Origin of the sequence: Runella aurantiaca (assembly GCF_003339505.1) — a bacterium.
Taxonomy (GTDB): Bacteria; Bacteroidota; Bacteroidia; order Cytophagales; family Spirosomataceae; genus Runella; species Runella aurantiaca.
Map to the genome: position 1 here is coordinate 1 of NZ_QPIW01000004.1, position 324,894 is coordinate 324,894.

The 324,894-nt window shown below is 44.7% G+C and carries 253 protein-coding genes, 4 tRNA genes and 1 riboswitch; of the genes, 137 read left to right on the forward strand and 120 right to left on the reverse strand.

Annotation, left to right across the window (positions count from 1 at the left end; genetic code table 11):
• Window positions 1-92 precede the first annotated feature (92 nt).
• From DVG78_RS06930 to DVG78_RS06950, 5 genes are all read right to left on the reverse strand, one after another.
• Window positions 93-1,526, reverse strand: a complete 1,434-nt coding sequence (locus DVG78_RS06930; RefSeq protein ID WP_114460382.1) for a leucine-rich repeat domain-containing protein — start codon at window positions 1,524-1,526, stop codon at window positions 93-95.
• 40 nt (window positions 1,527-1,566) lie between these two features.
• Window positions 1,567-4,134: a GH116 family glycosyl-hydrolase gene (locus DVG78_RS06935; RefSeq protein WP_114460383.1), complete on the reverse strand. Its 2,568-nt coding sequence runs from the start codon at window positions 4,132-4,134 to the stop codon at window positions 1,567-1,569.
• Window positions 4,135-4,364: 230 nt separating this feature from the next.
• On the reverse strand, window positions 4,365-5,924 hold the full coding sequence (locus tag DVG78_RS06940) for a carbon-nitrogen hydrolase family protein (protein ID WP_114460384.1): 1,560 nt from the start codon (window positions 5,922-5,924) through the stop codon (window positions 4,365-4,367).
• Window positions 5,925-6,244: 320 nt separating this feature from the next.
• The gene (locus DVG78_RS06945; protein WP_229598156.1) at window positions 6,245-7,492 is read right to left on the reverse strand and encodes a DUF6786 family protein; all 1,248 of its coding nucleotides are present in this window, start codon (window positions 7,490-7,492) and stop codon (window positions 6,245-6,247) included.
• Window positions 7,493-7,624: 132 nt separating this feature from the next.
• Window positions 7,625-8,233, reverse strand: coding sequence for a c-type cytochrome (locus DVG78_RS06950; RefSeq protein ID WP_229598157.1), 609 nt, complete (start codon window positions 8,231-8,233; stop codon window positions 7,625-7,627).
• Between the two features lie 310 nt (window positions 8,234-8,543).
• On the opposite strand from DVG78_RS06950, the gene DVG78_RS06955 reads away from it, so the two are divergent.
• The 5 genes from DVG78_RS06955 to glgP all read left to right on the forward strand — a co-directional run bounded on the left by DVG78_RS06955 (window position 8,544) and on the right by glgP (window position 19,385).
• Complete coding sequence (locus tag DVG78_RS06955; protein ID WP_114460385.1) at window positions 8,544-10,577, forward strand: M13 family metallopeptidase; 2,034 nt, start codon at window positions 8,544-8,546, stop codon at window positions 10,575-10,577.
• 71 nt (window positions 10,578-10,648) lie between these two features.
• Window positions 10,649-11,698, forward strand: a complete 1,050-nt coding sequence (locus DVG78_RS06960; RefSeq protein ID WP_114460386.1) for a sialidase family protein — start codon at window positions 10,649-10,651, stop codon at window positions 11,696-11,698.
• Between the two features lie 240 nt (window positions 11,699-11,938).
• Complete coding sequence (locus tag DVG78_RS06965; RefSeq protein WP_114460387.1) at window positions 11,939-13,270, forward strand: glycoside hydrolase family 2 TIM barrel-domain containing protein; 1,332 nt, start codon at window positions 11,939-11,941, stop codon at window positions 13,268-13,270.
• Window positions 13,267-16,983, forward strand: coding sequence for a glycosyltransferase (locus DVG78_RS06970; RefSeq protein ID WP_114460388.1), 3,717 nt, complete (start codon window positions 13,267-13,269; stop codon window positions 16,981-16,983). The genes DVG78_RS06965 and DVG78_RS06970 overlap by 4 nt, the downstream gene beginning before the upstream one ends.
• 749 nt (window positions 16,984-17,732) lie before the next feature.
• Window positions 17,733-19,385, forward strand: a complete 1,653-nt coding sequence (glgP, locus tag DVG78_RS06975) for an alpha-glucan family phosphorylase (protein WP_114460389.1) — start codon at window positions 17,733-17,735, stop codon at window positions 19,383-19,385.
• A 68-nt stretch (window positions 19,386-19,453) separates the two neighbouring features.
• On the opposite strand, the gene DVG78_RS06980 is transcribed toward glgP, so the two are convergent.
• The 10 genes from DVG78_RS06980 to DVG78_RS07025 all read right to left on the reverse strand — a co-directional run bounded on the left by DVG78_RS06980 (window position 19,454) and on the right by DVG78_RS07025 (window position 29,458).
• Complete coding sequence (locus tag DVG78_RS06980) at window positions 19,454-19,894, reverse strand: GNAT family N-acetyltransferase (RefSeq protein WP_114460390.1); 441 nt, start codon at window positions 19,892-19,894, stop codon at window positions 19,454-19,456.
• A 36-nt stretch (window positions 19,895-19,930) separates the two neighbouring features.
• Entirely contained in the window at window positions 19,931-21,052 is a 1,122-nt protein-coding gene (locus tag DVG78_RS06985) for an ABC transporter permease (protein ID WP_114460391.1), read from the reverse strand.
• An 11-nt stretch (window positions 21,053-21,063) separates the two neighbouring features.
• Window positions 21,064-22,170, reverse strand: coding sequence for an ABC transporter permease (locus DVG78_RS06990; protein ID WP_114460392.1), 1,107 nt, complete (start codon window positions 22,168-22,170; stop codon window positions 21,064-21,066).
• 118 nt (window positions 22,171-22,288) lie between these two features.
• The gene (locus DVG78_RS06995; RefSeq protein WP_114460393.1) at window positions 22,289-23,029 is read right to left on the reverse strand and encodes an ABC transporter ATP-binding protein; all 741 of its coding nucleotides are present in this window, start codon (window positions 23,027-23,029) and stop codon (window positions 22,289-22,291) included.
• A 5-nt stretch (window positions 23,030-23,034) separates the two neighbouring features.
• Window positions 23,035-23,955, reverse strand: a complete 921-nt coding sequence (locus DVG78_RS07000; RefSeq protein WP_114460394.1) for an ABC transporter ATP-binding protein — start codon at window positions 23,953-23,955, stop codon at window positions 23,035-23,037.
• Window positions 23,956-23,960: 5 nt separating this feature from the next.
• A complete protein-coding gene (locus DVG78_RS07005; protein WP_114460395.1) occupies window positions 23,961-24,935 on the reverse strand; it encodes an HlyD family secretion protein in 975 nt (324 codons plus the stop codon).
• Between the two features lie 16 nt (window positions 24,936-24,951).
• Window positions 24,952-26,217 carry a TolC family protein gene (locus DVG78_RS07010; protein ID WP_114460396.1) on the reverse strand — a complete coding sequence of 422 codons (1,266 nt, stop codon included), beginning with the start codon at window positions 26,215-26,217 and terminating at the stop codon, window positions 24,952-24,954.
• A 43-nt stretch (window positions 26,218-26,260) separates the two neighbouring features.
• Window positions 26,261-26,863, reverse strand: coding sequence for a TetR/AcrR family transcriptional regulator (locus DVG78_RS07015; RefSeq protein ID WP_114460397.1), 603 nt, complete (start codon window positions 26,861-26,863; stop codon window positions 26,261-26,263).
• A 139-nt stretch (window positions 26,864-27,002) separates the two neighbouring features.
• On the reverse strand, window positions 27,003-28,766 hold the full coding sequence (locus tag DVG78_RS07020) for an ArnT family glycosyltransferase (protein WP_114460398.1): 1,764 nt from the start codon (window positions 28,764-28,766) through the stop codon (window positions 27,003-27,005).
• 62 nt (window positions 28,767-28,828) lie between these two features.
• Window positions 28,829-29,458: a phosphatase PAP2 family protein gene (locus DVG78_RS07025; protein ID WP_114460399.1), complete on the reverse strand. Its 630-nt coding sequence runs from the start codon at window positions 29,456-29,458 to the stop codon at window positions 28,829-28,831.
• 74 nt (window positions 29,459-29,532) lie between these two features.
• Between DVG78_RS07025 and DVG78_RS07030 the strand changes: the two genes are divergently transcribed.
• Window positions 29,533-30,363 (forward strand): hypothetical protein, encoded by an 831-nt coding sequence (locus DVG78_RS07030; protein WP_114460400.1) that lies wholly within the window; start codon window positions 29,533-29,535, stop codon window positions 30,361-30,363.
• 17 nt (window positions 30,364-30,380) lie between these two features.
• Here the strand turns inward: DVG78_RS07030 and DVG78_RS07035 are convergent, their stop codons facing one another.
• From DVG78_RS07035 to DVG78_RS07055, 5 genes are all read right to left on the reverse strand, one after another.
• Window positions 30,381-30,641 carry a Trm112 family protein gene (locus DVG78_RS07035; RefSeq protein ID WP_114460401.1) on the reverse strand — a complete coding sequence of 87 codons (261 nt, stop codon included), beginning with the start codon at window positions 30,639-30,641 and terminating at the stop codon, window positions 30,381-30,383.
• Entirely contained in the window at window positions 30,619-31,278 is a 660-nt protein-coding gene (locus tag DVG78_RS07040; protein WP_114460402.1) for a thiamine phosphate synthase, read from the reverse strand. Before DVG78_RS07040 ends, DVG78_RS07035 begins: the two co-directional genes overlap by 23 nt.
• Complete coding sequence (locus DVG78_RS07045) at window positions 31,275-32,336, reverse strand: AIR synthase family protein (RefSeq protein WP_114460403.1); 1,062 nt, start codon at window positions 32,334-32,336, stop codon at window positions 31,275-31,277. The genes DVG78_RS07040 and DVG78_RS07045 overlap by 4 nt, the downstream gene beginning before the upstream one ends.
• Before the next feature lie 65 nt (window positions 32,337-32,401).
• Window positions 32,402-33,100, reverse strand: a complete 699-nt coding sequence (locus tag DVG78_RS07050) for a class I SAM-dependent methyltransferase (RefSeq protein WP_114460615.1) — start codon at window positions 33,098-33,100, stop codon at window positions 32,402-32,404.
• A gap of 66 nt (window positions 33,101-33,166) precedes the next feature.
• A riboswitch (TPP riboswitch) is annotated at window positions 33,167-33,259 on the reverse strand.
• A 25-nt stretch (window positions 33,260-33,284) separates the two neighbouring features.
• Window positions 33,285-34,310, reverse strand: coding sequence for a WD40/YVTN/BNR-like repeat-containing protein (locus DVG78_RS07055; RefSeq protein WP_114460404.1), 1,026 nt, complete (start codon window positions 34,308-34,310; stop codon window positions 33,285-33,287).
• 117 nt (window positions 34,311-34,427) lie between these two features.
• On the opposite strand from DVG78_RS07055, the gene DVG78_RS07060 reads away from it, so the two are divergent.
• Complete coding sequence (locus tag DVG78_RS07060) at window positions 34,428-35,834, forward strand: S41 family peptidase (RefSeq protein WP_114460405.1); 1,407 nt, start codon at window positions 34,428-34,430, stop codon at window positions 35,832-35,834.
• Between the two features lie 100 nt (window positions 35,835-35,934).
• Here DVG78_RS07060 and DVG78_RS07065 read toward each other — a convergent pair whose 3' ends face one another.
• The 3 genes from DVG78_RS07065 to DVG78_RS07075 form a co-directional block, all read right to left on the reverse strand.
• The gene (locus tag DVG78_RS07065) at window positions 35,935-36,660 is read right to left on the reverse strand and encodes an ABC transporter ATP-binding protein (RefSeq protein WP_114460406.1); all 726 of its coding nucleotides are present in this window, start codon (window positions 36,658-36,660) and stop codon (window positions 35,935-35,937) included.
• Window positions 36,661-36,719: 59 nt separating this feature from the next.
• Complete coding sequence (locus DVG78_RS07070) at window positions 36,720-37,808, reverse strand: serine hydrolase (RefSeq protein WP_114460407.1); 1,089 nt, start codon at window positions 37,806-37,808, stop codon at window positions 36,720-36,722.
• A gap of 65 nt (window positions 37,809-37,873) precedes the next feature.
• The gene (locus DVG78_RS07075) at window positions 37,874-40,423 is read right to left on the reverse strand and encodes a tetratricopeptide repeat protein (RefSeq protein WP_114460408.1); all 2,550 of its coding nucleotides are present in this window, start codon (window positions 40,421-40,423) and stop codon (window positions 37,874-37,876) included.
• Window positions 40,424-40,804: 381 nt separating this feature from the next.
• Here DVG78_RS07075 and DVG78_RS07080 point away from each other — a divergent pair, with 381 nt between their 5' ends.
• Both DVG78_RS07080 and DVG78_RS07085 read left to right on the forward strand, forming a co-directional pair.
• Complete coding sequence (locus DVG78_RS07080; RefSeq protein WP_114460409.1) at window positions 40,805-41,830, forward strand: hypothetical protein; 1,026 nt, start codon at window positions 40,805-40,807, stop codon at window positions 41,828-41,830.
• A 9-nt stretch (window positions 41,831-41,839) separates the two neighbouring features.
• Window positions 41,840-42,298, forward strand: coding sequence for a TlpA family protein disulfide reductase (locus tag DVG78_RS07085; RefSeq protein ID WP_114460410.1), 459 nt, complete (start codon window positions 41,840-41,842; stop codon window positions 42,296-42,298).
• A gap of 10 nt (window positions 42,299-42,308) precedes the next feature.
• On the opposite strand, the gene DVG78_RS07090 is transcribed toward DVG78_RS07085, so the two are convergent.
• Window positions 42,309-46,901 carry a translocation/assembly module TamB domain-containing protein gene (locus tag DVG78_RS07090; protein ID WP_114460411.1) on the reverse strand — a complete coding sequence of 1,531 codons (4,593 nt, stop codon included), beginning with the start codon at window positions 46,899-46,901 and terminating at the stop codon, window positions 42,309-42,311.
• A gap of 94 nt (window positions 46,902-46,995) precedes the next feature.
• Here DVG78_RS07090 and tsaD point away from each other — a divergent pair, with 94 nt between their 5' ends.
• From tsaD to DVG78_RS07110, 3 genes are all read left to right on the forward strand, one after another.
• Window positions 46,996-47,997: a tRNA (adenosine(37)-N6)-threonylcarbamoyltransferase complex transferase subunit TsaD gene (gene tsaD / locus DVG78_RS07095; RefSeq protein WP_114460412.1), complete on the forward strand. Its 1,002-nt coding sequence runs from the start codon at window positions 46,996-46,998 to the stop codon at window positions 47,995-47,997.
• Window positions 47,998-48,716: 719 nt separating this feature from the next.
• Window positions 48,717-48,974, forward strand: coding sequence for a hypothetical protein (locus DVG78_RS07105; RefSeq protein ID WP_114460414.1), 258 nt, complete (start codon window positions 48,717-48,719; stop codon window positions 48,972-48,974).
• A 507-nt stretch (window positions 48,975-49,481) separates the two neighbouring features.
• Window positions 49,482-53,858, forward strand: coding sequence for a PAS domain S-box protein (locus DVG78_RS07110; RefSeq protein WP_114460415.1), 4,377 nt, complete (start codon window positions 49,482-49,484; stop codon window positions 53,856-53,858).
• Window positions 53,859-53,911: 53 nt separating this feature from the next.
• On the opposite strand, the gene DVG78_RS07115 is transcribed toward DVG78_RS07110, so the two are convergent.
• The 3 genes from DVG78_RS07115 to DVG78_RS07125 all read right to left on the reverse strand — a co-directional run bounded on the left by DVG78_RS07115 (window position 53,912) and on the right by DVG78_RS07125 (window position 56,939).
• Entirely contained in the window at window positions 53,912-55,279 is a 1,368-nt protein-coding gene (locus DVG78_RS07115; RefSeq protein ID WP_114460416.1) for a Gfo/Idh/MocA family protein, read from the reverse strand.
• A gap of 159 nt (window positions 55,280-55,438) precedes the next feature.
• Window positions 55,439-56,347 (reverse strand): SMP-30/gluconolactonase/LRE family protein, encoded by a 909-nt coding sequence (locus DVG78_RS07120; protein ID WP_114460417.1) that lies wholly within the window; start codon window positions 56,345-56,347, stop codon window positions 55,439-55,441.
• A gap of 91 nt (window positions 56,348-56,438) precedes the next feature.
• Window positions 56,439-56,939, reverse strand: a complete 501-nt coding sequence (locus tag DVG78_RS07125) for an ATP-binding protein (RefSeq protein WP_114460418.1) — start codon at window positions 56,937-56,939, stop codon at window positions 56,439-56,441.
• A 454-nt stretch (window positions 56,940-57,393) separates the two neighbouring features.
• Between DVG78_RS07125 and DVG78_RS07130 the strand changes: the two genes are divergently transcribed.
• The gene (locus DVG78_RS07130) at window positions 57,394-58,110 is read left to right on the forward strand and encodes a LytR/AlgR family response regulator transcription factor (protein WP_114460419.1); all 717 of its coding nucleotides are present in this window, start codon (window positions 57,394-57,396) and stop codon (window positions 58,108-58,110) included.
• 60 nt (window positions 58,111-58,170) lie between these two features.
• On the opposite strand, the gene DVG78_RS07135 is transcribed toward DVG78_RS07130, so the two are convergent.
• Complete coding sequence (locus DVG78_RS07135; RefSeq protein WP_114460420.1) at window positions 58,171-58,584, reverse strand: transposase family protein; 414 nt, start codon at window positions 58,582-58,584, stop codon at window positions 58,171-58,173.
• A 346-nt stretch (window positions 58,585-58,930) separates the two neighbouring features.
• Between DVG78_RS07135 and DVG78_RS07140 the strand changes: the two genes are divergently transcribed.
• The 4 genes from DVG78_RS07140 to DVG78_RS07155 all read left to right on the forward strand — a co-directional run bounded on the left by DVG78_RS07140 (window position 58,931) and on the right by DVG78_RS07155 (window position 63,284).
• The gene (locus DVG78_RS07140; protein WP_114460421.1) at window positions 58,931-60,778 is read left to right on the forward strand and encodes a tetratricopeptide repeat-containing sensor histidine kinase; all 1,848 of its coding nucleotides are present in this window, start codon (window positions 58,931-58,933) and stop codon (window positions 60,776-60,778) included.
• 183 nt (window positions 60,779-60,961) lie between these two features.
• Window positions 60,962-61,447 carry a hypothetical protein gene (locus DVG78_RS07145; RefSeq protein WP_114460422.1) on the forward strand — a complete coding sequence of 162 codons (486 nt, stop codon included), beginning with the start codon at window positions 60,962-60,964 and terminating at the stop codon, window positions 61,445-61,447.
• Window positions 61,448-61,634: 187 nt separating this feature from the next.
• Window positions 61,635-62,585, forward strand: a complete 951-nt coding sequence (locus tag DVG78_RS07150; RefSeq protein WP_114460616.1) for a threonine ammonia-lyase — start codon at window positions 61,635-61,637, stop codon at window positions 62,583-62,585.
• 108 nt (window positions 62,586-62,693) lie between these two features.
• Window positions 62,694-63,284 carry a MiaE family protein gene (locus tag DVG78_RS07155; RefSeq protein ID WP_114460423.1) on the forward strand — a complete coding sequence of 197 codons (591 nt, stop codon included), beginning with the start codon at window positions 62,694-62,696 and terminating at the stop codon, window positions 63,282-63,284.
• Between the two features lie 250 nt (window positions 63,285-63,534).
• Here the strand turns inward: DVG78_RS07155 and DVG78_RS07160 are convergent, their stop codons facing one another.
• The 9 genes from DVG78_RS07160 to DVG78_RS07195 form a co-directional block, all read right to left on the reverse strand.
• Window positions 63,535-64,182: an SCO family protein gene (locus DVG78_RS07160; protein WP_114460424.1), complete on the reverse strand. Its 648-nt coding sequence runs from the start codon at window positions 64,180-64,182 to the stop codon at window positions 63,535-63,537.
• Window positions 64,151-64,723: a toxin-antitoxin system YwqK family antitoxin gene (locus DVG78_RS07165; RefSeq protein ID WP_229598158.1), complete on the reverse strand. Its 573-nt coding sequence runs from the start codon at window positions 64,721-64,723 to the stop codon at window positions 64,151-64,153. Before DVG78_RS07165 ends, DVG78_RS07160 begins: the two co-directional genes overlap by 32 nt.
• Before the next feature lie 24 nt (window positions 64,724-64,747).
• Complete coding sequence (locus DVG78_RS07170) at window positions 64,748-65,521, reverse strand: YHYH protein (RefSeq protein ID WP_114460617.1); 774 nt, start codon at window positions 65,519-65,521, stop codon at window positions 64,748-64,750.
• A gap of 849 nt (window positions 65,522-66,370) precedes the next feature.
• Window positions 66,371-67,111 carry a DUF5131 family protein gene (locus DVG78_RS07175; protein WP_199563214.1) on the reverse strand — a complete coding sequence of 247 codons (741 nt, stop codon included), beginning with the start codon at window positions 67,109-67,111 and terminating at the stop codon, window positions 66,371-66,373.
• Between the two features lie 9 nt (window positions 67,112-67,120).
• The gene (locus DVG78_RS30200; RefSeq protein ID WP_199563215.1) at window positions 67,121-67,477 is read right to left on the reverse strand and encodes an MmcQ/YjbR family DNA-binding protein; all 357 of its coding nucleotides are present in this window, start codon (window positions 67,475-67,477) and stop codon (window positions 67,121-67,123) included.
• Between the two features lie 22 nt (window positions 67,478-67,499).
• On the reverse strand, window positions 67,500-68,933 hold the full coding sequence (locus tag DVG78_RS07180) for a carboxylesterase family protein (protein WP_114460426.1): 1,434 nt from the start codon (window positions 68,931-68,933) through the stop codon (window positions 67,500-67,502).
• A gap of 136 nt (window positions 68,934-69,069) precedes the next feature.
• A complete protein-coding gene (locus DVG78_RS07185) occupies window positions 69,070-69,984 on the reverse strand; it encodes a helix-turn-helix domain-containing protein (protein WP_114460427.1) in 915 nt (304 codons plus the stop codon).
• Window positions 69,985-70,041: 57 nt separating this feature from the next.
• A complete protein-coding gene (locus DVG78_RS07190) occupies window positions 70,042-71,055 on the reverse strand; it encodes an aldo/keto reductase (protein WP_114460618.1) in 1,014 nt (337 codons plus the stop codon).
• Window positions 71,056-71,425: 370 nt separating this feature from the next.
• A tRNA-Ser gene (locus tag DVG78_RS07195) sits at window positions 71,426-71,512 on the reverse strand.
• Window positions 71,513-71,737: 225 nt separating this feature from the next.
• On the opposite strand from DVG78_RS07195, the gene DVG78_RS07200 reads away from it, so the two are divergent.
• Together DVG78_RS07200 and DVG78_RS07205 are read left to right on the forward strand one after the other, a co-directional pair.
• Window positions 71,738-72,520: a sugar phosphate isomerase/epimerase family protein gene (locus tag DVG78_RS07200; RefSeq protein ID WP_229598160.1), complete on the forward strand. Its 783-nt coding sequence runs from the start codon at window positions 71,738-71,740 to the stop codon at window positions 72,518-72,520.
• Between the two features lie 41 nt (window positions 72,521-72,561).
• The gene (locus DVG78_RS07205) at window positions 72,562-74,109 is read left to right on the forward strand and encodes a sulfatase family protein (RefSeq protein WP_114460428.1); all 1,548 of its coding nucleotides are present in this window, start codon (window positions 72,562-72,564) and stop codon (window positions 74,107-74,109) included.
• A gap of 389 nt (window positions 74,110-74,498) precedes the next feature.
• On the opposite strand, the gene DVG78_RS07210 is transcribed toward DVG78_RS07205, so the two are convergent.
• The 3 genes from DVG78_RS07210 to DVG78_RS07220 are packed head-to-tail and all read right to left on the reverse strand — an operon-like array spanning window position 74,499 to window position 75,458.
• Complete coding sequence (locus tag DVG78_RS07210; protein ID WP_114460429.1) at window positions 74,499-74,834, reverse strand: type II toxin-antitoxin system RelE/ParE family toxin; 336 nt, start codon at window positions 74,832-74,834, stop codon at window positions 74,499-74,501.
• Window positions 74,827-75,036: a hypothetical protein gene (locus tag DVG78_RS07215; protein ID WP_114460430.1), complete on the reverse strand. Its 210-nt coding sequence runs from the start codon at window positions 75,034-75,036 to the stop codon at window positions 74,827-74,829. The genes DVG78_RS07210 and DVG78_RS07215 overlap by 8 nt, the downstream gene beginning before the upstream one ends.
• On the reverse strand, window positions 75,033-75,458 hold the full coding sequence (locus DVG78_RS07220) for a helix-turn-helix domain-containing protein (RefSeq protein ID WP_114460431.1): 426 nt from the start codon (window positions 75,456-75,458) through the stop codon (window positions 75,033-75,035). The genes DVG78_RS07215 and DVG78_RS07220 overlap by 4 nt, the downstream gene beginning before the upstream one ends.
• Before the next feature lie 114 nt (window positions 75,459-75,572).
• On the opposite strand from DVG78_RS07220, the gene DVG78_RS07225 reads away from it, so the two are divergent.
• The 5 genes from DVG78_RS07225 (at window position 75,573) to DVG78_RS07245 (ending at window position 79,902) form a co-directional block, all read left to right on the forward strand.
• Window positions 75,573-75,788, forward strand: coding sequence for a hypothetical protein (locus DVG78_RS07225; RefSeq protein ID WP_114460432.1), 216 nt, complete (start codon window positions 75,573-75,575; stop codon window positions 75,786-75,788).
• A 68-nt stretch (window positions 75,789-75,856) separates the two neighbouring features.
• A complete protein-coding gene (locus DVG78_RS07230; protein WP_114460433.1) occupies window positions 75,857-77,071 on the forward strand; it encodes a site-specific integrase in 1,215 nt (404 codons plus the stop codon).
• 29 nt (window positions 77,072-77,100) lie between these two features.
• Entirely contained in the window at window positions 77,101-77,295 is a 195-nt protein-coding gene (locus tag DVG78_RS07235) for a hypothetical protein (RefSeq protein ID WP_147277011.1), read from the forward strand.
• 91 nt (window positions 77,296-77,386) lie between these two features.
• On the forward strand, window positions 77,387-78,817 hold the full coding sequence (locus DVG78_RS07240) for a DNA primase family protein (protein ID WP_147277012.1): 1,431 nt from the start codon (window positions 77,387-77,389) through the stop codon (window positions 78,815-78,817).
• Window positions 78,818-79,092: 275 nt separating this feature from the next.
• Window positions 79,093-79,902 (forward strand): DUF8464 domain-containing protein, encoded by an 810-nt coding sequence (locus tag DVG78_RS07245; protein ID WP_158549984.1) that lies wholly within the window; start codon window positions 79,093-79,095, stop codon window positions 79,900-79,902.
• A gap of 498 nt (window positions 79,903-80,400) precedes the next feature.
• On the opposite strand, the gene DVG78_RS07250 is transcribed toward DVG78_RS07245, so the two are convergent.
• The 3 genes from DVG78_RS07250 to DVG78_RS07260 all read right to left on the reverse strand — a co-directional run bounded on the left by DVG78_RS07250 (window position 80,401) and on the right by DVG78_RS07260 (window position 82,896).
• Entirely contained in the window at window positions 80,401-81,447 is a 1,047-nt protein-coding gene (locus DVG78_RS07250; protein WP_114460437.1) for a DUF2971 domain-containing protein, read from the reverse strand.
• 400 nt (window positions 81,448-81,847) lie between these two features.
• On the reverse strand, window positions 81,848-82,414 hold the full coding sequence (locus DVG78_RS07255) for a hypothetical protein (protein ID WP_114460438.1): 567 nt from the start codon (window positions 82,412-82,414) through the stop codon (window positions 81,848-81,850).
• 410 nt (window positions 82,415-82,824) lie between these two features.
• Window positions 82,825-82,896, reverse strand: a tRNA-Glu gene (locus DVG78_RS07260).
• A 163-nt stretch (window positions 82,897-83,059) separates the two neighbouring features.
• Between DVG78_RS07260 and DVG78_RS07265 the strand changes: the two genes are divergently transcribed.
• The 6 genes from DVG78_RS07265 (at window position 83,060) to DVG78_RS07290 (ending at window position 89,964) form a co-directional block, all read left to right on the forward strand.
• The gene (locus DVG78_RS07265) at window positions 83,060-83,431 is read left to right on the forward strand and encodes a winged helix-turn-helix domain-containing protein (protein WP_114460439.1); all 372 of its coding nucleotides are present in this window, start codon (window positions 83,060-83,062) and stop codon (window positions 83,429-83,431) included.
• Window positions 83,432-83,481: 50 nt separating this feature from the next.
• Window positions 83,482-83,555: transfer RNA gene (locus DVG78_RS07270), tRNA-Pro, on the forward strand.
• A gap of 333 nt (window positions 83,556-83,888) precedes the next feature.
• Complete coding sequence (locus DVG78_RS07275) at window positions 83,889-85,541, forward strand: hypothetical protein (protein WP_114460440.1); 1,653 nt, start codon at window positions 83,889-83,891, stop codon at window positions 85,539-85,541.
• Window positions 85,542-85,598: 57 nt separating this feature from the next.
• Entirely contained in the window at window positions 85,599-87,011 is a 1,413-nt protein-coding gene (locus DVG78_RS07280; RefSeq protein WP_199563216.1) for a glycoside hydrolase family 140 protein, read from the forward strand.
• A gap of 128 nt (window positions 87,012-87,139) precedes the next feature.
• Window positions 87,140-88,630 (forward strand): vanadium-dependent haloperoxidase, encoded by a 1,491-nt coding sequence (locus DVG78_RS07285; protein WP_114460441.1) that lies wholly within the window; start codon window positions 87,140-87,142, stop codon window positions 88,628-88,630.
• Between the two features lie 125 nt (window positions 88,631-88,755).
• On the forward strand, window positions 88,756-89,964 hold the full coding sequence (locus DVG78_RS07290; RefSeq protein WP_114460442.1) for an ABC transporter permease: 1,209 nt from the start codon (window positions 88,756-88,758) through the stop codon (window positions 89,962-89,964).
• 1 nt (window position 89,965) lies between these two features.
• On the opposite strand, the gene DVG78_RS07295 is transcribed toward DVG78_RS07290, so the two are convergent.
• Window positions 89,966-90,874 (reverse strand): MBL fold metallo-hydrolase, encoded by a 909-nt coding sequence (locus DVG78_RS07295; protein WP_114460443.1) that lies wholly within the window; start codon window positions 90,872-90,874, stop codon window positions 89,966-89,968.
• A 113-nt stretch (window positions 90,875-90,987) separates the two neighbouring features.
• Between DVG78_RS07295 and ligA the strand changes: the two genes are divergently transcribed.
• From ligA to DVG78_RS07310, 3 genes are all read left to right on the forward strand, one after another.
• Window positions 90,988-93,093, forward strand: coding sequence for an NAD-dependent DNA ligase LigA (gene ligA / locus DVG78_RS07300; protein ID WP_114460444.1), 2,106 nt, complete (start codon window positions 90,988-90,990; stop codon window positions 93,091-93,093).
• Window positions 93,094-93,183: 90 nt separating this feature from the next.
• Complete coding sequence (gene pyrR / locus DVG78_RS07305) at window positions 93,184-93,717, forward strand: bifunctional pyr operon transcriptional regulator/uracil phosphoribosyltransferase PyrR (RefSeq protein ID WP_114460445.1); 534 nt, start codon at window positions 93,184-93,186, stop codon at window positions 93,715-93,717.
• A 116-nt stretch (window positions 93,718-93,833) separates the two neighbouring features.
• Entirely contained in the window at window positions 93,834-94,172 is a 339-nt protein-coding gene (locus DVG78_RS07310) for a nucleotide pyrophosphohydrolase (RefSeq protein ID WP_114460621.1), read from the forward strand.
• Between the two features lie 35 nt (window positions 94,173-94,207).
• On the opposite strand, the gene DVG78_RS07315 is transcribed toward DVG78_RS07310, so the two are convergent.
• Window positions 94,208-94,993 (reverse strand): hypothetical protein, encoded by a 786-nt coding sequence (locus tag DVG78_RS07315; protein WP_147277013.1) that lies wholly within the window; start codon window positions 94,991-94,993, stop codon window positions 94,208-94,210.
• A gap of 252 nt (window positions 94,994-95,245) precedes the next feature.
• Between DVG78_RS07315 and DVG78_RS07325 the strand changes: the two genes are divergently transcribed.
• Window positions 95,246-95,758, forward strand: a complete 513-nt coding sequence (locus DVG78_RS07325) for an NUDIX domain-containing protein (protein WP_114460448.1) — start codon at window positions 95,246-95,248, stop codon at window positions 95,756-95,758.
• 94 nt (window positions 95,759-95,852) lie between these two features.
• Here the strand turns inward: DVG78_RS07325 and DVG78_RS07330 are convergent, their stop codons facing one another.
• Together DVG78_RS07330 and DVG78_RS07335 are read right to left on the reverse strand one after the other, a co-directional pair.
• Window positions 95,853-98,411 (reverse strand): PspC domain-containing protein, encoded by a 2,559-nt coding sequence (locus tag DVG78_RS07330; protein ID WP_114460449.1) that lies wholly within the window; start codon window positions 98,409-98,411, stop codon window positions 95,853-95,855.
• Between the two features lie 50 nt (window positions 98,412-98,461).
• Window positions 98,462-98,830: a PadR family transcriptional regulator gene (locus DVG78_RS07335; protein ID WP_114070216.1), complete on the reverse strand. Its 369-nt coding sequence runs from the start codon at window positions 98,828-98,830 to the stop codon at window positions 98,462-98,464.
• A gap of 382 nt (window positions 98,831-99,212) precedes the next feature.
• On the opposite strand from DVG78_RS07335, the gene DVG78_RS07340 reads away from it, so the two are divergent.
• The 10 genes from DVG78_RS07340 to DVG78_RS07385 all read left to right on the forward strand — a co-directional run bounded on the left by DVG78_RS07340 (window position 99,213) and on the right by DVG78_RS07385 (window position 115,062).
• Window positions 99,213-99,782 carry a MarC family protein gene (locus DVG78_RS07340; RefSeq protein WP_114066626.1) on the forward strand — a complete coding sequence of 190 codons (570 nt, stop codon included), beginning with the start codon at window positions 99,213-99,215 and terminating at the stop codon, window positions 99,780-99,782.
• A 76-nt stretch (window positions 99,783-99,858) separates the two neighbouring features.
• Window positions 99,859-100,620, forward strand: coding sequence for a sulfite exporter TauE/SafE family protein (locus DVG78_RS07345; protein ID WP_229598161.1), 762 nt, complete (start codon window positions 99,859-99,861; stop codon window positions 100,618-100,620).
• Between the two features lie 167 nt (window positions 100,621-100,787).
• Window positions 100,788-101,483 (forward strand): NUDIX hydrolase, encoded by a 696-nt coding sequence (locus tag DVG78_RS07350; protein WP_114460450.1) that lies wholly within the window; start codon window positions 100,788-100,790, stop codon window positions 101,481-101,483.
• A 7-nt stretch (window positions 101,484-101,490) separates the two neighbouring features.
• Entirely contained in the window at window positions 101,491-103,137 is a 1,647-nt protein-coding gene (locus tag DVG78_RS07355) for a ribulokinase (protein WP_114460451.1), read from the forward strand.
• Window positions 103,121-104,605 carry an L-arabinose isomerase gene (gene araA / locus DVG78_RS07360; protein WP_114460452.1) on the forward strand — a complete coding sequence of 495 codons (1,485 nt, stop codon included), beginning with the start codon at window positions 103,121-103,123 and terminating at the stop codon, window positions 104,603-104,605. Before DVG78_RS07355 ends, araA begins: the two co-directional genes overlap by 17 nt.
• A gap of 42 nt (window positions 104,606-104,647) precedes the next feature.
• Window positions 104,648-106,195: an alpha-N-arabinofuranosidase gene (locus DVG78_RS07365; protein ID WP_114460453.1), complete on the forward strand. Its 1,548-nt coding sequence runs from the start codon at window positions 104,648-104,650 to the stop codon at window positions 106,193-106,195.
• Between the two features lie 12 nt (window positions 106,196-106,207).
• Window positions 106,208-106,906, forward strand: coding sequence for an L-ribulose-5-phosphate 4-epimerase (locus DVG78_RS07370; protein WP_114460454.1), 699 nt, complete (start codon window positions 106,208-106,210; stop codon window positions 106,904-106,906).
• Between the two features lie 156 nt (window positions 106,907-107,062).
• Window positions 107,063-108,718 (forward strand): sodium/sugar symporter, encoded by a 1,656-nt coding sequence (locus DVG78_RS07375; RefSeq protein ID WP_114460455.1) that lies wholly within the window; start codon window positions 107,063-107,065, stop codon window positions 108,716-108,718.
• 119 nt (window positions 108,719-108,837) lie between these two features.
• Window positions 108,838-109,593: an MBL fold metallo-hydrolase gene (locus DVG78_RS07380; protein ID WP_114460623.1), complete on the forward strand. Its 756-nt coding sequence runs from the start codon at window positions 108,838-108,840 to the stop codon at window positions 109,591-109,593.
• 507 nt (window positions 109,594-110,100) lie between these two features.
• A complete protein-coding gene (locus DVG78_RS07385) occupies window positions 110,101-115,062 on the forward strand; it encodes a 3-coathanger stack domain-containing protein (RefSeq protein ID WP_114460456.1) in 4,962 nt (1,653 codons plus the stop codon).
• A gap of 95 nt (window positions 115,063-115,157) precedes the next feature.
• Here DVG78_RS07385 and DVG78_RS07390 read toward each other — a convergent pair whose 3' ends face one another.
• Window positions 115,158-116,057, reverse strand: coding sequence for a polyphosphate kinase 2 family protein (locus tag DVG78_RS07390; protein WP_114460457.1), 900 nt, complete (start codon window positions 116,055-116,057; stop codon window positions 115,158-115,160).
• A 327-nt stretch (window positions 116,058-116,384) separates the two neighbouring features.
• Here DVG78_RS07390 and DVG78_RS07400 point away from each other — a divergent pair, with 327 nt between their 5' ends.
• The 11 genes from DVG78_RS07400 (at window position 116,385) to DVG78_RS07450 (ending at window position 130,793) form a co-directional block, all read left to right on the forward strand.
• The gene (locus DVG78_RS07400) at window positions 116,385-119,840 is read left to right on the forward strand and encodes a response regulator (protein WP_114460624.1); all 3,456 of its coding nucleotides are present in this window, start codon (window positions 116,385-116,387) and stop codon (window positions 119,838-119,840) included.
• 3 nt (window positions 119,841-119,843) lie between these two features.
• Complete coding sequence (locus tag DVG78_RS07405; RefSeq protein WP_114460459.1) at window positions 119,844-120,671, forward strand: CheR family methyltransferase; 828 nt, start codon at window positions 119,844-119,846, stop codon at window positions 120,669-120,671.
• Window positions 120,672-120,686: 15 nt separating this feature from the next.
• Window positions 120,687-121,262 carry a chemotaxis protein CheB gene (locus DVG78_RS07410; RefSeq protein WP_114460460.1) on the forward strand — a complete coding sequence of 192 codons (576 nt, stop codon included), beginning with the start codon at window positions 120,687-120,689 and terminating at the stop codon, window positions 121,260-121,262.
• Window positions 121,263-121,274: 12 nt separating this feature from the next.
• Window positions 121,275-122,378, forward strand: a complete 1,104-nt coding sequence (locus DVG78_RS07415) for a sensor histidine kinase (RefSeq protein ID WP_114460461.1) — start codon at window positions 121,275-121,277, stop codon at window positions 122,376-122,378.
• An 815-nt stretch (window positions 122,379-123,193) separates the two neighbouring features.
• On the forward strand, window positions 123,194-123,574 hold the full coding sequence (locus DVG78_RS07420; RefSeq protein ID WP_114460462.1) for a response regulator: 381 nt from the start codon (window positions 123,194-123,196) through the stop codon (window positions 123,572-123,574).
• A 69-nt stretch (window positions 123,575-123,643) separates the two neighbouring features.
• The gene (locus DVG78_RS30535; protein ID WP_114460463.1) at window positions 123,644-124,798 is read left to right on the forward strand and encodes a sugar transferase; all 1,155 of its coding nucleotides are present in this window, start codon (window positions 123,644-123,646) and stop codon (window positions 124,796-124,798) included.
• Window positions 124,795-125,739 carry a glycosyltransferase family 2 protein gene (locus DVG78_RS07430; RefSeq protein WP_114460464.1) on the forward strand — a complete coding sequence of 315 codons (945 nt, stop codon included), beginning with the start codon at window positions 124,795-124,797 and terminating at the stop codon, window positions 125,737-125,739. The genes DVG78_RS30535 and DVG78_RS07430 overlap by 4 nt, the downstream gene beginning before the upstream one ends.
• 15 nt (window positions 125,740-125,754) lie before the next feature.
• On the forward strand, window positions 125,755-126,966 hold the full coding sequence (locus DVG78_RS07435) for a glycosyltransferase family 2 protein (RefSeq protein WP_114460465.1): 1,212 nt from the start codon (window positions 125,755-125,757) through the stop codon (window positions 126,964-126,966).
• Between the two features lie 19 nt (window positions 126,967-126,985).
• The gene (locus tag DVG78_RS07440; RefSeq protein ID WP_114460466.1) at window positions 126,986-128,446 is read left to right on the forward strand and encodes an O-antigen ligase family protein; all 1,461 of its coding nucleotides are present in this window, start codon (window positions 126,986-126,988) and stop codon (window positions 128,444-128,446) included.
• Window positions 128,447-128,478: 32 nt separating this feature from the next.
• Window positions 128,479-129,051, forward strand: coding sequence for a gluconate 2-dehydrogenase subunit 3 family protein (locus DVG78_RS07445; RefSeq protein WP_114460467.1), 573 nt, complete (start codon window positions 128,479-128,481; stop codon window positions 129,049-129,051).
• Between the two features lie 32 nt (window positions 129,052-129,083).
• The gene (locus DVG78_RS07450; protein ID WP_114460468.1) at window positions 129,084-130,793 is read left to right on the forward strand and encodes a GMC oxidoreductase; all 1,710 of its coding nucleotides are present in this window, start codon (window positions 129,084-129,086) and stop codon (window positions 130,791-130,793) included.
• A 28-nt stretch (window positions 130,794-130,821) separates the two neighbouring features.
• Here DVG78_RS07450 and DVG78_RS07455 read toward each other — a convergent pair whose 3' ends face one another.
• Entirely contained in the window at window positions 130,822-131,454 is a 633-nt protein-coding gene (locus tag DVG78_RS07455) for an acyltransferase (RefSeq protein WP_114460469.1), read from the reverse strand.
• On the reverse strand, window positions 131,451-132,677 hold the full coding sequence (locus tag DVG78_RS07460; protein ID WP_114460470.1) for a glycosyltransferase: 1,227 nt from the start codon (window positions 132,675-132,677) through the stop codon (window positions 131,451-131,453). The genes DVG78_RS07455 and DVG78_RS07460 overlap by 4 nt, the downstream gene beginning before the upstream one ends.
• Before the next feature lie 609 nt (window positions 132,678-133,286).
• On the opposite strand from DVG78_RS07460, the gene DVG78_RS07465 reads away from it, so the two are divergent.
• The 7 genes from DVG78_RS07465 (at window position 133,287) to DVG78_RS07495 (ending at window position 141,387) form a co-directional block, all read left to right on the forward strand.
• Window positions 133,287-133,979, forward strand: coding sequence for a TolC family protein (locus DVG78_RS07465; RefSeq protein ID WP_158549985.1), 693 nt, complete (start codon window positions 133,287-133,289; stop codon window positions 133,977-133,979).
• Window positions 133,980-133,988: 9 nt separating this feature from the next.
• Window positions 133,989-136,196, forward strand: a complete 2,208-nt coding sequence (locus DVG78_RS07470) for a GumC family protein (protein ID WP_114460472.1) — start codon at window positions 133,989-133,991, stop codon at window positions 136,194-136,196.
• Window positions 136,197-136,223: 27 nt separating this feature from the next.
• Window positions 136,224-137,660: an MOP flippase family protein gene (locus DVG78_RS07475; RefSeq protein ID WP_114460473.1), complete on the forward strand. Its 1,437-nt coding sequence runs from the start codon at window positions 136,224-136,226 to the stop codon at window positions 137,658-137,660.
• 108 nt (window positions 137,661-137,768) lie between these two features.
• The gene (locus DVG78_RS07480) at window positions 137,769-138,674 is read left to right on the forward strand and encodes a glycosyltransferase family 2 protein (protein ID WP_114460474.1); all 906 of its coding nucleotides are present in this window, start codon (window positions 137,769-137,771) and stop codon (window positions 138,672-138,674) included.
• Between the two features lie 15 nt (window positions 138,675-138,689).
• Window positions 138,690-139,691: a T9SS type B sorting domain-containing protein gene (locus DVG78_RS07485; RefSeq protein ID WP_114460475.1), complete on the forward strand. Its 1,002-nt coding sequence runs from the start codon at window positions 138,690-138,692 to the stop codon at window positions 139,689-139,691.
• Between the two features lie 34 nt (window positions 139,692-139,725).
• Window positions 139,726-140,517, forward strand: coding sequence for a glycosyltransferase family 2 protein (locus DVG78_RS07490; protein ID WP_114460476.1), 792 nt, complete (start codon window positions 139,726-139,728; stop codon window positions 140,515-140,517).
• A gap of 84 nt (window positions 140,518-140,601) precedes the next feature.
• Window positions 140,602-141,387 carry a glycosyltransferase family 2 protein gene (locus DVG78_RS07495; RefSeq protein ID WP_114460477.1) on the forward strand — a complete coding sequence of 262 codons (786 nt, stop codon included), beginning with the start codon at window positions 140,602-140,604 and terminating at the stop codon, window positions 141,385-141,387.
• A 115-nt stretch (window positions 141,388-141,502) separates the two neighbouring features.
• Here DVG78_RS07495 and DVG78_RS07500 read toward each other — a convergent pair whose 3' ends face one another.
• The gene (locus DVG78_RS07500) at window positions 141,503-145,327 is read right to left on the reverse strand and encodes a carbohydrate-binding protein (RefSeq protein ID WP_114460478.1); all 3,825 of its coding nucleotides are present in this window, start codon (window positions 145,325-145,327) and stop codon (window positions 141,503-141,505) included.
• A 272-nt stretch (window positions 145,328-145,599) separates the two neighbouring features.
• On the opposite strand from DVG78_RS07500, the gene DVG78_RS07505 reads away from it, so the two are divergent.
• The 5 genes from DVG78_RS07505 (at window position 145,600) to DVG78_RS07525 (ending at window position 149,684) form a co-directional block, all read left to right on the forward strand.
• The gene (locus DVG78_RS07505; protein ID WP_114460479.1) at window positions 145,600-146,793 is read left to right on the forward strand and encodes a glycosyltransferase family 2 protein; all 1,194 of its coding nucleotides are present in this window, start codon (window positions 145,600-145,602) and stop codon (window positions 146,791-146,793) included.
• 141 nt (window positions 146,794-146,934) lie between these two features.
• On the forward strand, window positions 146,935-147,810 hold the full coding sequence (locus DVG78_RS07510) for a DMT family transporter (RefSeq protein WP_114460480.1): 876 nt from the start codon (window positions 146,935-146,937) through the stop codon (window positions 147,808-147,810).
• An 85-nt stretch (window positions 147,811-147,895) separates the two neighbouring features.
• On the forward strand, window positions 147,896-148,414 hold the full coding sequence (locus DVG78_RS07515; RefSeq protein WP_147277014.1) for a hypothetical protein: 519 nt from the start codon (window positions 147,896-147,898) through the stop codon (window positions 148,412-148,414).
• 54 nt (window positions 148,415-148,468) lie between these two features.
• Entirely contained in the window at window positions 148,469-148,828 is a 360-nt protein-coding gene (locus DVG78_RS07520) for a hypothetical protein (RefSeq protein WP_114460482.1), read from the forward strand.
• Between the two features lie 79 nt (window positions 148,829-148,907).
• Window positions 148,908-149,684 carry a glycosyltransferase family 25 protein gene (locus DVG78_RS07525; protein WP_114460483.1) on the forward strand — a complete coding sequence of 259 codons (777 nt, stop codon included), beginning with the start codon at window positions 148,908-148,910 and terminating at the stop codon, window positions 149,682-149,684.
• A gap of 99 nt (window positions 149,685-149,783) precedes the next feature.
• On the opposite strand, the gene DVG78_RS07530 is transcribed toward DVG78_RS07525, so the two are convergent.
• The gene (locus DVG78_RS07530; protein WP_114460484.1) at window positions 149,784-151,424 is read right to left on the reverse strand and encodes a M1 family metallopeptidase; all 1,641 of its coding nucleotides are present in this window, start codon (window positions 151,422-151,424) and stop codon (window positions 149,784-149,786) included.
• Window positions 151,425-151,684: 260 nt separating this feature from the next.
• The gene (gene secA, locus DVG78_RS07535; RefSeq protein WP_114460485.1) at window positions 151,685-155,041 is read right to left on the reverse strand and encodes a preprotein translocase subunit SecA; all 3,357 of its coding nucleotides are present in this window, start codon (window positions 155,039-155,041) and stop codon (window positions 151,685-151,687) included.
• Between the two features lie 415 nt (window positions 155,042-155,456).
• On the opposite strand from secA, the gene DVG78_RS07540 reads away from it, so the two are divergent.
• Window positions 155,457-156,182 (forward strand): 3-keto-disaccharide hydrolase, encoded by a 726-nt coding sequence (locus DVG78_RS07540; protein ID WP_114460486.1) that lies wholly within the window; start codon window positions 155,457-155,459, stop codon window positions 156,180-156,182.
• Here the strand turns inward: DVG78_RS07540 and DVG78_RS07545 are convergent.
• The 3 genes from DVG78_RS07545 to DVG78_RS07555 all read right to left on the reverse strand — a co-directional run bounded on the left by DVG78_RS07545 (window position 156,169) and on the right by DVG78_RS07555 (window position 159,570).
• Entirely contained in the window at window positions 156,169-156,720 is a 552-nt protein-coding gene (locus DVG78_RS07545; protein ID WP_114460487.1) for a DUF2911 domain-containing protein, read from the reverse strand. The two genes, DVG78_RS07540 and DVG78_RS07545, sit on opposite strands and share 14 nt — an antisense overlap.
• A gap of 124 nt (window positions 156,721-156,844) precedes the next feature.
• On the reverse strand, window positions 156,845-158,200 hold the full coding sequence (locus DVG78_RS07550; protein ID WP_114460488.1) for a M28 family peptidase: 1,356 nt from the start codon (window positions 158,198-158,200) through the stop codon (window positions 156,845-156,847).
• A gap of 32 nt (window positions 158,201-158,232) precedes the next feature.
• A complete protein-coding gene (locus tag DVG78_RS07555) occupies window positions 158,233-159,570 on the reverse strand; it encodes a DUF3472 domain-containing protein (RefSeq protein WP_229598162.1) in 1,338 nt (445 codons plus the stop codon).
• A 202-nt stretch (window positions 159,571-159,772) separates the two neighbouring features.
• Here DVG78_RS07555 and DVG78_RS07560 point away from each other — a divergent pair, with 202 nt between their 5' ends.
• The 3 genes from DVG78_RS07560 to DVG78_RS07570 all read left to right on the forward strand — a co-directional run bounded on the left by DVG78_RS07560 (window position 159,773) and on the right by DVG78_RS07570 (window position 161,731).
• Entirely contained in the window at window positions 159,773-160,777 is a 1,005-nt protein-coding gene (locus DVG78_RS07560) for an NAD(P)/FAD-dependent oxidoreductase (protein ID WP_114460490.1), read from the forward strand.
• A gap of 22 nt (window positions 160,778-160,799) precedes the next feature.
• Window positions 160,800-161,120 (forward strand): 2Fe-2S iron-sulfur cluster-binding protein, encoded by a 321-nt coding sequence (locus DVG78_RS07565; RefSeq protein ID WP_114460491.1) that lies wholly within the window; start codon window positions 160,800-160,802, stop codon window positions 161,118-161,120.
• Window positions 161,121-161,419: 299 nt separating this feature from the next.
• The gene (locus tag DVG78_RS07570) at window positions 161,420-161,731 is read left to right on the forward strand and encodes a hypothetical protein (RefSeq protein WP_199563217.1); all 312 of its coding nucleotides are present in this window, start codon (window positions 161,420-161,422) and stop codon (window positions 161,729-161,731) included.
• Window positions 161,732-161,829: 98 nt separating this feature from the next.
• Here the strand turns inward: DVG78_RS07570 and DVG78_RS07575 are convergent, their stop codons facing one another.
• Window positions 161,830-163,122, reverse strand: coding sequence for a thioredoxin family protein (locus tag DVG78_RS07575; protein ID WP_147277015.1), 1,293 nt, complete (start codon window positions 163,120-163,122; stop codon window positions 161,830-161,832).
• A 456-nt stretch (window positions 163,123-163,578) separates the two neighbouring features.
• On the opposite strand from DVG78_RS07575, the gene rsmH reads away from it, so the two are divergent.
• Genes rsmH through DVG78_RS07590 form a run of 3 tightly spaced genes read left to right on the forward strand, consistent with a single transcriptional unit; the run spans window position 163,579 to window position 167,155 of the window.
• Entirely contained in the window at window positions 163,579-164,481 is a 903-nt protein-coding gene (rsmH, locus tag DVG78_RS07580; protein ID WP_114460493.1) for a 16S rRNA (cytosine(1402)-N(4))-methyltransferase RsmH, read from the forward strand.
• A 46-nt stretch (window positions 164,482-164,527) separates the two neighbouring features.
• Entirely contained in the window at window positions 164,528-164,914 is a 387-nt protein-coding gene (locus DVG78_RS07585; protein ID WP_114460494.1) for an FtsL-like putative cell division protein, read from the forward strand.
• Between the two features lie 45 nt (window positions 164,915-164,959).
• Window positions 164,960-167,155, forward strand: a complete 2,196-nt coding sequence (locus DVG78_RS07590; protein WP_114460495.1) for a penicillin-binding transpeptidase domain-containing protein — start codon at window positions 164,960-164,962, stop codon at window positions 167,153-167,155.
• 58 nt (window positions 167,156-167,213) lie between these two features.
• Here DVG78_RS07590 and DVG78_RS07595 read toward each other — a convergent pair whose 3' ends face one another.
• The gene (locus tag DVG78_RS07595) at window positions 167,214-168,080 is read right to left on the reverse strand and encodes a sugar phosphate isomerase/epimerase family protein (protein ID WP_114460496.1); all 867 of its coding nucleotides are present in this window, start codon (window positions 168,078-168,080) and stop codon (window positions 167,214-167,216) included.
• A 200-nt stretch (window positions 168,081-168,280) separates the two neighbouring features.
• Here DVG78_RS07595 and DVG78_RS07600 point away from each other — a divergent pair, with 200 nt between their 5' ends.
• The gene (locus DVG78_RS07600) at window positions 168,281-169,015 is read left to right on the forward strand and encodes a head GIN domain-containing protein (protein WP_114460497.1); all 735 of its coding nucleotides are present in this window, start codon (window positions 168,281-168,283) and stop codon (window positions 169,013-169,015) included.
• A gap of 109 nt (window positions 169,016-169,124) precedes the next feature.
• Here DVG78_RS07600 and DVG78_RS07605 read toward each other — a convergent pair whose 3' ends face one another.
• The 4 genes from DVG78_RS07605 to DVG78_RS07620 form a co-directional block, all read right to left on the reverse strand.
• A complete protein-coding gene (locus DVG78_RS07605; protein ID WP_114066575.1) occupies window positions 169,125-169,886 on the reverse strand; it encodes a LytR/AlgR family response regulator transcription factor in 762 nt (253 codons plus the stop codon).
• Between the two features lie 14 nt (window positions 169,887-169,900).
• Window positions 169,901-170,539, reverse strand: a complete 639-nt coding sequence (locus DVG78_RS07610) for a sensor histidine kinase (RefSeq protein ID WP_114460498.1) — start codon at window positions 170,537-170,539, stop codon at window positions 169,901-169,903.
• 3 nt (window positions 170,540-170,542) lie between these two features.
• Window positions 170,543-170,959 (reverse strand): globin family protein, encoded by a 417-nt coding sequence (locus DVG78_RS07615; protein ID WP_114460499.1) that lies wholly within the window; start codon window positions 170,957-170,959, stop codon window positions 170,543-170,545.
• Between the two features lie 114 nt (window positions 170,960-171,073).
• On the reverse strand, window positions 171,074-174,274 hold the full coding sequence (locus tag DVG78_RS07620; protein WP_114460500.1) for a ligand-binding sensor domain-containing protein: 3,201 nt from the start codon (window positions 174,272-174,274) through the stop codon (window positions 171,074-171,076).
• 329 nt (window positions 174,275-174,603) lie between these two features.
• On the opposite strand from DVG78_RS07620, the gene DVG78_RS07630 reads away from it, so the two are divergent.
• The 4 genes from DVG78_RS07630 (at window position 174,604) to DVG78_RS07645 (ending at window position 176,711) form a co-directional block, all read left to right on the forward strand.
• Window positions 174,604-175,299, forward strand: a complete 696-nt coding sequence (locus DVG78_RS07630; protein WP_114460502.1) for a DUF3592 domain-containing protein — start codon at window positions 174,604-174,606, stop codon at window positions 175,297-175,299.
• Between the two features lie 103 nt (window positions 175,300-175,402).
• A complete protein-coding gene (locus tag DVG78_RS07635) occupies window positions 175,403-175,870 on the forward strand; it encodes a pyrophosphohydrolase domain-containing protein (protein WP_114460503.1) in 468 nt (155 codons plus the stop codon).
• 10 nt (window positions 175,871-175,880) lie between these two features.
• Complete coding sequence (locus DVG78_RS07640; protein WP_114460504.1) at window positions 175,881-176,402, forward strand: DinB family protein; 522 nt, start codon at window positions 175,881-175,883, stop codon at window positions 176,400-176,402.
• A gap of 147 nt (window positions 176,403-176,549) precedes the next feature.
• The gene (locus DVG78_RS07645) at window positions 176,550-176,711 is read left to right on the forward strand and encodes a DUF1328 domain-containing protein (RefSeq protein WP_114460505.1); all 162 of its coding nucleotides are present in this window, start codon (window positions 176,550-176,552) and stop codon (window positions 176,709-176,711) included.
• A gap of 69 nt (window positions 176,712-176,780) precedes the next feature.
• Here the strand turns inward: DVG78_RS07645 and DVG78_RS07650 are convergent, their stop codons facing one another.
• Complete coding sequence (locus DVG78_RS07650) at window positions 176,781-177,236, reverse strand: GNAT family N-acetyltransferase (protein WP_114460506.1); 456 nt, start codon at window positions 177,234-177,236, stop codon at window positions 176,781-176,783.
• A 144-nt stretch (window positions 177,237-177,380) separates the two neighbouring features.
• On the opposite strand from DVG78_RS07650, the gene DVG78_RS07655 reads away from it, so the two are divergent.
• Window positions 177,381-179,915, forward strand: coding sequence for a family 20 glycosylhydrolase (locus tag DVG78_RS07655; protein WP_114460507.1), 2,535 nt, complete (start codon window positions 177,381-177,383; stop codon window positions 179,913-179,915).
• 160 nt (window positions 179,916-180,075) lie between these two features.
• Here DVG78_RS07655 and DVG78_RS07660 read toward each other — a convergent pair whose 3' ends face one another.
• The gene (locus DVG78_RS07660; RefSeq protein ID WP_114460508.1) at window positions 180,076-181,422 is read right to left on the reverse strand and encodes an APC family permease; all 1,347 of its coding nucleotides are present in this window, start codon (window positions 181,420-181,422) and stop codon (window positions 180,076-180,078) included.
• Window positions 181,423-181,801: 379 nt separating this feature from the next.
• On the opposite strand from DVG78_RS07660, the gene DVG78_RS07665 reads away from it, so the two are divergent.
• Window positions 181,802-182,356, forward strand: coding sequence for a hypothetical protein (locus tag DVG78_RS07665; protein WP_114460509.1), 555 nt, complete (start codon window positions 181,802-181,804; stop codon window positions 182,354-182,356).
• A gap of 25 nt (window positions 182,357-182,381) precedes the next feature.
• On the forward strand, window positions 182,382-182,921 hold the full coding sequence (locus DVG78_RS07670; RefSeq protein ID WP_114460510.1) for a DinB family protein: 540 nt from the start codon (window positions 182,382-182,384) through the stop codon (window positions 182,919-182,921).
• Between the two features lie 16 nt (window positions 182,922-182,937).
• Here DVG78_RS07670 and lpxB read toward each other — a convergent pair whose 3' ends face one another.
• From lpxB to DVG78_RS07685, 3 genes are read right to left on the reverse strand one after another with little or no spacing between them, the layout of a single operon-like run.
• Window positions 182,938-184,056, reverse strand: a complete 1,119-nt coding sequence (gene lpxB / locus DVG78_RS07675) for a lipid-A-disaccharide synthase (protein WP_114460511.1) — start codon at window positions 184,054-184,056, stop codon at window positions 182,938-182,940.
• Window positions 184,053-185,786, reverse strand: a complete 1,734-nt coding sequence (locus DVG78_RS07680; protein ID WP_114460512.1) for a hypothetical protein — start codon at window positions 185,784-185,786, stop codon at window positions 184,053-184,055. Before DVG78_RS07680 ends, lpxB begins: the two co-directional genes overlap by 4 nt.
• Window positions 185,787-185,828: 42 nt before the next feature.
• Window positions 185,829-186,248, reverse strand: coding sequence for a 6-pyruvoyl trahydropterin synthase family protein (locus DVG78_RS07685; protein ID WP_114460513.1), 420 nt, complete (start codon window positions 186,246-186,248; stop codon window positions 185,829-185,831).
• A gap of 266 nt (window positions 186,249-186,514) precedes the next feature.
• Between DVG78_RS07685 and rfaD the strand changes: the two genes are divergently transcribed.
• Window positions 186,515-187,480 carry an ADP-glyceromanno-heptose 6-epimerase gene (rfaD, locus tag DVG78_RS07690; protein ID WP_114460514.1) on the forward strand — a complete coding sequence of 322 codons (966 nt, stop codon included), beginning with the start codon at window positions 186,515-186,517 and terminating at the stop codon, window positions 187,478-187,480.
• Here rfaD and DVG78_RS07695 read toward each other — a convergent pair.
• The 3 genes from DVG78_RS07695 to DVG78_RS07705 form a co-directional block, all read right to left on the reverse strand.
• Window positions 187,477-188,352: a MerR family transcriptional regulator gene (locus tag DVG78_RS07695; protein ID WP_114460515.1), complete on the reverse strand. Its 876-nt coding sequence runs from the start codon at window positions 188,350-188,352 to the stop codon at window positions 187,477-187,479. The two genes, rfaD and DVG78_RS07695, sit on opposite strands and share 4 nt — an antisense overlap.
• Before the next feature lie 174 nt (window positions 188,353-188,526).
• Complete coding sequence (locus tag DVG78_RS07700; protein WP_114460516.1) at window positions 188,527-189,198, reverse strand: carotenoid biosynthesis protein; 672 nt, start codon at window positions 189,196-189,198, stop codon at window positions 188,527-188,529.
• A gap of 177 nt (window positions 189,199-189,375) precedes the next feature.
• A tRNA-His gene (locus DVG78_RS07705) sits at window positions 189,376-189,452 on the reverse strand.
• A 136-nt stretch (window positions 189,453-189,588) separates the two neighbouring features.
• Between DVG78_RS07705 and DVG78_RS07710 the strand changes: the two genes are divergently transcribed.
• Window positions 189,589-190,035, forward strand: coding sequence for a GatB/YqeY domain-containing protein (locus DVG78_RS07710; protein WP_114460517.1), 447 nt, complete (start codon window positions 189,589-189,591; stop codon window positions 190,033-190,035).
• A gap of 8 nt (window positions 190,036-190,043) precedes the next feature.
• Window positions 190,044-190,571: a CvpA family protein gene (locus tag DVG78_RS07715; RefSeq protein ID WP_114066555.1), complete on the forward strand. Its 528-nt coding sequence runs from the start codon at window positions 190,044-190,046 to the stop codon at window positions 190,569-190,571.
• Between the two features lie 7 nt (window positions 190,572-190,578).
• Here the strand turns inward: DVG78_RS07715 and DVG78_RS07720 are convergent, their stop codons facing one another.
• From DVG78_RS07720 to DVG78_RS07730, 3 genes are all read right to left on the reverse strand, one after another.
• Window positions 190,579-191,367, reverse strand: coding sequence for a Rossmann-like and DUF2520 domain-containing protein (locus DVG78_RS07720; protein ID WP_114460518.1), 789 nt, complete (start codon window positions 191,365-191,367; stop codon window positions 190,579-190,581).
• A gap of 102 nt (window positions 191,368-191,469) precedes the next feature.
• Window positions 191,470-193,062 carry a hypothetical protein gene (locus DVG78_RS07725; protein ID WP_114460519.1) on the reverse strand — a complete coding sequence of 531 codons (1,593 nt, stop codon included), beginning with the start codon at window positions 193,060-193,062 and terminating at the stop codon, window positions 191,470-191,472.
• Window positions 193,063-193,133: 71 nt separating this feature from the next.
• Window positions 193,134-193,730: an RNA polymerase sigma factor gene (locus DVG78_RS07730; protein ID WP_114460520.1), complete on the reverse strand. Its 597-nt coding sequence runs from the start codon at window positions 193,728-193,730 to the stop codon at window positions 193,134-193,136.
• Window positions 193,731-193,933: 203 nt separating this feature from the next.
• Between DVG78_RS07730 and DVG78_RS07735 the strand changes: the two genes are divergently transcribed.
• From DVG78_RS07735 to DVG78_RS07750, 4 genes are all read left to right on the forward strand, one after another.
• Window positions 193,934-194,557, forward strand: coding sequence for a PepSY-like domain-containing protein (locus DVG78_RS07735; protein ID WP_114460521.1), 624 nt, complete (start codon window positions 193,934-193,936; stop codon window positions 194,555-194,557).
• A gap of 130 nt (window positions 194,558-194,687) precedes the next feature.
• Window positions 194,688-195,170 carry a hypothetical protein gene (locus DVG78_RS07740; RefSeq protein ID WP_114460522.1) on the forward strand — a complete coding sequence of 161 codons (483 nt, stop codon included), beginning with the start codon at window positions 194,688-194,690 and terminating at the stop codon, window positions 195,168-195,170.
• Between the two features lie 21 nt (window positions 195,171-195,191).
• Window positions 195,192-197,954 (forward strand): carboxypeptidase-like regulatory domain-containing protein, encoded by a 2,763-nt coding sequence (locus DVG78_RS07745; RefSeq protein WP_114460523.1) that lies wholly within the window; start codon window positions 195,192-195,194, stop codon window positions 197,952-197,954.
• Between the two features lie 41 nt (window positions 197,955-197,995).
• Window positions 197,996-198,862: a DUF4249 family protein gene (locus DVG78_RS07750; protein WP_114460524.1), complete on the forward strand. Its 867-nt coding sequence runs from the start codon at window positions 197,996-197,998 to the stop codon at window positions 198,860-198,862.
• A gap of 7 nt (window positions 198,863-198,869) precedes the next feature.
• Here DVG78_RS07750 and DVG78_RS07755 read toward each other — a convergent pair whose 3' ends face one another.
• From DVG78_RS07755 to DVG78_RS07770, 4 genes are all read right to left on the reverse strand, one after another.
• Entirely contained in the window at window positions 198,870-200,108 is a 1,239-nt protein-coding gene (locus DVG78_RS07755) for a voltage-gated chloride channel family protein (RefSeq protein WP_114460525.1), read from the reverse strand.
• A 191-nt stretch (window positions 200,109-200,299) separates the two neighbouring features.
• Window positions 200,300-202,696 carry a TonB-dependent receptor gene (locus DVG78_RS07760; protein ID WP_114460526.1) on the reverse strand — a complete coding sequence of 799 codons (2,397 nt, stop codon included), beginning with the start codon at window positions 202,694-202,696 and terminating at the stop codon, window positions 200,300-200,302.
• A 272-nt stretch (window positions 202,697-202,968) separates the two neighbouring features.
• Window positions 202,969-207,750, reverse strand: coding sequence for a beta strand repeat-containing protein (locus DVG78_RS07765; protein WP_114460527.1), 4,782 nt, complete (start codon window positions 207,748-207,750; stop codon window positions 202,969-202,971).
• Window positions 207,751-208,172: 422 nt separating this feature from the next.
• The gene (locus tag DVG78_RS07770) at window positions 208,173-208,649 is read right to left on the reverse strand and encodes a DUF456 domain-containing protein (RefSeq protein WP_114460528.1); all 477 of its coding nucleotides are present in this window, start codon (window positions 208,647-208,649) and stop codon (window positions 208,173-208,175) included.
• A 287-nt stretch (window positions 208,650-208,936) separates the two neighbouring features.
• Between DVG78_RS07770 and DVG78_RS07775 the strand changes: the two genes are divergently transcribed.
• Window positions 208,937-210,148, forward strand: coding sequence for a saccharopine dehydrogenase family protein (locus DVG78_RS07775; protein ID WP_114460529.1), 1,212 nt, complete (start codon window positions 208,937-208,939; stop codon window positions 210,146-210,148).
• Window positions 210,149-210,767: 619 nt separating this feature from the next.
• Entirely contained in the window at window positions 210,768-211,550 is a 783-nt protein-coding gene (locus DVG78_RS07785; RefSeq protein WP_114460531.1) for a LuxR C-terminal-related transcriptional regulator, read from the forward strand.
• Between the two features lie 189 nt (window positions 211,551-211,739).
• On the opposite strand, the gene DVG78_RS07790 is transcribed toward DVG78_RS07785, so the two are convergent.
• The gene (locus DVG78_RS07790; protein WP_114460532.1) at window positions 211,740-213,503 is read right to left on the reverse strand and encodes an ABC transporter ATP-binding protein; all 1,764 of its coding nucleotides are present in this window, start codon (window positions 213,501-213,503) and stop codon (window positions 211,740-211,742) included.
• Between the two features lie 108 nt (window positions 213,504-213,611).
• Between DVG78_RS07790 and DVG78_RS07795 the strand changes: the two genes are divergently transcribed.
• The 7 genes from DVG78_RS07795 (at window position 213,612) to porU2 (ending at window position 222,206) form a co-directional block, all read left to right on the forward strand.
• Window positions 213,612-215,660: an asparagine synthase-related protein gene (locus DVG78_RS07795; RefSeq protein ID WP_114460533.1), complete on the forward strand. Its 2,049-nt coding sequence runs from the start codon at window positions 213,612-213,614 to the stop codon at window positions 215,658-215,660.
• 4 nt (window positions 215,661-215,664) lie between these two features.
• Complete coding sequence (locus tag DVG78_RS30030) at window positions 215,665-215,802, forward strand: hypothetical protein (RefSeq protein ID WP_158549986.1); 138 nt, start codon at window positions 215,665-215,667, stop codon at window positions 215,800-215,802.
• 242 nt (window positions 215,803-216,044) lie between these two features.
• The gene (locus DVG78_RS07800) at window positions 216,045-216,935 is read left to right on the forward strand and encodes a hypothetical protein (protein ID WP_158549987.1); all 891 of its coding nucleotides are present in this window, start codon (window positions 216,045-216,047) and stop codon (window positions 216,933-216,935) included.
• 228 nt (window positions 216,936-217,163) lie between these two features.
• On the forward strand, window positions 217,164-217,445 hold the full coding sequence (locus DVG78_RS07805; RefSeq protein WP_114460535.1) for a PqqD family protein: 282 nt from the start codon (window positions 217,164-217,166) through the stop codon (window positions 217,443-217,445).
• The gene (locus DVG78_RS07810) at window positions 217,420-217,854 is read left to right on the forward strand and encodes a lasso peptide biosynthesis B2 protein (protein ID WP_114460536.1); all 435 of its coding nucleotides are present in this window, start codon (window positions 217,420-217,422) and stop codon (window positions 217,852-217,854) included. The genes DVG78_RS07805 and DVG78_RS07810 overlap by 26 nt, the downstream gene beginning before the upstream one ends.
• A 101-nt stretch (window positions 217,855-217,955) precedes the next feature.
• Entirely contained in the window at window positions 217,956-218,852 is an 897-nt protein-coding gene (locus DVG78_RS07815; RefSeq protein ID WP_114460537.1) for a phosphoenolpyruvate carboxykinase (ATP), read from the forward strand.
• A 117-nt stretch (window positions 218,853-218,969) separates the two neighbouring features.
• Window positions 218,970-222,206, forward strand: coding sequence for a putative type IX secretion system sortase PorU2 (gene porU2, locus DVG78_RS07820; RefSeq protein ID WP_114460538.1), 3,237 nt, complete (start codon window positions 218,970-218,972; stop codon window positions 222,204-222,206).
• Window positions 222,207-222,218: 12 nt separating this feature from the next.
• On the opposite strand, the gene DVG78_RS07825 is transcribed toward porU2, so the two are convergent.
• The 3 genes from DVG78_RS07825 to DVG78_RS07835 are packed head-to-tail and all read right to left on the reverse strand — an operon-like array spanning window position 222,219 to window position 224,254.
• Window positions 222,219-222,896 carry a hypothetical protein gene (locus DVG78_RS07825; protein WP_114460539.1) on the reverse strand — a complete coding sequence of 226 codons (678 nt, stop codon included), beginning with the start codon at window positions 222,894-222,896 and terminating at the stop codon, window positions 222,219-222,221.
• A 3-nt stretch (window positions 222,897-222,899) separates the two neighbouring features.
• Window positions 222,900-223,886, reverse strand: coding sequence for a GSCFA domain-containing protein (locus tag DVG78_RS07830; RefSeq protein WP_114460540.1), 987 nt, complete (start codon window positions 223,884-223,886; stop codon window positions 222,900-222,902).
• A gap of 35 nt (window positions 223,887-223,921) precedes the next feature.
• Window positions 223,922-224,254, reverse strand: coding sequence for a hypothetical protein (locus DVG78_RS07835; RefSeq protein WP_147277016.1), 333 nt, complete (start codon window positions 224,252-224,254; stop codon window positions 223,922-223,924).
• 170 nt (window positions 224,255-224,424) lie between these two features.
• On the opposite strand from DVG78_RS07835, the gene DVG78_RS07840 reads away from it, so the two are divergent.
• Entirely contained in the window at window positions 224,425-225,849 is a 1,425-nt protein-coding gene (locus DVG78_RS07840; protein WP_147277017.1) for a DUF5723 family protein, read from the forward strand.
• 26 nt (window positions 225,850-225,875) lie between these two features.
• Here the strand turns inward: DVG78_RS07840 and DVG78_RS07845 are convergent, their stop codons facing one another.
• The 8 genes from DVG78_RS07845 to DVG78_RS07880 form a co-directional block, all read right to left on the reverse strand.
• Window positions 225,876-226,214: a translation initiation factor gene (locus DVG78_RS07845; protein ID WP_114460543.1), complete on the reverse strand. Its 339-nt coding sequence runs from the start codon at window positions 226,212-226,214 to the stop codon at window positions 225,876-225,878.
• A gap of 87 nt (window positions 226,215-226,301) precedes the next feature.
• On the reverse strand, window positions 226,302-229,400 hold the full coding sequence (locus tag DVG78_RS07850; RefSeq protein ID WP_114460544.1) for a caspase family protein: 3,099 nt from the start codon (window positions 229,398-229,400) through the stop codon (window positions 226,302-226,304).
• Window positions 229,397-230,524 (reverse strand): hypothetical protein, encoded by a 1,128-nt coding sequence (locus DVG78_RS07855; protein ID WP_114460545.1) that lies wholly within the window; start codon window positions 230,522-230,524, stop codon window positions 229,397-229,399. The genes DVG78_RS07850 and DVG78_RS07855 overlap by 4 nt, the downstream gene beginning before the upstream one ends.
• Before the next feature lie 71 nt (window positions 230,525-230,595).
• The gene (locus DVG78_RS07860) at window positions 230,596-231,627 is read right to left on the reverse strand and encodes an AAA family ATPase (protein ID WP_114460546.1); all 1,032 of its coding nucleotides are present in this window, start codon (window positions 231,625-231,627) and stop codon (window positions 230,596-230,598) included.
• On the reverse strand, window positions 231,624-233,552 hold the full coding sequence (locus DVG78_RS07865; protein WP_114460547.1) for a CHAT domain-containing protein: 1,929 nt from the start codon (window positions 233,550-233,552) through the stop codon (window positions 231,624-231,626). The genes DVG78_RS07860 and DVG78_RS07865 overlap by 4 nt, the downstream gene beginning before the upstream one ends.
• Window positions 233,553-233,583: 31 nt before the next feature.
• Entirely contained in the window at window positions 233,584-237,435 is a 3,852-nt protein-coding gene (locus tag DVG78_RS07870; RefSeq protein ID WP_114460548.1) for a caspase family protein, read from the reverse strand.
• 31 nt (window positions 237,436-237,466) lie between these two features.
• On the reverse strand, window positions 237,467-240,340 hold the full coding sequence (locus DVG78_RS07875; protein WP_114460549.1) for an nSTAND1 domain-containing NTPase: 2,874 nt from the start codon (window positions 240,338-240,340) through the stop codon (window positions 237,467-237,469).
• Window positions 240,337-242,091 (reverse strand): hypothetical protein, encoded by a 1,755-nt coding sequence (locus DVG78_RS07880; RefSeq protein WP_114460550.1) that lies wholly within the window; start codon window positions 242,089-242,091, stop codon window positions 240,337-240,339. Before DVG78_RS07880 ends, DVG78_RS07875 begins: the two co-directional genes overlap by 4 nt.
• Window positions 242,092-242,301: 210 nt before the next feature.
• Here DVG78_RS07880 and DVG78_RS07885 point away from each other — a divergent pair, with 210 nt between their 5' ends.
• The 6 genes from DVG78_RS07885 (at window position 242,302) to DVG78_RS07910 (ending at window position 247,604) form a co-directional block, all read left to right on the forward strand.
• Entirely contained in the window at window positions 242,302-243,066 is a 765-nt protein-coding gene (locus DVG78_RS07885; protein WP_114460551.1) for a hypothetical protein, read from the forward strand.
• A 52-nt stretch (window positions 243,067-243,118) separates the two neighbouring features.
• Window positions 243,119-243,847 (forward strand): fatty acid desaturase, encoded by a 729-nt coding sequence (locus tag DVG78_RS07890; protein WP_114460552.1) that lies wholly within the window; start codon window positions 243,119-243,121, stop codon window positions 243,845-243,847.
• A 66-nt stretch (window positions 243,848-243,913) separates the two neighbouring features.
• On the forward strand, window positions 243,914-245,062 hold the full coding sequence (locus tag DVG78_RS07895) for a hypothetical protein (protein WP_147277018.1): 1,149 nt from the start codon (window positions 243,914-243,916) through the stop codon (window positions 245,060-245,062).
• A gap of 55 nt (window positions 245,063-245,117) precedes the next feature.
• On the forward strand, window positions 245,118-245,780 hold the full coding sequence (locus DVG78_RS07900) for a thiamine diphosphokinase (RefSeq protein ID WP_114460554.1): 663 nt from the start codon (window positions 245,118-245,120) through the stop codon (window positions 245,778-245,780).
• A 55-nt stretch (window positions 245,781-245,835) separates the two neighbouring features.
• Window positions 245,836-246,942, forward strand: a complete 1,107-nt coding sequence (locus DVG78_RS07905; RefSeq protein ID WP_114460555.1) for a mandelate racemase/muconate lactonizing enzyme family protein — start codon at window positions 245,836-245,838, stop codon at window positions 246,940-246,942.
• A 71-nt stretch (window positions 246,943-247,013) separates the two neighbouring features.
• Window positions 247,014-247,604: a hypothetical protein gene (locus DVG78_RS07910; protein WP_147277019.1), complete on the forward strand. Its 591-nt coding sequence runs from the start codon at window positions 247,014-247,016 to the stop codon at window positions 247,602-247,604.
• Window positions 247,605-247,654: 50 nt separating this feature from the next.
• On the opposite strand, the gene DVG78_RS07915 is transcribed toward DVG78_RS07910, so the two are convergent.
• Window positions 247,655-248,227: a DUF6962 family protein gene (locus tag DVG78_RS07915; RefSeq protein WP_114460557.1), complete on the reverse strand. Its 573-nt coding sequence runs from the start codon at window positions 248,225-248,227 to the stop codon at window positions 247,655-247,657.
• Between the two features lie 281 nt (window positions 248,228-248,508).
• Between DVG78_RS07915 and sucD the strand changes: the two genes are divergently transcribed.
• The 8 genes from sucD to porN all read left to right on the forward strand — a co-directional run bounded on the left by sucD (window position 248,509) and on the right by porN (window position 257,733).
• Window positions 248,509-249,384 carry a succinate--CoA ligase subunit alpha gene (sucD, locus tag DVG78_RS07920; RefSeq protein WP_114460558.1) on the forward strand — a complete coding sequence of 292 codons (876 nt, stop codon included), beginning with the start codon at window positions 248,509-248,511 and terminating at the stop codon, window positions 249,382-249,384.
• 94 nt (window positions 249,385-249,478) lie between these two features.
• The gene (locus DVG78_RS07925) at window positions 249,479-250,654 is read left to right on the forward strand and encodes a DUF4271 domain-containing protein (protein WP_114460559.1); all 1,176 of its coding nucleotides are present in this window, start codon (window positions 249,479-249,481) and stop codon (window positions 250,652-250,654) included.
• Window positions 250,655-250,685: 31 nt separating this feature from the next.
• Window positions 250,686-251,468 carry a uroporphyrinogen-III synthase gene (locus tag DVG78_RS07930; RefSeq protein ID WP_114460626.1) on the forward strand — a complete coding sequence of 261 codons (783 nt, stop codon included), beginning with the start codon at window positions 250,686-250,688 and terminating at the stop codon, window positions 251,466-251,468.
• 161 nt (window positions 251,469-251,629) lie between these two features.
• Complete coding sequence (locus DVG78_RS07935; protein ID WP_114460560.1) at window positions 251,630-252,601, forward strand: PorP/SprF family type IX secretion system membrane protein; 972 nt, start codon at window positions 251,630-251,632, stop codon at window positions 252,599-252,601.
• A gap of 260 nt (window positions 252,602-252,861) precedes the next feature.
• The gene (gene porK / locus DVG78_RS07940) at window positions 252,862-253,971 is read left to right on the forward strand and encodes a T9SS ring complex lipoprotein PorK/GldK (protein ID WP_114460561.1); all 1,110 of its coding nucleotides are present in this window, start codon (window positions 252,862-252,864) and stop codon (window positions 253,969-253,971) included.
• 108 nt (window positions 253,972-254,079) lie between these two features.
• Window positions 254,080-254,883, forward strand: coding sequence for a type IX secretion system motor protein PorL/GldL (gene porL, locus DVG78_RS07945; RefSeq protein WP_114460562.1), 804 nt, complete (start codon window positions 254,080-254,082; stop codon window positions 254,881-254,883).
• Between the two features lie 95 nt (window positions 254,884-254,978).
• Complete coding sequence (porM, locus tag DVG78_RS07950) at window positions 254,979-256,574, forward strand: type IX secretion system motor protein PorM/GldM (protein ID WP_114460563.1); 1,596 nt, start codon at window positions 254,979-254,981, stop codon at window positions 256,572-256,574.
• A 79-nt stretch (window positions 256,575-256,653) separates the two neighbouring features.
• Entirely contained in the window at window positions 256,654-257,733 is a 1,080-nt protein-coding gene (gene porN / locus DVG78_RS07955; protein ID WP_114460564.1) for a type IX secretion system ring subunit PorN/GldN, read from the forward strand.
• A gap of 61 nt (window positions 257,734-257,794) precedes the next feature.
• On the opposite strand, the gene DVG78_RS07960 is transcribed toward porN, so the two are convergent.
• A complete protein-coding gene (locus DVG78_RS07960; protein ID WP_114460565.1) occupies window positions 257,795-258,805 on the reverse strand; it encodes a glycosyltransferase family 2 protein in 1,011 nt (336 codons plus the stop codon).
• Between the two features lie 64 nt (window positions 258,806-258,869).
• On the opposite strand from DVG78_RS07960, the gene radC reads away from it, so the two are divergent.
• The 5 genes from radC (at window position 258,870) to DVG78_RS07985 (ending at window position 264,018) form a co-directional block, all read left to right on the forward strand.
• Entirely contained in the window at window positions 258,870-259,574 is a 705-nt protein-coding gene (gene radC / locus DVG78_RS07965; protein WP_114460627.1) for a RadC family protein, read from the forward strand.
• A 48-nt stretch (window positions 259,575-259,622) separates the two neighbouring features.
• Complete coding sequence (locus tag DVG78_RS07970) at window positions 259,623-260,948, forward strand: APC family permease (protein ID WP_114066501.1); 1,326 nt, start codon at window positions 259,623-259,625, stop codon at window positions 260,946-260,948.
• Window positions 260,949-260,952: 4 nt separating this feature from the next.
• Window positions 260,953-261,402 (forward strand): DUF1572 family protein, encoded by a 450-nt coding sequence (locus tag DVG78_RS07975; protein ID WP_114460628.1) that lies wholly within the window; start codon window positions 260,953-260,955, stop codon window positions 261,400-261,402.
• A 233-nt stretch (window positions 261,403-261,635) separates the two neighbouring features.
• On the forward strand, window positions 261,636-262,265 hold the full coding sequence (locus tag DVG78_RS07980; RefSeq protein ID WP_114460629.1) for a gluconate 2-dehydrogenase subunit 3 family protein: 630 nt from the start codon (window positions 261,636-261,638) through the stop codon (window positions 262,263-262,265).
• Window positions 262,266-262,302: 37 nt separating this feature from the next.
• Window positions 262,303-264,018 (forward strand): GMC oxidoreductase, encoded by a 1,716-nt coding sequence (locus DVG78_RS07985; RefSeq protein WP_114460566.1) that lies wholly within the window; start codon window positions 262,303-262,305, stop codon window positions 264,016-264,018.
• 77 nt (window positions 264,019-264,095) lie between these two features.
• Here DVG78_RS07985 and DVG78_RS07990 read toward each other — a convergent pair whose 3' ends face one another.
• Window positions 264,096-264,581, reverse strand: coding sequence for a hypothetical protein (locus tag DVG78_RS07990; RefSeq protein WP_114460567.1), 486 nt, complete (start codon window positions 264,579-264,581; stop codon window positions 264,096-264,098).
• A gap of 340 nt (window positions 264,582-264,921) precedes the next feature.
• Here DVG78_RS07990 and DVG78_RS07995 point away from each other — a divergent pair, with 340 nt between their 5' ends.
• Both DVG78_RS07995 and DVG78_RS08000 read left to right on the forward strand, forming a co-directional pair.
• Entirely contained in the window at window positions 264,922-265,818 is an 897-nt protein-coding gene (locus DVG78_RS07995) for a LysR substrate-binding domain-containing protein (protein WP_114460568.1), read from the forward strand.
• 81 nt (window positions 265,819-265,899) lie between these two features.
• On the forward strand, window positions 265,900-267,057 hold the full coding sequence (locus DVG78_RS08000) for a threonine synthase (RefSeq protein WP_114460569.1): 1,158 nt from the start codon (window positions 265,900-265,902) through the stop codon (window positions 267,055-267,057).
• 71 nt (window positions 267,058-267,128) lie between these two features.
• Here the strand turns inward: DVG78_RS08000 and DVG78_RS08005 are convergent, their stop codons facing one another.
• The 4 genes from DVG78_RS08005 to DVG78_RS08020 form a co-directional block, all read right to left on the reverse strand.
• Window positions 267,129-268,778 carry a serine hydrolase gene (locus DVG78_RS08005; protein ID WP_114460570.1) on the reverse strand — a complete coding sequence of 550 codons (1,650 nt, stop codon included), beginning with the start codon at window positions 268,776-268,778 and terminating at the stop codon, window positions 267,129-267,131.
• 43 nt (window positions 268,779-268,821) lie between these two features.
• Window positions 268,822-269,610: a hypothetical protein gene (locus DVG78_RS08010; protein WP_114460571.1), complete on the reverse strand. Its 789-nt coding sequence runs from the start codon at window positions 269,608-269,610 to the stop codon at window positions 268,822-268,824.
• Window positions 269,611-270,019: 409 nt separating this feature from the next.
• On the reverse strand, window positions 270,020-270,796 hold the full coding sequence (locus DVG78_RS08015; protein ID WP_114460572.1) for a LytR/AlgR family response regulator transcription factor: 777 nt from the start codon (window positions 270,794-270,796) through the stop codon (window positions 270,020-270,022).
• The gene (locus tag DVG78_RS08020) at window positions 270,793-271,911 is read right to left on the reverse strand and encodes a sensor histidine kinase (protein WP_114460573.1); all 1,119 of its coding nucleotides are present in this window, start codon (window positions 271,909-271,911) and stop codon (window positions 270,793-270,795) included. The genes DVG78_RS08015 and DVG78_RS08020 overlap by 4 nt, the downstream gene beginning before the upstream one ends.
• Window positions 271,912-272,588: 677 nt before the next feature.
• Here DVG78_RS08020 and DVG78_RS08025 point away from each other — a divergent pair.
• The 5 genes from DVG78_RS08025 to DVG78_RS08045 all read left to right on the forward strand — a co-directional run bounded on the left by DVG78_RS08025 (window position 272,589) and on the right by DVG78_RS08045 (window position 284,032).
• Window positions 272,589-275,837, forward strand: a complete 3,249-nt coding sequence (locus tag DVG78_RS08025; RefSeq protein WP_114460574.1) for a CotH kinase family protein — start codon at window positions 272,589-272,591, stop codon at window positions 275,835-275,837.
• 31 nt (window positions 275,838-275,868) lie between these two features.
• Window positions 275,869-279,063: a CotH kinase family protein gene (locus tag DVG78_RS08030; RefSeq protein WP_114460575.1), complete on the forward strand. Its 3,195-nt coding sequence runs from the start codon at window positions 275,869-275,871 to the stop codon at window positions 279,061-279,063.
• A gap of 724 nt (window positions 279,064-279,787) precedes the next feature.
• On the forward strand, window positions 279,788-282,991 hold the full coding sequence (locus DVG78_RS08035; protein ID WP_158549988.1) for a CotH kinase family protein: 3,204 nt from the start codon (window positions 279,788-279,790) through the stop codon (window positions 282,989-282,991).
• A gap of 76 nt (window positions 282,992-283,067) precedes the next feature.
• Window positions 283,068-283,778 (forward strand): 2OG-Fe(II) oxygenase, encoded by a 711-nt coding sequence (locus DVG78_RS08040; RefSeq protein ID WP_229598163.1) that lies wholly within the window; start codon window positions 283,068-283,070, stop codon window positions 283,776-283,778.
• Window positions 283,775-284,032 carry an Ada metal-binding domain-containing protein gene (locus DVG78_RS08045; RefSeq protein ID WP_114460577.1) on the forward strand — a complete coding sequence of 86 codons (258 nt, stop codon included), beginning with the start codon at window positions 283,775-283,777 and terminating at the stop codon, window positions 284,030-284,032. The genes DVG78_RS08040 and DVG78_RS08045 overlap by 4 nt, the downstream gene beginning before the upstream one ends.
• Before the next feature lie 59 nt (window positions 284,033-284,091).
• Here the strand turns inward: DVG78_RS08045 and DVG78_RS08050 are convergent, their stop codons facing one another.
• Complete coding sequence (locus tag DVG78_RS08050) at window positions 284,092-286,593, reverse strand: cation-translocating P-type ATPase (protein ID WP_114460631.1); 2,502 nt, start codon at window positions 286,591-286,593, stop codon at window positions 284,092-284,094.
• A gap of 122 nt (window positions 286,594-286,715) precedes the next feature.
• Between DVG78_RS08050 and DVG78_RS08055 the strand changes: the two genes are divergently transcribed.
• The 3 genes from DVG78_RS08055 (at window position 286,716) to DVG78_RS08065 (ending at window position 290,015) form a co-directional block, all read left to right on the forward strand.
• Window positions 286,716-288,902, forward strand: coding sequence for a penicillin acylase family protein (locus DVG78_RS08055; protein ID WP_114460578.1), 2,187 nt, complete (start codon window positions 286,716-286,718; stop codon window positions 288,900-288,902).
• A gap of 99 nt (window positions 288,903-289,001) precedes the next feature.
• On the forward strand, window positions 289,002-289,226 hold the full coding sequence (locus DVG78_RS08060) for a DUF3820 family protein (RefSeq protein WP_114460579.1): 225 nt from the start codon (window positions 289,002-289,004) through the stop codon (window positions 289,224-289,226).
• Between the two features lie 42 nt (window positions 289,227-289,268).
• On the forward strand, window positions 289,269-290,015 hold the full coding sequence (locus tag DVG78_RS08065; RefSeq protein WP_114460580.1) for a hypothetical protein: 747 nt from the start codon (window positions 289,269-289,271) through the stop codon (window positions 290,013-290,015).
• Window positions 290,016-290,032: 17 nt separating this feature from the next.
• Here DVG78_RS08065 and DVG78_RS08070 read toward each other — a convergent pair whose 3' ends face one another.
• On the reverse strand, window positions 290,033-291,088 hold the full coding sequence (locus DVG78_RS08070) for a saccharopine dehydrogenase family protein (protein ID WP_114460581.1): 1,056 nt from the start codon (window positions 291,086-291,088) through the stop codon (window positions 290,033-290,035).
• A 161-nt stretch (window positions 291,089-291,249) separates the two neighbouring features.
• Between DVG78_RS08070 and DVG78_RS08075 the strand changes: the two genes are divergently transcribed.
• Window positions 291,250-292,005, forward strand: a complete 756-nt coding sequence (locus DVG78_RS08075; protein ID WP_114460582.1) for a DUF6503 family protein — start codon at window positions 291,250-291,252, stop codon at window positions 292,003-292,005.
• Between the two features lie 3 nt (window positions 292,006-292,008).
• Here DVG78_RS08075 and DVG78_RS08080 read toward each other — a convergent pair whose 3' ends face one another.
• The 14 genes from DVG78_RS08080 to DVG78_RS08145 form a co-directional block, all read right to left on the reverse strand.
• Window positions 292,009-292,401, reverse strand: a complete 393-nt coding sequence (locus tag DVG78_RS08080; protein ID WP_158549989.1) for a rhodanese-like domain-containing protein — start codon at window positions 292,399-292,401, stop codon at window positions 292,009-292,011.
• An 8-nt stretch (window positions 292,402-292,409) separates the two neighbouring features.
• The gene (locus tag DVG78_RS08085) at window positions 292,410-292,976 is read right to left on the reverse strand and encodes a Tll0287-like domain-containing protein (RefSeq protein WP_114460584.1); all 567 of its coding nucleotides are present in this window, start codon (window positions 292,974-292,976) and stop codon (window positions 292,410-292,412) included.
• A 169-nt stretch (window positions 292,977-293,145) separates the two neighbouring features.
• A complete protein-coding gene (locus DVG78_RS08090) occupies window positions 293,146-293,604 on the reverse strand; it encodes a DinB family protein (RefSeq protein ID WP_114460585.1) in 459 nt (152 codons plus the stop codon).
• A 222-nt stretch (window positions 293,605-293,826) separates the two neighbouring features.
• Window positions 293,827-294,432: an arsenate-mycothiol transferase ArsC gene (locus tag DVG78_RS08095; protein WP_114460586.1), complete on the reverse strand. Its 606-nt coding sequence runs from the start codon at window positions 294,430-294,432 to the stop codon at window positions 293,827-293,829.
• A complete protein-coding gene (gene arsB, locus DVG78_RS08100) occupies window positions 294,429-295,463 on the reverse strand; it encodes an ACR3 family arsenite efflux transporter (protein WP_114460587.1) in 1,035 nt (344 codons plus the stop codon). Before arsB ends, DVG78_RS08095 begins: the two co-directional genes overlap by 4 nt.
• 66 nt (window positions 295,464-295,529) lie before the next feature.
• Complete coding sequence (locus DVG78_RS08105; RefSeq protein WP_114460588.1) at window positions 295,530-295,871, reverse strand: ArsR/SmtB family transcription factor; 342 nt, start codon at window positions 295,869-295,871, stop codon at window positions 295,530-295,532.
• Window positions 295,872-296,253: 382 nt separating this feature from the next.
• A complete protein-coding gene (locus DVG78_RS08110; RefSeq protein WP_147277020.1) occupies window positions 296,254-297,012 on the reverse strand; it encodes a hypothetical protein in 759 nt (252 codons plus the stop codon).
• Window positions 297,013-297,203: 191 nt separating this feature from the next.
• Window positions 297,204-297,407, reverse strand: coding sequence for a YgaP family membrane protein (locus DVG78_RS08115; RefSeq protein WP_114460590.1), 204 nt, complete (start codon window positions 297,405-297,407; stop codon window positions 297,204-297,206).
• 253 nt (window positions 297,408-297,660) lie between these two features.
• Complete coding sequence (gene trxA, locus DVG78_RS08120; RefSeq protein ID WP_229598164.1) at window positions 297,661-297,978, reverse strand: thioredoxin; 318 nt, start codon at window positions 297,976-297,978, stop codon at window positions 297,661-297,663.
• Window positions 297,979-298,015: 37 nt separating this feature from the next.
• On the reverse strand, window positions 298,016-298,246 hold the full coding sequence (locus DVG78_RS08125) for a hypothetical protein (protein ID WP_114460592.1): 231 nt from the start codon (window positions 298,244-298,246) through the stop codon (window positions 298,016-298,018).
• Window positions 298,230-298,469, reverse strand: coding sequence for a hypothetical protein (locus DVG78_RS08130; RefSeq protein WP_114460593.1), 240 nt, complete (start codon window positions 298,467-298,469; stop codon window positions 298,230-298,232). Before DVG78_RS08130 ends, DVG78_RS08125 begins: the two co-directional genes overlap by 17 nt.
• 49 nt (window positions 298,470-298,518) lie before the next feature.
• On the reverse strand, window positions 298,519-298,845 hold the full coding sequence (locus tag DVG78_RS08135) for a rhodanese-like domain-containing protein (RefSeq protein ID WP_114460594.1): 327 nt from the start codon (window positions 298,843-298,845) through the stop codon (window positions 298,519-298,521).
• 81 nt (window positions 298,846-298,926) lie between these two features.
• Entirely contained in the window at window positions 298,927-300,294 is a 1,368-nt protein-coding gene (locus DVG78_RS08140) for a sensor histidine kinase (protein WP_114460595.1), read from the reverse strand.
• Window positions 300,291-300,995 carry a response regulator transcription factor gene (locus tag DVG78_RS08145; RefSeq protein WP_114460596.1) on the reverse strand — a complete coding sequence of 235 codons (705 nt, stop codon included), beginning with the start codon at window positions 300,993-300,995 and terminating at the stop codon, window positions 300,291-300,293. The genes DVG78_RS08140 and DVG78_RS08145 overlap by 4 nt, the downstream gene beginning before the upstream one ends.
• 134 nt (window positions 300,996-301,129) lie before the next feature.
• On the opposite strand from DVG78_RS08145, the gene DVG78_RS08150 reads away from it, so the two are divergent.
• From DVG78_RS08150 to DVG78_RS08160, 3 genes are read left to right on the forward strand one after another with little or no spacing between them, the layout of a single operon-like run.
• Window positions 301,130-302,377 carry a TolC family protein gene (locus DVG78_RS08150; protein ID WP_114460597.1) on the forward strand — a complete coding sequence of 416 codons (1,248 nt, stop codon included), beginning with the start codon at window positions 301,130-301,132 and terminating at the stop codon, window positions 302,375-302,377.
• A 1-nt stretch (window position 302,378) separates the two neighbouring features.
• Window positions 302,379-303,467 (forward strand): efflux RND transporter periplasmic adaptor subunit, encoded by a 1,089-nt coding sequence (locus DVG78_RS08155; RefSeq protein ID WP_114460598.1) that lies wholly within the window; start codon window positions 302,379-302,381, stop codon window positions 303,465-303,467.
• A 58-nt stretch (window positions 303,468-303,525) separates the two neighbouring features.
• Window positions 303,526-306,639, forward strand: coding sequence for an efflux RND transporter permease subunit (locus tag DVG78_RS08160; protein WP_114460599.1), 3,114 nt, complete (start codon window positions 303,526-303,528; stop codon window positions 306,637-306,639).
• Window positions 306,640-306,721: 82 nt separating this feature from the next.
• Here the strand turns inward: DVG78_RS08160 and DVG78_RS08165 are convergent, their stop codons facing one another.
• From DVG78_RS08165 to DVG78_RS08195, 7 genes are all read right to left on the reverse strand, one after another.
• Window positions 306,722-308,422, reverse strand: a complete 1,701-nt coding sequence (locus tag DVG78_RS08165) for a tetratricopeptide repeat protein (RefSeq protein ID WP_114460600.1) — start codon at window positions 308,420-308,422, stop codon at window positions 306,722-306,724.
• Window positions 308,423-308,521: 99 nt separating this feature from the next.
• Window positions 308,522-309,442: a DUF8428 domain-containing protein gene (locus DVG78_RS08170; protein ID WP_114460601.1), complete on the reverse strand. Its 921-nt coding sequence runs from the start codon at window positions 309,440-309,442 to the stop codon at window positions 308,522-308,524.
• Between the two features lie 135 nt (window positions 309,443-309,577).
• Window positions 309,578-310,975 carry a sensor histidine kinase gene (locus DVG78_RS08175; RefSeq protein ID WP_114460602.1) on the reverse strand — a complete coding sequence of 466 codons (1,398 nt, stop codon included), beginning with the start codon at window positions 310,973-310,975 and terminating at the stop codon, window positions 309,578-309,580.
• Window positions 310,976-310,978: 3 nt separating this feature from the next.
• On the reverse strand, window positions 310,979-311,671 hold the full coding sequence (locus tag DVG78_RS08180; protein WP_114460603.1) for a response regulator transcription factor: 693 nt from the start codon (window positions 311,669-311,671) through the stop codon (window positions 310,979-310,981).
• A 4-nt stretch (window positions 311,672-311,675) separates the two neighbouring features.
• Entirely contained in the window at window positions 311,676-312,962 is a 1,287-nt protein-coding gene (locus DVG78_RS08185; protein WP_114460604.1) for a TIGR00341 family protein, read from the reverse strand.
• A 42-nt stretch (window positions 312,963-313,004) separates the two neighbouring features.
• The gene (locus tag DVG78_RS08190; RefSeq protein WP_114460605.1) at window positions 313,005-313,961 is read right to left on the reverse strand and encodes a universal stress protein; all 957 of its coding nucleotides are present in this window, start codon (window positions 313,959-313,961) and stop codon (window positions 313,005-313,007) included.
• A gap of 337 nt (window positions 313,962-314,298) precedes the next feature.
• Window positions 314,299-314,655 carry a hypothetical protein gene (locus DVG78_RS08195; protein ID WP_114460606.1) on the reverse strand — a complete coding sequence of 119 codons (357 nt, stop codon included), beginning with the start codon at window positions 314,653-314,655 and terminating at the stop codon, window positions 314,299-314,301.
• Window positions 314,656-315,819: 1,164 nt separating this feature from the next.
• On the opposite strand from DVG78_RS08195, the gene DVG78_RS08205 reads away from it, so the two are divergent.
• From DVG78_RS08205 to DVG78_RS08225, 5 genes are all read left to right on the forward strand, one after another.
• Entirely contained in the window at window positions 315,820-316,656 is an 837-nt protein-coding gene (locus tag DVG78_RS08205) for a helix-turn-helix domain-containing protein (RefSeq protein ID WP_114460607.1), read from the forward strand.
• 76 nt (window positions 316,657-316,732) lie between these two features.
• Window positions 316,733-317,338 carry a recombination mediator RecR gene (gene recR / locus DVG78_RS08210; protein WP_114460608.1) on the forward strand — a complete coding sequence of 202 codons (606 nt, stop codon included), beginning with the start codon at window positions 316,733-316,735 and terminating at the stop codon, window positions 317,336-317,338.
• Between the two features lie 159 nt (window positions 317,339-317,497).
• On the forward strand, window positions 317,498-317,875 hold the full coding sequence (locus tag DVG78_RS08215; protein WP_114460609.1) for a hypothetical protein: 378 nt from the start codon (window positions 317,498-317,500) through the stop codon (window positions 317,873-317,875).
• Between the two features lie 318 nt (window positions 317,876-318,193).
• Window positions 318,194-321,340: a SusC/RagA family TonB-linked outer membrane protein gene (locus tag DVG78_RS08220; RefSeq protein ID WP_114460610.1), complete on the forward strand. Its 3,147-nt coding sequence runs from the start codon at window positions 318,194-318,196 to the stop codon at window positions 321,338-321,340.
• Between the two features lie 38 nt (window positions 321,341-321,378).
• Window positions 321,379-323,076 (forward strand): RagB/SusD family nutrient uptake outer membrane protein, encoded by a 1,698-nt coding sequence (locus DVG78_RS08225; protein WP_114460611.1) that lies wholly within the window; start codon window positions 321,379-321,381, stop codon window positions 323,074-323,076.
• A 110-nt stretch (window positions 323,077-323,186) separates the two neighbouring features.
• On the opposite strand, the gene rsgA is transcribed toward DVG78_RS08225, so the two are convergent.
• A complete protein-coding gene (gene rsgA / locus DVG78_RS08230) occupies window positions 323,187-324,110 on the reverse strand; it encodes a ribosome small subunit-dependent GTPase A (protein WP_114460632.1) in 924 nt (307 codons plus the stop codon).
• Between the last annotated feature and the right edge of the window lie 784 nt (window positions 324,111-324,894).

Genomic DNA, 324,894 nt, shown 5'->3' on the forward strand with positions numbered 1-324,894 from the left:
AGTGGTGGCGAATTTACAATTTTGAGAGACCCCACTCAGCTCTCAAGGGCAAGACACCTCAGCAAATATGGTTAAACCAAGAGGAACTCTATTTAAAAATGGCTGCGGCCTAGGGAATGAGGACACCAATTGCTTGGGTAAGTTTCGCGAACGTGGTCTAAACTTGGAATAAAACCTTTTAAATATTTTCTCAATTGGGCAATGCCTTCATCATTTTCCTGCCCACAACATACACCAAATATCTGTCGAATATTAGGGTATTTATTACGTAAAGTACTGTCCAGTTCAGGAGTCAAGTCATAAGCTATATTTTGTTTACTATTTAAGTCAATATAGTTGTTATAAACGACCAGTACAGGTGAGCTATGACCATAGGATCGTACTATTTCTAAGAAATCTTCGGGGTTTTCGTCTTTACGTTTATCTAATACCAGAATATAAACAGTATTTTTTGAATAAAAAAATTGATGCAAGGCCTGTTGGATATGCTGCCCTCCGAAATCCCAAAAATTTATTTTGATAACTTTGTTATCTGCGGTTTTTACTCCTTCGTCCCAACATTCTTTTCTAATACCGTGAGTTTCGCTTTCTTTTGGATTGAATTGCTGCTTTGTAAGCCTTTTGTGGAGGCTGGTTTTTCCTACAGAGCCTCGCCCTATTAAGATTATTTTACACTCATTGAGCGGGCGTTTATCTTTGTTTTTCAGGTATGCTATTGTAAATTCTCTACCCTGATTCAGAACGTCAAAAGGTGGGGATTCAATAGTATTACCTTCTAAGTTAACCAAAGGCCGTTTACTTGCTAAATCTTGCTCTTTATCCCTGAATTTTTCATAGTGTAAATCTATTTCGAGTGGAATATTTTCAAAAAAGGTTAATGAGATCTTTTTAATTTGATTGAAACTCAAGTCTAAAAATTTTAAACTTTTAAGTTTGTCAATAAATTTTATATCGCTGATTTCATTATTACGGAGATATAAAAATTCTAATCTGGGAAAATTCTCTAATATACTTATATCTGAAATTAAATTCATTCCAAGTTCTAAAAATTGAAGCTTAGTAAGTTTCTTCAAAAATTGGATATCTTTTATTTCGTTAACCCGAAGATCTAAGGAATTTAAATTCGTAAGATTTTCTAAAAAACTCCCATCAGTTATTCGATTAAAGCAAAGTTCTAATGATTGTAAATTAGTAAGACTTTCTAAAGGAGTCCAGTCATTAATTTTCCATCTTTCCTTATTGTCTCCACCCATACGCAAAAGCTTCAGATTTCGAAGATTCTTTATTGCTGGAGGTATCTGAGTTATAATGTTATACTCATAATTATTTCTGAATTTTGACCAACCATCTACTTTTCTATCCCAATATTCATTACTTAAAATTAGCTCTTCCAGCCAAACACACTCAAAAAGCTCTTCAGGTAGTTCATTCAATCCACAATTTCCTAAATCCAACGAAGAAGCTTTTTTACCACGTTGATAGTTAGCTTTATTTTCGGCAATAAGGCGTAGGGCGAATTCAGACATATATATATTAAGATTAGAAGGCTAAATATACTACATTACTTTACCGCAAAAACTCCACCTTCTCCCCAACCTTCAAAACCGCATTCACGGCCAGTTCATGCACTTTTTTATTGCCAATCTGTACGGTTTGAACGGGTAATTGCCCGTGCAATACGGTGAGGGTGGTTTTCAATTGGGTGCCTTGTTTTTGCTTCGTGCAGGTGCCCCACGCGTAGCCGTTGGACCAGAAAAACGTACCGGGTTGGTCGTTGAAATGAAGGGTTTTTTCTACGCCGGAGTATTGGAAGCCACTCAGTGCCAGCGTGGAAGCCCAGCTGATCATGGCGCGGGCGTAGTGGTGGCCGCACTCGGCTTCGTCGAAGGGGCTGCGCTTGGCTCCGTCGTATCGGTAGCGGATGTTTTGGATGCATTGGAGGCCGTCGTCGGTCATGTTTTCGTAGAGCATACCGATGGCGGCGGTGTATTCAAAACCCGTCATCACTTCTGCAAAATACGGGAACGGCACCGTAGGGCGGCCTTTGGGCCAGCTTGCCATGAGCAGCGCGGGCTCGTCGGCCAGGGCGTAGGAGCGCATGTTGTTGAAATGCTCCGTCAGTGTGGCGCGGTAGTTGTATTTCAAAATGGATTTCAGCGAGGTCTGTACGTTTTGCGGTTTCACCAAATAACCCAAGCCGCACACGTGCGCCATGAATTGTCCCACCAATTGGTCCACCAAACAGCCCTTGGCCAACTGAAACGGCGGAAATTCACCCTGAATGTTGTTCCAACCCGACATCGTGCCCTTGGCAAACTTGCGTCCTACGGGCGACATCACCTGTTGCTCGTAATATTCGCCGTTGAACAAATGTTGGTCGGCCCACGTACTGCCACTCTGAAACAGGGTTTTGCATTGCTGCGCAAAAGCGGCATCGTGCATGGCTTCGGCCATTTTTTCGGAGGCTTTCAACGCCCCCAGATACCAAATTTGCATCTGCGGATTGGGTCCGAAATATTCCACGTCCATGGTGTTGTGCTGCGCCCCGTCCATGACGCCGTCGAGGTTGCCATCCCAGCCGTCGGGCACCCACGCAAAGGCCAGCGCACGTTTGATTTTAGGCCAGTTTTTTTGCAGAAAAGCGGTATTGCCCGACAGTTGCCAATCGCGGTAAAACTTCATGATGGTGCCCATTTGCCCATCGGCGGCGGCCATGCCATTGCCCGCGCCTTTGTTGAGCGGGAGTCCCACCCGAAACTGCATGATGCCCGAGGTGCTGTCGAGGGCGTAGTTAAACTCCACGTCGCGCATGGTTTGGGCCAAATCACCGAACAAAAAAGCCGTAGCCTGCTCGTAGTTCCAAACGTGCGTACACGAACCCGCGCAGGAACCTTCGCTGTCCATGACGCCCTCCCAACCAAACATGCGCCCGTCTTCGGTGCGGAACACGGTTTGGGAGCGTAAGGTGCTGAGATTGAACAGCGCCGCTTCTTTGACGGCTTCGGGATAATCACTTTTTAGGAAGCTGTTGACAAAAAGCAATGTCTCGTTTTCGAGTTGGGGCAATTGCGGCACTGCCTTTTCGGCTACGTCCCACGCGTCGGCGTAGCGGGTGGTGTAGTAGTTGCCCACGCGCTCTTTCGACCACGCAAAGCGGTTGGGGAAATGCCACGTGATAAAGAACGTAAACGACTCGGTTTGTTTGGGTTGAATGGTTTTCTTAACGGCCAACGACGCCATCGGGTCTTCATCGGCGACTTTGGTTTTTTCGGTCAATTTGCCGTCTTCCGTAAAATCGTCCCAAAAATCCAGCAACGCATTCTCCCAGGCGTTGGGCACGGAAGACGTGCGGTAACTGACATCGCCAACGGCATTGGTACTCAGCGCAATGGTGCCCCAAGCGGGGTCGGCTTTGTCCACGCCGTCGGAATACATAAAAATGCCTTGGCCTGTTTTTCCTTGCCGAAATTGATTTTTATTCTGCTTCGCGCCCGACGGATTAAACTCTCCTTTCCACGATTTTGAGCCTTTGGAGCCGTCTTTTCCCACAAAATTACGCATCGACCCCGCCACCGAAACCGTCAGCGGTTGATTGGAGGTATTAGTTACTTCATACGTTAACACCGCAATCGGAATCCCACTGCGCTCGGCATCGCCGGGAATGAGAGGATTGAAGGCTTTGATTTGAACCGTAACGGGTAGTTTCTCGTCCGACAAATTCACTTGACCGAACGGATACGCCGCGTCAAAACTCGCTTTGGCAAAACGCGGCAGCCCGTGATGGTCGACGGGACGCCCTTCCATGTGCTGGTATTCGTGCGTTTCGAGCGGGCCGATGAGGGCTTTGGCTTGGGCAGTTTCTGTTGGTTTTTTAACATAAATGGCGAAGAACGGTGCCATATTGCCCGGCAACGTCGTACTGAATCCTTTTCCCGGACGGTTCATAATCTCCCAATCCTGCAACTGCCCGCGTCCTCCCAATGATACCGTTCCCGTGCCGATGCCGCCGATGGGCATGGCGATGCGCGTGAGGTGCTGCTGGTCGTAATGCTTCAGCGTTGGCCACTTTTGCGGTTTCCAAGGGGTTTGGGCGAGGGCTTGAGTGGCGAAGAGGAGGAAAAGGAGTTTTTTCATGAGGTTGGGGAGGTTTAAGGCAGGCCGTCTTCAATAGATTTGTCACTCTGAAAGAGTCCAAGTATTTGAATTCTATTGTTTTTTAACAAATTTCATTACACTGAGTTACACAGAGCCCCCACAGAGGTTCACAGAGTCTCTTTTTCTCTGTGGTTCTTTTAAAAACGCTCTGTGGCACTCTGTGTAAGTTTATTTTGGAAGTGGCTTGCCTTATTCCATGTCAGAAGCCGTTACAGCGTGTCTTTAATTTCTTTTTTACGTATGATTGAATAAATATCCGTTCTGCGGTCTTTTAGATTTCGGACACTTCCAAACTGATTTAATTCCCGTAACATATCAATATCAACGTCGGCAATTAAAATCATTTCGGTATTTGGGGTAGCTTCCGCTTTTATTCCGTTGGTGGGAAACGAAAAATCGCAGGGGGTAAAAACCATGGATTGGGCATATTGAATATCCATGTTGTGCACTTTTGGCAAGTTTCCAACACTGCCGGCAATGGCCACGTAACATTCATTTTCAATGGCTCGGGCCTGCGCGCAGTTTCGCACCCTTGAATAGCCATTTTGGGTGTCGGTCAGGAAAGGGACAAATAAAATATTCATTCCATCATCGGCCAAAATGCGGCTTAACTCCGGAAACTCAACATCATAGCAGATAAGGATGCCTATTTTTCCGCAATCGGTATCAAAGGTTTGTATGGTGTTACCGCCTTGCATGCCCCATACTTTTGCTTCATCGGGGGTCACATGTAACTTTTCAAATCGTTCAATTCCACCGTCTCTTTTGCATAAATAACCCACATTATACAGACTGTTATCGACAACCTCTGGCATACTGCCCGTAATAATGTTGATGTTGTAGGAGATGGCAAGCTCAGAAAAACGATTAACAATGCGCTCCGTATATTCGGCTAACTTTCGGATGGCTTCCGGTTCGGAGAGATGATTATAATCAGACATCAACGGCGCATTGAAAAACTCAGGAAACAGGGCAAAATCAGACCTATAGCCTGATACCGCATCTACAAAGTATTCCACTTGCTGCATAAGTTCATCGAAGTTGCTGTACAATCTCATTTGCCATTGTATCAGGCCCAATCGGATTACTGACTTTTTAAAGGCCGCCTGATCCGAACTTTTCTCATAATACACATTATCCCACTCAAGCAGTACGGCATATTCATTGGAGTCTGTATCGCCTTCAAGATAGCCTTGCAGGATTCGGGCAGGGTGGAAGTCGTTCGACAATTGAAAATTCAAAACAGGGTCGTGAATTTCTTTGTTTCGTACCTTATCAATGTACTCTTTGGGGGAGATGGTATCGGAATATTGATGGTAATTGGGGATTCGGCCACCAAACACAATCCCTTTTAGGTTTAATTTCTCACAAAGCTCTTTTCGGTAATCATACAAACGCCTTCCCAGTCGCAGGCCCCGAAACTTGGGTTTGATAAATACATCAATTCCGTATAAAACATCTCCTGTATTGGTATGGGTTTTAAAAGTATAATTTCCCGTTATTGCTTTGTACGTATGTTTAGCGTCAACTTTTTCATAGTCCACAATAATTGATAATGCACACCCAGCCAGCTCATTATCGACTCTTATGCCCACTTGCCCCTCATGAAAAATGGTAATCAGTGTTTTGATATGATGTTCTTTCCAATACGCATTCGGCATACTGGAATAGGTCTCTATCATAATCTCTTTGATTTCTTGGTAGTCTTCTTGTGTAAGAAAAACCAATTCGATATTTTCAATTGATTTATTGTCTTTGTTTGCTTCCATGGTGAAATTTCTCTTCGTTTTGCTTGTCTTCCGTATTGTTTATACTGGGAGTTGGATTTGGTTTTAACTAGTTGATTTTAAGTGGTTTGTCTTGTTGATTTCCTTGGATGAACAAACTATGAATGCTTGATATTTTGCTCTGTTATTTGCTAAAATTGCGAACAATATACAGAAGAAACAAAGAAACAGCGGGGAAGTTTTCGTAAACAAAGGCTGAATCCCAACGTGAAAAAACGGTGGCGGCAACTTGGTGAGCTGCTGCCACAATAAATAAGTTGTTGGAAACAAAATAGGAGTGAATTTGAAGAAAATTACCCAATTTAATGCTTCGCGATTTCTTCCAGACTCACGCCCAACATTCTCCTTGCCACGGCATTTAGCGCCATTTTATCGCCTTCAAAGTGATAGGTGCGGCTGCGGTGGGTGAGCGTTTCGCCCTTTTTGAGGGCTTTGGCGGGGGAGGAGGATTCCAATTCATAAAATGGCCCCATTTGCGTGCCGTCTTCTACCGGGCCGTCATTGTAAGAATTGGCTGCGTCGCCTTTGAAGGGCTCTTTCTGGATTTCCCACATCGAGTTTACGTAGTCGCCTGTGGGGTCTAAATCATAGGTGATAATCGTTAAAACCCCTTTTTCGGAATCGTAGCTTCCCATGACGGGCTTGGCAATGCTCGGTGGTAGGCCAATCTTGCTGCGGTGTTTGCCGTCGGCTTTGAAGTATAACACGCTGTCTTCAACGATGAGGCGCTCGGCGGGGACTTTGCCAAAATAGCTGTCGTTGATTTTGCTTTTGTGGTCAGCGCCTCCCACAAATGGCACCACCACGGTGGTTTGGGGCGTAGGATTAAACATCCCCAAAATCCAAATGGAAAGCAGCCCAGTTTCTTTGTTCCAGTCGGGGCCTTGGTTGGTGATGGAATTGACAGTTTCGTAGGCCACTGTTTTTACGTCTTTGAGCGGAAAGTTAATGGTGGTTTCGATGGCTATTTTACTGAGCGCTTCCACGCTGCGGTCGATGACAACGTCGAATTTTGTGCCTGAGTAATTGATCAGCGAGGCAGCTTTGCGAAAAACCGCTTTGGTTTTATCGGAAGAAACCAAATCAAACGGCTCGGAATCAATGACGGTAGGAACCTGCCAATCGTCAAATACGAATTTTTTGCCCTGCTGAAAATAAATGGAGAACTGTCCGCCTTCGGGGCCAATCCAAAAGCGGTCTTCGCCGCCAAATGCGCTCATGTGCGGCGTGAATTTGCCCGATTCGAGGAGTTTATAATTCAACCAGCCGTAGCTGTTGCCAGAAGTGCCATTGGCCGTGGAGGTCATGACGCGCCCCTGCAACGCCCCCACCAAGGCTACTTGCGCAGAGTCATCGTCGGGAGCGGTGAGAACGAGGGTTTGTTGGTGTTTTTTTAAGAATTCGAGGTCGGTGCCGAAAGAGTTTGCAGTAGAAGACATGGTATCATTGTTGGAGGATGAACAGCTTGACATAAACGTCAATACTACCGAGGCTATTCCTAAAGTGACTACGGCGCGGGCCGAACAAATGGTTTTTGAAGCTAAAAACATAGCGGTTCAGGAGTATGGTTGATGTGCTCAAAAGTAGTGAAACCCAGCCAACATACTCATACCAAACGCATAACAAACAATAAGGCCAAAACAGGGGTGCTCTGGCCTTATTGGGGTGATGTTAGAAAATGACTATAATTTATCAGGCGTAATCGGGTCAGGGACTACGTTTTTGACGGGCTTTGTGCTTTTTAAATACGCAAAAATAGCGCGTAAATCTTGGTCCGTCATTTGGATATAATTAGGCCAAGGCATGGGCGGCAGCAAAGGGCGTGCGGTTTTGAGGCCCTTGTACTTGCCTTCGCGCATGGCCGTAAAAAATTGCTCTTCGGTCCATTTGCCAATGCCCGATTCGTCGGAACTGATGTTGCCCGAAAAAGATACCCCCCAAGGCCCGACGGCGGCGGTATTGGTCATGTTGAACAAAACCCACGATGACAATTCTCCCTTGTTTACTTTAGGAAGTTTCATGGAGGCCGGATGCCCGCCTAGCCAGTGATTTGGGTCGGGTTCGGGGCCTTGCTTACCCATGATTTTGGGCGTGTGGCAATCTCCGCAGCCCGCAATGGTGACAAGATACTCTCCTTTTTTGATGAGCGATTCGGTATTGTCGAGCGAAATTTGAGCCGTTTTTTTTGAGGGTGGGTTTTCGTTAGGATTAGTCAGGAATGTTTCTTTCAATGGTACGTTAAAAGCGGTGGCTGCGAACATACACAGCATCCCAGCAAGCATTGTTTTCATGGTTCTGATGGTTGTTAATGGAAATGATTATGACTGATTTTCGGGGACAAAACAATCCGAAATTGGCCCAGAAATCAATTCTACTGGCGGTGAATTGAGCGATTTTGGACATCAGTTGTAAAAAAACTCCGGTGAATGGCGGGCTATGCGCCATTGTTCAAAAACCAGTGCAAAAAACATACGGAATACTAAATTGGAGCTTAATTAGGCGCTTTTGAAGAAGGTAATAAGTAAATACTCCGTCTCTAATCCTCTTGTAAACAGTTTTGCTACAACTATTTTTTCGTTCACAAAAACAACTCAGCCTTTCATGAAATCCATTCCATCACTCGTTTATCTTGCGCTTTTCGGGGCCATTTTGGCCGCCTGCAAAACCGACAAAAAAGAATCGACCCGAACCACATTTTTTGACACAGCAGGCATGGACACCACTGTAAATCCAGCCGATGATTTTTTTAGTTATGCCTCGGGCAACTGGCTGAAAAACACCCAAATCCCCGCCGACCAAACGGGCTGGGGTTCTTTTTATACCCTCTACGAAGAAAACCTCAACAAACTTCACAGTATTTTGGAGGAAAGTCTCAAAACAACGCATCCGAAGGGGAGTTTGGAACAAAAAGTGAGTGATTATTACCGGTCTGGGATGGATACCGTCACCATCGAAAAGAAGGGAATCGAGCCAATTAAGGCTTATTTGGCCGAGATTGACCGTCTCAAAACGCCGCAAGAAATCATGGATTATACGGCCAAACTGGAGTCGCCGGGGGGCGTATGGGTGGGGTATTATGTGGCCGCCGACGAAAAAAATCCGGGCTACAATGCCTTGCAGCTTGCCCAAACGGCGCTTTCGTTGCCCGAAAAAGACTACTATTTTCGCACCGATGCCGAAACCAAAAAAATACGAGACGCCTATAAAAAATACATCGCAAAGCTGTTTACCCTTTCGGGCGTAGACTCGACGGCTGCGAAGAAAAAAGCCGAAACGATATTGGCCCTCGAAACCGAAATCGCCAAGTCGCACCGCAGTCCAGTGGAGTTGAGAAACCCCGAGCTGAATTATAACAAGTTTGCCATTAAAGACTTCTCCGCCTTGACACCCGGCATCGACTGGGCGCGGTTTGTGAAAACGATGGGTGCCCAAACGGATACCCTCATCGTGGGGCAGCCCGATTATTACAAGGCCCTGAGTGGATTGCTAAAAACGCAGCCGTTGGAGGTCTTGAAAGACCGAATGAAACTGTCGGTGCTGTCGGGAGCGGCGTCTTCGTTGACCAAAGCGTTTCGCGATACGCAATTTGAGTTTTACGGCAAAACCCTCAACGGACAGCAGGTGCCAAATGCCCGCTGGAAACAAATTACCAATGCCGTCGACGGAGGATTGGGCGATTTATTGGGGCAATTGTTTACGCAAAAATACTTCACCGCCGATGCCAAAGCGCGCATGAATGAGCTGGTCAACAACTTGCAGGATGTGTACCGCGACCGCATCAAACGCCTCGACTGGATGTCGGATTCGACCAAGACCGAAGCCGTGAAAAAATTGGATGCGTTTATCAAAAAAATTGGTTATCCCGACAAATGGAAAGATTATGCCGAAGTGGAAATTGTCAGCGATAACTATTTTGCCAACAAACGAGCGATTGCCATTTACGAAGGAAAACGCGATTTGGCGAAAGTTGGCAAACCCGTTGACAAAACCGAATGGGGCATGACGGCCCCCACCGTCAACGCGTATTATAACCCTACATTCAACGAAATTGTATTTCCAGCGGGGATTCTTCAGTTTCCGTTTTTTGACAATGCCGCCGACGATGCCATCAACTATGGAGCCATCGGTGCCGTGATTGGCCACGAAATGACGCACGGATTTGACGACCAGGGACGCCAATATAACTACATGGGAATGTTGAAAAACTGGTGGAAACCCGCCGACGGTGATAAATTTAAGCGCAAAGCGATGGTAGTGGTGAAGCAGTACAGCGGCTACAAAGTACTAGTCAACATGAGCGTAAATGGCGAGTTGACTTTGGGCGAAAACCTTGCCGATATTGGCGGGCTTTCGATTGCTTATGAGGCGTTTATGAAGACCAAACAGGCCCAAAGCGGCGAAAAAATCGACGGTTTTACGCCACAACAGCGCTTCTTCTTGGGGTTTGCGCAGGTATGGCGTATCAAAACCCGCGACGAAACCATGCGGATGCGCATCACCATGGACCCGCACTCGCCTGAGTTGTTTAGGGTAAACGGCCCGTTGGCGAATATGCCCGAATTTTATGAAGCGTTCAACGTAAAACCGACCAATAAACTGTACCGTCCAGATAGCTTGCGTGTGCGTATTTGGTAGTGATTAAAAAACCGCCCGTTGACGAAAAACGACGTCAGCGGGCGGTTGATGTGTCTTAAATAATAAACTCCATGTTCAAAAAATTAGTCTTTCTTTTCATCATTACGGCATCGTCGGCGCGCGCGCAACAGGCTTTATTTTCCACGAAAGGCATTCAGCCCGCGATGTGCGTAGGAGAGAATGAATCCATTGAAATGGTGTTTGGAAAAGGGAACGCTTTTTATTATTCTTTTTCAAAAGACAAAGGGGTTTCTTTTTCAACGCCTGAGCTAGTAGACAGCCTTCAGGGGCTGCATTTAGGCGTATCGAGGGGACCACAGATTGCGTCTTCGCGCCAATCGACGGTGATTACGGCCATTGACAAAGCGGGAAATGTCTATGCTTACGTGCGCAATCGTACTACTGGAAAATGGCAGAATCGCCTCATGGTCAATGATGTGCCCGAAATTGCCAAAGAAGGTTTTAATGCGCTGGCAAGTGATGGGAAAGGGACTTTTTGGGTGATTTGGCTTGATTTGAGAGACGACAAACAAAACAAGATTTTTGGGGCCTCCTCCAGCGACGGCGGCTTGACTTGGGGTAAAAATAAGCTCATTTATCGCTCCCCCGACGCCACGGTTTGTGAGTGTTGTCAGCCGTCCATTCTCATGCGCGACCAGCGCGTGTATGTTATGTTCCGAAACTGGATCAGTGGCGCGAGGGATATGTACGTCACCGCCTCGGAGGATGCTGGAAAAACCTTTTTGCCTGCCGTGAAAATGGGGGAAGGTACTTGGAAACTCAACGCTTGCCCGATGGATGGCGGCGGCATGAGTGTGGATGAAAAAGGGGGATTTATGTCCGTTTGGCGACGTGAAAATCAGCTTTTTACGTCAAAAATTGGGGGGGCAGAACAGCCTTTGGGCCAAGGCCGTAATGCTTCTGTTGCCACGAGCACGCAACACTCTTTTATCGTTTGGCACGATAAAGGGCAAGTTTGGCTCAGTTCATCTACGCAAACACAACCCCTGAATTTGGGAGCGGGGCGGTATCCGCGCGTGGTGATGCTCAATCCGCGCTTGGCTTTTTGCACCTGGGAAGACAAAGAAGCTATCAAAGGAATGATTTTGACGGGGGAATAAAATTGGATTGTCTTTTTGGTATGTATCTATTTTGACTTATTACTCTACAAGGTAAGTTATATGCCTGTAAATAGGTATTTTGTGATTGACCGCTTGATAACTTTTTTTGGCATTAATCTTCAAAATGGTATATCTTGTGTCTGTAAATAATTTTATAGGATATTTATTCTTTTAGCGCATCGTTTGTCCTTGTGTTTTTAAAGTTCGTATGTACTTACTCAACGTTATGATATATTTCCAATGGTTTTCCCGAAAAGAAACTACTTTTTTATTTTCAAACTTGGTTTTTTTGCGCTGATTATTTCTGTACTGAATGGGTGTAATGAAGCCGAAAATGGTAAGGGTCGACGAAAGGTGTATGTTGAAAAGAAAAACGGTAAGTATGCATTAATCAAAGACGGAAAGCCTTTTTTTATTAAGGGTGCTTCGGGGTATTCGTACTGCTCGGTTCTGAAAGAATCGGGCGGTAATACCCTGCGGACTTGGGATACTACCCACCTAGCCGTGATTCTGGACAGTGCGCTGGCCAATAACCTCAGCGTAATTGTGGGGCTATACCTGCCCAACTACCATGAAACTTCGTTTTTCAATAATCCAGTGCAAGCGGCCAAAATGCACAAAGATTATAGCGCCGTGGTGAAGCGATTTAAGCATCACCCAGCCCTGCTGATGTGGTCAATCGGGAATGAGGTCATTTTTCCGTACAATCCTTCTTACAACAATTTTTACAAGGTATATAATGGCTTGGTCGATATGATTCATCAGGATGACCCTGACCATCCGATTACGACTGTTCTTCTCAATTTTGATAAAAAATCGATTCTAAATCTGGTGGTTCGTTGCGACATCGATATCATCTCATTCAATATTTATAACCGAATAAACACCCTCCGCGATGATTTGGATTGGTTCAAATGGTTTTGGAGTGGCCCTTATTTACTGTCGGAGTGGGGTATCGATGGCCCTTGGGAAGGAACCAAACAAACCGCTTGGGGCGCGTATCTTGAACTTAATTCGACCGAAAAAGCAGCGCGATGTCTGACTCGCTACCAGCAATATATGCCCCTTGAAGATTCTCGTTTTTTTGGTTCGTGTCTGTTTTATTGGGGACATAAACAAGAAGGTACGCATACATGGTTTAGTCTTTTTGATGAGGCGGGCGCTCACTCCGAAACCGTGGGTACGATGAAATCCCTTTGGACTGGGAAAGCTTACAAACACGAATTTCCGACGGTCAAAACCATGGCGCTTAATTCAAAAAAGGCCAAAGATAATATTTTGCTGACGGCCAATGCTCCGTCTACGGCGGAGGTGCTGTTGGATTCGTTAGGAGGAGAAATTAAAACAATAAAGTGGCAATTGTTCAAAGAAGATTGGCTGCGAATAAACAATCAGGCCAATACCAAAAAGCTCACGCCGCTGTCGCAACTCAACAAAAACTCGACAGAGCTTAAAGTCACTTTTACAACTCCCGATGAGGAAGGGCCCTACCGGATTTTTGCTACCATTTATAACACTCAGGGAAATTTTGCGACTTGTAACATCCCTTTTTACGTAGTTAGTCCGCCATGAAAAATCAGTTGTTGATAAAACCACCCACCAAGCGGGAATTGCTCACCCTGAGGCTCATGATTCTTTTGGGGCTGGTGTCGATGGCGTTTTTTATGGCCAATTTGTTGGCGGAGTCCGTTCGGGGAAACGGGGCGCTGTACGCGATGTTGATGACGGCTTTCTTTTTTTCCTGTCTCACCATCCTTTACGAATGGTACCACTATTTTAGCATCACAATTCCGAAGGTTCCGCCTGTCAATAAGACCTATACCGTCGATATTTTCACCACCTTTTGTGCGGGAGAGCCTTATGAAATGATTGAGGAAACCCTGCGGGCGATTGTTGCCATAACCTATCCGCACACTACCTATCTGTGCGACGAAGCCGACGATCCTTACCTCAAACGTCTTTGTGCACAGTTGGGGGTACATCACGTTACCCGCCTAGAAAAAAAGAATGCCAAAGCGGGTAATATCAACAATGCTTTGCGCCAATCATCGGGGGAGCTTTGCGTTGTTTTGGACCCCGACCATGTACCCTCTCCCGATTTTCTGGACCCGATTGTGTCGCATTTTAATGATTCTGCCATTGGGTTTGTCCAGATTGTTCAGGCCTATAAAAACAGCGAAGAGAGCTTTATCGCCAAAGGTGCCGCGCAGCAGACCTACCAGTTTTATGGCCCGATGATGATGACCATGAACCACTATGGAACCGTGCTGGCCATTGGGGCCAATTGCACCTTCCGGCGCACGGCGCTCGAATCCATCGGGGGGCACGCCGCGGGCCTTGCCGAGGATATGCATACCGCCATGCAGCTCCACGCAAAAGGCTGGAAATCAGTCTATGTGCCTGCTGTGCTGGCCCGGGGGTTGGTGCCGTCTACCTTGTCGGCGTATTATAAACAACAACTAAAATGGTCTAGGGGGGTGTTTGATTTGTTGGTCACTGTCTACCCCAAGTTGTTTACGCAATTTACCCTGCGCCAGAAGATTCATTATGCACTGATTCCGCTTCATTACCTTTCGGGGATTATTTTCTTTCTCAATTTTTTGATTCCTATCCTTTCGCTCTGCTTTCATACCAGTCCGATGAAGATGGATATTACGGAGTTTGGTTTAATCGCCTTGCCTTTCCTGACCGTGGTCGTTCTTATCAGGCAATTCGTGCAATGGTGGGTAATGGAAGATACCGAGCGAGGGTTTCATGTGATAGGCGGGCTTTTGATGATTGGTACTTGGTGGGTGTTTATTCTGGGTTTTTTGTACACCCTATTTGGGGTAAAAGTACCCTACGTACCCACACCCAAGGATGGAAAAGAGGCAAACAATTGGCCCTTAAATATTCCTAATATCATCATTTTGTTGCTGTCCCTATTTTCCATTAGTTATGGATTGTATACCGATTGGAATCCCTACAACCTAACCATGTCGGTATTTGCGGGCCTGAACGCCGTGTTTATGGGTTTTACGGTTTTGATAAGCAGACAGCCCCAATTTCGAATCTTGGCCGTTCGGCATAAACGGCTGAACTCTGGGTTGCTGTTTCTTCGGGAAGTCAAGGGGCATTTCTGGATTATCAGGCGTCGTATCTACACCGTTGTCAGACGTACTCCGCTGTTGTTATCAATTCTTCTGACCTGTCCTATTATTTACATGGTTCACTTCCGACAGAAAGGACTGCCGCCGACGATTTATAAGGACCATCGGGTAAACTTTTTTTTGACCGGAATAGACGCGCGTTCGGTCAACACTATGGGCACAGCTTTTCCCTTGAGTGGAGAGAATAAAACCCATTTTGACATCCTCTCATTTCATGTTCGCTGGGCAAGTGGCTATTTGCCCACCCGTACTTTAGATTCTGTATACCGTAACGGCTCCTTGCCCATGATTACGTGGGTACTCCCTTCGCGCCTTTCTGACAATGCCAGCGTTTTTGAGCGAATCACAAACGGAAATGAGGATGCATATCTTTTGCAGTTCTGCCGTCAGTTTAAGGCGTTGAATCGCCCTGTCTTTATCTGTTTTGCTCCCGAAGTCGACAATCTGCCGAATCCCGCGCCAAACACCGCTGAGGCGTTTAGGGCCGCGTGGAAATACATGCACGATTTTTTTCGCAATCAGGGATTATACCGGGTGATTTGGGTGTGGAATCCAGGGACGCCTGAGTCAATCGACCACTATTTTCCGGGCGGTCAGTACGTGGATTGGATGGCCGTCAGTAGCCTAAACGAAGCCCGTGATTCTTTACCCATTAAAAAGCAGTATTGGGCTTTTCATAAACATCCCGTTTTTCAATCAGAACTTCCCGTAATGCTGGTAGAAAACGAAACTCAGTCGTTGTCCGGCAAAGAGGTTAAATCCATCCGTGCTTCATTTTCTGAAATTAAAGCTGTGGTCATTTCGGGCAGGACGGCGGGGCCATTTGGTAGACTCCGACGCATCAACGACCTAACCGATGCGTCGGGTAGGTTGGTGAGGAAACAAAATCGCTTTCAGAAAGCAAAGATTGAGCCTATTCCCAAGCTCCTGACATCGTACGGGACGGCACCCCAAAAGGTAGCGTCAACAACAATCCAAAGGGCCTTTTTTGTAGGAACTAAAGGCATCAATTATACCAAAGCCCAAGATTGGGTCAAGAGCCCCAATCCTTTCAGAATGAGTGAGTTGTTGGAGGATTTTTACGAAATGAAAACCCTCGGTATCAACACCGTAAAACACAGCGGTCCGGGCATCTACGACCGAAATATCATCAGGGCCGCCGAAGAAACGGGCATGAAGGTGAATTTTAGTTTTTGGATTGACGACCACCTCGATTTTGTGGAAGAAAAAAATAAATTGGAACAAGTCAGGGCGGATATTCTTGCGGTCGTCAGTTCGTACAAAGACAACAAAAATATCATTGGCTGGAACATCGGTAACGCCGTTTTTCAAGAGCTTCAGTTTCGGTATTTCAAACCTGATTTGATTATTCAGCGAGATGCCTACCTGTTTTTTGTTAAAAATCTGGTGCGCAATATCAAGCAGATTGACCCCTCACGCCCCGTTACGATTGATGTCACGTTGGCGGAGGATTTACCCAAAACGGTTCACCAAATGCACCGACTGATGCCCGAGGTGGATGCATTCGGCATTAAAGTGAAGGCCTCTCCAGCGGCTGATATGCGTTTGCTAAAAGAACTAAGCGTTCCGTATTTTTTTAGGAGTATAACTGTGGCCCAATATGCTGCGTTGGAACCCCAAAAAACGGGGGTATTTATTACCAATTGGCAAGACGTAGTTAATAGTGGATTGGTCAATTTTGACGGAATAAAAGATTTTCGACGACGACTAAAAATGCCTTTTATGCAGTTGCGCCACCTCTGGAAAGGCACCAAAGCCCCCGCACCGCCGCCGATGGTGTCAATTTTAAAGCCTGCATTGGCCACCATTCCCGCCACTAAGCTTACCTATCACGCCTTGGTGCACAAAGAATCTCAATGGTATTTGGCCGATTCAGTCCAGACAAACGTACAGTTTGAGTGGAAATTGGTTCAAATAGGTCGGTTTGAGCAGGCATTGTCCATGAAAGAACTCGGAAATGGACCTAAAATACAGGTCAAAATTCCCGAAAACCCTTCAATGTATCGACTTTATCTTTACGTCGTTGAGGGAACGACGGTTGTTGATATTGTCCAAACAACCTTAAATACCCCGTTGGTTGTCAATAAAAAACATCCAGTGGGGGAAAGGCTTTAGTGTAGTACTGTGGTTGTCTTTTTATTCAATGGTATAGCTAAAAAAATGTTATCAGTAGATTAAAAGAGAAGAATCCCTAAAATACCATTGATTGGTAAAATTGTACTCAAATAAAAAGCCGCAACTGGTTGATTTTCAACAAGTTGCGGCTTAGCGTGTGGGCCCAGCAGGGCTCGAACCTGCGACCACCTGATTCACTTTCCTTCGATTTCCCGAAGTAGTAGGACTATCTCACCACCCATTCCGAACAGAATTGGAATTAGGGTGAGGGGCGTTAATAGAAGCTTATCGGTTGGTTTCCTCACTTCTTAGTCTCTGCACCTTCCAAGTTACTCTTAAACCTTTCACTTGGCTTGGCTCAGGATTACCATCGGCGTTACCCGTTAAGGTTTCCCTGAATTAACCCCTTTCACGTCTGATAATTACTTATCAGTGGCACCGGCGACAATTATTAATGAACTGTCTTTGATGAGTCAGATGCTCTAACCAACTGAGCTATGGGCCCGAAATACCTCTCGGTATTTTGTGGGTGCAAAAGTATGATAATACGACTGTATTTGCAAAATTGGTCGGTGATTTTTATGTGACAAGCCCCCAAAAACGACTTCTTCGTAGACTATTACGCCAATGTGTGCGTTGAAAATTGAACAAATGTTGACGCTCACCCTAAGAAAATTGCCTTATTACCAGATGTAAATGGAAATTTCCTTAGTTTAGCACCTTCTTCAACCTATGCTTGCAACGTAATTATGGCTAAAAAACTTCCTTCAGCGTATGCCCATCCTTACGCGATAGACCCCCGTTTCAAAAAATCGGTTGCTTATTTTTCGATGGAATTTGCCATTGACCAAGCCCTCAAAACGTACTCAGGAGGGCTGGGATTTCTGGCGGGCTCGCACATGAAAAGCGCCCATGATTTGCGTCAGAATCTCATCGGTATCGGTATCTTGTGGAAACATGGGTACTATGACCAAGTGCGGGCCACCGACAACAGCATGGTGCCGCAGTTTCGGGAAAAAATGTATAGTTTCCTGAAAGACACTGGCGTACGATTTCAAATCACCATTGCTTACCAACCCGTTTGGGTAGCGGCTTATTTTTTGGACCCGAAGTTGTTTGGAACGGTCCCGATGTTTTTTTTAACGACCGACACCGACGGAAACGAGCCTTGGGCCCGCCAAATTTCCTATCATCTTTATGATTCGGATGCCGCCGTGAAAGTGATGCAATGTATGCTTTTGGGCATCGGTGGGGCCAAGTTTTTGGATGAAATCGGTTACGAACCCGATGTTTATCATCTCAACGAAGCCCACGCGGTATCGTCGGTATATTATTTGTACAAAAAGCTGGGCAAACGGGAGTCGGTCAAAAAAAGATTGGTCTTTACGACCCACACGCCCGAAGAAGCAGGCAACGAAAAACACGATATTCACTTTTTGGAGAGTTTAAGTTTTTTTGCGGGCGTTCCGCTGCACAGTGTTCGAAAGATAACGGGTATCGGTCCGCACGATACCGTTTTTAGTCATTCGTTGGCGGCGCTGCGGCTGAGTCATCAGGCCAATGCGGTTTCCAAATTGCACGGCGAAGTGTCGCGAAGAATGTGGAGCGTAGCGGGGGATATTTGTGAGATTACGCACGTGACCAATTCGCAACATAAAGCCTCTTGGGTAGACGCAGAACTCGAAAAAGCCCGCATTAAAAGCGATTTGGACGGGTTGGAAAACCGCAAAAAGGAACTCAAACGGGAGCTTTTCAAAACCGTTGCCGACCAGGTTGGTAAGTTGTTTGACCCCAATATTTTGACGGTCGTTTGGGCCCGACGTTTTGCCGCCTACAAGCGCCCCGAGCTCCTTACCCGCGACCGCGAGCGCTTTGACCGACTCATACGAAATAAAGATTTTCCGATTCAGTTTATCTGGGCGGGAAAGCCGTACCCAAAAGACGAAGGTGCCATTTATACCTTCAATCAACTGTTTTATCTGAGTCATTTATACCCAAATATGGCGGTGTTGACGGGCTACGAATTGGCGTTGTCGAAAGAGTTGAAACAAGGCTCTGATGTGTGGCTCAATACCCCGATTGTTCCGCGTGAGGCGTCGGGAACGAGCGGCATGACGGCGGCCATGAACGCTAGTCTGAATTTTTCAACCTACGACGGCTGGGTGTGTGAGTTTTCAAGGCACGGTGAGAATTCTTTCATTGTGCCCGTGGCGTCGGAATCGGCCCGCGACTGGGAAGACATGTCGAATATGTTGGATGTGTTGGAAAATGAAATATTGCCGCTTTATTACGAGCGTCCCAATGATTGGCAGGAAATGGTTTTGCGCAGCATGAACGAAGTTGGGGGCTTTTTCAACTCTGACCGCATGGCGGCGGAGTATTACGAGAAAGTGTATAAGTAAGTAAAACGGTGAATCACGCAAAGGCGCAGAGAAAAGGCATACAGTTTTCCTCTGCGCCTTTGCGTGATTTATAGATACAGGTCGCAATTGATTTCAGTGTCATCGACTTTTGCGCCCATTTTTTTGTAAAATTCGATGGCTTCTTTGTTCCAATTGGAAACTTGCCAGCGGACTTTTTTGCACTGTTCCGCGTTGGCGTAATCAATCAGTCTGTCAAGCAATTGAGTGCCGATTTGGTGGCCTCTGAATTCCTTTTTTACGTACAAATCATCCAGATACAGCGCCTTGCCCGACCATGAATAATAGGCCATGAAAAAAGAGGCAAAACCAATGAGTTGGGCATCTTCTTTCTCAACCACAAGACACTGAAAAAGGTCTTTGTTTTCCAGCATTTGGTCGAGGGTAATGGTTACTTTTTCGGGCGTTTTTTGAAACACCGCGAATTCCTGAATCAGTTGGAAAATAGCAGCAAAATCCTCTGGCGTTCCTTTGCGAATCACAATGTTCATGCGAGTTGTTAAATTGATTGTACAAAATAACGACTTTTACGCACTTCTTTTGCGATAATTCAAGACCGCCAATCCATTAAACAAAATGGCAAAACCGACCATGGCAAAAAAGTCAGGTAGCAGGTCGGAGAAAGTACTTCCTTTGATGTAAACAGCCCGAATGACTTTGATGAAGTACGCGGGCGGGTTAGCTTTGGTCAGCCACTGCGCCCAGTCGGGCATACTTTCGATGGGCGTGTACAGGCCTCCCAACAAAATGAACACCATCATGCAGAAAAAAGCGAAAAGGGTGGCCTGTTGTTGGGTATCGGCAAAGGTGCTGATGAGCAGGCCAATTCCCAAAACTCCCAATAAATACACCGCCGAAAAAGCATAAACGGTCAGGTACGAGCCTACGGGCAAGATACTGAATACGACAAATGCAATCAGCATTCCGAGCGTGATGGAAACCATGCCCAATACCCAAAATGGAATCAGTTTCCCCAAAATAAACTCGTGTTTTTTGAGGGGCGTTACGTTGATTTGCTCAATGGTGCCCACTTCTTTTTCGGCCACGATGTTGAGCGCCGTCAGAAAAGCGCCCACCATTGTGACCAGAATTGCCATGATGCCCGGAACCATAAACAGGTGATAATCAAAGTGCTGGTTGAACCAATTGGCCGAAGTGATTTCAATTTGCGGAATTTCGTTAAACTTTGGCAATAGCATCCATTCTTCCCGAATTTCACGGTTAAAATCCCCAATCATTTGGGAGGCGTAGGCCGTACCCAAGCCCGCCCGAACGCCATTGACGGCGTCGGCGGCCAAATACAATTGACCTTTGTTTAACTTGATCAGGTCGCGCTCAAAATGGGGAGGGATGGTTAAAATCAAATCGGTTTTGCCATCGCCTACGGTTTGGGTGGCCTGCGCGTAAGATTGGGTGTATTCGACCAACTGAAAATAGCCCGAAGCCGTCAGCTTTTGGACCAACTTCCGAGCGTAAGGAGAATGGTCTTGGTCGACTACGCTGATGGAAATCTGTTTGATTTCGTAGTCGGCGGCCAACGGAATGACGATGAGTTGAATAATGGGCATCAACAAAATCATCCGCAGGATGGTCGGATTTCGGAAAATTTGCCGAAACTCTTTTTGCAGTAAAAAGAAAAGATTGTTCATGATGATAGTGGTTATGCCAGCCGAATTTTGAATTTACGAATGGCGATGCCCAGAAAAAAGACGGTCATGCCGACCAAAATCAAGGTTTGTTTGAGGACGTACGAGAAGCCCAGGCCTTTGACCATGATGGCCCGCACGATGCTGTAATACCATTTAGTCGGCACGATGTTGCTCATAATTCGCAGCGGTAAGGGCATGTTTTCTATGGGAAACATAAAACCGCTGAACACCAACGCGGGCATTAGGAAACCCACCAACGACAAAAACATGGCTGTTTGTTGCGAATCAACCACGGACGAAACCAGCAACCCCAACGAGAGCGTAGTGAGAATAAACAGCAGGCTTTCGGCCAATAACAAAAACAAGCTGCCGCGAATGGGCATATCCAACAGAAAAACCGCCAAGAGCAGAATGATGACAACGTCGATAAAACACAGCACCATGTAAGGAATGGCCTTGCTCAACACCACCAATAGCGGTCGCATGGGCGATACCAACAGAATTTCCATGGTGCCCATTTCTTTTTCTTTGACAATCGAAACCGAGGTCATCATGGCACCCAACAGCATCAAAATCAGGGTCATTACGCCTGGAACGAAGTTGTACGAACTTTTTAGTTGAGGGTTGTACAGCATTCGGGTTTCGGTCTCGATGCTGTATGGCAGTTTTTTGTTATTGCTAAGTTCGTTCAGGTAATCCCGAAAAATACTTGACGCGTAGTTGATGACGATGTTGGACGTGTTGGGGTCGGAGGCATCGCCGACAAGGCGTACCTGTACGTGATTGCTGTGGAGTAAGTCCTGCTGAAAATGTTGAGGAAAAATAACTACTAAGCGTACTTGCCCTTTTCGAAAAACTTGTTCAATCTCGGCCTCCGAATGTAGTTTTTGGTGCACACTGAAGTACTGGCTTTGGTCGATTCGGTCAATCAGCAGACGCGACGCATCGTCTTGGGCGTAATCAAGGATGGCCACGTTGGAGTTTTTGACTTCGCTCGAAAGTGCAAAACCAAACAGAATCATCATTACGACGGGTAATCCAAACAAAATCACCAAACTACGTTTATCGCGCAGTACGTGCCGGAATTCTTTTTGGATGAAGGCAAAAAAGGTTTTCATGTTGTTACGTCAGGTTTATTTTTTGTCATGCATTTCTTTGTCATGCTGGCAGACCGTGCGTTATTGTTATTGCATTTAAACGCGGTTTTAGGTCTTTTCAGGACGACAAAGGGCTTCCCTAATCTCCTCTCTTCGCGCCGCGCGCCAATTGAAGAAATACCCCGTCCATATTGGTGGCATTGAACTGTTTTTTGAGTCCTGCGGGGGTGTCCAATGCCGCAATGGCCCCGTCTACCATGATAGAAACGCGGTCGCAGTATTCGGCTTCGTCCATGTAGTGCGTTGTGACAAACACCGTGATACCGTCGTGGGCGGCTTCGTAAATCATGTCCCAAAACTGCCGACGGGTAATCGGGTCTACACCGCCCGTGGGTTCGTCGAGAAAGACAATTTTGGGGCGGTGAAGGATGGCGACGGAAAAAGATATTTTTTGTTTCCAGCCCAATGGCAAGGCACCCACCAGTTTATCGGCTTCGTTGTGCAGGCCCAGACGGTCGATGAGCACGTTGGTTTTGTCTTTCAATTCTTGACGCGAAAGACCGTAAATACCGCCGAAAAACTGAATGTTTTCGCGCACGGTCAGGTTTTCGTACAAGGAAAACTTTTGGCTCATGTAGCCGATTTGCTTTTTGATTTCTTCGTTTTGGCGATACACATCAAAACCCGCAACGGTGGCCTGCCCTGAGGTAGGAGAGAGCAGCCCGCACAAAATACGCATAGCGGTGGTTTTGCCGGCACCGTTGGCCCCCAGAAATCCAAAAATTTCGCCTGGCTGTACATCAAATGTAATGGCATCAACAGCCACAAAATCGCCGAATTTGCGGGTAAGTTGGTGGGTATAAATGACCGGTTGCGGCATAGGTTTTATTGGTTTTCGAGCATGAGTTTGATGAAAACATCCTCAATAGTGGGTTCGATTTTCCTGACTGTAATGTCCGAATGGCCCGTTTGAGTAAGATAGTCGATGAGGTAATTTTTGCCGTTTTCTGGGGTACGGAGCGTTACGTGTTGCTCTTCGCCGAAGGCAAAAGAACTTTCGATTTCGGCGGGTTTTCGTAGGTCGTGCATTAGCTGGTAACGGTTGTCGGCATTGACGGCGTACAGGTTTTGGGTATGGCGTCCGATGATTTTAGTCAGCGTGTCCAATTCCAAAATCTTCCCTTTCTGAATCAGGGCGATGCGGTCACAGCGACTGGCTTCGTCCATGTAAGGGGTGGATACCACAATCGTGATGCCCCGGGTTTTGAGGCGGTCGAGCATGTCCCAAAATTCTTTGCGGGATACGGGGTCAACGCCCGTGGTGGGCTCATCCAAAAACAGCACTTTGGGCTCGTGGATGAGGGCGCAACAAAGCGCCAATTTCTGCTTCATCCCGCCCGAAAGTTTGCCCGCCAAGCGTTTTTTGAACGGCTCAATCTGTACGTAAATGTCTTCAATCAAATGGTAGTTTTTCTCGACCGTTGTGTTGAAAACGGTGGCAAAAAACTGGAGATTTTCTTCAATACTCAAATCTTGGTACAACGAAAACTTCCCAGGCATGTAGCCCACGATGCGCCGGATTTTCCACAAATCGTTGACTACGTCCAGCCCTGCCACTTGGGCGTGGCCGCCGTCGGGGAGGAGGAGGGTGGTTAAAATCCGAAAAAGGGAGGTTTTTCCCGCACCGTCGGGGCCGATGAGGCCAAACAACTCGCCTGATTTTACGTCAAAACTGACGTTGTCAAGGGCCAAGACGCTGCCTTTATCGTACGTTTTTTTGATATTTTCTACGTGGACTGTTGCCATTTTAGTTATAATTTAACTTCCCCGTACATGCCGATTTTGAGGTAGCCGTCGTTTTTGACCTTGATTTTGGTCGCATAAACCAAGTTGGCGCGCTCGTCTTTGGTCTGGATGGTCTTGGGCGTAAATTCGGCCTTACTTGCAATCCACGTCACGGTTCCGCTTACTTCTTTGTAGGCATCTTTTCCGTTGTCCACAAATACTTTTACGGGTTGGTTCAGTTTGATTTTGGCGAGTTGGTCGCCCGTGATGTAGGCCCTCAGCGTGAGCGTCGAAAGATTGGCGATTTTATACAAAGCTTTTCCCGTAGTGGTCATTTCGTCGGCGGTGGCGTATTTGACCAACACCGTGCCATCAATCGGATTGGTGATGCTGCAACGTTGGAGTTGGTCGTCCATCTGAGCAATGCGCTCTTCCAGTGGTTTGCGCTCGCTCAGCACGCCACGATTTTGAATTGAAACCTGTTGTTGCTGTGATTTAATCTGTTGATTCAGCACGCTTACCTGACTTTCGGTGGCTTCGATTTGCTTTTTCAAGACGTCAATTTGTCCCTCGACATCGTCCAACTGTTTGGCCGGAACGGCTTCGGCTTTGACGAGATTTTCAATGCGTTTGCGCTCACGTTCCAGAATCCTTAATTGCTCACGTTGGGTGGCAATCTGGCGTTGTTGCAACACAAGTTGCTCACGGATAATCTGCGTTTGCGGTGTAGCGTCGTTGGTTTTTTGGCCTAATGCATCAATGCTGGCTTCAACTTGGGCTTTTTGGAGCGAGAGGTTTTTACAATCAACGCTCCCGATGACTTGACCCGCTTTCAGCTCGGTGCCTTCTTCCACCTCAAATCGGAGGATTTTTCCGACTGATTCGGACGAAATAATCACTTCGTCGGCTTCAAAAACGCCGCTGGCGTCAAATTCTTGGTTGTTGCCATTGCAAGCGGCCAAACCAATGAGAAGAAAAAGAGAGAGGTAAGTGTGATTCATAATGATAAGATTGTTTTTAGTTTCCTGCCGTCAGGCGCAGGTTATTTTGGGCTTGTAGTAGTTGGACTTCGTGCAATATTTGATTTTGGCGGGCGGTATCTTCGTTGTTTACTTCGGTCAGATAGTCGCTGGCGGTGATGATACCGTTGTCGAGTTGTGATTCAGAGGCTTTGCGAATGGTGCTTCGAATGTCGATGAGTTTGCGGTCGCTTTCGACCAGTGCCTGTAAGCGCTCCACTTCCCGGCGCTGATTGGCTAACCTAACCTGCGTAGCGAGCAAAAAACTTTCGCGTTGCCGTTCTATGCGTTGTTGGTTGGCCCTCAACTGCCTAATTTCCATCCCCTGACTTTTGGTGTACCAATGCGTGAGCGGGATTTGGAGTTGTACGCCCCCGATAAAATAGGTTTGGAAGTTTGTTGCCAAAAAGTTAAGCCCGGGCCGGCCGTACCCACCCGTGGCAAATGCCGAAAGTTTGGGGGCGTTTTTGGCCTTGATTACTTGCTCGTTGACGGTCAAGGTTTGCTTTTGGGCGTCAAACAACCGCAGTTCGGGACGAACAATTTCTGAATTTTGCGTCTCCGCGCGTGTTTCTACAAGTTGCGTATTCGTATCAATCGTCGTACCCGTCAACAATGAAAGTCCTTCCAAGGCAGCAATGCGTCGTTTTTGGGTTTCCAACAATTGCTGCTCAATTTCTAGCAATCGGGCTTCTAACGACAAAATATTGGAACGAATCGCGATGCCGTTTTGGACTGAGGCTTGGGTTTTGGTGAGTTTGGCCCGCAATTCTTTTTGGAGAATTTCGAAATTATGGAGCTGCCGTTCGGCAAAAAGCGCCCCAAAAAACAGATTGCTGACCTGTTCGCGAATCTGATAGAGGTCTACCGCTACCTTTTGTTGTTCGGCTTGTTGATTGGCCAAAGCCACTGATTTTTGTTTTTGGATTACGCCGCCGTCCCAGATGGTTTGGGTCACGTCAAGCGTCAATTTATACTGGTCTTTGGGCGGGGGCGAAATTTCGAAATTGGGTAATTTTATGGGTAAACTCGTAACGTCCGACTGCCAAGTGGCTTGCCCGTTGAGACGGGATTGGGGTACATAGCTGCTGCTTAAAATATTGATTTGTAGCTCGGTAGCCTCTTGAATCAAGCGCGTTTGAGCCGCTAGTGGGCTGTGCATTTCGGCTTGTCGGTAGCAATCTTCCAACGACAGGGGCGTTTGCGCATGGCCGATGTGATTTAAAACCAACAAAAGGCCCATGTATAAAATAAAACTTCGCATAACCTGAAAGTTTAACTATTTGGTTAAAAATGGGGTAAAAAAATTAGGGGGTTAAAATCAATGTTACATAGCGTTTCAATTCCTGAATGCGCTCTTCCATCAACTTGTCAAAAGTGGCATTATCGGCCTTGAACATGTCGAGTAAAATGGGTTTTGCCAAAAATGGAAAAATACACATCCCCATCAATGACATGATAAACTGGGCGGGATTTAGCTCCCTCACATTCCCTTTTTTGAATTCAACATAATAGCTTTGGGCTACTTGTCGGCTCAGTTCAATCGGCAATTTTTTTATAAATGCCGATTTGTCTTTGTTATTCACGGTATTGAGCACAAACAAAGGCAGGTACGGATTTTTGAGCAGCAAGCCCATGTACCCTTCAATAAAAATGTGAATTTTATCAACAAAAGGGATGTCTTGACTAAACTTTTCGCCCATTTGCGGAAAAAAACTCTGGATTTTTGCGTCAAATACTTTCTCAAACAACTTGTCTTTGGAACGAAAATAATAATGCAAAAGCGCTTTATTGATGCCAGCCACATCGGCGATGTCCTGCATACGTGAGCCGTCGTAGCCGTCACGCATAAAGACTTCTTCTGCGGCTTTTAAGATTTTCTCTTCGGTGGATAGTTCTATTTGTACCATATTTAACTTATAAGTTTAACCAAATGGTTAAATATGCCACAAAAGAATTAATTACATTGCTGATTTCCAAATAAAAAGGAAAAATAAATTCTTGGAAACAAAAAAGGAAGGTCTTTTAAAGCCTTCCTTTTGAATGTTTTTATTTCTTCAACGATTCCGAAATCTTCTCATAATCAGGCTTTCGGCGGAAGAAAACAAAGCCATTTTCTTCTTTGAGCAGTTCCAGATTTGGGTGGTTACGGAATTGTTCGGCACGGTCGAGGCGCGAAATCAGAAACGTAGGTTTATCTACGGGGCCGTTGAGCAGCCAGTCTTCGTTGCTTGCTTCGAGGCGCACGCCGGTGGGCTTTTTGAAGTAAAAAAACTGCGCATAACTCTTAAATCCAATGGGCCAAACGTACACATCCTGACCTCGTTTGGACTGGTAGAAATCAATGACGGTTCGCTGGGTATAGCCTTCAATTTTTGGGACAACTACGGCACCGTAAACAAATAACAAAAGCGCGGTGGCAAAAAGTAATATTCTGATTGCCAATAGTTTGCGGTTTTTCCATAGAATGGTTGAAAACACAATCGTTCCGAAATACAGTACGCCAAACAGCCACTCATGCCCTGCCCACTCTACGGGAGCTTGTAAATTGGCCACCACAAATACATCATCTATGTAGGGAGTGACCGCCGCCGAATACATTCCAATGAGCGGTACGGCGCTGAGCACTAGCGACAAGATAAACCCAATGATGAGCAATAAAACGGTCATCCAACGCGGCCACGTAATTTCATTTTTTAGCCAACGGTACAACCACAAAGCCGCCAAAAACGACAGCGGGAAATAGGTCATGGAGCTATAATGCACGATTTTGGTCGTGACAATAGAAAACACAATCATCACCACCCAAAACAAGCAAAGCATCATCAATGTAAAGGAAGAAAGCTTTTCAGAAGTTGTCACCTCCTCCTGCGGAGCCTTGCCTAATTTTTGGAGCAGAGGAGTGAAAATTCGACTCACATACGGCAAGCCAAGCACCGAAATAGGGAAGCAACCAATCAAAACCACCACAAAATGATAATAAAACGGTTGGCCGTGGTCGGCTTCGGAGGTAGCGCCGAGGCGATATAAATACTCCAGAAAAGCCACAAACGTAGCCCAGCCGCTTTCCCAAATAATGGCCAACATCCAGCCCGCCGTAAGCACGCCCGCAGTAATGGCATAGATGAGGATGTTTTTGAGGGGAAAGAACCCATCCAACGGTTTCAAACCGTCAGACGGATGTAGGTCAGACGAGCGATGCTGAAAATAACGGATGAGCCAAAATGCGCCCAGGGTTAACGTGGGCACGCCCACGCCCACGGGGCCTTTGGTCCATACCGCCAACCCCGCAAAAATCCCCGCCAGGAAAAAGCGCAGGCTACTCGACTGGGTTTCTTTTTTCAAAGGAGCGATGAGGTACAGCACGCTCAAAAACATGAAATAGTTGAATAATGGGTCGATGATGCCCGACTTAAAATACAAATGCGGCGTGACTGAACCCAGATAAGCCAAGGCCCACAAAAAGCCAAATCGGGCGTCAATCAGGCGCTTGCCCACAAAATAAAAGGTCAATAAGGTAATGATTCCGACGACGGCATTGGGAAAACGGGCGGCAAATTCGTTGACCCCAAACACTTTCATCGACAATGCCTGTATCCAGATAAACAAAGGCGGTTTTTCCCAAAAGGGTTGATAATCAATCTGTACGCGCAAATAATTGCCCGTGGCCAACATTTCCCGCGCTGATTCGGCAAAGTTGATTTCGTCCCAGTCAAATAAATGGACGTTGCCTAAATAAGGAACAAAGAAAACAAAAGCCAGCAGGGCAACGACCCAGGGTTTTTCGATTGAGATGAAAGATTGGTTTTTCAATGGTTAGTGAGTTTATCAGCCAATAAAATGGATTTTATGCGTATTGTATTGATATTCAGTATCTAAAGCGTAGATGTTAGTCTGAATCGGTGACTGTTTAAAACCAAGGTATAGGCCGTCAGGGTTCCCAATAATGACCCGACGTACACATCAATCAGAAAGTGTTGCATCAAATACATTCTGGAAAAACCGATGGTCGCGGCGGTTATCAAACATAAAAATTTCAAAAATGGAGATTTAATCCAAATCGCAATCAAGGCAAATAATGCAAATGCCGAGGTCGTATGGCCCGACGGAAAGCTGTTCCAATGACTTAATTCAACCCCTTCAACGGTGTGTAGATGCTGCATCATCCCCGAAAAATATTCTGCGGGGCGTGGCTCTTTTGGAAATCCGAAATTCTTAATCAATTGCGCAATAATGCCCGAAATAGCGTAGGAAGCCAAAACCAGAATCCCTTTAGGGCGCGACCGATACAGCATGAGCAGTCCTGCGCCAATCACAAAAGCCCCGTCGCCCAAATGGGTAATGTATTTGAAAAAGACGTCGGCCCAAGGATGATAGAAATGATTGACTTCTAAACTAATAATACCCTGACGATAAAGGAGTTGGTAGCTGCCAAGCCCCAGCAGAAAGAGACCGTACGGAAGGATAAAAGCCCAATTGATGCGCAGTAATTTAAGCAGATTCATGGGGCAAAGATAGCCTGTCTGAAAATAAAATCCCCATTTTTACGTTGTGTATCCGCTTACAACTTTTAGTTACTATGAAAAAAATATTCCTCTTTAGTCTATTGAGCGCGTTTTTGATGACCATCAACGCTACCGCCCAGAAAATGCTTCAGGAAGTCATTGTAGACTACGTGGTTTTTCGCCCCAATAATATGGTAAACAAGGTTTTGGCCAAAAATAAGCCGATTAAAGTATCGCTCCCCAAAGGCACAAAAACGGCTTTTTACCGGGTTACGGTCTATCAGAACGACAAAGTAAATACCTCCGATACTTTCTATAAAAGCCTGCGCGTGACCAATCCCGATACGTTGTCAAAAGAAAAATTTGATTTTACGCCTTACCTCGCCGAGCCCAACGGTGAAGTGGGGGTAGAGGTGTATTTCTTTGCCGACAAAAGCGCCGCTGGCCGATTTGATTCTGGCAAGGAAGCGGAGGCTTGTCAGAAAATCGACAGCACTAAAAGCGCCGTGGGAGTGCTAAGTACAAGCTGCGCAGGAGAAGAATTATACGTAGGAATTAAGAAAAAAGGCAAAGGTCCATTGGTGACGGTAAAAGTAGAAATCGTGGCTTTGGCCGACGTGGCCGAAGACCCCATCAACGACCGATACCCGTTTTCTATTCAAAACGAATTGAGCGGTGAAGTCTCTTATGAAGTAAGCGGCGACCGCACCAATTGGCAGGCATTTTTTCTGCCATCCAAAAAGAAAGCGGAGTTTAAATTGGCTGATAACCAAGTGTATATGCGCGTGAGTACCCTCGACAAAACCAGCGAAGAATACAAAATAGATTCTGGCAAAAACTACCGTCTCTACTGGAACAAAGACACCAACAAGGTTGATTTGGGAGAGATTCCTGCTAAAAAGTAGGAATCTCCCGTTGAATTTTACTTCAATAATTTTTCTTTAAAACCCGCCCCCAGCTGCTTCGACCAACGTTGTAGAATGGGCTCTTCGAGCTGTTTTTCGCGGTATTCGTCGGGGTTCATGATGGGGATTCCGTACACGATTGGATAATACCGCCGGCAGGTTTCGCAGGTGAGTAGCCCTTCAATGATGTTTTGGTCGGTGTCTTGCTTAATAATCGTGAGTTGGAGATCTTGCTTGTCAAACGGACAGCAGAGTTTATGGACGAGGGTTGGTTTCATAGGATGACGTTGAAAAATGAGTGTTGAATTGTTGGGTGGTTTCAAACGGATTGACTGACTTCATGATGGCCGAAATAAGGGCCACGCCATTGATGCCGCAGTCTTGCAGCGTAGCAATATTTTCTAAAGAGATTCCTCCCGCGACGAAAATGGGCATTTTAGTCAGCTTTCTGGCTTTCTGTACGGTTTCTTTAGCAACAATTTCGCAGGAATCAGCCGAGGACGAGGGGAATAAGGAACAAAAAGAAACGTAATCAAATTGGTGGTCATTGGCCCAATGTACCGTGGTCAAATCGTTCCCACAGGTGATTCCCTTCAAAAATGGGCGACCGATGAGGGTGTCAATCTCCTCAATTTCGGCGCATGGGTGGTCAAAATGAACCCCGTCCAAAGCGGTTTCTTTTACTAATTCCCAGTGATTATTTATTAAAACGGGCACTTCGGCCGTGTGGGCTAATGCCGTAATTTCTTGGATAAAAACAATTTTGTTGGTTTCCTCGGGCCAGTGGTCCCAGATTTGCACCGTGCTGATGCCCGCGTTGAGGGCTTGCGCCAATCGAGGCAAGGTAAATTCACTTTCCCAACTCGGGTCAATGACCAAATACACCCCGCCCGTTATTTCGTTACGTTTTTTCATGTAAGTCCTTGGGTTAAAGCATTGAAAAAAGCCGCCCAGTACGGGTCGGTTGCGGGTGGAATGATGCGAGAATACCCTGATTGGGTGCTTTGTCGAATCCCTTTTTCGGAGGTCGTAAATTTGCCAACGCAGGTTGCTGGAACCCCTTCTTCTGTTAGTTTTTGAATCAATTGGGCCGTTTTTTCGGGCTTTACGGCCATAATCATTGCGCCAGCTCCTACCGAATAAGCGGGGTCAATGGCAAAAAAGTCGCACACAGTTTTAACAACGTGGCCGATGGGCAATGAATTGGTTATTACTTCTGCACCGCACTCAGAAGCCATGGCTATTTCGTAGATAGCACCTAAGATGCCGCCTTCGGTTACGTCGTGCATAGCCATCACGCTCGGCCCTTCATTTTCGTTGAACGCCGCTGCAATCAGCCCTTCTTTCAGGCTGCTTGTTTGATAAAACAGTTCCGAAGCTTCCCGAAAAACAGCCACACCACATTCATTTTTGACGGTGTTGGGAAAACTACGCGCCAAAATAGAGGTGGCAATCAACGCGGCTTGTTTGGTCACGATGATGTCGTTATCGGGTTGCGCCCATTGGCTGCACAGCATTTTGCCTTTTTCGGCCACGGCAATCATCGTGCCGCCGCCCGCAATGGTTGAGTTGATGCCTTCAAACCGTCCCGTATGTCCGCCCGTGATGGCGACGCCGATTTGCTGACAAAAGCCATGGACGTGTTGCCAATACGTCTGAAAATCAGTCTCTGATACCTCCGTAGGAAGGTTCAGGACAAACTGCGCGTATTGCGGCGCTACGCCCGTAGTGGCCATGTCGTTGGCCATCAAATGCACCGACAACCATGCCGATTCTTCCAACCCAAGGCTCGGAATATAAGAAAGTGGGTCGCTGGTGAGGGCCATTTCGTACCCGTTGGGCAATGTAATGAGGGAAATATCGGTGCCGAAATGCGGGCCAATTTTCACCTCTTTGCGGGGGGCACCGCAGTAAGGGAAAATATGATTTTTAAAGGCCTCGTCCGTTATTTTCCCCGTATTTTTTTCATTCATAAAATACGTTGATAGTAGACTTGGAAAGTTTTAGTCAGTCAAGCGTATACTTTCCAAGTCTCGGTTTACAGAAGTTTTACGTATAACCCAAAAAAATCGCCGTACGGCACACTCCACTGCTGCACTGGAAACCACTTCGGCAGGCCAGTACAAGTCCATTCAATGCTATATTCGCGACCTTTTAATGCTTCGTCAATGACCGAAATGAGGTGATTGGGGGTGTAGAAAGTAGCGGTAACGTAAAAAGGGTTTTTGCCGAATGCCTGCTGAATACGACGACGTGCTACCTTTGGCGAATTGCGGTTCATCATTCCAAACACAATGCCGTGTTTGCCCACCCGCGCCGCTTCGCGAATCACCCGAACAGGGTCGCGGTAGTACTCAAAAGTGGTAATAAACGCCACGGCGTCGAAGGTGTGGTCTTTGAAGGGCATGAAGTGAGAGTCGGCCATGACCAAATCTCCTTTGAACAAATGCACGGCTTGGGACAACATAAAAGGAGAAATGTCGCCGCCAGAGGCCTCAATGCCGATTTGGTTCCACCACCGGGTAAAGCGTGTAGTGCCGCAGCCAAATTCTAAGAGGGTGTTGATGCGGGAGTCCTTTTTGACGAGTTGTTCAATGACTTTCTTTTGCCACACTTCAGCCCGTTTGTAAGGGCCTTCGTACCATTGTTCGTAGGTATCGGTAAATTCCCGATTAAAAAACCACTCCTTGCGGTTTTGCCAGTTGGTCAGGTCTTTTTTGACGATTTCAAAGCTCATAGTTGTAACAAAAAAAAGCCACATCTCCCCCAAAAAGGGGAAATGTGGCTATGGATGATATGAATGTTTTCAGTGTGACGCATTTCCTACGCCGGTCCTAACCGGTTCAGGTTCACGGGTGTAATCTCAGCCTCAAATGAAGCACCCCGATGCAACTATTTATTTATGCCGTAAATCTAAAGGATTAATTTGACAATCGCACGATTTGCCCTTTAGAGCCGATGGCCCAACAGGTATTGCCAGCGCAGGTCAGGGTGTGGAGACCGTTGGAGGCTCCCGTGAGCGCTTGCCAGGTTTTTCCGTTGTCTTTGGACCAACCGCTTCCCGCGGGGCCGACGGCGACCAACGTGCCGTTTTTTAATTTATAAACCGCTTCTTTGAGTCCATCGGGTGTTGTTGGGGTGCTTTTTTGCCACGTTTTGCCACCATCGTTGGTTAAGATTACGTTCTCAAAAGCTTGTTTTTCGGCTTTATAATCACCACCCACGGCGATGCCGTTTTTGGCGTTCCAAAAATGCAACCCAAAGATTCCTGACGATGCATTGGCTTTCATAGGCGTATCGGTTACTTGCCAAGTAACGCCTCGGTCGGTGGAGCGAAAAACGCGAGCGCGGTCAGCGCCCCCAGTGCCAACCCAAACATTTTTGGTGCCTTGCATTACCATCGTCGAATTGCTGGCGGCAAAAGAAGCTTCGTTGGGTAAATTGGCTGGCAGAGTAGCAGGGGAGAGGCGCTCCCAAGTTTTGCCGCCGTCGGTGGTTTTAAGAAGGTATAGATGGCCGTCGATGGGGTCGCCGAAGATGAGGCCGTTCTTTTTGTCCCAAAAGGCAATTCCGTCCAGAAAAACGCCTTTTTGGTCGGTTTGCCAGACTTGTGCCCACGTTTTGCCCCCGTCGTCGGTGCGATAAATACGCGCTTGCCCTTCTTCGGCCAAGCCTGCACTGACGGCCACGGCGGTTTTTTCGTCAAGGCCCTTAATGCCCCTAAAATCCAGTTTTTCTGCGCCTAGTACCTGTAAAACAGCCCAATTTTCACCACCAGTGGTGGTGCGCAGAACTGTTCCTTTGCTACCGCCCGCCCAGATGGTTTTTTCGTTAATGACCGAAATGGCCCTGAAATGCGCTTCTGTATGGCTGATTTGCGGAACCCATTGGGCCACGAGGAGCGTGGGCAGAAAAAAAGTTAAAAAAATAATGGTTCGTAAAAACATTTGAGTGTACAATTTGTCGTAAATAGTAAATGAAATATCGTAAAGTTGGGCTTGTCAGGGATTTAAAATAAATTTGAGTTTATCACGTTTTTCTACGTCAAAACCTTCTCAACAAATATGCAGAAATTAATTTCAAAAACACTTCTTTTTGCCATCGTTGCGTCATTGGCGGGGATGAATGCGTGTAAGCAAACCGACGTAAAAGCAGGGGATGAGTTGGTGAACGAATTTATTTCGGTCAACATGGATTATTGGTACTACTGGAAGGACAAAATTCCAGCGGGTGCTTTGGAAAATAACACATTGGCTCCCGAAACATTTTTTAATTCGTTGCTTTATACGTTTGATAAGACGGCTCGTCCAGATGGCGACCGCTTTTCTCGTTTTTTAGAAAATGCGGAAGAAACGGAATCTTCGTTGTCGGGTGAAAGCAAAACGACGGGGGCGCGATTGGCGTTGTATAACAGCAACAATACCATTGCGGCTTTTGTGATGTACGTATTTCCGGGCTCGCCAGCGGCAAAGGCGGGTATCAAGCGCGGGGATATTTTCAGTAAGATAACGGTAGATGGCCAGCTTGCCACGGTGGACAATTATGGGCCACTCTTGGCAGAAGGGACGAATTATGTGTACACGTTGGGTCGTTATGAAAACAAAGCCTTTGTGTCTGGCGACCAGACCAAAACGGTGGTGGCGCAACCTTTGCAGGAAGACCCGATGCTGTTGGATACGGTTTATACAAAAGGAACCAAAAAGATTGGGTATTTGGTGTATAATCGCTTTTATTCCAAACCCAACAACAGTGAACAGCCTTTGTACGACCAAAAAATGGCGACCATTTTCGGTAAATTCAAGGCGGCAGGCATCAACGAATTCATCCTTGATTTGCGCTATAATGGGGGCGGGTACACTTCTACGGCCCGTACGTTGGGTAGTTTTATCGCCAAAGGCGTAACGGATAAAACGGTTTTTTCGCGTGATGAATACAATGCAACCGTGACGCCTGAACTGGAAAAGAAGCAAGGAAAAGACTTTAATGTGAACTACTTCCAACCCAAAACTGAGAACATCGGTGGAAATGTACAGCGCGTGTACGTATTGGTGAGTAGTCGTACCGCTTCGGCGAGTGAGTTGGTTATCAATGCCTTAAAACCTTTTATGGATGTGTTTATTATTGGCGATGTTACGGTTGGCAAGAATGTGGGTTCTATTCTTATCAAAGACCCTAAAAATCGGTTCCCTCAAGGAATGATGCCGATTGTGATTAAGGTTTTCAATTCGGCAGGGCAATCCGACTATACGGCGGGCTTTACCCCGAATGTGGTGATTAAAGAAGATTTTTCTCAGCCTTTATATGCGTTTGGGGATTTACGCGAGCCACTTTTGTCGGAAGCCTATTATCAAATTACGGGCAATCGCAGTGCTCGCCGAGGAGTTTCAGAAACCCCCGATAGCGACCGCCTCAGAATTGCGCCTTCGTTGATTGAAACGGAAATGATTGTCGATAAACCTTTTTTGAAGTGAGTTGAAGCGCTAAGAAATTGGGAAAAGTAAAGGGGGTAAGAAGTTGAGTCTAAATCTCATCACTTCTTATCCCCTTTATTATTAATATCTAAATGCCTTCTTAGCTTTCTAACCCCTGCGGTGTTAAAACGACTTTGGTGGGATTGGGATTGACCATGTCGGATTCCACCAAACCATCGCGGAGACGGATGATGCGGTGGGCGTATTTGGCGATGTCGTCTTCGTGCGTTACCACTACGATGGTGTTCCCTTTAGAATGTAGTTGGTCAAACAAATCCATGATTTCGTAGGAGGTGCGGCTGTCTAAGTTTCCTGTGGGTTCATCGGCCAGCAAAATACTGGGGTCGTTGACCAATGCTCGGGCAACGGCGACGCGTTGGCGCTGCCCACCGGAGAGTTCGTTGGGGCGGTGGCCGGCGCGGTTTTCTAGTCCCACGTTTTTGAGGGCAAACATGGCTTTTTCGGTGCGCTGCGCTTTGGTGTATCCTGCATAAATCAGGGGCAGGGCCACGTTTTCGAGCGAGGTCATGCGGGGCAGGAGATTAAAGGTTTGAAACACAAATCCAATCTCTTTGTTTCGCACTTCAGCCAATTCATTTTCGCTCATATCACTTACGTCCTTACGGTTCAGGATGTATTTGCCTGAGGTGGGCGTGTCTAAGCAGCCGATGATGTTCATCAGGGTAGATTTTCCGGAGCCTGAAGGCCCCATAAAGGCCACATATTCACCTTTGTTGACCGAAATCGTTACGTCTTTGAGGGCATCTATCACTTCGCTACCCATGATGTAGCGTTTGGCAATGTGGGAGGTTTCGATGATTTTCATGACTGAATGATTTTCGCTAAAATAAACGTCCGTGCGTATTAATGGATGATAAAGGCGTGTTAGTTAAGTTTTTTCAAAATAGACAGTATGTCTTTGTTGTTGGCGTCGTTGGTTAATATTCTTTGAATAAAAACCTGAAACTCAGCTTGCAAAAGGGTTTGTTCAAAAACTCCGAGGTTGTTGGTAAAAATAACCATCTCGGTTTTATTCCCTTGTTTATCGGTGGCATATAGAGCATAATTAAGCACAAATGCCGTAGAGCCGCCTTTGGCCCCAAAATGGACAAACTTCTTTTTGTTGTCAGGATTCAACCGCATGGGCCATTCCATCAATGTATCCAAAACTGTTTGGGCACTTTTGCTAAAATAAGCCCGATTGTTTATTTTTTTCATCAATCCTGCGTATTCCCGAACGGTTGAGCCAGGAAGGCGGTCTGACCAAATGCGCTGCACAGGAAGCGGAACATTGGCCATGTTGAACTTTGCTTTGACCGTAGTATCCACTTTAAGCAATTCAAAGTACTTGTTGGTGCGCTGGAGGTACAGCGACAGGGGCATTTTTTTTAGTCCCGTGGCGGAGTGCTCGTCCGAACACACGTACAACGCTGACACAAACGGATACAATGGTTGATGCTTACCGAGGCCTAGTTTTGGGAGGTTGGCATTGATATTGTTCAACCCCAATTTCCACATCAAAAACTCAGTATTGGCATTACTACTGAATTGCATCATGCCTTTGGCAACCTCCATCAACGACGCGGTATTGTTGTCCGTTGAATTTTTTGTTTTCAGACTCTCTAACCAAGCACGGTGCGCACCACCGTCTGTGTCAGGGATATAGAACCGCGCTACCTCACTTAACGGAACCCGTTCTGTAAGGTTAATTTTTCCTTCGGCAGACTGTTGAGCAAACTCAACAGCAACGATGGTCTTGGCTGTGCTGGCTAACGGCATCAGGGTGTCTGACCGATGCCCAACCAATAATGAGTCATTGCGTACCCAAAAGACCGCGCACTTTTTAGGGTTTTTAAGCAAAAATTCAGCTACAAAATCCTCTTCATAACGCAAGTATTTAAAATAAAAGTAAGCAAACACACAACTGAATAATACAGCTAAGATCCCTAAGCCAGTGGCCAGTACTTTCCACATAAAGAGTGGGTTATTTAAATTTGAAAGCGTTTATAGGGCAAAATGAATGGGTAAAAGTACAATTTTCATTGAAAACTTTCACGTTCTTTTTCGATGAGTGCGCTTTGGGACTGATAGATTTTCAGAAATGATTGATAATCGGTAAATGAGGTAAGCGCAAACAGGTCGCGAAGGCCTTCTTCGGCGAAATCTGTTAGGCGTAAATGTAGGCATTGAAGAATATACGTTTTTACCAATTCGGGAGAGTCACGCCGAAACCTGAGGGCATTTAAAATGAATTGATATGCGGTTTTGGGTTGGTTTCGTTGATTGAAAAAAATGGTGGCTTTTTGCAAAATCGGTAAGCTGAACGGGTGCTTTCGGAGGGCCGTCACAAAGTCGGCTTCGGTGGTTAAATTTTTTGTCAAATTGGCGGCGGTGGCCTCTTCGGTTCGTTCTCTCAACAACCAGAATTGAAGTGTTTGGCGGGCCAAAGCTACTTTTTTGGAGGTGTCTGCCACGGTTTGGGCGGCTAGGATGTCGAAAGCCGCAATTTTATCGCGATTGTATTCTGCATAGGCAGATGCTACCTGCAACTCATTGTAAAAATTGCCGTTGTTTCCCGTATTGATTAATTTTCGGAATAGATTAGCAAGGGTAGTATCTTGCTCGTATTGATTGGTGTTGTACAGGTACGCAAAATTATTGACGCTTAAGGCCGAATCGCTCGCGAGGGCGAGTTGCGTTTTTTCAACCTTTGTTTTTTCGCCCACCAATTGGGCCAACGCAATGCGGTTGGCTTCGTGCGAAAGTGACGTTTTGATGCTTTGCAAAAGGTTGGTTTCCCGAAAATCAGCTTTTGTAAGTCCAAGGGCGGCTAAAGCATTGGCAGAATCGGCGGCGGCCAAGGCTTTTCCCCAAAATGCCAACAGGTTTGTTTCGGCCACGGCGGTATTGACCGCGTGCTGTCGGGCCAGTTCAAAATAATAATAGGCCGAATCTGCAATGGCAGTACGGGTGTAGAGATAACCCAAATTATTGTGCAGTTCGCCGCTTTGCGTAAAAGTTTGCAGACCTTTTCGTAGGTTAAAAACAGCATCAAAAAACAGATTTTCGTTCAATAACGCCTGACTCAGGCCAGCGTATGCTTGTGGTGTGGGGTCTTTGTGTAACGCTTGTTGAAAGTACGCCCCCGCGCTGAGGCGGTCGCCCTGACGCAACGCCAGCGAAGCCAGCGAAAACCCAGACTTATGATTTTGAAAATCCAAATCAAGCGCCAGCTGATAGTATTGCTCTGCAAGCAGGTATTCTTGGGTAGCGGTGTGCAAATCTCCCAAGGCGTTGTAATGCCCCGCACGGGCTTGGTCAATGCTGTGAAAACGATTGAGCGAAATGAGTAGAACAATGCCCATCACGCCAATCAGCCAAACTTGCGACTGCATAATACGCATGGGCTTGTACATGACTTTATAGACGGCCTTGCTCTGTTTGAACAAAGGCCAAAAATTGAGGCCGATATAGCCCACAAACACCGTCCCCATCGCCAGTTGTGAATAAATAACGGCGTCTTCAAAAACCTCAATCAGCGGATTGTTGTCGGTAAACAACACAAATGCCATGACGCCCGTGGTGACTAATCCTAGCCCAGCATACAGCCAAACGGCCACTTCCCGGAAAGGTATGGCGGTTTCGGTTCGTTTGGCAAGGCTCCAAATGCCCAGCACCAAACTGACGCAATACAGCACAAAAGGACTAAGATAGAGGAAGTTGGTTTCGGTCTGCCGCGTGATTTTGAGGTACAGTAGCAAAACACTAAAAAGATATAAGCCCGTGATAAACAGAAAGTTGGGCAAGCTGCTCTTTCCGAATCCCGTGCGTGGATGCGTAACGATGTACACAAAACCAGCGATGATTTCGATAGACAACCATCCGATAAAAACAACGGCGATTATCAATAACGGTACTAAAGAATAAGAGGTAATCGTGAGGGCGGTAAACGGTGTTTTGGAAAAAAAAGAAAAGAATACCGCCAGCGAAATTGTCAGCGCCGTAAAGATAAATATCCGGCGCTCAATCGTAATGTCGTCGCGGAAGGCGTGTAGATAGTAGCTGACGCCGCCGAGCAAAACCGCCGTAATGCCGAAGCCCAGAGCTTTTTCAGAACCGAAAAGTTGCAGTACCTCTAAATGCAAACCCGCCAAAAGGCCGATAAAAGCCATCATTGCCCCAATGTACCACCGACGAGTAAGCACCGTAACGGCACTCAAAAGCAACACCACGCCCGCAAGTACGATGCCCCAATAACTCCAAACCAACCAAGCGGGGAGGTCGGTCTGAACGGGTACAAATTGTTCTTTTAACAAATAGGCTTTGCCGGGGAGGAGAATTTGTGATTTTGTTGCTTGCCCTTTTATTGCCGAACTATCCTGTGTTGTATTTTCGGAAAGCGTCAGGCTGTCTAGCGGTACGGGCACCTCGTCCAATTCGCTCAAAACCTCCCAGCGGACGGTGTTTTCAAGGCCTCTGTAATGAAAAAATAACAATGCCGTTAGGCCCAGAGCGAGCAGACCAAGCGAGGTAATGTATAAAAAACGTTGACTGGGATTCCAGTTTTTCCAAAAAATAAGTGACGACATCAAAAGTATGTAAACAGAAAAATGATGAACAGAAAAATATAAAACACAAAAGTTAGGAGAGAATATACTTTTACTGAAAAGCAATTGATGAATGGAATGTTGCTATTCAAATGTATTTCTGCCGCCCATTCAAAAACGCTTTTGGCCATAAGTTATTTTTTTCATACGTTGGAAATCAAAAAGCGTTAGTCGGCGCAAGGTATAAAAGGAAGTCCAATAGGTTTTTAGAATGTTGACATAATTTTGCCTAAAAGGTGACAGTATCTTGGACGATGCTTCCGTTGTTGTATTAAGCGCCAATAGACGTCGCCCTCCTAAGATTGATTTTAACTACTAAAATTCATATCTTTAGATAGATTTTCTTTGAAACAACCTCGCACCATGAAATATCTGTTTCTACTGCTTCCTTACTTAACATGTGTTACCTGCTTTGGAAAAATTTATTTAAAAACAACCGGTTTTAAGAGCGATACATTAAAACAAGAGGCCACCATTCGATTTGAAGTTAAAAATGTAGCATCTGAGTATGTTGTTTTATACTACAGTTTCAATTCTATTATTCCTATGAATGATACTTTGGTAATTAAAGGTGGGGTTTGTGAGAAAAAATACCATTTATCCAAACCAGTGTATATGGATGTGAGCGGTCGAGGGTTTTATGGTAGAATTTATTTGGCACCGAGTTTCCAATCGACTGTGATTATCGATGGGAATAACCGAGTAAATAGGATTGTATCGTTTAAATCTGGTGGCGATGGAGCCCTTGCTAATGATTATTTAAATGAGATGAAAACGATCAGTACTTTGCCGAGATTAGCTACAATAGGCAAAATGCTTACAGAACAGCAGTACCTTGAAATGGTTGAAAGGCATTATTCTATTTTGGATTCGGTTTATATAACGTACCATAATCGTTATGATTTACAGGCAAATAGGGATGTTATAATGCAATCTTTTTTTGATACAGAAAAAATGGATTTACGTTTCAGGAAAGGAGGGACACTACTTAATTTTATGGAGGCTCGACGATACAGGGGAAACAAAGCGGAAGCGTTTTTTGCTCAATACATTCAGCCGTTGAACCTCCAAAAAGAAGAAATTAACCTGTTATCTAATGCCAGTATTCTTTTCTTTAAATCGTATTTGCCAACTTATTTTATGGTGCGTGTGAGGGAATCAAGTGATAGTACCATTTACCAAAAAATAGGGCACTACGCCTATATTTTAGATTATGTCACTAAAAACTATCAGGGACAAAAAAGAGCGTATTGCATCGCAGAAAACCTGTATTTTTTAGCAGACCAAGCAAGAAGTTATCCAGCACATTTCCCTCCCATAGACTCTTTGATGAAAGCCTATGATTCGTATCTGACAGATGAATGGCGGGAACTTATATGGAAAACATAAAACGTAGTTATGGCCCCTAATGCCATTCTGTATGCGGAGAAAGGATTTGTCAACAATCATAAAATGGTAACGGCTAATAACCGTGAAATTGCTTTAAAAGAGAAACTGACTCCAATCACTGTTGTAGATTTGTGGGCAAGTTGGTGTGGCAACTGCATTGAAGCCTTTCCCTATTTAGATAAATTGGAAGAGCATTATGCGAACGAAAAAAAAGTCTCTTTTCTCAGGATTTCACTGGACGACAAAGGTGATAATTGGAAAAGGAGTGTAGAAAGATTGCGTTTTGAACGCGATGACACGTATTGGATTTCTGGTGGGATGAAATCGGATTTTGCTCGAAAATTTGATGTAAATTTTTTGCCAAGGTATATTGTTCTGAACCAAGAAGGTAAAATTTTGAACTTGTTTGCACCGCATATTGGGGAAACTCAAAAGTTTATATCGTTGATTGATAGCTACTTGAAATGAATAAGCGTACCTAATTCTTCAATTCCTCCAAATTACGGTAGGTTGTTAAGCGCCCAGAGTTGGTTTTGGGGGTAGGCGTTGGGGGCGGGGTAGATTCGGGGCGGGATGCTTTGGGACCGAATAATCTGAAATTGTTGAAACTACGCGTAAACAGATAACTCGCTCCGTACGAAATGGCATTGGGCCCGCTGGCAGTGATTTGGTTCTGGATGTTGCGGTTATACATTCGGAGGCGTTGGCTTCCGTCGTCGGTGAGCCAATATTCGAGGGTCCAGTCCAACAATAAACTCGTGGCATCGTATTGGTTTTGGCCGTACGAAAGTCGCCCATCGCGGGTGATGCGGAAACGGTCGTTCAGGAATCGGTACGAAAACCGTAATTGAAGATTATTGATGGCGTTGGGGTTGGCTTCGTTAAAATTGAGGTTTAGTCCCGAAACGCCCAGTTCCAAGTTTTCATTGATGGATGAGCCCCATTTGCTCAATTGGCTCGTGACCATCTCGCTGAGGCTGTTGGTCAGTCCCGAAGCCGATTGTAATAAAATGTTGTTTTGATCGGAAATCAACTGCCCAAAGAGCAACATACTACTCACCTGCTGCGACAGATACTGCTCATCGCGCTTGAGGCGCTCTTCTACGGCCGTGATTTGGTACGACAAAGTAGAAGGGTATTCTTTGAACTTCAAGCCATACGAAATCTGAGGAGAAAGCATTTTTTCATTTAACGAAATCATCACTTCTACGGGATAGCGTCGGGTATTGAGTTCATTGGAGGTGGAGGTGCCGCTTGTTTGAAACAGCGGTGAAAGTAGAGCACTAGAGGTATAGTTTGCTTTTACGTCGAGGGTGGCACCGTAGGGGTCACCTGTCCACGAAATGCGACTTCCTTTCTGAATCTGAAATTTCTTATTGATAACGTTTTGGAGGGTAAAGAGGTAGTCCCCGTTTTGAATTTCGTAAGCACCGCTCATGTTGAAATCGCCGCGCGTATCTATTTTGAGGTTAATCAATCCGCGTCCGTAGGCCTTGATGGCATCGCCCGTTTGGCGGTCAAACTGGATTTCGCAATACGCATCGGGCGTCATGTTTAACCGAAAATCCATTTTGATAATGCTTTCTTCGGCGGGGACAATCTTGTCTTTATTTGCGGTCTGTTTGTTAGCGGTATCGGGCAGCGAAGAGACAAATTGCACAAAATCCTCAGACGCGACCTCGGCGGCACCGTCGAGTGGAATGTAGATTTTTGTGCCCCGATTACTGGTCAAATCCGCGCTGATTTTGAAGTTGTTTATAGGGCCAAATATCTCCATTTTCCCTGTGGCGTAGGCACTGCCATAAAACAGTTCATTGTCTCGAATGGTGGTATTTAGGATTTTGAAATTACGCATATCAGCATCAAAACCAAGCGAGAACTTATTGAAACTATCGTGGTAGACGCCACCTCGCAACGTAGCGGTATTGCCTTCGGGGTCGGTCAGGCGTAAATTCCGGACGCGAATGTCGCTTTCACCAAAGTACACTTTGTCTTCAAATGAAAACACCGCTTTGAGGTAATCAAACGTAAGGCGGCCCTGCTTTACATCAACCGTTCCGTCCAGTACAGGCGCAGTGACAGGCCCTGTGATGGAAACGGTCCCCACGGCGCGTCCGCTCAAATCTGAGACTAAACCGCGTGCAAAAGGTTCAAGCAGTTGCAGGTTGGTTTCGCTGAAATTGGCTTTTAAGTCTAATTCGTTGTTGGCCTGATTAGGGGTGTAAGTGCCAGTAATAGAAAGTTCACGTTTGGCTTTTGAATCCAGATGAATATCAACGTGGAGGTGTTTGTCGATGGGGTCCCATTCGCCGTCGCCGGTGAGGTTGCCCATCAAAAAGTTATTGTAGGTCAGCTTCTGTACGTCAGCCTTGGTGTCAAAAATTAGCGTCCGGTACAAATCCCGCATCGTAACGCTCCCGTTGGCGGTACCTGCCAGATTGACGTTGATAAGGGGCGTCAGGGTAGTGAGTTCAAAATTACGGGTCTCAAACGAAAGTGTTTTGGTTGAGTCGGTCGAGATTTCGCCGTTCAGCGCTAGGAGTTGGTCTTTGCCGTTTGGTTTTAGATTAACGTTGCTCAACGTGACGTTTGCCCCCATGATGGTGATGAGATTATTGGGGTCAACGTTCCAGTCTTCTTCCAGCAAACGGAGTTTTGATTTTCTAAATTGTAAATAAAGATAATCGCCCACAAACCGAAGTTCGCCGTTGAGCGTAGCGCGGTTAGACATATTTTGCTGGCGCAGGCTGCTTCTGAAATTGATGTGGTCGGTTTCCCACGCGGCTTCAAGGGCCAGTTTTTCGGTGGGGGCAATGCCTACCAATTGTTGTTTCTCCGAATTGATAATGGCCGACGCCAACACCTCGGGACTGTTGGTAAATTTGGAAGTGTTGAGGTCAAGCTCTGAATTATAAAAGGAGTTATTGCCGATTTTGAGGGTATCAAACTGCCCCGTCATTGAAAAAATAGACGTGTTGTCAACGGTAAACACTCCCTCGGCCGTGGAGCCGTTGGATATGTAGCCTTCGGGATACAGAAAAGCCAGCAATTGATCCATTTTTTTTGCTCGGATGCGGTAGTCAATGCTGTACCGTTGCCAAAAAGGCTGCTTGCGCTTTTTATCCTCGTAATATTGAAGTCGCGCGCCTTCGTCGCCGAAGAAATACATTTGGTATTCATCAAACAACTGCGCCAAATCGGTGACGGCTTTGGTCGGTTGGAAAACGCCCTGCGCCTGAAAATTAAAAAATTCGGAAGAGATAAACAGACGACGGAGGCCATCGGTCAGGCGAGAATCAACCAGTAGCGTATCTACCACAATGTTTCGCTTTTTGAAAGTGGCGTAGCTGTTCAGAAATTTAGCCCGACCCACGATTTCATCCATCGTATTTCCTTCCAAATCTACGTTTAACTCGGTGTGAATCATCAGCGAGTCGCTCATGAATTTGAGCGCCCGAAGGTCAGCCCTCTGAATAAACCCCTCGGCGTGGTAGACGTATTTGGGTTTTGAGAAATCAAATGCTCCGTCTACATCCGCGATGAGGTTGGAGTCTTTGACGATGACCGAACCCTTGAAAAACTTATTTTGAAGCGTTCCGTTGAGAAACACGTTGCGGTAGTCGTAATTATTATAGCGGAAGCGTGGCAAGCGTCCGTTGAGGTTGAGAGAAGCGGTTTTGAGCGAGAAGCCTTTGCCGCTGATTTTGCCGTTGAGGTCTATCTCCGAAAATTCGTCGTCGTCGACTAGCTTGCCTAGGTCAAAATGGTGCGTGTTGATGTCAGCCGTATAGGTCGGGATTTTGGCGGCCAGATTCATTTCTAGTTCTTTCACCGTCACTTGTCCCAAGGCCGTTTTAAAATCACCGTTGAGCTTAAACTTGTCGTAGGTGCCGTTGTATTTTCCCGAAAAATCAACTACCCCAAATTTTTGGACCAGGTCATTAAACGATTTTTCGGGGTAATATTGGCGTAAATCGGCGGCGTCTACGCGGGTGTTTTTGAGGTTAAAGGCCATGACCGATGTTTCAAATTCCGTCACGCCCTTAAAGCCAATGTCGCCGCGCAACACGCTGTTTTTTCCAAACCGTAAGTTGGTTTCTGACAAACGGAAATTGTTGACCGTACCCACAAAATTGCCGTTGGCGTGCCAAGTTTCGTCGAGGGTAAAAAGATAATCGGCAAACCAGCCCAAATCTTCGGAGCGCACGCGGGTGCTGTCTAAGTGCGCCCGCATCAGGATTTTTTCGTTAAAATCGCCGAAAGCGGCGGGCGAATCGTAGTTGAAAGAAATATAGTTGCCAATCACCGAATTGCCGATGCGTGCGTACAACTGGGCCAATTCCAACTTGGTACGACAATACAACACTTTGCTATCCAACTCTTTGATGGTGAGGTTGGTGCGTTTGTCGAAGGTGCGTAAATTCTGGACTTTTAGGGCTATGGTGTCCCCCAAAACCAGAAAGTTCTTGGCTTCTCCGTTGATACTTTTGAGGGTAAAGTGGTTATAGTCAAAGGTTTTTCCATGCATTCGTTTTTCGCGCGGGTCGTCCCACCGAAAGGAGCCGTCGATGAGGTGAACCTGTTTGATGACAAACGGCACGTTTTGATCTTTTACGCCAGGGGCATTGGGGTTGGCGGTCAGTTCTTCAATGCGGGCAATGAATGCGTCGAGGTTTAATTCTCCCGTTTTAGGGTTTTTAACGAGCCATACCGAAGGTTTGTAAAGTGTGGCTTCGTCGAGGGTGGTGCCAAAAGTCTTCTTACCTTTGCTGAAAATAAGGGACCAAAAATCGTGATTAATATCAATGCGGGCTACATCAATCATCGGGCGACCGTTTCGGTCCAAAATGGTGACGTCTTCCAACGAAACGGCATCAAACCACTGGACGTTTACGCGGCCTACGGAGGTAGGGTGCTGGAGTTCTTTGGACAGCCATTTGGCCACGCGGTTGACTACCTCGGTTTGTATCGCTGGAAACTGGATGCCCAATATCACCACTTCTGTCAGCAGCATAACCGCGACAAGCAGGATAAAAATGGCATTGCCTATGTACCAGAGGAAACGTTTCATGGCCGCGCTGCGGATAGTCAGTTAAAAGCTTTTGATGAATAACCCATTCACACTTAACCCTTAACGGATAACAATTAACAAATATTCAAGCGAAATGACAACTATATTAGCCATAGAATCTTCGTGTGATGAAACCTCGGCGGCCGTAATTTCTAACGGTCAACTGCGCTCCAACATTGTAGCGACGCAGGTGATTCATCAAAAATACGGCGGAGTTGTGCCTGAATTAGCCTCCCGCGCGCATCAGCAGCACATCCTGCCAGTGGTCGAAAAAGCACTTGAAGATGCAAAAGTAAGCAAAAAAGACCTTAATGCCATCGCTTTTACGCGCGGTCCGGGGCTTTTGGGAGCATTATTGGTGGGTGCTTCCTTTGCCAAAGCCCTAGCTTTGGGGCTAAAAGTGCCGTTGATTGAAGTACACCACATGCAGGCGCACGTGCTGGCGCATTTCATTGAAGAGCCTTGCCCTGTCTTTCCTTTTTTGTGTTTGACCGTGAGCGGAGGACACACCCAAATTGTACTGGTACGTGATGCGCTCGACATGGAAATCATCGGCGAAACGCAAGACGATGCCGTGGGGGAGGCTTTTGACAAAACCGCAAAGCTGCTCAATTTGCCCTATCCGGGTGGGCCATTGGTAGATAAATACGCCCAACAGGGCAACCCGCTTGCGTTTCCGTTTCCTCTGTCTGAAATGCCGGGGCTCAATTTCTCTTTTAGCGGAATCAAGACCTCCATTTTGTATTTTTTGCAAGATAAAATGAAAAGTAACCCGCAATTTGTGGAAGAAAACATCGCCGATATTTGTGCGAGTGTGCAGCATACCTTAATCAAAATGCTGTTGCAAAAACTGCGCAAGGCCGCCAAACAAACGGGGATTTCGGAAATTGCCATTGCGGGCGGAGTTTCGGCCAATTCGGGCCTGCGAGCGGCATTGCTGGAAATGGGGGAGAAAGAGCATTGGAAGGTATACATCCCGCGTTTTGAGTACTGCACCGACAACGCCGCCATGATTGCCATGGCGGCCCACTTCAAATATATCAAAGGAGAATTTTCTGAACAAACCATCAGTCCAATGCCTAGGATGGCATTTTAACCCGTTTTGAAGGGGCGTTTTTTCGGAGATAAAACGCAATTTTAATGGGCCTTGGGCAAGAAAGCGAATTGTACAGCGTTACTACGGCAAGACTTGAGTTTACTTCTTGTCTATGTACAATTAGTTGAAAACCCCGCAGTTTATAATCACTGCGGGGTTTTTTGTGCACATTATTTTAGGCAAGCAGGGGATAAAACAAAGGCAAAGAAAAAGATTGACGTTTGGGTATATTATGCCTTTTTGCACTGGCATTTTTGGCTGTGGCACACTAGGCTTGCTTTTTATGACTTGACGATTAATATCCAAATTAGGCAACGTATATAGTGTAGGGTTAAGGGAGGTGTTTCTTAAAAAAAAGTGTTTCAGTATGGTATACAATGGGTAAAAATAAATGGCTTAAGTGGTTGTAAAATTAATGGGCATGGTATCGTAGAGACCACTTGTTATTTTTTGGCTTTTAAATTCTTGTGAATAAAATGCTTAAAAGTAGTAGACTGATAGTATTGTGGATAGTTAGGTACGGTGGAATAATAGAATTTTTGAAATGCAATTTTAGCTAAGCTTTTGATGTTCAATTTGTTTTCTTTTAAAGTTGCAAATTTTAATTTGGGTTGTTTAGTAAATTATTGCACAAAATGAATTAATTTTAGTTCATTAACTATGCCTTATTGTTGGTGCGTTACTTGTTAAGTAAAAATTTACTATTATCTCAACGTGTTATGAAAAAAGAATTTGTTTGCCTACCGATTACCGATTTATTAAAATACGGAAGTCATGCTATAAATCGTGGCAGCGTATCTGGTAAGGACGTTTGGGTGCTAAAAGATAACCAACAAAACCCCGTTGCGCACCAATACATCGAAGAAGGAAAACTCCCCTTTCAGAATGTATATTGCTTATTGGAAAAAGACGCCTTTGCGAGTCATAAAAGTCATAAATTATTGATAGAAGCGTTTCTAGCAGGCTGTTTGTTTTAGACTAATAAGGTAAAACCTAAGGAGGTGCTAAAAGACCTTAGTAAAAATAATCGGGTGTGTTTTTTCATTTTGGGAACGATTTTCGTCGCTCCAGTATAGCGTATTATCTGAATCATCGGCCTTGATTTAGCCGATTTAAAGACCTCTCTCGAAACAATATCTTTTTATCAGCAGGTGAATCATTCTTTGAGGATTTGCGGTATGGCTGTTACAGAGTTGATTATGGCAAATGTAGGTTTCAATAGGGTTTGTCTAACAAAATTTAGTTATTAACACGACATAAATATTTTCAGGAAACTTATGAGAAATATATCTTCTTGTCACTACTTTTGTCTAGCCACCTGCTATCACGAATTGAAATCAGTATATTTGAAAATGCGCCTTCCCATCATTCCTAGATTGGCTCTTTTTTAATTAAAATTATTTTAGAGAATAATGTCAATCAGTCCAGTTGTGCCCCCAACTTTCGATGATGAAATCTAACTTGCGAGAACTCAAAAACCATAAATGGAGAATTTACCAGTACCCTTAAACGAGATTGAACGATTAAAAGCACTCAAGAATTATCGAATCTTAGATACCCTGCCCGAAGCTGAATTTGACCGGCTCACCGAGTTGGCCTCTATGATATGCGGCACTTCGATATCGCTCGTTTCGTTGATTGATGAAGACCGGCAGTGGTTTAAGGCTAGGACGGGCCTTGGCGTAACCGAAACGGATAGAAGTCTAGCTTTTTGTCAGTATGCTATCATGGGTACTGAGATTTTCGAGGTGGAGGATGCAACACTCGATGAGCGTTTTAAAGATAATTCGTTGGTAACCTCTGACCCCAACATTCGTTTTTATGCAGGATATCCACTGACAGACCCCAATGGTTACGCTTTGGGGTCGCTTTGTGTAATTGATGATCACCCTGGAAAACTTACGGAGAAACAGCAACGTTCTCTGCAATTGTTGGCCGAGGTTGCGATTTCATTGATTGTGGAGCGAAGAAACCGGGAAGAACAGGCGCATTTTGAAAAACTATTTAACTCTTCAAACGACCTGATTTGCGTAGCTGGAACGGATGGCTATTTTAAACGAGTCAACCCCGCTTTTCATCAAGTGCTTGGTTGGGAGGATAGCTACCTGTTAGAAACGCCTTTTTTTGAATTTGTTCACCCCGAAGATGTAGAAACTGCACAAGCACAATTAGCTAAATTGATGCAAGGGCAAATGACGGGCAGTTTCAACTATCGCTTCAGAACCAAAGATGGGAGCTACAAACATTTGGAATGGGCCGCTACGCCCGAGCATTCTACTGGTAGTATTTTTGCCATCGCGCGAGACGTGTCGGCGGAAAAAGAAAAAGAACTGAAACTCAAACTTAGTGAAGACCGGTTCAGGGCATTTTTTGAGAATTCGCAGGGGTTGATGTGTACCCATGATCTAAAAGGTAATTTTATCTCGGTCAATGAAGCGGGTGCGGGTATTTTGGGCTATACAGTAGCCGAAATCCAAAGCATGAGCCTGTATGATATTGTGCCCAAAAATGCCAAAGAAGCGTTGACGCATTACCTGCAAACCATCGCAAAGGAGGGGAAATCCAATGGATTGATGCACACGCTTGACAAAAACGGCTCGCTGAGAATATGGATATTTAATAATATTTGTGAGAAAGGCTCAGACGGCGAGTATTATGTGATTGGCAACGCACTTGACATCACCAAAAGGCATCAGTTGGAAGTAGATTTGAAACAAACCAAAGAAATGCTCGAACAAACCAACCAAATAGCCCGAGTGGGTGGATGGGAGCTTGATTTGGTAAAGAATAAAGTGTTTTGGTCGGATGTTACCAAAGAAATTCATGAAGTAAGCCCTGATTTTGAGCCTGATATAACAATGGCAATCAACTTCTATAAAGAAGGAAAGAATCGGGCTAAAATTATGGAAGCTTTTACCAATGCGGTTGAAACAGGAGCTTCCTATGACCTTGAATTGCAGATCTTGACCGCAAATGGTAATGAGCGTTGGGTCAGGACTTTGGGGAATGCTGATTTTGAAAATGGAAAATGCCGACGGATATTCGGAACGTTTCAGGACATTGATGCTCAGAAAAAAGCCCTTGTCGAAACCAACCGTTCCCGAAAACTCCTCAACGATGTACTCCAGTCGGCGTTGCAGGTGGGTATTATTGCAACGGATGCCGATGGAATGATTACCCTTTTCAATAGCGGTGCCGAACGAATGCTAGGCTATAAGGCAGAAGAGCTTATTGGTAAGCAAGACCCGTCCATCATCCATGATTTGGAAGAAGTTCAGCGGCGTGGTGAACAGTTGAGCCTTGAGTACGGACAGACCATTGAAGGGTTTAGGGTGTTTGTCCACAAAGCTGAACTGGACGGCTCTGAGCAAAGAGAATGGACGTATGTCAAAAAAGATGGTGCGCGAATTCAGGTTTCTTTGGTCGTTCATCCTATCCGCGATAATGAGGGTATTGTCATTGGTTTTCTGGGCGTCGCTATTGACATCACCGACCGTAAAAAAACCGAACAAGACCTGTTTATCGAAAAAGCGCGACTACTTGCGTTTGTAGAGCACGCTCCGGCAGCGGTAGCCATGTTTGATAGAGATATTCGCTACATTGCCGTTAGCAACCGTTGGATGGAAGAGTATCAGCTAAACGATCGTAGTGTGCTCGGATTAAGTCACTACGAGGTTTTTTCAAATATATCACAAGAGTGGAAAGAGATCCACCGCCGCTGCCTTTTGGGTGCGGTAGAAAAGAATGATGAAGACCAATGGCGGCCCGAAGGATGGGACCACGACCAGTTTTTGCGTTGGGAGGTGCGGCCGTGGTATCAGTTTGACGGCTCGGTGGGTGGAATCATGATGTTTACCCAAGACATTACCGAGATATGCCTGCAACGGGAGGAATTGAAAAAAGCCAAATGGCAAGCCGAGCAGGGAAGCGTGGCTAAGTCGGAATTTTTGGCCAATATGAGCCATGAAATCCGGACGCCGCTTAATGGTGTCATTGGTTTTACCGATTTATTACTCAAAACGACGCTCAACGAAACCCAGCAACAGTATCTTTCAATTGTCAATCAATCAGCCAACTCGTTGTTGTCTATTATCAATGATATTCTTGATTTCTCAAAAATAGAGGCTGGAAAGCTGGAACTCGACATTGATAAATGCGACCTCTTCGAAATCGGTAGCCAAACGGCCGACATCATTACCTATCAGGCCCAAAGTAAAGGGTTGGAGATGTTGCTGAACATTTCGTTAGACCTTCCCCGCTTTATTTGGGTTGACGAAGTACGCTTAAAACAAGTACTGGTGAATCTACTGAGCAACGCCGTTAAATTTACCAAAGACGGAGAGGTTGAGCTGAAAATTGAACCCTTGACCGATGTAACCCAAGAGCAGGTAACGCTTCGTTTTGAGGTGCGCGATACGGGTATTGGGATTAAGCCTGAAAAACAAGAGAAAATATTTGAGGCTTTTTCGCAGGAAGATGCCTCTACCACTAAAAAATACGGCGGTACTGGATTGGGATTGGCCATTTCCAATAAATTGTTGGGATTGATGGGTAGCCAACTTCAGTTGATAAGCGCGCCTGGCCAAGGTTGTACATTTTATTTTGATTTAACCCTCAAAACGGAGCCTGGTGAATCTATCAACTGGGAAAATCTTGACTTGGTCAAAAATGTCCTCATTGTGGATGACAACGACAATAACCGGGTGATTTTGAGGCAAATGCTTTTGTTAAAACAAATCAATTCTGAAGAAGCCCAAAACGGTTTTGAGGCGCTTCAGATGCTGGCCCAAGGCAAAAGGTTTGATGTAATCATGATGGATTATCATATGCCTTATATGGATGGGCTGGAAACAATACGGAAGATAAGAAATAGTTTCAATAAACTTCCTGAGGAGCAGCCCGTGATTCTTTTACATAGCTCCTCCGACGACGGCACCATCATCAAAGGCTGTGAAGAACTGATGGTGAATCAGCGCTTGGTGAAACCCATCAAGATGCAGGATATGTACGATACCCTGTCGCGTTTACATCGAAAAACCGAAACGGCGCCCGTGCTGTCGATGATTGTTCCACTAACCGAGCCTGTACAAGAGAAAGAGGTAATTCGGGTCTTGATTGCCGAGGATAATCCCGTCAATATGCTGCTGGCAAAGACCATCATTCGGCGAGCCGCGCCCAATGCGGTGATTATTGAAGCCGTAAACGGAAATGAAGCGTTGAATTTCTGCCGAACTGATTTGCCCGATATTGTATTTATGGATGTTCAAATGCCCGAAATGAACGGCTACGAAGCCACGCAGAAAATCAGAGAGTTGCAGCAAGAAGCCCATATTCCCATTATTGCCGTGACGGCAGGAAATCTGAAAGGCGAAAAAGAGAAGTGTCTGGAGGCAGGGATGGATGATTTTGTGGCCAAACCTTTTGTTGAAGAAGCAATCATTGTTTTGTTTGAAAAATGGACTGGAGGAATCCACAAAAAAGGCAAAAAGGCAGGCGGAGGCTCTATAAAGGATACCAGCATTCATTTCAATGTTGAAACCATAAAGTCGTACGTGGGAGATGACAATGAAATACTGGACGAGTTTTTGGGTCTGACAATCAGTGAATTGGAGAAGTCATGCAATGCACTGCTTGAAGAAGCCGAGAAGAAAGACCTCGTTGGGCTCAAAAAAATCGGACATAAAATGTACGGAACTGCGGTAACGGCGGGGACGTTGGCATTGGCCGAGCTGGCTAGAGAAATAGAATTGCTGACCGAATTTAATCCTAAGGTGGTGGCGAGGTTGTTGCTCCAAACCCAAGACGAGGTTCTGCTGGTCAAACGACTGATTACGGATATTATGATTACGCATGAAGGGTGAGGCATGGCCCCACCCTTCATGCGTAACTCCAAAACTATGACTCGTCCGCTGGGCTAGACTTTGGCTGGGTCGGGGTGTTTGTACGGCTGACGATAAGGCCGAATCAGGAGGCTGTTGGCTTCCCGGTCACCCACGATTTCGCGTTTCTTGGGGTCATACACCACGGGGCGTCCAACTTTCATGGAAATGTTGGCCAAAATACAGCTTGCGGTAGAAATATGCCCTTCTTCAATGTCGGCTACTGGTCGGCCGCCGTTTTCGATGGCCGCTATAAAATCAAGCATGTGTAGGCGTGTAGCGGGAGCGGCGTTTAGCTCAATGCGCTCTTCGGTGTTGTCTTCTGGGTATTTTTCTTTTTCATATACCACATCTTTGTGGATTTTTTCGCCTTTGCCTTGCGGAATAAAATCATACGCCATGGTGCTTGCCCAGAGGGTACCTTTGTCACCATAAAGCGTAAACGACCACGGATAGGCTGGGTTGTTGGGCGTGCCCCAAGTGCGGTGTTGCCACACACAGTTGAGTTCGGGATATTCAAAGACCGCCGACTGCGTATCCGAGATATTGGATTTGCCTTCTTTTTGCACATAAATACCTCCTTGTGAGGATATTCTGGTAGGCCAACCTAGTTTTAACATCCAACGAACGGTGTCAAACATGTGGACGCACATATCGCCCGTAATGCCGTTGCCGTACTCGGTGAAGGTACGCCACCAACGGATGTGCGGCAGGCCGTCGTAAGGTCGCATGGGGGCGGGGCCAGTCCATGATTCATAATCCAAAAACGCGGGCACGGCTTCGGTGGGTGGATTACCGTTGTTGCGCATGTGAAAATAGCAGCACATTTCAACGTGCGATATTTTGCCCAAAAGGCCAGCATCTACAATGTTCTTTTTGGCATCAATGAGGTGAGGGGTGCTTTTGCGTTGCGTTCCTACTTGTACTACTTTGCCGTACTTGCGGGCGGCCGCCACCATGGCTTCCCCTTCCATTACGTCAACGCTAATGGGTTTTTGTACGTACACGTGCGCCCCTGCTTTCAGCGCGTCGATGGTTTGGAGGGCGTGCCAGTGGTCAGGAGTACCGATGAGGACAATGTCCAACTGATTTTCGGCCAGCATTTTCTTATAATCGCCATACAGCTTGGGTACTTTTCCTGATTTCTGACGTTGGCTCACGAGTTTTCCAGCGGCTTCTAGCATATTTTTATCCACGTCGCAGAGCGCAATGACATCGACGGAGGCAACCTGAATGAGTCGAAACAAATCGCTTTTGCCATACCAGCCCGTACCAATCAACGCTACGCGGTAGGTTTTTGCCAATTTTAGGTTCGTCATTCCTTTAGCATTGACTGCCGTAAGGGCCAAAGAAGCAGAGGTTCCGAGTAAGAAACGTCGACGGTTGATGTGAAAATTATCCATTAGAAATTAAAGGTTTTCGTGCGACAGCCGTCGCGGTTTAGTAGTATTACTCTTCTAAAAGTGGCTTCCGTGCGGCAAATACTTTTTTATCCGCCATGATTTTCACAGGTACTATTTTTTAGTGGATTCGTCAGGTTTTTTTGGACAAAAAACGAAAAGTTATTCAACCCCTTTTACCTGCATTTGGAGTGTGAAAACGGCCTTAGAAGCGGTAATAAACAATACATCACGGTTTTTGCCGCCAAAACAAACATTGGCCGTCCAGCCTGCTGGTACGGCAATGCTTTCTATTTTCTTTCCGGTGGGGTCATACACGGTCACGCCTTTGCCGGTGATGTAGAGGTTGCCACGATTGTCGAGGGTGATTCCGTCTGAGCCTTGAGATAAGTGCAATTGGCGATTGGAGAGGGTACCATCGTCGTTGATTTGGTATTTATAGGTTTTGCTCGCCCGTATGTCGGCTACGTAGAGGTACTTACCATCGGGCGTTCCGACGATTCCGTTGGGTTGCACCAGCGCATCGTCCACAATCACCGCTTCTTTTTTTCCTTTGGGCAAATAGTATACTTTTTGACCTTCAATTTCGGGTTTTTTACGGGTCCAGTAGTCGCGTTGATAGTATGGGTCGGTGAAGTATATGCCGCCTTTTGCGTCGAGCCATAAATCATTTGGGCCGTTGAATTTTAGCCCTTGATGGCCATCCAGCAGCACGGTGATTTTTCCTTTCGGGTTAATGGACCACAGCTGGTTGTTTGCGTCGGCACAGGAAAGAATGTTCCCTTTTTTGTCAATAAAAAGCCCATTGGAACGACCTGCTTTCTCCATAAACAGGGATAATTTTCCGTCGGTGCCGTATTTCCAGATTTTATCGTTGGGTTGGTCCGTAAAAAAAATGTTACCCTTTTTATCGACCGCTGGCCCTTCGGTAAAAGCGAACTGCTCCGAAACCAATTGAATTGTGGCACCTTCCGCCACCAATTTGGGGGAGTCGGTTGATTGGCTATGGGTGGATGAAAAAGGCATCAGTAAAACAGAAAACAGAATGAAAGATTTGTGACAATGGTTCATAGCATTGGGAGTTAAACAACGCAAGTATAAATGCTGTTTGTGCCCGTTTCTACTTCTTTCTTTAAATACTCTTCTGTAAGAAAAAAAGAAATTAATCAATGAAATCAGGCGGTAGTTGGTCGCGCAGTAAGGCGGCGAGTTGGGCCGCAGGCAGTTTATCGGCATCTAAACTCATCGAAACCGATAGTTCAGAAAGGGGTTTCCAGCGCTGGCCCACAGGTGCGGAAAGTATGGGGAAAGGTTGATACCCTTCGCGTAGACGTTGGGTGTCGCGTTGGTGGCAGGTGCGGGGAGATGCCAGCAGCGCCACCGTCAGAATATTGGTGCCTGGTGCCCGCCAAAGGCGGTCCAGCATCATGCTCAGTTGGGGCGATGTACCAGTGCTTTCGAGGATACAGTAGTCGGCTTTTAGGGCGGCCATCCAAAGTTGATTCCACGCGGTATTTTCTTCTTCGGGCGTGGTGGCCTTCAATTGTTGTCGAAAATCATCAATCGCCAGTACTTCATAAAACGGAAGGAGCCGTTTCAATTCCTGAATAAAAGTGCTTTTTCCCGCCGCAGGTGGCCCGATGAGGTTAATGATGTGTCGCATAGCCCAAAGGTACTTCCGATTTTACATACCAGCGAGCGCTTTTTTCAGAGGGCCTTCTTAGGAAATCAATATTATTCAAAAAGCAAAGTTGCCCAAATCAAAAATACATTTTTTGATTTGGGCAATAGAACATTCTCAAAAAATCTTGGTTAAATAAATAGTGCCCTGAAATGAATCTAGGACAACGATGAAATAATAAAAATGCTTAAAAAGAGTAGGGTAAAATGCTATAAAAAGGAGTAAGGTAAAGTTTGTTTTTTGCAGACGTTTGCTAGTTTTGTATATCCTTATCTGGTATTTTTTGATTATTAAAGGATATGCAAAGATACAACCAGAGGTGCGTTTGACAAAGCCCAAAAATAGAAAATGGATGAATGACTCCTTTTGGTATGTGAATCCTTAATAATGGTAAATGAAAAGCAAACGGTCTCGTATTTATTCGTTCTTGTAAGCAATGAAAATAAACACGTTAATTATTGATGACGACATCAATTGGCAAAAAATCTTGGGCAAATTTGTGCAGATGAATCCTCTTCTTGAACTGGTAGGGGTATGTGGTTCGGTGATGGAAGGCTATGCCAAAATGGCCGAAAAAGAAGTGGATTTATTGATTTGCGATATAGAAATGCCCGAAATGTCGGGGCTGGATTTTATAAAAAGTATCCGCTACGCGCCCTGTGTTATTTTTGTGACCGCCCACCGTGACTACGCCTTGGATTGCTACGATGTATCACCGATTGATTTTCTATTAAAGCCCCTTGACATGGATCGTTTTTTGCAAAGCATCGAAAAAGTGCGGCAGCGCTTGGCTGTTTTGCCCGAAACGGCCATGGTATCTCCTTATTTTTTCGTGCGGGAAAACCTAAATTATGAACAGATTGCTTACAACGACGTGCTCTATATGAAAGCGCAGGACAATTTTCTACAAATCGTGACCAAACAAAAAAACTACCTGCCGATTATTTCAATTACCAAAATGGAAGAACAACTCAAAGGTGAGGCATTTTTGAGGGTTCATCGTTCATATTTGGTCAATCGGAGTGCTATTCAGCGTATTACTAAAAATGATATTGTGCTTAGCTCTGGGGAATTCATACCCATCGGAGACCAATACCGTATGCAAATCAACCGTAAGCATATTGAAGGGTATTTGATCAGTCGGAGCAGTTAGAGCGAGCCGTGAGGGTTGAGAAAATGTCATTTCTTTCTTCCAAAAACAACTCTGCTTTTGTCATTTGTTTATTTTGTTAAAGAGGAGCTCCTTTTTGTATTTTGAGAGGGCTTGGGGATTTGTTTTAATGGTTTGAAACAGAACGGGGCGTAGGATTTTTATGTACTTGCTGACTTTGGGTTGGTCAATGCCGAAAAACTCGGCCAATTGAACTTGTCGCACATTACCGTTTACATACGCCAAAATAAAAAGAAGAGAGTCGCGGGTATCGGCAAAGATGGCATTTTCATGAACGAACGGACGGCGATTTCGGGGAGTACCTTCCAGCGTAAATTCATTAAAATAGTCATTCAGGCTGTTTTCAAAAAATGGGTGCAATGCTTCAAACGTGCGGCGGTTTAAACCAGTAAGACGGCGGAGCATCGACTCATTGTTTTGTAAGTGGTTATAACGCCATGGAGAAAGGTTGGGCATACAGATGAATCGTTTATTTTTAATGAAGTGTTGAGTGTAAAAACGGTTTTGGAAGTAAAAGCTTAGAGACCCCCAAGTATGTTATTTGATTGGTTAAGTATAGGTATTCGCTCAAGGACAAAAAGCCATATTTTTTGTTTAAAATTAGATATACCAAAACCTAATTTAAAATTCAAAACCTTGAAGTTGGCGAATGGGTTTATTTTGTATTTAAAAAGGCATAAATTGTACTTGAGATGGAAGGTGTTTGAGGGTTTAAGTCGAACAATTATCAAGTCATTGCCACAGGTTTTCGAGTACAATTCAAGGTTGGTATCATAAGGGCGCTTAATTTTTTAAAACGTTGATGAAAAGCAATTGTGTTTTTGTTGTGGTATGGAGTTTGTTTTATGGGGTTATCCAAGCGCAGGTTTCGATTCCAGCGCTCCGACAACAAGCCGCTGCCGCCCATGCCGATAGCAGTCGCAGTCGATTATTTTACGAATTGGGGCGGCACTATGGGGAGCAGAATCTTGACTCTGCTTTTTATTTTTTGAACCAATCACTCGCGTTGGCCCAACAGGGTAAAGATTTATATGCCACCGCGCGAGCTATGTACGGATTCGGGTTTAGTTATTTGTATTATCAACATGATGAGAATTTGGCCATGCAATGGCTAAAAAAGGCAGTGGCTGTTGCCCAAAATAACAGAGATTACGTGTATTTGGCCAAAAGCTATCAATTGCTAGGGGTCATTGCCATGCATCAGGGTATCGGAAACCCTCATGATTTTTTTGAAGAAGCAGTGGCCTACGCCCAAAAGTCGAAAGATTGGCGGACTATTATGGACACCTACGAGGTTATTTCTAATGCATACCAAAAGCAAGAAAAATACGAAGAGGCGGCCAAGTTTATATTAAAAGCCATGGACGTGTGCAAGGAGCACGACATCGACAGCTGGCTTTCGAGTGGTTTGGATTATTGTGATATGCTCGAAAAACAAAACAAACGGGCCGAAGCCCGGTCATTTGCCAAAATACTCTACATCTATAAGGATAAGCTGAAACAAACCAAAGGGTATTTTGTGTACATGAACGACCTTGGAAGGCTCGAAACTAAGCTCGAAAAATATACCCAAGCCGAGGCTGTTTTTGAGAAAGTATTGGCGTATGAAAAACAAAAATCAAAGGTAGATACCTTTCATTTATATTTCATTTTTCGGAGTTTAAAGGATTTGTACGCTGAGCAAAAGGCTTTTGAGAAGGCATTTCGGGTGGGCAATGAACTCACGGAAATTCAGTTGTGGTTGGCGCAGAAAAGACAGACCCGCGACAGTCAGCTCCAAATGACTCAACTGAAATCGGCCTATGATTTAGAAAAAAAAGAAAGAGAAATAACCCTTCTGGCCCAACAAAAACGCGAACAGCAGAGGGTGCTCATGGCGGCGGCGGTGGTGGCGGTACTGCTGATTAGTTTTGTGGTGGTTTTGCAACGAAACAACCAGCGCATCGAACGTCAAAAAACGGAGCTAACGGAACTCAACACCACAAAAGATAAACTTTTTGCCATTTTGTCGCATGATTTACGGTCGCCCGTAGCAGGACTCAAAAATTATCTGATGCTTACCGATTGGGGGGTATTGACGCAGGCAGAATTTGCGGATTCGACCAAAAACCTGACGGTTCAGCTCAATAATGTTCACACCATGCTCGATAATGTGTTGAATTGGTCTTTCTCTCAAATGCGGGGGATTCGCCCCAAGCTGGAAAATGTGGAGATTACCTCCATCATTGAGGAAGAGATTGAGTTGTTGCTACCAATGGCTCAAACCAAAAATATTCAAATCGTCAACGAGATTTCTGCAAACGTCCAAATAATGGTCGACCGAAACCACGCCGCCGTTATTTTCAGAAATTTGCTGCAAAATGCCCTCAAATTTACCCATTCTGGCGGTAAAATCAGTCTCAGTTATTCCAAACAAAAAGACATGCACAAGTTTATGATAGCAGATACGGGCGTGGGAATGTCGGAAGAGCGGCTTCAAAATTTGTTTCACCTCAACAAAACAACATCCCAAATAGGTACGGCCCGCGAACAGGGAACGGGCGTAGGGCTGGTTTTGGTCAAAGAACTCGTGGTGGCAAACCAAGGTAAATTATCGGTAACAAGTGAGCTGACTCAAGGAACAATGTTTACGCTTGAGTTTAGCCACTAACCTAGCGTTTATCGGTACTTCTTTTGCCGGTTCAGCTGCCCAAAATGACACTTCAGTCGGTTTTAAATTGGTCATACGCTTCCTCAGGGGCAATATTTGTGGTGTCAACGGGCCGTGTTTAGGCTTTGTTGATTATAGTTACAACCATTTTAAAAAATAAAAAAACAAAACGCTGTGAAACGAATGAACTCTTTTGTGGTGGCCACAATGGCCATCCTCCTGATGACTGTATCTGGGTGTAAAAAAAATGACATCGAAGTAGAGCCCGGAGCCAATGGATTGCCTTTTGTCGGCAAACGTCTTATACTTTCATCCTTCATCATGGATCCCGCCGTGGACTTTGACGGTGATGGTAAACTCGACCCTGATTTGATGTTTTTATTGCGTGATTGTGATAAAGACAACATCATTATTTTTGAAAAAGGGGGCATACTTGGGGGTGAAAGCGGCGCCAAGCGCTGCGACGACGATGACCCTGCAGGAGGAAATCCAAGTGCATGGACGTATGATGAACAAACCAAAATGCTCCGTATCGTAGATGGCGACGATAAAAATGACATCTCGGAGTGGAAAGTGGTGGAGGCTTCATCAAAATTGTTGAAAGTGGAGATTGAAGAAGAAGAGGATGGAGAACCCGTGAAAATAGTGATGACCTGGAAAGCGGCCTAGCGCCCGTTTGTAATTGGAGTGTAGGAAGTAGGCCGTGCCCTGCGAGGTGCCCAAACTGGATTTTAGTTCGGGCCCTTCTGGGGGCGCGGCTTACGTATGTTTGCTCAGGGGCGAGGATGGAAAAAAAATGAGTTGTTTTGTCGAAATTCGACATTTTGTACCATATTCGCTTCCAAAACTCAGCAAGATGATTCCAACTCTATCCATTATCACGGCGGCTCATGACCGCATTCGGCCCTACATTCATCATACGCCCACGCTGACCTGCCAAACGTTGAACCGTGTCAGTGGGGCTGATTTATATTTTAAGTGTGAAAATTTTCAAAAAATTGGGGCATTTAAAGCCCGGGGCGGGGTCAATGCCGTGTTGTCGCTGACACCCGAAGAACTTAAAAACGGAGTCACCACCCACTCTTCGGGCAACCACGCCCAGGCCATTGCCTACGCGGCGGGGTTGGTCGGGACCAAAGCCTACATTGTGATGCCCCGCACGGCGCCTCAGGTGAAAAAAGATGCCGTACGCGGCTACGGAGCCGAAGTGATTGAGTGTGAGCCTACGCTTGAAGCCCGCGAAAGCACCGTAGAGCGGGTCATTGCCGAGCACGGGGCTACTATGATTCATCCATTCAATGATTATCGGGTTATTGCTGGTCAAGCCACCGCTACCAAAGAGCTTATCGAAGACCACGGCCCTTTTGACGTGATTATGGCGCCCGTAGGCGGAGGAGGTTTGTTGAGCGGAACCGCACTAGCCGCGCATTATCTTGCGCCTAAAACCGAAATCATCGCTGGCGAGCCAGAGGGAGCGGCCGATGCCGTGCTTTCTTTTAAGACGGGAAACATCGAGAAAGCGCCTTACATTGATACCATTGCCGACGGCCTGCTGACGAATTTGGGCGATAAAACCTTGGAAATTATCCGGCTGCACGTCAGAGATATTTTGCTCGTAAGCGACCCCGAAATCATTGCCGCTATGCGCCTGATTTGGGAACGCATGAAAATAATCATCGAACCTTCTTGTGCGGTGCCTTTTGCGGCCTTGCTCCGCAACAAAGAGCGTTTTGAAGGCAAAAAAGTAGGCATCATCCTCACGGGTGGCAATGTCGACTTAGGTAAACTGCCCTTTGGTAGCAACTAACCTCTGTGGCTCTCTGTTTCTCTGTGGTTAATAAATAAACCACAGAGAAACAGAGAGCCACAGAGACCGAACACTGATAAATGTTGTATGATAACTGTTAACTGTTAAATGATAACCACGCTCGGACTCGAACTTCCCACCGACCCGCGTTGGGTCAATATTGCGGAAATGCAGCTGGAACAAATCTTGGTAGACCATGCGTACTGTGAGCAAAAAGCCGCGTCGGCCTGTATTTCGATGATTGTGCATTTTCCCGAAAAAGAAAAACTTGTTGAAGTGATGACGCCCGTGGTGGCCGAAGAATGGGCGCATTTTAGAATGGTGCTCAAAGAACTTCATAAACGCGGGTATAAACTCGGACGCGCCCGGAAAGACGAATACGTAAACCGATTGCAAGAAATTGTAAAGAAAAAAGGCGACCGCGACGAGGTATTTCTCGACCGCCTGCTGGTGTGTGCGCTGATTGAAGCCCGTAGCTGCGAGCGTTTTAAACTCCTTTCTCAGCACATAGCCGACGAAAGTTTGCGGACATTTTACCACGAGCTGATGGTCTCGGAAGCAGGACACTATCGCAATTTTATCGAACTCGCCGAAGAATACCTGCCCGCCGAAAAAGTACGTGCCCGTTGGAAAGAACTCCTCCTTGCCGAAGCCCACATCATGAAAACCCTAGACTTACGCGGCGACCGAATGCACTGAGAAAGGATTTTAGAGAATTATACCCCATAAAAAAGCACCCAAGTAGGACTCGGGTGCTTTCTGTTTTCTTAACCTAAACTACTATTTAATTTCTCTATGGCTGTCTATAGGAGATAAACAAATAGCTTCAAACTTAGTGCCAGTGGGGTAAGTTGTTGATTATCAGTAAAATGTAAAAGTGTTTTTGTCCGTATACGGACACTGGGGTATCGGTAGCGGACACGTGACGCGATATGTGCAAGCAGAGGTATTATTTTTCTTCGTTGAGGGTTTTTATATCCTCAATCAATTGTTGCATTTCTAGCGTTAAGGTGCCGTTGTAAATACCGCGTATTCGTTTGGTTTTATCGACCAAAACAAAATGCTCGGTGTGCAAAAATTCAGTACTGTCTTTACTGTAACCTATATCTTCCTCGGCAAAGTAGGATTGCCGAGCTAATTGATAAATACTGCCTTTTGTCCCCGTCAGGAAGTGCCAATTCTGATTTGTAATGTTGTTGGTAGTTTTGTACTTTTTCAGGATAAAGGGTTTGTCTATCCATGGCGTGACTGAGAATGATAAAAACACAAGGTCTTTGTCGTTTTTTAAGCTATCACTTACCGTTTTCATATTTTTTGTCATCGTAGGACAAATACTGCCGCAGGAAGTAAAAATAAAATTGGCCACGTGGATTTTATTTTCTATTTCTTTTTGGGAAATGAAAATGCTGTCTTGATTCAAAAATGAAAAATCATTTATTTGATGCGTGATTTTCTCATCAACTTCCGATTTGTTGTCCATAAACAGCGGCGTAAAATCGGGTTCGTTATAATACGGTAAGGCAATTGATTTTGTTTTTTTATCTGTACAGCTAAAAAACAAAAAGCTACTTAACAACAAAAATACTATCTGATACATTTTTGCAATTTTTGGTTCCTAATAAGCCATACCTACGCCCATTGATAATCACATAATTGGCCCGTATTTTTCCGTTGTCATACCATGATTTTTGAGTGCCTTCTTCCTGACCATTTTTGAAATGCGCCAAATGAATCAATTTATTGTCAAAAGTCCATTCTTTCAATTCGCCTTCGTAAGCGTCGTTTTGGGCGATAAATTCAAATTTTTTATTCCCATTTTCCCAATAAGCTACCTGCTTTCCGTGCTTTGCTCCTTGGCGATAGATACGCTCTTCCATGATTTGTTTTTTGGCGTACCATTTTTTACAAACCCCATGCAATAACCCATTCAGGTAGCCATTTATAAAGAGTGTATCTTGGGTATTGGGATAAAATTCATACAGAAAACCCGAGTACTTTTGTGCATTCAGATACACCACATCGTTTCTTGTTTGAATGCCTTCTGACGAACTTAAAACGTAGGTTTTTGGGACGGCAGATTCGAGCAGAGAGGCTTCTTTTGGGTTGTTTGATAAACAGGAACAAACCAAAAGAAGCATTGATAATAGACCGTAATTTCTCATTTATTGGCTAACCGTTCCGGGCGTTCCATAATAACCGTTTCCGTTCAGATAAGGTGCATCGGCGGTAAAATGGTAATGATAAATACCATTGGGGAAGTCGATGGTAGGGTGAGTATGGCCGTGATAAACGTCTAAACTGCTGCTAACAACCGTTGTGCCGTTTTCTTCCTGAGGGCCATACACCGGAAAGCCGTCCAACAAAAAGCCCATTAAGCCTGATTTGGTAGATTTTACGGTTGTTAAGTACAGAGGTTCAACGTGATAATGGTATTGGCTGGTGCCGGTTGGATGTCCGTGGTATTTATCAAAACTGGCAATCTCCGAAGTGAGGGGTTGGTTGTTGGGGCCCGCATATTGGTTGTACAATGCCACTCCGTTCAATGCTACCCCAATGGCTCCCAATGGCGTAGCGGCATGATTGGCGGCCACGGTGGGATTGACGGGGATTTTAAAGGTAAAGGTCTGCGTAGCAATGGTGTTGGGGTTTTTTACGAAGGTATTGCCGCCAAAAGTTGTTCCGGAGTAGGCTTCAAACAAAGCGTTTGTGGCGGGGTAATAGGTGCTTTTATGATCGGGCACGCCATTGGTTTTTATGGTAATGTAGGTGCCATCATTGGTAACACTGGTTGCCCCGTAAATTTTACTGTACACCGCAGGTACGGCAGCGGTGTTGGTGTTTGTGATGACGTCATCTTCTTTATTGCAACTGGTGATGCTTGCTGCAAATATTACGGCAAAAGCTAATTTGTTGATTCTCAATTTTTTTTGTGACATCATGATCGGAATTTAGGTTGTTTTTTTTAGACGCTAAAAATGCATTTTAGTTTAATCAAACGATGACGTGATTTTATGGACGCTCGTTGGAAATTAGCGCAAGAACTCAAATGAATTGTTATGTAATTATTTGAAAATAAGTGAATTAATTAATTGTAAAAGAGGATGTAATGGCCGCAATCATCTGTCGAAATGTTACTTTAAATGTATTTTTTGCGGATGTAATTAGCTCAGTAGGCAGTTCTCGAATGGATTTGCCCTTGTTGGAACCCACGGGATAAAGGTAGTGGAGGGGGCAATTTTCGCTCCGTTTTTTGCGCGACTCAAAAAGTATGTTTAGGTCACAAAATTTATAAAAAAAATTTAGCTGAGAAAAGATTAGGCCTGTTTGCACCAATCCTCTGGCATTTTTTTCGATGAAATTTGCTCATTTGTTTTCCCTGAGTGGGGGTGTTTGGGCCGCTTTTAGGTGATTATTTACAGTAGGTGTAATGTTGTATAAAAAAAGAAAAGCAACCGCAACTACGATTTTGTAAGCGTCAAGAAGGATAAAGTTCATTACGAACATTATGGAAAAGTGACGGAGATAGGACTATTTTATCGTAAAGAGTGCCTTTACTGCAAGGTGAACTTTGAAGCCCGTAGGGTAGATACTGCCTTTTGTTCTCACAATTGCCAAAAGGCTTATCGGCGTAGGGAGTTAAGAATTTAGAAGTCTTTATAAAGTTGAACGGCTTGGCGATGGGCGGGGATTTTAGCACCGAACTTCAATAGAAATACCAAAGTTCAATAGAATACCTTCAGCCCTGCCTGAAGCAAGCCCCTTATTAGCAGCTGGCTTTTCTATGTTCACGTTTGTTTTTTTGTTTTTGAATCAAAATTTATCCCCGCTTTTCGAGCCTGACTGGATTGAAGTTTTCGCTCAATTTTGTGGCTTTTTCCATCTTTTACAAACAAGGCTCCCGTTTGTTTAAAAAAGAAAGAAACATCGTTCTCAATGCAGGCATTTCTAATTTCCAACACCCAATCATAATTACAAACTCGGGCATTTTCGCCCGATTCTCCACCTACAATTACCGCATTAATCCAATCGCCTTTTAGCAATTCTGTTAGATTTATAGCACCCAAAAGTGGTTCGCAAATAATCGATTTATGTTTAAAAGGAAGCTCTTTAAAAACTGGAAGCCGTAGTTCTGCCTGTTTTTGGTTTTCTACCGAACACAAAATTTTTACATTATCATAACCCGAACCCCAATCTTCTGGCAAGCAACGCATTACTCGGTCAATTCGTTTTGTTGCCATTGTAAAGGTGAGGTCTATGCGATGTTTTATCATTTTCCACGCATCCTCACGCCAATCATCTGCTTCTTCTATAAAAAAATCGGAGGTAAAGCAAGTCCAAACGTTTTCTCCTGCGGGTATTTTGTAAGTTCCGTCTCGTTTTCTTTTTAAGGGTAAATTAAAATTCTGGGTTTTATACACCTTTTTGCTATCGATACCATACAACGCATCTCGCCGAAAAACATAACAGTTTTTGCAACCTTCGCTGATTTTGATGCAACCGTGCCATAAATTCCAGATAACCGACATCGCAATTTCTTAGTTTAATTTTTTTTTTGGTAAACTTGCTGCCACCAATTTATACGAGTTTTCAACCAAATCTTTTATCATTTCTTCGGAAATTTTGCCCTTTAATTCAACATTAATCCAGTGCTTCCAACTCAAATTAAAAGGTCTTTCAAAACCTTCTTGGTCGCTGAGCTCTTCAATCTTTTCAGGATCACATTTTAAGGTGCAATAATCAAATCTATCAATATCAAAGAAGCAAAACATTTTTTTGCCTACATAAAATACCAAGATAGCTCTCGAATTTTTGAAAAATCCAGCAAAAGGCATTCCTTCGTGTGTATCGGGAAAAGATAAACAGTATTTTTGTAAGGCTTCAATGTCCATCATTTTTTTTATTAATTGGTTTATTTTAAGGTCGTTCAATCCCTTCAAAAATTTTCAAAACATCCAGGGCGTGATTTGTTGGGTCATAAGGAGGATTTCCAATGCCTTTTACATTGAGTTCAGTTGTTACTGGTTTCCATAGTTGGTCGCGGTTGCCTGTTGCTAAATTAATAAGGGCATCACGAACAAAATTATCACGAACAATCTGCTCTTCGCTTGCGTTTGGGCTTTGCTGACCTACGATGCCGTACATTTCTGTTCCGTGAACGGCGGGAACTCCTTCTACTGGTCCAACACAGAGCAAATAAGATTTACCTCCAGCATTAGCGTGTGCAATAGCACCACGTGTTTGTGGTAGTGTAAACGAAAAATCGGTCAGCAACAAACCACGAATCTCAACTGGGGTACGTTCATCAACGTTGTACGAATCGATAATTTTTTTGACACGGCTGCGTGGAATTCGGTTGCGGTTGGCGAATTCCTTGACTAGGTTGTCGATGCTCCCAGGGTCAAAATTCTTGGTATTGTGAAGAACCCACCATCCCGTTTCGTAGGTGGTACTGCTAAAAAGAATATCGATGTCTTTATGTCGTCCAGACTCAAGGATTCGCATTGGATGGTCGATAAGAACTCCATTTGGTTGATTCCTGTCATCAATGGTAGCTACAGCATCATTGTCGATGCCGTGCATAGCTCCAGGATCTGTAAACAATAGCTTACTCATAGTCTCAACAAGGAGATTTGCATCTAAATGCAGTATTTGTTCAGGGTCGTCTTGAATGCCAAGTGCGGTAAGGACGGCCAAGGCTCTCTCTTCAGCACCCCAAGCAGGAACCTGTCGTGATGGCATACCAGAAAATGCTGCGATACGATGAAATAATCCATCGGCTGATGGTGCTGCAAGTAGAGCGAGTGCAGAGAAGGCACCAGCGCTGTGCCCAGTAATAGTAACATTATTAGGGTCTCCACCGAACTGGGAGATATTTTTTTGCACCCATTTGAGCGCCGTAATCATATCTTGCAGACAAAGGTTTGTAGCCTCCGAGAGTTTTCCTCCATATTGAGAGAGAGAAAGTGCTCCGAAAACGCCTAATCGATAGTTAATAGAAACTCCAATCACACGACCTGTAGCAGCGAGACCAGAAGCATTTGACACGGTCTGTGTGTTTGCTCCGTTTGTCCAGCCACCGCCAAAGATATAGACAACTACAGGCAAAGGTTTATTGTCGATGTTTTCAGGTGCCCAGATATTGAGGTTTAGGCAATCTTCACTTAAACCATTATCGGCTTCGAGCCAATCGGCATTACCAGATTGTAGCGGTGCAGCTCCTTTTTTGTCGTAAGGTAAATTTGGATTATACGGTAACAAAACAGGACTGCGAAAACGTTCTGAAGTGGCGTAAGGAATACCCAGCCAAGAGCGAACAGTTTGAGATGTGGTAGTTTTATTTATATTCATGATATTTTTTTTTGGGGTAACTTTATTCGCACCGTTTAATTCTATTGTTCAATGGGCTATCTGTTATTTTAATTTCACTTTATTTACGCTGTTTTGTTGGTGACTGCCCTTGTATATCCAATGTCTGTCACTGTGATCAGTTAAAAGAATGTCTAAACTCCAATGGTGTCTGGCTCATTTTGTTTTTAAACACTTTGCTGAATGATTGCGGATATTCAAAACCTAACTGATAAGCAATTTCGCTTACGGATAATTCTGTTGTTGCTAAAAGTTCTTTGGCTTTTTCCAGAAGCTGATTTTGAATATGTTGTTGCGTAGTTTGTCCTGTCAAATTTTTCAGCATATCATTTAGATAGTGAGCTGATACAAATAATTTTTCAGCAAAATATTGTACGGTGGGTAATCCTGATATACTTAAATCATCATTTTGATAATAGGCATTCAGTAAATCTTCAAATTTTAAAAACAAATCGTTTGATGCTTTCTTTCTTGTGATGAATTGACGGTTGTAGAAACGATTGCAATAATTCAGCAATAAATCTATATGAGAAACAACTACATCTTGCGTAAAGTTGTCTATCATTGCCTCAATTTCCTGTCGCAGATTTTGCATTAATCCATTGATTATAGTTTCTTCTTTATCTGAAAGATGCAACGCTTCGTTGTTGGCATAAGAGAAAAACCCATATTCTTTAATCCGTTTTGCCAAAGAATAGCTTTGAATAAAATCGGGATGAAAAACAAGCATCCAGCCTTCTACTTTTGTCGTACTATTTTCTTCTATCGAAAACATTTGTTTTGGTGCAAAAAACGTCATTATTCCATCGTCATAATCATAATACTGTTGCCCATATTTCACTTTTCCATCAAAATTATTTTTCAAATAAATGGTGTAGAAATTATAAACAATTGTATTCATTTCTTCGCAAATATTTACAGCAATCTCATCAAGATTTACAACACTTACCAAAGGGTGAGTTGGTTTTTTAATATTCAGAAATTGATGCAGTTCTGAAATAGAATTTAGAAAATAAGTATTTTTGTTTTTCATTGTATAAAATTAAAAACAAGCAGCGGATAAATGGTTGTTTATCCGCTATTTTGAATGTTATAAATTAACACCTTTCATTGATGCTGCGTCATATCTTGCACCATTATCTGTTCCCAATGGAATGATTTTTTCCAATTGGTTCAAATCTTCTTGCGTTAACGAAATGCCTGCTGCTGCTATATTTTCTTCCACATATTTCACACGTTTTGTGCCCGGAATTGGCGTGTGCCCTTTTGCAACAACCCAGGCAATGGCCAATTGTGCGGAAGTGATATTTTTTTCAGCTGCTACTTTTTTAATTTCATTTACCAACTCTACATTTTTGTAAAATTGCTCACCTTGAAATTTGGGTATAAATTTTCGGAAATCATTTTCTCTAAAATCTTGTGGCTTTTGTATTTCACCATTTAAAAACCCTCTTCCAACTGGTGAATAGGCAATTAGACTGATACCTAAGTCTTTCAGCGTATCCAAAATGCCCAATTCTTCAATTTGTCTTTCAAACAATGAATATTCGGACTGCACTGCCGTAAGCGGGTGAACTTGGTGTGCTTTTCTGATAGTTTCAGAACTTACTTCCGAAAGTCCGATATATTTTACTTTCCCTTCTTTTACCAATTCGCCCATTGCTTCTACAGTTTCTTCAATTGGTGTATTAGTGTCCAATCGATGCAGATAATACAAATCGATATAATCTGTACCCAAATTTTTTAATGAACGCTCTACAGCTTTTTTTACATAACTTTTACTGCCATTTATAGCAGCCCAGTTAGCTTGTCCGTTATCGTCGATTTCAAAACCAAATTTTGTGGCTATAATATATTTTTCTCTGTTGCCATCGATGGCTTTTGCAATCAGCGTTTCGTTAAGAAAAGGACCATATATATCTGCCGTATCCAAGAACTTACCGCCCAACTCTAATGAACGATGAATGGTAGCAATTGCTTCTTTTTCATCTGCTTTTCCATAGATGTCTCCTCCGAAACCTGTGGTCATGCCCATACAACCAAGACCGATTGCAGGAACTACTAATCCCTGACTTCCTAATTTTACTTCTTTAATGTTGCTCATAAAATGTTTGCTTTTAATATTCTTGGCAAAGGTCAAACTATGGTTTCTGAAAAAAGTATCTAAATCAGGCGATGTTGTATCCAAATGAGAGGTTACTATTTTAATGTTTAAATTTTAGATGTGATTGGATTTTTGAAAATTCAGTCAGTTCTTGTTTGCCCCGCGGTCGGTTAGGGCTGCCACCAACTCTCCAAATAGATGCTACTTTATTTATGTGAAAAGTTATCAAACGGTAGCAGCAAGGTAAATCTAGTAAAATAGCCTAGTGAATGAATGAGGGAGAAGCAAACAAAAAAGCCCTAAAATTGATTTTAGGGCTTTCGGAAATGCGAATGATTTCTTGTAAGTTGCTAAAAATGAACGAATTGGGCAGAGAGAAAGAGATTCGAACTCTCGATACGGTTGCCCGTATACACACTTTCCAGGCGTGCTCCTTCAACCACTCGGACACCTCTCTGTTTATTTCAGGCTGCAAAACTAATCCAAAGTAGGCGGACACACAACTATTACCGACAGAATTTAAGGGTATCTACGAAAAGAAGCGGCACTACTGAAAGCAAATGATTTATGGTTTAATGAGTATTTAGGCGGGTGAAATGGATTTCTTTGTAGAATTCACTTTTTTAATGAACGTATTGGAATGAAAATGAGCTGCTTATCGGTGTCATTATTCGCGGCTATCATGAATAATGAAATGACCATACCAGAATATGCCCGACTTTGCAAAAATCTGGGCCTTGACGGTTTTGATTTGGGTAGTACTTTAATTAAAAATCACACACCCAAGTACATTGCTCAGCTAAAAAATGAGATTGCCGAAGAAGGTATTCCGCTAATAATGATTACGACTTACCCCGATTTTACGCATTCGGAGCATTTGCAGCGGGAGAGAGAGTTTGATTTTTTGGTGCACGACATCGCGTTGGCCTCCGCCTTGGGGGCAAAATTCGTACGCGTAACCGCCGGGCAGGCGCATCCCAATACCCGCGAGGATGAGGGCATACGGTGGGCCATCGAATACCTAAAAAAGGCAGCTCCCGTGGCCGACAAATACGGCATCAGGCTCGTGTACGAAAACCACGCCAAGCCCGGCGCGTGGGAGTATATCGACTTTAGCCATCCTCCCGCCATTTTTTTGCAGATTGCCGAAGGCCTACGCGAAACGTCGGTCCGGATTAATTTTGATACCGCCAATATTTTAGCCGCAGGGTACGCAGATACCATTGAAATCCTCGACGCCGTTTTTGATAAAGTATTGACCATTCATGTAGCCGAAACCGCCACATTTGGACAATTGCAACCCGTTGCGCTAGGGACAGGAATCGTACCTTTTGGGGAGATATTTAGCTACCTAAAATCCAAAAATTTTGACGGATGGCTTTGTTTGGAAGAGTGGGCCAACAAAGGAAAAGAAGGCATCCAAGAAAGCGTAACATTTGCCCGTCGGACTTGGGCAGAGGCCTGACATAGGCTAAAATCATTCACTTTTAACCTCCTAGTTTCAAGATGAAATTCAGCAATAGCCTTTTTATTAGCATTTGGGCTTTGATAGGCCTTTTGGGTTTTAGGTCTTACTTTTCGGGTAATAAAATCAACAGAGGGGAGAAACCAACCTTTGCTCTACCAAACATCATTGTTATTTTGGCCGACGATTTGGGCTATGGTGATTTGCAGTGTTACAACCCTGATTCGCAGATACCGACACCTCATCTTAACCAATTGAGTCAGACAGGCCTTCGGTTTACCGATGCTCATTCGAGCTCGTCGGTTTGCTCACCAACTCGTTATGGGCTTTTGACGGGCCGCTACGCTTTTCGGTCGCCTTTAAAGAAAGGAGTCTTGGGGGGCTTTTCTCCACCATTGATTGAAAACGAACGACTTACCATTGCCGATTTGCTCAAGAATGCGGGTTATCAAACCGCCGTGATTGGTAAATGGCATTTGGGGCTTGAGTGGCCTCTTCAAAATGGTGCAATGCCACCGCCTCGCTCAGAGCCCGATGTGTGGCCCACGGGCAATGGCCTGAATATTCAGGCGGATTTGATACAAGGACCCAAGGATTTGGGGTTTAATTACAGCTATATTATTCCGTCTTCTTTGGATATACCGCCTTATCTCTACCTCGAAAATGGCAAACCCACCGAACGAGAAATCGTGGAATTGGCGGGAAATAACGAACCGAGGGGCGTGTTTTGGAGAACGGGCCCCGCAGGTAAAGGCTTTAAAGTAGAAAATACGTTGGATATTTTGGGACAAAAAGCGCAGCAATACATGACCGAAATGAGTAAGCAGAAAAAGCCCTTTTTTCTGTATTTGCCACTGACGAGCCCTCATACCCCTTGGGTTCCGTCAAAGGAGTTTCGGGCCAAATCCAACGCGGGTATTTACGGAGATTTTGTGATGCATACCGATTTTGTGGTTGGAGAGGTGTTGGCGAAACTGGAAGCGTTGGGGTTAAAAGAAAACACCCTTGTCATCTTCACTTCCGACAACGGAGCAGACTGGAAGCCCAGTGACAAGGAAAAATTCCCCAAGCATCGGGCAAACTATGGGTACCGAGGTCAAAAATCGGATGTTTGGGAAGGCGGTCATCGGATTCCTTTTCTGGTCAGTTGGCCCCAAGCAATCCATAAAACCCGTACCCTTGACCATACCCTCTGCCTCACCGATTTGATGGCTACTTTTGCTTCTCTCACCAGCCAGACGCTACCCGCAAATGCAGGCCAAGACAGTTTTGATTTCTCCAAACTCCTGACAACCTCACCCACCAAAAAGCCGGTACGGCCCAGTATTATTCATCATTCAATTGATGGAATGTTTGCCATTCGGTCGGGAAAGTGGAAATATATTGACGGCGCGGGCAGTGGTGGCTGGTCAAAAGGGCCAACGAATGATAGAAACCCTGCCTTGTCCGCTCAACTGTATGACCTTGAAAAAGATTCAGCTGAAACCAATAATTTAATGGACACTTACCCGAAAATCGCGGCCAATCTGCGTGCTTTATTAAAACAACAACAACAAAACGGTTATACCCGAAACGGCGCAAAAAAGTAAACTTTCTCTAAGTTAGAAGTGCGAGACAGGTTTTGTGAAATGCTGGGATGATATTTTTGGAAAAAATGAGTTTGCGATTTTTCGGCTTGTGCCCCATTTTGCAAAAGGGCTAAAAAGTAAAAAGCCCCAAAACACTTGGTTTTGAGGCTTTTAGCGTTTCCGCAGAGCGATTTTGTGACCCATAGGGGAATCGAACCCTTTATTGATTATCAGGTACTTACAGACTAAAATCTAAACAGCGTACTGTAAAACGTACTGTTTTTTGAATATGTACATTCTGAATATTATCCTTAAAATAAATATAAGTATCTGTTTATCAGTACGTTATTCAAAATTTAGTACACTAGATTTAACGTACTGTGAAATGTACTGTAAATTGTAGTAGTTAATCAGCCTAGTTCACTAGTGACAAGTTTAAGAAGTTCTTTTTTGTCCATTGTACTTTGCTCCGATTTATCATAGATGGTGACCAAATAAACAGTTTGGTCATTGGCCGATTCATCTACAAAATAGGTAATCACTCTAAAGCCTCCACTTTTGCCCTTTCCCTTACTTTCGCTTGCCATTCTGACTTTATACAGCCCTGCACCTAAACTTTGTCCCTGTGTCGGATTTTGGGATAAAGCTTCCCCTAAACTTACAATTTCGTCTATGAGGCTAGAATGTTTTTTTATGAGTCGTTTTACTTTACGGTCGAAACTTGAAAAGGTTCTTACCTTAGCCATTTTTAAGTTCAGTTATAAGTTCAGATAATGGCCGCGTTTCGGCTTTACCTTTTTTTAATAACTTCACTTGTTCGATGCTTTCGTTCAAAGCTGAAAGTGAAATATCAATTGTTTCTTCACTTTCAATGAGTCGCTTCACTTCCTGCTGTACCTTCTTGGGTAAAGCCTTGTACACTTCATAAAAACCTTGTGCTGTGCTCATGGCATTTGTTTTTTTATTAATTCTATTAACTCACGTTGTGACGTAATCAGTTCATTTACTTTAGATTCTATGGCTGATAGTCTTTTGTTGGTTTTATCTTCCTCATTATGAATATCAATCATTTTGTTGTGGTCATCGGTCAAAATACCTAAAACACTGTGCATTATCTCATACTTCTTTTCCAGTGTTTTTATGTATTCAGAGTCACTAGAAGCATTGTCTCCTATTTTTTCTCCCAACAATACCGAAACACTAACACCAAGAATTTCAGCTATCTGGTATAATCGACTTACTGTCAGTGCCGTTTTCCCCTTTTCTATCTGAAAATAGGCAGATTGACCAATATTTAACCGTTCAGCCATGTCGTATTGAGATAGATTTTTCTCATTACGGATTTGTGCAATTCTATCAAAGACTTCCATACATACAAAATTAAAACAAAATAGAAATCGGATTGAATAATATTTTAGATTAAATGATTGTATATAACAATCGTTTAATCTTTATTTGCAATCAAACAAACGTTTTTAAAGATTATGGAACTAGTCACTCAAACCACTTTACAAAAAATAGTCAATGAGTATGAGGAACGTACTGCATTGAAATTCAAGCCCGATGAACGTTTTTATGAACGTATCGAAATTAACCCCAAACGTTTTTGGCAATTGGTAAAAGGGAAAAAACGACCTACTTATGATGAAGCCGTAAACCTTACTAAATACTTTGATTTACCCTTAACAGACCTTTTTTAAAAAACCCTACACCGTTGGCGCGGTAGTAGGGCTTAACTATTTCACAATCAGGCAATAATTGTAAAACTATGGCAAATTTAAGAAAAAAAGTATCTGCCAACCCTAAACCCTATTTTAAGACAAGGGTAAACCACCTACACATGGCGGTCAAATTTGGGGGAAAAGAAAGCAACTATCGGAGTATAGGGATAAAGATAGAAGACGGTGAGCGATGGCATAACGCAACCCGTACGATTATTCCCAATGACCAAAAGACTGCACTTGTCAGGCAGATAGAAACCGATTTGAACGAAATCTATTACACGTTCAAAGCTAAACGGCAAAGTATCAATGCAAATATGTTGCTTGACTATGTAACCAATAAAAGGGACTGGACAAACGACATCCCCAATTTATTGGGCTGTATTGATGCGTATATCGAAAGCCGTAAAGATGAACTGACAAGTGGATTAATCAGTAAAATAACCTTTGGACGTTTTGCAGTACGCAGAATCAATACCGCTGAATTTTTGACCCGAAAGTACAAAACGCATTATCTACCGTTAGACCAACTACAGCCAATCATTTGTACAGAGTATAAAACCTTCTTGAAAACTCAAAAGAAGTACGGGAAAGAAGTCATAAACAAAGATTTAGGCTTTATGAAACGGGTTTTACGGTTTGCTGTTATGAATGGTTGGACGGAAAGAAATGTATTTGAATCCTACAAAGCAGAGCCTGTAGAACGAAATATTAAAGCCCTTAACATTACGGAATTACGGCAAATTGAGCAATTAGAAAACTTAGACCCTACTACTGATAAAGTGCGTTGGGCTTTCGTTTTTTCCTGCTATTCAGGGCTGAATCATTCCGATTTGAGGGTGTTACGACCCATACATTTAGAAAAACTTTCCGATTCAATAACGGTACTGAGACAACCCCGAACCAAGAACGGTAAAGGGCGTGTAGTACCACTACCGCCGCCTGCTTTGAAAATACTTGAAATGTATTCCGAGCATTGTAAAAAAACGGGTTTCCTGTTACCTACTGAACTTCCACAGGATGCCAACGACCGGCTAAAAGTGATACAGGCACAAATGAAGTTTAAACGTTTTCTGCTTACTACTCGTATCGGTCGTTCAACGTTTTCTACGCTTTTGGCAAATTTGGGCGTGCCAACGGACATTCTAAAAAATGCAACCGGCCACACCAATACAAGTACACTCCTAAAGCATTACGCCAAATACCACGATGAAACTACTATCAACGCGGTAAATGAAGCCTGGACAAAACTCATACCTTAATCCTAACAGATACAACTATGCAAAATTCAATGCTACAGATACCCCAAATAAAGGCACTGGACGGACTTTATACCGAACTCAAAACAGAATTACCCGAACCATTATTTGATAAGGTCATAAACGTGCATTTTGACATTATAGAGCGATTTAGGATTCAGATGGAAATCACAGAATTCCTAACTGCTAAAATGGTCAGAATGGCTGATAAATTATTAGGTGAATAACAAAAAAGACCTGCCAAACGGTAGGTCTTTTTCTAATGATAAAAATCTTTCAAAATACCTGATTCCCCAATCAGGCCAAAACTTTAAAAGCATGAGTAAAATTACTGATATTCCTGACAATAAGCAAGTTGCAAGAGTGGGATTTGCTGAAAACTTTCAAATATTTGAACGGATAATAAACCTTATCTCAAAGGTAAATTTCCGAAAACTAGCAGGGAAAGATTTTGTAGATGACGAAGCAAAAAAAATAGGTCAAAAGCACCATTTGATTATATGCGTTGAGCATTTGATTAAAATCGCGAATGGTGCAGGGTATGACATCTCTAAATATCAAGGTAGTATCTATGTTTATAATGGTTCATTTTGGCAATTGTCCAATGATGAAGACCTAAAAGACTTACTTGGTAAAGTCGCTGAAAAAATGGGCATTGACAGGTACAATGCTCGTTTTTATGATTTCAAAGAAAAATTATTCAAGCAATTCATATCGTCAGCCAGATTGAAGGAAGTACTTAAACCTAAGGACTCCGTTTTAATCAATCTCTTAAACGGTACATTTGAAATAAACGCCAAAAATCAAAAGTTAAGAGACTTCAAAAAAAGTGATTTTATCACCTATCAGTTACCGTTCAATTATGACCAAAAGGCCGAATGTCCTTTGTTTATGACCTACTTGAATAAAGTGCTTCCAGATACTGGATTGCAGGATATTTTGGCTGAATATATGGGTTATGTATTTGTAAAGCATCTTAAACTTGAAAAAGCCCTGTTGCTTTATGGGTCAGGTGCAAACGGAAAGTCTGTATTTTTTGAGGTGATGAACGCCATTTTAGGCACTCAGAACGTAACAAACTACTCTCTGCAAAGTCTGTCGAATGAAGCTTATCGCGCCAATTTAGCCAATAAACTTTTAAACTATGGCAGTGAGATAAAATCAGGTTTGCAAAGTGATATTTTCAAACTGTTGGTCAGTGGTGAACCCGTTGATGCAAAACCCCTTTATAAACAGCCCTTTATTATGAATGACTACGCCAAACTAATGTTTAATTGTAATGAGCTGCCGAAAGAAGTAGAACATACTGACGCATATTTTAGGCGCTTTCTAATCATTCCTTTTGAGGTAACTATTCCCGAAAATGAACGGGATAGCCAATTACCCAAAAAGATAATCAATTCAGAATTATCAGGCGTTTTTAACTGGATTCTGAAAGGATTAAACCGAATAGTAGCCAATGCCAAATTTACTGATAGTGAACATACGGCTAATATTCTTAATAAGTACAGAAACGAGTCCGATAGTGTCTTTCAATTCCTACTTGAAGGAGACTATACACCAGATGCAAAAAGCGTTATCAAATTGGCAGAAATGTATGGTGACTTCTCAAAATATTGTACTAATTCAGGTTATAGGGCTCTTAATTTAAAGCATTTTCAAGAAAGACTTGAAAAGAAAGGATTCAGAATTGATAAAAGAAATGTTGGTAAAGTGGTATTCTGTAAAAAATACAACGATTTAACGTAAATAATTGACAGTCAAAACTTCGCGCGAAAATGCAAAAAAGTAAAGATTTATAGAACACTGTCACTTTTGTCACTTCCGTCACTCGGACAAAAACTAAAAAGTGACGATAGTGACGAAAGTGACAGTTTGGGGTAATAAAGGTTTTTTTGAGTTTTACGCGAAGGGTAATTTGTACAATTTAATGTTTTAAGCCGCTAAAAAGAAAAGAAGAAATGATACCAAACGAAGTAATACAACGTCTAAAGACTATACCTATAACAGCCTATCTTTCGAGTATGGGCATTGAACCTGTAAAAGAGCAAAACGGGCAATTGCTTTATTATTCACCCTTCAAAGATGAAAATACACCTTCATTTTTTGTAAACCCTCAGAGAAACGTTTTTAAGGACTTTACGACTAACGACAAAGGCGGTGACGTAATCACGTTGGTACGTCGCTTAAAAGCCTGTGATTTTGCCAAAGCCGTTCAATTACTAGAAGCGTTCGACGGAATAACCCGTTCTTTTTCTTTTAGCGGCCAAATAAAGCCCTGCAATGAAAAATCTGGGATTGAAGTACAGAAAGTAAAGGCACTGGAAAATAAAGCCTTGATAGCGTATTTGGGCAATGTACGGGGCATTCCGTTTGCCATTGCTACCAAGTACGTCAAGGAGTGTTATTTTAGAGCCAACGGCAAAAATCAGTTTGCGGTTAGTTTTGAAAACGATTTAGGAGGCTTTGAACTTAGAAACGTCTATTTACCGCTATCAACGCATCCGAAGACAATCACAACTATCAAAGGGGTAGATAATTCAACAGCGTTGATTTTTGAGGGCTTTATTGATTTTCTTTCATATATCGTTTGGCAGGGCAAAGAACCCGATTGTGATGTTATCGTTTTCAACTCTATTTCCAATATCCAAACCTCTATCTCTTTGCTTAAAACGTATCAAACGGTGTATGGCTACCTTGATAACGACAACGGAGGTGAAACGGGAATGAAATCCCTAGCGATGGCAGGGATAAACGTAACGGATTGCAGGGAGTTGTATAAACCCTACAAAGACGTAAACGATTATTTGACGAAGTGTTTTTTGAGGCCGTAGCCGTATCCCTACGCGCGTGCAAATGCACACGCGCGTAGGGAGGCAGAAAAATAGGCAGAAATGATGGCAGAAAACCAGTCAAAATGGCTGTTTAGGCCACCTTTAAACCAACAATAAACCGTAAGTAAATCAGATATAACTCGGACAAATGGAAAAGAAGAAAAGCAACCGAAACTATGATTTTTTGAGCGTTAAGAAGAACAAACGTCATTATAGTTCCTCCTATGGTGAGTACTACGAAATAGGAATGTTTTATGAAAAGGAGTGCCTTTACTGTAAGGTAAACTTTGAAGCCCGTAGGGTAGATACTGCTTTTTGTTCACATAATTGCCAAAAGGCGTATCGGCGTAGGGAGTTGAGGGAGCGAATGTAATGTTTGGAGATTACTGCAAGCTGATATATTCTACAGCCCTGATAAATTAAAAATGTTAAATTACTGCTATCAGCTTAATACTGGTGTGTTAAACCCACTTTTGAGAAACTTCTGTTAGCGGCAAGCTAAAATTTTGAAATTTCATCTAGTTGTTCTTTGTAATAAAAATCTTTATATGGGTATTCGTGTATAAAATCTTCAGGGCTAAAGTAAGCAGCTGCAATGAAAGCATCAGCATATCGAATATAGTCCGCTCCCTTGAGTGGATAGACTCCAATCAAATCTGAAATTTTATCGGTATTGAAAATATTAATATTGTTTGGCTTATAGCAAAACCGCTCTCGAAAGGCAAATACAAATTTTTTTAAATCGTTTTTGTTGAGAGTATCTTTTAAATAGATGTAATAATTATCTAAACTAGTACTATTCTGATATTTTAAGATTTCGAAATCATATTTTGATATGTCAAACTTTCGTTGTTTTTGAAATTCAAAATGCAATTTTTCTTCTAATTGATTCTTATGTGTATTTACGGTTATTTGGTAAAATTTAATGTCTCTGTCTTTAAATGCTTCCTTGAAAACTTCAATAAGACGTTTGCTGGCAAGATAGCCAAAATAAACTCCTGTTATTGCTGATTCATGGTGATTTTTTAGTGAAGAGCTATTAAAAATCAATCGAATTTCTTGCTCGTGTTTCCATTTTTCTTTTTTAATTCCGTACATTTTTTGGAGCATCAAGTTGTTATCAAGGTCTTCAATGCCTAAAGTTGGAATATCGTCAGTATAACTAATCTCCAATTGGTTTGAATAGTCAGAGTCTTTTGTTTTGACTTTTAACTTTTCTAAATCATATTCAATACAATAACCCTTATGCGAGCTAGCATAATATGCCCACATTTGTTCACTATAACAGGTTTTTGAAAGGGATAAAATTCCAAGTTTATGTTTGTAATCTATTACTTCTTGTAATTGCTGTTTCAATTCTTTTATACCTATGGACACAAAACTGTTTAACAAGTCGAATAAATTGGATAAATTTTCTTTGAAATTAGCTTCAAAGGGGTCATTTAACATTTCAAATTTTGGTGCAAAGAACTGATTTTTTTTAAAAGTTTTTAAATCTCTTTTAAATATATCACTTTCGACTCCTCTGTATTTATATACCTTCATTTTGAGATTGATTTTAAATATTTTACCACTAATGTCTACATTTTTATACAGTTTGGAAATTAGGATTTTATTTGACCATAACTAAAGCAAAAGTTAATTTTTTTTCTGCTACTTTGTTTTTTTAACTATTAAAATAAAATATATTTTATTTGTCAAATCTAATATGCACAAAACCTAATGGTTTGGGCAAGTGTATATCTTTTTGAAATGCCTAAAACATGATTGAATGTTGATTGTGGTCAGAGGGTTATGGTGAAAGTTTTTAGCGTTTGTGGGCTTTGCATTCGGTCGAATTTGAGAGCACAATGCTGTTAATTAATTGAATTTTAAAGGAATCATAAAACTTGACTTTTGTACGTCAGCCCAGCAGACGCAAAACCGCTGTTATACACAGTTTTATTTATTCAATTGAACTTAATAGTTTATCCATATAATTATTGATGTGCTCAACTATTTCAAAGATTTGTTCATCTGAAAAACATATAGTGTCCCCTTCCTTGAAAATCTGCAAGACCTCACATTCTTCTATTTCTTTAAGTGCAATTGCTTTGTGGTGCACTAAAGAATTCCTTATTAACCTAATGTCTCCCATTATTGGTTCTTTAAGTTCGTTCTTTTTCTTTCCCATGCTAGAAGCAATCTTTTGTCTGTAATGGTCTTCCCAAAAAGCATAAACTGATATAATAAAGGTATTCCCAACAAAATTGTAATTCTTTCCTCCTTTAGACATTCTGCTCTTGAATTCTCCGTGCGTTTCTGTATGCAGATATTTATCTCTTGTTGGAGAATAATGGGAAAAAGGAATTTTATCTTGATTTACAAATGTGTACCCGATTTTTTTTGCATACCGTTCTATCTTTTCCTCAAAGTCATTTAAGGTAATTAAAAAACACATTAAGCAATCAAGGTAGATACCATAATTTTCATTAACAACATCTTTGAACTCATTTATCAATTCTTTCGTCATAAAAAATTATTTACAAATCATAAAAATACGAACCGAACCTTTAGCTTGTTAATACAGCTTGGCTTTGTTGTATGGTTATCGAAAATCAATAAAGTACAATTGTGTACTTTATTGATGCAATTTTAAAGAGATGTAAACTCCCGAAAATTGGTCATTTGGGTATGTAAAAGTACAGTTTTTGAAAATAATACCGTTTTAAACTCTTGGAATTGAGAACCATCCAAAAAAGCCATACAGCTTTAAAAGTTGTATTAATGAAAGTCTACCCTATTTTTGGGTAGTTGCTGAGTCAACTAAAATCACAGTACGTTTTTATAAAATTTTACAGTACGTTTTGGGGAGGGCTAAAAAGTAAAAAGCCCCAAAACACTTGGTTTTGAGGCTTTTAGCGTTTCCGCAGAGCGATTTTGTGACCCATAGGGGAATCGAACCCCTGTTTCAACCGTGAAAGGGTCGTGTCCTAACCGCTAGACGAATGGGCCGACTGGTTCCATATATTCGCTGCGTGGGTGAAACGTGGTGCAAAGGTACGTTTATTTTTGACAGTGTCAACAGTTGAGTGAATATTTTTTTGAATAAATATTTTCTAGCGCTGATAATCAGTACTTTTGAATAGAAAATATTTTTGAAATAGTTTTTATATGTATGGAAACGTCGATAAAACATTTATTGAAAGACCTTAATTTTAGCGTAAAGGGAAGTTTGTGGATAGAAAGTGTCGAAGAGCGGTTCTTAGGGCCAGGTAGAGTTGAGCTTTTGGAATACATTGATGAAATGGGTTCAATTAATCGAGCGGCCAAGCAAATGGGAATGTCATACAAAAAAGCGTGGGAGATGGTCAACTCGCTCAATGCTCAATCAAGCAGCCCTTTGGTGCTGACTCAGACTGGAGGCGAAAAAGGGGGAGGGGCTGTTATTACGAAAGAAGCTCGGGAGCTGATTGCCTTTTACCATCGGTTGAGACAGCGGTTTCAGTTTTTTTTGGAAGAAGAGACAAAACAACTTAACATGGATTGAATTTTTCTCTTGACACTTAAATAAAATTTTCTACTTTTGCACCCACGAATCGGGATATAGCACAGCCAGGTAGTGTACTTGTCTGGGGGGCAAGGGGTCGTGGGTTCAAATCCCGCTATCCCGACTTGATTGCCAGGGAGTTACGTTAAATCGTGACTCCCTTTTATTTTGTGGTGCAAAGCAAAGTGCACCACAAAGCCTGTAGTTATTCTACTTGCAACAAGATAACAAGGTTATTGATAACACTAAAGAATCAGGCTTTTCGAGGGGCAAGACTAAAGTTTGTGGAAAGCGTTAGATTTTTCTAGGTTTATGTTGTTAATGTACAGGTCAAACAAAATTCTGGAAGAAGGCAAAAAAATCACGCCCATTTTTTTTATAACTTTACCCACAAAGTAAAGGCCTCGGCATCTCACCTACTTTTCTGCAATAAATGGCGACTAAGCTAACTCTTATGATGAAGTATACGCTTCTTATATTCCTCTTTTTAATCTGTGGATTTGTAACACACGGACAGAATAAAAGCTCACTTGAAAATGTAGTGATCACCTCTCAAAAGAAAAAAACGCAGGTATTTACCAACGAAAAAGGTGAATTGCAGGTAAACGTATCACCAAAAGATATTGTTAAATTTAAAGCCGCTAAATTGGTTCGTTATAGTGATTTCGGTGCTAGAGGCGATGGTAAAGCCGATGATATAGACGCTATCGCGGCGACCCATGCTTTTGCCAACCTGCATGGCCTTTTGGTGAAAGCCGACGATGGAGTCACCTATTACGTTGGAGGGAAGGAGCGCACAGCGGTCATCCAAACCGACACTGATTTTGGCACGGCGGCCTTCATTATTGACGACACTGAGGTGCAAAATCGCAATGCGGCTGTTTTTACTATAAGTTCAGCTCTCAAACCGTTCAAACTGGAAGCGATATCTTCCCTTAAGAGGAACCAAAAAAAAATTGATGTGCCTTTGCCTGGGCCCTGCTTAATTACGGTCATAAACTCCAACGTAAAACAATACATCCGGTTTGGGCTTAACCAAAACAACGGCTCTTCCCAGACCGATATCTTTGTCGTTGACAAAAACGGCAACATAGATATGAACGCCCCGATTATCTGGGATTTTGACCAAATTACGGACATTACGGCCCTGCCCATTGACGAGACACCACTCAAGATCACCGGGGGACGTTTTACTACCATTGCCAATAAAGCCGAATCAAAGTATACCTATTATAATCGAAACATCTCCATCAGGCGCTCCAATGTGCTTTTAGAAGGACTACAGCACCATATAAAAGGCGAAGAAGACCACGGTGCGCCCTACGGAGGCTTCATTAACATCGGTGAATGCTCCTATGTAACGGTAAAAAATACCATTTTGACAGGTCATCGGACCTACAGTACCATTGGCGCAGCGGGTAAGCCTGTTTCTATGGGCTCTTACGACCTATCGGTCAACCGTGCCCTTAACGTATCTTTCGTGAATTGCAGCCAGACCAATGACATCAACGACAATACCTACTGGGGCATTCTGGGCTCTAACTTCTGTAAAAATCTTCTTTACGATCATTGTATTCTTTCCCGGTTTGATGCCCACCAGGGTGTTGCCAATGCCACCATCCGCAACTCGACGCTTGGACACATGGGAATCAATGCCATCGGCAGCGGACTTTTAACAGTGGAGAATTCCACCATTCGCGGCAGGAGCATTGTCAACTTGCGTCCCGACTATGGCAGTACATGGCAGGGAGAGTTGATCATCCGCAATTGTATCTTCGTGCCAGCAGACGGCAGACCCATCAGTGCCGCCCTGATAAGTGGCTCCTATTCAGGTCAGCATGATTTTGGCTACACCTCCTATATGCCAGAACGAATTACCATTGAAAATCTCCGTATCGATGACTCGCGTCATCCAGAAAATTACCAAGGACCTGCTATTTTCGCCAATTTCAATCCGCAAATGACGGATAATTCCTACCAAGAAAAATTTCCCTATGTCATAGCGAAAGAGGTCATTCTTAGGGATATAACAACTGCTAGCGGGAAGGTGCTGAGAATCAGCGATAATCCGTTTATGTTCCGAGGTGTAAAGGTTAACACTGGCCAGTGACGTTATGCATCCTTATCATCGCAAGAGTAATTACCTTAGCTACTTCAAAACCAGTAAATGATGAGATCCCTGACACTTTGGATGGTCTTTTTGTTGCTTTCGATTTCGTTTCTGCGGGCCCAGCCTGCTCCGAAGCAGGCCCAATGGTCTAAATTATATATCATGCCCGATAAACGGACCATTACGCGTGGAGATGGAAAACCGTTTTTCTGGTTGGGAGATACGGCTTGGGAACTTTTTCATCGGTTGACAAAAGAAGAGACGGATTTTTATTTAAAACGTCGTGCTGAACAGGGATTTACGGTCATTCAAGCGGTGGCTTTGGCGGAGTTTGATGGCTTGACCCAGCCTAACCAATACGGTCAGTTGCCGCTCAAAAATAATGACCCCACGAAACCCAATGAACTGTATTTTCAGCACGTAGATTATGTCATCAATAAGGCCGCTTCACTAGGATTGGTGACGGGCTTGTTGCCCACTTGGGGCGATAAATTTAATAAAAAATGGGGCATAGGCCCAGAAGTATTTACCCCTGAAAACGCCCGTATTTATGGTGAATGGTTAGGCAGACGTTACAAGGGTAAGCCCGTCATTTGGATATTGGGCGGGGATAGAAGCCCCGAAACGGAACAACATTACGCCATCATTCGGGCCATGGCCGAAGGGGTTCGGGCGGGCAACGGCGGCACACAGCTCATGACGTATCACCCCGTGGGTAACAGTAATTCGGCAGCATTTTTCCACAAAGACAATTGGCTGAATTTCAACATGTATCAGTCGGGACATTCGGCGCGTAATGCCAAAAACTACGTGATGCAACGCCAGAATTATCAGTTGTTTCCCGTAAAACCCACCCTCGACGGAGAGCCGCGCTACGAAGACCATCCCATCAACTGGAAACCCGAACTGGATTATTTTAATGCGCACGACGCCCGACAGGCGGCGTGGTGGGCCATGCTGGCTGGTGGGTGCGGACATACTTATGGCAACCACAATGTATGGCAGTTTTTTGACCCAAATCGCAACAAATCCGTCTCTGTGGCGCGTACCCACTGGCGAAGGGCAGTTGATAGTGAGGGAGCTTGGCAAATGGGCTATCTGCGTAAACTTTATGAATCACATCCTTGGAATCAATTAATTCCGGAGCAATCGCTGCTGAAAGGCGATAACCCCGACGATGCCAGCTATCAAATGGCGGCTTGGGGCGAAAACAAAGATTTTGTATTTGCCTATACCCCCACGGGTAAACCCTTGAAAATTGATTTAGCAAAACTCCAAGCGCCCCAATTAATGGCCTACTGGTTCAACCCCCGCGATGGCGTCACTACCCTCATTGGTGATTATAAAAACGACGGCGTCAAGGAATTTAAAACGCCTGTAAGTTGTCCCACCTGCGACTGGGTGCTGGTAATTGACGATGTCACAAAGCCGTGGGCGGGAGTTGGATTGTCGAAGATTATGAAAAAATAGTGATGTATATGAGGTGATTACCGTATAAGTACTCTGACAAAAGGGGTATTTATACTGTATTGGAAGTGGGTCTTATTTCTCACCTTTGTTGAGGTAATTTTTCCATAAATCCTCAACCAAAAATCATTATGAATTCTATCCTTTATTGGAATGAAGTCGCGCTGGAAGCCAACCGGGTGAGTCATACCAATGGTAAGCAAGAGCAAACGGGGCCAACGTTAAGCTCAAGAGCGCTCGCTATGGTTCATTTGGCCATGTATGATGCCTATGCTGGTGTTATAAATAACATTGCCACTCACCCAATGTATCAGGCCGGTGCGGGTATTGCACCTGCTGGAGCTTCGTATCAGGCTGCCGTGGCGGCCGCCGCCCATTTTATGTTAGGAAAGCTGTTTCCGAGTCAGAAAAGTTTTTTTGATGGAAAATACCAGCAAGCAGGTTTGACTGGGAATGGACTTATCGAAGGTCGGGATTATGGAGTAAAGTTAGCTGGATTATTATGGGAAGAACGAAAAAGTGACCCTGACGCAAGCGACTTAGGCTACTCGTCATTCAATGACCGAGGGCGCCACCGCCCTGACCCTGACAATCCAAAGCAGGGCTATCACGCGCCTTTTTACGGTAAAAATTCAAAATGTTTCTCTTCCGATCGGTATGAGTTAGATGCACCTCCGCAACCCGGTACGGCATCATACACTCAAGCACTGAAAGAAGTAAAGGGGAAAGGAATTGCTCCCGAGTTGATGGGGACTCTTCCCGCCGGTATTTCCAAACGAAAAGTGGATGAAACCATCATCGGAATCTACTGGGGCTACGATGGGGCTGTTGGATTGGGAACGCCGCCCCGTTTGTACAATCAGATTGTAAGAGAAGTGTCAATAAAGAAAAATGACGGCAAACCGGAAGAAGAGGCCGAAGCCTCCGATGTGCGGCTTTTTGCCTTGGTGAATGTGGCCATGGCGGATGCCGGAATATTGGCTTGGGAACAAAAATACAAGCACGATTTCTGGCGTCCGGTGTTGGGAATTCGGGAGCATGACCCGTCTATGGGGCCGGGAGCGGCCGTGGGCGATGATGATATTTTGAACGATACCGATCCGGAATGGTTGCCTTTTGGTGCTCCGAGTACCAATGCTATGAACAAACCGCAGGAACATTCTTCGGCTTATCCCTGTCAGCAAATTTCCGGGAGTAATGGAATCCCCAAAAACTTTACGCCTCCTTTTCCGGCGTATCCTTCCGGCCACGCTACCTTTGGCGCGGCAGCGTTGCACATGACCCGCATGTTTTATGAAATTGATGCTGAAAATACAACACCAGATACATTGTTTGATGATATGACGTTTGTGTCGGAAGAAATGAACGGGGTCAATACTGATAACAAAGGTACTATACGTCCTCGCCATGTCCGGAAATTTTCTGGGGGGCTATGGCAGATGATCGAAGAAAATGGCCGTTCGCGGGTTTATTTAGGCGTTCACTGGATATTTGATGCGTTTGCCGTGGACGAAGATGGAAACCCTGATTTTACCCAAAATATTGGTGGTGTGCCATTGGGACTAAATATTGCCAAGTCCATTTACGGAAAAGGCGGAGGAAAAGGTCCCGTAAAAGCCTAGCGTTTTAACCTCGTTTTGTTACTTCGATGACTTAGTGTAAGTCATCGAAGTAATTTTTTGAATTAGGCCAGGGATGTACTACTTTTGAAGCAAACAATTTGGGTTTTGGCCTTACCTGTTGCTGCATGAATTTCCCCTTTTTTATTGCCCGTCGTTACTTCAGTTCCAAGAAGAAAAAAAGCTTTATCAGCCTTATTTCCAATATTTCGATGTTGGGCGTAGGCGTGGGTACGATGGCGCTCGTGATTGTGTTGTCGGTCTTCAACGGTATGGAAGAACTCAATCGGCAACTGTTTCGGAGTTTTGACCCAGACCTAAAAATTACCCCCGCCAAAGGAAAACGCATCGACGTTACGCCCGCACTTTTGACAAAAATCAAGCAAACAAAAGGTGTGAAATTTGCTACGCAGGTCATTGAAGACAATGCCTTGGCGCGCTACGGCGACCGCCGCGTGGTGGTCAAGCTCAAAGGTGTGGATTCTACTTACGAACAACGGCATCAACTGGATACGGCGCTGGTTTACGGAACCGTGCAAGTCATGGCCGACGGAGAGCCCAAAGCTGTGGTGGGGGCCACGGTGCAGCAATTGTTGAGCATCAATCCCAACGATATTCTAACACCCCTGGAGCTTTGGTACCCTCGCTCAGATACCCGTTCGCTCAACCTCAACTCCCCCGACGCCTTCAATCAGCAAATCATTCGGGTGGGTGGCGTGTATATGCTCGAACTGCGGTTTGACGATTATGTGATTGTACCGCTGGATTTTGCGGCCGAGCTGTTCGGCTATGGCGCGCAACGCTCGTCGTTTGAACTTCAACTACAACCCAATACCGACGCCGACGCGATCAAAAGTGACTTGGAAAAAAGCTTGGGAGATACGTTTGTGATTCGTACCCGCGACGAGCAAAATGCCGATTTGTTACGCGCTATTCGCCTCGAAAAACTGTTTGTGACCGTTACCTTGGGTTTGATTGTGTTGGTGGCGGCGGTCAATATTTTCTTCTCGCTTTCTATGCTCGTCATCGAAAAGCGCGACGACATCAAAATGCTTTTTGCGATGGGTGCAACAAGTAGCATGGTCAAGCGCATCTTTCTGTTTGAAGGAGCATTGGTGGCTTTTTCTGGCGCGGCGGTGGGGTTGATTTTGGGCGTGATTGTGTGTTGGGCGCAGCAAACCTACGGCTTGGTTTCGATGGGAATGGTGAGTTCGTTGGTGGATGCCTACCCCGTCAAAATGGTGTGGGAAGACTTCGTTATTACAGCTTTTTTGGTCATTTCGGTCACCATCATCGTGTCGTTTTTGCCCGCCAAGCGCGCCGCTGAAATGGGGTAAACTACAATTCAATCACTTGCCCCTGCACCGCTACTTTGTAGCCTTCTTTGGCGGTTTGAATAAACTCCTTCGTTTCGGGCCTGAGCAATGGATTCGTATGGTTGAAATGGGTAAAGTAGACTTTTTGTTTTTCAATTTTGGGTAATTTTTCCAACAATTTCATGGTTTCAGACACAAACGGATGCGGTACTTCGCTCATGGGGCGTGGTATTTCGCCATCGGCAAAGAACGTGGCATCAATAAAGGCATAATCGGCGGCTTTAACGACGTCTTTCAGGTCGTTTTTCCACAGATTCCACTTGTCGATGTCGGGAATATAAACAAATGTTTTACGTTCGGTTTGAATACGAAATCCTACGGTTTCTGAATATTCGGCGCGGTGCGGCACGGTGAAGGGCTGAATGCTGATGCGCTCGTTCAGCACAATTGTGGTACTGTCGGTCATGGGGTGAATGTCAATGTTTTTCAAACTCACCAACTGACTCCACGGGCCGTTGTTTTCCAGAAATCTCTGCATGATCGGCATGGCGTAGACTTTTACGTTTTTAGCTCCCAAAGCCTCCCGTCCCAGGTGCATCAAGCCCGTATAATGCCCGATGTGGGCGTGGGTCAGAAAAATCCCCGCTATTTCGTTGGAAGTATTCTGAGTGTTGGTTTTGAGCAATTGCAATTGGTATTTGAAATCGGGGGTGGCGTCAATCAACCAACGCTGTTTGGTCAGCGGGTCTACAATCGCCAGACTCGTTACGTACAGCGGCGGGCGACGTCCTTCCCACGCGTCTAGGCAGTTGGGCGTGTTGCATCCTGCCTGCGGATAGCCGCCATCTTGCGTTACGCCCAATACCAAAACGTAAGGCGACTGAGCATGGACGAGAGCGGAGAAGAAGAGAAAGATGATGAGAAGGCGCATAATGATAGGGAGAGGAATTTATTTTCGAACGAATTTAGATAAATCTTCCTTTGTTTGAAAAATAAGCTTCCCTAACTTCGCGAGTACCAAAAGACCTGCTTACAACCCGTCCTATGCAAAATCCTGCCGAACGCATCAATGAGCTTACCGATTTGCTGAATCATTATAATCACCGATATTACCAAGACAGTGTCTCGGAAATCAGTGATTATGAGTTTGATATACTCCTGAAAGAGCTGGCCGAGCTGGAAAATACCTATCCCGATTTACGCCGTGAAGATTCTCCTTCGTTGCGGGTAGGAGGGGGAATTACGAAGAATTTTGAGACCGTGACGCACCGTTTTCCGATGCTTTCGTTGGGAAATACCTACAACGAGCAGGATTTGCGAGACTTTGATGAGCGCGTGCGGAAGGGCCTTTACGGCGAAGCCTACGAATACATTTGTGAGTTGAAATTTGACGGTATTTCGCTCAGCATGACCTACGAAAACGGCGTGTTGAAGCGGGCCGTGACGCGCGGCGACGGTACCAGAGGAGATGATATTACGAGCAATGTTCGGACGATTAAGACCCTGCCGTTGAAAATAAGAAGCGAGGATTCAGGAGTGAGAAGCGAGGGAAAGCTTGGTTTTCCTACAAATTTTGAGGTGCGTGGCGAGGGTTTTATGCCGATTTCGTCGTTTGAGAAACTCAACAAAGACTTAGAAGCGGCCGACGAACCCACCTACGCCAACCCGCGCAATGCGGCATCGGGGGCGTTTAAATTGCAGGATTCGGCGGAGTCGGCGCGGCGAGGATTGGATTGTTATTTGTACGCCTTTATGTCAGACGAAGCTGTTTTCGAGACCCACGAAGAAAGCCTATTGACGCTGAAAACATGGGGCTTCAACGTGTCGCCGGGCTGGCGAAAATGCGCGGATATTGATGAAGTACTGGCCTACATTCACGAATGGGAAACTAAGCGACACACGTTGCCATTGGCGACGGACGGGATTGTGATTAAAGTAAATTCGATGGCGCAGCAGCGGGAGCTTGGCTTCACGGCCAAAAGTCCGCGTTGGGCTATTTCGTTTAAATACAAAGCCGAAAATAAAGCAGGCGTGTTGAAATCAGTTTCGTATCAAGTGGGCCGTACGGGGGCGCTCACGCCCGTAGCCAATTTGGACAATCTCAACGGCGACGGCAAAGGCCTACAATTGTCGGGAACACGGGTAAAACGCGCCTCGCTGCACAACGCCAACGAAATAGAACGCTTGGGTTTGATGCTCAACGACGTGGTTTTTGTGGAAAAAGGCGGTGAAATTATCCCCAAAATCACGGGAGTGGATGTAGACGCCCGCTCGAACCGCCTGTTGTCTCCCATTATTTACCCTACGCACTGCCCTGAATGTGGTACCGAATTGGTGCGAAAAGAAACCGAAGCCAACCATTACTGTCCCAATGAGCGCGGTTGCCCGCCGCAGTTGCGCGGTAAAGTAGAGCATTTTATTCACCGCAAAGCCCTCAACATCGATAGCTTGGGTGAAGGAAAAATAGAATTGTTGTTTGACAAAAACCTTGTGCAAACCCCCGCTGATTTGTATGATTTGACCTACGAAAAACTCTTCGGCTTGGAGAAGGTCATCACGGACGAAGAAACGGGTAAAACCAAAAAAAATGGATTTAAAGAAAAAACGGTCGAAAATATCCTAAAAGGCATTGAGCAGTCAAAGCAAGCGCCTTTCAAACAGGTGCTTTTTGGCATCGGGATTCGGTTTGTGGGCGCAACGGTGGCCGAAAAACTGGCAGCCTACTTTCGTAACATTGACGCGCTGATGGCGGCAGATTTTGAAGCCCTGTGTAACGTGCCCGAAATCGGTGGAAAAATTGCCCAAAGCATCGTAGATTATTTTGCGGAGGAGTCTAACCGCGATTATATCAGTCGTTTAAGGGCGGCGGGTCTACAATTTGAAACCGATGATGTACCCGTAGTGGCCGAATCCAACGCATTGGAAGGTAAAAGCTTTTTGTACACAGGTACTTTTGCGGGGATGACCCGCGAACAACTGGAAGCCAAAATTGAAGCCAACGGTGGTAAATTGCTCAGTGGGGTATCGGCCAAACTCAATTTTCTGATTGTGGGCGAAAAACCAGGCGCATCCAAAGTTGATAAGGCGACGAAATTGAACGTAAAAATGATTTCGGAGGAGGAGTTTTTAGAGATGCTATCCGTTGATTAATTAAAAAGTTTACTATTTTCTCTTCAAAATTCACCACAAAAAAGTGTATTCTTGCATCCCTATTGCCAGTCAGATCAACCCACATAAAATATGAATCAACGTCTTATATTAAGCAGCCCACTGTTTGAAATCATGGTCAGTCGTTTGTGTCAACAACTCATCGAAAACCATGGAGATTTTGCTGATTCGGCGGTGCTGGGCTTGCAGCCGCGCGGAATCTTCTTTGCCGAGCGGGTCGTCACCGAACTGCGTAACATTACGGGCAAAAATATTCCGTTGGGGTATTTAGATGCTACATTCTATCGGGATGATTTTCGCCGCCGCGAGCAATTGAAACCCAACGCCACCAAAGTCAATTTTGTGATTGAAGGAAAAAAGGTCATTCTGATTGATGACGTGCTGGCTACGGGGCGCATGGTCCGCGCCGCGTTGGACGCGATGCAAGCGTTTGGGCGTCCGCGCAAGGTAGAGTTGCTGGTGTTGATTGACCGTCAATACAGCCGAGAAATTCCGGTAGAGCCTGATTATACGGGCATGAAAGTCAATACATTGGATACCCAACGCGTGCAGGTAGAATGGCGCGAACAAGGCCACGAAGCCGACCGCATTTGGTTGGTAGATTAAGCCTCTAAGCACTCCCTTGGTGGCGTTTTTGCGGCCAAGTATTTCTAATGTACCATAATAATGTTTGTAGAAAGACATCCTATTCACCCGCTTTAGATGCTTACAGCATGACAAAATTGACCATCGAACAAGCCCAACAGGAAGTAGATAACTGGATAAAAACCTACGGCGTACGCTATTTTAGCGAACTGACCAACTTGGCCATTTTGACCGAAGAAGTAGGAGAAATGGCACGCATCATGGCGCGAACGTACGGTGATCAATCGTTCAAAAAGTCGGATTTGGATAAGAATTTGGCCGACGAAATGGCCGATGTGCTGTGGGTGCTGATGTGTCTTGCCAATCAAACGGGCATAGATTTAACCGAAGCATTTCAGAAAAACTTGGAAAAAAAGACAAAACGCGACGCTACCCGTCACCTCGAAAATGATAAGCTGAAACCAGAAAGGGAATGACGAATTTCTTACTTTCTACCTTCGATATCTTTCAATTATTTGCAATCAAGTTCGTAAGAATAGATCGTTTCGCGTAAAAGGTTGTTGTTTGATTTGACCTTTAGGATTCTTAGGGTAGGAACGCGTTTCGTATTGTATTGATATGCAACATCTACACTTTCTTTCAATAGCGTATAATTCAATGGATTACGTTTGCTGTGGGCGCGTCCGTTGAGCATGTTGAGGATTTGCATCCCCTGCGAGAAAGTGTAAATATTCACCTTATCATCATGGTCTCCGTATTCGGCCACTAAGCTGTCGGTGGTTCGATTAGTATACTTCAAGAACCATTTTTTGACATTGGCGGCGGTGTCATATTCCCATTTTGAGGTGACTCCCGTATTGGACTTCATTTCTGAAACCCGCTGATTATCATTGTTGTATACGAGTTTTAAGGTGTCGTCAATCACGGGACCGGAGTTGAAAACCCGGAAGGAATAAATACTGCTCAACGTAGTCGAATTATCGTAGTTTAGCTCATAAATATAACTTCTGTCGCGGGTTTGCAGGTTGGTTTCCCGCAGGCGAATCAAGGTGTTGTCTTTATTATATTCAAACGTATACCGTTTTGTGATTTGATGGGCCCCGCCCGTCGTATATTCTACCATCCTGACAAGTTTACGGGTTGAATCATACTCATAGGCTCTATACAAAACGTTATTGATACGTTCAGAAAGTAAAATACAGGTAGAAATGGCGGTTGAATCGACGGCTGGGGGCACTTCATTCCCTTTGGGACGACAGCCTTTGAAGGTACCCAAACCCATTAATAAAAGAAGCATTCCCCAATAAATAGTAGATTTATTAAACATATCAATTCAATAATAACGAAGTTGGAGCGTAACGAAAAGATGCGGCAAAAAAAATGCCAACTTAATTATATACGCAGTTTGGGTACTTTTTTGAATCAAAATCAATTTAATTTCAAAAAATACCGTTCGAACAACGAACTTAATATATTGCAGCAAAAAAAGTGCCTGATTTCTAAAATCTGGTCTTTTATCAATCAACGGCCATTTTTAACATCTTAAGCCATGTCATCCTTTCAATTTTGTCCTAAGTGCGGAAAGACCCTTGAACCCGTCCAATTAAACCAGCGAGAGCGTTTGGTTTGCTCAGAGCGCTGCGGCTATGTTTATTGGGATAACCCACTGCCTGTGGTGGGGGCCATTGTGGAGTACGACAATGATACCGTCATTTTGATTCAGAACAAAGGTTGGCCTGCCGAATGGTTCGGGATTGTAAGCGGTTTTTTGGAAAAGGGAGAGTCGCCTGAAGAAGCAGTCTTGCGCGAAGTAAAAGAGGAAATAGGGCTAGAGGCCGAAATGGTCGAGCAGGTGGGTGTGTATCCTTTCTTCAAACGAAATGAGCTTATCATCGCTTACCACGTACGCGCAACGGGTGAGATTCGGATGGATGAAAAAGAGCTACAAGCCTATAAAGTGGTGCCCATTCAAAAGCTGCGCCCTTGGCCGTTTGGCACGGGCATAGCCGTGAAGGAATGGCTGGCGAAGAGAAAAATAGAAACCGACGAAAACAAAAATTAAACAACAAGTTTGGCAAACCAAAAGAGAAAACCTGCATAATAAAATGAGTCACATTAGATCAATGCGACTCATTTTATTATAATTTTAGCAAAGGTTATTCTCCTTCTCCCTGCCGGTGAATCCGACTGGCTCCGGTGCTGTTTGATTTGAGATTGGGAATACGCCCCAAGTTGGCTTTGCTCACGCCGGAAGCTTGCACATCACCGTTCTGAATGTTCATGCGCTCGGCATCCAATGAACAAGCCCCGGCAAGGTCGGCTTCAAGGGTGTTGGCGCTGCCGTGCAATTCAACTTTGGAAGCCCCGGCTACGTCGAGTTCAAGTTTTTTGGCGTCAACATCAATGTACGTTTTGGAAGCGCCCGAAATTTCAACTTTCAGCGTACCCAAGTTGTTGAAACCCGTTATTTTTCCGAGTGTTGCCCCTGATAAATCAATAGTTTCGATGGTTGGAACGGTAATCGTAATGCCCACGCGCTTGTTGCGTTCAAAAAGTTTGACTTTACGGCGATTTTCTACGCGGAGCGTGCCATCTTCTACTTTCACTTCTACGTCGTCCAAATCGATTTCGCGGCCGTCGGCTACTACTTTATACACGTCTCCTTTTTGAATGGTCACTACAAAGGCTCCGCCTATTCTGACTTTGCTAAAATTGGTGACGTCAAATTGCTTCACCATTTCGCCTTTGGCATCAAACGAGCGGTCAAAGGCTTCGTTCAGGCCAGACTCTATGCCGTCGCTGATTTCGTCCATGTCGTCGGAGTTGTCGTTGTTGCGCGACTCATCACGAACGGAGATTGGACGGTCAAGGCAAACCAGACCCGAATCAGGTTTGATGGCCCAGCGGATATTTTTGAACATTTCTTCGTTGATGTCCAAATCATACTCATGTTGGATTTGATTCCGTACACCCCAAAAGTGGTCATAGAAATCGCGGGTCATTCGGAAGGTTTTGGCATATGGGAAGTACAATGTGAGGCGCACACTCTGCCCCCTGAAACGTGGTGATTTGTCGGAAAGACTAAAATCTTCGTCAAAAACCAGCGTAGAATCCGTTTGGTTGATGTTGTATAAAATATTGGAGGCGTTGCGCTCGGCATCCTGACGTGAGCGCCCCTGCGAACGGAACCTAAAATCCACTTTGGCATTGGTACTTTCGTAGCCTTCCAAATCCAGTTGCGTATTGTTGTAACCGTCTTCGGAGTTTTCCTCGTGAACGTCCAGCAAAATCGGCGTGGCGGGCAGCTTGTAGGTTTGTTCTTTTTCGACCGTTCCTTCGCGGCGGAAGTTAGCACCGTACTGAAATCCAAAGATGGTGCTTCCCAAAAGGCCGGCCAAAAAGAGGCCGAGTAGGGTTTGCCAAACCGCGGGGGTAAATTTATTTTCTTTGGTCAACAACGAGATTCCCAACCAAGCCAGCGTGGCAAAAGGGACCCCAATGGCCAGAAAGGCAAAAATGTAAGCTACGGGAGACACTTCGCCGATGAAGAAATTGAGCGGCATGAGTTCGTTGTCTATTTGCCCGAAGTCCCACGTACCCAATCCGAATACTGCGAAAAGGGCCGTAATCAAGCCAAGTAAGGCACCCGCGCCAATGATAAACATAATCAGTCCGGCAAAGATGCGCATGATAACCACCAAGAACTTCATCAGGGGCGTTAATCCGCTGAATACCATCGCCACCGCCCGAAAGGGAAATAAAAGCAACTTGGTCGCGATATTTTCTTCTTTTTGTTCGGGTTGAAGGGCTTTTTTGACGTTGGTTTCGATGTTTTCGAGCGTAATGGGCTGTCCTTTCATCTCCATTTTTTCGGTCAAAGTATTGGCCTTTGGCGTAATGAGCCACAGCACGATGTATAAAAGGAGACCAGTGCCGAAGAACAAAATGCTCAGAACCCAAATGAAACGAACCACTCCTAAGTCAACTCCGAAGTAAGCCGCTACCCCGGCCGCAACCCCGCCTACTACTTTTTGGTCAGGATTTCGGTAAAACTTCTTGATGTTTTTGTCTTCTTCCAGTGCATTGGAACCTGGGAAAGAAACCCAGCAAGCAACGTACAGCAAGAAAGTAAATCCGCTCAATGGACCGAAAAACTCAGCGCTGTCGCCACCAAATACGCCGCCGCTGATGGCGGGAAGCCCCAAAAAGAAAAGCAGGAACAGTAAACGAACGAAAAGAGGGTCAACGTTGAAATGATGGGCAATGCCCGCACACACGCCGCCCAATAATTTACGCTTCGTATCGCGAACGAGCTTCCGGGGAGTTGTGGGTGCGGAGGGAGCAGTTTTGGGGGCTGCTGGTTCAGGATTGCCCGCCGAAGCTTGGCTGAAGCCAGCCGCCGATTGGCTGCTTGCGGCGGTCTGTGCCGCCAAATCTTCTTCCTCTTCGATGGCTTCAAAGTCAGCCACGGTTCCCATACTTTTGATGAGCTCTTCGACGTCTTCCAGCGCAATCACTTGCGTGTCGGCGGCTTTTTGTCGGTTCAAAAACTTCTCCGCAATTCGCCCTTCGATGTCAGAGATAATCTCTTTACTATCTTCGTACGACGAAAAGTACTTTTGGATTGAGTTTAGGTAATTTCTTAATTTATCGTAGCCGTCCTCTTCGATGTAAAAAATCAGACCGGCGATATTGATGCTGATAGTCTTTTTCATGGCAATGGATGCGTGCGCATCAGTTAACAGTTTTCCTTGATTGTTAAATGTTAGTTGGTTGGCTGTTGCTCATTCTTTGCTCCTAAATCCTGTGTTTTCAACACAATCGTATGAACAGAGTCAGAAAGCTCAATCCAGGTTTTTTGCATTTCTTCCAGAAACTGTTTGCCCATATCAGTCAGTATATAATACTTACGCGGGGGGCCAGAGGAGGATTCTACCCATTTGTAATCGAGCAGGCCCGAGTTTTTGAGTCGGGTCAGGAGCGGATAAAGCGTACCTTCCACGACCATAATCTTGGCGGAGGTCAGTTCATCGAGCATATCGGAGGCGTATACTTCGCCCCGAGAGATGATGTGCATAATGCAGAATTCTAGGATTCCTTTTCGCATTTGCACTTGAGCGTTCTCAATATTCATGCTGTTGTCATGTTTTGGAAATTTTTGATTGAACGTCATGGCTGTAAAAATTCAGAAGACAGAAGCGAGGAGTGAGTAGAGAGAATTTTAAAATTTACTGTATTCACTCTCTTCACTCCTCACTTCTGTCGCCTCACTACTTGTTTAAAATGGCTGTGTTATAGGTAATCAACAGTACAAAGTTAATGTAAGGTACTTTGTGATGCAAGGTACTTGGCTAATTTTTTAAATTTTATTTTGGAAACGGTAAAAATCAGGGATAAACGGACAAAAAACAGTTTATGGTAAGCCGTTTGTAATTGAGGGCTCATAACCATAAGATTTAATCGTAAATTTGTCCTCATTTTCTGCCGACTGTTCACTGTAAACCGCCAACTTATCTATGTACTCTGTCAATTTCAAAGAGGTTCTTTCTGTCACGTTGATTTTATTTTCGGTCATCGATATTCTGGGTTCAATCCCCGTCATTATCGACCTCCGAAAAAAAGCGGGGGCCATCAACGCTCGTCGTGCCACGCTGGTTTCGGGCGGAATGATGATTGCGTTTTTGTATTTGGGCAAAGAAATCCTGAAACTGTTTGGTGTCGATGTGGCGTCGTTTGCCGTAGCGGGGGCGTTGATTTTGTTTTTGATTGGACTCGAAATGATTTTGGGGCGCAATATTTTCAAGCACGATGCCGTACACAGCAACGCTACGTCCATTGTGCCGATTGCGTTTCCGATGATTGCGGGGGCGGGCACGATGACCACAATTTTGTCACTAAAAGCGGCTTATCAGGAAATCAATATCATCATCGCCATTCTTATCAACCTGATTTTTATTTATCTGGTGTTGCGCTCGTCGGCTTGGATTGAAGGGCAATTAGGTGTGGCGGGCACAGACGTTTTGCGCAAGATTTTTGGCCTGATTCTGATTGCCATTGCCATCAAACTGTTCCGTAGTTCTATATAATATAATCTCAAGTATTCACGCAGAGGGGCAGGGGAGCAAAGTCGCAGTGCCCCACCGCATCTTTAACCCACCGAATTTGGACATTTTTATCGCTTCGTTAGCCGCCTTGTTGGCCGGCTTTGTAGATTCTATTGTGGGCGGCGGCGGCTTGGTGCAGGTCCCGGCGCTTTTTATTTTGTTTCCACACTTTTCGGTTTCGCAAGTGATTGGTACCAACCGTTTTGCCTCGTTTATGGGCACCAGCGTGGCGGGGTATCAATACGCCCGTAAAGTAGAGGTGCCTTGGCGTGTGGTACTCATTACCGCAGCGGGTACGGCCGTGATGTCGTTTTTGGGAGCAACCATTGCCAGTCACTTGAAGGCGGAGGTTTTGAAGCCCATTATTTTGTTTTTGATGGCGGCCATCGCGATTTATTCTTACTCCAACAAAACCCTGGGCCATCACGAAAATTTGCCAGTATTCATCGTTCGTCTACAATGGTACGCGCTGCTGATTGGGATGGCGACGGGTTTTTACAACGGGTTTGTGGGGCCCGGCACGGGCAGTTTGTTGGTTTTTGGGTTTGTGAGCGTGATTGGGTATCAATTTTTGCGGGCGTCGGCGGTGGCTAAAATCATCAATGTGGTGGCAGATATTGCTTCGCTGGTATTTTTTATATGGAAAGGATACGTTGAGTTTGACATTGCCTTACCCATGATGGCCTGCAATATCTTAGGTTCCTATTTGGGTAGTCGCTTGGCTATTTTGCGGGGGAATGCCTTCATCCGTAACATTTTTTTAGTCGTTATTTTTGCCCTGATTCTGCGTTTTGGGTACGATGTAGTGCGGCTTTTTTAGACGATAGTGGTGCTTTCGGGTTCTCAAACCCGAAAGGATGGCGTAAGTTACGCTTATTCAAAGTCATAGAAATACTTCTTTGTTTACTTTCCTGTAAAAAAATTCAAGAAAATAGTTTTATAGTAATAAAAAAGCGTCTATTATTGTGTTGTTTTGACACATTTATAATGAACCATTACGCGCACTCCACTCGACTTTTGGTGGCCATTGATTGCATCATCTTCGGTTTTGATGGAGAAGAGCTTAAATTATTGTTGATTAAGCGGCGTTTTGAGCCCGAAAAAGGCAAGTGGTCGTTGATGGGAGGGTTTGTGAATGAGGAGGAAGATTTGGAGGTGGGGGCTGAGCGAATTTTACATGAACTGACGGGCCTGCACAACATTTACGTGGAGCAATTGCAGACGTTTGGTAAAGTAGACCGCGACCCCGTAGAGCGTACCCTCTCGGTGGTTTTCTTTGCGCTCATCAACATTCATAACCACGATGAGGAATCCGTAAAGTCGCATAGCGCGTGCTGGATTAGCTTGAAGCAGATGCCGAAGTTGATTTTTGACCATGAAAAAATGGTTCAGATTGCCCTCGAACGCCTGCGTTATAAGGCCGCTTTGCATCCGATTGGATTTGAGTTGTTGCCCCAACAATTTACCATTCCTCAATTACAAAAATTGTACGAAGCCATTTATGATTTGAAACTCGACCGCCGCAATTTCAGTCGCAAGATTCTGTCGACGGGGCTGTTGTTAGATACGGGCGAGAAGAATGTCAATTCGGCTACCAAAAAGGCGGTTTTGTATCGTTTGAACAAAGAAAAATACGAAAGTAACTTTAATAATTTTTGGTACTTCATGCCAGTAACCACCTAGAAAAACAATGCAGAATCAGTACGTTATTGGAGTAGATTATGGGACCGACTCGGTTCGGGCTTTGGTTGTCAACGCCCATACGGGGGCGGCCGTAGGGACACACGTTTTTGAATATCCACGCTGGAAAAAGGGTCTTTATTGCGCGCCCGAAATTTCACAATTTCGCCAGCATCCACTCGACTATTTGGAAGGACTGGAAGCGTCCATCAAAGGGGCATTGGCGGGTGTGCCAGAGGAAGTGCGCCAAAATATCAAAGGGATTTCGGTGGACACAACAGGCTCTACGCCCGTGGCGGTCGATGAAAATGGCACGCCACTCGCGCTGTTACCTGAGTTTTCGGAAAACCCCCACGGAATGTTCATTCTCTGGAAAGACCATACTGGCAACGCGGAGGCTGAAGAAATCAACCAATTGGCCCACCACTGGGATGTGGATTATACCAAATATGTCGGAGGGATTTATTCTTCAGAATGGTATTGGGCTAAGATCATGCGGACGATTCGCGTCGATAGCCAAGTACGGGCGCGGGTGTTTTCGTGGGTGGAGCATTGCGACTGGATTTCGGCGGTCTTGACGGGAGATACCAACCCGCTGACATTGAAGCGCTCGCGCTGTGCGGCGGGCCACAAAGCCATGTGGAATGAGGAATTTCAGGGGTTGCCTTCGGAGGAGTTTTTGGTAGAATTAGACCCTCAATTGGCGGGTTTGCGTCAACGCTTATTTAAAGATACGTACACCTCTGACGAAGCGATGGGGACAATTTCGGCGGAGTGGGCCACGAAATTGGGCATTCCTGCCGATGTCGTGATTGGTGTGGGGGCTTTTGATGCGCACATGGGTGCGGTGGGGGCAGAGATTGACCCGTACACCTTCGTACGGGTGATGGGGACATCTACTTGCGACATGATTATTGCCCCCAATGAAGAAATCGGCCACTTACTGATTCGCGGTATTTGCGGTCAGGTCGACGGCTCCATCATCCCAGGAATGTTGGGCATGGAAGCGGGCCAATCGGCCTTTGGCGATTTGTACGCATGGTTTCAGCAGGTGATTGTGGAGCCAGTCAAAGCGTTGTTAGGCGAGGAGGCCGCCGCAGAATTACGCAAAAAACTAATCCCTTATTTATCAGAACAGGCGGCCAAACTGCCCGTTACCGAAAAGGACGTTGTGGCGTTGGATTGGATCAACGGCCGCCGTACGCCTGATGCAAATCACACCTTGAAAGCCACTATTTCGGGGATGAATTTGAGTACCGACGCCGTTAAAATCTTCAAGGCGTTGGTAGAAGCCACGGCCTTTGGCTCAAGGGCGATTGTTGACCGTTTTTATCAAGAAGGCGTGGCCATCAAAAAAGTGATTGGGATTGGCGGGGTAGCCAAAAAATCACCTTTTGTGATGCAAACGCTGGCCGATGTGCTCAACATGCCCATCAAAGTAGCAAGTTCAGACCAAGCCTGTGCCTTAGGAGCGGCCATGTGTGCGTCGGTAGCGGCGGGAATCCACCCCGCCATGAAGGCCGCGCAAGAAGCGATGGGCTCAGGTTTTGACGCCGAATACCATCCAAATGCCGAGAAAGTGGCGGTTTATCAAAGTTTATACCAGAAATATCACAGTTTAGGAAACTATATAGAACAACATGCTCAAAAAATTTGAAGTCTGGTTTGTCACAGGCAGCCAGCATTTGTACGGTGAAGAAACGCTTCGCCAAGTGGATGAACACTCCCAAATTATTGCCGATTCGTTTAACGATTCTCCGCAAATTCCTGTTCGTGTGGTGTTTAAACCCGTGGTCAAAACACCCGATGAAATCTACGCAATTTGTCAGGAAGCCAACGTAGCCCCTAACTGTATCGGAATTGTGGCTTGGATGCACACTTTCTCGCCTGCCAAAATGTGGATTCGGGGCCTGAATTGTCTCCAAAAACCACTTTTGCACCTCCATACCCAATTCAACCGCGATATTCCGTTCAACGACATTGACATGGATTTCATGAATCTCAACCAATCGGCGCACGGTGACCGTGAATTTGGGTTTATCATGTCACGGATGAGAATCAATCGCAAGGTTGTGGTAGGACATTGGCAACAGGCAGATGTGCTCCAAAAAATCAACGTGTGGAGTAGGGTAGCGGCGGCTAAGTACGAAATGCAAACCATGAAAGTGGTGCGTTTTGGCGACAATATGCGACAAGTAGCGGTGACCGACGGCGATAAAGTAACCGCCGAAATGACCTTTGGATTTTCGGTCAATACCCACGGCGTCGGGGATTTGGTGAAGTACATTAACCAAATTTCGGAAGCTGATATTTTTACGTTGATGCAGGAATACGAAGATACTTACGAGCTCATGGATTCGCTGCGCAACGGCGGTTTGATGCGCCAGTCGTTGGTGGAAGCAGCGCGGATTGAGTTGGGATTGAAAGCCTTTTTAGAAGAAGGTAATTTTTCGGCTTATACCAATACCTTCGAAGATTTGCACGGAATGCGCCAGCTACCGGGCATTGGGTCTCAGCGTATGATGGCGGCGGGCTACGGCTACGGCGGCGAAGGCGACTGGAAAACCTCTGCCATGGTGCGTGCGCTGAAAGTGATGGCGAGCGGCATGGAAGGCGGCAACTCTTTCATGGAAGATTATACCTATCATTTTGACCCCGCCAATCCGATGGTACTCGGTTCGCACATGCTCGAAATCTGCCCGTCGATTGCTCAGGGAGCCGTAAAATGCGAAGTACATCCACTCGGCATTGGTGGTAAAGAAGACCCCGTTAGATTAGTATTTAATGCGGCACCTGGGCCCGCGCTTAATGTTTCGCTGATTGATATGGGCAACCGTTTTCGTCTGTTGGTCAACGAAGTAGAAGCCGTTGAAGTCACCGAAATGTTCCCCAAACTTCCCACGGCACGGGCACTTTGGAAGCCGCAACCAAGCATGGAAATCGGTTTGCAGGCTTGGATTTTGGCAGGCGGCGCGCACCACACTGTATACAGCCAAAACCTCACGACGGAATACATCGAAGATTTTGCGGAGATGTTTGGCGTAGAATTGGTGGTCATTGACAAAAACACCACCATTCGTCAGTTGAAGAATGAGTTGCGCTGGAGTGAATTAGCCTTTAAATAAAACTTTTTTTGTCACGCTGTAAAACGTTTGAATATCCTGACAATGAAACATCTTCTAACAATTCTATGCGGTATTTTTCTGTTTGTTTCAAGCACGGTCTTTGCCCAAAACAAAGTAACCCTCAGCGGTGATCTAGGGAAACATACCATTAACAAACACATCTACGGGCATTTTGCCGAACACCTCGGCAAGTGCATCTACGGTGGTTTTTACGTGGGAGAAAACAATACCAAAATTCCGAACAAAGATGGCGTGCGGATGGACGTGGTCAATGCGCTGAAAAAGATGAAAATCCCCAATCTGCGCTGGCCGGGAGGCTGTTTTGCCGATACCTACCAATGGAAAGACGGCATCGGTCCCAAAGCAAACCGCCCTAAAATTGTAAACGTGTGGTGGGGAAATGTAACCGAAGACAACAGCTTTGGTACGCACGATTTTCTCAATATGTGTGAGTTGATTGGAACCGAACCTTATCTGGCAGGGAACGTCGGTAGCGGAACGGTAAAGGATTTAGCAGATTGGGTGCAGTATGTCAACTTCAAAGGCGTGAGTCCGATGTCGGATTTACGGGCAAAAAATGGCCGCGAGAATCCTTGGAAAGTGCGGTATTGGGGCGTAGGCAACGAAGCTTGGGGCTGCGGCGGCAATATGAAACCCGACTACTACGCCAACATTTACCGTCAGTACGCTACCTTTATGAATGCTTCGTTTGAAAATAACGAACGTCTGTTTCGGATTGCTTCGGGTGCCAGCGACAACGACTATAATTGGACAGAGACGCTCATGCGGGAGATTCCGCATAATATGCTCGAAGGAATAGCGATGCACCATTATTCGGTGATTGACTGGAAGCAAAAAGGCCCTTCAACTACATTTACCGAAGAGTTGTATTTCAAAACCATGAAAGAGGCGCTGTTGATGGATGAGCTTGTCAAACGCCACAGCACCATCATGGACAAATACGACCCGGCGAAGAAAGTAGCGTTGGTTGTGGACGAATGGGGCGGTTGGTACGACGTAGAACCCGGCACCAACCCGGGCTTTTTGTTCCAACAGAACACCATGCGTGATGCCGTTTTGGCAGGGGCTACGCTCAATATTTTCCACAAATATTGCGAACGCGTTCGTATGGCCAACTTAGCGCAGGTGGTCAATGTGTTGCAATCGGTGATTTTGACCAACGAAGAAAAAATGATTCTGACACCTACCTACCACGTATTGGAAATGTACAACGTCCACCAAGATGCGACGATGTTGCCCGTGGAGGTTCAGTCAAATGATTACACGTTTGGCAATGAAAAATTACCCGCGATTTCGGTTTCAGCATCGCGCGATAAAAATGGCGCGGTTCACGTTTCTTTGGTCAACATTGACCCAAATAAAGCGCAGGAAATCACCATCAACGTCACAGGGGTAAATGCCTCAGGCGTGACGGGTCGTATTCTTACTTCTACCAAAGTACAGGATTACAATACCTTTGAAAATCCCAGTAAAATTCAGCCAGCGACCTTTAGCGGGGCAAGCCTGAAAAATAATACGCTAACGGTCAAATTGCCACCCGTAGCGGTGGTGGTGTTGGAATTGAAATAGCACTCAAAAACCATGTATAAATCATTACAACAAGAATGTTACGAAGCCAATATGCAGCTGCCAAAGCTGGGATTGGTGCTGTTTACGTTTGGTAACGTAAGCGCCGTAGACCGCGACAAAGCTGTTTTTGCCATCAAACCCAGCGGCGTACCGTATGAGTTTTTGAAACCCGAAGACATCGTCATCATGGACTACGATGCCAAAGTGGTAGAAGGAACAATGCGCCCGTCGTCGGATACAAAAACGCACGCGTTGCTCTACAAGACTTGGGACGACATCGGCGGAATCACGCACACGCACAGCACCTACGCGGTGGCGTGGGCGCAGGCGGGACTGGATATTCCCATTTTTGGCACTACCCACGCCGACCATACGCACCAAGATATTCCGTGTGCGCCCGTATTGTCGGACGAAATGATTCAGGGGGATTATGAGTACGAAACGGGTAATCAAATCTTTGGAGTGTTTGACGCCCGTAAATTGTCGCACAAAGAAATGGAAATGGTACTGCTGCAAAATCACGGGCCGTTTACGTGGGGCAAGACCGCCGAGAAGTCGGTGTACAACGCGGCGGTGCTGGAAGAAGTAGCCCGTATGGCGTACCTGACGCTGCAAATCAATCCCCAAACGCCACGCATTAAAGACACGTTGCGTATGAAACATTTTGAACGCAAACACGGCAAAAATGCCTACTACGGGCAAGGATGTTAAATGATTTTGTCATTCCGGAGGAATCTATTTTGTATACATTGATTCGGTGCTTTTAGATTCTTTCAGCATGACAAAGAAATGAATGGAATAAAAAATAAAGTATAATTAAAAAATATGTCGATTATTGATTTTTAATTCTTGCAACCCTCGCTTCCTATGACCCTTGGACTTGAAACCCTTGATTACGTTATCTTCCTCATTTATTTTGTGATTGTGTCGAGCTACGGCTATTGGGTATATAAACACAAAGGAAAACAGACCGCCGATTCCAAAGACTTTTTTCTGGCCGAAGGCTCCCTCACTTGGTGGGCTATCGGGGCTTCCATCATCGCATCCAATATCTCGGCCGAGCAGTTTATCGGAATGAGCGGACAAGCCTTTCAGTTGGGCATTGCCATTTCGGTCTATGAATTGTTGGGCGGTGTAGCGCTCATTATTGTGGCCGTGTATTTTCTGCCGATGTACCTCAACAACAAGATTTACACCATGCCGCAATTTCTCGCCAAACGCTACAATGAGCGACTAGCGACGATTATGGCGGTGTTTTGGCTGTTTCTCTACATTTTCGTCAACCTCACATCCATCATTTACCTCGGTGCGTTGAGCTTAGAAAAAATGACGGGCTTCGCCTTCATGCCTTGTGCTATCTTCCTGACCACCTTTGCCGTTATCATCACCCTTGGAGGTATGAAAGTAATCGGCTATACCGATGTGATTCAGGTGGTTTGTTTGATTTTTGGTGGTTTGGCTACGACGTATCTGGCGTTGGATTTACTTTCCGATAAAGTCGGTACAGGTTCGGGGGTGTTGGAAGGATTGAGCTTGATTCGTGAAAAAGCTGACAGTCACCTGCACATGATTTTCTCGCCCGGTCAGTACCAAGTCCACGACGGGCGCGGTGGGTTTATTGATGCTTATAATCAGTTGCCGGGCATCATGATGTTTATCATCGGCGGGCAGTGGGTCAACAACCTCAACTATTTTGGCTGTAACCAATACATGACCCAACGCGCGCTTGGCGCTGACATCAATACGGCCCGTAACGGTGTTTTGTTCGCGGCATTTCTGAAAATGATGATGCCGTTCATCGTGGTTTTGCCCGGTTTGGCGGCGTACGTGTTGTTTCAGGAAAACGCCGATGCGTCGATTGTCAACGGCATTACCCAAAACGGCATCGTAAAACCTGACAATGCGTATCCAGTCTTATTGAATTTACTCCCAGTAGGCTTAAAAGGCTTGGCCTTTGCGGCCCTGACGGCAGCGATTGTAGCGAGTTTAGCGGGCAAAGCCAACAGCATCTCGACCATCTACATGCTCGATATTCACAATAAATTTTTCAACAAAAACCTTACCGAAAAACAAACCGTTTGGACGGGGCGCGTGGCCATTGTTGTGGCCTTTATCATTGCCTTGATGGTGAGCCCGTTGCTGGCCAATTTCGGACAGGCATTTGAATATATTCAGGTGTACACGGGCTACATTTCGCCGGGGATTCTGAGCATTTTCTTGCTGGGCTTCTTCTGGAAAAAAGCGACCGCCAACGGTGCTTTGGCGGCGGCGGTGTTGAGTATTGCGTTGTCGGCGGTGATTGAGAATTTGTACCCTGCCTTCCCGTTCCTCAACCGTATGGGCGTAGTGTTCTGGATTTGTTCAGCCGTACACGTAGCCATCAGCTTGTCGCAATCCAAAGGTAAAAATCAACCCAACGCCTTCGAGGTGCGCCCCGAATGGTTTAAGGTCACGCCTACATTCCGCTACGGCGCCATCGCGGTAATTGCGGCGTTTAGCTTGATTTACTGGATTTTCTGGTAGAGAATACCTTTAAATAAAATTCAATGGAGGGGGTAGCTGACGAAGCTACCCCCTTTTGTTTTATCAATATATTTGTTGTATAAATCATCATTAAAAAAACGAAAAAGTTGGGTATTGTTATGATTGCAAGCAGTGTTGTCGTGTACGTTCTTGAGGTAAGGTTTGACTATAACGGCAAAGAAGAGGCTCTGTATCCCGTTATATTAAAGAACAAACACCAAATGATATTGGTAGATTGCGGTTATGCTGGATTTTTGCCGCTCATTGAAGATGCGGCCCAGAAACAGGGCCTATCACTTCAAGAACTGACGGGCGTTTTTATCACCCATCACGATATCGACCACTTAGGGGGCTTGGCGGAATTGAAAAATAGCTATCCTGCCTTGGCCGTGTATGCGCCCGTCATTGAGGCTTCTTATATCAGTGGTAAAGAAAAATCGGTACGTTTGATGCAGGCTGAAAGCTTGTTTGAGTCCTTGCCCGAAAACCAGAAATCGGGAGCTTTGTATTTTCAGGAGATGTTGAAAAATGTGCAAAGTGTTGAGGTGGATGCCGTGTTTACGGAAGGTGAAACCTTTATGGAGGGCGTGAAAATTATAAATACTCCTGGCCACATGCCGGGGCATGTGTCGATTTACTTACCAGAAAACCAAACGCTCATTGCGGCAGATGCATTGGTAATTGAGCATGATGAATTTGAAATCGCCAATCCCGCTTTTACCCTCGATTTAGGGGCTGCGGTGGAGTCCGTAAAAAAGCTAAAGCGTTTGCAAATCAAGCGGATGATTTGTTATCATGGCGGTGTTACGGAAGAGGGAATTGACGCGAAATTGGCAAAATTAATTTCACGCTATCCCCGTCCCCCAGTTCTCTGAAAGTCAGGCCGCTACACAGGGCTGTAATTAAAGCACAGCAAAAAAGTCATTACAGGCGATTTATACACTCGCCTGTAATGACTTTTTTGCTGCCCACTGCCCACTCACTCTGCACTTGCATCCTGCTCATGGATCGTTTCTATGAGTTTTTGCAGGGCGGTGTGCCGTTCAGGGGAGCTTTTTTGTATGAATGCAGAGCCAGGTTTTGGCATTTTAGTAGAGAAATGAATAATCATGGCAATCCAAAGTATTGAAATTTATTGATTATCAGTATGTTGTTTATTGGGTTGCAGGAGAGGTGATTTCTTTTGTTTTTTTACTCTATGAGGTGGTTTTTATGTTTGAAGTTATCGCTTTTATTAATGATGAGTAGACTGGGTGGAAAAATAGGTGCCCTTTGAGGAGAATTTTAAAAAATAAGTATCTATTTGCAGTTTCATCCGTCTAACTTTTACCTTTTACAGGTGTCTTGCCTTCCACCTAAAGCCGATTTACAGTTATTTTCGCATGCAAAAATTTTCTATCTACTGCCTCATTTTCTTTGTTGTTTTTACCGCCGCTGCCCAGGAAAAAACGTCTGTTAATGTTCAGCTCAGCCTTGAGAATCTTACGGGCTCCCCCTATTTCTGCGACGGCAGCCAAATGACCCTCGTGGCTACTCCCGTCGAGCCAGGATTTTCCTACCAATGGTTTTTAGACGGTCAACCAGTGGAAACGACGGTTACCAATACTTTGCCGGTGCGCAGGGCTGGAAACTATTCAGTGACGGTCAGTAATGCTGAAAAGACTGGGACTTCTCCCAAAGTACGCGTAGAAGCTTGCCCAGACAACAGTGCCGAGTTGGCGGCGATTTGGGCGCAAGCGTTAAAAGACGAAAAGGCAAAGCCTCCCAAGGAAACGCTGTCTACTTTTACCGCGACGATTTCATCCGTAAATCCCATTTTGTGCAACGGCAATACCTCTGCCACGCTGGTGGCGCAACCGCAGGGTGCACAGTACACCTACCAATGGCAATACGCTTCCTGCCTGAACTGTACCTACTCCAATCAATCAGGCCAAACAAATGACACGCTCATAACGAGCACAACGGGTTTTTATAGAGTACTCGTGAGGGAAGGCATCACCACCACGACTGCCAATCCGTACCGGGTAGCTCAATACCCTTATGCAATACTCACAGACCCAAACAACGAGCCTAGCGGAATCGTCAATGTAACACCGGGCCAAAGTGCCTCATTGAAGGTGACCTTTACGGGGACCGGCCCTTTTTATTTTGCGTACAATGACGGAACCACTAATAAATTTTTAAGTAACATAACTACAAATCCTTATACATTGGTCGTTACTCCTGACCAAAACAGTCGTTATAAACTGACAAACGTTGGCAGTAATTCTTGTGGTTCCTCTGGCAACGATTTGGTTGGGAGTGTCAGAGTGGTTGTAGATGCCACTACATCCGTTACTTTACAGTCCCCAAGCAGTTTGAATGTATGTGCTGGGAGTACCATCGAAATCCCTTATACTACCGTAGGCACATGGTCTGGACCGAAAAATTTTACGCTCAACCTCATCAACGAACAGGATGGTTCGACAATCAGCACTCAATTTGGACAATCAGGCAATCCACTGTATGTCACCATTCCGACCTTTGTGACTCCTTCCAACCAATACCGAGTGGCAGTTTTGCCCGTTGTACCTGCTAGCGTAGCTGGACCTGTTGTAAGCCCTTATGTTTTGACCGTCAATAGCATTGGCTGTAATCCTAAGCCTATTCTTTACATATCTCCTTCAAATCCTGGCTGTAGTTCAGTTTACCTTGGCGTTTCTATTTTCCTTTCTGGCGGCACCAATAATTATCAATGGTTTCGTGACGGTGCCCCTATCCCCAATGCCACATCATCCAGCTTTGAGGCGTACGAATCGGGAGATTATTACGTAAAAGTGACCAACGCAGCGGCTAATTACGTAGATTCCTCGGCGGTACAGACGATTACGTTGCTGGCAGCACCCGTCACGGTCACTTCTCCCAACACCGTACTGTGCGGGAGCAATACCTCTGTGGTATTGACGGCCACAACGAGCACAACGGGCGGCACGTGGCAATGGTACAAAAGCGGGGTTCCGATTTCGGGGGCGGTCAGTGCTACCTATACGGCCACAACGACGGGCAATTATCAGGCAGAATACAGTAAAGGTGGTTGCACGGCATCCGGTTCCATTAATGTGAACAATTATAACACGGCGACCCTCACCACAATGTCAGGCGGCAGCTCTCAGGTGATTGCTCCTGGCACCACGGCTCAACTGAAAGCCACTTTTACGGGGCAGGGTCCGTGGAAATTTGATTTGTATGACGGGTCCGATTATAAAAGTATGTCAGCGACTGCTAATCCGCACCTCATAACGGTTCAGCCCGAACAGAACCGAAACTATTATCTTACTGGTATTGTATCGAATAACTGCACCAATAACAGCAGCAGCGGTTCCGTAACTATCGTGGTGGATCCTACTACTTCATTGACATTGACTGCGCTGGCCAGTCTGAACGTATGTGCGGGCAGTACCATTGATATCCCGTACACTACTGCTGGAACATGGAACATTGACCGAAAGTTGTACGTAGAATTGACAGATGCCAATAACAACTATGTATCAAACAGTTATGAGGGTTATTTTTCACAAAACCCCATTCGCTATAGGCTTCCGACGGCATTACCCCTTAATGCAACCTACAGGGTCAGGGTAACTTCAATCTTACCTTACTCTGGCGCTGTCACGAGCAGTTATCAATTGACGGTCACGGGTACCGGGTGTCCGCCGTCCGCTACGATTCGGAATAGCAGTTCGTCCGTACAGTGTGCCGGTGTACCGTTGAATGCCTATCCGACCGGTAGCAATTATACTTATCAATGGTTCCGAAACGGAAGCAGTATTTCAGGGGCAACGGGCAGTTACTATTATGCTCCTCAGACGGGGGCCTATACAGTACAGGTAGCCAATGCAGCTATTGGCTACAATTCTACCTCTGCCACTATTTCTGTGGAGGTGACAATGCCGCCAGTGAGCATTTCGCCTACGAACGGCGCGGTTTGCAATGGAGGCACAGTAACCTTAAATGCCACCCCTGCAGATGCCGCTGTATATGATTATCAGTGGTATTATCAGCCTTCTAACGGAAACACCTATTCGTTGATCAGCGATGCCGGTTCGGCAAGTTATGCGGCAAGTGCCGTGGGGGATTATTATGTCGTGGTTACTCAAAAAACAGGGAATTGCTCTGTAAGTTCTTCCTCAATTTCCCTTAAGAACAGTGGAACGGCAACGCTTACGAATGCTAATGGTACTACCTCTGACGTGGTCATTTCTCCCGGCCAAACGGTTCCGTTGACGGTGACCATGACTGGGCAGTCTCCTTTTGTTTTTCAGTACTCTGACGGAACTTACCGTCGGCGCGTTACCACCAACAATTCAACGTATACGCTCAATGTAACGCCGGAACAAAATCGGACGTATTTTATATCGGATTTTGGAAACAGTTGCGGCAGTGGGGGCACCAACGGTACGGTCAATGTAATTGTTGATGCAGCCACGACGATTAGCCTTTCCATCCCGACCACCCTGAATGCCTGCGCCGGGGGCTCGGTAGAGATTCCTTATACAACCGTCGGTACATGGAGCAGTAGCAGAAATCTATATGTGGCGTTATACAATTCCGTTAACGGCAATTTTATCTCTTCCTATAACATTAGCTCGTTGACCAATCCTATGGTAGTGCGGGTGCCTGCGTCACTTCCCATAGGCAGTACTTTTCAGATCAGAATCTCCGGTAATATTCCTTACTTCGCAACAGTAGTGAGTAGTTATAATTTTACCGTTGCAAGCACGGGTTGTATTCCAATTCTCCAAATACAAATGTCTTTTCCAAGGCAGTGTGCCGTCGCTTCACTCTATATTGACCCTATCTCCGGATATAATTATCAGTGGTACCTTGATGGAAATGCGACGGGAGGGACAGGCGATGGGTATACAGCTACGGTGAGTGGTAATTATACCGTTAGAGTGACGGGGTCAAACGGATATGACGTAACCTCGGCTCCTTATGCTGTCACAATAGGGAGTGTTGCTAAACCCGTAATTAGCCAAACTGGGGCGGGTACCTGTACCGATGGTAGTAACTTTACCCTTTCGTCGAGCATGACGGATCCGTCTTTTACCTACCAATGGTATTATGCTGCTACTGCCAATGGACCTTTTCTGCCTGTATCGGAAGGGAATGCTTCCTCCTTAACGACCGATCAACCAGGAGGGTATTTTGTAACGGTACAAAGCGGAGATTGTCAGTCGGAATCAGACAGACATTATACCTGCCCGCTGTTGGTTGATTTTAAGTCGGCGTCCATTTGCCGTGGGGGAAGTGTAACAGTCAAATATTCGCCAAATTTTTGCTGTTATTCCGAAAATACAGTGTCATTGCATCTGGTAGAGGCGGCTTCAGGAACGGTCGTCGTGAGTAATTTGGCTTCTTTAACGGGTTTTTCATCGTACACTTTTTCTAATGTTACGATTCCCGCATCCGTTCCTTCGGGTACGTATCGGTTTGTAGTGACCTCCTCCGGCCCGGCATATACAAGTCCGAGAAGTGTCGGGGTGTTGACTATTACCAATGCTACTGCCCCGGCTCCTCCGACAATCACGGCGGTGCCGAATTCGATATCGCCAGGCCAAAGTACTACCCTAACGGCCTACGGCTGCAACGGAACTATCCAATGGATGGACAACAGTACGGCCCCTGCTACCCGTATCTTAGTTCCCAATGGCACTACGGTCTATTCGGCGGTATGTATGGATGTAAACGGATGTACAACGGCAGCTGGGGCTGTCACCGTTAGTTTAGAATGTGACCCTTTGGAGCCTAATAATACCTTCGCATCTGCCACAATTATCAATGCCGCAAATTATCTAAGTCCCGAAGTGTGTCTTGATTCCAAAAATGATGCAGATTGGTATGCTTACGTGTACAACAACAAAGTATATTATATCAGAGTGGGTTCGGCGAGTAATGTGTACGGTTATTATAAACTTTCGGTCAGCGTTGTAAATGATTCACTGCGTATCGAAACGTTGCCAAGCAGTGGTTCATATTTATATACGTATGTAGAATTATACGTTCATAACGGTATTTTCTATTTGGGTAGTGATTACTTTAGCGGTGTCAACAATTTCTCCCTGCTGAAATACAAACTGCCTTCTCCCTGTCCGGTAGAATTAAACCTGCACTCCACGCTGTTGGATATTGCTCCCGGGCAAACCAATACTGCCAAAGGCTTGCTTATCAATGCCACCAATAAAGTAGGGGATGGCGCTACGGTCAATTATTACGGGCAAAATGCAGTACTGCTCCTGCCGGGTTTCCAAACCAACATCAGTACCGGCGGTAGCTTTCAGGCCGCGATACAGGGCTGTAATTAAAGCTCAGCAAAAAAGTCATTACAGGCGAGTGTATAAATCGCCTGTAATGACTTTTTTTTCTGCCCACTGCCCACTGCCCACTGCCCACTGCCCACTCACTCTGCACTTGCATCCTGCTCATGGATCGTTTCTATGAGTTTTTGCAGGGCGGTGTGCCGTTCAGGGGAGCTTTCTGGAAACGACATATTCATGTTTTTGAGTTCTTCAATCAAAATTTTTCCAACAATAAGCCGCATATTTTTTTTGTCGTCGGCGGGGACTACGTACCAAGGCGCTTTTTCGGTGGCGGTGGCGTTGATGGCTTCTTCGTAGGCATTCATGTAGTCTTTCCAATAGGCGCGCTCTTTGATGTCGTCTTCTTCAAACTTCCAGTTTTTGGTAGGGTCTTCAATGCGTTCGATGAGTTGTTTTCCCTGTTCTTGCTGCGAGATATTCAGGAAAAACTTAATCACCCTGATGCCGTTATGATACAGATATTTCTCAAAATTGGCGATGTCTTGGTAGCGTTGTGTCCATACTTTGTCCAAATCTTCGGTCAATTCTTTGGGCAGACGCTGCGACTTGGTCAGGATTTCGGGATGTACTTTTACGACCAATACCTCTTCATAATGACTCCGGTTGAAGATGGTAATGTTGCCGCGTTCGGGCAGTGAAAGCAAATGCCGCCACAAAAAATCATGGTCTAGTTCGTTGTCGGAAGGTCGTTTGAAAGACTGGATTTTGACCCCCACGGGATTCACCCCCGACAATACGTGCTTGATGGTACTGTCTTTTCCGGCGGCGTCCATGGCCTGAAAAATCACCAAAAGTCCGTACCGATTGTGGGCGTACATAAGACTTTGGAGCTCGTCGATGGTGGTCCGAAAATCAGCTAGTTGGGCGGTGTAGTCGGCTTTGTCGTCGTAAAGGTCTTCTATTTTGGTGTCCGCTTTTTTATGATGAAAGGTACGGGTGCCATCGAAGCGAAAATCTTCGGTTTTGAGTGACTGTGACATGAAGTGATGGTTGATTTTTAGTAATTGTCCGACATATAATTTGAAAAATCAGGGTAAAATATACCTAAATAATCTCCGCTTGATAACTTTCCGTTACTAATATCCTTGTTTTTTGGGTTAAAGTGGTTATAAACAGGAATTTTCTGTATTTTGAATCGGAATAAAGACCAGCAACAGGCGATTTTTTTTGCTTATTATTGGCAATAGAGAAACTTTGGCGTTGATTTTGTTTAGTAACCTTTAGAAAAACAGTAGTACTGATTCCCATTCTAACGCTAAACACCATTGATGTCATCTCGCAGAAAGTGACTGATGCCCGCTCAAATTATGAAACTCACAATTGCCGCTCGGCTGCTTATTGGATCAGCTTGTACCATTCTAATTGGTATCTTTTTGGGCGTTTCTTTTTTCAATACCATTCAGCGTCAAGTAAAAGAGGCCGAATGGGTGAAAGAAAAAAACGAAACGCTTGACCAAATCATGATGCTAGAAAAGCTCCTCGTTGATATGGAAACGGGGCAACGTGCGTATCGAAGCACGAACGAAAAAAGATTTTTGCTACCCTTTAACCAAGCCCAAATTGACATTGGGCTGATAGAAGATAAATTAACGAACTATTTTCAGGAAAATCCGCCCAAGCTTGCCCAGTTGGCCCAAATACAGCTATCGGCGCAATTGTTAATGCAATTGTGGAGTTCGACACCAGAAAATGACAGTGGGCTGAACCAGCAAAGTCTGATTGAAATTACGGCGCGCGAGAAGAAAGAAATGGACAATGTGCGGATGCTGGTAAAAAAAATGTATACCGCCGAACGTTATGAGTTGTCCAAAAGAGAGGTTTCAATGAAGATGCTCATTGAAAACCTAACCCGAAAAACCGTATTAGGGACATTCCTGCTGCTTTTGGCGGCTGCTGTGCTTACGTATTTTTATGCGTTAGAGTTTAAAAGTCGAAAGAAAATCGAAAATCGACTCAGCCATAGTATAGACGAGCTTGAGGAACTTAATAAATCTATCAAAGAAAGAAATTGGTATTTGGCGGGATTGACGGATTTGAATGACTCCCTTCAAAATACCAATACATTAGAAGCGCTTGGGCAATCGGCCTTAAAAGCCGTTACCGATTATTTGGAGCTACCAGCGGGGGGGGTATATCTGGTTGATGAATCCCAAAAACTAGTGCTCAAAGCCTCCGTGGCTCTGCCCGCTCAAGCGCCCCAATCCTATGCGCTGGGGGAGGGATTGGTAGGGCAAGCGGCGCTTGAAAGACAAATACGTATCACTAAGTCGATTCCGTCGTCTTATTGGGTCATTGAGTCGGGAAGCGGAGCTACCGCAGCAGGTGAAATCGCGTGCATTCCACTGTGGTACGGTAAAGAACTCAAAGGTGTAATCGAGCTAGCATCCTTCTCGCCATTTCCTGACCATCAAATTGAGCTTTTGAAAAAAGTATCGAAAGATATTTCATTGTCGGCCAATGAAATACAGTCTAGGCTTAAAGTGGACCAGTTGTTGGAACAGTTGAAAGAACAAAAGGCAATTTTGGAGAATCAGCAGGATGAATTGCGTCAGACCAACGAAGAATTGTCGCACCAAACTGAGAGCCTGATGGCGTCTGAAGAAGAGCTGCGGGTGCAGGAAGAAGAATTAAGACACATTAATTCGGAATTGGAAGAGAAAAATGAAGCAATAGAAGTAGCAAGACAGGCATTGGCCTTGAAAGCGAAGGAGTTGGAAGTAACAAGTACGTACAAATCTGAGTTTCTGGCCAATATGTCGCACGAGTTGCGTACCCCGCTCAACAGCGTTTTGATTTTGGCCAACTTATTGTCGGAAAATAAATCAAAAAATCTGACCGACAAGCAAGTTGAATACGCCAACGTGATTCGAAAATCTGGAACTGACCTGCTAAAACTTATCAATGATATTCTGGATTTGTCGAAGATTGAAGCGGGTAAGATTGATTTTCAGTTTGAAAATATACCTGTTAAAAATATCGTAAGGGATATCAAGCAATTGTTTGAGGTAGTGGCCGACGAAAAAGGGGTGGTTTTTTTAACGAAAGTAGACGCCTCCGTTCCGACAGCGTTGCATACCGACAAACAGCGATTAGAACAAATCATTCAAAATCTGTTGTCCAATGCGTTTAAGTTTACCCCAAAAAACGGGCAGATTACGCTTTCGCTTGCGGCCGTTGAGTCTCAGCCTGACTTCGCTACCGAGGCCCTGAAAAAGGCCGAACAGGTATTGGCCATCAGCGTTGAGGATACGGGCGTAGGAATCCCAACCGAAAAACAACAGCTCATTTTTGAGGCATTTCAGCAGGCCGATGGGTCAACCAGCCGTAAATATGGTGGCACGGGCCTGGGGCTTTCCATCATCAGAGAATTGGTAAAACGACTGGGTGGAGAAGTGAGACTTCAAAGTGAAGTGGGAAAAGGTAGCACTTTCTCGGTCTTTATACCGCTAAAAACCAACGCGTCTGAGGCAGCGACGGCCAGTTCTGAATCGTTGACGATAAGCAAAAAGTGGAATTTTTCCATGACGGAATTTCACAAAGAGATAGTATCGAAGGCCAAAATAGAAGACGATCGAAATTCGATTGAAAAAGGCGATTTGGTGATGCTAATTATCGAAGACGACCCCATGTTTGCGGGGATTGTCAGGGATTTAGCCCGCGATAAAAACTATAAAACAATCGTGGCGCTGCAAGGCGATGAGGGAATGATGTATGCCCAGAAGTACCAGCCGTCGGCCATCATTCTTGACGTGCAGCTGCCCGTTGTCGATGGGCAGAGTATTCTTTCATGGATCAAAAATGACGAACAATTGAAGCACATTCCTGTGCATGTTATTTCGGGGGCAGATGCTTCAAGTTTGTCGTTGGAAGGAGCCCAGGCTTTTATCCAAAAGCCCGTCAAAACCCAAGACTTAGAGAAGGTCTTTAGTTTGTTGGAAGCTCAATTGAATGTTAAAATCAAGAAAGTACTGATACTGGTCGGGGAGTTTATTCAACGAAATACCATCGGTCAGGTGCTTGGAAAGCGCTATCCTGACCTCAAATGGGAAGTGGTTGTGGCGGAGCAGGATGCCGCCGATCACATTGCCCAGCATGATTATGACTGCCTGATTGTGGACATCCGCCAAAATTTAGATCAAGGCATGGAAAGGCTAAGGCGCTTGAAAGAAGCCAGTGCCTCGAAGGTCTTGCCCGTGATTGTGTACATCGACGAAGACCTCAACCTGACCAAAGAGCGCCGACTTAAAAAACTTTCGAGCGTGATTATCAGGGAGTCTACGCAATCTATGGAGCGGCTAATGGATGAGATGGAATTGTTTCTCTATAAAGTGCAGGAAGTAGAAACCAAAAAGCTGCCCCAGCCCACCGTGGCCTTCAGTAACGGGGGATTGGAAGGAAAAAAGGTGTTGTTGGTAGACGATGATATGCGCAATGTGTTTGCTTTGAGCACATTATTGGAAGAGCAACAGATGAAAGTCGTTACGGCCGACAATGGCAAGGAGGCGCTGGAAGAACTTCGGCTTCACCCTGATATTGATCTTGTATTGATGGATATTATGATGCCCGAAATGGACGGGTACGAGGCCACGTCTCGGATTCGGCATGATTTGCGGTTATCTAAATTACCCATCATCGCCCTCACGGCCAAGGCCATGCCCGAAGACCGTGAAAAAGTGATTGAAGCGGGGGCATCAGATTATATCACAAAACCAGTGGATACAGGTCAACTTTTTTCCCTGATGCGCGTATGGCTTTCCAAATAAAGAATGGATTCTCAAACACAACTGACTGCTGAAGAATTAAACGAGATTATTCAACTCATTTATACCCAACATGGGTATGATTTCAGTGACTATGCCCGGTCGTCGCTGTTGAGAAGAGTGGCTCGGTGCATGGCAATAGCGGAGTTCAAAACCAGTTATGAGTTAAAATATAATTTAATCAACGATAAATCTTTTTTTGCGTGGTTTCTGGAAACCCTTACGGTCAACGTGACGGAGATGTTTAGAGACCCTATTTTTTACAAAGAGCTTCGGGAAAAAGTAATTCCGACGTTGGCTTCTTATCCGATTATTAAAGTGTGGCACGCAGGCTGCGCCACAGGAGAAGAAGTGTACTCCATGGCAATTCTGCTGCAAGAAGCGGGCTTGCTAAGCCGAACCAAAATGTACGCGACCGACCTCAATCCTGTCAATTTGGAAAGGGCACGTCAGGGAATAATTCCTTTAAAACTGATCAAAGAGTACACCACAAATTATATTAAATCGGGCGGGACCAATGATTTTTCGGCCTACTATACTGCGCAATACGACAATGCGATTATCCACAAACAATACCGCGAGGGGGTCGTTTTTGCGCGACATAATCTGGCTGTGGACCAGGTATTCAACGAATTTCAGTTGATATGCTGCCGCAACGTCATGATTTATTTTAATCAGGAATTACAAAATCGGGCGGTCCATTTATTTCACGACAGCCTGTCGCCCTTGGGGTATCTGGCCATTGGTATCAAAGAGTCGTTACTTTTTACGGATATAAAAGAGCAATTTGAAGCTATTAGCCCGTTAGCCCGTATTTACCGACGAAAAAAATAAAAACCAAGAGAGGCGATGACAAAAAACAGCGTAGATATAGTTGTGATTGGCGGCTCAGCAGGAAGTATTCCTGTGATTTGTGAGCTGATTGAAGCGCTGTCATCACCGTTTGATTTTGCGGTTGTTGTTGTTATTCACCGTTCCAAAAATGTAATCAGCGAGATGGAACAGATTCTGGCGGTAAAACGAAAAGAAATAATGGTAAAAGAGCCCGATGATAAAGAGCCCATCCAAAAAAATTGTGTTTATTTGGCTCCACAAAACTACCATTTGTTGATTGAAGAAACCCATTCTTTTTGTTTAGATTATTCTGAGCCGGTCTCCTATAGCCGCCCCTCAATAGATGTAACATTTGAAAGTATTGCGGAAATATATACTGAAAAGGCAGTGGCAATTCTTTTGAGCGGTGCAAACGGTGATGGCTCACACGGAATGGCAGAAATAATAGCAAGAGGTGGCATTGGCATAGTGCAGGAGCCTTCAACGGCTGAGTATCCCGTCATGCCTCAATTGTCCCTTGATGCCAATGCTGCGGCAAAAGCATGGACGCCCGCCCAAATTTCTGCATACATACATACATTGAACGTATAATTAACCTCAACGATGTTAAACCCTAATCGCGATTTTACAATTCTTTTGGTTGACGACCGTGAAGAAAATTTATTGGCTCTTGAAGAAATGTTGGCCGATGAAAACAGGGTTTTTATCAAAGCTACTTCGGGCAATCAAGCCCTACGCCACGCCCTCCGAAACGACAATATCGGCTTGATAATGTTGGATGTTCAAATGCCCGAAATGGACGGTTTTGAGGTGGCAAGGTTGTTGAAAACCAACCAAAAAACCAAGCACATTTCCATCATTTTTGTCACCGCAATCAATAAAGAAGAGCATTATATGCTCAAAGGGTTTGATGAAGGTGCGGTAGATTATCTCCAAAAACCATTGGATATCAACGTCACCAAAGCGAAGGTGAAGGTTTTTCAGCACCTGTATCAATACCAACAAGAACTTAAGTACACGGCCATTGAGCTCCGGCGAATCAATCAGCAGCTAGAAAAGTTTGCTTTTATCATTGCCCATGACATGAAATCGCCGCTTACGGGCATTATTGGCGCTTTGTCATTGTTGGAGATGGACGAGGACGGCGAATTGAGTGCCGAAGAATGTAAAGAATATATCTCCCACTCCAAAGAAGCAGCACTGTATTTGGCAAATATGATTAATGCCCTGCTGGACTATTCACGCAAAAGCCTGGCCGAACAAACCGTTGAGGAAGTAAACGTACAGGATATGGTGGAGGAGATAGTCCATAATTTGTTTTTGCCGCCGCATGTTACGTTTAAAATCACGACCGCTTTGCCGATTTTATGGACTAAAAAACTGAAGCTCCAACAGGTATTCCAAAATTTAATCAGTAATGCCGTAAAATACAATAACAAACCCGACGCGACTATTGAGTTGGGATGCCAGGAAAAAGGGGATTTGTACGAGTTTTATGTGCGAGACAATGGTCCTGGGATTCCGTTTCAGGACCATGAAAATATATTTAAATTCTTCAGAACTTCAATCAATATGGCTACCTCAGAGAGCAGTACGGGGGTAGGGCTTTCGATCCTGAAAATACTAGTGGAGGAGCAGGGTGGCAAAATCTGGGTGGACTCGGATTCCAGCCTCGGAAGTGTTTTTTACTTTGAATGGAAAAAGTAATTATCGCTAAAGAGAACCGAATTGTACGTTTTCTAATATCCCAAAAGTACAATTTTTTTTATCCTCTTTTTGATTTTTCGGGTGCTGTACTTCGAGCAACCGTGCATCCCCAACGGTAGATTAATTTAACAAAAAGAATTAATCATTGAGGAATCATTTGATTTCATGCAAAATGGGTATATTTGTTATACCTATGTATTTATAAATAGCATACCCAAACGTAAGCATCTTTCAACTTTTCAACTTCGAAGTAGTCTCATGAGGTGGTCATAAATCTAACCCATAGCAGTTTGTTGAAAAAGTAATATGATTTAGTAAAAAAATTAAATAATCCTACTTGTTGTCGGTCGTTTATTGAGTGTATATAGGTATAATACACACTCTAGCTTTGTGGCTTATTCATCAATGCTTGTTATGTAAAAGGTGATTTATGTAATAAATTTTCGATACACAATTTGAAATACGAGTTGTAATGTAAAAAAAGCTGATTAATTGTTTACAAAACAACAAACTAAAAGACATATAAAATATGGCGTGTAAAGAGAGGGTATCGTAGAATAATGAAGGAGCGATGACTAATCAGGATAAATTTGCTCCGTAATTTAAGATAAAATGGTTTACGACTAAAAGGACCTGAAAACTTCCCCAAAAATCTAATTCGTCTGATTTGGCTTTTAATTTTAATATCCTAATACAGCAGAATATACAGAGTGACATAGGGAGCTTTTTTGAGTACATAATCTGCATCGGCATTTATCATAATTATTTCAACGTTAATGAAACAAATTCTCATAAAATAATTCAATTCAGTACTCATGACTAACCGTTACAATGTTCTTATTGTAGAAGATGATGCGTTTATTCGTAAAGTTCTTCGTCAATCCTTAAAAAATGATTTTGAAGTTACCACCCATATTAATGGTATTGAAGCCATGAGCTGGTTGGAACAGGGGAATCCTGTGGATGTCATTTTGACCGATTTGCAGATGCCCTATTTGAACGGACAAGATTTGATCAAGACGATACGGGCCAGCCCGATGTTTAAAAATCTGCCGATTATTATACTTTCTACCTACGACGATAGCAATACCCGTATAGCCTGTTTGGAATTGGGAGCTGATGATTACATGACCAAACCTTTTAATCCTTTGGAGGTGAAGGCGAAGGTTTTGGCCGTCATGCGGAGATCAAAGTAGCTTGTTTGACCGCTACTGTTTCCGAAATGTCACTTTATTTCAGTCATTCTATCCCTTGATAAAAGTCAAATGGAGTCAGAACAAAAGGGTTCGTTTCGAGCACTGTATATCGAAGATGACCCGCAACGGGTATCACTGCTGATTAATGACTTCGGGGCATTAATCGATATTATACCAGAGCCAGATTACGTAGAAGCGCTGGATTTTCTAGAGATGGGAAATCCCGTCGATTTAGTCATTTGTAATGACTCAGAAGGCTACCGTGATTTCTTGAAATCACTACGAAAAACGGCCTACTTCCAATCATTGCCCGTTATTTTGTTCAGAGAAAATGGCGAGCTAGACCCCAAAATAGCGCAAGGGCAAGTAATTGATATGTTTGAGCTGCCCTACCCGCTGGAAGCCCTCAAAATCAGGCTCAATTACCTCATTCAAAAAAAACAATACCAAGAATCTACCCGCACTCCCTACAAACCGAAGCGTATAAGAAGTCCTTTTGGAAAAAGGGCGTTTGATATTGCGGTTTCAGCAACGGCCCTGCTGATGATTTCGCCTTTGTTGGCGGTGGTGGCCGTGTTGATAAAATTGGATTCGAAGGGTCCGATTTTTTACCGTTCCAAAAGGGTCGGAATGGGCTACCGGATTTTTGATATGTATAAGTTCAGGACGATGCGTACCGATGCCGACAAGATGTTGGCCAATATGGCCTCACTCAACATGTACAATGTAGCACCTGCGGTAGCCGTGAGCAATTTGTGCGAGGAGTGCCAAGCGGCAGGCACGGAATGTCAACAAATTCTATTTTTAGACAAAGAACAAATCTGCGAGAAACTCTACCACCAGAAGCAAAAATCAAAGGCTACATTTTCCAAGTTTAAAGAAGACCCGCGCGTCACTAAACTGGGGAAATTTCTGCGCAACTCCAGCATTGATGAGCTTCCTCAGTTGTTTAATATTTTGTTGGGAGATATGTCGTTTGTTGGCAATCGCCCATTACCTCCTTATGAAGCCGAAAAACTCACCGCAACGGGTTATGCTCGGCGGTTTGCCGCCCCAGCGGGCCTGACGGGCCTTTGGCAAGTGACCAAACGCGGCAAATCGAAAGTATCAGACCTAGAACGCATTCAATTGGATGTGCTTTACGCCAAGAAATATTCGTTCAAAACCGATTTAATTATCATGATTAAAACAGTGAAGGCGGTTTTTCAAAAGGAGAATGTATGAGTACGCAGCCACTTGTCTCGTTTATTACCGTCAACTACAATCAAGCGCAAGTCACCTGCGACATGCTGGAGTCAACGCGTACCCTGACGTACCCCAATATCGAAATAATTGTGGTAGACAACGGCTCCGCCGAAGACCCCACCCCGCTGATTGAGAAAGGCAATTACCCCAACGTGAAGGTAATTCTGACCCATGCCAATTTGGGTTTTTCGGGTGGCAACAACGCTGGAATCAAACAGGCCAAAGGAGATTACTTTTTTTTATTGAACAACGATACCATCGTCACCCCCACGCTGGTAGAAGACTTGTTGGCCCCTTTTGCCACGGATGCATCCATCGGGATGGTTTGTCCCAAAATTCGTTATCACGACCACCCGACCATTCTTCAATACGCGGGGTATCGCCCGTTAGACCGCCTTACGGGTCGAACGTGGGCCATTGGGTTGCAGGAAGAAGATAAAGGACAACACGATGTGTCGGGCGCTACGTATTTTGCCCACGGTGCCGCGATGATGGTGCGGCGGGAGGTCATTGAGAAGGCGGGCTCGTTGGAAGATAGTTATTTTTTATACTACGAAGAACTCGACTGGTCGGCGCGAATTCGGCGGGCGGGTTTTAAGATTTATTACGAGGCCAAGGCCCTCATTTACCACCGAGAATCCATGAGCGTGGGCAAAGCCAATCCGCTCAAAGAGTATTACCATATCCGCAACCGCCTGCTTTTTATGCGCCGAAACGTGACGGGCATGGCCTTGGTTACTTTCTGTTTGTACTACTTTCTGTTGGCCCTGCCCAAAGCCGCGTTGGTTCATTTGGTACGCGGACAAACGAATTATCTGAAAGCCATCAAGGATGCCATCGTCTGGAATCTGACCCATAAGGTCAACCAAAACGGTGACATTATTCCGTCGGTGGCGTTGGATAAACCTTACAAAATATAACTCCTTCGGAACAAAATGGCAGAAATTTTACTCCTCATTTGTATCGGTCTTGTGGTATACACCTATCTCGGATATGGATTGGTGGTGTGGTTGCTCATTCGTATCCGTGGAAAACGCCCTTCGGCCAAAACCGATGAATCCTATTCTCCTGAGGTAACCTTGGTGGTTCCTGCTTACAACGAACTTTCGTGTTTGCCAGCCAAAATCACCAACTCGTTGGGACAGGATTATCCGCGTTCTAAAATTCGATTTTTATTTGTCACCGAAGGCTCCACCGATGGCTCCACCGAGTGGATTAAAGCGCATTACGGACAAGAAGTAGACGTACTGGGCGGCACCGAGCGCCGGGGCAAAGTGGCAGCCATGAATGAAGCGCTGAAATACGTAAAAACCCCGATTGTGATTTTTACGGATGCCAATACACAACTGAACAAAGAAGCCATTAAAAACATTGTTCGGCATTTTCAGGACCCGATTGTGGGCGCGGTAGCGGGAGAAAAACGAATTCTGACCAACGACGATGAGTCGGCGGCGGGGTCGGGAGAGGGCCTGTATTGGAAATATGAATCGCAGCTCAAACGTTGGGATTCGGAATTGCATACCATTGTGGGGGCGGCGGGGGAGCTGTTTGCGGTACGAACGGAGCTGTACGAGCACGTTGAACCCGATACCATTTTGGATGATTTTATTATTTCGCTCCGTATCGCGGGCAAAGGCTTTAAAGTGGCGTATGAGCCTGAGGCCTATGCGTTGGAGCATCCCTCGTTTTCAATTTTGGATGAACAAAAGCGGAAAATCCGTATTGCGGCGGGCGGTTTTCAATCCATTGTACGCCTGAGTTATTTACTCAATCCCTTCAAATACGGCATTTTGTGCTTTGAATACGTTTCGCACCGCGTGTTTAGATGGGCCGTGGCCCCGATTTGTTTGCCGCTGATATTTCTGCTCAACGCGTGGTTGGCTTACTCGGCTTTTCAAGCGCCGTCGTCGATGGGAACTGCTTGGATTACGCTATTTGTACTGCAATGTCTGTTCTACGGGGCGGCGTGGGTAGGTTATCAATTGGAGCAACGCCGTTTGCGCTGGAAATTACTCTTTGTTCCCTTTTATTTTACGTTTATGAACGCGTGCGCTTTGGCGGGATTGGTACGATACTTGCGTGGTAAACAATCAGGCACATGGGAAAAAGTTCGCCGGGCCGATGATGTGTTGCTGAAAGTGGAATAGGTAAAAAAGAGCGTATTGAATGGTATCTTTACTCAACAACGAACAGTCAAAATTTTGGCTCTACGGCATGGCAGGCATGGTATGCACGCTTATGTGCGGCTATTTGATTGCGGCGTTGGGTATTGCGGGGGCTGGCGTGGCGGTTGTGCTGCCCATCGCCTGTTTTGTATTGATTGGTGTTTTTGCCGAGCCGCGTATTGGCCTATTGTTATACCTTCAACTTAATTTTTTAATTGGCGTCGCAGCGCGGTTTCTGACGATAGACCTGCCCTTTGGAGTATTTATTGATGCTTCGCTGATTCTGACCATGTTGAGTTTGTTGGTCAATGCCAAGCGCTACGATTGGGGGCGGTTGCACCATCCTGTTTTTTACCTCGTGGCGTTGTGGGTTTTCTTTACAATACTCGAATTCTTCAATCCTGAAGCTCCCTACAAACCAGCGTGGCTGTATAATTTCCGAAAATTTTCGCTCTATTGGATTTTGGCTACCTGCATTGTATTGGTGGTTCCGTTTAAAAAGTCTGATATAAAAATCCTGATTCGCACGTGGTTGTTTTGGTCTTTTTTGGGGGCACTTTGGGGTTTTAAACAACAATACATTGGGCTTACGGCCAATGAACAGAATTGGCTTGACATGGGGGGGAGTAAAACCCACGTGCTGTTTGGGGTTTTACGTATTTTTTCGTTTTACACTGATGCCTCACAATTTGGGGCCGAAATGGCCGCTACCACCTTGGTCTGTATTATTTGGTTTTTTGAAGAAAAAAAGTGGATTTATAAGATAGGTTATCTTGCGTTAGCATTGGTGTATTTTTGGGGATATGCTCTTTCGGGCACCCGTAGTGCGTTATTTGTGCTGGTGGGTGGCTACGCATTTTACCTACTTCTACGTAAAGACATTCAGAAGATGATGATCGGAGCCGCTGTGGCATTACCGATTTTTATCATTCTGATGTATACCAATATCGGTAGTGGCAACTATCAGGTACAGCGAATGCGTACGGCCTTGCGACCAATGGAGGATCCGTCTTTCATATTACGACTTCAAAACAAAGAAAAATTGGCCCGCCTGATGGAAAATTACCCTTTTGGGGCAGGGCTGGGAACGTCAGAAGCGGTAGGGCAACGCTTTTCCCCCAATCACTGGGCCTCACAGATTGCTCCTGATAGCTGGTATGTGATTCTTTGGATTGAAACAGGAAGTGTAGGAATGACGCTCTATGTTATTATCTTGGTAAGTATCATCGCTTTTGCCACGTGGAAAGTCTGGCAAATCAAAGACCCGTGGCTGTTCAAAATTATGGTCACAATGCTGGCGGAGTTGGGTGGCATTGCAATAATGGCCTATTCAAATCCCGTCATGGGGCAGTTCCCGACAAGTGGGGTTATTTTTATCTCTATGGCCATGCTGTCGACCTGTCATCGGTGGGATACGACCACTGTGGTGTCTGTGCACAAAATAGATGCAGTAAGTGTTTGATAATCAATTTATTAATTGGTATTTTTTGACTTATGAAACGTCGTCGTGCGCTTTTGGGAATGGCTCTTTTAGGGGGAAGTTTGGCTTCTTTCGGAATCTTCAAATGGATAAGCTGGCATAAAACCCCTGATCTGGCGTATCTTTTAAATCAAAAACAATTGCTGGCTGCGCTGAGTGAAACCATTATTCCTGCCACCGATACACCCGGGGCAATTGAAGCTGGGGTTGCTGATTTTATCCTCAAAATGGTCGCTGAAAATATGGATACAGTATCGCAAAATCGGTTCATCGACGGCCTGAAATCAGTGGAGTCGTTTTCCAAAGACACCTTTGCAAAATCGTACCTTGAATGCACCGAAGAACAAAAAAATGCGGTCATGCAGCATTTTGAGGAAGAAAGCAAGCCGCTCGACGGCATGGCGGGTAAGATACAGCGCAAAGTATTCGGAAATCCTTTTTTTCCGATTTTGAAAGAATATACTTGTATTGGGTATTGTACCTCAATGCTGGGGGTCACCCAAGGCCTTGCATATACGCTTGTTCCGGGTCGCTTTGCGGGATGTGTTCCGATGACGGAAAACCAAAAATCGTGGGCCACAAAATAAACTATAGCTGATTTTAAACACCAACTCAACGTATGTACCCCGCCAATCCTACCCTTAAAAATAAACAGTCTTCCACTTACGACGCTATCGTGGTAGGGTCGGGTATAAGTGGCGGATGGGCTGCTAAAGAATTGTGTGAGAGGGGATTAAAAACATTAGTACTGGAGCGAGGACGAAATGTAGAACACGTAACCGACTACCCGACGGCGCTCAAAAGTCCGTGGGAGTTTCCGAATCGGTTGAACAATGTCATCAAAGACCAAGTCGACAATCCCGTTCAGAGCGTTTTGTACAACGAAGGAAGTAAACATTTTTTTGTCAATGATAAAGAGCATCCTTACATTCAAGAAAAGCCATTTTCGTGGATTCGAGGGTATCAGGTAGGAGGGCGTTCGCTGACGTGGGGCCGGCAATGCTACCGACTCAGTGATTTGGATTTTGAGGCCAATGCAAAAGAGGGAGTGGCCGTCGATTGGCCCATTCGTTATAAAGATTTGGCACCTTGGTACGACTACGTGGAGCGATTTGTGGGCATCAGCGGCCGGGCCGAAGGGCTGTCACATTTACCCGACGGTCAATTCCTCCCCCCGATGGAGTTCAACTGCATCGAAACGCATTTTGCCCAACAGATAAAAAGTCACTATAAAGACCGTCTGGTTACCATTGCCCGAACTGCCAACCTCACCAAAGGCTGGAACGGACGCGGCCCGTGTCAGTACCGCAATCTTTGCGCTCGGGGATGCCCTTTTAGTGGGTATTTTAGCAGCAATTCCGCCACGTTGCCCGTGGCAATGGCCACTGGAAATCTAACCTTGCAACCCGATTCCATCGTCATTGAAGTGTTGTTTGACGAACAAAAAAATCGGGCAACGGGGGTGCGTGTCATGGATGCGCACACCAAAGAGGTGAGAGAGTGCTATGCCAAAATCATTTTTTTGAACGCCTCCACCATTGCCACAAGTGCGCTTTTATTGAATTCTGTCTCCCATCGTTTTCCTGATGGCTTAGGAAATTCGAGCGGGCAGGTGGGCCGAAACCTCATGGATCACTTTATGATGGGCGGAGCTACGGGAGAATACGAGGGCTTCAAAGATAAATACTACGAAGGTAGGCGCCCCATCGGGATTTACGTGCCCCGTTTTCGAAACCTAAATGCCCAAACCAAACAGAAAGATTATCTGCGGGGGTTTGGTTATCAGGGAGATGGTGAGCGTGCCGAATGGAGCGATCAGTATAAAAGGGTAGAAGGTTTTGGCAAAGATTTTAAAACGGCACTGACCCAACCGGGGCCTTGGACGATGTTTATCGGGGCTTGGGGCGAAACGCTTCCTTATGCGGAGAACCGTATTTGGCTAGACAAAGAGCAAAAAGACCAATGGGGATTGCCGCTGGTTCGGGTATTTTTTGAATACCATGAAAACGAAATCAACATGCGCAAAGACATCAAAGAAAGCGCCGAAGAAATGCTCCAAAAATCAGGTTTTCAGAAAGTACAACAGTTTTATTACGACCTACCTCCTGGCTCGGCAGTACACGAAATGGGCACCGCCCGGATGGGCCGGGACCCCAAAACTTCGGTATTGAATGGCTATAACCAAATGCACGACGTCAAAAATGTGTTTATCACTGATGGAAGCTGTATGACTTCTTCTGCCTGCCAAAACCCATCACTGACCTACATGGCACTGACGGCCCGGGCCTGTGATTATGCGGTGTCGGAACTTAAAAAATTGAATTTGTAAATTGATTAGCCAGCGTACAAAAGGAATCCTAAAGGGCGGCAGCAATACTCGGCTTTTGCCAAAGCCCGTTCGCAGCATCGTATTGTTTTAGGATACGGGCGGGATTTCCCCCCACCACCGAATATGGCGGAACATCTTTCGTAACCACGCTTCCGCCCGCTACCACTGAGTGACGGCCAACGGTTACCCCCGCCGTAATGACGGCGTTTGCGCCAATCCAGCACTCTTCTTCAATGACAATCGGACGCGTCGTAACGGGTTGACGGTGAATGGGTAACATGATGTTTTCATACACATGATTCAAGCCCGACATTACTACGTGCTGCGCAATAATGACGTCGGAGCCAATCGTGACGGGGCCGATGACCACCGAACCGATTCCGACCGTGCAATGCTCGCCGATGGTCACATCTCCTACGCCGTTGTTGACCACGCTGAAAGACTCAATCGTACTGTGAGCACCCAGCGTAAAAGCATTGAACGGCAGTACATCCATCCGCACGTTGGCACGAATGGCCGCCGATCGGTGCTTTTTATGAATAAATGGGTTGACAAACCAGCTCACCCACAGGCGTGGCCGGGCCTGACCCGTGGGAATGAGCATCCAATGGACGAATCGTTTGAAAGACGGACGGCTGTCCAGATAAGTTTTTATACTCATTTTTTTGGTAATGCTTTCGGGAAAAAACGTGTTTCAATGGCATTCATTAAATCTCCCACCGAATTTTCCCATGAGTGTTCGTGTGCAAAGGCAATGCGGGCTTCTAGCGAAGAAAGTTGTTTGCCCTGAAGTACATCTTCAATTTGCGCGATGAATTGGTCGCTGTTTTCGGCCAAATTTACGTGGTCTTTAAACAAATCCATGGTCTCGGTTTTGACCGCAACGATGGGTTTGCCCATGGCGAGGTATTCGTCTATTTTGCGGGGATAATTCCCAATCGTTACCTCGTTCAATTTTTGAGGATTAATCAGCACGTCCATTCCTTCTAGGTATGCAGGGATTTGTTGAGGGGTTTTGGATCCCAAAAAATGGACGTTCGGAAGTGCTTTTAGGCGTTCAACGGGGAAAGAATCGTCGGTTGAACCAATCAAAACCACTTGCCAATCGGGACGTTGGGCCGCAACGGTTTCAATGAGCGCGCCATCGAGGCGCAGGCCTGTCAGCGCACCGGCATAGCCCACCCGAGGGTGCGGAATTGCCTCCAAATCGGCGGGAATTTTGTCTATTTTGGTAGAATCAAAAAGTTTTAAATCACAGCCTTGACCCACATACACCGATTGAGGATTGTATCGAGCCGCCTGATTGGCCAAATAAATAGAATTGCTGGCTATCATGTCTACTTTTTCCATCAGCAAAGGCTCCAGACGCAGACCGTGCTTGCGCCAAAAATCAACGGCCAGAAAATTATCCCGTAAATAATACACTGCTACCTTGGGTTGCAGGAGTTCTTTCATAAAAAAGCCCTGCAACATATCGTTGTCATTGATTAAAATAAATGAATCCCAACCCAATTTTTTGACGGCGGCGGCAATTTCATGCGCTATTTTTTTTGTGTTATAACGATTGAACCAATCGTACAACGCCCCATCGGGCATCCAATTGATGGAGGCCATGACCGATTCTGGGCTTAACACCCATAAATTAGCCCCGTCCTGAATCAGGCGTTGGCCTTGATGCTTTGCCAAAAATTCACTGCGTAGTTGCGCACGGCCTGATTTTTGCGAGATAACGGTCGACCAGTCCAATGGGTCGTTTATAAATAAAACCTGATGGGATTGAGATAGGACCCGCGCCATATCCCGAATATTACTGCCCAAATGCGTCTCTTCCCAAATTTGCCGGGAAGTAATAACAATATTAAACTTTTTGGAGGATATGCCCATCTTATTGGAGATAGAGTTAGGTATATTTTGTTAGGTTGCTTTTTGTGGATATTTTATTTTGTCTGCAAAATGTTATGGAACAAAATACTTCGGGCAATAAATGGCCATTATTGATAATTTGGCATGGTTTTTAGGGATATAAAGAAGGGTGTTCTCTGGTTTGGAGTTGTTCGTTCTCAAAACGTGTTTTGCAAGCGTGAAAAAAGTCATAACGTTAATAAATCAAAGATAATAAACGATTTATCTCTTTCAAGAGAACAGGAAAGGAGTGTGCCGAGGGTTTGATTTGATAAATATATTATAGTTAATTTTGGTAAGCAAGGACTGTTTTATTTTTTACCCTTGGTATAAAACCTGCTGCTTATTTACGGTGTATCTTTGGGGTCGAATAGAATCAAAACTTAATCGGCCAAAATTGGTTTATTAGGTATCAAAAAGGCAGTCTTTTAGGTATATACGTATTAATTGATTAAATGGATGATTATGTACTTTTACAAGTGGTCTTCTTTTTTTTGCCACCATTATTGTCTGTTATTCATTAGTGGGGCATTGCTGTGTGGGCCAGTGTTTGGACAAAACTCATCTTTTCAAAAAGGATCCGCTACCAATATGCGGGGCTCTACATTGGGGACGGCAGACTCGCTGTATGTTGATTTTAATAATGATATAGCCATGCAGTTGTTACCCTTTAATGACTTGTTTGAATTGGCGTTGTCGCATTCGCCATTGCTCAATTTTGAGAAAGAAGTGGCCAATGCTCAGGAGGCATCGTACAAACTTTCAAAGTTACAAATCTTGCAATCGGTGACGGCTGGCGGGAGTTATTCGGCGGGTAATCAGGCCATTATTTCGACGGGGTCGGGGTCTACGGGAGATGCTATCGGACAAATTGCGAATGGATACCGGGTAGGGTTGAATCTCCAGCTTAGTCTGTATGAAATCATAGGCAGAAAACACATGCTTTCGCAGGCCAAAGCTACTTATCAATCTACTCTCACCCGTAAAGAGATACTCGAAGTGCAACTAAAAAGGGAGTTGATTGATTTGTTTCAGGATTTGGTGACGGCGCAGAAAGTGCTTCAACTCAGACTGAAAGACCAGCAAATGGCGACGGTGGCGTACCAAATCGCAGAGGTGGAATTCAAACAGCGGAAATTGGATGTGAATGCATTCTCGAATGCGAGCAAAAGCTATTTTGGCGTTCTTTCTTCCATTGAGGAAGCGAGAGGGTCTTTTTTGAAGTATTTGTATAATCTTGAGGCGCTGGTGGGAGTTCCGATTCAACGCCTAAAACGTAAATAAACTTGACGGATGACAGTTAATCATTTTATACGTCTTCTGAAAGAAAATACACTGTGGATTATTCTGTTCCCGCTGCTGACGGCGGGCGCGGTTTATTATTTTACCCGTAACGAACAAAAAGAATATACCGCAAAAGCAACCGTTTATACTGGGCTTGCCTCGGGGTATTCTATTCAATCGGTCAATAAATCAGGGACTCCCGATTACACAACCATCAGCAATGCTTTTGATAATTTGCTGACTACGTTGAACTCAAACGAGACCATGCGTCAGATTGGCCTGCGCTTATTGGCGCAGCACCTTGTGTTACAAAAACCCGACAGCCTTGTTTTGGCACAACCTGGGTTTACTGAATTACAAGATGCGGTTCCTTCACGTTTTCGGCTTGACTTATTGGCCAATTTGGACTCCACAGGACTGTATCCCAAGCTAGAGGCGCTGGCCAATTCAGATAAAGACAACCCAATTAAGAGTCTCTTAAACGACCCCTATTCTTACTACTCTACCGAAGGAATTGCCAAAAAACTGAAGGCAAACCGAAAGAATAGCAGCGATATGATTGAGCTAGAGTATGAGTCGGACGACCGGGGCGTGACCCAACAAACGCTCGCTCATGCCGTTCGGGTGTTGAATGCGCGTTACGTTTCTCTAAAAAGCATTGACGCAAATCCCGTTATTGATTATTACAAAGGCAAATCTCAAGAAGCACGGGATAAGCTAGAGGAGATAGAATCCAAACTGCGGGAGTTTAATATTAAACACGAACTGGTAAACTTTGCCGAAGAATCCAAAAATGCGGTATTCTCCCGCGATGGGTTTGCCAAAGAATATACCACAGAATTGATGCGCAACCGCGCCGTAAAAGCTGGTATGGATGCCCTCCAAAAACGAATGGGGCAGCGTGGTAATCTGCTGTCTATCAATGATGATTTGATTCAAAAGCAGACTGAACTTTTGTTTGCCGAAACCGAAGTGGTAAGTGCGCAGTCGAGTGGGCAGAGCAACGGCCAAGTCAGTAGTTTGCAGGCTAAAGCAGACCGGATAAAGGAAGAAATGAAGGAGATTTCGCGGCGGTATTATGCCGCAGGCAATTCTCCCGAATCTCTGCCCCAAGATAAATTGGTGGAAGATTGGTTGGCAAAAGTGATTGAGTTTGAAGAGTCAAATGCCCGCCTCGATGTGTATAAAAAACGCCTTGGGGAATTTCAGGCTAAAATGACTGAATATAGCCCGTTAGGAACAGACCTGCACCAACTGCAACGCGAACTCGACGTGGCAGAAAAGGAATATCTGGCTTTGACGGCCAGCCTAAACCAAGCGCAAATCTATCGTCAGGACGTGTTGGAGGATGATATACTGAAGATTCTTGACCCGCCTAGCTATCCGTTAAAGCCCAAACCGAGCAAGCGCCTGTTGCTGATTGTGGTGGGTTTTGGGGTTGGTCTTTTTATCGCACTATTGATGACGGTCATTCGTTTTCTGCTCGACCGCCGGCTTGATTCTCCCGAAAATGCCGAAGCAAAAATCGGTAAACCGGTGATTATTGCTTTTCCAAAAGTAAAAAAATTGACCCTTGGCTCGAAGGAGAGCCGGGCCGCAATGAGTACGTTTGAGCAGTTGACCAATGCCATCAACATTGAGATTTTACAGTCGGCGTCACAGGTCCCGATTCCGTTGATTACGCTGGTGAGTATGCGTTCTAAACAAGGTAAAACTTGGGTAGCCCACGGACTGGCGCGCTTGTATGCCGAGACGGGGCAGCAAATAGCCTATTTTTACCCAAAAATTGCCAAAAATGAACTTCCTTTTGAACAAAATGGAGTCCATTTTTTCCCTTATTCCATTCGGCCAGATTTTATGAATGTGTCTGATTTGACGGGGCTGTTGGAGGAGGATAAACCCTTTGCAACTTCGCCTTTTCATAAAATCATCTTGGAACTGCCACCGCTGGTGAGTAGTCCTTTGCCGCTGTATTTGTTTAACAAATGCCACGTTTCGCTTTTGGTTGTGGATGCAAACAGCGTGTGGGGGCGTAAGGAGAAACAGCTGATGGATTTATACAATAAAATTTCTACCAAGAACCCCATAATTATTTTAAATCGTGTTGAAAAGGAGTATATTGATGCCCCAACGGTGAAAGAAGCGGAGCAAATTTTAGTGCCGTCTGAGTTGTTGCTCAAACACCAGCGAAAACTGCCGTCTGCCTCCCAAACCTAACCGATTTAAAGCCCGTTTGCCAACGTTATGAGTAATACTAAAAAAGCGATTGATGGGGGGAAATGGATTACTATTTCTACCGTCATATCCACTGTATTTCAGTTTGTTCAGGTCACAATTCTTGCCCGATTATTGGATCCCGCCGTTTTTGGGGTCGTAAGTGTAAGTACGCTAATCATTAATTTCTTCTATATTTTTAGTAATCTCGGTTTTTCAAACTCCATCATTTATAAACAGGAAAACGACCAAAAAGCGTTGTCTACGCTGTATTTTCTGAGTCTCCTGATGGGTTTTTTTATTTTCCTTATCGTCTTTTTTAGCTCACCGCTTATCATCGCGTATTACCATGAGCCGAGGCTTGATAAGGTCATTAAGTTGGCGTCGCTGTATTTTGTGATTATTTATTTCGGCCAAATTTACCTCTTTCTGCTCCAGAAAGAACTGCGCTTCAAGTCGATTGCTCTGATGGAAATTGCGGGAGCGGTGGTAGGTGCTGTTACTTCTATCTCGTTGGCATACAGTGGTTTTGAAGAGTTGTCGTTGATTTACGGACAATTGGCCATGCACGTTGTTCGTACGGGTTTACAAATTGTTTTTGGGCTAAAGTTCTTTTTCCCGTCGTTGTATTTCAACTTGGGAATGATCAAGGAGCATATTCGTTTTGGAATGTACAATGTAGGCGATGGACTGCTGGGGTTTATCCAAGGAAACGCCGATACGATTGTGGTGGGTGGCGTGTTGGGGGTTAAATCGTTGGGTTTTTATACGGTGGCGGCCCAATTGGCGGTGTTTCCGATTACCAAGCTCAACCCCATTATATTGCAGGTGGCGTACCCGTTGTTGGCCAAAATGAAAGACAAAGATTCGGAGCTACGCAAGTCATATATCAAAATTTTGGATTTGATTAGTTATCTCAATTTGCCTTTGCTGGCGGGGTTGTTTATTACGGCCAACAGTGTTATTCCGTTGCTGTACGGCACAGGCTGGGAGCCGACCATTCCGTTGATTAAGATTTTTGTTTTCCAGAGTTTTTTCAGTTCGTTGGCGCATCCATTGTATACCATTGCCTTTACCAAAGGCAAGCCAAACTTGCTTTTTTATCTTAATTTAGTCACGCTTATCATTAAGATTCCGTTGCTCTATTTCTTTGGGAAATACTGGGAAGTCACCGGCATTGCCTTTGCGTTTTTGACGGCTACGTTCATCTATTTGGTCCTGAATTTCGTGATTGCCCACTCATTAATCGGTCCTTTTTTGAAAGAGTTTTTGACCAATCTCAGCAAACCATTGCTGTTTTGCCTGATGATGGTTGGCGGGGTATTTTTGTATCAACAGTTTGTCGGCAGTGAGGGGCTGCTCCATACCTTGATTCAGATTGCCATTGGTGGGGGCATTTTTGCGGTTCTGACGTTGAAGTTTAAACTTTCGTTGTCAGAAATTAAAAATTTCAGGAAGACAGTGTAAAAGTAGAAAATGAATCAAAATAGACAGAACGCATATCCTCAAAAAAGTTGTTTACACGGAGAATAATAGATGTATAGTGGTTTATGACCACCCCTAACCAACGTTGCTGTGAATAATTCTTTACTTCCCACTTGGGTTTCTAAACATTTGTTTGCGTATCCGTCTGGCGATACTTCGGTAGAGCGTATCGCAGATATTCGGTTGAGGCTGAGTAAGTTTCGAATCGAAAATCCTGAAATATCCATCGTGATTCCTGCCTACAACGAAGAAGCAAATATCTTGAATCTGCTGTCGTCATTGGGCGACCAACAAACGACCCGAAGCGTGGAATTGTTGGTCGTGAATAATAATTCGGCGGACCGTACGCAAGAGTTGTTGGACAAATGCGGCGTACGGTCAATTTTTGAAAAACAACCAGGCGTGGCTTTTGCCCGTCAGTCGGGATTATTGGCGGCCAAGGGGCGAATCATCGCCAATGCCGACGCCGATTGCCTGTACCCGCCGGGTTGGGTGGAGGCAATTACGGCGCCACTCCAAAACCCCGCCATTGCGTGTTCCTACGGATTGTACTCGTTTTTGCCCAGTCCTCAATCGTCGCGGTTGGCGTTGTCGCTATATGAAAAAGCGGCACACCTGCTCAATCGGGTGCGCAATCGACACCGGTCGTACATGAATGTGTACGGCTTCAATTTTGCGTTTCGACGGGCAGATGCGTTGGCGGTGGGCGGTTTTGAGACCGATTCGGGGCGGGAAGGTTCCGTGGCCGAACTGATTGCAGCGGGAGAAGCCCCCCCGCCGTCGGGCCGTTGTGAGGACGGATTGATGGCTTTGGCGCTTCAAAATCAGGGAAAGGGCACGACTTACAGGGTCACGGACCCCAACGCGAAGGCATGGACCAGTGACCGACGATTGGTGGCGGATGGAAGTTTGATGAAAGCGTTTTCCAAACGTTTTTGGGGCGGTCTTCAAGAAATTGGCCATTTTTTATCCCCCACGCCAAAATCTTCCTCTTGAAATATTAGACTGGGCATGATGATGAATTTCTACAAAACGAATCGCAATGGAAACCGACCTGTGCGCTCATTTCTGTTGCTCTTCGTGGGGTGCTGGATGGCAGGGATGTTTGGGAGGAATGCATCTGCCCAGAATTGTGCCGATGGAAATACTATCAGTAATCAAACATTTGGTACTGGTCAGCGGGGGGCTTTGCCGAACGGCTATATCAATTATACTTACGTAACCGATGGCTGTCCGAATGACGGGCGCTACACGGTAGCGGGTATGGTGAGTGGGGCTTGTTTTACAAACAGTTGGCACGGCCTGAATGAAGACCACACCCCGGGAGACGCGGCAGGTAATATGTTGATTATCAATGCGCCTTATCCGGGTGAGATTTATCGGGAAACCATTGCTGGTTTATGCACCAAAGCGGCTTACGAATACTCGTTTTGGTTGGTCAATTTAAACCTCGAATTTCCGCCGGGAACCTGTGGTTTTGCCATACCCAACGACCCCGATATTACCATCCGTGTCGAAACGACCGACGGTCGATTGATTGATACTTTACACACGGGGGTAACTTTACGAACACCCACACCCGTTTGGCGAAAATTTGCTTTGACTTTCAATTTTCCTCCCATGCCAGAGGAGACGACGGATGTATTGATTCGGCTGATTGACAACGGAGAGGGAGGGTGTGGGAATGATTTTGCTATCGACGATTTGGTCTTGAAAAGGTGTACCGATTGTGAAAGTCCGAGTGTGTATGTGCCCGATATATTTACGCCTAATAACGACGGTCAAAATGATGTTTTGGACGTTTTTATGAGCAATGTAGCGGCGTTTGAATTTGTGGTCTATGACCGGTGGGGAAGTGCAATTTTTGTCAGCAGCGACCCAGCAGTCAAGTGGGACGGAAAATTTAAAAACGTGGCGTGCCAGGAAGGGATATATACATGGTCAATGACGTATACATTTACGACCTCAAACCAAAAATACACCAAAAACGGTCAAGTGGTGTTGGCTCATTAATTGAAATTAACCTTTTGCCAATCTTTTTAAACTTATGGTAGCCTCTGCCAATCATTTTGCAGGTGTCACGTTGCTCATCACGCATTACAATCGCAGCAGTTCGTTGGAGCGTTTGTTAAAATCATTTCAAAACTTGGGTTGCGTTTTTGACGACATCGTGGTATCTGACGATGCCAGTAAGCCTGAGCATTTTAAGGCGGTAGAGGCGATGAAAGAAAAATACGGATTTACGTTGGTTTCGACACCTCAAAACAAAGGGTTGGGTAACAACATCAATAAAGGACAAGCGGCGGTAAAATCGCCCTACACACTGTACGTTCAGGAAGATTTTGTGCCAAAACCTGCCTTCGTGACGCATTTTAAAGATGCGTTGGCGTTTATGGAGCTAGATAATGAGCTGGATATTGTTCGTTTTTACGCCTATTTTGTCTATCCGTACCTCAAACCCCACGGCAAAGGCTATTCGTTGATGGTGTTTAAACCGTTGATTTGGTACACCGACCACCTGAAATTTTACTACTATAGCGACCACCCACATTTGCGTCGAAGCACGTTTTTGGACAAGTTTGGCAAGTATGTCGAAGGCATTAAATCGGACAGAACCGAGTTTTTGATGTGTTTGTCGGTGCTAAAAAAGAAGGGTAAAGGTCTGTTTTTTAATGAATTTACCACCCTTTTTGACCAAAAAAACTCCAGTGATGAACCCAGTACCATTCAGCGAAGTAGTTGGCGAGAAAGCTCCAATCCTGCTTTTATGGCCTTGCGGTGGTTTTACTTAAAATTCCGATTGTTAAAAAACACAGTTGAACTTATTACTTTCAAATAAAAAGTACAGTATTGGTCGTCAGAGGCTTACTGAAAAAGTAGCCGAGACGGCGGTGAATGTGTATTTTTCTAAAAGATAGACCCGATGGCTAAAGCGGAGAACCATTTTTCTGGCGTTACATTGCTCATTACGCATTACAATCGAAGCAGTTCGCTGGAACGTTTGCTAAAAGCATTTGATGCTATTTCTTGTTCATTTGAAGACATTGTGGTTTCAGATGATGCCAGCAAGCCAGAGCATCAAGAGGCCATGGCAGAGATGCGTAAACGTTTTCCGTTTCGGCTCATTACGACGCCCAAAAACAAAGGGTTGGCCAATAACCTCAACAAAGGACAGGAGGCCGTTACAACGCCTTATACGCTCTATGTGCAGGAGGATTTTATTCCTAAACCCGCCTTTATCCCCAAGCTGAAAGCGGCGCTTGGGTTTCTCAATGACGATGCATCTTTGGACATGGTGCGCTTCTATGCCTATTATGAATATGCCCATTTGGAGCCGTTTAAAGGAGGGTTTTCGCGAATGGTGTACAAACCTTGGTCGGCCAAATACGATAAAATTTACTTCTACAGCGACCACCCGCACCTGCGTCGTAGCACGTTTTTGAACAAATTTGGCCGTTATGTAGAAGGGATTAAGTCGGACAAAGCGGAGTATATGATGTGCCTGGCCTTCATTCAAAATAAAGGTACGGGTCTGTTTTATGATGATTTCAAGGGGCTATTTGACCAAGTAAATTCGGACAATGAACCCAGCACGGTGCAGCGCAATAACTGGCGTCAACAAAGCAATAACCCATTCATACGCCTAGCGCGGACGCTGTATCGACAAATCAAATACAACTACGATTTACGCTTTACCCGCCCGCATTAGGATAGTGCAGCAGGTTTCTCAAAACCAGCTGCACTATCCGATAAATAGCTTTTTGCCACTAAAAACCCCCGCGAAGAAACTCTTCGCGGGGGTTTTTAGTGAGATGTACGGAATATTAAGGCGCTTTTACGATTTTACGGAAGGCACGTTGGTTGCCTTGCTGAATCTCGATGATGTAAGCACCTGGCAGTAAATTTGATACGTCCAACCTTTCGGAAAATGAAGGTGCCGTTTTAGTAAACGTTGCTTCTCGGTGGAGGATGCCCAGATTGGCATTGAAAATGCGTACCTGCAATTTTTCACGACTGGTACTTTCAAACGAAACCAGTACGTAATCGGTAGAGGGGTTAGGGTAGACGGTGACGATGTCGTGCAGTTTTACAGTTTCGGCAACCAACTCTTTCGGTGCAAAGGTGGCGTTGGTTTTGTCGCCAATGCGGGCTACTGGAGTCGATGTAGAGTCGGTGGTATTACTGACGACTTGGTCGGAGGCTACGATAAAAATAGGCGTTTCGGTCACGGTGACGGTCAATTGCCCCTGCGTGGTACTGACCAATTCTACGTTCATGGTGTCGCTACCGATGGTTGGCGTGTAGATTTTGGCCGAGGTGGCGCTTCCCAAATTTAACGTTGCCGAGCCCGTTCGACCTGTTTCGTCGGGAATAACTAGCGCGTAGGCCGATTTTCCGTTGAGTTCATAGCGGTCGATGATGGGGTCGTTTTGGAGGGTCTCTTTGTACGTATACTGCCCAAATTGATGGTTGGTCTGGTACAGAAAATCCGCCGCTGGTTTGCGCGTTTGGTTGTTGTTGAGTAGTCCAGAAGAGCCGAATTGGGTCGGATTATTGATGTCGTAGTCGTAAGTTTGGTAAAAATAAACCCGTTCGATGCCTTTGCGGGCGTAGAAAAGGGCATTTCTCAATATCCAGTCGGCTTGGGTCTGCAACACCGACTTATTGCCGATGGCAATGGCTTTTAGCGGACTTCCTTGGTTGACGTCGTAGCCAGTTTCGCTCATCCAGACGGGCATATCCTGCGATTCTTTTTGGGCCAATTGGATGAATTTTTCGGTCACTACTCCCGCTGCTGACACTTCTGGGGCCACGCCGCGTGTGCCAGTCCCGTCTTGTGTAGAAGATGAATTATCGGGATAAAAATGGTAGTTAATCACGTCCCAACACAAATTTACGCTTCCGTCTGGGCGGTACCCGCGAAATTCTTTGCACCAGTCAATCATTCCTTTGATGTAATCAACCCCAATAAAGGGAGACGCCAGCCCAGCCATAACAATCTTCATGGAAGGGTCGGCGTTTTTTACACCTACGCCGGGGCCCATCGTGTTTTTATGACCATCGTAGAAAGCGGACAAATTGGCGGCGTATTCACGGCCCGTTTGGTAGGCTTTACGACCCTTCCACCACTTGTCGCGCTCGTTGTCGCATTCCATGTATTTGATTAGATTCAACCCAATCTTCACTACGTTAATACCGTCGCCGTTCCATCGCTGGCTTGGGTCTACACTCAGCAAGGCAGGGTTTACGTTTGGGTTATTTCCATAGCGGGCGGCGTATTGAAACGCTAATTTGGCCTGCTCGATGTACGAAGCTGGCTCAGAAAAGTTTTTTCCGTAACGAACTGGCACGTTTTCTGAGTCTCTTTCACCTTCGGGATAGGTAGCGGTCATCCACGGTGGAATGGTTTTTAAACAGGCCAATACCTCCATACCTTCCGCTTTGAGGCGTGTATACAAGCCGTCGTAATCCCAGCTGCCGCTATGGGTTGGGTTAAAGGTGTATTTTCCTTCGTTGGGTTCCAATTTCTCCCAGTCAGCATAGTGCCGTATAACGCCGAAGGTCTTCATGACCTTCAGTTTGGGTTCACTGATACGGTTGTCCCAAGCTTCCTCAAAATCCCACTCAAACGCGTTTACGCCAATCATTTCCTTCAATTTAATGGATTTTTGGCGGTAAGGGCCGTTTGATGTTGTTGTGGGTGGTGTATATGCGCCGTACAATTCGATTTCGGTAGGATAGCCCCACCAAGCGTTAATGACCAAATAACGCGCATTGGTAATGGCCGAGTCTAAGTTGAATTGCGCGTCGCCTGTGGTAGAACGGCCCGAATAAGGACCTACCCAGCCGTTGTACACCTCCCCCTTAAACGTCGCAATAGGAACCCGCCGCCAATCGCTGGTGATAATCGAAAGTGTCATGGGCTTGTCGGCAAAAGAGCCTTCACCGTCAAAGAATTTGATACGGTCAATGGTCATTTGTTCGCCTTCTAAAAGCGGATAGTATGCGTCATAGTTTTCCAATACTTTGCTAAAGCCAGTATGCACGGTCACGTCGGTCACGTTGTCAAATAAGCCTTCCAAACCTTTGGGCGCGTTATTGAGCTGGTACCAGCGGGCGGCTTGAATCGGAATTTTAACCCCAGTATAGGTCGGCGGCGGTGGAGTAGCGGTAACTACGGTCAGGGTTTGGCCAACATTATTGGCTGGCAGATAGCTGGTATTGCCTGCTTGCGAAGCCGTAATGCTGGTCGTACCCGCCGTCAGAATGGTGGCTTTCCAGACACCAGTGGCGTTGGATACCGAAGCAACCGCTGGGTTGGAAGAAGTAAAGGTAATGGGCATTTGGTTTTGGTTACTGGAGGCGACCAAATCAAAGGGGGCATCACCGACTGTTTTTTGGGGTAACGCTCCGAAACTAATCACCGACTGAATTTGGGTATTAGCCCCTTTCGTTACGTTAAACCAATTGAAATTCCAACTGCCATTAACGGCATAAATTCGAATAATTTGCTTTCCTACTGGCAGCGCAACCGTAGTGCTGACGGTATCCCAGGTTTGCCAGCTTCCCGTAATGGGTAGGGTAAGGGCGCTCAGAACGCCTCCTGTAGTGTTTCGGAGTTCGAGTTTGCCATCCCCGTAAGGTTTGGCGATGCGAAAAGTAAACTTATAGGTGGCGGCTTCGTCGACGCTGAAATGATAGTCGAGCCAATCATTGTCATCAATCCAACCTATATTAAATCCCCCGCCTACATCTTGGGTATTTTCGGGTTTTACGTCGCTGATAACGTCGAAGTCTTCGGCTTCGGTTTTTCCAAGAATCGGTCGGCTGCCCGTGACCTCAAACCAGTTGAAATTCCAGTCGCCGTGCTTGGCATAAATACGCAGCGTTTGTTGGCCCGCCGAGAGAGGAATAAAAACCTTGGCCGTGGCCCATCCTTGCCACCCGCCCGTGTAGGGCAACACAATGGAGCCAAGTACCGCGCCAGTGGCAGATTTTACTTCAATGGTACCGTCGCCGTATCCTTTGGCTACTCTAAAACTGAAGGTGTAAATTCCTGAAGCGGACACGTTGACTATGTAGTCCATCCAGTCGCCGTCGTTAATCCAGCCAATGTTTAAACCACCGCCCGTATCTTGGGTGTTTTCGGTATTGATGCCGCTCATGACATCATAGTTTTCGGCTTCGATTCTGCCCGGAATGGCGTTGTATTTTTCTACTTCAAACCAGTTGAAGTTCCATGAGCCGTATTTGGCGTAAATGCGTAAGGTTTGTTGTCCTGCCGTGAGTGGAATAATGATGCTCGATGTGCCCCATCCTTGCCAGCCGCCTGAAAACGGCAAAACGACCGAACCCAGCACCGCACCGTTGGCGGTTCTTACTTCAAGGGTGCCATCACCAAATCCCTTGGCGGTTCTGAAACTGAATTTATACGTCCCGCTGACTGGAACATTTACATTATAGTCCATCCAGTCATTGTCTTCAATCCAGCCTACGTTTAGGCCACCGCCCGTATCTTGGGTAGTTTCAGTTGCAATGCCGCTCATGGCGTCGTATGCTTCAGCTTCAATTTTGCCTGGAATGGCCTTTTGGGCCCAAACGCTTATGGTTAATAACAGCAGGATTACATTTAGATAGAGTTTTTTCATAAAGCTTTATAAACGTTGAAGTTGTAATACTTTCATAGATTGGCATATTAGTTAAATATAATTGAAGTAATATCAAAAGATTAGGGTCATTGTTGTACTTAAACAATTAGAAATATAACTTTTAGGAATGTTCATCCTGAAAGAGTGGGTTATTTTTACATCTTTTTATTAGAGCGGTTAGTTTTTTTTGAAATACATTAAGCGTATTTTGCCATGACTATTCAACGATTGAAAAAAAACGCTTTATTTCCACCGAAAATACAATCTTCCTAATGCAATTTTTTGGATATTTTCTCCTGATGCCAATAGTTATCTATTTGGTATTCAATGTTTTGTATTTGTTGTTATCGGCGGTGGCGGGTCGTTTAGGTAAAGCCGACGATGTTCCCATTTCAACCAAACCCACGCAGACAAGAAGAATCGCGGTGTTGATACCAGCGTACAAAGAAGATAAAGTGATTATTGATTCGGTGGAGGCCAACCTTCAACTGGACTATCCCATAAGTTATTTTGATTTGTTTGTCATTGCAGATTCTTTTTTGCCCGAAACCCTCCAAAAACTGGCGACTTATCCCATCAAAGTCATTACGGTAGAATTTGAGCAATCTACAGTGCAAAAGTCAATTGCGTATGCGCTGCACCAACTTCCCCGCAATACGTACGATATAGTGATGGTCTCCGACGCCGACAATCACATGCGCCCCGATTTTTTGCAACGCATCAATTTGGCCTTTGACCAAGGCTGGAAAGTGGTACAGGGGCATCGGGTGGCCAAAAATACCAATACGGGTGTGGCGGTTTTTGATGCGATGAACGAAGAGGTCAATAATCATCTTTTTCGCGGCGGTCAGCGGGCGTTGGGCATGTCGGCTTCGTTGATTGGGTCAGGGATGGCTTTCGTACCCGATGCAATGATGCACGGAATGAGTCGCCTCCAAAGCATTGGAGGGTACGATAAAGAATTGGAAATGAATTTGTTATTGGATGGGTTTCATATTGCCTACCTGAAAGACGCGTACATTTATGACGAAAAAGTACAAAACCTAGCGGTCTTTGAGCGGCAGCGTTCTCGGTGGATTGCGGCCCAGATTCACTTTATTAAGTTTTACTTTACGACGGGATTCGCGCAGCTGTTTAAAGGAAATTTTCATGCCTTCAATGCTTATCTGAAAGGGTTGATTATGCCGCGTACGTTGTTGCTGGCGGTTTTAGGACTGGGCGTATTGATAGGTTTGGTATTCTTAAATATTCCGATTTTAGTCACGATGGGGAGTCTGTTGGGCGTTCTTGCCTTTACCCTTGCGATTTCTATTCCAGGGTATCTTTGGAAGAAAATTTCTGCCAAAGATTTTCTTCTCCTTTTTCAATTGATTTTCCGAATGGTGCGCTCTTTGCTCAACATCAAGGCCGCTAGTAAAAGCTTTTTGCCAACACCCCACGGAGAAACCGAAACAAAAACGCCTTAAAGAAAGGCTTTGATAGTTGGGTAAATTCGTTCAAAGGGCACTTATTTCAAGGTTTCATTTGCGGGTAGCATTGAACTTTCGGGCGGTGTTTTTTTGTACTCTAAACAGTACATTTCAAAAAGCCTCCTTTATCGTTTGTTCATGCGTCTTACTTACTTCAAACTCATCGCTACCGTTTTTTTCTGGGGCACTAATTTCGCGGCGGGCAAAATCGCCGTTCAATCCTTAGGACCTTATTCAACGGCCTTTATGCGGTTTGTCATCGGGGCGCTGTTATTGATGGCTTATCTGTACAAAACCAACGGCAAAATTCCTTCGCTCGCCCCTAAGCAATGGGGGCTGGTGTTTATCTCGGCATTGATGGGGGTGTTTTTGTATAACTTGTTCTTTTTCAGTGGTATTCAGTACATGCCCACGGTGCGGGCCTCGCTCGTTATTGCCTTTGCGCCCATTACGATTACACTGGGGAGTTGGCTTTTTCTGGGGGAGCAGGTGTCGGTTATCAAATGGGCGGGTATTGCGTTGTCTATTTTTGGGGCCGCTGTGGTGCTTGCTCGCGGTGATTTTTCCTCCCTTCTTTCCAACACAACTTGGGGCTTGGGTGAATTGCTCATCATGGGCTGTGTTTTGAGTTGGACGGTTTATACGCTCATTGGCCGAGTAGCCCTGAAAACCATTCCTGCGCTGTCGCTCAGTTCTTTCTCGACGCTGATTGGGGCGGTTTTGTTGTTTATCCCTGCGCTTCAACATGGGTTAATCGAACGTTTGGAACAATCAAGCTGGCAGGCTTTAGCAGCAGTAGTCTACATGGCAATGACTGCCACGGCGCTCGGCTTTATTTGGTATTATGAAGCCGTCCAAAAAATAGGTGCTACCAAAGCCGCCGTTGTTGGAAACCTGACCCCCGTTTTTGCGGCCATTATTGCCGTTACGCTTTTGGGAGAAGAACTGACATTGACAACCATCATCGGAGGGGTGTTGGTACTGGCTGGAGTACTACTGACGACGATGAAGTAAACCGTAGGGATAAGAGGGTGTAACAAAAAGAATGCATTTTCGTTTACTTTTTAATCATAATGGTCATTTAAAAAGAAACTGTGGTATGAGCATCAGACCTTTACTACTAAATATATTGCTTATAGGAATCGTTGGGATGGCCTTCAATGCCTGTAAGAAAAACGAAGAGCCGACAACGGTGCCCGTCGCAAAAGCCTCGTTTGAGTTAATTCAGGAACGCATTTTTACGCCTACCTGTGCCACTTCGGGCTGCCACGCTTCGGAGCAAGAATCCAGCTTCAGCCAACATGGTTTGGTGCTTGCCACGGGTAAATCCTACGATTATTTATTCAATAAAGACCCTAAAAATCAGAATGCGGTGGAAGATAAGTTGAAGCGTGTCTTGCCGTATTTTTCGCTGCAAAGTTTACTTTTTCACAAACTTAACTGGGAGGGTGGCGCGCACCACGGCGGCAAAAGCTACGGTACGCCCATGCCCCTAAATGGAAAAGCCCTCTATAAAGGCCAAATTGAATTTATTCGGCGTTGGATTGAGGCGGGCGCACCTCGCACTGGTGCCGTGGCCGATACGGTACTGTTGGCGGATAAAACACCAAGTTTTTAGGTTTATTTTGATTGACTCTAAATAAAGAGCATAAAATCGCGTATATTTGCCGTGATGATTAGTGAAGCAACCTACATAAACGAACTTTACACCAATTCAAAAGGCACGACCTATCAATGTGATCGTTCGGCCCGAATTATGGTAGAATTTGCAGGGTATAAAATGGCTTTCAGAATCAACGATTTTCTGAATTTTAAGCAGAAAGTCGACAAAGTAGATTTACACGCGATGATTTTCAACCTTTCGGACGAATATGACTTTGAAGTCATTGAGGCCCCGCAAGCAAATCTTTCGCTAAAATTAGCCCTTTGTGACTTGGTCCACTTGCGTGAATTGCTGGAAGGGACTAAATTTATGCTTGAATTGAATAGCCTGCTCTACGAGCGTATTTACAACGTGCCCGCCTACGTTTAATCCATCACCATTTCTGACTGTTTGAAAGGTTTGCCGCCCACGGGTGCAGACTCATTATTTCACACTTTATTGGTCAGGAATGAAATCAGTCTACGAATTTTTGAACGGTTATTTTGACCGAGTTTTTGTGGTCACCCTAAGGCGTGCCGCTGACCGACAGGAGGCTATAAAACAGCATCTTGAGGGGTTAAACTATGAGCTCTTTTGGGCGGTAGATAAAAATGACTTTACCCTGTCAGACTCCATTAAGTCGGGCGTGTATGATGAAGCCAAAGCGGTAAAATTCAATCGTCATAGGCACAGCAAATTATCGTTGGGTGAAATCGCCTGCGCTTGGTCGCACCGAAATCTTTACGAAAAAATTGTACAAGAAGGCCACGAACGCGTGCTGATTTTTGAAGACGACGTGGTGCCTAAACTTCAGATGCTGGAACTGCTGCTTACGACAATGAATCAACTGCCTGAACATTGGGAGTTGGTGTATCTTGGTTTTTTGAAAAATGAAGAAATAACGCCGAAACATTGGCGTAAAAAGCAGTTTTATAAATTGTTGGCAACTTTCCGAGCTTACAAGTGGCTCACCCGCCACCACGTCAATAATTTATATCCAAAACCTTACTCGGCCAATTTACGCATTGCTGGTTTGCACGATTGTACGCACGCGTATGCTGTATCAAAATCGGCGGCTGAAAAACTCCTGAAAGCACAAACCCCTCTGTATTCAAGAGCCGATGAACTGATGACGCACGAGGTAATCAGAGGTAATCTTGCCGCCTTTATTTGCCGCCCCACCTTTTTTGATCAGGAAGATTTTGCGAGGGGGCACGCTAACGCAGATTCCTATATTTGGTCGTAGAAAAATGTAAATCAGGATGAATAGAGTCCAGAAAAAAGGGAAATCAAACCCATTCGCTATTCGGCGATGTAAGTACGACTTCCCCTTTTTCTCAACGATTTATGAAGCAGAAGCGAGTTTTTTGACTTCTATGTAGAATCCTCGGTCTACGTCAAGCGCGGATGATTTTTTAACTTTTATGGACTTCCATTGGGTCGTCGGTTTCAGGGTTTTCCATTCGCCGTTTTCAGCTTTATACTTGATTGGCATGTCAAATCCTTCGACTACGTTGTTCCAACGGTACGAAAGTTTCTTTTTCTCGATGTGGTACTCAAGTACTGGAATCCGAATATCACGCAGGTATTGGTCAAACACTTTGCTCAGGTTGATACCCGCTTCGTTGCTGATGTAGTCCTCAATTTGCTGGGTTGTAACGGTTTGGTGATAAAACGTTTTGTTCATTCCGCGCAGGATGCCGCGCCATTTCTCGTCGTTGTTGATGATTTGACGAATCGTGTGTAGCATATTGCCGCCTTTGTAGTACATGTCGCCCGAGCCACTGCGGTTTACGTTGTAGGTGCCGATAATAGGCTTGTCATTACGAATCAATTTTCGGCAGCCAATCACGTAGTCGCTACCCGCTTCTTTACCGTAGTAATATTCAGTATACAGGTTTTCGGAATAGTTAGTAAAACTCTCGTGAATCCACATATCCGCTTGGTCTTTGTAGGTAATATTGTTGGCGTACCATTCATGTCCAGATTCATGAATAATAATAAAATCCCATTTTAGGCCCCAGCCCGTGGCGGATAAATCTCGGCCCAAATAGCCATTTTTGTATCCGTTGCCGTAGGTGACCGAGCTTTGATGCTCCATGCCCAAGTAAGGGACCTCAACGAGCTTGTAGCTGTCTTCGTAAAAAGGGTAGGGACCAAACCAATGTTCAAAAGCGCGCAGCATGGGTTTTGTCTGCTGAAATTGAGTTTTGGCTTTGTCAAGGTTTTCGGCGAGTGCGTAAAACGATAAATCCAGCGTACCTTTTTCGCCATTCAGCGTATCAGTCCACGCCACGTAGTTGCCGATGTTGACATTCACACCGTAATTATTAATGGGGTTCTGAACGTACCAGTCAAAGGTGCGCGTACCGTCGAGATTCTCGGTAATGCTCCGCAAGCGGCCGTTTGAAATATCCATTAAGGGCTTAGGTACCGTCACGCTGATGCGCATACTGTCGGGTTCATCGTACATGTGGTCTTTGCAGGGCCACCAGACGCTGGCACCCAACCCTTGGCAAGAAGTAGCGACAAAAGGCAGTCCGTCTTTGTCTTTTTTCCACGAAAATCCGCCATCCCATGGGGCGCGTTTGGCTACGTGTGGGCGGCCGTTGTACTCTATGACCAACGATTCTTGTTTTTGGGCTTCCTGTTTTTTGACTAAATCAATGAAAAACGCGTTGCCGTCGCGGCGAAAAGAGAGCGTTTGCCCATCTTGCGTTACGCGGCTGATGTTCATCGGACGCTGTAAGTCAATTTGGAGGGTTTGGTAAGGTTGGAGTACTTTGTAGCGCACCGTTACGCTGCCGTTGAGTGTGCTGTCTTGGGGTTGAACGCGGACATTGAGGTGATAAAACTGCAAATCCCACCAAGCGCGTTCTTTGGTAATACTGCCACGAAGGGTGTCATCATGGGTAAAAATATAGGTTTGGGCGGAGGCGGCAAGCTGAAGTAAAAAAACAAGCGCAAAGGTGTAGAGGACTTTCATAGGAAACGGTAGATTAAAAGCCTTTTTGGGTGTTAGGTGTTGATGATTGTTTTTGGTCGGACAATAATACCGTTTTCAGGGCACAAAAAAAATCCGAACGGGAAGCCCAATCGGATTTTAAATCTTTACTCAACGTTATGAAAAACTCTATTGTTAAGACGTCGAGTGATGTGGTTGGTTACATTTTTTTTTATTTTTTTTGAAAATATTTAGCGAATGCTATTTTAAAAGAATTTTATTGAAATGTAACTATAAGATTATTAGGCAATTACGACGCAGTCGCCGCGCTCTACCTCGTGTTCAATTTTTTTGTATTTCACATCTTTTACCACGCGACCGTCGCGGTATTGCACCGTTACTTTTTGATTACGGTCGGCAATTTTGATGGTACGCACAGGTGCTTGCTTTTCTGCCTGACGGGCGGCGTAGGCATTAGGCCCGCCGCCAGTGGTTTCTTCTTCGGTTTCGTCGTCGTGGCGGTTGGTCTGCAATTGCGGCTCAGTGCGGCGCGTTGGGCGTGGTGCTTGCTGTGGTGCTTCCTCCTGCGGAATGTGCGCTTTCATTAAGAAACTGATGGTTTCAAAATTCACTTTTGTCATCAGTCGTTTGAACAACTCTACGGATTCGAACTTATAGATCAACAAGGGGTCTTTCTGCTCGTAGGCGGCATTTTGTACCGATTGTTTCAAATCGTCCATGTCGCGCAGGTGCTCTTTCCATTCTTGGTCGATAAGCGAAAGTACTACAAATTTCTCCATTTCGTGGATAATCTCGCGGCCATTGGTCTCGATGGCTTTTTGGAGATTCACGCCGATTTGGGTTCCCTTGATGCCATCCGTAAACGGAATTACAATCTCATTGATGGTGGCGCCACGCTCGGCCGATATTTGTTTCAACACGGGCAATACCTGTTCTGCAATGACTTTGTTTTTGGTCAGATAGTGCTTTTCTGCCGCGTCGTAAAGGCGCTGAGTACGTTGCTCGGGCTTGAGCTTGGCGTATTCTTCGCGGGTAAATGGAGGCTCAATGCCAAAATTGGTAATGGCCGCCAATTCAAGTTCTTCGTAATTATCTTCTGTATTGGTCAGCGCTTCGTTGGCTACGTCGTACATGGTATCGGCAATATCAATGGCCAAACGGTCGCCAAATAGGGCATTGCGGCGGCGTTTGTAGATATTTTCGCGTTGCATGTTCATGACGTCGTCATATTCCAATAAGCGTTTACGCGTTCCGAAGTTGTTTTCCTCCACTTTTTTCTGCGCTCGCTCGATGGATTTTGACACCATAGAGTGCTGAATCACTTCGCCTTCTTCCAGACCCATGCGGTCCATCACGCCAGCAATCCGGTCAGAACCGAACATACGCATCAGGCCGTCTTCCAACGACACAAAGAACTGCGACGAACCTGGGTCACCCTGGCGACCGGCCCGTCCGCGCAACTGACGGTCAACGCGACGGCTTTCGTGGCGCTCGGTACCGATGATGGCCAATCCACCCGCTGCTTTCGACTCGGCGGTCAGCTTGATGTCGGTACCCCGACCTGCCATGTTGGTGGCGATGGTCACGGTGCCGGGCTTTCCTGCTTCCGACACAATCTCGGCTTCGCGTTGGTGCTGCTTAGCGTTCAATACTTGGTGTGGAATCTTGCGTAGGGTAAGCATTCGGCTCAACAACTCCGAGTTTTCGACCGAAGTTGTACCCACCAGTACTGGACGCCCTTTGCCAACGAGTTCGACGATTTCGTCTACTACGGCGTTGTATTTTTCGCGTACCGAACGGTACACTTTGTCTTCTTCGTCTTTCCGAACGGCGGGGATGTTGGTCGGGATGCTTACCACGTCCAATTTATAAATGGTCCAGAATTCTCCCGCTTCGGTTTCGGCCGTACCCGTCATACCGCAAAGTTTGTGGTACATACGGAAGTAGTTTTGTAGCGTTACGGTGGCGTAGGTTTGGGTAGCGTCTTCTACTTTTACGTTTTCTTTGGCTTCTACGGCTTGGTGCAAACCGTCTGACCAACGGCGGCCTTCCATGATACGGCCCGTTTGCTCATCCACGATTTTGACCTTTCCGTCCATAATCACGTAATCCACATCTTTCTCAAAAAGCGAGTAGGCTTTCAACAATTGTTGAATCGTGTGGACACGCTGCGTCTTGATTGAATAGTCACGAATGACTTCCTCTTTGCGAATCAGTTTCTGCTGGTCGTTAAGTTCAGGGTCTTTATCAATGATATTTAACTCAATGGATAAGTCTGGCATCACAAAAAAGGCGGTGTCTTCGCTTTCACCAGTGATGTAGTCTAATCCTTTTTCTGTTAACTCAATGCTGTTGTTTCTTTCTTCAATCGTGAAATACAACGGAGCATCGGCCTGCGGCATCAGTTTTTGGTTTTCGGCCAAATAAATTTTCTCGGTTTCCTGCATCAGGGTTTTCATCCCCGTTTCACTCATAAATTTGATGAGTGGTTTGTATTTTGGAAAACCGCGATGGGCGCGGAACAGCGCCAAACCACCTTCTTTCTTGTCGCCAGCCGCAATTTTCTTTTTGGCTTCGTTGAGCAAATCCGTTACGAGGCGTTTTTGGGCATCCACAATGCGCGCCACGCGGGGCTTGAGTTCGGCAAAATCCTGCTCGTCGCCGCGCGGTACTGGACCGCTGATGATGAGTGGCGTACGGGCGTCGTCGACCAACACGGAGTCAACCTCATCGACCATCGCAAAATGGTGCTTGCGTTGTACCAATTCCTCGGGGCTGTGCGCCATGTTGTCGCGGAGGTAGTCAAAGCCAAACTCGTTGTTGGTTCCGTAGGTAATATCGGCCAAATACGCCTGACGACGCGCAAAGGTATTGGGCTGGTGGCGGTCGATACAATCGACGCGCAACCCGTGAAATTCAAACAAAGGACCGTTCCACTCGCTGTCGCGACGGGCCAGATAGTCGTTGACGGTTACAATATGTACTCCCTGCCCCGCCAGGGCATTCAAGAAGGCAGGCAAGGTAGCAACGAGCGTTTTACCTTCTCCCGTGGCCATCTCGGCGATTTTTCCTTGGTGTAGCACCGTTCCCCCGATGATTTGAACATCATAGTGAACCATGTTCCATTTGATAGGGTGTCCGGCTACATCCCAAGTAGTATTCCAAATGGCTTTTTCGCCGTTGATGGTGATGTGGTTTTTCTTGACGGCCAATTCGTGGTCAATGAACGAAGCCGTCACCTCAATGGATTCGTTCTCGGTAAAGCGCCGCGCCGTTTCTTTCACAATGGCGAAAGCAGTGGGCAGAATATGCAGCAAAACTTTTTCCAGTTCTTTGTCGCGCTCTAAGCCCAGGGCGTCAATTTGCTTGAAAATCTCTTCTTTGGCATCCACATCCATCTCGACATCGTCGGTGATGCGTTGGCGCAAAGCGGCGATTTGATCATCTATGGTTTTAAGCTGGCCCGCAATGTATGTTTTGAGTTCTTGGGTCGCATTACGCAGTTCATCGTGGCTGAGGTTACGTAGTTTGGCAAATTCAGTATTTACTTTTTCTACGTATGGGGAGAGTTCTTTCAAATCGCGATCGGCCTTCGTCCCGAACAATCCCGTAAAACTTTTAGTGAGGAATTTTATCATTTCAAAATGGTAATTTTCAGTTTCTTAACTACTTAGTTGGAAGACATTTTCTCAATGCCTTTTTTAATGCCTTTACTTAAGTGAATGTTGGTGTTTCTAACATTTTGACCCTTGGTTCTAGATACTACCCATATAATCAGGGCTCATAGATGTCAAGTTATACTTCGTTAGCTGGTTTCACCAATATCGCGCCCATGCCCTTGTTTTTTTCGCAAAGTTAGCTTTTTGTCAATAGTTTAATAACAATATTCGCGCTACAATATTTTATTAGGACAAAATGGCAGTGAAACAAAAATGCGCTGACAGGTTGCCAATGGGTTTTTTACCTATATAATAAACGGTAATCGGGTTTAAAAGAAGTAATTATAAGACCTAAATTACTTCTATAAGCCAAGACACTAAACGCCTATTTACCATGTTAAAACAAACCGCTTCTATTCTCTTTTTAGTACTTTCTGGCTTTTTTGCCAACGCCCAATCTCCCAACACGCTTTCGGCACAGGAAAAAAGAGAAGGCTGGCAACTGCTTTTCAACGGCAAAGACGTCAGCGGTTGGCATTCTTACGGAACTAAGGGCATTGGCTCGGCGTGGATTGTGGAGCAGGGCGCATTGAAACTGAACGTTCCCCAACGCGCGGGCAACAAAGCTCCCAACGGCGGCGATATTGTAAGCGAAGTGCCCATCACTGGCGATTTTGAATTTAAGGCCGATTGGAAAGTAAGCCCGTTGGCCAACAGTGGTATTTTCTTTTTTGTCAAAGAGGCGGCTCAATACAAAAATATGCACGATACGGGGCTGGAATTGCAGATACTTGACGATAAAATTTACGAAGGAGCTGCGGAAAACAAACACCGCGCAGGCGATTTTTTTGGTGTTGCCAACGCCCGCATTCGGGAAATAAATCCTGTGGGCGAATGGAATTCGGTAGTGTTTAGCGTCCGTAAAAAGAAATTGACTGTAACCCTCAATGGCTTTGTGGTGCAAGAACACGATTTGGCAAGCGCCGATTGGAAGCAGCGCGTGGCGGGTAGCGGATTAAAAAACGCCCCGATTGCTCAGGGCGTTTTTACTGGATTGTTGGGTTTGCAGGATTGGGGCAGCACGGTTTGGTACCGCAATCTCAAACTTAGAAAGTTATAGGAACTTCCACGATGGTATTGTCCCAACCCATGCGCATGATGGCGTCGGTGCCTTTGGGGAATTGGATGGAAAAATGCTCAATCGGGGCCTCTGTCGATTTCTTTGCAGGCACCGTAAAGCGTGCCACATCGTTGGCCTCTTTGTATTTAAACGCCCCCCAATAATCGAGGTCAGAATTCAGAATGATGGTCCACTCGTTTTCTCCGGGGATAGTGAAGAGCGAATACGTACCCGCTTTTACTTTTTTGCCTTGAATGGTGGCGTCTTGATAAAACTTAATCTCGGCATTTTCGTTGGCGCCCGTACGCCATACTTTACCGTAAGGGATTAGTTTGCCAAATACTTCACGGCCATTTTTGGCGGGGCGGCTGTAAGTGACCCGCACGAGGGCTTTTTCACCATCTTTGCGGTCGTGGGCAAAATTGTCAGGGAAATAAGCGTAGTCCAGAGAACTTTTGTCAACGGCTCTAAAACCTTGCGCGTAGGCTCCCAATGCGAGTAAACTTAACAGGCAATAAATGAGGCTGGTCTTTTTCATTGTATTTGTTTTTAGAAATTAAAGATTATTATTGGAAAAAAGGAAGAACGGAACAAGGAGAACGAAAATACAAAACTAACTTTGAACAATCCTTTTTCCGTATTCCTTTTTTCCGTTTTCCATATCATCGCATACTTGGGCGGGGCAACACGGGCAGGCTTTCGTGCCCTTCTTCGCCCACAGCTTGCACCGCAAAAAAGTAATTGTCTTTGGAATACGGCAAGGTTAGGCCGTTTTTGTCCGTAAAAAACTTCTTTTGCCAAAACGGCATGTGCGTTTCGCGCATGAGCACGTAGTAGCCTTTTACTTTGCCAGCCTTTGGCGTTTGCCAAAAAAGAGAGGTAGTATTGGTGAGATTGCGGGCTTCGAGCGTCACGTTTTGGGGCATGGCGGGTGCTTTGGCTAAGTTGGCCAGCGATGCTAAATTGAGGCAAGTGTTTTTGCGCAAGTACTCAAAATCCATGTTTTTGGCATAATCGCCGTATTCTACGCCTTTTTCAGTACGCAAATCTTGGTGTTGGTTGTTGAAGTTTTCGTTCATTTCGGTGATACGTACCGCCGCAAAATCACGATTGACAAACGGCGTATGGTCGCCGCTGCGCAGGTAGCGGTCGTTGCGGTAGATAAGCCGCACTTCCAGATTATCGACGTAACGTTCGCCCACTTCTTTTACATAACGGGCCAATGTACGGGCCTTGCCGTCGTTTTCGGCCCCGTATTGCCGCACGCCCGCCGCGCGTTTGTCGGTCTCAAAGCCCGATAAACCTTCGCTAAAAATTCGGATTTTGGTGTTGTCAATCAGGCGGGTGTCGGGGCTGTGGTTGGAGCCCATGATGTCGTTGTTGAGCAAAGCTTCGAGGTTCCATTTTTCGTTTACGGCGCGCTCGGCCAAATGGTTGGCCCCCAATAAACCTTGCTCTTCTCCGCTGACGGTCACAAAAATGATGGTGGCTGGAAAGGAATATTTGCTCATCACACGCGCCAATTCAATCACGGCGGCGGTGCCGCTGCCGTCGTCGTTGGCCCCAGGGGCGTCAGATTCGCGGTTACTGACGTTGCTCACGCGGCTGTCAATGTGCCCGCTGACCATAAAAATACGGTCGTCGTTGGGGTCAGTGCCTTTGAGGGTGGCCATTACGTTGCCGATTTCCTGCTGTTGATCCACACGCCGTCCGTCGGGTTGGAGCATCCATGTATCAATGGTGGCCGTCATTCGTCCGCCAGATTGTTTGGCAAATTCATTGAAACGACTCAGAACCCATTTTCGTGCCGCGCCAATCCCGCGTTTGGGGTCGGAGACGGTGCTCATGGTGTGGCGAGTGCCAAAGCTAACGAGCTTGTCGATGTGACTACGCAGGCTGTCGGGCGAGACCTCTGCCAGCATGGCCGAAATCATCGGGTCGCGCTGGATGACCTGTTGAGCAGAACCATTAAAAGCCAAAAGGGTGCAGAGTAGGAGGAGAGTAGTTGTTCTTTTCATACGGTTTGATTGAAGGTTGATAATAAAGTAACTTACGGCAACGCCGAAAAGTTAATCGTCGGAATTCTATTTGCGGCATCCCTCCTAAATGTGCCGTCGAGCGGGACAAAATCGTTGAAAAAACCGCAGTTGCGCAGGTAAAAGCTGCCATTGGAAAGGCCGCCCGCGTAATCTTTTCGGTAGTTTTTGCGGGCGGTGTTGTCGCCCGTAAATTTGGCTTCGGTGAGTTCTTTCCATTGTCCTGCTGTGGTACGAACCCATTGATTACTGTACAACCCCATTCGGCTAGTGTTACCCGTTTCGGGGATGAAATTTTCCAGAAATGAATGCAAAGATTTTAAGTACGTAGACGTTTTTGGGCGTTTGAAACTTGCAATCAATCGCCATTTATTTTCTTCTGGGGCAAAAAAGTAAGCGGTATAAGCAGTGTAATTGTCGGCTGTGGGTTTGCCTTGGAGCAAAAATTTGTAGGTATTTCCCGCCTTCCAGTTGTATTTCAGGTAACTCTGCCCGCCTGCGCCTTCGTTGCCAAATTCGCCCGTGTAGACATCAGGCCCTTTTTTGAGCATCACTATTTTTTGTTCATCGGGAATGGCATTGGGGTTATCGGTTTCGAAGGGGCTCCACACTGAAAACAAAATCCGCCGCTCGGTGGGAGAATTGACCTGAATGCCAAAATACCCTTCCTTAAAACCATTGGCCATAAAATAAGAACCCATGACGTCCTGACCTTGGGGAATGGTAAGTTCATTGTAAAACCATTCAATGTCTTCATTGGCGGGCAGTGGGTAATTCAAGTGGACGGATGGCCCACGACGTCCCCAATAAAAATATTCGCCGACATTGTTTTTCACAAAAACGGTTTCGGTATTGACAGCACTTCCGCTCACACTGATGCTTTGTGCCGCGCCAAACGTCGCGCCTGTTTTAGAAATGCCTTGTAAATCAATGCTTAAATAGCCAGGTTCTTTGATTGCCCATTCGCCAACAAAATATTCCTGCGTTCCTTCTGAAGCAATCATAACGGGTAGCGTTTTGCCCGCCACCGCAACGGTGGCTTTACTTTCTCCGTTGGCCGTGATCGTGACGGAAACCTTCAATTTTCCTGCCTGATTTACCCTCAAAAATGTTCGACAAATGGTGGAGGGATTAGTCCATTGCTCAAACCCATTTTTGGTTATCTTCTCCGATTTAATGGCGTTGATGAGCCACGCATTTCCGCCGATGGGGATAGTTTGTTTATTGTCTTCGTGGCCGTTGGGAATCGTTTGCGAAGTAGCTCGGCAACTGATGAAGAAGACCGCAACGATGAAACAAATGATTTTAGAGGGAGAAGTCATCAGAGAAGGAGTTGGTTTTAGTTCTTGCAAAAAAAGACGGTTTGCTGATAAAACTAATGGACTTAAATTGCCGGTTACGTGTCGTTATAACTATTGGTTATAAAAGATAGGTTTTTATGATTGGCGCATGAATCAAGTATAATTTACTTTTGGGCACAAATTAAGAAACAAAGCACAAAAAGCGATTAGATAAGTTCTTATTGGCTAAACGTACAAATAATTACCAAAGGTTATGATTACAACAGATGTATGCATCATTGGCGCGGGGCCAGTTGGTTTGTTCAGCGTGTTTGAAGCAGGTTTATTGAAAATGCGGTGCCATCTGATTGATGCCTTGCCGCAAATAGGCGGACAGTTGTCAGAAATTTATCCCCAAAAGCCCATTTATGATATTCCTGGCTATCCCACCATCAAGGCGCAGGAGTTGGTGGATAATCTAATGCTGCAAATTGCCCCCTTTAATCCTAGTTTTACCTTGGGAGAACGGGTCGAAGCCATTGATAAACAGGGAGATGGCTCAATGATTGTCAAGACAGCTGACGCTACCGAAGTGCATTGCCAGGTGGTGGTCATTGCGGGCGGATTGGGGTGCTTTGAGCCCCGCAAACCAGAGATTGCCGGTTTGGAGCATTTTGAAGGGAAAGGCGTAGCTTACATGGTGAAAAATCCCGAAAAATTCAGAAACAAAGAAATTGTCATTGCGGGTGGCGGCGACTCGGCGTTGGATTGGACGGCGTATCTGGCCGACATCGCCAAGACCACGACCCTGATTCATCGCAGCGATACGTTCAGAGGAGCGCCCGACTCGGCCGAAAAAGTGTTTGCGTTGGCCGAGCAGGGGAAAATTAACCTCATTTTACAATCAAATGTGGTGAGTTTGAACGGTAATGGGCACCTGAAAGAAGTGGTGGTGGCGGGTAAAGACAAAAATAGCTACGCGGTGCCTTCTGACTATTTTATTCCGCTGTTTGGCTTAAGTCCCAAACTGGGGCCGATTGCTGAGTGGGGTCTGAACATCAATAAATCAGCGATTGAGGTAAACACTTTGGACTATTCCACGAATGTGGAGCGTATCTACGCAATTGGCGACATCAACACCTATCCTGGGAAACTCAAACTCATTTTGACGGGCTTTCACGAGGCGGCTATGATGTGCCAAAGCGCCTTCAAATTTGTGTATCCCAACCAACATCTCAGTTTTAAATATACGACGGTCAACGGGGTGAACGCTTTTTAACTACCTTACAGATACTACAAAAATGATACAATTCACCATAGAAGATAGAATAGGGGAGCGTCAAACGCTCGAAATTCCCGAAGGCATTGGCTTAAATTTAATGGAAGTCTTAAAGGCCTCTGAGTACAACATCTTGGCTACCTGCGGTGGCATGGCGCTGTGCGCTACCTGTCACGTTGAAATTTTGGACGGTGGCGACAGCCTGACTCCCGTCAGTGATGCCGAACTGGATATTTTGGACACCCTGCCCTCGGCCACTTCGTGCAGCCGTTTGGCGTGTCAGTTGCGTGTGGATGAAACCATGGTAGGGACTACTTTCAAGATTCGCGGCGAAGAGCATTAATGCTTCCTGCTATCGTCTTACTCCCTCACCACTTCGCGGTGAGGGAGTATTTTTTTTATGCCTATTTTTTAAAATATTTTCTAAAATAAATTCGGGTAAGTGTCTAATTATCAGCATGTAAAATGTATTGTTCAAAATACTTTCTAAAATTGTTCATAATGCCTGCTACGTTGGTCACTTTAATCGTATATACGTCTTAACATGTTTTTAACAAGCAGGGTGTGGTGACGTCAAAACCATTCTGTGTTAAAGGGCCTGTTTTTGTAAATCTTTCCACTCATTATAAACGCTCTCCAACAATGAAGGCATTACTAAAAAACCTCGTACCTGTTCTTTTGATGACGATTGGAATGACGATTAACAGCTACTCGGCTAGCTCTGGCTCAGAGAAAACTTCGACGTCAACAATGACCCCCGCGCAAGCGGAGGCAATGATGAAACGCTTGGAAGAAATTAAAGCAATGGAACCCGACAATTTGACCCGCAGCGAGCGCAAAGCCGTGCGGAAGGAAGTAAAGGGAATCAAAAAAGCAATGGCGGCCAATAACGGTGTTTATCTTTCTGTTGGTGCCATTATTATCATCGTGTTGTTGCTGATTTTGATTCTTTAATCCGAACTTTCAGCGGTATCATTCACCAGTTTAAGACTCCAAACAAAAGCGTCGCCATGATTAGATGGCGACGCTTTTGTTTGGATGAACGGGTAAGTTTAGTTGCACTTTGCCAACTGGTCGGCGTAAGGTTTTGTGTCAATTTTTGCGGCCTTCGCAATCTTCAGGGCTTCCTGAGCGGCCTTTTTACCTTCGGCTTTTTTTCCTGTTCTGAGATAGGCTTTTGACAAATCATTGTACAAGTCGGCCAGCTTATCTTTGGTATGGTTGGCGTTGGAAGTTTTAAATAATTTAGCCCCGTCGTTTACCCACAAAATCAAAGAAGGTACGTAAGAGTTTTCGGTCGCTTTTTCGTTGAAAAGACGAACAATATAAGAGTAGTCCAAAAAATCCATCGTGGTAATTTTACGGTATTCGTTGAAACGGGCAGTGGCGGCTGGGGTATTTTTTTCGCGGAAATGCGCTTCCAATTCCTTCAAGAGCGTGCGCGGAGCAACCACTTTGGCGGGATTGCCGAGTTTAATCATTGCTTCCCGCATGGCCACCACTTCCGACGCCTTGAGGCTGTTGGTACGCGGCCCGTAAAGTGTGTTGTAAATGATGGCTTCGGCGGCGTCTTTGACCGCTTTTGGATTTTCGGCGTTATTGTATTTCTGATATTTGGGCAGGTTGGCAAAAAAATGTTTGGCCAGCGGGTTCTGGAAGTCGTTGATTAACCGTGAAATAATGTAAAAACCGTTGGCGCTTTCCATGTCGGCGGGTTTGGTGAGCAACTTGGCAAAATCGTTACCGATTTGACTTTGGCGCGTTATGTCTTTGGTGGCTTTGGCATATTTGCCATAATTGACCAAAAACTCAAGTCCGCGTTCACCTTTAGCGTAGCGGGCGGCGTAGTTGCTCGTGCGCAGCGTAGGAGTGAGGGCTTCGTTTCCGTGTTTAATGACTTCGGTAATAAATTCGGCGCGGTTGGGGCGCTCAGCAGGAGCCGCTTGGTGAATCAATTGGCCGTTGGCATCAAAAAAGAAAAACAAGGGAAATTCGGGATAAGTAATGCCTTTTTGCAGTTGTAATTCCTTAGAAATGGGCGAATTGGCTTCTATTTTACTGCTCACAAAGGCAGGATTGAAAAACTCGCCAACCTTTTTTTCTTGCAATACGGGGGCCAACGCCGCGCAGTGAGGACAACCGTTGAGGTACACTTCCACCATCAACAGCTTGTTTTGCTGACGAGCCAAGTTGACCAATTGCTGAAAATTACCTTCTTCAAATTTGATGCCCTGACTCAAAACTGGAAAAAACAAAAAGGAAAAAACAAGGGAAAACAACGTAGATTTCATGAGAATAGAACAAATGATAAAATGGATTTGGGGCAGCATTAGCGGTGTCTGCATGCACAAAACTTGATTCTTTGCCAACGTGCTGGAAAATTAACGGATTTATATCAAATAACGTACCATTTTGTTTAATTAGAACTGGTGATGGGCGGAGGTAAGCGGTACGCGGCCCCGCCCCTACGATTCTTTTCCCAAAAAAAGAAAGTATGGATTTCGTTCCTGTTTTCGGCAAATTTCTATCTTTGCCTTACGAGAAATTACTGTCATTACCCCCTGTGACTATTTTTTACCAATCCGTTCGTCAGTTAATTTGACGAACTCTGCCCCGTATCTCATCAAGTTCGTTAATTTTGCGGTTGTTCACTGACTGTGTATAGGCGTAAGCAATCTTTTTTTGCTTATCAAAAGTCTCAATCAAGCAGAGGCAAAGCGATGATTGTGCCTTTGCGGGTGTTGTCACCCGCAAATTATATTGGGGCAAACGCAAGGCTTGCCCCTACTAAATATTAAAAAATGTATCATAATCCTGTATTACTGGAGGAGTGTCTGGAAGGTTTGGCAATTCGTCCCGAGGGCGTTTATGTAGATGTGACATTTGGCGGGGGAGGGCATTCAAAGGCCATTTTGGCACAGCTCGGAGAAAAAGGTCGTCTGTTTGCTTTTGACCAAGACCCCGACGCCCGGGCCAATGCCGAAGCGATTGATGATAAGCGTCTTACGTTTGTGGATGCTAATTTTCGTCTTCTTCAAAAATACCTACGCTTGTACGGCGTTAAGCAAGTGGATGGAATTTTGGGAGACTTGGGGGTTTCGTCGCACCAATTTGACACGCCCGAGCGCGGTTTTTCGACGCGTTTTGAGGCCAACTTAGACATGCGCATGAACCCGCGTGGTGGCGTCTCGGCGCGTGATATTGTCAATGGTTATTCGGCCGAAGAATTACACCGTATTTTTGGCATGTATGGTGAGTTACAAAATGCCAAAACGGCCGCTTTGGCGGTGGTGGCAGCCCGCGCCAACGGACCACTCGAAACCGTGAATGATTTGAAGGCAAGCCTCCAACGCTGCGTGCCGAGAGGGAAAGAAAACAAATATTTTGCGCAAGTATTTCAAGCGCTGCGCATTGAAGTAAATGACGAAATGGGTGCATTGCAGGATTTTTTGACGCAATCGGCAGAAGTACTCAAAGTCAAAGGTCGGTTGGTGGTGATGTCGTATCATTCGCTGGAAGACCGGTTGGTGAAAAATTTTATCGGCAAAGGCAAGTTTTACGGAGAAGTAGAAAAAGATTTGTTTGGCAATGACCTTAAACCTTTGCAGTCAGTCACGCGTAAACCCATTGAAGCATCAGCCGAAGAGATTGCCAAAAACTCCCGCGCACGCAGCGCAAAACTGCGTATCGCAGAAAAATTGTAAGTCATCAAGTAGCAATTATAACAGTCATTAGCAAAATAGTTGACCTATGGCCATCAATGTCTTAAAAGCCCAAAGCCAAAAGCGTACCGCACGCCCCGTTCGCAGCAAGAGCCGAGTATTGAGTTGGCTTGGGCAATGGTTCCACGTTGAAAAGTGGATTGGCGGACGCGAATTTCCCGTCAAATACCTTGACGGAACCCTGTATTTGCTTTTTTTAGGGCTTATTGTGATTTTTTTTCGCATCAACGCCGAACGACAAATGCGGCAACTACGCAAAGCAACCGAAGAGGTCAATAACTATCGGGCGGCCTATACCATTCTCAAAGCCAATTATATGAAGATGGGTAAACAGTCAGAATTGGCCCCCAAAGTGGCCAAAATGGGCCTGTCGGAGAGCCGAAAAACGCCCCAGCGTATTCAGGTGAAAAAGTAATAATTTGAGCAATTGGCATTTGTGTACCGTTAATTATCCCTAACCATGAGAGGCAAAACTGGAAATATTCGTGACGATATTTTGCAGCGTTCTTGGGTAGTAGCCATTGGGCTTATTATCCTTGGGGCGTTGGTTATTTACCGCATTTTTTATATTCAACACTACGATCTTTACAAGGGAAAACCCTGGATTGAATACATGTCCAAAACCGTTCGCGTGGATACCATTCCTGCTATGCGTGGCAATATTTACTCCAATGATGGCAGTCTGATGGCGACGTCGTTGCCTTATTTTGAGGTTTCTATCGACCCTACGGTGGCCGACAGCGTGTATTTCTACACCCGGGTCGACTCGTTGGGAACGCTTTTGGCCAATACTTTTGGACAACGCACGGCCGAGAGTTATGTAAAAGAGCTGCTCTTTGCCCGACACGAATTTGAGCGGAACGAGCGGCGAGGAAACCGCAATATTCGGCTGCTAAAACGTAAAGTGACTTATCGTGAGTACAGCATTATTTTGGGGCAAGAATTTAAGGGAACTGTCAAAAAGAAGGACGGCACAACCGTGAAAGCCACCTGGAAAGGCTGGCCATTTTTCCGTCGTTTTTCGTCGACGGGGCGCAGTCGGGGTGGGAAATTGATGATTACCTACGAGCGTTATAATCCCTTCGGTTCATTGGCGGAGCGTACCATTGGCTATCTCGACAAAAAGACCCGGCGTGGATTGGTGGGACTGGAGGCTAGTTTTGAAAAGCGATTGGCAGGAACTCCGGGCGTAGGGCTGTACCGAGTCCTTGATGATCAGACATTTATGCCCAATGAAGACGAAGATGGATTGCAACCGTCCAATGGCTACGACTTACACACCACCATCGACGTTAATTTTCAGGACATTGCCGAAACAGCACTGCGCAATACGCTCCGCAGTTATAATGCTGCTTATGGTTGTGTGATTGTGATGGAAGTCCAAACGGGCGAGATTCGGGCCATTGCTAACCTCTCTCGTGATACCGATTCAAGCTACCGCGAAACCTATAATCACGCCCTCGCAGGGTTGGGAAACCCCGGCTCTACCTTTAAATTGGCCTCCATGTTGGCGGCGTTGGAAGAAGGACTATCGCCCAAACGCGTCTATCAAACTGGCAATGGAATTGCGACCTACAAGTCGGCAATCATTCGGGATACGAAACGCGTAGGACACGGCAGCATCACGGCACAAGAAGTGTTTGAAAAATCCTCAAACGTCGGTGTTCACTTAGTGATGAAAGATTATTTTTACACAAAACCTGATAAATATGTGGGTTATCTGAAGCGCTTTCACCTGCGTGAGCCTACGGGTATTCAGATGAAAGGAGAGCCAGACCCCCGCGTTCGGACGCCATCCGACAAACGCTGGAGCAAGACCTCGCTGACGTACATGAGCTATGGCTATGAGTCAGAGTTGACGCCTTTGCAGATGCTTTCATTTTATAATGCCGTTGCCAACGACGGCTACTGGGTGCGCCCAATGCTGGTCAAGCAGATAAAACAGGCCGATCAAATTGTGCAGGAAATGGTGCCATTTCGCAGTGAAGTACGCATTGCTTCCGAAAACTCTCTGCGCAATGCCCGAAAAATGTTGGAAGGTGTTGTGGACCACGGAACGGCCACGAATATCAAAAATCCGTTTTACAAAATTGCGGGAAAAACGGGAACTGCTCAAAAACTCGTGAATGGCCGCTACGTGCCGGGGTTGTACAATACATCGTTTATCGGTTATTTTCCCGCCGATGCTCCCCGTTATTCGGTGTTGGCGGTGGTAGACAGCCCGCGTGGATTCAGCATGGAGCAACTTTACGCGGGTAGCGTGGCGGCACCTGTATTTAAGGAAGTGGTAGACCGGATTGTGGGGTATGACATCAACATGCACCCACCGATTCCGAAACAACAAAACAAGAATTCCGAAATGTCGCGTCAGCTGCGGGCGGGGCATGCCGATGACTTGCGGGTGGTGGCCGAAGAAATGGACATTGAGTCGCCTGTGAATGTCAACGGATGGGTAGAAGCCAAAAAAGATAAGGACGGTGTAAAATGGGAAAGCCGCGATGCCGACCCTAATAAATTGCCCAATTTGAAAGGAATGTCGCTCCGCGACGCCCTTTATTTGCTCGAAAACCACGGTTTTAAAGTGGCATATACTGGAAAAGGAAAAGTGGCAGAATACGAATATAAGGGAGGAAAGTATATTTTGACGCTGCGATAGTCTTCTTAGGTAAAACAAAACGCCCCTCTCATGGTCAATGAAAGGGGCGTTTTTCAATTTATCCCCATTTTGCTTTCTGAATATGATCAATGCTTATCTGGATACTTTCGAGCGGAGGACGCTTGCAAACATCCTGCTCTACAAAGTAATGTTTGAGGCCAGCCACGCTTGCTTCTTTGAACAGACTGGCAAAATCAATGCTGCCGAGGCCCACTTCCGAAAACTCTTTTTCGGGTGTTTTGGCCATGTCTTTGACGTGCCACAACGGAAAACGATTCGGGTATTTGGTGAAGTACTCAGTAGCATTTTCGCCCGCTTTTACGACCCAATAGAGGTCCATTTCCATGACGACATTGGTGTTTTTGAGCAATAAATCATAGGGCTTTTGGCCGTCGATTTTTTGGGTAAATTCAAAGTCATGGTTGTGATAGCCCATGGTCAGGCCCGATTTGAGGGCGATTTCGCTGCTTTTGTTGAGCAAATCAAACAGTTGGTTGTAATCCTCGGCTTTACGCTCGCTATCCATGAGGTAGGCAAGCACTACGTATTGCTGACCGATGGCCGCGGCGTCTTCTACTACTTTTTCCCAATTTTTGGTTAATCCGTCGGTCATTCCAGGCGTACGCGCTGTCATGTAGTGCCCGCTGGCGGCCGAAAGCCCGTTGTCTTTCAAGAGTTGGCTGTATTCGGCAGGTGTTTTTTTGAAAAACTTACCCTGTCCGTAGCCAAAATTTTCCACCTTTTTGTAGCCAAGTTTGGCCACTTCAGTCAGTATTTTTTCGATACCCTGCTTTTGAATATCCTCGCGGAGGGTGTACAGTTGTAGGCCTACTGCTTTGGCTTGCGGGTTAGCTTCGGCCTGCAATTGCAATAAGGCAAGTGCACCAAGACCGGCAGTGGTTTGGAGAAAGGTTCTGCGTTTCATTGAACTTAAAATTAAAGATAGGTTAATTAGTAATTTAAGGCGCAAATGTAACCGGAAAGCAATTAGTTACCTTAGATTGACTCGAAAAGAATAACCGTCCGTTTATGTTGCCTAATGCAACGTTCAAATAAAAAAAATAGTGTTGATGCAACATTGAATTTAACTTTTGCATCTTATACCTAAAAACCCCTGAAATTGATATGAGAACAGCCATTTTTTACCGCCTCACGACCCTTCTTTTTGCCAGCGCTTTTTTCTTAGTAGCCTGCTCTTTTTCGGCTGAAAACCGTGAACGCCAAGACGACGACCGTACTACTCGTACGTTTGACCTCAAAGGTTTTGACCGCCTTTCTTTGGGAAGTGCGTTTGAAATTACGGTCACTAAAGGGAACTATTCGGTCAAAGTAGAAGGCCGTAAGCAAGACCTCAACGACTTGGAAGCCGATGTGTCGGCAGGAAAACTCCGTATTCGTTACAAGGATTCTTTTGGGTGGAACCGTAACCGTAAACGCATATCGGTCACGATTTCGATGCCCACGGTCAAAGCCCTTGATTTTTCGGGAGCCACGACGTCGAGAGTGTCGGGCTTCAATGATTTGGCAACGTTGGATTTGGATATTTCGGGTGCTTCCAAATCCGATATTCAGGTAAAGGCCCAAAGAATTGTGATGGATGCTTCTGGTGCTTCCACAATTGTGCTGACGGGTTCGGCTAACCGCTTGGAAGGGGAAGTGTCGGGGGCTACCTCATTGAGAGCCTACGATTTTCCCGTGAAAGAAGCCTTTCTGGACGCCTCGGGGGCTAGCAACGTGCGCGTAAGCGTCAATGGTAAACTCGAAGTAGAAGCCAGCGGCGCGAGCAGTGTACGTTATCGTGGCACGGCTTCGGTGCGCTCCAATACCTCTGGTGCCAGCTCGGTCAGAAGTGAATCATAGACAGATAGTGGAACGACGATTGTCGAATTTTCTTGAAATAAAACAGCCGCGTTCTGAAAATATACCTTCAGAACGCGGCTGTTTTTGGTGTAAAGACATGATATCTCGCTCAGCGGTCAATCCAGCGTTTAAAAACGGGGGCTTTTTCCCGACTAATTTCTACTTCGGAGACGTGGCTGCTTCGCAGTTTGACGTATAACTTTCCAGAAGCGTCACCTTTGTAACTTTCAACGGCATTTTGATTGATAATTTGCCGCCGTCCTGCCCTGAAAAACTCGTTGGGGTTGAGGATGTCTTCGATTTCATCCAGTGTGTTTTGTTCGGCAATGTATTTTTGACCGTCATTAGTTACCACAAAGATTACTTGGTCAAGATAAAACAGCGACACGTCGGCCAAGTTGATGGGGATGGATGCATTGCGGTGCTGAACAATCAGTTTTTCCTTGTACATCCGTCCGATTTGGGAAGGGTGATTGGCTAGTGTTTGCAACACTTCGGTCGAAATACTTTGGTTTTTTTGCAGCGCCTTAAATTTACCAAGGGCACGAATAAGGTCCTCTTCGTCGATGGGTTTTAAGAGATAATCAATACCATTGACCTTGAACGCCTTGATGGCGTATTCGTCGTAAGCGGTAGCAAAAATAATCGGACATTTGATGTCGAAATAGTTAAACAAATCGAAGCTGATGCCATCGGAGAGCTGAATATCCATGAAAAGTAAATCAGGCTCGGCATTTTGCATAAACCACCGTCTGGCGTTTTTTACGCTGTGCAAAACATCGAGTACCTCGGCCTGAGGCGCAATATCTTTCAACATTCGTTGGAGCTGTTCGGCAATGAGGGCTTCGTCTTCTACGATGAGTACTTTCATGGTGTTTGGTCAGGTTAAAGTAATGGCAATACGATGCGAAAAAATTCGGGTGTTTGTTGAATCTCAAGCGCCGTTTCTGAAAAATAAGCGTATAAATTCCGCAAGCTGCTTAAGCCTTGCCGATTTTGAACTTCCAGAGTACGTTTGATTTGGAGGTTGTTTTCAATGATAAGTCGTTGGTTCTCAGTTTTTATCGTAACCAATAACGGCGAATCGGGGTCGGTTAGGTTGTGTCGGGTGGCGTTTTCAATCAGAATCTGCAACGTGGTTGGGACGATTTGATACGAATAATAGGCTTCGGGCACGGTAAGGCATACTTCTAGCCCTTTCCCAAAGCGGGTTTGGAGCAAATCTGCGTAATCTTTAATAAAACACAACTCTTCACCCAGCGTGACTAGTTTGGTGTGTCGGGTGGTAAGAACGTAGCGGTAGACGCGCGTCAATTGACTTAAAAATTTGACCGCCAGCCGTTGGTCGCTGTAAATCAGACTTTCAAGGGTGGCTAGGCTGTTAAACAAAAAATGTGGATTGAGTTGACTGACTAAATTTTGGTATTTAACTTCCGAATGGTCACTATCGTACGCGGTTTTTTCGCCCGCTTCTTGGGCGGGTAATTTGGGTGGTGTAGATTCTATTTTAGGCGTTGGTTTCATTCATCAGGCCGTTTGTTGGTGAGCGGCTTCAATCATTGTGGCCGACATCACGCCGTATACATCAATCCACGCTTGTTGTATTTCGGGTGTAAAATCACTTTTTAGTACCTTTTCCAACGTCCACAACAGCGCCTCTCCAATGTATTGATAATGCTGTTCTTTGGCGCCGTACTTCACGTGTTTCTGCCCTAAATCTTGCAACAGCGGCAGCAGTTCATCCATATTATCCAAAGAGCATACCGTAAAACTAATCACCTGAAACAGCTTGATACCTTGGGTTTTAAGTTCGCTTTTGAAAAGATGCTTTACCTCGGGCACTAGCTCAAAAAAACGCGTATAAAACACTTGAGCGGCATACTCCGATTTGGGAACAATACGGGCAAAACTTGTTTGTACTAGCTTTTTTTGTTGATCATTCATGGGTTATGTGTGGGTTGGTTGTATAAAATTAGATGATTTAAATAGCATAACTAAAAAAAACAGCCCAAGACGTCGGTTTGGATGTCTAATCCTGCAAAAGCTAAAACCGAGGCGTTAATCCAGTAATGGAACATAAACGGTAAAACGGTCGACGGTTTCCTTTACTTCCATGGGTCGGTCGGTCAGGTAACTATACAAAGCCCGAAAATCGCCCAGTCCTTTTTTGTTGGAAGTGGTTACGGTTCCGCGTTTTTGTAGGTTATTTTCAAAAATAAGATAGTTGTCTTCTTCCCTGATTTTTACCCAAAGAGGTGATTCTAAGCTGGTTGTGTTGTGTTTGATGGCATTTTCAATTAAATTTTGAAAAGTAACAGGGACCACTTTTTTGTGTGCCAAATCGTCAGGAATGTCTATTTCAACGCATAGCCCCGTGCCGTATCGCATGTGCAGCAGGCTTACAAAGTCACGGGCAAAGCGCAGTTCTTGTTCTAGCATGACCACTTCGTTGTCGTCGTTTTCAATCAAATACCGGTACACTTTTGTCAATTGACGGAGGTATTTGGAGGCCAGTTTGTGGTCTTTGTAGATGAGACTGTCCAAAACGGCCAAGCTATTAAACAAAAAGTGGGGATTGAGTTGGTTGATAAGTCCTTGATAACGAGCTAGTACTTTCTCACGCTCAAGCATGATGGCTTTGCGCTCAGTTTCAACTTGTTGCTTTTGGACAATTTCAAACTTTTGACGAAAATCTAGTTTTTCGGTCAATTCCTGATTGAGTTGATTTTGAAGCACTTGCTGTTCTTCCAACAATTTTACCTGTGTGGCGTGTTCGCGTTGGATGATTTTTACGCGGGAACGATAAATATAAACGCCGACGGCTACGACCAGCATCACCATTAACGTTTGAAACCACCATGTTTGCCAAAATGGAGGATTGATTACGATGCGAAGAGTATACGGGGCGGGGTTCCAGACTCCGTCATTGTTGGCGGCTTTTACGTGCAAAGTATACTCCCCGGGCGGTACGTTGAGGTAGCTGATGTTTGCTTGGGTAGTAGGAGTTCGCCAACCGTTGTCATTTTTGACGCCTTCGAGCCAGAATGAAAACAGATTGTTTTCCGAATGGTCATAGCTTAGGGCTGCGGCTTCGATGGTAAGGTCGTTTTCATCATACGCCAGCGTAATCGGAAGATTGTTTTGAGGAATGTGCGTAGGAAGAACTTCCTGACCGTGTACCCTTAACGACGTCACGACCACGGGCGGCACAAACGTGTTGGTTTTGACGCGGTCGGGATGAAACCGTACCAGTCCGTACAGTCCCCCAAAATACAAATTACCTAATTTGTCTTTGGCCACCGATTTGGTCTCGATAGAAAGCACCTCAAGGTTGTCGGCCCGACCAAAGGATACAAACCGTTTTTGTTGTTCGTCGTACCGGGTTAAGCCATTGGCGGTTCCCATCCACAGCGTATTTCGGACCCGTATCAGCGCCGAAACGTAGTTGTTCGCAATGCCGTGCCGGGTAAAATAATTGGTAAACGATTGAGTTTTGGGGTCAAGACAGGCCAGTCCGTTGTCGGTCCCCATCCATATATTGCCCTTTGAGTCTTCCGAAAAAGACATCACGCCGTTGTCAGGCAGGCTTTTTGGGTTATCTTCTTGGTACCGATACGTGGTTACTTTTGATAAATCGGGACTGATGCACAGTACCTCGTCAACCCCGCAGCCTACCCACAGATTTTGTTTGCTATCGGTGTAGAGGCTATTGTAGCGATTGAGGGGCAAATGCCTAATGCGCTCATCGTTAAAGCGATTGGCAAAGGTTTTGGTCTTGGGGTCAAATATATTCAGTCCCTCATCGGTGCCGATAAACACCCGCCCGTCTGCCGTGGGGTGTAAGTCATAGACCAGCCTGCCAGCCACAAAATGACGCCCAGAAACGATAGGCGGCGGAGAGGGCATTGCTTCATTGGGCAGATGGTCATATATGGTGAATTTCCCCGTCGCAGGGTCCAAATGCTGAAAGTGCTGGGTGGCCACGTACACCTTATCTTCAGGGTCAACGTAGATAGAATTGACGCCGTTGTCAGAAAGACTGTATTTGTTTTTTGGGTCGTGGCGGTAGGCTTTGTAAGTATTGGTGGTTTGGTTGACCCACACCACGCCATTGTCAGTTCCCAACCAAAGGTTCTCTTTGCTGTCGATTGCAATCCGGTTAATGGCCCCGCCGTTGGCTGTGGTAGGCTGATAATTGGCTTCTTTTAAGGGGGAAGTAAATGACTGACTGGCTGGGTTAAACCGACTGATGCCTTTGTAAGCAGTACTAAACCAAAGTACGCCCGAACGGTCCTGAAATGCGGTTCGTACATAGTTGGAACTCAGACTATTGGGTACATTGATTTGGCTTTGGTAATTAATAAATTTTCGTTGGTTTTCGTGATAACAAAAAATCCCTTGTCCTTGGGTACATATCCAGAGTTTGCCATCTTTGGAAAAAAACAAAGAGCTGATTTCTCGGGGTTCGGCCAATGGAATTTCCATTTTTATGAAATGTTCGGTGGCAAGGCTCAACATTGACAACGTACCGTTTCGGGTGCCAACAATAATATTACCTGTTTTTGGGTGCTTCGCTAAGGCCGTCACGGAGTTGTCGGGAATGGTGCCCAATTCATCGCTTTTACAAAATACCTGAAAAGAATTCTCTTCAATATTGTAGCGGTACAGCCCCAAGTCGGTGCCAATCCAAACCGTGGGGCCATCAATCAGCAGCGAGCGAACAGAATAGACGAGTGGCTTCGAGGAGGGGTCGGTGGGAAGTTTAATTAGTTCTGATTGCTTGGTTTTTGGGTCAAAAAGAATCAGTCCATTGGCGCTACCTAGCCAGAGTTTGCCTCGGAAGTCTTCGCCGATGCAGCGAATATAATCGGAACGCTCACCGTACTTGGTAAAATGAAAGCGCTCAAATTGTTGCGTTTTGAAGTCCATTCGGTTAAATCCGTGCTGTGTTCCTACCCAAAGGGTTCCATTTTTGGATAACAAAACGGAACGAACAATAATATCCGAAAGCGAATAGGGGTTTTGGCGGTCGTGGTCAAAAACTTTGCATCGGATACCGTCATAACGTGCCAGTCCAGCCAACGTACCAATCCATATAAAACCCGACGTATCTTGAGCAATTCCAGTGCAATAATGAATAGGAAGCCCCTGCTCAGGACTGAGGTGCTGAAAAGAGATTTCGGAAGATTGTCCAAACACCAGAACCTGTGTCCAACAGCTCAAAAGTAGACTAAAAAAAAGGGATGAGCTTGTCCGCATTTGTTGTGGCTGAAAAAAGTTAAGTAAGACGTAAAAGTGCAAAAAAATAGCCTTCTTTTACTTCGTTAAACGGATTTGACAAGCTGAATCGATAAAATTGGAATTGGATGAAAGTAAAAAGAAGGGGCTGAAGCGAAAAATAAAACTTACCAAAGCGTTGGTTTTTAGGGCTGAAACGGGGTAGAAAAAGCACTGAGCCGTAGGATAAAGGCGTTGAATCGTGGGAGTTTTGCCGTTGAATAAATTGCATTTTGAGTATAAAAATTAGTTTTTAGTTTTGTTTAAAATAGCGCTGATAAACAGCGCATTGTTTGTTAACTCATACGCAGATGAAGAATAATTTTTTCGGTATTTTCTTTGCCATATTTGCGGCCGTCGGGACGCTTTTCGGTGCCATTGGTTTTTTTACTTGGAGCGCCGATCAAACAATCAAACGGAATGGTATCAAAACCACCGGGACGGTCGTCTCCTTCAGCAGTTCGTCAAAAGGAGGAAGGGCGCCTGTTATCTCGTTCATGACACAATCGGGGGAGAGCCGCACGTACTATTCTTCTACGTATTCAAGCCCGCCGTCTTACGATGAGGGGGAAAATGTAACCCTGTGGTATTTGCCCAATGACCCCGACGAAGTCGTGCTTTCTGGGCTAGAGTCGTGGCTTTTGCCGGGTATTTTTGGCGGAATTGGACTTATTTTTGGGGCAATAGGTTACGGCGGATTTATCTGGCGCTGGCGTCGAAAACGCCTAAACGATTGGCTGCGCTTACATGGTCAAATTATCATGGCCGACGTGGTGGATGTCAGGTACAATACATCCCTTTCGGTAGGTGGAAAACATCCTTGGATGATTATTGCTCAATATTTTGAACCACAGTCTCAAAAGGTTTATAGCTACGAAAGCGATAATATTTGGTTCAATCCTGCGCCTTTTATGTCGCCTGGCCAAAAAGTGACGGTGCGTGTTTCTCCCAAAGATTATGGTGTGTACGAGGTAGATACTTCTTTTTTGCCAAAACAAGGAAATTGATTTTGGGAAATGAACTAGGGCGTTATTGACGGACGCGGAGGGGCTTCTCCGCGTTTTTTTGTAGTTTTGAGCCTCATTTATCAAAAAGATAACCTTACATTCAATGGAACAATTAGACTGCCTCAATCAAGTTGCTGAGTTTCACCGCACTTTCAAACACCCCATTTTAGATACCCCCCAAATTCCGTCGGCAGACCGCTGCAATCTGCGTGTGGCCCTGATTGCGGAAGAACTGAAAGAACTCGAAGTGGCGATTTTGGAGAAAGACATCGTGGGCGTTGCCGATGCCTTGGCCGATATTCAGTACGTTTTGTCGGGTGCGGTGTTGGAGTTTGGATTGGGGAGCAAGTTCAAAGCCCTGTTTGATGAAGTACAACGCTCAAACATGAGCAAAGCCTGCAATACCATCGAAGAAGCCGAAGCCACCGTTAAGCACTTTGAGGCCAAAGGAACGGAATGTTATTATAAAGAAGACAGCGAAAAATACCTCGTGTACCGAACCGCCGACAACAAGACCTTGAAGTCCGTTTTTTATTCTCCCGCCGACTTGGAAAGCATTGTGGAGGCTTAATGATAAAAATATGACGCCCATTGAAACCCGTGAAGTGTGGCTGAGAGGTCCACTGCCTGAAATTCCTGCTTTGCTACAACCGGTAGCCCATGCGCTATTGCAGGCGCGCGAAGAAGTGCAGGCGTTGGCCAAAGATTTTCCCGAAAATAAACTATGGGAGCGCCCCGCAGGAGTCGCTTCGGTAGGGTTTCACTTGCAACACCTGACCGGGGTACTCGACCGGCTTTTTACCTACGCCCGGGCCGAATCCCTGAACGCTGCGCAGTTGCAATGGCTCGCCAACGAAGGCAAACCGCAGGAAAATCTGGAATCGTTTGAGGCGTTGTTTCAATTGTTTAGTCAACAGGTAGAGCAGGTATTGGCGCAAATTCAACGTACCAATCCCGAAACCCTGACCGAGATTCGGGGTGTTGGGCGCGCCCAAATTCCCTCGACCGTACTAGGATTGCTTTTTCACGCGGCGGAGCATACCCAACGGCATGTGGGGCAACTGCTGGTAACGGTGGCGGTAGTACGTGCAAGTTTGACGTAGAAGTGTGGTTTTTTTTCTACACTTTTTTGTGAAATAAGCGCGTTTTCGGCAATAAATAGGGAATATTCCCCAAAATAGGTCTGGTCATAGCATTTTAAGGAATAGGGTAGTTTAATAACTATTCTAACTTCAAAACGACCTACTACTATGATACGCTGGACCGTAATTTTGTTAGTTGTAGCCCTTATTGCGGCTGTTTTAGGATTTGGCGGTATTGCAGCAAGCGCTGCTGGCTTGGCCAAAATTGTATTCTACATTGCGATTGTGTTGTTTTTGTTGAGTTTAATTGCCGGACGAAGCAAAATATAAATAAACGCCCGCTAACGCATCAAAGGCCAGAAACGATTCGTTTTTGGCCTCTTTTTTTACACAAATTTTCTATTTCAATTCCATGTGTAAAATAGGATAAGGCTTACCCAAACCATCAAGTTCTGAACGACTTACAACCACAAATCCCATGCGTTCATAAAACCCTAATGCTTGAGGGTTTTGCTCATTGACATCTACTTTTCGTACGTTTAATTGATGAATAGCATGGTGCACAAATTGCGCTCCGATGCCCTTGCCGCGCGCGTCGGGATGGATAAAAAGCATTTCAAGGCTATCGCCGTGGACGCCCATAAAGCCCAGAATCCGCCCTGTTGCGTCTTTGGTGCAGACCAAATCGACGGCTTTTAGGTACTCATTCAGAATCAATGGTTTGAAATAAAGAATATCGGCCTCGGGCAGAAAGTGATGAGTTGCCCGCACCGATGCCTCCCAAACCTCAGTAACTTCAGGATAATCGGACGGAAAAACGGGCTCAAGAAGCAGTTGGTTTTTAGAGTTGTTCATGGGTAATGTCGGCTGAAGTGAAATCAACTGCAAAATGGGGTACGTTTGGTTTTTTACAAAACGATTTGTTAAAAAACAGCAATGTTCATTTACTTTTGCGTTTCATCAACGTATCGTATTCCTTTTCTAACTGCTCCATTCCAAATGATTCGTTACATTCTACCGACGCTTTTATTGATTTCTTCCGCTTTGTGGGCGCAAGTAGCCGCTCCCCCGTTAAAAATCAGTTGGGAAATCATTGAAAACAACCACCAAGGAAAATCGGCTTCGCTTACCGCTTTTACCATTACCAATACGGGTAAAAAACCGCTTCCCAAAAACGGCTGGACGATGTATTTCAATTTTGTCCGCAAAGTAGATACGACGCTATCGACCGACTTGAAAGTGCGTCACATCAACGGAGATTTGTTTCAATTGGTGCCCACCGCCAGTTTTCAGGGGCTTAAACCGGGTGCTTCGGTGCAGGTCAATTTTATCTCTGAAGCATGGGTGGTCAATTTTACCGATGGCCCCGCTGGCCTGTATTGGGTGTGGGACCAACAACCCGAAAAAGGCTATTCGCTGACTGATTATACCATAAAACCTTCCACTCAACCGCGTCAATACCAGCGGTTTGCGGGAGATAAATTGGGGCTTATTTCGCCCGCCATGACCTTTGCCCAAAATAAATCCATTCAGGATATTCCCGAAAAAGAAATTCCTAAAATCCTCCCAACTCCCCAACACTACCGTGAAACGGGAACTTCTTTGGTGATTACGCCCGAAACTAAACTTTTTGCTCCCGCTGATTTCAAAGAAGAAGGCTCTTTTTTGGCTGGACAGTTGAGTTCAATGCTTGGGAAATCTTTGGCTTCAAGTACGCAAAAGGCCGAAGCTGCCATTGTTTTTCGGGTGGATAGCAGCCTCGCAAAAGAAGCGTATCGGTTGGTTGTCAATGAAAAAGGGGCAGAGATTGCCGCCGCTGACCGGGCGGGTGCTTTTTATGGAGTGCAGTCATTGTTGGCGTTGCTGCCCCCTACTTTGTGGGGGAAAACGCAGGCGAGCTTAACCGTAGCGGGTGTTGAAGTAAACGACCAACCCCGTTTTGGTCATCGGGCCATCATGTTGGACATTGCCCGTAATTTCCATTCCAAAAAACAGCTTTTAAAATTGCTCGACTTGATGGGTTTTTATAAACTCAACGTGCTGCATTTGCATTTTTCAGATGATGAAGGCTGGCGTTTGGAAATGCCTTCGCTGCCCGAATTGACGCAGGTAGGGGCCACGCGCGGGCACTCCAATACCCCACTAAAAAATCTCCCTCCTGCCTATGGCTCTGGCCCCGACCTAACCGCCAATGCGGGCACAGGGTACTACAGTCGATTGGAATTTGTGGATATTTTACGCTACGCCACCGCGCGTCATATCAAAGTGATTCCCGAAATAGAAGCACCGGGTCACGCCCGGGCGGCCATTAAGGCGATGGAAGCGCGGTACATGACCAAACTCGCCGAAGGCCGCAAAGTGGAAGCCGAAAAATACCTCTTGCACGACCCCACCGACCGCTCGGTGTATCGCTCGGTACAGATGTACAACGACAATGTCATCAACGTGGCGTTGCCTTCCGCCTATCGTTTTTTAGAAACCGTCACCGATGATATTTTGGCGATGTACCGCGAAGCAGGCGCGCCACTCGAAACCATTCATTACGGCGGCGACGAAGTCCCGACGGGCGTTTGGACCAGTTCTCCGGCGGTCGAAAAGCTCCGTCAGCAAAATCCAGAACTGAAAACAACCGACGACCTTTGGTATTATTTCTACGGAAAAATCAACGATTTGGTCCAAAAACGAGGCTTGTTTTTGTATGGTTGGGAAGAAATTGCGATGCGAAAAACGCTCCTCGACGGCAAAAGTCACATTATTCCCAATCCTGATTTTGTAGGGCAAGATATGCAGGTGGATGTGTGGAACAACGTACTGGGCTGGGGTGCCGAAGACTTGGCGTATCGACTGGCCAATGCGGGCTACAAAGTGGTACTGTCGTGCGTGACGCACTTGTATTTTGATATGTCGTACTACAAATCTTTTGACGAACCCGGCTACTATTGGGGTGCGTATACCGACGTCGACAAACCGTTTTCGTTCATTCCTTACGATTATTTCAAAAATTCCAAAGAAGACCGTCTGGGCAATCCCCTCGACCGTTCTATTTTCAACGGAAAAGAGCGTCTCACCGATTACGGAAAGCAAAATATTGTGGGTATTCAGGGGCTTCTCTGGAGCGAAACGGTCAATTCGCCCGAAAGAATGGACTACATGATGTTGCCAAAACTCATGGGAATGGCCGAACGGGCATGGGCGCAGTCGCCCGCTTGGGCGGAAACGAATGATGAAAAAGCCTACCAAAAAGCGTGGTCGGTTTTTGCCAATCAACTTGGCAAACGTGAATTGCCGCGTCTCGAATCGTTTGCGGGAGGGTTTGCTTATCGTTTGCCAACGGCAGGGGCTCTAGTGGAAGGAAATGAAGTAAAGGCTAATGTACAATTGCCCGGATTAACTATCCGTTATACGACTGATGGCACAGAACCTACGGCCAATAGCGCGGTATATTCGCAGTCTATCTTGCTGAGTAAAGGCATGAAATTTAGGGTGTTCAACAGTGCTGGTCGCGCGGGAAGAACTGTGGAGGTGAATCCGTAGCAATGCTATTTATAAATCTCAAGAATGACAGCCGTATATCCCTGCGAACGAGCAGTCATAAAAATATCGTAATCGTTCCAATCAAGTAATTAAGCAAATTTATTCATACAAAGTCGCAGTAGCGCAAACTTATAAAATGTGCGATGAAATTGCACCCGCATTACTTCCTATTCCACCATTTCACTCCCAAATACAAAGGATAACTCAGTATCAGAAAGCCGAGCGCATAGACGCTACTGCCGGGGTCTTGAAAGCCAGCCCCAATCAAAAATGCCAAAGAAGCAATCAACACAATCCACGGAATGAGGGGATAGCCGGGCACTTTCCAAGGGCGTGGAATGTCGGGTTCAGTTTTGCGGAGGTACAACAACGACGCAAAGCCCGAAGTATAGCCAATCACGAAGAAAAACGTGGCGATGTCGGAGAGTTTGCCGCTGGCTTCCTTGCCACTGACGATAAACAAAACGGCCATCGCAACCGACAACGGCATGGCAATGCTGGGCGTACCGCCGGCATTGACGCGGGTGGCCTGCGAAATAAACAGTCCATCGCGGCCCATGGAATAAAGCACGCGGGGGTTAAACATCACCTGCGCGTTGACAATCCCTAGAATGGAAATCATCAGAAAGAACGTCACAATTTTGCCCGATTGCTCGCCGAAAATCAACGTAATGGCATCGGCGGCGGCGAGTTTGGATTGTTGCAATACGGGCATGGGCAAAATGTACAGAATGGCGGCGTTGACCAGTAAGTAGATGGCTACAATGAGCGCCAGCCCGCCGAGCATGGACTTGGGCAGGTTGCGGGACGGGTCGGCATCTTCTTCGGCAAAATAGGCGGCGGTGTGCCAGCCGTCGTAGGTATAAAAAATGGCTTGTAGCGCAAAGATAATGGCTCCAATCATAGAACCTTTTTGCATGGCGTCGGCGGTCGTTTCTACTACTTGTGTGGGCGTAACGGCGTCGCCGTAGATAAAACAAATCACGACAAACGCAAAAAGACCCACGGCTTTGGCCACGCTCATGATTTCTTGGGCGCGGCTGGCGGTGCGTAGGCCAATCCAATGAAGCAGCCCAAGGGCCAACAAAATGCCCACTGCCATGAAAGATTCATACCCAGCCGTTTGGGGCAAAAGTAGCGCGATGTATTCGCTCATGGTAAAGGCCCCGAAGGCCGTGGCGGAAGACGTGCCCAGCCAACTGTTGAAGCCTACCACAAAGCCCGCGTAGCCTCCAAACGCCCGTTTGGCATAAACATACCAAGCGCCTGCTTTGGGAAACGTAACCCCTAACTCAATGGTACAGAGTACCCCCAGTAGTGCGTATATGCTCACCAGCACCCACACACCCATAATGAGCCACGGGTCGCCGAGGGCATTGGCGATGGGGCCAGGTTTGCGCAGAATACCCGTGCCGATGGTGCCGCCGATGGTGACGGCGATGCCAAAACCTACGCCGAGGATTTTAAGTAATTGATTGTTTTTAGGTTGTGGGTCAACAGATTGCATGTAAGTTAGGTTGGTTACAAAACACCTTTGTTGGCAGTGAGACTGCCAGTAGAGGTGGAGATTGGGCGGCGGTTGCTAAATTGGTAAAAAAAAGCCAATCAGCATAATTTTCGGTATGAATTGACTTGTTTAAAAAACAGCAAAGGGCGGTGTTTTGGGGCAAATTTGGTTGAAATTTCCCCTGGTATTTTTCGATTAGAGGGTCTAATTATTGAGAAGTGTATGAAAATATGCGCTATTTTTCGTTTTATTTGTCAAAATTGGCTCCCGAGTCGGTAGTTGAGTCTGGCACAGTGTTTTTATTATTATTCTTGCCAGTAAAGGGTTTTGTGCCTTTTCAATGCTCAATTTTTGTTAAACCGTCAAAACCTACGACTAAATGAAAGCTCTCTCAACGTTTTTTTATCAATTTTCAAATTGGAAAACCTTGTTGTTGTTGTTGGCATTGTACATTGTATTTCCTGCGTACTTTCTTAAAAATGCCGAAATTCGAATGAATCACCTGTCGGGAAAAACCCTAGGACCTATTGATTTGACGATTGGATTTACGCCTTCCCGGACCCTGCAAATGGTTGAAGAATACGGGGAGGCAGCGCGGGCTTTTTACGCAACGATTGAAATGACCACCGATGTGGTTTATCCCATTGTGTATTCCTGCTTGTTTGCGGTGATTTTGTCTTTGTTGTATTATCGGAAATCCTACGCCCCTTTTGCCTACGTAAACTTGTTCCCGTTTGTCTCTTTAGTATTTGATTATTTAGAGAATATCACCATCGTTACGATGCTCAAAAGCTACCCTGAGCAGTCGATGACCGTGGCGAGTTTTTGCGAAATTTTCAAAATGATTAAATGGTTTTCGTTTGTCGCCACGGTGCTACTGATTATTTATGGATTGTTAAAATCCTTGAAAATGCCCAAAGACCTTAAAGCATAATTACTGCTCAATCTTGTATTGAACCATGACCTTCTCACTTTCGCCCGTTGAAATTTACGAACGTTTGGGGACGGTAATTAAAGGCTATCAGGAAGCCCTTGGCCGCTATTCTGACGAACAATTTACCCATAAATCGGCCGAAGATGTGTGGTCGTTGGGGCAGATGTACGAGCATTTAGTGCTTACCTCTAATTTTTTCTTTTTGGCCAATACCCTGCGTTGTCTTGAGCAACGCAAAGGCCAATTGGGCGGAGAAAAAAACAAATACGGAGATAATATCTTTAAATACAACAGCTTTCCACCCGTTAAAGTCAAAATTCCTGAGGCGCTGAGAGGGTCCGAACCAGTGGCAAAAACGCGTTCTGCCTATGGACCGTTGTTGGAAAAAGTGCTACTCGATGCCCAAAAACTAATCGAAACCGTTGGACGTGATGCGGGAGAATATAAATGTATCCACCCTGTTTTTGGTTGGCTCAATGCCCGTGAATGGTATCATAACATGGAGATGCACTTTAAGCATCACCTGCGGCAACAGGCTGAATTGGAGGAAATCTTGAAAGGGTAAGTAAATCGCGTGGACTTTATTTTTTGGCTTCTTTTAAATATTTCACCATCAATTCACCCGTTTTTTCGGAAGCCCCTTTTTCACCCAAAAGTGCTTTTACGTGTCGATAATCCTGAAGTTGGGCTTCGCGGCGCGCGCCCTTGGGTAGCACCGCCCGTAGTTCTTCCGTCAGATGTTGTGATGTTAAATCGTTCTGAATCAGTTCTTTTACGGCTTCTTTTTCGGCCACAAGATTGACCAGTGAAATGTAAGGGACACGAATCAAATTCTTGGCAATCAGATAACTGAGCGCACCCGTTTTATAGCAAACTACCTGTGGAACTTCAAAAAGAGCCGTTTCGAGGGTAGCCGTACCCGAAGTGACCAGTGCCGCCGTGGCCACTGAAAGCAAATTGTAAGCGTCGTCCGTTACGCGTTTAATGCCTTCTTTTTCAAAAGGTTCATAAAGTTCATTCGGTAAATTACTTACGCCCGCAATCACGTATTGATACTCAGAAAACTGAGGTTTGGTAGAAGTCATGAGCGTCAACATTTGCTCCACTTCCTGCCGACGGCTGCCAGGCAATAACGCAATGACGGGCTTTTGAGGGTCGAGTTTATTTTCAACCAAGAAATTAGGATTGGGGGTAAAATCGGCAATGGCATCAAAAAGTGGATTGCCAACGTAGTCTACCTCGTAGTCAAAACGTTTGAAAAAGGCTTTTTCAAACGGAAAAATGACAAACAGTTTGTCAACATCATGTTTGAGTTTCAAAGCGCGGTTTTGGTTCCACGCCCATACTTTTGGGGAAATGTAGTAGAATGTCTGGAAGCCGTTTTCGTGGGCAAAACGAGCCATCCGCATGTTGAAACCTGCGTAATCAATTAATATCAGAACGTCGGGTTGGTAGGAGAGGAGGTCGGCTTTGCACGCTTTCAAAAAACCTGAGATGGTACCCAAGTTCTTGGCGACTTCCCAAAAACCCATAAACGCCATTTCGGCATAGTGCTTCACCAGCGTTGCGCCAGCGGCCTGCATCATATCACCGCCCCACGCCCTAAACTCGGCTTCGGGGTCGTGTTGTTTGATGGCTTTGATGAGGTTGCTGCCGTGTAAGTCGCCCGAGCGTTCGCCCGCAATGAGGTAGTATTTCATGGGCGGGTCAGGAGTTGAGCGCGAAGGGAATCGACCCGAAGCACGTTGGAAGTGTATTGAAGTTTATTGCCTTCTTTGGTGGAATACAAAATGCCGATTTGATAATCGTCCGGTCGAAAGTTCTCGTTGTACAGCGTTACTTTAAAACCGGGCCGATAGAGTTCTCCGCGGGCCAAAAACTGCTTTTTCCCCGCCTGACTCGGCCAAGTGGGCAACACGTAAGTGGTATTTTGACGAGATTTTAGAACAATAAACACCCCATTTCCTTTCCCCAATCCGGGTTGAGGACAATCGTTGTTTTCAAGCGTAAATTGCCAAACTGTTTGTGGATGTCCAAAAAAATCAACGGGCTTTGAAGTGCTGTTCAATGTCAGTTGGAATGGCTGGAGAGAAGTGGTATCCACTGGTTGGGCTAGGGAAGGCTCCGCCGCAGCCAAAGGCGAATCAGCAAAGCGATAGATGCCTTTTTTGTAAGCGGGTTGCGTAAAAAAGTCGGCCAATTCGCTCCGGAAATGCGTAATGAGTTTGTGGTGTTGTCGCCAGTTATAATGGTCGGCCACGAGACTACGGCGACGAACGTCAACGTCGATTTGGTATTGATACACACTTGCCACCGCAAAGGTCAGACCAAAGGCGGCGGCCACGCCCGAAATCCACGCCCGCGAAACGGGTTTCCAGACCAACAGCATCACGTAAACGAGCGTCAGCAGGTGCAAAGGATAGAGGCTATAACGACTGGTAAATACAGAATACACATCTCGTCCGCCCCGCGAAACGGCAATAATACCGATGGTTAACACCGAAAATACAAAGATTCCCACCCAAAAATAGGGCTTGTTTTTGACGGGTTTTGGGGGCGAAAAAAGCGTGTTGAGCGTCAGCCAAATGACCAGTGAGAGTAAGGTTATCAGTCCAATACCAAACGCTCCCCAAAGCAAAAAGTCTTGATTCGACCCTTTAAAGGCCGCCAACCATCCGCCCGACAGGGCCGCAAAACTTACGATGAGATTTTGAATGAATTCACCCGAAATCGTCACTTTGGTTGCTTGCCCTACGCTGTAATTAAGAAAATATGCCAATAGTGCTGCCACCATGCCGACGCTCCACCACAAACTTTTGGTGCGCTCTTTGGCCAAAAGCAGCATCGTAAGGCCCGCCGGAAAGACCAAAAAACCGTTCCCGTTGGTAAACGTGGCGGCAAAAGCCAAAACAAACGCAAAAAGGGTTGGAACCGCCGCAGGATGGTAAGCCAAAAGATAAAAAGTGGCAAAAACCAACAAATTCAATGTCGTATGCTGCATACCGTTGATGCCCCAAAGGGTTACATCAAACACAAAAGGAGTAAGATACCAGAGCAATACCGGAATAAAGTACCCCGCCACAAATCCCCTTTTTAGAAAACTAATGAACCAAAAGCCCAAGATTCCCATTAAGCTTCCGTTGACAATCCAGATGAGGGTTCGGTAGTCAATGTATCCTTTAATGGCATAGACGCAGAGCGCTATCGAACGGGGCACAAGTATCCGGTGGTCGTTTTCTGGCTCTAATAAAAGCTGTATTTTTTGCCAAAGAGAAAAATCATTGGTCAACAGCATATATTTGACCCGGACCAAGTCATAGTCGTCCGTGATAGGAATGTTGACTGCGTAAAGATTTATATAATATATGTAAACCCCTACGATGACCAAAGCGGCCGTTAGGAACGAAATAGGAAGGATGGACTTGTTCAAAATGGATGGCTTAAATTGGCAAAAAACGTGATTGACAATACGTTATTCTCCGTAATACTCTACAAAATTTTTGGGAGTTTCAATCAATTTAAGATAATGCAGTTTTGTATTGGGGGCGAGCTCGGTCAAGCCTTTTTCCAAAACGTTCCAAATTTCCACAATGAAGTTTTCACAACTTGGAATGATTCCCTGCATAAAATCAACGTCTAGGTTGAGATTCCTGTGATCCACTTTATCAATAACGGCGGTTTTCATCAGATTGCCCAGCAATTTCATATCTACCACAAAGCCAGTATCGGGATTGATTTTTCCTTTGACGGTCACTAGCAGTTCAAAATTGTGCCCATGAAAGTTTGGATTGGCACAAATCCCAAATACTTCCGTGTTTTTTTCATCCGACCAACTCGGGTTATAAACCCGGTGAGCAGCGTTGAAATGTTCTTTACGTGTTACGTACACCATATAAATTTAAGAATATGCAGTAAGCCAAGTAGCCCGCTGCCTTTACTTTTCAGTATTAATTTCCGACAAAATTACGACCAAAAACTCGTTTCCGAAAGTTCTTTATAAAGGAGTTGTTTTTATTTAAAAAGTACAATTTATTCCACGAATTTTAACTGTTTTTTTGTTCAAATTATTATATACCTTTGTAAATATTTTACTAGGTATTTTTACTGTACCAACCATTTGAAACCCACTAGTTAAACGCCTTATCATAAGCTATCAGTATGATTATTGTCACGGGGGCTGCGGGCTTTATCGGAAGCTGTCTTATCAGTAAGCTCAACGAAGAAAACTTCAATTTTATAATTGCAGTTGATGATTTTTCGAAGATTGAAAAATCGCACAATTTAGACGGAAAAAAGATTCAGGAACGGGTCGAACGCGAGTCGTTTTTTGAATGGCTAGACCAAAATTACTACGAAGTAGAGTTTATTTTTCACATTGGAGCACGCACAGATACTACCGAATTTGACTATGCGGTCTTTGACGAGCTGAACGTACGCTATTCGCAGAAAATTTGGCAAAAGTGCATTGATTATCAAATCCCGCTGGTGTATGCTTCTTCGGCGGCTACGTATGGTTTGGGCGAATTGGGCTACGACGACAATGAGTTGCAGATTCCTAAATTGAAGCCGCTCAATCCTTATGGAGAGTCAAAAAATGATTTTGATAATTGGGCATTGCAGCAAGAAAAAAAGCCTTTTTTCTGGGCAGGGTTGAAGTTTTTCAACGTATACGGGCCCAACGAATACCACAAAGGCCGAATGGCTTCGGTTATTTTTCATGCCTATCACCAAATCAAAGACACCAAACAGATGCGTTTGTTCAAATCTCATCATCCTGATTTTAAGGATGGAGAGCAGATGCGGGATTTTGTGTACGTAAAAGACGTGGTAGAGGTTTGTTCGTTTTTGATGCACCATCGTCGAAACTCTGGTATTTATAATCTGGGAAGTGGAAAAGCGCGGACGTTTGTGGACTTAGCGACCAATACCTTTGAGGCAATGGGCATAGAACCCCAAATTAATTTTGTGGATACCCCCGCCGATATCCGCGACAAGTACCAGTATTTTACCCAAGCCAACATGAACAAACTCCGTTCTATTGGCTACACAAAGCCTTTTCACACCCTCGAAGAAGGCGTGAAAGACTACGTTCAGAATTATTTGATGGTTGATAAATACTATTAATGAAGATAATCTACTAAATCTTCGGTTTTGTTGATAATAGCGGCGTTGGGGCCCGTTTGAATGTCCTGACCCACTACTTGATAACCCGTCAATAAAATTTGAGTCTCAGGAAACTGACTGCATAGCCTGTCAACGTAGGGTTGTACCTCTTCGTTGGCAGGTACTGAAGTGAGTATAGAGAAAATAAAATCGGGTTTGTGTACCTCGTGGGCAAAAATCAATTCACTGAACGGTAGCGTCTGCCCCAAATAAATCACTTTGTGGTTGCGCGAACGAATCACGTAGGTTGCAAAAAGCAGTCCGATTTCGTGCAATTCTCCTTCGGGTAAGTACAACAAAAACTTCTTAACGTCGGGGCGGTGTTTAATCACCTGCCCATCAATTGCCACAATTACTTTTTGGCGAATGAGGTTGCTCATAAAGTGTTCTTGGGCGGGCCCGATGGAGCCAGTCATCCAGAGGGTTCCGACACGGCTCAAAAAAGGATAAATAATATTGAGCATTGTATTCTCAAACCCAAATTGCAGGAAATTGGTACTGATGATTTTCTCAAAACGCTCTTCGTCCAAATCAATCATTGAAATGGTCAGGGCGTGAATTTGGTCAGGATAATTTAATTTTTTGTCCGAAATGGCAATGACTTCTTTGGCCATTTCGTCAAGCGGTAATTTCGAAATCTCAGATATTTTGAACCCGTGGTCTTTGAGCAACGAGATATTGAGGACTAATTTAAGGTCGTGGTCGTCATACATACGAATGTTGGTATCCGTACGTTTGGGCTGAATGATGTTATAGCGTTGCTCCCAGATACGCAGCGTGTGTGCTTTGATTCCAGAAAGCTGTTCTAAATCTCGGATAGAATAGTTGCTCATCGTCTGCTTTAAAATTTACCAAAATGATTGATAGCTGCTTCCACAATTGAGCTGAAAAGTAGTTATAATAATGACTGAAAACTGAAAAGGCTGTAATGGTTTTCGGTAATGTCTTTAAAAGTGCCAAAGAGTACCGTCATTTGTAGAACTACCTGTGCTTAAAAATGTTTTAAATTATTGTTTTTCAATAAAATAAGCTGCGTTGTGGGATAAAAAAAAAGCAAATTGGCATATTAGTAACAAGCCCGCCAATCGGTTTTGTTTGTGAAATGGAAGTTTGTAAAACAACCACAATAGACCAAACGCAACCACATACCAAGCTACATAGTTTTGTAGAGGCACAGTATTGTTTGCCCACTGCCAGAAATCCAATCGGATGGCAACGGGTTCAATTAAAATATCTAGCGCTACCACCACCATTGCGGCCAGGAGTGCTTTGGTCAATGGAGCTTGATTCCACGTATTTGCGATAATACCCGCGCAATAGATAAGGACAAGCCAATTTGCCCCGATTACCAAAGGAATTTCGATGAATTTCCAACCCAAGGTTGCGCCATAATGGTATTGACCGAAAATAAGACCCGTATGCACACCCAAAGCTTCAATCATAAATCCAACAAAGTAAGCCACTGCGCAAAAAATAAACATATTTTTGTTCCAGTCGGTATGAAAAAGTAACAATAGCCCCAATGAACTCAGCAGGTGAAAAGGGACCAGTGCCTTAAAAAGCGCTTGCGTTGGCGGAAACTGTAACCCGATAAAACCGGCTAAGTGCATGAGTGGCAACACAATAAAAATAACGCGTTGGCCAGCTGGAGAGCGAAGTTGGCTTAAATAAGAATACATACCATTTTGAACCGATAGAAAGGAAAAATGTTTTTAGAAATATACAAAACAAAAAATCCCGGTGCAATGCACCAGGATTTTTGAGAAGGGAGAAAGACGGGACGGTTCGCTGCTGCGACGGTTCGCCGTTGCGACTCGAACTCGTTGCTTTCGCAACCACAATCTGAAAGTTTTATTTGGGGAGGAAGACGGGGCTCGAACCCGCGGCCTTCGGAACCACAATCCGACGCTCTAACCGACTGAGCTACAACCTCCGTGTTTTCAGGCTGCAAAGATAGCAAACTCCTTTTAAATAATCCAAGCCTTACCGCGTTTTTTTGTAGATTTGCGAATGAATTATAGTGCGTAAAAAACGTGCTGAATTACTAATGTTCTAATTTACAAATAGATATGTCACTCAAACAACGCATAGACGAAGACATCAAACAAGCCATGCGCGACAAAAATCAGGATACGTTGCGGGCATTAAGGGCCATTAAGTCGTTAATTTTATTGGAAGAAACCAAAGAAGGAGCCAACGGAATCAGCGCCGATGATGAATTGAAGCTGCTAACGAAGGCCGCTAAACAACGCCGTGACTCAGCCGCCATTTATGAGCAGCAAAATCGTCCTGATTTGCTCGAAAAAGAAATCGCTGAAATTGCGGTCATCGAAAAATATTTGCCAAAACAACTCACCGAAGACGAGGTAAAAGCCAAACTACAGGAAATTATTGACCGCGTAGGTGCAAAAGCCCCATCTGACATGGGCAAAGTAATGGGCCTCGCTATGAAAGAACTGGCAGGGCAAACCGACGGAAAGGTAGTGCAGACGTTAGTGAAGAGTTTGTTGGCCTAAGTTTTCGAATGAACACATTAGATTTATTGATTATTATTCCCCTTGCTTGGGGGGCGTTTAATGGCTATCGCAAAGGTCTCCTGATTGAAATTGTGGGAGTGGCTGCCTTTGTGATAGCCATGATTGTAGGATTTAAGTTTCTACGCTTCGGAACCGACCTGCTGGCACCTTATCTTACTGCAGAACTGGTAAGACGATTTCTGCCTTTTGTTGGTTTTTCCGTTATTTTCTTCCCGACCGTTTTTATGGTCAATCGCCTAGGGTATTCGATGCGCTCTATGCTACGTTATACCTTGCTCGGTACGCTCGACAACCTCGCGGGTGCGGCCGTGGGTATCTTTACTTGGGTGTTTGGCATCAGTGTTTTCTTTTGGCTATTGAGCACCGTAGGCATTCAAATACCACCCAAGTACCGCATGGAAAGCTTTCTGTATGACTATACCGTTCCTATTGCGCCCCAAATCATCAGTGTAATCTCAGACTGGATTCCGGTAGGTGGAAATTTGATTCGCGAATGGGGAAGAGGCGATGGTTAATGCGCGTCTACTTTTTCATGATACTTTCGGTCAATACTTCGTATAAACCTTGATAAGCGGGATAACGCTCAAGGTAATCTAAATGTCGTTCGATGATTTGATGATCGCCGCGCCGCGCTGGGCCCGTCTGGACCATGGCGGGATCGGGGGCTTCCAGGGCTTTTCGGACGGTTTCACGAATGAGGGGTTTCAATAAATCGAATTCCAGATGCTCAGCGTCTAGCATTCGTTTTGAAATGGCAAAAAGATGGTTGGTGAAGTTGCAGGCAAACACTGCCGCTACGTGCATAATGGCCCGTTCTTCGGAGCTCATGATATACACCACGTTGCTGAGGTCTTGCGCCAATTTGATAAGGATGGATTCCGTAGCAGGCTCAGTGGCTTCAATGCAAAGCGGTACTTCCGTAAACTGAATGGGCACTTCTCTACTGAAGGTCTGAAGTGGATAAAATACCCCCGTATGGGCGGGGACATCGCTATAAATACCGACCAAACGTTCGAGTTCTTCCAGGGTTTTGGTGCCTGAGGTATGCACAAGAATGCATTCTTCTGGCAACACCAGACGCTGCATGACCTCGTCGAGTGCGTCGTCGGCCACGGCCAAAATGATGAGCTCGGCGGCACTTTCGGCAAAGTCCAAATCAGGTACTACCGTGGTGTCGTACAATTTATTGACCAAACGGCGGGCGTTGCGGGTATCGCGACTGAAAACCTCTACAATATGGTGGCCGGCATGTTCAAGCGCCTGTGCTAAATGCCAGGCTACGTTGCCAGCCCCGACAAATGAAATTCGCATAGTAAGTTACAGGAAAACAGAGTGACCGTCAAAGATAAAAAAATAACCCGTCGGCTACGTAGCCAGACGGGTCTTTGGGTTGATTAGGCAGGAAATACGTACTTAGATTTGCTTTTTGCCAAACTGATACAAAACTTTAAATCGTACCCCAAGGTTGCGGTTATCGGAGAGGTAGGAGGGCTTTTGGAGGTAAGGCGCGGCGTAGGCTTCCACCTGAAAAGCTAAACTCCGCCACTGTTTTTCGACTCCCGTGGCAATCATAATATCATTGGAAACCGCTGGTTTGATACTGAAATTGCCTTCTTTTTCCTTAAACTCACCGTTGCGCTCTTTATAAAAATAACGATAGCACTGCTGAGCCGTTAGATTGAGGTTGGTTCCTCCCGAAAAAAGAAGGGTAAAACCATCTTTGATGGGCCAACGATACGTTAGGCTGATGGGAAGGCGTAGAAGGGTGACGTCGGTCTTGATGTCAAACACCTGCGGAGGCATAAAAGGAGGGCGTACGTCGTCAGATTTGTGCCAGGTTTGGAACGGACGTCCTGTTTTTTCCTTAAAAATATCTTCCGTAAAATACTGCGGACCCGTGATTTTTGCCTTGGCAAGACCCACGTCAAGACTCCAGTATTTACCCAATAAAACACTAGTCATGAGGCCGTAGCCCGTGTATTTATCACCGATATTCAAACCTCCTCCCACACGAAAGCGGACATTCCGCAACGAAATGGACGGTGGAGGTGGCGTGGTCTTTGCCTTATTTGTGGCTGTAGCGGGAGCCGATTTGCTCGGTAATGCCGCATAAGCGTAGCGTTTTACGTGAATTTCGGCGGGTTGCACTCCGTCCAATTCTTCGGCTTGGTTTGGCTCCAATGGTGACAGCTCAATTTGGCGGGTCAACGCGTTGTTGGCGGTCTCAACGGGCGTTGTTGGTTCAGTTGCCTCATTGATGATGCCTGATTGTTCCAGTTTTGGGGCGTTTTTTTGGTTGTTCACGCTGCCCGACTGCGCCACCGTTGTTTGTGATTTCAACGTTCGTGGAGTACTGCCTGCGGTTTCTTTCGAAAACGTGCTGTTTGTGTTTTTCTCTTTGAGCGCATTTCTCACGGGTTTGGCAGGTGGTTCATTTTCCAACGTTGGAGTTGATTCTTTGAGTTCCGTTGCTTCTGGGTCAGCATTTGTTGGCCGCTCAAAGGCTTCGCTGATGCGTTCATTGGGGTTCTGCCGAATAATCTTGCCGACATTTTTTAGCCCTCCAGCGATAGGCGCGGCCTCGTCAGGAGCTATGCCATCGTTCGACAGTTCATTTTCATTCGATTGAGGTAAAGTTTGGGCATAGGCGTCAGGTTGAGGTTGGTTGGATTCGACAGAAATGTATTTGGTAATGTATACCGTATCGACCCGCGTTGAAGTTCGCACGGGGGCATCTTCTTTTTGGCCGAGCTGCGTTTTTAATTTGGCAACCTGTTGGTCTAATTGCCGATTTTGTCGGTATTGGTATACATTCGCGAATACCATCACTGCCGCCGCCACGCTGGCCGCCGTGTAGAGCATCGAGCGCCCGAATCGCTGTACAAACGAAACGGGGGCATGGGTGTTTTTGAACGCCTTAAATTTCGCCCAATCTTCTTCCTGAAAACTGGGTTGAATCCCTTCTAACTTTCGGCGTATAGCTTCGTCAAATTTCTCGGGTTTCATTGTTTGTTTTTGTGCGCAACTGCGCTTAGTTTTTTGTGTATGGTTGCCAATGCAACAAATGATTATGGTGCCTACTTAAATTTCTGGTCGGCATTGCCTTCCGCAAAGAAAGGGTACGATTGTTTGACCAGTTCCTGAAGCCGCGTACGGGCCCTAGCAAAATGGGAGCGTACGGTTGCTTCGTTAAAATTGAGTACATCGGCAATTTCGCGGAGCTGATAGCCATCGACAACGTGCATCGTAAATACTGTACGATAAATGGGCTTCAACTGTTGCACCAAGGCCAAAATCTCCTCGGCCGAAATCTGATCAATGACCGATTCGTCAATCGAAGGTTCGTGGATATTGTCTAACCCAATTTCTCCGTGAAACTTCTGATTCTTACGGTAATAGCTGATGGCGGTGTTGACCACGATGGTTCTCAGCCAAGCTTTGAAGGGTTGGTTCAGGTCGTAGCGGTCGAGGTGCTGGAAAACTTTTAAAAAGCTTTCATTCAGGATTTCTTCGGCTTCTTCCATCGACGACGAATACCGCAGACTTATGCCTTTTGCATACCCGAAAAACTGTTGAAAAAGCATTCGCTGCGCGCGCCCGTCGTTGTTCAGACACGCTCGAATGACGTCTTCTAGGTCATCTTCCGTAAAGTTGGTTTTCTTTCTAAAAAACAAGGTTGTAGCGTTTTTTGGATGGTGATTAGCTGCTCTTTATACAATTACCACATACCCGTAATACGCGCCGTAAATGCCGTGCGTTGCAGCAATGTACGTATTTATTTTTCTTCAAAAATAATTGATTTTTTATGCCACACTCCTGAATATCCCAGCGTAATGCTCTCTGAAATCAATCGTTTTTAACTAATTTTAAGAAAACCATGAAAAAATCACTTGTTATCCTGTTTGCGCTGTTTGGATTGTTTTTAGTGAGCTGTAACCGCGACGAAGTCAATGCCGTAGATGAGGATTTGACCGAAATGGTCGAACTGTCGGCGGCGCGCAGTGCGGCAGTGACGGATACCGTTACCAAACAAAAATGCAAAGGTAAATTGACCGAAGTAGCCGCCGCTGATTTGCCCGCTGCAATCACCACATATATCACCACCAACTATGCAGGGGCTGAAATTCAGTTTGCTGGAAAAGACACAGAAGGTAAGATTGTGGTAGGCCTTAAATTGGCGGATGGTACATCAAAAGGATTGCTCTTTAATGCCGACGGTACTTTCAACAAAGCCCTTGAAAAATACGGTAAAGGCGCCAAATTGACAAAGGTAGAAACAGCAGCTTTGCCAGCGGCCATCACGACCTACATCACCGCCAACTATGCAGGCTATGAAATAAAGAAAGCCGGCACGAATGAAGCGGGAGAATTTTACGTGGCGGTCAAATTGGATACTGCCGTTAAAGTATTAAAATTTGCCGCCGACGGCGCATTTATTGAGGCAACCACCCCTCCTGCCCATCCTGAAGGAGAAGGCAAACGCTCAAAGCATGGTAAGTAATCATTGATTTATCTCCTCATTTTGGGCGGTCATTCCCCCCGAATGAGGAGATTTTATCTGCTTCTTTTTCTTTATTCCCACCATTCTCAGTTTGATTTTTTATCACAACCAATCTTCCCGATTTTTAGTTATGAAAACTTTCACAAGTATTCTGTCAATCAGCGCATTGGCGCTTATGCTTATCTTCTCTGGTTGTACCAACAATGAGGTCGAACCAGACCCCGCCGATCAGGTCATTGGGGCTTATGCTGCCACCACTTATTCTGAATCCATCAATGGCGTAGCCCAAAGCATTGACCTAACCAATACCCTAATCAAGGAAAACGTTGCGATTTCGTTTGATGTAGCCAAAAAAGCCGCAAGCACGCTCACTTTGGTACTCAGCATCTCTCAGCGCGATAGCACTGGAGCCATGCAAACCTACAACGATACTTACGACAGTATTGAGCTTAAAGCGCTCGGAAACGGCAATTTTGAAATGCTGAATGCGGGCATATCAGTGGGCCAAATTGGCAATGGAAACTTATCCCTCGAAGAGACTTATCCTGATACGGATGAATCGGGGAATACCGTTCAGGTAACGGTGAAAATAGCAGCTACCAAAAGTTTATAAAAAGGCTATACCTATCGACTTATGAGAAAATTTCTACCCATCCTCCTCGTGATGGCGGGGCTGATTTCCCACGCCCAAACCTTAACAACCCCCGCTGATTCAGTAGCGGCGATGATTATCAAAGATGAGTTTTATAACAATAAACCGCTGAATGAGGTCATTGCAGATTTGCAGAAAAAATACAAATTCAAGATTGGTTACAATGTTGAGCTGTTGAAAAAGTACCGTGTTTCGTATTGGTTTGATAATACCAAGTTGTTGGATGGTATCAAAGGAACGCTGAAAGAAACCAAAGACCTGACGTTTTACATTGATGATGCCAACGTCATTCAGATTGTGCCTAAAACGGCAACGCAGGTACTCCAAAACGCCCGTAAAGAATTTGATACGCGGTATCGGGGGCAGCCAACCCGCACCGATTTTACGTTGATGGGCAAGGTCGTTGAACGAAAAACCAACGAAAGTATGCCGTTCGCGACTGTAGCGGTGTTGGGCAGTAAAATTGGCGTGCAGACCAACGTGGACGGATATTATACACTCCTAAAAGTACCCTCAGATACCGTAACAATCTTGGTCAGTTATGTAGGTTACAAAAATGCCACCGTGCATCTTTCGCCGCAGACACCCCTGCAAAATTTCGTCATCGAAATCGAACCCGGTGAACAGGAGTTGGAAGAGGTCATGGTCATGGGTGAAAAAACCGAAGTGTTGAAGGCCAATGAAATCGTGGGGATGATAAAAATGACGCCCAAGAACTTGGCAAAGTTGCCCAATATTGGCGAACGGGACCCTTTTAGAGCCTTCCAATTGATGCCCGGCGTGAGTGCTTCCAACGAATCCTCGTCGGGTTTGTACGTGCGCGGTGGCACGCCCGACCAGACGCTGGTTTTGTACGATGGTTTTACGGTCTATCACGTTGACCACTTATTTGGGTTTTTCTCCGCTTTTAATTACAACGCCCTCAAAGATATACAGTTATATAAGGGTGGTTTTGATGCCAAATTTGGGGGGAGGATTTCGGCAGTGGCCGAAATTACGGGTAAAGACGGCAATAAGAACCAGTTTAACATGGGAGCCGACCTGAGTTTGTTGAGCATGAATGGCTTCATTGAAACGCCCCTCAACAAGAAAACAACGCTGTTGATTGCGGCGCGGCGCTCGTATCAGGGTGCCCTGTACGAGAAAATATTCAGTACGTTTACATCAGAGCGTCAGACAAATGTAACCCAGCCGGGATTTGGCGGCCGGCCCGGTGGACCGGGGCGTTTTGGAAACAATGCCACGCAAGACCAAACCGCAAAATCTTATTTTTATGACCTAAACGCCAAACTTACTTGGAACCTTTCGAAGAAAGACATCGTCACGTGGAGCCTTTATAACGGTACCGACAAGATGGATAATTCGTCGGCGTCATCTTTCAATTTTGGGCGACAAACTATCTTCGGGGCCTCTACCTCCACCAACGACGTGTCTGCGTGGGGGAATTTGGGCAGCAGTGTGAAGTGGTCGAGGCGCTGGAACGATAAGCTTTACAGCAATATGCTGGTGAGTTACTCCAATTTTTACAGTAATCGCGACAATACCCGGAGCGTAGTCAATACCATACCTGCCACCGATAGCACCGTCGCGACCACCCGAAATATTAATATCGGTCAGGTGGAAACCAATGATTTAAAAGATTTTACGGCTAAAATAGATTTTGAATATAAACTTACTCCCCACAACCAACTGGAGTTCGGGGTTCATGCCACGGCCAACACCATTCATTATAATTACGTCCAAAATGACACTGTGAATGTGTTGAGCAAAAACGATAAGGGAACCATCACTTCATTTTATTTACAGGACCAGATTCGGTTGTTGGACACCAAATTGTTAATCAAACCGGGTATTCGGGCCAACTATTTTGATGTGACGAAAAAATGGTACGTGGAGCCGAGATTGAGCGCAACCTATGCGTTGAACGAGCGCGTAAAACTCAAAATGGCCTTGGGGCGCTATTATCAATTTGCCAAACAAATCAATCGTGAAGATTTGACGCAAGGCAACCGCAGTTATTGGCTGTTGGCCGATGGCGACGCGTTGCCTGTAACGAAGTCCAACCACCTGATTTTGGGCGGAAGTTATGAATTCAGAGAGTATTTGGTGGATGTTGAACTCTATCAAAAAAACAACGTAGGGATTACGGAATATACGCTGCGTTTTGTGCCGCAGATTCGCCAAGGCCTGAGCGTACAAGAAACGTTTTTTAACGGCGATGAGACCGTCCGGGGAATGGACGTGCTGATTCAGCGTAAATTTGGTAAATTCAACGGATGGGTAGGATACACGCTCTCCGAAGCGGTTCGGGATGTGACCATTTTTTCGGAGCGGCCCTATTATTCCGACCAAGATGTGCGACACCAGTTTAAGTTTATCGGCTCTTATCGCTGGAAAAACATAGATTTTGCCCTTACGCAAATCATCTCTTCGGGGCGTCCATATACTTCGATTGTGGGGGCGTATCAAATCAACCTTTTGGACGGTTCTGTTCGGTCGTTTACGATGCCTTCCGACAAAAACGCCAGTCGTTTTTCATCCTATAACCGTTTGGATATTTCCGCTACTTACAATGCCCGTTGGGGGAGTGTGGGGCTGTCGGTGTTTAACCTGTACAACCGCAAAAACGTCTGGTACAAACGGTTTGAAGTAATCACCGAAGGCGATGAGAGTGTGCTTCAAACTACCAACGTCAATTATTTAGGGTTTACGCCCAACATTACCATCAGTTGGAAATTGCGTTAGTAATCAGTTCATCATCAGTCGTCTATTAATTGTTGAAAATAATGAAAAAGTATATACAAACGCTCGTAATTGTCTTAGGAAGTGTCTGTTTATTAGTTAGTTGTACTGAAACCAATACGGTAATCAGTTCGGTAGAAAAACCCGTAATTGAGGCATTTTTAGCGCCAGGCAAACCCATTAGTTTGACTCTGATGACCGTGATTGGGTATTCTGAGTCGGCAGATGCCGCCGATTCTTTGTCCCGCCCGATTGACGGTCAAGCCATCCAAATAAAAGTAAGCGATGGAAGTATCTTTAAGTTGGAGTCTGTAGGGGAAGGGCGGTACGTTTCCAAAAGTACTGAATTGGTCAAATTTGGATTGACTTACACTTTGGATTTTACCTATAATGGCCTGCCGATTTCGGCCACTACGGAGATTCCTACGCGACCGACGGGTTTTACCTTGAGTAAAAACTTTGTGAATCGTACCCAAATCAATTTAGGTAGCGGGGGCTTTGGCGGGCCGGGTGGTTTTCAGGAAGACCGCACGCCCATTGAAGCTACTTGGGACAATCCCAACGGGGAGTACCATTTTATTGCGTTTATCAACACAGAAGCAAATCCTGAATCCATCGTGATTTTACCGACAGATACAACTGCTACGAATCCGTTTCGGTTTATCAATCGGCGGTTTAACAATGAGCCTACCACCGCTACCGTCTCAAACATTCAGCCCCAATCGTTTCAGTATTTCGGGAAACATTATGCCGTGCTGTATCGACTCAATCCAGACTACGCGGCGTTGTACCGGTCGGCAGGAACGACGACCCAAAACATTAGCACGCCACCCACCGCAATCACCAACGGATTGGGGGTTTTTACGGGGGTAAATGCTGATACACTGCTGTTTACGGTAAATAAGTATTAGCAATTTTTTAGTGTTTAGAACCCTCTACGACCTGCGAGCTATAAATCCCTGAATGGCCCGAAAAGAGGAACGCCACAACGCAGGCAAGTCCGACAAAAACACCGCAATCAGCACCAAAAAGCTCAATGCCCATCAAAGTGCAGGCAATGGGGGTATTGGTCGCGCCCGAAAAGACCGCCACAAACCCCATTCCCGCCAAAAGCGCCATGGGTAGGGGAATAAATAGCGATAGTGCGTTGCCGAGGGCCGCTCCAATAAAAAACATTGGCGTGACTTCGCCGCCCTTAAAGCCTGCCCCCAACGTGAAGGTGGTGAAAAGTAGTTTGAGGAGAAAATCGTAGGCGGGCAATTCCTGCTGAAAAGAAGCCACAATCGTCGGAATGCCCAAGCCGATGTATTTGGTGGTGCCTAAAGCCCATACGGCTACCGCAATCACAACGCCGCCCAGAACGGGCCGCAGGGGAGGGTAGGCGATTTTTGACTTAAAAAAAGTGCCCCAAAAATGCACCGTTTTGGAGAATGCCAACGCGGTCAAACCGAATAAAATACCCGCCAAAATACTCCATAAAAGCGTGTCGGCGTGCAGCATTGGCACGTACGGAATGGCGTAGTGCGTATGGGCTACGTTCCAGGCGTGGCAGGTATAATCGGCGATGAGTGCCGTTAATAAACTTGGTAAAAGGGCTTCGTAGCGCATTCTGCCCACAATCAATACTTCCAACGCAAAGACTGTTCCTGCAAGTGGGGTACCGAAAACCGACGCAAACCCCGCACTGATTCCGATGATTAAGACAATGCGGCGGTCATGAGGCGAGAATTTGAACAATTTGCTAAACTGATCGGCAATGGCTCCGCCCATTTGCACTGCCGTACCTTCGCGTCCCGCTGAACCCCCAAAAAAGTGGGTTACGAGTGTGCCGAAAAGCACCAAAGGGGCCATTTTGAGCGGAATGATTTGTTTGGGACTGTGAAATTCTTCAATCAATTGATTGTTTCCTTTGACTACTTCCTGCCCAAAATAATGGTAAGTAGCACCGACAATGAAGCCGCCGAGTGGAAGCAACCAGATAATCCATTGATGTGATTCGCGCCAATCGGTGACCCAATTCAACGAAACCAGAAAGAAAGCCGACGCCGAACCCGCTAAAATGCCTACTATCAACGACATAAATAGCCATTTTGCGACAAAAACAACGGTGGAGAATTGTGCTATTTTTGAATAAGGAGAGGGAGTGGGTTCAGTCATTCGTGCCGAGACAAGGTAAAATGAGATACGCCCGTAAAAATAAGGTTTTCGGAAGATAGACTGTTATAAAAAATACGAAAATAGCGTGTTTAGGTTTCCGAACAGAAAGCGGAAGAGTGTAAAGAAGAAAAGGAGCCAACTCTTGCAGAAACTGGCTCCTTGTAAGTAGATATTCCGTGATTTTATCAGTTCTAAAACTCTACACGATAATTCAACACGGGTATGAGCGGCAATTGGTAGGCAGTTTTGATTTTATCCAAGTTGGAGTCATAATACTGCCCGTAGATATTTTGTCGGTTGGTAACATTTTGTATATCAAGAGATAATGTGCTTGTGAAGCCATTGCGGTTACGTTTCCAACTTACCCGAACATCGGAACGAAAGTACGCATCTAAAGTTTGGGAATTCGTTTCTGTTTCTACCAAAACGGTTTCTCCTCTTCGGCGGGAGGCGGCCAAATCAATCGGCGTGGTTCGAAAACCGCCCACGTACGTAGTTTTGAGGTTGATACCCAGTACATTGTTTTTGCTGCGGCCCATGAGCCATTCTTTGCCTACCAAAAAGTTTCCTGCGCCGCCGCCGTCAAAACGCGTACTGCGCCATATTTCATCCGAACCCGTGTATTCGGATTTAAACACCGACCCACTCAGCATGTAGTAAAAATTGTTGTGCAGAAAGCGTTCCAGTGTTAGCTCCACACCGTAGTTGCGGCCTTTACCGTTGTTGGCCAAGCGGCGCAGCTCAAAGCTATCGGTTATGTTGAGTAGCGAAAACGCGTTCCGTTCGTCGGCGCTGACGGGAACGTTGTTGAGCGACTGATAGTACGTTTCTATTTTCCAGCGAGTGTGTTCGTTAAGCAGTCGGTCGTAAGAAAGTACAAAGTGCTGGGCTTTGGTAAAATCGGTATTGAGATTGGGGTAATCCACGCCCGCGTCGGTGAGTTTGTTGGAATAAAAATAAAGCGACAACGGATGTACCTGACTATGACTCCCGTACCCAAACGCCACCGATTGGCCGGGGGCCAAATCCCATTTGAGCGAACCGCGCGGCTCAATGGAACGGCTGTTGTTGAGCAGTAACGCCAACGTGTGTACGCCGAGATTGGCGGTGAGTTTTTCGGATAATTTATAATTGAACTGCGCATACGCCTGAAGCGTAGCGGTTTGGCCGTCGGAAGATAGAAAACGTTCCATTTTTTTCTGCTCACCATTCCACGATTCACGGAATAAATCATAGGCTTGAAGACTCCAAATGGCCCCTGCCCGCAAGGCCAACCGCGCCGTGATTTTATAATTCAGCGTGCTCGTGAGGGCCAATTTGCGCAGCGTATATTTTGTGTCATACCGAGGCTCCAAGATGTATTCAGAGGTGTAGCGACGTTGCTGAAATCCATTTTCATAGGCAGAATACAAGACTACTGTTTTGAGAAATGCCCTCTTATTGAGGTTGATAGAATGCGTTGCGCCCCAAGCGCCAGTATTTGATTTGAATTTTTCATCGTAACGTTTATCGCCTTCGGTTTGCCACAGGGTAGAGTCGGCTTTCGGGGTGCCAAGGGTGCTGCTTAGACCGCCAAAACCAAACAGCGTAAACTTGCCAAACTTGTTGGTAGGTAACGAGATGTTGTAGGAAAGGTCTTGAAAGCGTTGGGCAAAATCTCCCACTGGAAGCCCTAATTTGGCCAATAATTCGAGGGTTGAATACCGATAATTGATAAGGTAAGCGCCTTTGTAGTTTTTAGAAAAAGGCCCTTCTGCCGCCACGTCCAAGCCCAAAAGGCCCGCCTGAACCGTATACTCGCGATTTTGGTTGTTTCCCTTACGCAATTTTAAGTCAAATACGCCCGAGAGGGCATTGCCGTATTCGGCGGGAAAAGCGCCCGTCATAAAATCAGAATTGGTCAGTACCTGTGCGCTCAGGATGGAAACCCCGCCGCCCGCCGCGCCCAAGCTCGAAAAGTGGTTGGGATTGGGAATGTCGATGCCTTCCATGCGCCACAAAAGTCCGTTGGGTGCATTGCCCCGGATGACAATGTTGTTGCCGCCGTCGTCGGCCGATACCACGCCCGCGTAGGCCGTGGCCATGCGGGCTGGGTCATTGATGGCGGCAGCGTAGCGTTGGGTTTCTTCCACCGAGAAAGTCCGCGCGCTGACGGTGGCCATTTCGTTGAGTGGTTTGTCTTTTTCGACGGTTGGTTTAACGGTGATTTCTGAAAGTTGCGTAATGTCTTCTTCTAATCCAACGTTTAAAATCAACTCTTTACCCGCGTTGACCGTCACGTTGCTCATGAGCATTTCTTTGTAGCCCATCGACGTGATTTTGAGGGTTTGACGACCGATAGGCACCTGATTTAATTGAAAATTGCCTTCAGTATCGGTAATTGTGCCCTTGATGGGATTGGAGCCGACCAATACCACGGTAGCACCGACGATAGGAGTTTGGATATTTTTATCCAAAATAACGCCTCTGATGGTTTGGGTGAGGGTTTGGGCGTGTAAAGAATAAATGAACGGAAGGAGCATGAACGAAGCCACAAAAAACAGGCTTAGTTTTCGATAAAGTTGCGTAAATGGATGATTGTTTTGCATAACTGTACTGTTGGTTTTACGGAAATTTGGGCAATAAAATCCCTTTCGCAGGAATGTCTGCGAAGTGTAAATGGCTGACTTGGGATGTATGATTTAGATTAACTGTGTACTTGAAAGTGTGAATGTAAAAGTCATTTGTTTTCGTGGCTGTTTGGGAATAAGACACCGCAGTGATTTGATACCCCTATACCGCAAAAAAAAAAACGCTGCTGGAAGAATCCAGCAGCGTCGTAGGGTAGAAGTGCAGGTTTAGAAAAGTAGTATAAAATCGTTTAGTTGCCTGCTTTAAGGACTTTCTTGGTGAGACGTTTTTGATCACCATCGGCGATGATCAAGTACGAACCCAGTGGTTGTGAACTCAGGTCTAAGGTAGTGCTGCCACTTCCATTGTTGAGTTCTACATTCCATTCGCCCAAGCTAGTAGCCGTAAAATCGGTCAGGCGAAGACGGACGTTGCGTGTTTGGCCCCAGCCTTGCAGCATCACTTTTACCTGATTGGCGGCGGGGTTGGGGGCAATAACCACATCCAACGCCAACTCTTCCGCTGGTATCACTTCTTCCGCTGCTACACGCGCGGCTGTTCCACCGCTTGCTTTAAGGTTACCGCCTCCAAGAGTTTGTTGCATTGTTTTGGCACCGTTCCAGTTGCTGGCAAACCATAATCCGCCGCTTTTATTCCAAACCGTGATGCCAATCATATCGGTTGAACCAGGCTCACCGTTGTCAGTCATTTCAACTTGGAGCGTTGCGTTTCCGTCAACGGCGATAACATTGAGCGGGTCAGTGATGTCCTGAATATTTGCTTTGCCGTTGAAAGTGGCGGTTCCACCTGCGGTGGTGGGCTGTACCGCAAGGGAGGTCATGGCATTGCCTTTTACCTGATAGTAGTGCATTACCCCGCCTTCCATCCGTCTTACAATGGTGTTGATGTTGCCTTGCAGGTTTTTGCCGCTCTTGTTGTATTTTACGTTAAACCCGAAGTTGTTGCGCGTTCCATTGTCACCAGCTTTAACACCGGCAGAGCTTGCCAAAATGAGGTAACCACCACCCGTAATAAAATCATTGAGGGGTTTAGAAACGGTGATAACTTCATAGTTTTGACCCGTGTAATAACCGTTAATGAGTAATTGGACAGTATATGATTCCGAAGAAGCGTTACCGATGTTTGCACTGAATGTAGCAGTGGCAGTTCCAGTTTTAGTATCTCCAGGAGTTACATATCCTATCGTGGCAGGTATTGTAATATTGCCCTCAACAATTCTAAACGCGAATGTAGCTTTGGCAATATCACCCGCATATGCATCGTAATTGGCATCTCCATTGACGGCGGTAATGTCCTGAATGGTAGCGGCCAATGTGACGGTGGCGATACTTGATGTGCTGTTGGCGGTTGAGGCAAACATCGCCCCCGTATAAGTAGCTACGGCATTTTCCTTATTGATTGCAAATGGATCGCTGTCGGAGCTGGCACCATAAATACCGTCGCCCGCAAAAGCAGAAGCCACTGTGTAATTGCCCGGGGCCTGATTGAGGGTAATCGAGCTATTGGCTACTCCGCTGCCATCAGTGGTGGCCGAAGTAGACTGCGTTTCCAGCGTGAAGGAAATATTCTTACCGCTGATGGGCGCATTAGTCAGATTATCAATCAACGTAGCCTGCATGATAGCTGGGTCTGAGTACTGACCGTTTGCTGTTCCTGAATAGGTGAGGGTCGTAGCGCGTCTGTTTACGCTTACGGTGGCGGTGCGCTCATCGCTGTTTCCATTGACGTCGGTAACGGTTAGGGTTACGGTGTAGTTTCCTGCCGCGTTGAACGAAGATGGTGATACGCTCTTGGTTAGGATTCCACAAGCATCGCTACTTCCATTGTCCACGTCGTTAGCGGTGATGTCTACTGTTCCGCCCATTCCCAAAGTCACTGCAATATTTTTGGTGATAACGGTGGGTTTGGTTACGTCCTGAACGGTGACAGTGGCGTTTGCAGTGCTTTGGTTTCCGCTGCCATCAGTAACGGTCAGTACGATTGAGTTTACTCCTACATTGCTGCAATCAAATGTACTTTTGCTTAGTGATAATGTTGCTACTGAGCAGTTGTCAGTGCTACCGTTGTTAACATCAGCGGCGGCGATGGTGACAGTTCCCGCGGCGTTGAGCTGCACAGTGATGTTTTTGGCGATGGCCGTGGGGTTGATTTTATCTTCGACGGTGACGGTGGCGTTGACAGTGCTAAAGTTTCCACTTCCGTCGGTGACGGTCAAGGTGACGGTGTTTGCGCCTAAGTTTGAGCAATTGAAATCCGTTTTGCTCAGCGCCAGTGTGGCAATTGAGCAGTTGTCGGTACTACCGTTATTAACATCGGCGGCGGTGATGGTAACAGTTCCCGCGGCGTTGAGCTGCACAGTGATGTTTTTGGCGATGGCCGTGGGGTTGATTCTATCTTTGACGATGACGGTGGCGTTGGCGGTACTTTGGTTACCACTACCATCGGTGACGGTGAGCACGACTGCATTACCCCTGAGGTTTGAGCAATCGAAGGTGGTTTTGTCCAAAGTAATCGTTGCAATTGAGCAATTGTCGGTGCTCCCGTTGTTAACATCGGCGGCGGAAATGGTGACAGTCCCCGTAGCGTTGAGCTCAACGGTGATGTTTTGGGCGATGGCGGTGGGATTGATTTTATCTTCGACGGTGACGGTGGCGTTGGCGGTGCTAAAGTTTCCACTACCATCGGTGACGGTCAACGTGACGGTGTTGGCTCCTAAATTGCTGCAATCAAATGTGGTTTTGTCCAAGGCTAAGGTAGCAATTGAGCAGTTGTCGGTGCTCCCGTTGTTGACATCGGCGGCGGCAATGGTGACGGTTCCCGCGGCATTGAGCTGAACGGTGATGTTTTTGGCGATGGCCGTGGGGTTGATTTTATCTTCGACGGTGACGGTGGCGGTGGCGGTGCTAAAGTTACCACTTCCGTCGGTGACGGTCAGTACGATTGAGTTTACTCCTACATTGCTGCAATCAAATGTGGTTTTGTCCAAGGCCAAGGTGGCAATTGAGCAATTGTCGGTGCTCCCGTTATTGACATCGGCGGCGGCAATGGTAACGGTTCCCGCGGCATTAAGCTGCACGGTGATGTTTTTGGCGCTGGCCGTGGGATTGATTTTATCTTCCACGGTGACGGTGGCGTTGGTGGTGCTTTGATTCCCAACTCCATCGATAACGGTCAAGGTAACGGTGTTATCCCCTAAGTTTGAGCAGTTGAAGGAAGTTTTGTCCAAGGCAATGTTCGCCACTGAGCAATTGTCGGTGCTCCCGTTGTTGACATCGGCGGCGGCAATGGTGACAGTTCCTGCGGCATTAAGCTGCACGGTGATGTTTTGGGCGATGGCCGTGGGGTTGGTTTTATCTTCAACCGTGACGGTGGCGGTGGTGGTGCTTTGATTGCCAACTCCATCGGTGACGGTCAAAGTGACGGTGTTGTTCCCTAAGTTTGAGCAATCGAAGGTGGTTTTGTCCAATTCAATCATCTGCACTGAGCAGTTGTCTGTGCTCCCATTGTTAACATCAGCGGCGGCAATGGTGACGGTTCCCGCGGCATTGAGCTGAACGGTGATGTTTTTGGCGATGGCCGTGGGGTTGATTTTATCTTCGACGGTGACGGTGGCGGTGGCGGTGCTAAAGTTACCACTTCCGTCGGTGACGGTCAGTACGATTGAGTTTACTCCTACATTGCTGCAATCAAATGTGGTTTTGTCCAAGGCCAAGGTGGCAATTGAGCAATTGTCGGTGCTCCCGTTATTGACATCGGCGGCGGAAATGGTGACAGTCCCCGCAGCGTTGAGCTCAACGGTGATGTTTTTGGCGATGGCCGTGGGGTTGATTTTATCTTCAACCGTAACGGTGGCGTTGGCGGTGCTTTGGTTTCCGCTGCCATCGGTGACGGTCAAGACCACGGCGTTAGCGCCTAAATTGCTGCAATCAAATGTGGTTTTGTCCAAGGCAATGGTTGCCACCGAGCAATTGTCGGAGCTCCCGTTGTTGACATCTGCGGCGGCGATGGTGACGGTTCCTGCGGCATTAAGCTGCACGGTGATGTTTTGGGCGATGGCCGTGGGGTTGATTTTATCTTCGACGGTGACGGTGGCGTTGACAGTGCTAAAGTTTCCACTTCCGTCGGTGACGGTCAAGGTGACGGTGTTTGCGCCTAAATTGCTGCAATCAAATGTGGTTTTGTCCAAGGCCAAGGTGGCAATTGAGCAATTGTCGGTGCTCCCGTTATTGACATCGGCGGCGGCAATGGTGACGGTTCCCGCGGCATTGAGCTGAACGGTGATGTTCTTGGCGATGGCCGTGGGGTTGGTCACATCAACTGCGGTACCAACTGTGACAATGGAAGGGGTTGATTCTACACCAGCGTTATCTTTTACTCTAATCGAGTAATTACCAGCGGTTAATCCACTGAATACATTATTTGAGTTTGTTGTATAGGTTGCTCCATTATCTTTGCTGTATTGGTATGGGCTTGTACCGCCCGAGGCCGTAACCGTAATTGAGCCGTCGTTTCCTCCCAGACAACTGACATTGGTTGTTTGGGTGGTAAAGGAAAGAGGGGTAACAGGAGAAATAACGGTGATGGGAATACAGGTAGTTCCCCTGACTGAGTTGTCTGCATTTAATGCCTGAATTACTATGACCCTTGAGCCAGCAGGGGCATTTGCAGGATAGGTGTAGATGAATAAGTAATCACGTGTGCCCGTTTGTGAAGCTACTCCAAATGTGGATAGGTTACTAGGTAGAAGTGCATTGTCGCAAGTGCTTGATGCCGATGCGTGTCCAATCCTATATGACGTGACGGTATTAGCACCAGGGTTAGCAGCGTAAGTAAAAGCAATCGTCATTATAGCGTTTGGAGTTCCAAGAGTAAAACTATTGGGATTAGCAGTTGCACTTGTGAACGTATTCTGCGCCAGCGAAACACCCGAGATGCCCGTACCGAACAGCAGTAATAAGAAAGCAAACCGAACGATAGGTATTCGATTTAGAAAAAGTAAAAGTTTTTGCATAATGGGAAAGCAGTTGAGATAAAGAAAAGATTTGATGTATTATTCTGTCTTTTAGGTATATATATACGCAACAGGCATTTTTGCAAAGTAATCATATAGATAGTGCAAGTTCAATAGTCATTTTAACTATTAGCAATAAAATTTTAGTAAAAAAAGACCTTTAAATGTGTAAAAAACACAAAATACAATGAAAGTAAGATATGTAAATCTGGCTATTAAGTAGTCTTTTGAAGGGCTTAAAAAAGGTGTATTTTCTAAAAAATAAGAATTTAAAAAATATCCATAAATGGTCTCTTAAATGCGAATCAAAAGCTTTCTAAGCTATCATTGGGGATTTCTTGAGTACTTGCGATTATTGCACCGAGGAGTCGAAATGTAGATTATTGTGGTATGTAAAAAGGAAGGATAAAAGAAGAAAAATTTTAGGCCAAAAATGCGGACACGGCGTAGCCAATCATGACCAAACACAGGACCACTTTCATGAATATGCCCGTGACAAAACCCAGAAAAGAGCCGAGCGCGGCTTTCAGGGCTTTATTGAATTCCATTCCTGCAATGAGTTCGCCGATGAAAGCGCCCAAAAAAGCGCCTAAAAAAATGCCTAACGCGGGGATAACAAAGAACCCAAGCAACAGACCAAGGGTGGAGCCCCAAGCTCCGTAGCTAGTACCGCCAAATTTTTTTACTCCCCAAATGGGAACGTAATAATCCAACACCGTAACCGCTAAGGTGATGAAACCGAGGCTATAAAGTGTAATTTGTCCAAAGTCGGCGTAGCGGCTAAAGTGTAGACACAAAAGCCCGACAAAACTCAACGGTGGGCCGGGCAACGGCAGCACCGCTCCCGCCAAGCCTACCAATAATCCTGCACAGCCTAAAACAAGCAGTAAAATGTCCATAGCGACAAGGTATCCAATTGAAATTAAAAGAGAATCGACCGACTTTTGAAAATCTAACGGTTAAATAACACAAAAAAGGGTCATGAATCGTATCTTTGCCCACTAATTTTTGGGTGAAAGCGTTTTTGTGGAATCATGCAATCATAAATTTCACTCATAAGTAAGAACGATTGCCTGATTGACATAAGTTTAAAAATTAAGAGAAATTGCAATAGTTTGATTATAAGTGATTTGTGTTGATATTTTTACATTTTTCATTCTACATTTTAAATTTTACAGTTACTTAAATGTCAAAAGTCTTAATTATTGGAGCAGGGGGGGTGGGAGGTGTTGTGGCGCATAAGTGTGCCATGAACTCTCAGGTATTTACCGACATCCTGTTGGCGAGCCGCACAAAGTCAAAATGTGATAAAATTGCCCAAGATATTCAGGAAATGCACGGGGTAACCATCAAAACGGCATCGGTCGATGCCGACATTGTGGCGGAGTTGGTGGTGCTCATCAAGTCATTTCAGCCCAAATTGGTTATCAATGTGGCCTTGCCTTACCAAGATTTAACCATCATGGATGCCTGTCTCGAAACGGGCGTTCATTACATGGATACCGCCAATTATGAGCCCAAAGATGTGGCTAAATTTGAATATAGCTGGCAGTGGGCCTATCAGGAGCGTTTCAAAGAAGCTGGTTTGATGGCCTTGTTGGGTTGTGGCTTCGACCCGGGCGTTACGCAGGTATTTACCGCTTTTGCCAACAAGCATCAGTTTGATGAGATGCATTATCTCGACATCATCGACTGTAATGCGGGCAACCACGGCAAAGCTTTTGCCACCAATTTTAACCCTGAAATCAACATTCGTGAAATCACCCAACCGGGTCGGTATTGGGAAAATGGCGCTTGGGTAGAAATTCCTGCCATGAGCATTCACAAAGCCATTGATTACCCGGGCATTGGGCCCAAGGAAAGCTATGTGCTGTACCACGAAGAATTGGAATCGTTGGTGAAAAACTTCCCAACCCTCAAACGCGCTCGCTTTTGGATGACCTTCGGTCAGGCGTACCTGACGCATTTGGAAGTGCTGCAAAATGTGGGTATGACGAGCATTGCGCCCATCAAATTTCAGGGCATGGACATCGTGCCGTTGGAGTTTTTGAAAGCCGTATTGCCGCCGCCAGAGTCATTGGGTGAGAACTACACAGGGCAGACTTCCATCGGTTGCCAAATCAAAGGAATCAAAGACGGACAGGATAAAACCTATTATGTATGGAACAACTGCGACCACGCCCAATGCTGGAAAGAGGTGAGGGCGCAGGCCGTTAGCTATACCACGGGTGTGCCGGCCATGATTGGCGCGATGCTGATGCTGACCAATGCTGAGTGGATGAAAGCGGGTGTATGGAATTGTGAAGAACTGAATCCCGATCCATTCATGGACTTGCTCAACCAACACGGACTGCCGTGGAACGAGCAAATCAACCAGCCGTTGCCGCACGAGTATTAGGCCGTTCAGATGGAGTGATTTTAGCGTATAAATTTACATAATAAACTCCTGTTGGTAGAAGTTGTAAAAATCCTCCTTAAAGGTCTTTTAAGGGGGATTTTTTATGTTTTTAGGGCTGAGAGAGGCTTCTTTACAAGCAACCGTCGCCATAATGTATGGCTTGCAACGATAAAAGCTTTTTTCAAAAAAAAGACCCTTAAGTATACTATTTGATGCCTTTTTTTGCCTTAAATGGCTAAAAATAGCGCTGTCGATAATTTGATTATATTTCTCTGTATAATGATTTTTGGCTCTATTAAGTAGTTATAGTTATAATTTAACTTATAATTTTTATATTTAAGGGCCGATAGAAAAAGTTTGAGGGAGAATGACAAAAATATCCCTATTTGATAATTGATTTTTGCGTTGTTAATTTGAAGTAGTGGTAAAGTGGTATATGTAAAATTCCTATTTAAGTCTTTTGTCTGAGTATGTCTTTTAGTGGCATGTGCTGACATTGTTAATTTGTCTTTTTAAATTTTGGTAGAGAGTAGAGTCAAGAAATGCTCAGGTGGTTGGTGGATGGGTTGATTCTACTGATGTACAAAGAAAATGCCTAAACCAACTAAAGTAACGTTAAATGCTGATTCAAGCCGAACCCGAATCTGACGCGGTTACCCTATTTTTTGAAGAATTATCTAAAGAGCAGGCTCATCAAATCAACTACAAAGAGGTTGTTGAATCGCTGAATTATGTTTATGATAGTCTGCTTGAGCCTTGGACTTTTGCGGCGGTTTTGGACCTAGACCAGCTTGAAATTCTTTATGCAAACGAAAATTGTCTTCGGCTGTTCGGCGAAGGGGGCAAGTCATCAGCTTCTCAATACCTTCCGTTTGCTTTTTTAAGGCCCGAAAGCCAGCCCCTATTTAAACTGGTCATAAGCCAATTTCAAAATATGGTTCAGGCGGTGCCTCCAAAACGGCGTAAGCTTATAAAAACCCAATGGGTAGGAGTGCGACTCAAGCCACTCAACGGTAAGCCTTGGGTGTCTTTTGCTACCCTGCTACCGCTTTCGACCCGCGCCGACGGTACACCCAAAGTGGTATTGATGATTAACCAAAACATTTCGCATTTATACAACGCCAATTTTGTTTGGTTGCGCCAGTCATGCACGTCTACGTCTCAATACAATTCCTGCTTTCATTCCCGTACTGGAGAAGTTGTCAATCATGATATTCTTTCCAAAAGAGAATTGGAAATTCTAAAGCTCCTTGCTAGAGGGCTTAACTCGCAGTGTATTGCTTCTGAACTTGCGATAAGCGTCAATACAGTCAGTAATCATCGAAAAAATATGATGGACCGCGTTGGGGTCAGCGATACCACCGCCCTTCTTCAAATTGCCCAATGGTGTGACCTTATCTGATTAACATTTACACTACTCGCTTCGGAAAGTAAAAATCATCTGAAAATTCTATTCCTTACGGATGCTCGTATAGGTAGCTGCGTGTAGTTGTTCGAAGAATTATAAATTCCCCAAGAAAACAAGGTATTTATTCTTTCCATTGATTTTATCAATAGATTTTTCAGGTTGACACCATACCTCTTTTTTTGATTAAGAAATCACTTCCTTGTACTGCATTCTGTACAGATTGGCGTAGAACCCGCCTCGCTCTAGTAGTTCGTCGTGTGTTCCTTTTTCCTGAATTTCGCCTTTGTCGAGCACAATGATTTGGCTCGCTTTCTGGATGGTACTCAAGCGGTGCGCAATTACGATGGCGGTGCGGCCTTTCATCAGTTTTTCAATGGCATTCTGAATCAACTCTTCCGTTTCGGTATCTACCGACGACGTAGCTTCGTCCAACACAATGATTTTTGGGTCATGGACCAAGGCCCGAACGAACGAGATTAATTGACGTTGCCCTACCGAAAGCGTAGCACCGCGCTCCATGACGTTGTAATCATAGCCCTCTGGAAGGCGCTCGATGAACTCGTGCGCCCCCACCAATTGCGCGGCCTCGATGATGCGCGCACGACTAATGGAGGTATTGCCGAGCGTAATGTTGTTGTGAATGGTGTCCGAAAATAAAAAAACATCTTGCAACACCACCCCGATATTTTGGCGTAATGCGCCCAGTTCGTAGCTGTGAATTTCGGTGCCATCCACCAAAATCTCACCTTTATTGATGTCATAAAAACGGCTCAATAAATTAATGACCGACGATTTTCCCGCACCTGTGGCCCCCACAAAAGCGATGGTTTCACCTTCTTTGACGTCAAATGAAATATCCTTTAGGACGTACTCTTCTTCGTTATAAGCAAACCAAACGTTTTTGAAAGAGACTTCTCCGCGTAATGTTTCGGGGGCATAACTACCGTTGTTGACCGTAAAATCGTGGCTGTCGAGCAGCTTTAAGATGCGGTCGGTACTTACAATTCCCATCTGGAGGGTATTGAAACGGTCGGCCAGCATTCGTATGGGTCTGAAAAACAGGCCAATAAAGATAATAAATGCGGTTACCGTACCAAAAGTGGCGTTATAATGCATGATTTCGCGGGCACCGTACCACACCACCAAACCCGTTGCGGCGGCGGCAATGACGTCGGCAACGGGATAATAGACCGAATAATACCAGATCGAACGGATGTTGGCGTCGCGGTGAACGGTATTGATTTTCTTGAATTTACGGTATTCAGTTTTTTCGGCGCTGAAAATCTGCACAATATTCATCCCCGTAAGGTGCTCTTGCACAAACGAGTTGAGGTTGGAGACTGCCGTGCGTACTTCGTTGAATGAATCCTTGATTTTTTCCTTGAAAATATACGTACTTATCAGCATGAAGGGCACCGTAGCAAGACTAATGAGAGATAGGCGCCAATCGGTGTAAAACATCACCCCGATGATAAGAATTAACTGCAAAATATCGCCCGCCACAGCGGCCATACCGTCGCTGAACACGTCGGAGAGGGTTTCAACGTCGGAGACCGTCCGCGTGACCAAACGGCCAATGGGCGTATTGTCGAAGAATTTCAAGCGAAGGCTAAGGATTTTTTCGTACAACTGCACCCGAATATCACGGATGATATTTTGTCCCAGCCAACCTGCCAAATAGGTATTGGCAAACTGAATCACCGCCTGCACCAACAAAATGCCAATCATAATCAACAGCATGACCACAAGCCCATTGTAATCACCCGTTGCGATTTGATTGTCAATGGTATAGCGAATCAATAACGGGCTTAATGGCGCTAAGAACGCGCTCAGTAAAATGATGGCAATGAGGAAATAAAATTGTTTTTGGTAAGGTTTAATGAAGGTGTAAAGACGGCGAAGGGTGGGCCAGTCAAATATTTTTCCGCTTTTTTTTTCTTCGTTCATGTTACGAAAAGGGATGATCTGTTTGTGAGTAACAGCAAAAAAAGAAAGAAAGTTGAATTTAGAATTAATTTTACTCAGATTTGAATCTTTCCTTAAATGTTATGATTAATGAGTGGAATTTGCGGTATTATTTACTTTGACGATAAACCTGTAGCGGATAAATTGGAAGAAATGGCGCAACGCATTTCGCACCGAGGTTTGGACGGGATTACGTATTATAAAAACAGACAGGTAGGGTTGGCGCACCTGATGCGACAGGTAACCTACGAATCAATTCACGAAAAACAGCCCCTAAAAAGTCAATCTGGTTGTGTGTGCGTGGCCGATGCTCGGATTGATAATCGCAATGAACTCATTGCTCAGCTTGATTTAAAACCTTCCTATTGCCCAGTCATTACTGATTCGGAGTTGATTATGGCGGCTTATGAGCGTTGGGGTGATGATTGTCTTTATCATTTGATTGGTGACTTTGCCTTTGCCATTTGGGACCCCCGTCGCCAAAAATTGGTGGCAGCCCGTGATCATTCGGGAATAAGACCGTTTTATTATTATTTTAAACCCGGAAAATTTATCGCTTTTGCGTCAGAAATTCAGGCGCTTTTTGCGGTTCCCGAAGTGCCTAAAAAAATAAATGACGAAAAGATTGTGCCTTATGTGCTTTGGTTAACCGACTTCCGGGCTCATCAAGCTTCTACTTTTTACCAAGGTATTTTTAATTTGAAACCCGCCCATTGGCTGGTAGCAGACAGCAGTGGGGTGTCAACGAAATTTTGCTGGGACCTCAATTTGGAGCGTTTCAGCCATCTTAAAACGGACGAAGATTTTGTAGCCGCCCATCGCGAGATTTTCAACGAAGCCGTCAATTGCCGCATACGTACATCCTTTGGCGTAGGTGGGGATATTAGCGGAGGTTTGGACTCGTCGTCCATAGCCTGTGCGGCGCTTCAAACGCTTCAGGAAAGGCAGAAACCTTATTGGGGCTACAGCTGGGATTGCTCCAATGATAAAGATGCCGATGAGCGTGAATTTATTGACATAATGGTTGGGGTAAAGGGACTCAATCATCAATACATTAGGCCGACCCAAGTAAAGGAAATGTCAGTGGAAGGCTATTATAATAACCGACCCGACTATTTTATTGCAGATGTCAATCATTACCTGCCTACCATGAAGGCAGCGCATAAAAACGGCGTGCGCACTTATTTGACAGGCGTGGAAGGAGACACCGTTTTGAGTTATGGTAAGGAAACCTTCTCCGCATTGCTTATGGAGGGTAAATGGGATGCCTTTCGGACCCATATTGAGCATATATTATATACCGGTACATTTAGAAAAAATATCCCAAAATATGACAGAAATTTTAAGAGCCAAGCGGCTTTTATTGCCTTCCCGTACATTTATAAAGTATTGATTCGAGCGTTGCGTATGGGGCATTTATGGGCTTTGTTGCGCCATTTCAAACATTGTAAGCGCTACTTTAATATTCCTCCTTCATTAGTTTCTGTTTATGTAGGTCGAAAGATTTATACCAAATTGCTCAAACTTAGAAATAGGTATTGGAATAAAGAAACTTTTTTCTCTATTTTGCATGATAGGTACAATGAACAGTCTCCGATTATCTTAAAAGAGTTTCATTTTGAAGATATTCCTAGAGAAGATAATGCCGACGTAATTGCGCATTTTAAACAGGCAACTAGCGGAGGTATCATTGATTCTCTGGTTAGTTATCACACCAGTGGAATCCTAAATGGAATTGAGATGGCACATCCTTTTATGGACAAACGCCTCATTGAGTTTAGTCTGATTGTACCCAATCATCTCCAATTTGGAGATGGAGTTACGCGAAAAATCCACCGATTAGCGGTAAGTGGCCAAGTGCCTGATGCCATTCGTTGGCGATTGGATAAAGCAAATTTTACACCTTACACACGTCGATGTTTTTATGAAACGTTTACCGACCCAAAGGCCTTTATCCAAGAAAACAGGAACATATTAAGTCCTTATGTGAATGTGGATATGTCAATGAAATATGCTGAATACGCCCGGACGGCTGATTTGAATTCTAAAAAAGGCTATGATGCCTTTTACCAAACGGTTCGCGTAGTGTATTTAGCCATCTGGCTAAACCAAAACCAAATTAACAATAAACCAACGTAACAAAATGAAAAACAAATCCCTACTCAAACCAAAGAGAAAGTACGCTACGCCTGTTTTAAAACACTATGGAAGTGTTCAAAAATTAACATTCGGAATGGGAAGCGGCGGAGGTGATGGAATGTCAACAATGATGGATGTGTAATGTGATGAAGAGAATTGGCGAATGACTCGGCAATTCTCTTTGTTTTATGTCTGTAGTTTCTTTTATAAATAATGACCACCACTGTTTCTTCCAAGCTTCCTCCGTTATATCATCGCTTTTTTCCGGATTTTATTGAAAACGAAATCCCTGCTGAAACCATTGCCACTTGCGATGATTGCGTATTTTGTCGACAGCCCCAAAACCCCTTCATTAATACTAAATGCTGCACCTATTATCCCCAAATGTCTAATTACCTCATTGGGGGTTTATTACAGGATACTGGATGGACTGAGGGGAAAAAACGCATGCGTGCGTTGATAAAATCACGAAAAGGAGTTACCCCCTACGGTCTAATTCGCCCTAAAGGATACGATTTGTTGGATAAAGAGTTGCGCACTCTGCACCCTACCGATACAGGTTGGACTCAGATGGAAGTCGAGGCGCTCAGATGCCCCTTTTATGACAAAGGGCAGTGTACGGTATGGGCGTATAGAGAGCATTGTTGTTCTACCCATTTTTGTTTTTCAGTGGGAGGAAAAAAAGGGAAACAATTTTGGTCGCTATTGAATGATTACCTAATTCTGGTCGAAAAAGAATTGTCGAAGTATGCGTTGTATCAGTTGGGCTGGGATGCCGATAAGCTATTGTTGGAGAAGCCTGATTGTCGAAACATAGTAATAGACAACCCATTAGGTGAAATCAATGAGGAGCAATATGCGGCACTTTGGGGAGTGTGGGCCGGTCGGGAAGAACAACTCTATGCGGCGTGTTATGAGATTATTTCTCAACTTGATTTGGATACTTTTGAACGCATTATGGGGGTAAACCACCAAATTTATTTGGCAAAACTGACGCATTCCAAAACCCAGTTTCAAGTTCCTGACATTCCTGAATTTTTAATTTATAATCGCAAAATAGAGACTGAGACCACAAAAGAGGGTGACATTCGTTATTTATCTTCTGATACCTATGTGGTAGTTTCCCCATTGATCCATAAATTGGTTGAAAAATTTGACGGAACTCGTACTTATCATAGCTTATCTTCCCTATTTATTCCCTTCGGCATCGATTTTCAGAAAGACTATCTTTTGATGTTATATTTAAATAACATATTGATTCAGAAAGACGCTTAGTAACTGAAAAACCGAGAAATGTAAAACTGAGAACCGCAAAACTGAAAAATGTATTGTAACAGCGTACCGTACAGGCAGGTTCTCAAACTAGCCTTGAATGCTACCATACGTTTGAAATAGGAATGCCAGAAATAATAAAGAGGAATTATACTTATCAGAAGTTTTGCTTTAATTTTATACATTACAATTACATTTTAACTGGGCTTATTGCCGTAATTATCTTTAGTCATGAATTTTGATGCAAATCAAACCTTTAAGCTTTCCCCCCGACAAGTATCTTCCAGTCTTGACAATGAGACTATTATCTTGAATCATGATGCGGGGATTTATTATGATCTTAATGAGGTAGGAACCTTTATATGGGAACAACTTCAACAAAAACCTTCAACACTTGCAGAACTTAAAAACGCTATCTTGGAAGAATTTGAGGTAGAAGAGGCTACCTGCGAGAATGATATCAAGATGCTCTTAACGCAATTGATGGATGAAAAACTGGTGGAGACGCTTTAAAAAATGGTTTGCCCTTCCGAGTTCGGATAAGTGGCTTCTAATTCAGGCAACAGTCGTTATATTACTGATAAAATTAGGCCTTAAGCTGCTGTCTTTCAAAAGTTTCAAAACCGTTTACGCGCATTGCATTGCAAACCCCTCTGCCAAAAACTACCCAACATCATACATAAAACAGTTGGTTTGGAGCATAAGTGCGGTTAGCTCGGCGCTTCCGCTGTCTATACTGTGCCTTCCGCAAGCATTGGCGATGAAATTTTTTTTACGGGGCGATGAAGGCTTTGTTTTGAAAATCGGGGTGGCTAATCCAGTACAACAATTCAGTGCACATGCGTGGATTGAAAAAGAAGGAAAAATTGTCATTGGCGACGTGCCTAATGTAAGTTACGTTCCGCTGTGGGATTGGAATTAAACATGATTATCAACACAAATTGAGAAGGGTGAAGGATAAGGTGCGTCTAGATTTATTCCTAACTTGCGACCCATTTTTACTCGTTACAAACCAATTGCAGAATGCTTTTTCGGGCGTATGATTTGACCATTGATTCAGATATAGATCTTCAGTTACCTGCGGCAAAAGGGAAAGCAGATATTGTATTGAAAGAAGCGCAGTTCACATTGCCGAAATTGTATCAAACCTTGATTTATAGAAAAGGTGTACGCGCTCAATTTGGTGAAAATGAGTCGAGTATATTTCTTCATTGGCCAGAACTGGCTAATTTTAAAATGACCGACGGAAAGGTGCTGGAATATGAAAAATTGACGGATGATGAAGATGTATTCAGACTTTTTGCCCTGAGCGAAGCCTTGGGAATGGTGTTGTTTCAGCGGAATCTTTTTTTGTTACACGGAAGCGCAGTACAGGTAGGTGCAAAGGCAACCGTATTTATTGGTCGCCCAGGTGCGGGAAAATCAACAACTTTGTCGGCATTTGCACAGCAGGAACACGCTATTTTGAGTGATGACCTTACCGCGATATGGTTTGATGCCGCTGGTCAGCCTTTTGTACTTCCTGGTTTTCCTCAGGTAAAGATTTGGGAAAGCGCCGTAGACAATCTGGGGTTTGATAAAAACCTTTTACAACCAGCCTTTGAGGGGCATAATAAATTTTTGTATCAGCAGCCGTTATCCGTTTTTCCTACCGCACTCGTTCCTCTCCATCAAATTATCATTTTACAACGCCCTTATTCCCAAAAAGTAGGTAAACTAAAACTGATTGAAAGCCCGATTGAATTGTTTCGCCACTTTCCTTTGCCACCCCGACTGTTGCGAGGAGCAGCATTACAGCGTCATTTTGAAGATTGTATTCGCTTGATCAAAGCCGTCAATATCCTGAAAATGCGCCGACCGCGCAATTTTAATCTTTTGAAAAAGTGGGTAAAACAACAGGTGACTTCCGCCGAAGAATAGATGGCTGAGCCTCTAAATTGGATTTGATTGTGGAGCAATATGCGGGCTTAATTGCCGTAAATAGGCATAAGTTTGTAACTTGCTTCAATATCAAAGAACGATTGGAGAAAAGTGAATATGAGAATATTTATTCTGGCTTTTTTTCTGGGGATAGGCATACAGCGGTCGATGGGGCAGGAGCCTTACACCAATGATTGGATTAAGTATGAACTACCCTACTTCAAAATTACGGTAAAGCAAGAAGGGGTATACCGAATCAGTGTTGACCAATTGCGTGAAGTGGGTTTTCCAGTCGCGTCCGCACTGGTAGAACATTTGTCCTTATTTTATCGGGGTGAAGAAATTGCGGTTCGGGTAACTGGCGTTACTAATGGTAAGTTAACGGAAAGTAGTTACATCGAATTTTTCTCTCAGGCAAACACTGGAGTTCAGGACAGTCTGGTCTACCGCCCTTACTCGGCTCGCCCGCCAACGACGGGGAGCCTTTACAGTGACGAAAGCGCCTATTTCTTGACTGTTGTTCCTAATCACAAAGGTAAACGAGTAGAGGAGATTGGCTATCAGGCCAGTGCTGCCGCCCCCGAAGCCTTTCACTTGGAACGAGAAATAAAGCAGTACAAAGACGAATGGTCGTTCAATAATAACAACGGCTTGGTGCCTTTTTTACAGCAAAGTTATTACGAAAAAGGCGAAGGATGGACGGGCAAATTGATTCGACGCGATTCGTTGGCACAGGTGATGATTACGCTCACCAACCTGGTTATATCTTCTAGTTATCCCATTCAACTCACCGCCTTGTTGAACGGTCGCTATGAATCGTTTCATTTGATCAATGTCTCGGTGGGCCAACGTATATTTTCAACCCTTGATTTTTTTGGATTCAATCACCAATCCGTCAAAACCACGATTGCTGAAAATGAGCTAAACTCTGGGGATACGTTTGCGCTCAGAATGAAATCGGACTTGAACAATCAGTACGAATTCTATTCTCTTACGAAATACGAAGTCGTTTATCCTCAGCGATTTGAAATGAGCGACCGTGCTTCAAAATATTTTTATTTGGTCCCCAATCCTGCCGACCAGTCAACGGTAGCAATTGCAGGGATTCCCCCATCGGTTACCCCGATTGTCTATGATGTAACCCAACCCATGAATCCGCGCGCGCTCGAAAGCAAGTGGGTTAACGGTCGTTGGCAGACCGTTGTGCTGGGCACGGCACAAGCCCGAACTTTGTTTGTAACAACAGTGATTCAGTCAGTTGAGTCTTTAAAAAAGGTAAACTTTACCCCTTACTCAGCGGAGGCCGATTACGTTATCATTACCCACAAAGGACTTGCAAACGCCGCCCAAGCCTATGCCGATTATCGCAAATCCGCCGAAGGAGGAGGTTTTCAAGTACTAGTTGCCGATATTGAACAACTCTATGATCAATTTAATTACGGTGAGCGAGGGCCGTTGGGCATTCGAAATTTTCTCAATTATCAACTCCAGTCGGGCAAAAAAGCCCCTTACTTACTGCTCATCGGCAACGGGGTTAGTTTTCCTGACGTCCTCAAAACTTGGCAGGATCGTGATTTCGTTCCTACGTTTGGTTATCCAGGTTCGGATGTATTGCTGTCGGCAGGATTGGGTGGTGCAAACCAAAATACGCCTGCGTTCAGAACGGGTCGTATAAGCGCTTTCAGCCATCAGCAGGTGTTGGCGTATTTGAATAAAGTGAAGGAATTTGAAAAAGCGCCGGCTGCCTTGAATGCCAAAAAAATCTTACACCTGAGCGGCGGTAAATCAGCGGAAGAAATACAACAATTAAAAGGAATTTTGGCCGATTTGGAGCCATTGGTGGAAAAATCATCATTGGGGGGTAAGGTGGAAGTATACACAAAACGTACCACCGAATCCGTAGAGAATCTTTCCATCGCCGACCAGCTCAACAAAGGGGTGGGTATGGTTACGTTTATGGGGCACGCGTCGCCCACGGTCCCTGACGTCAACATTGGCTATGCCTCTGACCCAGCGTCTCAATTGGCCAATAAAGGTCGGTACCCGTTTATGTATTTCAATGGCTGCGGTGTCGGGAATGTCTTTTATCGGTACGAAACCTTAGCGGCTGATTGGCTGCTGACGCCCGAAAAAGGTTCAATTGGTGTGCTTTCCAATTCTTTTTGGAGTTATCCTTCCATTTCGGCGCATTACCTGAAAGAACTTTATTCGGCCATGTTTGACCAAGAAGCAACCTTGGGGAAGCCCATCGGTGAAATTTTGCAGAAAGTAAGTAACACGATTGCCACCACCAAAGAGAACGAATTTGACATTGCCAATGTGCATCAACTCATTCTTTTGGGCGACCCAGCGGTGGTGTTATTTAAAATCAATAAGCCTGATTATGCCGTTGAACCGAAAGGACTGTTTGTGCAAAGCCAAAAATCGTTTTCGCAGTCAGATTCGGTGCAGGTGGGCGTTATCATTACCAATGCTGGAAAAGTGGATGAACGGTTAAGAAGTTTTACCATCAGACTCAGCCTAACCGAAACCAACGGCACGGTTTCCACCAAAACGTTTTCGGTAAAGGCTCCGACTCAGAAAGACACGCTGTTGTTGAGCATTAAAAAGAACGCTGGCTTCAGCAATGTAAAAGTATTCCTTGATGCGGCGCAGCAGATTGAAGAATTAAATGAGCAAAACAACGAAGCACAATTGACACTAAACTGGGCACTGGTAGAACAGCTCACGCGCTACCCTGCACACACCACAACTGACCGTGTTAATCCTGTTATGGAGGTGACCGTTGATAGCAAAGTGATTCAGAATGGGGCACTTGTGTCTTCAATGCCTGTTTTTAACGTTTTGCTTTTTGATGATAATCCGTTGGAATTAGACACCATTTTGGTTCAACTATACCTCAAAGCCTGCGACTCCTGTGCGTTTAAATTGCTGACCAATGGGGTATATGAGTTGAAAGCACTCCAAAATCTATCTGTTCAGTTCAGACCGGGCGTATTAGCGGCGGGGAAGCATGAATTATTGGCACAGGCAAGGGATGTAAATGGAAATGGTGCGGGAATTCCGTACCGTGTTCAATTCCGCATTGAGGAGGTGCAAGAGCGACTGAACATAATCGTAGCACCAAATCCATCAAGTGATTATGCCCGGTTTGTGTATAAATTGAGTGGAGCAGCAGAAGAAGGCGTTTTGACGATTTATTCCGAGGAAGGGAAAAAAGTCAAGGAGGTGAAATTCGATGCTCAACTGGGTGAAAACGAATTGTACTGGACCGACCCACCTGCTTCTGGAACGTACATATATCGGTGCAGGATTGGAGAAAAAACAGCTACGGGAAAGTTTACTATCCAATAAACTGAACAACGCTTATTCTTGGCCGTATGCTTTGATTTTTAGGGTTTTCCGATTACCAAATTCAACGATACCTTTCCCTAGGCAATCGGCGTTTTGACAGTATTGAAGGGTGGTACTTTCTTTGTAAATCAGCCCGACGTTCGGTGCGTAGCGTTCTGTGAAGTTAACCAGAGAAACCAAGCTTGAATCTTTTTGTTGGACAATCTCCAAATTTGCAGGAAACGTAAGTGAATTAACACTAAAGGGCAGATGAGAGAAGTGAGCTTCACTGGTTTGGGGCGGTAAGGTATTGTATTGGTTTGCATTCCATGTAAGACCGTCGAAAAGCGGAAAAATCATTTTTAAGAGGGGGCGATTATTCTCGACTTTTACGGCGCGGTCGGGCAGGAGATAGGCCGTCCACACCGAGTCTGGTGACCAGCTTTGGTCGACAGTGTTTCTTCTAAAACGGTTGATTTGATATTGCCCCGTTGTCCCCTTAAGTTCGGGACCGCAAACTTCTTTCAGAAAATAAGTGATTTTTACAGGCGGCTTGCTCAGCGCATAGAACGTTTCCTGCACTTCGTATTCTACAAATCGCCCAGTTTCCAAAGGGAAAAAGCGGTAATCAGATTCTTTGGGGGATGGCCCAGAAGAGGTACATCCTGCCAAGAGAGCCAGTCCAATAAGCAACCAATAACTTTTCTTCATATTCTAATTTTCAAGCGCTTGGAGTTGTTGTTCAACAAAGGCGATTTCACCATCTACCCCCACGTTTGTTCTTATTTTTTGAAGTTTTTTCAGCAAATTTTCTAGAAATTGCTTGTGGGCGGCCGAGTTGGGTTGCAGCGGGCGATGGGTCATTTCTTGCTTTAGTTTCTGCCATTCTCTGACAAATTGTTTGAGAGAATCATCAAAATAGGTTTCTGAAAACCGTTGAAAAATGTATTGCTCCGCAGTTTCGTTGGGGTGAATGAGGTCGGGCTTATAAAAGCGATAATCACGCAGGTCATCCAGCAAAAGTTCGTAAGCAGGAAAGTAATGGACATTCGTCAAGATCTCGCTTAGTTCATGACACGCAACCCTCAAAATGGATTTACTGACGGCATTGAGCGGCAGGGTGTCGCGGGTGTGCCGTACGGGGCTGACGGTTAAGATAACTGCTATGGAAGGATTTTCTGAACGGAGTAACGAACAAATATTTCTGAAATCTTCTACAATGGCCTCTATGGATAAAAGCTCGCGCCGAAACTGTTTGTTGGGCACTTTGTGGCAATTGGCAACGATACATTCGGTGGCTATCTGCCGATAAACATAGGCTGTTCCGAAGGTAATAATCAGCCACTTAGTATTTAAGAGCCACTCCCGTACCCGTTGCAACTGATGAGTCAACTGTGAAGTGAGGGCTTCTTTAGTGGGAGCCCAGCACGAAGAGTGAAAGTCATAATGAAACCAAATTCCCTGATTTTCAACGTATAAATTTTCGTCGGGAAGTTGCTGGGTGATTGACTGCCGAAGAAGTTTTGTGATGGAAAGCGGGTTAAAAATAGTCCCGAAGGGGTTAACCAGTGTAGGGACTTTATTATCTACCAATTTTTGTCCAATCACTTCCGCAAAACACGACCCTACCGTCAAAATGGGCGTTTGAAGGATAATTTTTTCGTTACTTTGAGCAAGGAAAATTTCGGTTCGAAAATGCACAGAAAGAGTTGTATAAAGAACGTTTAGCGCGGTGATTAGGCAGTTAGTGTCGCTTTTATTTCCTCCACAAATGTGATGGTTACGCCTGCTATGTCTGCTATTTGAAGGGTATCCAAAGAGGTCTTTTGTAACAAATTGGTCACAAAAGCGCGCTCTTTTTCAAGGCGGGCTATTTCCATACCCTCTTTCAAGCCTTCTTTAATACCCTCTTTTCTGCCTTCATACAGTCCTTGCCGTTTGGCTCTGTCCAATACAAATTCTTCTAAGCCCATAGTTGTTTGGCGATTAGCAAGTTGATTTAATGTATTTTCAAATTTAAGAATATAGCGTTCATTATCAAAACGAATATAGAGTTTTAAAAAACGCATTAACGATCTAATTTTTTCTTTCGGAATGGTACAACTTAACCCTTCCACAGTGCATCGTCTCTTTTCATTAAATGTCGTTATTTACTTTCTGGAATCATTTTTGATTGTTTTTTGCTCATTTTTGGCACGCTTTTCGTTATATCCACAACACTACATTGAGACTGCGGTATATGAAATTAAGGACATTGATTACACTTTTATTTATTGAAGTATTTTCTCAACGGGGTTTTGCTCAGGAATTTATCGGGCAGCACAGCAGCAACTACGCTGGTATCAACCGGGCAACCTTCAATCCTTCGTCAATCGCGGGGACGCGCTATCGGTACCATCTCAATCTGGTGTCTTTTAATGCGACCATCACCAATCGCTACTTTAAATATTTTCGGACGGATGCACTCTTTCATCCTTTCAGGAATGCCTATGCGGAAAAAGATATGTACGGCAAATCCAAACTGACCGGTACTCAAACCCAAGGCGAAAATATCAACGTAACGGCTGAACTCAGGACCCCGTCGGGCTACCTGGGTTTGGGGAAAAACAATTGGCTTGTCGTGGGTTTTCAGTCGCGTATGAGAGGGTTTGTGCAAGGGTCAGGAGTTCCGCCTGTGATTTTTGATAGCTATAAAAACCGCCTTGACGATGGCCTTACGAAGGCTTCAACGGGCAGTTTTAAGGATTTTACGTTTAATCAACATTCTTTTTTTGAAACAGGACTGACCTTTGCAGCAATGCCGATACGCATTGAGGGGCTGATTCGGGTCAAAGTGGGAGCGACCATTAAGCGTCTTTCGGGCGCTCGAAACGTGTACCTCAACCTCAAGAGTGCCAATTATCAAGTTCGTCCGCTGAATCAGGAAGAATACGTACTTGATTTATCGAATGTAAATTATGAATACGGCTATACTCAGCCAGTAAAAGCCTTTGGGCTAGGTAGTTTGTTTTCAGCTGATTATGGCTCGGGTACGGCGCTTGATTTGGGTGCTACGGTTGAGTTAGGACGCATCAGAAAACATTCTCAAGATCGGGCCAATTATATTTTGCGCGTTGGGGCGGCGATTACGGATGCGGGCAAAATCACGTATCCAAGCACAGGAAAACAATACAGCGGTACGCTCAATGAGCTGATTATCAATCAAGAACAGATTATTGATTTGGGGAATAACTCGGTCAAAAACTTGGAAACAATTTTTGGCAAGTCTGATTCGCGTGACTATGGCTATGAAACACAGCTTCCGCGTACCATCAATATTGACGCAGATGTACAGTTTGCGAAGTCGTTTTTTGTGAATGCCACTTGGATAAAACCAACCAATACCGGCTCGTTACCAACGTATGTATCTCAACCTGAGTTGTTTTCATTGACCGCACGTTTTGAAGGTGAAGATGCTGAATTTACCCTGCCAGTTACGTGGATACACGGCAATCAAAATCCGACCATTGGTTTTTCGGTGCGCTTTGGGCCAGCCTATATTGGTTTCAGTAATTTTGGCGCGCTTGTCAGCCGAAGTGTACAGCCACGCGGCACACTTGCCTATTTTGGGATTCAATTATGGAAATTGAACGAAAAAGCCCTTACAAAAAGAAGAAAAAGGTAGGAGAGAATCGCACGTTACCCCCACCTTTACCCCCCTGCTTTTTTTGCTTTATAGCCTTTGGCCAACAGCCACGTCAGAATCTTGTCTCTAAAATCTCCCTGAATTAAAATTTCGCGGTCTTTGGCGGTACCGCCTGTACCACAGAGGGTTTTGAGCTGTTTGGCCAAATCTTCCATGTCGCCTGTTTTTCCCGTCCATCCTTTGATGGCGGTTACTACTTTTCCGCCGCCTTTGCGTTCGAGCCACACTTTAAGTTCTTGTTGGTTGGGCGTGGGTGTCTCGGCGTCTTCGTCCGAGTCGTCGTCGTTGTATTGGAAGCTGGGGTCGGTGGAATAAACGATGCCGCTGCGTTGCTTTTTTGACATACTTCTGCTGTTTGATGCCCCGAAAATGCAGCTTTTTGGACGTTTTCGCAAACATTACGCTTCAAATCATCAACAAACGTTGGGTTTTTAGTATCGATAAAGCGTATAAAGGCCTTTGGAAGAAGTTTCTGATAACTTTAATATCATGTACTGAAAAGCCGAGGCTGCATTTTTGCTTTCCTGATATTCTGTATAAAAATAACGAACGGCCTCGGTAGCAGTTCCTTCGTCTAATTCTCCGTCAAAAGCGATGATTGGGGAGTGTTTTTGTTGATACAGCAGCTCGGCTAGTCGTTTGGAGTTACTGAAATTGAGAAAGAAAATAGTACCTGTGGGGTATTCTGTAAAGAGTTTTGATAGTTTTCGAGCTTCCTCTTCGGATAAGTTATTTTGAGGTATATGGACAATGAAGGTTTGATAGTCTACAGGTATAAAATGATGTATGGCTTCATAATTGCTTATTGAAGTGCTGTAAATATCTATTGCTTTACTATCGGCAAAAAGTCGGTCAATAATATACATTTCGTCACTTTGGCCAGCTTCAAGGAATAGTACAGCTGAATCGGTCATATAAAGAGTCTCTTTAAAAGAAGCTTCTAAAGATGATTGAATGTAGCTTGTTAGTCTATTTTTAGTAGCCTTTAACACCGCCCCAGACAAATTTATCACCGGATTCCCCCTAAAATCAAACAGTCTTAATTTCGGCAACTCTTTAAATGCCGAAGGGATGATTTCAATTTGATTGTTTTCCAACGAAATATCTTCTAAGGTGGGATGCTTACAGAGCCAATTGGGGAATTCCGTTATCTGCGCATCGTCTATTTTTAATACCCGAAGGTTGGGTAAATCAGAGAGAAACAAAGGCAACGAAGTGATAGGGTTTTTGCTCGCAAATAATTTTTCTAACGACCGAAATTGCGTCAGACTTTCTGGAAGTTCAGTCAGTTTGTTGTTGTATAGGTCAATGGTTTTCAGGTTTTCCAATTCCCATACGGCTTCGGGTAGTTTCTCAAAACCCATGCCGCTCAGGTCTAGTTCCTGCGTTTGCCTAGCCTTTTCAATGCGTTCTTTCAATTCTTTTTCAAAGCCCAACGCTGCCAAATCCGTTATCCATTTATTGATGACTGGTTGCCAGTCTTGGTAATATTCTTCAATTTCCCGCTCCACTTCGGGGGCAAAATTGTACTTCTGAAAAAGGGCTTGAGATAATGGTTGGCGGAGTGAAAAAACGGGATAATCTCTCAATGCTGTCTCACCACGGTCGCAATCTTGCCACAGAAAGGAGCAAACGACTTTATACTCAAAACGCCTTAAATGATTGATAACAGGAGCGATAGTGGTATGTCGGGTAAAATCACTGACTAAAGCGCGGTTAAGCACAAAAACGATAATGTGAGCATCTTGAAGTGACGACAGATCATCCTCAATTTCTTCCTGATAGCCCATGCTGTCTTTCAAGCCTGCCCGACTTGGAGCATAAAACAGACAGATGTCTTTGATTTCAACTTCATACGGCAAACTTTTGAGGTATTCCCTTCGGAAAAGAGGAATTTGCCGAACACTCATTTCGGAAGAAATACGAACGACTTTGAGTGTTTCAGCGCCTTTAAGTAGGGCGTATTTTTCGAGAGTTGCAATAAGGCTTTCTTCTTGGTTTTCTATTTCAAAATCAGCAATTACCTGCTGAATAGTTTGATAATTGCATTCTTGAAGAAGTTCACTAACATACGTAGCTTGGCTTGTACTGCCTCCTAAAAAAGCTTGGTTAATGGCTTTGGGATGACCGAAAAGTTGAGGGGTTTGTCTATAATTTTTTTTGTGAATAGAACGAAAAGCCTCTTTTCCCAATTGGCTATAGCTCAAAGGCCGAGATTGATTTTCTAATAATTTAGTTTGCAAAGCAGAAGTAAAAATTGAACCATTATCGGGGTCTATTTTTTTTGCCCAAGCAGCAGTAGCACACAATAAAACATGCTTTTCATTATTTTTATTAATCCAGTTTTGACTTCCGCAATTGGTATCCAAAATTACGACTACAAATGGATTGTGGTTGTTAGAGTCTGTGAGTATAGCTCTAAATTCAGTTTCTGATAAAAAGCTTGGTTCATTTATCCCATCAGTATCGTAAGCAGCTAATAAATATAAGCCACTATTATAAGCATATCCCGAAAAGATGAATAGAACAGTATCATTTTCATTTGCTATTTTTAATGCTTGTGTAAAACATTGTATAATATTTTTCTTTGTTGCCTCAGAGTCAATGAGAAAATCTGTGCTTCCCGTATTATAAAAACCTCGAAGAATGCTTTGCCAAGAAAAAGCATCCCTTTGACGTGCTTTAAGAGTAGGGTAACGTACTTTATCAGCATACTCATCAATCCCCACCAACACCGCATAAATCTTCCCTTTTTGCTCTTCTGTAGGAACGTTGCCGGGTAAATCTTGCCAGATTTCTTTAGCGATAGGCACGTTAAATCCACCGGCGCGCGGAGCTTGGAGTAGATGAGCAATGGATGAAAAAGTAGCCTTTGCTTCCGTTATTTCTCCTTTTTCGTATTGTTGGATGCCTTCGGCCACTTGAGCCAAATCCGATAGAGAATCTCGTTGGGCGGTTGTTACTGGCCCCTTCTGGTTGGCCCACTGATTACGGTTTTTGACCCAACTTAACACATATTCAGCCATGATTTTGCTTCCGAGGTTGGTTTTTCGTTCTGAAAGCAACTTACCTAAAAATGTAGCTATTTTTTGAGGATTTAATATGACTTCTGCACTAATTCGCTGGGCTTCGGCAAAGGCTTCTGAAGGAACTTTGTCGCGACAAAAATCCAAATAACGCAACGTAAACTCTGCCAACGAAGCGACCGTGTCGGGGGAAAGGCTTTGCCAAAGTACGGCTCGCGCCTCGGGATACATTTCGTACAGATCATAACCAATCTCGTGGCACAAGGGCGAGAGCAGAATATCCCCCACGGCATTGATGGGAATGTCTACCGTTTCGCCCGTATCGGTTTGCCTAAAATTGAGCCAAATCTTGTAGAGCAAATCCGTCGTAAGCGCCACCGGAAAGGCCGCACAACGCGCCAACCACAGATGTTCGGGCGTGGCATACGTTTGTCCGAATGCTTCTAGTCGTAAGCGGTCGATTGGGTCAGCAATAGGTGCTAAAAGGTCGGAAAGGGATTTCATAGCTCCAAAATCAGGCGTTTGAGATCGTCATTGTTGGGGTACCTAACCGACACAATAAATGACAAATAATCAGACATAGTTCCCTGCGTTTGTCGCACGGGATTGAGCCAAACCAATCGCTGCGTGGTGTTTTTGAGGGTAGTGATGAGCGGCAGGAATACCTGCAATCGTTCAGAATCAAAACGCCGTCGGGCGGCTCCTCCGTCGCTGAAAATGATGATGGCAGTATGCTTGTTGGACGCCTTCAAAATGGACGAAAGTGTTTTGATTTCGGTATGGGCACGGTTGGTAAATAGCTTAAAATCATCGCCTACCTGCGACGGATAATCATGAAAAAAGTACTGCTCCGTTTGCCGGATATTGGGCGTGTTTCGGACGATGTCGAGCAATTGTTTTTCCCAAGGCTCAAAAGGAAGCATGGAGCCTCCGTGGTCAGAAAGCCAAACAACCTGCTGAACGCCAATGCTTTCGCGCTGATAAATAAGCCGACTCACCATGCCTTCCTGCGCCACTTGCTGCACCAACGCCAGTACATCCAACACGGCTGTAATTCGCTTTTGGGTGGGCACGCGCAACTTACGCATGGTTTGGGATGCTTTGCGAACCGTAAAAGGTAAATGTTTTTGCTCAGAAAACAGAAACGTTACTTCTTTGGCCGAGGGTATTGGGGAGACTTCATTCGCGACATTTCCTTCCGAACTGCTATCAATATTGAGAGAAACTTCGACCGTTTCGTTGTTAAGTTCTGGAACAGTTGTGGAGAGTTGGGGAGTTTTGGGAAATGTGCTGTTTGAGCCTGATTGTAATTCTTTAGCCGCTGATTGCGCGGCTTCTGTTTTGCCGTCACCTGTTGGAGCATTGATAAGAATGGTTTCTTTCTTTTCAATCAAAAACTGCGCAGGGATTTGTGCGTAATAATACTCAAACAGTTGTTCAAACTCTTCACGCAGGTTGGGTCGAAAGAGCCAAACTGTTTTGCAAAAGTTGAGTAACTGCTCTTTGGTTTCAAATTTTGACAGAATAAACCCGCGCATAAACAACTCATACTGCTCCCAACCCAACTCCCAACCACGGCTGCGGAGCATTTGGAAAAAATCATAAAAGAGCGCGGTTTGTTTGGTCATACGAGTGGTTTTTGAGTAAATAAACGTCGGCGAGAATTGGCCGTTTGGCGTTCAAAACCTCGCGGATGTTATTAGAGTGCTTTGTTGGTTTTGTAATCGTCCAAGGTTTTGAGTAACACTTCCGGAAATAATAATTCGGTAGGTAGCGTCTCAGTATCAGTTAGTTTGAGGCGGGTTTTGTCGGTAAAATAGTAATAGTGAATCACGCGCAGCCAGTCCAGTAACTCGCTTGTGGAGGGGAGTTTATCCGTAGTTTGGCTCGCGGTCATTTTTTTTCTCAACTCACCGAATTGCGTAATAATACTTTCAATCAAGGCATCGGGAAGGGCAATTTCAAACTGTTTTTCCTGCGCTTTGGCTTTGGCCGACACAATTTTAAATAAATCGTCGGGGCTGGGAAAATCAATGTAATGAAACACGCAACGCCGCAAAAAAGCGCTTGGCAGGTCTTTTTCGTCATTGCTCGTGATGATGATAATCGGCGGTTTTTTGGCGGTAATCTCTTCACGGGTTTCGGGGATAAAAAAACGCTTTTGGTCCAATTCCAACAGCAGGTCATTGGGGAAATCTAGATCGGCTTTGTCAATTTCGTCAATCAAAAGCACGACGGGCGATTGTGGAGTAGAGTACAGAAAAGCTTTGCCCAAGGCTCCAAACTTACGGTATTTTTTGATGTCTTCGGTGGTCGGCGTTTCTCCTGATTTGATATTCAGGTTGGCATCGCGGAGCCGAGCCAGATGATCAAACTGATACAGTCCTTCGTTGACTTTGGTGGTAGATTTGATAAACCATTCAAAATAATACCGTCGATAATTCCTTCCGTACATTTCATACGCAAGTGCCTGTGCCAGACGGGTTTTTCCGCAACCTGGCTCGCCGCGCAACAGCAATGGACGGTCTAACAATCGGGCATATTCGACGGCTGCAATCAATTCTTTGCTCGGAAAATAAGCGGGAATGACTTCTTCGATTCTTTCGTCTTTGCTGCTTTTTTCGGCGATTTTTTCCTCTAATTCCTCATTGCTCGGCAGTTTGTACCGCAATTTGATGGTTTCATTCAGCTTTTCGCCTTGGTAAGAAAGTTTATTGTTAGGTAGTATCATGAGAGTTTTAAGACTTGGTCTTCGACGATTCGTACGATATTGGGACTGATGGATTCACAAATTTTAATGAGGGCAATCTTGCGACGAGCATTCACAATCTGTACTTTTTTATTTTTGATATTGGCCTCAAAATCAGGAGAAATCTTTTTATAAATGAACTCTTTTTGTCCATACCATTCGTTAAATTCCCCTTCCGATAGATTACTGATGGGAGATATTTTTTCAACCTGACTTAGGGAAGAATCTGTTACGAGGGGGACGTTCAAAAAATGAGCGTCATAATTGAGCGCAAAAATCATGATTGAATTTTTAAGTGCATAATTTCCAGTGGATTGACGCTCGTGAAGTTCATTTGTAAGCTCTGCCCATAATTCGGTTACAATTACTTTCTGATACATAGCGGTCGAAGCGATATCCACTTTATCAAAGACCAACACAAAAGGCTCTTTTTTGTCCAAAATTGTCTTAGCGCAGGTTCGGGCAAAGTTGGTGTCGCTCGGCACGGCCTGTATAATCGGAAGTAGGGCAAACCAAAACGATACTTCTTGTTGAATCGTGGGATTTTGGCCGATTTTGAGAACCTCAATTTTAACATTGGACGTAATTCCCATTCGTTTTTTAATGGTTTTGACGAGTAGGGTTTGGGCACAATCGGCACTTCCTTCAATGAGGGTAAAAAACAATTTGGGCGTACCGGCAATGAAGTTTCGCTTTTCGTGTTCAAAGTCCAATTCTTCAAGGTCGCGACTTAGGTCATTTTCATTGAGTTGCAGTTCCAAAAAACCGGGCAATTCCTTACAAAATATGTTTTGAAAAAGAGCCATTTTGTCAAAATGAAATTTATTTTCGATGTTTTTGAGCGTGTGTAAGGGCATCGTTCCTATGCTTTTGCTTGAAGGGAATGTCCTTTTCTCGTCAAAAATGGCAGTAATAAACGCCGTTGCCAAGCCAAATGATTCATCCACTTTTACAAAAACGTGTTGTTTCGTCGTAAAAGTGTCTTGCGCTGAAGCAGCGTTGATAAATGGATGTAATTCGCCGTAATTCCCGTCTAAAAAATGCAAAATCACGTCAGAAGCTTTCCATTCAGTTAGAAAGTCATCGACAGAGACATCTTCATTTTCGTCAATATCCCATATCCCATGGGTGAGGATATTAAACTGCTGGCTACCATGTAATTGAACAGGAATATAGTAATCCTTGATTTGCTTTCCGTACAAACAAAAAACCTTTTTTCGAGCATCATCTTTGGCGTTGCTCAATACTAATTTTTTAGCAGGAACCAGACACCAATTTTTGTCCTCTTCTTTGGCATTTTCATAATAGATATTCCACGCAAAGTCTTTTGTCTCGTCTTCGTCTGTTCCAATACCTCGAAAAATATAGTCTTGGCTTAGTTCGGCGGAATTGTTTTTGAAATAGGTGGTGGTATCCTCAAACGCCTGCCACAACGTACGTCCGGGCATTCCTGCTAATGTAGTATAAAATTGTTTGGCAATTTTGACGGCGTCTTCGTCTCCGACTTTGGCCGTCGTGCCAATCACTATAGGTACTCCCGCTGCGTGGAGGTCTTGGGCGATGCTTTCGGACAAACAACTGTTCAGGAATACAAAACGTAATTGCTGGTTTTTGAGAAAAGCCACCAGATTGTCTTTCAACATCAGCTTCATTTCGCCGTTTTCCTGAAATGAAATTCCTTTTTGAGACGAATGTCCAGCGTAGTGCAGAAACCTAATTTTTCCCGAAACTGCAGGATTATTAAATTCTTCTGATAAACTTTTGGCCGTAAAAGGCAGTAGTGACGGAAAAAGGTATTTGATTGCTTTATTGTTGATAATAGACCGAATAGCAGCTACCTCGTCCTGAATTTTAGGCAGGAAATCAGCTGTAACATTTGCTTGTCCAATGATGAGGATGTCGGGCATAAGTTAATCTTTAAACCTCTGGTTTTAAATATTAAACGCTCAACAAGTTATCGATTTTTTCCATAAAACGCCCCGCTACGGTCTGAAAACCGTGTTTGTTGGGGTGGATTTCGTCGTACCATTGGTTGTCGTGAATGAGTCCACGTGCGTTGATGTAATGTACGTTAGGGAATTCCGCTGCTTCGTCTTTGAGCCGCGTGTTGAACTCATTGATGATGTAGGTCAAAACGTTCTTGCGGTCGGTTTGGCTCGTCATCTTTTTTTCAATCATGTAGCGACCGAGCCAGCCTTTTTTAGTGGTTTCAAGCGGAATGATGTAGTCGTAGCCGTGGCACAGTACGTGGATGTCGGGCCGAACGGCAAACAACTCGGTAAACATCTTGCGATAGATTCGTCGCAAGTTGTCAAGCTCTTGAATAAGCGAGGGTTCTAAGTAGTCTTGCGGCGGTAAGCCCGTTGCGTGTGGTCCTTGCTTGATATGGTTTCGGAATTGTTCGCCCAGTATGTCATTGCCGCCGCCACTGATGAGAAAGAACGTTGGCTCTTTGTCTTCTACGGCTTCGAGCCACTCGCCTTCGGCATCGTAGTTTTGGAGGGTATCGCCTGCGGCGGCTACGCAGAAAATGGGGTAGATTTTCGACAAGTGGTCAATGGTATCCACGACCAACGGGTGTTGAAACCAAGAATCGCCTTCCGACACTATTTTGGGCGCATCAGGGAATCGTAAACGCATAATGCGGTACTTAGAGTTGCGTATGAGACGTGCGGTATTATTGGCTACATTCAACAAACCGTCGCGGATGAACCCTTTTTCATCCAGATGAGCATCGCTTTGGCGAAGTTGTACGTCGGATTTGAGTTTGTATTCGGGCTGTAAGTCAGGCTTGGTTTTAACCTCAAAATAATTCCCCAGCGCGTATTCCGCCAGATTTTCGTCTTCGAGCATGGCCTCCAGTTCGCTTTCGCGGACGGTGTTGTATTCGGGGTTTACAAATTCCAACTTCAGTTGTTGGGTTGTCCAAGCTGAAGCGTGGCTTTTGTCACTTTCTTCTTCTCCCAACCCCAAGCTGCGCATTGTGGCTCTCTTTTTGAGCGTAAACGGTGTTGGCAGGCTCTCTAAATTAAGTTCTTCTACGTTTGAAAGGTCGGTGGTACTGACGATAAATTGCAGATACTCCACATTTTGGGGCCAATTGTACAACCGAACGAAGCTTTCCAAAAACATCGGAATCGTCGTGTTTCCTCTGTAAGAAAGTTGGGTCGAAGCGCCAGGGTCCAACGGCGTAACGGTGGGGTCTAACAACTCCAACGAAGCCCCGAAACGGGTGTTAAGGTATAGGCAACAGAAGTAAATCTTCTGACCGCTTTGATTGGTGACTTTCACGCCGAGGCCACCTTGCCATTTGTTGTCTTTCAGTTCATAATGAAGTTTAACAGCGTTTTGATTTAGAGCAATCGATTGCCCATTGGCGTTAGTAACTTCAATTTTTAAGGGGTTGATGAGTGCGGAGTCATTCCGCAGATTTTTTAGGAAATGCCAATTGGATAAATGTTTGAAGTCTTTCACCAACTGAAATGCAAAAGCCTCTGAATCAAGCACTATTGGCTCGACCAACGGGCGAAATTTGTCTAGAGAGCGTGTCAATACTGCGTGGCCGTTGCGTAATGAAAGCGTGTAATCGGCGTTTTTTTCTTCGGTTTCCAGTTTGACTTGATTTGGGATTTCGGCCAAGAGTTTTTCGGTTAGCAGTTGGCTGTCAGTCAGGATATTATCCACATTGTTTAGGTGGATTTTGAGTTGATGACTCATCAATCCTTCGATGAAGCCTTTGTAAATTTTTTTGGAATCCAATTTGGCACTAGTCACGTTGTCAAAGGCTAGCACTGTGGTGTCGACTTCAATGGATTTTACGCTGGCTTCGTAAGTTTTTGCCCCATCTTTTACCATAATACTTTTGGTATTCTGTCCAATGCCGTGAATAGCTCCGCGTTGCAATACCCAATTTCCGCCCCCATCGCGCAGCACGTCGGCGTAAGTGCTGGCTTCACCGCTGTCGAGTTTGTTGAACACGTTGGTGTACGACAGCTTTTTGCGGTAGGCCGCTGGAATATACATAATGGGCGTTTGCTCAAAGGCATTGTTGAGCATCTGTTTCACGCGCCCGTGCAGCGCATAATAGGTAAGTTGTCCGCCCGAGGCTTCCAAGGTTTTGAGCAGATATTTTGTAAAAATCCCTTCGCCCCCTACTTCTACTGCGGTTTCGTCTGATTCACAGGCCGATAAACTTACGTGTGCTCCTGGCGGTAGGATTTTGTCTACGTGTTTTCCTTTGAAATCAGCGGGTTTTAACGATTTACTGAAAATGAAATTTTTCCAATCCCGCTGTGGGAAAACAAAAGGTACGCGTCGCTCGATGACCTCATCGTAAGTGGCTTTGAGAATGGCCTGATTGCGGGTGTTATCGCCTGAGTGGCAACAATCCGACAGGACTACGACGTGCGCTTTGGTTTTTGAAACCTGTTGAATGAGGTAGCGCAACTCTTTGTCGGCCAATAAGTAATCATCTTTGTGTTGCCCGTCATAATAGCATACCAAGCACTCATGTTTGCCGTCAGATTCTTCCGTCCATACACTTGTATCGGCTTTTTCCTGCGTACCGTGACCCGAGTAATAAAACAGCACCACATCGTCCTTTTTGGCTTTGCCAAGCGCCAAAAATGCCTTTACCACTTCAGCTTTGGTGGCTTTTTGGTCGGTCAGTAGGGTGATGTTTTTGCTGCCGAAAGCAGTTTCATTTTCAAGGTATTGCTGCATCTTTTGGGCGTCGTTGACGCAGCCCCTCAAACGCGGAAAAATAACCCGCTTTTCCAACACCACTCGGTCTTCGTAGGCATTGATACCCACCAAAAGGGCGTATAAATTAGGCTTGGGAGTTCCTTTATCCTCTTCGTCGTTAAAATTGGAACTAAAATCTTCGGGTGGGGCTACTTCTATACCTTTCGGCACTGCCATTTGATTTTCGAGTGCTTCTTCGCTAAAAAGCGTATCGCCTGTTTCTTCCCATTCAAGGGCTTCTTTCTTTATAAAAACAGGCTGATAGGCGGCGGCCTGCACCCCCGTTATAACCTGTGTCCAATCAAAGGCGGGACCGATGTCCCATTTGCCGCTTGTACGGTAATTGACGTGCGAGACGATTCCTTTAAAAGACATTACATCCTGCGTTGGTAAAAAGCGTTTGGGCTCTTCCAAAAACTGGCGTGGGATGTTGTATTTTTTGGTCAAAAACCGCAGCAGTATCACCAAACTGTCGTATTGTTGGGGGGTATAAGAGGCGTAGTATTTTTGGTCACGAAAAGGCGTATTTAGCCTTTGATAGGCCTCTGTTTGGCTCAGTGGACAAAATAAATCTACCCGATTTGGGTTTTCGGGTGTACGCGAATAAATGGTTTCGAGGTTGCCGTTTCTTTCTACCAAATACCCATAATTGACGATTTCGATACCAATTGTCACTTTATCGCGGGCGTTGTTGGTGCCTGCGTTGCCGATACCAGCGCCGATATGGCCTGACCAATATTTAGAGGGGAATAGTTGATAAATGGTGCCATCACGGGCCAACACAAAGGCTACCGATACGTGGCGGTCTTGGGTGGTGAGGGCACTCATACCTCCGCTCAAATTTCCTGCGGTAAAGTGCAATACAATCTGCTGCTTGGTGGGTGGCGGTTCGGGAGTATTGAAATACCCCGTTCGGTTTTTTGGTTTGCAAAGTACACCTCGCAAAGTGAGGTCTTCGTCCACAACGGGCAAAGCAAAGGGTGTGAAGGTATAGCCTGTCTGATTTTTGAAGTTGGCTTCATCGGAGGCAAGGGTGTCGTAACGCATGGAAGAAGAGGTAGTTTACAGTGTTAGAAATCTATAAAAAAGGGCGTGTTAATGGACGTAGTAAAACATCCCAAGCAAAGTCATCAACTTTGTATTTCTTTTTGATGGCAATCCGTTTGGCAGGTTGCAAAAACCCGCCTTTTTCTTCTTTTTTAAGCCAATTTTCTATTTCATTCCACGTTGGCCATATCCAGGTTTTGTTTTTAGAAACTCCGACAATCCATCGTTCGTACGGATCCATGTAAATAGCCGTTAGTGGTTCATTGGGTGTGATAGCGCAAATGTGGTTACCCTGATTGCTCCAGAAATGAATGGTGTTGTCGGCCAAAGTGATGATTTGATAATTTGCCTTTTTCTTGAAGAAATACCCCTCATTTTCCCTTAAAAACCATCCGTTGTTAATTGGCTTATTGTGAGGAATATCTAGTAATTGTAATCCATTTTTGTTCCGAATACTGAAAATAGTATCGTTACAGATGAGTGTAGTAAGTTTGACTTTTGGGCTATATTGGACTGGCATAGGATGGTTGACCGTTTCTTTTCCGCAGTTACAATTGAATTTTGAAATGGCAGGAGAATCAAGGTCGTAAACTTGCAGGGAGTCTCCCAGTGTCACAAATTGATTATCTGCCTTGAAGTAGGTTTTTTTTACGTCCGCTTTTTTGAAAACCAGTTGCGCTTTGTTGTGGAAAGGGTATTGCCAAATTTCCAGTACGTTATCAAAGGTTCGGGCCAACAACCACCGCCCGTCGGTGCTTAAAGACGCATTACGAACCGCTTTGAGTGGTTTTTTATGGGTGATGACGAGGTCTTGGCGTAGTACTCTTATGGTATCATCGGCCTCCACAGTGACGAAGTGCGGGTGCCCGTCTAACATAAAAGGGGAAATGCCACGAATGCAGTTTTTAGAACGGTACGTTCGGTTGCTGAAGGAATTATGAATGGCGGTAGTGTCAATAATGGAATATAGTTGTTCGCCAATAAGGAATGAATTGACGGAATTGGGAGGAATTGGATGGGTTTTAAGTTGGTTTCCTTCAATGCTGAAAGTGAAAAATGCGTTGGCCTTGGTAATGACGTAAAAATGATTTTTTTCATTTAGAAATGATGCCTGTTTTATCCCTTCTTTGAAAGGGAAAACTGCTTGCATACGCCAATCGTTTTTCCAAATCATGAGCGAATCACCGCTTTGATTGACCGTCAAAAAAAAGTTTTGCGAAGGAGAGAAAGAAACTGATCGAATAGCGGAATGGAAAACTTTACTAAGAAAAGTATCATGTTGCTCAGTGGGTGGGCTGAAACCCATATTGAGCGGATGGTCATCTTGCTTGTCGTGATTGTAAAAAGCAGTAAGCAGGGCTTTCTGGGCCTCTGGTGAGTGCATGGGGCGTTGGTAGGCGTCGTAGGCAATGGCGATGGCGTCGTCGGGGGCGTCTTCGCTTAAAAATGCCGATGCCAATATTAGACTATTGAGGGACGACTCGCGCCATTGCCAAACAGCGACCGTTGAAAGCAACAAAACAGCGGTTGTAAACAGAATTCTAATGCGCCGAAGCTGGTATTTTTTTTCGTGATAATCGCGGCTTTTATTGACAAAGGCCTTCAAATTCTCTTGGCGATTTTTGGGTAAATCCTGAAAAAGCACCTGAAAAACGGTAGTATTACGGTTGCTCTTAAATTCTTCTACCGACAAGCGGTCGAGGAAATAGTCAGGTTTTTGGCCGTATTGGGAGAAATCTTCATGAACGCGTTCAATTCGCCGAAGAAGATTGCTTGCTTTTTTTTGTTCTGCACTTTGGCTTCTAAAAATAACAATGGCTAAACTATCGTGGTATAATTCATAAAATCCGTTCTCCTCTTTCAGGATTCGTTGCTTTTCTAGATAGTTTAATATTTTGATTTTTAGTCCGTTATCTTCGTCTTTGTCAATGTCTTTAATGTACTGCGATTGGCGTGTTCCTTCAGAGGTGACAAACTTGCTTAATAAACTTAATACGTATCCTTCTCGGCTTTGGAGTTCGGGGTTTTGCTGCTCAATATCGGTAATTTGTTCCTCTAAAAATTTCTCTAACACCCCTTCGATTCGACCAACATTCTGGATAATCGTTTTGTCAATTTGTACGGGAAGTTTATCAGGAGTTTGGATAATGGCATTATTCCAGAGGCGGTCCAGATAAACCTGAAGGTAAGGCAGTTGGATTTGTCGGGTAGTATCGTAGAGTTGGGCAATGATAAAATCGGCGTCGTTTTCTTCATCGTTCAATTCCACCTCGGGCATGGCTCTAAACATGTCCATGATTAAGTCTTTGATGGATTCATTGGTCATCAATTCTACCCGCAAACGAAAATCAAGTAAGGTGAGAATTTGTTTTTCAAACTGGTACAAATGGGCTAAATATTCTTCTCTTAGGGATAGAATTATTTTGCAGGGAATATCGGATTCGTCTATCGTTTTTAGAAAAGTCAAAAACTGCTCACGTTCGTCGTCAGTTCCAGTAATGAAAAGCTCCTCTAGTTGATCAAAAATGAGATAAACAGGGCGTAGATATAGCCGCGATACTTGTTTGATTTGTAGTAATAATGAGTGGTTGGGGTTGGTTTCATTGATGCCAGATGGTGGTATTTTAGCGGGATGATAAAACTTATCAAGCTCCTCTGTGCAGGAGGATAGAAAGTCTTTTTTGCGCCTGATATAAATGGGAAACCAATGCGTATCCTGTAGTTTTTTGGCTAGGCCGCCGCGTATTAAGCTGGTTTTGCCCGACCCAGAAGGACCATAGACGACCACAAATCGCGAACGGAGAAGTAGCTCTGCCAGCTCCTCAATTTCGCGGTCACGGCCAAAAAATAAATGTTTGTCTTTGGCTTCGTAGGGGCTCAAAAACTTGAACGGGCTCTGGTTCATAATTCCCAATAGTTAATGTTCAGCAAGTTTTTTGTGAAGGCGTTGAATTGCTCGCGTAATACCTCAAAATCATCACTATTGCGGTCGATTTTTAGCACTTTTTGGGGATTGCCTATGCAGCGAAAATAGATGGATTGATTGAGCGATGAGAATTTTTCAAAAATGTATAAATCAAAAAAGTTATTGTCACTTTTGACAAACACGTTCAAATCAAGAATGAAAGGGGCTACGTTTAGAAAAGCCGCTTGGTCGTTTTTTAGGGATTTTTTTGTCAATAATACCGACTGGCTTTCCCACAAAACCGTTGACACAGGCTCGTCTCGGTATCGCCGGTTGCGGTCGTTATTGGCTGCAATAAGACTAGATTTGAGCGTAACACTTTTATGGCGGTATTTGGGGAGACTGCCAAAAAACTTGATGACTTGAATGTTTTTGTACGATTGGAGGTTGTAGCGCACCCAAAAGCCCGAAAACCCCGCGATGTTGCTCAGGTGGGTTTCTCCCATTTCGCATATATCCCGACAAAGGCTTTCGCTGATAACTATGTCTTTGTCGTACGGAAATCGGATTTTTAAATCCATCAAAAAGTCAATGCTTTTGGCCAATGTAGTATTGTTGGGGTTGTAGTATAAATTAACCAACAGTTTCAACTCTTCTACAAAATAAGGAACTTGATGCTTCTCTAAAATTTCGCGTAGGCAGCGCAGAACGTCTGCAAAACTCACCGCATCTCCTTTTAAATACTGGGTGATTGTAGCGAGACTTTCGGCAGAGATTGTAAGTGGCTGATGAGGGCTCAGCAGTAGGTTTCGTATCTGTGATAACAGAGTACTGATGAGCAACGAAATGGTTGAGTCAAATAAATCCTGATAAGCCCGAATTCGATTTATACTGGGTTTGGAGGCGATTAATCCTTGTTGATTATCGGTGTCGGGGCATAAGATACACCTTAGCGGTTCTGCCAATGGATACGGCAGGAAATCAATCAGCAAATCTCTTTTAAAAAGAAGGTCTTCGTCGTCAATTTTTTCATTGTCAAATTTCTCCTTAATACTGCTGTCGTATTCAATAATTGCCTCAAACGCTTGATTGATGAGGTATGCGTTTGGAACATAGGTTTGGTTGATGGATGTTGTCGACAAACTCCATTGGTCAGCCTCCCCCGAGGGATTGATAAAAACCCAGTTTTCGGAGTCCAAAACCTCAATATTTTCGCCTAATCCTCGGGTTTGAAGGGTAGTCTCAATTGAGAAATTGAGGGCGTCTTTGGCCCGTTGGATGGCTTCGCCGAGCGAATATTGGTTGCTGAGATGTTTATAAAGATACCGCGAAAAGGTACTCGCATGGTCGTCGCCTACGGGTGCCTGCGTACCGATAATTCCCGCTTGAATTTTATGTTTTCGCAGCTCTTCCACCAGCGACAGGGTGGCGCAGCCATTCAGAAAAATCAATTTAAGATTGGGGCACCGCGCCAGCATTGCTGCCAGCCCACCTACCTGCGCCCAGGCATCGTCGAGGAGCAGGCCTTCTTTGCCCGCATGGCCGGCGTAGTGAAAAACAGTGAGGTTGTCTTGGTAGGTTTCTAGTCGTTGAATGACGCTGCTGATGGTAGCGTAGCTTTCCCGTACAATTTGAAAATGGCCGAGCACCTGACGCGGCGACAGCGTATCAAACAGGCTTCGGTCTTCCTCGGTAAGATTGGGCAAAGGAGCTTCCTGGCTATTGGAAAAGCACAACAAGAGCGTATTCATAATAAGTTGAGTAAATCTGAGTTTAGGAATTTAATGTTACGAAAAATGAAAGGCTTTGCCAAAAATAAAAGGCATGACTTACTAAACGGTATCGTACTGATTATCAGATTTTTTCCGTTAACTAAAAATTTCTTTTTAAGTAAGTAGAACCCCTCCTTTTCAGGTTATAAAACTTTAACTTTTTACTTCCAGTACTTAAAACTCATACGTATGAATATTCACCAATTTTATCTCAGGCATATTGCCAAACAAACGGGCTATCGAGCTAATTGGGAGCCCAACCGTCCGCTATTTGTGGGTGCCATTGGAAAACTAGAAGATGGCGTTTTTACGATTTTTTCGGATTTGGAAAAAGAAGGGATTATGGCAGAAATCAAGAAAGACGAATCGGAAGGTTTCTGGGATTATACTTCCAACGACACCGTACAGATTGACATAAAATTGGCAGGACAAGCTCCGATTGCGGGTAGTGTTTTGGCCGAAGCGGATGCGGGCTTCACGCTGAATTTTAAAAGTGAGGAAGCGGTCGTATTTCAGGCCGATAAAACCCTGACGCACCAAATTGTGAATGTGGGAGCGATTGAAAAAGCCATTATTCCCAAATATCGAGCCGATGAGTGGCCCAAAGATTGGGTGATTATTACGCAGTTGATTGAGGCGGAATCGGCAACGATTATCGTTTCAAACAGCCGCGACAACCAGATTGATTTGAAGGCCACGGCCAATGTAGGAACGGCGAATCTAAAATTAACCGATGCATCGTTGGGGCTGAACGTAGCCCGCGAACGAGGGAGCAGCCTGAAAATCTTGGCAAAAAGTGGAATTACACCCCTCTACCGAGTGATGGGGATTCGGCATCCATTGTTTGGGAAACCACAACTTTCTACCAAAGAAGCAATCGTATTGCCAAACGATGATGCGCTGGAAGTACAGGATTTTGACCCCGCTGAGTTGGAGGGGTTGAAAAATGACTGACCGAAACAAAAAACAGTGTGTTTGCGTTAGAACTGCATAACTTCTATCTAAGATGCAGTCTCTACCCGTCATCAAACCTACCTACATCGGCCAAAAAGGACTCTGGATTGCCCTGACCGTCTTGGTAGCGTGGTTTGGTTGTTTGGCATTTTTACTTCATTATCCATTGGATTTTCGTAATCCATTGGTGTATGTGTTTATATTGGTGCAAATGCACCTGTATACGGGGGTGTTTATCACCGCTCATGATTCTATTCATGGGGTAGTGGCTCCTCATAATAAGCGACTTAACTATTGGATAGGCTTTCTAAGTGCTTCATTGTTTGCGTTTAACAACTATAAAAGACTCTCCTCCAAGCACCATTTGCATCACCGTCACGCTGCTACGCCCGACGACCCCGATTACCACGATGGTCATCCTAATTTCTTTTTGTGGTTTTTTGCTTTTGCCAAAGAATACGTCTCGGTGTTACAAGTGCTGTTGATGGCAGTGACGTACAATATTTTGAAACTGTGGTTTCCGTGGGAAAACCTGGTGGTTTTTTGGATGATTCCTGCCGTATTGAGCACCTTTCAATTGTTTTATTTCGGTACCTATTTGCCCCATCGCGGCGAGCACCATAATCCGCCGCTCAATGCGCGCAGTCAATCGCTTAATCACATAAAAGCGTTTTTGAGTTGTTATTTTTTCGGCTATCATTTAGAGCATCATGCCTATCCTTACCTGCCGTGGTGGCAATTGCCCAAGGCAAGAGAGCGCATGGCAGATGCGGATAAGTAATGTTATATTTGTTGCCCTGAACAGCGCTGGAATAATCAAATATAAGACGCATTCAGGGAGATGAAAATGCCCAATCGCCTTGCCTTACTTTTTCAATTCCTGCTCATTTGCGCGGTAGTTTATCTCAAACTTCGCGATGATTCAGTCTATTTTCTGACTCCGGATTCTCATTTTTATCTTGAGGCGGTTCAAAACTTGCTCAGTGGCAAGGGCTACGTCATAACGTTTGAAGGAAAAAAAACTTTCTGCGCTATATGGCCGATTGGCTATTCTGCGCTGATTGCAACAGTGGCTTTTCTGACTTCTTTTTCGGTAGAAATTGCGTCTAAAATTGTGAATCTTCTCGCATTAGCGGGGTGCTTTTGGTTGATTCAGCGGCTTTTTCGGGACAAAGCGTGGTTTGTGTCGTTAGGTTTTGTTGCCTCATCGTTGATTCAATTATACACAAATACATGGTCAGAAACGGTATTCATTTTATTCGTTTTGGAGTTCTGCGTGTTTTTTTCTCCGTCATCCCGCGCAAGTCAATGGCAAAAAGAAGGTAGCGTGATTTTTGCCACCGCCGCTTTTCTCACTCGATATACGGGCGTTTTTCTGCTGATTCCATTGATGCTACGCCGTCAATACAAGGCGGCTTTCTATTTTGTGGTATTGATGGCTGGGTATTTATTCTTCAATTTTTACCACACAGGTACTTTCACGGGTGGACATGGATTTTGGCCCACGGAGCCATTTAATCAACGGCTTGGGCGGGGCATGCGCGGGTTGGGAGAGGAACTGCTGTTTTTTGCGGTACGTGATTGGGACCTAAAAAATCTTGGCTTGAGCGATTCGGTCAAATGGTTTATTTATGGCATTGCTTTGTTGCAATGGGTGCTTGTTGGGTTGATTGTGCGGCACGTAATATATTTTTTACGACTGACGAAAAAGATAAAAATCAATTTGGACAGCATGACCAAGTTCATACTGCAAGACCCCTTTTTTTTAGTGGCCTTCGCTTATTTGCTTTTTACGATAAGCATTTATCTCACAGACGAGTCCATCGAAAGTCTATATTTCAGGCGGTTGGCTCCTTCTTCATTGCTGTTTACGTTGGGTGTTTTGGCCTGGGTATCTCAACAAAAACAACTTTTTGAGCGTACCAAGTGGCTTTTTGTCGCTTTCTTTGCGTTATCAATCATTCATTCAATCCCAAAAATAGTATTGGGTATTTAGTATGTGAGATTTTCTCACTACTCACTACTCACTACTCACTACTCACTACTGAAAAATGTCCTCACACCACGTTGTTCGCGAAAAGCAAGAACCAGCCCTTTTGATTGCCAACGGCGAGGGCTGTAGTTTTGAATTGATGGGACAATTGCTCGAATGGTCGCCGTTTGTGGTTGTGCTCGACCACGCCATTCATCGGGTATTGGATTTGGGAATAAAGGTGGATGTACTGTTGGGTGATTTTGACCACAATGTTGACATTGATGAAATTGCCTCTCGACATTATCCGCTCGAAATTGTCCATGCACCCGACCAAGACAAAACGGATTTAGAAAAAGGCATTGAATTTTTGATAGAACGGGGATTCCCAGCCGTAAACATTGTGTGGGCTACGGGCCGTCGCGCTGACCATAGCCTGACAAATATGACCAACATTGTTCGCTACAAAGACCAAATCAAAATCGTGATGCTAGACGATTACTCCAAGATTTTTCCGTTGGTCGGGACCTTTGAAAAATGGTACGTAAAAGGCACGCCCATTTCGCTTGTGCCCGTCGGACTGGTGGAAGGAGTCCAAACGGAAGGCCTAAAATACAACCTTCAAGGAGGTTATTTGCGGCTCGGCTATCGGAGCGGCAACAGCAATGAAGCAGCAGAAGATGGGTTTGTCAAAATCTCAGCGAGTGAAGGAGATCTGTTGATTATGGAATGTTGGGATTAAATAGATTACCGTTTACTTTTACCTTGTCAAACACTGAAGAAAACGTATAAAAACTATGTCTACAATCACCCGCATTGAAGTTTATAAATTTAATATTTCGCTCCAAGCGCCCGTCACGATTGCGATTGGAACCATTGAAGAAGCTCGAAATATTTTGGTTAAAATTTATACCTCAGATGGCCTTCATGGTACGGGCGAAGGTGCCCCTTTTTGGATGATAGTGGGAGAAACCCAAGCCACTGCTTATGCGGCAGCTTATGATTTGGCAAAATTGCTGATTGGTAAAAATCCGTTGGATATAGAAGGCTGCTTGGCGGCTCTGGACCGTTATCTGAGTGGAAACCCGACCGTAAAAAGTGCGTTTGACATGGCGTTGTATGACTTGGCCGCCAAGTACGCCAATATGCCTTTGTATCAGTTTTTGGGCGGCACCAATCGTCCGATTGTTACCGATGAAACAATTTACATCGCCCAACCAGAGGTAATGGCGGCCGATGCCGTTAAAATAAAGGAACGTGGCGCGGAAGCGATTAAAGTAAAATTAGGAACAAACGCCAAAGATGATATTCGGCGTATTGCCGCCATTCGGGAAGCTATCGGCGACGCCATTCCCCTCCGTACTGATGCCAATCAGGGGTGGGATTACATCAGCGCGCTTACGGTTTTGAATACGATTGCCGACTGGAATGTGGAGTACTGCGAACAGCCCGTAAAACATTGGGACTACGCCCATTTGGCGCGGCTGCGGCAGAATGCCCGTGTGCCTATTTGCGCCGATGAGTCGCTGTTTTCTCCGCAAGATGCCATCAAATTGGTGACCCAACAGGCCGTGGATTTTTTCAATATAAAACTTTCAAAAAGTGGCGGGTTACGCAATGCGGTCAAAATCAACGCCATTGCCGAAGCGGCGGGTGTCAAGTGTATGATTGGGTGTATGTCGGAGTCGCGTTTGGGAATTTCGGCCAATGCCCATTTTGCGTCTGCTTTGCAAAACGTTGTTTTTTATGATTTAGATTCTCCTTTTGAACACGCCCAAAATCCAATATTGGGCGGGATTCATTACCAAAATCATTATCAAGTAATTATTCCAGATTTGCCAGGGCATGGTGCCGAGGTAGAAGATGATTTTTTGCGGCGTATGGAGTCGTTTGTCGTGGAATGATTCCTTGCGTTTGTCTCATGTATTTTGTACTGTATGATTGTTATACTTTTGAAAATAGCCAAAGAATTGAAATGAAAAAGACACTACTCTTTCTTAGTTTACTGGCTGGAAGTAATTTAGTTTTTGGTCAAAATCCCCCCCAAAACAATATCAAGGCGGGCTTTACTTATATTTTATTTGGTTCGGGAGATTTGGCGGGCTTCAATTATTACAATGAGTACAATCGTCGATTGAATCGCTTCCTGACTTTTGCTCCTTCGTTGCATTTTGGATATGGCGCCAAAGCTTCAGATTATCTGCGTTCTACCAAAGCTTCTTTTTCCGTTGATCCCAATGTTTTTATATCTCCGATGCGTTTTGAAAAAAGCAAAATACGTCTTGGTGTAGGGCCGTCGTTGCGTTTCTTATCAGACTCTCATCCGAGTAGTTTCGGTTTGTTGTTTAATGGAGGAACGGCACTTCCTCTCGATAAAGATTACTTGATAACACCTATTACTTATACTCGTCCCCTGAATTATTGGACAATTGGTTATACACTTTTGTTGGAGGCAGAATTGCATTTTACCAGACATTGGTTGGTAGGAACCAGAGCTTCTTTTCAAAACTATGCGAGTGGTGAAACGGCGCTAAACGCAGGCTTAAATGTGGGCTATCGTTTTTGATGATGTATAAATCGCAGGCTAACCTGCTACTTTTGTCGAATAATTTAACCTTACACGGCTTTGCCAAAACAGAAAACCATCGCGGCCAAGGCATAGTGATATACATCAATTGGACTAAAAGGTAGGTGTTGGGTGGCTACCTTGGTAGCAATGCCCAAAATCATCACTCCAATTACAATCCAGATGGCTTTTTGGTATTTTTGCATAAGTCCGAAAACTGCAATCAACATCACGACAAGCATCGTAAAAGCCTGAACAACGGAGCTGAAAACCTGAAAGGCGGGATAGAGCAGAAAGATAAATAAAATAAGTCCGAAGGAGAGGGTTACAATGACGGTAGGGCGGGAGATGGTCTGGCGCATCACTAACCCCCAAATGGCAACTACCACACTTGCAAGCCCGGCGCTACCGGCCAATGTTGAGAGAGAGCGATGGGTATCGGTTAATTGATGAAACCCCAAATAACGGAATACACCTGCACCCGCCGCCAACGAAACGGTTACTAAAAATACACCCCAGAGGAGGCGATTATGGAAGGGGACATAAGCAAAGAATTTAAAAAAAACGACAATGCATACAGTGGCTACGACAGCGTCTGAAAAGGCGTTGGAGAGTTGAATCATTCTTACACAAGAAGTTAAAGGTTAAGGGGGCTAACGTTTTATCGGCGATAAAAACCGATGATTAAGAACGATAAACGTTTGAAAAAGCCTTAGCAAGGTATCAGTATTTTACCGTTTTAAACAGAAAAATAAGCAATATTTAGGCCTTCAAAAATTTTTCTTTCAGGGGTGCTTTTGTACTTTCTTTATTTCGACCTACTTTTACTGAAAAATTTTTGGCTTCTGTCTTGAATAAAATAAAGTTAATCATTTTGAATCACGCAATTTTATACTAACCACCAATGAGCGTATTAGTCAATAAAAACTCAAAGATAATTGTGCAGGGCTTCACAGGCTCCGAAGGTACTTTTCATGCCCAACAAATGATTGAGTACGGAACAAATGTTGTAGGTGGAGTGACTCCAGGCAAAGGCGGTCAAAGTCACCTAGATCGTCCCGTCTTCAACACCGTTGCTGATGCCGTAAATACCACAGGGGCCGATGTGTCAATCATTTTTGTGCCGCCAGCTTTTGCCGCCGACGCCATCATGGAAGCCGCCGATGCAGGTATCAAAGTAATCGTTTGTATCACTGAAGGTATTCCGACCAAAGACATGATGTTGGCGAAAGAATACATCACGACAAAAGACTGCCGTCTCATTGGTCCAAACTGTCCGGGTGTAATGACGGCCGACGAATGTAAGGTGGGAATCATGCCTGGTTTTATCTTCAAAAAAGGAACCATCGGCATCGTTTCTAAGTCAGGTACGTTGACCTACGAAGCGGTTGATCAGTTGACAAAAGCAGGCCTTGGCCAAACCACTGCCATTGGAATTGGAGGCGACCCAATCATTGGTACAACTACCAAAGAAGCGGTAGAATTGCTCATGAATGACCCCGAAACAGAAGGAATTGTGATGATAGGAGAAATCGGAGGAAGCATGGAAGCCGATGCCGCCTATTGGATTAAAGCAAACGGAACTAAACCCGTCGTTGGTTTTATCGCTGGTCAAACTGCCCCTAAAGGTCGTCGTATGGGCCACGCAGGTGCTATTATTGGTGGTGCAGATGATACGGCTGCGGCTAAGATGCGCATTATGAGTGAGTGTGGTATCTTCGTGGTAGAATCGCCCGCGTTGATTGGCGAAACAATGTTGAAAGCCTTAGGTCGTGACTAACCGATATTACTATTATCTTTTCTAACTTTGCAGGCAGTTTGGATATTCCAGGCTGCCTGCATCTATTTTGGGGATTAAAAATGAGTATCGGCGAATGACGAAGAAAGTTGTTCATAGGTTTAAATATATTACGTGGCTGCTATTGTTTAGCTGCGTTGCTCCCCTTTGGGCAGAAGTAGGGCCAGACAAGCAGTACTTCCTCGTAAAAAATTTGGCGCAGGATTGGCTTGTGTATGATCAGCGGGAAAAAGAATTCGTTCCTTACGTGGCCGAACAGCACGGTAATCAGCTGTCAGTCAATACGCTAGTGGATTTAGAAAGCAATCTGCATTATGAGCTTCTGCTGTACGTCGAAAAAAATAATTATCTGTTTCTGAATGGCTCATTGCAGGAAAACCTGAAGGCAGGAAGCTGGCGAGTCATGAAAATAGACAGTCTTTATAAAATATTTAGGCGCCCGCAGTTGATGATTACGATATACGGAACGCCCGGGCAGACTGGAAAAGTCGTCATTATTGGTCACCGAAAAGCGGCCGTTGAAAAACTGATTACGATTGAGGAAGAATCGTTTTTGAATCTAAAACCCCGAGAGCAAGCCTCTATTGCTAATTTTTTCATTTTGGGAATTTTGCTTCTGTTTACCTTTGCCGCTTTCCTGTTCAATACCTCTCCCCGGGCTTTTAATCGGATTTATAGTCTTCCTGATTTATTTCAAATGGATTTTAGGGATGATTCATTCATGATCAATAAACCCTTTAGCCGAACCAACATTCTATTTGTGGTTCTGCTTAGTCTTGAATTAGCCTATTTGTATTTGTTTACGCAGGATAAAGAATATAATCTGTTTTCATCAAAAGAATTATTAGCAACTGGACAGGCATTTTCTGATACTTGGTTAAATTACTTAAAAATAGCATTTATCTGTTTTCTGGGATTTATAGGGAAATATTTCGGTTTGTATATTTTAGGAACTTTGTATCGTTTGGAAGGTGTAGCTAATGTGCATTATTTCAAGGTTTTACAGTCTTCTTTGTTGTTTTTTACGGCGCTCATATTGATTGCCTCGGTAGCTTCTTTTTACATTGTTGACTGGTCGCCAATCATCCGTTCGGTACTCATTATTCCAGTAATTGTTTTTTACGTTTTTCGGGCCATTTTAATCTTCTTTACAATTAGCAACAGCACAACTGTTAAAAATCTATATTTAATTTCGTACCTTTGCATTGTTGAATTAATCCCCATCATCATCGGGGTAAGGTATGCCCTATAAGAAGTGGGGAGAACCCCACCAAACGTCTGATATGAGCGAAACGATTTTGATGCAACAAGACCGGTTGAATAAAGTAGAGAGCATTTTGGTCACCCAAGCTCGGCCAACTGATGAAAAGTCCCCTTATTTTGAGTTAGAGCGCAGGTACAGCGTAAAGGTCGATTTTCGCCCTTTTATCGAAGTTCAGGGTATTTCTTTTAAGGATTTTCGTAAGCAACGAATTAACATCATGGAGCATACGGCTATTATTTTTACCAGCCGTAATGCCGTAGACAATTTCTTCCGTATTTGTAAGGAAGCTAAGTTGGAAATGCCTGCCGAAATGAAATATTTCTGCGTAACGGAGCAAACCGCCAACTATCTTCAAAAGTACATTCAAATACGCAAACGGAAGATTTTTTCAGGTCAAAAAACCGCTGCTGATTTGTTGGATTTAATCAAGAAACACAAAACCGAAAAGTTTTTGTTTCCTTGTTCTGACAAGCGGCGCAATGACATCCCCGAATTCATGGGTAACTACGAATTACACCTCACCGAGGCCGTAATGTATGAAACCGTGTCTTCAGATTTGTCAGATTTGACTGAAGTGTTTTACGATGTTATTTGCTTTTTCAGTCCTTCTGGAATTACCTCACTATTCCATAACTTCCCTGATTTTAAGCAAAATAAAACCCGCATAGCCGCTTTCGGTCCTACGACCGCAAAAGCAGTGGCGGATGCAGGCTTGATTTTAGATATTGAGGCTCCAATGCCCAATGCTCCTTCAATGACTGGGGCTTTGGAAATATATATCAAAAAAGCCAATAATATCTAATTAGAAAGGTTTGGGGCCGTTTTTCTTTGGACAATTAGAGCAAAACTGCAACACTTATATGTTTTTATGCGTTATAGTAAGGGTTGGGAAACTAACCCTTTTTTTATATCAAATTTTTTTCGCTAATTGTCGTTTGTATTGAAAATACCAGCGAATTGGATATGAAATACCCACAACTACTACTATTGAGCATATTAAGTTGGTTTGCCCAATTAAACTATGTACAGGCGCAGCAGGATGCTCAGTTTAGCCTGTTCATGCACAATCAATTATATTATAATCCCGCCACCGCAGGAGCCGACGGAACTACCCGATTTCAGTTACTGAATCGTATTCAATGGCAAGGGTATCAGACTACTTCAGGAGACGGCGGTGCTCCCAATACGCTTGTATTTTCAGGAAGTGTTCCACTGAATTTTATAAAAAGTGCCGTTGGTATTAATTACGTCAATGATCGAATTGGCGCAATGGGTAGCCAAGAAGTCCAGCTTTCGTATGCCTATCGCCTGAATATCAATGAAAATACCTTGGCAATCGGTGCGCGGGTAGGGTTTCAAAACAGATACATTGATTTTAGTCGCTTGGTTTCTCGTGAACCTGGCGACCCACTCATCCCAGTCGGACGGTTAGGGGTTACACAGCCCGATATTTCTTTAGGGGTATTTTATGATGCAAGTACTTTTTATGTTGGTGCAAGCGTTAATCACCTGAATCGACCTAAATTTAATTTAGGAGGAGATACGGGCAATAGTATTTTGGCTCCCAATGCGTATTTGATGGCGGGTTATCGTTGGGAACCGTTATATGGATTGGAAATACAGCCACTTATCCTTGTAAAAAGTCTGACGGATTTCAATCCTAAAACGTTGTCGGTAGAGGGGGGCGTAATGGCTACTTGGGACGAATGGATTTTTGGCGGAATCACCTACCGTGTGCAAGAATCCTATAACATTATAGCTGGAATAAATCTGCTTGGCAACAAAGCGCTGCGTTTGGCAGGTGCCGTTGATTTGGTAGGCGGCAGCCGCAGTGTAAAAGCCCCAGCATCGTACGAAGTGATGCTTTCTTATGCACTCCCAGCGCTTACAAAAGGCAAAAAGACAATTGTTCGTACCCCAAGATTTAGATATTAATACAGTGAATAATTGGGTCAATTTCTAAATAGAATAATATTTTTTTGCCGAATTCAATCTTTGGCAATATTATTGTTGGAAGACCGTTGTACCGTTTGATAAAAAATTAATGGTTTTTTAGTAATTTTGGGGGCTTGTGGGGGATTTTAAAATAAATAAAGCCCTTCTTTGTAACAGTAAAAGAGAATTTTAAAAAAAACACACAATAAACACATAGAACTTCGTTTCTATACTGAATTTTGAAACTAACGGGAATAACCATGAGCAAGAGGGTATTTTTCGGCTGCGCCACCAAAGGAGCATGGATTTTGATGGTAGCGATGATGCTGCAAAGTTGTGGATTTGTCAAAGATAAATTTGGCGGAAAAAACAGCAAAGGAGGAAAAGGGGGCAAAAAAGGAGCCAAACAGGAAGTCGGCGTTCGGAACGGAGAAGTTGTTGCAACGGGTCGTAAAGACTATAAGCAGGATACTCCTTTTGGAATGGTGCTTATCCCATCGGGTTCTTTTATGATGGGGCAGGCTGACGAAGATGTTGCCGCTACGCAGGTCAATTTTAACCGCCGAGTAACCATTACTTCGTTTTACATGGATGATACTGAAGTAACAAACAACGAGTATCGTCAATTTGTAGCATCTCTGATGACTGACTCACTGTCAGTACTGGGAGAAGAAGAAATTATCTCAAAGTACCATCCCGATACTACGGTTTGGAAAAAAGACTTCACGTATCACAACGGTGACCCGATGCTTGAATATTACTATTCGCATCCTGCCTTTGACACGTATCCAGTCGTTGGGGTAAGCTGGAAAGCCGCTCGCTATTTCTCAGAATGGCGCTCTAATCTGTACAACGATTACCGGGCAAAAGAAGGCAAATATCGTTCTCCAAAATTCCGCCTGCCCACCGAAGCCGAATGGGAATGGGCTGCTCGCGGCGGACGTGCCTCTGCTAAGTATCCTTGGGGTAACCCTTACGTAGCCAATGGAAAAGGTTGCTTCTTAGCAAACTTTAAACCACAGCGTGGTAATTATGACGCCGACGGTTATCCTTATACTGCCCCCGCCAATGCCTACAATGCCAATGATTATGGATTGTATAACATGGCTGGTAACGTAGCAGAATGGACGTTGGATGCGTATGCCGACAATGCTACGATTGTAAACTGGGATATGAACCCAATGAATGATAACCCCGACGAACCGCGTAAAATAGTACGGGGTGGATCATGGAAAGATGTTGCTTATTTCCTCGAAACAGGAACACGCGGTTGGGAATATGAAGATAACAAACGCTCGTTCATTGGTTTCCGTTGCGTAGTTGAAAACCTTGCCGGTCGTGCAGCTACTACCCGTGGACGTAAAAGATAATTCGACTTTATTACCTTAAAATATAGGGTGCTGCCCGGCGGCACCCTTCTTTTTTACGACCTTTATTTTTTGTAACCGATTCTATTAAACCAATATTTTAATTCTGTTATGGCAGCACAAAAACAAGGTGTTTTCTGGAGTAAAATAGTCCCTACTGCTTATGCGCTTGGAGCAGCCGTTGTAATCATCGGTGCTTGGGCAAAAATTACTCACATCGAAGGTGGTGGTGAGATTTTGACAGTTGGTCTTTTGACCGAAGCTGTCATTTTCGTTTTGTACGCAGTACAAAGCTTTTTATACCCTGCTTCTGAAGAATATGCGTGGGAAAAAGTATATCCTGAATTAGCGGACGACGCGGCACCGGTACCTTCGCGTAAAGAAGAGAAAAAAGGAGTAGGTTTGACTGCCAACATGGATAAAATGTTAGCCGAAGCCAATATCTCACCCGACATTTTTAATAATCTTGGCAAAGGATTTAAAAATCTAACAGATACCGTATCTAAAATTGGAGATTTGACCGATGCAACCATTGCAACCAACGATTACGCTAAAAACGTAAAAACTGCATCATCTTCAATTAATGATATGAATAAGTCTTACGGTGTGGCTATCAATGCGATGTCTTCTATGGCGGATGCAACCAAAGATGCCCAACAATATCGTGACCAATTCCAGAACATTACCAAGAACATGGGCGCTCTTAATGCCGTCTATGAATTGGAATTGCAGGATACAACCAAGCACCTCAAGGCCATGAATGCGTTTTATGGCAACTTGACAAATGCAATGGCTAACATGGCGGATGCAACCAAAGAATCGCAGCAGTTTAAGGCTGAAATGTCAAAATTGACAACCAACATAACAGCCCTGAACAATGTGTACGGTAATATGCTAACCGCAATGCGAGGATAATTTGATGGCGCAGAGTTGAAAATTCTGAACCCTTAAATACCACTGTCACCCTCGTTAAAATCAATTAAAGTAAGCTAAAATTCAACTATTTAAAAATGGCAGGAGCAAAAGAGACACCCCGTCAGAAGATGATTGGGATGATGTATCTGGTTTTGACGGCCATGCTGGCTTTGCAAGTAAGTTCGGCATTGTTGGAAAAATTCCAATTGTTGAACAACAGTATGGAGGTTGCGTCAAACGCCGCTAACAAAATCAACGCAAGAACTGTTGAAAATATCAGAGATAAAGTCGAAAAGTCTGGAAATAGAGCTTTTGAAGTGGCGATTGTCAAGCAAGCTGAAGATGTGCGCAAGATAGCAAGTGGGATGATTAGTGAGATTGATGCCATAAAAAGTCAAATAGCAACCGAGGCTGGGGGCGGAATTGACCCTGAAACAGGAAAGGTCAAAAACCCGAACGAAGAGGATAAAGTAGCTATTTACATGATTGGGCCTTCAAAGAACGGTAAAGCGTATGAGCTGAAAAACAAGCTTAACGGTTTCGTAGAGCAAATGAATAAACTCTCAGGAACTAGCTTTGCTCCCTTAGCGCTCGACGGTAAAGAAGACCCTCTCGCCAAGCGCGACAAAGATCAACGTACCAAAGACTTTGCGGAATTGAATTTTGCGCAAACACCCGTTCCTGCTGCATTGGCGGTATTGAGTCAAAAACAATCTGAAATTCGTCGTTTAGAAGCGGAAGTACTCGATGCTTTGGCGGCTAAAGTAGGTGCGAAGGACATTAAGTTTGATAAAATTCTGGCAATGATTAGTGCCGAGTCTAACATAGTAGTTGCAGGTACTAAGTTCAAAGGAGAGATGTTTATTGCGGCTTCTTCGAGTTCTCTTACGCCACGCATGAGTTTAGGTGGAGCACCATTGCGGGTACAGGATGGAAAGGGAATCATTGAATTTACGGCCCAGGGTGGTTCGTATGATAAAGATGGTCTGGCTGCCAAGACCCTTGCGGGAGTTATTTCATTCCCAACGCCAAGTGGTCGTGATACCACAATTTCGATGAAATATGATTATAAAGTGGCTAAGCCAACCTATAATATTGAATCAGCTTCGATGCCGCCTTTGTTTTTGGGTTGTAAGAACGTGTTGAGTATTCAAAGCCCAGGCTTAGGACCTTTATGGAACCCTGCTTTTACGGCTGATGGTGCCGAAGTTATCAACAATGGTAAGGGCAAAGTAATTATTATTCCGAATAATAGAAGCGTAAAACTGAATATTTCGAACCAAGGAAACTTGATTGGCACCGAAGGCTTCCGCGTAAACCGCGTTCCTCGTCCTCGTTTGGAATATTATATCAATGGTGCATTGGTGGACGATAAACGCCCTATTTCGGCCAGTATGGCACGGAATATTTCCGTAAAAGCGATTGCGGATGAGAGTTTAACCAATTATTCTCCCGAAGATGCAAATTTCCGGGTTGGTCAAATTACCGTTCGTTTGGCAAGTGGCGCTCGCCCTAAAGGACAGCCAGTTGTCATTTCCGGGCCAAGTGGTTCGATTAATGCTTTGGCAGCTCAGGCAGCGCCTGGAGATCGTCTTGTAATTGAAGTATCAGGGGTACAGCGCCGTAATTTCAAAGGAGATGTTCAGGATGCAGGGATAGGTACTGAATCGCGGACTGTTCCGTTGAATTAAGAATACTGATTTTAGATTTTGTACTAACAAGGAATAGATTTCGTTAGTAATAAAGTAATCAAAATAACGCTCAAAGAAAATGAAAAGATGGAGTAGCCTATTAGGTAGTGCGGCCTTGGTAGCATTGAGCATGAGCACTCAAGCCCAAGAGAAAGACACTAAGGGTGTCAATCCGCTGTCAGTGCGCGAGATTAACGATGCTGATGTGATGATGAAACGCACACTGTGGCGCCGGTTGGATTTGCGGGAAAAGCAAAATCAACCTATGTTTTCAGTAGGCAATGAAATCACTAAGTACATCATGGACGCTGTAAAGGCGGGTCTGTTGGAGGCGTATGTAGATGCCGATATGACCAAAAAAATGACGAGTACAGATTTCAGTAAGGCGCTTCAAATGCCAAATCAAGGGCAGACGTTGACCGAAGATGAAATAAAAGCTGGTTTTGGTACTGACAATGCCGCTCAAGGTGGAGATGTTTGGGGGGATGCTGCAAAGAAAGACCCTAAAGCTCCTGCCAAAGCAGATGATGGCTGGGGAGCTCCTGCGCCAAAAAAAGAAACACAACCCGTTGACGATGGTTGGGGCGCGCCAGCACCTAAAAAGAAGACAACTACCAAAGGTAAAAAGGGACAAATTGCCAAGGTTCCTGTAAAGCCCCAAGTAGATTCAACCGAAATCAAACGGAAAATGGCGGAGGAAGCCGCCGCAATTGCCGCTGCTGAAGCACAGAAAATGGAAGAAAATCAATTTTTTGCCAAAGATGTTCCGATTCTGGAAATGAAGGAAGATTGGATTTTTGACCGCAAGCGCTCACGTTTGATTTACGATATTCAAACCATTACGATTGTATTGCCGTCTGAACTGAACCCTGGTGGAATTGAGAAACCCATTGCTACTTTTAGATACAAAGACTTAGATAAGCTGTTCCGTAGCGATCCGAAGAAATTTATTTGGTTCAACGAATACAATACTGCTCAGCACAAAAACTTAGCGGATGCGTTTGATCTTCGCCTGTTCAGTGGTCGTATTATCAAAACGTCAAATCCTAAAGACCAAGACCTCATTACCATTTATGGTGGTGAAAAAGAAGCGCTTTGGAAATCTATTCAACTTGAAAATGAGTTGATGGAATTAGAGCACGGTTTGTGGGAATATTAATGATTACAATTATTGTATCATAAAAAAAAGCGGTCACTATGGCCGCTTTTTTTGTGCTTTTTTAGGTAGGATACTCAACGGCAGCACCCGTTTCGCGGTGAGTTTTGGGTTCAAGTAACCGTTTTGCCCCCTCCTGCGCGAAGCCGAATCCATAGCCAAAGAGCTGTACAAATGCCGCGATAATGCTCAGGAAGCCCACTTCCAGACTTTTTGATTGTCGAGTGGCGTCGATAAACAGCAGAATGATATAAATTGCTAAAAAAGTAATTCCTGCCTGAAACAACAAAGGGTGAATCAACCACAATAAGGGAAAACTGAGGCAACCAAGGGTAAACAGAAAAGGAAAGGTGTGAACTAATTTGAGTTCATCTGGATAAAAGCGGGCTATATTGATTCGCGCACGTCCAAAGAAGCGAAGCTGCCGAAAGAAAGCCCCGAAACCAGTGCGTCGTTTGTGATAAATGAATGCTTCTGGAATCAACGATGACTTGAAGCCCATTCGGAGAGCGGTGATGCTAAAAATAATATCTTCGCCCATTCGGCTGATTTGAAATCCGCCCGTACGTTCCCACACTTTGCGAGAAATACCCATATTGAAACTGCGGGGGTGGAAAGTGCCGCCTAAATTACTTTTTTTACCCCTAATGCCGCCCGTTGTAAAGAGAGAAGTCATCGAATAACTGATGGCTTTCTGAATAGGAGTGAAACTCGGATGGTCGGTGTCGGGACCGCCGTATAAATCTACGTAATCTGTATTCAGTCGGTGGTCAACAATGCTTAAATAGTCATGCTCTATCAGTGCATCGGAGTCAAGAATAACAAAATAATCGCCTTTGGCCCGTTCAAATCCATAGTTTCGGGCAAAGCCTTGGCCTCCATTTTCCTTGTAGAAGTAGTGAATATCCAGTTGTTGACTAAAGGTTTGGACAACCTCCTCACATTTGATTCGGGAGCCATCTTCAATAATGATGACTTCGAAATGGGTAAAAGTTTGTTTTACCAGACACGTCAACAACTCGGTCAGTTCGTCGGGCCGATTATAAACGGGGATAATAATACTGTATTTACGCATGACTCGCTTTGATTTCACTGGCAAGTTAGTATTTTTACCACGAACGACCACCTATGACCTCTTCATGACTGAAAACGACTACACTTCATCACGAAAAATACTGAGTTGGGCGGAGGAAGACCGTCCCCGTGAAAAATTGCTTTTGAAAGGGAAAGCCGCGCTGACAGATGCCGAATTGATTGCTATTTTGATTGGTTCAGGCACCGTTGAACTATCGGCGGTAGATTTGGCAAAGGTAATTCTCCAAAAGGCTTCCAATAATCTGAACGAATTGGCCAAGTTGACCACCAAAGATTTAATGAAAATCAAGGGGATAGGCGAAGCAAAAGCCATTACGATTATTGCCGCATTGGAACTGGGAAGACGGCGTAAAGAAAGTGAAATTGTGCGAAAACCGCGTATTACGTGCTCAAAAGACGGGTACGAACAAATTCGTCCTTATCTGTTGGACTTGCCCCACGAAGAATTTTGGTTGTTGTTGCTCAATCGGGCCAATGAGGTCATTCGTCCCGTTCAAATCAGTCAAGGAGGGGTATCGGGTACGGTAGCCGACCCGAAAATGATATTTAAAGTGGCCGTTGAACATTTAGCCAGTGCTATTATTTTGGCGCACAATCATCCCTCGGGCAACCTCAAACCTAGTGAGGCTGATAAAGACCTTACACGTCGCCTTGCGGCGGCGGGAAAACTGCTTGAAATCCCTGTTTTAGACCATATTATCTTTACGGATGGCGGTTACCTGAGTTTTGCCGACGAAGGATTGCTTTAAAATGAGATAACTCAATTTCGTAACCACCCAACCTTTAGTTTTTAATCCATGTCTCACCAACTTAAAAAACAAATTACGCTCTTCAGCCTGACCATGATTGCGGTTGGGTCGAGCATTGGCTCGGGAATATTCCGGGCACCTTCTGAAATCGCGGGCTACTTGCCCACCACAGGCTGGATGCTGGGCGTATGGGTAGCGGGAGGGGTGGTGGCGTTGTGCGGGGCACTCACTTTCGCCGAAATTGCTTCGATTTTTCCCAAAGCAGGCGGTTTTTACGTGTTTTTAAAGGAAGCATTTGGCGAGCTTCCTGCGTTTTTATACAGTTGGTCCATGCTTTTGGTGATCAATACGGGTTCGTTGGCGGCGCTCACGTTGGTTTTTACTTCGTACCTGAATGAACTGATTCCGATGCCAGAGAATGTGCAGCTCGCGGTGGCTGTTTTCACGATTGCGCTCCTCACCATTATGAATGTGCTGGGCGTAAAATGGGGTGGCGTCTTTGCCTCTGTTTTTACATCAGCCAAATTGGTGGGTATTGCGGTGGTGGTTATCATTGGGTTTGTGGCGGGAACGTACGCCATTAACATTACAGATTTTACATGGACTTCCAATGCGCAGAATTTACCGCTTGTATCTTCCTTTGGATTGGCGCTGATTGGGGTTTCTTTTTCGTACGGAGGCTATCAACACGCTACGTTTATCGCGGCCGAAGTCAAAGATGCCAATCGACTCGTACCCCGCGCGATGTTGATGGGAATCGGTATCGTATGCTTAGCGTATTTAAGCGTAAATGTTGCCTATTTAAAGCTGCTGCCCATTGAGCGGATTGCGGCTTCTACGGGAGTGGCTTCAGAAGCTATTTCTACCGTATGGGGATTGGGCGCTAAATTTATTTCATTTTTGATTGTTTTGTCGGTCTTGGGAACCATTGGCATTTATATCCTGACCGCGCCGCGCATTTATTTTGCAATGGCGCAGGATGGATTGTTTTTTAAGCAGTTTGCCGAGATTCATCCCCGTTATCAAACACCTTTTTGGGCCATCATTTTTCAGTCTTTCTGGACAATTGTATTGTTGATTTTCTGGAAAACCTTCTCCAATCTCATCACCTATGTGGTGTTTGTAGACACTTTCTTTTTCTTCCTTACCGCAGCGGCCATTTTTAAGTTCAGGCAGCGCAAACTAAAACGGAATTACAGCACACTTGCTTATCCAATTACGCCGTTGATATTCATGGCTTTATCGGCTTTTGTCGTCGTCAACACGCTGATTGAAAAGCCCGAGCAGGCGCTGGCAGGGTTGTTTTTTCTGGGATTGGGGGGAATCGCCTACGTATATTTTAAATGGAAAAGAGCATTGAACACAAAAAATTAGCATGATGATTACACAAACATTGATTGCGCTTTTTGAGCGTGATTTGACCAAACTGAAAGAAGAGCTTCTTGCTTATCAAAACGAAGAAACTATCTGGAAAACAGAGGCCCAAATTCCTAATTCGGCGGGAAACCTGACCTTGCATTTGATTGGTAATTTGAATGCCTTTATTGGGGCCGAAATTGGCAAAACGGACTATGTGAGAAATCGTCCCTTGGAGTTCAGCGACAAAGACGTGCCCCGCCAAAAAATGATTGCTGCGTTGGATTCAACGATTGAGGTCATCAAAAATGCCTTATCGACCCTGACCGAAGAGGATTACGCTGCTGAATACCCTTTGGTGGTTTTTAAAGAAAAAATGTCGACCGAGTATTTTTTAATTCACTTGGCGGTTCATCTGGGCTATCATCTGGGGCAGGTCAACTACCATCGCCGCTTGTTGGACCGTATTTGATAGGATGTGCTAATGAATAAGTGGCTCTTTTGAAATGACCGTAGAAATGGCTGCCGATGTTTTATGACAAACTACGTAGTAGTCAGTGAATCAGGGACATGGATAAAATTTGTCAAACTTTCTGTTGAATAAAATATTCTTTGCCTAAAAAAAGCGTTTACAAAAAGTAAAAATTGCATACTTCTAATGTATTTTTACATCTTCCCAATAAGAAATTAAACTATCCTATGAACATGAACCGCAGAGAAGCATTGTCGCGGGTGGCCCTTTTGATGGGGGGTACTCTTTCGGCACCTACTTTAATGGCCTTTGGTGAAGGAGCTGCCATGCCCCAAACCGTAGGAGCTGCTTTTAGCTTTACGCCCGCCCAGCAAGCATTGGTTGCAGAAGTAGCCGAACATATCATTCCTCGTACTTCGACCCCTGGGGCGAAAGATGCAGGAGTGGGTCCTTTTATTGAGCTGATGTTGAAAGACTGCTACAAAGCGCAGGAACAACAAAACTTTTTGGATGGATTAGCAGATTTGGACGCTAAAGCCACCAAAGCCCACGGTAAAAAATTCATGGAAACCACTTCTGCCGAGCAAGTTGCGATTCTGAAACAAGTGGAGAAAGAAACCACTGAATTGATGAAAAGCGCCAATGTTCAGCAGGTGAAAGTAGGAGATAATGTTGACAAAGAAGTGGTAGATTCCAAAAAACTCAAAGGAACTCCTTTCTGGCGTTTGGCCAAAGAGCTCACACTGTTTGGTTACTTTACTTCAGAGCAAGGAGCTACCAAAGCCCTTGACTATGTGCCTATTCCGGGCCGTTATGATGGATGTATTCCGTTGAAAAAAGGCCAAAAGGCGTACGCGTTGTAGATAAATTACGTACAAGAATTAAAACAACTAACCTAAGATGTATCTAAATATTGATGCCCAAAAAGAAATGACCTACGATGCCATCGTTGTGGGGTCAGGAATAAGTGGCGGATGGGCGGCCAAAGAGTTGACCGAGAAAGGTTTACGCGTGCTGTGTCTGGAGCGGGGGCGTGATGTTAAACACGTAGAAGGCTACGAAACGGCGATGAAAGCTCCTTGGGAACTTGCTCACCGTGGTCGCCCCGACAATCAGTCGGCGGAAGAATATTGGGCGGGGATTCGGACTGGTTATACAGTCAACGAAGAACACCGTTACCTTTTTGAAAACGACAGCAAAAATCCTTATTTGGAGACCCGTCCGTTTGACTGGATTCGGGCATACCATACGGGTGGACGTTCTCTGTTGTGGGGGCGTCAGAGCTACCGTTGGAATGAAGAAGATTTTATGGCCAATGCCAAAGAAGGAATTTCGATTGATTGGCCTATTCGATATAAAGACCTTGCGCCGTGGTACGATTACGTAGAGCGTTTTGCGGGTATCAGCGGGTCAAAAGACGGGCTTGATGTGTTGCCTGATGGTCAATTTCAGCCTGCTATGGAGCTGAATTGCCTCGAAAAGCACGTTAAGTCAGAAGTAATGCGGAAAATGGGCCGCACTCTGACCATTGGACGGGTAGCGCACCTGACCAAACCACAGAGTATTCATACGGCATTGGGCCGGGCGGCGTGTCAATACCGCAATATGTGTATGCGCGGCTGTCCGTTTGGAGCGTATTTCAGCACCCAAGCGGCTACTTTGCCAGCGGCGATGAAGACCAAACGGTTGACTTTGGCCAACGACAAAATCGTGTCGGAAGTATTGTACGATGAGAAGAAAGGCCGGGCTACTGGCGTGCGGACCATCGACCAAAACACGTTGGAAGTGAAGGATTATTTTGCAAAAATTATCTTCCTCAACGCTTCGGCAATTCCATCGGCGTCGATTTTGATGAACTCTAAGTCAAGCCGTTTTCCAAATGGATTGGGCAATGAGAGTGACCAATTGGGGCGCAATATCATGGACCATCACTTGGGCGTTGGTGCTTCAGGTACCTACGACGGTTTTGAAGATCAATACTATTTTGGCCGCCGTGCCAACGGGGTGTACATCCCGCGTTATCGCAACTGGGGCAAAGACAAGCGTGATTATGTGCGTGGATTTGGCTATCAAGGTGGCGCAAGCCGTAGCAGCTGGGGACGCGGCGTAGGCATGGAAGGCTTTGGGGCGGCGTTTAAAGAAGAAATGACGGAAGTAGGAGGTTGGAACATGGGAATCGGTGGCTTTGGTGAAGTTTTGCCAAACGAAAGCAACCGCTTTACCCTTCACCCCACCAAGAAAGACAAATGGGGAATGCCGTTGGTGGTGTTTGATGCAGGTTACGGCGAAAACGAGCGTAAAATGCGAATAGACATGAAAAACGACGCGGCTGAAATGCTCGAAGCAGCAGGTTTTAAGAACATCAATGCGTACGATAACACCAAATCAAATTTGGGAATCGGTATCCACGAAATGGGTACAGCACGGATGGGTAAAGATCCCAAAACGTCGGTGCTGAATGCGCGTAATCAGGTCCATGCGTGTAAAAATGTCTTTATGACCGATGGCGCTGCCATGACCTCGGCGTCGTGTGTCAACCCCTCGTTGACCTACATGGCGCTCACGGCCCGTGCAGCGGCGTTTGCGGTCGATGAATTGAAGAAGAAGAACCTGTAACCAGTCGACAAAGTGCGTTTACAGAAGTAGAAATAGTGTGCAGGAGGCGGTAGCAATACCGCCTCCTATTTTTTTGGCTAAGATTTGTGGCCGATGCTCTCTAAAATTTTAATCGCTTCTTTTTCGGCTTCCTCGTCTTTGTCATCAAATGTAATGGAAATGAAAAAATTGGTACGGCTTTTTAAGTCAACAATTCCCGCAAACATGATGCGGTCGCCATCCTTAAAGCCTTCTACGTAATAACCCGCAAAATCATCGTTTTCAAACGTGCCTTCGTCGTCCACTTCGGTGAGTTTGAGGGTTTTGGCGGCGGCAATGGTGGCGTCGTCAATGTCGGCCGCACTGATGGCTTTTTGGTTCCAGATGTACATGAAAAGTTCCATGCCTTCACCCGCCATTTCAAATTCATTTTTTGTATCCTTTGTTATTTTGAAATCGTTGGGTACCGTTATTTCGATGTTGTAATCATCCCAATAATAGGTCTTGTCGACATTGGGCGTAAAGGAGGCTAAAGAAAACAGCATCAAAGCAGATGCAATAACGAAGCGTAGGGAGTTTTTCATTTGATTTATTGATTTGAGTTTAGATAAAGGGTAAGCGGCTTGAAAAATAGAAATAACGCTGATTCGGGATGAATCAATTGGTTTATGCTCTGTGTATCAGAGAATTATAAAAAAGGTGTGTGGAGAAAAACTTGTTAAGAGAAGTGTGCGGAAGAAATCGAGGCAAAGAGGCCTATTGGTTATGTTAAATTAGCTTTTCAAGTTGATTATGTCAAATTGAATCGAAAAAAAATATCGTTAAAACCCTGTTTATGCCTCAGTTTGCATTTTCGAAGATTCCGACTGAAATTTGACAATTCTGCAATGATAATACCTGCACATATTTAACTTTATAAAGCGAGTGCTTTCGATTCGGCATCAAATTTTCATTCAAGTTGCTTTGCATTTGAGTTTTTCAAAAGCGAGCGAGATTCTGTTTATTAGCCAACCAGCCGTTAGTAAACATATAAAAAACCTTGAATATGAATACAAAATGGCGCTATTTGAGCGTAAAGGGACGCAAATTTCACTAACTCCCGCCGGAGAAGTACTGCTCAAGAATTTACTGCAAGCCAAAGAGATTCAGGAAAATCTTGTGTTTGAAATGAGTGCACTTCAAAATGAAGCTGATGCCAACGGACAATTGCGTTTGGGCGCGAGTACTACTGTTGCCTTATACGTACTTCCTAAAATTTTATCGGCGTTTCATCGGGCGTATCCCAACATTGAAATCAGTCTTATGAACCGCAATTCAACCAATATCCTGAAAGCCCTCATTGGCCGTGATATTGACTTAGGGATTATTGAGGGCAATAAAAGTTACAGCGAGGTAGAGTATTCCCCTTTTTTAGTCGATGAAATTATCCCGATATGTTCTTCTTTAAGCGATTGGAAAAACCAATCTCCTCTGCCCATCCAAAAACTTAAGGAAGTTCCGATAGTGTTGAGAGAATACGGCTCAGGTACACTGGCAACACTGACACAATCGCTGCTTAAACATGATATTCGGATAACGGATTTGAAAGTAAAAGTACGTTTGGGAGGGACTGAAGCACTTAAAAATTTCCTGTTGCAAGATACGGGTTTAGGTTTTTTACCTGAGCGCTCAGTGAAAAAAGAACTGGAAACTGGTGAGCTATATAGGGTAGAAATTGCAGGGTTAAAAATGGAGCGAGACTTTTCTTTTATCCAGCGGCAGGGAGAGGATAATCACAAACTACGTACTATTTTTCGGCGTTTTGCTCAACAAAATGTATAACTTTTAGCTATATTATATAGTTAAATATGATTTGATTAGTTATAGTTGTAGGGCTATTTTTGTTGAAAAACAACTCAAAAAATGGCCACTGAAACTACATTTAGCCATGCTTTAAATGTCAAATGCTCAGCTTGTGAAAAAGAATATGAATTTACTGAACTTCTCACTTTTTCTCCGTGCTGTACTAGACCCTTACTTGTGGGTTATAACTTCAATGGGCTTTCAAAAAAGGAATTGTTACCCAAAACAAGCCTTTGGCGCTATGAAGCCCTTTTGCCCGTTCTTAATCCCGAAAATATCGTAAGCCTTGGCGAAGGAATGACTTCGATTATTTCTTTACAGCGTCTTTCGCATGAATATGGTTTTGAACAGTTGTATCTTAAAGATGAATCTTCCAACCCAACGGGCTCGTTTAAAGCAAGGGGTATGAGTGTCGCAATTTCAAAAGCAAAAGAATTGGGCATTAAGCATTGTATTGTTCCGACGGCGGGCAATGCGGGTGGTGCAATGAGTGCTTATTGTGCCAAAGCTGGCATTGAAGCTACGGTAGTGATGCCTACATTTACCCCGCATATTTTCAAGGAAGAATGCCGAAGTTTTGGAGCTAATCTTATTGAAATCAATGGGTTGATTGATGCGTGTGGGCAAAAAGTTAGGGAGATGAAAGAAAAAGACCCAAACCTTTTTGATGTATCGACGATGAAAGAACCGTATCGACTGGAAGGGAAAAAAACGATGGGTTTTGAGATTGCCGAGCAGTTTGGATGGGAGTTACCAGACGTTATTATTTACCCAACGGGCGGTGGCACGGGATTGATAGGTATCTGGAAAGCGTTTGATGAGATGTTGACACTTGGATGGATTAGCGGTAAATTACCAAGAATGATTGCTATACAGACAGCCAATTGCGCGCCTATTTGGAGTGAAGTAAACCATGAGGAGTTTTCACCCAAGCCTTCACTTGCCAACGGGTTGGCGGTACCTTATCCTTTTGCAAAGGGGTTGATTATTAATGTTTTGAACCAATCAAAAGGAGGGGTTTATACGGTCACCGAAGAGGAGCTCATGGCAGGAATGCGTGAATTAATGATGAAAGAGGGAGTATTTGCAGCTCCCGAAGGAGGAGCTATATGGGCTGGATTAAAAAAAATGGTTCATTTGGGAGTCTTGAGCCACAACGAAAAAATTCTACTGCTCAATACGGGATTCGCCTATAAATACATGGAAAACTTCGAATAATAAAGAGTAAAAGCGCTGATTTTTAAAGATTTAAAATTAATCTATTTTCTTAAAAATCAGCGTTTATATTTCTATCTGGACTTTTTTCCTTCGATTTTTTGACCTCCTTGGTATAAAATCAATTTGTCGACTTGGCCGGTTTCGCTTTTAAAGAACTCTACCTGTGCATCGACTACTTTAAGAAAAAACTTGGTTTCTGACTCGGCGAAGAGTTCATTTTTTCCCTGACCCGTTGCCTGTGCAAAGAGTTTTTGGCCTTCTTGGGTAATGCTAAGAATAAAACCCGGTGCGAGTTGATAATCCCCCGTGTATTTAGCTAAAATCGTTTCGTCTACTTTTTGCTCCATGCGCGTGGGAATCGGTTTGTCGGTTTTGGTCCAAAGCATGGTCTGTGCTCCCCGCTGACTAGAAATGACCCCCGTAATCATCTGATTGATATTGCGTTGGAAATTGAGAAATGATAATGAAGTTTCAAAAAAGAACTTGTCTTTTTCGTAAGGTTTTATCAGCGATTTGGGGCCTCCTGTACGCTGAGAGTAGAGCTTGCCGTTTTCTAAAGAAATAATCCGTTGACCTGCTTCAGGGTTTTCATACACGCCTATGTAGCCTTTTAAGGTGTTTTCATCCAGCGCAACTTCTTTGAAATTATAGGGCTTGTCAATGGCCCAAGCGGCCAATTTGGCGGCGACATTATCGGGGGATTTGGCGGTAGAATTAGAGAAAACGGCCACAAACACATCTTCTTTGGGTAAATAAATCGAGCTTGTTAAAAATCCATTGATACCCCCGCCGTGTTCGATGGTTGCACTTCCCTGAATATCCCCCAAAAACCACCCGTAGCCATAATTGGTTGGTTTGCCATTGGTAAGTTTATAGGGCGTAAATGCCTTCTCCAACGTTTCTTTTCTCACCAACTGGAAGGCATGGACGGCTTGGTGCCATTTCCACAAATCTTCGACCGTGGATTGGATGGAGCCCGCTGCGTAGGGCAATGTCATGCTCATGGGAGAGGCATTCTGAATGCCATCTTTTCCGCGTTCATAACCCGCCGCCCGGTTTGGAATCAACTTGGCGTCGTTTCCGTAATAAGAATGGGCCATGCCCAGCGGCTTAAAAAATACCTGCTCAACGTAATCGGGATAGGTTTTGCCCGATACTTTTTCGATGATGTACCCGAGTAGAAAAAAGCCCGAGTTGTTGTAGTGCCACTGAGTGCCCGGGGCAAAATCCATGGGCTGATTCTTGAAGAAATTGATGAGTTCTTCGGGTTTCATATCCTTCTGAATCACATCACCAAACTCCTTCATGTCGGTGTAACTCTTGATACCAGAGGTGTGGGTCAGCAGGTGTTCAACGGTTATTTTGTGGCCGTGGGTAGGATAATCGGGAATAAACTTCGTGATTTCATCCTCCAAACTCAGTTTTCCCTGCTCCATCAGTTGCAGAATAGCCACCGCCGTAAACTGTTTTGTAATGGAGCCGATGCGAAAAACCATCGACGTTTGCATCGGTACGTTCAACTCCAAATTGGCCTGCCCAAGTGCTTTTTGGTAAATGATTTTTCCTTTTTGCGCCACCAGCACCGTTGCGCCCGATTCGTTGGGCTTGAATTGGTCGGTGAGTAGCTTGTCAAATTCTGACGTAAGGGCCGGGCTTTGGGCCAAAACTATCCCAGCGGCAAAGTACCAAATAGAAACAAAGAGGATTCTTAAGGTTTTCATGGAATGATTGTTGGTTGAAGGTAAATGTAAATCGGCTGTGCTTTTATTTTTTTCGTACTAGGGTGTGTTTCAGCGCTCCGAAATCGGCTAATCCACATTCGTTATTGGATTTGTCAAATTCTATGCATTTTATTTGGTAAATACGCAGCGTATCTCCTCGAAATTTGAAGGCCATCCATTCTTTTCTGTCTTCGGTACTGCTCAAACTCACTTGGTCAATCTGCAATCCTGGTCCAATGTAGTCAATGGCTGGTTGATAATAACGGTAGTTTTCCAAACCTGTTACTTCACCGTTGTTTTTAAATTCAACTTCTTTGCCGTCAGCCAAGCTGTATTTGCCTTTAAACAGGATTTCTTCCAGAATGAACGGATTGTTTTTCTCGTTAGGTTTGGCATGAGGACTGATTTTTACGAAGGCCTTATTGCCGATTTCGATTTTGGTGGGCGAGATTATTTTGATGTCTTTCAGGGCGCGCGTTAGACTGTCGATTACTACTTCGTAGAGTTGGTAGGCGCCGTCTTTTTTTAGGACCGTGATTTCTTCACTCCCCTCGTGAAAATTCCAGACCATCATGGTGGGTTGGAGGGTACTGTCTGGTATGACCACAAAAACTTCTTCGCTTCCTTCTTGTGATTTTTGTGGCGATTGGTGCGTTTTGATGTCGTTAAAATAGCTTTCGCTCAACCAATACCCCGAAAAAGGAAGGGCAACAGTCGTCGTTTTGAAATCTGGGGTAGTGCTGGCCGCAGATTCTCCCTGCTGCTGTTCTGGTTTTGAACAACTTGTAACTAATACCCCCAAAACTAGGAGAAGAGAAAGGATTCGTTTCATGAATGTGAAGTAAAGCAATGACAATGAGTCAAACTTACTTCGGGTTTTTTACATATCCTATACAATCGTCAGGGACTTATTATTAGGTCGAATAAGGGAGTAAAAAAATTAAGCACGCGAAAAACAAGGTCTTTCGCGTGGCTTACTCACTTAATTTATCTAAAAAATTTTTACGCAAAAAGGGACTTTTGCGTGGCAATGTTTTTGTCTCGGTTGAATAGGAAATACGCCGCAAACGGTTGTAGCGGAGGTTGAAAGGGCATTTTAATAAGGGTGTTAATAATGTGTGTTTATGCTTCAAAAATGCAAAAGAATGCCATAGCCCCCAAATGAAAGTGCCTAAATGCCTGTTTTCAGTAGCTAAATCGGGTATTTGTGGAGTTGAATCACGGAGTTGTTTCAAACCGACTTATTTTCCAAACCATTCTTTAAAGCTGGTTACTCGGTCGCCGCTCACAAAGATTTCCTGTCGTGGTGGGGGAACAACTTCGACTTTAAGTTTTCCACCCGAATACGTATGTACGGTATGAATGGCAGATAGCGCAACCAGAAAAGACCGATTGAGTCGAAAGAAAAGATGCGGGTCGAGAACTTGGACTAGTCGTTCGAGGCTATAATCCACAATGAGGCGAAGACCTTCGTGGGTGGTTAGCAACGTTGCTTTTTCTTCGAACGAAAAATAAGCGATGTCTGGGGTTTTTATGCTGCGAAGTTTCGTCCCTATTGTAACCATAAAACGGTCTTTGTAGGCGGGGGTTGTTGATTTTTTGAGAATTTGAAGCAGCGCCGATACATTGTTTTCAGTGGATGGGATGGGTTTGTTTTGCCACAATGCCTTGAATTTATCCAACGCAGCGGCCAACTCGTTTGGATCAATGGGCTTAAGCAAATAATCAATGCTGTTGACCTTAAATGCTTGAAGCATATAGTCATCGTAGGCGGTCGTAAAAATAACGGGTATGGTAAGTTGCAGTTCTTCAATGATTCGAAACCCTAGGTCATCTTCTAAGTGAATATCAAGAAACAGTAAATCGGGCCAATCATATTGGTTTTCTTTAAACCAATGCACCGTTTTGGTGACTGAAGGAAGTTGTGCTACTATCTTAATACTAGGGTCGTAGCGGTTGAGTAACGTTGCTAGTCGCTGCGCCGTTAATTTTTCATCTTCAATAATCAGGACATTCATGTCAGAAGTGGAATTTTAACCACAAAAACAGTCTCATCGTCCACGACCAAAACGGGATAAGCTGTCAGCAGTTTGTAACGATTAATGATATTTTGTAGCCCTAAACCAGTAGAGGTGTCCAGTTTAGGACGGAGCCGTATGGGATTGCTCACAATTAAGTAATTCGATTCGATAAAAATAGAAACTTTGAGGGGAGCCTCGGCTGACATTTGGTTGTGTTTCACGGCGTTTTCAATTAATAACTGCAACGTGAGGGGCGCTACGGAATAATGTCCCGCGTGGTGTTCCGAGAGGTCGATGCTCACCTGTAGCTTATCGTCAAAACGCGTATTAAGTAAAAAAATATAGGTTTTGAGAAAGTCTAGTTCTTTTTTCAAAATGATACGCTCGTGGTCGCTTTGTTCTAAAATATAACGATAGGCTTTTGACAGTCGACTGATAAATTGGATGGATAAAGCGGGGTTGGTTTCAATCAGCGACGTCAGGATACTGAAATTATTAAACAAAAAATGAGGACTTACTTGATTTCTCAGGGCCGTAAATTTTGCCTGAGCATTTTCTTTTTCCAAACGTTCGGTTTCGATTTGGATTTCACTCAATTGATAATACGCTCTTCGGTTGGAGGCTAAATAAAAAGCCGATAGTAGAGCCATGATGGTAAGGCCATTATTCGATTTTTTCTTTTGGCTTCTCGTGTATTGAAGCGCCATTGTACTTTGAGAAGACCTGTTTTGGGTAAGTCCAAATTGCGTTTCTAGGGCACTCTCGGCAGTACTCCATAATGTTCGGAAGCCCGTATTATAGACAACAGCCATGGCGCAGGCAATGACAAACATCGCCAATTGGGCGGGAATTTTAAACTCCATCAAAAAGTCAGTACCAAACCACCCAAATAGTTGTTGTTGAATCCATTCTATAACGCTTATCCAAACAAAGAAAAAGAGCACAATGACCGTAATTTCCATCACCCATAATGGAAGTCTTTGGGCCAGCGAAATCTCCTCGAAATCATAAATACTTATGTACACCCGAAGCGGCATATAAATAATGGAGATACTTAATGCGAGTTGCCATTTTTGGCGAGTCGTAAGCCGGGCGGAGTGGGGGGTGTTCATTGCCTATAAAAATAAATTATGGGGCCATGAATACCAAATCAATACGCCTGAATCCTGATTTTGAGTCAATGAATGCCCTGCATCAAGACTTGAGTGTTTTTTAACGACGGTGTGTATGATTCAACTACTGGTACCTTCAGCGTATCGTCTAAAAAATGGTGGATAAATGTTGAAAAATATACCTGATATAACAGAAGTGGATCTGTATAAAATGTAATCAAAAAGAGACATACGAGGTATGTCGAATTGAGAATTCAATTTTCAATACGGGTACTTTTAACGAGTATTGATTAATAATCGACCGTTTGATAACTTTTCAGTATATTCTGTAGGCATTTTTGGCTTTGTCTAAGCATAAACATTTATAATTGTATTACGCAAAAATACAGAGTAAGGTAGCCTTATACTTAGATATTTTACATAAAAAAACGTTTAGGTATAAATTAGAACGGATAAAAAGTAATGCCTTGAGCAATACATTGAGTTGGTTTTCAGAGCGCTATTTTATAGTCTTTTTTGATTCGTAGTTTAGAGATAGTAGACCATGAATAATTATGGGTAGGAATCATTTGGGCAACTCAGAAGTGGGTTAGGGTGTGAAGAAGAGCTAGTTTTCTACGCAATTGCTGTTGGTTTTAGCTTACATTGAAATATTACCCTACATCATTTTATGCCCTATGAAAAAAAATATACTTCTTCTCCTTTTTTTGTGCAATTCCATTTTGTCGTCGGCACAAATAAAAATCAATGAATTGATGGCCTCAAATGCCACTACCATCACTGATAATGCTGGCGGGTACTCCGATTGGCTGGAGCTATACAATCCTACGGCATCTGCGATTGATTTAGCAGGGTATTACATCACCGATAATTTCTCCAATAAAACCAAGTTTCAATTTACAACTACAATGGGGCAGGTGGTAGTGCCTGCCAATGGTTATTTAATTATTTGGGCTAGTGGCGAGGTAACACGTGGGCCCAAGCACACAAGCTTTTCGCTTTCTGCGGATGGCGAGGCATTGGCGTTGGTTTTACCTGATGGCTTAACGATTGTAGACAGCTTGTCGTTTGGATCGCAGTGGAGGGATGTATCTTACGGCAGAGAACCGAACGGCTCGACTACTTTTAAGTATTTTTCACCAGCGTCGCCGGGTTCTGTAAATCTTACGGCGAATGCGTATACGGGTTTGGCAGCATCTCCCGTATTTTCGGCTGAAAGTGGTTTTTACCCAAGTGCTTTTTCGTTGACTATCAGTAGCACAGAGCCAGGGGGGATCATCTATTATACCACAGATGGCTCTGATCCAAGTAGCGACAACTTAGCGGGAACCAATTATTATTACAAGAACCAATACCCTGAATTGGTAGGTCAAATGGCTGGGCCAAGTTACACAAACACTTACCGGTCATATCAGTACAATGGTACCCCTATCAGTATTATAAACCGAAATTCACCCGTACTGCCCAACGTCGTTTCTAGTATTTCGACCACGATAAAATATAGCTATACACCACCGCAGGCCGACTCGGTGTATAAAGGAACGACCGTACGTGCCAGAGTGTATGTGCCAGGGAAATTGCCGAGCGAAATCATCTCTAAAATTTACTTTTTTACGCCTTCTGGATTGTCAAAATATACTGTTCCGGTCATATCTATCCAGACCACCGCTAGTCGACTTTTTGATTATACCGACGGAATTTACGTTGCAGGAAAAGATTTTGTGGATTACAGGAATGGAACCAACACGTCGGGTACCGAAAAAAATTATAATCGCTCTACCGAAATTCCCGTCAATTTTGAAATATTGGATACAAACGGTGTAAACTTTAGTCAGAATGTAGGGCTACGTATACACGGGTCAGGTTCGAGAGATCTCGATAAGAAAAGTCTACGCTTCTATGCCAGTGGCGCTTACGGCGACACGGAGTACAATTATCCACTCGTTCCTACGCTTCCTTTTACCAATTTTAAGCGTTTTATGATGAAAACATCGGGAAACGACTACGAAAGAACGTTGTTTAAGGATGCCTCTATTTCGCAAATGGCCGAAGGGCTAAACTTTGAAAATCAGCAGTCGCGTCCTTCGGTGATGTTTATCAACGGAGAGTACTGGGGTATTCACCACATTACAGAACGCCTCGATGAGTACCATTATGCCAATCATTTCAATATTGACGCTGACTCGATAGAGTATTATTCGGGCTTTAATGATAACAACGTGCCCGAAATTGAGGATGACTCGGGGCACTGGGGAGTTACGCTCAATTTTATGAAGAATAATGCCATGTCCAACACCTCAAACTATGATTACATTAAGGAACGGATTGACATTGAGAGTTTTATTGACTATACAGCAATGGAGCTTTATGCTGCTAACTGGGATTGGCCCATTGGGAATATTACGTATTGGAGATACAAAACACCTTACTCACCTACCAAACCGAAAGGGAAAGACGGTCGTTGGCGTTGGGCTTTGTACGACACCGATTTGAGTTTTGAAGAATACAATGAAAACTATTTTACCAAATTTGATAATCCCAATACTGCTGATTATCCTTATAAATACCTCATTGAGAACACTGAGTTCAAAAACCAGTTCATTACCCGATATGCTGATTTGATAAATACCCATTTTCAACCCGATCGCTTGCTGGAAATTATCAACGCCCAAAAAAATGTCATTGATGCAGAAATAAGAGGGAATATCACCCGGTGGCAGCGTCCTTCAACGTATGCAAATTGGCAGGGGTTTGTAAACTTGATGACAACGTTTGCCACGCTCCGACCTCCCATTGTTCGTGGACATATTCAGAGTCGTTTTAGTCTTAGTGGTCAGTACGACTTAACAGTCAATGTTTCCAATCCTGACCATGGATATGTGCGTGTCAACACAATTGATATTTTGCCAACAACCCCCGGGGTGAGCGCTTCGCCTTACCCTTGGACCGGTAAATACTTTTATAAATCTGATAACTCTATTTCGGTGGTGATCCGGGCACGTCCGAAACTTGGCTATAAGTTCAAACATTGGGTTTACAACGCAACGATACTGACCGACAGTGTACAGATAATTACGGCTACTTCGGCCCGAAGCTATACGGCGGTTTTTGAGTCAGCGATATTGTCAGACAATCCAGTGCCTACGGCCGCATTATTGGAAGTGTGCGGATATAGTTTCACCGCGTGGGATTCTACCTCGGCGGCTGGTACTACGCCTAACAACATGAAATTTGTGTATATGGCGGATACTGACCCTGGGGTTAATTCGAATATTGCGGGCTTTACGAGTGGAGTGTACAATTTGACGAGCCGTACGCGTATTAATGGACTGAATACGAAGGGTATATCGTTTGTCAATACGGGTAATGTTGACGGTAATCTGGGCTATCCAGGAATAAAACTGGGCGGAGCAATTTTAGCGCTTAATACAACAGAAAAGGATACTGTAAAAGTAAGATGGACGGGGCGGACATTGGCGATTGGGGCACAACAACATGCGATTCGATTGCAATACCGTATTGGGGACCAAGTTAGCTTTGTGGATTTATTGGACGCAAACAGTCAGGTAATTGAATACAACCGTGGGGTTGTGGGAGACAGTGTTGTGTTTGAAGTAAACTTGCCGTCTAGTTTGTTGAACCAACCCTATATTCAGTTGTTGTGGCGCTATTATCGAAAAGTTGTCACAAGTGGGAGTCGCGACGAATTGGGTATAGATGACATTTTTGTGGAGAGTAAACGGGTGTTGAGCGGGACTACGGTATCGGGTGTGAGCACGGAGAATGATGGTGCCTTGTTTTCGACGGCAAGTGTGGTCAGTAGTTCGCAGGTATTGTACGAGGCCAAACGCTTTATTGAACTGAACGCGGGTTTTAATACGAGCCAGGGAGCGGTGTTTCAAGCCCAAATCAAAGGCTGTCCGTAGGGAAAAATGAATAACTCAACTCTTACATCGAATGAAAAACCATTTTACCCTCCTGCTTCTGTTGGCGAATGCTACGCTTATTAGGGCCCAGATTAAGATTAATGAACTCATGGCGTCGAATGAGAATACGGTTGTTGACAATGTTGGGGTGTATTCTGATTGGGTAGAGCTTCATAATCCAAGCGGAGCTGCGATAGACTTGGCGGGCTATTATCTGACGGACGATTATTCAAATTTGAAGAAATTTCGGTTTACTTCTACCACAGGACAAGTGGTGGTTCCTGCCAACGGTTATTTGTTGATTTGGGCCAGCAGTACGGTGTCAAGTGGCGCAACTCACACGAGTTTTTCGTTGTCGGCCGATGGTGAGCGGGTAGCGTTGGTGATGCCAGATGGGCTGAGTATTGTGGATAGTCTGACGTTTGGCCCCCAACGGATGGACATATCTTATGGTCGGCTGCCCAACGGTGGAACTACGTTTAAGTATTTTACGGTGCCCACGCCTGGGTCAGCCAATGTGGTTACTAACAGTTATGATGAGTTGTTGAGCCCGCCAGTTTTTTCCCATGCAGGAGGTTTTTACAGCAGTAGTTTTGGTTTAACGATTAGCCATCCGGACCCTGGGGTGAGTATTTATTACACCACAGATGGGTCGGTACCTTCGGCGGGGAATTTGACACCTCAGAGCTATACCTACCGCAACAACTATCCGGGCAGCAACCAGACGAAGCAGTACCAGTCGTATAGCTACACGAGCCCTTTGACGGTAGATGATGCCTCGAATTTACCCAACAAAATCAGCACGATAGCCAGTACACACAGCTCAAATTTGGATTATTTACCGACGGCTCCGCTTTATAAGGGGAAGGTGATTCGGGCAGTGGCGGTGAAGGCAGGGGCTTTGACGAGTGAGATTACATCGAGTTCATTTTTCTTTTCATCGAGTGGAGTCAATAAGTTTACGCTACCCGTCGTGTCGGTGATGTCGCAGGAGGATGGGTTATTTTCCTACAACAACGGGATTTATGTACCAGGAATTGATTTTGACAACTGGCGAAATGCCAACCCCACACTCATCCCCGATTTTGGAAGTCCAGCTAATTATCGACGTACAGGTGAGCCTGCCGAACGGGCATCTCATTTTGAAATTATTGAATCCGATACCGTAGTCTATAAGCAAGATGTGGGGATTCGCATCAATGGGGGCTGGTCCCGGGGATTTAAATTTAAATCATTGCGTTTGTACGGTACGGACCAATACAAAACCATTGAGCACCCTTTGTTTCCTCAATTGCCGTATGATGAATATAAAACATTTATCCTGCGGAATGCAGGGAATGATTACAACGGAACATTTTTTAAGGATGCGCTGGTCCATGAAACGGTCGCCCACCTGAAGATTGATATTCAGGCGTATCGACCAGCATTGCTTTTTTTGAACGGCGAATATTGGGGTATTCATAATATGCGTCAGCGGCAAGATAAACACTATTACGCGCAAAAATACGGAGTGAATGAAGATAGCCTGGATATCATAGGAGAAGAGATTGAAGAGGGCACTACTACTCACTATAGGTCGATGATTAGTTATATTAATACCAATGGTGTAGTAAGCAATACCCACTATGATTATGTTCAAACCCAGATGGATGTGGAAAGCTTTCGCGACTATCAGATAACCGAGATATTTTACAATAATCAGGATTGGGGAACCAATAATATTAAATATTGGCGTTTGCAAGTCCCTTATAATCCATCAGCACCTTTGGGGCACGATGGCCGGTGGCGGTGGAGCTTGTATGATGCCGATGCTACAATAAGTAATTGGACGGATAATAGATTGTCGATTGCTTCTTCATTTACAAATTATTGGGACGCAGGCTTTCTGTTGGGAAAGTTATTACAGAATCAGACATTTCGGAACGACTTTATCAATCGATTCGCCGATTTAATGAATACAGTATTCACTACTTCTTATCTCACGGGTTTTATTGAAGCAAAACGCAATGGGATAAGCGCCGAGATTCCGGCCCATCTTGAGCGTTGGAAAACCTTATCAGATAGCGCAGCGTGGCTGTCGAAAATTGCTAATTGTGTTCTTTTTTTTCAACAGCGCCCAGGCTATCAGCAGACCCATATCCAAAGCAAATTTGGTCTTAGCGGTCAGTACAACTTGACGGTCAATGTGTCCAATCCTGCCCACGGTTATGTGCGGGTCAACACCATTGATATTTTGCCGAGTACTACAGGCGTGAATGCTTCGCCCTATCCTTGGACGGGTAGCTATTTTTTTAAGTCTGATAATTCGATTCCCGTAGTGCTACGGGCACGTCCGAAACTTGGCTATAAGTTCAAACATTGGGTCTACAACGCAACGATACTGACCGATAGCGTGCAGACCATTACGGCGAGCGCTGCCCGCAGCTATACGGCGGTATTTGAGCCCACTTTGGTGGCTGCTACCTTAGAGTCGTGTGGTTATGTTTTTAAGGAGTGGGCTTCTACCTCTGCGGCGGGTACATTTCCAGCAAATATGAAATTTGTGTACATGGTCGACACCGACCCGGGATTGAATTCGGATGTAAAGGGTTTTACCACGGGGGGGTATGCCCTAACGAGCGGCACCCGTATTCGTGGTCAGGGGGCAAACGGGGTATCGTTTGTGAATACGGGCAGCGGTACGGTTTACCCCGGCACGAAGCTAGGCGGTGCTCTTTTAGTTTTGAATACGGTAGGCAAGGACAGTGTAAGTGTGATTTGGACGGGGCGGACGGTTTCAAGGGGAGCACAGGAATATGGGATTCGACTTCAGTATAGTATTGATAAAATCGAGGGATTTGCAGATGTATTAGATGCCAATAACCAAGTGGTAGAATACAGTCGAGGAGCCGCTGGGAGTAGTTCGGTGCTGAAAATGAACCTACCGAGTACATTGTTGAATCAGCCTTATGTGTACTTGTTGTGGCGTTATTATCACAAGGTAGGCACGAGTGGTAATCGAGATGAGTTGGGGGTGGATGATATTATTGTGGAGAGCAAGCGAGTATTGAGCGGGACTACGGTATCGGGTATGAGCACGGAGAAAGATGGCGTCTTGTTTTCGAGGGTGAGTGTGGGTAGTAGTTCAAATGTATTGTACGAGGCCAAACGCTTTATTGAACTGAACGCGGGTTTTAATACGAGCCAGGGAGCGGTGTTTCAAGCCCAAATCAAGGGCTGTCCGTAGGGGAAAATGAACTCGTTTATTGATTCTAAAACGGTTGGGAAAAAGGCATATTCATTAGTGCAAAATTTTTTGGATAGAAACGCTTCTTGGTGTGTTTAAACGCAAGAACCTGTAGTTTGTTTTTTCTTTTTACGGTTAGAAAAAAATATCTTACTGTTTTTATCTAACCGTAATTTAGTGCATAAGTCTACTATTTGCATAATTAATTACCTTTTTCCTTCTACAAAGGTAGCGGCAAAATTAACCATTTTTTCTCTTGCTTATTTTGTTCCATTGCGGCGCAACGCCTTAAATTAAATTGAAGTATACAAATAATGATGGTTTTACGAATTAAGGATGGAGTTATTCAATATTTGATGCATTTTTTTAATTAAAAATGTAGTTCAAAAAGAAAGACCGTTTGATAACTTTTTGAGATAAATTAAAATAAATGGAATAATTATGCATTTGATTCAGGGTGGTGGTTGGTAGTTATTTACATCAAGAAAAACAGCTATTTATATTAAAAGATATATTTTTTGCCTATTTGGGGTGATATATTTAGAAAACGTTTTTTTGATTATTAACAATCCATTGACCTATGTTTCAATGAAAGAATTCATTCGGCCCATGTACGGAAAATAAGTTAGTCAATATTGATAAAATGGCCTGTGCTTTGATGAGGGAATCCAAAATTTGTATTGCATTTTTAATAATAATAAATCAGATTGAAGATAAGTTTGTTATGAAACAATTTTTATTTGGATTGATTTTTTTTCTGCATATCACCAGCTTGTGCGCACAAGTGAAAATAAATGAAGTGATGGCTTCCAATCAGAATACGGTCACCGACAATGCTGGCGAATATTCCGATTGGATTGAGTTGTATAATTCAAGCGGTAGCCCCATTGATTTGGCGGGTTATTACATGACGGATACGTATTCCAATTTGATGAAATTTCGCTTTACTACTACGCCCGGCCAAGTGGTTGTACCTGCCAACGGTTACTTGGTGATTTGGGCGAGCAGTACCGTGTCAAGAGGGACCAATCACACGAGTTTTTCGCTGTCGGCAGATGGAGAGCGGGTAGCGTTGGTAGATGATGACGGCGTTACGATTGTAGATAGCCTTTCGTTTGGACCTCAGCCAATGGATATTTCTTACGGTCGATTGCCAAATGGAGGAGTGGGCTTGAAGTATTTCAAACCTGCATCGCCGGGAGCGACCAACGTTGAGGCAAATGGTTACAATGAGTTGTTGGCTCCGCCTGCATTTTCTCATTCAGGCGGATTTTATAACAGCGCGTTCATGCTTTCCATGAATCATCCCGACCCGAGCGTTAAAATCTATTATACCATCGACGGCTCGGTGCCCGATTCTACAAAACTTACGCCCCAAAGCTACGAATACCGCAATCTATTTCCGGGGAGTAGTTTGTATCAGACCTATCAATCCTATCAATACACGAGCTCAATATCGGTGGCCGACCCTTCAAGTCTGCCCAACAAAATCAGCATGATAGCCAGTACCCATAGTCAGGGATTGGGCTACTTGCCTGCATCTCCCATTTACAAGGGTAAGATTGTCAGGGCGATGGCCGTGAAGGCTGGGGCATTGCCGAGTGAAATAACGTCGAGTTCGTTTTTCTTTTCTCAGAATGGCGCCAATAAATTTACGCTGCCAGTAGTGTCAATCATGTCGCAGGAGGATGGATTGTTTGATTACAACAACGGGATTTATGTACCCGGGATTGACTTTGATACTTGGCGGTTGGCCAACCCGAACCAAGGCCCAGATACCGATAATCCTGCCAACTACCGCCGAACAGGCGAAGCCGCCGAACGGGCGTCTCATTTTGAAATTATTGAGTCTGATACGGTAGTTTACAAACAAGATATAGGCCTTCGAATCCACGGTGGCTGGTCGCGTGGGTACCGGTTTAAGTCATTGAGAATTTACGGCACGGATCAATATAAAACCATCGAAAATTCGATATTTCCTGATTTACCTTATTCGGAGTACAAAACGTTTATTCTGCGAAATTCGGGGAACGATTATGCGGGGACGTTATTCAAAGATGCTTTTATCCACCAGTCGGTGGCACACCTGAAGATGGATATTCAGGCATATAGGCCTTCCATTCTTTTTTTGAACGGCGAATATTGGGGTATTCATAATTTGCGCCAACGGCAGGATAAGCATTATTACGCCCAAAAATACGGAGTGGATGCGGACAATCTGGACGTGATAGGTACGGAGGTAGACGAAGGTGATACGCAGCACTACGATGCCATGCTCAATTATATCAATGTAAACAATATCTCCAATGCGACGCATTACGACTATATCAAGACCCAAATGGATGTGGAGAGTTTTATAGATTATGAGATTGCGGAAATTTACTATAACAACTGGGATTGGGGCCCTAACAACATCAAACTTTGGCGTTTGAGAACTCCCTACAACTCCAACGCGGCCTATGGTCATGACGGACGGTGGCGGTGGAGCCTCTACGACACCGACCACGCCATGACAGATTCTACCCAAAATCGACTTTCGATTGCCTCAACCATCGGGACAGTTGGTAGTCCGGGGTTTTTGTTGGGGAAATTATTGTTGAACGAGACGTTTAAGCATACGTTTATCAATCGTTTTGCTGACTTGATGAATACGGCCTTCCTGCCCGCCCACCTCACGCAACTCGTCAATGCCAAACGCGACGGTATCGGCGGCGAAATCACCGCGCACCTCAACCGCTGGAAAACACTGACTGATAGTTCACTGTGGATTGCGGAAATCAACAAATGTATTATGTTTATTCAAGGCCGACCTAACCACCAACGGGGACAGATTCAGGGGAAATTTGGTATCAGCGGTCAGTACAACCTGACGGTCAATGTATCTAATTCTGACCACGGGTATGTGAAAGTAAACACCATTGATATTTTACCAACAACGCCCGGCGTCAGTGCTACGCCTTACCCTTGGACGGGAAGGTATTACAACGGCATTCCAGTCCAACTGCGGGCTTACGGAAAAACAGGTTATAAATTTAAACATTGGTCTTATAATTCAACAACCAGTACGGATTCTGTTTTGACTGTGACACCGGGTATTGTGTATACGGCAGTTTTTGAGGTAATGATTCTTTCTGAAAATCCAGTGCCAGTAGCGGCAAGTTTGGAAGGAGCGTGTGGGTATAGTTTCAAAGAATGGTCGGATGCTTCAGCCGCAGGAACAAGTCCAGCTAATATGAAGTTTGTGTATATGGAAGATTCTGACCCTGGGGTTAATTCGGATATCGTTGGTTTTACAACTGGGTTATATAATTTGACATCACGAACCCGTATTAAAGGATTAAATGCAGAAGGGGTTTCATTTATTAATACTGATAATGGAAATACGGGTTATCCGGGGGCAAAGCTTGGGGGGGCTATATTAGCTTTAAGCACACAGGACAAAAGTGAAATAATAATTCGGTGGAAAGGGCGTACTAAGTCAATAGGGGCACAACAGCATGCGATTCGATTACAGTACCGCATCGGCGATATTGTGGATTTTGTAGATTTATTAAATGAAAGTAATCAGGTAATAGAGTATAATCGGGGGCTTGTGGGAGATAGCGCGGTATTTGAAGTGAAATTGCCTGCTGCATTGATGAATCAGCCTTATATCCAATTACTTTGGCGTTATTATCGAAAGGTTGTTACGAGCGGTAGCCGCGACGAATTGGGCGTAGATGATATTTTTGTGGAAACCAAGCGGGTGCTAAACGGACCTACGGCGGCGGGAGCAAGTACCCAGCAAGAAGGAATACTGGTATCGACGGCGAGTGTGGGAAATACGTCAAATGTGCTTTACGATGCCAAACGCTTTATTGAACTAAACCCGGGCTTCAACACGAGCCAAGGGGCGGTGTTTCGGGCCCAAATCAGCGGGTGCCCCTGACCTACACACATCCCGCAAGAAACGGATTGTTGGGCTGTCGACTTTGACGTTTTTTTGTTGAAAAAAGAACCGATAAATGATGCAACCGATAATTCCATTTTCCAACATCAATTGGAGCGAAGCCATTGATTCATTGAATCAAAAGGGCTTCGCTCTTTTTTCTGACGTGGTGTCTCCCGAAGTATGTCACGCGTTAATTGAAATGTACGATACCCCCGAAGCGTATCGCAGCGTAATTGATATGAAACGCTATAATTTCGGACTTGGGGAATATAAGTATTTTTCCTACCCACTGCCTGCCGTTATCGACCAACTTCGCAGTGGATTATATCCGTATTTGGCTCTCGTTGCCAACGATTGGATGCGTAAATTGGGCATTCCTGTGCATTATCCCGAAACGCTCAATGCCTTTTTGGAATTATGTCACCAAAAGGAGCAACATCGGCCCACTCCCTTGATTCTTAAATACGAGGAAGGGGATTTTAATACCTTGCATCAGGATTTATATGGTGAGGTGTATTTTCCTTTTCAAGCGGTTTTATTTCTAACTGACTCCGAAAAAGACTACAAAGGTGGCGAATTTGTCATGACAGAACAGCGCCCTAGGATGCAGTCCAAGGCAATTGTACTTCGTCCAACGCAGGGTCAAATGCTGGTTTTTACGACTAATTTTCGTCCCGTTTTAGGTACAAAAGGGTATTGTCGAACTGCCATAAGGCACGGTGTCAGTGAAGTATTGGCGGGACAACGCTACAATGTTGGAATCATTTTTCATGATGCGAAATGAGAAAACATACCGAGTTGGGCCGTAATGCTTTTGGGCGATTGAGAATGCTTTCGGTGTTGATTGGTGCGGGTGAAATCAGCCTTGGGGGTAATTGTCGCTTAAAAATTTACGGGCAACTTACCTGCGCATCAGGCAAACGACTCAAACCTCAAAACCGCGTTTTTTTTAAGAACAAACAGGAGGCATTGGGGTATGGTTACCGACCTTGTGGTCGGTGTATGCCGAAAGAATATCAGGATTGGAAAAAAGAATAAGACTTGCGGTTGTGAGAAACAGCAGTCACATCATTGCCGCAGTTTCTCAAAACCTAACCTTATTGCTTTTGCCTACGTATCCACTTATATCCCTCAAACCAAATGACTGACGCGAAGCCTACCAAAGCGGCGATTCCTAATTGAGGGAGGGTGAGGGGCGAAAGTTTGAAAAAGGAGGCAAAGACAGGGACGTACACCAGTGCCGCCAGCAGTAAAATTGTGATAGCAATTACCCCAACCAACAGGTTGTTTTTATACCGAAAAGTGGTAAAAATAGATTCCTGAAACGAGCGGTTGACCAGCGTTAAAAATACATTGGCCATGACCAACGTCACAAAAACCATGGTCCGGGTCAGGTTTTCGTCATAGCCTTCGGCGACCGAATAGCGGTAGGAAAATAAAGTGCCCAGCGTAATGAATAAGCCCTGTACAATGCTGATAGATAGCTCTTTGAAGTTTAGAAATGTATCCGTGAGCGCCCTAGGAGGCTGTTTCATTGCGTTTCTTTCTAAGGGCTCATTTTCATAGACAATGGAGCAGGTCGGCCCCATGATGAGTTCCAGAAAAATCACGTGTACGGGCGTAAAAATGGATGGATAAACCCACCCCAAAATCAACGGCAATGCTACCGTCAGAATGATGGGAATGTGAATGGAAATGATGTATTGAATGGCTTTTTTGAGGTTGGTATAAATCTTTCGCCCCATCGCCACGGCGTCTACCATTTTACTGAAATCATCGTCCACCAAAATCAGCGAAGAGGCTTGTTTGGCAATTTCTGAGCCACGTTTTCCCATGGCGATTCCGATGTGGGCGGCTTTGAGGGCTGGGCCGTCGTTGACGCCGTCGCCCGTCATGCCCACGATTTGGTGTTGGTCTTTTAAGGTATTAATAATTTTAAGCTTGGCTTCGGGAAACATCCGGGTAAAGATGCTCACTTTGCTGATTTTATCGGCCTGCTCTTCGGGACTTAGCTTAAGCAATTCGTCGCCCGTGATAGGAGGAAGCTTGCTTTTAAAATGGGCTTGTTTGGCAATAGAAGCGGTCGTGAGGGAATTGTCACCTGTGATGATTTTGACTTGGATGCCAGCGTCATAAAACTGCTTGAAAACTTTAGAAATGTTACGTTTGGGCGGGTCATAAAATCCTACTAACCCCAAAAATCGAAACTCAAAATCTTGTTGATTTTGGGGAAAATTATTGCCTTCAAAATCGGTTGTTCCTACGCCTAAAACCCGATAGCCTTCAGCGGCAAAATCAGCAACTTGTTGGAAGATAAGTTTTTTTTGTTCTTCTGAAACGGACGAGTGTTTGAGAATCGCTTCTGGAGCACCTTTACAAGCAATGATGCGTTTTCCTGCCTCATTTTCAAAGAGATGCGTCATCATCGGCGGCTTGCCCGAGAGCGGATATTCATGAATGAATTTAAACAGCGGGCGCTCGTCGGTGGCAGTGATGGATGCGTATGCTTGATGCAATGCCTTTTCCATGGGGTCAAAGGGGGCGGGTTCGCTGGCCCACATGGCAGTGGTGATGAGCTCTTGTGCGGCGGTCGTATCCCAATGGCCGTTTTGGGCTACTTGGTTGGTTTGCATTACATATATTTGATGCAATTCCATTTTGTTTTCGGTGATGGTACCCGTTTTATCGGTGCATAACACCGTGGCCGAACCCAGCGCTTCCACGGTTTGGGTTTGTTTGACAATCACGCCCTGTTGCATCAATCGCCAAGCCCCCAAGGCCATAAATGAAGCAAATGCCACGGGGATTTCTTCGGGGAGTACCGACATGGCAATGGTCAACCCTTTGAGCAAACTTTCTAAAATATCGCGCGATTGGAAATAATTAATCCCCCAAATAATCAGAAAAACCACCACGCCAACGGCGGCCATTTTTTTGACAAAATTTTCAATTTGTATTTGTAACGGTGTTTTTTCGGATTGGATTTCACTGAGCGATTGGCCGATTTGCCCCAATTTTGATTGTTTCCCCACGGCCGTTACTTCAAAAACACACTGTCCAGATTGTACCAACGAACCCCGATAAACCTGTCCGTTTTCGTCAGAATTAAGCTCTTTTTGAACGGCAAAGGCTTCGCCCGTCAGCAATGATTCGTTGACGGAGAAATCGTTGATTTGCCGCAATTTTCCGTCGGCAGGAATAAGGTCTCCTTCCGAGGCGACGGCAATGTCGCCGATGACCAACTCATCGACGGGAATTTCGACCAATTGATTGTTTCGAATCACCGTCGCGGCCGACTGTGTGTAGGCTTTTAGGGCTTCTAGGGCTTTTTTGCTGCGGGAATCTTGATAAAAAGAAATAGCGGAGACCAGTAAAATGGCCCCCAACATAAAAAAGCCTTCCGATAATTCGCCCAACGAAAAATAAATAACGGTACATGCGACCAAGAGCAAAAACATCGGCTCGGTAGCGGCTTCTTTGAGCGCTTGCCACCAAACATCGTTGTCCCCTTTTTGGAGTGCATTGTTTCCGTTTTTGTCTAAGGAGTCTTCGACTTCAGTATCCGAAAGGCCTTGAAATGGATAAGGATTGACTGCCATAATAAAAAACCAGCCCCAATTTCTTTTGAGCTTGCCAGAGTTATTGATAAGTTTGCTAAATCTACAAAATAAACGTGGATAGCCCTGACTGATTTTCATCATCAAACTTCTTTACAACCCTTATGAAGCACCTTATCCTCCTGTTTTTGTTGCCGTTATCGGTATTAGCCCAAAAGTTTACACCCGCCGAAATCGCCCGTTATCAGCAGCAGGCAAACCGCGTCACCATCATTCGCGACAATTGGGGCATTCCGCACATTTACGGTAAGTCGGATGCCGATGCCGTTTTTGGATTATTGTACGCCCAATGCGAGGATGATTTTAAACGCGTTGAATTGAATTATATTGAGAAATTGGGCCGAATGGCCGAGCTAAAAGGGGAGTCGGCTTTGTACAACGATTTGCAAATTAAGTTGTTGATTGATACCACAGAAGCGATTGCAGATTACAACAAAGCGGAGCCGTGGATGAAAAAACTGCTGAACGCCTACGCCGATGGTATCAACTATTATTTACTCAAAAACCCGCAGGTAAAGCCGGCATTGCTGACCAAATTTCAGCCTTGGTATCAGCTATTATGGACCGATGGTAGTATCGGAGCCATTAGCACGGCGGAGTTGACGGTGCCAGAATTGAGGAATTTTTATTCAGGAGAGGCCACCGCTGCTTTGGCCGAACCCAAAGACCCCGAGTATCAAACAGGCTCTAATGGCTTCGCATTTGCGCCTTCTAAAACGGCCTCAGGCAACGCCATTTTGTACATTAATCCCCACGTAACGTTTTATTTTCGACCCGAAGTGCAAGTCGTGAGCGAAGAAGGGCTTCACGCGTATGGGGCAGTAACTTGGGGGCAATTCTTTGTTTATCAAGGCTTTAATAAATATTGTGGCTGGATGCATACTTCGTGTAACGTCGATGTAGCTGATATGTATGCCGAAAAAGTGACCAAAAAAGGCGATAAATTTTTCTATGAGTATGACCAAAAACTTAAGCCCGTTACGGAAAAGAAAATTACGATTAAATACCTAGACGGTGACGTTCTGAAAAGCAAAACATTTACCACTTATTACACGCACCACGGGCCCATTATGGCTAAGCGCGATGGAAAATGGGTGAGCCTACGGTCGTATAATCGCTCCATGACTAGCTTGATTCAGAGCTGGAAACGCACCAAAGCGAAAGGGTTTGAAGATTATAAAAAGATAATGGACCTCAAAGCAAACACTTCAAATAGTACGGTTTTTGCGGATTATAAAGGGAATATTGCCTACTGGCATGGAAATTATGTGCCCATTCGCGACAAAAATATGAACTGGTCGCAAGTAATGGATGGCACCACGCCCGCAACCGAATGGAAAGGATTGCATCCCGTGGAAGAATCCGTTCATTTGTACAATCCCGTGAATGGCTGGCTGCAAAACTGCAACTCAACGCCTTTTACGGCAGCGGGGGTGAACAGTCCAAAGAAAGAAAATTTTCCACCTTACATGGCTCCCGATGGCGAGAATTTTCGGGGAGTAAATGCCGTTCGGGTGTTGAGTCAAGGAAGTGGTTATACCCTCGATAAAGTAATTGCGTCGGGTTATGATACTTACCTTTCGGCGTTCGAAGTGTTGGTGCCTGCGTTGGTTAGTTCTTTTGAGAAAAATGTGAAGCCGACCGATTCGCTGTATTCGCAGCTGAATGAGGCCGTTACGTTGTTGAAAAATTGGGATTATCATACAGCCGAGAATTCATTAGCGACCACGGTGGCCATCGAATGGGCCCAAAAACTGACGCCGACCATTACCCGTCTTTACATCAACGAAGGCGAAGCCGACCAAGTGACAAACACCAAGCGTTTTGCCGCTGAGGCTACGCTCAGCCAACTGACGTCACCGTTGGTATCAGCCTTGAATGACCTTAAAACCAAGTTTGGAAAATGGCAAATGCCTTGGGGCGAAATCAATCGTTTTCAGCGTTTGACGGGCGATGTGCAATCCAAATACGATGACAGTCAGCCGAGTTATCCCGTCAAATACGCGTCTGCATTGTGGGGGATGTTGCCGTCGTACAACAGCCGGCCGTACCCGGGCACCAACAAGCGCTATGGCGTGAGCGGCAACAGTTTTATTTGCGCCGTTGAATTTGGCCCTCGTATTACCGCCAAGTCGCTGTTGGCGGGTGGCGAAAGCGGCGACCCTGCCTCTAAGCACTTTTTCGACCAAGGGTCGATGTATTCTCAGGGAAAATTCAAAGATGTATTATTTTACAAAGAAGATGTTCTGAAAAACGCCGAACGGACGTACCACCCGGGAGATAAAAAGTAACGCAGAGAACCTCAAAGAAAAATGAGAACCGCAGAGAACTTAAGTTTCTTGCGGTTCTCATTTTAATTATCTCCGTGTAATTTATTGATATACAGATATATGGATGGTTTTAACCCAAATTACTTGAAAGAATTAGTGACTTTTCAAATGCCTTTTGGCAAATACAAAGGGGTATTGCTCTGCGATTTGCCCGAACCTTACTTGGTGTGGTTTCACAAAGAAGGCTTTCCGGCGGGGAAGTTGGGGGTATTGTTGGCAACGATGTACGAGATTAAATTGAACGGATTAGAGTATTTGTTGAAGCCCTTGCGAGAGAAAAAATAAAGGCTTTAGCAGGCAGTTTTACTTTATAAACTAAACTTACGAATGAGAAAAATTGTAAAAGGATTGGGGATTTTCGTAGGGTTAGTGGCAGTGATTGGGTTAACGGCGTTTGCATTCTTGAACGAAAAAAGACCAGTGGCACCACCAAGTGCACAGGCTGATAGTTTAGCAAAAAAAATGTTGATAGCAGTCAACAAATCGGCGTGGGACAGTACCCATTTCATCACTTGGAAATACGGCAATGGTCATACGTACGTTTGGGATAAAAAAAACAACTTTGTTTTTGTCAATTGGGGTGACTATCGGGTTTTATTGAACCTCCAAACTTGGGACAGGGGGAGGGCATTCAAAGGAACTGAAGAAGTAAAAGGGCCAGATTTGGATGTAGTTCGCGGAAAAGCATGGACGTATTTTTGCAATGATTCGTTTTGGTTGATTGCTCCTTTCAAAGTGTTTGACGAAGGAACCACCCGCAGCTTGGTGCCCAATGAAGACGGCACCAACGATTTATTGGTCAGTTATGCCAGCGGCGGAGTTACCCCCGGCGATGCCTACCTCTGGAAGCTCGATGCCAGTGGATTGCCTTTGTCCTACAAAATGTGGGTAAAAGTCCTTCCCGTCGGAGGGGTAATGGCCACGTGGGAGGGTTGGAGCAAACAGCCTACGGGGGCTATGCTGCCCAGTTTTCATCAACTTGGACCGTTGAAACTGCCCATAAAAGACCTCAGAACAGGACGTACACTGACCGAAACAGGCGTGAGTGGCTCTATTTTTGACCCGATTCGGTAGTGGTTTTCGAGAAAGAATCAACTTGGTTCTTTCTCGAAAGCTGCTCCCTTTATTTCCGTAATCAATTCATAACCAAACAATCCAGCTGGGGTTTGGTAGCCTGCCACGTTTTTTAAATCCAATATTTTTTGGGAGATGAGCAACGAAGCTTCGGCGGTCAATTTGTAGCCTTCGGGGGTGACCAAACGTGCTTCGACGGTTTTGCCTTCGGCGTTGGTGGCCTTGCCCCAAATGAATGATTGTCCTTTTTGGGACTGATGCTCGGTCGGTCCCGTTATTTTTTTGTCGACGTAGTTTTGCAATTGTTTTTTGATAAAACGGCTGCGTAAAATAGGGTTGAACAAAAATTGTAGCTTCATCGACCAATACGCCAACTTGGGCACACCCACGTAGGTTTCGATGTTGGGAATACCCGTGGTATGATGCGCAGTAGAGACATCTCCCCACGGAATGGTCATAGCGAAGTGTTTAAACTTGCCGAAATCAATTGTTTTGCCTTTGTCACCCACCGGTTTGGGCACAATTGCCCCGTTTTCTCGGGCCGCGCCCGTATTGCCGAGGCTTTCGAGCATGGTGGTCATAGTGCCGTGCGACACGCTTCCGCCGACGTTGGTAAACGCCAATTCTAAGTGTGTGGCGTCGGGGAGTTTTGTGTGGAGAAGCTTGGCCATGCAATCCGTCGGTACGACGTCAAAGCCTACGCCGGGCATCAAAACAATCTTACTTGCGAGGGCTTTTTGATGGTATGATTTTACCAACTCAAACACTTCTATTTCTCCGGTAATGTCCAAATAGTGCGTTTGGGTGTTCAAACAGGCTTCGACTAAGGGTTGGGCGGTTCGGGTAAAAGGGCCGGCACAATTTAAGACCAACGGAAATTTTTTAAGCTGTTTGACGATATTTTCTTGATTATTTAGGTCAAAAATTAGGTATTCAAGCCCGTGTTTTTCGGCAAGGGGTTTGATTTTGCTTTCGTTTCGCCCCGCAATGACGGGCTTTTTGCCTTGCTTTACCGCCAAGTCGACGATGAGTGTGCCCGTAAATCCGCTTGCGCCGTAGATAAGAAATGACATGATGACTGAGGTTTAGAGGGTAAAGGTAACAGCTAAAAGGCAGCGACCCGATGGAGAGAGAAAATAAAGCTATTTGAGGCGGGTAGTCCTGAAAATAACGTAGTTTAGCAACAAAAATGGCGATTTGTCGGTTTAACTGTTTTACCTAAATCCTAGTCTATATGTTAAAGTTAGTTTGTTCTTTCTTCTTTTTAGTGCTTTGTCTTGCCTGTAACAACGCTGATAAAAGCAGTAATTCTGAGGAAAGGCCCGTTGATAAAAAGGCCAAAGAAATAGTTGATAAATGCATAAAAGCCCACGGCGGCAAAAATTACGAAGCTTTTGATCTGTCATTTGACTTTCGAAAATTTAAGGTTCACTTAAAACAAACGGGTACTCAATTTTCCTACGAGCGCACCACCACCGACTCTCTCAACAACGTGTATCATGATATTTTGACCAACGAAAGTTTTGTCAGAAAGCGCAATGATACAACTCAGGTGCTTTCCCAAAAAGACGAAGATAAATACCGTGAAGGTATCAATGCTATCGCGTATTTTGTGTTGCTCCCTTACAAGCTTTCGGAGCCTGCCGTTATTCTAAAATACGTTGGTGAAATAAGCATTGACAATCAAAAATACCACAAAATCAGGGTCACCTTTGAGCAGGAAGGCGGCGGTAAAGACCACGAAGATGAGTTTTGTTATTGGATAAATCAATCTACCAATACGCTCGATTACCTTTCGTACGCCAACGGCGGCCCGCGTTTGCGCAAAGCCGTCAAGCGCGACACCGTTGGCGGGATTGTGTTTCAGAATTATGAAAACTACGAAATTTTGGACAAAACCCTCCCCACCACGGAGTATGATAAAGCCTTTTTGGAAGGAAAGTCCAAATTGCTCTCTATGATTGAGCAGAGCAATTACGTAGCTAAGTGATGGTTATTGGGCCACGATGGCGGTTGAATACCCCGCTGCTCGCCATCCGTTGAGGCCTCCGTCTAGGTTATAGACTTTTTTGAACCCCTTTTCTAGCAATAATTCGCCCGCGTTGGCGCTGCGACCACCCGTAGCGCAATAGACCAATACAGGTTTGTTTTTGTCGAGTTTGGCAATCTGTTTTTCAAAATCGGGGCTGTTGTAATCCATGTGAATGGCCTGCGGAATAACACCACCCACGAGTTCGGGACCAGTGCGGACATCTACCACCACCTCGTCGGGGAGGGTATCTATGAGGTTTTGAAAGGTTTTTGCGTCAATAGTTTGTGCTTTTTGGCCAGAAGAGCAAGCCCCAAGCCCTACGATAAATCCGAGAAGAAATAGACTGTTTTTCATTGAACTTTTCATTGTTTGGTGACGAACGTCAGCTTCCATGCGCCTCTCAATTGGCCCATGGCGTAGCCGGTTGCTTTGTCAAAACGGTATTTTCGTTGAATTGTTTTCAGTGTGGCGGCTTCAATGTCTTGTTTGGGTTTGCCGTGACATTGTAGGCAGGTTGGCATTCCGATTTTGATGGGTTTGTAATAAACGTAGCCTTTTGAAACCTGCACGAGCGTATCTTTCAGGGAATTGGCGGCAAAGATATCCAGTATTTTTTTGTCAAACAGCGATGCGGCATTGTCAGGATTACGGTTTTTGTCCGAAATTCGTTGAATCTCCACCCGATGTTTCTGCGAAAGCGCCTTGGTCAGCGGCACGGCATTCTCGTTACAATAATCCACTGCATGGGCGGCGCCGCCTTTTTCAATCGCTCCCAATAAGTTGGAAATCAGGCTTTGTTGGGCCTGTAAGCTGAGTGAATCGCCGAGCTTATGGTAATTGAGGGTCTGTTGGGGCGTTTGTGGTGATTGGAAGGCGGTTATTAATACCGTTGCCAGAAAAAAAGCACCGGAAAAAAGTAAAGGTTTCATTCGAAAAGGGTTTTCAGTTTGACTTTGCCGGTAAATAGAGCGTCAATTTAGGCTTTTCATCTTTGATTTTGTCCACGGGCCCTTGTTTTTGGGGCTTTAGTCACAAAATAAACATAAATAACGCTGCTTTTTTCGGAATAAAAGCCTAATCATTAACTTTTTCGACCAGTCAAACCATTCCGTATTTTAAGACAATGCCCAGCTGCCCCGCGTGGTAAGCGGTGTGAGATACAATGCGTCCGAGGGCTTCGGCCTTGGTTTTGGTGCCAAATTCTTTGGTAGTGATGGTGCTTTGCCAGTCGGTGTCGGTTTGGGCCAAAATGGCTTTTTCTAAGCACTCAAAAGCCTCTTGCTGATAAGCTAACAGTTCGGCTAAATTCGTCCATTCGCCCGTGTCTCGTTGGGCAATAACCGTTTTTGCCGATACTTTTAAGTCTGTTTGCCCGAATACATTTTTACTAAAAAGCAGCTCGACATCCGCCACGTGCCGTATCAGAAAACCCGCGCTGTTAGGACTATCTCCGAGTTTTTTGGTGAGGTCGCTTTCCTTGAGATTCTTCAACTGATTGGAAAAACGAGTGCGGGCTTCGGCCCATAGAGGCAGTAATAATTGTGCATTGGTATCCATAGGTCAATTTTTTTACAGCACTATTTCGATTTGTTTTTCTGGAAAGCAATTTTGTAAAGTACCCAACCAAAACCTGCGACTAAGTGTAACATGACGATGAAAAAAATAAAAGCGGCCATTGGTAATGATTGATTTTGTATGCCGTAAATCTGCAACTTAATCAGCAGATAAACGGTGACTTTGGTCACATAAAACCCATTTTAAGGCTTTATTTTGAATGACTTACACGTTTTCGAACACCCATTTCATTTCGGTCGCAATCTGCCGACAGCGCGCGTCGTAGGTGGCGGCTTCTTCGGGCGTATCGTCGGAGACTTTGGGGTCAACGTACATAATGGGCAGGCGTCGCTCGGCTCCAGGAATAAACGGGCAATTAGCTTCTGCGTGGTCGCAGGTCATGATGGCAGCAAAACCTTGACTTGGGTTGGGGGCTTGGTCATAGACTTTGGAAAAAGCAACGACGGGTGTCATCGAAGCATCAAAACTGATTTCGTATACTGGGTTTTCAGTTTTAGTGGTCTTTGTCACTTTCAAACCTGTTCGCTCAAACGCCGCAATCGTGCGGGGATTGCAGGCGGTCGCCTCCGTTCCTCCCGAAAATGAATAAATATTTTCAATTCCAAAATACGCCGCCGCTACCTGCGCCCACACTTGCCCCAAGTGACTGCGACGGGAATTGTGCGTACAGATAAACGTCAGATTGATAGGTTGTTGTGACTTGGTTTTTGCTTTTATATAATCTGCCAATGGTTGTAAAAAGGCTTGGCGTTCGGCGGAAACTTCGTTGAGGTTGAGGCTCTCAAAATAGATTTTTACAGTAGGAATCATGGTTGAAATTTATGGGTTTGTTTGAGGGCGTAATTCACGAACAATATCAAAACGGGTACTTCAATCAGTGGGCCAACAACGGCGGCAAAAGCGGCCCCTGAATTGATGCCAAAAACGGCAATGGCGACGGCAATGCCCAACTCGAAGTTGTTGCCAGCGGCCGTAAAGGCCAACGAAGTGGATTTGGCGTAGTTGGCTCCCGCTCGTTTGGAAAGATAAAAAGCCGATAAAAACATGATGCCAAAATACAGCGTGAGCGGAATGGCAATGCGGACTACGTCGAGCGGAATTTGTACAATCAACTGCCCTTTCAGACTAAACATCACCACAATGGTAAGCAGGAGCGAAATCAGCGTAATTGGGCTAATTTTTGGCAGATAGACTTCTTCAAACCACCGCCGACCTTTGAGTGCCGTTAGTCCATAACGCGAGATAATGCCCAGCAAAAACGGGATGCCCAGATAGATGAAAACACTTTGGGCAATCTGACCGATGGTAATATCAACTTCGTAGCCTGTCAGGCCAAAAAGGGGAGGCAAGACGGTGATAAAAACCCAAGCGTAAACCGAGTAAAAAAGCACCTGAAAGATACTATTAAACGCTACCAAGCCAGCCGCGTAGAGGCGGTCACCGTTGGCGAGATCGTTCCAAACGATGACCATCGCAATACAGCGGGCAATGCCAATCATAATCAGGCCAGTCATGTATTCGGGCTTGTCGGGCAGGAAAATAACCGCCAAACCAAACATCAGCAGCGGCCCAATAATCCAGTTTTGCACCAACGACAGCGCTAGAATTTTGGTATTTGAAAACACCTTTGGAAGTTCTTCAAAGCGGACTTTGGCCAGCGGGGGATACATCATTAAAATGAGTCCAATCGCCAGCGGAACGTTGGTGGTGCCGACGCTAAAACTGTTGATAAAACCTTCTGATTCAGGGAAAAAATAGCCAATACCTACACCGAGTAGCATGGCCGAAAAAATCCAAAGTGTGAGGTAATTGTCTAAAAAGGAAAGTTTTTTTTGAGGCATAGTGTTATGGTTTTAAAACTTCACAGGGAAATTTCGGTCTGACTATCGTCTGGCCTGATTACCCGATTAGCAGCAAGCTTGCGTCTGACCTGAAGCATTTTTGGCTAGGTCGGCAAAAACGCCGAATTGACTAACAAATTGGTTGAAGACCTCCCAATCAATGCAGTAGCAGGAGGTTTTGCCTTCGATACTGCCTTTGATAAGCCCAATGGCTTTTAATTCCTTCAAGTGTTGAGATACCGTGGCCTGCGCCAACGGCAAGCCTTCCACGATTTCGCCGCAAATGCAGCTTTTTTGTTGAGCCAATAGTTTCAGAATCGCGATGCGTGCAGGATGAGCAATGGCTTTGGCAAAATCGGCCAAGGCGATTTCGTCAGCAAGAAAATCCATTTTTCGGTTAGTAGCCATTCGGTATGTTATTATATATCGCAAATATACGATGATATGTTTTTTTATTACAACATCTTTATTCTCAATCTGCCCTGTAGCTATGTTTAATGAGCTTTGAAATTGCTTAAAGAGCGTTTGTAGGAAAGAAAAATTGGTTGTAAAAAACAAAGTCGGGCTAAATAACCCGACTTTGTCTGCTTCTAAACCCTAACCTATGATAAAATAATGATTGTTTTCGATGGCTGAATGTGTCACACATTGACGATGTAAAGTTGGCTCATTTACCGAAAATCTGAAAAAGGATTCCCTTGAACTGTCAAATTTGCGTATTGGAGTGCACAAATGGCTCAGCGAATCGTTGCGCAATAACCAGTGGCTTCTTTCGGCTTTACTTAAAGGGTTAGCTGTTTGTTTCCACCACTTCTACGTCGGTGCGGAGCAGGATACCCGTGGCCAGCGCCGCCAGAATGGTTCGGGTTTCGGCGTCCAATGAGGGGTCAATCCAAACCGTGCCGTTGTTGAGGGTAGATACCGCCCCTACTACTTTGCCATTCAGAACAAATTCGTGCCCGTAAACGGCCATTTTTTTGAGCCATTCGGGTTGGTTTTCCAGACCGCGAACGGCTTTGATTTCGATGGTCTGGGCATAGTTTCGGGCGTAGCCCGCTGATTCTCTTTGTTTCAGGAAATCACCGTTGGGATTGTACAAAACAAAATCCCAGGTGTCTTCCTGTGCGGTGAGGAGGGTGCCAGCAAAATAATTTTCGTATTGAAGCGGAATGCTGAAAAAGTCTTGTACCAAACTCAAATCGTTGCTTTTGAAGCGACTGACGCACGATACCCTGACCGCGCGGCCTTCGGGACTGAATTGGGTAAAACTGAGTTTTTCCTGCGCGCCCTGAAACCGTAGAATAAACGGTACATCGTAGCTTCGGGTCCAGCCACGCCTGACTTTGTCGGTGCGGTAGTCGCCGTACCGAATTATCTGCCCAATCTGGAATCCCTGACGGCCTTTGACGGGCATTGCGGTGGCGTTTAGTTCGGGGGAGAAAGCTACTTGGGCGCTTTTGCAGCTTGACAAAAGCACCCCGCCCAGCAGGAAGACGAATACGTAGTTTTTTAGGGATAAAGAGAATGTTTTAGATTCATTGAATTTCATGGCGTTGCTGTTTTGGTTCAAATACGCCGTAAAATTCGCGGCAATCACCTTGAGAAAAATGACTTTTTTTCTTGAATTGAGAAAGATTCGGGTTGAATTGTGGGTTTTTGCCCACGAAAACCCTAGCAAGGCATAAAAAAACCTGCTTCGGCCGAGAGCAGGTTGCAAAGGGTAAAATAGATTGGAATCTCTTATTTCACTGGACAAGTATTTAAACCAAAAATAGTATAGAGTGGGCAAAAACTCACTACACTTGTCAGTGCAAAAACGGCGGCTACCACCAACGCGATGATGCCGAGTGTGCCCGTAAGGGTTCCCGTAAAATACAGCGCAACGGCGATAGCGGCTACTATAAGGCGAATAATGCGGTCGGTGCCGCCCATGTTAGGTTTCATGTTCGTAAGATGTTTTTAGTGTTTAATGCCTTCAATCATAAAATACAAACCCACCAACAACGCCGCGCAAAGCATGCATACAACGATTAGTTTTGTGGCGTTTGATTTCATGGGGTAAAGGTCGGACTAAAAACCCCTTCGAGTCAGTGATATATGTTACAAAAGCGCTTGAAAATCAATATTTTGGAATGACTTTCAGCATCTCCTGACGGAGATTGTCTGGAAAGATATTGAATTGGGATGGAAGCGTCATCTATTGAGCTTGCGTAGCCAATTGATTTACAATCTGTTCCAACTGTTTTTTCTGCACTACGCCCGATTGCCGCCACACGATTTTTCCTTTCTGAAAAAGAATCAAGGTCGGTACGCCCTGGATGCGGTAGGTTTGGGATGCCGCAGGGTTTTTATCGACGTCGATTTTAATGACGCGCACGCGGTCGCCCATTTGGGAGGCAAAATCCTTCAAAATCGGTGACATCATTTTACAAGGGCCGCACCATTCGGCAAAAAAATCCACCAAAACGGGTGTTTCACTCTGAATTATTTCATTAAATGTCTGTTTCTTTTCCATGATCTGTTGTTGTTTAAAGATAAAAAATACGCCCTGATTACTTCTCGGCGTCGTTGCGGCGCGGCATAAATTTACTAAGTTGTAACTCTTGCAACATTCCACCGCCAAAATACCCCATCAGTGCGCCGTAAGGCACCATGGTTTGCCACTGAGAGTTGAGTGGACAGGTTCCTGTTAGGCACCCGATTTCTTTCCAGTACCAATACCCGCCAATGGCCCCTGCCACCGCGCCCAGCCAGCCCCACGGAATATTATTTAACTTCTTCATATTGTGTTTCTTCAATGGTTTTTGGGGTGCTTTGGCGGGTGTTTGGCGTGGCGCAACCGCCTGAGCCGCAGCAACCTACATTCATGATAGCCTGCAACGCAAACAATCCTCCCAGCAATCCCAGAAGCGGTTGATGGTCAACAAAGGCGGAATAGATGAGCCACAAGCCCATCCCCATCCGCAAAATTCGCATAAAATCCCAATTCTTAAGTACCGCCGTCATAATCGGTTATTATTTTATGAATTAACAATTTAGATACTCACAAAGTGCCCTAGTAAGGCCAGCTCATCATCCCACCCGATAGGTTATAAACGTGCTCAAAGCCCGCATTTCCCATCATCTTACAGGCTTGACCGCTGCGATTTCCACTGCGACAATACACAAAATAAGTTTTGTTTTTGTCTAATTTGGCAATTTTTTGTTGAAAATCGGCGCTCATTAAATCAATATTGATAGCCCCCTTGATGGCACCCGAGCGCATTTCGGCAGCGGTACGCACGTCTAATACCACGGCATTAGGAGTCTCATCAATCAATTGTTTAAAGCTCGAAGCGTTAACGTTTTCGTAATTTTTTTTGGTTTTAAGGAAGTCAAACATGGTCTTTGTCGGTTTTGATTTTAATTTGATACGACAAAGTTCCGAACTATCAGAGGCTTGTACAGTGATATTTGTTACACACTACGAAATATGGGGTAATTCCACCAAAAACTTACTGCCGTGCTGAAGTTGGCTGTCCACGTGAATTTTACCTTTGTGCAGTTCGACAATCCTTTTACAAACCGACAGACCCACGCCAAAGCCTGAAATAGTTAGGGCATTTTTTGAGCGATAAAAAGGCTCAAAAATGGCGGTAAGGTCTTCAGCTGGAATGCCGATGCCTTCGTCTTGGACGCTGACGAGCGTGTGTGTTTCGTTAAAGTTAATAATCACAAGTGCTTGATGGTTAGCGGAATACTTGCAGGCGTTGCTTATTAGGTTGGTAAAGACAGTTTTGAGAAGAGGTTCATCGCCCAGAACGGTAATGTGCTTTTCATTTTCGGGTTCCTTTGCGTATTCTACGCTGATACGATAGGCTGGTTTGCTCAAAAGTAAATCATCTTGCGCCTGAAACACCACATCGTCGATGCGGACTTCGGCCGCGCTGTTGATGGAAGATTTTAGTGGTCTGACAATCTGTAAAAGGCTATTGCTCAGAGCAATGAGTCGGTTTATGTCTTTTTGGATATTTTCTAAGATTCCTCGGTGCTGGGCTACGCTGAGTTTTTCGTCCAAGCTTATTTCTACTTCCGATTTAAGGGCGGCAAGGGGGGTTCGGAGTTCATGGGAGGCGTGCGAAACAAAGCTTTTTTGCAGTTCGAACGACTGTTCTAAACGATACATCATTTTATTGAACGCCTCCGCCAGTTGGCCAATTTCGTCTTGTCCGTGGCGCTCGTCTAAACGTTCGCGCAGGTTGTTGGCCGTGATTGTGCTGATTTGACTAATGAACTGATTGACGGGGCCTAGGGCGTTTCCTGCAAAAAAAATCCCCAGTAAAACCGTAAACAGAATGCCAATGACCAAACCGCTGTAAAGTATGTCGCGGAGATTGGCCATCTTGCTGTGGCCGAATTTGTCGTAGGCCGAGGCTAAAATAATGTAATTTTGCCCGTTGAGTTCATACAAAAGCCCAACTACTTCGTTTTCGTCATCGCTTGTTTCGACGTATTTTTCTTTTCTGACGCGGTTCAATAAATCATTGCCATAGTGAATGACGTGGTCGTCTAAGCTGCTGTAAAATAGTTTGTTTTGTTGATCAAATACCAACACTTTCTCATCGACTAACGCCGTGAGGGTATTTTTATCAATGATTTTGAGCAAATCACGGTCTATTTCGTCCACCTTTATGAGCAATTGGGCGGTCGTTATGGCTTTGCTTTTCAGTCGGTCGTAGTATTCTTGCTCCCTGAATTCGGCAAATAATTGGTAAACAACAAACGAAAAGACGGCTAGCAGGCTTCCTACAATCAACGAAAACTGAATGGCAATTTTGGTTTGAATTTTCATGGGTATTCGCGCAGTATATAGCCCAAACTCGGGCGCGTGTGGATTAATTTGGGTTCAAAATCGCGGTCTATTTTCCGCCGTAAAATGTTGATATAGACTTCAATGACGTTGGTGCCTGTATCAAAATGAACGTCCCACACTTGGGCGGCAATGTCGTTTTTAGAAAGTACTTTTCCTTTGTTTTTGACCAAGAACACCAAAAATTCATACTCACGGGCAGTGAGATTGATTTCTTTTCCGGCGCGTTTAACGAGTTTACTATCTAAAAAAATCTCCAAATCGGCAATTCGCAGCACTTTTCCGACCGTTTCGACTTCGGGGTTGTTTCGGCGCAAGCCTACCAGCACCCGGTGATAAAGCTCCCTGAAATCAAATGGCTTAACGATGTAATCATCCGCACCCGCCTCAAACCCCTCGATTTTGTCGTCTACCTCACTCATGGCCGTGAGCATCAGAATCGGGAGGGTGGGTTTTACATCACGCAGCCGCTTGCATACTTCATATCCGCTCAGCTCGGGCAGATTAATATCAAGAATCACCAAATCAAAGGCAATGGTTTGTGCCCGGCGCAAGCCCAGTTGACCGTTATATGCCACTTCAGTGTCAAAACCTTTGTTGGTCAATCCCCGCGTGAGCAGTTGCGCAATGCGCTGGTCATCTTCAATGATGAGGATTTTCTTGGGTTCGGTGTCGGTTTTCATGGTTTTTAAACTATTCTTAGGTCAAATATAGTACATCATTACGCCTTCGCTTGCCAATTTAGTTTTTTTTAAGGTTGGCTTTATATCAGGTTAATGTTGCCGACACACCTTTGCAAAAAGTATTTTTACTACTTATGCGAATTATCATTTTAATGGCCTTTCTGCTGCCGATTTGTGGGTTTGCCCAAGACTCGTTACAGATTTCACTCAGGCAGGCCGATAGCCTGTTTGTTGAAAAAAATCTCATTTTGCTGGCAGAGCGGTATCGGATTGATGCGACGCGGGCGTCGGTCATTCAGGCAAAATTATGGGATAATCCCACACTCTCTACTGAATGGAACCTCTACAATCCTAATCGACACCGTGCGCTGGATGTGGGGCGCGGCGGACAAAAAATTATTTCTATCGAGCAGGTTATTCAGACGGCGGGCAAACGAAACAAGCAAGTGGCGCTTACCCTCGAAAACGCCCGCATGACCGAATATGAGTTTATGGATTTACTGCGCATCCTCAAGTTTGAACTGCGCTCCAATTTTTTCGATATTTTTTTCTTGCAAAATACCCTCAACCGTTATCAGCGGCAGATTGAGACTTTGGAGCGTACTGTGGTGGCGTTTGAAACACAATACGAAAAAAACAACGTGTCATTGCGGGAGTTGCTCCGCCTCAAAGCCCTGCTTTTTCAGTTGAACAATGATAAAACCGAGATTCTGTTTCAACTGACAGAAAAACAAAAAGACCTTAAAACATTACTTAACACCGAGATGTCGGTTACTCCGCTCGTAAACGAAATAGAGTTAAGTCGTTATCAGTTAGTTAATTATAACGTGTCTGTTCTCAATGAGTTAGCATTGCAAAATAGAGGTGATGTGAAAGTGACGGAGTCGTTGGCAAGGCAAGCTGAATTGAATTATCAATTGCAGAAGGCCCTTGCCGTGCCCAATTTGCGTATCGGGGCAACCTACGACCAAGCGGGTAGTTTTGTTAATAATTATACGGGCTTGACGCTCTCGGCAGACCTGCCTTTTTTCAACAAAAATCAAGGAAACACTAAAGTGGCTAAAACCTTGATTGAGTATCAAAAAGGCCTACAGAATCAGAAAGTAAACACGGTGACTAATGAAGTGGCAGCGGCTTTGGAGAAGGTGCGCTACGTTGAAAACATGGTGCAAAGCGTCGATTCAAAATTTACCGACCAGTTTGAGTTGCTAAACAAAGGTGTGCTGGAAAACTTCCAAAAGCGCAATCTGACGTTGCTCGAATTTATTGATTTGATTGAAACCTACAGCGAAAGCATCAAAGAATTGAACCGCCTGAAGGCGGATAGAGTGGGAGCGTATGAAGAGCTTAATTTCACGGTTGGACAAGAACTTTTTAAATAAAATGAATACTAAACAAACTTTCTTTTTGGTCATTGTATGCGGTGGAATATTGGCGGCTTGTCAAGAAAAAAAGCCTGTTGTTGAAGATAACAAGGCTTTTATGTTGTCGGATACCATGATGAAGCGCATCGAACTAGCAAGCGTTGTGACGGAGCCCGTGCGAAGTGAATTGACCCTCGTGGGTAAAGTTATTGCTGACGAAAACCGTGTCATTAAAGTGTTTCCGCTGGTGGGGGGCAATGTAGAAAACGTAACGGTCGAACTGGGCGATTATGTGCGAAAAGGCCAAGTACTAGCCTCCATTCGTTCGGGGGAAGTGGCTGATTTTGAGCGACAAATGATTCAGGCGCAGGCAGAAGTGTTGGTGGCCGAGAAAAACCTTAAAACAGCGGAAGAACTTTTTGAAAGTAAACTAAACTCCCAGCGAGAAGTAACTTCGGCCAAAAAAGAGGTAGAAAACGCACAAGCGGAACTCAACCGAATGAAAGAAGTTTTTCGTATTTATGGCTTAGGAAAAACCCAAAACTACATTGTCAAAGCGCCGATTGATGGCTTTGTGCTCAGCAAAAATGTCAACCCTGGAATGCAGCTTCGGTCTGATAACAACGAGCAGATTTTTACGATTGGTCAAATCAGCGAGGTTTGGGTGATGGCCAACGTAAACGAGAGCGATATTCCGAAAGTGAAACTCGGAATGATGGCTGATATTAAGACCATTAGCTACGGCGACGAGCTGTTTCGGGGAAGTGTGGACAAAATTTACAACGTGCTTGACCCTGAAAATAAGACCATGAAAGTACGGATTCGGCTCAATAACGCAGGCTATAAGCTCAAGCCCGAAATGCACGCTACTGTATCGCTCAAATTCGATGAAGGAGGCTCCATGACGGCTATCCCAGCGGGCGCCGTCATTTTTGACCGCAGTAAAAATTGGGTGATGGTTTTTAAGGGCCGCTCCAACATCGAAACGCGTGAAGTAAATGTCTACAAAATGCTGAATGATGTTGCGTATATACAACAGGGTTTAAAAAACAACGAGCGGGTGATTGCCAAAAATCAGCTGTTGGTGTATGATGCTTTAAACGATTAGTCGCTTGACTTTCTAACCAAGATGTTAATAAATGCCCTTTTGGGGGCGCTTTATACTTATGAATAAATTTATCAGAGGAATTGTCGGATTTTCGCTCAAAAACCGCTTTTTCGTTTTTTTTATGACGGGTATTTTGGTCATCTCGGGCGTGGTGAGCTACCTCAATACACCGCTGGAGGCGTTTCCTGACGTGACCAATACCCAAATCATTGTGGTGACGGAATGGAACGGCCGCAGTGCCGAAGAGATTGAACGTTTCGTGACGGTGCCCGTAGAAGTCGCGATGAATTCTGTGCAGCGCAAAACCAACGTGCGCAGCATTACCATGTTTGGACTGAGCATCATCAAAATCATTTTTGAAGATGATGTGGATGATTTTTTTGCCCGACAACAGGTTAATAATCAGCTCAGAACGGTGTCGCTACCCGAAGGCGTTGAACCTGATGTACAGCCACCTTATGGCCCCACGGGCGAGATTTTTCGGTTTACACTGGAAAGTAAAGACCGCGATAGCCGCGAACTATTGACGTTGCACAATTGGATTATTGACCGACAGCTACGGAGCGTACCAGGCGTTGCCGACGTGGTTGCCTTTGGTGGTCGGGAAAAAATCTATGAGATTCAGGCCAATCCCACCCAATTGGCCAAATATGATATTACACCATTGGAAGTCTATCAGGCCGTTACCAAAAGCAACGTCAACGTGGGCGGGGATGTCATTGAGCGCAACGGTCAGGCGTACGTAGTGCGGGGTATCGGTTTACTCAACTCAATTGCCGATATTGAAAATATCATTGTAGAATACGTCAACGATAATCCCGTATTGGTCAAAAACGTTGCGGAGGTCAAAGAATCAAATTTGCCCCGCGTAGGGCAAGCAGGTCTCAATACCAACGACGACGTGGTGGAGGGAATTGTAGTGCAGCGCAAAGGCGAAAACCCCAGCGAAGTACTGGCCAGGGTCAAAGCCAAAATTGAGGAGCTTAACACCAAAATTTTGCCCCCCGACGTAAAAATGGTGACGTTTTATGACCGCGACAATTTGATTGCTTTTTGCACCAAAACGGTGCTACATAATCTCTTTGAAGGTATATTGTTTGTGACGGTCATCGTATTTCTGTTCATGGCCGATTGGCGCACCACACTGATTGTGTCCATTATTATTCCGTTGGCGTTATTGTTTGCTTTTATGTGTTTAAGGCTCAAGGGTATGTCGGCCAATTTGCTTTCCATGGGGGCGGTTGATTTTGGAATCATCATTGACGGGGCTGTGGTGATGGTGGAAGGAATATTTGTGGCACTCGACCATATGGCGCATAAAAACGGAATGGAGCGGTTTAATAAACTGGCAAAATTGGGCCTTATCAAAAAGACGGGCGGAGAACTGGGCAAAGCCGTTTTTTTCTCCAAACTCATCATTATCACTGCGCTCATTCCTATTTTCAGTTTCCAGAAAGTAGAAGGAAAAATGTTCAGCCCACTGGCCTATACGCTGGGCTTCGCCTTGCTAGGGGCGTTGTTGTATACGCTTACGCTGGTGCCGGTGCTTTGCTCATTTTTGTTGCGGAAAAATGTTCGGGAAAAAAATAATCCGATTGTTCATTTCTTTGACCGTGTGGTTTCGAGGGGCTTTGAATGGTGTTATAAAAACAAGAAAATCAGCGTGTTGGCATCCATGATTTTCTTGGGTACCACGCTTTTTTCAGCTACCCTGTTGGGAACCGAATTTTTGCCTCAACTCAACGAAGGTGCTTTGTGGGTGGAAGCCAAACTGCCCATGAGTAGCTCGCTGAATGAGACCGTAAAAACGGTGAAAATTCTGCGCCAAAAACTCATGGAATTTCCCGAAGTAAACGGTGTATTGTCGCAAACGGGCCGCTCCAACGATGGCACCGACCCCTCTGGGTTTTATTACGTACAAATGCAGGTCAACCTGAAACCCAAAGATGAATGGAAACGTAAGATTTCAACCGACGACCTAATTGAGGAAATGGATACGAAACTCAAACAATTTCAGGGTATTAACTACAATTATTCACAGCCCATCATCGACAACGTAGCTGAGGCCGTGGCGGGAATGAATGCCAGCAATGCCGTAAAGATTTTTGGGGATGATTTGGACGTCTTGAACGACAAGGCCAATGAAGTTATTGAGGCCATCAAAGACGTGCCTGGGGTGAAGGATGTAGGGATTTTGCGGAATATTGGCCAGCCCGAGATGAGCGTGATTCTGCACGATAGCAAGATGGCCTTGTATGGAGTCAGCATTGCCGATGCACAGGCCGTGATTGAAATGGCTATCGGTGGCAAAACGGCTTCTGTTTTGTACGAAGGAGAGCGCAAATTTGACATTCGCCTTCGTTACCAGGAGCCATACCGTCGTACCGAAGACGATATTTTGAGGCTCATGGTACCCACCTTAAAAGGCAGTAAGATTCCGTTGAAAGAAATTGCTACGCTGCGCAAAATAACGGGCCCTGCTTTTGTGTACCGGGACAACAATAAGCGGTTTATCGGGGTTAAATTCTCGGTAAGGGAGCGCGATTTGGGCAGTACCATTGCCGAAACCCAACGCAAAGTAGCGCCTATTTTGAAGAAGTTACCCAAAGGGTATTCCGTCAATTGGACGGGCGAATTTGAAAATCAAGTACGTGCAACCAATCAATTGGGGCAGGTCGTACCTATGTGTTTAATTGCCATTTTTATCATCCTGTTTATCATGTTTGGCAATGCTAAAGATGCAGGTTTGGTATTGGCCAATGTCCCTTTTGCCATCATGGGAGGGATTTTAGCTATTCATTTTACAGGAATCAATTTTGGAATCTCAGCGGGGGTAGGTTTTATTGCTTTATTCGGAATATGTATCCAGAATGGGGTGATTTTGATTTCAGTTTTCAACAAGAATTTATCTTCCCGAATGCCGCTCGACACTGCCATTCGAGAAGGCGTAAAATCAAGGATTCGTCCCGTAGTGATGACGGCCCTCATGGCGGCTATCGGGTTGTTGCCAGCGGCGCTATCCACGGGCATCGGTTCCGAAACCCAAAAGCCACTGGCGATTGTGGTGATTGGAGGGTTGATTACCGCCACTGTCCTCACACTGATGATTTTTCCGATTATCTACCGCTTTTTTTACCGCCACAATGTTCATACAATCAATGATTTAGACTAAGTAGAGCTGTGATACCTAATAAAATTGACTGCCATCAATGATAGCAGTCAATTGGTTACATACAGCCACGAATACAATCAGATTACTGAGGTTTAGAAAAGGAGGGGTTAGGAGGTCGGTTGTTAAGTTGGGCCATCATATCGTTGAAATCCTTGTCGGCGGGGTCGAGTTCTTTGCCTTTTTGGGCCACGTCGAGGGCTTTTTCAGGGTTGATTTCAACTGATGTATAGTACGAAAAGAGGTATTTAAGGGCAATTCTCATGTCGTACTTAAATTTCTGTTCTTCTTTTTTGGTATATGCCAGCTCCACAAATCGCTCATAAAAGGGGATTGATTTTACGTAGGCGGTATCTTGGTTGGCATATCCGTAATAATTGGATTTGGCGCGGTACAGAATCGTGGGCAAATGGTCTGGGCTGGATTCTTGCACAGCTGCAAAGGCCGAATCGGCTTTTAGATACATGGTAGAATCTTCGCGGCCCATTTTGTAGGCCGCCATGGCCAACCAAAATTTGTCTTTTACCGATGATTTATGAAAGCGTTTTTCACCCGCTTCAACGTATTTGACCACGTCTTCGTAGTGTTTGAGTTTGTAGCTCATTTCGGCCACTTCGCTGTATAAATTTTCGGTGGTGTCGGTCGTGGCGGCTTTTGCCAGATAGAAAACCGCAATGGAGTCCTTGGCAATGGTGGTGTCGCTGATGTTTTGGTAGGCGCGCCCCAGTAGTTTGTATTCGAGTCCTTCTGCTTTGTCGGGGGCTTTTTCAAGAAATGTTTTCAGGTTTTCAATGGTTTTGTCGTAGTCTTTCAAACTAAAGTAAGACCTTCCCAAAAGCCGATATTTGACTGGCGTTTCTACTTCGTTTTTTACCTGTTCGATTTTCTGTACAGCTCGGGCATATTCTCGCGCCAAATAATCAAACTGCCCCGAACGATACCGTAATTGGGCGTCGGGCTTTTCTATGAGGGCCAAATACCTGTTCATGGCCGCTGCTGCTTCTTTGTAACGGTTGGTTTTGAAATTCAACTCGGCCAACTGCAAATACGAAGGCGCATACAGGGAATCTGCTTTGAGGGCCGCCCGGTAAAAATCGCCCGCTAGATTATAACTTTTACCCGCCCAATAAATCGTACCAATGCGGTGATTGGGCAGACTTTTATCGGCCAAAAATTCGAGTGCGTACTCGTAGGCTGTCACCGCAGGGCCGCCGTTGGAGGGAGTAGATAGCGCACGGGCATCGCCCAGTGCCAGCCAAAGCTGCCCGTTTTTCTTGTCGCGTTTGAGGGCTTGTTCTAGGTATTCGATGGCCTTGGCGGCGTTGTGTTGGTTGTACATGGGTTTGTCGGTAGCATTGATTACCTGTGTATAGCCCGTGTAAGCTTCACCAATCCGACCCAAAATTTCGACATCCTTTCCTTTGCTTTCTTTCATTACTTCGGCCAAAATACGCTCGGCGTCGGTGGTACGTCCTTCTAGCAGTGCCACAATGCCCATGCCTGCTTTATTGAGCGGATGACGTTTTTCGTCCAAAATCATTCCTTTCTCAAAATAATTGCCTGCTTCCTGTAAATTATGGGTGCGGATGGCGGCGTAGCCATTATAAAAATACGTTTGGGCGGTAGGCTGGCTCTGAAGGAGCTGCTGAAGCTGTTGGCTGGCTTTCTCGGTTTGCCCTCTTTCCAGCCACTGAAGAGCGGTTGCCAAATCCTGCGCCTGGGCGGTCAGTATACCTGTTGTGAGCCAAAATAGGCTGACAATTAGGAGGTTAAGTGGTTTTTTCATGCGCTTTTTTTTAGGTTAACGAAAAAGATGCAAGGTGGGGTGGGGTAATTGGTCAAGTCGAAATATTGGTGTGGAAAAAGTAACGACGATTTGATTGTATTAGAAAAACAGAAAGCTGTCGCGCAACTGAAATTCTACGGAGCCGAGGTAGGTGTTTTCGGTATAAATACTGGCTCTGTATATTCCGTTGGCTATTTTTTCATTAGGGGTAAACTCAAATATCGCTTTTTGGGGATTTTTGCCAAAGTCGAGTGACTGCGTGGCATGGACAGGTACGGCAAGCGTAGTTTCGTTAGCATTGACAGAAAGTTGCTGAATCGCACCACTCATCGGTCGGTTTTCCACGTCGGTCAGGCTCAAAAATACCTGTTGATTCCCTTCGGTGGTGAGCAATGCTGGCAGCGTAAACGAAACCATGATGGTGTTGGCTTTTTTTGCCTTGGCGGTTACTTTGTGATTGTTTTTTAAGACGTCGACCCTAAAATTGGTCGCCGTTACCACGCTTTTCGGAACCATGCCGTTTAGCTTACCATTCAAGTCATTAATCTGTATTTGGAGGGTTTCGTTGGCAGTTTTGAGCTGATTGTTATCCACGAGCCACTTGTCTTTTTGGCTTTGGTAGTTTTCTATTTCTGCTTTTAATTCACTTTTGAGGGCGTCAAGCTCCGCTACTTGTTCGCGAAGTGCCCCTAAATCGTCTTTTTGGGCGTTGGTTTCTTGGGTCAGTTTGGCCACAATCCTGTTTTTTTGGGCCAAAAAAGTTTGGGTAGAAGCGAGTTTCTTAGTGATGCCTGCATTTTCGCGCTGCGCGCTGTTTAAATCAAGGCTTAAATGGTTGATGTCACGCTCTAAGTTGAGTTTTACGGACAAGAGAGAGTCGGCTTTGAGGGCGTTTTTATCCCTTTCTTTGGCTACATCACCGCTTTTGTCCCAATAGTAGAGGCCGCCTATTGCGCTGGTTGTGAGCAGTAAAGCCAACATAGCGGCGATGGTTTTTGAGTTTTGTGCAGTCCATTCCATGGGCGTAATGTTTTGGGTGGAACCTTATATTGATGACACAAAGGTTTATCCCAAAACTTAAGGAGGACTTAACGAAAAATTAGAATTCACTTAGGAGACCGAAAATAAAAGACTTTTTTTGGCTGGAGGTGCCCATTAGCGGATAAAATCGTTGGCTGATTCTTCTTTCAAATGCTTGAGCTTAACCATAAACTCAGTGCCCAGATGCGGCTTACTTTTTACTTCGAGTTGGCCTTCGTGAAGCTCAATGATTCTTTTGACGACCGACAGCCCAATGCCGAAACCGTGGTAATCAATGGCATTTTTGGCGCGGTAAAAAGGCTGAAAGATATTGGGTAGGTCTTGTTTTGAGATACCGATGCCTTGGTCGATGACCCTCACCATGCACCACTCGGCATCAAATCCCAACCGCAAACTGGCCTGATGGTTGGGGGTATATTTACAGGCATTTTCCAATAAATTAACAAATACATTTTTGAGCAGGGCTTCGTTGCCCATGACCAACGTGAGGTGGTCTTCTTCGGGAATCTGATCAAAGTCAAATTGTATTTGATAATCAGAATGGCTCGCCACTACCTCCCGCTGGGCATTGAGGAGCACTTCTTCCATGCGCACTTTGTCAAACGGTAGCTCTTCGGGGGTTTCGTTGATGCGGGCGAGTTGAAGCAATCCGTTGGAAAGCTCAATGAGGCGGTTGGTGTCTTTGAGGAGATTTTGTAAAATTTGGTGGTGCTCTTCGGGAGAATTAAGTGAGGAAAGCCCTATTTGAATCTCCGTTTTGAGGGCAGAAAGCGGTGTTCGGAGTTCGTGCGACGCGTGCGATACAAACTGCCGCTGTTGTTTAAATGCCAGTTCGAGTCGTTCGAGCATTAGGTTGAAATTGATGGCCAATTGCGCTATTTCATCCTTTTCATTGCCCTGATGAATGCGTTTTCGGAGGTTTTTGGCCGTGATTTCCCCAATCTCGCGGTTGATGGTAGTGATGGGCCGCAACGACTGATGGGCAAAAAACAAAGCCAATCCAACCGTGGCCAGGATACCCCCCAAAAACGCAAACAATAATGTGATAATGAGCTCCTTCAGCTGTAGTTTGCCGTTTTTGTCAATGGCCGAAGCGATGAGCACAAAGCGGTCGTAGCGCCCTTCAAACACCAGACCGATGACGGCGCGGCCTTCGTACTGAAATTTGATTTCTTGGGCCAGTCTGACTTCATTGATTCGCTCTTGCGTCACGTAAGGGGAGACTTTTTCGACGTTCGAATACAGCAATAGATTTCGGTAGTCATAAATAAAAATTTCTTCTTCGGGCAGCCGCGAAGAAGAGTTCTTGTCAATCAGTTTGAGCAGGGTAGTGTTAAATTCTTTGACGTCTACCAGTAGCCGAGCGGTGGTTTTTGCCCTTCGAGAAAGTCGGTCGTAAAAACTCGTTCGACGTTGATTTTCGGCGCGGTAGTACACGATGCCCGAGAATACCAGCAATATGGCCAGTACGATAAGCGTAAATTGCAAAGCTATTTTGTAGCGTATTTGCATTGGCTAGTCGGCTTTGAGATAATAGCCCAATCCTGTTTTGGTATGGATAAGCTTGGGCTCAAAATTGCGGTCTATTTTTTTGCGTAAATAGTTGATAAACACCTCAATTACGTTGGTGTTGGTGTCAAAATTCAACTCCCAAACGTGTTCAATGATGTCCATTTTCGACAACACCCGGCCTTTGTTGCGCAGCAAAAACTCCAGCAGTTCGAATTCCCGAGCGGTTAGGTCGATGGGTTGATTGTCTCGTCTGACGGTCTTGGTCACGAGATTCATTTCAAGGTTTGCTTCTCGAAGCACTTCCGAGGCTTGGTCGTGGGTAGGGTTGGCGCGTCGCAGTAGGGCATGGATGCGAGCCATCAGTTCGCGGAAGTCAAAAGGCTTGATAAGGTAATCGTCGGCCCCAAAGTCAAGCCCTTTTACGCGGTCGTCGATTTCTCCCAAAGCCGTGAGCATCAAGATGGGGGTCGTGCTACCATGCTGCCGAATGGCTTTACACACTTCGAAGCCATTCATGAGGGGCAGGTTGATGTCCAGTATAATGAGATCATAGGACTGGGTTGTAGCTAGCCGGGCACCCACAAAACCGTCGTACGCAGGCTCGACCGTAAATGACTGTTTTTCAAGACCTTTTTTTGTAGCGTCAGAGATTCTTTTGTCGTCTTCTACAAAAAGTATTTTGGCTGAATTCTCCATAGGTTTAGAGGTTTCGAAGCAATAATGTATCTCTTTTTAGTCGAACTTTCAGAAAATTATTCAATTGTATCAGTCCACTGGGGTCGATAGGTGCCTTTTCTGTTTGGATAAGTACTTGCGTAATGGTGTCTGTTTTTGTTCCTATAAACACCATATTGCCAATCCCTACTTTTTTGATTTGAGGGTAGAGGGCCTGCATTTCAATCAAAACGGCACTGTTGATTTGGGCAAGGGTATCATTTTTCTGATTTATTTTGAGTGATTTAAGTAAATTTTGGAGGGCTTCATTGCTCATTTCCGCAATCTCTTCGCGGGATAAATTCATCCTGAACAACCGTAAATCGTAATCGGGAAGGTCATGGCTAAGCAGGGTTTTCTTGAAGTCGTCAAGTTGAGGTTGTTCAATGCTTTGTCCTGAATAATAAATCTTAACCTGTCTGGGCATTAGCTCTCGGTGGATTTCCCATTTTAGAATCTCATTTCCTCTTTTTGTAATTTCATTAACAACATGACTTTCGATGACTCTTTTCTCTCGGTTGTTTTTATAAACGGTATATAAAAAATAAATACTTGGGATTAAAGTTAAAACTAAAGCGCTGTATATGAAGCTACTGACGCGCTTTTGGGTTTTATCATTAAGGTATTCTTTGAGGGGGAATCGTAGGTACTTTGCCACCGAGAATGTGGCCAGACTGATAAACACGGCGTTGATGGCAAATAAATAGAATGCGCCGCCAAATATACGCCAATCTCCATGGGCAAGACCAAACCCTGCGGTACAAAGGGGGGGCATCAAGGCGGTGGCGATGGCAACGCCTGGAATGGCGTTTGTTTTTTCGGTCCGTGAGCCCGCCACAATCCCTGCTACTCCGCCAAACAAAGCCACCATTACATCGAGCAAATTGGGTTGAGTACGGGCCAGTTCCTCTGAGGTGAGTTCACTTAGTGGTGATATAGAAAAATAAAGTGTGCTCGTGGCCAAGCTGGCAATAGTAGCAATGGATAGGTTTCGTAAAGAACGTAGGAGGGTTTCTTGGTCATTGATGGCTAGGCCTAAACCAACCCCTAAAATCGGTGACATAAGGGGCGAAATGAGCATCGCGCCGATGATAACTGCCGTTGAGTTGGTATCTAACCCAATAGAAGCAAGCACGGCCGAACAAATCAGAATCCAAAGATTATAGCCGCGCATTGAGATACCCGAGGAAATCTCCCGAATTGTCTTGTCTGAATCGGTGGTGTCAATGAGGTGAAAAAGGGAATTTAATTGTTCTTGAATATAATTTCTCATAATTATAACTTACACAATTTTGTCGAACCCTACTTTGGCTTGTTAATTTACGAAAGAATTTGGAAATCCAAGGCGGGATGTTGCTTGATGCAGATGATCAAGAAAGGCCGTTGAAGCCCCTAGTGGTTTTTGGGTAAAGAAACTACCAGAAGGTCTTATGGAAAGCACAGGAACATTGGCGTGGTTGACAATTTGTTGCGCAAATGGGCCTATAAATGAATTTTTTATTTGATAATCAATTGAGGCCGTTATAATCAATAAATCTACGTCGAGTAGGTGGGCTTTTTCCAGAATGATTTCGGCCAAAGAATCACAAAAATGGAATTCGGTTTGAAGCTGGACTCCATCTGTTTTGAGGTTGTTAATCAATTGCGAAGCTTCTTTGTTAAGTTCATCAAAATTGTGGGGGCCGAGGCGTTCTAATACCCCCATTACAATTAATTTTGCATCATTTTTCTGAATAATTTTACGAGCAAATTCATATTTCTCTAGGGCATTGACGACGGGACGTACGGGAAATAAAACGGATTTAAAACGAAGCCACTGTTTGCGCGACGGGACGGTAAGTACTGGGCATGGCGCATTCTTGAGAATACTAAACGCAGTAGAACCCATAAAAAAAGCCCATAGTTTTGATGTCTCGTACGCGCCCATCACAATTATGTCTACGCCCCTTTTTTTTGCCGTTTCTACCACGGCAAACGTCACCGAACCAGATTTTACTTCATAAGCGCAAGTCAGATTGTGTTGTTGTCTGATTCGACGTGCCATGTCGTCCAGTTGTAAAAGGGCTGTTTTGACGGATGCATCTATCCCCGTATCCATCATAATGCCTCCCTCAGGGAGGACATACACCATTTCAGTGCTTACAATGTGAACTAAAATCAGTTCCGCCTTATGTCGTATTGCCATAGCAATGGCAGTTTGGAGAGCGTTTAGAGAGGTCGCAGTAAAATCAATCGGGACCAGAATTCTGTGCAGAGCTAAGACGGCATCCATATTAAGGGCTTTTAAGGGTGAGGTGTCGTGGGTAACAAACCTACGCCGCCCAACTTAAGAAAGCCTTAATGAAAGATTATAATTTGATAAATATAGGGGAGAACGTGATTGCTATTACTATAAAATCTATATTAGTAAGATAGGAATAGTTCCAATGGAAGAATTGTAAAAACAAAGAAGTACAGTTGCAGATGCTAGATTGCCAAAACGTATTTTGGTATTTTTTCTTAGGTCGGGACCCAAGGCAGCGGTCATCGCTGCTTTGGGGATGCATTTTTTGACGAATGTTGTGTCAAAATTGCCGACAATTGTGCATGAAATGGCGAAGAATACCTACTTATACAATCTTGACGATTTCGCCGTTGATAGAGTATTTAGTGACGAGTTCTTTGGCGAAATTGAGATTTCCGGGAGGCGTCATCAAAAACAAACGTCCGCCTTTCTGGCTTACCAACATACTCAGCAAACGAAGTTTTGAAACGATTTTGTCGGGACTGTCTCCTTTAAGAATGATTTCAAAGTAGGATTGCTCTAAGAGTTGTTTAGCGGTGACATCTGGAATGAATCGCTCATCGTCATTTTGACGCTCGTAGGCAATAGGTTGCTCAAAACCTTCCATATTTGCCCGGATTTGGTCATACCCCTTGCGTTTTGCCCACTCAATGACTACGGGGATATACGATTGCTTGCTCATAATTAGTAAATAAAAGTTTATGGTCGGCAATATGCATGGCAGATTTTGTATCAGTTTCTGACATAACAACTGCAAACGGAACGATAAGAAAAAATGATATATAGAATTTGGCTTTACAAAGCCGCCACTTAGAATAAGAAATGATGGTTAAGCGCTATTCATCCAAAATCATTGACTGAATAAGCGGTAATTCGCTAAAGTTTATGATAATGAAAGATTTTTTAAGAGTAATGACTTTCAAAGTACTGGTTTTTAGAGTATAACATAAAATCGAGAGTTGCCTAATGACGCAAAGAATGGAAGGCAACTTAAGGAAGCCTTGACTTAAAAGCTAATATTTTAGAAAGGATAAAACTTTGCCGACTTCGTGGTCAACTGACCACAAATTCCGTAAACTCACCTTTAGTTATGCAAAATTACGCCAAAAAGTACAATAACACTAAACAAAGGTTCGGGTTCCCGAATAATTCTCGCGAAATTCTTTTGGAGTGCATTGGTGTTTTTTCATAAAATGCTGTTGAAATAGGATAAATTGTTGAAATCGCACCGAAAAGAAACCTCGGCGGTTGTGAGAATTCCATTGAAATGTTTTCATCATCATCAATCTTTACATACACAAAGGCCTTGGGTACTCTGAACTAAATTCAGTTCAAACTCTTCGTGATTATAAAGCGGGAAGTCAAAGTGGTTTTGACTCGGGCAAATCCCCTAAAACAGTCATTGTAGGTAAGCGGGGTGATTTTGTGGTAAATTATATCCATTTAGGATACAAATGGGATAAAATAAAGGTAATCATTTATTATATCCCAAAATTGCCATTATTCTGGAAGAGAATCCTCCACGAGCGGTAAATTCTCGAAGTTGTCTGCTTTAAATCTTTAGGAAAAACATGTCGGACAGGATTGTGCTTTTTAGTCCTCTGGATAGGATATACAAGCTATAAACGCGTTTTGGTGAATATTATACGGTATTTTTACGAAAGTACATGACTGGAAAGAAATGATTTTTAAGGAATTTGTCCAAATAGTTTGCAAATATGTCAAAATCCTTATTCCTAAAGTTTTTTATTGAAAAAATGTACCAAAAAGGCATAGAAATCAGTTTAATTTGTTAAAAGTATTGCGCGTTTATAAATGTTATGAAATTTAAAACACTTTAATAGTTATGAGTACGATACATAATCTCAACGTCAATTTTAAAGGTACAACATTCAATCTGGAGCAGGGACTGGATGCCGAGTTCATTTTAATGTCGGGAAAAACTTTACTGCCTTTGCCCGAACCTGGTGTTACCTATTTGTGGGAATCTTCCGAATTAGTGAGAGTGCATCGTTCTCAGCAGACTATTCAGGCAAAAACGCAATTTCTTTCTTTTGGGGATGAGAGAATAGAAATTGAACCATTGAAGAAGTACAAAACAGTACGGCTGTTGAGGCTTTCGGTGTCGACAGAATGGCTGATTGAGAATAACCTTCGTGACTCATTTGCGCAAATCAAGAACCTCTATGATTTTGTGTCGTTACCTTCTTTCTACGAATCGCTTGATTCACAGTTGCTGGCACTTGTTCGAAATACGGATCCGTCACGTCTCAACAATAACTTACGCTTAAAAAGTGCGTTGTTTAATTACCTGAATTCTTATTTTGAGGTCTTAAAAAGTCCAAAAGTCTTGAAAAATGACCGTCTCAAAATAGAATGGGTGGTCAATAACTACATGCTTCAATTTGAACAGCCGATTCCGACCATTACTGAGCTTAGCAATCAGTTGAGTATGAGTGAAAGTAAGTTTAAATACCTGTTTAAGGAAGCATTTGGAATGCCTTTTTATCAATATTATCAGCAAAAACGCATGAATGAAGCCGCCGAATGGCTGAAATCAGGGGAACTGAATGTTACGGGTGTTTCTCAGAAATTGGGCTATAGTCACCCGATTAAATTTATTGGACAGTTCAAAAAACTATTTGGTGTCACGCCGCTGCGCTACGCCAAAGGGAAAGAATAAGGTTTATTTTTAGTATGACCGGGCAGGGGGATTTTGTATTTTTGCAGGAGAAACCTGATGTTGCCGATTATACTATATGAATTTTCCCTCAAAACTAATTGAAGAAGCAGTAAGTGAAGTATCAAAACTTCCGGGCATCGGGAAAAAGAGTGCTTTAAGAATTGTACTTCACTTACTCAAACGTACTGAAAAAGAGACGCATTCGTTGGCAGATGCGCTGGTGGCGGTAAGGACGCAGATTCATTATTGTAAGAAATGCCACAACATATCGGATGGCGAGCTGTGTAGCATCTGTTTGAGCCCCAAACGCGACGCCTCCGTGATTTGTGTGGTGCAGGATAGCCGAGATGTGTTGGCCATCGAAAACACGGGACAGTACAATGGACTTTATCACGTCTTGGGCGGGATTATTTCACCGCTGGAAGGTATCGGTCCGAGTGATTTAAAAATAGATTCGCTTCTGGAAAGGCTCCAACATACTTCGGAAGTCAAAGAAATTATTCTGGCTCTCAGCCCAACCATGGAAGGAGATACGACTTCTTTTTATCTTCAAAAAAAATTAAAACCCTTCTCCCTCAAAATTTCCACGATTGCACGCGGTATTCCTATCGGTGGGGATTTAGAATACGCCGATGAAATTACATTAGGTCGGAGTATTGTGAGTAGAATTAACTATGATTAGGGCTTTCTTCTCTAAAAAAAATAAGCGAAACAAACCCACTACCTTCATTCGTACAAATGAAGGTTTGGTTTAAAAAAATGTCAGTTACGTCAGTAGAAACAGACAGTTGGTCGCTTATTTGACAAGATTAAATCCTATTCAGGCTTGCTAAAGTACCAAATGAAAAACTTTGCTCAATACACCGTGGAGGACTTTGCAGCGGAGCCGCTGTTTATACGGTGGGTACAGCAACCTGACGATGTCGAACTTAGCAATTTTTGGCAAGTTTGGCTCACTAATCACCCTTATAAATCAGACGAAATCGCAGAAGCACGAACGTTGGTAGGCCAGTTTTCGGATACCTACATGGGCATGACGTCCCAAGAGATGCGTACGCTTTGGAAGCGAGTGTTAGAGTCTGTCCACACCATCCCTGAAATTGATCCACTCGATCAAGAAGTAAAACCCATTGCTTCCGCTTTTTACCTTACCCGTTGGCTAGTTGCCCTGTTTGTTGGGCTGGCATTAGTGGGCTGGATTCTCTGGAAAATCTATTAGTTTTTCGTGCGTTCATTCCTGTTCAATTGTCGTTCTAACGGCGTATTTTGTCGACGTAATGTTGATAAAATACAAAAAATAATTCTATTATTTTAAAAAACATTAGGGGTTAAAATGGGGTTTAACTTAAAATTAGTCAAAAAAATACGTAAAAATTTATGTATCGGAAACGTTACCGGGAACGATTGCATAAAATAATTTGGGCTAAATTTTGCTTAACTAAGCCAATACCGCTAAACTCAACCTATCTAAACTTTGAATATTTAATACAAGAACCCAGAATAATTACATTTTAACCTATTTCAATTTTTCTAAATTATGAGGAGTTTCTCTACTTTGTGTAGTCTGTGGGTAGTCGCTTCGGTACTTAGTGTATCGTCGGTCAAGGCTAATACCCCAACGACAAACGGCAGTGGCGGTAAGCCTATCGCAAACGTTAACGCTGACAAAACAGTCAGTGGGAGAGTGATATCATCGGAGGACAATACCCCGATTCCGGGTGTGAGTGTTGTGGTGAAAGGAACTACCACGGGAACGAATACTGATGGTGAAGGTAAGTTTAAACTCAATGTGGTGAGCGACAAGGCCGTGTTGGTTTTCTCAGCGGTGGGATTTGTGGCACAAGAAGTAACCGTAGGTAGCCAATCAGTTTTTAATATTACTTTAGGCTCTGATCAGAAAATCCTAAACGAAGTAGTAGTAGTAGGATACGGTACTCAGAAGAAGAGCCAAATGACGGGGGCGATTTCTTCAGTAAGTGCCAAGGAGATTCAGGAGATGCCAATTACGAGTATAGGTCAAGCCATGCAGGGCCGTGTAGCTGGGGTTGATGTTTCTCAGTCGGGTTCTAAGCCAGGTTCTGTGCCCAAGATTTTGATTCGTGGACGTCGTTCGTTCAACGCAGGAAACGACCCGCTTTATGTGGTTGACGGGATTCCGCTATCGGCTGGCTATGAAGACCTGAATCCAAGTGATGTGGCCTCTATGGAAGTGTTGAAAGACGCCACTGCTACCGCCATTTATGGGGCGAGAGGTGCCAACGGGGTAGTGTTGGTAACAACAAAAAGAGGAGCAGTTAAAGGTAAGACAACCGTAACATTTGATACTTATGCGGGTGTTTCGAAGCCATTAGACAAGATTCAATTATTTAGTGGACCAGAATTTGCGGAGTATGTACGTGAAGCGTATCGCGCAACGAACCAATACAAAGATGCCAACGGTGTAGCGGTGCCAACAGGAGTCGTTAATGCCGCCGCTGATGCAAAAATAGCGGTATTGGGTGGTGACCCAGCCGTGGCCCAAGGGTTAGCCGCAGGAACCGATACCAAATGGCAAGATTTGATTTTACGGAATGGATTCATGCAAAACCATTCATTGGGTGTACAAGGTGGCAATGACAGAACTCAGTTTTATATATCAGGGGGATACTTTCAGGATAAAGGTGTTTCTGAAGGGTTAGACTACACTCGTATGTCGTTGAGAGCCAACATCGACCACAATGTCAATAAGTGGTTAAAGGTGGGTCTTTCATCTTATATAATGTATAGTATCAGAAATGGTGAAAACTTAAACCCTTATAGTTTTACCATTAACCAAAATCCTTTGGCTCGCCCTTATGATGACAATGGTAATATCATTTTTTCGCCAACGAATGATGCTTTATTGACAAACCCACTGGCTGAAATTGTTAAAGGAGCGCAGGTAGATAATACCAAAAGGTATCGAATCTTCAATAGCCTTTACACCGAGGTCAAAATCATGGAAGGCTTAAAGTACCGTGTAAACTTTGGCCCAGACTTTACCATTGCAAGATGGGGGCGTTTTGTTGGTGCCGCTACCAATGCGCGTAAGTTAGGAGACCCACAAGCATCAACACGTAATGACTTTGGTTTTAACTGGACACTAGAAAATATCGTAACTTACAACAAAACGTTTGCTCAGAAGCATAATTTTGGAGCAACGTTGTTACAATCTATTCAAAGAGATAATTTTGAAAGATTCACGACTGATGTACAAGGGGTTCCTGCCGAAACACAGCAGTTCTATAACTTGGGTAACGCAGGTTCTGTTTTGGGGGTAGGTAGTTTATTAAGCCAATGGACCATCAACTCATACATGGCTCGTATCAACTACGATTACAACGATAAATATTTATTAACCGCTACTATTCGTAGAGATGGGTCGAGTCGTTTTGGTGAAAACACAAAATATGGTAACTTCCCCGGTATTGCTTTAGGCTGGAACATCAGCAATGAAGCTTTCTTGAAAGAGGTTTCGTGGATTGATTTGTTGAAACTCCGTGCAGGTTGGGGTAAAGTAGGTAACCAAGGGGTTGCACCTTACCAAACCCAAGGTTTGTTGAGTAGAACAGCTTATGCTTTCGGAACATCAGCGGCATTTGGATACCGTCCAAATACAATCGGAAATCCTGACTTGAAATGGGAAACTTCAGCTACTGCCAACATTGGTTTAGACTTTAGCTTCTTTAGAGGCCGTATCCAAGGTTCAGTAGAGTTGTACGAAACAAATACCACTGATTTGTTATTGTCTGACCAGTTGCCAGGTTCAATTGGCTTCAATGCGGTGACTCGCAACGTAGGGCAAACGCGTAACAAAGGTATTGAGTTAGGGTTTACCACTGTCAATGTAAATACAGCTAGTGGGTTCAAGTGGACAACCGACTTTACATTCACTAAAAATACGGAGGCTATCATCTCTCTCTATAACGGAAAAGTGGATGATTTGGGCAACCGTTGGTTTATTGGGCAGCCACTAAACTCGTACTACGATTTCAAAAAAGAAGGTATTTGGCAGTTGGCAGAGAAAGAAACAGCGGCTAAATTCTATCCAGGAGATAGAAATAATCCATTGGGAGCAGGTGTTGGTCAGGTTAAAGTACAGGATACAAATGGGGATGGTGTGATCACTGCTGCCGATAGAGTATTGCTTGGCTCGGATATTCCCGATTTCAGTGCTGGATTTACAACAAGATTCTCTTACAAAGGATTTGATTTGTCGGCCTTCTTCTTTGGACGTTTTGGTAATATGATTGTGAGTGGTTTCCACCAAAACAACAATGCTCTGGCAGGGCGCTATCAACAAATCAAAGTAGATTATTGGACACCTAATAACCCAACAAACGAGTTTCCTCGCCCGTTCAGCACGCAGGAATTTCCCCAATACAACACTACTTTGATTTATTTTGATGGTACATTCATCAAATTAAGAAACGTTAACTTTGGTTATTCATTCCCACAAAGTATTGCTAATAAATTAGGAATGGAGTCTCTGCGTTTGTACATGAGTATTCAACAACCAAAAATCTGGTCTGAATACCGCAGCAAATACAACGGAATCGACCCTGAGGCAACAATCACCTCATCAGGTACTGGAATCACGGCGGTCAATAACGGTGTTACACCGGCTACTTCGGTCACGACGGTTGGTTTGAATGTTAGATTCTAATTGAAAGGTTAAACAGGAGTTTTAAAACATTAAATACAATGAAATTAAATAATATATTAAAGCCAATTAAAATCTTTGGTGCTGTGGCGTTGTTATTTACGACCCAGTCATGTAAGGATATTTTGGACGAAAAAGTCATATCTGGCATTGGTAATGACTACATCAATACACCCAAGGGTTTTGAAGATGCTGTAAAATCGGCTTACTCTTCGCTTAGATATTATTACGGAACTCAACAGGGTTTGACCTTGACCGAGTATGGTACCGACATCTACGCTACAGGTGCTGACGGCGGTTATAAAGGATTCCATTTCTATGATACCCAACTACAACCAACGGTAGACTATTTAGGTAATACCTGGGATGAACTATACCGTGGTATCAATACTTGTAATGCTGTTATTGATAGAGCACCTGCGGCAACCGTTTCGGAAGCCATCAAAAAACAGAGAGTCGGAGAAGCTAAATTCTTGAGAGCGCATTATTATTATATTTTACACCAACAATTTGGCGGTGTAGATTTAAGATTAAGCGAAACGCTTGCCCCTACCAAGGAAACCAAGAGAGCATCAGATGCGGAAATGTATGCTGCTATCATCAAAGATTTGAATGATGCAATTCCTGCTTTGGAAGCAAAAGCGCAATCGTCTGACTACGGACGTGCAACAAAACCTGCTGCCGAAACGCTTTTGGCTAAGGTTTATTTGGCGAAAGCGTACTCATCAGCCAAAGCTTCAGATGATTTTGCCAAAGCCGCAGCATTGTGTAAAACAGTGACTACCAGCTACGGATTTAAGTTGTTAGATGATTTTGCAAGTGTTTTTGATGAAAACAACCAAGTAAACAGCGAAATTGTATTTGCCGTGCAATATACCTCAGACCCTTTGACAAACCTTACTAATAATACGGGTGCGGTAAACGGTGGAAATAACCTTCACTTGTTTTTTGGAATGCAATATGACGTGCAGCCTGGTATGAAACGTGACGTGTTTTATGGTCGTCCGTTCAAGCGTTTGAGACCTACGTCTTATTTGTTGAATACCCTTTTTGCTGACCGCGTCAATGACTCACGCTACAAAAAGACTTTTAGAGATACTTGGCTTTCAAATAATCCAGGCTCAAACCTGAATCCTTCCTTTGATGATTCCAAAACGAAGATAACCTTTGCCGCTGGCGACACTGCCATTTTCATCCCTGGCTATGAAATGTCAAAGGCTGAGCGGGCTACCAAAAAATACCAAGTATTGGTTCCAAGTAGATACGATGAGGCTTTGTTCCCAACATTGACTAAATTTTTTGATACCAAGCGTCCTGACCTAACCTACGAGGCAGGTAGCCGCGACTATTTCGTGTTCCGCTTAGCCGATGTGTATTTGATGCAAGCTGAGGCGTTATTGCAGTCAGGTAATGTAGGTGAAGCTACTGCGGCTATCAATATGGTGCGTTTTCGCGCAGGTTGGCCCGGTAAAAAAGAGGCTATGCTTATCAAAGAAGCTGATATGAATTTCGAAAAAATTATTGAAGAGCGCGGACGTGAGCTTGCGGGTGAGCAGACTCGTTGGATGGATTTGAAGCGTTGGGGACTTTTGGTAGAAAGGGTTAAGTTATACAACCCTCAGGCCGCCACCAACGTCAAAAGCATTCATAACGTGCGTCCAATTCCACAAACGCAAATTGACAGAAGTGCCAAAACGGCAGAAAATACTTCTGTATTTGCGCAAAACCCCGGGTACTAATCAGAGTAGGCAGTTTTCAGTAAGCAGAATACATAAAAAGAGAGAAGCGAAAGCTTCTCTCTTTTTATTGGTAAATTACGGGCAGAGGCTAGCCCTGCCCCTACGGCCGACTATCGTCGGTTGTCCTCTCCACCTACCATGCTCAAATAGCTTTCAAATCGACTCATGGCGATTTCGCCAGCTTCTACGGCCTCTTTGACGGCGCACTTGGGTTCGTCGATGTGGAGGCAATTATGGAAACGACATTGGCCGATTAAATCGCGTATTTCGGGAAAATAATGGCCGATTTCTTCCTTTTCCATTTCCGACAATCCCAACTCTTTGATGCCCGGTGAATCAATGATAAACGTATCGGGCGCGAGTTCAAACATTTCGGCAAAAGTGGTTGTGTGAACGCCTTTGTTGGCAAAAGTTGAGACTTCGTTGGTTCGGAGGTTCAAATCAGGTGCAATGGTATTGACCAAAGTCGATTTGCCCACGCCCGAATGTCCCGACAAAACGGAGACTTTTCCTTGCAGGAGCTTTTGGAAGGTATCAACACCTTCACCTGTTACGCTTGACGTGGTAAAACACGTATAGCCCAGTCGGTTGTAGAGGTCAACGAGTTCCTGCTGATATGCCTTGATTTCGTCGTCAAAAAGATCCTGCTTGTTGAAAATAACCACGCCGGGTATCCTAAACGATTCAGCTACCACCAACAAACGGTCAATAAACCCTAGCGATGTACGCGGGAAAGTAAGCGTCGCCACGATAATCGCTTGGTCAACGTTGGCCGCCAATAAGTGCGCGTGAGCCGATTTATGCACCGACTTCCGGGCAATGTAGTTGCGACGTGGTAAAATATCGTTGATGACGCCCTTTTGAGCCGTTTCATCTTCGATTTCCCAATACACAGAATCACCAACGGCCACTGGGTTGGTGACTTTTAGGTCTTGGTACTTAAATTTACCCCGCAACCTGCACTGCCAGATTTGTCCTTCAGCATCGCGGATGTCGTACCAAGAGCCAGTAGAGCGAATCACCAATCCGTGCAGGGATTGGGCATTGGTTTCCTCGGTTCGCTGTGCAATGACAGCGGCGCTTTTGGTCTGAAACTTGACGGGAGGGGCCTTTATTTTACCTGATTTTTTCAAATTGATGAATCCATTATAAGATTTTAGATGTGGACGCCCAGTTTCTGTAATGGTCAAAAGGTTGATTTACTTATAGTTTCATTAAATTCACTAATCTTGGGTCGGGGGAGGATTTATGAAATTTAACAAATTCGCTCTCGCCGTCAAACCATTTCAATACGTAAGTTCGTTCCAACTTTGTGGCACGATTATCCAAAATTAAGTGAAATGAAGTGTATTGCCAATTGTTTATATCCTTACAAAACCCGTGATGGACGGGATTATAGTGGATGTAATGCACCAACTTGGTAAAATAATTTTCGTTTTTTACTTGTTTGCGCTTGATAAAATCTAAAAATAATGCCCCTTTTCTATCAAACATCCGATTGAAAGCTTGTGCATATCAGTTACAAAAATTTTGGAATTGTTGCATTACAAAATCGTGGAAATCGAATTTTGCTTTGTCAAAATCTAAACGATTGTAATCTGGATTCTTAGCTGATTTGCGTTGATGATAGTACTCAATAATTGTATCTTCTTCTTTAATTCTTATTAAAAGATGGAAATGATTGGGCATTAGGTGTCCTCATTCCCTAGGCCGCAGCCATTTTTAAATAGAGTTCCTCTTGGTTTAACCATATTTGCTGAGGTGTCTTGCCCTTGAGAGCTGAGTGGGGTCTCTCAAAATTGTAAATTCGCCACCACT

What these genes read in the sequence shown, in the direction of transcription:
- DVG78_RS06930 (WP_114460382.1), bottom strand. Translation starts at nt 1,526, where the DNA reads ATGTCTGAATTCGCCCTACGCCTTATTGCCGAAAATAAAGCTAACTAT.
- DVG78_RS06935 (WP_114460383.1), bottom strand. Translation starts at nt 4,134, where the DNA reads ATGAAAAAACTCCTTTTCCTCCTCTTCGCCACTCAAGCCCTCGCCCAA.
- DVG78_RS06940 (WP_114460384.1), bottom strand. Translation starts at nt 5,924, where the DNA reads ATGGAAGCAAACAAAGACAATAAATCAATTGAAAATATCGAATTGGTT.
- DVG78_RS06945 (WP_229598156.1), bottom strand. Translation starts at nt 7,492, where the DNA reads ATGTTTTTAGCTTCAAAAACCATTTGTTCGGCCCGCGCCGTAGTCACT.
- DVG78_RS06950 (WP_229598157.1), bottom strand. Translation starts at nt 8,233, where the DNA reads ATGAAAACAATGCTTGCTGGGATGCTGTGTATGTTCGCAGCCACCGCT.
- DVG78_RS06955 (WP_114460385.1), top strand. Translation starts at nt 8,544, where the DNA reads ATGAAATCCATTCCATCACTCGTTTATCTTGCGCTTTTCGGGGCCATT.
- DVG78_RS06960 (WP_114460386.1), top strand. Translation starts at nt 10,649, where the DNA reads ATGTTCAAAAAATTAGTCTTTCTTTTCATCATTACGGCATCGTCGGCG.
- DVG78_RS06965 (WP_114460387.1), top strand. Translation starts at nt 11,939, where the DNA reads ATGGTTTTCCCGAAAAGAAACTACTTTTTTATTTTCAAACTTGGTTTT.
- DVG78_RS06970 (WP_114460388.1), top strand. Translation starts at nt 13,267, where the DNA reads ATGAAAAATCAGTTGTTGATAAAACCACCCACCAAGCGGGAATTGCTC.
- glgP (WP_114460389.1), top strand. Translation starts at nt 17,733, where the DNA reads ATGGCTAAAAAACTTCCTTCAGCGTATGCCCATCCTTACGCGATAGAC.
- DVG78_RS06980 (WP_114460390.1), bottom strand. Translation starts at nt 19,894, where the DNA reads ATGAACATTGTGATTCGCAAAGGAACGCCAGAGGATTTTGCTGCTATT.
- DVG78_RS06985 (WP_114460391.1), bottom strand. Translation starts at nt 21,052, where the DNA reads ATGAACAATCTTTTCTTTTTACTGCAAAAAGAGTTTCGGCAAATTTTC.
- DVG78_RS06990 (WP_114460392.1), bottom strand. Translation starts at nt 22,170, where the DNA reads ATGAAAACCTTTTTTGCCTTCATCCAAAAAGAATTCCGGCACGTACTG.
- DVG78_RS06995 (WP_114460393.1), bottom strand. Translation starts at nt 23,029, where the DNA reads ATGCCGCAACCGGTCATTTATACCCACCAACTTACCCGCAAATTCGGC.
- DVG78_RS07000 (WP_114460394.1), bottom strand. Translation starts at nt 23,955, where the DNA reads ATGGCAACAGTCCACGTAGAAAATATCAAAAAAACGTACGATAAAGGC.
- DVG78_RS07005 (WP_114460395.1), bottom strand. Translation starts at nt 24,935, where the DNA reads ATGAATCACACTTACCTCTCTCTTTTTCTTCTCATTGGTTTGGCCGCT.
- DVG78_RS07010 (WP_114460396.1), bottom strand. Translation starts at nt 26,217, where the DNA reads ATGCGAAGTTTTATTTTATACATGGGCCTTTTGTTGGTTTTAAATCAC.
- DVG78_RS07015 (WP_114460397.1), bottom strand. Translation starts at nt 26,863, where the DNA reads ATGGTACAAATAGAACTATCCACCGAAGAGAAAATCTTAAAAGCCGCA.
- DVG78_RS07025 (WP_114460399.1), bottom strand. Translation starts at nt 29,458, where the DNA reads ATGAATCTGCTTAAATTACTGCGCATCAATTGGGCTTTTATCCTTCCG.
- DVG78_RS07030 (WP_114460400.1), top strand. Translation starts at nt 29,533, where the DNA reads ATGAAAAAAATATTCCTCTTTAGTCTATTGAGCGCGTTTTTGATGACC.
- DVG78_RS07035 (WP_114460401.1), bottom strand. Translation starts at nt 30,641, where the DNA reads ATGAAACCAACCCTCGTCCATAAACTCTGCTGTCCGTTTGACAAGCAA.
- DVG78_RS07040 (WP_114460402.1), bottom strand. Translation starts at nt 31,278, where the DNA reads ATGAAAAAACGTAACGAAATAACGGGCGGGGTGTATTTGGTCATTGAC.
- DVG78_RS07045 (WP_114460403.1), bottom strand. Translation starts at nt 32,336, where the DNA reads ATGAATGAAAAAAATACGGGGAAAATAACGGACGAGGCCTTTAAAAAT.
- DVG78_RS07050 (WP_114460615.1), bottom strand. Translation starts at nt 33,100, where the DNA reads ATGAGCTTTGAAATCGTCAAAAAAGACCTGACCAACTGGCAAAACCGC.
- DVG78_RS07055 (WP_114460404.1), bottom strand. Translation starts at nt 34,310, where the DNA reads ATGTTTTTACGAACCATTATTTTTTTAACTTTTTTTCTGCCCACGCTC.
- DVG78_RS07060 (WP_114460405.1), top strand. Translation starts at nt 34,428, where the DNA reads ATGCAGAAATTAATTTCAAAAACACTTCTTTTTGCCATCGTTGCGTCA.
- DVG78_RS07065 (WP_114460406.1), bottom strand. Translation starts at nt 36,660, where the DNA reads ATGAAAATCATCGAAACCTCCCACATTGCCAAACGCTACATCATGGGT.
- DVG78_RS07070 (WP_114460407.1), bottom strand. Translation starts at nt 37,808, where the DNA reads ATGTGGAAAGTACTGGCCACTGGCTTAGGGATCTTAGCTGTATTATTC.
- DVG78_RS07075 (WP_114460408.1), bottom strand. Translation starts at nt 40,423, where the DNA reads ATGTCGTCACTTATTTTTTGGAAAAACTGGAATCCCAGTCAACGTTTT.
- DVG78_RS07080 (WP_114460409.1), top strand. Translation starts at nt 40,805, where the DNA reads ATGAAATATCTGTTTCTACTGCTTCCTTACTTAACATGTGTTACCTGC.
- DVG78_RS07085 (WP_114460410.1), top strand. Translation starts at nt 41,840, where the DNA reads ATGGCCCCTAATGCCATTCTGTATGCGGAGAAAGGATTTGTCAACAAT.
- DVG78_RS07090 (WP_114460411.1), bottom strand. Translation starts at nt 46,901, where the DNA reads ATGAAACGTTTCCTCTGGTACATAGGCAATGCCATTTTTATCCTGCTT.
- tsaD (WP_114460412.1), top strand. Translation starts at nt 46,996, where the DNA reads ATGACAACTATATTAGCCATAGAATCTTCGTGTGATGAAACCTCGGCG.
- DVG78_RS07105 (WP_114460414.1), top strand. Translation starts at nt 48,717, where the DNA reads ATGAAAAAAGAATTTGTTTGCCTACCGATTACCGATTTATTAAAATAC.
- DVG78_RS07110 (WP_114460415.1), top strand. Translation starts at nt 49,482, where the DNA reads ATGGAGAATTTACCAGTACCCTTAAACGAGATTGAACGATTAAAAGCA.
- DVG78_RS07115 (WP_114460416.1), bottom strand. Translation starts at nt 55,279, where the DNA reads ATGGATAATTTTCACATCAACCGTCGACGTTTCTTACTCGGAACCTCT.
- DVG78_RS07120 (WP_114460417.1), bottom strand. Translation starts at nt 56,347, where the DNA reads ATGAACCATTGTCACAAATCTTTCATTCTGTTTTCTGTTTTACTGATG.
- DVG78_RS07125 (WP_114460418.1), bottom strand. Translation starts at nt 56,939, where the DNA reads ATGCGACACATCATTAACCTCATCGGGCCACCTGCGGCGGGAAAAAGC.
- DVG78_RS07130 (WP_114460419.1), top strand. Translation starts at nt 57,394, where the DNA reads ATGAAAATAAACACGTTAATTATTGATGACGACATCAATTGGCAAAAA.
- DVG78_RS07135 (WP_114460420.1), bottom strand. Translation starts at nt 58,584, where the DNA reads ATGCCCAACCTTTCTCCATGGCGTTATAACCACTTACAAAACAATGAG.
- DVG78_RS07140 (WP_114460421.1), top strand. Translation starts at nt 58,931, where the DNA reads ATGAAAAGCAATTGTGTTTTTGTTGTGGTATGGAGTTTGTTTTATGGG.
- DVG78_RS07145 (WP_114460422.1), top strand. Translation starts at nt 60,962, where the DNA reads ATGAACTCTTTTGTGGTGGCCACAATGGCCATCCTCCTGATGACTGTA.
- DVG78_RS07150 (WP_114460616.1), top strand. Translation starts at nt 61,635, where the DNA reads ATGATTCCAACTCTATCCATTATCACGGCGGCTCATGACCGCATTCGG.
- DVG78_RS07155 (WP_114460423.1), top strand. Translation starts at nt 62,694, where the DNA reads ATGATAACCACGCTCGGACTCGAACTTCCCACCGACCCGCGTTGGGTC.
- DVG78_RS07160 (WP_114460424.1), bottom strand. Translation starts at nt 64,182, where the DNA reads ATGTATCAGATAGTATTTTTGTTGTTAAGTAGCTTTTTGTTTTTTAGC.
- DVG78_RS07165 (WP_229598158.1), bottom strand. Translation starts at nt 64,723, where the DNA reads ATGCTTCTTTTGGTTTGTTCCTGTTTATCAAACAACCCAAAAGAAGCC.
- DVG78_RS07170 (WP_114460617.1), bottom strand. Translation starts at nt 65,521, where the DNA reads ATGTCACAAAAAAAATTGAGAATCAACAAATTAGCTTTTGCCGTAATA.
- DVG78_RS07175 (WP_199563214.1), bottom strand. Translation starts at nt 67,111, where the DNA reads ATGTCGGTTATCTGGAATTTATGGCACGGTTGCATCAAAATCAGCGAA.
- DVG78_RS30200 (WP_199563215.1), bottom strand. Translation starts at nt 67,477, where the DNA reads ATGATGGACATTGAAGCCTTACAAAAATACTGTTTATCTTTTCCCGAT.
- DVG78_RS07180 (WP_114460426.1), bottom strand. Translation starts at nt 68,933, where the DNA reads ATGAATATAAATAAAACTACCACATCTCAAACTGTTCGCTCTTGGCTG.
- DVG78_RS07185 (WP_114460427.1), bottom strand. Translation starts at nt 69,984, where the DNA reads ATGAAAAACAAAAATACTTATTTTCTAAATTCTATTTCAGAACTGCAT.
- DVG78_RS07190 (WP_114460618.1), bottom strand. Translation starts at nt 71,055, where the DNA reads ATGAGCAACATTAAAGAAGTAAAATTAGGAAGTCAGGGATTAGTAGTT.
- DVG78_RS07200 (WP_229598160.1), top strand. Translation starts at nt 71,738, where the DNA reads ATGAATAATGAAATGACCATACCAGAATATGCCCGACTTTGCAAAAAT.
- DVG78_RS07205 (WP_114460428.1), top strand. Translation starts at nt 72,562, where the DNA reads ATGAAATTCAGCAATAGCCTTTTTATTAGCATTTGGGCTTTGATAGGC.
- DVG78_RS07210 (WP_114460429.1), bottom strand. Translation starts at nt 74,834, where the DNA reads ATGGCTAAGGTAAGAACCTTTTCAAGTTTCGACCGTAAAGTAAAACGA.
- DVG78_RS07215 (WP_114460430.1), bottom strand. Translation starts at nt 75,036, where the DNA reads ATGAGCACAGCACAAGGTTTTTATGAAGTGTACAAGGCTTTACCCAAG.
- DVG78_RS07220 (WP_114460431.1), bottom strand. Translation starts at nt 75,458, where the DNA reads ATGGAAGTCTTTGATAGAATTGCACAAATCCGTAATGAGAAAAATCTA.
- DVG78_RS07225 (WP_114460432.1), top strand. Translation starts at nt 75,573, where the DNA reads ATGGAACTAGTCACTCAAACCACTTTACAAAAAATAGTCAATGAGTAT.
- DVG78_RS07230 (WP_114460433.1), top strand. Translation starts at nt 75,857, where the DNA reads ATGGCAAATTTAAGAAAAAAAGTATCTGCCAACCCTAAACCCTATTTT.
- DVG78_RS07235 (WP_147277011.1), top strand. Translation starts at nt 77,101, where the DNA reads ATGCTACAGATACCCCAAATAAAGGCACTGGACGGACTTTATACCGAA.
- DVG78_RS07240 (WP_147277012.1), top strand. Translation starts at nt 77,387, where the DNA reads ATGAGTAAAATTACTGATATTCCTGACAATAAGCAAGTTGCAAGAGTG.
- DVG78_RS07245 (WP_158549984.1), top strand. Translation starts at nt 79,093, where the DNA reads ATGGGCATTGAACCTGTAAAAGAGCAAAACGGGCAATTGCTTTATTAT.
- DVG78_RS07250 (WP_114460437.1), bottom strand. Translation starts at nt 81,447, where the DNA reads ATGAAGGTATATAAATACAGAGGAGTCGAAAGTGATATATTTAAAAGA.
- DVG78_RS07255 (WP_114460438.1), bottom strand. Translation starts at nt 82,414, where the DNA reads ATGACGAAAGAATTGATAAATGAGTTCAAAGATGTTGTTAATGAAAAT.
- DVG78_RS07265 (WP_114460439.1), top strand. Translation starts at nt 83,060, where the DNA reads ATGGAAACGTCGATAAAACATTTATTGAAAGACCTTAATTTTAGCGTA.
- DVG78_RS07275 (WP_114460440.1), top strand. Translation starts at nt 83,889, where the DNA reads ATGAAGTATACGCTTCTTATATTCCTCTTTTTAATCTGTGGATTTGTA.
- DVG78_RS07280 (WP_199563216.1), top strand. Translation starts at nt 85,599, where the DNA reads ATGATGAGATCCCTGACACTTTGGATGGTCTTTTTGTTGCTTTCGATT.
- DVG78_RS07285 (WP_114460441.1), top strand. Translation starts at nt 87,140, where the DNA reads ATGAATTCTATCCTTTATTGGAATGAAGTCGCGCTGGAAGCCAACCGG.
- DVG78_RS07290 (WP_114460442.1), top strand. Translation starts at nt 88,756, where the DNA reads ATGAATTTCCCCTTTTTTATTGCCCGTCGTTACTTCAGTTCCAAGAAG.
- DVG78_RS07295 (WP_114460443.1), bottom strand. Translation starts at nt 90,874, where the DNA reads ATGCGCCTTCTCATCATCTTTCTCTTCTTCTCCGCTCTCGTCCATGCT.
- ligA (WP_114460444.1), top strand. Translation starts at nt 90,988, where the DNA reads ATGCAAAATCCTGCCGAACGCATCAATGAGCTTACCGATTTGCTGAAT.
- pyrR (WP_114460445.1), top strand. Translation starts at nt 93,184, where the DNA reads ATGAATCAACGTCTTATATTAAGCAGCCCACTGTTTGAAATCATGGTC.
- DVG78_RS07315 (WP_147277013.1), bottom strand. Translation starts at nt 94,993, where the DNA reads ATGCTTCTTTTATTAATGGGTTTGGGTACCTTCAAAGGCTGTCGTCCC.
- DVG78_RS07325 (WP_114460448.1), top strand. Translation starts at nt 95,246, where the DNA reads ATGTCATCCTTTCAATTTTGTCCTAAGTGCGGAAAGACCCTTGAACCC.
- DVG78_RS07330 (WP_114460449.1), bottom strand. Translation starts at nt 98,411, where the DNA reads ATGAAAAAGACTATCAGCATCAATATCGCCGGTCTGATTTTTTACATC.
- DVG78_RS07335 (WP_114070216.1), bottom strand. Translation starts at nt 98,830, where the DNA reads ATGAATATTGAGAACGCTCAAGTGCAAATGCGAAAAGGAATCCTAGAA.
- DVG78_RS07340 (WP_114066626.1), top strand. Translation starts at nt 99,213, where the DNA reads ATGTACTCTGTCAATTTCAAAGAGGTTCTTTCTGTCACGTTGATTTTA.
- DVG78_RS07350 (WP_114460450.1), top strand. Translation starts at nt 100,788, where the DNA reads ATGAACCATTACGCGCACTCCACTCGACTTTTGGTGGCCATTGATTGC.
- DVG78_RS07355 (WP_114460451.1), top strand. Translation starts at nt 101,491, where the DNA reads ATGCAGAATCAGTACGTTATTGGAGTAGATTATGGGACCGACTCGGTT.
- araA (WP_114460452.1), top strand. Translation starts at nt 103,121, where the DNA reads ATGCTCAAAAAATTTGAAGTCTGGTTTGTCACAGGCAGCCAGCATTTG.
- DVG78_RS07365 (WP_114460453.1), top strand. Translation starts at nt 104,648, where the DNA reads ATGAAACATCTTCTAACAATTCTATGCGGTATTTTTCTGTTTGTTTCA.
- DVG78_RS07370 (WP_114460454.1), top strand. Translation starts at nt 106,208, where the DNA reads ATGTATAAATCATTACAACAAGAATGTTACGAAGCCAATATGCAGCTG.
- DVG78_RS07375 (WP_114460455.1), top strand. Translation starts at nt 107,063, where the DNA reads ATGACCCTTGGACTTGAAACCCTTGATTACGTTATCTTCCTCATTTAT.
- DVG78_RS07380 (WP_114460623.1), top strand. Translation starts at nt 108,838, where the DNA reads ATGATTGCAAGCAGTGTTGTCGTGTACGTTCTTGAGGTAAGGTTTGAC.
- DVG78_RS07385 (WP_114460456.1), top strand. Translation starts at nt 110,101, where the DNA reads ATGCAAAAATTTTCTATCTACTGCCTCATTTTCTTTGTTGTTTTTACC.
- DVG78_RS07390 (WP_114460457.1), bottom strand. Translation starts at nt 116,057, where the DNA reads ATGTCACAGTCACTCAAAACCGAAGATTTTCGCTTCGATGGCACCCGT.
- DVG78_RS07400 (WP_114460624.1), top strand. Translation starts at nt 116,385, where the DNA reads ATGAAACTCACAATTGCCGCTCGGCTGCTTATTGGATCAGCTTGTACC.
- DVG78_RS07405 (WP_114460459.1), top strand. Translation starts at nt 119,844, where the DNA reads ATGGATTCTCAAACACAACTGACTGCTGAAGAATTAAACGAGATTATT.
- DVG78_RS07410 (WP_114460460.1), top strand. Translation starts at nt 120,687, where the DNA reads ATGACAAAAAACAGCGTAGATATAGTTGTGATTGGCGGCTCAGCAGGA.
- DVG78_RS07415 (WP_114460461.1), top strand. Translation starts at nt 121,275, where the DNA reads ATGTTAAACCCTAATCGCGATTTTACAATTCTTTTGGTTGACGACCGT.
- DVG78_RS07420 (WP_114460462.1), top strand. Translation starts at nt 123,194, where the DNA reads ATGACTAACCGTTACAATGTTCTTATTGTAGAAGATGATGCGTTTATT.
- DVG78_RS30535 (WP_114460463.1), top strand. Translation starts at nt 123,644, where the DNA reads ATGGAGTCAGAACAAAAGGGTTCGTTTCGAGCACTGTATATCGAAGAT.
- DVG78_RS07430 (WP_114460464.1), top strand. Translation starts at nt 124,795, where the DNA reads ATGAGTACGCAGCCACTTGTCTCGTTTATTACCGTCAACTACAATCAA.
- DVG78_RS07435 (WP_114460465.1), top strand. Translation starts at nt 125,755, where the DNA reads ATGGCAGAAATTTTACTCCTCATTTGTATCGGTCTTGTGGTATACACC.
- DVG78_RS07440 (WP_114460466.1), top strand. Translation starts at nt 126,986, where the DNA reads ATGGTATCTTTACTCAACAACGAACAGTCAAAATTTTGGCTCTACGGC.
- DVG78_RS07445 (WP_114460467.1), top strand. Translation starts at nt 128,479, where the DNA reads ATGAAACGTCGTCGTGCGCTTTTGGGAATGGCTCTTTTAGGGGGAAGT.
- DVG78_RS07450 (WP_114460468.1), top strand. Translation starts at nt 129,084, where the DNA reads ATGTACCCCGCCAATCCTACCCTTAAAAATAAACAGTCTTCCACTTAC.
- DVG78_RS07455 (WP_114460469.1), bottom strand. Translation starts at nt 131,454, where the DNA reads ATGAGTATAAAAACTTATCTGGACAGCCGTCCGTCTTTCAAACGATTC.
- DVG78_RS07460 (WP_114460470.1), bottom strand. Translation starts at nt 132,677, where the DNA reads ATGGGCATATCCTCCAAAAAGTTTAATATTGTTATTACTTCCCGGCAA.
- DVG78_RS07465 (WP_158549985.1), top strand. Translation starts at nt 133,287, where the DNA reads ATGCGGGGCTCTACATTGGGGACGGCAGACTCGCTGTATGTTGATTTT.
- DVG78_RS07470 (WP_114460472.1), top strand. Translation starts at nt 133,989, where the DNA reads ATGACAGTTAATCATTTTATACGTCTTCTGAAAGAAAATACACTGTGG.
- DVG78_RS07475 (WP_114460473.1), top strand. Translation starts at nt 136,224, where the DNA reads ATGAGTAATACTAAAAAAGCGATTGATGGGGGGAAATGGATTACTATT.
- DVG78_RS07485 (WP_114460475.1), top strand. Translation starts at nt 138,690, where the DNA reads ATGATGATGAATTTCTACAAAACGAATCGCAATGGAAACCGACCTGTG.
- DVG78_RS07490 (WP_114460476.1), top strand. Translation starts at nt 139,726, where the DNA reads ATGGTAGCCTCTGCCAATCATTTTGCAGGTGTCACGTTGCTCATCACG.
- DVG78_RS07495 (WP_114460477.1), top strand. Translation starts at nt 140,602, where the DNA reads ATGGCTAAAGCGGAGAACCATTTTTCTGGCGTTACATTGCTCATTACG.
- DVG78_RS07500 (WP_114460478.1), bottom strand. Translation starts at nt 145,327, where the DNA reads ATGAAAAAACTCTATCTAAATGTAATCCTGCTGTTATTAACCATAAGC.
- DVG78_RS07505 (WP_114460479.1), top strand. Translation starts at nt 145,600, where the DNA reads ATGCAATTTTTTGGATATTTTCTCCTGATGCCAATAGTTATCTATTTG.
- DVG78_RS07510 (WP_114460480.1), top strand. Translation starts at nt 146,935, where the DNA reads ATGCGTCTTACTTACTTCAAACTCATCGCTACCGTTTTTTTCTGGGGC.
- DVG78_RS07515 (WP_147277014.1), top strand. Translation starts at nt 147,896, where the DNA reads ATGAGCATCAGACCTTTACTACTAAATATATTGCTTATAGGAATCGTT.
- DVG78_RS07520 (WP_114460482.1), top strand. Translation starts at nt 148,469, where the DNA reads ATGATTAGTGAAGCAACCTACATAAACGAACTTTACACCAATTCAAAA.
- DVG78_RS07525 (WP_114460483.1), top strand. Translation starts at nt 148,908, where the DNA reads ATGAAATCAGTCTACGAATTTTTGAACGGTTATTTTGACCGAGTTTTT.
- DVG78_RS07530 (WP_114460484.1), bottom strand. Translation starts at nt 151,424, where the DNA reads ATGAAAGTCCTCTACACCTTTGCGCTTGTTTTTTTACTTCAGCTTGCC.
- secA (WP_114460485.1), bottom strand. Translation starts at nt 155,041, where the DNA reads ATGATAAAATTCCTCACTAAAAGTTTTACGGGATTGTTCGGGACGAAG.
- DVG78_RS07540 (WP_114460486.1), top strand. Translation starts at nt 155,457, where the DNA reads ATGTTAAAACAAACCGCTTCTATTCTCTTTTTAGTACTTTCTGGCTTT.
- DVG78_RS07545 (WP_114460487.1), bottom strand. Translation starts at nt 156,720, where the DNA reads ATGAAAAAGACCAGCCTCATTTATTGCCTGTTAAGTTTACTCGCATTG.
- DVG78_RS07550 (WP_114460488.1), bottom strand. Translation starts at nt 158,200, where the DNA reads ATGAAAAGAACAACTACTCTCCTCCTACTCTGCACCCTTTTGGCTTTT.
- DVG78_RS07560 (WP_114460490.1), top strand. Translation starts at nt 159,773, where the DNA reads ATGATTACAACAGATGTATGCATCATTGGCGCGGGGCCAGTTGGTTTG.
- DVG78_RS07565 (WP_114460491.1), top strand. Translation starts at nt 160,800, where the DNA reads ATGATACAATTCACCATAGAAGATAGAATAGGGGAGCGTCAAACGCTC.
- DVG78_RS07570 (WP_199563217.1), top strand. Translation starts at nt 161,420, where the DNA reads ATGAAGGCATTACTAAAAAACCTCGTACCTGTTCTTTTGATGACGATT.
- DVG78_RS07575 (WP_147277015.1), bottom strand. Translation starts at nt 163,122, where the DNA reads ATGCAGACACCGCTAATGCTGCCCCAAATCCATTTTATCATTTGTTCT.
- rsmH (WP_114460493.1), top strand. Translation starts at nt 163,579, where the DNA reads ATGTATCATAATCCTGTATTACTGGAGGAGTGTCTGGAAGGTTTGGCA.
- DVG78_RS07585 (WP_114460494.1), top strand. Translation starts at nt 164,528, where the DNA reads ATGGCCATCAATGTCTTAAAAGCCCAAAGCCAAAAGCGTACCGCACGC.
- DVG78_RS07590 (WP_114460495.1), top strand. Translation starts at nt 164,960, where the DNA reads ATGAGAGGCAAAACTGGAAATATTCGTGACGATATTTTGCAGCGTTCT.
- DVG78_RS07595 (WP_114460496.1), bottom strand. Translation starts at nt 168,080, where the DNA reads ATGAAACGCAGAACCTTTCTCCAAACCACTGCCGGTCTTGGTGCACTT.
- DVG78_RS07600 (WP_114460497.1), top strand. Translation starts at nt 168,281, where the DNA reads ATGAGAACAGCCATTTTTTACCGCCTCACGACCCTTCTTTTTGCCAGC.
- DVG78_RS07605 (WP_114066575.1), bottom strand. Translation starts at nt 169,886, where the DNA reads ATGAAAGTACTCATCGTAGAAGACGAAGCCCTCATTGCCGAACAGCTC.
- DVG78_RS07610 (WP_114460498.1), bottom strand. Translation starts at nt 170,539, where the DNA reads ATGAAACCAACGCCTAAAATAGAATCTACACCACCCAAATTACCCGCC.
- DVG78_RS07615 (WP_114460499.1), bottom strand. Translation starts at nt 170,959, where the DNA reads ATGAATGATCAACAAAAAAAGCTAGTACAAACAAGTTTTGCCCGTATT.
- DVG78_RS07620 (WP_114460500.1), bottom strand. Translation starts at nt 174,274, where the DNA reads ATGCGGACAAGCTCATCCCTTTTTTTTAGTCTACTTTTGAGCTGTTGG.
- DVG78_RS07630 (WP_114460502.1), top strand. Translation starts at nt 174,604, where the DNA reads ATGAAGAATAATTTTTTCGGTATTTTCTTTGCCATATTTGCGGCCGTC.
- DVG78_RS07635 (WP_114460503.1), top strand. Translation starts at nt 175,403, where the DNA reads ATGGAACAATTAGACTGCCTCAATCAAGTTGCTGAGTTTCACCGCACT.
- DVG78_RS07640 (WP_114460504.1), top strand. Translation starts at nt 175,881, where the DNA reads ATGACGCCCATTGAAACCCGTGAAGTGTGGCTGAGAGGTCCACTGCCT.
- DVG78_RS07645 (WP_114460505.1), top strand. Translation starts at nt 176,550, where the DNA reads ATGATACGCTGGACCGTAATTTTGTTAGTTGTAGCCCTTATTGCGGCT.
- DVG78_RS07650 (WP_114460506.1), bottom strand. Translation starts at nt 177,236, where the DNA reads ATGAACAACTCTAAAAACCAACTGCTTCTTGAGCCCGTTTTTCCGTCC.
- DVG78_RS07655 (WP_114460507.1), top strand. Translation starts at nt 177,381, where the DNA reads ATGATTCGTTACATTCTACCGACGCTTTTATTGATTTCTTCCGCTTTG.
- DVG78_RS07660 (WP_114460508.1), bottom strand. Translation starts at nt 181,422, where the DNA reads ATGCAATCTGTTGACCCACAACCTAAAAACAATCAATTACTTAAAATC.
- DVG78_RS07665 (WP_114460509.1), top strand. Translation starts at nt 181,802, where the DNA reads ATGAAAGCTCTCTCAACGTTTTTTTATCAATTTTCAAATTGGAAAACC.
- DVG78_RS07670 (WP_114460510.1), top strand. Translation starts at nt 182,382, where the DNA reads ATGACCTTCTCACTTTCGCCCGTTGAAATTTACGAACGTTTGGGGACG.
- lpxB (WP_114460511.1), bottom strand. Translation starts at nt 184,056, where the DNA reads ATGAAATACTACCTCATTGCGGGCGAACGCTCGGGCGACTTACACGGC.
- DVG78_RS07685 (WP_114460513.1), bottom strand. Translation starts at nt 186,248, where the DNA reads ATGGTGTACGTAACACGTAAAGAACATTTCAACGCTGCTCACCGGGTT.
- rfaD (WP_114460514.1), top strand. Translation starts at nt 186,515, where the DNA reads ATGATTATTGTCACGGGGGCTGCGGGCTTTATCGGAAGCTGTCTTATC.
- DVG78_RS07695 (WP_114460515.1), bottom strand. Translation starts at nt 188,352, where the DNA reads ATGAGCAACTATTCTATCCGAGATTTAGAACAGCTTTCTGGAATCAAA.
- DVG78_RS07700 (WP_114460516.1), bottom strand. Translation starts at nt 189,198, where the DNA reads ATGTATTCTTATTTAAGCCAACTTCGCTCTCCAGCTGGCCAACGCGTT.
- DVG78_RS07710 (WP_114460517.1), top strand. Translation starts at nt 189,589, where the DNA reads ATGTCACTCAAACAACGCATAGACGAAGACATCAAACAAGCCATGCGC.
- DVG78_RS07715 (WP_114066555.1), top strand. Translation starts at nt 190,044, where the DNA reads ATGAACACATTAGATTTATTGATTATTATTCCCCTTGCTTGGGGGGCG.
- DVG78_RS07720 (WP_114460518.1), bottom strand. Translation starts at nt 191,367, where the DNA reads ATGCGAATTTCATTTGTCGGGGCTGGCAACGTAGCCTGGCATTTAGCA.
- DVG78_RS07725 (WP_114460519.1), bottom strand. Translation starts at nt 193,062, where the DNA reads ATGAAACCCGAGAAATTTGACGAAGCTATACGCCGAAAGTTAGAAGGG.
- DVG78_RS07735 (WP_114460521.1), top strand. Translation starts at nt 193,934, where the DNA reads ATGAAAAAATCACTTGTTATCCTGTTTGCGCTGTTTGGATTGTTTTTA.
- DVG78_RS07740 (WP_114460522.1), top strand. Translation starts at nt 194,688, where the DNA reads ATGAAAACTTTCACAAGTATTCTGTCAATCAGCGCATTGGCGCTTATG.
- DVG78_RS07745 (WP_114460523.1), top strand. Translation starts at nt 195,192, where the DNA reads ATGAGAAAATTTCTACCCATCCTCCTCGTGATGGCGGGGCTGATTTCC.
- DVG78_RS07750 (WP_114460524.1), top strand. Translation starts at nt 197,996, where the DNA reads ATGAAAAAGTATATACAAACGCTCGTAATTGTCTTAGGAAGTGTCTGT.
- DVG78_RS07755 (WP_114460525.1), bottom strand. Translation starts at nt 200,108, where the DNA reads ATGACTGAACCCACTCCCTCTCCTTATTCAAAAATAGCACAATTCTCC.
- DVG78_RS07760 (WP_114460526.1), bottom strand. Translation starts at nt 202,696, where the DNA reads ATGCAAAACAATCATCCATTTACGCAACTTTATCGAAAACTAAGCCTG.
- DVG78_RS07765 (WP_114460527.1), bottom strand. Translation starts at nt 207,750, where the DNA reads ATGCAAAAACTTTTACTTTTTCTAAATCGAATACCTATCGTTCGGTTT.
- DVG78_RS07770 (WP_114460528.1), bottom strand. Translation starts at nt 208,649, where the DNA reads ATGGACATTTTACTGCTTGTTTTAGGCTGTGCAGGATTATTGGTAGGC.
- DVG78_RS07775 (WP_114460529.1), top strand. Translation starts at nt 208,937, where the DNA reads ATGTCAAAAGTCTTAATTATTGGAGCAGGGGGGGTGGGAGGTGTTGTG.
- DVG78_RS07785 (WP_114460531.1), top strand. Translation starts at nt 210,768, where the DNA reads ATGCTGATTCAAGCCGAACCCGAATCTGACGCGGTTACCCTATTTTTT.
- DVG78_RS07790 (WP_114460532.1), bottom strand. Translation starts at nt 213,503, where the DNA reads ATGAACGAAGAAAAAAAAAGCGGAAAAATATTTGACTGGCCCACCCTT.
- DVG78_RS07795 (WP_114460533.1), top strand. Translation starts at nt 213,612, where the DNA reads ATGAGTGGAATTTGCGGTATTATTTACTTTGACGATAAACCTGTAGCG.
- DVG78_RS30030 (WP_158549986.1), top strand. Translation starts at nt 215,665, where the DNA reads ATGAAAAACAAATCCCTACTCAAACCAAAGAGAAAGTACGCTACGCCT.
- DVG78_RS07800 (WP_158549987.1), top strand. Translation starts at nt 216,045, where the DNA reads ATGTCTAATTACCTCATTGGGGGTTTATTACAGGATACTGGATGGACT.
- DVG78_RS07805 (WP_114460535.1), top strand. Translation starts at nt 217,164, where the DNA reads ATGAATTTTGATGCAAATCAAACCTTTAAGCTTTCCCCCCGACAAGTA.
- DVG78_RS07810 (WP_114460536.1), top strand. Translation starts at nt 217,420, where the DNA reads ATGAAAAACTGGTGGAGACGCTTTAAAAAATGGTTTGCCCTTCCGAGT.
- DVG78_RS07815 (WP_114460537.1), top strand. Translation starts at nt 217,956, where the DNA reads ATGCTTTTTCGGGCGTATGATTTGACCATTGATTCAGATATAGATCTT.
- porU2 (WP_114460538.1), top strand. Translation starts at nt 218,970, where the DNA reads ATGAGAATATTTATTCTGGCTTTTTTTCTGGGGATAGGCATACAGCGG.
- DVG78_RS07825 (WP_114460539.1), bottom strand. Translation starts at nt 222,896, where the DNA reads ATGAAGAAAAGTTATTGGTTGCTTATTGGACTGGCTCTCTTGGCAGGA.
- DVG78_RS07835 (WP_147277016.1), bottom strand. Translation starts at nt 224,254, where the DNA reads ATGCGTTTTTTAAAACTCTATATTCGTTTTGATAATGAACGCTATATT.
- DVG78_RS07840 (WP_147277017.1), top strand. Translation starts at nt 224,425, where the DNA reads ATGAAATTAAGGACATTGATTACACTTTTATTTATTGAAGTATTTTCT.
- DVG78_RS07845 (WP_114460543.1), bottom strand. Translation starts at nt 226,214, where the DNA reads ATGTCAAAAAAGCAACGCAGCGGCATCGTTTATTCCACCGACCCCAGC.
- DVG78_RS07850 (WP_114460544.1), bottom strand. Translation starts at nt 229,400, where the DNA reads ATGAAATCCCTTTCCGACCTTTTAGCACCTATTGCTGACCCAATCGAC.
- DVG78_RS07855 (WP_114460545.1), bottom strand. Translation starts at nt 230,524, where the DNA reads ATGACCAAACAAACCGCGCTCTTTTATGATTTTTTCCAAATGCTCCGC.
- DVG78_RS07860 (WP_114460546.1), bottom strand. Translation starts at nt 231,627, where the DNA reads ATGATACTACCTAACAATAAACTTTCTTACCAAGGCGAAAAGCTGAAT.
- DVG78_RS07865 (WP_114460547.1), bottom strand. Translation starts at nt 233,552, where the DNA reads ATGCCCGACATCCTCATCATTGGACAAGCAAATGTTACAGCTGATTTC.
- DVG78_RS07870 (WP_114460548.1), bottom strand. Translation starts at nt 237,435, where the DNA reads ATGCGTTACGACACCCTTGCCTCCGATGAAGCCAACTTCAAAAATCAG.
- DVG78_RS07875 (WP_114460549.1), bottom strand. Translation starts at nt 240,340, where the DNA reads ATGAACCAGAGCCCGTTCAAGTTTTTGAGCCCCTACGAAGCCAAAGAC.
- DVG78_RS07880 (WP_114460550.1), bottom strand. Translation starts at nt 242,091, where the DNA reads ATGAATACGCTCTTGTTGTGCTTTTCCAATAGCCAGGAAGCTCCTTTG.
- DVG78_RS07885 (WP_114460551.1), top strand. Translation starts at nt 242,302, where the DNA reads ATGAATATTCACCAATTTTATCTCAGGCATATTGCCAAACAAACGGGC.
- DVG78_RS07890 (WP_114460552.1), top strand. Translation starts at nt 243,119, where the DNA reads ATGCAGTCTCTACCCGTCATCAAACCTACCTACATCGGCCAAAAAGGA.
- DVG78_RS07895 (WP_147277018.1), top strand. Translation starts at nt 243,914, where the DNA reads ATGCCCAATCGCCTTGCCTTACTTTTTCAATTCCTGCTCATTTGCGCG.
- DVG78_RS07900 (WP_114460554.1), top strand. Translation starts at nt 245,118, where the DNA reads ATGTCCTCACACCACGTTGTTCGCGAAAAGCAAGAACCAGCCCTTTTG.
- DVG78_RS07905 (WP_114460555.1), top strand. Translation starts at nt 245,836, where the DNA reads ATGTCTACAATCACCCGCATTGAAGTTTATAAATTTAATATTTCGCTC.
- DVG78_RS07910 (WP_147277019.1), top strand. Translation starts at nt 247,014, where the DNA reads ATGAAAAAGACACTACTCTTTCTTAGTTTACTGGCTGGAAGTAATTTA.
- DVG78_RS07915 (WP_114460557.1), bottom strand. Translation starts at nt 248,227, where the DNA reads ATGATTCAACTCTCCAACGCCTTTTCAGACGCTGTCGTAGCCACTGTA.
- sucD (WP_114460558.1), top strand. Translation starts at nt 248,509, where the DNA reads ATGAGCGTATTAGTCAATAAAAACTCAAAGATAATTGTGCAGGGCTTC.
- DVG78_RS07925 (WP_114460559.1), top strand. Translation starts at nt 249,479, where the DNA reads ATGACGAAGAAAGTTGTTCATAGGTTTAAATATATTACGTGGCTGCTA.
- DVG78_RS07930 (WP_114460626.1), top strand. Translation starts at nt 250,686, where the DNA reads ATGAGCGAAACGATTTTGATGCAACAAGACCGGTTGAATAAAGTAGAG.
- DVG78_RS07935 (WP_114460560.1), top strand. Translation starts at nt 251,630, where the DNA reads ATGAAATACCCACAACTACTACTATTGAGCATATTAAGTTGGTTTGCC.
- porK (WP_114460561.1), top strand. Translation starts at nt 252,862, where the DNA reads ATGAGCAAGAGGGTATTTTTCGGCTGCGCCACCAAAGGAGCATGGATT.
- porL (WP_114460562.1), top strand. Translation starts at nt 254,080, where the DNA reads ATGGCAGCACAAAAACAAGGTGTTTTCTGGAGTAAAATAGTCCCTACT.
- porM (WP_114460563.1), top strand. Translation starts at nt 254,979, where the DNA reads ATGGCAGGAGCAAAAGAGACACCCCGTCAGAAGATGATTGGGATGATG.
- porN (WP_114460564.1), top strand. Translation starts at nt 256,654, where the DNA reads ATGAAAAGATGGAGTAGCCTATTAGGTAGTGCGGCCTTGGTAGCATTG.
- DVG78_RS07960 (WP_114460565.1), bottom strand. Translation starts at nt 258,805, where the DNA reads ATGCGTAAATACAGTATTATTATCCCCGTTTATAATCGGCCCGACGAA.
- radC (WP_114460627.1), top strand. Translation starts at nt 258,870, where the DNA reads ATGACTGAAAACGACTACACTTCATCACGAAAAATACTGAGTTGGGCG.
- DVG78_RS07970 (WP_114066501.1), top strand. Translation starts at nt 259,623, where the DNA reads ATGTCTCACCAACTTAAAAAACAAATTACGCTCTTCAGCCTGACCATG.
- DVG78_RS07975 (WP_114460628.1), top strand. Translation starts at nt 260,953, where the DNA reads ATGATTACACAAACATTGATTGCGCTTTTTGAGCGTGATTTGACCAAA.
- DVG78_RS07980 (WP_114460629.1), top strand. Translation starts at nt 261,636, where the DNA reads ATGAACCGCAGAGAAGCATTGTCGCGGGTGGCCCTTTTGATGGGGGGT.
- DVG78_RS07985 (WP_114460566.1), top strand. Translation starts at nt 262,303, where the DNA reads ATGTATCTAAATATTGATGCCCAAAAAGAAATGACCTACGATGCCATC.
- DVG78_RS07990 (WP_114460567.1), bottom strand. Translation starts at nt 264,581, where the DNA reads ATGAAAAACTCCCTACGCTTCGTTATTGCATCTGCTTTGATGCTGTTT.
- DVG78_RS08000 (WP_114460569.1), top strand. Translation starts at nt 265,900, where the DNA reads ATGGCCACTGAAACTACATTTAGCCATGCTTTAAATGTCAAATGCTCA.
- DVG78_RS08005 (WP_114460570.1), bottom strand. Translation starts at nt 268,778, where the DNA reads ATGAAAACCTTAAGAATCCTCTTTGTTTCTATTTGGTACTTTGCCGCT.
- DVG78_RS08010 (WP_114460571.1), bottom strand. Translation starts at nt 269,610, where the DNA reads ATGAAACGAATCCTTTCTCTTCTCCTAGTTTTGGGGGTATTAGTTACA.
- DVG78_RS08015 (WP_114460572.1), bottom strand. Translation starts at nt 270,796, where the DNA reads ATGAATGTCCTGATTATTGAAGATGAAAAATTAACGGCGCAGCGACTA.
- DVG78_RS08020 (WP_114460573.1), bottom strand. Translation starts at nt 271,911, where the DNA reads ATGAACACCCCCCACTCCGCCCGGCTTACGACTCGCCAAAAATGGCAA.
- DVG78_RS08025 (WP_114460574.1), top strand. Translation starts at nt 272,589, where the DNA reads ATGAAAAAAAATATACTTCTTCTCCTTTTTTTGTGCAATTCCATTTTG.
- DVG78_RS08030 (WP_114460575.1), top strand. Translation starts at nt 275,869, where the DNA reads ATGAAAAACCATTTTACCCTCCTGCTTCTGTTGGCGAATGCTACGCTT.
- DVG78_RS08035 (WP_158549988.1), top strand. Translation starts at nt 279,788, where the DNA reads ATGAAACAATTTTTATTTGGATTGATTTTTTTTCTGCATATCACCAGC.
- DVG78_RS08040 (WP_229598163.1), top strand. Translation starts at nt 283,068, where the DNA reads ATGATGCAACCGATAATTCCATTTTCCAACATCAATTGGAGCGAAGCC.
- DVG78_RS08045 (WP_114460577.1), top strand. Translation starts at nt 283,775, where the DNA reads ATGAGAAAACATACCGAGTTGGGCCGTAATGCTTTTGGGCGATTGAGA.
- DVG78_RS08050 (WP_114460631.1), bottom strand. Translation starts at nt 286,593, where the DNA reads ATGGCAGTCAATCCTTATCCATTTCAAGGCCTTTCGGATACTGAAGTC.
- DVG78_RS08055 (WP_114460578.1), top strand. Translation starts at nt 286,716, where the DNA reads ATGAAGCACCTTATCCTCCTGTTTTTGTTGCCGTTATCGGTATTAGCC.
- DVG78_RS08060 (WP_114460579.1), top strand. Translation starts at nt 289,002, where the DNA reads ATGGATGGTTTTAACCCAAATTACTTGAAAGAATTAGTGACTTTTCAA.
- DVG78_RS08065 (WP_114460580.1), top strand. Translation starts at nt 289,269, where the DNA reads ATGAGAAAAATTGTAAAAGGATTGGGGATTTTCGTAGGGTTAGTGGCA.
- DVG78_RS08070 (WP_114460581.1), bottom strand. Translation starts at nt 291,088, where the DNA reads ATGTCATTTCTTATCTACGGCGCAAGCGGATTTACGGGCACACTCATC.
- DVG78_RS08075 (WP_114460582.1), top strand. Translation starts at nt 291,250, where the DNA reads ATGTTAAAGTTAGTTTGTTCTTTCTTCTTTTTAGTGCTTTGTCTTGCC.
- DVG78_RS08080 (WP_158549989.1), bottom strand. Translation starts at nt 292,401, where the DNA reads ATGAAAAACAGTCTATTTCTTCTCGGATTTATCGTAGGGCTTGGGGCT.
- DVG78_RS08085 (WP_114460584.1), bottom strand. Translation starts at nt 292,976, where the DNA reads ATGAAACCTTTACTTTTTTCCGGTGCTTTTTTTCTGGCAACGGTATTA.
- DVG78_RS08090 (WP_114460585.1), bottom strand. Translation starts at nt 293,604, where the DNA reads ATGGATACCAATGCACAATTATTACTGCCTCTATGGGCCGAAGCCCGC.
- DVG78_RS08095 (WP_114460586.1), bottom strand. Translation starts at nt 294,432, where the DNA reads ATGATTCCTACTGTAAAAATCTATTTTGAGAGCCTCAACCTCAACGAA.
- arsB (WP_114460587.1), bottom strand. Translation starts at nt 295,463, where the DNA reads ATGCCTCAAAAAAAACTTTCCTTTTTAGACAATTACCTCACACTTTGG.
- DVG78_RS08105 (WP_114460588.1), bottom strand. Translation starts at nt 295,871, where the DNA reads ATGGCTACTAACCGAAAAATGGATTTTCTTGCTGACGAAATCGCCTTG.
- DVG78_RS08110 (WP_147277020.1), bottom strand. Translation starts at nt 297,012, where the DNA reads ATGAAATTCAATGAATCTAAAACATTCTCTTTATCCCTAAAAAACTAC.
- DVG78_RS08115 (WP_114460590.1), bottom strand. Translation starts at nt 297,407, where the DNA reads ATGAAACCTAACATGGGCGGCACCGACCGCATTATTCGCCTTATAGTA.
- trxA (WP_229598164.1), bottom strand. Translation starts at nt 297,978, where the DNA reads ATGGAAAAGAAACAGACATTTAATGAAATAATTCAGAGTGAAACACCC.
- DVG78_RS08125 (WP_114460592.1), bottom strand. Translation starts at nt 298,246, where the DNA reads ATGAAGAAGTTAAATAATATTCCGTGGGGCTGGCTGGGCGCGGTGGCA.
- DVG78_RS08130 (WP_114460593.1), bottom strand. Translation starts at nt 298,469, where the DNA reads ATGACGGCGGTACTTAAGAATTGGGATTTTATGCGAATTTTGCGGATG.
- DVG78_RS08135 (WP_114460594.1), bottom strand. Translation starts at nt 298,845, where the DNA reads ATGTTTGACTTCCTTAAAACCAAAAAAAATTACGAAAACGTTAACGCT.
- DVG78_RS08140 (WP_114460595.1), bottom strand. Translation starts at nt 300,294, where the DNA reads ATGAAAATTCAAACCAAAATTGCCATTCAGTTTTCGTTGATTGTAGGA.
- DVG78_RS08145 (WP_114460596.1), bottom strand. Translation starts at nt 300,995, where the DNA reads ATGAAAACCGACACCGAACCCAAGAAAATCCTCATCATTGAAGATGAC.
- DVG78_RS08150 (WP_114460597.1), top strand. Translation starts at nt 301,130, where the DNA reads ATGCGAATTATCATTTTAATGGCCTTTCTGCTGCCGATTTGTGGGTTT.
- DVG78_RS08155 (WP_114460598.1), top strand. Translation starts at nt 302,379, where the DNA reads ATGAATACTAAACAAACTTTCTTTTTGGTCATTGTATGCGGTGGAATA.
- DVG78_RS08160 (WP_114460599.1), top strand. Translation starts at nt 303,526, where the DNA reads ATGAATAAATTTATCAGAGGAATTGTCGGATTTTCGCTCAAAAACCGC.
- DVG78_RS08165 (WP_114460600.1), bottom strand. Translation starts at nt 308,422, where the DNA reads ATGAAAAAACCACTTAACCTCCTAATTGTCAGCCTATTTTGGCTCACA.
- DVG78_RS08170 (WP_114460601.1), bottom strand. Translation starts at nt 309,442, where the DNA reads ATGGAATGGACTGCACAAAACTCAAAAACCATCGCCGCTATGTTGGCT.
- DVG78_RS08175 (WP_114460602.1), bottom strand. Translation starts at nt 310,975, where the DNA reads ATGCAAATACGCTACAAAATAGCTTTGCAATTTACGCTTATCGTACTG.
- DVG78_RS08180 (WP_114460603.1), bottom strand. Translation starts at nt 311,671, where the DNA reads ATGGAGAATTCAGCCAAAATACTTTTTGTAGAAGACGACAAAAGAATC.
- DVG78_RS08185 (WP_114460604.1), bottom strand. Translation starts at nt 312,962, where the DNA reads ATGAGAAATTATATTCAAGAACAATTAAATTCCCTTTTTCACCTCATT.
- DVG78_RS08190 (WP_114460605.1), bottom strand. Translation starts at nt 313,961, where the DNA reads ATGGATGCCGTCTTAGCTCTGCACAGAATTCTGGTCCCGATTGATTTT.
- DVG78_RS08195 (WP_114460606.1), bottom strand. Translation starts at nt 314,655, where the DNA reads ATGAGCAAGCAATCGTATATCCCCGTAGTCATTGAGTGGGCAAAACGC.
- DVG78_RS08205 (WP_114460607.1), top strand. Translation starts at nt 315,820, where the DNA reads ATGAGTACGATACATAATCTCAACGTCAATTTTAAAGGTACAACATTC.
- recR (WP_114460608.1), top strand. Translation starts at nt 316,733, where the DNA reads ATGAATTTTCCCTCAAAACTAATTGAAGAAGCAGTAAGTGAAGTATCA.
- DVG78_RS08215 (WP_114460609.1), top strand. Translation starts at nt 317,498, where the DNA reads ATGAAAAACTTTGCTCAATACACCGTGGAGGACTTTGCAGCGGAGCCG.
- DVG78_RS08220 (WP_114460610.1), top strand. Translation starts at nt 318,194, where the DNA reads ATGAGGAGTTTCTCTACTTTGTGTAGTCTGTGGGTAGTCGCTTCGGTA.
- DVG78_RS08225 (WP_114460611.1), top strand. Translation starts at nt 321,379, where the DNA reads ATGAAATTAAATAATATATTAAAGCCAATTAAAATCTTTGGTGCTGTG.